General features: G+C 57.6%; 402 protein-coding genes, 7 tRNA genes, 3 rRNA genes and 3 pseudogenes (2 of these 415 cut by a window edge). 220 read left to right on the top strand and 195 right to left on the bottom strand.

Annotated elements, in window-relative coordinates; genetic code table 11:
• Positions 1-22, top strand: the end of a protein-coding gene (locus CPPEL_RS07180) for an ABC transporter permease (protein WP_123960477.1). It extends 962 nt beyond the left edge of the window; the window shows 22 of its 984 coding nt (coding positions 963-984); the start codon falls outside the window, past its left edge; the stop codon is at positions 20-22.
• Positions 23-1,687, top strand: a complete 1,665-nt coding sequence (locus CPPEL_RS07175) for a dipeptide ABC transporter ATP-binding protein (protein WP_123960476.1) — start codon at positions 23-25, stop codon at positions 1,685-1,687. It abuts the gene before it with no gap.
• A 123-nt stretch (positions 1,688-1,810) separates the two neighbouring features.
• Here CPPEL_RS07175 and CPPEL_RS07170 read toward each other — a convergent pair whose 3' ends face one another.
• Entirely contained in the window at positions 1,811-2,347 is a 537-nt protein-coding gene (locus CPPEL_RS07170; protein WP_123960475.1) for a ribonuclease FAU-1 family protein, read from the bottom strand.
• A complete protein-coding gene (locus CPPEL_RS07165) occupies positions 2,348-3,016 on the bottom strand; it encodes an Rv1157c family protein (RefSeq protein WP_245990414.1) in 669 nt (222 codons plus the stop codon).
• Positions 3,017-3,611: 595 nt separating this feature from the next.
• Here CPPEL_RS07165 and typA point away from each other — a divergent pair.
• The 7 genes from typA (at position 3,612) to CPPEL_RS07130 (ending at position 10,575) form a co-directional block, all read left to right on the top strand.
• Complete coding sequence (typA, locus tag CPPEL_RS07160; protein ID WP_123960474.1) at positions 3,612-5,522, top strand: translational GTPase TypA; 1,911 nt, start codon at positions 3,612-3,614, stop codon at positions 5,520-5,522.
• A 64-nt stretch (positions 5,523-5,586) separates the two neighbouring features.
• Complete coding sequence (locus CPPEL_RS07155; RefSeq protein WP_123960473.1) at positions 5,587-7,119, top strand: ABC transporter family substrate-binding protein; 1,533 nt, start codon at positions 5,587-5,589, stop codon at positions 7,117-7,119.
• A complete protein-coding gene (gene mshB / locus CPPEL_RS07150) occupies positions 7,119-8,006 on the top strand; it encodes an N-acetyl-1-D-myo-inositol-2-amino-2-deoxy-alpha-D-glucopyranoside deacetylase (protein ID WP_123961275.1) in 888 nt (295 codons plus the stop codon). The genes CPPEL_RS07155 and mshB overlap by 1 nt, the downstream gene beginning before the upstream one ends.
• A 51-nt stretch (positions 8,007-8,057) precedes the next feature.
• The gene (locus CPPEL_RS07145; RefSeq protein ID WP_123961274.1) at positions 8,058-8,453 is read left to right on the top strand and encodes a hypothetical protein; all 396 of its coding nucleotides are present in this window, start codon (positions 8,058-8,060) and stop codon (positions 8,451-8,453) included.
• A gap of 52 nt (positions 8,454-8,505) precedes the next feature.
• The gene (gene fdxA, locus CPPEL_RS07140; protein ID WP_123960472.1) at positions 8,506-8,823 is read left to right on the top strand and encodes a ferredoxin; all 318 of its coding nucleotides are present in this window, start codon (positions 8,506-8,508) and stop codon (positions 8,821-8,823) included.
• Positions 8,824-8,856: 33 nt separating this feature from the next.
• Positions 8,857-9,939 (top strand): succinyldiaminopimelate transaminase, encoded by a 1,083-nt coding sequence (gene dapC, locus CPPEL_RS07135; protein ID WP_123960471.1) that lies wholly within the window; start codon positions 8,857-8,859, stop codon positions 9,937-9,939.
• Positions 9,940-10,020: 81 nt separating this feature from the next.
• On the top strand, positions 10,021-10,575 hold the full coding sequence (locus CPPEL_RS07130; protein ID WP_123960470.1) for a GtrA family protein: 555 nt from the start codon (positions 10,021-10,023) through the stop codon (positions 10,573-10,575).
• Between the two features lie 64 nt (positions 10,576-10,639).
• Here the strand turns inward: CPPEL_RS07130 and dapD are convergent, their stop codons facing one another.
• From dapD to CPPEL_RS07115, 3 genes are all read right to left on the bottom strand, one after another.
• Positions 10,640-11,614, bottom strand: coding sequence for a 2,3,4,5-tetrahydropyridine-2,6-dicarboxylate N-succinyltransferase (dapD, locus tag CPPEL_RS07125; RefSeq protein WP_123960469.1), 975 nt, complete (start codon positions 11,612-11,614; stop codon positions 10,640-10,642).
• Between the two features lie 22 nt (positions 11,615-11,636).
• Positions 11,637-13,001 carry an amino acid permease gene (locus CPPEL_RS07120; protein ID WP_123960468.1) on the bottom strand — a complete coding sequence of 455 codons (1,365 nt, stop codon included), beginning with the start codon at positions 12,999-13,001 and terminating at the stop codon, positions 11,637-11,639.
• A gap of 102 nt (positions 13,002-13,103) precedes the next feature.
• Entirely contained in the window at positions 13,104-14,030 is a 927-nt protein-coding gene (locus CPPEL_RS07115; RefSeq protein ID WP_123960467.1) for a DapH/DapD/GlmU-related protein, read from the bottom strand.
• 121 nt (positions 14,031-14,151) lie between these two features.
• Here CPPEL_RS07115 and dapE point away from each other — a divergent pair, with 121 nt between their 5' ends.
• The 7 genes from dapE (at position 14,152) to CPPEL_RS07080 (ending at position 19,507) form a co-directional block, all read left to right on the top strand.
• Positions 14,152-15,240, top strand: coding sequence for a succinyl-diaminopimelate desuccinylase (gene dapE / locus CPPEL_RS07110; protein ID WP_123960466.1), 1,089 nt, complete (start codon positions 14,152-14,154; stop codon positions 15,238-15,240).
• A gap of 410 nt (positions 15,241-15,650) precedes the next feature.
• Positions 15,651-16,421: an LOG family protein gene (locus CPPEL_RS07105; RefSeq protein ID WP_123960465.1), complete on the top strand. Its 771-nt coding sequence runs from the start codon at positions 15,651-15,653 to the stop codon at positions 16,419-16,421.
• Positions 16,422-16,481: 60 nt separating this feature from the next.
• Positions 16,482-17,294 carry a dihydropteroate synthase gene (gene folP, locus CPPEL_RS07100; RefSeq protein ID WP_123961273.1) on the top strand — a complete coding sequence of 271 codons (813 nt, stop codon included), beginning with the start codon at positions 16,482-16,484 and terminating at the stop codon, positions 17,292-17,294.
• Positions 17,291-18,028, top strand: coding sequence for a glucosyl-3-phosphoglycerate synthase (locus CPPEL_RS07095; protein WP_123960464.1), 738 nt, complete (start codon positions 17,291-17,293; stop codon positions 18,026-18,028). The genes folP and CPPEL_RS07095 overlap by 4 nt, the downstream gene beginning before the upstream one ends.
• Before the next feature lie 52 nt (positions 18,029-18,080).
• Complete coding sequence (locus tag CPPEL_RS07090; protein WP_123960463.1) at positions 18,081-18,422, top strand: DivIVA domain-containing protein; 342 nt, start codon at positions 18,081-18,083, stop codon at positions 18,420-18,422.
• Positions 18,423-18,429: 7 nt separating this feature from the next.
• The gene (locus tag CPPEL_RS07085) at positions 18,430-18,600 is read left to right on the top strand and encodes a DUF3117 domain-containing protein (protein WP_123960462.1); all 171 of its coding nucleotides are present in this window, start codon (positions 18,430-18,432) and stop codon (positions 18,598-18,600) included.
• 37 nt (positions 18,601-18,637) lie between these two features.
• On the top strand, positions 18,638-19,507 hold the full coding sequence (locus tag CPPEL_RS07080; protein ID WP_123960461.1) for a methyltransferase domain-containing protein: 870 nt from the start codon (positions 18,638-18,640) through the stop codon (positions 19,505-19,507).
• A gap of 38 nt (positions 19,508-19,545) precedes the next feature.
• Here CPPEL_RS07080 and CPPEL_RS07075 read toward each other — a convergent pair whose 3' ends face one another.
• From CPPEL_RS07075 to glgA, 3 genes are read right to left on the bottom strand one after another with little or no spacing between them, the layout of a single operon-like run.
• Entirely contained in the window at positions 19,546-20,943 is a 1,398-nt protein-coding gene (locus tag CPPEL_RS07075) for a GH32 C-terminal domain-containing protein (RefSeq protein WP_123960460.1), read from the bottom strand.
• Between the two features lie 16 nt (positions 20,944-20,959).
• The gene (gene budA / locus CPPEL_RS07070; RefSeq protein ID WP_123960459.1) at positions 20,960-21,700 is read right to left on the bottom strand and encodes an acetolactate decarboxylase; all 741 of its coding nucleotides are present in this window, start codon (positions 21,698-21,700) and stop codon (positions 20,960-20,962) included.
• A 56-nt stretch (positions 21,701-21,756) separates the two neighbouring features.
• Positions 21,757-22,929, bottom strand: coding sequence for a glycogen synthase (gene glgA, locus CPPEL_RS07065; RefSeq protein ID WP_123960458.1), 1,173 nt, complete (start codon positions 22,927-22,929; stop codon positions 21,757-21,759).
• A 103-nt stretch (positions 22,930-23,032) separates the two neighbouring features.
• On the opposite strand from glgA, the gene glgC reads away from it, so the two are divergent.
• Positions 23,033-24,268, top strand: a complete 1,236-nt coding sequence (gene glgC, locus CPPEL_RS07060; RefSeq protein WP_123960457.1) for a glucose-1-phosphate adenylyltransferase — start codon at positions 23,033-23,035, stop codon at positions 24,266-24,268.
• A 78-nt stretch (positions 24,269-24,346) separates the two neighbouring features.
• On the opposite strand, the gene CPPEL_RS07055 is transcribed toward glgC, so the two are convergent.
• Positions 24,347-24,967: an O-methyltransferase gene (locus CPPEL_RS07055; RefSeq protein ID WP_123961272.1), complete on the bottom strand. Its 621-nt coding sequence runs from the start codon at positions 24,965-24,967 to the stop codon at positions 24,347-24,349.
• Between the two features lie 310 nt (positions 24,968-25,277).
• Here CPPEL_RS07055 and sigE point away from each other — a divergent pair, with 310 nt between their 5' ends.
• The 3 genes from sigE (at position 25,278) to tatB (ending at position 27,107) form a co-directional block, all read left to right on the top strand.
• Complete coding sequence (sigE, locus tag CPPEL_RS07050) at positions 25,278-25,922, top strand: RNA polymerase sigma factor SigE (RefSeq protein WP_123960456.1); 645 nt, start codon at positions 25,278-25,280, stop codon at positions 25,920-25,922.
• A 196-nt stretch (positions 25,923-26,118) separates the two neighbouring features.
• Complete coding sequence (locus CPPEL_RS07045; RefSeq protein ID WP_123960455.1) at positions 26,119-26,499, top strand: anti-sigma factor family protein; 381 nt, start codon at positions 26,119-26,121, stop codon at positions 26,497-26,499.
• A 128-nt stretch (positions 26,500-26,627) separates the two neighbouring features.
• Positions 26,628-27,107: a Sec-independent protein translocase subunit TatB gene (gene tatB, locus CPPEL_RS07040; RefSeq protein ID WP_123960454.1), complete on the top strand. Its 480-nt coding sequence runs from the start codon at positions 26,628-26,630 to the stop codon at positions 27,105-27,107.
• 14 nt (positions 27,108-27,121) lie between these two features.
• On the opposite strand, the gene CPPEL_RS07035 is transcribed toward tatB, so the two are convergent.
• From CPPEL_RS07035 to CPPEL_RS07025, 3 genes are read right to left on the bottom strand one after another with little or no spacing between them, the layout of a single operon-like run.
• Positions 27,122-28,255: an Mrp/NBP35 family ATP-binding protein gene (locus CPPEL_RS07035; protein WP_123960453.1), complete on the bottom strand. Its 1,134-nt coding sequence runs from the start codon at positions 28,253-28,255 to the stop codon at positions 27,122-27,124.
• Between the two features lie 15 nt (positions 28,256-28,270).
• Positions 28,271-28,867: a DUF1003 domain-containing protein gene (locus tag CPPEL_RS07030; protein ID WP_123960452.1), complete on the bottom strand. Its 597-nt coding sequence runs from the start codon at positions 28,865-28,867 to the stop codon at positions 28,271-28,273.
• 3 nt (positions 28,868-28,870) lie between these two features.
• Complete coding sequence (locus CPPEL_RS07025; protein ID WP_123960451.1) at positions 28,871-30,169, bottom strand: magnesium transporter MgtE N-terminal domain-containing protein; 1,299 nt, start codon at positions 30,167-30,169, stop codon at positions 28,871-28,873.
• A gap of 295 nt (positions 30,170-30,464) precedes the next feature.
• Between CPPEL_RS07025 and CPPEL_RS07020 the strand changes: the two genes are divergently transcribed.
• Both CPPEL_RS07020 and CPPEL_RS07015 read left to right on the top strand, forming a co-directional pair.
• Positions 30,465-31,019, top strand: a complete 555-nt coding sequence (locus tag CPPEL_RS07020; protein ID WP_245990412.1) for a YflT domain-containing protein — start codon at positions 30,465-30,467, stop codon at positions 31,017-31,019.
• Positions 31,020-31,107: 88 nt separating this feature from the next.
• On the top strand, positions 31,108-31,806 hold the full coding sequence (locus CPPEL_RS07015; RefSeq protein WP_123960450.1) for a type 2 periplasmic-binding domain-containing protein: 699 nt from the start codon (positions 31,108-31,110) through the stop codon (positions 31,804-31,806).
• 67 nt (positions 31,807-31,873) lie between these two features.
• Here CPPEL_RS07015 and CPPEL_RS07010 read toward each other — a convergent pair whose 3' ends face one another.
• The 4 genes from CPPEL_RS07010 to CPPEL_RS06995 all read right to left on the bottom strand — a co-directional run bounded on the left by CPPEL_RS07010 (position 31,874) and on the right by CPPEL_RS06995 (position 41,892).
• Positions 31,874-35,551 (bottom strand): multifunctional oxoglutarate decarboxylase/oxoglutarate dehydrogenase thiamine pyrophosphate-binding subunit/dihydrolipoyllysine-residue succinyltransferase subunit, encoded by a 3,678-nt coding sequence (locus CPPEL_RS07010; protein ID WP_425453821.1) that lies wholly within the window; start codon positions 35,549-35,551, stop codon positions 31,874-31,876.
• A 202-nt stretch (positions 35,552-35,753) separates the two neighbouring features.
• Positions 35,754-39,479, bottom strand: coding sequence for an ABC transporter ATP-binding protein (locus CPPEL_RS07005; protein WP_123961271.1), 3,726 nt, complete (start codon positions 39,477-39,479; stop codon positions 35,754-35,756).
• Between the two features lie 374 nt (positions 39,480-39,853).
• Positions 39,854-40,711 (bottom strand): hypothetical protein, encoded by an 858-nt coding sequence (locus CPPEL_RS07000; RefSeq protein WP_123960448.1) that lies wholly within the window; start codon positions 40,709-40,711, stop codon positions 39,854-39,856.
• Positions 40,712-41,082: 371 nt separating this feature from the next.
• The gene (locus tag CPPEL_RS06995; RefSeq protein ID WP_123960447.1) at positions 41,083-41,892 is read right to left on the bottom strand and encodes a shikimate 5-dehydrogenase; all 810 of its coding nucleotides are present in this window, start codon (positions 41,890-41,892) and stop codon (positions 41,083-41,085) included.
• On the opposite strand from CPPEL_RS06995, the pseudogene CPPEL_RS06990 reads away from it, so the two are divergent.
• The 3 genes and pseudogenes from CPPEL_RS06990 to CPPEL_RS06980 all read left to right on the top strand — a co-directional run.
• A pseudogene (locus CPPEL_RS06990) lies at positions 41,891-43,483 on the top strand (carboxylesterase/lipase family protein); the annotation flags it as partial. The gene CPPEL_RS06995 and the pseudogene CPPEL_RS06990 overlap by 2 nt on opposite strands.
• 533 nt (positions 43,484-44,016) lie before the next feature.
• A complete protein-coding gene (locus tag CPPEL_RS06985) occupies positions 44,017-44,916 on the top strand; it encodes a (2Fe-2S)-binding protein (RefSeq protein WP_123960445.1) in 900 nt (299 codons plus the stop codon).
• 130 nt (positions 44,917-45,046) lie between these two features.
• The gene (locus CPPEL_RS06980; RefSeq protein WP_123960444.1) at positions 45,047-45,841 is read left to right on the top strand and encodes a hypothetical protein; all 795 of its coding nucleotides are present in this window, start codon (positions 45,047-45,049) and stop codon (positions 45,839-45,841) included.
• A gap of 110 nt (positions 45,842-45,951) precedes the next feature.
• Here CPPEL_RS06980 and CPPEL_RS06975 read toward each other — a convergent pair whose 3' ends face one another.
• Positions 45,952-46,452: a hypothetical protein gene (locus CPPEL_RS06975; protein ID WP_123960443.1), complete on the bottom strand. Its 501-nt coding sequence runs from the start codon at positions 46,450-46,452 to the stop codon at positions 45,952-45,954.
• A gap of 106 nt (positions 46,453-46,558) precedes the next feature.
• On the opposite strand from CPPEL_RS06975, the gene CPPEL_RS06970 reads away from it, so the two are divergent.
• Positions 46,559-47,770 (top strand): MFS transporter, encoded by a 1,212-nt coding sequence (locus CPPEL_RS06970; protein WP_123960442.1) that lies wholly within the window; start codon positions 46,559-46,561, stop codon positions 47,768-47,770.
• A gap of 4 nt (positions 47,771-47,774) precedes the next feature.
• Here CPPEL_RS06970 and CPPEL_RS06965 read toward each other — a convergent pair whose 3' ends face one another.
• Positions 47,775-48,419: an Eco47II family restriction endonuclease gene (locus tag CPPEL_RS06965; protein WP_164470391.1), complete on the bottom strand. Its 645-nt coding sequence runs from the start codon at positions 48,417-48,419 to the stop codon at positions 47,775-47,777.
• A gap of 86 nt (positions 48,420-48,505) precedes the next feature.
• Positions 48,506-49,807 (bottom strand): DNA (cytosine-5-)-methyltransferase, encoded by a 1,302-nt coding sequence (gene dcm, locus CPPEL_RS06960; protein WP_123960440.1) that lies wholly within the window; start codon positions 49,805-49,807, stop codon positions 48,506-48,508.
• A 250-nt stretch (positions 49,808-50,057) separates the two neighbouring features.
• On the opposite strand from dcm, the gene CPPEL_RS06955 reads away from it, so the two are divergent.
• The 7 genes from CPPEL_RS06955 (at position 50,058) to CPPEL_RS06925 (ending at position 58,099) form a co-directional block, all read left to right on the top strand.
• Entirely contained in the window at positions 50,058-50,957 is a 900-nt protein-coding gene (locus tag CPPEL_RS06955; RefSeq protein ID WP_164470390.1) for an aldose 1-epimerase family protein, read from the top strand.
• A gap of 61 nt (positions 50,958-51,018) precedes the next feature.
• A complete protein-coding gene (locus CPPEL_RS06950) occupies positions 51,019-52,668 on the top strand; it encodes a sodium:solute symporter family protein (RefSeq protein ID WP_123960438.1) in 1,650 nt (549 codons plus the stop codon).
• Between the two features lie 13 nt (positions 52,669-52,681).
• Positions 52,682-52,960: a hypothetical protein gene (locus CPPEL_RS06945; RefSeq protein ID WP_123960437.1), complete on the top strand. Its 279-nt coding sequence runs from the start codon at positions 52,682-52,684 to the stop codon at positions 52,958-52,960.
• Complete coding sequence (gene galT, locus CPPEL_RS06940) at positions 52,960-54,069, top strand: galactose-1-phosphate uridylyltransferase (RefSeq protein WP_123960436.1); 1,110 nt, start codon at positions 52,960-52,962, stop codon at positions 54,067-54,069. The genes CPPEL_RS06945 and galT overlap by 1 nt, the downstream gene beginning before the upstream one ends.
• A 2-nt stretch (positions 54,070-54,071) precedes the next feature.
• Complete coding sequence (gene galK, locus CPPEL_RS06935) at positions 54,072-55,286, top strand: galactokinase (RefSeq protein ID WP_123960435.1); 1,215 nt, start codon at positions 54,072-54,074, stop codon at positions 55,284-55,286.
• 223 nt (positions 55,287-55,509) lie between these two features.
• Entirely contained in the window at positions 55,510-57,522 is a 2,013-nt protein-coding gene (locus tag CPPEL_RS06930; protein ID WP_123960434.1) for a DEAD/DEAH box helicase, read from the top strand.
• Positions 57,523-57,643: 121 nt separating this feature from the next.
• Positions 57,644-58,099, top strand: a complete 456-nt coding sequence (locus CPPEL_RS06925; RefSeq protein ID WP_123960433.1) for a hypothetical protein — start codon at positions 57,644-57,646, stop codon at positions 58,097-58,099.
• Between the two features lie 59 nt (positions 58,100-58,158).
• Here CPPEL_RS06925 and CPPEL_RS06920 read toward each other — a convergent pair whose 3' ends face one another.
• Genes CPPEL_RS06920 through putP form a run of 3 tightly spaced genes read right to left on the bottom strand, consistent with a single transcriptional unit; the run spans position 58,159 to position 60,925 of the window.
• Positions 58,159-58,626, bottom strand: a complete 468-nt coding sequence (locus tag CPPEL_RS06920) for a DUF2269 domain-containing protein (protein WP_123960432.1) — start codon at positions 58,624-58,626, stop codon at positions 58,159-58,161.
• A gap of 60 nt (positions 58,627-58,686) precedes the next feature.
• Positions 58,687-59,295, bottom strand: a complete 609-nt coding sequence (locus tag CPPEL_RS06915) for an HNH endonuclease family protein (protein WP_123960431.1) — start codon at positions 59,293-59,295, stop codon at positions 58,687-58,689.
• A gap of 52 nt (positions 59,296-59,347) precedes the next feature.
• Positions 59,348-60,925, bottom strand: a complete 1,578-nt coding sequence (putP, locus tag CPPEL_RS06910; protein ID WP_123960430.1) for a sodium/proline symporter PutP — start codon at positions 60,923-60,925, stop codon at positions 59,348-59,350.
• 180 nt (positions 60,926-61,105) lie between these two features.
• Here putP and CPPEL_RS06905 point away from each other — a divergent pair, with 180 nt between their 5' ends.
• The 4 genes from CPPEL_RS06905 to CPPEL_RS06890 are packed head-to-tail and all read left to right on the top strand — an operon-like array spanning position 61,106 to position 68,812.
• Entirely contained in the window at positions 61,106-64,255 is a 3,150-nt protein-coding gene (locus CPPEL_RS06905; RefSeq protein WP_123960429.1) for a DEAD/DEAH box helicase, read from the top strand.
• Complete coding sequence (locus CPPEL_RS06900) at positions 64,256-65,044, top strand: SWIM zinc finger family protein (RefSeq protein WP_123960428.1); 789 nt, start codon at positions 64,256-64,258, stop codon at positions 65,042-65,044.
• A gap of 37 nt (positions 65,045-65,081) precedes the next feature.
• On the top strand, positions 65,082-66,218 hold the full coding sequence (locus CPPEL_RS06895) for a metallophosphoesterase family protein (RefSeq protein ID WP_123960427.1): 1,137 nt from the start codon (positions 65,082-65,084) through the stop codon (positions 66,216-66,218).
• Entirely contained in the window at positions 66,215-68,812 is a 2,598-nt protein-coding gene (locus CPPEL_RS06890; RefSeq protein WP_123960426.1) for an AAA family ATPase, read from the top strand. Before CPPEL_RS06895 ends, CPPEL_RS06890 begins: the two co-directional genes overlap by 4 nt.
• Here the strand turns inward: CPPEL_RS06890 and CPPEL_RS06885 are convergent.
• Entirely contained in the window at positions 68,809-69,342 is a 534-nt protein-coding gene (locus tag CPPEL_RS06885; protein ID WP_425453775.1) for a YceI family protein, read from the bottom strand. The two genes, CPPEL_RS06890 and CPPEL_RS06885, sit on opposite strands and share 4 nt — an antisense overlap.
• Positions 69,343-69,500: 158 nt before the next feature.
• Here CPPEL_RS06885 and CPPEL_RS06880 point away from each other — a divergent pair, with 158 nt between their 5' ends.
• The gene (locus CPPEL_RS06880) at positions 69,501-69,989 is read left to right on the top strand and encodes a MarR family winged helix-turn-helix transcriptional regulator (RefSeq protein WP_123960425.1); all 489 of its coding nucleotides are present in this window, start codon (positions 69,501-69,503) and stop codon (positions 69,987-69,989) included.
• The gene (locus tag CPPEL_RS06875) at positions 69,982-70,182 is read left to right on the top strand and encodes a PspC domain-containing protein (RefSeq protein WP_123960424.1); all 201 of its coding nucleotides are present in this window, start codon (positions 69,982-69,984) and stop codon (positions 70,180-70,182) included. Before CPPEL_RS06880 ends, CPPEL_RS06875 begins: the two co-directional genes overlap by 8 nt.
• Before the next feature lie 54 nt (positions 70,183-70,236).
• Here CPPEL_RS06875 and CPPEL_RS06870 read toward each other — a convergent pair.
• The 4 genes from CPPEL_RS06870 to CPPEL_RS06855 form a co-directional block, all read right to left on the bottom strand.
• Positions 70,237-70,309 (bottom strand) — tRNA-Arg (locus CPPEL_RS06870).
• 215 nt (positions 70,310-70,524) lie between these two features.
• The gene (locus CPPEL_RS06865; RefSeq protein WP_123960423.1) at positions 70,525-71,154 is read right to left on the bottom strand and encodes a LutC/YkgG family protein; all 630 of its coding nucleotides are present in this window, start codon (positions 71,152-71,154) and stop codon (positions 70,525-70,527) included.
• 4 nt (positions 71,155-71,158) lie between these two features.
• Positions 71,159-72,685, bottom strand: coding sequence for a lactate utilization protein B (locus CPPEL_RS06860; RefSeq protein WP_123960422.1), 1,527 nt, complete (start codon positions 72,683-72,685; stop codon positions 71,159-71,161).
• Positions 72,682-73,467 carry a (Fe-S)-binding protein gene (locus tag CPPEL_RS06855; protein ID WP_123960421.1) on the bottom strand — a complete coding sequence of 262 codons (786 nt, stop codon included), beginning with the start codon at positions 73,465-73,467 and terminating at the stop codon, positions 72,682-72,684. The genes CPPEL_RS06860 and CPPEL_RS06855 overlap by 4 nt, the downstream gene beginning before the upstream one ends.
• Before the next feature lie 464 nt (positions 73,468-73,931).
• On the opposite strand from CPPEL_RS06855, the gene CPPEL_RS06850 reads away from it, so the two are divergent.
• The 5 genes from CPPEL_RS06850 to thrB all read left to right on the top strand — a co-directional run bounded on the left by CPPEL_RS06850 (position 73,932) and on the right by thrB (position 81,205).
• On the top strand, positions 73,932-75,584 hold the full coding sequence (locus tag CPPEL_RS06850) for an L-lactate permease (RefSeq protein ID WP_123960420.1): 1,653 nt from the start codon (positions 73,932-73,934) through the stop codon (positions 75,582-75,584).
• 39 nt (positions 75,585-75,623) lie between these two features.
• Positions 75,624-77,276, top strand: coding sequence for an arginine--tRNA ligase (gene argS / locus CPPEL_RS06845; protein WP_123960419.1), 1,653 nt, complete (start codon positions 75,624-75,626; stop codon positions 77,274-77,276).
• A 142-nt stretch (positions 77,277-77,418) separates the two neighbouring features.
• Positions 77,419-78,813: a diaminopimelate decarboxylase gene (gene lysA, locus CPPEL_RS06840; RefSeq protein ID WP_123960418.1), complete on the top strand. Its 1,395-nt coding sequence runs from the start codon at positions 77,419-77,421 to the stop codon at positions 78,811-78,813.
• 125 nt (positions 78,814-78,938) lie between these two features.
• The gene (locus CPPEL_RS06835) at positions 78,939-80,282 is read left to right on the top strand and encodes a homoserine dehydrogenase (RefSeq protein WP_123960417.1); all 1,344 of its coding nucleotides are present in this window, start codon (positions 78,939-78,941) and stop codon (positions 80,280-80,282) included.
• Positions 80,282-81,205, top strand: coding sequence for a homoserine kinase (gene thrB, locus CPPEL_RS06830; RefSeq protein ID WP_123960416.1), 924 nt, complete (start codon positions 80,282-80,284; stop codon positions 81,203-81,205). Before CPPEL_RS06835 ends, thrB begins: the two co-directional genes overlap by 1 nt.
• Here the strand turns inward: thrB and CPPEL_RS06825 are convergent.
• The 8 genes from CPPEL_RS06825 to CPPEL_RS06790 all read right to left on the bottom strand — a co-directional run bounded on the left by CPPEL_RS06825 (position 81,202) and on the right by CPPEL_RS06790 (position 92,713).
• The gene (locus CPPEL_RS06825) at positions 81,202-81,897 is read right to left on the bottom strand and encodes a helix-turn-helix transcriptional regulator (RefSeq protein ID WP_123960415.1); all 696 of its coding nucleotides are present in this window, start codon (positions 81,895-81,897) and stop codon (positions 81,202-81,204) included. The two genes, thrB and CPPEL_RS06825, sit on opposite strands and share 4 nt — an antisense overlap.
• On the bottom strand, positions 81,894-83,738 hold the full coding sequence (locus CPPEL_RS06820; RefSeq protein ID WP_245990409.1) for an ATP-binding cassette domain-containing protein: 1,845 nt from the start codon (positions 83,736-83,738) through the stop codon (positions 81,894-81,896). The genes CPPEL_RS06825 and CPPEL_RS06820 overlap by 4 nt, the downstream gene beginning before the upstream one ends.
• Before the next feature lie 32 nt (positions 83,739-83,770).
• Positions 83,771-84,475: a molybdate ABC transporter substrate-binding protein gene (modA, locus tag CPPEL_RS06815; RefSeq protein ID WP_123960414.1), complete on the bottom strand. Its 705-nt coding sequence runs from the start codon at positions 84,473-84,475 to the stop codon at positions 83,771-83,773.
• 62 nt (positions 84,476-84,537) lie between these two features.
• The gene (gene narI, locus CPPEL_RS06810) at positions 84,538-85,326 is read right to left on the bottom strand and encodes a respiratory nitrate reductase subunit gamma (protein WP_123960413.1); all 789 of its coding nucleotides are present in this window, start codon (positions 85,324-85,326) and stop codon (positions 84,538-84,540) included.
• Positions 85,327-85,339: 13 nt separating this feature from the next.
• Complete coding sequence (gene narJ / locus CPPEL_RS06805; protein ID WP_123960412.1) at positions 85,340-86,017, bottom strand: nitrate reductase molybdenum cofactor assembly chaperone; 678 nt, start codon at positions 86,015-86,017, stop codon at positions 85,340-85,342.
• Positions 86,018-87,607, bottom strand: a complete 1,590-nt coding sequence (gene narH, locus CPPEL_RS06800) for a nitrate reductase subunit beta (RefSeq protein WP_123960411.1) — start codon at positions 87,605-87,607, stop codon at positions 86,018-86,020.
• Positions 87,607-91,332, bottom strand: coding sequence for a nitrate reductase subunit alpha (locus CPPEL_RS06795; RefSeq protein WP_123960410.1), 3,726 nt, complete (start codon positions 91,330-91,332; stop codon positions 87,607-87,609). The genes narH and CPPEL_RS06795 overlap by 1 nt, the downstream gene beginning before the upstream one ends.
• A 55-nt stretch (positions 91,333-91,387) precedes the next feature.
• A complete protein-coding gene (locus CPPEL_RS06790; protein ID WP_123960409.1) occupies positions 91,388-92,713 on the bottom strand; it encodes a nitrate/nitrite transporter in 1,326 nt (441 codons plus the stop codon).
• Between the two features lie 298 nt (positions 92,714-93,011).
• On the opposite strand from CPPEL_RS06790, the gene CPPEL_RS06785 reads away from it, so the two are divergent.
• Positions 93,012-93,623, top strand: coding sequence for a molybdopterin-binding protein (locus tag CPPEL_RS06785; RefSeq protein WP_164470389.1), 612 nt, complete (start codon positions 93,012-93,014; stop codon positions 93,621-93,623).
• A gap of 152 nt (positions 93,624-93,775) precedes the next feature.
• Here the strand turns inward: CPPEL_RS06785 and CPPEL_RS06780 are convergent, their stop codons facing one another.
• Positions 93,776-94,027: a DUF2249 domain-containing protein gene (locus CPPEL_RS06780; protein WP_123960407.1), complete on the bottom strand. Its 252-nt coding sequence runs from the start codon at positions 94,025-94,027 to the stop codon at positions 93,776-93,778.
• Positions 94,028-94,066: 39 nt separating this feature from the next.
• Here CPPEL_RS06780 and CPPEL_RS06775 point away from each other — a divergent pair, with 39 nt between their 5' ends.
• From CPPEL_RS06775 to CPPEL_RS06765, 3 genes are read left to right on the top strand one after another with little or no spacing between them, the layout of a single operon-like run.
• Positions 94,067-95,164, top strand: a complete 1,098-nt coding sequence (locus CPPEL_RS06775; RefSeq protein WP_123960406.1) for a hypothetical protein — start codon at positions 94,067-94,069, stop codon at positions 95,162-95,164.
• On the top strand, positions 95,136-96,512 hold the full coding sequence (locus tag CPPEL_RS06770; RefSeq protein ID WP_123960405.1) for a beta-carotene 15,15'-monooxygenase: 1,377 nt from the start codon (positions 95,136-95,138) through the stop codon (positions 96,510-96,512). The genes CPPEL_RS06775 and CPPEL_RS06770 overlap by 29 nt, the downstream gene beginning before the upstream one ends.
• Complete coding sequence (locus CPPEL_RS06765; RefSeq protein ID WP_123960404.1) at positions 96,505-96,909, top strand: cupredoxin domain-containing protein; 405 nt, start codon at positions 96,505-96,507, stop codon at positions 96,907-96,909. The genes CPPEL_RS06770 and CPPEL_RS06765 overlap by 8 nt, the downstream gene beginning before the upstream one ends.
• Here CPPEL_RS06765 and mobA read toward each other — a convergent pair.
• The 5 genes from mobA to CPPEL_RS06740 form a co-directional block, all read right to left on the bottom strand.
• Positions 96,906-97,466, bottom strand: coding sequence for a molybdenum cofactor guanylyltransferase (gene mobA / locus CPPEL_RS06760; protein ID WP_245990408.1), 561 nt, complete (start codon positions 97,464-97,466; stop codon positions 96,906-96,908). The two genes, CPPEL_RS06765 and mobA, sit on opposite strands and share 4 nt — an antisense overlap.
• Positions 97,450-97,926, bottom strand: coding sequence for a cyclic pyranopterin monophosphate synthase MoaC (gene moaC, locus CPPEL_RS06755; RefSeq protein ID WP_123960403.1), 477 nt, complete (start codon positions 97,924-97,926; stop codon positions 97,450-97,452). Before moaC ends, mobA begins: the two co-directional genes overlap by 17 nt.
• A 43-nt stretch (positions 97,927-97,969) precedes the next feature.
• Entirely contained in the window at positions 97,970-99,229 is a 1,260-nt protein-coding gene (locus tag CPPEL_RS06750) for a molybdopterin molybdotransferase MoeA (RefSeq protein ID WP_123960402.1), read from the bottom strand.
• 145 nt (positions 99,230-99,374) lie between these two features.
• Positions 99,375-100,448, bottom strand: coding sequence for a GTP 3',8-cyclase MoaA (gene moaA, locus CPPEL_RS06745; RefSeq protein WP_123961267.1), 1,074 nt, complete (start codon positions 100,446-100,448; stop codon positions 99,375-99,377).
• Positions 100,449-100,560: 112 nt separating this feature from the next.
• Positions 100,561-102,300: a long-chain fatty-acid--CoA ligase gene (locus tag CPPEL_RS06740; RefSeq protein ID WP_123960401.1), complete on the bottom strand. Its 1,740-nt coding sequence runs from the start codon at positions 102,298-102,300 to the stop codon at positions 100,561-100,563.
• Between the two features lie 497 nt (positions 102,301-102,797).
• Here CPPEL_RS06740 and rho point away from each other — a divergent pair, with 497 nt between their 5' ends.
• The 17 genes from rho to CPPEL_RS06655 all read left to right on the top strand — a co-directional run bounded on the left by rho (position 102,798) and on the right by CPPEL_RS06655 (position 118,226).
• Positions 102,798-104,876 carry a transcription termination factor Rho gene (rho, locus tag CPPEL_RS06735; protein WP_123960400.1) on the top strand — a complete coding sequence of 693 codons (2,079 nt, stop codon included), beginning with the start codon at positions 102,798-102,800 and terminating at the stop codon, positions 104,874-104,876.
• Positions 104,877-104,883: 7 nt separating this feature from the next.
• Positions 104,884-105,957: a peptide chain release factor 1 gene (prfA, locus tag CPPEL_RS06730; RefSeq protein WP_123960399.1), complete on the top strand. Its 1,074-nt coding sequence runs from the start codon at positions 104,884-104,886 to the stop codon at positions 105,955-105,957.
• Between the two features lie 8 nt (positions 105,958-105,965).
• A complete protein-coding gene (prmC, locus tag CPPEL_RS06725; RefSeq protein WP_123960398.1) occupies positions 105,966-106,826 on the top strand; it encodes a peptide chain release factor N(5)-glutamine methyltransferase in 861 nt (286 codons plus the stop codon).
• Positions 106,823-107,476: an L-threonylcarbamoyladenylate synthase gene (locus CPPEL_RS06720; protein ID WP_123960397.1), complete on the top strand. Its 654-nt coding sequence runs from the start codon at positions 106,823-106,825 to the stop codon at positions 107,474-107,476. Before prmC ends, CPPEL_RS06720 begins: the two co-directional genes overlap by 4 nt.
• The gene (locus CPPEL_RS06715; protein ID WP_123960396.1) at positions 107,476-108,621 is read left to right on the top strand and encodes an MraY family glycosyltransferase; all 1,146 of its coding nucleotides are present in this window, start codon (positions 107,476-107,478) and stop codon (positions 108,619-108,621) included. The genes CPPEL_RS06720 and CPPEL_RS06715 overlap by 1 nt, the downstream gene beginning before the upstream one ends.
• Before the next feature lie 6 nt (positions 108,622-108,627).
• On the top strand, positions 108,628-109,065 hold the full coding sequence (locus tag CPPEL_RS06710) for a Cg1360 family ATP-synthase-associated protein (protein WP_123960395.1): 438 nt from the start codon (positions 108,628-108,630) through the stop codon (positions 109,063-109,065).
• A 501-nt stretch (positions 109,066-109,566) separates the two neighbouring features.
• Positions 109,567-110,352 (top strand): F0F1 ATP synthase subunit A, encoded by a 786-nt coding sequence (atpB, locus tag CPPEL_RS06705; protein ID WP_123960394.1) that lies wholly within the window; start codon positions 109,567-109,569, stop codon positions 110,350-110,352.
• A gap of 93 nt (positions 110,353-110,445) precedes the next feature.
• Positions 110,446-110,688 (top strand): ATP synthase F0 subunit C, encoded by a 243-nt coding sequence (locus CPPEL_RS06700; RefSeq protein ID WP_123960393.1) that lies wholly within the window; start codon positions 110,446-110,448, stop codon positions 110,686-110,688.
• Positions 110,689-110,717: 29 nt separating this feature from the next.
• The gene (locus CPPEL_RS06695) at positions 110,718-111,287 is read left to right on the top strand and encodes a F0F1 ATP synthase subunit B (protein ID WP_123960392.1); all 570 of its coding nucleotides are present in this window, start codon (positions 110,718-110,720) and stop codon (positions 111,285-111,287) included.
• 5 nt (positions 111,288-111,292) lie between these two features.
• Positions 111,293-112,114 carry a F0F1 ATP synthase subunit delta gene (locus CPPEL_RS06690; protein WP_123960391.1) on the top strand — a complete coding sequence of 274 codons (822 nt, stop codon included), beginning with the start codon at positions 111,293-111,295 and terminating at the stop codon, positions 112,112-112,114.
• 55 nt (positions 112,115-112,169) lie between these two features.
• The gene (atpA, locus tag CPPEL_RS06685) at positions 112,170-113,798 is read left to right on the top strand and encodes a F0F1 ATP synthase subunit alpha (RefSeq protein WP_123960390.1); all 1,629 of its coding nucleotides are present in this window, start codon (positions 112,170-112,172) and stop codon (positions 113,796-113,798) included.
• Positions 113,799-113,854: 56 nt separating this feature from the next.
• Positions 113,855-114,832: a F0F1 ATP synthase subunit gamma gene (locus CPPEL_RS06680; protein WP_123960389.1), complete on the top strand. Its 978-nt coding sequence runs from the start codon at positions 113,855-113,857 to the stop codon at positions 114,830-114,832.
• Positions 114,833-114,835: 3 nt separating this feature from the next.
• Positions 114,836-116,281, top strand: coding sequence for a F0F1 ATP synthase subunit beta (gene atpD / locus CPPEL_RS06675; RefSeq protein WP_123960388.1), 1,446 nt, complete (start codon positions 114,836-114,838; stop codon positions 116,279-116,281).
• 11 nt (positions 116,282-116,292) lie between these two features.
• Positions 116,293-116,664 carry a F0F1 ATP synthase subunit epsilon gene (locus tag CPPEL_RS06670; protein ID WP_123960387.1) on the top strand — a complete coding sequence of 124 codons (372 nt, stop codon included), beginning with the start codon at positions 116,293-116,295 and terminating at the stop codon, positions 116,662-116,664.
• A gap of 122 nt (positions 116,665-116,786) precedes the next feature.
• On the top strand, positions 116,787-117,251 hold the full coding sequence (locus CPPEL_RS06665) for a DUF2550 domain-containing protein (RefSeq protein ID WP_245990407.1): 465 nt from the start codon (positions 116,787-116,789) through the stop codon (positions 117,249-117,251).
• 15 nt (positions 117,252-117,266) lie between these two features.
• A complete protein-coding gene (gene nucS / locus CPPEL_RS06660; protein ID WP_123960386.1) occupies positions 117,267-117,941 on the top strand; it encodes an endonuclease NucS in 675 nt (224 codons plus the stop codon).
• On the top strand, positions 117,942-118,226 hold the full coding sequence (locus CPPEL_RS06655) for a hypothetical protein (protein WP_123960385.1): 285 nt from the start codon (positions 117,942-117,944) through the stop codon (positions 118,224-118,226).
• A 34-nt stretch (positions 118,227-118,260) separates the two neighbouring features.
• Here CPPEL_RS06655 and mce read toward each other — a convergent pair whose 3' ends face one another.
• Positions 118,261-118,719: a methylmalonyl-CoA epimerase gene (gene mce / locus CPPEL_RS06650; RefSeq protein ID WP_123960384.1), complete on the bottom strand. Its 459-nt coding sequence runs from the start codon at positions 118,717-118,719 to the stop codon at positions 118,261-118,263.
• 84 nt (positions 118,720-118,803) lie between these two features.
• On the opposite strand from mce, the gene CPPEL_RS06645 reads away from it, so the two are divergent.
• Positions 118,804-119,112 (top strand): MTH1187 family thiamine-binding protein, encoded by a 309-nt coding sequence (locus CPPEL_RS06645; RefSeq protein WP_123960383.1) that lies wholly within the window; start codon positions 118,804-118,806, stop codon positions 119,110-119,112.
• Positions 119,113-119,117: 5 nt separating this feature from the next.
• Positions 119,118-119,987, top strand: coding sequence for a tetratricopeptide repeat protein (locus tag CPPEL_RS06640; RefSeq protein WP_123960382.1), 870 nt, complete (start codon positions 119,118-119,120; stop codon positions 119,985-119,987).
• A gap of 96 nt (positions 119,988-120,083) precedes the next feature.
• On the opposite strand, the gene glgB is transcribed toward CPPEL_RS06640, so the two are convergent.
• Positions 120,084-122,255, bottom strand: a complete 2,172-nt coding sequence (glgB, locus tag CPPEL_RS06635; RefSeq protein ID WP_123960381.1) for a 1,4-alpha-glucan branching protein GlgB — start codon at positions 122,253-122,255, stop codon at positions 120,084-120,086.
• A gap of 14 nt (positions 122,256-122,269) precedes the next feature.
• A complete protein-coding gene (locus CPPEL_RS06630; protein ID WP_123960380.1) occupies positions 122,270-124,288 on the bottom strand; it encodes an alpha-1,4-glucan--maltose-1-phosphate maltosyltransferase in 2,019 nt (672 codons plus the stop codon).
• Between the two features lie 104 nt (positions 124,289-124,392).
• Between CPPEL_RS06630 and CPPEL_RS06625 the strand changes: the two genes are divergently transcribed.
• The 6 genes from CPPEL_RS06625 (at position 124,393) to CPPEL_RS06600 (ending at position 130,167) form a co-directional block, all read left to right on the top strand.
• Positions 124,393-125,238 carry an ABC transporter ATP-binding protein gene (locus CPPEL_RS06625; RefSeq protein ID WP_123961265.1) on the top strand — a complete coding sequence of 282 codons (846 nt, stop codon included), beginning with the start codon at positions 124,393-124,395 and terminating at the stop codon, positions 125,236-125,238.
• 17 nt (positions 125,239-125,255) lie between these two features.
• A complete protein-coding gene (locus tag CPPEL_RS06620; RefSeq protein WP_123960379.1) occupies positions 125,256-126,044 on the top strand; it encodes an NUDIX hydrolase in 789 nt (262 codons plus the stop codon).
• On the top strand, positions 126,045-127,190 hold the full coding sequence (locus tag CPPEL_RS06615; protein WP_123960378.1) for a class I SAM-dependent methyltransferase: 1,146 nt from the start codon (positions 126,045-126,047) through the stop codon (positions 127,188-127,190).
• Between the two features lie 96 nt (positions 127,191-127,286).
• A complete protein-coding gene (locus tag CPPEL_RS06610; protein ID WP_123960377.1) occupies positions 127,287-128,075 on the top strand; it encodes an electron transfer flavoprotein subunit beta/FixA family protein in 789 nt (262 codons plus the stop codon).
• 13 nt (positions 128,076-128,088) lie between these two features.
• On the top strand, positions 128,089-129,045 hold the full coding sequence (locus CPPEL_RS06605; RefSeq protein WP_123960376.1) for an electron transfer flavoprotein subunit alpha/FixB family protein: 957 nt from the start codon (positions 128,089-128,091) through the stop codon (positions 129,043-129,045).
• A 3-nt stretch (positions 129,046-129,048) separates the two neighbouring features.
• Positions 129,049-130,167 carry a cysteine desulfurase family protein gene (locus CPPEL_RS06600; RefSeq protein ID WP_164470388.1) on the top strand — a complete coding sequence of 373 codons (1,119 nt, stop codon included), beginning with the start codon at positions 129,049-129,051 and terminating at the stop codon, positions 130,165-130,167.
• 45 nt (positions 130,168-130,212) lie between these two features.
• Here the strand turns inward: CPPEL_RS06600 and CPPEL_RS06595 are convergent, their stop codons facing one another.
• On the bottom strand, positions 130,213-131,100 hold the full coding sequence (locus tag CPPEL_RS06595; RefSeq protein ID WP_123960375.1) for a spermidine synthase: 888 nt from the start codon (positions 131,098-131,100) through the stop codon (positions 130,213-130,215).
• Between the two features lie 195 nt (positions 131,101-131,295).
• Between CPPEL_RS06595 and mnmA the strand changes: the two genes are divergently transcribed.
• Both mnmA and CPPEL_RS06585 read left to right on the top strand, forming a co-directional pair.
• Positions 131,296-132,396, top strand: coding sequence for a tRNA 2-thiouridine(34) synthase MnmA (gene mnmA / locus CPPEL_RS06590; protein WP_123960374.1), 1,101 nt, complete (start codon positions 131,296-131,298; stop codon positions 132,394-132,396).
• Positions 132,393-133,346 (top strand): uroporphyrinogen decarboxylase/cobalamine-independent methonine synthase family protein, encoded by a 954-nt coding sequence (locus CPPEL_RS06585; RefSeq protein WP_123960373.1) that lies wholly within the window; start codon positions 132,393-132,395, stop codon positions 133,344-133,346. The genes mnmA and CPPEL_RS06585 overlap by 4 nt, the downstream gene beginning before the upstream one ends.
• A 10-nt stretch (positions 133,347-133,356) precedes the next feature.
• Here the strand turns inward: CPPEL_RS06585 and CPPEL_RS06580 are convergent, their stop codons facing one another.
• Positions 133,357-134,037 carry a 3'-5' exonuclease gene (locus CPPEL_RS06580; protein ID WP_123960372.1) on the bottom strand — a complete coding sequence of 227 codons (681 nt, stop codon included), beginning with the start codon at positions 134,035-134,037 and terminating at the stop codon, positions 133,357-133,359.
• Between the two features lie 97 nt (positions 134,038-134,134).
• Between CPPEL_RS06580 and ligA the strand changes: the two genes are divergently transcribed.
• Positions 134,135-136,183, top strand: coding sequence for an NAD-dependent DNA ligase LigA (ligA, locus tag CPPEL_RS06575; RefSeq protein WP_123960371.1), 2,049 nt, complete (start codon positions 134,135-134,137; stop codon positions 136,181-136,183).
• Here ligA and CPPEL_RS06570 read toward each other — a convergent pair.
• Complete coding sequence (locus CPPEL_RS06570) at positions 136,180-136,842, bottom strand: ACT domain-containing protein (RefSeq protein ID WP_123960370.1); 663 nt, start codon at positions 136,840-136,842, stop codon at positions 136,180-136,182. The two genes, ligA and CPPEL_RS06570, sit on opposite strands and share 4 nt — an antisense overlap.
• Before the next feature lie 158 nt (positions 136,843-137,000).
• Between CPPEL_RS06570 and gatC the strand changes: the two genes are divergently transcribed.
• Both gatC and gatA read left to right on the top strand, forming a co-directional pair.
• Positions 137,001-137,300 (top strand): Asp-tRNA(Asn)/Glu-tRNA(Gln) amidotransferase subunit GatC, encoded by a 300-nt coding sequence (gene gatC, locus CPPEL_RS06565; protein ID WP_123960369.1) that lies wholly within the window; start codon positions 137,001-137,003, stop codon positions 137,298-137,300.
• The gene (gene gatA, locus CPPEL_RS06560) at positions 137,301-138,785 is read left to right on the top strand and encodes an Asp-tRNA(Asn)/Glu-tRNA(Gln) amidotransferase subunit GatA (RefSeq protein WP_123960368.1); all 1,485 of its coding nucleotides are present in this window, start codon (positions 137,301-137,303) and stop codon (positions 138,783-138,785) included.
• A 62-nt stretch (positions 138,786-138,847) separates the two neighbouring features.
• On the opposite strand, the gene CPPEL_RS06555 is transcribed toward gatA, so the two are convergent.
• Positions 138,848-139,342: a GNAT family N-acetyltransferase gene (locus tag CPPEL_RS06555; RefSeq protein ID WP_123960367.1), complete on the bottom strand. Its 495-nt coding sequence runs from the start codon at positions 139,340-139,342 to the stop codon at positions 138,848-138,850.
• 72 nt (positions 139,343-139,414) lie between these two features.
• Between CPPEL_RS06555 and CPPEL_RS06550 the strand changes: the two genes are divergently transcribed.
• Positions 139,415-140,830 (top strand): MDR family MFS transporter, encoded by a 1,416-nt coding sequence (locus tag CPPEL_RS06550; RefSeq protein ID WP_123960366.1) that lies wholly within the window; start codon positions 139,415-139,417, stop codon positions 140,828-140,830.
• A 53-nt stretch (positions 140,831-140,883) separates the two neighbouring features.
• Here CPPEL_RS06550 and CPPEL_RS06545 read toward each other — a convergent pair whose 3' ends face one another.
• Entirely contained in the window at positions 140,884-141,222 is a 339-nt protein-coding gene (locus CPPEL_RS06545; RefSeq protein WP_123960365.1) for a hypothetical protein, read from the bottom strand.
• Between the two features lie 262 nt (positions 141,223-141,484).
• Between CPPEL_RS06545 and CPPEL_RS06540 the strand changes: the two genes are divergently transcribed.
• From CPPEL_RS06540 to CPPEL_RS06515, 6 genes are all read left to right on the top strand, one after another.
• Positions 141,485-142,507, top strand: a complete 1,023-nt coding sequence (locus tag CPPEL_RS06540; protein ID WP_123961263.1) for a FecCD family ABC transporter permease — start codon at positions 141,485-141,487, stop codon at positions 142,505-142,507.
• Positions 142,504-143,391: an ABC transporter ATP-binding protein gene (locus tag CPPEL_RS06535; protein ID WP_123960364.1), complete on the top strand. Its 888-nt coding sequence runs from the start codon at positions 142,504-142,506 to the stop codon at positions 143,389-143,391. Before CPPEL_RS06540 ends, CPPEL_RS06535 begins: the two co-directional genes overlap by 4 nt.
• Positions 143,378-144,448, top strand: coding sequence for an ABC transporter substrate-binding protein (locus tag CPPEL_RS06530; RefSeq protein ID WP_123960363.1), 1,071 nt, complete (start codon positions 143,378-143,380; stop codon positions 144,446-144,448). The genes CPPEL_RS06535 and CPPEL_RS06530 overlap by 14 nt, the downstream gene beginning before the upstream one ends.
• A 121-nt stretch (positions 144,449-144,569) precedes the next feature.
• Positions 144,570-145,598, top strand: coding sequence for a 6-phosphofructokinase (locus tag CPPEL_RS06525; protein ID WP_123960362.1), 1,029 nt, complete (start codon positions 144,570-144,572; stop codon positions 145,596-145,598).
• Between the two features lie 153 nt (positions 145,599-145,751).
• The gene (gatB, locus tag CPPEL_RS06520; RefSeq protein WP_123960361.1) at positions 145,752-147,257 is read left to right on the top strand and encodes an Asp-tRNA(Asn)/Glu-tRNA(Gln) amidotransferase subunit GatB; all 1,506 of its coding nucleotides are present in this window, start codon (positions 145,752-145,754) and stop codon (positions 147,255-147,257) included.
• 180 nt (positions 147,258-147,437) lie between these two features.
• Entirely contained in the window at positions 147,438-148,100 is a 663-nt protein-coding gene (locus CPPEL_RS06515) for a TetR/AcrR family transcriptional regulator (RefSeq protein ID WP_164470387.1), read from the top strand.
• On the opposite strand, the gene CPPEL_RS06510 is transcribed toward CPPEL_RS06515, so the two are convergent.
• Positions 148,097-148,762, bottom strand: a complete 666-nt coding sequence (locus CPPEL_RS06510) for a LysE/ArgO family amino acid transporter (protein ID WP_123960359.1) — start codon at positions 148,760-148,762, stop codon at positions 148,097-148,099. The two genes, CPPEL_RS06515 and CPPEL_RS06510, sit on opposite strands and share 4 nt — an antisense overlap.
• A gap of 70 nt (positions 148,763-148,832) precedes the next feature.
• Here CPPEL_RS06510 and CPPEL_RS06505 point away from each other — a divergent pair, with 70 nt between their 5' ends.
• Positions 148,833-149,702, top strand: coding sequence for a LysR family transcriptional regulator ArgP (locus CPPEL_RS06505; RefSeq protein WP_123960358.1), 870 nt, complete (start codon positions 148,833-148,835; stop codon positions 149,700-149,702).
• Here CPPEL_RS06505 and CPPEL_RS06500 read toward each other — a convergent pair.
• Complete coding sequence (locus CPPEL_RS06500) at positions 149,699-150,781, bottom strand: glutathione S-transferase family protein (protein WP_123960357.1); 1,083 nt, start codon at positions 150,779-150,781, stop codon at positions 149,699-149,701. The two genes, CPPEL_RS06505 and CPPEL_RS06500, sit on opposite strands and share 4 nt — an antisense overlap.
• A gap of 161 nt (positions 150,782-150,942) precedes the next feature.
• On the opposite strand from CPPEL_RS06500, the gene CPPEL_RS06495 reads away from it, so the two are divergent.
• Together CPPEL_RS06495 and CPPEL_RS06490 are read left to right on the top strand one after the other, a co-directional pair.
• Positions 150,943-151,557 (top strand): HNH endonuclease family protein, encoded by a 615-nt coding sequence (locus CPPEL_RS06495; RefSeq protein ID WP_245990406.1) that lies wholly within the window; start codon positions 150,943-150,945, stop codon positions 151,555-151,557.
• Between the two features lie 71 nt (positions 151,558-151,628).
• The gene (locus CPPEL_RS06490) at positions 151,629-152,552 is read left to right on the top strand and encodes a DoxX family protein (RefSeq protein WP_123960355.1); all 924 of its coding nucleotides are present in this window, start codon (positions 151,629-151,631) and stop codon (positions 152,550-152,552) included.
• A gap of 84 nt (positions 152,553-152,636) precedes the next feature.
• Here the strand turns inward: CPPEL_RS06490 and ilvD are convergent, their stop codons facing one another.
• From ilvD to CPPEL_RS11220, 3 genes are read right to left on the bottom strand one after another with little or no spacing between them, the layout of a single operon-like run.
• Positions 152,637-154,478, bottom strand: coding sequence for a dihydroxy-acid dehydratase (gene ilvD / locus CPPEL_RS06485; protein ID WP_123960354.1), 1,842 nt, complete (start codon positions 154,476-154,478; stop codon positions 152,637-152,639).
• Positions 154,479-154,480: 2 nt separating this feature from the next.
• Positions 154,481-154,999, bottom strand: a complete 519-nt coding sequence (locus tag CPPEL_RS06480) for a PH domain-containing protein (RefSeq protein WP_123960353.1) — start codon at positions 154,997-154,999, stop codon at positions 154,481-154,483.
• Between the two features lie 12 nt (positions 155,000-155,011).
• Positions 155,012-156,445: a mechanosensitive ion channel family protein gene (locus tag CPPEL_RS11220; protein ID WP_206608919.1), complete on the bottom strand. Its 1,434-nt coding sequence runs from the start codon at positions 156,443-156,445 to the stop codon at positions 155,012-155,014.
• 320 nt (positions 156,446-156,765) lie between these two features.
• On the opposite strand from CPPEL_RS11220, the gene CPPEL_RS06470 reads away from it, so the two are divergent.
• The 13 genes from CPPEL_RS06470 to CPPEL_RS06410 all read left to right on the top strand — a co-directional run bounded on the left by CPPEL_RS06470 (position 156,766) and on the right by CPPEL_RS06410 (position 173,074).
• Positions 156,766-158,718, top strand: coding sequence for an acetolactate synthase large subunit (locus CPPEL_RS06470; RefSeq protein ID WP_123960352.1), 1,953 nt, complete (start codon positions 156,766-156,768; stop codon positions 158,716-158,718).
• Between the two features lie 11 nt (positions 158,719-158,729).
• The gene (gene ilvN, locus CPPEL_RS06465; protein WP_123960351.1) at positions 158,730-159,251 is read left to right on the top strand and encodes an acetolactate synthase small subunit; all 522 of its coding nucleotides are present in this window, start codon (positions 158,730-158,732) and stop codon (positions 159,249-159,251) included.
• A 107-nt stretch (positions 159,252-159,358) separates the two neighbouring features.
• Positions 159,359-160,372 (top strand): ketol-acid reductoisomerase, encoded by a 1,014-nt coding sequence (gene ilvC / locus CPPEL_RS06460; protein ID WP_123960350.1) that lies wholly within the window; start codon positions 159,359-159,361, stop codon positions 160,370-160,372.
• Positions 160,373-160,589: 217 nt separating this feature from the next.
• Complete coding sequence (locus CPPEL_RS06455; protein WP_123960349.1) at positions 160,590-161,477, top strand: cation diffusion facilitator family transporter; 888 nt, start codon at positions 160,590-160,592, stop codon at positions 161,475-161,477.
• A gap of 10 nt (positions 161,478-161,487) precedes the next feature.
• Positions 161,488-163,278 (top strand): GmrSD restriction endonuclease domain-containing protein, encoded by a 1,791-nt coding sequence (locus tag CPPEL_RS06450; protein ID WP_123960348.1) that lies wholly within the window; start codon positions 161,488-161,490, stop codon positions 163,276-163,278.
• 66 nt (positions 163,279-163,344) lie between these two features.
• A complete protein-coding gene (locus tag CPPEL_RS06445; RefSeq protein WP_123960347.1) occupies positions 163,345-164,964 on the top strand; it encodes a hypothetical protein in 1,620 nt (539 codons plus the stop codon).
• Positions 164,965-165,299: 335 nt separating this feature from the next.
• Complete coding sequence (gene serA / locus CPPEL_RS06440) at positions 165,300-166,892, top strand: phosphoglycerate dehydrogenase (RefSeq protein ID WP_245990405.1); 1,593 nt, start codon at positions 165,300-165,302, stop codon at positions 166,890-166,892.
• Between the two features lie 160 nt (positions 166,893-167,052).
• Positions 167,053-167,601: an OsmC family protein gene (locus tag CPPEL_RS06435; RefSeq protein ID WP_123960345.1), complete on the top strand. Its 549-nt coding sequence runs from the start codon at positions 167,053-167,055 to the stop codon at positions 167,599-167,601.
• Positions 167,602-168,633: an acyl-CoA dehydrogenase family protein gene (locus CPPEL_RS06430; RefSeq protein ID WP_123960344.1), complete on the top strand. Its 1,032-nt coding sequence runs from the start codon at positions 167,602-167,604 to the stop codon at positions 168,631-168,633.
• A gap of 52 nt (positions 168,634-168,685) precedes the next feature.
• Positions 168,686-169,699 carry a 3-isopropylmalate dehydrogenase gene (locus CPPEL_RS06425; RefSeq protein WP_123960343.1) on the top strand — a complete coding sequence of 338 codons (1,014 nt, stop codon included), beginning with the start codon at positions 168,686-168,688 and terminating at the stop codon, positions 169,697-169,699.
• 41 nt (positions 169,700-169,740) lie between these two features.
• Positions 169,741-171,594, top strand: a complete 1,854-nt coding sequence (locus CPPEL_RS06420) for a putative nucleotidyltransferase substrate binding domain-containing protein (protein ID WP_123960342.1) — start codon at positions 169,741-169,743, stop codon at positions 171,592-171,594.
• A gap of 3 nt (positions 171,595-171,597) precedes the next feature.
• Complete coding sequence (locus CPPEL_RS06415) at positions 171,598-172,248, top strand: 3'-5' exonuclease (RefSeq protein WP_123960341.1); 651 nt, start codon at positions 171,598-171,600, stop codon at positions 172,246-172,248.
• A 28-nt stretch (positions 172,249-172,276) separates the two neighbouring features.
• Positions 172,277-173,074, top strand: coding sequence for a fumarylacetoacetate hydrolase family protein (locus CPPEL_RS06410; protein ID WP_123960340.1), 798 nt, complete (start codon positions 172,277-172,279; stop codon positions 173,072-173,074).
• A 44-nt stretch (positions 173,075-173,118) separates the two neighbouring features.
• Here the strand turns inward: CPPEL_RS06410 and CPPEL_RS06405 are convergent, their stop codons facing one another.
• Positions 173,119-174,237, bottom strand: coding sequence for an isochorismate synthase (locus tag CPPEL_RS06405; RefSeq protein WP_123960339.1), 1,119 nt, complete (start codon positions 174,235-174,237; stop codon positions 173,119-173,121).
• 25 nt (positions 174,238-174,262) lie between these two features.
• Here CPPEL_RS06405 and gltX point away from each other — a divergent pair, with 25 nt between their 5' ends.
• From gltX to CPPEL_RS06375, 6 genes are all read left to right on the top strand, one after another.
• On the top strand, positions 174,263-175,735 hold the full coding sequence (gltX, locus tag CPPEL_RS06400) for a glutamate--tRNA ligase (protein WP_123960338.1): 1,473 nt from the start codon (positions 174,263-174,265) through the stop codon (positions 175,733-175,735).
• A gap of 82 nt (positions 175,736-175,817) precedes the next feature.
• A tRNA-Gln gene (locus CPPEL_RS06395) sits at positions 175,818-175,889 on the top strand.
• A gap of 16 nt (positions 175,890-175,905) precedes the next feature.
• Positions 175,906-175,978 (top strand) — tRNA-Glu (locus CPPEL_RS06390).
• Positions 175,979-176,110: 132 nt separating this feature from the next.
• Complete coding sequence (locus CPPEL_RS06385) at positions 176,111-177,247, top strand: cutinase family protein (protein WP_123960337.1); 1,137 nt, start codon at positions 176,111-176,113, stop codon at positions 177,245-177,247.
• A 380-nt stretch (positions 177,248-177,627) separates the two neighbouring features.
• Positions 177,628-177,703: transfer RNA gene (locus CPPEL_RS06380), tRNA-Glu, on the top strand.
• A 9-nt stretch (positions 177,704-177,712) separates the two neighbouring features.
• A complete protein-coding gene (locus tag CPPEL_RS06375) occupies positions 177,713-178,237 on the top strand; it encodes an HD domain-containing protein (protein WP_123960336.1) in 525 nt (174 codons plus the stop codon).
• Here CPPEL_RS06375 and CPPEL_RS06370 read toward each other — a convergent pair.
• Entirely contained in the window at positions 178,234-178,944 is a 711-nt protein-coding gene (locus tag CPPEL_RS06370) for an IclR family transcriptional regulator (protein WP_123960335.1), read from the bottom strand. The two genes, CPPEL_RS06375 and CPPEL_RS06370, sit on opposite strands and share 4 nt — an antisense overlap.
• Positions 178,945-178,998: 54 nt before the next feature.
• Between CPPEL_RS06370 and leuC the strand changes: the two genes are divergently transcribed.
• Both leuC and leuD read left to right on the top strand, forming a co-directional pair.
• Positions 178,999-180,414 (top strand): 3-isopropylmalate dehydratase large subunit, encoded by a 1,416-nt coding sequence (gene leuC, locus CPPEL_RS06365; RefSeq protein WP_123960334.1) that lies wholly within the window; start codon positions 178,999-179,001, stop codon positions 180,412-180,414.
• Positions 180,415-180,423: 9 nt separating this feature from the next.
• A complete protein-coding gene (gene leuD / locus CPPEL_RS06360; protein WP_123960333.1) occupies positions 180,424-181,026 on the top strand; it encodes a 3-isopropylmalate dehydratase small subunit in 603 nt (200 codons plus the stop codon).
• On the opposite strand, the gene CPPEL_RS06355 is transcribed toward leuD, so the two are convergent.
• Positions 181,004-182,011: an NUDIX hydrolase gene (locus tag CPPEL_RS06355; protein ID WP_425453773.1), complete on the bottom strand. Its 1,008-nt coding sequence runs from the start codon at positions 182,009-182,011 to the stop codon at positions 181,004-181,006. The genes leuD and CPPEL_RS06355 overlap by 23 nt on opposite strands.
• 75 nt (positions 182,012-182,086) lie before the next feature.
• Between CPPEL_RS06355 and CPPEL_RS06350 the strand changes: the two genes are divergently transcribed.
• Both CPPEL_RS06350 and CPPEL_RS06345 read left to right on the top strand, forming a co-directional pair.
• Positions 182,087-183,091 (top strand): NAD(P)H-dependent glycerol-3-phosphate dehydrogenase, encoded by a 1,005-nt coding sequence (locus CPPEL_RS06350; protein WP_123960332.1) that lies wholly within the window; start codon positions 182,087-182,089, stop codon positions 183,089-183,091.
• A gap of 194 nt (positions 183,092-183,285) precedes the next feature.
• Positions 183,286-184,365, top strand: coding sequence for a D-alanine--D-alanine ligase family protein (locus tag CPPEL_RS06345; protein ID WP_123960331.1), 1,080 nt, complete (start codon positions 183,286-183,288; stop codon positions 184,363-184,365).
• Here the strand turns inward: CPPEL_RS06345 and CPPEL_RS06340 are convergent.
• Positions 184,325-185,263 (bottom strand): DUF3515 domain-containing protein, encoded by a 939-nt coding sequence (locus CPPEL_RS06340; RefSeq protein WP_123960330.1) that lies wholly within the window; start codon positions 185,261-185,263, stop codon positions 184,325-184,327. The two genes, CPPEL_RS06345 and CPPEL_RS06340, sit on opposite strands and share 41 nt — an antisense overlap.
• A gap of 52 nt (positions 185,264-185,315) precedes the next feature.
• Here CPPEL_RS06340 and CPPEL_RS06335 point away from each other — a divergent pair, with 52 nt between their 5' ends.
• From CPPEL_RS06335 to coaD, 7 genes are read left to right on the top strand one after another with little or no spacing between them, the layout of a single operon-like run.
• Complete coding sequence (locus CPPEL_RS06335; RefSeq protein ID WP_123960329.1) at positions 185,316-186,281, top strand: thiamine-phosphate kinase; 966 nt, start codon at positions 185,316-185,318, stop codon at positions 186,279-186,281.
• 10 nt (positions 186,282-186,291) lie between these two features.
• Positions 186,292-186,957 carry a uracil-DNA glycosylase gene (locus CPPEL_RS06330; RefSeq protein WP_123960328.1) on the top strand — a complete coding sequence of 222 codons (666 nt, stop codon included), beginning with the start codon at positions 186,292-186,294 and terminating at the stop codon, positions 186,955-186,957.
• Positions 186,958-186,959: 2 nt separating this feature from the next.
• Positions 186,960-188,432, top strand: coding sequence for a DAK2 domain-containing protein (locus CPPEL_RS06325; protein WP_123960327.1), 1,473 nt, complete (start codon positions 186,960-186,962; stop codon positions 188,430-188,432).
• A complete protein-coding gene (locus CPPEL_RS06320) occupies positions 188,432-190,522 on the top strand; it encodes an ATP-dependent DNA helicase RecG (RefSeq protein WP_123961261.1) in 2,091 nt (696 codons plus the stop codon). Before CPPEL_RS06325 ends, CPPEL_RS06320 begins: the two co-directional genes overlap by 1 nt.
• A 10-nt stretch (positions 190,523-190,532) precedes the next feature.
• Positions 190,533-190,745 (top strand): biotin/lipoyl-containing protein, encoded by a 213-nt coding sequence (locus CPPEL_RS06315; protein ID WP_123960326.1) that lies wholly within the window; start codon positions 190,533-190,535, stop codon positions 190,743-190,745.
• Positions 190,746-191,324 (top strand): 16S rRNA (guanine(966)-N(2))-methyltransferase RsmD, encoded by a 579-nt coding sequence (gene rsmD, locus CPPEL_RS06310; RefSeq protein ID WP_123960325.1) that lies wholly within the window; start codon positions 190,746-190,748, stop codon positions 191,322-191,324.
• The gene (coaD, locus tag CPPEL_RS06305) at positions 191,325-191,804 is read left to right on the top strand and encodes a pantetheine-phosphate adenylyltransferase (protein ID WP_123960324.1); all 480 of its coding nucleotides are present in this window, start codon (positions 191,325-191,327) and stop codon (positions 191,802-191,804) included.
• Here coaD and CPPEL_RS06300 read toward each other — a convergent pair.
• From CPPEL_RS06300 to CPPEL_RS06280, 5 genes are all read right to left on the bottom strand, one after another.
• A complete protein-coding gene (locus tag CPPEL_RS06300; RefSeq protein WP_123960323.1) occupies positions 191,801-192,565 on the bottom strand; it encodes an amino acid ABC transporter ATP-binding protein in 765 nt (254 codons plus the stop codon). The genes coaD and CPPEL_RS06300 overlap by 4 nt on opposite strands.
• 2 nt (positions 192,566-192,567) lie before the next feature.
• Entirely contained in the window at positions 192,568-193,476 is a 909-nt protein-coding gene (locus tag CPPEL_RS06295) for an amino acid ABC transporter permease (RefSeq protein WP_123960322.1), read from the bottom strand.
• Between the two features lie 9 nt (positions 193,477-193,485).
• Positions 193,486-194,388 (bottom strand): ABC transporter substrate-binding protein, encoded by a 903-nt coding sequence (locus tag CPPEL_RS06290; protein WP_123960321.1) that lies wholly within the window; start codon positions 194,386-194,388, stop codon positions 193,486-193,488.
• Between the two features lie 37 nt (positions 194,389-194,425).
• Entirely contained in the window at positions 194,426-195,325 is a 900-nt protein-coding gene (locus CPPEL_RS06285; RefSeq protein WP_123960320.1) for a DUF368 domain-containing protein, read from the bottom strand.
• A gap of 78 nt (positions 195,326-195,403) precedes the next feature.
• Positions 195,404-195,480, bottom strand: a tRNA-Leu gene (locus tag CPPEL_RS06280).
• Between the two features lie 118 nt (positions 195,481-195,598).
• Here CPPEL_RS06280 and polA point away from each other — a divergent pair.
• Complete coding sequence (gene polA / locus CPPEL_RS06275) at positions 195,599-198,238, top strand: DNA polymerase I (protein WP_123961260.1); 2,640 nt, start codon at positions 195,599-195,601, stop codon at positions 198,236-198,238.
• On the opposite strand, the gene CPPEL_RS06270 is transcribed toward polA, so the two are convergent.
• The gene (locus CPPEL_RS06270; RefSeq protein ID WP_123960319.1) at positions 198,235-198,984 is read right to left on the bottom strand and encodes a class I SAM-dependent methyltransferase; all 750 of its coding nucleotides are present in this window, start codon (positions 198,982-198,984) and stop codon (positions 198,235-198,237) included. The two genes, polA and CPPEL_RS06270, sit on opposite strands and share 4 nt — an antisense overlap.
• Positions 198,985-199,212: 228 nt before the next feature.
• Here CPPEL_RS06270 and rpsA point away from each other — a divergent pair, with 228 nt between their 5' ends.
• Entirely contained in the window at positions 199,213-200,673 is a 1,461-nt protein-coding gene (gene rpsA, locus CPPEL_RS06265; RefSeq protein WP_123960318.1) for a 30S ribosomal protein S1, read from the top strand.
• A gap of 103 nt (positions 200,674-200,776) precedes the next feature.
• On the opposite strand, the gene CPPEL_RS06260 is transcribed toward rpsA, so the two are convergent.
• Positions 200,777-201,532: a CPBP family intramembrane glutamic endopeptidase gene (locus tag CPPEL_RS06260; RefSeq protein ID WP_123960317.1), complete on the bottom strand. Its 756-nt coding sequence runs from the start codon at positions 201,530-201,532 to the stop codon at positions 200,777-200,779.
• A gap of 303 nt (positions 201,533-201,835) precedes the next feature.
• On the opposite strand from CPPEL_RS06260, the gene CPPEL_RS06255 reads away from it, so the two are divergent.
• Both CPPEL_RS06255 and CPPEL_RS06250 read left to right on the top strand, forming a co-directional pair.
• Positions 201,836-202,351 carry a hypothetical protein gene (locus CPPEL_RS06255; protein WP_123960316.1) on the top strand — a complete coding sequence of 172 codons (516 nt, stop codon included), beginning with the start codon at positions 201,836-201,838 and terminating at the stop codon, positions 202,349-202,351.
• Between the two features lie 282 nt (positions 202,352-202,633).
• Complete coding sequence (locus tag CPPEL_RS06250; RefSeq protein WP_123960315.1) at positions 202,634-204,688, top strand: glucose PTS transporter subunit IIA; 2,055 nt, start codon at positions 202,634-202,636, stop codon at positions 204,686-204,688.
• A gap of 62 nt (positions 204,689-204,750) precedes the next feature.
• On the opposite strand, the gene CPPEL_RS06245 is transcribed toward CPPEL_RS06250, so the two are convergent.
• From CPPEL_RS06245 to CPPEL_RS06235, 3 genes are read right to left on the bottom strand one after another with little or no spacing between them, the layout of a single operon-like run.
• Positions 204,751-205,632 (bottom strand): DUF4862 family protein, encoded by an 882-nt coding sequence (locus tag CPPEL_RS06245; protein WP_123960314.1) that lies wholly within the window; start codon positions 205,630-205,632, stop codon positions 204,751-204,753.
• Between the two features lie 13 nt (positions 205,633-205,645).
• Positions 205,646-207,124 carry an MFS transporter gene (locus CPPEL_RS06240; protein WP_123960313.1) on the bottom strand — a complete coding sequence of 493 codons (1,479 nt, stop codon included), beginning with the start codon at positions 207,122-207,124 and terminating at the stop codon, positions 205,646-205,648.
• A gap of 58 nt (positions 207,125-207,182) precedes the next feature.
• Positions 207,183-209,483 (bottom strand): exo-alpha-sialidase, encoded by a 2,301-nt coding sequence (locus CPPEL_RS06235; RefSeq protein WP_245990404.1) that lies wholly within the window; start codon positions 209,481-209,483, stop codon positions 207,183-207,185.
• A 134-nt stretch (positions 209,484-209,617) separates the two neighbouring features.
• On the opposite strand from CPPEL_RS06235, the gene coaE reads away from it, so the two are divergent.
• The 3 genes from coaE (at position 209,618) to CPPEL_RS06220 (ending at position 212,909) form a co-directional block, all read left to right on the top strand.
• Complete coding sequence (gene coaE, locus CPPEL_RS06230) at positions 209,618-210,217, top strand: dephospho-CoA kinase (RefSeq protein ID WP_123960312.1); 600 nt, start codon at positions 209,618-209,620, stop codon at positions 210,215-210,217.
• A 5-nt stretch (positions 210,218-210,222) separates the two neighbouring features.
• Entirely contained in the window at positions 210,223-212,328 is a 2,106-nt protein-coding gene (gene uvrB, locus CPPEL_RS06225) for an excinuclease ABC subunit UvrB (protein WP_123960311.1), read from the top strand.
• A gap of 140 nt (positions 212,329-212,468) precedes the next feature.
• Positions 212,469-212,909, top strand: a complete 441-nt coding sequence (locus tag CPPEL_RS06220; RefSeq protein ID WP_123960310.1) for a universal stress protein — start codon at positions 212,469-212,471, stop codon at positions 212,907-212,909.
• Positions 212,910-212,960: 51 nt separating this feature from the next.
• On the opposite strand, the gene CPPEL_RS06215 is transcribed toward CPPEL_RS06220, so the two are convergent.
• From CPPEL_RS06215 to CPPEL_RS06205, 3 genes are all read right to left on the bottom strand, one after another.
• Positions 212,961-215,198, bottom strand: a complete 2,238-nt coding sequence (locus tag CPPEL_RS06215; RefSeq protein ID WP_487249546.1) for a HelD family protein — start codon at positions 215,196-215,198, stop codon at positions 212,961-212,963.
• Positions 215,199-215,338: 140 nt separating this feature from the next.
• Positions 215,339-216,181, bottom strand: a complete 843-nt coding sequence (locus tag CPPEL_RS06210) for a DoxX family membrane protein (RefSeq protein WP_123960309.1) — start codon at positions 216,179-216,181, stop codon at positions 215,339-215,341.
• Positions 216,182-216,298: 117 nt separating this feature from the next.
• Positions 216,299-216,913, bottom strand: a complete 615-nt coding sequence (locus tag CPPEL_RS06205) for an MBL fold metallo-hydrolase (RefSeq protein WP_245990403.1) — start codon at positions 216,911-216,913, stop codon at positions 216,299-216,301.
• Between the two features lie 241 nt (positions 216,914-217,154).
• On the opposite strand from CPPEL_RS06205, the gene uvrA reads away from it, so the two are divergent.
• From uvrA to der, 40 genes are all read left to right on the top strand, one after another.
• A complete protein-coding gene (uvrA, locus tag CPPEL_RS06200) occupies positions 217,155-220,004 on the top strand; it encodes an excinuclease ABC subunit UvrA (protein WP_123960308.1) in 2,850 nt (949 codons plus the stop codon).
• Between the two features lie 309 nt (positions 220,005-220,313).
• Positions 220,314-220,835, top strand: a complete 522-nt coding sequence (gene infC, locus CPPEL_RS06195) for a translation initiation factor IF-3 (protein WP_123960307.1) — start codon at positions 220,314-220,316, stop codon at positions 220,833-220,835.
• Positions 220,836-220,869: 34 nt separating this feature from the next.
• A complete protein-coding gene (gene rpmI, locus CPPEL_RS06190; protein WP_123960306.1) occupies positions 220,870-221,064 on the top strand; it encodes a 50S ribosomal protein L35 in 195 nt (64 codons plus the stop codon).
• 61 nt (positions 221,065-221,125) lie between these two features.
• Entirely contained in the window at positions 221,126-221,509 is a 384-nt protein-coding gene (rplT, locus tag CPPEL_RS06185) for a 50S ribosomal protein L20 (protein WP_123960305.1), read from the top strand.
• A gap of 365 nt (positions 221,510-221,874) precedes the next feature.
• Positions 221,875-222,702, top strand: coding sequence for a TrmH family RNA methyltransferase (locus tag CPPEL_RS06180; RefSeq protein WP_123960304.1), 828 nt, complete (start codon positions 221,875-221,877; stop codon positions 222,700-222,702).
• A gap of 68 nt (positions 222,703-222,770) precedes the next feature.
• A complete protein-coding gene (gene pheS, locus CPPEL_RS06175; RefSeq protein ID WP_123960303.1) occupies positions 222,771-223,808 on the top strand; it encodes a phenylalanine--tRNA ligase subunit alpha in 1,038 nt (345 codons plus the stop codon).
• A 99-nt stretch (positions 223,809-223,907) separates the two neighbouring features.
• The gene (gene pheT / locus CPPEL_RS06170; protein WP_123960302.1) at positions 223,908-226,412 is read left to right on the top strand and encodes a phenylalanine--tRNA ligase subunit beta; all 2,505 of its coding nucleotides are present in this window, start codon (positions 223,908-223,910) and stop codon (positions 226,410-226,412) included.
• Between the two features lie 114 nt (positions 226,413-226,526).
• Positions 226,527-227,594, top strand: coding sequence for an N-acetyl-gamma-glutamyl-phosphate reductase (gene argC / locus CPPEL_RS06165; RefSeq protein ID WP_123960301.1), 1,068 nt, complete (start codon positions 226,527-226,529; stop codon positions 227,592-227,594).
• A gap of 58 nt (positions 227,595-227,652) precedes the next feature.
• Entirely contained in the window at positions 227,653-228,831 is a 1,179-nt protein-coding gene (gene argJ / locus CPPEL_RS06160; protein ID WP_123960300.1) for a bifunctional glutamate N-acetyltransferase/amino-acid acetyltransferase ArgJ, read from the top strand.
• Positions 228,832-228,865: 34 nt separating this feature from the next.
• The gene (gene argB / locus CPPEL_RS06155) at positions 228,866-229,840 is read left to right on the top strand and encodes an acetylglutamate kinase (protein WP_123960299.1); all 975 of its coding nucleotides are present in this window, start codon (positions 228,866-228,868) and stop codon (positions 229,838-229,840) included.
• Complete coding sequence (locus tag CPPEL_RS06150; RefSeq protein WP_123960298.1) at positions 229,837-231,021, top strand: acetylornithine transaminase; 1,185 nt, start codon at positions 229,837-229,839, stop codon at positions 231,019-231,021. Before argB ends, CPPEL_RS06150 begins: the two co-directional genes overlap by 4 nt.
• Positions 231,022-231,029: 8 nt before the next feature.
• The gene (argF, locus tag CPPEL_RS06145; RefSeq protein WP_123960297.1) at positions 231,030-231,989 is read left to right on the top strand and encodes an ornithine carbamoyltransferase; all 960 of its coding nucleotides are present in this window, start codon (positions 231,030-231,032) and stop codon (positions 231,987-231,989) included.
• Between the two features lie 149 nt (positions 231,990-232,138).
• Positions 232,139-232,654 carry an arginine repressor gene (locus tag CPPEL_RS06140; RefSeq protein WP_123960296.1) on the top strand — a complete coding sequence of 172 codons (516 nt, stop codon included), beginning with the start codon at positions 232,139-232,141 and terminating at the stop codon, positions 232,652-232,654.
• Positions 232,655-232,776: 122 nt separating this feature from the next.
• Positions 232,777-233,976 (top strand): argininosuccinate synthase, encoded by a 1,200-nt coding sequence (locus tag CPPEL_RS06135; protein ID WP_123960295.1) that lies wholly within the window; start codon positions 232,777-232,779, stop codon positions 233,974-233,976.
• Positions 233,977-235,416, top strand: coding sequence for an argininosuccinate lyase (argH, locus tag CPPEL_RS06130; protein ID WP_123960294.1), 1,440 nt, complete (start codon positions 233,977-233,979; stop codon positions 235,414-235,416). It abuts the gene before it with no gap.
• A gap of 171 nt (positions 235,417-235,587) precedes the next feature.
• Positions 235,588-235,767 (top strand): Trm112 family protein, encoded by a 180-nt coding sequence (locus CPPEL_RS06125; protein WP_123960293.1) that lies wholly within the window; start codon positions 235,588-235,590, stop codon positions 235,765-235,767.
• A gap of 53 nt (positions 235,768-235,820) precedes the next feature.
• Positions 235,821-237,080: a tyrosine--tRNA ligase gene (gene tyrS / locus CPPEL_RS06120; RefSeq protein WP_123960292.1), complete on the top strand. Its 1,260-nt coding sequence runs from the start codon at positions 235,821-235,823 to the stop codon at positions 237,078-237,080.
• Positions 237,081-237,606: 526 nt separating this feature from the next.
• Positions 237,607-239,131: ribosomal RNA gene (locus tag CPPEL_RS06115) — 16S ribosomal RNA — on the top strand.
• Positions 239,132-239,666: 535 nt separating this feature from the next.
• Positions 239,667-242,774: ribosomal RNA gene (locus tag CPPEL_RS06110) — 23S ribosomal RNA — on the top strand.
• A 104-nt stretch (positions 242,775-242,878) separates the two neighbouring features.
• Positions 242,879-242,995 (top strand): 5S ribosomal RNA (rrf, locus tag CPPEL_RS06105).
• Together the 16S, 23S and 5S rRNA genes form the textbook arrangement of a ribosomal RNA operon.
• A gap of 108 nt (positions 242,996-243,103) precedes the next feature.
• Positions 243,104-244,090 (top strand): tetratricopeptide repeat protein, encoded by a 987-nt coding sequence (locus CPPEL_RS06100; RefSeq protein ID WP_123960291.1) that lies wholly within the window; start codon positions 243,104-243,106, stop codon positions 244,088-244,090.
• Complete coding sequence (locus CPPEL_RS06095; RefSeq protein WP_123960290.1) at positions 244,087-245,073, top strand: HAD hydrolase-like protein; 987 nt, start codon at positions 244,087-244,089, stop codon at positions 245,071-245,073. The genes CPPEL_RS06100 and CPPEL_RS06095 overlap by 4 nt, the downstream gene beginning before the upstream one ends.
• Before the next feature lie 12 nt (positions 245,074-245,085).
• Positions 245,086-245,265 (top strand): hypothetical protein, encoded by a 180-nt coding sequence (locus tag CPPEL_RS06090; protein ID WP_123960289.1) that lies wholly within the window; start codon positions 245,086-245,088, stop codon positions 245,263-245,265.
• Positions 245,266-245,285: 20 nt separating this feature from the next.
• Positions 245,286-246,107 (top strand): TlyA family RNA methyltransferase, encoded by an 822-nt coding sequence (locus CPPEL_RS06085; RefSeq protein ID WP_123960288.1) that lies wholly within the window; start codon positions 245,286-245,288, stop codon positions 246,105-246,107.
• Positions 246,107-247,024 (top strand): NAD kinase, encoded by a 918-nt coding sequence (locus tag CPPEL_RS06080; RefSeq protein WP_123960287.1) that lies wholly within the window; start codon positions 246,107-246,109, stop codon positions 247,022-247,024. The genes CPPEL_RS06085 and CPPEL_RS06080 overlap by 1 nt, the downstream gene beginning before the upstream one ends.
• Positions 247,025-247,176: 152 nt before the next feature.
• Positions 247,177-248,913 (top strand): DNA repair protein RecN, encoded by a 1,737-nt coding sequence (gene recN / locus CPPEL_RS06075; RefSeq protein WP_123960286.1) that lies wholly within the window; start codon positions 247,177-247,179, stop codon positions 248,911-248,913.
• A 99-nt stretch (positions 248,914-249,012) separates the two neighbouring features.
• Positions 249,013-250,206, top strand: a complete 1,194-nt coding sequence (gene steA, locus CPPEL_RS06070; protein WP_123960285.1) for a putative cytokinetic ring protein SteA — start codon at positions 249,013-249,015, stop codon at positions 250,204-250,206.
• 21 nt (positions 250,207-250,227) lie between these two features.
• Positions 250,228-251,253 carry a copper transporter gene (locus tag CPPEL_RS06065; RefSeq protein ID WP_123960284.1) on the top strand — a complete coding sequence of 342 codons (1,026 nt, stop codon included), beginning with the start codon at positions 250,228-250,230 and terminating at the stop codon, positions 251,251-251,253.
• A 45-nt stretch (positions 251,254-251,298) separates the two neighbouring features.
• Complete coding sequence (locus tag CPPEL_RS06060; protein ID WP_123960283.1) at positions 251,299-251,994, top strand: NUDIX domain-containing protein; 696 nt, start codon at positions 251,299-251,301, stop codon at positions 251,992-251,994.
• A gap of 7 nt (positions 251,995-252,001) precedes the next feature.
• On the top strand, positions 252,002-252,922 hold the full coding sequence (xerD, locus tag CPPEL_RS06055) for a site-specific tyrosine recombinase XerD (protein WP_123960282.1): 921 nt from the start codon (positions 252,002-252,004) through the stop codon (positions 252,920-252,922).
• A 302-nt stretch (positions 252,923-253,224) separates the two neighbouring features.
• Positions 253,225-254,097, top strand: coding sequence for a ParA family protein (locus CPPEL_RS06050; RefSeq protein ID WP_123960281.1), 873 nt, complete (start codon positions 253,225-253,227; stop codon positions 254,095-254,097).
• 46 nt (positions 254,098-254,143) lie between these two features.
• Positions 254,144-254,941, top strand: coding sequence for a segregation and condensation protein A (locus CPPEL_RS06045; RefSeq protein WP_123961256.1), 798 nt, complete (start codon positions 254,144-254,146; stop codon positions 254,939-254,941).
• Positions 254,942-255,102: 161 nt separating this feature from the next.
• Positions 255,103-255,717, top strand: a complete 615-nt coding sequence (locus CPPEL_RS06040; protein ID WP_123960280.1) for an AAA family ATPase — start codon at positions 255,103-255,105, stop codon at positions 255,715-255,717.
• 271 nt (positions 255,718-255,988) lie between these two features.
• A complete protein-coding gene (locus tag CPPEL_RS06035) occupies positions 255,989-257,275 on the top strand; it encodes an adenosylmethionine--8-amino-7-oxononanoate transaminase (protein WP_123960279.1) in 1,287 nt (428 codons plus the stop codon).
• Positions 257,272-257,946, top strand: a complete 675-nt coding sequence (gene bioD, locus CPPEL_RS06030; protein ID WP_123960278.1) for a dethiobiotin synthase — start codon at positions 257,272-257,274, stop codon at positions 257,944-257,946. Before CPPEL_RS06035 ends, bioD begins: the two co-directional genes overlap by 4 nt.
• Positions 257,947-257,988: 42 nt before the next feature.
• Positions 257,989-259,566, top strand: coding sequence for a cation:proton antiporter (locus CPPEL_RS06025; RefSeq protein WP_123960277.1), 1,578 nt, complete (start codon positions 257,989-257,991; stop codon positions 259,564-259,566).
• Between the two features lie 66 nt (positions 259,567-259,632).
• Entirely contained in the window at positions 259,633-260,172 is a 540-nt protein-coding gene (gene scpB / locus CPPEL_RS06020; RefSeq protein WP_123961255.1) for an SMC-Scp complex subunit ScpB, read from the top strand.
• Between the two features lie 58 nt (positions 260,173-260,230).
• Positions 260,231-261,148, top strand: coding sequence for a pseudouridine synthase (locus CPPEL_RS06015; RefSeq protein ID WP_164470386.1), 918 nt, complete (start codon positions 260,231-260,233; stop codon positions 261,146-261,148).
• Complete coding sequence (cmk, locus tag CPPEL_RS06010; RefSeq protein WP_123960276.1) at positions 261,149-261,859, top strand: (d)CMP kinase; 711 nt, start codon at positions 261,149-261,151, stop codon at positions 261,857-261,859. It begins immediately after the preceding gene.
• Entirely contained in the window at positions 261,859-263,373 is a 1,515-nt protein-coding gene (der, locus tag CPPEL_RS06005; protein WP_123960275.1) for a ribosome biogenesis GTPase Der, read from the top strand. Before cmk ends, der begins: the two co-directional genes overlap by 1 nt.
• Before the next feature lie 18 nt (positions 263,374-263,391).
• Here the strand turns inward: der and CPPEL_RS06000 are convergent, their stop codons facing one another.
• On the bottom strand, positions 263,392-264,189 hold the full coding sequence (locus CPPEL_RS06000) for a class I SAM-dependent methyltransferase (protein WP_123960274.1): 798 nt from the start codon (positions 264,187-264,189) through the stop codon (positions 263,392-263,394).
• 189 nt (positions 264,190-264,378) lie between these two features.
• Here CPPEL_RS06000 and CPPEL_RS05995 point away from each other — a divergent pair, with 189 nt between their 5' ends.
• Positions 264,379-265,626 carry an alpha/beta hydrolase gene (locus CPPEL_RS05995; protein ID WP_164470385.1) on the top strand — a complete coding sequence of 416 codons (1,248 nt, stop codon included), beginning with the start codon at positions 264,379-264,381 and terminating at the stop codon, positions 265,624-265,626.
• 74 nt (positions 265,627-265,700) lie between these two features.
• Here the strand turns inward: CPPEL_RS05995 and CPPEL_RS11370 are convergent, their stop codons facing one another.
• From CPPEL_RS11370 to CPPEL_RS11335, 4 genes and pseudogenes are all read right to left on the bottom strand, one after another.
• On the bottom strand, positions 265,701-265,952 hold the full coding sequence (locus tag CPPEL_RS11370) for a winged helix-turn-helix domain-containing protein (protein ID WP_164470326.1): 252 nt from the start codon (positions 265,950-265,952) through the stop codon (positions 265,701-265,703).
• Positions 265,949-266,242, bottom strand: a complete 294-nt coding sequence (locus CPPEL_RS11365) for a response regulator (protein WP_342767964.1) — start codon at positions 266,240-266,242, stop codon at positions 265,949-265,951. Before CPPEL_RS11365 ends, CPPEL_RS11370 begins: the two co-directional genes overlap by 4 nt.
• Positions 266,227-266,883, bottom strand: a pseudogene (locus CPPEL_RS11360) (hypothetical protein); the annotation flags it as partial. The pseudogene CPPEL_RS11360 and the gene CPPEL_RS11365, both read right to left, overlap by 16 nt.
• Positions 266,884-266,956: 73 nt before the next feature.
• Positions 266,957-267,100: pseudogene (locus tag CPPEL_RS11335) on the bottom strand (hypothetical protein); the annotation flags it as partial.
• 96 nt (positions 267,101-267,196) lie between these two features.
• On the opposite strand from CPPEL_RS11335, the gene CPPEL_RS11415 reads away from it, so the two are divergent.
• Positions 267,197-267,493 carry a GNAT family N-acetyltransferase gene (locus CPPEL_RS11415; RefSeq protein WP_123960272.1) on the top strand — a complete coding sequence of 99 codons (297 nt, stop codon included), beginning with the start codon at positions 267,197-267,199 and terminating at the stop codon, positions 267,491-267,493.
• A 70-nt stretch (positions 267,494-267,563) separates the two neighbouring features.
• Here CPPEL_RS11415 and CPPEL_RS05980 read toward each other — a convergent pair whose 3' ends face one another.
• The gene (locus CPPEL_RS05980; RefSeq protein WP_123961253.1) at positions 267,564-267,821 is read right to left on the bottom strand and encodes a Txe/YoeB family addiction module toxin; all 258 of its coding nucleotides are present in this window, start codon (positions 267,819-267,821) and stop codon (positions 267,564-267,566) included.
• 1 nt (position 267,822) lies between these two features.
• A complete protein-coding gene (locus CPPEL_RS05975) occupies positions 267,823-268,077 on the bottom strand; it encodes a type II toxin-antitoxin system Phd/YefM family antitoxin (RefSeq protein ID WP_123960271.1) in 255 nt (84 codons plus the stop codon).
• A 267-nt stretch (positions 268,078-268,344) separates the two neighbouring features.
• On the opposite strand from CPPEL_RS05975, the gene CPPEL_RS05970 reads away from it, so the two are divergent.
• The 8 genes from CPPEL_RS05970 to CPPEL_RS05935 all read left to right on the top strand — a co-directional run bounded on the left by CPPEL_RS05970 (position 268,345) and on the right by CPPEL_RS05935 (position 276,839).
• Positions 268,345-268,914 (top strand): helix-turn-helix domain-containing protein, encoded by a 570-nt coding sequence (locus tag CPPEL_RS05970; RefSeq protein ID WP_123960270.1) that lies wholly within the window; start codon positions 268,345-268,347, stop codon positions 268,912-268,914.
• A 1,333-nt stretch (positions 268,915-270,247) separates the two neighbouring features.
• A complete protein-coding gene (locus CPPEL_RS05965; RefSeq protein WP_123960269.1) occupies positions 270,248-270,742 on the top strand; it encodes a hypothetical protein in 495 nt (164 codons plus the stop codon).
• 624 nt (positions 270,743-271,366) lie between these two features.
• Positions 271,367-271,909: a hypothetical protein gene (locus CPPEL_RS05960; protein ID WP_123960268.1), complete on the top strand. Its 543-nt coding sequence runs from the start codon at positions 271,367-271,369 to the stop codon at positions 271,907-271,909.
• Between the two features lie 778 nt (positions 271,910-272,687).
• Positions 272,688-272,867, top strand: a complete 180-nt coding sequence (locus CPPEL_RS05955; protein WP_123960267.1) for a hypothetical protein — start codon at positions 272,688-272,690, stop codon at positions 272,865-272,867.
• Between the two features lie 114 nt (positions 272,868-272,981).
• Entirely contained in the window at positions 272,982-273,362 is a 381-nt protein-coding gene (locus CPPEL_RS05950; RefSeq protein ID WP_123960266.1) for a hypothetical protein, read from the top strand.
• Positions 273,363-273,445: 83 nt separating this feature from the next.
• Complete coding sequence (locus tag CPPEL_RS05945; protein ID WP_123960265.1) at positions 273,446-274,240, top strand: aldo-keto reductase family protein; 795 nt, start codon at positions 273,446-273,448, stop codon at positions 274,238-274,240.
• A 1,107-nt stretch (positions 274,241-275,347) separates the two neighbouring features.
• Positions 275,348-275,671 carry a hypothetical protein gene (locus CPPEL_RS05940; RefSeq protein ID WP_123960264.1) on the top strand — a complete coding sequence of 108 codons (324 nt, stop codon included), beginning with the start codon at positions 275,348-275,350 and terminating at the stop codon, positions 275,669-275,671.
• An 88-nt stretch (positions 275,672-275,759) separates the two neighbouring features.
• Complete coding sequence (locus CPPEL_RS05935; RefSeq protein ID WP_123960263.1) at positions 275,760-276,839, top strand: AAA family ATPase; 1,080 nt, start codon at positions 275,760-275,762, stop codon at positions 276,837-276,839.
• Positions 276,840-278,741: 1,902 nt separating this feature from the next.
• Here the strand turns inward: CPPEL_RS05935 and CPPEL_RS05930 are convergent.
• The 4 genes from CPPEL_RS05930 to CPPEL_RS05915 form a co-directional block, all read right to left on the bottom strand.
• On the bottom strand, positions 278,742-279,932 hold the full coding sequence (locus CPPEL_RS05930; RefSeq protein ID WP_123960262.1) for a tyrosine-type recombinase/integrase: 1,191 nt from the start codon (positions 279,930-279,932) through the stop codon (positions 278,742-278,744).
• 145 nt (positions 279,933-280,077) lie between these two features.
• Positions 280,078-280,151 (bottom strand) — tRNA-Pro (locus CPPEL_RS05925).
• 78 nt (positions 280,152-280,229) lie between these two features.
• A complete protein-coding gene (locus tag CPPEL_RS05920; RefSeq protein WP_123960261.1) occupies positions 280,230-280,613 on the bottom strand; it encodes a YchJ family protein in 384 nt (127 codons plus the stop codon).
• 1 nt (position 280,614) lies between these two features.
• Positions 280,615-281,793 carry a bifunctional alpha/beta hydrolase/OsmC family protein gene (locus tag CPPEL_RS05915; RefSeq protein ID WP_123960260.1) on the bottom strand — a complete coding sequence of 393 codons (1,179 nt, stop codon included), beginning with the start codon at positions 281,791-281,793 and terminating at the stop codon, positions 280,615-280,617.
• A 204-nt stretch (positions 281,794-281,997) separates the two neighbouring features.
• On the opposite strand from CPPEL_RS05915, the gene secA2 reads away from it, so the two are divergent.
• The 8 genes from secA2 to glpK all read left to right on the top strand — a co-directional run bounded on the left by secA2 (position 281,998) and on the right by glpK (position 291,471).
• Positions 281,998-284,292, top strand: coding sequence for an accessory Sec system translocase SecA2 (gene secA2, locus CPPEL_RS05910; protein WP_123960259.1), 2,295 nt, complete (start codon positions 281,998-282,000; stop codon positions 284,290-284,292).
• Between the two features lie 156 nt (positions 284,293-284,448).
• Complete coding sequence (gene odhI, locus CPPEL_RS05905; protein WP_123960258.1) at positions 284,449-284,880, top strand: oxoglutarate dehydrogenase inhibitor Odhl; 432 nt, start codon at positions 284,449-284,451, stop codon at positions 284,878-284,880.
• Positions 284,881-284,978: 98 nt separating this feature from the next.
• Positions 284,979-285,707 (top strand): transcriptional regulator FtsR, encoded by a 729-nt coding sequence (ftsR, locus tag CPPEL_RS05900; RefSeq protein WP_245990402.1) that lies wholly within the window; start codon positions 284,979-284,981, stop codon positions 285,705-285,707.
• A 15-nt stretch (positions 285,708-285,722) separates the two neighbouring features.
• Positions 285,723-286,331: a bifunctional nuclease domain-containing protein gene (locus CPPEL_RS05895; protein WP_123960257.1), complete on the top strand. Its 609-nt coding sequence runs from the start codon at positions 285,723-285,725 to the stop codon at positions 286,329-286,331.
• Between the two features lie 202 nt (positions 286,332-286,533).
• Positions 286,534-287,037, top strand: coding sequence for a MerR family transcriptional regulator (locus tag CPPEL_RS05890; RefSeq protein WP_245990539.1), 504 nt, complete (start codon positions 286,534-286,536; stop codon positions 287,035-287,037).
• Positions 287,038-287,425: 388 nt separating this feature from the next.
• Positions 287,426-289,150 carry a glycerol-3-phosphate dehydrogenase/oxidase gene (locus CPPEL_RS05885; protein WP_123960255.1) on the top strand — a complete coding sequence of 575 codons (1,725 nt, stop codon included), beginning with the start codon at positions 287,426-287,428 and terminating at the stop codon, positions 289,148-289,150.
• 5 nt (positions 289,151-289,155) lie between these two features.
• Positions 289,156-289,896: an MIP/aquaporin family protein gene (locus CPPEL_RS05880; protein WP_123961251.1), complete on the top strand. Its 741-nt coding sequence runs from the start codon at positions 289,156-289,158 to the stop codon at positions 289,894-289,896.
• A 39-nt stretch (positions 289,897-289,935) separates the two neighbouring features.
• Positions 289,936-291,471 carry a glycerol kinase GlpK gene (glpK, locus tag CPPEL_RS05875; protein WP_123960254.1) on the top strand — a complete coding sequence of 512 codons (1,536 nt, stop codon included), beginning with the start codon at positions 289,936-289,938 and terminating at the stop codon, positions 291,469-291,471.
• A gap of 68 nt (positions 291,472-291,539) precedes the next feature.
• Here glpK and CPPEL_RS05870 read toward each other — a convergent pair whose 3' ends face one another.
• The 5 genes from CPPEL_RS05870 to gndA all read right to left on the bottom strand — a co-directional run bounded on the left by CPPEL_RS05870 (position 291,540) and on the right by gndA (position 298,341).
• Positions 291,540-292,880 carry a VWA domain-containing protein gene (locus CPPEL_RS05870; RefSeq protein ID WP_123960253.1) on the bottom strand — a complete coding sequence of 447 codons (1,341 nt, stop codon included), beginning with the start codon at positions 292,878-292,880 and terminating at the stop codon, positions 291,540-291,542.
• A gap of 68 nt (positions 292,881-292,948) precedes the next feature.
• A complete protein-coding gene (locus CPPEL_RS05865) occupies positions 292,949-294,001 on the bottom strand; it encodes a hemolysin family protein (RefSeq protein WP_123960252.1) in 1,053 nt (350 codons plus the stop codon).
• Positions 293,998-295,428: a hemolysin family protein gene (locus CPPEL_RS05860; RefSeq protein ID WP_123960251.1), complete on the bottom strand. Its 1,431-nt coding sequence runs from the start codon at positions 295,426-295,428 to the stop codon at positions 293,998-294,000. The genes CPPEL_RS05865 and CPPEL_RS05860 overlap by 4 nt, the downstream gene beginning before the upstream one ends.
• Positions 295,429-295,437: 9 nt before the next feature.
• The gene (locus tag CPPEL_RS05855; RefSeq protein WP_123960250.1) at positions 295,438-296,874 is read right to left on the bottom strand and encodes a DEAD/DEAH box helicase; all 1,437 of its coding nucleotides are present in this window, start codon (positions 296,872-296,874) and stop codon (positions 295,438-295,440) included.
• 15 nt (positions 296,875-296,889) lie between these two features.
• Complete coding sequence (gndA, locus tag CPPEL_RS05850) at positions 296,890-298,341, bottom strand: NADP-dependent phosphogluconate dehydrogenase (RefSeq protein WP_123960249.1); 1,452 nt, start codon at positions 298,339-298,341, stop codon at positions 296,890-296,892.
• A gap of 63 nt (positions 298,342-298,404) precedes the next feature.
• Between gndA and CPPEL_RS05845 the strand changes: the two genes are divergently transcribed.
• Positions 298,405-298,893 (top strand): PaaI family thioesterase, encoded by a 489-nt coding sequence (locus CPPEL_RS05845; RefSeq protein ID WP_245990401.1) that lies wholly within the window; start codon positions 298,405-298,407, stop codon positions 298,891-298,893.
• Positions 298,894-298,995: 102 nt separating this feature from the next.
• Here CPPEL_RS05845 and CPPEL_RS05840 read toward each other — a convergent pair whose 3' ends face one another.
• Positions 298,996-299,571 (bottom strand): hypothetical protein, encoded by a 576-nt coding sequence (locus CPPEL_RS05840; RefSeq protein WP_123960248.1) that lies wholly within the window; start codon positions 299,569-299,571, stop codon positions 298,996-298,998.
• Between the two features lie 113 nt (positions 299,572-299,684).
• On the bottom strand, positions 299,685-300,746 hold the full coding sequence (corA, locus tag CPPEL_RS05835; protein WP_123960247.1) for a magnesium/cobalt transporter CorA: 1,062 nt from the start codon (positions 300,744-300,746) through the stop codon (positions 299,685-299,687).
• An 88-nt stretch (positions 300,747-300,834) separates the two neighbouring features.
• On the opposite strand from corA, the gene CPPEL_RS05830 reads away from it, so the two are divergent.
• The gene (locus CPPEL_RS05830) at positions 300,835-301,416 is read left to right on the top strand and encodes a class I SAM-dependent methyltransferase (protein WP_123960246.1); all 582 of its coding nucleotides are present in this window, start codon (positions 300,835-300,837) and stop codon (positions 301,414-301,416) included.
• 121 nt (positions 301,417-301,537) lie between these two features.
• Here the strand turns inward: CPPEL_RS05830 and CPPEL_RS05825 are convergent, their stop codons facing one another.
• Positions 301,538-302,893, bottom strand: coding sequence for an NAD(P)/FAD-dependent oxidoreductase (locus CPPEL_RS05825; protein WP_123960245.1), 1,356 nt, complete (start codon positions 302,891-302,893; stop codon positions 301,538-301,540).
• 242 nt (positions 302,894-303,135) lie between these two features.
• Here CPPEL_RS05825 and CPPEL_RS05820 point away from each other — a divergent pair, with 242 nt between their 5' ends.
• Positions 303,136-304,392: a class I SAM-dependent methyltransferase gene (locus tag CPPEL_RS05820; protein ID WP_123960244.1), complete on the top strand. Its 1,257-nt coding sequence runs from the start codon at positions 303,136-303,138 to the stop codon at positions 304,390-304,392.
• Here CPPEL_RS05820 and CPPEL_RS05815 read toward each other — a convergent pair.
• From CPPEL_RS05815 to CPPEL_RS05795, 6 genes are all read right to left on the bottom strand, one after another.
• Entirely contained in the window at positions 304,389-305,708 is a 1,320-nt protein-coding gene (locus tag CPPEL_RS05815) for an MFS transporter (protein ID WP_245990538.1), read from the bottom strand. The genes CPPEL_RS05820 and CPPEL_RS05815 overlap by 4 nt on opposite strands.
• 162 nt (positions 305,709-305,870) lie before the next feature.
• Positions 305,871-308,792, bottom strand: coding sequence for an FAD-binding and (Fe-S)-binding domain-containing protein (locus CPPEL_RS05810; protein ID WP_123960243.1), 2,922 nt, complete (start codon positions 308,790-308,792; stop codon positions 305,871-305,873).
• Between the two features lie 53 nt (positions 308,793-308,845).
• Positions 308,846-309,973: a low temperature requirement protein A gene (locus CPPEL_RS05805; protein WP_245990400.1), complete on the bottom strand. Its 1,128-nt coding sequence runs from the start codon at positions 309,971-309,973 to the stop codon at positions 308,846-308,848.
• 151 nt (positions 309,974-310,124) lie between these two features.
• Positions 310,125-310,298 carry a hypothetical protein gene (locus tag CPPEL_RS11145; RefSeq protein WP_164470384.1) on the bottom strand — a complete coding sequence of 58 codons (174 nt, stop codon included), beginning with the start codon at positions 310,296-310,298 and terminating at the stop codon, positions 310,125-310,127.
• A gap of 3 nt (positions 310,299-310,301) precedes the next feature.
• Entirely contained in the window at positions 310,302-310,991 is a 690-nt protein-coding gene (locus CPPEL_RS05800; protein WP_123960242.1) for a YceI family protein, read from the bottom strand.
• Between the two features lie 10 nt (positions 310,992-311,001).
• Complete coding sequence (locus CPPEL_RS05795) at positions 311,002-311,328, bottom strand: hypothetical protein (protein WP_123960241.1); 327 nt, start codon at positions 311,326-311,328, stop codon at positions 311,002-311,004.
• A 98-nt stretch (positions 311,329-311,426) separates the two neighbouring features.
• On the opposite strand from CPPEL_RS05795, the gene CPPEL_RS05790 reads away from it, so the two are divergent.
• Positions 311,427-311,819 carry an RNA polymerase-binding protein RbpA gene (locus tag CPPEL_RS05790; RefSeq protein WP_123960240.1) on the top strand — a complete coding sequence of 131 codons (393 nt, stop codon included), beginning with the start codon at positions 311,427-311,429 and terminating at the stop codon, positions 311,817-311,819.
• Positions 311,820-311,934: 115 nt separating this feature from the next.
• Here the strand turns inward: CPPEL_RS05790 and CPPEL_RS05785 are convergent, their stop codons facing one another.
• From CPPEL_RS05785 to cobN, 4 genes are all read right to left on the bottom strand, one after another.
• The gene (locus CPPEL_RS05785; RefSeq protein WP_123960239.1) at positions 311,935-312,738 is read right to left on the bottom strand and encodes a polyprenol monophosphomannose synthase; all 804 of its coding nucleotides are present in this window, start codon (positions 312,736-312,738) and stop codon (positions 311,935-311,937) included.
• Positions 312,735-314,255, bottom strand: coding sequence for an apolipoprotein N-acyltransferase (gene lnt, locus CPPEL_RS05780; protein ID WP_245990398.1), 1,521 nt, complete (start codon positions 314,253-314,255; stop codon positions 312,735-312,737). Before lnt ends, CPPEL_RS05785 begins: the two co-directional genes overlap by 4 nt.
• Complete coding sequence (locus CPPEL_RS05775) at positions 314,245-314,769, bottom strand: FxsA family protein (protein WP_123960238.1); 525 nt, start codon at positions 314,767-314,769, stop codon at positions 314,245-314,247. The genes lnt and CPPEL_RS05775 overlap by 11 nt, the downstream gene beginning before the upstream one ends.
• Before the next feature lie 64 nt (positions 314,770-314,833).
• A complete protein-coding gene (gene cobN / locus CPPEL_RS05770) occupies positions 314,834-318,517 on the bottom strand; it encodes a cobaltochelatase subunit CobN (protein WP_245990537.1) in 3,684 nt (1,227 codons plus the stop codon).
• Positions 318,518-318,842: 325 nt separating this feature from the next.
• Here cobN and CPPEL_RS05765 point away from each other — a divergent pair, with 325 nt between their 5' ends.
• Genes CPPEL_RS05765 through cobJ form a run of 3 tightly spaced genes read left to right on the top strand, consistent with a single transcriptional unit; the run spans position 318,843 to position 322,149 of the window.
• On the top strand, positions 318,843-320,003 hold the full coding sequence (locus tag CPPEL_RS05765) for a precorrin-3B synthase (RefSeq protein ID WP_123960237.1): 1,161 nt from the start codon (positions 318,843-318,845) through the stop codon (positions 320,001-320,003).
• An 11-nt stretch (positions 320,004-320,014) separates the two neighbouring features.
• Complete coding sequence (locus CPPEL_RS05760; RefSeq protein ID WP_123961245.1) at positions 320,015-320,665, top strand: precorrin-8X methylmutase; 651 nt, start codon at positions 320,015-320,017, stop codon at positions 320,663-320,665.
• Positions 320,662-322,149 (top strand): precorrin-3B C(17)-methyltransferase, encoded by a 1,488-nt coding sequence (gene cobJ / locus CPPEL_RS05755; protein ID WP_123960236.1) that lies wholly within the window; start codon positions 320,662-320,664, stop codon positions 322,147-322,149. Before CPPEL_RS05760 ends, cobJ begins: the two co-directional genes overlap by 4 nt.
• On the opposite strand, the gene CPPEL_RS05750 is transcribed toward cobJ, so the two are convergent.
• The 14 genes from CPPEL_RS05750 to CPPEL_RS05685 form a co-directional block, all read right to left on the bottom strand.
• Positions 322,146-322,877, bottom strand: a complete 732-nt coding sequence (locus CPPEL_RS05750; RefSeq protein WP_123960235.1) for a cobalt-precorrin-6A reductase — start codon at positions 322,875-322,877, stop codon at positions 322,146-322,148. The two genes, cobJ and CPPEL_RS05750, sit on opposite strands and share 4 nt — an antisense overlap.
• A complete protein-coding gene (gene cobM / locus CPPEL_RS05745; RefSeq protein ID WP_123960234.1) occupies positions 322,865-323,638 on the bottom strand; it encodes a precorrin-4 C(11)-methyltransferase in 774 nt (257 codons plus the stop codon). Before cobM ends, CPPEL_RS05750 begins: the two co-directional genes overlap by 13 nt.
• Complete coding sequence (cbiE, locus tag CPPEL_RS05740; RefSeq protein ID WP_245990394.1) at positions 323,638-324,927, bottom strand: precorrin-6y C5,15-methyltransferase (decarboxylating) subunit CbiE; 1,290 nt, start codon at positions 324,925-324,927, stop codon at positions 323,638-323,640. Before cbiE ends, cobM begins: the two co-directional genes overlap by 1 nt.
• Before the next feature lie 23 nt (positions 324,928-324,950).
• The gene (locus CPPEL_RS05735; protein WP_123960233.1) at positions 324,951-327,698 is read right to left on the bottom strand and encodes a DEAD/DEAH box helicase; all 2,748 of its coding nucleotides are present in this window, start codon (positions 327,696-327,698) and stop codon (positions 324,951-324,953) included.
• Between the two features lie 36 nt (positions 327,699-327,734).
• Positions 327,735-328,841 (bottom strand): twin-arginine translocase subunit TatC, encoded by a 1,107-nt coding sequence (gene tatC / locus CPPEL_RS05730; RefSeq protein WP_123960232.1) that lies wholly within the window; start codon positions 328,839-328,841, stop codon positions 327,735-327,737.
• A 115-nt stretch (positions 328,842-328,956) separates the two neighbouring features.
• Positions 328,957-329,229, bottom strand: a complete 273-nt coding sequence (tatA, locus tag CPPEL_RS05725) for a Sec-independent protein translocase subunit TatA (protein ID WP_123960231.1) — start codon at positions 329,227-329,229, stop codon at positions 328,957-328,959.
• Between the two features lie 66 nt (positions 329,230-329,295).
• A complete protein-coding gene (locus tag CPPEL_RS05720) occupies positions 329,296-330,270 on the bottom strand; it encodes a WYL domain-containing transcriptional regulator (protein ID WP_123960230.1) in 975 nt (324 codons plus the stop codon).
• Positions 330,267-331,256, bottom strand: a complete 990-nt coding sequence (locus CPPEL_RS05715) for a helix-turn-helix transcriptional regulator (protein ID WP_123960229.1) — start codon at positions 331,254-331,256, stop codon at positions 330,267-330,269. Before CPPEL_RS05715 ends, CPPEL_RS05720 begins: the two co-directional genes overlap by 4 nt.
• On the bottom strand, positions 331,237-332,667 hold the full coding sequence (gene pafA / locus CPPEL_RS05710) for a Pup--protein ligase (RefSeq protein ID WP_123960228.1): 1,431 nt from the start codon (positions 332,665-332,667) through the stop codon (positions 331,237-331,239). Before pafA ends, CPPEL_RS05715 begins: the two co-directional genes overlap by 20 nt.
• Before the next feature lie 3 nt (positions 332,668-332,670).
• A complete protein-coding gene (locus CPPEL_RS05705) occupies positions 332,671-332,856 on the bottom strand; it encodes a ubiquitin-like protein Pup (protein ID WP_123960227.1) in 186 nt (61 codons plus the stop codon).
• Between the two features lie 25 nt (positions 332,857-332,881).
• Positions 332,882-334,405, bottom strand: a complete 1,524-nt coding sequence (gene dop / locus CPPEL_RS05700; protein ID WP_123960226.1) for a depupylase/deamidase Dop — start codon at positions 334,403-334,405, stop codon at positions 332,882-332,884.
• Entirely contained in the window at positions 334,395-335,984 is a 1,590-nt protein-coding gene (gene arc / locus CPPEL_RS05695; protein ID WP_206608916.1) for a proteasome ATPase, read from the bottom strand. The genes dop and arc overlap by 11 nt, the downstream gene beginning before the upstream one ends.
• Positions 335,985-336,036: 52 nt before the next feature.
• Positions 336,037-336,873: a tRNA (adenine-N1)-methyltransferase gene (locus CPPEL_RS05690; RefSeq protein ID WP_123960225.1), complete on the bottom strand. Its 837-nt coding sequence runs from the start codon at positions 336,871-336,873 to the stop codon at positions 336,037-336,039.
• Positions 336,874-336,879: 6 nt separating this feature from the next.
• Positions 336,880-338,151 carry a M18 family aminopeptidase gene (locus CPPEL_RS05685; protein ID WP_123960224.1) on the bottom strand — a complete coding sequence of 424 codons (1,272 nt, stop codon included), beginning with the start codon at positions 338,149-338,151 and terminating at the stop codon, positions 336,880-336,882.
• 51 nt (positions 338,152-338,202) lie between these two features.
• Here CPPEL_RS05685 and CPPEL_RS05680 point away from each other — a divergent pair, with 51 nt between their 5' ends.
• Positions 338,203-339,024 (top strand): RecB family exonuclease, encoded by an 822-nt coding sequence (locus CPPEL_RS05680; RefSeq protein ID WP_123961242.1) that lies wholly within the window; start codon positions 338,203-338,205, stop codon positions 339,022-339,024.
• 42 nt (positions 339,025-339,066) lie between these two features.
• Here the strand turns inward: CPPEL_RS05680 and CPPEL_RS05675 are convergent, their stop codons facing one another.
• From CPPEL_RS05675 to CPPEL_RS05630, 10 genes are all read right to left on the bottom strand, one after another.
• Positions 339,067-340,716, bottom strand: coding sequence for a formate--tetrahydrofolate ligase (locus CPPEL_RS05675; RefSeq protein WP_123960223.1), 1,650 nt, complete (start codon positions 340,714-340,716; stop codon positions 339,067-339,069).
• A gap of 163 nt (positions 340,717-340,879) precedes the next feature.
• Positions 340,880-342,436, bottom strand: a complete 1,557-nt coding sequence (gene aspA, locus CPPEL_RS05670; protein ID WP_123960222.1) for an aspartate ammonia-lyase — start codon at positions 342,434-342,436, stop codon at positions 340,880-340,882.
• Positions 342,437-342,527: 91 nt separating this feature from the next.
• Complete coding sequence (locus CPPEL_RS05665) at positions 342,528-343,835, bottom strand: anaerobic C4-dicarboxylate transporter (RefSeq protein ID WP_123960221.1); 1,308 nt, start codon at positions 343,833-343,835, stop codon at positions 342,528-342,530.
• 201 nt (positions 343,836-344,036) lie between these two features.
• The gene (gene hisG, locus CPPEL_RS05660) at positions 344,037-344,882 is read right to left on the bottom strand and encodes an ATP phosphoribosyltransferase (protein ID WP_123960220.1); all 846 of its coding nucleotides are present in this window, start codon (positions 344,880-344,882) and stop codon (positions 344,037-344,039) included.
• A 19-nt stretch (positions 344,883-344,901) separates the two neighbouring features.
• On the bottom strand, positions 344,902-345,165 hold the full coding sequence (locus CPPEL_RS05655) for a phosphoribosyl-ATP diphosphatase (protein WP_123960219.1): 264 nt from the start codon (positions 345,163-345,165) through the stop codon (positions 344,902-344,904).
• A gap of 40 nt (positions 345,166-345,205) precedes the next feature.
• Positions 345,206-345,874, bottom strand: a complete 669-nt coding sequence (locus tag CPPEL_RS05650; RefSeq protein ID WP_164470383.1) for an HAD family hydrolase — start codon at positions 345,872-345,874, stop codon at positions 345,206-345,208.
• A 4-nt stretch (positions 345,875-345,878) separates the two neighbouring features.
• Positions 345,879-349,463, bottom strand: coding sequence for a methionine synthase (gene metH, locus CPPEL_RS05645; protein WP_123960217.1), 3,585 nt, complete (start codon positions 349,461-349,463; stop codon positions 345,879-345,881).
• Between the two features lie 47 nt (positions 349,464-349,510).
• Positions 349,511-349,915, bottom strand: coding sequence for a hypothetical protein (locus tag CPPEL_RS05640; RefSeq protein WP_123960216.1), 405 nt, complete (start codon positions 349,913-349,915; stop codon positions 349,511-349,513).
• Positions 349,916-349,924: 9 nt separating this feature from the next.
• Positions 349,925-351,208: a cysteine--1-D-myo-inosityl 2-amino-2-deoxy-alpha-D-glucopyranoside ligase gene (gene mshC, locus CPPEL_RS05635; RefSeq protein WP_123960215.1), complete on the bottom strand. Its 1,284-nt coding sequence runs from the start codon at positions 351,206-351,208 to the stop codon at positions 349,925-349,927.
• Between the two features lie 99 nt (positions 351,209-351,307).
• On the bottom strand, positions 351,308-352,159 hold the full coding sequence (locus tag CPPEL_RS05630) for an undecaprenyl-diphosphate phosphatase (protein ID WP_123961241.1): 852 nt from the start codon (positions 352,157-352,159) through the stop codon (positions 351,308-351,310).
• Positions 352,160-352,211: 52 nt separating this feature from the next.
• Here CPPEL_RS05630 and CPPEL_RS05625 point away from each other — a divergent pair, with 52 nt between their 5' ends.
• From CPPEL_RS05625 to CPPEL_RS05615, 3 genes are read left to right on the top strand one after another with little or no spacing between them, the layout of a single operon-like run.
• A complete protein-coding gene (locus tag CPPEL_RS05625) occupies positions 352,212-353,093 on the top strand; it encodes an aldo/keto reductase (RefSeq protein WP_123960214.1) in 882 nt (293 codons plus the stop codon).
• A gap of 30 nt (positions 353,094-353,123) precedes the next feature.
• Positions 353,124-354,113 carry a hypothetical protein gene (locus CPPEL_RS05620; protein WP_123960213.1) on the top strand — a complete coding sequence of 330 codons (990 nt, stop codon included), beginning with the start codon at positions 353,124-353,126 and terminating at the stop codon, positions 354,111-354,113.
• Between the two features lie 49 nt (positions 354,114-354,162).
• Positions 354,163-355,275, top strand: a complete 1,113-nt coding sequence (locus tag CPPEL_RS05615; protein WP_123960212.1) for a quinone-dependent dihydroorotate dehydrogenase — start codon at positions 354,163-354,165, stop codon at positions 355,273-355,275.
• A 62-nt stretch (positions 355,276-355,337) separates the two neighbouring features.
• Here the strand turns inward: CPPEL_RS05615 and CPPEL_RS05610 are convergent, their stop codons facing one another.
• Both CPPEL_RS05610 and CPPEL_RS05605 read right to left on the bottom strand, forming a co-directional pair.
• Positions 355,338-355,691: a hypothetical protein gene (locus tag CPPEL_RS05610; RefSeq protein ID WP_123960211.1), complete on the bottom strand. Its 354-nt coding sequence runs from the start codon at positions 355,689-355,691 to the stop codon at positions 355,338-355,340.
• Positions 355,684-356,220: a YbhB/YbcL family Raf kinase inhibitor-like protein gene (locus CPPEL_RS05605; protein ID WP_123960210.1), complete on the bottom strand. Its 537-nt coding sequence runs from the start codon at positions 356,218-356,220 to the stop codon at positions 355,684-355,686. Before CPPEL_RS05605 ends, CPPEL_RS05610 begins: the two co-directional genes overlap by 8 nt.
• Before the next feature lie 202 nt (positions 356,221-356,422).
• On the opposite strand from CPPEL_RS05605, the gene CPPEL_RS05600 reads away from it, so the two are divergent.
• Positions 356,423-356,508 (top strand) — tRNA-Leu (locus CPPEL_RS05600).
• 48 nt (positions 356,509-356,556) lie between these two features.
• On the opposite strand, the gene meaB is transcribed toward CPPEL_RS05600, so the two are convergent.
• The 3 genes from meaB to CPPEL_RS05585 all read right to left on the bottom strand — a co-directional run bounded on the left by meaB (position 356,557) and on the right by CPPEL_RS05585 (position 361,802).
• Positions 356,557-357,660: a methylmalonyl Co-A mutase-associated GTPase MeaB gene (gene meaB, locus CPPEL_RS05595; protein ID WP_123960209.1), complete on the bottom strand. Its 1,104-nt coding sequence runs from the start codon at positions 357,658-357,660 to the stop codon at positions 356,557-356,559.
• Between the two features lie 113 nt (positions 357,661-357,773).
• Entirely contained in the window at positions 357,774-359,984 is a 2,211-nt protein-coding gene (scpA, locus tag CPPEL_RS05590; RefSeq protein ID WP_123960208.1) for a methylmalonyl-CoA mutase, read from the bottom strand.
• Positions 359,985-359,990: 6 nt separating this feature from the next.
• Positions 359,991-361,802, bottom strand: coding sequence for a methylmalonyl-CoA mutase family protein (locus CPPEL_RS05585; protein WP_123960207.1), 1,812 nt, complete (start codon positions 361,800-361,802; stop codon positions 359,991-359,993).
• Positions 361,803-362,028: 226 nt separating this feature from the next.
• Here CPPEL_RS05585 and CPPEL_RS05580 point away from each other — a divergent pair, with 226 nt between their 5' ends.
• Both CPPEL_RS05580 and CPPEL_RS05575 read left to right on the top strand, forming a co-directional pair.
• Positions 362,029-362,730 carry a TVP38/TMEM64 family protein gene (locus tag CPPEL_RS05580; protein WP_123960206.1) on the top strand — a complete coding sequence of 234 codons (702 nt, stop codon included), beginning with the start codon at positions 362,029-362,031 and terminating at the stop codon, positions 362,728-362,730.
• Between the two features lie 20 nt (positions 362,731-362,750).
• Positions 362,751-363,293: a MarR family transcriptional regulator gene (locus tag CPPEL_RS05575; RefSeq protein WP_123960205.1), complete on the top strand. Its 543-nt coding sequence runs from the start codon at positions 362,751-362,753 to the stop codon at positions 363,291-363,293.
• A gap of 3 nt (positions 363,294-363,296) precedes the next feature.
• On the opposite strand, the gene CPPEL_RS05570 is transcribed toward CPPEL_RS05575, so the two are convergent.
• The 3 genes from CPPEL_RS05570 to CPPEL_RS05560 are packed head-to-tail and all read right to left on the bottom strand — an operon-like array spanning position 363,297 to position 365,849.
• Positions 363,297-364,517 (bottom strand): SPFH domain-containing protein, encoded by a 1,221-nt coding sequence (locus CPPEL_RS05570; protein ID WP_123960204.1) that lies wholly within the window; start codon positions 364,515-364,517, stop codon positions 363,297-363,299.
• Positions 364,518-364,520: 3 nt separating this feature from the next.
• Positions 364,521-364,949 carry an NfeD family protein gene (locus CPPEL_RS05565; RefSeq protein ID WP_123960203.1) on the bottom strand — a complete coding sequence of 143 codons (429 nt, stop codon included), beginning with the start codon at positions 364,947-364,949 and terminating at the stop codon, positions 364,521-364,523.
• 57 nt (positions 364,950-365,006) lie between these two features.
• Positions 365,007-365,849 (bottom strand): DUF3097 domain-containing protein, encoded by an 843-nt coding sequence (locus CPPEL_RS05560; protein ID WP_123960202.1) that lies wholly within the window; start codon positions 365,847-365,849, stop codon positions 365,007-365,009.
• 34 nt (positions 365,850-365,883) lie between these two features.
• On the opposite strand from CPPEL_RS05560, the gene CPPEL_RS05555 reads away from it, so the two are divergent.
• Entirely contained in the window at positions 365,884-366,618 is a 735-nt protein-coding gene (locus CPPEL_RS05555) for a hypothetical protein (protein WP_123960201.1), read from the top strand.
• Positions 366,619-366,763: 145 nt separating this feature from the next.
• Here CPPEL_RS05555 and CPPEL_RS05550 read toward each other — a convergent pair whose 3' ends face one another.
• The 4 genes from CPPEL_RS05550 to CPPEL_RS05535 form a co-directional block, all read right to left on the bottom strand.
• Entirely contained in the window at positions 366,764-367,123 is a 360-nt protein-coding gene (locus CPPEL_RS05550; RefSeq protein ID WP_123960200.1) for a hypothetical protein, read from the bottom strand.
• 227 nt (positions 367,124-367,350) lie between these two features.
• Positions 367,351-368,460 (bottom strand): ferrochelatase, encoded by a 1,110-nt coding sequence (locus CPPEL_RS05545; protein WP_123960199.1) that lies wholly within the window; start codon positions 368,458-368,460, stop codon positions 367,351-367,353.
• A gap of 227 nt (positions 368,461-368,687) precedes the next feature.
• Positions 368,688-370,406 (bottom strand): DIP1281 family NlpC/P60 protein, encoded by a 1,719-nt coding sequence (locus CPPEL_RS05540; RefSeq protein ID WP_245990536.1) that lies wholly within the window; start codon positions 370,404-370,406, stop codon positions 368,688-368,690.
• A gap of 526 nt (positions 370,407-370,932) precedes the next feature.
• Positions 370,933-371,406, bottom strand: a complete 474-nt coding sequence (locus CPPEL_RS05535; RefSeq protein ID WP_123960197.1) for an Rv1476 family membrane protein — start codon at positions 371,404-371,406, stop codon at positions 370,933-370,935.
• A 361-nt stretch (positions 371,407-371,767) separates the two neighbouring features.
• On the opposite strand from CPPEL_RS05535, the gene acnA reads away from it, so the two are divergent.
• The 5 genes from acnA (at position 371,768) to CPPEL_RS05510 (ending at position 377,775) form a co-directional block, all read left to right on the top strand.
• The gene (gene acnA, locus CPPEL_RS05530) at positions 371,768-374,587 is read left to right on the top strand and encodes an aconitate hydratase AcnA (RefSeq protein WP_123960196.1); all 2,820 of its coding nucleotides are present in this window, start codon (positions 371,768-371,770) and stop codon (positions 374,585-374,587) included.
• A gap of 92 nt (positions 374,588-374,679) precedes the next feature.
• Positions 374,680-375,258 carry a TetR/AcrR family transcriptional regulator gene (locus CPPEL_RS05525; RefSeq protein WP_123960195.1) on the top strand — a complete coding sequence of 193 codons (579 nt, stop codon included), beginning with the start codon at positions 374,680-374,682 and terminating at the stop codon, positions 375,256-375,258.
• A 52-nt stretch (positions 375,259-375,310) separates the two neighbouring features.
• A complete protein-coding gene (locus tag CPPEL_RS05520; RefSeq protein ID WP_123960194.1) occupies positions 375,311-376,036 on the top strand; it encodes a glutamine amidotransferase in 726 nt (241 codons plus the stop codon).
• Between the two features lie 83 nt (positions 376,037-376,119).
• On the top strand, positions 376,120-376,389 hold the full coding sequence (locus CPPEL_RS05515; RefSeq protein WP_123960193.1) for an ACT domain-containing protein: 270 nt from the start codon (positions 376,120-376,122) through the stop codon (positions 376,387-376,389).
• 21 nt (positions 376,390-376,410) lie between these two features.
• The gene (locus CPPEL_RS05510; protein WP_123961240.1) at positions 376,411-377,775 is read left to right on the top strand and encodes a PFL family protein; all 1,365 of its coding nucleotides are present in this window, start codon (positions 376,411-376,413) and stop codon (positions 377,773-377,775) included.
• Between the two features lie 21 nt (positions 377,776-377,796).
• On the opposite strand, the gene CPPEL_RS11285 is transcribed toward CPPEL_RS05510, so the two are convergent.
• Positions 377,797-377,934 (bottom strand): hypothetical protein, encoded by a 138-nt coding sequence (locus CPPEL_RS11285; RefSeq protein ID WP_245990517.1) that lies wholly within the window; start codon positions 377,932-377,934, stop codon positions 377,797-377,799.
• A gap of 161 nt (positions 377,935-378,095) precedes the next feature.
• Between CPPEL_RS11285 and CPPEL_RS05500 the strand changes: the two genes are divergently transcribed.
• Positions 378,096-379,181, top strand: a complete 1,086-nt coding sequence (locus tag CPPEL_RS05500) for a M24 family metallopeptidase (protein WP_123960192.1) — start codon at positions 378,096-378,098, stop codon at positions 379,179-379,181.
• A gap of 170 nt (positions 379,182-379,351) precedes the next feature.
• On the opposite strand, the gene CPPEL_RS05495 is transcribed toward CPPEL_RS05500, so the two are convergent.
• The 9 genes from CPPEL_RS05495 to CPPEL_RS05455 all read right to left on the bottom strand — a co-directional run bounded on the left by CPPEL_RS05495 (position 379,352) and on the right by CPPEL_RS05455 (position 389,002).
• On the bottom strand, positions 379,352-380,845 hold the full coding sequence (locus tag CPPEL_RS05495; protein WP_123960191.1) for a peptide MFS transporter: 1,494 nt from the start codon (positions 380,843-380,845) through the stop codon (positions 379,352-379,354).
• 171 nt (positions 380,846-381,016) lie between these two features.
• Entirely contained in the window at positions 381,017-382,648 is a 1,632-nt protein-coding gene (locus tag CPPEL_RS05490) for an ABC-F family ATP-binding cassette domain-containing protein (RefSeq protein WP_123960190.1), read from the bottom strand.
• Between the two features lie 116 nt (positions 382,649-382,764).
• On the bottom strand, positions 382,765-383,136 hold the full coding sequence (locus CPPEL_RS05485; protein ID WP_123960189.1) for a metal-sulfur cluster assembly factor: 372 nt from the start codon (positions 383,134-383,136) through the stop codon (positions 382,765-382,767).
• Between the two features lies 1 nt (position 383,137).
• Positions 383,138-383,590, bottom strand: coding sequence for a Fe-S cluster assembly sulfur transfer protein SufU (gene sufU / locus CPPEL_RS05480; protein WP_123960188.1), 453 nt, complete (start codon positions 383,588-383,590; stop codon positions 383,138-383,140).
• Positions 383,591-383,593: 3 nt separating this feature from the next.
• Positions 383,594-384,865 (bottom strand): cysteine desulfurase, encoded by a 1,272-nt coding sequence (locus CPPEL_RS05475; RefSeq protein WP_123960187.1) that lies wholly within the window; start codon positions 384,863-384,865, stop codon positions 383,594-383,596.
• Positions 384,862-385,620 (bottom strand): Fe-S cluster assembly ATPase SufC, encoded by a 759-nt coding sequence (gene sufC, locus CPPEL_RS05470; protein ID WP_123960186.1) that lies wholly within the window; start codon positions 385,618-385,620, stop codon positions 384,862-384,864. Before sufC ends, CPPEL_RS05475 begins: the two co-directional genes overlap by 4 nt.
• A gap of 42 nt (positions 385,621-385,662) precedes the next feature.
• On the bottom strand, positions 385,663-386,847 hold the full coding sequence (sufD, locus tag CPPEL_RS05465; RefSeq protein WP_123960185.1) for a Fe-S cluster assembly protein SufD: 1,185 nt from the start codon (positions 386,845-386,847) through the stop codon (positions 385,663-385,665).
• A 5-nt stretch (positions 386,848-386,852) separates the two neighbouring features.
• Complete coding sequence (gene sufB, locus CPPEL_RS05460; protein ID WP_123960184.1) at positions 386,853-388,286, bottom strand: Fe-S cluster assembly protein SufB; 1,434 nt, start codon at positions 388,284-388,286, stop codon at positions 386,853-386,855.
• Entirely contained in the window at positions 388,283-389,002 is a 720-nt protein-coding gene (locus CPPEL_RS05455) for a helix-turn-helix transcriptional regulator (protein ID WP_123960183.1), read from the bottom strand. The genes sufB and CPPEL_RS05455 overlap by 4 nt, the downstream gene beginning before the upstream one ends.
• 250 nt (positions 389,003-389,252) lie before the next feature.
• Between CPPEL_RS05455 and mptB the strand changes: the two genes are divergently transcribed.
• The 5 genes from mptB to CPPEL_RS11140 all read left to right on the top strand — a co-directional run bounded on the left by mptB (position 389,253) and on the right by CPPEL_RS11140 (position 394,325).
• A complete protein-coding gene (gene mptB, locus CPPEL_RS05450; protein WP_123960182.1) occupies positions 389,253-391,091 on the top strand; it encodes a polyprenol phosphomannose-dependent alpha 1,6 mannosyltransferase MptB in 1,839 nt (612 codons plus the stop codon).
• A 6-nt stretch (positions 391,092-391,097) separates the two neighbouring features.
• A complete protein-coding gene (locus CPPEL_RS05445; protein ID WP_123960181.1) occupies positions 391,098-392,030 on the top strand; it encodes an ABC transporter ATP-binding protein in 933 nt (310 codons plus the stop codon).
• Between the two features lie 4 nt (positions 392,031-392,034).
• Complete coding sequence (locus tag CPPEL_RS05440; RefSeq protein ID WP_123960180.1) at positions 392,035-392,814, top strand: ABC transporter permease; 780 nt, start codon at positions 392,035-392,037, stop codon at positions 392,812-392,814.
• Positions 392,815-393,079: 265 nt separating this feature from the next.
• Entirely contained in the window at positions 393,080-393,955 is an 876-nt protein-coding gene (locus CPPEL_RS05435; protein WP_123961239.1) for a COX15/CtaA family protein, read from the top strand.
• A 214-nt stretch (positions 393,956-394,169) separates the two neighbouring features.
• Positions 394,170-394,325 (top strand): PLDc N-terminal domain-containing protein, encoded by a 156-nt coding sequence (locus tag CPPEL_RS11140; RefSeq protein WP_164470382.1) that lies wholly within the window; start codon positions 394,170-394,172, stop codon positions 394,323-394,325.
• A gap of 140 nt (positions 394,326-394,465) precedes the next feature.
• On the opposite strand, the gene CPPEL_RS05425 is transcribed toward CPPEL_RS11140, so the two are convergent.
• Positions 394,466-395,377 (bottom strand): heme o synthase, encoded by a 912-nt coding sequence (locus CPPEL_RS05425; protein ID WP_123960178.1) that lies wholly within the window; start codon positions 395,375-395,377, stop codon positions 394,466-394,468.
• Positions 395,378-396,131: 754 nt separating this feature from the next.
• Here CPPEL_RS05425 and tkt point away from each other — a divergent pair.
• The 5 genes from tkt to pgl all read left to right on the top strand — a co-directional run bounded on the left by tkt (position 396,132) and on the right by pgl (position 402,882).
• The gene (gene tkt / locus CPPEL_RS05420) at positions 396,132-398,228 is read left to right on the top strand and encodes a transketolase (RefSeq protein WP_123960177.1); all 2,097 of its coding nucleotides are present in this window, start codon (positions 396,132-396,134) and stop codon (positions 398,226-398,228) included.
• 137 nt (positions 398,229-398,365) lie between these two features.
• Positions 398,366-399,451, top strand: coding sequence for a transaldolase (tal, locus tag CPPEL_RS05415; RefSeq protein WP_123960176.1), 1,086 nt, complete (start codon positions 398,366-398,368; stop codon positions 399,449-399,451).
• An 88-nt stretch (positions 399,452-399,539) separates the two neighbouring features.
• On the top strand, positions 399,540-401,099 hold the full coding sequence (gene zwf, locus CPPEL_RS05410) for a glucose-6-phosphate dehydrogenase (protein ID WP_123960175.1): 1,560 nt from the start codon (positions 399,540-399,542) through the stop codon (positions 401,097-401,099).
• A 75-nt stretch (positions 401,100-401,174) separates the two neighbouring features.
• Entirely contained in the window at positions 401,175-402,143 is a 969-nt protein-coding gene (locus CPPEL_RS05405; protein ID WP_123960174.1) for a glucose-6-phosphate dehydrogenase assembly protein OpcA, read from the top strand.
• 25 nt (positions 402,144-402,168) lie between these two features.
• Positions 402,169-402,882: a 6-phosphogluconolactonase gene (gene pgl / locus CPPEL_RS05400; protein ID WP_123960173.1), complete on the top strand. Its 714-nt coding sequence runs from the start codon at positions 402,169-402,171 to the stop codon at positions 402,880-402,882.
• Between the two features lie 76 nt (positions 402,883-402,958).
• Here the strand turns inward: pgl and secG are convergent, their stop codons facing one another.
• The 29 genes from secG to pyrR all read right to left on the bottom strand — a co-directional run bounded on the left by secG (position 402,959) and on the right by pyrR (position 435,178).
• Complete coding sequence (gene secG, locus CPPEL_RS05395) at positions 402,959-403,192, bottom strand: preprotein translocase subunit SecG (RefSeq protein ID WP_123960172.1); 234 nt, start codon at positions 403,190-403,192, stop codon at positions 402,959-402,961.
• Positions 403,193-403,325: 133 nt separating this feature from the next.
• Positions 403,326-404,105 (bottom strand): triose-phosphate isomerase, encoded by a 780-nt coding sequence (gene tpiA, locus CPPEL_RS05390; RefSeq protein ID WP_123960171.1) that lies wholly within the window; start codon positions 404,103-404,105, stop codon positions 403,326-403,328.
• Positions 404,106-404,172: 67 nt separating this feature from the next.
• On the bottom strand, positions 404,173-405,387 hold the full coding sequence (locus tag CPPEL_RS05385) for a phosphoglycerate kinase (protein ID WP_123960170.1): 1,215 nt from the start codon (positions 405,385-405,387) through the stop codon (positions 404,173-404,175).
• Between the two features lie 262 nt (positions 405,388-405,649).
• A complete protein-coding gene (gene gap / locus CPPEL_RS05380) occupies positions 405,650-406,654 on the bottom strand; it encodes a type I glyceraldehyde-3-phosphate dehydrogenase (RefSeq protein WP_123960169.1) in 1,005 nt (334 codons plus the stop codon).
• Positions 406,655-407,157: 503 nt separating this feature from the next.
• Positions 407,158-408,144 carry a DNA-binding protein WhiA gene (gene whiA, locus CPPEL_RS05375; protein WP_123961238.1) on the bottom strand — a complete coding sequence of 329 codons (987 nt, stop codon included), beginning with the start codon at positions 408,142-408,144 and terminating at the stop codon, positions 407,158-407,160.
• A 136-nt stretch (positions 408,145-408,280) separates the two neighbouring features.
• On the bottom strand, positions 408,281-409,252 hold the full coding sequence (locus tag CPPEL_RS05370) for a gluconeogenesis factor YvcK family protein (RefSeq protein ID WP_123960168.1): 972 nt from the start codon (positions 409,250-409,252) through the stop codon (positions 408,281-408,283).
• Positions 409,253-409,274: 22 nt separating this feature from the next.
• Positions 409,275-410,174 carry an RNase adapter RapZ gene (gene rapZ, locus CPPEL_RS05365; protein WP_123960167.1) on the bottom strand — a complete coding sequence of 300 codons (900 nt, stop codon included), beginning with the start codon at positions 410,172-410,174 and terminating at the stop codon, positions 409,275-409,277.
• Between the two features lie 10 nt (positions 410,175-410,184).
• On the bottom strand, positions 410,185-412,236 hold the full coding sequence (gene uvrC / locus CPPEL_RS05360; RefSeq protein ID WP_123960166.1) for an excinuclease ABC subunit UvrC: 2,052 nt from the start codon (positions 412,234-412,236) through the stop codon (positions 410,185-410,187).
• Between the two features lie 12 nt (positions 412,237-412,248).
• The gene (locus CPPEL_RS05355) at positions 412,249-412,782 is read right to left on the bottom strand and encodes a PH domain-containing protein (RefSeq protein WP_123960165.1); all 534 of its coding nucleotides are present in this window, start codon (positions 412,780-412,782) and stop codon (positions 412,249-412,251) included.
• Positions 412,783-412,895: 113 nt separating this feature from the next.
• Positions 412,896-413,366, bottom strand: a complete 471-nt coding sequence (gene ribH / locus CPPEL_RS05350) for a 6,7-dimethyl-8-ribityllumazine synthase (RefSeq protein WP_123960164.1) — start codon at positions 413,364-413,366, stop codon at positions 412,896-412,898.
• 13 nt (positions 413,367-413,379) lie between these two features.
• A complete protein-coding gene (locus CPPEL_RS05345; protein ID WP_425453815.1) occupies positions 413,380-414,672 on the bottom strand; it encodes a bifunctional 3,4-dihydroxy-2-butanone-4-phosphate synthase/GTP cyclohydrolase II in 1,293 nt (430 codons plus the stop codon).
• Positions 414,673-414,683: 11 nt separating this feature from the next.
• Positions 414,684-415,325, bottom strand: coding sequence for a riboflavin synthase (locus CPPEL_RS05340; protein ID WP_123960162.1), 642 nt, complete (start codon positions 415,323-415,325; stop codon positions 414,684-414,686).
• A complete protein-coding gene (gene ribD / locus CPPEL_RS05335) occupies positions 415,325-416,395 on the bottom strand; it encodes a bifunctional diaminohydroxyphosphoribosylaminopyrimidine deaminase/5-amino-6-(5-phosphoribosylamino)uracil reductase RibD (protein WP_245990515.1) in 1,071 nt (356 codons plus the stop codon). Before ribD ends, CPPEL_RS05340 begins: the two co-directional genes overlap by 1 nt.
• The gene (gene rpe / locus CPPEL_RS05330) at positions 416,385-417,056 is read right to left on the bottom strand and encodes a ribulose-phosphate 3-epimerase (RefSeq protein WP_123960161.1); all 672 of its coding nucleotides are present in this window, start codon (positions 417,054-417,056) and stop codon (positions 416,385-416,387) included. The genes ribD and rpe overlap by 11 nt, the downstream gene beginning before the upstream one ends.
• A 9-nt stretch (positions 417,057-417,065) precedes the next feature.
• On the bottom strand, positions 417,066-418,580 hold the full coding sequence (locus CPPEL_RS05325; protein WP_123960160.1) for an RsmB/NOP family class I SAM-dependent RNA methyltransferase: 1,515 nt from the start codon (positions 418,578-418,580) through the stop codon (positions 417,066-417,068).
• Entirely contained in the window at positions 418,577-419,515 is a 939-nt protein-coding gene (gene fmt / locus CPPEL_RS05320) for a methionyl-tRNA formyltransferase (RefSeq protein WP_123960159.1), read from the bottom strand. The genes CPPEL_RS05325 and fmt overlap by 4 nt, the downstream gene beginning before the upstream one ends.
• A gap of 74 nt (positions 419,516-419,589) precedes the next feature.
• On the bottom strand, positions 419,590-420,099 hold the full coding sequence (gene def, locus CPPEL_RS05315; protein WP_123960158.1) for a peptide deformylase: 510 nt from the start codon (positions 420,097-420,099) through the stop codon (positions 419,590-419,592).
• 119 nt (positions 420,100-420,218) lie between these two features.
• Entirely contained in the window at positions 420,219-422,243 is a 2,025-nt protein-coding gene (locus CPPEL_RS05310; RefSeq protein WP_123960157.1) for a primosomal protein N', read from the bottom strand.
• A gap of 75 nt (positions 422,244-422,318) precedes the next feature.
• Complete coding sequence (gene metK / locus CPPEL_RS05305; protein ID WP_123960156.1) at positions 422,319-423,548, bottom strand: methionine adenosyltransferase; 1,230 nt, start codon at positions 423,546-423,548, stop codon at positions 422,319-422,321.
• Between the two features lie 79 nt (positions 423,549-423,627).
• On the bottom strand, positions 423,628-424,887 hold the full coding sequence (coaBC, locus tag CPPEL_RS05300; protein ID WP_123960155.1) for a bifunctional phosphopantothenoylcysteine decarboxylase/phosphopantothenate--cysteine ligase CoaBC: 1,260 nt from the start codon (positions 424,885-424,887) through the stop codon (positions 423,628-423,630).
• A gap of 345 nt (positions 424,888-425,232) precedes the next feature.
• A complete protein-coding gene (gene rpoZ / locus CPPEL_RS05295; RefSeq protein WP_123960154.1) occupies positions 425,233-425,517 on the bottom strand; it encodes a DNA-directed RNA polymerase subunit omega in 285 nt (94 codons plus the stop codon).
• A gap of 39 nt (positions 425,518-425,556) precedes the next feature.
• Complete coding sequence (gmk, locus tag CPPEL_RS05290; RefSeq protein ID WP_123960153.1) at positions 425,557-426,129, bottom strand: guanylate kinase; 573 nt, start codon at positions 426,127-426,129, stop codon at positions 425,557-425,559.
• A 3-nt stretch (positions 426,130-426,132) separates the two neighbouring features.
• The gene (gene mihF / locus CPPEL_RS05285) at positions 426,133-426,453 is read right to left on the bottom strand and encodes an integration host factor, actinobacterial type (RefSeq protein ID WP_123960152.1); all 321 of its coding nucleotides are present in this window, start codon (positions 426,451-426,453) and stop codon (positions 426,133-426,135) included.
• Between the two features lie 320 nt (positions 426,454-426,773).
• Entirely contained in the window at positions 426,774-427,592 is an 819-nt protein-coding gene (pyrF, locus tag CPPEL_RS05280; protein ID WP_123961236.1) for an orotidine-5'-phosphate decarboxylase, read from the bottom strand.
• A gap of 116 nt (positions 427,593-427,708) precedes the next feature.
• Complete coding sequence (gene carB, locus CPPEL_RS05275) at positions 427,709-431,053, bottom strand: carbamoyl-phosphate synthase large subunit (protein ID WP_123960151.1); 3,345 nt, start codon at positions 431,051-431,053, stop codon at positions 427,709-427,711.
• Positions 431,054-431,083: 30 nt separating this feature from the next.
• The gene (gene carA, locus CPPEL_RS05270; protein WP_123960150.1) at positions 431,084-432,268 is read right to left on the bottom strand and encodes a glutamine-hydrolyzing carbamoyl-phosphate synthase small subunit; all 1,185 of its coding nucleotides are present in this window, start codon (positions 432,266-432,268) and stop codon (positions 431,084-431,086) included.
• Positions 432,269-432,321: 53 nt separating this feature from the next.
• On the bottom strand, positions 432,322-433,668 hold the full coding sequence (locus CPPEL_RS05265; protein WP_123960149.1) for a dihydroorotase: 1,347 nt from the start codon (positions 433,666-433,668) through the stop codon (positions 432,322-432,324).
• Entirely contained in the window at positions 433,668-434,606 is a 939-nt protein-coding gene (locus CPPEL_RS05260; RefSeq protein WP_123960148.1) for an aspartate carbamoyltransferase catalytic subunit, read from the bottom strand. The genes CPPEL_RS05265 and CPPEL_RS05260 overlap by 1 nt, the downstream gene beginning before the upstream one ends.
• On the bottom strand, positions 434,603-435,178 hold the full coding sequence (gene pyrR, locus CPPEL_RS05255) for a bifunctional pyr operon transcriptional regulator/uracil phosphoribosyltransferase PyrR (protein ID WP_123960147.1): 576 nt from the start codon (positions 435,176-435,178) through the stop codon (positions 434,603-434,605). Before pyrR ends, CPPEL_RS05260 begins: the two co-directional genes overlap by 4 nt.
• 326 nt (positions 435,179-435,504) lie before the next feature.
• Here pyrR and CPPEL_RS05250 point away from each other — a divergent pair, with 326 nt between their 5' ends.
• Positions 435,505-436,890 carry a TIGR01777 family oxidoreductase gene (locus tag CPPEL_RS05250; protein WP_123960146.1) on the top strand — a complete coding sequence of 462 codons (1,386 nt, stop codon included), beginning with the start codon at positions 435,505-435,507 and terminating at the stop codon, positions 436,888-436,890.
• A gap of 110 nt (positions 436,891-437,000) precedes the next feature.
• On the opposite strand, the gene nusB is transcribed toward CPPEL_RS05250, so the two are convergent.
• From nusB to CPPEL_RS05180, 14 genes are all read right to left on the bottom strand, one after another.
• Positions 437,001-437,717: a transcription antitermination factor NusB gene (gene nusB, locus CPPEL_RS05245; protein ID WP_245990513.1), complete on the bottom strand. Its 717-nt coding sequence runs from the start codon at positions 437,715-437,717 to the stop codon at positions 437,001-437,003.
• Positions 437,718-437,726: 9 nt separating this feature from the next.
• The gene (gene efp, locus CPPEL_RS05240; protein ID WP_123960144.1) at positions 437,727-438,290 is read right to left on the bottom strand and encodes an elongation factor P; all 564 of its coding nucleotides are present in this window, start codon (positions 438,288-438,290) and stop codon (positions 437,727-437,729) included.
• A 149-nt stretch (positions 438,291-438,439) separates the two neighbouring features.
• A complete protein-coding gene (locus CPPEL_RS05235; protein ID WP_123960143.1) occupies positions 438,440-439,534 on the bottom strand; it encodes a M24 family metallopeptidase in 1,095 nt (364 codons plus the stop codon).
• 218 nt (positions 439,535-439,752) lie between these two features.
• Positions 439,753-440,193: a type II 3-dehydroquinate dehydratase gene (gene aroQ / locus CPPEL_RS05230; protein ID WP_123960142.1), complete on the bottom strand. Its 441-nt coding sequence runs from the start codon at positions 440,191-440,193 to the stop codon at positions 439,753-439,755.
• A gap of 144 nt (positions 440,194-440,337) precedes the next feature.
• The gene (aroB, locus tag CPPEL_RS05225; RefSeq protein ID WP_123960141.1) at positions 440,338-441,411 is read right to left on the bottom strand and encodes a 3-dehydroquinate synthase; all 1,074 of its coding nucleotides are present in this window, start codon (positions 441,409-441,411) and stop codon (positions 440,338-440,340) included.
• A 104-nt stretch (positions 441,412-441,515) separates the two neighbouring features.
• The gene (locus tag CPPEL_RS05220; RefSeq protein WP_123960140.1) at positions 441,516-442,196 is read right to left on the bottom strand and encodes a shikimate kinase; all 681 of its coding nucleotides are present in this window, start codon (positions 442,194-442,196) and stop codon (positions 441,516-441,518) included.
• A gap of 25 nt (positions 442,197-442,221) precedes the next feature.
• A complete protein-coding gene (gene aroC, locus CPPEL_RS05215) occupies positions 442,222-443,439 on the bottom strand; it encodes a chorismate synthase (RefSeq protein WP_123960139.1) in 1,218 nt (405 codons plus the stop codon).
• A 74-nt stretch (positions 443,440-443,513) separates the two neighbouring features.
• Positions 443,514-443,936, bottom strand: a complete 423-nt coding sequence (locus tag CPPEL_RS05210) for a prepilin peptidase (protein WP_123960138.1) — start codon at positions 443,934-443,936, stop codon at positions 443,514-443,516.
• 117 nt (positions 443,937-444,053) lie between these two features.
• Entirely contained in the window at positions 444,054-444,899 is an 846-nt protein-coding gene (locus CPPEL_RS05205) for a shikimate dehydrogenase (RefSeq protein WP_123960137.1), read from the bottom strand.
• A 2-nt stretch (positions 444,900-444,901) separates the two neighbouring features.
• A complete protein-coding gene (mltG, locus tag CPPEL_RS05200; RefSeq protein ID WP_123960136.1) occupies positions 444,902-446,050 on the bottom strand; it encodes an endolytic transglycosylase MltG in 1,149 nt (382 codons plus the stop codon).
• An 88-nt stretch (positions 446,051-446,138) separates the two neighbouring features.
• Positions 446,139-446,708, bottom strand: a complete 570-nt coding sequence (gene ruvX / locus CPPEL_RS05195; RefSeq protein WP_123960135.1) for a Holliday junction resolvase RuvX — start codon at positions 446,706-446,708, stop codon at positions 446,139-446,141.
• A gap of 84 nt (positions 446,709-446,792) precedes the next feature.
• Positions 446,793-449,468 (bottom strand): alanine--tRNA ligase, encoded by a 2,676-nt coding sequence (gene alaS / locus CPPEL_RS05190; RefSeq protein ID WP_123960134.1) that lies wholly within the window; start codon positions 449,466-449,468, stop codon positions 446,793-446,795.
• A gap of 96 nt (positions 449,469-449,564) precedes the next feature.
• The gene (locus CPPEL_RS05185; RefSeq protein ID WP_342767988.1) at positions 449,565-450,899 is read right to left on the bottom strand and encodes a replication-associated recombination protein A; all 1,335 of its coding nucleotides are present in this window, start codon (positions 450,897-450,899) and stop codon (positions 449,565-449,567) included.
• Positions 450,892-452,145, bottom strand: a complete 1,254-nt coding sequence (locus CPPEL_RS05180) for a protein kinase family protein (RefSeq protein ID WP_245990512.1) — start codon at positions 452,143-452,145, stop codon at positions 450,892-450,894. Before CPPEL_RS05180 ends, CPPEL_RS05185 begins: the two co-directional genes overlap by 8 nt.
• Before the next feature lie 4 nt (positions 452,146-452,149).
• On the opposite strand from CPPEL_RS05180, the gene CPPEL_RS05175 reads away from it, so the two are divergent.
• The gene (locus tag CPPEL_RS05175; RefSeq protein ID WP_164470324.1) at positions 452,150-452,446 is read left to right on the top strand and encodes a hypothetical protein; all 297 of its coding nucleotides are present in this window, start codon (positions 452,150-452,152) and stop codon (positions 452,444-452,446) included.
• A 40-nt stretch (positions 452,447-452,486) separates the two neighbouring features.
• On the opposite strand, the gene aspS is transcribed toward CPPEL_RS05175, so the two are convergent.
• Complete coding sequence (gene aspS / locus CPPEL_RS05170) at positions 452,487-454,283, bottom strand: aspartate--tRNA ligase (RefSeq protein ID WP_123960131.1); 1,797 nt, start codon at positions 454,281-454,283, stop codon at positions 452,487-452,489.
• 172 nt (positions 454,284-454,455) lie between these two features.
• Here aspS and ypfJ point away from each other — a divergent pair, with 172 nt between their 5' ends.
• Genes ypfJ through CPPEL_RS05155 form a run of 3 tightly spaced genes read left to right on the top strand, consistent with a single transcriptional unit; the run spans position 454,456 to position 456,549 of the window.
• Positions 454,456-455,340, top strand: coding sequence for a KPN_02809 family neutral zinc metallopeptidase (gene ypfJ, locus CPPEL_RS05165; RefSeq protein ID WP_123960130.1), 885 nt, complete (start codon positions 454,456-454,458; stop codon positions 455,338-455,340).
• A gap of 16 nt (positions 455,341-455,356) precedes the next feature.
• The gene (locus tag CPPEL_RS05160) at positions 455,357-455,947 is read left to right on the top strand and encodes a TetR/AcrR family transcriptional regulator (RefSeq protein WP_123960129.1); all 591 of its coding nucleotides are present in this window, start codon (positions 455,357-455,359) and stop codon (positions 455,945-455,947) included.
• A gap of 35 nt (positions 455,948-455,982) precedes the next feature.
• Positions 455,983-456,549 carry a CE1759 family FMN reductase gene (locus CPPEL_RS05155; RefSeq protein WP_123960128.1) on the top strand — a complete coding sequence of 189 codons (567 nt, stop codon included), beginning with the start codon at positions 455,983-455,985 and terminating at the stop codon, positions 456,547-456,549.
• A gap of 120 nt (positions 456,550-456,669) precedes the next feature.
• On the opposite strand, the gene hisS is transcribed toward CPPEL_RS05155, so the two are convergent.
• The 3 genes from hisS to tpx form a co-directional block, all read right to left on the bottom strand.
• Positions 456,670-457,950 (bottom strand): histidine--tRNA ligase, encoded by a 1,281-nt coding sequence (hisS, locus tag CPPEL_RS05150; RefSeq protein ID WP_164470381.1) that lies wholly within the window; start codon positions 457,948-457,950, stop codon positions 456,670-456,672.
• A gap of 114 nt (positions 457,951-458,064) precedes the next feature.
• On the bottom strand, positions 458,065-458,703 hold the full coding sequence (locus tag CPPEL_RS05145; protein ID WP_123960126.1) for an MBL fold metallo-hydrolase: 639 nt from the start codon (positions 458,701-458,703) through the stop codon (positions 458,065-458,067).
• A gap of 97 nt (positions 458,704-458,800) precedes the next feature.
• Complete coding sequence (gene tpx, locus CPPEL_RS05140) at positions 458,801-459,307, bottom strand: thiol peroxidase (protein WP_123960125.1); 507 nt, start codon at positions 459,305-459,307, stop codon at positions 458,801-458,803.
• A gap of 264 nt (positions 459,308-459,571) precedes the next feature.
• On the opposite strand from tpx, the gene CPPEL_RS05135 reads away from it, so the two are divergent.
• Positions 459,572-460,345, top strand: coding sequence for a peptidylprolyl isomerase (locus tag CPPEL_RS05135; RefSeq protein ID WP_123961234.1), 774 nt, complete (start codon positions 459,572-459,574; stop codon positions 460,343-460,345).
• 57 nt (positions 460,346-460,402) lie between these two features.
• Here CPPEL_RS05135 and CPPEL_RS05130 read toward each other — a convergent pair whose 3' ends face one another.
• A protein-coding gene (locus CPPEL_RS05130) for a RelA/SpoT family protein (RefSeq protein WP_123960124.1) crosses the window boundary here: on the bottom strand, positions 460,403-461,373 show its end. Its footprint extends 1,309 nt past the window's final position; 971 of the gene's 2,280 nt are visible here — the last part of the coding sequence; its start codon lies off the right edge, out of view; its stop codon occupies positions 460,403-460,405.

Genomic DNA, 461,373 nt, shown 5'->3' with positions numbered 1-461,373 from the left:
TCCGAAGGCGAGGAAGCGTTAAATGACTACGCAGCAACCATCCCCACTACTCGAGCTCGAAGATCTCCACATCGCCTTCGAGTCTTCCACCGGCACCGTCGAGGCGGTACGTGGTGCGAACTTAAAGATCTACCCCGGCCAATCAGTGGCCATCGTGGGTGAATCGGGTTCGGGTAAATCCACCACCGCTATGGCCATCATCGGACTGTTGCCTGGAACCGGAAAGGTAACCAAGGGCAAGATTCGCTTTGAAGGCAAAGACATCACCGGGCTTAACGATAAGCAGATGCAGGAATATCGTGGGTCCATGATTGGCCTGGTGCCTCAAGATCCAATGAGCAACCTCAATCCTGTGTGGAAAATTGGCACGCAGATCAAAGAGGCACTCAAGGCAAACAACGTAGTCAAGGCCTCCGAAATGGATGCGGCTGTCACCCAATTGCTTGAAGAGGCAGGGCTTCCCGACGCAGAACGCCGCGCCAAGCAGTACCCGCATGAATTTTCCGGCGGTATGCGCCAACGCGCCTTGATCGGTATGGGCCTTGCAGCCCGTCCGCGCCTGCTCATCGCTGACGAACCAACCTCGGCGCTTGACGTGACGGTGCAAAAACGAATCCTGGATCACCTGGGCACCTTAACCAAGGACCTCGGCACCGCGGTGCTGTTTATTACCCACGATCTTGGCCTTGCAGCAGAGCGCGCCGAACACCTTGTGGTGATGCACCGCGGGCGCATCGTGGAATCTGGCCCTTCGCTTGAGATCCTGCGCGATCCCCAGCACCCCTATACCCAACGTCTTGTCAATGCAGCACCGTCGCTTGCTTCTTCGCGCATCCAATCGGCCAAGGCCGCCGGCGTACAGGCAGAAGAAGTGTTGGTGGCTGAGCACGATGTTGAAGCAGCAGATGTGATCAAAGTTGAGCACCTTACTAAGGTCTTTGATGTGCGCGGTGCACGCGGTGCAAAGAAAGAACTCCGCGCAGTAGATGACGTAAGTTTCGGGCTACGCGAAGGCACCACGCTCGCTATCGTGGGCGAATCCGGTTCGGGTAAATCCACCGTGGCCAATATGATTCTCAAGCTGCTCGAACCCACTAGCGGCAGGGTGCTGTATAAGGGCAAAGACATCACCAAGCTCAGCGGCAAAGAAACCTTTGATATGCGCCGCAAGCTGCAGGTGGTGTTCCAAAACCCCTATGGCTCCTTGGACCCGATGTATTCGATCTATCGCTGCATCGAAGAGCCCTTGGTGGTGCACAAGGTTGGCAACCGCAAAGAGCGTGAACAGCGCGTAGCGGAGTTGCTGGATATGGTGGCCATGCCTCGCTCGGCCATGCGCCGATACCCCAATGAGCTCTCAGGTGGCCAACGCCAGCGCATCGCGGTGGCCAGAGCCCTTGCACTCAACCCAGAAGTGGTGGTGTTAGATGAGGCCGTATCGGCACTCGACGTGCTGGTGCAGCACCAGATCTTGCAGTTGCTCACAGAATTGCAAGAAGAACTCCACTTGAGCTACCTCTTTATCACCCACGACCTTGCTGTGGTACGCCAAACCGCAGATGAGGTCGTGGTGATGGAGCAGGGTCGTTTGGTGGAACGCGGCACCACCGATCAGATCTTTGCTGATCCGCAGCAGGAATACACCAGGGATCTGATCAACTCCGTGCCAGGTTTGGGTCTGCTCTAAAACACCACCGCAGACCTGCTTGGATATAAGCACCAAAGGGGGCGCAACAGTACGTTGCGCCCCCTTTGAGCATGGGCCTATATAGCTGTTCGGTTTCTCCGGTGTGATTGCGTGCCGGAGTGTTTAAGAGCCTGCGGGCATGAGATCTACATGCTCGGCCCAATCCAGGCTGATGCCCATGGAGGCTAGCCAAGCCATTGGATCGTCGCTGTGGCGGGTAATGCCCTCTACGGCTGCCAGGGTGGCGTCGATGGCGCGCTCGGCCTCGTCGGCACTGATCAGGCCTTCGCTGGTGGCAGCGGCGAGCTCATCAATATCCATCACCTTCACGGGCTCGCCGCACACGCTTACCAGGTCTACATACAGATCGCGGGTGTGCCACACGCCTTCGGATTTAGAGATATCGGCGATATCGAAGTAGAAGTCCATGCGTGCATCCACACCATCGCGGAAGTGGAAGATATTGGCACGCAGGCCGAGGTCGGGCAGGAGCCAGGATTCGAGGTAACCAAAGCGTGGGTGATCTGCACCTCTGGCCATGTAGAGGCCAAACTCGGTTTCTTTGAAGGTATCAACCTGGCGCAGAAAACCTTTGGGGTCGGTGTTTAAAGACGCAGTCGTGTCAAAGGACTCGCTTTTTACCGGGTGCAGATCCACCATTTACATCACCACAAACGCTGCCGTGGTGGGGAAGTAGTTGCAAGGACCATCCTGGGTGCCCACGGTTCCCTCGAGCAAGGCCACCACGCGGCCGCGTCCGGTTTCGGCTTTGCCAGACACAGTGGATGGGCCTTGGGGGTTAATGCCGTGATCGCCAAGCTTGGTGGTGCCACCTTTGAGGGTGTCGATATTAAACCAGTGCACATTCATGTTCTGTTCGCCTGCAAGGGGGCGGGTGCCCAACGCGGTGAACACGAAGGTGGCTTCTCCCACACCGGGCTTGGGTGCGGGGATTGGTGCAGGGCCTGCCACGGCGATGGCGGTGCCGGTGGAATCGAACTTGCCGTCGATGCACTTGCCGGCTACCACCGGCCAGAAAAACTGGGTAAATACCGGTGCATTATCGGGCAGGAGGGTGTTGGACCTGCTGGGGCCTTCGTAGAAGCGGATGGCGGCGAGGAGCTGTTCGCGCTGCTGCTCGGGCAGCTTTTGGGCGAAGTCCTTGGCGGCGTCGAGCACTTCTTGCTTTGGCCGGCCCAGGTTGTCGATGGGCAAACCGAGATCCTCAACGGGAAATAGTGGGGCTGCCTGCACCACGGGTGCAGAGCCAAAGCCGAGGCTCAGCGCCATGGCGGCGGCAGCAAGCGCCTTTCGAGAAAGAAGGGTCACGGTGTGCCTTTCCTAGAAGTCAGGGTGTGAGTGTTGACAGGAGATTTTGAGAATTCTCTCGGCGTGTCTCCAACTCTTTAGTCACACAAGCGTACTCAAGTAACAATAGCCCCACGTTTGCGCATGTCAAGACGGGAAGCGCTGCAAGTTTCGCCAGATGAGTCAAAAACGCCACTACCAGGAAAATCACAGCATTGTTATCAATTCGTTACTTTTTGAGCAGCTTAGCAGTCCTTCGCGCCCTTGCCAATCAACTTAAGCATCACAACAAGTACGCCCAAGAAAAATTTGTGCAGAAACATATCTACAGTCAAGTAAGCGGCCTTGTTTTAGAAAACAAGGCCGCAATAATTAAAGCCCGAACTTCAAGGCAGCACTCCCTATAACCCCGCCACGTTAATTCGCTGGGGTGGAGCGTCGACAAGCTTCTGGCAAGCCCTAGTAGGAGACGAGAAAAGCACGATTTGGCCCCCGAACCTGCGCGGGAAAATTTGAGAAAAGGTGCACTTGTACCCACGGTGCAGTACTGTTGAAACGCTGTACACCTGCGCCCACGATCCATCGGGTGCAGCAGCTAAACCCCAGGAGATCTCCTTTGACCCGTCCAGAATTCCGCAATGTTGCCATCGTCGCGCACGTTGACCACGGCAAAACCACGCTTGTCGACGCAATGCTGCGTCAGTCCGGGGCATTCGATGCCCACGCAGAAGTCGTTGATCGTGTGATGGATTCCGGGGACCTGGAAAAGGAAAAGGGCATCACCATCCTGGCTAAGAACACCGCTATTCGACGCCAGGGCGCTGGCAAAGACGGCAACGATCTCGTGATCAACGTCATCGACACCCCCGGCCACGCCGACTTCGGTGGCGAGGTAGAACGCGCGCTTTCCATGGTCGATGGCGTGGTGCTGCTGATCGACGCATCCGAAGGTCCGCTGCCGCAAACCCGCTTCGTGCTTGGCAAGGCACTTGCTGCCAAAATGCCGGTGATCATCTTGGTCAACAAGACTGACCGCCCAGATGCCCGCATCGATGAAGTGGTGGAAGAAGCCCACGATCTCCTGCTCGAACTCGCTAGCGCCATTGATGATCCAGAGGCTGCCGAAGCTGCAGAAAACCTCCTCGATCTGCCCGTGCTCTATGCCTCCGGGCGCGAGGGCAAGGCCTCGACCGAGAACCCGGGCAATGGCAACGTGCCGGATGCAGAAGATCTGCAGGCACTGTTCGACGTGATCTACGACGTCATGCCCGAACCCACCGCCGATATCGATGGTCCGCTGCAGGCGCACGTGACCAACCTGGACTCCTCTTCCTTCCTGGGGCGCATCGGCTTGATCCGTGTGCACTCCGGCAGCGTGAAAAAGGGCCAGCAGGTTGCCTGGATTCACTATGACGAAGAGGGCAATCAGCACACCAAGACCGCCAAGATTGCAGAGCTGCTGCGCACCGTTGGCGTGACCCGCGTTCCTGCCGATGAGGTTGTAGCAGGCGATATTGCCGCTATTTCCGGCATTGACAATGTGATGATCGGCGATACCCTCGCAGATCCCGAGCACCCCAACCCGCTGCCGCGCATCACCGTCGATGAGCCAGCGATCTCCATGACCATCGGCGTGAACACCTCGCCGCTGGCTGGCCGCGGTGGTGGCGATAAGCTCACCGCACGCATGGTCAAGGCTCGCCTTGATCAAGAGCTCATCGGTAACGTGTCCCTGCGCGTGCTGCCCACCGAGCGCCCCGATGCCTGGGAAGTTCAAGGCCGTGGCGAGATGGCGTTGTCGGTGTTGGTAGAAACGATGCGCCGCGAAGGCTTCGAACTTACCGTGGGCAAGCCACAGGTAGTGACCCAGGAAATCGACGGCAAGCTCTATGAGCCCTATGAGCACATGGTGATCGACGTGCCCAGCGAATACCAGGGTGCTGTGACGCAGTTGATGGCTTCGCGCAAGGGACAGATGGTGGCCATGGACAACATCTCCGATGATTGGGTGCGCATGGAATTTAAGGTTCCTGCCCGCGGCCTGATCGGCTTCCGCACCACGTTCATGACGGAAACCCGCGGCACCGGTATTGCCAACCACTACTCCGAAGGCCTTGAGCCTTGGGCTGGCGAGATTAAAGATCGCGCCACCGGCTCTTTGGTTGCAGACCGTTCCGGACAGATCACCGCCTATGCACTGATGCAATTGGCTGATCGCGGTTCCTTCTTTGTGGAGCCAGGCACCGAGGCTTATGAGGGCATGGTTGTGGGCGCCAATAACCGTGATGAGGATATGGATATCAACATCACGCGCGAAAAGAAGCTCACCAATATGCGCTCTGCTACCGCCGATGCCACCGTCACCTTGGCCAAGGCACGTTCGCTTTCTTTGGACGAGGCCATGGAGTTCTGTGGTCAAGATGAATGCGTTGAGGTAACCCCCGAGACGCTGCGCGTGCGCAAGGTGATCCTGAACGCTACCGAACGCGCCCGCGCCCGTTCGCGCGAAAAGGCACGCAATAAGTAGCAGCACCAACGCTGCTCAAAGCCCTAAAGGTTTTGAGCCTTGCGCTGCGCTAAAATCTATCTTCATGTCAATCAAGCACCGCACCAGCATCTTCGCTCTGGCGGCGGTGCTTGCTGCATGTTCGGCTAACCCCGGGCCTGCGCCGGTAGAACAAGCCAGGCCCAGCAAAGCGGTTGCCACCAGCACTACACAAACCCCCGATGAACCGGCGCGCTTAAGCGTTGGCATTGATCCCATCTATGCGGGGCTGAATCCGCACCTTTTGGCTGATGATTCGGAATTCGTGCGCACCTTAGCCCAGCTCGTGCTGCCAAGCACCTTTGTTGATGGGCAGATGAACAAGGATCTTCTAGAATCCGCCAAGCCCGTCACCCCTGCCGATGACACGGCCTTGACCATTCGTTATGACATCAACCCTGAGGCCCAATGGTCTGATGGCACCCCAATTACCGTCTCCGATTTTGAGTATCTGCGCAGTGGCGTAGCCCAAACGCCTGGCACACTCGATGCCGCACGCTACCGGGCCATTAGCGATATTCGTTCGGCCAATGGTGGCAGGACGGTCTTTGTGGATTTTGATCAGCCGATTGCTCATTGGCAGACAATGTTTTTAAACCTGCTGCCAAGCCATGTGCTCAAGGATGAATCTGGCTTTGATCAGGCGTTGCGGGAGGATATTCCCGCATCGGGTTGGCGCTTTTCGCTCAATAGCGTTGATCGCAGCCGCGGGGTGATTACCCTAAACCGCAATGATCGTTTCTGGGGAGCTAAGCCTGCTCAGGTAGAAACGCTGCAGTTTGTCGAGGTCCGCTCACTGCCTCAGGCAGCAGAGATGCTTCGTTCGGGCCAGTTGAGTTTTGTGGATATGACTCCCACCGAAGTCGCCACCGACACCTTCAAGCTCATCCCGGATACCCAGGTGCGTACCACGGTGTTGGATCGTAGGTTGCAGGTAACCGCCACCACCAAGCTCAATACTGAGCAGCGGGCAAGTCTGGCTTCGATGATCGAGCCTGCAACCCTGGCGCGTTTGGCCACCGGGCGCAGCACTGCCCTTGAGGTGGAGCAACCCCTTGAGGCCATTGAGCCTCAACCGGAGGCACTGCGATCTTTGGGCAGGCCCGTGGTGATCGGCGTTGATCCTTCCGATCCCGCCGCTTTGGCCGCCACCAGGGCGCTTGTCGACGTCCTACGCAACGCAGACATTCCTGCCACCATAGAAACCTCTGATACCACCGATCTTTTCCAAAACGCCCTGCCCGAAGGCGAACTCGATGCGCTCATTACTTGGACTCCTGCCATCGACCGCGATCAGTATCACTGTGACGGCGAGGTCGTAGCAGCCAACCTTTCCACCATGTGCGTACCGGAGGTAGAAGCCATCATTGATCAGGTAATTGCAGGGAAAGCCACGAGCGAGGATTTGGCTGCGGCCGCGAAAGAGCTTGAAGCAGCCGAGCATCTTAGTACCGTGATTGTGCGCGACGTGCGCCTGCAGGCTTTGGGCAGGGGTATCGTTGGGCCGAATCCCTCGCTGGAACGTTGGCCAGCCGGGTTATCTTCTTTAGCCGAATGGACCATAAACAAAGGACAATGATGCGCGACCTATTAGGAAAATCTGTGGTGGCAGTGCATGCACACCCCGATGATGAATCCATTTGGACCGGCGGCCTGCTGGCGCAATTAGCCGCCAGAGGTGCTGAAGTGACCGTCGTTACCTGCACCTTGGGTGAAGAAGGCGAAGTCATCGGCGAGCCCCTTCAAGGATTGGTGGCAGATGCTGCCGATCAACTCGGCGGTTTCCGCATCAGCGAATGGCGCGCGGCACTGCAAGCACTCGGCGTGCAAGGAGAGTTCTTAGGTGGCGCAGGCACCTGGCGCGATTCCGGCATGATCGGTGCGCCCTCAAATGAACATGAGCGGGCGTTTATTTCTTCAGGGCCTGCATCGGTGGAGGCACTGGTAGAAGTCTTTCGCAGGCTGCAGCCCGATCTGGTGATCACCTATGGGCCTGATGGGGGATATGGGCACCCAGATCATGTGCGCGCCCACCACATCACCCACGAAGCAGCCAAGGTAGTGCCAGTGCCACGCATCCTTTGGGCCGTTACCTCCCGCACCATGCTCAATCGTGGCCTCGCGGCCATCACGCAGATTCCGCACGGTTGGCGTGAAGCGTTACCGGGCGAGCTTGCCTGCGTCAATGACGTGGATATCACCGTTGCACTTGATCCACGAAGCTGGACGGCAAAACTCAACGGCATGAAGGCGCACGCGACTCAGTTGTGGATTGCCGATGGCACGACCTCTGCCACCAACCCCCACGCGGCAACGGCTCAGGTAGACGACCCAGAATTGGTGCCCGCGGTATTTGCGCTTTCTAACTTGATTGCCCAGCCGTTGTTGCGTGAAGAACACTATCGCCTTGGCGGCGGCACCCTTAGCGAAGCGCCCGCATCGAATGATCCAATGGAAGGACTCTAAGTGGCCGCCAAGGATCAACCCCACACAGATGAACATTCGGGCAAGCAGCAGGTGACAGGATCCAGGCGCGAGCGCCAGGCCTATGTGCACCAGGGTTTTAGTAAAACCGAGGCCGCATTCGGCCTGTTGTGGCTGTGCCTTGGCGCGCTGATTTCGGTGTTTTTAGAAGTGATTTACCTAGGCACCTGGATCGCTGGTGTGCCCGTGCCCTATACGGTGGTGATTGCGTTGCTGTTTAACCTGGTCTTAAGCAAAACCGCAATGCTTTGGGCGCCTGCATCGCCGTGGAAGTTTCTTCCGCTTGGGGTGTGGGTGCTGGGGTTCTTTTTATTCGTGTTGGCCACCGGTGGTGCAGGCGATACGGTATTAGTTCCAGGAATCCGCTCGATTTTATTACTTCTTGCTGGCATAGCCGGAGGCGTGTGGCCTATGCTGCGTGCGAAGTGACATAATAAGGCAGATTAAGCCAACTGTTTGGAATTTGGAGACTGTACTTTCAATGACGTACACAATCGCACAACCTTGCGTTGATGTCATGGATCGCTCTTGTGTAGAAGAGTGCCCCGTCGATTGCATCTATGAGGGCAAGCGTTCCCTCTATATCCACCCCGATGAGTGCGTCGACTGCGGTGCCTGCGAGCCCGCCTGCCCCGTCGAGGCCATCTTCTACGAAGACGATGTTCCCGATGAGTGGATCGACTACAACGACGCCAACGCCGCCTTCTTTGATGATCTCGGCTCTCCCGGTGGTGCCGCCAAGCTCGGCCCTCAAGAGTTCGACGCCCCGATGGTGGCCGAACTGCCACCCCAGGCCTAGCCGCCACACTCTTTCGCTGCAAAGGAGCCACCCGTGCGCACACCGTCGTCTTCGACGCTGCCTGATTTCCCCTGGAACTCTCTCGAACCAGCCAAGGCTCAGGCATCCCAACACCCAGACGGGTTAATCAACCTTTCTGTGGGTTCGCCTGTCGACGACGTAGCGCCCGGCATCCAGCTCGCGCTTGCAGAAGCTGGCGCCCCCGGTGGCTACCCGCAAACCATCGGCACACCCCAACTGCGCCAAGCCATCGTCGATTCCTTGGCGCGCCGCTACGGCATTGACCCCGCCCCGGCGGTGCTGCCGGTGATTGGCACCAAGGAAGCCATCGCGCTGTTGCCTTCCCTGCTCGGGGTTCGTGGCACCGTGATCATCCCCGAGGTCGCCTATCCCACCTACGAGGTGGCAGCGCTGCTTGCCGGCGCCACGCCGCTGCGGGCAAGCACCCCGCCTGCGGATGCAGAAGACGTCGATCTGATCTTTATTAATTCTCCTTCCAACCCAACCGGTGCAGTGGCAAACCACGAGCAACTGCGCGCCTGGGTGGATTACGCACGCGAACACGACGCCATCTTGGCCTCTGACGAGTGCTACCTGGGTTTGAGCTGGGAAGGCCAAGCCGCCTCCATTTTGGATCCAGCGGTTAGCGCAGGAGATTACGCCAACCTGCTCGCCATCCACTCCCTTTCTAAAACCTCCAACCTGGCTGCGTATCGCTCGGGCTTTTTCGCCGGCGATGCCGAGCTGATTGCCGAGCTCACCGAGGTACGCAAGCACGCCGGGTTGATGATGCCAGGGCCAATCCAGGCAGCCACCGTGGCAGCGCTTGAAGATGACGATCAAGAACAAGCCCAAAAGCTGCGCTACGCCAATCGACGCGCAGTGTTAATGCGCGCTTTGGTGGATGCGGGATTCCGCATCGAGCATTCAGAGGCAGGCCTGTATCTGTGGATCACCCGCGATGAGGATTGCTGGGACACAGTGCAGTGGTTTGCCGAGCGTGGCATCCTCGTTGCTCCCGGTGCCTTCTATGGTCCTGCCGGAGAGCGCTTCGTGCGCGTTGCGCTTACCGCCAGCTTGGAGCAGTGCGAACAGGTAGCGCAGCGGCTGAGCTAGACCTTGCTTAACCTGAAGGCTACTTGAGCGTAAGATAGCTCGGGTTAGCTCGTGCAATCAATAACAAGTGAGGGAGAAGGCGTGGCCAAATCGTCCACATTCGCCACCACGATTGTTCAATTCTTAAGGTTTGGCATCGTTGGTGGTTCCGGCGTGTTGGTCAACATGGCCGTTGTGGTGGTGATGAACAAGCTGATGCTGTGGTCAGCCGATATCGCCCCTTCCGATCCCTTTTACAACCTCTTTGGTACCGCCTTCCACATCCGCTGGTATCACGTCTTCCAAACCGTAGCCTTCTTGGTAGCTAATACCTGGAACTACCAGCTCAACCGCATGTGGACTTTTAAAACCACCGTGAGCCCGAAGTGGTGGAAAGGCTTTTTTGCCTTCCTTACCACCGGCCTATTGGCCTTCGGCGTAAGCCTGGTCATTGCCACGCTGCTGATGAACCCAGAATCGCCCATCGCCTTGCCAGATGATGTATTTGATAATTCCACTGGCTTCCGCACCAAGGTGTACTGGGCCAATATCATCTCCGTGCTTGCAGCAATGCCCATTAACTTCCTAATCAACCGCCTGTGGGCGTTTCGCCCCACCCGCATCGTGGTGGAACAACACCCGGTGCAACACCGCTAGAAAAACGTGAAAAAAAGACCTGCCCTAGGGAACAGGGCAGGTCTTTTGCTTGCTTGAAGCAGGCTTAGTTCTTGTGCAGTTCGGAGTTGAGCTCTACTGCCTGAGACTTCCACGGCACAGCCTCAATCGCGCCGTTGATGGAGTTACGGCGATACAGGATGTTGTTAGCACCGGAAAGCTCTGCCGCCTTGATGGTCTGGCCGTCTTCTAAGCCGAGCGCCTCGGATACAGCGCCGCGGGTGACCACCTTAGAACCGGCGGTGACGTACAGGCCGGCTTCGATCACGCAGTCGTCGCCAAGCGGGATGCCACAACCGGCGTTGGCGCCAAGCAAGCAGCGCTCGCCGATGGAAATGACGTGCTTGCCGCCACCAGAAAGCGTGCCCATGATGGAGGCGCCACCACCAATGTCGGAGCCATCGCCAACCACCACACCCGCAGAGATGCGGCCTTCTACCATGGAGCTGCCCAAGGTGCCGGCGTTGAAGTTGACAAAGCCCTCGTGCATCACGGTGGTGCCCTCTGCAAGGTGGGCGCCGAGGCGAACACGGTCAGCATCGCCAATGCGCACACCGGAGGGGATGACGTAGTCGATCATGCGGGGGAATTTGTCCATGCAAAAGACCGTCACAGGGCCGCGGCGCTGCAAGCGGGCGCGGGTTACCTCGAAGTGCTTCGGCGAACAAGGGCCAAAGTTGGTCCACACCACGTTATTGAGCAGGCCGAAAATGCCGTCGAGGTTGAGCCCGTGGGGCTTGACCAGACGGTGAGAAAGCAGGTGCAGGCGAAGATAAGCCTCGTAGGTATCCTCGGGCGCCTGATCCAAATCGGCGATGGTGGTGCGGATGACCTTGCGCTCTACGTGGCGATCACCATCGACCACAGCCAGGGCGCGGAAATCATCGGGGACGTCCTTGCCCTCAAGGAACTCGGTGCCGGAAGCATCGGCACCGCCGAGCTCGGGGTAGGGGAACCAGGCGTCAAGAACATCGCCATCAGAGGTAATTGTTGCTAAACCAATTGCGTGTGCAGAAGTCATGGTGTTGAAGTCTACCTTCCGCCTATTTCTTCGCGCCCTTGACCGCAAAGGACAACGCGATCAAGCCGCCGAAGATGACGACCACGGAGGTGACTTGGCCACGGGAGCCTTCGTCGAAAAGCATCATGATGATCAGCCCTGCAATCGCCGCAAGGGTAAGCCAGGTCAGCCAGGGGTAGCCCCACATACGAACCTTGGTCAGCTCACCGGCTTTTTCCATGATGGGGTGCAGCTTGAGGTAAGACAGCGCGATCATCACCCAGATCACCAGCAAGCAGCCGCCCACGGCGTTGAGCAGGAAGGACAGCAGCCCCGGAGGGTTCCAGTACTGCAGGCCAACGGAGAGGAAGGCGAAGAACATCGACAGCAGCACCGAAGAAATCGGCACGCCTTGCTTGTTGGTAGCGGCAAACACTCGTGGGGCGTCGCCGCGTTCTGCCAGCGAGTGCACCAAACGCGAGGTGGCATAAATCTGGGCGTTAAAGGCAGACAGCAGCGCGAGCACAATCACGGCCTCCATGAAGCCCACCACGCCGGGAAGATCAGCCATGGCCAGGATGCGGGTAAAGGGAGACTCTGCTGCTGAATCAGCGCCGCCGAGCTGGTCATAGGGCATGAGGAAGGTGATTACCAGCACCGAGCCCAAGTAGAACAGCGAGATACGCCAGATCACCGAACGCACGGCCACACCAATGGCCGTCTTGGGATCCTTGGACTCAGCAGCGGCGATGGTCACGATCTCAATGCCGCCGAAGGCGAAGGCCACAGCCAAAAGGCCGGCAGCCACACCAGAGACGCCATTGGGCATGAAGCCGTGATCGAGGAAGTTCTCAGTGCCGATGAAGTCGTGGCCTGGAAGCACACCGAAGATCAGCAGTGCGCCAACGATGAGGAAGAAGATAATGACGGCGACTTTGATAAAGGCGAACCAGAACTCAAACTCGCCAAAGCCGCGCACATTGGCCAGGTTGACCACGGCGAAAAACGCCACGCAGATCAGCGCGGGGATCCAAGGGGAGATGCCGAACCAGGAGGACATGATGGCTGCGGCGCCGGTCATTTCTGCGCCCATCACCATGGTGAGCATGAACCAGTAGAGCCAACCAAGCGAGAAGCCGGCCCAGTGGCCGAAGGCTTGTTCGCCGTAGATGGAAAAGGAGCCGGAGGCCGGACGCGCCGATGCCATTTCTCCGAGCATCTGCATGACAAAGACGACGATGGCGCCCGCGATGATATAAGCGATCAGCACCGCAGGGCCGGCAGCGGCGATGCCGACGCCGGTGCCAAGGAACAGGCCCGCGCCGATGGCGGAGCCAAGACCCATCATGGTCAGGTGGCGGGTTTTCAGGCCAGCACCGAGGGCGGTGTCTTGTGTTGTTTGGGACATAGCAAAAACAATAAGATATTTCCCTCACACAGGGAATTTCATGCAATGCAAATGGCCGCGAACACCGCCTGGTTGCCCCCGAATGTGGCAGGGGCGAGTGGCTTAAAGGTGGTGGGGTTGTTGATGAATCACTACTGGTTCCACACGGTCGGCAACGTGCGTGATCTGAACATTGCCAATGCCGCTGAGCGTCTCCGCGCGCACCAGCGCATCATCTTCCACCCGGTGCACCATCGTGGAAGGCTCAAGAATGAGATTGGAACCGATGGTGACATCATCGCCCAGGTCAATGCCTACAATTGCCGAACCCAAACCGATGGTGCAGCGCTTACCAATGCGGACCGCATTGCTGGCTTTATCCGAGACGATGGAGGCCGAAATGCCAAGATCAAAGCCTTCGTCTAAGACCGCGCCGGGGTAGAGGTGGCCTTCGATTCTTCCCGCGCCAAGGGTGCCGGCGTTATAGGCCACATAGCCCTCGCGGAGCACCTCAGTGCCCGGTGCAAGATATGCACCCAGCCGAACGCGCTCGGCCTCGGTGATCTGAATATCCGAAGGCACCACATAATCCACCATGCGCGGCAACTTGTCTATGCCATAGACGTGAATGAGGCCACGAGAGCGCAAGGCCACGCGAACATCTTCAAAGTTTTGAGCCAAACACGGGCCTTTATTCGTCCACACCACATTGGCAAGCAGCTCGAGGGCGCCTTCAATGTTGATCTCGTGGGGCTTGACCATGCGATGCGAAAGCAAGTGCAGGCGAAGGTACACATCGTGGGCGTCGATAGGCGGTAGATCAAGGTCCTCGATGGTGGTGCGCACGGCCACCTGTTCCACCATTCGATCCTCATCGATGCGAACCAAGTTCAGCATCTTGCGGGGCAAATCTTGAGCCCCAAGGCGAATGGTGCCGGTGGGTAAATCAAAGTGGTGGGATAACAATGGCGAGGGATACCAGGTGTCGAGCACCGTCCCATCCATTGCAATGTTGGCGATACCTACGGCCTGTGCGCCAAAAGAACTCATAATGATCCTCATTGTATCGCGCAGCCCTTTTGCCCACGGCCTGCAGGTCTAACAACCGCGGGAGCAGGCGAGCGCACCACCCTGGGCGCGCAGTCACACAAATGGGCTATACAGTGAAAGCATGCTGCAACTCGACGCTGACCCCATTGCTTTGACCTCCGCGCTAGTAGATATCCCTAGCCCCTCGCACGAAGAAGGCGCCATTGCCGATGCCATCGAGCAAGCACTGCGCGCGATAGACAATGTAGAGGTGCAAAGGATGAACCACACGCTGGTGGCTACTACCAGCCGTGGTTTGGGATCTCGCATCATCCTTGCAGGCCACATCGATACCGTGCCGCTTGCCGACAATGTGCCAGGCCATATCGAAAACGGCGTGTTGTATGGCTGCGGCAGCGTGGATATGAAATCGGGCATGGCCTGCTACCTTCACGCTTTTGCGACCTTGGCTAATCACCCTGATCTACGCCATGACCTGACCTTGGTGTGCTACGAAGCAGAAGAAGTAGCAGCCACCTTCAATGGCTTGGCACATCTGCAAGAAAGCCACCCGGAACTACTCCAAGGCGATCTGGCCTTGTTGGGTGAACCATCAGGCGCCATGATCGAAGCCGGCTGCCAAGGTTCCATTCGCCTCAAAGTGATCGCCGAAGGCACGCGCGCCCACGCCGCTCGCTCCTGGCTTGGGGATAACGCCATGCACAAACTCGCCCCCGTGATCAGCCGCATCGCAGCCTATGAGGCACGCGAGGTAGAAGTAGATGGATGCATGTACCACGAGGGCCTGAACATCGTGCACTGCGAATCGGGAGTAGCCACCAACACCATTCCCGATGAGGCGTGGATGTATGTGAACTTCCGCTTCGCGCCTGATCGCGACGTTGATGCTGCCATGGAGCACATGCTTGCAGTGCTCGACCTGCCAGAAGGTGTGCACTATGAAGTCTCTGATGCCGTGCCGGGGGCTCGGCCTGGGCTTGACCAGCCAGCGGCAGCAGACCTGCTCAAAGCAACCGGTGGGCAATTCCGCGCAAAATACGGCTGGACCGATGTGTCCCGCTTTGCCTCCTTAGGAGTTCCCGCGGTGAACTTTGGCCCAGGCGATCCCTCCTTTGCGCATAAAAAAGACGAGCAATGCCCCGTGGAGATGATTAGCGAGGTATCCGAGCAACTCCTGCAATACCTCACCGGTGGCGGCTCACACGAGTGATCACACCCTGCGCCGCTTGCTGGGCGCGTTATCTTCAGCCAGCTTTGCGACGTAGCGCCTGCTAACAGGCAAGGCTTTGAGCTTCAGGCAGCGTAAGTGGGGCACTAGCACTACACTCCCGAGTGATGCGGCTAACTGGCGCGCTCCTTGATCCAGCAGAGCTTGTTGCGCCGGGCTGGCCGCGCCGGGCTTGTTGCGCCGTGCCAACGGAGAAATCAACGGAGCGCACGCCACCTGGCTCAGGTAGCCGGGCACGGTAGCAGGGCCCGGGTAGCCCTCAGCCCTGCACCGCTAGCAGGCAGGGGCGTGCGGCAAAGCGGCCAACATTCCGCAGCCAGTGCCGCAGCCCGTGCCGCAGCCAGTGCCGCAGGATAGAAACGTTGAAGTAAACGATAGGAATTGAGACAGCAATGAATAACGATGATGCCCGCCGTACTCTGCTAGGACCGATGCTGGTTCGCGATAAGCATGCGGCGAAGGGGCAAAGCACTTATGATCAGCGCTTATTAGAACTTGGCGCAGATCACGACTGGTTGCACGCTGATCCTTGGCGTGTGTTGCGCATTCAAAGCGAGTTCGTGGCTGGTTTTGATGCGCTTGCAGAGCTGCCCCCGGCAGTGACGGTGTTTGGTTCTGCGCGAACGAAGCCCGAAGAGCCCTATTACGCACTAGGTGAGCAACTTGGTGCAGCTATTACTAACGCAGGGTATGCGGTCATTACTGGTGGTGGCCCAGGTCTGATGGAGGCGACGAATAAGGGCGCGCTGGAAGCTGGCGGGCGTTCTATTGGCTTAGGTATTGAGCTGCCGCATGAGCAGGGCATTAATGACTATGTGGATATGGGCTTAAACTTCCGCTACTTCTTTGCCCGCAAAACCATGTTCTTGAAGTATTCGCAGGCTTTTGTGTGTTTGCCGGGCGGGCTTGGCACGCTTGACGAGCTCTTCGAGGTGCTGTGCATGGTGCAAACGGGCAAGGTGACCAACTATCCCATTGTGTTGCTTGGCACCAGCTTCTGGGAGCCGATGGTGCAGTGGCTCCAGCACACGTTGGTAGCAGAGGGCATGATTAGCGAAGGTGATATGGACCTGTTCTTAGTCACCGATTCGGTGGAGGATGCGGTGGCGCATATTCAGCGAGTGCATCAGCAAATGCCATTGTTTAGCTCAGATGCTCAATAGGCCGTGAGGGCGTCGCAGGTGCAAAGTTTTTACACCGATGGCTCTGGTTTGGCCACCGTCATGGCCATTATCAACCGCACACCGGACTCTTTTTATGATCAAGGCGCTACCGCGCAATTCGATGCAGCGCTGCAGCGCGCAGCAGATGTGATTGCACAGGGTGCTGGGATCGTCGATATTGGCGGGGTCAAAGCCGGCCCTGGGCAGTATGTGGGCGCGGAGGAAGAAATTGATCGCGTCGTGCCTTTGATCCAGGCGGTGCACGAGCGTTTTCCTAAGCTGCACATCTCTGTGGATACTTGGCGCTCTGAGGTAGCCGCTGCTGCCATTGCCGCGGGTGCGGATTTGGTCAATGACACCTGGGCTGGCCACGACCCTGAATTAGTGGAGGTAGCAGGCCAATTCCGCGTGGGTTATGTGTGCTCTCATACTGGTGGGGTGCAGCCGAGAACCAGGCCGTATCGCGTGCACTTCGACGATGTCGTTGCTGATGTGATCAGTGAAACCACTGCGTTGGCCGAAAAGGCGGTGGCCTGTGGTGTGCCTGAGCAAAAGATTTTGATTGATCCCACCCACGACTTTGGCAAGAACACCTTCCATGGCCTTGAGCTTTTGCGCCGGATTGATGAGGTCGTGGCTACCGGTCTGCCGGTGCTCATGGCGTTATCCAATAAGGATTTTGTGGGTGAAACACTCGATCGTGGCGTGGGCGATCGCGTCGCTGGCACCCTTGCTTGCACGAGTTTTGCAGCCGCCAGGGGAGTGGCTGCGTTTCGTGCCCATGAGGTGGCAGAAACCCTCGATACCATTCGGATGACTGCCGCTATTCAAGGCAAGATGGCTGCCTTGGCCACCACGAGGGGGTTGGCATGATTTCGGTGGTGATCCCCGCGCTGAATGAGCAAGATACGGTTGCCGATGTCGTTGCGCTCGCGCTTCGTTCACCGGCGCAAGAAGTGATCGTGATCGATGCTGATTCCACTGATGCCACCGCGCAGCGAGCCGCGGATGCGGGTGCTCGCGTGGTTAATTGGCGCGATGCGCACCCGTTGCCGCCTCAGAAGGGCAAGGGGGAATCCTTGTGGCGCGGTGTGCAGGTAGCCCGTGGTGATGTGGTGGTGTTTTTAGATGCCGATTTATCACAGGTGCACCCTGAGATCGTGTCGATGTTGGCGCAACCTTTTGCCGATCCGAAGGTGCAGTTGGTTAAGGCGAATTATGCAAGGCCGATGGCTGATGGCACGGAAGGCGGCAGGGTTACGGCACTGCTTGCACGGCCTTTGCTTGGCCTTTGTGTGCCGGAATTGGCCCATGTGCGCCAGCCGCTTGGGGGCGAATATGCCATCCGTAGAGACGTAGCCTTAGATCTTTGTTTTGTAAGCGATTATGGCGTTGAGGTTGCTTTGCTTATCGACGTAGCCCGCGCCTTTGGCCCAGAGGCCATCGTGGAGGTCGAAGCTGGGGTTCGTACTCACCGCAACCGCAGTTTGCAGGAGTTGGAGCACACGGCCACGCAGGTTGCGGCGGCGATTTTGAGTCGTGCGGGCCACCCTGGCATATCCTTGGAGCAACGCGAGCCGGCGCGGGCGATCGAGCCGAATGAATGACAATAATTTTCGACCAAGCCGCCGGGGATTCTAGGAAGATAAAGGGAGCATCATGTTCGCAGTATTGCCGTGGATTATTGGGGCTATTGCCTTGGTCCTTGCAGGGATGCTGCTTGGGCGCGTGATCTTTTCTTTTTCTCAGGCCAAGCCGGATACTGCCCCAAATGATGCAGCTCAGCAGCATAATGCGCGGCTTGTATCCCGCGGAGATTTTGAGCAGATTCGCTTTACTCAAGTCGCTCGTGGCTACGATCCGCAGCAGGTAGATGCTGTGTTGGAGCAATTGATTGGCATGCTCAGGGAACCAAACTCTGCTTCGGGCGCTAAACTAGATGGAGCTGCACGATCGTATGAGGCGATCGTCGAATCCCCTTCGAGTGAGAAAGAACGGTGAACCACCTATGGCAGCGATGAAACCTCGTACCGGCAATGGTCCGATGGAAGCGGTTATCGAAAGCCGCAAGATTGTGATGCGTATCCCTACCGATGGCGGCGGACGCCTCGTGATTGAGTTGAACAAAGAAGAAGCCGCCGAGCTGGGCTCTTTGCTCACTGAGGTTGCTCAGGCTTAGCGCCTTTTTCACTTTTTAGCTATCCCAAGGAGAGTGTGTGCTTTCGCACGTTATTGACGTCCTCGCCGACCCCATCGACGGTTCTGTTTTAGAGCTTGTCGACGAAGGATCGAGGGTGGTTTCAGCATCTGGCCATAGTTACGATGTAGCCCGCCAGGGCTATGTCACCCTCGCCGGCGGCGCCGGGCTTCGCTATTCAGGCGATAGCACCGAGATGATCAAGGCGCGTGAGACCTTCCTTTCCAATGGGCATTTCGCCCCCTTCGTTGAGTCAGTCACGCAGGCAGTACAGGAAGTCATTGATGATGCCGAGGTGCCAGAAGAAGTAGACCCCGCGATCTGCGAGGTTGGTGCCGGCACTGGCTATTACCTCTCTCATATTTTGGATTCCATCCACGGTGCTCGCGGCGTAGGCCTCGATGTATCGGTGCCTGCCGCCAAGCTGCTGGCAAAGTGCCACCCCCGCGTTGGTGCAGTGGTGGCCGATGCGTGGAATCGTCTGCCCATCGCAGATGCTTCCCTGGATGCCATTGCCGTGGTGTTTGCGCCGCGTAATGCCGCTGAGTTTGCTCGCGTGCTCAAGCCGAAGGGCGAGGTAGTCGTGCTTACCGCCGATGCTGGCCACTTGGCTGAGCTGCGTGAGCCCTTGGGCATTATCGACGTTGAGCGTGGCAAGGTCGATCGCATGATCCAGCAGGCCTCTGGCCACCTGGAACCGGTAGGTCCTTCCCAGCCGGTGGAATTCACCATGAAGCTCAACCAGGAGTCCATCGCCACCCAGATTGGTATGAGCCCCTCTGCACGCCATATCCACCCCGATGTGTTGGCAGAAAGGATTGCCGATCTGCCCACCACCATGGACGTCAGCGCCAAGGCGATGGTGACTCGCCTTCGCAAGATTGCTTAAAACACGAAAAAACGGCGCCTTGTTAGGCGCCGTTTTTCTTATGCGAACTTTGGCCGCAGCTCGTGGGTGCGTTGCACCTCTGATCTTTCGGTGCTGCGCACCCTAAATTGGCTGCAGACCCCTTCAAAGAACACCCTCGATGCCATAGCCACTTGGCCGCCATCGGCAAATACTTCAACGGTAGGGCCATCAACGACGATGGTGATGGCATCGGTGTCGTCTTCGTGTAATTCTGCCTCAGCCACCGGATCGCCCTGGTGGATCTTATTCATCGATCGATCAAGTGCGAGATGGTCGCCTCGGTGGGTGATCACTGCGGCCACATCGCCTTGAGAATCCACCAACTCCACCGATACGGATTCCCCGGTGGGCACATCCAGCACCGCTGTCCACAGCGCTGCGCGGTCGCTTAATTCCACGGCCTCCCACAGCCCTGCTGGTGGGGTTTGGTAGAGGCGACGGTTTTGCAGCGTGGCTTCTCGGGGCAGTGCAAGGCAGTTGGCCCAGCCATCTTCGATGTAGGTGCGGTGGCGCTGCGGGTGATCGTTGCGGCCGCGGCCATTCATAAACCCAAACAAGGTGGTGCTGTTATAGCGCTCGCCCATGCGCTCACCTACCGCCGATGGCACCGAGGTGATCCTGGGGCGGGTGAAATCATGGCCGAAATCGATGCGCTGGAAGGGGCTGAAAGCCTCAAAGGTAGTGCGCTCAAGTTTGCCCACAAGGTAGCCAGAGATATCGATGCCCTGGCGTTCGATGGTGAGCACGAGGACGTCGTAAAGCTGCCCATCAACCTGATCTTTCAGGCGAATCAATCGAGGAGCAACCAGCCGCTCACCTTCTAAGCCGGTATTGCCTGCCAAGGTCAGCGGGCCGCGAACCTTCCAATCAAGGCCATCTTCGGAGTCCAGCAACACAAGCTCAGGGGCATCCATGCTGCCGCTTACTGCAAGCATCAGCCACCCGGATTGCTCATCGCCTTCTAAGAAAGCAGCGCGCACGCTGGGGGAGCGGAAATTATAAAACCCATCGCGATCATCTAAGACCACACCGCGGTGCTGCACATTTTGATCCACCGCAGAGCCTTCGTCGCTGACAAACTCCGTGGTGGCTTCCAAATCCTCAATACTTGCCACATGCACCTGATCGCCTACGGGGCTTACCGAGGTGTAATACAACAGCGTGGTAACGCCCGCCTGCACCACCGAACCCGCGCGCACCTTGATTTCCTCACCTTGGGGTGCGAGCACATCATCACAGATCTCCCAGTTCAGCGGGGAGCCTTCTGCAATTTGGTGCGACCACCGCGCACCTGCGTCCGGGGTGGGCCTGAACTGGGTAAAGATATGCCAGTGGGTGCCGTCGAACAGCGCTCCGGCGGGAGCATCAAGGATGCCAATCTCTGGGGTGACGTGGAGTTCGGGACGATAAGCCATGATCTGTAGCCTCTTTTTAAGATTTCACTTCGGTGTCGTGGATTTGTTGGTCAAGGTCTTCCGGGGCCAAGCTGGCCTCAGAAAACTCTTGGGTAAGGGGCAAACGCAGTTCTAGGTCGGTGCCGGGGCACACCTCGATCGTGCCCTCACTGAGGGTGAAGTCGAGTACATGCCCGCCCTTGCTGCGGGCATCATCTACAAAGTGCACATGGCAGCCGGGCACGCCAATGCCCTTTTCATACACCGGGGTGCGAAAACCACCGACGATGCCATGCACATCGTGGAATTCCAGCTCCTTATCGTCCATCGTTGCCTCGGTCATCGGGCGATAGGGACGTTGCTGTTTGCTTACCGTGCGCACCTTCACTTCCTGGAAGTGGCCACTGATGCGCACCGCGTACATGAAGTTTTCACTGGGTAAATGCGAGGTGATGAACTCGCTTAATTCGCTGCGTCGAAGATTGCGGGGTGCATCGAGTCGCAGGCGCGGCACAAAATTCGTGGCGATGGCAAAGGGGCTGAGCTGATCCAGGGTGGCGGTTTGTGCCGAGCCATCACCGCGGAGTTGGTAGCACACCCCGTCGATGATCATCATCTCGCCATCTAGGGCATTGAAGGTGCCAATGCCGAAGTTGCCGTGGCCTAAAAGCTCGCCGATGCTGAGCTCGCCGTCGTAGATGCCGTCAAGGAGGGCAGTCATTAACGAGCTTTGAAAAATCGTATGGCGCGAAATCCTGAGCGGATGGTTGTCACTCATGCCGCCCGAGGATAGTCGCGCCAGATAAATCTTGCAGTCACACTGCAGCCCAAGGCCTACATCACGGACTTATATACCTCGATGGTTTGTTCCGCGATATTTGCCCAAGAGAAGGTATCGACGGCACGCTCACGTCCGGCAATGCCGAAGGCCTCAGCACGTTTGCGATCGGCCACCATGGCATTGACGGCCTGGGCAAGATCGCGCTCGAAGGTGGTGGCATCCTCGGCATCGTAATGCACCAGGGTGCCAGTCTTGCCATCGGCTACAACCTCGGGAATACCTCCCACATCAGAGGCCACTACGGCAGTAGCACAGGCCATGGCCTCGAGGTTGACAATGCCCAGTGGCTCATAAATCGAAGGGCACACAAAGGCATCCGAGGCGGTCAAGATTTCTTGGATCTTTTCTTTTGGCAGCATCTCTTGGACCCACACGATGCCATCGCGTTCTGCCTGCAATTGATGCACCAACTCGCTGGTGCGCTTGGCAATCTCCGGGGTATCGGGTGCGCCTGCGCACAACACGAGCTGCACGCCTTCATCAAAGTGCCGTGCGGCCTTGACCAGGTGCTCCACGCCCTTTTGGCGGGTAATGCGCCCAACAAAGCTCACAATCGGCTGATCCTGGCGCACACCTAGCTCGCGCAAGACGGAATCTTCGGCATCATCAAAGGTGGGACGCGGTTGCCACAGTTGGGTGTCAATGCCGTTGAGCACGACCTTCACGCGGTCTTCATCAATACGCGGGTAGGCCTTGAGAATCGCCTCTTTCATCTTTGCCGATACCGCAATCACCGCATCGGCGTATTCCATGGTGTTTTTCTCAGACCAAGAAGAAATGTCATAGCCGCCACCGAGCTGCTCGCGCTTCCACGGGCGATCGGGCTCCAGGGAGTGAGCGGTGGCCACATGCGGGATGCCATGGAGCAAACCGCCCACGTGGCCGCCAAGACCTGCGTACCAGGTGTGGGAGTGGGCCACTTCGGCATCGCCTAGGCCCTCGGCCATTCTTAAGCCGGTGGAAAGGGTTTTGACGGCCGGGTTGGCATCTTTGAGTGCTTCGTCGACGCCGTAGACGTACACGTCTTGTTCATCGCGAGGCCCGCCCATGCAGTGCACATCGACGTGGGCGAGTTTGCGCATATAGCGGGTGAGTTCGGTGACGTGCACACCGGCACCGCCATAGATCTCGGGTGGATATTCCTTGGTGAGCATTGCAACCTTCATAGTTAGCAAGCCTAAACGGGTTATGCCGATTGTGGGGCGTCCTGTCTATGGTTTAAGTCGCAATTTATCGTTTCTTTAGCAGGAATTACTTTTAGCGCCTAAATTGGGGAACGTGAAGAGCCAACCAAACGTCCTAGCAATCGTGCTTGCCGGTGGCGAAGGCAAGCGCCTATTTCCCTTGACCGAAGACCGCGCGAAGCCCGCCGTGCCTTTTGGCGGCGTGTATCGCCTCATTGATTTCGTGCTGTCAAATATGGTGAATGCCGGTTATATGAAGATCTGTGTGCTGACGCAGTACAAGTCGCACTCACTGGATCGCCATATCTCTCAATCCTGGCAGTTCACCGGGCCTACCAGCCAATACATTGCCTCTGTGCCTGCCCAGCAGCGCCTGGGTAAGCGCTGGTATCAGGGTTCTGCGGATGCAATTTTGCAGTCCTTGAACCTGATCTACGACGAAAAGCCCGACTATGTGATCGTCTTTGGTGCCGATCACGTCTACCGCATGGACCCATCGCAGATGGTAGAAGACCACATTGCCTCGGGTAAGTCTGTCACTGTGGCCGGTATCCGAGTGCCGCGTTCTGAGGCATCTGCGTTTGGTTGTATCCAGGCAAATGATGACAACAACATCACCGAATTCCTAGAAAAGCCGGCAGATCCGCCCGGTACTCCCGATGACCCAGAGATGACCTATGCCTCGATGGGCAACTACGTCTTTAGCACCGACGCACTGATCAAGGCGCTCAAAGACGATGAATCCAATCCCGATTCCACCCACGATATGGGCGGCGACATCATCCCGTATTTCGTAGAAAAGGGTGAGGCGAATGTCTACGACTTCAACAAAAACGTGGTGCCCGGTTCCACCGAGCGTGACCGTGCCTACTGGCGCGATGTAGGTACCATCGACGCCTTCTATGAGGCACACATGGACCTGATCTCTGTGCACCCCATTTTCAACCTCTACAACCGCAAGTGGCCGATCCGCTCCACCGATACTGACGAACTGCCCCCGGCAAAGTTCATTCAAGGTGGTATTGCCCAAAGCTCCATGGTGGGCCAGGGCTCGATCATCTCTGCGGCAACGGTGCGTAACTCCGTGCTCTCCACCGATGTGGTGGTAGAAGAAGGTGCCACCGTGGAAGGCTCCGTGCTCATGCCCGGTGTGCGCATTGGTAAGGGCGCTGTGGTCCGCCACGCCATCTTGGATAAAAACGTGGTGATCTCCGATGGCACCCTCATCGGTGTGGAACCCGAGCGAGATGCTCAGCGCTTTGCCGTAAGCCCCGGTGGCGTTGTGGTGGTGGGTAAAAACCAGGTGGTAGAACACCAATAGTTCAGCCCCTGCTCACACCGCAACAAGGCTCCAGCGCGATTCGCGCTGGAGCCTTGTGTTGTGCTCAAAGAGTCGTTGCTAATCGCGGCACTTGCTAATCATGGTCAGGCCCGCACCAAGGGGAAGCCTGGCTACCACAACGCCTTCGAGGCCAAGGATGTGCTGATCGGCTTCGCGCGCCCCGAGGGTATCGCGGTCGATCCTGCTTGAGTCGCTGATGGTGCCGTCGAGGAGGGCGTCGGCAAGCAGCAAGACGCCGCCATCGCTGAGCAGTGGCAACGCGGCATCCACCAAGGCCGAAAGATCCATGGGGGAGACTTCGGCAAAAATGACCTGGTAGCTGTTGTTGGCAAGGCGCCCAAGCACCTCTAGTGGGCGAGAAGGCAAGAAGCGAACGCGCTGGCTGGGATAGCCTGCGCTGCGGAAGGTGGCCTTTGCCCGTTGCTGGTGCTCGGGTTCTGGGTCGATGCAGGTCAGCACCGCCTTGTCGCTGGCGCCTGCGAGCATGTATAGGCCTGCAACATCGGCAGCCGGGGTGATGGCAACCAGGCCGTGGGCGCCGGTGGTTACAGCAAGGGTTTGCAGGAGCTGACCCGTCATGGCGTCGGGGGTGTTAAGCCCAACTTCCTTGGCTTCGGCGATGGCGTGGTCGAGCGCCTCGGAGCTGCGGTTAGTAGATTCGATGTACTCGCGGAGCATGGCATTCACAGTTGGGAATTCTAGGTGTTCAACGAGGTGTTGTGGGGTAGACCTGCGCGAGAGGCCAAAGGTTAGGCACGCAAGTGATTGTTGGGAAAATTGTGACGCCACTTTGGCGTTTATCCACTACTGCAAGCCTTTTGGCGCCACGGCGGTGGATTGGGTCGGGGCGGCAGGAGTGGTGGAATGGTGGGTACATTTCACAATTTTGGGTACAAAATATAACGCTTGCACAACGATTCTGAGATTCACAGGGAAAATGCAGTTTCTTGGTTGGTTTTCTCTAGACAACTCCGGCACAATCTTGCACATGCGAGCAACCCGAAACGACTCGGCAGCCATCATTGACTCCTGGGATGTTGAACACAACGAGGCGGAAACGCTCAGTGGTACAGCAGCCTTTGATGCCGGTGAAGGTGCCATGCCAACCTGGGCAGAGTTAGTAGCAGAACACGCCGATAGCGTGTATCGCCTCGCCTTTCGCCTTTCGGGTAACCAGCAAGACGCAGAAGACCTCACCCAAGAAACCTTCATGCGAGTATTCCGCTCGCTGAAGAACTACCAGCCAGGCACCTTCGAAGGCTGGCTGCACCGCATTACCACCAACCTGTTTTTGGATATGGTTCGCCACCGCGCTCGTATCCGCATGGAGGCGCTGCCGGAAGATTATGAGCGCGTCCCCGGCACCGAGATGACCCCGGAACAAGCCTTTAGCGTGGCTAACCTCGACCCGGTGCTCCAGCAGGCACTCGACGAGCTCGGCCCGGATTTCCGCGTGGCAGTCGTGCTGTGTGATGTGGTGGGTTTGAGCTACGAAGAAATCGCCGCCACCTTGGGCGTGAAAATGGGCACGGTGCGTTCGCGCATTCACCGCGGGCGCTCCCAGTTGCGTGCCTCGCTAGAGCGCGCGGCAGAAGAAAACGAAGAAGCCCAACTGCTTATCCCCGCAAGCTAACTCCACCTTTAACGCCTCCTGGCTGCGCTTTTGCTGCGCGTTTGCAATGCCAGGCGGGTTTTGTGTCCGGTGTTTTCGCCATCACGGGCAGCTTGCCTTCATCATCGCTACGATGGGTGCCACATGGTGCATAAGGTTGCACACCGCGTGTGAAATACGTGGCCGCTGAGATCGAAGGTGTAAGGAGGAAACCCCGGTGGCGTTTTTAGAACACACTCCCAATAGCAAGCGCTTTTCCTCCACCGATCACCCAAGCCCCGAAGCCGTCGCGGCGTTTGTCGATGAAGAACTCAGTTCTGTGGCCAAACACCGCGTGCATGTGCACCTGGTGCATTGCCAGGAATGTCGCGCAGAAGTTGAGCGCCAAAGGCTCGCCTCGCAGCGGCTTCGAAGTTGCAAACAAGATAACGTGCAAGCACCTGCCCGGCTTTTAGATCGCCTGCAGTCTATCGCCACGAGCTGCCCCGAAGGCCCAGGTGCCGAGGAATTGATCCAGGAGCGCTTATCGCTTCGGGCTAAGTTTGAACACGCCAGCAAGAAGCTGAAATATTTGCGCCAAGAACATCGCGATCACTAGCGCCCGAGCAATCACTAGCACCCTGGCAAGGCGGGTGCTTCTGACCCAAACCGCGGGACTTGCTACAAAAAAGGTGTTGCTAGACCCCAGGGCAGCACGATGGCACGAAGGGAAGTACAGTAGTTGCTGTGTTTTCCAACATTGGTTGGGGAGAGATTCTCTTTCTCCTGGTACTCGGACTCATCATTGTCGGCCCAGAGCGTCTGCCTGGGCTGATCGAGGACGTCAAGGCCGCGATCTACGCAGCCCGCAAGGCCATCAACAATGCGAAAGCCGAACTCAACGGCGAATTTGGCCAAGAATTCCAGGAACTGCAAAAGCCCATTGGGCAGATCACCAAATTACGCAGCATGGGGCCCAAAGGCGCTATTGCCAGGGTGCTTTTCGACGAAGACGAGTCCTTCATGGATAGCTTTGATCCAAAAAAGATCATGTCGGAACCCACCGTGGGGCAGGCCTATCGCCAGCAGCAGCACAATAATCAGGCAGCCAATGAGCAGGCTGCACCAGCACCCCAACAGCAGCAACAGCAGCAGAGCCAGCCACAAGAGCAATCGCCCCAGCCTCCGGTGCAAAAACCGACGTTTAGCTGGGACGATATTACCTAAGCGCTGCCACTTTTTTACTTGCGGCTAACACCTAAGTTTAGGGATTTACCCGCAAGCGATTCTTTTCGCACCTGCAAGCTATCCGCAATGGCCTGGATGGCCTGTGCGGTGGGGCTATCGGGCTGGGAGAGCACAATCGGGGTGCCCGAATCGCCGCCCTCGCGAAGCTGCGGATCCAGCGGCACGCTGCCTAGCAGGGGCACCTCGGTGCCGGTGAGGCGCTGGAGGCGCTCGCTGAGCATCTGGCCGCCGCCTGAGCCAAAGACTTCCATGAGCGAGCCATCGGGCATCACCATAGCCGCCATATTCTCAATCACGCCGGCAACCTTTTGCTGCGTTTGCATGCTGATCGAGCCCGCGCGCTCTGCTACCTCCGCGGCAGCCGCCTGCGGGGTGGTCACCACCAGCAACTCGGCATTGGGCACTAGTTGGGCGACAGAGATGGCGATATCGCCAGTGCCCGGTGGCAAGTCGAGGAGCAGGATATCTAGCTCGCCCCAGAACACATCACCGAGGAACTGCTGGATGGCGCGGTGCAGCATCGGCCCGCGCCACACCACGGGGGCGTTGCCTTCTACGAAGTGAGCAATAGAAATCAGCTTCACCCCATGGGCCTGCGGGGGCATGATCATATCGTCTACCGCATGCGGGCGATCTTCAGAGCCGAGCATGCCGGGTACCGAGTGGCCATAGATATCGGCGTCTAGCACACCAACAGAAAGCCCCTTGGCGGCCAGTGCTGCAGCAAGGTTGACCGTCATGGAGGATTTACCCACGCCACCTTTGCCCGATGCCACCGCAAAAACGCGGGTGGTGGAGTCAGGCTGTGCGAAGGGGATCACGGGCTCATCTACGCCGCCGCGAAGTTGCTGGCGCAGTTGCTTGCGCTGCTCATCGCTCATCACATCGGTGGTGACTTCCACAGAGCCCACGCCTTCCACTGCAGCGATGGCCTCGCGGGAATCATTGACCAGCGTGGATTTCATGGGGCAGCCGGCGATGGTCAAATAGATCACCGCATGCACATGGTCGCCATCGATCTCGATGGACTTCACCATCCCGAGCTCGGTCAGGGGTTTGCCGATCTCGGGATCTTCAACGGTTGCTAGTGCTGCGCGGATATCAGCTTCGCTCAAAGAGGTACTCATTAATGTTCTTCTTATTTAGTGATCGTGTTTGTGATCTTCGGCCAAGTCGCCCTGGATGGGGTCGGAAAGATCTTCGTGGCCAGTTTCGTTCAAGGTGTGCATCAAGGCAATGCGGGCAGCGGCTTCGTCGTCAAGCTTGGCCTCAAGGCGCTCGAGCATGTTTTGCACATCTTCTAGCTCGTGGCGCAGATAATCGCGGGTGACAAGCTCGCCAATAGCCAAGCGCAAACCTGCAAGCTCACGGGTGGTGAACTCAGTATCTGCCTTGGTTTCGAAGGCACGCCTGCGATCCTCATTCAGTGAGATGCGGTCGCGGTCTTCTTGGCGGTTTTGAGCCAACAAGATCAGCGGCGCGGCGTAGGCGGCCTGCGTAGAAAAGGCGAGGTTGAGCAAGATGAAGGGGTAGGGGTCCCACTGGAAGGCGAACACACCCATGTTCAAGATGATCCACAAGACCACAAAAACGGTCTGCCACATCAAATAGGAGCCGGTGCCGAAAAAGCGTGCCACCTTCTCGGCATAAGCACCCACGGCATCGTCGTCAATTTTGAAGGGATTGCGACGCTGCTTTAGGTAGGGAGTGTCCAGGTCGGAGCGGTTGAACTCTGCCATGGCTTAGACCTCCTTGATTGCGTTTGTGCTTGTCTCAGGCCTGATGCCGGCGTCACGCCAGTTTTCTGGCAAGAGGTGGTCGATCAAGTCATCCACCGCCACCGCACCAAGCAGGTGATCGTCTTCGTCGATCACCGGGCCGCACACCAGGTTATAGGTGGCGAAGTAGCGCGCCGCAGTCTCCTGGGAATCATCGGCATACAGCGGCGGAAGATCAGGATCGAGAATGCCAGAAATCAGCTCACTCGGAGGCTCACGCAACAGCTTTTGCAGGTGCACGCAGCCTAAGTACTTGCCCGTTGGGGTGGCTGTGGGCGGGCGCACCACAAACACCATGCTGGCAAGCGAACTTGGCAGATCAGGATTGCGCGCATGGGCTAATGCCTCTGCCACCGTGGTTTGTGGGGGCAGAATTAAAGGCTCGGGAGTCATCAGCGCACCCACGGTATCGGGGCTAAAGCTCATCAAGCGACGCACCGGGGCTGATTCTTCTGGATCCATCAGTTCCAGCAGCACATCGGCTTTATCATCGGGCAGCTCACCGAGGAGGTCGGCTGCGTCGTCGGGGTCCATCTCTTCGAGCACGTCGGCAGCGCGCTCAATATCGAGTGTTTCTAACAGCTCTGCCTGGCGTTCCTCGGAAAGCTCCTGGAGGACGTCTGCAAGCAATTCATCATCCAGCTCACCGGCAACTTGGAGGCGCTGGCGTTCGGGGAGCTCATAGAGGGTGCTGGCAACGTCGGCCGGGCGCATCTCCTTGAAATCCGAGATCATCTCGGCGGTGGCATACTCTGCTTCAGTTCCTGCAGGGGCAATGCCGTGCACATAATTCCAAGGAATGGTGTGCAGCTCAGGGCGGCGACCAAACTTCGGGCGGTTACTAATGCCGGCCACCCTAGCGATCACCCAATCGCGGGAGCGGGTGCGTTCTAATTCAACGTCAGCGACCTCCACAGCCTTGCCGTGGAGCTGATCAAGTTCGGGATCATCGACGTGGACGCGAGAACCGATAATGTCGGAAAGCACCGACATCTCACCGGTGCGGGCCTTAAAGGCGCGAAGCGAGACTGAACCAGACACTAGGGTGATTTCTTGGGGTTCAATCGCGGCGATGCGCAGCATGGGTAAGAAGATGCGACGTTTATTCATCATCTCTACTACCAGCCCCATCACCCGAGACACCTGGCCTACAGGGCGGACGTTGACAATCACATCGCGCACCCTGCCAATCGCGTCGGTGTCTGGGCCACGGACCACCATGCCGGCCAAACGTCCGGCGTACACACGCGTCACTTCACTCATAAAAACACAGTCTACGTGCTTGACAGAGCCATGCCGAAGTAAGCCTCAAGCAGCCAAGGCAGGCGGCTAACAGCACCAAAGATTGGGCAGCGGTAGCCCGGCCACGCAGAAGCTCCCAGCCGCGGGGTGTTCCTTTCCGCGTTGCACTTGCTCAGCCATCCATGCCACCCGAGGCCACTGCTTATTGCCCGGGCCTTCAGGCTGTTAGAAGGGAACTTCTTGCACGCCAGCGGCGTTGGGGTAGTAGAGACATACAAGCAAGCACCCCACAGACAAGTTAAGGAATATCTGCACTATGACCCTGCCGCAGCAACAGCGAGGCTTCCAACGCGATCCTCAGCGCCCCGAAGGCTGGCCAGTTGGCTCTTTTGAAACCTACGCCGAGGCCCAAGAGGCAGTAGATATGCTTTCGGATCGCAATTTCGCGGTAGAAGAACTCACCATCGTTGGTGTGGATTTGATGCAGGTAGAAAAGGTCATTGGCAAGTTGAGCTGGGGCAGGGTGCTCCTTAGTGGCGCGGCCTCTGGTGCTTGGCTCGGCCTCTTTTTCGGCCTGCTGCTTGGATTGATGAGCACCGATTGGCTCTCTGCGATCTTTACCGGCATTTTCATGGGCATCATCTTCGGCCTGGTGCTCACCGCGGTGCCGTATGCCGCAAGCCGCGGCAAGCGCGATTTTGCAAGCTCCACGCAGATTGTTGCCGGGCGCTACGACGTATTGTGCAGCCCCGCCAAGGCCCCAGAAGCCCGCGACCGCATCGCGGAATTCCTGCGTAGCGGTGGCCGCAAGCACCACGCTGGCACCACCGAACATCAGCGCCGCGCACGCCCGGAGTCCGAGCAGGGCTAGGGCCACGACGGCGGTAGGTGGCCACACTGCCGCTAGACTAAAACAGCGCAAAAGTTTTTCTAACCCAAGGGAGGCGCTGTTGCCCAAGGTGCACTTCAACACTCGATCACTCGGTGGCGCATCTGCAGCGCTGCTTGTTGCCAGCCCTGTGCTTATTGCCTGTAGCTCCCAGGAACCCAGCGCCGTAGAGCCAGATACTGCCACGAGGCAGATTCGTGTGGGCATTGATCACAGCAATCCCACCCAGGCGATGCTGGCTGAGCTGTATGCCCAGGCCTTAAACCGCAAAGGCCGCGCCACGGAGTTGGTGGCATTGGATCGAGCAGGCGAGGGCAGCGTGGGCAAGCCTTGGGATCTGGTATCCCAATCGCGCCTTGATCTGGTGGCCGCGTGCACCGGTTCGGTGCTGCTTGCCCAGGATTCGCCGCTTGCTCATGAGTTATCTGATGATCTCGCGGCGGCGAAGAAGCAAGACTTTTCGCCCGCAGTGCAGCAGGAGTGGCGCGATACCACCTATGAGGCCATGGTGGGCACGCTTGCTGGCGATGTTGATGCAGCAGATCCTTCTCGCGCGAGCGCTTGTGCAGCCGAGGATTCTTTGGATCTGCCAAAAAGCATTGTGCCGGTCTATAGGGCCGATGTGATTAGCAGGCAGCAGCGAGTGGGGTTGAATTGGGTTTCCGGGGCGCTTGACGACGCCACCTTGTCCTCACTGGTAACCCAAGCCAATAAGGGTGACCGCGGTGAGGTTGCCGCGGGCTTTCTTGATGAGGTGGGGCTGCACTAAAGCAACCACAAAGGCAAGCAAAAAGGCGGCGGGCATAAAGCCCGCCGCCTTCTTTTAGTGCTGGTGCTTAGTCTGCAAAGGCTTCGTCGAGAAGCTGTTGCTGCTCAAGCTGGTGCACCTTGGACAAACCGGTGGCAGTCGATGCCTGTGCGCGGCGAGAGATGCGTTTCATCGGCAGCATGTCCGGAATGAGGTTCGGCAGGTGCTCGTTGAGGAAGGGCCATGGGCCTTGGTTGGCTGGCTCATCCTGGCAGAAGCGGATCTCTTCGGCGTTGGGGTAGGAATCGAAGGCATCCTTCAAGCGGTTGAAGGGGATCGGGTGCAGCATCTCGATGCGCACGATCGCGACATCATCGCGCTTATCCTTCTGTGCCCGCTTAGCCAGCTCGTAGTAAAGCTTGCCGGATACCAGCATGATCTTCTTGACCTTGTCTACATCGCCTACGACATTGCCGTCGCGGTCGACGAAGCGAGGATCGTTGATCACCGACTGGAACTTCTTCACCTTAGTAAAGTCCTCCACCGACGAGGTGGCGGCCTTCATGCGCAGCATCGACTTCGGGGTAAAGACCACCAGTGGGCGCTTGAGATTGCCAAGCGCGTGACGACGCAGCAGGTGGAAGTAGTTTGCAGGGGTGGTTGGCTGAGCCACGGTCATGGTGCCTTCGGCGCAAAGCTGCAGGTAACGCTCGATGCGCGCGGAGGAGTGGTCGGGGCCTTGGCCCTCGTAGCCATGGGGCAGCAGCAGGATCACCGAGGAGGTCTGACCCCACTTGGCTTCACCGGAAGAAACATACTCATCGATGATGGTCTGTGCACCGTTGGCGAAGTCGCCGAACTGTGCTTCCCAAGCCACCACGGCCTCCGGGTTGCCCACGGAGTAGCCGTACTCGAAGCCCATGCCTGCGTACTCGGTCAGTGCAGAGTTGTACACCAGCAACTTGCCTTCGCCCTTAGACTGGGCAAGCTCGTTGAGTCCATTGAACTCCGCGCCGGTTTGCGGGTCGTAGACCACGGCGTGACGCTGGGTGAAGGTACCACGGCGGGAATCCTCGCCGGCCAGGCGCACGAGGCGACCGGAGTTTGCCAGTGAGGAGAAGGCGATCAATTCGCCCCAACCCCAGTCGATGCCGCCTTCCTTGACAGCTTCGAGGCGCTTCTTGGCTACCGGTGCCACACGCGGGTGGAAGTTGAAGTCTTCTGGTGCCGAGGCATAAGCCTGACCAATTTCCACCAGCTCTTCGCGGGTGATGTTGGTTTCCAGGCCGTGCGGCAGCTCCTGAGAAGAGGTGATGCCCTCTTGGGCTTCAAAGCTCTTCTTTTCGGCTTCCTTGACCTCGTTGAATACCGACTCCATCTGATCGTGGAAGTCCTGGGCGACGCGCTCAGCATCTTCCTTGCTCAGCTCGCCACGACCAAGCAGGTCATCGTTGTACTGCTCACGCACGGTCTTGCGGCCGTCGATCTGCTCGTACATCAAAGGCTGGGTCATCGAAGGATCATCGGCCTCGTTGTGGCCACGACGACGATAGGAGATCAGGTCGATAAAGACGTCCTTGCCAAAGCGGCGACGGTACTCGGTAGCCAGACGGCCAACCCACACCACTGCCTCGGGATCGTCACCGTTGACGTGGAAGACGGGGCAACCGAAGGTCTTAGCAAAGTCGGTGGCGTAGTGGCTGGAACGACCAGAATCAGGGGTGGTGGTAAAGCCGATCTGGTTATTCACCACGATGTGCACGGTGCCGCCAACGGTATAACCGCGAAGCTGTGCCAAGTTGATGGTCTCTGGAACGATGCCAAGGCCAGCGAAGGCAGCATCGCCGTGCAGCAGCAGCGGCATGACGGTGAAGCCATTATCGCCCTTGTCCAAGATGTCTTGCTTGGCGCGAGCAATACCTTCCATGACCGGGTTCACGGCCTCGAGGTGCGAGGGGTTCGCGGTAAGCGAGACCTTGATCTCGCCGTCGCCGAACATCTGCAGGTGGGTGCCTTCTGCACCGAGGTGGTACTTCACGTCGCCAGAACCACCGGCAGCCTTGGCCTCAATGTGGCCTTCGAACTCGGTGAAGATGGTGGCCAGCGGCTTGCCCACGATGTTGAACAGCACATTCAAACGACCACGGTGAGGCATACCGATCACAACTTCGTCCAGGCCTTGGCCTGCGGCGGTGTCGATGGCGGAATCCATCAGCGGGATCAAAGATTCTGCACCCTCAAGCGAGAAGCGCTTTTGGCCCACGTACTTGGTTTGCAGGAAGTTCTCAAAAGCCTCGGCGGCATTGAGCTGCTGCAGAATGTACTTTTGCTCAGCCTGGGTGGGCTTGGGCATACCTGCCTCGAGGCGATCCTGCAGCCAGGTGCGCTCGTCGCGGTCGAGGATGTGCATGTACTCGGAGCCCACCTTGAGGGTGTAGGCGGCACGCAGGCGAGAAAGTACCTCTCGCAGCGTCATGGTTTCCTTGCCGCCGAAACCGCCCACGTTGAAGGTGCGGTCGAGATCCCACAGGGTCAGGCCGTGGGTGCCGATTTCCAAGTCGCCGTGATCTGGCACCGGCATGCCGGGCTGCTGCCACTTCAGCGGGTTGGTATCAGCAATGAGGTGACCACGGGAGCGGTATGCCTCGATGAGCTGCATAACACGGGTGTTCTTATCCACACCGGTGTTGGGCACATCCTGAGCCCAGCGCATCGGGGAGTAGGGGATCTCCAGCGATTCGAAGAGCTCATCCCAGAAGGCATCGTCGATAAATAGCTGGCTCATGGTGCGCAGGAACTCGCCCGACTCAGCACCCTGAATGATGCGGTGATCATAGGTGGAGGTGATGGTGACGAGCTTGCCCACACCAAGCTGTGCCAAACGGTCGGTGGAAGCACCAGCGAATTCTGCCGGGTAATCCATCGAACCAACACCAATGATGGCGCCCTGGCCCTTGGTCAAACGCGGCACGGAGTGGCGGGTGCCAATGCCACCGGGGTTGGTCAGCGAAATGGTGACACCGGAGAAGTCGTCCATGGTGAGCTTGCCCTTGCGCGAGCGAGCCACGATGTCTTCGTACTTCTCTACGAACTCGGTAAACGACAGCGTCTCGCACTGCTTAATAGCAGCCACCACAAGCGCACGGGAACCATCTTTTTGCACCAGGTCGATAGCCAGGCCGAGGTTGATGTGCTCCGGGGTGTTGACGGTGGGCTTGCCATCTTCTACGGAGTAGTTGGCGTTCATCACCGGGTGAGCCATCACTGCCTTGACCATGGCGTAGCCGATGATGTGGGTGAAAGACACCTTGCCACCATGGGTACGCTGCAGGTGCTCGTTGATGATGGCGCGGTTTTCAAACATCAACTTCACTGGCATATCGCGCACGGAGGTCGCGGTGGGGATCTCCAGCGACTCGTCCATGTTCTTTGCGATGGCCTTAAATACGCCCTTCAAAGCGCTGGAGCCTGCCTCTGGCAGCTCACCTGCGCGATCAAGCGGAGAAGCCTTGCGTTTTGCTGCCTTCTCGGAGGAGCGACGCTCTTCTTCTTTGGCTGCGCGGGTATTGAGGTCCGCGTTTTGGGCTACTTCTTCCAGCTTCTTTGGCTGGGTGAGGTTGGCCTTTTCTTCGCTTGCCTTCGGGGCGTCGGCATTGGCCATGGTCGTGGCCTGCGAGGTTGCGGACTTCGGTGCACCCTGAGTCTCAAAAAGCTTGCGCCACTCCGCGTCAACGGAGTTGGGATCCTTTTGGAACTGCTGGTACATCTCGTCTACCAGCCACTGGTTCTGGCCGAACGTACTAGCGCTGCTCACGGCAGATGCTCGCCTCATTTCTTTGTGAGTTTTCTAACGTCTAATCACACTGTAATAGCACTTTGCTTACTACAGGCTAGCGGTTTTTTGTGTTGAGGTCAGAAACTTGCCCAACAAGTTGTTTTCCAGGGGTTTGAGGGGTTGTGCGCTGTGGCTATGCCTGTTCATTTTGCGCACGCTGATCACCCCACATGCCCGCATAGATACCCCCGAAAGATAGGAGCTGCTCATGTGTGCCGTCTTCAACGATGCGGCCACGGTCCATCACAATGATGCGATCGGCACGTTCTGCAGTAGCCAAGCGGTGGGCGACAATCACTGAAGTGCGCTGCTGAGTAAGCCGCTGCGAGGCCGACAAAATCGTGGCCTCGCTGGCAGGATCTAAGGTCGCCGTGGCCTCGTCAAGCAGCAGCATGTGAGGTGCGCACATTTCTGCGCGCGCAAGGGCAATAAGTTGGCGCTGGCCAGAAGAAAGCCCTCGGCCGCGTTCTCCCACCTTTGCCTCAAAGCCGCCGGGGATGGCAGCAATGGCGTTAAGTGCGCCTACTCTGCGTGCTGCATCGGTGATGGCGTCTTTGCTTGCCCCCGGCATGCCATAGGCGATGTTTTCTCCCACGGTGGTGGCAAATAGGTGTGCTTCTTGGGGCACAAAGCCAATGCCTTGGCGCCACGGGTGGAGCTGGAATTGGCGGATATCCGTGGCTCCTGCGCGCACCGCACCTTCGGTGGGGTCGTAGAAGCGCTCAATGAGCTTCACCAGCGTGGACTTTCCAGCACCCGTAGGCCCTACAACTGCAATGGTGCTGCCGGCGTTGATGTGGAGGTCGAGATCCTTGCTTACCTTCGGGCCTTGATCGCTATAGGCAAAATCAACGTGATCGAAGTGGATATCGCGCTGGTGTGCATCTGCTGGATGTTCGGTGCCGTGATCTGGCACCTTGACCTTGGTGGCAAGCAGGGCGGAAATGCGACGGAAACCAACCTGGGCCTGCTGGTAGGCATCGAAGACCTGGGAGAGGTGCTGGATGGGTTGGTAGAGCCGGTCGAGGTAGAGCAAGAATGCGACGAGCACACCTGCGGGCAAATTGCCGGATGCCACCATGCCTGCACCCACAAACAACACTCCTGCCTGCGCGATCTCGCTTAAGGCATTGATGCCGGGGAAGTACAAGGCCACAGCCATTTGTGTGCGAATCCTGGTGCGCCTGTAGGCATCAGCCTTGTGCGCAAAGCTTGCAAGGGTATCAGCTTCGATCCTGTGCAGTTGCGCGGTGCGAAGCCCGGCCATGGATTCCTGGAAGAGGGCATTGACTTGGCTAATTTCTTCGCGGGCGCGGGTATATAACGTAGAAGAGATGCGGCGGAAGACCACCGTGGCAATCACGATGATGGGCACGCCGAGCAACGCGATCAGCGCGAGGGTGGGGCTGGTAATGCCAAGCAGCACCAGGATGCCGATAATCGTGCTCAGGGCGACCACAGAGGCTGCGAGCCCTGTTTGTAGGAAGGTGTTGAGCGCCTCAATGTCGGTGGTCATGCGCGTCATGATCGTGCCCGACATCGTGGTTTCGAAGTAGTTCATGGAAAGCCGCTGAAGATGCGAATAGGAACGCACGCGCAACTCATACAGCAGGCGCTCGCCAGTGCGTGCTGTGAGCACCGTGGTGGCGATATCTGCAAGCCAGGCGATGAACACCACCGCCAAACCGATGAAGGTAATTTTCCAGAGCACCCCAGCGTCTTGGTGGTTCACGCCGCGATCGATGGCAGAACGAACCAGGGTGGGGATGGCAAGCCCTGCTGCCACTCCGACCACGTAGAGGCCAATGACGAAGAGCACCAACCAGCGCACCGAGGCAAACAGTTGGTGTGCGCTCATCTTCGGCAGCGGTTCACGCAGATGAGGCCCGGCATTTGGTGGGGTTTCCGTTGCCGCTGGAAGGGCATCGACTCTGGCAAGTAGTGCTGGGGTGGCAGGCATTGCTGCAGCAGCGCCGCCACCGTGGCCACGGCCACCCCTGCCGCCGGCTGCGGGATTGGCGCCGGCTTGTTGGGAGGCTGCGCGGGTGGTGGCTCGAGAGATGCTCAGACGTGCATCTTGGTGCTCCACTTTGGGCCACAACTGTGAAGTTGGGGGCTCTTCGCCATCGTCGAAGGGCAGGGGGTTGGACTCGTCGACCGGGGCTTGGCAGGCCACGTCCATTAGGTGTGCGAAGCGGGCGTTGCGTCGCATTGCTGCTTCTTCGCCGGTGGCGATCACGCGGCCTTCGTCGACAAGCGAGACCTCATCGGCTAGGGCGAGGGTGGAATGCCTGTGGGCCACGGCGATCACGGTGACGTTGTGCAGCTTTGCTTGCAGGCCTTGGAAAATGGCGCGCTCGGTGCTGGCGTCGATGGCGGAGGTGGCATCATCAAGCAGGAGGATCTTTGGTTGCTCCAATAGGGCGCGGGCGATGGCGATGCGTTGGCGCTGGCCGCCGGATAAGGTGAGGCCACGTTCGCCGATGACCTGGTCAAAGCCGTCTGGAAGATCGAGGATGAAGTCTTCTGCCTGCGCCAGGCGTGCTGCTCGGCGCAGCTCTTCTTCGCTGACCTTTTTGCCCATGGTGATGTTGTGGCGAACCGTATCGGAGTAGAGGAAGGGCTCGTCAAAAACGCAGGTGAGCACCTTGCGGATGTCTTGGCGCGCACAGTCGCGCATATCCACCTCGTGTTCACCGCGCAGCATGATGCGCCCAGCATCGGGAGCATAAAAGGCGCTGAGCAGTTGCATGGCCATGGATTTTCCTGAGCCTGCAGGCCCTACCAGGACCTGGGTGCTTCCCGGTGCAACGTCGAGGGAAAAGCCTTTGAGGATCTGCTGGGAACCTAAAGAAAAGGACACCTCTTGCATGCTGATGCCAAGCGGGCCTTCAGGAATTGGCTTGGCTGGGTTTGGGTCGGGGTGTGCTGGGCGCAGCTCGAGGATGTCGAAGACGCGATCCAGAGAGCTTAAGCCCAATTGGATTTGCACCATCATGCCCGCCAGCATGGATACCACGGCGGTCAAGGAGGTGAGGTAGGCAGAAAAGGCCAAGAAGATACCGATGGTGATGGTGCCTTGCATGGCAAGCCAGCCGCCCACACCAATGCCGATAACCAAGGCTACGGTGGGAAGTTGCTGGACTAAAGGCTTGAAGCGGGCAGTGAGTTTGGCTGCTCGGATCTGCTCGCTATAGACACGCGTGCTGAGCTTTTCAAGCTTTGCTACCTCGCGTTCTTCCTGGGCGAAGGCCTTGACTACTCGGATGCCACTGACCGTTTCTTCAATGTGGGTAGCAAGGTTGGCCACCTGCTGCTGGGCAGACCATGTGGCGGCAAAGAGCGTTTTGCGTGAGCGAAGCGAAAGCCAAATCAGTACAGGGATGATTGGGATGGCGATCAACAACAGCAGTGGGGAGATCCAGGCGATAATGCCGAGGGTGATGAGTACTTTGAGCATGTGCCCTGCCACCAAAGGCAGCATGGCCACCATCGCTTGAACGAGGTTGAGATCTGAAATAGAACGCGAGACCACCTGGCCGGTGCGCAGCTCATCTTGGCGCGGGCCATCAAGGCGCTGGAGCGTGTCCAAAATATCCACGCGAAGCTGGTGCTGGAAGGTATTGGATAACACCCCGGCGATAAAGCGACGGCTGAATTGGAACAGGTAGCGCCCGAGTGCCACAGCCACCAGCAACCACACCACGGTGTGCACATCGGCATCAATGGCGCCGGTAGCGGCATCGACGGCAGAACCGGTAATAAGGGGGATGCTCACATCAAAGGCCGTGACCAAGATGGTGGCGGCAATGGCAATACCGAGCGTGGTGGGTTGCTGGGCAAGTTTGTTCCACAGCATGCGGGCGCGTTGTTTGCCGCTGCGTGTGCTACGCGCATGAGGCCCACCCTTTGGTATGCCCTTCGACATGCCCTTTGGCATGCCCTTCGGTGTACCAGGTGGGGTGCCCTTTGGCGTGCCTCCTGGCTGCGCGGTGGCGTGTGGCTGTTTGTTCACGGATCTCCCAACGGCCGCGTTTGTATGTGGCTCTAGCTATGCAGCTTGGTGTAGCCCTTCTTAGTCTGAGGCTAGTGTGTGAGCCCAGATTCTCTAAGAATGTGCGCTATGAGCAGCATAAAGCCCCGCAGGTTCCAGCGGGCACTGGGAGGCCATGCGGGGTGTGCTTGGTGCCGCTACAACCCAAGAAATTAGGGAAAGTAACAGCGAGGGTTTTTTTAAGACTCGTCTTCTTTTTGAGCTTGATCCTCATGCTCGCTCACGGTTGCCTTTGGCTCTTCAATGGAGCCTTCGGCAGGGGCGGGAGTATCAAACTGCTCTGGGGCAGGGCCGAGTGCGCGGTGGGTGTTTTCAATAACGCGCTTGGCAATCTTGCGGTTTGCCACGGTGCCGATCACCACACCGATGCCCAGGGGCATGATCTTGCCCATCCAGGAATACTTCAAGCGCTTGGATACCTGCTTGAGTGCCATCTTGGTCATGCGGCTATTGACCTGGGTGACGTTGCGGGCAGACATGCGAGAAAGGGCAGCAACGGAGCTGGAGGCGCCGATGGAGGCGTCGACAAGCGCGGAGCCCTCGGAGCCCAAGATGGCGATGAGGATAAGCGACTTCCTGCGCTCGGGATCGCGCACATCGCCGCCGCGCAAGTAGCCGGAAGCCATGGTGTAGAAGGCTGCTGCGTCGAGGAATGCCAGGGATTCTGCGGCGATGGCGGCAGCGCCGGTAACAAAACCGATGCCAGGTACTGCTGCGGCACCACCTGCACCTGCGCCGGTGCCAGTGACCAGCATTTTGAAGTGCTTATCCATCTTCTGCTGGATTTGTTCAGGGGTTGCGTCCTGGTTTTTAGAGCGCAGCCATTCCACATAATTGACGATGGCCGAGGACTGCATCTTTGCCGCGCGATCAAGGGTGCGCAGCAAGGCCTTGCCGGTAGCGCCAGAGTTATCAGCCAGGGTGTCTAGATCGGCGTTGTCTAGATCGGCGTTGTTGAGGTCGGTGGAGTTTTCTTTGTCTTTATTAAATAAGAAGCGATCGCCAACTTTAGAGGCGGCCTTTTTAAAAATTCCCATGGTGTTTCCTTTTAACTACTGTGCGCTCTAGTTGCGCGTTTTTGTTGGTGTTTTAGGTGCAAGACCAGCGTTGATGCACACTCGCGCGTGTCTCGTATCATGCGCTGGGTGTACTGCTGAGTAGCAGCGGTCTCGCACGAGATATAAATGTATATTAATCAATCCAGTTGTTAGCAACCCCGAAGCGCGTTGGGGTGAAACTGTAGTCAAACTGTTATCAGCCGGACGGCGAAACCCCCGCGCCGCACCGCTCAAACCCCGCACCGAAACACCCCAAACCCCTCACCGCCCCCAGCGAACAAAAAGCGGCCGCACCGAGTCTGTTTCCGGTGCGGCCTGCAATCTCTTCGGCCTTTATGGCCTAGCCCTGGTTATTGCTGCGCGTAGGCCTCGGCTGCATCAACAGCTTCGGCAGATGGCTCCACGCCGGTGTAGAGCTTGAATTGTTCGGCTGCTTGCAAGGCCACTACTTCGCCGCCGTGGATGATGGGTTTGCCGGCTTGCTCGGCGGCAATAATCAGTGGGGTGCGAACCGGGTAGGCCACTACATCGAAGATGATGCGTGCGCGCTCGATGGCTTGATCGCTAAAGGCCTGCACGTTTTCGTGTTCTCCGCTCATACCAAGTGGTGTCACGTTTACTAGCAGTTCTGCGTCTTCGGGCACTTCAAAGGCGTGCTGCCAGCCGTATTGTTGGGCTAGCGCTTGGCCGGTGGCTTCGTTGCGGGCAACTACTACGCCTTGCATGCCGTGATCTGCAAGAGCGGCCACCACGGCATTGGCCATGCCACCAGAGCCTTGTACGGCTACACGTAGCCCGGGATCTACTTCGTGGGTGCGCAGCAATGAGGCCACGGCAATGTAGTCGGTGTTATAGCCGGTGAGCAGCCCGTCTTCATTGACGATGGTATTGACTGCCTGGATGCGTTCTGCGGAAGGATCGAGCGCATCAATCAGCGGAATCACGTCTTGTTTATAGGGCATCGACACGGCAGCGCCGCGAATATCTAGGCCTCGCACGCCTGCGATGGCTGCGGTGATATCGACTGGGGCTACGGCCTTATAGAGGTAGTTGAGCTGGTAGTGGTCAAACAGCCAGTTATGAAAGCGCACTCCGTGGTTTGAGGGGCGCGCGGCAAGTGAGATGCACAGGACTGTTTCGCGGTCGACGATGTTCACCATGTGCCCTACTGTAGAACACATGGGTGCGTCGACAAGCAATGAAGCACACCCCGATCTCGTTATCTCTACTACCTCGGGGCTCGTAGGGGGCATTCGGCTTGTCGACGAAACATCTGGGGTTCAAGTACAAACGTGGCGGGGCATTCCTTATGGTGGCGATACCAGCGGCAGTCGACGTTTCCGCGCCCCACACCCCGTAGAACCGTGGACCGGTGTGCGCGAGTGCAGCGAATATGGCCCCGTGGCCGCTCAACCCTCTTTGGGACCCAGCGATAAGGTGCGCGGCAGCGAAGACTGCCTCAACCTCGACATCGTGCGCCCCGATAGCGATGCCACCTTGCCGGTGGTGGTCTATTTCCACGGCGGCTCGTTTATTTTCGGCTCCTCCCACGAGCAGATCCTGCGCGGCCACGCCCTGGCAGAGGCCATGGACGTGGTGTACGTATCGATCAATTTCCGCCTCGGGGTGCTGGGATATTTAGACATGCGCTCAGTTGGCCAAGACTGCGAGGCCAACCCAGCGGTGCTGGATCAACTCCTGGCACTGAAATGGGTACAGCGCAATATCGCAGCCTTTGGCGGGGACCCAAACAACGTCACCATCATGGGCGAATCCGCCGGCGGTGCCGCCGTGCTCACGCTCATGTGTGTTCCTGCAGCCGCCGGATTATTTAGCAAAGCGATCGCCCAATCCCCACCGCTTGCCGCCATCCACTCCCCAGTGCAGGCACAATTCTGGGCCTCGGAATTACAACGAAGGCTCGGGTTTGAACACCCCGATCTTGAGCAGCTAAGAAACGTAGATGCAGCCGATTTGGTGCGCGCCGGGCAAAAGATGTTGTGGCGTACCGGCGAGCTGATTCAGATGAATACCTGCTTTGGCCCAACGGTGGATAAGCGGGTGATCTTTGAGCATCCCTTGGAAGTATTTGCCCAAGGCCTACAACATAAGGTGCCGCTGCTGATTGGCACCAATGGCGACGAGACGTCTTTTACCAAGGCCTTCTATCTACGCTCTACAGCGCGCACCAGGGCAGCGCGGCGCATGTTGGAATCTTTTGATCCAGCAGGCACCGACCTTGTGCTGCACATGTACCAAAATGCACAACGTCGCAGTGATTTTGCCGATCTGCTTTCCGACGCCATCTTCTGGGCGCCCGCAGTACACGCCGCAGGAGCGCATGCTCAAGGGGCTCAAACGTGGATGTATCGCTTTGATTTCACCCCACCAACCATGCGCTGGTTAGGTCTTGGAGCCTGGCACTCCATGGAGCTGACGCCGCTGTTTGGAGACCTCAAAGCAGCCAAAACCTCCAAGCTGCACATTGGTGGGCGTGCTGATCTGGAGCTTTTAAGCCAAAGCATGCAGCGGTTGTGGTCGCGCTTTATCCACTACGGCAACCCCGGACGCGAGTGGCCGCGCTATCGCAGCCCAGATGATCTGCACCCTGGGCGAGCCACCTTGATTTTTGATCGCGAACTTCACGTCAGCTACGACCCGCGCGCGGCGTTTCGTCGGGTGTGGGAACGCTACGACATGACGCAGTGGGGCATTGGTAGACCAGAGATCATGCAGGCCCTTGGCCTTGAGCCAGTAGAACCACTTGAGCCACTTGCCATTACGGCTACCTCTCAGCACCCGGACTCCACGGCTGATACCGCGCAGCACGACCTTGGCTTCCATGACAGCCCTGCAGCAGAGCAAGACGCGCAGGTAGAAAAGCCACAGGGGAGAGCCTTTGCCACTAGGCAGCGCTTGGCCAAAGCGCGTCACAGCCAAGCACCTCACCAGCACGGCGAAGCGCCAAGCGGCAACAACCAAGCGCCGAGCCAGCATGACGCGCTCGAAGCCGAGGCCGAGGCGAAGATCGCTGAGTTGAGAAAAGCCGAGGCGGCAGCAAAGAAGGCGGAGCGCAAAGCCGCAAAAGCCGAGCGTAAGGCTGCGAAAGCGCAGCGCAAGGCCGAGAAGGCAAAGCGTAAGGCTAAAAAGGCCCAGCGCGAAGCGCAGAAACAACAGCGCAAGGTGCTAGCGCACCATGGAAGTGCGATACCTTTGAGGGTAAAAGCACAGCCCCAGGTGTTGCCGGCGAAAAAGAAGCACCGCAAGAAGAAAGACCGAAAGCAATGAGTACCTCTACTGCCAGTGATGAGCACCTTGAGCGAGCCATTGGTCGGCTGCTTGCACAGCATGAACGCTTTAGCCCGAGCATTAATCCTGATGCGAGCGATCCCGCCGGGGTAGTAGCGATGGATTGTGCGCAGTTAGGGCAACAAGCGTGCGTTGATGCAGCGATTGCTCAGTGCCGTTCAATCTTTAGCCTGGATAAGCCAAAGCACACCGCCCAACTTTGGCTTTATACATTGCTCGGAGATCTCGCAGCCCCTTCGGTGCATTTGATGGTGGAAGAAGACGTGGTGCCGGATTTGGATCTTCGCAGCGGGGAGCTGTTTCGCAGAGACGGCGATTTCTGGTTCGGCTTCCGCCCTTTGCGCCAGGCCGGCAGCGTGGAGGCCTCGGCTAGAGGTCTTGGTCTTAGCCTTGCAGGATTAGTGGCTGGGTTATGTTCGCATCTAGATCTACGGCCTGCGCCGTTATGGTCAGTTATTGCAGATGGGTTGATCCAACCGGCGGTTGGTGCTGGCAATCAGGCCTTTGAAACTGCCCGAGCCTTCGAGGTGGCCCAGCAGTTGCGCGAAGGTTTATTGCAGGGAGCCAATGAGGGCGCTGCCGTAATGAGCAATGGTGAAGCTGCATCCGCAGCGGGCGCAGGTGATGGCGATGCTGCGCGCCAGCAAGTGACCTTGCCGCCGCTTCGGGTGGATGCTGTAGAAGATGGCCAGATTATCCAAGCTGACCTGCAGGAATTACTTGCATCGGGTGAGGAGCCGGAGTATTTGCTTGCCCACCGCAGTTCTTGTTGCATGATTTACCATTCGCCTAATGCTGGGGTGTGTACCTCGTGCCCGCATCAAGACCGTGAGCAGCGCATTGCTGGGCAGTTAGCGGCCCTTCAGCCCTGGTAAAAGCGGCTTTGAGTGCAGGCTGTCATTTTCTAAAGCATTCCGGGGAGCAAAAGGCTAGGCTTAGGCCAAGGTGATGGTTTTAGTAGCTAAACCAGGCCTTTGATCTGACTTCTCCGTGGAAGGGCAAAACATGAGTTTCTTTGAAGAGATCGCTGCTGCGCTGGATGCGGAGGGGATTGAATCCCGCGTGAATGACGAGGTGATGTTTGTTCCTATCACCTCTGATGTGGAAATTCAGTTTGTAGAAATTGACCCGCTCATGCCTGCGGCAAATGTCTACATTGCCGCCTCCACCGGCCCTGAAGAGGATGTTGATTTTGAGGCTGCGTTGGTCTCGGTGGTGTTTTCCTTAGAAGATGCCGTGCGCACCGTTGCTGAGCATGTTGCTACTGATCAAGTGGTGACGATTCTTCGTGATTTGCTCGAATCTACTGATGAGCGCATCGCCGATCTGACCTTCCTGCAAGATCCGATGGATCCGAGTGTGGTGATCGCTGAGGTTGCAGATAACTCTCAGTTGATTGTGGAGGTCAGCGTTGAAGACGCCGAGGTGGTAGCCCACGTCAGCTTTGTCACCTTAGGTGCAGAGTTCGAGGAGATGGTTGGCGAAGCAGTAGATAACCTGTGGGATCTGGAAGATCCTGAAGATATCACCGATGAGGAGCGTGAACGCATCTTCTACGAGGCTGCCGCGGAAATCGGCGCCATGACAGAAGAGGTGCTCGAGCTTGGTAGCTTTAGCGATCCTGATCGACTCTTCGATGTGCTTTCCCTTGCTGCCGATCACGCCGAGGATTGGGAATCGCAGCTCATGCCTTTAGATGACTTCGACGATGAGCCCGAGGTCTATGACATTTTTGGCGAAGACGACGAGGACTTTGAAGAAGATCTCGATGATGAAGAAGACCTCAAGGATGCCGAATAGCGCATCTTAAGCTGCGCATACGCGCCCAACCTAGCCCCTGCTTTTGGCCTTCAAGCCTTCCAAGCGGGGGCTTTGTTTTGTGTTCGGTGTATTGGATTCGGTGTATTGCCTTAGGCTGCTTGGGCGAAGGCTGCAAACAACGAGGCGGGGGAGTGCAGGGCTTGTCCTTGGGCATCGGTGATCCACAAAAACGTAGGCGTGTACGCATCGCTGAGGGCATGAACGCAGCCTGCATTGGCCTCGCCGACGATTCCTCGTACCCATGCCTCTGCCAATAACGGGGGTACTTCTTGGCCATTGCTATAAGAAAACCTCAGGGCTAGCACATAGGCCGGGCGGCGGTGCTCGCCATAGCCTCGTATCCTGGCCTGCACATTTGGGCCGACTCTTCTTCGGGTGATGGCAACTTTTAATCCATGAGAGGCGGAAGGCGGATCAAGGGTGATGCTCGGTGGCCGCCATGAGGCTTGGGGGCGTGCGAGAGAGCGCGGGTGGCGGATGGTGCTTCGGATTTTGGCCAGGGTATCGCTGTGTTCTTGTTCGATCACTGCGCATGCGGTGGCAAGGTCGGTGTTCAGTGCGTTGCTGTGGTGTTGTTTCGTGCTGTACATGGTTGGTGAATATAGTGAGCAACCTCCGATTCGCCGCCAGCAAAAATAGAACAGACGTTCTAATAGTGGAGGTATTGATCACCACCTCAACCTCATTGGTGTAGGTATGGGTATCCTGAGTCGAGTGATACGCCAAGCCAACACCACCCGCACCAAGATCCCCCACGAAATCTGGATTTTGGTGATGGCCGCATTCATCATCGCCATCGGCTTTGGCATCATCGCCCCGATCATCCCGCAATTCGCCGCGAGCTTCGGCGTAGGCATGGCGCTTGCAGGCGCGGTGGTCTCGGTATTCGCCGCCACCCGCCTCATTTTTGCCCCGGTGTCAGGTTCGCTTGTCGACGCAATCGGCTCGCGCAAGGTCTACCTCACAGGGCTATTTACCGTCGCCATTGCCACAGGCTTTGTTGCCATAGCGCAGGCCTACTGGCAGATCATCGTCTTAAGAGCCATCGCAGGCTTTGGTTCCACCATGTTCACGGTGTCTGCCATGGGGTTGATTATTAAGCTCTCGCCGCCAGAAATTCGTGGGCGAGCATCATCGGCCTATGCCTCGGGCTTTCTTTTCGGAAATATCCTAGGACCGGTCATCGGCGGTGCCCTGGCCTCACTGGGAATGCGCATCCCCTTCATCATCTACGCCGTGACGGTGATCTTGGCGGCGTGTGTGGTGTGGTGGCGCATGCCTTCGAATATTGGCGCAGTACAAAAAGGCGAGAAGAAATTGCCCACGATGCGCTTTGGGCAGGCCTTCGCAGATTCTGCCTATCGCGGCACCTTAATCTCTGGCTTTGCCAATGGTTGGTCTAATTTCGGAGCCCGCATCGCCGTCGTGCCACTGTTTTGCGCCGCCACCTTTAGCAACGGTGCTGCCATCGCAGGTATTGCGCTTACTGCCTTCGCCGCAGGCAACGCCTTCGCCCTGCAGTTTTCTGGGAAACTTGCCGATTCAATCGGCAGGAAGCCAGTGCTCATGGCAGGCCTTGCCATTAATGGTGCCTTTACCGCCGCTCTGGGTTTTAGCGGAGAAGTATGGGTGCTGTTGCTGCTTTCAGCACTTACTGGCGCAGGCGCGGGCTTTTTAAACCCAGCCCAGCAGGCCGTACTAGCCGATGTGGTGGGCAACGAAAAATCCGGCGGCAAAGTGCTGGCGAATTTCCAGATGTCTCAAGACTTCGGATCCATTCTCTCGCCCATTGCCGTGGGCCTAACGGCCCAGCACTTCGGCTTCCCCGCGGCTTTCATTCTGTGCGGCGTGATCACAGCAATCGCTCTGGTGTACTGGATCTTCGCAAGGGAAACGCTGGAAAGCTAGGGGCTTAGTTGGCCTCGGGGTTGAGATTTACGGTGGGGAAGGCCTGGCTGATCACATCACCAAGCTTCTTATCGGGTTCGCAGTTATAAAACTCAATTAAGTACTGCTCGAAGGCGCGCATGAACTCGCTAAAGGCGTTTGGATCGCCTATACTAATTGCGAAGACCTCCGGTGCGCCAATGACGCGGATGTGGTCGAGCTTGCCGTAGCTTTTTTGATTTGGCACCCACGGTTCGTTCACGGGGTGTTTCTGGATCATTTGGATTAGGTAACAGTCGTACTCTTTGAACTTGCTGTGTTTTCTCAAGCTCAAGAAGTTGTTATATACCCTTTCCGCACCGTTGGAATTCATGGTGTTGTATTTGGCCTTGACCTCGGCAACTGCCGGGCGATTGCGAGGTCCAAACGGGCCTTCGTGAATGACGTCGTAGGCATCCCCGTGAGGGCCTGTAGATTTCCAGCCAGGCAGAGCACCGATGACCTCCTGGTGGAAAGCCCCGAGACGGTTGGTAAGCGACTTATTGAGTGCGCGGGCGGTTTCGCGCTCAACCCAACTGTCGTAACCACCTGAGCTGTAACCTTCAATCAGTGCGCTAAAAGGATCTTTGATTTCTCGATTCTTTAACGGTGGCGCGAGCAGTCGATCCATCTCAGACTTGAGAAAGCCTTTTGGAAAAAACGGAAGGTCTAGATACTCAAATGCCATCGGTGCTCAACTCTCGACTTGGGTGTTGCCTACTTTCGGAAACGCCGCGAAACGTATTCGTCCGAATGTGCAGGTTCGACGAAATCCGAAAAGATCTCTGCTTTAGAGGGATCAATCATGGTTTCTGCGCATTTACCTAGGAAGTATCCCACGTTCACTGGCACCGCGTTGCCAATTTGCTTGTACGATGCGCCAAGTCCACCTTCGAAGTCCCAATGATCGGGGAAGGTTTGAATCCTCGCGTACTCGCGCACATTTAGTGGGCGAGTTTCCTCGGGATGGCATCGCTCGGTCTGTTTTTGAGCTGGTGCACAAGTAAGCGTCAGCGAAGGCTCATCCCATGAAAGCCTGCGAGCCATGCCGGTCTTTCCTCCGCTTAGATGGAAGGAACCGCCTAAATATTTCTTCTGTTCTTCCACGGGGAGGTCACGCCAATAGCCACCTGCTGGCACTTGGGCAAGGACACGTCGTTTCGACTCGGGATAAGTTGCTCCAGGGCTGCTGGGTTTATCGCCAATCGCATCCCAAAGGCTGACGATGTATTCGCGCTCCTTGGGAAAGAACAGCTCGGTGCCAACGTCTTCACGCACACCCATGATGATTAAGCGCTCGCGCTTTTGAGGAACATCGTGATATTGAGAACGGATAATCCTGTAGCCGAACGTGTAACCGACACCTTGCTCATCTTCGATCTGGGCGAGGCTTCGCATCATTGTTTCGAGGGTGCGTCCGCGGTCGTGGCGGAGAAGCCCTTTCACATTTTCGCCGATGAATACTTTTGGCATGGTTTCGCTTACTGCACGGGCGAATTGGAAAAACAATGTGCCGCGAGTGTCTTCGAAGCCGCGCGAGTGGCCAGCGTAGCTGAAGGCCTGGCAGGGAAATCCACCTTCCACGAGATCTACCTGACCACGGAACTCTGAAAAATCGAGTTCGGCTACGTCGCCTTCGGCAACGTTCCATTCGGGACGATTTTTCCGCAACGTTGCTGCGGCGTGGCGGTCGAGCTCGGAAAGAAGGAGGTGATCAAAGCCAGCATTGCTCAGGCCTAACGCTGTTCCGCCAGCGCCAGCGAAAAGGTCAATGGAGTTGAGACCGTTCGGCTGAGCGTCTTTGTGAATCGAATAGTGACGTTCGCCGTGGCCTTGAGATCGTGATTGTTGCTTTGCGATCACCCGGTTGATCTCTGCAACATTAAATAGGCGGTGTCCTTGGGGGGATCGCTTCGCTCGGATAATGCCACTTTTGTCCCAGCGGCGCAGTGTGTCGATTGAGACATCCAGGATCTTTGCTGCCTCCGAAATGGGGAGCAGTTGGTCTGAAGTAGTCACGAAGCCATCCTATCGAGTAACCAATGCATAGGTGTGGGTTACCACTTTGTGAGATAAATGCTGAGCAGTCTAACCCGCAACCATGCAATCGAACAAATGACCTAGTTCGGCTCGTGATGAGTGTGTTCAGTAGCCCCAAAGTGATGGCTTTGGTTGCCAATATTGTTTTTACAGAACTAGCATGAAAGTTGTCAGACGTCCTTCAAATAGCTTCGCTAGGGATGTCTCGAAACTGAGAGGTAAAAACACCGTGGAACCTGCAAAAACGAGCCTGATTGAGCTTAACTTTGGGGATTACCACGCGGAGGTGAATCTTCTCGGAGGGGGACTTAAAGCTCTCACCTATCGTGGCTATCCACTCGTAGAAACGTATGAAGATCCCTCTGATCCTCCTCTCGCAGCAGGATTGATATTGGCACCTTGGCCAAACCGTGTGGAAGATGGCCAATTCTCTTTCGAAGGGCAGTCCTATCAGCTCGAGATTTCCGAACCTGATCGAAACAACGCCATCCATGGGCTCGTTCATAACCTCATCTGGTCGGTAGTCCAGCGTGACACTGATTCGGTTGTGCTGCGTACCGAAATCCCTCAAAGCCCTGGGTGGCCGTGGCAAATCGAGCTGCAGGTCAGGTATTCGCTCAGCGAGGATGGGTTGGAGCTCTACGCAAAGGCGGAAGCGAAAGAGTCAGTTGCTCCCTTCGCCTTTGGATGGCATAGCTACCTGAATTGCTTTGGTGAACCAACCGATGCGCTGCAGCTTGAAATCAATGTGGATGAACAACTGCCTCTTGATAGCAAGCGGAATCTCCCCAGCGGATCCCTCACCCGCAGCCCTATAGTTTCAGATCTTCAAGCAGGAGTCGGGCTTAGCGGGCTGGTATTTGATGATTGCTTCACCGCTCCTGGTGGAGTGAACGCACGTCTGACTGGCGAACATGGCGCGGTGATGATGCGGTGCAGTTCCAACCTAGGGTGGGCTCAAATCTTCACCCCGGATGAATCTCTCGGAGTGACGTACCCGGGTCGGGGAAGGGCAGTGGCAATCGAGCCTATGTCCGCGCCGCCGAACGCTTTACATGATGACGTAGACGTCGAAAAGCTCTTGCCGGGTTCGCCAATCGAATACCGAATTAACATAAGCGCGGCCTGAAACCTCCAGGCCAACAACTGAATATCCCCTCATTAACAGTTGAAAGTAAAGGTGACCAGGTATGGATACCGCACTGCGGCTCGACGCCAGTTGGGTCGACTATCTATTGGTCGCGTTGTACTTCGTGTTTGTGCTCGGCATTGGCTGGGCTGCGAAGGCACGTGTCTCTTCCTCTATCGACTTCTTCCTCTCCGGCCGTGGCCTGCCCGCGTGGGTGACGGGCTTGGCGTTTATTTCCGCCAACTTAGGTGCGGTGGAAATCATCGGCATGTCTGCCAATGGTGTGCAATATGGCTTCCAAACCATGCACTACTTCTGGATCGGCGCGGTGCCGGCGATGGTGTTCTTGGGCATTGTGATGATGCCCTTCTACTACGGCTCCAAGGTTCGTTCGGTGCCGGAATTCATGCTGCGGCGCTTCGGCCCGGGTGCGCACCTGGTTAACGCCATCTCTTTCGCCCTGGCGCAGTTGCTCATCGCTGGCGTGAACCTCTTCCTGCTGGCAAAGATCGTCAACGCTTTGCTGGGCTGGCCGCTGTGGGTCACCTTGATCGTGGCCGCTGTGATCGTGCTTTCGTACATCACCTTGGGTGGTCTTTCGGCCGCCATCTATAACGAGGTGCTGCAGTTCTTCGTCATCATCGCAGCGCTGCTGCCGCTGACCCTGATCGGCTTGAACCGCGTTGGTGGCTGGTCTGGTTTGAAGGAGCAAGTGGCTGATTCCTCGCACTTCCACACCTGGCCGGGCATGCAGATCTCCGGTTTTGATTCCCCGGTGCTCTCTGTAATCGGCATTACCTTCGGTCTTGGCTTCGTGCTCTCCTTTGGTTATTGGACCACCAACTTCGTTGAGGTTCAGCGCGCCATGGCCTCCGAGTCGCTGTCTGCGGCTCGTAAGACGCCGATCATCGGTGCCTTCCCCAAGATGTTCATTCCCTTCCTGGTGGTCCTGCCCGGCATGATCGCCTCGGTGCTCGTGGCTGAGCTCATTGGTCCTAACCCCGAGGCCGCGCCGAATGATGCGGTGCTGCTGTTGATGCGCGACTTGCTGCCTAATGGTCTGCTCGGTGTGGCAATTGCTGGTTTGCTGGCCTCCTTCATGGCCGGTATGGCTGCCAATATCTCCGCCTTTAACACGGTGATGAGCTACGACATTTGGCAAACCTATGTGGTCAAGGATCGTGAAGACGAGTACTACCTGCGCTTCGGCCGCCTAGCCACCGTGTGTGCCACCGTGATTGCCGTGTTCACTGCGCTTTTGGCCAAGAACTTCGGCAACGTGATGGATTACCTGCAAACGCTCTTCGGCTTCTTTAACGCCCCGCTGTTTGCCACCTTCATTCTGGGTATGTTCTGGAAGCGCATGACACCCACCGCCGGTTGGGTGGGCTTGGTATCCGGTACTCTCGCCGCCATCGGCTTCTGGGTGCTCTCACTTGGTCAAGACCCGGTGGTGAACCTTCCTGGCCAAGGTACTGCCTTCGTTGCAGCCTCCATCGCTTTTGCCACCGACATCATCATCTCCATCGTGGTGTCCATGGCCACGAAGCCCAAGCCCGATAGTGAGCTTGTCGGCTTTGTCCGCTCGGTTACTCCCAAGGAATCGCTTGTCGACGCAAACGAGGCCGCCCTTCCTTGGTACCGCCGTACCGTTCCCCTTGGCGTGCTGTGCATGGTGCTCGTCATCGCCTTGAACATCATCTTCGCCTAAAAGGAGTGCAATCATGGCAAAGAACAAAAAGCATGCTGCGGGTGCTTTCGATATCCGCAACTTCATCGGTCTGCTCATCGGCCTCTACGGCATCGTCTTGGTGATCTGTAGTTTCGTGCTCGACCCGGGCACTAACCCCGACACCGGGGCGCTTAAAAACAGCGCCGATAACCTCTATGCCGGCCTAGCGATGCTGCTGGTGGGCGTGGCATTCATGCTCTGGGCAAAGATGAAGCCCATCGTGGTGGATGAGTCCAAGATCGACGAGTCTTCGCTTCCCGGAGGTCACTAATGCACCAGGTCGCGATCACCAAAGCAAAGCTTGCCGACGGCCGCGAGATTATCTACTTCGACGATCGCGAACATGGCGACCGCGTGCTGGAGGATCCTCGCGACCTACCCCAAGCAAACACATCCTCCGAAATCCGCCGCGACCCCCTCACCGGCACGTGGGTGGCCTACGCCTCGCATCGAATGAACAGAACATTCATGCCACCGGCCAATGAAAACCCCCTGGCACCAAGCAAACCAGGGGAGCTGCCCACCGAAATCCCATCGCCTTCCTACGACGTGGTGGTGTTTGAAAACCGCTTCCCCTCCTTTACCCAACACATGGATACCGAAGGCTGGGAGCACTACGTCGACGGAGATGAGCTTTTCCCACGAGAACCCGCCTTGGCGCGCTGTGAGGTGGTGTGCTTTAGCGAAGACGTGCAGGGATCCTTCAAGGACCTCAGCACCGAACGCATCCGCACCGTGATCGAAGCCTGGGCGCACCGAACCGCTGAACTATCCCAAATCCCTGGGGTGGCACAGGTTTTCCCCTTTGAAAACCGAGGCGAAGAAATCGGCGTGACCCTGCAGCACCCGCATGGTCAGATCTACTCCTACCCATTTTTAAGCCCCCGGCTCAAGCAGGTAGTAGAACAAGCCAAAGCACACGCACTGAACCAGGGCGATAACCTCTTCGATGCAATCCTGCAAGCCGAAATTAATGCCGGCAGCCGCGTGATCGAAGATGCTGAGCACTTCCTTACCTTTGTGCCAGCAGCAGCCAAATGGCCGGTAGAGGTAATGGTGATGCCCAAACGGCATGTGCCAGACTTTAGCCAGCTCAACCCAGAAGAACGCGATGAGCTCGCAGGCTTGCTCAAGCGGCTGTATAGCGCCTTTGATCAATTCTTTGAAGGTGTGGACAAAACCCCCTACATCGCCGGTTGGACCCAAGCCCCGGTGGATACCGAGCTACGCACCTATGGGCGATTGCACTTACAGATGTTCTCACTCATGCGCAGCCCGCACCGCATGAAGTACCTCGCCGGTTCAGAATCAGCCCAAGGTGTGTGGATCAACGACACCACCCCTGAGGCTATAGCCAAGAAGTTCAAGGAGGTGTGGTAACCATGCCACGCTGGATGGAAACCCGCGACGACGCCACCCTAGCCAACGCCGCAAGCACACTGTTTCGCTCCTACTTCTCCGAAGACCCAGAAGGGGTGTGGGCAGCACCAGGGCGTGTGAATGTGATTGGCGATCACGTTGATTATGCCGGCGGAATCTCCATTCCCTTTGCGCTGAAAGCCAATACCGCCATCGCCCTTCGACGCTCCGGCCAACCCACCTACCGCGTGGTCTCCCTCGCGCCGGGCCAGCATGAGGCCTCGCGTGTAGAGATCCCCATCAACGAGGTAGGCCCTGGCAGCCCCGATAATTGGGCAGGCTATGTGGTGGGAGCCATTTGGGCAGCGATTGAGGCTGGGGTGATTCCTTGCGCCGAAGGCCTCGACATGGCCATCGTGTCTGATGTGCCCGTGGGCTCTGGGCTTTCAAGCTCAGCAGCCCTGGAATGCTCTGCTGCCTTGGGCTCACTGGAATTAGCCACTGGCCGTAGCGCGAGCGAAGCAGAGCGCACCGCCTTAGTAGATGCCTGCATCCGAGCTGAAAATGAGGTGGTGGGTGCCTCGACCGGTGGTTTGGATCAGCGTGCATCGCTGTTTGGCCAAGAAGGCAAAGCACTGGTGATTGACTTCCAAGAAGGCTCAACCACCTTGGTGCCCTTCGATCTTTCAGGCCATGGGCTTGCGCTGTTGATTGCCGATACGAACGCGCCGCACGCGCTTAACGACGGCCAATACGCCTCCAGGCGTGGCGTGATCGACGACGTGACCGCCGCGATGGGTGCGCAGACCTTGCGCGAGGTAGATAACGCCGTGGTTCGCGCTGCCTCATGGGCAAATGCCGAAGGCCGCGATGCTGAGGTGACCTGCAAGCGTGTAAAGCATGTGGTGGAAGAAACGGATCGCACCGCTGAGGCTGCCAAGGCTCTAGAGCGCGATGACTTGAACACCTTTGCAAAGCTCATGCGTGATTCCCATGAATCACTGCGCGATCAATACGAGGTAGTAACTCCCGAGCTGGAATCGGTATTCCAGACGGTAGGCAGCCGTGGTTCGCGCATGACCGGCGGTGGTTTTGGCGGCAGCGTGATCACCATCGTTGCCGAAGACGAGGTAGCGGCCTTGGCTGAACGCATTGCGCAGGCAGCCGAAGCTCAGGGCTTTCCAGAGCCTTCCTTTATGGTGGCAACACCTGGAGCAGGAGCCCGAAGGTTGGTCTAGTGCGCACGATTAATCGGCTTGCTGCCTGCAAGTAGGACCGGCGGGTGTGAAGGCCAAGCCGATCAACGCTATCAGCGTGATCTCAGTGATCGCGCCGGTAGCGTTTCGTGCTTTTTGCCCCGCCTTTGAGCATAGATAGTGTGCTTAGACACATGCTTGGGAAAGGGAGGGTTGCGTCTCCTTTTCGGCAATATATCGGCCAATAGCGTAGCGTGGACTAGCAATGAGCATTACCGATAACGCCACCGGCGGCGAGAACGTGCCGGAAGAGAATTTTGTGTCGGAATCTCAGGATCAATCGCAAGGAAACGCCATCCAAGATGTTGATGGCGACAAGGGCGCGAATACTTCTGAGAACAACGACTCCGCTGCAGCGGACAATGAGAAAGCCGCTGGAGCGGAACGTGAACAAGAGGGTAAGAAGGAAGCCGGGTTTGAAAACCTGGGCTTGCCAAAGGCCGTATTAAAGGCCGTGCAAAAGGTTGGCTTTGAGGTTCCCTCAGCCATCCAGGCACAGACCATCCCGTTGCTGATGGAAGGCAACGATGTGATGGGTCTTGCGCAAACCGGTACAGGTAAAACTGCCGCGTTTGCCCTGCCGATTCTTTCGCGCATCGACGCGAAAAAGCGCCACCCCCAGGCGCTGGTGCTGGCACCAACCCGTGAATTGGCACTCCAGGTTGCCGATTCCTTCCAAAGCTTTGCCGATCACCTCGGCGATATCCACGTCCTGCCCATTTATGGTGGCCAGGCCTATGGCATTCAGCTTTCTGGGCTTCGCCGCGGTGCGCAGATCATCGTGGGTACTCCTGGTCGTGTCATCGACCACCTGGAAAAGGGCTCGCTGGATATCTCCGAGCTGAAGTACCTCGTCTTGGACGAGGCAGACGAGATGCTCAACATGGGCTTCCAGGAAGACGTGGAGCGCATCCTCGCCGATACTCCTGAAGACAAGCAGGTGGCGCTGTTTTCTGCCACCATGCCCAACGGTATTCGCCGTTTGAGCAAGCAGTACATGCATGACCCGCGTGAAATCCAGGTCAAGAGCGAAACTCGCACCAACACCAACATCACGCAGCGTTACCTTTCGGTTGCGCACCGCAACAAGCTCGATGCTTTGACCCGCATCCTCGAAGTAACCGAGTTTGAAGCCATGATCATGTTCGTGCGCACCAAGCACGAAACCGAGGAGCTTGCAGAAAAGCTCCGTGCCCGCGGCTTCTCTGCTGCCGCCATCAATGGCGACATTGCGCAGGCCCAGCGTGAGCGCACCGTGGATCAGCTCAAAGATGGCCGCCTGGACATCCTGGTAGCCACCGACGTTGCTGCTCGTGGTTTGGACGTTGAACGCATCACCCATGTGTTTAACTACGACATCCCCAACGACACCGAAAGCTATGTGCACCGCATCGGCCGTACCGGTCGTGCTGGTCGCTCCGGTGAGGCGATCCTGTTTGTTACCCCGCGCGAACGTCGCATGCTGCGCTCCATTGAGCGCGCCACCAACGCGCCGCTGACCGAGATGGATCTGCCGACCGTTGATGAGGTCAACGATTCGCGTAAGTCGAAGTTCGCAGATTCCATCACCGAGTCGCTCGAAGATGCCCAGGTTGCAGTATTCCGCGGCCTGATCAAGCAATACGCCGAAGAACACGACGTTCCTTTGGAAGATATTGCTGCCGCACTGGCCACCCAGGCACGCGCAGGCGATGAGTTTTTGATGAAGGAAGCTCCGCCGGAGCGTCGTCGTGATCGCCGCGAGCGCGACTTCGATCGTGGGGATCGCCGTGAGCGCCGTGGCCGCGACTTTGATCGTGGAGATCGCCGCGACCGTGGAGATCGCGGTAGCCGATTTGAGCGCAGCCAAGACATGCAGCTCTATCGCCTTGCCGTGGGCAAGCGCCAGCATGTGCGGCCCGGTTCCATCGTTGGCGCCTTGGCCAACGAGGGCGGCTTGAGCAATAAAGACTTCGGCCGCATCAGCATCTTTGCCGATCACACCTTGGTGGAGCTGCCAAAGGATATGTCCCGCGATGTGCTGGATAACCTGCGCGATACCCGCATCTCTGGCCAGTTGATCAATATCGAACGCGATAATGGTCGCCCTCCGCGTGAGCACCGCGGTGGCTTTAGAGGCGATCGTGATGATCGCCGTGGTGGTGGACGCGGTGGCTACCGCGGAAACCGTGGAGACCGCGATGATCGCCGTGGCGGTCGCGGCCGCTGGCGCGACTAAGCCCCTGATCATAGGCCCCCAACTCAGCTTGCACGAGCCGGGTTGGGGGTTATGCATTTCCCACTGCGCGTTCTAGCATCAAAGAAAGATTGTTGAACATGCTCAAATCGAAGGAGTCACCGTGCGCCGTGCCACTCTCGGAATGGCTGCTCTAACCGTATTCACGGTGATGTTTTCTATTTTCACCATCTGGTTAGTCACCCACGATCCCTTAGAAGACGCCCTTCGCACAAAGGCCAAGGGGCAGGAATTCCCCCAAGTAGTCTCACTGAGCGCAGCAGAAGCCTATGGCGACGAGTGGACCAAGGTGGCCGTGATCTGCCCCTATGAGCCGCGATCGCTGGCAGAATCTGCCATTGGCATCGATAGCCTCGATACCCCTGAATACGGCCCAGAAGAAGGCGAGAATATTGCCTTGATGCTTGACGACGACGGCCGATATGAATCTAAAACCTACAAACGCAGCGATGTTGATTGGTGCCGGGGCTATCACATGGCGCACCTCAACGGCGTGAGCCACTTGGAGTTTCGACGCGAGAACAAAAAAGCCCCGTGGGTGCTCGTGGGATCTTCTTAAAAAACATAAAAAAATACCGGCCAAGCAGGGGTGCTGGCCGGTATTTTTGCTGTGGGTGCTTAGAGCATCATCAAGATGAAGACAACCACCCAGAGAGCGCTGAAGATGCCACCGAACATGGCGCTTTGGCTTTTCGCCTTTTCCCAGTTGTTCACGCTATAGGTCTTTTCTGCCTGCTCATCAAGAGAAAGCGCGCCCAAGGCGCCAGCCATATTGGTTTGGCGCGGCAGGATCAGGAAGAACAGCACAGCCCAAGCGATCAAGGAAAGCAAGATCGAGGCGTGGAAACGACCCTCGGACCAGTAATCGCCGGTGAACATCAGGGCAATACCAATCATGGGCACAAACAGCGAGAGGATGCCATAGACGCTGGTGATGCGATGCAGGGTCTTCACCGAACCCTTAGCGTGCTCATCGCCGCGAGAAGCAGCAAGGGCACGAGGGCCAAACATGGACACAGCCACAGTCACAGGACCGAGGAAGAGCACGGCGGCGAGCACGTGCAAAATGACGAGGAGAGAGCTCAAAGCACTACAACCTTTCTAAAAAGTTTGCGTTTTTGACATAAAGATGTCAGCTTATGCACCCTAACGCAGAAGGCACTGTCTTCGCATCACCGCCACATCTGCCCGAGGCAGTGCGAGCCCGTAGCGCGCAGCAACCGCGGCCAGTCGATTGACGTACCAGCACCGAGCACGACGCTTTGGCGGCAACCACGAAGCCGGTAGTGCATCCGATTTTTCTTGATTCGCGTGCCTACTTGCGATGACGAGATTCAGTGGATCATTGGCAAAGTTCTCGCGCTGCTGCTGTGACCAGGTGGCAGCACCAAGATCCCAGGCAGCGGCCAAAGGAAACACGTGGTCGAGTTCGATCGCTTCTACACCTTCAAACCCCACACCAATGCGCCTGCCGGAATAGGGATCCTCGCCCCATCCGCTGCGAAGCGCACACGATGGGTCTTGGTGGACGTCGAAAAGCTGCTCGGCCAAGAGGCGCTGGCGAGTGTCACATGAGGCCTTCGGCGCCCTGGCCCAACCGTGGCCGAATTGCTCACGCTGATAGCCCTGCACCTTCGTGCGCATCGCTACCTGGGGGATCTGATTAATAGCAGGATCGAGGCGCTCGAGGGGAGGAAGGCTTAACCCGGCGAGCAGCACAGTAGGGACAAGGAGCAACAAAAAGGCGCGTCTCACATCAATATTTGACGTAAAACGCGCCCGTGCGGTTCCCCGCATTCATGTGAAGTTAGAGCTTGCCGGCCTGCTGGAGGTTATTGGCTTGCGTGATATCCAGATCCGGATTCGCGGCCGATACCTTGGAAAGCCGGACAGCATCGTCGAACTCCTGGAGCACTGCTGGCGCAGGCTGCTTGCTTAAAAGCGAGACAACGACCGTGACCACCAGGCCGCTGATAAAGCCTGGCACCATCTCGTACAAGCTATTGCTCAAACTGGACATGCCCCACACGAACGACACGACAGCACCGGTAGTCATACCAACGATGGCGCCGGTGGTGCTGAGGCGGCGCCAGTACAGCATGAGCAGCACCAGTGGGCCAAAGGCAGAACCAAAACCTGCCCAGGCAAAGCCCACGAGCTCAAGAATCGAGGCTGAAGGGTTAATGGCAAGCACCCCGGCGACAATCGCAACAGCTACCACGGCGGTACGCGAGAGGTAAATCATCAGCCTTTGCGAAGGCTCGTTTTTGCGGAAGATCTTAAACAAATCCTCAATCAGCGACGTCGATGTGACCAGAAGCTGCGAAGAGATTGTCGACATAATCGCCGCAAGCACTGCGGTAAGGATCAAGCCGGCAATCAGTGGGTGGAAGAGCACGCGGCCCATATCAAGGAAGATCGTCTCGAAGGCATTGCGATCTACCACCGCAACATTCGGGTTTTGGCCAAAGTACGCGGTGCCGATGATGGCCACGAAGGTAGCTCCCACAATCGAAAGCAGCATCCAGGTCATGCCGATGTAGCGGCCCTGGCGGGCATCAGAAGGAGAGCGAAGTGCCATAAAGCGCACGATGATGTGGGGCTGGCCAAAATAGCCCAAGCCCCAGGCGAGGTTGCCAATGATGGCCGCGGCAGACACACCACTGAACATGGAGAAGTAATCAGGGTTGCCAGTGCCGCCGGTATAAGGGCCGTAATCGTGCGTGGTAGCCCACGTCCAGATAGACGAGGGATCATCCAGGCTCAATAGCGCCATCACCGGCACGATTACCAAGGACAAGAACATGATGGTGCCCTGCACGGCATCGGTATAACTCACCGCAAGGAAGCCACCAATGAAGGTATAGGCCACGGTGATGCCAGCAACGATCAGCATGCCGTCGAGGTAGCCGGAGCCAAAGGTGGACTCGAAATAGCGTCCGCCAGAAACCATGCCGGAGGAGACATAGAAGGTGAAGAACACGATGATGATCAGCGAGCTCACCACGCGCAGCACGCGGGACTTATCGGCCAGGCGGTTTTCAAAGAAGGAGGGCAGGGTGATCGAATCGCCGGCGACCTCCGAATAGGAGCGAAGGCGCGGAGCCACCCAGCGCCAGTTGGCCCAACAACCGATGAGCAGGCCGATGGCGATCCAAAGTTCCGACATACCTGACACAAATAGCGCGCCCGGTAAGCCCATGAGCAACCAGCCAGACATATCCGATGCGCCGGCAGAAAGCGCTGCTACAAAGGGGTTGAGGCCACGGCCGGCAAGTACATAATCGTCATATTCATCGGTGTTTTGGAAACTCCAATACCCGATGGCGAGCATGACGCCCATATAGATGATGATGGCGATGATAAACCAGGTGGTATCCGTCATCGCGCCTCCTTGGTATGAGATTGAGTGAGGGTGCGTTCCAAGGTTTCCATGCAGGCGGTGATCAGCGCAATTATTGGGGGAGGCTTGCAAATAGTGGGGGAGGCTTGCCCCACGAACAATAGCACGGATGTTCTATTAGTGCTTGGGTAGTTTAGGTACCCAACTGGTAGAACTATTCCTATGCCTGAGTATCTGTTGCACGGACTGTGGTCGAATGACGTCGGCCTCATGCTGTGGATCGAACAGGTCGAAGGCCACAAGATCCTTTCCGCCGATACGGTTCCAGACGATGCCTTCCCGCCAGCGGTCTACGCACTGATCAAAGGCCGGCGCACGCACTTTCAGCCCGTCACGCTCATGACGCCCAAGGGCAGAAACGTCAATATTGCCAAGCTGCCCACCGTGGCCTTTACCCCCGAACAAACCGTGAAGGCCTTAGCCACTATCAGCGGCCTGCGCGGAACGGCGGCAACAGAAGAAGAACGCGCCACCATCGCCCCCGATCTGTGGTGGATGGTGCAATGCTTTGAGGGCCTAGAACAATTTGTGCGAGCCGGGCGCCTGAGCATCAAATTGGCGTTTCGGGAACAACGCTGGTGGCCGCAATGGACCTTGGCAACCGGGCTCAATGAGCGCGGCTGGATCGCGCAGATGACGGCCGCAGCACCGGGTGTATTGGTGCGCAACGCCGGCAGCACCGTGGCCGAAGATATGGCAGATGCCTTACCGCACTGGATCGCCCACGCGCTCTTGGTGGATCTAGATAAACGCCCGCGCCCACGCGAATGGCATGCCTTTAGCCGCGCCTTGCTGCGTTCAGAATCGCTGCACCGAGCGAACCCGCAATTACTCCACGCTATTGGCGACTGGCGCAACTCCGTGCTCAAATCCAAGCTGGAATTGATCGTGCTGGTTGAAGAGCCCGCAGAAGATGCAGCACAGTCCGATGATTTCGGGATTGCCCTGTGGCCTGTGAAGGTCATGGTTCGCTCCGGCGTTGATAGCCCACAGCCGCTGCTGCTTCGAGAACATGACCGTGAGGTCGTGGCCTTTTTGCGTGAGCAGCACCAAAAAATGATCAAGTTAAGCCCCGTGCTGGACTATCGCCGCGAGCTGCCGGCAGAGGCAACCATGGTGTACAGCCAATCAACGGTTGGGGATTGGGATACCGCCTTAAGCACCGATGAGCTGGCAGCCTTTGTGCGAAAGGACGTAGAAAAACTTTCGCGCGCCGGTATTACCGTCTTGCTGCCAAAAGCATGGACCGGCCGGAAAGAACAAGCCAAGGCCAGTGTGCGTGTCAGCGGCGGCCCACTGATTTCTAAGTTCGGCTTTGAGCAGATCGTTTCCTATGACTGGAAAGTATCTGTGGGCGACGTTGAGCTCGATGAAGCACAGATGCGAGAGCTGGTGCAATCAAAGTCAGGCCTGTTGCGCCTCGACGGGCGGTGGGTAGTAGCCGATACCGCCCAAGTGGCCAAAATCCAGCAATACTTTGAACAACTGCAGGAAAACTCCAAGCGCATGCTGCGCAAACGCGCCGATGAAGCGCGGATGCAGGCAGAGTTGGCAAAGCTGCGCCAAGATCCGAACTGGGAGGCACTAGCTGCAGAAGCAGCACAACTGGAAGAGCTGGCTCAAGACCCCAACGCCGGTATCGCAGAATCCGATATTCAAGAGCTGCGCAACATTGCCATGCAGCAGCAAGAGCAATTAGTGGAGTTCCGCGGAGACCCCTGGTACCAGGAATTACTCGGTGTGGTCGACGGCGAAAAAGCCCCCGCGCCTCAACGCGTCGCGCTGCCTGCCACAGTGCATGCGCAGTTGCGTGAATATCAACGCCGCGGCGTGGATTGGTTGTACTGGATGGCCAGCAACAGGATTGGTGCCGTGCTTGCTGATGACATGGGCCTAGGCAAAACCCTGCAATTGCTCAGCCTGGAGGCCATTGAGATTGCGCAGGCTGGGGAGCAGGCGGGCCAGCAAGCTGGAGAGCAGGCGGGCCTGGAGGCAGAAGAGCAGGCAGAGAAGCAGGCGGCGCGCCGGAAGCCCACGCTGGTGGTGGCACCTACTTCGGTGGTGGGCAACTGGGCGAAAGAAGCAAAGCGCTTTGTGCCGAGCTTGAAGGTGCTGGTACTCCACGGATCATCGCGCCCCAAAGGAGAAGCGCTGTTTGAGGCAGTAGCGCAGGCCGATCTGGTGCTAAGCAGTTATGGGGTGTTGCAACGCGAGGCCAGCGAGCTGGCCAAGGTGCGCTGGGGCAGGGTAGTGCTCGATGAGGCGCAGGCCATCAAGAATGCAAGCACCAAGGCCTCGCGCTCTGCGCGTGCCTTGCCGGCGGATCACCGCATTGCGCTTACTGGCACGCCTATCGAAAACAAGTTGGCGGAGCTTCACTCCATCCTCGATTTTGCTAACCCAGGTGTGCTGGGAAGTGCCTCATTTTTCCGCAACCACTTTGCACGAGCCATTGAGCGCTATAACGACGAAGAAGCAGCCGAGCGTCTTCGTGGCCTGAGTGCCCCATTTATTCTGCGGCGCTTAAAGTCCGATCCAAGCATCATCGATGATCTGCCCGAAAAGCGCGAAGAGGTAATCACAGTACGCCTAAGCGCTGAACAGGCAGCGCTGTACGAGGCCTTTGTGCATGGAGTAGAAGGCCAGCTTTCTGGAGGCTCATCGATTGAAAATCGAGGCAAGGTGCTCGGGGCGATTACCAAAATCAAGCAGATCTGTAACCACCCCGCGCATTTTCTTGGCGATCACTCCGCAATTACTCACCGCGGACGGCATCGCTCCGGCAAGGTGGAAAAGCTCATGGAGATCCTCTCCGAGGCTCGCATGGCTGAGGAAAAGGCGCTGATCTTTACCCAGTACACCACCTTTGGCGAGATGCTCGTGCCATACCTAGAAGAATTCTATGGAGAGCCGATCCCCTTCTTGCATGGTGGGGTATCAAAGGCTGGCCGCGACCGGATGGTCGAGCAATTCCAATCGCCCGATGGTCCGCCGGTGATGATTCTTTCGCTTCGCGCCGGAGGCACGGGCTTAAACCTCACCGCAGCGAATGTGGTGGTGCACATGGATCGCTGGTGGAATCCGGCGGTGGAAAATCAGGCCACCGACCGCGCCTACCGCATTGGCCAAGGCCGCAATGTGCGCGTGTATAAGCTTCTTGCCCAAGGCACGCTCGAAGAGGCCATTAATGATGTGATTATTGGCAAGATACATCTGGCAAATGCTGTGGTTGGCGCCGGTGAAGGCTGGCTCACGGAGCTTGAACCCGAGCAATTAATGGAGCTCATGCGTTTTCGAGGCAGGGAGAAATAGATGGTACGAGCGAGAAAAGACAACGTCATCTACGCCAACTTCGGCGCGCGTTCCTCGCAGCCTGTGCAAGAGCCGACAGTCCAGCCCGACATCGACGGCGCGGGCGGGATGCTGCAACACTTCATCTTTGGCTTGAGCGATCATGGCCGCATTCAGCGTGGCCAAGAATATGCCCGCAAGAACAAGGTGATGAATCTCCAGCTCCGCGACGGCCAGATCTTGGCCGAGGTGTCTGGTTCGCAATTAGAGCCTTTCGACGTCGCGCTGATCCTTCCCTACCGCAGCACCGATGAAATTGCCCAGATATCCCAGCTTTTAGTGCAAGAACGAGCTGGCATCAAGCGGGCGCGTGCAGGTGATTTAAGCCCTGAAGTGCTGGCCTTATTAATCGCAGAACATGCAGATGATCTTCGCCTGCGCTGTAGCTGCCCTGATCCGAACTACACCTGTAAGCACGTGATCGCGGTAGCCATTGAGGCGGCAAAGCGGCTGCAGAAATACCCCACCGAGGTATTTGAGCTGCGAGGGCTCAACATTGTTGCCCTTGAACAGGCGGTGCTCACGCAGGCAAAGCAGCACAGTGAGCAGCAATCCCAGGGATCTTCCGAGGCGTTTTGGCAAGGTGGCGAATTGCCCGATTTGCCCGACCCGGAGCCCGCCTCTGCTTTGGAAGATTCAGACCTGCAGTTGCTGTATAAGGCCATGCGCTTGGTGTCATATTCCTCGGTAGAAGAGCTTCGTGCGGTAGCAGATTTAGAAGAAATGTTCGATCATTTAATGGGTAGATAGCCCCGCGATCGGAGGTTGTTTGCTACCTGTTAAAGGTATGAAGACTAGATTTCTCCACACTTCCGATTTTCAGATAGGCATGAGCCGCTGGCGCTTGGGTGAAGAGGCAAGCCCCCGCTTTGCCTTAGATCGCATCCTGGCCATTAGGCGCGTGCACGACTTGGCCAAGGCTCAAGGCTGCGAGTTTATGGTTGTCGCCGGAGACTTTTTCGACGCCAACTCTTTATCCCTCCAAACGATCAACCGCGTCAAAGCTGAATTAGAAAAGCTAAGCATTCCCACGGTATTTGTGGCGGGCAACCATGATCCGCTCACGGCAGACTCAATGTATTCGCATATCGAATCCATTGAGCATGTGATCGTTGCCAGGGATAACACGCCATTTGAGGTGGTCCCTGGCGTAGAGATTGTCGCAGCACCATATATGGCGAAGTCTTCTGATCGTGACCTCGTAGCTGAGGCGATTGAGCCTTTAGAGCCCACGGGCAATATCCGCATCGCCGTTGGCCACGGCCAGGCAGAAAGCCGCAGCAACGAGATTCGCTTGGATCAGATCTCCCTGGATTTGGTAGAGCAAAACATTGCCCAGGGTGTGATCGACTATCTGGCCTTAGGCGATACGCACTCAGCACAGCCGGTTGGATCCAGTGGCAAAGTGTGGTTCTCCGGCTCACCAGAGCCGACGGATTATCACGTCCTACACACCAATGGCGGTGAGAATAACTCCGGCAATGCGCTTGTGGTGGAGGTAGAAAAACACGGCGAAGATGAAGCCGAGGTTGCAGTGGCCACCCACCGGGTTGGCACGTGGATCTTCCACGATATTCACCAAAGCGTGAATTCTTTTGAAGATGCCGAGGCGTTTATCAACCAACTTGAGCAATACGAGGATAAGTACAACACTGCGATCCGCTATTCGCTCGAAGGGGTAGTAGACCTTGGCACCTCGCAGTTCTTAGAGGAGCGCCTGCACACCCTAGAAAATACTTTTGCCTGCTTGTATAGCCACGAGCGCACCATGGACCTCATTGTCCAACCCCAAGAAGGAGAGATTGAGAATCTAGGGCTTTCGGGCTTTGCCCGCGAGGCCTTAAAAGAGCTCCAAGAACGAGACGACGAAACAGCCCGCGACGCCGCCAAACTGCTGCTGCGCTTGGGAAGGAACGCATCATGATTTTTCATAAGATCCACATCCGCAACGCAGCCAAAGTAGCTGAGTTCAAGCTAGAAGATATTCCCAACCACGGCGTCGTAGTCATTGATGGTGAAAACGAGGCGGGCAAGTCAACGATCATTGAGCTCATCCGTCATGCGCTTTTTACCAAAAGCACCTCCAAAAGCCAGGACATTGAGGCGTTTCGCCCCTTAGCCCGCGATGAAGGCCCAGAGATTTCCCTTGAGCTGACCATGGGGCAGCACCGCCTCTTGCTGCATAAGCGCTGGTTAAAAAAGCCTGTTGAAGAGCTCAAAGCCCTTGAAGGCCCGCTCAAAGGCCAGCAGTGGACGGCAACGGAGGCTGCCAACCGGCTCAAAGCCTTGGTTGAAGGCGAGGCCAATGATCCTGAGCTTTTCGAGGCATTGTTTGTGTCCCAGGAAAAACTGGATGCAGATATGAAGGCAGCCGGCATTCCTTCCCTGCAGGCGATGCTCAACCATGACGATGCTGATGCCTTTGATGAAGACACAGAGCTGTTGGCAAAGCTGGGCAAGCGCTACAGCGCCACCTTTACTGCAACTGGCCGGCCCAAAGCTGGCAGTGCGCTGCAGACGGCGATCAAAGCCGTGGAGGAGGCCGAAGAATGGAACAACACGGCGAGTGATCAGTTCAAGCAGATCGAAGCCAGGGTTGATTTGGTAGATAAGACCAAGCCCGAGATCCTCGCCTTGGAGCAGCGCCTGCCACAAGCAGAAAAAGAGCTTCAGGAAAAAGAGCAAGAGTATCGCTCGATGAAGCAAGCCCAAGACGAACTTGAAGGCTTAAAGCAGCGCCATGCGGACGCTTTAGCCTTATTGGAGGCGGCGAAAAGGGAACTTGAGCAGCGTAAAGAGCTTAAGCAATCCCTGGAGCAACAGCAGCTGCAATGCCAGGAACTTGAACAAGAGCGCAAGGACAAGGCAGCACTCCAGCAACAAGAACAGCTCAAGGTAGAAGAAGTCGCGGCTGCGCTGAAGGCCTGCCGTGAGCAGATCGCCCAACTGAGCAGCAGCATTGAAAAACGCAGTGCTGCGTTGAGGCTCATTGAGCAGCACGAGGAATTGCAACACCTGCGCGAACAGCGCACCCAGCTTGAAAAGCTGGAAAAACGCCAGATCAGCTTGGAGTCCGTTCCGAATGTGACACAGGCGATGGTGGATGCGGTGGCCGATGCCCAGGCTGCCTTGCGTAGTGCCCGAGCCGTCAATGAAAGCCAAAGTGCGCAACTGCGCCTGCATGCCCAGACCCCTACGACCATTGCGCTCAACGGCCAAGAACACACCGTGGATCAAGAGCAGCGCTTTGCCGTTACCGAAGCCATCGAGCTGGAAATTGATGGTGTGGAGATCTCGGTGGAGCCGGGCGCAGGCAGTGAGGCGAGTGCGCAGGCTGTTAAGGAAGCAGAACGAGCCTTAGAGCAGGCGCTGCAAGATACTCCAGCAAAAGACTTTGAGCAGCTCCGAGAGCTTCGCAATAGCCGAGAGGACGCCGAAAGCGAGTTGCACCAGGTGCGGCTTGAACGTGCCGGTATTTTAGGCCAGCGCGAAGAATCTGAGGTTGCGCAGCGACAGGCCGAACTTGAGCTTGCGTTGCAGGGCGTCGATATTCCGGAGCAGTGTGAGGATGACCGCGAAGCCTTAGGCGAAGAACTTTTGGCCCTTCAGGCAGAAGAGGCTGGCCTTGTAGAACGCCGCGAAGCGCTCAGCAGCAGGCCTGCGCAGCGTGCACTTGATGGCATTGAAGCCAAAGTCGAGCACGCTCAGGCCTTAGTCCAGGGCTTAAAAAAGGATGTAGAAAAGGCAGAAAGCAAGCAGGCTACCGAGCAGCTTGAGCAGCAGCTTTCCCAGCGTGAGGCCGCGTGTGAAAAGTTGCAATCCAGCCTTGAACAGGCCGGATTGCAGGTGGATGCCTTCGGTGGTGAAAAGCTTGCCTCGGAATTTGAGCAGTCCAAGGCTGAAGTGCACAACATTCAGCAAGATATTGCGAAGAAGACGGCGCTAATTGAGGTCAATCAAAGCGAAATTGATGCGCAAACTGGTGTTGCAGAGCAAGCGCAACAAGCCGAACGTGCATTGCAGGCTGCACGCCAGCGCCTTGCAGTGCAGCAGCGTGATGCCGATGCGGTGAAGCTCTTATACGAGGTGCTGCAGCGCCACCGGAACCAGGCTCGTGAGCGCTACGCGCGACCACTGGGACAAAAGCTCAGCCAGCTTGCTCCCTATGTCTATGGCTCGGAGGTGGAGTTCGAGTTTGATCAGAACCTCAGCGTGACCGCCCGAAGCGCCCAAGACGGCCATCTTGGGCTCGATCGGCTCTCGGTAGGTGCCAGGGAGCAGCTAGCGGTGCTTATTCGCATCGCCTTGGCCATGATCGCCGGGGGAGAAGACACCAGCCTGGTACTCGACGATCCCTTAGGTGCAAGCGATCCTGCTCGCATCGGCAGCATGAGCGCACTGCTTGCGAAAATGGCCGAAAAGCAGCAGGTCATAATAATGACCTGCCAGCCGGAACGCTTTCAAAAGGTTCCCGGCCGGCAGGCCCATTCGCTCGCGGAGCTTGCCCGCTATTACTAGTCCTGCTTGATGGCAGAGCCGTCGATCTCAATCTTGATCTCCTCGGACACCAGCATGCCGCCGGTGTTCAGGGGAGCGTTGAAGTCGATGCCGAAGTCCTTGCGGTTGATCTTGGTGGAAGCTTCAAAGCCAAGACGGGTGTTGCCGAAGGGATCCTCGGCAATGCCATTGACCTCTACATCGAAGGTGACGGGCTTGGAGTTGCCCTTGATCTCGAGGTTGCCGTGCACCTTGCCCTTTTCGCCGTTGAGCTCCACAGAGGTGGACTCAAACGAGATGGTGGGGTGCTGCTCTACGGCGAAGAAATCATCGCCGCGAACGTGCTCATCGCGGTCGCTATTGCCGGTATCGATGCTGGCGGCCTGCGCGGTGCCCTGCACCTTGGAGTTCTCGCCATCGAGCACGATGGTTGCTTCTACTTCGTTAAAGGTGCCACGCACCTTGGTCACCATTGCGTGGCGAGCCACGAATGCGACAGAGGAGTGGGAAGCGTCAAGCTGAAACGTGCCATTGAGGTTCATGTTCATCATCCAATCGTTGTTGTGTTGCACTCTCGTGCGGTACGGACACCACAATACACCATATTGCAGACGTGTCAACAAACAATGTTCAATTTTTTGCACCTGGCTTAGGGCAGGCAAACGGGTATATTTTTCATTGGAGAACCCGGACGTTTAATGTTGTCTGCATGAAAACCCCAGAATGGCTCAATGACGAGGAACAAAGGCTTTGGCGCCTCATGCTTGCGGCAAACCGAAAAGTGGATCGCGCGATTGAAGAATCGCTGAACACCGGTTATGACCTCACCACTCCAGAATTTGGGGTGCTCGTTAGCCTTTCTGAACACCCCGAAAAGCGCATGCGCCTCCGGGAGCTGTGTGCGGCGCTGAACTGGGATCGCTCTAGAACCTCGCACCAAATTACCCGCATGGAACGCCGCGGCTTGGTAGATAAGCAACGGTGCTCAGGCGATGGGCGCGGCGTACTCGTAGCCCTTACCAAGGAAGGGGAGCGCCGCTTAAAGCAGGCGGTGCCCGAGCATGTTCAGACTGTGCGCGAGTTGGTGTTTGATCGCTTAAGTCAAGAGCAAGCCCAAGCTATCCACGACTTCTCGCTTGCAGTATTAGGCTCAGACGTAGAACACCTCAATATCCCGAAAGGTAAGAACAATGGCTGAGCCTTTTTGGCAACGCAAGCTGTATCGAAGCACCGATCATAAGCTCATCGGTGGTGTGCTCGGTGGGGTATCGGAAACCTACGGCATCGACGTCACCTTGCTTCGCGTGCTTACCGTGGTAAGCATCATCCTGCCTGGCCCGCAGGTGCTGGCCTACCTCGTGGCCTGGCTGATCATGCCCAAGCGCCCATAGCGTGCAAAAGCAAAAGCGCCCCTACCGCAAAAGCTGGTAGGGGTGCTTTTTGTGTGTCCCCGACACGATTCGAACGTGCGACCTTTGGTACCGGAAACCAATGCTCTATCCACTGAGCTACGGAGACGCGCAACGCCCAATCCTAGCACTAGCGCCTCAGGGAATAGAAACGCCCTGCAGGTGGGCTTTGCCGTGTGTGTATCTGCCCCATCACGGCGTGCAAATGGCACCTATGAGCTGCGTACTTGCCCAAAATCTAGCCCCGCAGAAGATGCAAGAACAACACCAGGCCTTCGGGGCAATGATGCTCGCAGGCCTGGTGTAAGCGGCGGTGCTTGGCGGTTAGTCCACCACCACGCAGATCAGTGTGCGCGGACCGTGCACGCCCTCGACGCGGTTGAGCTCAATATCGGAGGTAGCCGATGGTCCAGAGATCATCGTCACCGGCTTTTCGCGCCCCAGAGCTGCAATCATCTCCGGCACGCCGTAGACCACATTGTCCATGCGCACGATGCACACGTGGCAGTCGGGAACCAAGGTAAGCGCGCGCCTTCCGCACAGCTCATTGGATTCCAGGCAGATGGTGCCGGTTTGAGCAGAGCTGACGTGTGAATCGGTCACAACCGCATCCACCTCGTTGAGCTCCCTTGGATCACGTGAGCGATCATCGGCAGAGGCTTGGCCGTCGAAAAGCTCAAAGAGCTCAGGTGATAGGCCCTCGGCGTAGCGAACCTCCTTGGCTTGGCGCTGGTGGAGCTGCTCGGCGATGGTGGCCGCGAGATCCTCCTCGGAAGATTCCACCACGATGGCCTTATAGTCCTCGAGGCGATCAATCAGGATCTCTTTGAGCTCTGAGCGGCTATAGGAATACTCGCGGTTGTAATCGCGAGGAATGGCTACGCCACCTTCTGGAGTGCCGGCAAGCTTGTGGGCATCGCGGATACGCTGCAGAATCGTTGATTTCGCAGACATGGTTTTAGTCCTCCTTGGAATCGTCTGCGAGGCCTTGCTCGCGGGCTTGGTTGAGCAGTTCGCGCGCCTCATCGCTTTCGAACCATTGCCTAAAGGACTTCTTTGGCGGCACAGGCACATCGCGGAAATCCGTCCAGCCAGACAAGAAGCTGGGCAGGTGAGTGATCTTGCCCTTGAAGCCACCCATGACGCGGCCAAGGAACACCATGCGCGACAAGGTATTCCACACCGTCTCATTACCCCAGGTGAACTGCATGGCAGTCATCAACGAGCCTTCAACAAAAGGCTTATGCTCGCTGACCTTCTGGTGGCGAAGCTCCAGCAGGGCATCGGTGATAGGAATCTTCACCGGGCACACCTCATTGCAACGCCCACACAGTGAGGAGGCAAAAGGCAGCGATCCATTCACGGATTGATCATCTTCCATACCCGTAAGCTGCGGGGTCAAAATGGCACCAATCGGACCTGGATAGGTGGAGCCATAGGCGTGGCCGCCGGCGCGTTCATACACCGGGCACACATTCAGGCAGGCCGAACAACGGATGCACTTCAAAGCCTCGCGGCCGATCTCATTGGAAAGGGCAGCGGTGCGGCCATTGTCCAAGAGCACAATGTGGAAGTTTTCGGGGCCATCGCCTTCGGTGACACCGCTCCACAAGGAGGTATAGGGGTTCATGCGCTCGCCGGTAGAAGAGCGAGGCAGAAGCTGCAAGAACACCTCATAATCGGCAAAGGTGGGCAGGATCTTTTCAATGCCCATCACAGAGATCAGGGTTTCCGGCAGGGTAAGGCACATGCGGCCATTGCCCTCAGATTCCACGATGGTGACGTGGCCGGTTTCTGCAATGCCGAAGTTGGCGCCACAAATGGCCACCTTGGCCTTCATAAACTGCTCGCGCAGGAAGGTGCGAGACGCCTCCGCCAGCTCGGCTGGCTCTGAGCTGAGTGAGTCGTCCGTATTGGGCATCTCGTGGACGAAGATATCGCGAATTTCGGCGCGGTTACGGTGAATAGCCGGCACCAAAATATGCGAGGGGCGGTCGTGGCCAAGCTGCACAATCAGCTCTGCCAAGTCCGTTTCTTGTGCGTGAATACCAACGGATTCGAGCTGCTCATTTAAAGCAATCTCCTGGGTGGCCATGGACTTAATCTTGACCACCTCCTTCTCACCGGTGGCCTGCACAAGCTCTTTGACAATGCGGCCGGCTTCTTCTGCATCGCGAGCCCAGTGCACATGTCCGCCGCGCGCAGTCACCGCAGCCTCGAACTGCTCAAGCAGCTCGGGCAGGCGGGCAAGCACATCGCGCTTGGTGGCAGAACCAGCCTCGCGCAATGCCTCCCAATCGTCGATCTCGCTGATGACATTGGCGCGCTTTTCACGAATGGTCGTGGTGGCCTTGTGCAAGTTACGGCGCTGCGTGGCGTTATAGAGCCCATCGTGTGCAGCTTTGGGGAAGCGCTCTTTGCCGTGCAATAAGGAAATATCCGAGGCGCGCGGCGGCATCTTGGGGGTTCCGAGTGAAACGCTCACAGCATGCTCTCCTTAGAGTAAGCGGCGGTGGTGGGAGTCCAGGGATTTTGCTTGGTAGAAGCCAAAATCTCCGCCAGGTGAATAGCTCGAACGCCCATGTGCTGGCGTGAGAGTGAGCCTGCGATATTCATCAAGCAGGAAGAATCGCCGCCGGTGACGTACTCGGCATCGGTGGACTTAATATTGCGGGCCTTATCAGAGACCATGGCCGCCGAAGTCTCGGCGTTTTTCAAAGCGAAGGTGCCACCAAAGCCGCAGCATTCCTCGGCATTGGGCAGGGTAACCAGGTCGATGCCTTCTACATTTTCTAGAAGGCGGTAGGGGCGATCACCCAACTTGATAAAGCGCAGCCCGTGGCACGAGGGGTGGTAGGTCACCCGGTGGGGGAAGAAGGCGCCGAGCTGGTCGGTGCCGGCTACGTCGATAAGAAATTCCGGCAAGTCATAGGTTTTCTTCGCGGCCTTCTTGGCGCCATCGACAAGCGCTGCATCGCCATAGCGCGAGGCCACATGTTCGTGTTGTTCGCGCACGGCGCCAACACAGGAACCGGACGGTGCCACCACGAAGTCGATGGATGGATCGGCAAAGGCATCGACATAGGTACGGATCAGTGGCACGGCTTCTTTTTGGTAGCCGGTATTGACATGCATTTGCCCACAACAGGTTTGGGCGTCTGGGAAGACCACCTCGTAGCCAAGGCGCGACAGGATCAGTGCTGTGGCCTTGGAGGCATCGGGGAACATGGCATCGCCGATGCAGGTGGAAAAGAGCGCAACTCTCACGTTTCTTGCTCCTTGCAAAATATTTCTGGAAATGCTGGTGTGGCACGTTCTAGGGCATACGCCCCAGGTGTCACCTGTCGATGGCTATCCTAGCGAAAAATCTTGGCGCGCCTTCGGGTGTAGATAGCGGTTGAGCTGCAAAGACTTAAGAAATATCAATGTTTCTTAAATGCCTTTTCCTATGGCTAGACGCCCCTTTATGCAAAGGAAATCTTGGCGCGAGCTGACGCGGCCTTGGCTTGGTGCAAAAAGAAATGTGGTGGAAAATACGTTTTAATTCTTTTCCCCGTTCCTAGCTACTTTCCCGCGCGTTTGTGCCACCGATCTTGCTTTGTTGCCGGATGCAAAAGTTGTCTTGCGCCACGGTGCGGGTCAATAGTAGGAAGCAGTGAAATGGAAACGTTCGCAGGCCATTTGTGTTCTATTACACAGTCTGCGCTGTGCATGAAGGAGCACTCCCAATCATGTTTACCCCCTCGACGAGCGCTGTAGGCGGCAGCCTCGGGCTCTCAGCCCTTTGCGCAATCCTGCCGCTGGTGGGCTTCTTCCTCTTCCTGATGGTGCTCAAGATGAAGGCGCACTGGGCAGCCATCGCCTCAGTCGGCGTAGCGCTTGCCACCGGCATCCTGCTTTTTGGCATGCCCGCAAACTTGGCCTTTGCCTCGCTCAGCCAGGGCGTGGCCTTTGGCCTTTTCCCCATCGTCTACATCATCTGGATGGCGGTATGGGTCTATGACCTCACCGTGAAATCCGGCAGATTCGAAGACCTACGCACCATCTTTTCTAAAATCGGCCGCGGCGATATGCGCGTGCAAGCCATGCTCATCGGCTTTGCCTTCGGCGGATTGCTCGAAGCTTTGGCCGGATTCGGCGCACCCATTGCCATCGTGGCCGCGATGTTGCTTGCCATTGGCCTAAAGCCCATGAAGGCCGTGCTCGTGACCTTCGTGGCCAATGCCTCACCCGTGGCCTTCGGCGCCATGGCCATCCCCGTGACCACCGCCGGATTGCTCAACCAGATTCCCGGTGCCGAAGTAGCCGCAATGGCAGGTAGGCAAGTCTCGCTGATCGCCCTGGTGGTGCCCTTCGTGCTCGCCTTGATCATGGATGGCATGCGAGGAGTGCGCCAAACCTGGCCCATGGCCATCACCCTTGGCGTGACCTTCGGCGGAGGACAATTCCTTGCCTCCAACTACTTCTCCTATGTGCTTACCGACGTAGTAGCCTGCCTGCTTTCGCTCACCGCCGGCGTGCTGCTTTTGCGAGTATGGAAGCCAACCACCCCTGAAGAACAAGCCTCGGAAATCGACGCCTCGCAACTGCACCTCGATACCCGCAACGCCGTGCTCGCCCTCTTCCCCTATGTGCTGATCGTGGTGGTGTTCTCCATCACCAGCCTGTGGCGCATCGGCTTTGATCTGCCAGCAGCGCTTAATAGCACCACCATCAAGATCGAATGGCCTGGGCTGCACGGACATTTGCTCAATGAGGCAGGCGAGCCAATTACCAACACCATCTTCAACTTCAACTGGCTTTCCACACCGGGCACCATCTTGTTCTTCTGCGGCATCATCACCGCCTTGGTGTACGCCGCCACCGCAGAGGGCGGAAAATACCCGATGTCGCTATCGAAGGCCTTTGCCACCCTCGGCGAGGGCGGTTATAAGATGCGCTATTCGGCACTGACCATCGCCGCGGTGATGGGTCTGGCCTATGTGATGAACATGTCCGGCCAAACCGCCTCCATCGGCGCCTTCCTGGCCGCCACCGGCACCATCTTCCCGCTGCTTTCGCCAGTGCTGGGTTGGATCGGTACCTGGGTCACAGGCTCTGCTACCTCGGCAAACGCACTCTTCTCGCAGATGCAGGCCACCACCGCGCAGCAAGTCGGCGTAAGCCCCACGCTGCTGATTGGTGCCAATACTGCCGGTGCCACCTTGGGCAAGATGATGAGCCCTCAAACCCTAACCATCGCGGCCACCGCGGTAGCGATGGAAAATGGCGAGCGAAAGATCATGGCCCAAGCCTGGAAGTATTCGCTTGGCCTGCTGGTGTACATCTGCATCATCGTGTACCTGCAGTCCACCTCCGTGCTTGGTTGGATGGTTGTGGGCTAGGTTTTTGCCCACGGGCTGGGGCAATTACACTGCTTAGTCATGACTCCAGCCGACCTAAGCCACCTCATTCATTCCACCGCCACCGAAGTGCTGCAAAGCCGCGATCTCGACGCCGCTGTGCTGCCGCAGCAGGTGGTGGTGGAGCGCCCTCGTAACCCCGAGCACGGCGATTACGCCACGAATATTGCACTCCAAGTGGCCAAGAAGGTCGGCATGAACCCCCGCGAGCTTGGCCAGTTGCTTGCCGACGCCCTAAGTAACGACGAAGCCATCGAGGTCGCCGAAATCGCAGGCCCAGGCTTTTTGAATATCCGCCTTGCCGCCGATGCCCAAGGCAAGATCGTGGCCAATATCCTCGCTGAGGCCGCAGCCTTTGGCCGTTCCGAGATATATGCAGACCGCAACGTCAACCTCGAGTTCGTCTCTGCAAACCCCACCGGCCCCATCCACCTTGGCGGCACCCGCTGGGCTGCCGTGGGTGATGCCCTGGGTCGAGTCTTGGAGGCCTCGGGTGCTGCGGTCACGCGCGAATACTACTTCAACGATCACGGCAAGCAGATCGATAACTTCACCGACTCCTTAGTCGCTGCTGCCAAAGGCGAGCCCACCCCTGAAAACGGCTACGGCGGCGATTACATCCAAGAAATCGCAGCAGACATTGTTAAGGCTGCACCTGAGGTAATGGAGCTTGAAGGCGAAGAACAACGCGAGGCCTTCCGCGCCCGCGGCGTGGAGCTGATGTTTGCTCACATTAAGAAATCGCTGCATGAATTCGGCACCGATTTCGATGTGTACTTCCACGAAAACGAGCTCTTTGAAACTGGCGCTGTGGAAAAGGCCGTCGAAAAGCTCAAAGCCAACGGCAACCTCTACTTTGAAGATGGCGCCTGGTGGCTGAAGTCCACCGATTATGGCGACGATAAAGACCGTGTGGTGATCAAATCCGACGGCGACGCAGCCTATATCGCCGGCGATATTGCCTATGTGGCCAATAAGATCGAACGCGGCTTTAACCTCTGCATTTATATGCTCGGCGCCGATCACCACGGCTATATCAACCGCCTGCGTGCCGCCACCGCAGCCATGGGATATGACGCCGATACAGTAGAGGTGCTCATTGGCCAGATGGTCAATCTGGTTCGCGATGGCCAGGCAGTGAAGATGTCCAAGCGTGCCGGCACCGTGATCACCTTGGACGATCTGGTGGAGGCAATCGGTGTTGATGCCGCCCGCTACGCCATGATCCGATCCTCGGTGGATTCCAGCCTGGATATTGACTTGGAGCTGTGGTCTTCGCAATCCAGCGATAACCCCGTCTACTACGTGCAATACGGGCACGCCCGCCTGTGTTCCATTGCCCGCAAGGCAGAAGCCCTGGGCGTGGACTTGAGCACCGATAACCTCGGTCTGCTCACCCATGAGCGCGAAGGCGAGCTTATTCGCACGCTGGGAGAATTCCCGGCCGTGGTAAAGGCCGCTGCCACCTTGCGCGAGCCTCACCGCGTAGCCAGGTATGCCGAGCAACTCGCAGGCACCTTCCACCGCTTCTATGACTCCTGCCAGATTTTGCCCAAACAAGACGAACAGGCCAGCGATTTGCACAGCGCACGCCTGGCACTGGCAGCAGCCACCCGTCAGGTATTGGCCAATGCGCTCGGCCTGCTTGGCGTGAGCGCACCGGAGCGCATGTAACAAGCGGGCATACAAGGCTGAAGCTGCGCTTGCCTAGTGCCTGGCAGTGCTAGGCAAAATAGGGCCATCTTCAGCTACACCAAGGCATCGCGCCCCAGGCTTTTCACCTGGTGGCGTTTGTATAGAAACGAGAAAGTCTCGCATGGATCACGTAGTCGGTATTCAGTACACCTCTAGCTATTCGCCCACCAAGCGCATCACCTTCCCCGAAGGCGACTTCAATGGCCTTCCGGCGCATGTGTGGCCAAAAAACGCCTCCCGCGACGATAACGGCGTGGTGAGCATCGCCGGGGTGTCGCTACCGGAGCTGGCAGAAGAATTCGGCACCCCGTTATTCGTGGTGGATGAAGATGATTTCCGAAGCCGCTGCCGCGATCTGGCGCGCGCCTACCAAGGCCCTGAGCGCGTGCACTATGCCTCCAAGGCATTTTTAACCCGCGAAATTGCCAGGTGGGTGGCGCAAGAGGGGCTCTCGCTCGATGTTGCAAGCTATGGCGAGCTGCGGGTGGCGCAGGCCGCCGATTTTCCCGCAGGGCGCATTACTGCTCACGGCAATAACAAGTCTGCGCAGTACCTTCAAGCTTGCGTGAGCGCCGGTGTTGAACATGTGGTGCTCGATAGCTTCCAAGAAATTGCATCCCTTGGCGCAGAGGCTGAGCGCCAGGGCAAGGTGCAACCGGTATTGGTGCGTGTGACCCCAGGCGTGGATGCCCACACCCATGAATTTATTGCCACCAGCCACGAGGATCAGAAATTCGGATTCTCACTGGCCAGTGGGGCAGCAAAGCAGGCGGCGGAACAAGCCTTCCACCACCCCTGGCTCGATCTGCGCGGCTTGCACTGCCATGTGGGCAGCCAAGTCTTTGATGCCGAAGGCTTCTCCCTTGCCGCCAAGCGTTTGATGCGTTTGCAAAACACCTTGCAAGAAGAGCTCGACACTCGCTTGCCCGTGCTCGACCTTGGTGGCGGCTATGGCATTGCCTATACCGAAAACGACACCCCGCTTGATGTGCAGGCTGTGGCGGCGGATCTGATTGCTCGCGTTAAGGCAGAGGCAGATCGCCTTGGGCTGGAGGCTCCCACGATCATGGTGGAACCAGGCCGCGCGATTGCAGGGCCGTCCACCGTCACGGTGTATGAGGTGGGCACCATCAAAGACGTGCACGTTACTGATGATTTGACCAGGCGCTATATCGCCGTCGATGGCGGCATGAGCGATAATATTCGCCCAGCGCTGTATCAGGCTGAATATGATGCGCGCGTAGTCAGCCGCCTGTGCGAGGGCGAGCTTTGCGATTCGCGCGTGGTGGGAAGCCACTGCGAATCGGGCGATATTTTGATTGCCGATCAGCGCTACCCGGAGGATATCCGCCCCGGCGATTTGCTTGCGCTGGCAGCAACTGGTGCCTATTGCTTTGCCATGGCCAGCCGCTACAACATGTTTACCCGCCCTGCGGTAGTAAGCGTGAAAGATGGAAAAGCCCGCCTGATGGTTCGCCGCGAAACCATCGAGGATTTCCTTGCCATGGAAGCCTAATTGGCCACACCCCAGCTTCAGGCTTGGCCTTGGCGTAGGGGTATCGGCTTTAAGCAAACAAGCGCTGAGTATTCTTGTGTAGTTAATATAGATGGGCATTTGCCTCAACATTTTCTAGGAGCATTATGACCGCCGCACCCCAAACCATGTTCAAGCCCGGCAAGGGCGCAGGTGAGCCCGTTGGCCTGGCCATTTTGGGTTATGGCACCGTCGGTAGCCAGGTGCTGCGTTTGATCCACGAAAATAGCGAGGATTTCCTTCACCGCGCCGGCGGCCCGCTGGAGATCCGCGGCGTTGCTGTATCCAGCGTGGAAAAGCACGAGGGTTCGCTGGCAAGCGAACTGGGGTTGCTTACCACCGATGCTGAGTCTTTGCTGCGCCGCGATGATGTCGACATCGTGGTGGAGGTCATCGGCGGTATCGATTACCCGCGCAAGCTCGTGCTGGAGGCGCTTGAAGCCGGCAAGTCTGTGGTAACTGCCAATAAGGCACTGGTAGCCGCGCACTCCGAGGAGCTTGCTCAGGCAGCCGATGCCGCAGGCGTTGATCTGTACTTCGAGGCTGCCGTTGCAGCCGCCATCCCCGTGGTAGGCCCGCTGCGTCGTTCCCTGGCAGGCGATCAGGTAGAGACGGTGGCCGGCATCGTCAACGGAACCACCAACTTCATCCTCGACGCCATGGATTCCACCGGCGCTTCCTACGACGACATGCTCGCCGAGGCCACCCGCCTGGGGTATGCAGAAGCCGATCCAACTGCTGATGTTGAAGGCCATGATGCTGCATCCAAGGCTGCCATTTTGGCATCGCTGGCATTCCATACCCGCGTGACCTTCGAGGATGTCTACTGCGAGGGCATTTCTCATATCACCGCCGAAGACATTGAGGCTGCGAAACAAGCAGGCCAGACCATTAAGCTGCTGGCCATTTGTGAGCGTTTCCGCGATGAGCAGGGCCAAGAGAAGGTCTCTGCCCGCGTGCACCCCACCTTGGTGGATCGCGAGCACCCGCTAGCCAGCGTGTCTAAGTCGTTCAATGCCGTGTTTGTAGAGGCAGAGGCTGCGGGCCGTTTGATGTTCTACGGCAATGGCGCTGGTGGTAACCCCACGGCTTCTGCGGTGCTTGGCGATATTGTCGGTGCCGCCCGTAACAAGGTCTTCGGTGGCCGCGCCCCAGGTGAATCCACCTACGCTAACTTGCCAATCGCCGATTTTGGCGAGGTGCTGACCTGCTACCACATCGATATGGAAGTAGAAGAGCGCCAGGGCGTGCTGGCTGAGCTTGCCAAGATCTTTGCCGATAACGGCATTTCTTTGAGAACAGTGCGCCAAGAAGGCGGCGAGGATGTTGCCCGCTTGATTGTGGTCACCCATGCCGCCAAGGAACGCGATTTGCAGGCCACCGTTGAAAAGATCAAGAGCATCGACGCAGTACAGAAGATCACCAGCGTGATCCGTTTGATGGAGAACTAATGCAGCAATTGAGCGTCGGGCGTCGCGTGCACGTTCGCGTCCCCGCATCCTCTGCCAATCTTGGGCCTGGCTTTGACACCCTCGGGCTTGCCCTTTCGCTTTTCGACGACATCTGGGTCGAAATCACCAGCGAAGGCCTCGAAGTGATTGTCGAAGGCGAAGGCGAGGGCGAAGTCCCACTGGATCAGCGCCACCTGGTGGTGCGCGCCATTTACTCTGGCCTTGAGGCCGCCGGCGTTCAGGCACCTGGGCTCAAAGTGACCTGCCATAACCGTATTCCTCAATCGCGTGGCCTTGGTTCTTCTGCTGCTGCCGCGGTTGCCGGTGTGGCTGCGGCGAATGCTTTGGCCGGTGATGTGCTCAGCACCGCCGATCTGGTCCAGCTTTCTTCGGCATTTGAAGGCCACCCCGATAATGCTGCCGCCTCGGTCATGGGTGGGGCAGTGGTGTCGTGGACGTCGACGCCTGTCGACGGCAGCGACCCGCAGTACAAGGCCGTGGCCATCCCCGTGCACCCCGAAATTCGCGGCGTGGCCTTGATCCCCAGCGAGCGCGCCTCCACCGATGCGGTGCGCCAGGTGCTGCCCAATGAGATCAGCCATATTGATGCCCGCTTCAATGTGTCAAGGGCGGCGTTGATGACGGTGGCGCTGCAGCATCACCCCGAGCTGCTGTGGGAGGCCACCAGGGATCGACTCCACCAGCCGTATCGCGCCGATGTGCTGCCTTTGACCGCTGAATGGGTAAACAGGCTTCGCAACCGCGGTGTGGCAGCCTACCTTTCAGGCGCAGGGCCTACCGCCATGGTGCTGATCACCGAAGACCTCGATTCGCAGTTGCTACGCGAAGCCGAAGAATCCGGCATGCGTGTGCTGCCACTGAGCGTGGCCGGACCAGTACAGACCGAGGTATTAGAGGCCTAAGCCTGCTTCTGCTTGATCTCTACGCAACACTGGCCCGGCTGATCATAGGGCACGAGGTTGAGGTGCATGCGGTCGTCGTCAAGCAACTGCTGCAACGTGCCTTCGTGCACGGCACAAATAAACGGTGTTGGCTGGAACTCATTGGAGCTTAGCGGGCAACTGCGCATGGAAATGCTCGTGCCCTCATCGGTGCTGACTTCCTGCGTGGGATCAAAGCCCATGCTGCGAAGATAGCCGGTGATCCTGCCCAAAAAGCCCTGGCTGGATTCGGGGCTTTCCAAGCCGCGCTCGCGCAACTTTTCGCCCCAGCGCTTGCCAATGGTGCGGGCCATGGCCGCTTGTTCCTCGGCGGTGGCGGCTTGTTCTTCGAGATAATCGCCCATCACCTCGATCAAGGTGACGTACTCGGCAGCCACCGTGCGGTTATCGGGGATGCGAACCTTATAAATCAACGAGGGGCGCCCGCGGCCAATGGCGGGTGCGGTAAAGGAATGTACGGCGCCGCGCTCGGTGAGCTCATCAAGGTGGCCACGAATAGTATTGGCATGCATGTTCAGTTCTTCGGCCAACTCGTACACACGCGCGCCATCGGGATAATCGGCCAAAGTATCAAGCACAAGCCGCTGTTTGGGGCTGAGCTTTAAAGACTCTGGAAAAAGATCCGTTGCGGGACGAGGGGGGTGCTGGTTCATAATTCCTCGGTGCTGGCGTGTGGGGTAGGCGCACGATAAACATGCACGTTGAGTGCTTTTATGGCACAAATTACGCTGCTGCCAACGCCCAGCGATAAACGCAACGCGGAGGCTTGAGTGGTGTGCAACGTAATCGATGCTGTAGCAAATTTTACACGTACAAACACAATATTTTTATGGAACTCAACCGATGTGATCCGCCCCTCCCACTGATTGCGCGCGGATTCCACCCCCGCCGGATTCTCAACCACCTTCAACGTCACAGCATCCGGGGCAAACACCGCCACCGCCCGATCGTGGACAGCGAGATCGCCATCGGCCTGAGCAACAACGTGAAGATCGCCAACGCGCATTTCTGCAATACCGTGCTCGACGCTTTGCACTACGCCTTCCAAGCGATTCACCCCAGCAAAAGAGGCCACAAAGCTATTGCTCGGACGGCTAAATTCCTCCTGCGTATCTGCAATGCTGCGCACCTGGGCTTGTTCGAGCACCGCGATCTTGGAACTCAAGGTGGCAACATCGGTGGGGTCGTGGCTAATAAACACCACCGTGCGCCCCTTGGCGGCAGCAGCCAACAATGCACGCCAATGCTGCGCTGCCTCAACATCGACTGCAGCGAGGGGCTCGTCAAGCAATAACACCCGTGGGCGAGCAGCCAAAGCGCGCAGCAGGGCAACCTGCGCGGCTTGCCCGCCCGAAAGCTCCGCGGTGGGCACGTTGGCTAAGGCCTCTAAACCTGCCGCCTCTAACAGCCGGGCTGCCTCGGGGTGCACCATCGCGATGGCCTGCTCAACGCTGCAGTGCCGCGGCAAACCGGGCTGCTGGGTAAGCATGACAATGCCGCGTTGCCACATCGGCTCGGATATCGGCTTGCCATCTATGAAGACCTGCGCGCTAATTCTGCCTGCAATTTTGCCCAATAACGTGGTTTTACCTGCACCATTAGGGCCAATGAGTGCGGTGGTGTGCCCAGCCTGGGCATAAAAATCATCCACCTTGATGCTGGGTGCTCCAAGCTCAGAGGCACTCAGCGCACTTAACGCAGCCACATCGACAGGCCTAAGCTCAACGGCCTGCTGAGTACGCACACGAGGAGATCGCCCAAGAAGTGCGACTGCTGCCAGCACTGCCACGGCCAACAGCACGAGCAGGGCTGCTAACGCATAGGCCTGATCGGGGTCAGTTTCTCTAGCGAGATAAATGCCCACCGGGAGCGTTCGGGTTACCCCAGGTAAGGATCCTGCAAAGGTGAGCGTGGTGCCGAACTCTCCAAGCGAGCGCACAAAGGCCAAGCCGGCGCCGCTGAGTATCGCCGGGCGCACACCAGGTAATAACACCCGGCGCACCACCTGGGTGGGCGTCATTCCTACTGCCTGGGCCGAATACCAAATCTCGCGATCAAATTGCCGTAGTGCCGCATCCACAGTCACCACCACAAAAGGAAGCGCGATAAAACAATGCGCCATCACCACACCTGCAAAGCTAAACGCCAGTTGGATACCGGTGGCATCTAGAAGCGGTGCTACTAGTCCCTTGCGCCCAAAGGCTGCGCTGAGCGCCAAGCCCGCCACCACCGGGGGCATGGCCAAAGGCAGGAGCACCAAACCGCGGGCAAGGCCTGCGCCTCGAGGCAGCAACTGCAACCACAGCGCAAGCGGGATTCCTAGCACCAAACAACACAGCGTGGCCACCACAGCAGAGCCCAGGCTTAGCGCGAACATCTGCAAAGAATCCTCGCGCAACGCAATACCGATGATGTCTGTCCACGCCACTCGGGTGCATAGGGCTATCAGCGGCAGCAGCAGAAACACCCCGGCGAGTACAGCAAGCAGATGCACCCACCGTGGTGCGCTTGGGGCAAGGCGCTGGATCACTGTGGGGTGAACCCCTGTTCTTGCCAGGTAGAACGAAACTCCTGCGAGCCCAAGGTGTTTAAGATCTTTTCTGCTTGATCGGGATGCGAGCTTTGATCCACCACCGCCGCCATGATGCGATTGGGGTACTCATCGGCATGGGGAATTTCAATGACCTCCACGCTATCGCCTGCGGCTGCAGCATCGCTGCGATACACCACGCCGGCATCGGCTTCACGCGAGACCACTTTGCCTAAGACATCGGAGACTGATTGCTCCAGTGAGGCAGCATTAATGGTGGTGTTATTGGCCTTTTCCAATGTGGCAGTGGTATCGCCACAGGGGACTTGCACATCACAAATGACCACCACGGCATCGCCTAAGTCTTTGAATCCTTGCACACCGGCCGGGTTGCCCTTGGGCACGATCAGCACCATGGAGTTTGTTGCTACAGCCTTTGGTGTGCCAACAAGCCCTGCATCTTCGGCTTGTTGCATGGTGGCCTCGTTGGCGGTGATCAACACATCTGCTGGCGCGCCTTCGCGTAACTGCTGTACCAGGGCAGCAGAGCCGGCATTGTGGAATTGGATATCTTCGCCACTTTGTTGGACTAAGGAATCATTAATCAAACGTGTAGAGGCGGCACCAAAAACCGTGAGTTGTTCCTGGGACGCGCAGCCGGTGAGCACCAAAGCCAGTGCTAGCGGCAGTAATTTACGCATAATGGGTGTTCTCCTAGAAAAAGTAGTGGGCACCAACGCTTGTGCGTGGTGCCCGGAGAAGGCTATGCGCCGTACCACTGGCCTTCGTCGTTGGGTTCATGCACCTGGCGTTTATTTGAGCGTACCGGCTCCCAGGCAACATGTTGGCGTGTTGGCTGCGTTCTTGTATCACGGGAGCGATACACCACATAGGGGCGGGTGGTGTAGCCAACCGGGGCAGAAAATACGTGCACCAGGCGAGTAAAGGGCCACACAGCCAGCAGGGTGAAACCTGCAAGCACGTGCACCTTGAACTGCCAGGGCACCGTAGCCATCCACTCCGGGTGCGCATTAAAGATGAGCAATTGGCGCAGCCAAGGAGAGATGGTCTCGCGGTAATCGTAGCCATGAGGCCCACCGAAGACCTGGGTGCTCACCGTGGCAACGAAGCCACTCAAGATAGCAAGGCCAAGCAGCACATACATCACCTTGTCTGAGGTGGAGGTGGATAGGAACACCGAGCGGGTGTGCACGCGGCGATAAATCAACCCCACTAATCCCAGCACCGCGGCGATACCGGCGATGGTGCCGGGGATGGTGGCGATGAGGTGATAGGCGGCATCTGAGATGCCTACGGCACGAGTCCAGGACTTAGGAAAAGCCAAGCCCATGATGTGGCCGAGGATCACAAACATCATGCCCCAGTGAAATAGCGGCGAGGAGATGCGCAGCAGCTTTGATTCATAGATTTGGGTGGAGTGCGTGGTCCAGCCAAATTGATCGGTACGCCAACGCCAAGACATGCCCAGCACAAACGCGACGATGGCAAGCCAAGGAAACGCGACCCACAAGAACGTGTCAATAGAAGTCATGGTGATTCCTTATTTAGGGGTTTTCGGTTTGGGCAAAGGGAAATGGGGTGCCAAGGCCAACCAGTTCGGAGGGAGGCCCCTGGCGAATCAGCTCCATAAAGTGCTGAGCAAGCTCTTGGTCAATCTCCGGCAACGCCATGCACACCGCCTTGATCAGGTGCGCATAGGGAGAATCGAAGGTTTCTAGGGCTGCGCGCAGCACCTCGATGCCATCGCGGTGGGTGGCAAGGATTTGGGTTGCTTGATCGTGCACCTCACCCTGGGCAAGCCCTGCGGCTTCGAGCAGCACACACAAGTGATCGGGGAGTTCATCGCGATCGAGCTCAAAACCTAAGGCGCCAAGTGCATCGCGAAACGCCAGGATGGCTGTGCCGCGCTGGCGGGTATCGCCTACGGCGTAGTAGCTCAAAAACAGCGAACAGCGGCGGCGCTGATCAAAGGTATCTACGTAGTGTTCCTCCAACCAGCGAGCAGCGTGGGTATCAGTAGCGTGGAAAAACCCTTCGAGCTCCGCTTCAATCGCTGCAGGCATAGCACCTAGGGCCTCGCGGACGGTGGGGATGCGTTGGATTAAGACCTCATCCGGGTAGTCCAGCAGCAGGGAACAGGCCATAAACAGCCTGCGGCGTTGCTGCTGGGTAATGGCTACGGCCGGGGTTGGGGCCGGGACGATGCCGACGTGGGTACGCATCTATCGGCTCCTTGGAAACATCGAGTCTGGACGCTGCCCAGCACTCCAAGAAGTAAGCGCTACAGGCCCTGCGCCCGCGCCGCTATGGCAGGCCTCGGGCGCACCTTCACCCAAACCGTGGAATTGCTCCACGCTGGCAGCAGGATCCGCGCCGCCGAAAGAAGGCAGCGAGGAAATACCGCGCGGTGTTTCCGGCGAAGCGGTGGGGATCACGTAGCGATCGTCGTACTTGGCAATGGCAAGCAAGCGATACATCGCCTCCATGTCCTTGCCGGTCATGCCCACCGAAGCGGCAATAGCTTCCTGCGGTTTTTGGCCGAGGTTGATATCGCGCATATACGAACGCATGGCGGCAAGCCTGCGCAGCACCTTTTCTACCGCCGCTGTATCGCCGGCGGTAAACAGCCCCGCGAGGTACTCCAGGGGGATACGCATATTGGAAATAGCAGAGAGCAACACCTTGTGGTGCTCGCCATCTGCGCCAGAGGCAGTCACGGCATCCACCACTGGGCTCAGTGGCGGGATGTACCACACCATAGGCAAGGTGCGATACTCCGGGTGCAAGGGCACGGCCACCTCGTAGCGGAAGATGAGATCCCAGATGGGGGATTGCTGTGCAGCATCGATCCAGGAGTGCGGGATGCCAGCTTCTACTGCCGCACGCTGCACCTCAGGATCATGGGGATCAAGCAGAATATCTTTTTGCGCTTGGAAGAGATCGCCTTCTTCCGGTGTGGAGGCTGCCGATGCCACACGGTCGGCGTCGTAAAGCAAAACTCCGAGGTAACGCAGGCGGCCGACGCAGGTTTCCGAACACACGGTGGGCTGGCCAACCTCGATGCGCGGATAGCACAAGGTACATTTTTCGGCCTTGCCGGTTTTGTGGTTGAAGTAGACCTTCTTATACGGGCAGCCCGAAACACACATGCGCCAACCACGGCAACGATCCTGATCCACCAACACGATGCCGTCTTCACTGCGCTTATACATCGCCCCCGAAGGGCAAGAAGAAACGCACGTGGGGTTCAAGCAGTGCTCGCAAATACGCGGAAGATAGAACATGAAGGCATCTTCGATCTCCTTGCGCACCTGCATATTCATCTGCTTGAGCACCGGGTCATCATCAAGTGTTTGCCCGGAGCCGCCGAGGTTATCGTCCCAGTTAGAAGACCACTTGATGGTATCGATCGGCCGGCCATCGAGCTGCGACACAGGCCGCGCAGTGGGCTGGGTCTTTTGGCCTGCAGGAGCCGAGAGCAGCTTTTCATACTCATAGGTCCAAGGCTCGTAATAGTCCTCGATGGTAGGCAGCTTGGGGTTATGGAAGATGGTGGCGAGCTTTTTTAAACGCCCACCCGAACGAGGCTTGAGCTTGCCGCGCTTATCCAGCACCCAGCCGCCTTCCCATTTGCCTTGATCTTCCCACCCATAGGGATAACCAACGCCAGGGCGCGTTTCTACGTTGTTGAACCACATGTACTCGGTGCCCTCGCGGTTGGTCCATGCCTGCTTACAGGTCACAGAACACGTGTGGCAGCCGATGCACTTGTCTAGGTTCATGATCATCGCAATTTGGGCCATGACCTTCATTAGTATTCAACCTCCTGGGAGCGGCGGCGGATGCGCGTGACCTCGTCACGGTTATTGCCAGTGGGGCCGATGTAGTTAAAGCCGTAGGTGAGGTGGCCATAGCCACCGGCGACGTGAATCGGCTTGATCATGATGCGGGTAAGCGAATTGTGGGTACCGCCGCGACGTCCGGTGGACTCATTGAGCGGCGTGCCCGTGGTGCGTTCCTGGGCGTGGTTCATAAACACCGTGCCTTCAGGGATGCGATAGGAAACGATCGCGCGAGCCGAAACCACACCATTGCGGTTATATGCCTCAACCCAGTCGTTATCGCGAACACCGAGCTTGTCGGCGTCTTTTTGCGACATCCAAATCACCTGGCCACCACGAGAGATAGACAACACATGCAGGTTGTCGTAGTACTGCGAGTGAATCGACCACTTATTGTGCGTGGTGAGGTAGCGAACGGTGACCTCTGGATCCCCGGCGTCGTTTTGCAATAGCTCACCCGGGGCCGTCTCGCCGTGGACGTGCAAGTGATCCAGCGGCGGGCGATACATGGGCAAGGCCTCGCCATAATCAATGAACCAGTCGTGGTCGAGGTAGTAGTGCATGCGACCAGACAAGGTATGGAAGGGCTTTAGGTACTCGCGATTGATCGAAAACGCCGTGTAGCGCCGACCATCCTTCTTAATACCCGTCCACTCAGGAGAAGTGATCACCTCTGCCGGGCGTTCCTTGATCATGTCCCAGTTAATTCGGGTGCCTTCTACATTATCGACGAGCTCATGGAGGTTATCCAGGCCAGTGCGCTTTGCCTGATTGCGGAAGCCTTCGGCTGCCACCTCGCCATTCGAGACGCCAGAAAGGTGCAAGATCATGTCGATCACCTTCGGCGCGGTGCTCAGGTCCGGGCGCAGTCCGGCGGTGGTGGTTTCGGATTCGCCCAGGATCAACTTGAGCTCTTCGGTTTGCTTTTCGACGTTATACGCCGTGCCATGCACACCGGTGCCAAGTTTGCCCGTGAGCGGGCCTAAGTGCATCCACTTTTCATACACGGCCGCATAGTCGCGCTCGACGGGGATGAGCTTGGCCATGGTCTTGCCTGGAACGTAGCCGTGCTCATCCAGCGGCGGCACCACACCACCGGGCATAGCCAGCTCGTCTGGGGAATCGTGCGCAAGTGGTGCAGCCACCACGTCGGTCTGCGTGCCTAACCACTTGGCTGCGAGCTTAGAAAACGCTGCGGCCAAATCGCGGAAGACCTCGAAATCGCTTCGTGCCTCCCAGGGCGGATTAATGGCCGCATTAAAGGAGTGCAAGAAGGGGTGCATGTCTGTAGAAGACATATCGTGCTTTTCATACCAAGTAGCAGCAGGCAGCACGATATCCGAGCTCAGCGAGGTAGACGTGTTGCGGAAGTCGGTGGTCATCATCAGATCCAACTTCCCCTTCGGGGCCTCATCGCGCCAGACCATCTGCTCGGGGCGATCTTCCGGACCGATCTCTTCGGCAGAAGCATCAGAATCAATACCAAGCATGTGGCGCAAGAAGAACTCCGTGCCCTTGGCAGAAGAACCCAGAAGGTTGGTACGCCAGTTGAGCAAAATACGCGGATAGTTCTGCGGATTATCCGGATCCTCGCAAGCAAAATGAAGATTGCCCGCATTGAGCTCATTGGCAATGTGTTCTTGAGGGGAGATGCCTTGCTGCTTGGCTTCTTCGGCCAGCAACAAGGTGTTGCGATCAAACTGCGGATACGAAGGCATCCAACCGCGCTTCATCGATTCCACCAGCGTATCGGCGGTGGTCTTATTACCCACCACGCCACGGTTTGCCAAAGGCGAGGCCAAACGTGCGGCCTTGGTGGAGTCATAGCGCCACTGATCAGTGGTGAGGTAGTAGAAGCCGGTAGAAATCATCTGACGTGGCGGGCGGTTCCAGTCGCCTGCAAAAGCGTACTGGCCCCAACCATTCATCGGACGCAGCTTTTCCTGGCCCACATAGTGTGCCCAGCCGCCACCATTGACACCCTGGGTACCGCACATCGAGGTCAGTGCCAAGAAGGTGCGATAGATGGAATCAGCATGGAAGTAGTGGTTGACACCAGCGCCCATAATGATCTGCGAACGTCCGCCGGAATCCACAGCATTTTGAGCAAATTCGCGCCCAATACGGATCGCGGCATTCGCAGGTACGCCGGTGAGCTCTTCTTGCCATGCAGGAGTGCCCACCACAGAAGCATCAAAGAAATCTTCAGGCCACTGACCAGGCAAGTTCAGCTCTTCGCGGCGCACACCGTAGTGGGCGAGCATCAAGTCATACACGGTGGTAACCAGCTTGCCGTTGACCGTGCGTGTAGGCACACCACGGTGCACGACGCCAGCACCAACAGGTCCTGCCTGATCGCCGCCGCCTGGAAGATCAAAGCGCGGGAAGCACACCTCGGCAGTATCAAAGCCATTGGTTTCTGCCACCGACATCACCGGAGCAACACCATCGAGCTTGAGGTTCCACTTGCCCTCGCCATCATCACCCCAGCGATCAGCCACGGTGCCGCCGGGATCCTTGATGGCACCATCAGCTTCCATCACCAGCAGGCGGTGAGTGGCATTAGCCGTGCTTGCCAGCGAATCGTCACCGCTTTGGGCTGCACTGAGGAACTTGCCTGGGGTAAAGGTGCCGTCTGCTCGCTGATCCAGCTCCACAAGGAAGGGGGCATCGGTGAATTGCCGCATGTAGTCAAGGAAGAAAGGCTCCTTCTTGCCCACATGGAATTCGCTTAAGATCACATGACCCATGGCAAAAGCCAGCGCACCATCGGTGCCAGGTGCAAGCCTGAGCCATTCATCAGCAAACTTGGTGTTATCTGCAAAGTCGGGAGAGACCACCACAACCTTGGTGCCCTTATAGCGCGCCTCTGCCATAAAGTGCGCGTCGGGAGTACGGGTGACGGGGATATTCGAACCCCACATCATCAGATAGCTGGAGTTATACCAGTCGCCAGATTCCGGCACATCGGTTTGATCGCCGAAGGTTTGAGGAGAAGCAGGCGGAAGGTCTGCGTACCAGTCGTAGAAGGACAAGGCCACGCCGCCGATAAGTTGCAAGAAGCGAGTACCTGCACCATAAGAAACCTGCGACATCGCCGGGATCACGGTAAAGCCCGCGATGCGGTCGGGGCCATATTGCTTGACGGTGTACACATGGGCTGCGGCAGCAATTTCCATTGCCTCGTCGTAACCCACACGCACCAAGCCGCCCTTGCCGCGCTGAGAGATATAGGCCTGACGCTTTTCAGGGGTTTCCACGATCTCGCGCCACGCGAGGACGGGATCGCCCAAACGCCCCTTGGCCTCGCGGAACATATCAAGAAGAACGCCGCGGATATAGGGGTAGCGAATGCGCGTAGGCGAGTAGGTGTACCAGGAAAAGGATGCGCCGCGAGGGCAACCACGAGGCTCATAATCGGGCATGTCTGGCCCGGTGCTTGGGTAATCCACTGCCTGGGATTCCCAGGTGATCACGCCATCTTTTACGTAGACCTTCCAGGAACAAGAACCAGTGCAGTTCACGCCGTGGGTGGAACGCACAACCTTGTCAAAAGCCCAGCGGTCGCGATAAAAGACATCCGCCTGGCGGCCACCTTTGAGGAAGATTTGCTGGCCTTCTTTGCCGGTTTCGCCCTTGCGCAAGAAGCTGCCCATTTGGAAGAGGGGGTTAGACGATTGCGAAGCTGTTGGCATCGTAAGGACCCTTTCTTATTTGCTGTTGATAGTGATAAGGGGCACGAAACGCGGCTTAACCTGGGAAGGGAGCGCCGGGTCGGGCGTAGTAGATCCACACCAAGGCCGTGGTGATGGCGAAGAAGACCACGCAGCCGAAGAAGAACACCTGTGGTGCCATCAACGACAACAGCACACCGCAAATAAACGGGCCGAATGCTGCAATGCCACCGGTCCAGCCGATCACGCCGCCGGCTTGGCGCTTGGGCAAAATCATGGGCATTTGCTTGAAGGTGCCCGCATTGCCAAGGCCGGTGAAGAAGAAGACGATGAGCATGAAAATCAAGAACCACTTGTACTGGCCGGGCTCATCGGGGTTGAGCGTCAAGGCTGCCAAAGCGGTGAAGATGGTCATGCCGGCGCCGCCGATGAAGGTCCAGATTGCGCCACCGAAACGGTCGCACAAAGGACCCCACATGGCGCGAACCAGGGCACCGATCAGTGGGCCGAGGAAGGCATATTTTGCGCCCTTGGGAAGGTCTGCGTACTGGCCTGCGAATTGGGAGGCCTCGCCAAAGACGTTGTTGATCAGTAGTGCGAACTGTGCGGCGAAACCGGAGAATGCGCCGAAGGTCATCAGATACACCACGGTGAGGATCCAGGTGTTCTTGTTGCCGAAGATGTCGATCTGTTGGCGGATATTTGCCTTTACCGGCACATCTTTAAGCAGCATCCAAGCCACGATGGCGCCGACGATTGCCCAGGGCACCATGATGATGGCGGGGGTGTGGACGAATACTTCGCCAGCGTCGGTGCGTTGGGGAGCCACGAAGCCAAGGCCAAGGAGGCTAAAGCCCATGAGCCACGGGGCTACGAGCTGGATAAAGGAAATGCCGAAGTTACCAATGCCGGCCTGGATGCCCAAGGCTGTGCCTTGGAGGCGCTTAGGAAAGAAGTAGCCGGTGGAGGGCATGAAGCCTGAGAAGACGCCGCCGCCGATGCCCGAGATGAAAGCGAGGGTGAGCAGCCACCAGTAGGGGGTATCGGAGTTTTGGACGGCGAAGAACCAGCCGAACATCGGGATGACGAACAGCAGGGAGGACATGCTCACGAGCTTCCGGGTGCCGATCATAGGCGGCAAGAACATGAAGATGAGTCGGAAGATACCGCAGGAGAGTCCGGGGATGGCGGTAAGCCAGTAGAGCTGCGATTTGCTCAGGTCGAAGCCGATTTGGTTGAGCATCGGCGCGATTGCAGAGACGAGATACCAGGTAGCGAAGCCGATGATCAGCACGATGGTGGAGATCCACAACGTGGTCCAGGCAATTTTGCTGTCCCAGGTTTCTTGGTGCTCGGGGTCCCAGCCCTCAAGCACGCGTTGGTCGGTGCGTAGTTGCGTCATGTGATTCCTTTGGAAAAAAGGGGCGCTATGAGGTGCCTGTCACCTCACGCTAATTGACTTCGAATTTACCGTGTTTAATACTCAAAAGGGTAATTTTGCCGGAAAAAAATCAAAAAAACCGTTGTTGCTGGGCGTGACCTGCAAAAAGTCAGGCTCTAAGCGTGAAGGCGTAGGCCGGACACCGCACTGGAAAATGCCGGGCGAGTCTGAACATGCACGCCGTTTGCCAGATGCTCATGGCCCAACGCTGCAACGACGGCACACACGCGCTGTGCTCAAGGCGAAGGGAAGGTGCGACATGCAGGAATGGGATGCTGTGGGCATCGTGGTTGGCGATCGCATAATCCAAGGCCAGCGGCCAAACAAAGCCGGGCCAGAAATCGAACGCGCCCTCAAAGCCCTTGGCGCAAACACAGTGCATCAACGCTGTGTAGGCGAGGGGAGTGGGCCGCTCAAAGCCGCATTTGCATGGGCAGCCAGCAAGCAGCCCGCGGTGATCGTTGTCGCCGGTGGCACCGGGCTAAATCCGGGCAACGTCACACCTGAAATCAGCATGGAGCACATGATCCAGCGCCTTTACGGCCTAGAAACCCAAGTGCTCATCCAAGGCCTCGCCCACACCGAGAAGGCCGGTCTAAGCAGAGGTGTGATCGGCATTGCCAGGGTGGGGCAAAAGGTGTGCCTGTTGGTGAATACGCCGAGTTCTCGCGGAGGGGTGCGTGATGTGCTTGAGGTGATTGCCAGCGTGTGGGATAGCCTCGCCGAGGCGCTCGATGCTCATAGCGAGGCAGACGCCCGGCGCGAAGTGGAAGCCCGGCGCGAAGTGGAACCACAGCGTGAAGCAGAATCCCAACGCGAAGCGGTACCGCGTTGCGGCATTGAGGCTGCTGAAGGGGAGAAGGTGGCTTAAGGCCTGCGCGGGGTTGATGTCTGGCCTGCTGGCAGGGCGTGAGTCGAGGGCAGGGCGTCGGCCACGCGTGGCTAGCGACGGCAGTGGGCCCGAGCGGGCGGGCTAGAACGCAAAAAGACCGGCGAATCTCCTTCGCCGGTCCTTGTCTGCTGTTAGGCGGTGCGGGTGAATTGGATGTGCCAATCCTGCGGGCCTTCTTGGAGGTATTTCACCTCGAAGGTTTCTTCGCGCGCCTCAACTTCTTTGAGCAAGGGAATTGGGTTGTGCGGCGCAATGAGGATCATGGCTTCGCCCACGCCTCGGGAACCCAGCGCGCCGTGAATTGCGCCGTGGCGAAGCGCATGGGGGATCACGCAGGCGTTGAGCGTGGGGGTTTGTTCGGTGCTTGAAAGAGGTAATTGCATGGTTGGAAGCATAGCCGGTGAATAACTACGATGAAAGGTGTGAAAAACAATTCCGGGGCTAAGCGGGCACCCATCGGCCGATTGCTGCTGCTGGCAGGCGCGGGAATCTCCCTCATCATCGGCCTGGGTGCAGGACTCGGGCTCGGCGGCGTTTTGGCTGCACCGCTTGAGATTCGATCACATCCCATCGATCACGGCGCACTGATGGTCTTTGGTTTTCTTGGCACCGTCATCAGCCTCGAGCGCGCAGTAGCGGTGAGAAAACCCTGGGCTTGGATTGTGCCGGTGCTTGGCCTTTGCGGCAGTGTTGCCATGCTTTTAGGCCTTGGCCTCATCCCCGGCATTGCCTGGCTAGGCACCTTTATAGGCCTGCTTGCCATCTACATCAGCATCCAAAAGCGTGCGGCCACCACCGCAATTTTGGTGCAGATGGTTGGTGCCGTTGCCGGTGCTTGCGCAGTGTTGCAGTGGCTTTTAAACCACACCTTTAGCCAAGCGCTGGCCTTCGCTGCGATCTTCCTTATAGCCACCATCATCGGCGAGCGCATGGAACTTGCCCGCGTGGCTTTTAGCGGTGCACAGGCTGAAGCCAGCATCGCCGTGTTAGTGCTCTGCGTCTTTGCTGCCGCGGTGATTCCCAATGGCCAACGCCTGCTGGGCTTCTTCTTGCTCTTGCTTGCTCTTCGATCAGTGCAGATCGACGTAGCCCGCAGGCTTATCCGCTCTACAGGCCTGCCTCGCTATAGCGCCTGGTGCATGCTTTTAGGCTATGGCTGGCTGTGTGCTGCTGCCTGCGCCTGGATGCTCGATGGGCCGTATGATCTGCGGGGTCACATGATCTTTTTAGGCTTTGTATTTTCAATGATCTTCGCTCACGCACCCACCATCGCCACTGCCATTACCAAGCGCCCACTGCCATATAGCCCGGTGCTGTACATCCCCTTGATCATCTTGCATCTCAGCCTGGCTATGCGAGTGATCAGCGCGCTTGCTGGCATCACGTTGAGCTGGCAGGTGGCCATAAGCGTGAATGTGATCGCTATTGTGCTGTTTATGGCCTGCGCCATCTGTCTTAGCGTATTCCGAGGCCAACACAAGGAGGTGCGCCGTGCAACTGCAGCCGCCTCAACCCAATAAGCCTGAGCCAGCAGGCAAGAAGGCCGAAGGCACACACCCCAAGCACCCCGCCGACAACCTTGCCGCCAAGCCCGCCCCCATCGCGCTGAATTCCAGCCCGGCTGGCGTTCACTCCCTTCACCCCACGCCCGGCAAGACTGCGCAGGTGGCATTGAGCGATGTCTCATTGGCGGCCAGGGCGCGCTGGCATAGCAGCTTATTTGTGATCATCGCCGTGTGGGTGATCAGCGCGATTGCCGCCTGGGTTGCCCGTGCACTTGGCCAACCGGTGAGCTGGTGGCAAGCCATCCATGCCGTCACCCTTGGTGCCATCGCCACAGCTATTTTTGGCTACATCACCCACTTCACGGAGGCACTGACCCGCCAACCTCCCAGTGGCTTTCGCGCCATCGCGGCAAGAATCGCCCTGCTGCAAGTAGGCGTGATGCTGCTCATGGTCTCAAGCCCTGCCAGCCGCTGGCATCTGCTAGAGGCATTAGGCGCCCTGTTGATCACAGTGGCCACCCTTTGGCAGTTGTGGTGGGTGATAACCAGGCTGCGCGGCTCACTAGCTGGGCGTTTTGCCAGCACAGTGCCCATGTACATCGCAGCACTTCTTGCCCTGTGCATCGCTATTACTTGCGTGGTGTGCGCCGGATTCGGTGTGGGCAGCTTTAGCGGGCTGATCGCAGCTCACGGGCGCGCGGCGTTATGGGGCTTTGTTGCGTTTACCATCTACGCCACGGTGCTTACTTTGCTGCCTACGCTCAGCGGCACTGCCATTAGCGAGACAGCCCGCGCGCGCATCCTACCGGCCTTGTTCCTGCTCAGCGTGTGTCTGTTGCACATTGTGTGGCTACTGATTTTCCAATTACCGCGCATCGCCGGCGTTTTTGGCATTGGCATCTGCGTGGTGGGCGCTTGGTTGCTGTGGCCGATCGTTTCCAACGTGATCCGCCAAAGCTCTGGCCTCGATTCCGCACCCGCCGGGGTAGTGGTGGCGCTGTGCAGCTTGCTTGCTTTGCAGCTTTTCGACGCCACAGCGTTAATCCTCGGACGCGACCCAAGGGAGGTATTCCAGCTCATCATTCCCGCGCTGCTTGCCTCGGTGCTGTTGTTGGTGGTTTTAAGCGTGCTGCAGTTTTTGCTGCCCACCATGATCGGCGGTGGCCCCCAAGCGGTGCAGCAAGCCAGAAGAAGAGCACAACGCAGCGGCTATGCGCGCATCGCGCTGATTATCGTTGGTAGCTTGCTGGCCTTATTCCAAAGTCCTTTGTGGATTGTGATGGTAGGCCTTGGTGTGTTGTGGACGCTGCTTGCGTTGGGCCTGGCTACCATGCGACAGCGAAAAGGGTTGAGCCATGGATAAACAAATTCAGAACTTCACCTGGGCACTTTTCGGTCTAGCTATGGCCGCGGTGCTCACCATTGCAGCCCAGCACGTTGCTCCACAATTGCTTATGGCAGAACAACAACCCGCACAGGTCCACCAGGCGCAAGCCGGCAACACGGTGCAGGTGCGCATTGAAGGCTTGCGCTTTGTCCCCGATGTGATTGAGGCAGCCCCTGGCCAGCAGCTAGATATTGAGCTGCACAATACCGGGGATATGACCCATGATCTGGTCTTAGGGTCCAAGCGCACAGCGCTGCTTCACCCAGGCCAGCGCGATCACATCAGCGTCACGGTGGATCGCAGCATGCAGGGTTGGTGCTCCTTGCCGGGGCATCGCCAGCAGGGCATGGTTTTAGATATTCGTATGCGTTAGAAACTGATGCGCCCGAGGCTTCGAAGCTGCTCCGGGGTGTCATAGTCTTGCTCTGCACCATTGCCTTGAAGCACCACAACCTTGGCATGATCGAGTAATCGCTTGGCCGCAATATCGCGGGTGCGATCAAGCCGATCAAGGGCTTGGCGCAACGCCTGGGCATGCCACAGTGAGCACAAGGGGTTGCGATGCGAGCCATCGCTGATCACCACCGCATCGGCGTCGTGCTGGGATAAAGCCTTCGCCATTGGGGCTAAAAGCGTCGGTGCTGCTGGTGCATCAACGGCCATAATGGCAATGAGTGCTCCACTGCACTTCGGCACTGCTGCCGCAATGCCTGCGACCGGGCCGCCGTAGGCGGGAGATTCGCACACCTGGGGTGAAAAGCCCAGCTCGAAGGGGCTTACGGCCACTACCTCGCACTGTGGTGGAATGTTGGCCACGGTGGCGTCGAAAAGCCGAATGCCATCGACTTTCACCTGCGCTTTATCGTGGCCCATGCGCTCACTTTTACCGCCGGCGAGCACAATCACCGAGGTATTAGCGGGGAAGCTCACGCGACCAATCCCCAGAACGCCCACCGGATTTAGCAACGATGCCACAGGTACGGATGTAGGCCGAACGATCCACGCCCTTGACCATATCCACAATGCTCAACGCGGCCACACTCACAGCCGTTAAGGCTTCCATCTCCACACCAGTGCGATCGGCGGTGCGCACCGTGGCTTGAATCCACACATGATCCTCGCGGATTTCCAAGTCAACGGCACAACCATGCACACCAATGGTGTGCGCCAAGGGCAGAAGCTCTGGGACGCGCTTGGCCGCAGCAATGCCTGCCACGCGAGCAACAGCTAACACATCACCTTTGGGCACGCTGCCATCGCGCAGAGCCTGAAGCACCTCAGGCGAACACGCAACCTCGCCTTCGGCAGTGGCCTCACGCACGGTGGGCTGCTTGTTGGTTACGTCCACCATGTAGGCGGCGCCGGCATCATTTAGGTGGGTAAAGCGCATGAATACTTCCTCGAAGAAACGTTAAAAGCAGGGTAAAAGAGCACTAGAGGTCAAACAGGATCACATCGACAGTATCGCCAACGTCCACCGCGCTGTGATTGGGGGCGCGTCGAATTACACCTCGAACATCTGCCAAAGAAGCAACGCGATGCGAACCCACGCCCTTGGCCAAACGAGGTGTGGCAACAAGCTGGGTATCCATCTGCAGCGAGGCGGGAATGAACTGCTCGCGGGCTCCATTGGCAGGCAGGGGTGCAGCACTTTGGGCTTGTACGCTCAACAGCTCTAAGCAACGCTTTGGTCCAACACCGCGAAGGCGCTGCAGCACAGGGCGGGCAAACAGCAGGAAGGACACATAGGCGCTCACGGGATTGCCAGGCAGGCAAAGCACCACCGTGCGGCGCTTACCCGAATGATAGATGCCCGCACCTTGGGGTTTGCCCGGCTGCATAGCCACATGGCCAAACCACATGCTAGAACCGAGCACCTCCTTGACAACATCGAAGGCCCCAGCAGAAACCCCACCAGTAGTAATGAGCACATCGGCGGTCGCCGCAGCTTCTGCTAACGCCTGCTCGAAGGCTTGAGGATCATCATCAACATGGCGCTGTGTCACACTAAGGCCCATGCGGCGGCAGGCCTCGGCAATCATCGGGCGATTCGAATCCGGGATTTGACCCGGCCCTGGAAGGCTGCCGGCAGCAGCAAGCTCATCGCCGGAAGAAAGCACGCACACACTCGGCAAGGCATGCACCTCCACCTCGAGCACCCCGATGGACGTAAGGGCAGCAATCGCCCCGGCATCCAGCTCAGTACCAGCTTCTAACACCACCTCGCCTTGGGCAGCGTCTTCACCGCGGCGCCTGATATGGCTGCGTTCAGGGCGAGCGGCGTGCACCTGCACGCGCTTGGGCATCTCGCGCTGAGCCGGGAACGCACCGGTATCTTCTACCGGGATCACCACATAATCCTCGCACTGCTCGCCGCAGGCTGCGCCCGTCATAATCCTTAATGCCTCACCCCGGCCAAATGCGGGAGCCACCGCACCGGCTGGCACGTCGGCTACCACCGGGAATTCCCAAGGCGCCTCACCCCGAAGATCACCGCGATGGACCAAAAAGCCATCCATTGCCGAATTGCTAAAAGGCGGCACCGCCAACTGCGCTTGCACATCGCAAGCCAGCACGCGCCCGGCAGCAGCGGCCACGGGAATGTGTTGCGTAGGCAGTGGCTCAAGGCCGTCGATGACTGCGGCGCGGTGCTCATCAACGCTGCGATCGAAGCTGGCGTGTTCACAAGACATAAAAGCGGTTCCTCGATTTCAATGGGCTGCTGCTGGGCGCGGCCTGGGCGGTTTGGCCCTGCTGGGCGCGGCCTGGGCGGTTTGGCCCTGCTGGTCGCGGCCTGGCTGGTTTGGCCCGGCTGGTTTGGCCCGGCTCAGTGCCAGCCTAACCGCCGATGGCAGACATGGTGCGCTCTGGTTGCACAAATGAGGGATCATTAATCCCATGGCCGTAGGCCTTCGGCCACATCGCCTGCGCCCAGGCCTCGGCGAGTTCTGCATCGGAGGCACCATCACGCATCAAATCACGCAGGCTGGTTTCTGCATGGGCAAACAGGCAGTTGCGGATAGCGCCATCGGTGGTCAGCCTCGTGCGGTCGCAATCGCCACAAAACGGGTGCGTGACTGAGGCAATCACACCGATTTCTCCAACAAGCTGCGCATCATCTTTTGCCTGCACCTGCCACAGTGCCGCGGGGGCGGAGCCGCGTGGCTTGCTGCTTGGGGTCATGGACAACTCGGTGCCCAAGGTGGCAATGATGGCCTCGGCCGTCACCATGTCTTCTCGGCGCCATTGCTCACGAGGCCCAATGGGCATTTGCTCAATAAAGCGAAGCTGGCAGCGGTGCTCAAGGGCAAAGCGCGCAAGGGGCAGCACGTCATCTTCATTCACGCCCTTCATCACCACGGTATTGATCTTCACCGGCTTTAAGCCCGCATCGATGGCGGCCTCAATTCCTTTGATGGCGTCTGCTAGACGATCGCGCCGGGTCAAAGCCTTATAGCGCTGGGGATTGAGGGTGTCTAAGGATAGATTGACTCGATCAAGCCCAGCGTGAGCCAGTGCCTCGGCGCGTTTATCAAGGCCAAGGGCATTGGAGGTAAGCGCGATGGTGGGCTTTTGTTTGGTGCGCGTGGTTAATGCAGCAGTCTCGGCAATGATGTGCTCGAGGGAGCGTCGCAGGAGTGGTTCGCCGCCGGTAAAACGCACTTGCTCAATGCCCAGGCGTTGCACGCCGATGCGGATTAGGCGGATCACTTCTTCATCGCTGAGCACTTCCTCGGTGGGGATCCACTCCATGCCTTCTTCTGGCATGCAGTAGGTGCAACGCAAATTGCAGCGATCAGTCAGCGAGACTCTTAAGTCTTTTGCCACGCGCCCGGTGTGGTCGCGCAATTCGCCCACGCCAGCATCAAGCAAGGCCTCGCCTGAGGGCTTGCTTTGGCGAATCGTTGGCATTGCCAGTGAGATAGTCACTTCCGGCAGTGCTCCTTCGGGCAAATCGGCTGATAAGAAACTGGAGATCCTGAAAAGAAATCTAGCGATATTCTACGGTAAAAACGGGAGTAAATCACCCGGCTGTGGGTTCGGGCGAATCTGAGCCTGGCCCTTGCAGGGCAATCACCTCAAAGTCACCTGCCGCCACATGCTCGCGCAGGTCGATCTTGTCAAACTTACCCACAGAGGTCTTATCAATGTAGTTCACAAAAGCCCAGTACTCCGGCAGCATCCAGCTCGGGAACATTCCGCGCAGCTTATCGCGCAAACGCTCAGCGGTATTCGCATCAGGTGGAGTGCCATCCACCAGGCGGGTCACAGCCAGGGGGCGCTCGCCCCACTTCCTGTCCGGGTAACCAATCACCGCAGCTTCTACCACCACCGTTTGATTCATAATGGCGTTTTCTAGCATGGCCGAATAGATCCACTCGCCACCGGAACGAATCACATCGCGGGCACGATCCTTGACGGTAAGGAAGCCGTCGCGGGTAACAGAACCCACGTCGCCGGTGCGCAACCAACCATCGGGAGTAAATTGCTCGGGCGCATGATCTACCTGCTGGGTACGGAAGGTAGAAGCAATACCGCCGGATTCCTCAGTGGCTGATTGGTAGTAGGAGCCTGTGACCCAATTGCCGCGCACCTGGATCTCGCCTTGGTTGCGGTCGGTAGAGCTCATCACCTCGCCATCGTTGACCACGCGATATTCCAAAGAAGCGGGGAAGCGCCCTTGAGAAATACGGTATTCGCGGCGCGTTTCACCCGATACGCCCGATGGTGGGCGAGCAACGGTGCCGATGGCAAGCGTCTCTGTCATACCCCACACATGCACGACATCCACGCCATAGCGCTCCTCCCAGAGATCGATCAGCATGGGCGGTACAGCGGAGCCGCCAACGAAAATCTCCTGCAAACTCATTCGCTCTGGGGCATTGCGCATGTAATGCACCATGAGCTGAATCCACAGCGTAGGCACGCCATTAGCCACGCGCGGGTGCGAGGTAGCGATCATGTGCGCGAGGGAAGGCGCAGAGACATCAGCGCCGGGGAAGATCAGCGGCGTGCCAGACATGAAGGCAGCGATGGGCACACACCAGCTCAAGATGTGATAGATCGGCACGCAGCATAAAAAGGATTGGCCGTGGGCTACTGCCAGTGAGTCGGTGGTGCGCAAGTTCATTGCCTGCAAATACAAGGCACGGTGCGAATATGCCACGCCCTTTGGTGCGCCGGTGGTGCCGGTGGAATAGCAGATCACCGCTGCGGTGGTTTCTTCCAGCACGGGCCAGTGGTAGACGGTGCTTCGGCCGTCGAGAAGCGATTCATAGCTATAGCAGCGAATATGTTCAGGAATATGGGCCGCTGCCTGGCTAATGTCGGACCGGCCAATAAACACCACGGCACGCACCAAGGGGCAGCCTTCCTCCAAGACCGCGCCGAGCTGTTTAGCCAAACGCTGGTCGGCCACAATCACCTCATCCTCAGCGTGATTAATAATGTGGCGGATCTGGTCATTCATGAGCTGCTTATTCAGCGGATTAAACACCGCACCCATGCATGCGACGGCGAAGAGCGTTTCTAAGTGCTCATTGCAGTTATACATAAGACTTGCCACGCGCTGATCGCCACGAATCCCAAGCTCATCGCGTAATGCATGCGCCAGCGCCGCTGCCCGGGCGGCAACCTCGCCAAAACTGGTTTCCTGGGGAACTTCCCCTTCAAAGGTGCTAATGGCAGTGCCGGCGTGCACACTGGCGCCATAGCTTAAAATGCGTTGGAGGTTTAAAGGCAGTTCCTGCATCGTGCTGTGCATGTACCTAACCCTAGTGCTTAGAAGTTGCGAGCCGGTACGCGCGGGTGGGGCGTGAAGGTTGCGCGCGGCGGCGCGTGGCGGATCGCGCGTGAAGAAAACTTGCGATACACTCAACCAAGAACTTCCACCATCAAAGGCAAGCTCTTTGTCAGCTCCTTGTCATAGTGAGCGCGAAGTTCAACCAAGATTCTCGCCCAGGCAAGTTTTCTTGTTTGGAGCGGCACTGCTACAACCTCGACATTTTCTAGCGTTTCGACGCCAACCGCCCCGCACTCCAAGCCTTGTGCATAGCGCTTGTGATCGCGGCTTGCGGCACGCCGGGCTCGAAATGCAGCCGAAGGCAGTAGGAGTTTTTACATACCGAGATCCGGTGGCATACCGGAAACCGGGAAATAACCACACGGCATGCTCGTAATCAGGCGTATTACATTGTTGCGGCGAAAAAATTCTGCCCAATGGTGTGAAAAAACTCGACGAGCAGCGACGAAAGGAAATCTGTGAGCCAAACAGATCAAGGCGCACCTCGCCAAGACAGAAACTTGGCGGCTCTCCGCCTGCCCGAGCTGCGCAAACTCGCCAGCGAACTGGGCCTCAGGGGGACTTCCGCACTGCGCAAAGGCGATCTGATCGCCGCCATCAGCGGTGCACAAGCAGGAGATAAGCCAGCCGCAGCCGGCGCTAAATCTCAGGCGAAGGCCAAGAAGGCTTCGTCTAAGAACAACGCTTCCGCCGCCCAAGAAGCTGCATCCGAGGGGGATGTGCAGCAACAAGAGGGCTCAAAGCACAAGGCTGCCGAGCAGGCAGAAGAAGATCACCAGCCCAAGCGCCGCCGTCGTGCAGTGCGCACAGCACAGGTTGATCCCGCAGAACACGACAGCGCCGAGGATCGCTCCAAGGACTCCAAGGACGCTAAGGACGCTCAGGACTCCAAGGACCGCGACTCTAAGGACCGCGACTCTAAGGACCGCGACTCCAAGGATCGCGATTCTAAGGACAACAACGCAGAGCGCGAAGAAAATGAGCGCTATGAATCTCGTTCCGCTGCCCGCCGTGCGCGCCGCAACCGAGCACGCCGTGAGCAGCGCGATGATCGCGATAACAACCAACAGCAGGATGTAGATCGCGACCAGCGCCAAGACCAGCGCCAGGACGAAGACTCCGAGCACGATAAGCGCGAGAAGCGCGGCGGCCGCAACAATGATCGCAATGACCGCGGCGAGCGCAACAACGACCGCAACGACCGCAATGATCGCAACGACCGCGGTGATCGTAACGACCGCAACGACCGCAACGACCGCGGCGAGAACAACGAGCGAGGCAATCGTCGTAACCGCCGCAACCGCCGTGGCCGTGAGGATAACCGCAACGAAAACCGCGGCGATGCCCAGCAAAACAACAACCAGGGCCGCGACGATGAGCAGCTCCTGGACGTAGCCGGCATCCTCGACATTGTGGATAACAACGTGGCGTTCATCCGCACCACCGGCTATCACGCAGGTCCTGCCGATGTCTACGTCAATGGCCAGATGGTGCGCCGCTTCGGTCTGCGCGCCGGCGATGCAATCATCGGTAAGGCTCGTGCCAATAACGATCAGGGTGGCCGTGGGCGCAACCGCCAGAAGTACAACCCGCTGGTGCGCGTGGAATCCGTCAACGGTGTTGGGGTAGAAGAGGCCAAGCAGCGCCCGCAGTTTTCTAAGCTCACCCCGCTGTATCCGAACCAGCGTCTGCGTTTGGAAACGGACCCGAAGATCCTCACCACTCGCGTGATCGATCTGATTATGCCCATCGGTAAAGGCCAGCGCGCTTTGATCGTCTCCCCGCCGAAGGCAGGTAAGACGACCATTCTGCAAAACGTGGCCAATGCTATTGCTACCAACAACCCTGAGTGCTACCTCATGGTGGTGTTGGTAGACGAGCGCCCCGAAGAAGTTACCGATATGCAGCGCAGCGTCAAGGGTGAGGTGATTGCCTCTACCTTCGATCGCCCACCGAGCGAGCACACCGCCGTGGCCGAATTGGCCATCGAGCGTGCAAAGCGCCTGGTGGAACAAGGCCTCGATGTGGTGGTGCTGCTTGATTCCATCACTCGCCTTGGCCGTGCGTATAACAACAGCTCCCCGGCGTCTGGCCGCATCCTTTCCGGTGGTGTGGACTCCAATGCGCTGTATCCGCCAAAGCGTTTCCTTGGTGCTGCCCGCAACATTGAAAACGGCGGTTCGCTTACCATCATCGCCACCGCGATGGTGGAGACCGGTTCCGCTGGCGATACGGTGATCTTTGAAGAGTTCAAGGGCACCGGCAATGCCGAGCTCAAGCTCGATCGTAAGATCTCCGAGCGTCGCGTGTTCCCGGCTGTGGATGTCAACCCATCGGGTACTCGTAAAGATGAGCTGCTGCTGCCTCCAGAGGAAGCTCGTGTCATGCACAAGCTGCGCCGGATCCTTTCGGCCTTGGATTCTCAAGCGGCTATCGATTTGCTGATCAAGCAGTTGAAGAAGACGCGCAACAATGGGGAATTCCTCATGCAGGTGATGTCTTCTGCACCAATGGCTGCAGATTCGGAAGAGGAGTAATTCCCACGTGGCAAACCAAGTATCGGCGGTTGACGATATCGTCGCCGAGTACCAGGGCATAGAGATGCAAATGGCCGACCCAGAAACCATGGGCGACCAGGCGCTGTTTCGTAAGCTGTCCAAGCGATACTCCGAGCTGCAGCCGATTATCAATGTGAATAACCAATTGGTGCAGGCTCGTGAGGATCACGAGGCCGCAGCCGAGATGGCTCATGAAGACGCTGAGTTTAAGGAAGAAGCCCAGCGCCTCGAAGGCGAGATTGTCAATCTCGAAGAGCAGCTCGCTGATCTGCTTGCCCCGCGCGATCCTCACGATGGCGACGACATCGTCATGGAAGTCAAAGCCGGCGCAGGTGGCGAAGAGGCTGCCCTCTTTGCAGGCGAATTGGTGCGCATGTACCAGCGTTATGCCGATAAGCACGGGTTTAGCATGGAAGTGCTCGGCCTTTCGGAGTCGGATTTGGGTGGTGTGAAAGACATGACGCTTTCTATCCGCTCCAAGCAACCCTCCCGCGATGGTGCGTGGAGTGTGTTCAAGTTCGAAGGTGGTGTGCACCGCGTGCAGCGTGTGCCAGTCACCGAGTCGCAGGGGCGTATCCAAACCTCTGCCGCCGGTGTGCTGGTGTACCCCGAACCTGACGAGGTCGGCGAGGTCGAGATCGACGAAAAGGATCTGCGCATCGACGTCTACCGTTCTTCGGGCAAGGGCGGCCAGGGCGTGAACACCACCGACTCCGCTGTGCGCATCACCCACCTGCCTACCGGCTTGGTGGTGACCTGCCAGAAGGAACGTTCGCAGATCCAAAATAAGGCTCGCGCCATGCAGGTGCTGGCTGCTCGTTTGCAGGCTATTGCAGAAGAGGAAGCCAACGCCGAGGCCGCAGAAGGCCGCGCAGCCCAGATCCGCACCATGGATCGCTCGGAACGCATCCGCACCTATAACTGGCCGGAAAACCGCATCACCGATCACCGCATTGGTTTTAAAGCCAATAACCTTGACTCGGTGCTCGGCGGCGACTTGGACGATCTGTTCACCGCACTCCAGGCGGCTGAACGAGCAGAACGTTTAGAAGCGGAGTAACCATCACAGTGACGCATCTAGCTCAAGCGCTGCGTCAGGCCGAGGCCATTCTTGCGCAAGCAGGGGTGGCCTCTCCGCTTGTCGACGCCAAACTGATCGCATCCGATCTGCTCGCATGCAGCACGCTGGAATTGCATTTCCACCTCAACGAGCCAATTCCGCAGGGGTTTTGGGAGGCCGTTGAGCGCAGAAAAGCTCGCGAACCACTGCAATACATCCTCGGCCATGCCCCCTTTGGTCCCTTGGAACTCAAGGTAGGCCCTGGCGTTTTTATCCCGCGGCCAGAAACTGAGGTGCTTGCAGATTGGGCAGTCAAGCACACCCCACCTGCTGCCACCGTAGTGGACTTTTGCACCGGCTCAGGTGCTCTTGCGGCATATATTGCCCACTACTGCGATGCACAGGTGTGGGCCGTGGAGCGCTCTGTAGAGGCAAAGGCTTATGCCAAGCGCAACCTCCCGTCGGCAGTGCACCTTATCCAGGGCGATGCGGGAGATCTCGAACACCTCGCTGGGCTTTCACACCTAGAACAATCGGTAGATGTGGTGGTGAGCAACCCACCCTATGTTCCAGAAACCAAGGATCTGTCACCCGAGGTGTATTTTGATCCCCACGAGGCTGTTTTTGGTGGCAAGGACGGAATGGCGCTGATTCCGCGCCTGCTTGCAGTGGCGTTTAGGCTGCTCAAAGATGGTGGAGTTATAGGTGTAGAACATGACGATGCCACCTCCGCCCTCGTGCAGGAGGCCTTTGCTCAAGCCGGTTTCTCAGACATTCGCGTATTAAAAGATTTCACCGGTCGAGCACGTTTTGTCACCGGGAGTAAACTAAGCCAACGCACTAGCACAATTTTGAATGGACACTCGTGAGCAGAATCTTCGATTGCAGCAATAGCGCCACCCGCCAGGCCGGCATCAAAGCAGCCCAGGCGGCCGTAGCCGACGGGCGTTTGGTGGTCCTACCCACCGATACGCTGTATGGACTCGGCTGTGATGCCTTCAATAACCAGGCGGTAGCCAACCTCTTAGCCACCAAAAAACGCGGCCCGGATATGCCGGTGCCCGTTCTGGTGGGAAGCTGGGACACCGCACGGGGATTGGTGCACAACTTTGATCACCGCCTGGAAACGCTCATCGAGGCATTCTGGCCCGGTGCCTTAAGCATCGTCGTTTCCCAAGCTCCGAGCCTGCCTTGGAACTTAGGCGATACCCGAGGCACCGTGTTACTGCGCATGCCTTTGCACCCTATCGCCATTGAGCTGCTGCGCGAGACTGGGCCGATGGCAGTATCGAGTGCCAATATCACCGGCAATACGCCACCTAAGACGGCGATCGCCGCCAAGCAACAGCTCGGCGATGCCGTCAGCGTCTACCTCAATGGGGGAGAGACCCCGGTGGGGCAGGCATCCACGATTGTGGATGTCTCCGGTGCCACGCCGAAGGTCTTGCGTGAAGGATCCATCAGCGCAGCGCGCATCGAAGAGGTGCTTGGCACCAGCGTCGAGGTCAAGCAGCGCTAATGGGGTTGGGAGTAGCCGGCGTACCGCTGCGTGAATTAGGGCTGGTGCTGTTAGTGGCAGCCTCATTGACGTATCTCTGCACAGGTGCGGTGCGCGTGATCATGGTCAGCAGTGGTCGCATGGCAGAGATCCGAGAGCGCGATGTGCACAGTGTGCCCACCCCTCGCCTTGGCGGGGTGGCGATGTTCTCTGGATTCCTGGCAGCGGTCTTTCTTGCAGACCAGCTTCCAGCCTTGACTCGCGGCTTCCAGCCGGTGACCCCGGAGATGAATGCCGTGACGTGGGCGGCTTTTATCATCGTGATGGTGGGCGTTTTAGATGATCTGCTAGAACTCGACGCCTTTACCAAGCTGGCAGGGCAGATCCTGGCCGGCTTCGTGATGAGCCTTCTGGGCTTGACTTGGTCGGTTATCTACATCCCCTTCGGAGGCGGCACCACGTTGGTGCTCGACCCCGTGGCTTCTACCATCCTGACGGTGCTGCTTACTGTCACGTTGATCAACGCCATCAACTTCGTCGATGGCCTCGATGGTCTTGCCGCGGGCTTAGGTGGCATTGCCGGGCTAAGCATCTTGATGTTCTCGCTTACCGTGCTGCACGATCAAGGCGGCATGGTCTCGGCTTATCCGCCAGCCATCATCGCGGCGGCGTTGGTGGGTATTTGCGCCGGCATTTTGCCCCATAACTTCGAGCCGGCACGCATCTTCATGGGCGATACCGGCTCCATGCTGATTGGCCTGCTGCTTGCTGCTGGCTCCACATCTGCCAGCGGCAAGATCGATATGAGCCTGTTCGGCGTAGCCGATGTGCTCGCGCTGATGTCTCCGCTGATTGTGGTGGTAGCCGCAGTGTTTGTGCCTTTGCTGGACTTGGTTATGGCAGTGGTGCGAAGGATGCGCGCAGGCAAATCGCCATTTTCTGCCGATAAGATGCACCTGCACCACCGCCTGCTTCGCATGGGCCATACCCACCGCCGAGTGGTGCTGGTGCTCTACTCCTGGGTTTCGGTGGTCGCCTTTGGCGCCGTGGCATTCTCCATCGTGCCGCCTCTTGTTGCCATCGCCTTTATCGTCGTCTCTGCGGCCGTGGCAGCGGTGTTTACTTGGCGCCCGCGTCAACGTTCGCAGCCCACTGCAGTAGGGTAGTTCCTCGTGACTACTCCGCAATCGCCTTACGACGATCACCGTCGCCCGCTCCAGCGTGCGCTCAAGCTCGGCACCGGAGCCCTCATTGTCGTCAGCATCATCTCCCTAGCCGCTTGGGGAGCCTTTAGGGGCTTGCCTGGTATCTGGGGAGTGCTCCTGGGAGCCGCTATCGGTGGAGGCTTTATGCTGCTGACCGTCATTAGCGTCTTGGCCACCGCGCGCACCTCTACTACCACCACGGGTGCTGTGGTGCTTGGCGGATGGCTGCTGAAGATTATCGTCTTCCTCATCATCATGGTGGTGCTCAAAGATCTTTACTTCTACGATCACATGGCCTTATTCGTCACCGTGGTCATCGCCATGATCTGCGTGCTCGCCAGCGAAATGTATGGCGTAATTACCACCAATGTGACCTACGTTTCCGAATCCCAGCGCCCCGAATAGTTTCCAACGGTGGGGCAGTGCCGTCTCGCGTTATTCGCGGGGCGGCTTTGTGCTGTGTGGAATCCGTAAAAAATCCCCGTATTTTTCACGGTGTTTGCACAGCAGCGGGGGTGCTCGGGGGTAGGTCGAAAGATAAAAAATACTCAAGCCGGGCTCTGCCCGGCTTCTTTTTGCCCCTGAATGGTGGGTGTGAGCGACCTTACAGCACGCTGTTTTTCCTGCATAGGGGCATGGCGCGCGAGAGGTGACCGCGGGGGTAATAAATGGCCGGAAGGTGTGTCGATATTTGTGGGAAACCCCTGATAGAGTTTCTTAACGGATAAACACCTGCTGCGCCTTGCGCTTTAGGCCGTGTTAATCCCAGTGGCTACCTTGCTGATGTGCGACGGAATCCTTGGTAGTCATGAGAGTTTTCAGACGTCCATCGCACCGGAGCGTATCGCCGTTTTACGGAAATGCGCCTCGGCCCGAACACGGGAGAGAACGCTGAGCGTTACATTTATGGCCACGAAGGGTGAATTTCATGCACCCACCGTGGAACACGAATTCTTCCCGGAACCAATCTGGTTTGCTAACAGTGATTGGTTCGCAATCGACCGTCTGATGTTCGTCCGTCTGCTGATGGGCCTGGTAATTGTCCTATTCTTCGGTATTGCGATGCGCAAGCCGAAGCTGATCCCAAGCGGCCTGCAAAACGTCGCGGAGATCATGCTGGACTTTGTCCGAATCAACATTGCTGAAGAGATCCTGGGCAAAAAGGAAGCAAAACGCTTCCTTCCTGTGCTCGCGACCATCTTCTTCATCGTGCTGTTCGGCAACCTACCTTCGGTGATCCCTTTCCTTAACATCTCGCCAAATGCCCGCGTGGGCATGCCTTTGGTGCTGGCTGTTTTTGGTTATATCGCCTTCATCTACGCAGGCGCGAAGCGCTACGGCTTCTTCAAATACGTGAAGTCTTCGGTGGTTATTCCTAATCTGCACCCCTTGCTGCACCTGCTCGTGGTGCCCCTGGAATTCCTCTCCACCTTCATCCTCCGTCCCGCAACGTTGACCATCCGTTTGTTGGCCAACATGCTGGCCGGACACATCATCCTCGTTCTGCTGTTTTCTGCCACGAACTTCTTCTTCTGGCAGCTCAATGGCTGGACGGCGCTGTCCGCAGTAACCATCGTTGCCGCGGTCGCGTTCACGCTATTCGAACTCCTGGTGGTCTTCATCCAGGCGTACATCTTCGCTCTGCTGAGTGCGGTGTACATCGAATTGTCGCTGCACGCTGACGAACACTGACCTCGCTTGCCACAAGCGGACACAAAGTTTCAATAACACCAACGCTCGGAAGACACACTTCATCCGGGCACCTAGAAAGGGAACGACATTCTCATGAACGAAGTCATTCTGGCCCAGGGTGCTGAAGGCATCACCGGCAACATCGCAACCGTCGGCTACGGTCTGGGCACCATGGGTCCGGGCATCGGCATCGGCATCCTCGTGGGCAAGGCTCTCGAGGGCATGGCACGTCAGCCCGAGATGGCCGGCAAGCTGACCACCAACATGTTCATCGGTATCGCATTCGTTGAGGCCCTCGCCCTGATCGGCCTCGCCGCAGGCTTCGTCCTCACCTAAATCACACTTCGACACGAAAGCCGAGAATCATGACGAACGTCATTCAATACCTTGCAGCAGAGGGAGAGCATCTGCCTTGGGAAGAGGCTCCTAACCCGCTCCTTCCTGCTGGATACGACATCGTCTGGTCGCTCGTCGTGCTCGTTGTGGTCGCGCTGCTGTTCACCAAGCTGGTGCTACCTAAATTCCAGGAAGTGCTGGCCGAGCGCGAAGATCGAATCAAGGGCGGTATCCAGCGCGCCGAGGCTGCTCAGGCAGAAGCCAAGGCCGCATTGGAGAAGTACAACGCACAGCTCGCTGAGGCCCGCGCCGAAGCAGCCGAGATCCGCGAAGAAGCCCGCGCTAAGGGCAAGCAGATCGAAGCTGATATGAAGGCAAAGGCCACGGAAGAAAGCGCTCGCATCATCGAATCCGGTGAGCGTCAGCTTCTTGCTCAGCGCGAGCAGGTTGTGACTGAACTTCGCCGCGAGATGGGGCAGAACTCCATCAATCTTGCCGAGCGTCTGCTCGGAGACCAGCTCTCCGACGACATCAAGCGTTCTGGCACGATTGACCGGTTCCTCGCCGATCTCGATACCGTGTCTCCCGCAGGAAAGTGAGCACCATGCACGCAGCGAGCCGCGAAGCACTAGCCGCCGTTACCTCCCACCTCGATCAAGCGTTGTGGGATGCAAAGGAGCAGGCCACCCCTACCGCAGCACAGATTGGCGCCGAGCTTTTCGACGTCGTCGACGTCCTGGATCAGGATCGTTCCCTGCGCGTTGCGGTTGCCGATGCTTCTACGAGCGCAGACCAGCGCGCCGGCTTGGTTGCTGCAGTGTTTGAGGGAAAGGTTTCCCCCGCGACGCTTGAGGTGGTTATTACCTCCGCACGCGAGACGTGGTCCAACCCGCGCGAATTCCGCGCAGGCTTGGTATCACTGGGACGCCGTTCGCTGATGCGCTCCGCCGAAGGTCAAGGCCAGCTCGCGCAGGTGGAAGAGGAGCTCTTCCAACTTTCGCGAATCCTGGAACGCGAGCCGCAGTTGACCCTGCTGCTCGACGAGCGCAGTGCTGCACCAAGCAGGCGACGTGACCTGATGGCGAAGGTGCTCTACGGCAAGGTCACTGCTGTGACCGAAGCCCTGGCACTGCAGGCCATTGCTCGACCGGAGCACAACGTCATCGACGACATCCGTGCTATCTCCGACGACGTTGCAACTTTGCAAGGTCGCACGGTTGCGCACGTGGTGGCCGCATCCCCCTTGAGCAACGAGCAAACCGACGCACTGTCGCACAAGCTAGAGCGAATTTATGGTCGCGAGATGTCCATCCACTCTGAGGTTGATCCCAGCCTCCTCGGCGGCATGGTCATCCGTGTAGACGACGAAGTTATCGACGGATCCACCTCGGGCAAGCTCGAGCGTCTCCGCGCACACCTCGTCTAATACGCGACGACAGAAGAAGAAATTGCTGGAAGAAACTACCGAGAGCAGGAAGAACATGGCGGAGCTTACGATCTCCTCCGATGAGATCCGTAGCGCGATTGCGAACTACACCTCGAGCTACTCCGCGGAGGCCTCCCGTGAGGAGGTCGGCGTGGTCATTTCCGCAGCTGATGGTATCGCCCAGGTATCCGGGCTACCTTCAGTCATGGCAAATGAGCTCATTGAGTTCCCCGGCGGCGTCATCGGCGTCGCACAGAACCTCGACACCGATCGCATCGGTGTGGTGGTCTTGGGTAACTACGAAACCCTAAAAGAAGGCGACGAAGTCCGACGCACCGGCGAAGTCTTGTCCATCCCCGTGGGTGACAAGTTCTTGGGCCGTGTGATCAACCCGCTTGGTCAGCCTATTGACGGCCTTGGCGAAATCGAGGCTGAAGAACAACGTGTGCTCGAACTGCAGGCACCTTCGGTGCTGCAGCGTCAGCCCGTGGAAGAGCCGATGCAAACCGGCATCAAGGCTATCGACGCGATGACCCCCATCGGCCGTGGTCAGCGTCAGCTGATCATTGGTGACCGCAAGACCGGTAAGACCGCGGTCTGCATCGACACCATCTTGAACCAGAAGTCCAACTGGGAGTCTGGCGATAAGAACAAGCAGGTTCGCTGCATCTACGTCGCCATTGGCCAGAAGGGCTCGACCATCGCAGCCGTGCGCAAGACGCTCGAAGAGCATGGCGCACTGGAGTACACCACCATCGTGGCAGCTCCTGCATCCGACTCCGCAGGCTTTAAGTGGCTCGCACCTTTCGCAGGTGCCGCTCTTGGCCAGCACTGGATGTACCAGGGCAACCACGTACTGGTGATCTACGATGATCTGACCAAGCAGGCCGAGGCATACCGTGCCATCTCCCTGCTGCTTCGCCGTCCTCCGGGACGCGAGGCTTACCCCGGTGACGTCTTCTACCTCCACTCCCGTCTGCTGGAGCGTGCTGCAAAGCTCTCCGACGACATGGGTGCAGGCTCGATGACCGCACTGCCGATCATCGAAACCAAGGCAAACGACGTGTCTGCCTTCATTCCCACCAACGTCATTTCGATTACCGACGGTCAGGTCTTCTTGGAGTCCGACCTCTTTAACCAGGGTGTTCGCCCGGCTATTAACGTCGGTGTCTCCGTTTCCCGTGTGGGTGGCGCAGCACAGACCAAGGGTATGAAGAAGGTTTCCGGTAGCTTGCGTCTGGACCTCGCTGCATACCGTGACCTGGAAGCGTTCGCCGCTTTCGCCTCCGATCTGGACGCCGCTTCTAAGAAGCAGCTTGATCGTGGCGCACGTCTGGTTGAGTTGCTCAAGCAGGCCGAAAACGCACCGCAGTCCGTAGAGCACCAGATTGTGACCATCTGGCTCGCAGGCAACGGCCACTTCGACACCGTTCCCGTCGAAGACATCCGTCGCTTCGAAGCCGAATTGGTTGATCATCTGCACTCTGCAACCCCTGAGGTATTCGAGCAGATCGCCGGTGGCGCTCAGCTTTCCGAAGAATCCCAAGAGGCACTCGTTGCAGCTACGGACGACTTCAAGCGCACCTTCCAAACCACTGATGGCAAGCCTGTGATTAATGAGCCTGAGGTCGAGGCACTGCCTGCCGACCAGGTGAAGAAGAACACGCTGAACGTGAAGAAGTAAGGCTAAGGCCTTGCAAACAATGATCCATCAAGGTACAGAAGGGAGGCGAAGGATTTATGGCTAATCTTCGAGAGCTACGCGACCGTATCCGGTCAGTGAACTCAACGAAGAAGATCACCAAGGCTCAAGAGCTGATCGCAACCTCGCGCATCACCAAAGCTCAAGCCAGGGTAGAAGCTTCACAGCCCTACGCCAACGAGATCCACAGCGTCATGGAACGCTTGGCATCGGCGAGCTCCCTTGATCACCCGATGCTTCGCGAACGTGAAGGCGGACGTCGCGCTGCCGTGCTAGTGGTCACCAGTGACCGCGGCATGGCCGGTGGCTACAACTACAACGTGTTTAAGAAGGCAGCCGAACTCATTCGGATGCTTGAAGACAACGGCTATGAAGTAGTTCGCTATGTCACCGGTAACAAGGGCGTTGGCTACTACCGCTTCCGCGACGAGCCCGTGGCAGGTGCTTGGACTGGCTTCTCGCAGGATCCTTCGTGGGACGAAACACACGATGTGCGTCGCCATATGATCGATGGCTTTATCGCCGGATCCAATGGCACCACGAAGCAACGCGCTGGCTTGAACGCCGATGAAGACCAGGACGTTCAAGGCTTCGACCAGGTACACGTTGTGTACACCGAATTCGAGTCGATGCTGACCCAGACTGCCGTTGTGCACCAGCTTCTGCCGATCGAACCGGTGATTCACACCGAGCCGATCCAGCAAGGCGAAGACATCCTCACGGATGCCGGTGATCCACACGCAGATGTTGATTTCGAACCAGATGCAGACACCCTCTTGGAGGCACTGCTTCCTAAGTACGTGTCTCGCAGCCTGTTCGCAATCTTCCTCGAAGCAGCAGCAGCCGAATCCGCTTCACGCCGTACGGCCATGAAGTCGGCAACTGATAACGCAACTGCGCTGGTCAAAGACCTCTCGCGTGTTGCTAACCAGGCTCGCCAAGCACAGATTACCCAGGAAATCACAGAGATCGTCGGTGGCGCAGGCGCGCTCGCCGAAAGCGGAGAAAGTGACTAGATTATGACCACAGCTCTACAAGAGCAGAACACGCAACAGGCGGCTTCCGTCGGTCGCGTTGTGCGCGTCATCGGTCCGGTCGTCGACGTGGAATTCCCGCGCGGCGAGCTGCCGGCCCTCTATAACGCGCTGACTGTCGAGGTCACCCTCGAAGCAGTCGCCAAGACCATTACCCTCGAGGTGGCTCAGCACCTCGGCGATAACCTCGTGCGCACGGTGTCCATGGCACCGACCGACGGCCTCGTCCGCGGCGCTGAGGTCAAAGACAGCGGCAAGCCGATCTCGGTGCCCGTTGGCGATGTGGTGAAAGGCCACGTCTTCAACGCACTGGGCGATTGCCTCGACGAGCCCGGCCTCGGCCGCGACGGTGAGCAGTGGGGCATCCACCGCGATCCGCCGCCCTTCGATCAGCTCGAAGGTAAGACCGAAATCCTCGAAACCGGCATTAAGGTCATCGACCTGCTTACCCCCTACGTCAAGGGCGGCAAGATTGGCCTGTTCGGTGGTGCTGGTGTGGGCAAGACCGTGCTCATCCAGGAAATGATCACCCGTATCGCCCGCGAATTCTCCGGTACCTCGGTGTTCGCTGGTGTGGGTGAGCGTACCCGTGAGGGCACCGACCTCTTCCTGGAAATGGAAGAAATGGGCGTGCTTCAAGACACCGCCCTGGTGTTCGGCCAGATGGACGAGCCCCCAGGAGTTCGTATGCGCGTGGCGCTGTCCGGCCTGACCATGGCGGAGTACTTCCGCGATGTTCAGCACCAGGACGTGCTGTTGTTCATCGACAACATCTTCCGTTTCACCCAGGCTGGCTCCGAGGTTTCGACCCTGCTCGGTCGTATGCCTTCCGCCGTGGGCTACCAGCCCACCCTGGCTGACGAGATGGGTGTGCTCCAGGAGCGCATTACCTCTACCCGTGGTAAGTCGATTACCTCGCTGCAGGCCGTCTACGTGCCTGCCGACGACTACACCGACCCGGCTCCTGCCACCACCTTCGCGCACCTCGATGCCACCACCGAGCTTGACCGTGCGATTGCATCGAAGGGTATTTACCCCGCAGTGAACCCGCTGACTTCTACCTCTCGTATCCTCGAGCCCGGTATCGTCGGAGAGCGTCACTACGAGGTTGCCCAGCGTGTGATCCACATTCTGCAGAAGAACAAGGAACTGCAGGACATCATCGCCATCCTCGGTATGGACGAGCTTTCCGAAGAAGACAAGATCACCGTGCAGCGCGCACGTCGTCTGGAGCGCTTCTTGGGCCAGAACTTCTTCGTCGCAGAGAAGTTCACCGGCATCCCCGGCTCCTACGTGCCGCTGTCTCACACGATCGACGCCTTCGAGCGCATCTGCAACGGCGACTTCGACCACTACCCTGAGCAGGCCTTCAACGGCTTGGGTGGTTTGGATGACGTTGAGGCTGCCTACAAGAAGATGACCGAGAAGTAGGAGGCACGCACATGGCTGACATCACCGTAGAACTGGTCTCCGTCGAGCGACTGCTTTGGTCCGGTAAGGCGAGCATCGTCACCGCGCAGACCACTGAGGGTGAGATCGGCGTGCTGCCCGGCCACGAACCCATGTTCGGCCAGTTGGTCGAAGATGGTGTCGTGACCATTCGTCCCATCGACGGTGCCAAGAAGGTAGCGGCGGTTCAGGGCGGTTTCCTCTCCGTCACCACAGAGAAGGTCACCATCCTTGCCGATTACGCCATCTGGGCCGATGAGGTAGATACCGCCGAGGCGGAAAAGAACCTGCATAGCGAAGACGAGGCTATGAAGGCGCGCGCTGGCGCTCACCTCAAGGCCGTGCGTCGCAGCACTGAGTCTTAACGCTCAAGCACAAAGCTCCCATGAGAAATCATGGGAGCTTTTGCATATGGTTTGCAGGACTGAAAAAGAGAGGTACTATTGCCTCAAGTGACACATCGGGTCGAGCATAAAGGTGAATTGACGTGGCGTTTCTCCTATTTTCTCTCGTAGCAGTATTCGCCGTGTTTGCCATGCTCATCGCTTGGCGTTTTATTACTCTTCGCTCGCGTGGCACTTCAGTGACCTTGCGTCGAATGCCGGCTCAGGGCGTGCATGGTTGGCGCCACGGGCTGTTTCGCTATTCCGGCTCCTCACTGCAGTATTACAAGCTTCGCTCTGTTTTGCCCTTTGCCAACGTCACCTTCCAACGCAAAGATGTAGCACTCATCGGCCATCGTTCGCTCACCGAGCACGAGGCCGAATTTTTGTCCCCTGCGCAGCATATTCTTACAGTGCGCTTCTCCTCCAAAGAATATGAACTCGCCCTTGAGCCACGCGCAGAGATGGCCTTTACCGCCTGGATCGAGGCTGCCCCCGATGCGCGCATGGAACGCATCGACGTAAAAGCCCTGCGTAGAAAGATGAGCACAAACCGCCCGAGCGTATGAGCTAGGGTAGTGCGCATGCGTCTCGTTATTGCTCGCTGCAGCGTGGATTATGTAGGTAGGCTCCAAGCCCATTTGCCCATGGCAGATCGATTGCTCATGGTCAAAGCCGATGGGTCAGTATCCATCCACGCCGATGACCGCGCCTATAAGCCCCTGAATTGGATGACGCCACCGTGCTCATTGGCTGAAGAATCACTCGAAGATGGCAGCACGTTGTGGGTGGTCGAAAACAAGAAGAAGGAACAACTGCGCATCCACATCGAGGCAGTGCATTCAGAGCTGAGCTTCGAGCTGGGTGAAGATCCAGGCCTACAAAAAGACGGAGTAGAAGACCACCTGCAAGCACTGCTGGCAGAACATATTGAAACCCTCGGTGATGACTACTCGCTGGTCCGCCGTGAATATCCAACAGCTATTGGGCCTGTAGATATTTTGTGCCGCGATGCCGATGGCCAGACCGTTGCCGTAGAAGTAAAGCGACGCGGCGGTATCGATGGAGTAGAGCAGTTGAGCAGATATTTGGAATTGCTCAACCGCGATGAGCTCCTTGCGCCAGTCCAAGGTGTGTTTGCTGCGCAGCAGATTAAGCCCCAGGCCAAAACCTTGGCGGAAGACCGCGGGATTCGCTGCGTGACCCTGGATTATGATGCGCTTCGCGGTGCGGAGTCACAAGAATTGCGTCTGTTTTAAATGGCTCGAAAAAATCGGCGCGAACGTCAAGCACCTAGGCCATTGCCACGCGATGGTGGTGCCTACTTTGGCACCCGCGCGGTGGAAGGGCCCAAGTGGGCCAATGGCGAGATTTATCTCATGCGGCAGATGGGTTCACATGCCGCCCAGAAGTTTTATATCTGCCCCGGCTGCAATCAAAATATTCCGCCCGGCATCGCCCACATCGTGGCCTGGCCACGAGATTTTGGACGTGGGGCAGAGGATCGACGTCATTGGCATAAGGGATGCTGGGAGCGTCGATAAGCTAAAAAAACACCGCCCGAAGGCGGTGGAAGTTTTAGGCAGCAGGTTCGGTGAGCTCGAGGAGTACTCCGCCAGCATCCTTGGGGTGCACGAAGTTGATGCGAGCCCCGCCGGTGCCACGCTTGGGCTCGGGATAGAGCAGGCGAACGCCCTGTTGCTTCAGGTGCGCTGAAAGCTCGTCAATATCCGAGGTGCGCAGGCACATCTGCTGCAGGCCGGGGCCTTTCTTATCAATGAACTTGGCAATGGTCGAGTCCTCATTCAGCGGTGCGAGCAACTGGATCATGCCGTCGGTTTCCTTGAGGTTCTTCGGGCCGATCATGGCCTCGGTAACGCCCTGTTCCTCGTTCGTCTCCTGGTGGTGATTGACCCACCCGAAGGCGCTGCGGTAGAACTCCACCGCCGCGTCGAGATCTGGAACCGCGATGCCAACGTGATCAAGGCAGATCACAAGCTCGTGGGGGATTTCAATATCAGCTACATTGTGGCTCATAGGCAACCAGTTTAGTACCGCGAGCCTGTTCGCGCAGGGTGAAAAAACTCACCTGCCAGCAGCTTTTCGCTAGGATGGGGCACTGTGATTATCGCCTTTTCAGTAGCCCCCACCGAGGTGCCAAATGCCCAGGCAGAAATGTCTGAGGCCGTGGCCGAAGCCATCCGGGTGGTGCGTGAATCCGGACTACCCAACGAAACCAACGCCATGTTCACCCTGATCGAAGGGGAATGGGACGAGGTAATGGCGGTGGTGAAAAAGGCCACCGACGCCGTGCTTGCCGTTTCACCACGAGTCGGGCTTGTGCTCAAGGCCGATATACGTCCCGGATACGATAAGCAGATCACCACCAAGGTGGAATCTGTAGAACGCCACTTGAAGCAAGGAGCTTAACAGCGATGACAGAGCCGCAATTTGCCCAAGGCGCGATCGACCTCGGCGCACTTGCCCAACAATCCCAGCGCTCCCAACCCCAGCAGGAAGGCGGCGCAGGCGAGCTGCAGGTTCATGCCGGCAATGTGCAGCAATTGGTAGAGATGTCGAACTCCACACCCGTGGTGGTGCTCATCGGCACCCAGCGCAGCGAGGCATCGGTGCAATTGCGCCAGCACTTCCAAGCGCTGGGATCCGAGCTACCCGGAGCGTTTAGCTTTGCGTATGTTGATGCGGATCAAGCAGCTGATGTGGCGCAGATGTTCGGTGTGCGCGCCTTGCCCACGGTAGTAGCGCTCTACCAAGGCCAGCCCCTTGCCAATTTCGAAGGTGCGCAACCAAAAGATGCCCTTCAGCAGTGGATCAAGGCCATCCAAAAAGCCACCGGCGCCGGCGGAGAAGAAGCAGCAGAGCAGCCAGCAGAGGATCCTCGCTTTGCCGAAGCCACGCAGGCTTTAAATGAGGGCGATTTTGATGCAGCCATCGCGGTGTACGAGAAGATTCTTGCCAGCGAACCTAAAAACGTAGAAGCCCAGCAGGCTCGCGATAATGTGCGTTTGCTTCAGCGCTTAGAACAGCACCAAGGCGAAGATCCCATCGCAATGGCGGAGGCCGCACCTGGGGATGTATCCCTTGCATTTGCTGCCGCAGACGCCCAAATCGCAGCAGGCGATGCCAGTGGTGCGTTCGAGCGTTTGATTGCCCTGTTGCGCCACAGCAGCGGCAAAGAGAAAAACGAGATCCGCGAGCGCCTCGTGGAGCTCTTCGCGCTGTATCCCGCAACTGATCCGAGGGTGCTCAAAGCACGCGGGGATATGGCCAATGCGCTGTTCTAAGCTGGGCTAGCGCTTCGCCCAAGCATCAGAGCGTATAGCCCAAGGAAAACGCGGCCTTTCACTACAAGGTGAAAGGCCGCGTTGTTGTATAAGCGCTTAATCAATCCAGCGGTAGAACTGCGCACTCATCGCAGGGATGTGCACTGTTAAGGAGTGGCTATAGCCATCCCAGCCGGTGTCCCATGCAGTCACAACAGGTTCCAGGCAGTTATCGGCACCCTCATACACTCCAGCATCGGAGTTGAAGATGCATTCCCAACGCCCGCCATTTGGCACGCCCAGCTTGTAGTTGGGCTGGGAGGTGCCACCAAAGTTGAAGGTGCCCAAGATCTTTTCACCATTGTTGCCGTAGCGCACGAAGGACAAGATGTTGTTTTGTGCATCGTCGGCCTTGGTCCAAGAAAAGCCTTCTGGCACATCGTCTTGGGTATAGAGCGCGGAGGAATCGCGATAGAGGCGGTTGAGATCGCTGAGCATTAGGCGAAGTCCCTCGTGATATTCGCCTTCCCAACCAACGCAATCATCCCAGTCAAGCGAGCGCCCCTCGGACCATTCGAGCACCTGACCAAATTCTTGGCCTTGGAAGAGCAGCTTCTTGCCTGGGTGGGCGTACATGTAGGCATAGAGCGCGCGAAGCCCGGCGGCCTTATTCCAGGCATCGCCTGGCATTTTCGTCCACAAGGAGCCCTTGCCGTGGACCACTTCATCGTGGCTAAAGGGAAGAACGAAACGCTCAGAGTAGGCATATACCAAGGAGAAGGTGATCTCGTGATGGTGGTACATGCGGTTGATTGGGTCTTCGGAGAAGTACTCGAGGGTGTCGTTCATCCACCCCATATTCCACTTGAGGTTAAAGCCAAGACCGCCCTGATCGGTGGGGGAGGTAACCCCAGGCCAGGAGGTTGATTCCTCGGCAATAGTGAGCACGCCCTGGTGGGTCTTGTGCACGGTGGCATTCATTTCTTGGAGGAACTGTACCGCCTCGAGGTTTTCGCGGCCGCCGTGGATATTGGGCAGCCACTCGCCTTCTTCGCGGGAGTAATCCAAATACAGCATGGAGGCCACGGCATCGACCCTGAGGCCGTCGACGTGGAATTCTTCTAGCCAGTACAAGGCATTAGCCACCAGGAAGTTACGCACCTCGGGGCGTCCGAAGTCAAAGACGTAGGTGCCCCAGTCGCGTTGCTCGCCGCGGCGCCAATCGGGGTGCTCATACAGCGGCTGGCCATCGAAGCGGCCCAAAGCGAAGTCATCTTTGGGAAAGTGCGCAGGCACCCAGTCGATGATCACGCCGATATTGCGGGCGTGGAAGGCGTCGATAAGCCTACGAAGCTCATCGGGCGAACCCCAGCGGGCCGAGGGAGCATAGTAGCCAGAAACCTGATAGCCCCAAGAACCGCCGAAGGGGTGCTCGGCTACCGGCATGAACTCCACGTGCGTGTAGCCCATCTCATCCACATAATCCACCAGCTCCGTTGCCAAATCGGCATAACTTAGCCCCTGGCGCCAAGAGCCCAGGTGCACCTCGTACACGCTCATCGGAGAGCTGATGTGATCAGTATTGGCGCGAGCCTCAAGCCAGGCATCGTCATTCCAGGTGTAGTGGCTACCTGCAATCACCGAGCCGGTAGCAGGCGGAGCCTCAGATTGGCGTGCCAGCGGATCGGCCTTATCAATGCGGCGCCCATCGTGGGTATGGATGCAGAACTTATACACCTCGCCAGCACCGATGCCCGGAATAAACAGCTCCCATACGCCCGAAGCGCCCAGGGAACGCATGGGGTACTGGTTAGGGTTCCATCCGCAGAAATCGCCAATGACGGCCACGCCAGCGGCATTCGGAGCCCACACCGCGAATGCGGTTCCTGCTACATCACCCATGTGGCTGGGGCGAGCACCCAGCACCTCCCAGAGACGCTCGTGGCGGCCTTCGCGGATGAGATGAAGATCGAATTCACCAACACTGGGCAGGAAATGATAAGCATCGGCGATGGTGGAGTGGTGGCCGCCGTGCCAGTCGATCTCGAAAACATAATCGCTGATGGTGGAATCGACCACCACGGCGAAGATGTCGTCGCCGATGGGATTCATTTCATAGCGGCGCCCGCCGCTTTGTACGGCGACGCGTTCTGCGCCGAGTTGGCGCGTGCGAATCACCGCGTTGCGCTCGTCGATGAGGTGCCAACCCAGCAGGCCATGGGGATTGAAGTGGCGGCAGGTGGTGAGCAAGTGGCGATCATGCTCGCTAATGTGAATGTGCTCGGACATGCTTTCCTTTTGGGTTAGTTGTGGTAATCGACTTCATTGCGCCACGCAAGCTGCTCTCGGGCTTCTGGTCGAACATCAGGCAGCTCGAGAATATGGGCAACATCGCTGTGCGGATCTAAACGCACAAAGGTGTGCTTGCGCCAGGGGAATTCATGGGCGCTGACCAAATCGCGCACCTGGAACTCGGCATAGTCTTCCTGGCCAATGCGATCCATCCGAAGATCCACGGTGCCTTCTTGGGTGAATTCCGAGTCAAGATTGACCACCACCAGCACAGCATTACCGCTGGCCGGATCTACCTTGGAATAAGCCAGCAGCTTCTCATTGCTGGTGGGGTGGAAATCCAAGATGCGCTGCTGCTGCAAAGCGGGGTGATCGCGTCGGATCTGGTTAAGCAGCGTTAAGTAGGGTTCCAAAGACTCATTGCGGTGCAAAGGACCATCGAAGTCGCGGGGGCGAAGCTGGAACTTTTCAGAATCCAGGTATTCCTCGCTGCCGTGGTGCAAAGCGCGGTGCTCGAAAATTTCGAAGCCCGAGTACACACCCCACAGCGGAGACATGGTGGAGGCCAGTGTCGCGCGGATAGCAAACATGGCAGGCCCGCCGTATTGCAGGGAGGCATGCAAGATATCGGGGGTGTTGACAAAGAGGTTCGGGCGCATCACATCGGCCATCGCGGCAATGTCTTGGCCGAACTCTTCTAATTCTTCCTTGGTGGTTTTCCAGGTGAAGTAGGTATAAGACTGGCTAAATCCAGCCTTAGCCAAACCATAAAGGCGCGCCGGGCGGGTAAAGGCCTCGGCCAGGAAGATCACCTCGGGGTGTTGCTCATGCACCGTAGAGATCAGCCAATGCCAGAAGTTGGTGGGCTTGGTGTGGGGGTTATCCACGCGGAAGGTGTGCACTCCCTGTGCAATCCAAAACTCCACCACCCGAAGGATCTCTTTGTAGATCTTCTCCGGGGCATTATCGAAGTTGAGAGGATAAATATCCTGGTACTTCTTGGGTGGGTTTTCGGCATAGGCGATGGTGCCATCGGCAAGCACGGTGAAAAACTCTGGGTGGCTTTTCGCCCAAGGGTGATCCGGTGCCGCTTGAAGTGCGAGGTCCAAGGCCACCTCGAGCCCGAGTGCCTCGGCGCGCTGCATGAGCTTGGCAAAATCTTTGAGCGTGCCAAGTTCCGGGTGAGTGGCATCGTGGCCGCCTTCTGCCGAGCCGATGGCCCAAGGCGATCCCACATCTTCTGGCTCGGGGATCAGGGTGTTATTGCGGCCTTTGCGGTTGAGCTTTCCAATGGGGTGGATGGGCGGGAAGTAGACGGTATCAAAGCCCATGCGCGCCACGCGCTCGAGTGCATCCGCGGTACTAGCGAAGGTGCCGTGGATGGGATTGCCGTGTTCATCCCAGCCGCCAGTAGAACGGGGAAAAAGCTCATACCAGCTAGAAAACTGCGCCTTTTTGCGTTCCACCAACACTGGGTGCTCTTCGCCTCGGGTGAGCAGCTCGCGCAAGGGGTGCGCCTCTAAGATCTTCGATACTCGATGCGAAAGCGCCGGTGCCACACGGGCACGCAAGGCATCGTCTGAGCGCAGCGCATCGGCGGCCTGGTGCAGGGCGGCTTTGTCTTTTTTGTTCTTCAGGTTCTTCGCGGCAGCCTCGAAAAGCTCGACACCGTGGGCAAGATCATTGGCCAGTTCAGCTTCGGACTGTCCGGCCTCAATCTTGGTGGTGACGGCGTGGCGCCAGGTGGCAATCGGATCAGACCAAGCATCCACCCGGAAGCTCCAGTGGCCTGCTTCTTCGGCGCTGAAGGTGGCGTGCATCTTGTCTTGGTCGAAAGGATCGCGCACCATCGTGGTCGATCGCACGGAGCCGTCGGGTGCGGTGAGATTTAAGGTGGCGGAGATGACATCGTGGCCTTCGCGCCAAATCAGCGCGCTTACGGCAACAACCTCGCCAACGACAGCTTTTGAGGGCTGTGACCTGCCGGAAACCTTAGGGCGGACATCTTCAATGGCTAGTCTGCCGATCATGTCGTTGATGGCTCACTTTCGCTTCATCGTTCGGGTTGAGGCAATCGTGTTCCAGAGTAGTTCAGCTGTGTCACTTCCACATGCACAGTGAGAAATACGTCATTATGGAAGGTATGGATTCTTCACACACCGCGCCGCGCGACCCAGACCTTCTGCTCGACTTCGATGAGGTCTCGTTAATCCGCGGCGGAACCACACTGGTGGGCCCGGTGAATTGGCAGGTTGAGTTAGATGAACGCTGGGTGATTATCGGCCCCAACGGTGCTGGGAAAACCTCGCTATTGCGCATGGCAGCAGCCGAGGAGTTTCCCTCTCAAGGCAGGTTGTGGGTGCTTGGAGAGCGCATCGGTAAAACCGATATGCGCGACCTGCGAGCCTCAATCGGCATGAGCTCGGCGGCCTTAGCCAACCGCATCCCCGCCAATGAAAATGTGGGTGATCTGGTGATCTCAGCCGGCTACGCCATCCTTGGGCGTTGGCGTGAAGAATATGATGAGCTCGACCGCGAACGCGCCACCGACATTTTGGAACAAGTCGGCGCCTACCACCTTATAGATCGCACCTGGGGCACCTTGAGCGAAGGTGAACGCAAGCGCGTGCTCGTTGCCCGCGCGCTCATGACCGATCCGGAGCTTTTGCTTTTCGACGAACCAGGCGCCGGCATGGACCTCGGTGGTAGGGAAGACCTCGTGGCCTACATGGGGGATCTGGCCATGGATCCCGACGCCCCGGCGATGGTGGTTATCACCCACCACGTTGAGGAAATCCCCCTCGGCTTTACCCATGCCATGCTCCTAGACGAGGGCAGCGTGGTGGCCCAAGGCCTGATCGAAGATGTGCTCACCAGCGAGAACCTCACCAAGGCCTTCCATCAACCAATCGAGATCACCCAATTAGACGGGCGATACTTTGCTCGACGCGCTCGACGCGCGGGCAGTCATCGTCGATAAGCTAGAAAGGCGTGGGAATGACTAGCGCTACGGCGCTCGACGGGCGAAGACTAGCCGCTACCGTGCTGTTGCTGCGCGATAGCGTGGACGGACTTGAGGTGTACGTCCAAGAACGTGTGTCTTCTATGCCCACATTCCCCAACACCACCGTCTTTCCAGGTGGGGGAGTAGACCCGCGCGATTTCCTGCTCGACCCAAGCGATAACCCCCTTATCGGCGATTCGCTTGAACACTGGGCCCAAAGCCTGCATGTGAATCAAAACCAAGCCCAAGCGCTGCTCTTTGCCGCAGTCAGAGAACTCTTCGAAGAAACAGGCACCTTCCTCGTGGCCTTTGCCAACGGCAAACGCATCGGTAGCGCAGCACCCTTTCACCAGCAAAGAATCATGCTGGAAAGCCACCAGATGTCTTTAGCCGAGGTATTGGATGATCACAACTTAAAAATCCGCACCGACCTGCTCAGGCCCTTTGCCCGCTGGCATAGCCCAAAACAAGACCGCCACCAATTCGACGTCTTTTCCTTCGTGGCCGTCCAACCACCCGGCCAAGAACCCGATGGCAACACCCCAGAGGTGGCCTCCACCGGCTGGTTCGCCCCCTCATTGGTGCTCGATGGATGGCGCGCCGGGCTGCTCAGGCTCGTGCTGCCTACCTGGGCGCAACTCAAAGCACTGAGCCACTTCAACTGCGTGCAAGACGTCCTCGAACACCTCAAAGACCCAAATATGCAACCCATGAGCGAACACATCGCAGCAGGGGACTACTTTGAAGAGTTCATGACATTCCAGCCCCCAAGGCGGTTCTAGGTGGCACTGAGCATCCAAGAAGTGCACTATCTGCGCACCCACTTTGCACAAGTACAAGAAGCACTCCAAGCACTTGGCCCGCACAACAAGAAAGATCAAATGCGCCAAGCCGTGCAGCTACGCCAACAATTCGGCGATGCAGGCCGGGCGGTCATGGAACTTGCAAGTGCCAGAGCATCCAGCAGCTTGCCGCAGACCTGGCTGATGGATAAAGACTCAGCCCAACAGGCCACACACCCCCTGGTGGCAGCGCGCAGAGCCAAGCGCATCGCCTCCACGATGCCCGGGGCCACCGTGGCAGACGTGACCTGCTCGATCGGTGCCGAACTTGCAGCCTTATCCCACGAAGGGCTGCGCGCCATCGGCTCGGATATCGACCCAGCGCGTCTGGCCATGGCCCAGCACAATGTTGCAGGCACCCCACTGCTGCAAGCCGATGCACTTGCCCCAGCAGTGCGAGCAGATGTGATGATCGCCGATCCAGCACGACGCAGCGGCGGCAGAAGAATCTGGAAACCCGAAGACCTCCAACCGCCACTTCCCACCTTGCTCGATACCTGGCACCACACCCCCTGTGCGATCAAATGCGCACCAGGGCTGAACTACTCCTTTTGGGAAGGGGGAGTATCCGTCGTCAGCGTGGATGGCGGCGTAAAAGAACTCTGCCTGTACTCGCCTGAGCTGCTCCAAGGCCGCGAAGCAGTGCTCATCAATAGCGCCGGGGGCATCGACACGCTGCACTCAGACATGCCAGATGCCGTCGCCGTGACCGAACCGCGCCGCTACATCATTGATCCCGACGGTGCCATCGTGCGCGCCGGGTTAGTGCGCCACTACGCCCACCGCGAATCCTTGAGCATGCTCGATCCCCACATCGCCTACCTCACCGGCAATAGTATCCCCGAAGGCACGAGTGGTTTTGCCTATATCGAATCAGTGGGGCTTAAGCAGTTAAAGACCACACTGCAGGGCTATGACTGTGGCTCGCTTGAAATCCTTGTACGAGGCGTCGATGTAGACCCGGATCGTTTGCGTAAGCAGCTCAAACTGCGAGGCAGCCAGCCGATGGCGATCATCATCGCCCGCATTGGCGATGGTGCGCAGGCGATGATTTGCCATCCGCGCCAACACCACGCGGTAGCGTAGACTGCTGGAAGTTGCGCAGCCTAAGCTTGTATAGGGCTTTTAGGCTGCCGGATATCAAACGAGTTCAAGATAGACGCCGAAGGGTGGATGCTGTAGATGCCAGCAATCGTTGTGTTGGTCAAACACGTGCCGGATACCTGGTCAACGCGCACGTTAGAAGAAGACTTCACCATGGATCGCGACAATGTCGACTTGGTTATCGATGAAGTCAACGAATACGCCGTGGAACAGGCATTGCGGCTGAAAGAAGCCAATGAGGGCTACGAGGTAGTAGCGCTGTGTGCCGGTCCTGCTGGTGCAGAAGAAGCGCTGCGCAAGGCACTTGCCATGGGCGCTGATCGCGCTGTGCTGCTCCAAGACGATGCCCTTGCCGGCTCGGATGTGCTTGGCACGAGCTGGGCATTATTCAATGCCATCAACCAGGTCCCCGATGTGCAGCTAGTAATCACCGGTGCCGCATCTTCTGATGGTTCCATGGGGCAAGTTCCTGGCATTTTGGCCGAATACCGCCAACAGCCAGCGCTTACCTACCTCAAGAGCATCAGCATCGAAGGCGATACCGTCCGCGGTGTTCGCGAAACTGCCGATGGCGACTTTGAAATTGAGGCCAGCCTTCCCGCGGTGGTCTCGATTAGCGATAAAGCCGACAAGCCGCGCTTCCCGAACTTCAAGGGCATCATGGCGGCCAAGAAGGCAGAGATCCAGACCCTCAACCTGGCCGCCATTGGTGTGGCAGCAGAGCAGGTCGGTTTGGCCCACGCCGCCACCGCCGTGACCCAAGCCCAAGAGCGCCCCAAGCGCGAAGCCGGCGAGCGAATCTACGGCAACCCAGAGGAATTGGCCACCAAGATTGCTCAGTTCCTGGCCGACGAGAAGCTGATTTAGAAAGGCAAACCCTATGGCAACTGTGTATGTATTGGTCGAGCACGCCCAGGGTGAACTCGTGCCCACCACCGCTGAACTGATCACCGCCGCCAACAACCTCGGAGAAGTCACCGCCGTTGTGGTTGGCACCCCCGGAACCGCAGAGCCGCTGCGTGAAGCACTGGCTGAACTCGGCGCCGCGAAGGTGGTGGCCGCCGAAGCCGATGATGCTGATGAGCGCATCATCTTGCCCCACACCGATGCGCTTTCCATGCTGGCAGCAGCAGAACCAGGCCCGATCGTGATCGAAGCCGGCGCCCACGGCAATGAAATCGCCGGCCGCCTGGCCGCCCGCCTTTCTTCCGGCGTGCTCTGCGATGTGGTAGCTATCCATGCTGATCGCACCGCCTCGATGTCCATTTTTGGCGATTCCATCGACGTATCTGCAGCAGTAGGTGGCACCTGCCCCATCTACACCCTGCGCCCAGGCGCTATTGAGGCAAAGCCCCACGCAGCCGCCGGTGCGCTCGAGACCCTGGCCTTGCCCGCAGCAAGCGACAAGGACGTCAAGGTCACCCGCTTTATCCCCACCGAGCGTGGCGATCGCCCCGAGCTCAGCCAAGCCAAGGTCGTGGTGGCCGGAGGCCGCGGCGTTGAATCCGCCGAAGGCTTTAGCGAGCTCGTCGAGCCGCTTGCCGACGAGCTCGGCGCCGCCGTTGGTGCCACCCGCGATGCCGTCGATGAAGGCTTCTACCCAGCGCAGTACCAAATTGGCCAAACCGGTGCGACCGTCTCGCCCGATCTCTACATCGGCCTTGGCGTATCGGGTGCAATCCAGCACACCTCTGGTATGCAAACAGCGAAGAAGATCGTGGTAATCAACCCCGACGAAGACGCGCCATTTTTCCAACTGGCAGATCTGGGTGCGGTGGGCAATGCCGAAGAAATCGTGCCCGCGCTGATCGAAGCAATTCGCCAACACCGCAGCTAGACCGTGGCCTGCTTTTTTGATCACGCAGCCACCGCGCCCATGCGCGCGGTGGCCAAAGAAGCATGGATCGAGCACGCCGACGCGCTTAATGCCGGCGGGCAATACGCCTCCGGGAGGCGAGCACGAAGCGTGCTCGATGAATCCAGGGAGGCCATCGCCGAGCTTTTAGGCTGCGAAGCAATCGAGGTGATCTTCTGCGCCTCTGGCACAGAAGCCGATAACCTCGCCCTTCAAGGCCTGTGGCAGCACAACGCTCGCGGCCGCGTCATTGCCAGCGGCATCGAACACCCAGCGGTGCTCGAGACGGTGCGCAACATGGAAACCCAAGGCGCTGAAGTGAGCTGGTTGCCAGTTGGCGCCGATGGGGTAGTTGAAGGCTACCGGGAGACACTCGCCGGCGAGGCCGCAGTAGCCACACTGATGATGGCCAATAATGAAACAGGTGCCATCCAACCGGTGCAGGACTTCTGCGATGCAGCAGGACAGATCCCAGTGCACATCGACGCGGTACAGGCAGTCGGCCACATTCCGGTGCACTTTCATGAACTCGGTGCAACCACCCTTGCCGCCAGCGCCCATAAATTTGGCGGACCCAAAGGAGTAGGGCTGCTGCTTGCACGGCGCAGCCCAGCGCCTTCGGCGATCCTGCACGGTGGTGGGCAGGAACGAGGCATCCGCCCTGGTACGCATGATGTGGCAGGAGCCGCGGCAACCGCGGCGGCGTTGCGCGAAGCCGTGGCAGAAATGGAAAGCGAACAACAGCGTCTAAGCGCATTAAAAGAAAGCCTGCGCAGCGCAATCGCAGGAATCGAAGATACGGTGATCCACACCCCAGAGCACTCACTGCCCGGCCATGTGCATGCCTCTTTCCTAGGAGCAGAAGCCGATAGCTTGATCATGCTGCTCGATAGCCAAGGCTTTGAGGCATCCACCGGCTCTGCGTGCTCCAATGGCGTCAACCGCGCCAGCGAAGTGCTGTTGAGCATGGGCGTGCCCTATGCCACCGCGCGCAGTGCTGTTCGTTTCACCCTCGGCAGCGCTAGCTCCAAGGAAGATGTTGACGCGCTGATTGCAGCGTTGCCCTCGCTGGTCGCACGCGCCCGGCTTGCCGGTATGGCCTAGCTACTGGGCATGCGGCAGCTGTGATGGCGGCTGTGATTGGGGCTGTTATAGGGGCTGGGCTTCATCTGCTGGATCATGCAGCACCGATCCAGCAGAACTAAAATCACCGGTCCACTGCTCAGCCTTATATTGCGCAGGTACGGCACCCGCTAAAAGGTTGCGTTGCATCTGCTGCAGCGCGGTGCCTTCAGGTAATGGCCGATCGCTGCCAATGAGCACGATATTGCCGTAACGCCTTCCCTTGAGCATCGCTGGATCTGCAATGCATGCCGTGTGGGCGAATACCTCTTGCATGCTGCGCAGCTCGGACCTAGCTAGCTGCAAATCCCGGTGATCCCCGCAATTGGCCAAGTAGAGCCCGCCGGGCGCTAAGGACCGAGCGCATGCCTGCATAAACTCCAGGCTGCTGCAGCGTTGTGGGGTGCGGTTGCCCGAAAAGACATCGCGGATGATCACATCGCGTGAATGTGGCTGGAATGCCTCCACCGAGGCGCGTGCCTCAGCCGCGCGGATTTTCAATTGCGGCGCGCGAGGTAAATCAAACCATTGGCGCACTAAGCGCGTGAGTTCTTCATCCAGTTCAATGACGGTGTTGCGGGCCTTTGGCCAGCGGGCGCAGCAATAGCGCGCCAAGCTACAGGCGCCACCGCCTAGGTGGGTGATACGCAATTGGGATTGCGCCACGGCGGTGGACTCGAACCACGCCAGCATCTCGGCCATCCAACGCATGTATTCGAATTCCAATTGCAAAGGATCGGGGTGGATGTGGCTCGATGGAACGCCATTGACCAATACCTCCCAGGCGCCAGGCTGGAAGGGATCTTCGCGCAATTCCACCTCGCCGGTTGAGGTGTGAATGGAATGCGGAGTCAGTGGCTGGTGTTGTGAAGATCGATGCTGTGATGATTGGCGTTGCTTGCGGCTGCGTCCCATAATGTGGGCTACTTTAATCGCCCCCGCACCGCCTCTGCATCGCCTCAGCACCCCGGCGTGCGAAGCTGGGGAACGCCGCGTGTGTTCGCGTCAACGAAGCCCAAGCGTCTATGCTGGCATGGTTTTGGAATTGCAGCAGTATGAGGCGAAACAGCAGCGCTGTTGTGTGCAGGAAAAAGGGAAAGGAATTCAGCGATGCGGGTGTTAGCCGCGATGTCTGGTGGAGTTGATTCTGCCGTGGCTGCAGCACGAGCTGTTGCCGCAGGCCACGAGGTGGTAGGTGTGCATCTTGCGTTATCGCGGGATCCTCAATCTGTGCGTGAATCCTCAAGGGGCTGTTGCTCCTTGGAAGATTCCGCCGATGCCCGGCGTGTTTGCGATAAGTTGGGCATTCCCTTCTATGTGTGGGATTTTTCCGAGCGCTTCCAAGAAGACGTTATTGACGATTTCATTGAATCCTATGCCGCAGGTGAAACACCGAATCCCTGTCTGCGCTGCAATGAGAAGATCAAGTTCGCCGCCTTGCTTGAACGCGGCATCGCCCTCGGCTTTGATGCCGTAGTCACCGGCCACTATGCGCGGCTGACCCAGCCTGCTGATGGCGGCGATGGGTACTTGCGTCGTGGTGTGGACCCAAATAAGGATCAAAGCTACGTCCTTGGCGTGCTGAGCGCGAAGGAAATCGCCCATTGCATGTTCCCTGTAGGCGATACGCATAAGCCCCAAATCCGAGAAGAAGCTGCCGGCATGGGCTTTTCTGTGGCCAAGAAGCCTGATTCTTATGACATCTGCTTTATCCCCGATGGCAACACGCAGGCATTTTTGGGCAAGCACATTGGCGTGCGCCCTGGGGCTATTCAAGATACTCAAGGCAATACCCTCAAAGAGCACGACGGCGCCTGGAATTTCACCATTGGCCAGCGCAAGGGACTCGACATTAAGCAGCCCGCCGCCGATGGTAAGCCGCGCTATGTCACTGATATTGATGCTCAAAGTGGCACAGTAACCGTGGGTTCGCGTGAGGATCTTCTGGTTGATCGCATCGTGGCTGATCGCCTCAAGGTTTTACACCCCGCCATGCGCGGCGAGATTGAAGCAGAGGTACAGGTTCGTGCTCATGGCTCGGTGGTGCCGTGTCGCGCCGAGGTGGACTTGGAGCAAGATCAGATGCACTTGTACTTAAAGCAGCCTCTGAGTGGTGTGGCTCGCGGCCAGGCAGCGGTGCTGTATCTGAAGGATCCCGATGGCGATATTGTGCTTGGTTCGGGAACGATTACTGCCACGGCTCGATCATGAGCGCGATGGCCTATGGGCTGCTGCCTGGGCAGTCGATTGAGCAGGCCGCAGATGTGATCGCCGGCGAATCTGAAGGTGCTCGCGCCCTGCCGATTTTGCCCCAGCGCGGTGTAGATTCTGATGCACTCGCCACAACCTTGGCGTTTATCAAGGAGCTGCCCGTAGATCTAGGCCCTCGCGGTTGGGTGGTGCAGCAGCGCCCACAATTAGCCACCATGAGGCTTCGGCGGCGCCTGCGCGATGACCTCGACGCCATCGAGGCACAGTGGGGTGAATACTCCCAGCTCAAACTGCAGATATGCGGCCCGTGGACCCTGTTGAGCGCCGTGGAACTGAACAATGGGCACCGAATCCTTGCCGATCCAGGGGCAAGCAGGGACATTGCTGCCATGCTTGTCGACGCCACCGCCCAGCACATCCACGCCCTCAAACAGCGCTTCGGTGCGCATGAGGTGGTGGTGCATATCCTCGAACCTGCCGTGCATCGACTCGCCGATGGCACCATACCTGGAACCAGCGATTTCGATGTGATTGCTGCCCGTAGCCCAAAGTTGCTTGGAGAACGCGAGCATGACTTTATTTCCCAGCTTCGTGCGCACACCGAAGCGAAGATACTGCTCGATGTAGGCTCACGGCCTTTGATGCAGATGCTCAACCTAGCCGCACCTGATGCGCTGGTGTTTTCTCCAATAGCGGCGTGGCACTGGGAGCATGAACAACTCGATGGTTTAGCCGATTGGCTAGGCCATGGCGCCATTGCCTGCACTGGCTCAGAGGATCCGCGTGATCGTGCCACCGCTGTGCTCAACTTGGTTCGAGAGCTCGGCTACTCGGCAGAAACAGCAGCGGCGGCGATCATGTTGGATGATCCCACGGCCAGTAGTGATCTGCTGGGTGCCTCCAAGGTGATTGCCGAAGCAAGAGAAGCCTCAAGGATGCTCCAAGGCTGATTGCAGCCTTTTAGCGGCTTTGCATCGGCCAGGAGGTATTGACCGTTGAGGCGTCTTTGCCTTGTTGCTTGAGGTATTCGGCAAAGCGCTGCTGAGATTCGAAGTATTGCACCGCTTGAAACTCCATTAATTGATCAAGCGATTTTGAGCCAATTTCTTCTGCAAACACCTGCTTGGCTTGTTTCCAGGCAACGCGGGCTGCCGCGAGCGCATCGGAGGTTGCTTCGTGGGCGTTGTCGATCTTGACGTGATAGTGCTCGCAGACATCACTTAAGGTTCTTTTCCCCTTGCGGTAGGGATCCAACACCTTGTCCATGACGAAGGGGTCATACACAGGGCCTGTGACATAAAACGATGGCTCAAGCTGATTGAGCACCGTGAGGTCATAGGCGGCGTTGTACACCACCAAGCAGTAGCCCTGATCCCAGGCCTGCCGGATGGCATCGATGGTGTGTGCTAACACCTCGGCATGGGGTTTGCCGTGCTCGCGGGCGTATTCGGTGCTAATGCCGTGCACCTTGGCGGCGGCCTCGGGGATCTCCACACCTGGATCTGCCAAGAGTTCGGTGGGGTGGGCACCTTGGGCGTCGATACGCACAAGCGCGGAGGTAACAATTCTTGCTTCGAAGGGATTGGCCGAGGTGGTTTCAAGGTCAAAGGACAGCACTTTGGTGGGATCAAAGGAGTTCATGACTCAAACCATAGACAACCACCTCCGATTCCAAAGCCATACGCGCCTCTAACTGCGCAAACGCTTCGATCGGAGGTCATTAGCTACACTTTGGGGCGTGACTGAGCACCGCAACGATCCTCATCAGCAATGGCAACAACTCGCCGCAGATATCCGCCATCACCGAGAGCTGTATTACAACGGCACTCCCGAGCTCAGCGACCAAGCCTTCGATGAGCTTTTTCTCAAGCTACAGCGCTTAGAGCAGGAATATCCCGAGCTACGCACCCCAGATAGCCCCACCAGGGAAGTAGGCGCGCCGGTATCGGAGCAGTCCAGCTTTGCCAACGTCGCCCACCTCGAGCGGATGCTGAGCTTGGACAATGTCTTTAGCGAAGATGAGATGCGTGACTGGTTGCAGCGCACCGAAGCGCCGGCATACCTGTGCGAGCTTAAAATCGATGGGCTTTCCTTAGACCTGGTGTACCGAAACGGGGTGCTAGAAAGGGCAGCCACCCGAGGCGATGGCCGCGTGGGTGAAGACGTCACCGAAAACGCGAAGGTGATCGAGGGTATTCCGCATGAGCTTCAGGCCTCTGATGATTATCCAATTCCTGCCTTGCTTGAGGTCCGCGGTGAGGTATTTATCGCCGTAGAAGATTTTGGCTTAGTCAATGAACAGCGCCAGCTCGAAGGTGGGAAGCCTTTTGCCAATCCCCGCAACGCGGCTGCTGGATCACTCAGACAGCACGATGTGGCATCGGTGCGTAAACGCAAGCTGCGGATGATCTGCCACGGCATTGGTGCGCGAGAGGGCTTCCAGCCCGAATCCCAGCATCAGGCCTATGAGGCGCTTGCGGCATGGGGATTGCCAGTATCGCCCTATACCAAGCAGGTCACTAGTGCGGATGCGGTGCTCAAGCAAGTGCGGTATTGGGCAAAGCACCGCGGCGATGCCTCCCATGAAATGGATGGCTTGGTAGTCAAGGTGGATGATTTCGCGCTCCAGCGACAACTCGGTGCCACCTCCCGTGCACCGCGCTGGGCCATTGCCTATAAGTATCCACCAGAAGAGGCCGTGACCAAGCTCAACGACATCCAATGCGGTGTTGGCCGCACCGGTAGGGTGACGCCCTTTGCCATTTTGGAGCCTGTGTTCGTCTCGGGCTCTACCGTTTCCATGGCAACGCTGCACAACCAGACTGAGGTCAAGCGCAAGGGCGTGCTCATTGGCGATCATGTGGTGGTGCGCAAAGCAGGGGAGATCATCCCGGAGGTGCTTGGCCCCGTGGTTGAGCAGCGCACAGGTAACGAGCGCGAATTTGTCTTTCCCGAGCACTGCCCAAGCTGTGGCACCACCTTGGCGCCGCAAAAGCAAGGCGATGCCGACTGGCGTTGCCCAAACCGTCGCTCTTGCCCAGCGCAGCTTTCTGCCCGCCTGACTTACATCGCTAGCCGTGCCGTATTCGATATCGAGGCGCTTGGAGAAAAAGCCGCCGAAGATCTCGTGGCTTCTCAAGTGTTAGAAGATGAAGGCGGGCTATTTTCGCTCAGCCGTGAGGATCTTTTAAAAACCAAGATCTATGTGCGTGCCCGCGATGGCAAGCTCAACCAAAGTGGTGAGAAGCTGCTGCGCAATCTCCAGGTGGCTAAGAAGACAGATCTGTGGCGTGTGATCGTGGCGCTTTCTATTCGCCACGTAGGGCCTACCGCCGCCCGGGCGATCGCCGGGAAGTACCACAGCTTAGAGGCAGCCCAAGCCGCAAGCGTAGAAGAGCTTGCCAGCGTGGAAGGTGTGGGCACAGTGATTGCGCAGAGCTTCCATGAGTGGTTTGAGCAAGACTGGCACCGCGAGATCGTGCGGCAGTGGGCGGCCGATGGTGTGACCATGGAATCCAACCTTGAGGCCTTGCCGGAGCAAACGCTCGAGGGCTTGAGCATTGTGGTCACAGGTGGGCTCGAAGGGTTTACCCGCGATTCCGTTAAAGAAGCCATCCTTGCCCGAGGCGGCAAGGCCGCGAGTTCAGTGTCGAAAAAGACCGACTATGTGGTGGTTGGCGCCAATGCGGGATCCAAGGAGCAAAAGGCACGCGATCTTGGCCTGAACATCCTTGATGAACAGGCCTTTGTGCGCTTGCTTGAGCAAGGTCCTGCAGCGCTGAGCTAGCTTAAGACCGCATCGAGGATCTGGCAGAGGTGGCCAATGTGTTCCACCTCGCTGGCCAGGAAATCGGGTCCACCGGGTCGGCCAACCACCAGCACCAGGCCGTGGCGCTCTAAGGGAGCTGCGGCGAGGGAAGAATCCAGCAGTGCCCAAGACTCGGGGATCCAAGACTCGGATTCTGCATTGAGGATCCTTGCTTTATCAATGCGCACCGCCGGTGGGTTTTGGCCGCTTTCTTCAGGGGCAGCCACCGAAGCAGTCACTCGCTGGAAACGCTCGGTATTGCCATCGAGCAGAATTGCCCACGCAGAGGTCAGGACCTGGGGGATCTTATGCACTAGGTGGTCGAGTTCTCGGGAACGCGTAGATTCGCCAGCAACCGAGGCAAGCATGGCAATTTGGCCTCGGCGATCAACCCGGCCAGAAAATGGGCGGATTGAATCCACTTCCACGCCTTCTACCTCTTGAGCAGCGCTGATAAGAGAATCAGCCATCACGCCGCTAGGCAGATCAACCACCATATCGTCCATGACGGTTCCATCAGGGAAGGCTTCCACCACATCGACGGAGACGATATTGGCATCGACGGTGCCGATTGCGTCGGCAAGCCTACCCAAACTGCCCGGGCTATCGGGAATTAAAACACGGATCAGATAAGACATCGGGGAATTCTCCAGCAGTAGCGGTACAGTGCCCACCATCCTAACGCCCCGCCCCACCCAAGGCTTGGTGGCGGGGTGCAGTACTATGGTTTGGCAACCACTGCCACCGCATCTGACGGTGGCTTGAGCATGACAAACGATCATAAGGATGAACGCCCGTGCCCGAGATTACGCGCGACGAAGTCGCCCACTTGGCCAAGCTTGCCCGGCTGGCGCTGTCGGATGAAGAACTGGATCAATTTGCCGAGCAGATCGACGGCATCATTGGCAACGTCAGCGACGTGCAAAAGGTGGCGGCCGAGGGAGTAGAGCCAATGAGCCACCCTCACTCAATTGATACCGCGATGCGAGAAGACGTGGTGGAACAGATCCTTACCCAGGAGCAGGCATTAAGCCAGGCGCCAAAGGTTGATCAGCACCGCTTTGAAGTTCCGCAGATTTTGGGGGAGCAGGACTAAATGAACAGCTATCTGGTACCAAACGAAGGCCTCGCCTCGAAAACTGCCGCCGAACTAGCGCAGATGATTCACTCCCGTGAGGTCAGCTCTAGGGAAGTAACCCAGGCACACCTCGACCGCATCGAGGCAGTCGATTCCACGCTGCACGCTTTCTTGCACGTCGGTGCCGAAGAAGCACTCAAGGCCGCCGATGCCGTAGATGAGGCACTCGACCGCGGTGAGCAGCCGGCCTCCAGCCTCGCCGGCGTGCCGTTGGCCTTAAAGGACGTATTCGTTACCACCGATGCGCCAACCACCTGCGCCTCGAAGATCCTCGAGGGATACATCGCTCCCTATGACGCGACCGTGACCAAGAAGATCCGTCAGGCCGGCATTCCAATCTTGGGCAAGACCAACATGGATGAATTTGCCATGGGTTCTTCTACCGAGAACTCCGCCTATGGGCCGACGCTCAACCCTTGGGATATTGAGCGCACCCCAGGTGGCTCCGGCGGCGGTACCTCTGCCGCGCTTGCTGCTGGCCTGGCACCGCTTGGCATCGGTACTGATACTGGCGGTTCCATTCGCCAGCCAGCCGCTCTTACCAACACCGTTGGTGTAAAGCCCACCTATGGCACGGTGTCTCGCTATGGTCTGGTGGCCTGTGCTTCCTCCCTGGATCAAGGTGGCCCTAGTGCTCGCACCGTGCTCGATACCGCGATGCTGCACGAGGTAATTGCAGGACACGATAAATACGATGCCACCAGCGTGGATCGTGCCGTGCCCGATGTGGTGGCAGCAGCTCGCGAGGGCGCCAAGGGTGATCTGCGTGGCCTGAAAGTTGGTGTGGTCAAGCAATTTGACCGCGAGGGCTATCAGCCGGGTGTGCTCGAGGCCTTCCACGAGAGCGTCGAAAAGCTCACCAACATGGGCGCCGAAATCGTCGAGGTTGATTGCCCCCACTTCGACGATGCGCTGGCCGCCTACTACCTGATTCTGCCCTGCGAAGTTTCCAGCAACCTCGCGCGTTTCGACGGCATGCGCTACGGCCTGCGCGCAGGCGACGATGGCACCCACTCGGCCGAACAAGTCATGGCATTGACTCGCGCCGAAGGCTTTGGCCCTGAGGTCAAACGCCGCATCATTTTGGGCACCTATGCGCTCTCCGTGGGCTACTACGACGCCTACTACCTCCAAGCACAGCGCGTGCGTACCCTGATCGCCCAGGACTTTGCCAAGGCATTCAACCAGGTTGATGTGCTTGTCTCGCCAACCACACCCACCACGGCCTTCAAGCTGGGTGAAAAGGTCTCTGATCCTTTGGCCATGTACAACTTCGACCTGTGCACCCTGCCGCTGAACCTGGCTGGACTGTGCGGCATGAGCGTGCCTGCTGGCCTGGCATCGGATACCAAGCTGCCAGTTGGTCTGCAGATCATGGCTCCCGCCTTTGAAGATCACCGCCTATACAAAGTCGGTGCTGCCTTCGAGTCGGCACAGCGCTAAGCCCACAGCAGCAAAAAATGCCCCGGAAACAACCGGGGCATTTTCTCTATCGTGCCAAAAGTTTAGAACACCTTTTGCATGACCTGGTAGCCGTGCTCGCTTTGGTGCACAAGCTCAAAACCAAGGCGGCGGTAGACGTGCTGGGCGCGATCATTGTCATCGGATACGCACAAGGACACACCAGGAACGCCCTCGGCCTCTAAGCGCTCGAAGCAACGACGGAAGAGCTCGCCTGCAAGGCCGTTGCCGCCGAAGCGGGCCTCTACTGCGATGGCGATCTCTGGGTAGGCGGCGTCGACAAAGCCACGGCCGTGGTGCTGCTCGTCACCCCAAGTCCACCAGATGCCACCGGCGGGAATGTAGTGCTCGTCGAAAATGACAAAGCCATCCTCGGGCTTCCAGCTATGGACATAAAAGTCGGTGTCTTTGTCAAAGCCATCGCTGAGCTCGCCGTGCTCATCACCGAAGGTGTCGGTGAGGAAGTTCAAGCGTGCGATATAGCTAAAGTCGCGTTCATTGGTGGGGCGGAAATCGAATGTATGGGATGTCTTACTCATGACACTGCAGTGTAGCCGGAAGGAGTATTCTTGCCAGGCAAGCCTTTGCATAGATGCTCAAGCAGCCAGCTCATGCAACGTCAAAGAAGGAGCCGAGTGAGACAACACAACGCCGAATACCCCAGCATGCCACTACCAGAACGCCAGGCCTGGCCAGCACTGATCGCACTCTGCGTGGGATTTTTCATGATCCTGCTCGACCAGACCATCGTCGCGGTGGCCACACCAGTGCTGCAAGAGTCCTTGCAGGCCTCCTATAACGAAGTCATCTGGGTTACCTCTGCGTATCTGCTCACCTTCGCCGTGCCGCTGCTGATCACTGGCCGCCTCGGGGATAAGTTCGGGCCAAAAAACGTCTATATCCTCGGCATGATCATCTTCACGCTCAGCTCTTTGGCCTGCGGGTTTGCCCCGAATATGACCACGCTGATCATTGCCCGCGCCGTCCAAGGCCTCGGCGCTTCGCTGCTGACACCCCAAACCATGAGCGTGATCAACCGCATCTTTGCCCGCAACCGCCGCGGAGCAGCCCTCGGCGTGTGGGGCACTACCGCCGGATTGGCCACCCTGGCAGGTCCCACCCTTGGCGGGCTTATTACCTCCACCATTGGCTGGCAGTGGATCTTCTTTATCAACGTCCCCCTCGGCGTGGTCTCCGTGCTCGCGGTGGCAAAGTGGGTGCCGCGTTTCCGCCCCATCGAAAGAAGCATCGATGGGCTTTCCATGCTGCTTTCGGTCGTGGCCGTTGCATCGGTAATCGTGGCGCTGCAAGAAGGCGAACGCGAACAATGGGGATGGCCGATCTGGGTCCTGCTCGCCTTCGGCTTTATCACCGCCTACGCGTTTGTGTGCCAGCAAGCACGAGCAGAAGCGGCTTCTAAAGAGCCCCTGGCACCCTTGGAGCTGTTTAGCTTTAGAAACTTCTCGCTGGGCAATATCGGTATTGCGGTCATGGGCTTCGCCGTTGCGGGCACCCCCTTGCCCGTGATGCTCTACTTACAACAGGTGCACGATTACAGCGCGTTAAAGGCCGGACTCTTCATGGTGCCGCAGGCCTTGATCTCTGCAGTCCTTTCACCCTTCGTGGGGCGTTTAGCCGACCGAGTCTCTCCAGGGCGCCTTGCTGCCATTGGCTTTAGCGTGCTCTCCTTGTCCTTCTTCCTCTTGGGCTGGTCGATGACACTCGGGCTTGCAGGCGGCTGGTTCCTCGGCATCATGGTGATCCAGGGCCTCGGCAATAGCGTGATCTGGGCACCGAACTCCACTTCCACCATGCGGGATCTGCCCCACGCGCTGATGGGAGCAGGTTCGGGAGTGTATAACACCACCCGCCAGGTGGGTTCCGTGGTGGGCTCTGCCGCAGTAGGTGCGGTGCTGCAGTGGCGGATCAGCGTGGCAGATATGGGCACAGCTTATGGTCAGGCCATCATCTTGGCCGCGGCGGTGCTGCTCATCGGTGCAATAAGTTCAGCCGCTGCCAAAGACTAAGCACAGATTGCTTCAAGCCTTCAAGGCAGCGGCTACAACGTGAGTGTGTGGCGCTACTTCAGATCGCTGAGCACGCAGGCTGCGCCAGAAGCAACACCGGTGACTGCGATAACAGCAGGCCAAGCGCCAATCTTTTTAGCCAGAGGGTGGCTGAGCCCGAACGCACCAACGTAGGTGCCGATCAGCGCTGCAGTGGTGGGGATATTGGTCTTTTTAGCCCAGGAACGGCCAGCATAGATGCCGGCGGCGGCAAGGATCACACCGCCCAGTGGGCGGATGCCAGTCTCACGGGCGGTGAGCCAACCGCCGACCAAGCCGGTGGCAACAACGGAGGCGGTATTGACGTCTTTGGCTGGCTTGAAGGGGGACTTTGAAGAATCGCAGATGCTCATACCACTGCAATGTACCCCCAGTTAGATCTTTGCGGGCGTAATTGGGTAAGGTTTTCGCGAACCAGGGTTATGCGGAGGCGGGAACACCGGTGGAATTCCGGGACTGGCGCGCAACGGTGAAAGCCCGATTGACGCCCCCTTAACCAGACAACGAGCAGAGCGTTCTTCGCGCACAAGAACACTGCCGGGAGAGTGCACGTCACAGAATTGAGGATGCGTGGGAGACACGAAGCCCACGAGTCAGCTCCGCTCTACATGGGCGTTGCTGGCGCTTTCGATTGCCCTTGTTGTGCTTCTGGGCCTGAGCTTTGTGCTTTCTTTAAGCTTCGGCTCTGTAGCTTGTAGTCGCGAGCAGGTGTGGCAGGTGGTGCTGGCGCATCTGCGCGGTGAGCAAGTTGCCGATGCCTCACTTGATGCCGTGATTTGGCAGCTTCGCGCCCCTCGCGGGCTGCTCGCTTTATTGGTTGGGGCTGGATTGGCGCTTTCGGGCGTTGCCATGCAAACCCTGGTGCGAAATCCCCTCGCAGATCCCTACTTGCTTGGCGTTGCCTCCGGCGCCAGCGTGGGCGCCACCGCCGTGCTGACCTTCGGGCTTTTTAGCAGCTTAGGCATCTATGCGCTCTCTGGCGGGGCACTCATCGGTGCCCTTGCAGCCACCGCCTCGGTCTATGCCATTACCAGGCTCCAGGGTGGCTTTCACCCGCTCCAATTGATCCTTACTGGAGTGGTGATGTCGAGTGCCTTTTCTGCCGCCGCGAGCTTCCTTGTGTTTAAAGGCCCTGATCCTCGCGCCGCTCAGTCGGTGATGTTCTGGCTACTCGGCTCGGTGGCCGGTGCGAATTTTTCCAAGCTATTAATCCCAGCGGTGGTGTTGGTCCTTGCTGCGCTGCTGATGTTGGCCATGCACCGTAATCTCGATGCGCTGATGGCAGGCCCTGATGTGGCGGCCTCGCTGGGTGTGCGAGTTGATGCGATGCGCCAATTGCTGTTTGTGATTCAGGCTGTGTTGGTAGGCGCGATGGTGGCGGTGGCAGGTGGCATCGGCTTTGTTGGCCTGGTGATCCCGCACGTAGGCCGGCTGCTGGTGGGTTCTTTGCACGCCCGGCTAATCCCAGTGGTGATGCTGTGTGGCGCACTGTTTCTGCTTTGGGTGGATGTGCTCGCCAGAATCGCTGCTCCGCCCCAAGAGATCCCGCTTGGCGTGGTCACCGGCGTGCTTGGCGCACCGCTGTTTTTGATCCTCATGGGTAGAAAAACGCTGCGTTTCCAGGGAGGCCAAGGATGAGTGAAGCACTGTACCTTCAAGCCAACAACCTTGCTGTGGGCTTTGGTTCCACCCCGGTGGTAGAAGATGTGGCATTTCGCTGCGAGCCTGGGACTATTACCGCGATTGTGGGCACCAATGGCGCCGGCAAAACCACGGTGCTTCGGGCCTTGGCGGGCATCCACCCCATGCTCGCAGGCCAGGTGACATTAGGCCAGGCCCAACACGGCGCGGTAGGCGGCGGCGATGATGCAGAGGCATCCCAACCGCCGCGTTGGGATGTGGCCACGATGGGCGTAAAGCAGCGCGCCAAAAAGATCGCGATGGTCTCGCAGGAAGGGCAGTTGGCCGAAGATTTAACGGTCCGCGAGATTGTCACGCTGGGCAGGCTGCCACATACAACGCCTTGGGAGTTCTCAGCCAAAAAGCATCAGGGGGTCGTCGATAAGGCAATTGCCACCTGCGAATTAGAGGCTCATGCCGATACTCCTTGTGGTGCCTTGTCTGGCGGTATGCGCAAAAGGGCGATGATTGCCCGCGGGTTTGCTCAGGAAACTCCGGTGCTGATTTTGGATGAGCCAACCAACCATCTGGATATCTATCACCAGCTCAATCTGCTCGAATTGCTTGCTGCATCGGGCAAAACGGTGGTGATTACCCTGCATGATCTTGATCTTGCGATTGGCTATGCCGATCAGGTGGTGGTGCTTGAAAAGCAGGGAAACCTTGGCAGGCAGGTGCTTTGCGACGCCCCGGTCACCGCTTTGCAGGATCCATTACTGCATCAGACCTTTGGGGTGAGGGGATATGTGGCTCAGGCCAACGACGCTCGACTCGATGCGCCTTTGCAGCGGGCGCATTTGCTTTTAGAAAAACCTCGAAAGGAAGACCATGAAACTTACTAAACCCCTAGCGCTTGTGTGCGCAGGTGCCTTGCTGGCTAGTTGCGCCAATCACAGCGATAGCAATCAGGCAGCAGCTCCCGAGGGGGCAAGCGTGAGCATTGAAAACTGCGGCCAGGAACGGCAATTCCCGCTCGCAGAGCACATGCTGGTCAATGATGGAAACTTGATTGCTAGCACCTTGAGTGTGGGTGCTGCAGACCAAATCAAAGCCGTGAGCTCCATCCAGCGTGATACCCCGATTCTGAGCGCGAAGTATGGGGAACAAACGGTGGCCGGGCTTGATGATATTGCCAAGGAATACCCCTCACTCGAACAGATCATTGCCGAGGCCCCCGATGTGTATGTGGCCGGCTGGGGCTATGGGCTCGACGAGGGCAAGGGGATTACTCCTGAATCGCTCCAAGAACACGATATTGCCACCTATATCCTGAGCGAGGCTTGCCGCCAAGGCGATTCCTCTGCGCGCGGCACCATGGATCCCTGGGAGGCAGTGGAACAAGATCTGCACAACCTTGGTGCTTTAACTGGGCATGAAGATAAGGCCGAAGAAGTAATCAAGGATCAGCAACAGCGCCTTGAAGCACTTCGGGCTGCGCCGAAGGCTGAGCAAACCCCAGTGGCGTTTTTGTATGACTCCGGCACCGACGCTCTTTTTACCTCCGGTAAATATGGAGCACCGCAGGCCATTCTTGCCACCGCCGATGCCAGCAACGCCACCGAAGATATTGAAGATACGTGGGTAAGCGTGGGCTGGGAGCGTCTGGCTCAAGCAGCACCCGATGTGTTTGTGTTTGTGGAATATCCCGGCCAGGAGCTTGATCAAAAAATTGAGCAGCTTAAAAAGAACCCGGCTACCAAGAACCTGCCTGCGGTGAAAGAGGAGCGTTTTATCAACTTGCCCTATGCCATGTGGACTTCGGGGCCGTTGAATATTGATGCCGCAGAGCATGTACGCAAAGCGCTGGAGTATTTCAAACTGGTGCCAGAAAGCGACATCGAACCTGCCCTAACGCTTCCCTCTAGCACCCCGGGGCTGAAGTATTTCCAGGCTTCTTAAACCGAAGCCGCGTGGATTTTCGGGCAGCCTTTTATGAGTTTCGCAACAAAACGGACATATTTTGCCCGGTGTCTCTTTTCCGGGCGGGCACAAACACAGATGAGGGTTTAGACTTGTGGCTATGCGAATTGCCACCCTGACTTCCGGCGGCGACTGCCCAGGCCTCAATGCAGTGATCCGCGGCATCGTCCGAACCTGTTCCCAATACGGCTCCACCGTGGTTGGCTACCAAGACGGCTGGGTTGGCCTGATGGATGATAAGCGCGTACAGCTCTACGACGATGAGAATATCGACCGTATTTTGCTGCGCGGCGGCACCATCCTCGGCACCGGCCGGCTGCATCCGGACCGCTTTAAAAATGGTCTGGATCAGATCAAAGCAAACCTCGAAGATGCCGGCATCGACGCCCTCATCCCAATCGGCGGCGAAGGCACCCTCAAGGGCGCTAAATGGCTCTCCGATAACGGCATCCCGGTCGTCGGCGTGCCAAAGACCATTGATAATGACGTCAACGGCACCGACTACACCTTCGGCTTTGATACGGCCGTATCTGTTGCAACCGATGCGATCGACCGCCTGCACACCACCGCTGAATCGCACAACCGCGTGATGATCGTGGAGGTCATGGGCCGCCACGTCGGCTGGATCGCTTTGCATGCAGGCATGGCCGGCGGCGCCCACTACACCGTGATCCCCGAGCAGCCCTTCGATATTGCAGATATCTGCAAGGCCATGGAACGCCGATTCCAGATGGGCGAGAAATACGGCATCATCGTCGTGGCCGAAGGTGCCCTTCCAAAGGAAGGAACCATGGACTTTGAAGCTGGTGGGGTAGATCAATTCGGCCACCAGACCTTCAATGGCATCGGCCAAGTCATCGGTGATGAAATTAAAAAGCGCCTTGGCCACGATGTTCGCACCTCGGTGCTTGGCCACATCCAGCGCGGCGGTACGCCCACCTCTTATGACCGTGTGCTGGCAACGCGCTATGGCGTGCACGCAGCGCGCGCCTGCCATACCCAAGACTTTGGCAAGGTCGTGGCCTTGCACGGCGAGCACATCGACCTCATCCCGCTCGAAGAGGCCGTGGGCAAGCTCAAGACGGTGCCAGAGGCCCGTTACCTCACCGCCAAGGCACTGTTTGGCTAAATCTTTGTAGAGCCTTCTAAGGGTGCTTGGCGCATCAGCGCAGCACCCTTGCAGCACTCAAACCGCGCGTATGTTGTGGCGTGGTTTGAGTGCTTTTTTGCTATTCGTGGTCAAGCGCTAGGGGCAAAACTGCAATGGGTTAAACTAGCCGGCATGACTGCTGCGATGTATGACCTCATGGATTTCGATGAGGTATTGGAGAAGTTTGACCCGGTAATGGGCCTTGAGGTCCACGTTGAGTTGGCAACGGAAACCAAGATGTTTTCTGCCCCCTCGGCGCACTTTGGCGCTGAGCCGAATATCAACGTCGACCCCGTTTCTTTGGGCCTGCCTGGCGCATTGCCGGTAGTAAACGCCAAGGGCGTGGAGTGGGCTATCAAGATCGGCCTGGCGCTGAATTGCGAGATTGCAGAATCTTCTCGCTTTGCTCGCAAGAACTACTTCTACCCGGATCAGCCGAAGAACTACCAGATTTCGCAGTACGACGAGCCCATTGCCTACAACGGCTACTTGGACGTGCAGCTTGACGACGGCACCACGTGGCGCGTGGAAATCGAACGCGCCCACATGGAAGAAGACACCGGCAAGCTCACCCACATTGGCGGTGCCACCGGCCGTATCAGTGGCGCAACCAGCTCTTTGGTGGACTGCAACCGCGCAGGTATCCCGCTGATCGAGATCGTAACCAAGCCCATCGAGGGCGCGGGCGAACGCGCACCAGAGGTGGCTCGCGCCTATGTGGCAGCGCTGCGCGATTTGGTGAAGGCGCTTGGCGTTTCCGATGCGCGCATGGACCAAGGTTCTATGCGTGTGGATTCCAATGTCTCGCTTCGCCCGCGTGGGCAAGAGGCCTTTGGTACTCGCACCGAAACCAAAAACATCAACTCTTTGAAGTCCGTTGAGCAAGCCGTGCGTTTTGAAATGCAGCGTCAGGCGCAGGTGATTAGCGATGGTGGGGAAGTGGTGCAGGAAACGCGCCACTACCAAGAAAGCGACGGCTCTACCTCCAAGGGTCGCCCGAAGGAAACTGCCGAGGATTATCGCTACTTCAACGATCCCGACCTTCCTCCGGTGATTGCACCGCGCGAATGGGTCGAAGAGATCCGCGCTACCTTGCCGGAGCTTCCGTGGGTTCGCCGCGCGCGCATTCAAAAGGAATGGGGCCTGAAAGATAAAGAGATGCGCGATCTGGTTAATGCCGGCGCACTCGAGCTGATCTTGGCCACCGTGGAAGCGGGCGCTTCTGCCGCAGAGGCTCGTTCTTGGTGGGTGTCCTATCTTGCTCAAAAAGCCAATGAACAAGGCGTTGAGCTCGATCAATTGCATATTCGCCCCGAGCAGGTCGCTCGCGTTGCCGAGTTGGTCAAGGAAGGCAAGCTCACCAACAAGTTGGCCCGCCAGGCAGTCGACGGCGTGCTGGCTGATGAAGGCGATGTGGATGAAGTGGTCAAGGCTCGCGGCCTTGAGGTGGTGCGCGATGATGGCGCCATCGAGCAGGCCGTGGATGAGGCTTTGGCTGCAAACCCGGACATCGTAGAGAAGTACAAGGCCGGAAACACCAAGGTCACCGGCGCTATTGTGGGTGCGGTGATGAAGGCTACCCGAGGCAAGGCTGACCCTGCGCAGGTTAACCAACTCATTGCCAAGAAGCTGAGCTAAAGCAGCAGCATTCTTGGATAAAGCGCCGCACAGATTCGTGCGGCGCTTTTTGGGAATCCGGGCTTCACCTTTTGGGGGTGAACTCCGAGCTGTGAGAATCCTGACTGATAGCTTGTACGGGTTATGCTTTATGTAAAGCAAAACCTTGTTGGGCGTCTCGAGCCAAGAAAGAGTGACATTATGCCATTCGATTTGCCAAGGGCATCCTCGGTGCTGCACTTCGATACTCCGAAGAAGCGCAATAATACGAGGCATCGTGACATCGATAGCTTGCTGCTGAATGCAGGCCGCGAGGCATTCATTAAAAATGGCATTCGGGCTACATCTATGTCCGCAGTGGCACGCGCTGCAGGGGTGAGCCGTCCAACGCTTTATAGCCGCTATCGCAACATCGATTTGCTCACCGGCGACGTCCTGCGCCACGAGTACCTCACCGTGCTCGAAGGTGCCTTTGATCGTGTGACCAGCCCCGAGCAATTCATCGATCAAATCGTCTACGTGGCAGATTCTTTGCGCTCGAATGAGTTCATTACCTCTGTGGCCCAAAGCGATCCAGATATTTTGCATCACTTCCTTTTCGGCCACCTGGTGGGCACCCAGCGACGCTTGGTGGATTACCTCAAGCGGCTTATCGATGCGGTTCGAGATCAAGCGATTGAACAAGACAGCGAAAGCCGGATCAGGGAAGGCGACCCAGAGGTGCTGGCCATCTTTGTGGTGATGACGGTGCAATCGGCTATCTTGTCGGCACCGGCAGTGGCCTCCATTGTGCCGCGCCCAGATAAGTGGTGCCTGGAGCTGCACCGCTTGGTATCTGGCTACCTTTTAGAGTGCAAAGGCTAAATATGGGCGATAAGCCGAAGTGCTAGCAAGACCATGATGCAGCCAACGGCGATATTCATCCATTGCCACACTTTCGGCCGGGCAAGCTGGTGCGCACAGCGCACTGATGCCCATCCAATTGTCGGGAACCACAGGGCACTTGCCACGAGCGCGCCGCCGGCAAAAAGCCAGCGCCCATCGCTGCCGTATTGATTGGCCATGCCGCCGAGCATGACCACGGTATCAACATACGCTGCTGGGTTCAGCCAGGTCATGGCCAAGATCATCAGCACTGGTTTTAGCCAGGTGCGCGTTGCCACCACGGTGTCTTGGCGGGTGGCAAGCGCAACGCCTCCCTGAGGCTGCGGTTGGGCAGGAGTATCTACCACGATGGTGGTGGGTTGAGGCCGGGCTGCGTCGCGAAAGCAGGTCCAGGCAAACCACAGCAGATATGCCGCGCCGGCGATGCTTAAAACGGTGAGCACCTGGGGCACCGTTGCGATGATGACGCCTACTCCCAGGGTGCCGCCGATGATGAGCAAGATGTCGCTGATCAGGCACACAAGGATCACTGGCACGATGGCTTGTTTGCGCATGCCGAGTTTAATTATCAGCGCGTTTTGCGGACCGATGCCGATAATTAGTGATAGCCCCATCAAAAGGCCAGTGATGAAGATTCCCATGGCATTGAGCATGGCGCGAGCGGTTGCTGAAGTAAAATTAAAGAAAATAAACTTGGTGTAGCATAGCTTCATGAACCCCGCTCACCTGGACACTTTGCTCGCCATTATCGACGAGGCGAGCTTTGAAGGCGCTGCCGCAGCCCTCGGTATTTCCCCTTCGGCAGTGAGCCAAAGAATTAAAGCCTTAGAGCACGCCTATGGCAGGGTGCTGATTCGAAGATCCTCTCCTCCTGTGCCGACACCGGCTGGAGAAGTTATTGCGCAAATGGCAAGAAAATTCGCCTTGCTGCGCAGTGAAGTGGACGTGGAACTTGGCGGCAAGATGGGTGCCTTGCCCTTATCGGTAGCCGTGAATGCCGATTCATTTTCGCTGTGGTTTAGCCCGGTACTCCAGGCGGTGGCCAATTGGCAGCAGGCTGCATTGCATGTGCGTATTGAAGATGAAACGCACTCGGCGAAGCTACTCTCGCGCGGTGATGTGATGGGCGCAGTTACCAGCCAATCCAAGGCGGTGCCAGGCTGCGAGGTTCGCCCGCTCGGGGCGATGCGCTATGTGTCTGTAGCCAACCCCGTATTGCTTGATCGCTACACCCACAATGGCGAGGTTGATTGGGAGGCGATGCCGGTTTTGCGCTTTGGCCCGCGCGATCGCCTCCAGGATGTTGATTTAGAGCGGCGCATCGGTTTCGTGCCTTCTCGGAGGAATGTATCCGAGATTCCCTCGGTGGATGCCTTCCTGGAGGCCGCGCGTGTTGGCCTCGGTTGGGCTTTGCTGCCGGAAGTTCAAGCGCAGCCACTGCTCGAGCGTGCTGCTTTGGTGCTTCTCGACGCAAAACGCATCGAAGTGCCTCTGTATTGGCAATCTTGGAGGCTGGAATCAGAAACCTTAAGCATGCTTAGTGCCGCCGTGGTTGAGGCGGCGGCAGCGCTTGCTCATTAGGCTTCGAAGAATGCCTGCTGCTCCGGCAGCATATTGCGCACTCGTTCGTTTTCGGGCACAGGCCCTGGTGCTGTGGCACCCGCAGCAAAGGGGCTGCCACCGAGCTGCTCACGGCCATGCTCGCTAAAGAAACCGGACAGATCCGGGCCTTGGGGCACTACCTGGGTGGGGTTTACGTCGGTATGCACGATGTAATAGTGCTCTTTGATTTCTTTGAAATCGGTGGTGTCGCCAAAACCGGGGGTTTGGAACAGATCGCGCAGGTAGCCCCATAGCGCGGGCATTTCGGTGATCTTGTTGCGGTTGCACTTGAAGTGGCCGTGATAGACGGCATCGAAGCGAACCAGGGTGGGGAAGAGGTAAATATCGGCAAGGGTGATGTGCTCGCCTACCAAATAACGCTGTGTGCTCAGGCGTTCTTCGAGGGTATCGAGGGCATCCCAGAGGCGTGCATAGGCTTTGTCGTATGCCTCCTGGGTTGAGGCGAAGCCACAGCGGTACACGCCGTTATTTACTTCCTTGAAAATGTAGGCAGTAAGCTCGTCGATTTCCTCGCGTAATTCCTCAGGGTAGAGATCCGGAGCGCCTTCGCGTTCGTACTCGCTCCACTGATCATTCAAATCAGGCACCAGCGAGGGAAAGTCGTTGGTGACAACCGACTTGGATTCAATATCCACCATCGCTGGCACGGTGATGCCGCGGGGATAATCGGGGAAGCGATTAAAGTACGCCTGCTGCAGGCGTTCGATTCCCAGCACTGGATCTACCTCGCCGGGATCGAGGTCAAAGGTCCAAGAGCGCTTGTCGTGGGTGGGGCCTGCAAGGCCAATAGAGATGACATCTTCGAGGCCTTTGAGGCGACGGGTAATGACCGAGCGATGGGCCCAGGGGCAGGCCCTGGCGGCAACGAGGCGATACTTGCCCGGTACGGCCGGCCAGAAGGTGCGGCCATCTGGCTGCTGGGTTGGGGTATCGACGCTTGAGAGGATGCGGTCGTCGATATAGCGGGTGTCGCGGATGAACTCGCCGGTGGTTGATGCGTTCTGGGCGTCTCCGGCCCAATCTTTAGAAGTAGACATATCAACAAAATAACTCAAAAGCCCACTCAGTGCAAGCCTTCGAATTCCAGTTCGATCATATCGGAGGTTGCTTGCTACATTCTTTTCCTATGCGATCCAAGCTTCCACGACTCCTCGTTGCCTGTGCGGTTTTTATAACGCTCACAAGCATTGCATGGCAGGTGGCACAAGAGCGGGGCTGGATACCAGAGCAGATCACCACACCAGTGCCAGCACATGGGGCAGTCGATCAACTCATCATTCGCCAGCCCGAGGCAACACCGCCCTATGATCGTGATGCCTTTGGTCAGGCATGGAGCGACGACGTCGACGTCCCAGGCGGGCACAATGGCTGCGATACCCGCAACGATATGCTCCAACGCGACCTGAGCAACATCACATTCAAACCCAACACCCGAAATTGTGTGGTGACTTCCGGCTACTTACAAGATCCCTACTCCGGCCTGGGACACCAATTTCTCAAAGGCAACCGCACCTCCACCGAAGTACAAATTGATCACGTTGTAGCCTTAGCCGATGCCTGGCAATCAGGTGCATGGCGCTGGGATGCAGATTTGAGAAGAAACTTTGCCAATGATCCAGCTAACTTACAGGCCACCCTGGCAGCAGAAAACCAAAATAAGAAAGCAAAAACTGCAGATCAATGGCTTCCTTCTGACCCGGCCTACGCCTGCACCTACGTCCAGCGCCAAGTGGATTTGAAGCTGCACTACCAATTAAGCGTGACCCAAGAAGAACACGACGCGATGGCCAGAATCCTAAACGGCTGCAACTGAAAGTAACGATTCTATTGCAGCGGGCGAGTGGGAGCCCAGAAACTTCCAGGCAATCACCTACGCTGGTGCCCATGAGCAACAATGAAACACCAGATCGCGCAAGCGACTTCGACGATATCCCCACCTATGGTGCAAAGCCGGCCGCCAACGAGGGCAAACAACATGATCTCTATCGCCGCGCCGGCCGCGTAGCGCCTCAGAAGATCGAACCTCAAAGCAGCACCAACGCTAAGACGCCGGCTGTAGATCCAGACGAAGAGGCCACCACCGTATTTGAAGAGCCCAAGGTAGATCGCAGCGCCCCCTTGGCCTCTGACGCGCCAGCAACCTATGAGCCCTCCTCCTATGCGGATGAGGATTATGCGCCCACCGGATCTCACCCAGTGGCTCCTGCCACCACGGTGTATGCGGATCCGAATGCTCAGGTGCTCAGCGATGAGCAAGTAGAGCAGGTTGCAGCAGTAGGCGCTGCCGAAGGCGCAAAGCGCGGCACCATCGATTTTGGTTTGCTCCTGCTGCGCGTGGTGCTTGCGGCCTGGCTGCTCTACGACTCTATTAGCGTGTTCTTCGGCGTGGGCGATCGCAGCCTCGGCGCACTGGAATCCGACTTCGGAGCCTATGCATATCCGAACCTGCTCTCCATTATCCTGCCCACCTTGGAACTTGCAGCCGGCGTATTCCTGCTCTTTGGCCTGCTCACCCCGATTGCCGCGGCACTTGCCACTGTTGCTACCTCCTTTATGTTCCTCCACCAGGTCTTTTTGGCAAATGGCGAGGCCTTTGCGTCCACCAAAGACACCCTCTTCTTAAGTGGTCTGCTCGCAGCACTGAGCGTGGTGGTGCAATTTACCGGCCCCGGCCTCATCTCGCTGGATACCAGCCGATCCTGGGCACGTCGCCCGCTGGCAAGCTCCTGGTTCTTTGTTATCGCAGCCATCGCAGGCGCCATTGCGCTGTGGTGGTTCGGAGCGGCAGTCAACCCGATCCAGCGCTAACGCATCACCGCAAAAAGCAACACTCCCCAAAAGCCACCGAATCTTCTCGGTCTTCAGCTTTTGGGGAGTGTTTTTTCTAGCTTGTTAATCCACCTGGCGCACCGCGCCCTTATCGGCTGAGGTCGCCATCTTTGCGTATGCGCGCAGCGCCTTGCTTACTGGGCGTTGGCGCTCCTTGGGCGTCCAGGGGTGCTCGCTTGCCTGCATGCGTTCGACCCTGCGGTTGATCTCTTCTTCGCTGAGATCAAGCGAAAGCACGCGGTTGTGAATATCAATCGTGATCGGGTCGCCATCTTCTACCACACCAATGAGTCCACCGTGTGCGGCTTCTGGAGACATGTGGCCAACAGAGAGCCCGGAGGTGCCACCGGAGAAACGCCCATCGGTAATCAGCGCACAGGCTTTGCCCAAACCAGCGCCTTTGAGGAAGGACGTGGGGTGCAGCATCTCCTGCATGCCCGGACCACCCGAGGGGCCTTCATAACGAATCACCACAACATCGCCGGGGGAGACTTCCTTATTCAGGATCTTCGATACTGCCTCTTCCTGGCTCTCGCACACCAGGGCAGGGCCGGTGAACTTCCACAGCTCTTCTTCCACGCCGGCCGACTTCACCACGGCGCCATCTGGTGCCAGGTTGCCGCGCAGAATGACCAAGCCGCCGTCTTCGCTAAACGCGTGGTCTACAGAGTGGATGCAGCCGTGTTCCTGATCGGTATCCAGTGACTCCCAGCGGTTGGATTGAGAAAAAGCCTCGGTGGTGCGCACGCCACCGGGTGCGGCGTGGAAGAGCTCGATGGCCTCATCGCTTGCCTTGCCGCCGCGAATATCCCACTCGCCTAACCACTCATCCACATTGGAGTGGGCAAGGGAGTGCACATTGGTTTCTAATAAACCCTTGCGGTGCAGCTCGCCCAAAATCGCCGGAATGCCTCCGGCGCGGTGGACATCTTCAATGTGGTAGCTGCCATTGGGGGCAACCTTAGAAATGCAGGGGATCCTGTAGGAAAGCTCGTCAATATCGGAAAGATCGAAATCAATCTCTCCTTCTTGGGCGGCTGCAAGCGTGTGCAGCACGGTGTTCGTGGAGCCACCCATGGCCATATCCAAGGCCATGGCGTTTAAGAAGGCCTCTTTGGTGGCCACGTTGCGCGGCAACACCGATGTGTCTTCTTCGCCGTAGTAGCGCTCGCACAGCCGCACCACCAGCTCGCCGGCTTGCTCAAAAAGACGCTTGCGGGCGGTGTGGGTGGCAAGGGTGGTGCCGTTGCCGGGTAGGGAAAGCCCTAGCGCCTCGGTCAGGCAGTTCATGGAATTGGCGGTGAACATGCCGGAGCAGGATCCGCAGGTGGGGCAGGCCGAGGCCTCGATGGTGGCCAAGTCATTATCGCTAATGGCGTCGTTGGCAGACGCTGTGATGGCGGTGATCAAGTCGGTGGGGGTTGATGCCACGCCGTCCACCACGACCGCCTTACCGGCTTCCATCGGCCCGCCGGATACGAAGACTGCGGGGATATTCAAACGCATCGCGGCGTTGAGCATGCCGGGGGTGATTTTGTCGCAGTTTGAAATGCACACCATGGCATCGGCGGTGTGGGCATTGACCATGTATTCCACGGAGTCTGCGATGATTTCACGCGAGGGAAGCGAATACAGCATGCCGCCGTGGCCCATGGCAATACCGTCGTCAACGGCAATGGTATTGAATTCCTTTGGTACGCCACCGGCTGCACGCACAGCGTCTGCGACGATGTCGCCGACGTTTTTTAGGTGCACATGGCCTGGAACGAATTGGGTATATGAATTCACAATCGCCACGATTGGCTTGCCAAATTCATGTTCCTTAGTGCCGGTTGCCCGCCAGAGGGCACGAGCCCCCGAAGCATTGCGGCCAACGGTGGTGACGCGTGAACGAAGGGGGATCATCGTTATTCCTTAGGGGAGTCTGCTTGACCAGGCTTTGCTGCGCGTGCCTGATACTGTTCGTATTCTTCTTGGGTCATCATCACCTGACGGCCGTCCTTGTGCACCACCACGACCTTTTCATCGGCGGCGCGACGTCCGGCAGTCAATGCGTCAGGGATGCGACCCCGTGAAGCCTCTTCAAGTTTAGGCAAACTACTAAATGAGACACCCGGAAGGCTAAAACTCGTGCCATCTTTGCGCTCTACCAAGGCCTTTGATCCGCGGAAGCTAATACCTGCGATGGAGTCCCAGCTTGCAGATTTCGGCTTTGAAAATAGGTAGTGGGCGCTGATGCCGTCCTCGTTGAGCACGGTCTTTACTTTTAACACCCAGGCGATAAACACAAGGGGAAAGACCAAGAACCACCCCAGCAGCAGCGGGTTATAACTAATGCCGATCAGCACAATGCAGATCATGATGCCTGCAGAGAGCAAATGGGTGCGATCGGGACGGAATAGCTGGGGTGAGGTTTCCTGGCTCATAAGCAAAAGATTCTAGCGCAGCGGGAAAAGGCCCTCGGCACCCTCCCGCTCAGAGGTGCGCTCGCTTTGGCCGCGCTCCTGCTCGCCGCCTTCTGGCTCGGCCGTGGTGGTGGGCTCGCCAGTTGGTTGCTGCGGTGAGGTGGCAGTGGGTTGCTGAGTTTGCTGCTGCTGGGTGGGTTGCTGCTGCGGGTATGAGGTGGCGGGTGCCTCGCTCGGCGTTGGGCTGGTGCTGGAGGTGCTAAAACGCTCAGGAGCCAGCAAACCAACGGTGCCGTCGTAGTTTTGATCATCCGGCGACCAGGTCAAACCTTTGAGTACCAGCAATATGCCGAAAGCGCCCAGCAATAATGCGGTAGAGACCCTGGTCTTGCCGCCGCCGGTAATGATCCTGCGCCAGCCGGTGTAGTGCACTGGATCGTCTTGCTTGTTCAAGGTGGCCGGTGCTTCTTCCTCCGCTGCCGGATCTTCGGGGTGATCGATCCGTTCGATGGAGTTTTTCACGCTGTGGCCGTGGGCGTGATCCTGCGTGGTGGAGGCGGTCTCGTTGCTTTCCGAAGCTTCTGGGGCTGCTGTTTGGAACTCTTCGGCAAACGCACCAGTCAGTGTGGGGGCTGAGCCGTATTCGCGCCAGAACTCATTAATGATCTCGGTGCGGATTGCGCGCTCGACAAACCACTGGGTGCCAGGCTGGACCTGGACTACAAAGCGCATATCCGAAGTCCACGGCATGCCCACGGTGGTTGGTGGGGTGACGTCCAAGGAGGGGTGCACGTCGAGCTGGCCAAGGACCTTTTCTGCCACGTCGTGTTGGTTTAGGGCCTTTTGGGCAGCTTTTCCTGCACGGTCAATGGCCTGATAGATCGAATCGGAGCCAAGCAGCGGCACCGAGACTTTACATACGGCCTTCGACCAATAATTTGAGCTGTTAATGCATACGCCGGCCTTGGAGTTCGGCACGATCACGGTGTCTTCGGCCAGGGTGCGGATGCGGGTAGCACGCATGGTGATCTGAATGACGGTGCCTTCAACGGTGGCTGCGCCACCTTCAAAGCGCACCCAGTCGCCCACGCCGAATTGGCGTTCGCTCAAGATGAAAAAGCCTGCGAGGAAGTCGGCAATGATCGACTGGGCGCCTAAACCAATGGCGGCTGAGGCCGCGGTGGCAGGAATGGCAGCACCCGCCAGTGAGAAGCCGAGCTGCTGCAGGATAAAGACGAATAAGACAAAGTAGGCAATGAGCTGCGCAATATAGACAGCTACGCCTGCAAAGGCGAGGTGGGTTTTGGATTCTCGATCGTTTTGATCGATCACCTTCCTTTCCACAATGCGCATGGCAAGGCGGCCTGCGCGTGGGACGAGGAAAACCAAGATGATAAGAAGACCGAGGTTAAAGCCAGTCTCCACCATCCAAATCCAGAATTTGTGCAGAAGATAGCTAAACGGCATGCGCCCAACTATAGACACCTAAGCGAGGTTGCTTCCGTGGTGGGTGAGCAATCTCAAGCAGGGGGCGCAAGGTGAAATTTAGGGCATAGTGCGGGGGTAGTGTGAAGCAGCTCATTTTCGACGTTGTGGGGCATTTCGGGGGTGGAGCAGGGGGAAGAATCTGTTTGCCGTGGTCTGCTGTGTAAAATAACGCCCTGTGAACATCCTTCGACTTGTAGTAATTACCGAGCGGCGCCTGCCGTAGCGGCCTACAAGTCGTAACGTCAGACGCCCTCGCCAGCAGTAGCTGAAGCGAGGGTTTTGTTGTTTGACCCGGTGGGATGATTGCGAAGTTGCGGTACACCTCCGTAGCACTGAGATGGAAAAAGGAGCTTGAAGTCGTGGCAGCCCCAAACAAGCCCACAACACCTAGCCCGGCGATGCTCGCCGCGCGTCGAAAGGCCCAGCAGCCCCAGCGCATGACCGGTGCGCAAGCTGTGGTGCGATCACTAGAAGAACTCGGCACCGACACAGTGTTCGGTCTACCTGGTGGCGCAGTGCTTCCCCTCTACGACGCCCTCTACGACGCAGAGGAGCTACGCCATGTGCTCGTGCGTCACGAGCAAGGCGCAGGGCATGCAGCTACTGGTTATGCGCAGGTCACCGGGCGGGTTGGTGTGTGTATTGCAACCTCCGGCCCTGGTGCCACCAACTTGGTTACTCCAATCGCAGATGCCTATCTCGACTCGGTGCCCTTGGTGGCCATTACCGGCCAGGTTGGCCGCAGCTTGCTTGGTTCCGATGCGTTCCAAGAAGCCGATGTTCGCGGCATCACCATGCCGGTGACTAAGCACAACTTCATGGTCACCTCCCCAGAGGAAATTCCGCAGGCGATTGCCGAGGCCTTCCACCTGGCTAGCACGGGCCGCCCTGGTCCGGTGTTGGTGGATATTCCTAAAGATATCCAGGCCATGGAGATGGATTTCCAATGGCCGCCGGTGATTGATCTGCCCGGTTATCGCCCCGTGCTTACCCCCCACAACCGCCCGATCGAACAGGCTGCCCGCATGATTTCCGAGGCCAAGCGCCCGGTGCTGTATATCGGCGGTGGTGTGGTGAAGGCCAATGCTTCTGAAGAGTTGCGCCAATTGGCTGAATATCTCGGTGTGCCGGTGGTGACCACGCTGATGGCTCTTGGTGCTTTCCCGGATTCTCATGAATTGCACATGGGCATGCCTGGTATGCATGGCACGGTGCCGGCGGTGGCTTCGATGCAGCGCTCTGATTTGCTGATCGCTATCGGTACTCGTTTTGATGATCGCGTCACCGGTGCCGTTGATAGTTTCGCTCCTGATGCCAAGGTGATTCACGCCGATATTGATCCGGCGGAGATTGGCAAGATTCGTAGCGCAGATGTGCCCATCGTGGGCGATGCGGCAGAGGTGCTTCGTGCGCTGCTTGAAACCTCCAAGCAGTTGGCGCTGCCCAAGCCCAAGATCGACCGTTGGCGTCACTACTTGGACAACCTCAAAGAGAAGTTCCCGCGCGGTTGGGATGAAAGCGACGACGGGATGTTGGAGCCGCAGGCGGTGATCCGTGCGATTGCCAAGCATGCCGATAAAGACGCGGTGTTCTGTGCCGGTGTTGGCCAGCACCAGATGTGGTGCGCGCAATTCCTTGACTTTGAGCAACCGCGTAAGTGGCTGAACTCTGGTGGTTTGGGCACCATGGGTTATTCGGTTCCTGCGGCCATGGGTGCAAAAGCTGGCGATCCCGATGCCGAGGTGTGGGCGATTGATGGCGATGGCTGCTTCCAGATGACCAATCAGGAGCTGACCACCTGCACCGTTGAGGGTTTCCCCATCAAGGTTGCTGTGATTAATAACGGCAACTTGGGCATGGTGCGCCAGTGGCAGACCCTGTTCTATGGCGGGCACTATTCCAACACCAAGCTGCGCGAGCAGGATCATTACCTGCCGGATTTCGTTGGCCTTGCCGAGGCCCAAGGTTGCGTTGCTATCCGCGTGACCAAGGAAGAGGAGATCATTCCGGCGATTGAAAAGGCGCGTTCGATCAATGATCGTCCGGTGCTGATCGACTTCATCGTTGGCCAAGACGCCCAGGTGTGGCCGATGGTGGCTGCGGGCAATTCCAACTCCGAGATCGAATACGCCAGGGATCTTCGCCCGCTTTTCGACGACGAAGAGTCCGCTGCAGTTGAACTTTCCGATATCGACGAGGCTGTCGACCAGGGCATCGAAGAAGCCTTAGAGCGCCGCGACGAGCAGGCCTAGGAGGATATGTCATGAGTAATACTGAAATTTCCAGGCACATTTTGAGTGTGCTGGTCAAAGACTCCGACGGCATCATTTCGCGCGTTGCCGCGATGTTCTCGCGCCGTGGCTTCAGCCTCGTTTCGATCGTCTCGGGCATTACTGAGCAAAAAGGCATCAATCGCCTGACCATCGTTGCTGATGCTGATGAGAACACGATTGAGCAGATCACCAAGCAATTAAACAAGCTCGTGCCGGTGTTAAAGGTGGTGCGCTTGGACGAGGACACCACGGTGGCTCGCGGTTTGATGATGGTGAAGGTATCTGCCGATGCCACCAACAGGCCGCAGGTGGTTGATGCTGCCAATATCTTCCGCGCCCGCGTGGTGGATGTGGCACCGGAGTCGGTGGTGATCGAGGCAACGGGCACGAAGGGCAAGCTGCGCGCCCTCTTGGATGTGCTTGAACCCTTTGGTATTCGCGAGTTGATCTCTTCTGGTCAAATTGCGCTTTCGCGAGGGCCTAAAACCATGGCGCCGAGCGGAAACCGCTAACGCGGCCGTCGAAAAGCTTAAAAATCCCACAAAATGAGACAAATTAGCTTCCACCGTCCCACATTTTGATATACGATGAGTGTGGAAGCGATAGAAAGGTGATAGCAGTGGCTATTGAAATTTTGTACGACGCAGATGCTGATCTCTCCCTGATCCAAGGACGCAAGGTAGCCGTCGTGGGTTATGGCTCCCAGGGTCACGCACACGCAATGTGTTTGCGCGATTCCGGCGTCGAGGTCGTGATTGGCCTGCGTGAAGGCTCGAAGTCTGCAGCAAAGGCTGAAGAAGCCGGCTTTAAGGTGATGAGCAACGCAGACGCCGCTGCATGGGCCGATGTTGTGATGATCCTGGCTCCGGATACCTCCATCCCGAAGATCTACAACGAGGAAATCGCTCCTAACTTGAGCGAAGGAAACGCGATCTTCTTCGCCCACGGCCTGAACATTCACTTCGGCCTGATCGAACCTGCCGAATACCTCACCGTGGCCATGGTTGCACCGAAAGGCCCAGGCCACCTGGTGCGCCGCCAGTTTGTCGACGGCAAGGGCGTGCCCTGCCTGATCGCTGTGGAACAAGACCCCACCGGTGAAGGCAAGGCTCTCGCGCTGTCCTACGCCGCAGCCATCGGCGGTGCTCGTGCCGGCGTGATTCCGACCTCCTTCCGCGAAGAAACCGAAACGGACCTCTTTGGTGAGCAAGCCGTGCTCTGCGGTGGCCTGGAATACCTGATGATGGCCGGTTTTGAGGTGCTCACCGAAGCTGGCTACGCCCCCGAAATGGCCTACTTTGAGGTGCTGCACGAGATGAAGCTCATCGTGGACCTCGTGTGGGAAGGCGGCCTGGCCAACATGAACTACTCCATCTCTGAAACTGCAGAGCTGGGTGGCTATGTTGCAGGCCCGCGCATCATCGACGAAGGTGCCAAGCAGCGCATGAAGGACGTGCTGGCAGATATTCAGTCCGGCAAGTTCGTCCAAGACATGGTCAAGGACGTAGAAAACGGCCAGCCTGAGCTCAAGCGCATGCGCGAAGAAGTAGCATCGCACCCCATTGAAAAGACCGGTGCAAAGCTGCGCGATCTGATGAGCTGGGTGAAGAACCCGATCACCGAGACTGCCTAAGGCGAGACTGCTTAAAGCGAGGCTGCCTCACGCGAGACCGCCTCAAGGCCGCAGGCTAAGCGAGGCTGAAATACCGCAATCAACACTGCCCCGCATACCCAGATAGTTGGGTGTGTGGGGCAGTTGCCTTTTTGCTCTGCTGTCGTGGGGGTAGTGAGGCGGGGGAGGGTTTTCAATAGGGTTTCAATAAGCGCTGTTTCTGGCTACACTGTGCGCCATGCACTCCCACGCTGAACCTCGCGGCACTCGCTCATTGCTGATCGCCTTGGGCGTTACCGGCAGCATCTTCCTAGTCGAGCTCATCGGAGGCGCCATCGCCGGCTCCTTGGCCTTGGTCTCTGATGCAATGCACATGCTCTCGGATTCCACCGGCCTTGTCGTGGCCTTAGTAGCCACGCTCATGGCCAGCAAGGCCGCCAACGCCAAAGCCACCTACGGCTATAAGCGCATTGAGGTCTTCGCCGCGATGCTCAACGCCGTCACGGTGGCTGGAGTGTCAATCTGGATCGTGGTCGAAGCATTCAACCGCCTCAGCAACGGGGCAGTCAATAACGCCAGCACCACCTTGCTCATCGGCACCATCGGCCTGGTTGCCAACATCATCAGCGCACTGGTGCTGCACCGCGACCGCGAACACAGCATGAACATCCAGGGCGCCTACCTGCACGTGCTTGTCGATCTCTTCGGCTCCATCGCCGTGATCATCGCATCGATCCTCATGCTTTCCTTCGGCTGGTTCTGGGCCGATACCGTAGCCTCGCTGATCATCGCCGCCTTGATCCTGCCGCGAGCAATGCAACTGCTGTGGAACGCCCTAAACGTATTGCTTGAACGAGTGCCTGCGAATGTAGATACTAACGAGATTCGCCAAAGCCTCGAATCACTAGAATGCGTCACCGCCGTGCACGATCTTCACGTGTGGAGCCTCGACGGCGCTGAGATTTTGGCCACCTGCCACCTCGTGGTGGAAACACCAGTCACCACCGATTGTGACCTTCTTGATCGAGCACAAGCTGCATTGAAGCATCACGGTGTGGGGCATTCCACGATCCAAATCGAAGTTTCCGGCCACGGCGCCCACGAGGAAGTTTGCCATCACAGCTAGACTCAACCCCATGGGTTTTAGTACTCCAAGTTACGACCTCATTGACATCTTCAACCGCATCGACCGAGGAGATCTGCAGCTTCCAGACTTCCAGCGCGACTATCGCTGGGATGTCGATCGCATTCGATCCCTGCTGGTAACGGTGCTGCGTGGCTATCCAATCGGCACCCTGATGGCCCTGGATACCCGCAACGAGCCCATGCGCTTTCGCCCGCGCCCAATCCAGGGTGCGCCGGATACCGGTGTGGCTCCCGGCATGCTGCTGCTCGACGGCCAGCAACGCATCACCACCTTGTACCAGTGCTTACGCGGCGATGGACTCGTAGAGTCTGTGGATCTGCGCAACAAGAAAGCTAAACGACGCTTCTTCGTCGATATCAACCGCGCCGTGGAAAGCGAAGTGATGCCCGACGAGGCCGTCATTTCCGTTGACGAGCACGGCCATGTGCGATCACACTTCGCCGTTGGTTTGCCTGAGACCATTAGCGAAGACACCGCCATCGAAGCCGGACTCATCCCGGTGCACACGCTGCTGACCGACCGCGGATCAGACATGCTCTTTGATCTTGCCGGCCGCTCTGATGAAGGCCAACGCGAGCGCACCAAGCGCTTCCATAACGCAGTGCTTCGTCCACTGGTGCGCTACGCAGTGCCGATGACTCGCCTCGACCGCGAAACGGCACAAGCCAGCATCGGCTCCATTTTTGCCCAAGCCAATGCGCACGGTTTGCAAATGGACGTCTTCGAACTGCTCACCGCCGTCTTTGCTGCGGAAGATCCGGATTTCCGCCTCCACGACGACTGGGCGCTTACCGAATCGGTGCTGCGTCGATACCCAGCGCTTGATGGCATCACCAAAACTGATTTCCTAAGCGCGGTGGCACTCTATGTCACCGCCTTGCAAGGCCATGCCAGTGGCCAGCGCGAAGCCGTGCTTGCGCTTTCGCTTCGCGAATACCTGCCTGCGGCAAAGAAAGTGCGCGCAGCCTTCCATGAAGCCGCGAACTATATGCGCCAGCGCTGCATGCTCACCACCTCGCAGGTGCCCTATACCCAGCAGCTCGTTCCGCTCGCGGCAATCATCGCCTTGCTCGCAGAAGATCCCCATGTGATGACGCAGAAGCAATCCTGGGATCGACTCAATCGCTGGTTCTGGTGCGGTGTGTTCGGTGAACTCTACGGCTCCCCAGCGCTTACCATCCGCATGGGCCAAGACGTAGACGAAGTCACCGCATGGATTCGCGGCCAGCGCGAAGCACTGCCTGCCTCTATCAGCGGTGCACGCTTTGTAGAATCCCGCCTGCTTTCCGCCGGCCCAGACTCCGGATTGTATAAAGGCATCTACGCCTTGCTCGAGGGGCTCGGGGCCAGGGATTGGCGCACCGGCACGGTGATCGATCAGCACACAGCCCCCGCCATGGGCGTGCATTTCCGCACCATCTTCCCGCTTCGCTGGTGCGAGGAAAACGGTATCGACCCGGTGCTTGCACACTCGGTGCTCAACCGCACCCCCATGGGGCGGCGCACCTACGTCATGGTGGAAGAAAGCTCCCCGGCGCGCTACCTCTATCGAGTGCAATCCAAGTCGCTGATGGATGATGAGGAATTTGATCAGGTGCTTTCAAGCCACCAGCTTGATCCCTACCTACTATTTAGCGCCAACGCCGAGGCCTTCTTTAATGATCGCCGCCGCAGGTTGCTTGCCATGATCGAAGACGCCATGGGCACCACTGCAGTCCACGACGTAGACGAGGCAGATTTAAGCGCCGGTGAAGAAGGCCCAGAGGCCTTTAATAACTAAGGTGCTACCCTTAAAAACCCCACCGCGGAGTGGGGTTTTTCTGTGCTGAAAAAGGAGGCTGGTTCGGTGAAGGCAAAACTGGCATTGGCAAGTGCTTTGACCTTGCTCTTAAGTGCCTGCGTATTTGGAAGCGATGAGCCCAAAACATACGAGCAAGCCTTAGAAAATGCCCGTGCCGAAAACCTCAGCCACCACGCCTCAACGGATTTTCAGCAAACCCCAGAAGTCATTGGTGATCCCTTTGGCGATGGGGTAGCGGCCTCCCAGCGCTTTTTTAAAGATTCCAACACCCTGATCATCTCTGATGACGAGATCCACTCGCAGTTGCGCGCAGCATCACTAGCGGTGGTCAGCCACTCGCCCATGGTGACCATGCGCGATGATAACCGCTCAACCGTGCTCAACGAGGTGGATCGGCTTCAAGCCCGCTATGTCTTATTAGTAGGAGACGTCAGCATCGCCACCACCCGTGGCGAAGTGATGGTGATCCAAGATCCCGGCACCGAAGATGCCCTCGGGCACCTCACTGCCTTGAAATTCAACCCGATGCCGGTGAGTAACCGCCAAGATGTCACCGCCGCCATTGCTGGGCTTGAAGCCGACGACGCCACGCTGCTGGTACCCGATTGGCCAAATATTGGGCCTGCACCAGAGATACCAAAGGCGAGAGAAGATGAAGTACCGCATGGCTTCCCCGGCCAATCGAAACGCGATGCTGATCAAACCCCATTGGTAATCGCAAGCCCCGAATCTTCCATCGCTGCTGCTGCCACCGCGCGAGCATACGGCGCAGCACTGGAGGTGCTGCCGTTTCCAGATCCACGCTTTGATGCCCAAACTGCACTCAGCGTGGCTGGTTTGGCAGAAGAACCACTGATTGCCCTGGGCTCTCAATTTGGCAACGAGGAAACACTGAGCCGCCGCATCGAAGAAGCCGAACAGATCCGCCACTGGCTTCCCAACGGCCGCGGCATCGTCTTTAGCCGAGAGCCCATCTACATCCAACCCGGCGGCGTGGATCAATCAGAAGCCGCGGGCAATGGCGATGATGCAAGCAATCCAGAAGACCAAGACCCGATCACTACCCAGGGTGCAACTGGCAAATGGATGCGAGCTTCAACGCTGATCGGCCAAGAATCATTTAGCGCTAATCAACAACGGGTGCTGGATTGGGCCAAGCGCCTTGAAGGCGCCGGCGATTTTGGTGTGCTGCTTTTTGAACCAGGCGATGAGTTGCTGGTCCAGCAAGTCAATACCTTCAGCCAAGCCTTGAGCTTGCCAAATATCCATGTGGCCATCGACGCCTCCAAAGTAGGCGAGGGCGTTGTTGAAAGCGAAGAACTCAACGCCGTGGCCAAACTGCTGGCCACCATTGTCAAGCAAAACCAGCTCGCCCAAAAAGCCCTGATCGTGGTGGCTGAAGACCAAGAGCAAATTGGCCATCCTAAGGATCTGAATTTCCGCTTCCCCCAAGTGGCCTTTGCTCTGGCAGCAGATGTACGAGGCGCAGGCTCTTTGGCCCAAGCACAACAACGCTACGAACGCTTCGATATTCAAGCTCCCTGGCACGCAGCGATCCTTCGCGATGGCTCCTTTATTGGCCAAGAAGACGGCAAACAAAGCGATTGGTTATTAGAGTCCGAACAGTTCAAGCCCGTGCCCTGGCTTGCGTTGATGGGCTACTAGCGCCAACGCCGCACCTAAAACCAACGCACACGCGGCACCAACGTCGCATGCTTGGCGCTCGTCGCGCCGGGTCTTGCCAGGGGTGCATCGGCACCGAACCTTCAGAGCACTATTGGCGTGCAGCCCCCGCGTTTGGGGGATGCTTGAAGTTTTTCTCGGTGGATCCGCGTGCGCAAATGGGGGGAGTGGTGTGCAAATGGGTGTCTCAGTCGGAGGCGGTTGGCGTTATGCTTGTCGCGTCGCACGCCACAATTGGGAAGGCGTGGTCCTTTGGCGCGGTGGCGCGGTCGTGTCGCCACGGCAAAGCAGCATTTTCCATTTCAGGAGCAATTTTCGTGAGCAACACCCGTCCGGTCGTCCTCATTGCCGATAAACTCGCCCAGTCCACCGTGGATGCACTGGGAGATTCCGTAGAAGTACGTTGGGTTGATGGCCCAAACCGCCCTGAGTTACTCAAGGCCGTCGTTGACGCCGATGCACTGCTGGTGCGTTCTGCTACCACCGTGGATAAGGAAGTGCTCGACGCCGCCAAGAACCTCAAGATTGTTGGTCGCGCCGGCGTTGGCCTCGATAACGTGGATATTGCCGCTGCGACTGAACGCGGTGTGATGGTGGCAAACGCCCCGACTTCCAATATTCACTCGGCCTGCGAGCACGCCATCTCCTTGCTCTTGTCCACCGCGCGTCAGATTCCCGCGGCAGATAAGACCTTGCGTGATGCTCAGTGGAAGCGCTCTTCTTTCTCCGGTGTAGAGATCTTTGGCAAGACCATCGGCATCGTGGGCTTTGGCCACATCGGTCAGCTGTTTGCCCAGCGCTTGGCTGCGTTTGAAACCACCATCATTGCCTACGATCCTTATGCAAATCCGGCTCGTGCTGCTCAGTTGGGTGTGCAGTTGGTCGATCTTGAAGAGCTCATGCAGCGCTCCGATTTCGTCACCATTCACCTGCCCAAGACCAAGGAAACTGCCGGCATGTTTGATGCCGAGTTGCTTGCGAAGTCGAAGCAGGGTCAGATCATCATCAACGCTGCGCGCGGTGGATTGGTCAACGAGCAGGCGCTTGCCGACGCCATCCGTTCGGGCAAGATCCGTGGCGCAGGCTTCGATGTGTTTGAAACCGAGCCTTGCACCGATTCGCCCCTCTTTGAGCTTGACGAGGTCGTGGTGACTCCGCACCTTGGTGCTTCAACGGTTGAGGCTCAGGATCGCGCCGGCACCGATGTTGCGGCTTCGGTGCTAAAGGCCCTGGCTGGCGAATTCGTCCCCGATGCCGTCAACGTTGCCGGTAACCAGGTGGGCGAAGAGGTATCGATGTGGCTCGATCTTGCCCGCAAGCTCGGCTTGGTGGCAGGCAGGCTATTGGATCAAGCACCGGTTTCCCTGGAGGTTGAGGCTCGCGGTGAGCTTTCCAGCGAAAACGTCGACGTGCTTGGCCTCGCGGCGCTGCGCGGTTTGTTCTCGGGCATCGTTGAAGAACCTGTCACGTTTGTCAATGCTCCGCGCATCGCAGAAGAGCGTGGGGTAGAGGTGGAAGTGTCCACCCACACCGAATCCAAGACGCACCGTTCGGTGCTCGAGGTGCGTGCGGTTGCCGCCGATGGCACCACTGCTTCGGTGATCGGTGCGCTGACTGGGCTCAATGGCGTGGAGAAGATCGTGCGCATTAACTCCCGTGGCTTGGATCTTCGCGCCCGTGGCTACAACCTCTTTTTCCAGTACAGCGACGCCCCCGGCGCGCTGGGCAAGGTTGGCACGAAGCTGGGCAGCAATGGCATCAACATCGATGCTGCTGCGCTGTCTCAAGATGCAGAAGGTGGCGGAGCTACCCTGATCCTGCGCGTGGATCGCGCGGTGGAAGAAGATCTGCTCAATGAGATCGCAGGCGAGATCGGCGCAGAGTGCTTCGCCGTTGATTTCGGTTCTTAATCAGGTCTAGCGCCAAGGGGTGATCATCCCTCTTGGCGCTTGCGTTGACGCCGCCTTTGGGCGGCGTTTTCTTTTGTATGAATAAAATAGACCGCTCGGTATGGCAAAAATAGACGGAACGCTTTAGTATGGTTGAGACCGACCTACTGAAAGGAACTTCATGTCTGATCTCACCCCTAACCACAAGCCCGGCGAAGCACTCGAACCCATCGATGCCGAGCGTCTTGCATCCCTGGCTCAGAAGAACCAGGAAAACCCCGCCGGTGGCAAGAAGCAGATTAAGACCCACACCGAGGCAGACGGCCAGTTCCGCAACTACACCCAGATCCGCGATCTGGAGCCGGTCCTCGTGGCTGAGCCCCCTCAGCTTCTTGGCGATAACAGCGCAGGCAACCCCACCGAGGTTGCGCAGGCTGCTCTGGCTTCCTGCATTTCTGTTGGCATCCAGGCCATCGCTACCCACCGCGGCGTTACGCTGACCAAGATCGCCATCGACATCGAATCCGATATCGACATCTCTGCCGTATGGGGCGTTGGCGACCTTGACGAGGACAAGCGCACCGGCGTTTCCGATGTTCGCGTCAAGATCGAGCTTGAGGGCGATGCAGACCGCGAGACCCTGGATAAGATCCAGCGCGATGCTGTGAAGTGGTCTCCTGTGGTAAACACCTACACCCGTCCGGCAAACCTCACCTCCGAGCTGGTCTAAATGAGCGCATTACCCCGAGATATTGCCGAGACTATCGCCAAGAACGCCCAGGCTGTAGATAAAGGCGAACTCGGCGCGGATTACATCATCGACCTGCTTGCACAGCAAGATCTGCTTGGCCTTGGCGCACCGCGTGGCGGGCAGTTGCTCGAACCGATTCGCCTGATCCGCGAGATTGCCACCTTGGACCTTTCTGCTGCCTTTAGCCTCTGGGCCCACAGCATGGTCATTGAGTACCTCAACCTCGCAGGCGGGGAGTATGCCCAGGAGGTTCTTCCGGGTCTGTTCCGCGGCGAGCGCCCAGGTGTGACCGGCATGGCTTCGGTCTTTAAAGAGGCTGCCGGTTGCGGTGAGGTTGAGCTTGAGGCTGAACCTGCTCAGGGTGGCTTCGTGGTCAGCGGCACCTTGCGCTGGGCTTCGAACCTCAAGCCTGAGTCGCTGGTGATCACCGGCGCCAAGCTCGAGGGCAAGCCGGTGGTCTTCGCCGTGGATGCGAATGCCGAAGGTGTCAGCCTCGGCACTCCTTTCGGGCTGCTTGGCCTCAATGCCACGGCTTCTACCTCTTTGCAGTTTGATCAGGTGTTTGTGCCTGAGCGTCAGATTCTTTCGCGGGATCTTTCGAGCTTTGCCAAGAGCATTCGCCCGACCTTCGTGCTGCTGCAAACTTCGGAGTGTTTGGGTGTGGCCCAATCGGCTGCCGAGCAGGCATCCAAGCGCCTTGAGGGTGTAAATGCCGTGTTCGCTGCCGAGGTGGAGCAGGTGCAGGCTGATATTGCGCAACTGATTCGTGTGCAAGAAGAGCTTGCCACCAAGGATGCGCCGCAACCTGTGGAGCTGCTTGAGCTTCGCCTTGCTGCTGCTCAGGCTGCTGTTAATGCCACCCAGTTGGAGGTTCGTGTTGCCGGTGGCGCAGGTTATGCGCAGCATTCTCCAGCTTCTCGACGTTTCCGCGAGGCGGCCTTCTTGCCGGTGCAATCGCCAAGCGAGGCTCAATTGAAGTGGGAACTCGATCAGGCCAAAAAGGCCGCCTAGGCTGTGTTAGACTGCCGGTAAGTTCACCTAGTGGGAATTGGAGTTCCATAGAATGAAACTGGCAGTGATTGGCGGCGACGGCATTGGCCCAGAAGTAACCAATGAGGCACTCAAGGTGCTTCGCGCGCTCCGCGATGACGTCGAGGTCACAGAATTCGACCTCGGCGCCACTCGCTATCTGCGTAATGGCGAAATTCTGCCCGATGCCGATTTAGCAGCCTTGTGCGAACACGATGCAATCTTGCTCGGAGCCATTGGTGCTCCAGGCGAGGTGCCCCCAGGCGTGCTCGAACGCGGCCTGCTATTAAAGATGCGCTTCGCGCTGGATCACCACGTCAATCTCAGGCCCTCAAAGCTCTACCCCTCCTCAACATCTCCGCTGGCAAACCCCGGCGACATCGACTTCGTTGTGGTGCGCGAAGGTACTGAGGGGCTGTACTGCGGCAACGGCGGCACCTTGCGTGAAAACACTCCCCACGAGGTGGCCTCGGAGGTTTCGCAAAACACCCGCTATGGCGTGGAACGCGTTGTGCGTGATGCTTTTGCTCGCGCCCAAGCGCGCAGGAAGCACCTCACCTTGGTGCACAAGACCAATGTGCTGGTCAACGCCGGTGGTTTGTGGAAGCGCACCGTAGACGAGGTAGCCAAAGAATTCCCAGACGTCACCGTGGATTATCACCACATCGATGCAGCCACCATTTATATGGTCACTGATCCTTCGCGCTACGACGTGATCGTCACCGATAACCTCTTTGGCGATATCCTCACCGATCTCGCCGGCGCGATTACCGGCGGCATTGGCCTTGCGGCCTCAGGCAATATCGATGCCACAGGAACACACCCCTCCATGTTTGAGCCGGTGCATGGCTCGGCCCCGGATATCGCTGGCAAGGGCATTGCAGATCCCACTGCCGCGATCTTGAGCGTGGCACTGATGCTTCGTCACCTAGGCGATGAAGAAAACGCCCGCAAGATCGAAGAGGCGGTTGCCGAGGATGTGCAAAATCGCGGAGAGATTCGCACCGAAGAAGTAGGCGACCGTATTGCCGCCGCAGTTTCTTGCTAAAAACCAAGACATATGGCTTGGCTCACCATTAAGCTAAGCCCATGTCAGTGGAACTGCAAGAGGTACACAACTTCCTCGCCGAACACGCCCCATTTGCTCAACTCAGCCACACGCTGCTTGCGCCACTACCTCAAGCCTGCACCATGCGCTATGTCCGTGCAGGCGAGACGGTAGTGGCCTTGGATAGCCCCAATGACTACTGCTTTATTATCCGTTCGGGTGCCGTGGATGTGCTTGATCAGCAAGGCGTGTTGCTGGATCGACGCGATGCCGGACGTTGCTTTGGCTATTCCACCATCCTGGGCGAAAACCGCTCCCGCTATCAGATGGTGGCCGTAGAAGATTCCCTGTTGCTGCTATTGCCACGCGAAGCATTCCTTCAGGTGGCGCAGCAAGATGCGGCATTCGAGCGCTTCTTTTCTAGCCAATCCAAGCGCATGAGCGCTGCTGCCCAGCATTTGCGTTCCGATTCCTCCTCAGAGCTGCTGCGCACGCCGCTAGAAAAATTCATGATCCGCGACGCCGCCACCGTAGGCCAGGTCAGCATCCGCGAGGCTGCCCAAGTGATGACGAGCCGCAACGTTTCATCGTTGCTGATCACCCAGGACGGCAAGGTAAGAGGCATTGTTACCGACCGTGATCTTCGCAGCAAGGTGGTGGCCCAGGCTAGAGATCCTCACGAGTCCATCGAGCGCATTGCCACCATCGAACCTGTGACGGCCAGGGCCGAGACCTCAGCACTGGAGGCCATGCTCACCATGACAGAGCTTGGCATCCACCACCTGCCCGTGGTGGATGAACAAGAGCTGCTCATCGGCATCGTCTCAGCCGCCGATATCATGCGGCTGCTTCGAAACGACCCGATGTATATCACCGCCGATATCTCCTCGCGGCAAACGCCCGAAGAACTCGCGCAGGCCTACAGCATGGCCCACGATGTGGCGCTGCGATTTATCGAGCGTGGCGCAGGTGCCGAAGCTGTTAGCGGCGTGCTCACCCTGGCTGCCGATGGCATTGCCCGCAGGTTGTGCACGCTCGCAGAAGAAGAGCTCGGCCCACCGCCGGTGCCCTATGCCTTTGTGGTGGCAGGCTCGCAGGCGAGAAAAGGCATGGGTCTTGCCTCGGATCAAGATAATTGTCTGGTGCTCAGTGATGAGTACCAAGACGAGCACAATGAGTATTTCGAGGCGCTTTCACAGCGTGTATGCAGTGGACTCGATGCGGCCGGGCAGGTGCTGTGCCCAGGGGATATGATGGCCTCCAATCCTCAGTGGCGCATGACGCGACGGCAGTGGATTGATACTTTCCAGCATTGGATCACCGCCCCCGAGCCCGATGCCTTGCTGCACGCGCAGACCTTCTTTGATTTCCGCGCGATCCACGGTGCGAGCGAATTGGCCAAGGAAGTCCATTCCGAAGCCATTGCCATGGCGCAGACGTCGAAACGCTTGCACGCCCACCTTGCTACCTTGGCTGCTCGGCGCGAACCGCCGCTGGGATTTTTCCGTGGCTTTGTGGTCGAGCGAAGCGGGGAGCACGTGCACCAGCTCGATCTGAAAAAGGGCGGCATTTATGCGGTCACGCAATTAGCGCGACTATTTGCCGTCGCCGGCGGGATTGATCAGATTGCTACGCGCCAGCGCCTCCAACTGGCAGGCCAGGTAGGCAGTGTGTCTGAACGCGGCGCGCAGGATTTGATTGATGCGTTTGAGTTTTTAAGCACCATCGCATTGCGCCACCAGGCAGCCCAGATTAGGGCAGGGCAGCGCCCGGATTATCACGTGGACCCGAATGCGTTGAAGAAGCTGGACCGCGAGCACCTGCGTGATGCCTTCCAGATCATTAAGAATATGCAAAATGCTTTGAGCACCAAGTACCCGATCCGGAATATCTAAGCCATGTTTGGACTGTTTCAATCTAAACCCAAGCCCACCGGGGCACTCGCGCAGATGCCGCCGTGGCCTGCGCCTTCCACGCCGCTTGATCAGTTGAATCTGCTGGCTGTGGATATTGAGACCACGGGGTTTGATGCCAAGCGCGATCACCTCATCTCTATTGGCTGGGTGCCGATCAACGGTGGCGAGATCCAGTTATCGGGTGCGGGATATACGGTGGTGAAGTCTGAGCACACGGTGGGGGAGTCGGCAACGATCCACCAGCTCACCGACGCCATGGTGGCCCAAGGTCTCGAGCAACAAGCCGCACTCGAGGCCTTCTTGGCTGCGCTTGAATCCCGGGTGCTCTTGGCGCACTTTGCCAGTTTGGAAACCTCCTTTTTGGATGTGCTGTGCCAGAAGTATTTCAATGCCCCCTTGCGCGCGCCGGTGGTAGATACCTTTGCGTTAGAGCGCAGGCACATGGAGCGCATGGGCACGTATCCGCGTGGTGAGGATCTTCGGCTTGCTCGTGTGCGTGAACGCTATGGGTTGCCTTGGTATGGCAATCACAATGCTTTAAGTGATGCCCTTGCTTGTGCCGAGTTGTATTTGGCGCTCAGGGTGCACACGAAAGCGAATACTTTGAAAGCTTTGCATAATTCCCAACCTTAAGGCCACCCCTCGTAGTAGGATGGCCTCCATGCGTTTTGGACGAATTGCGACCCCCGAAGGAATGGCCTTCTGCGTAGTAGAGGGCGAAGGCGAGAACGCCCTGTGCCGCCAGATCGAAGGTACCCCGTTTACCGAACCGAAGTTCACAGGCAAGGAATGGAAGCTTGGCGACGTCCGCCTGCTTGCACCAATGCTGCCTTCCAAGATCGTGGCGATTGGCCGCAATTATGCAGATCACGTTGCAGAGGTGTTCCAAAAGAGTGCTGAGCACCTGCCCCCGACGCTCTTTTTAAAGCCCCCGACAGCCGTGATTGGCCCTGGTGCCGCCATTAAGATCCCTGATTTTGCCACCAAGGTGGAATTTGAAGGCGAGCTTGCCCTCGTTATTGGCAAGCCCTGCAAGAATGTCAAGGCTGAAGACTGGAAGCAGGTGGTGCTCGGCTTCACCATCATCAACGATGTGTCTTCGCGTGATCTTCAATTTGCCGATGGCCAGTGGGCTCGCGCCAAGGGCATTGATACCTTCGCGCCACTTGGTCCGTGGATTGAAACTGACCTCGAATCCATCGATACCTCCAATTTGCCCATCAAGGCTCACCTCACCCATGAGGGCAAGACTGAAACCAAGCAGGATTCGAACTCCAACCAGATGATCATGAATCTGGGCGAGATTATCGAATTTATTACCGCCTCCATGACGCTGCTGCCGGGCGATATTATTTGTACCGGTTCGCCAGCCGGCACCGCTGCAATGTTCCCGGGCGACTTCATCGAAATCGAGATCCCAGGCATTGGCAAACTGGGTAACCCAGTAGAACGAGCCTAACTACTGCCCTCCCAAGCGCCAGCGATATCGCTGGCGCTTTTTCTTTAAAGCCGAAGCCCAAGGGCTTTCATAATGGTGCGCAATTTGGCACTTGTTTCTGCCACCTCTGCCTGCGCATCGGAGGCCTCCACAATGCCACCTCCGGCCCAGGCGCGGGCGTGAGTGCCATCACCGGATACCTCAGCGCACCTGATGGCCACCATGAATTCCCCATCGACACCTTCGGCCCAGCCCACCGCGCCGGCGTAGAAGCGCCTGTCTGCCTCGGCAAAAGAGATTAACTCCTCGGCGTCATCGGTTGGCGTGCCGCAGATCGCGGGGGTGGGGTGCACGATGCGCGCGAGCTCGAGGGCAGTCATCTGTGCATCCTTGAGCGTGCCAAGCACGGGGGTGGCCAGGTGCCACATCTCATTGGTGCAGGTTAATTCCGGGGTATCGGGGATATCTAGATGCGAGCACAAAGGTGAAAGCTTTCGGCGTAGGTGCTCGACCACAAAGCGGTGTTCATCAAGATCTTTTGCCGAACGCAACAGGGCTTCGCCACGTTTTTTATCTTCAATCGGATCCACCGCCCTTGGCGCAGAACCTGCCAGGGGATAGGCGCTCACGGTGGAGCCTTGCTTTTTTATCAACACCTCCGGTGAAGAACCAACGAGCATATTGCCCACAAAGTCCTCACCAGCAGGGGAGAGATCCACAATAAAGCCATCGCGGTGCAAAGAAAGGTCAATCAGGCGGGCCGCAATCAGGCGCGGATCTACCGGCGGATCAAAGCGCACGTCGACGGCGCGGGCAAGTACCACCTTGCGCAGCACGGTGTTGCGCATCGTCTCAATCGCAGCGGCCACGCGGTGGGCATGCTCGGCCTCATCGGGAACTAAGGCATCGAGGCTAGCATGAAGCTGCGCGCCTGGTCCTTGGCGATAGTAGCCATGAGGCTCTAGTGGCCCATCTTCACGGATGATGCTTTGGGGGACGGTGAAAGCGCAGGCGTGGTCGCGTCGAAAAGCTAAGGCCCCTACCACCATTTCACCGCGACGAAGAGCCGCGATGGCGTCGTCGATATTATTGAACTGCTCCTTTACCCCCTGGGTGCGGATAGACCCATGCGCTCGAGAAAGTAGAAAATCGGGCGCGGAAGCCGGGCGAGAGGATGCACACATGGCAGGACAGTCTAGTATAAAACCCATGTCTGAAGTACGCGTTCGATTCTGCCCTTCGCCCACCGGCACGCCCCACGTAGGCATGGTGCGCACCGCCTTATTCAACTGGGCCTATGCACGCCACCACGGCGGCAAGCTCATCTTCCGCATCGAAGATACCGACGCCCAGCGCGACTCCGAAGAGTCTTACCAGGCCATTATCGATTCCCTCCAATGGCTCGGCATGGACTGGGATGAAGGCGTAGTCAAAGGTGGTCCGGATGAGCCGTACCGCCAAAGCCAGCGCATGGATATCTACGCCGAGGTGCTTGAAAAGCTCAAAGCCGGCGGCTACATCTACCCGGCCTATTCCACTGCCGAAGAAGTCAAAGAACGCCACAAGGCCGCAGGCCGCGACCCGCAGCTTGGCTACGACAACTTCGATCGCGACCTCAGCCAAGAGCAGATTGATGCCTTTGAGGCAGAAGGCCGCAAGCCCGTGTGGCGCCTGCGCATGCCAGATCAGGACTGGAAGTGGAACGACCTGGTCCGCGGCGAGATCGAATTCAAGGCCTCCACGCAGCCGGACTTCGTAGTAGCCCGCTCCAATGGTGCACCGCTATATACCCTGGTAAACCCCGTCGATGACGCACTGATGGGCATTACCCACGTGCTGCGCGGCGAGGACCTTTTGCCTTCCACCCCGCGCCAATTGGCCCTCTACGAGGCTTTGAAGGCCATCGGCGTTGCCGAGCGCACCCCGGAATTCGGCCACCTTCCCTTTGTTATGGGCGAGGGCAATAAGAAGCTTTCCAAGCGCGATCCGCAGTCCAACCTGTTCAATCACCGCGACCACGGCATCATCCCCGAGGGCATGCTGAATTACCTCGCGCTGCTTGGTTGGTCCTTGAGCCACGATAAGGACATCTTCTCGGTAGAAGAGCTCGTTGAGCATTTCGACGTCACCGATGTCCTCCCCAACCCTGCTCGCTTTGATCAAAAGAAGCTTGAAGCGATCAACGCGGATCATATTCGCCTGCTATCGCCTGAAGATTTCCGCGATCGCCTGCGTGACTACCTGCGCGAGTACTACGACTTTGAGTACCCGGAGGAGAAGTTCGCAATCGCAGCCGATTTGGTGCAGACCCGCATCAAGACGCTCTCCGATGCCTATGGCCTGCTGAAGTTCCTGGTTACAGCCGATGAGGATCTGGAATTGGATGAAAAATCCGCCAAGAAGAACCTCAAGGAAGCAGCTATCGAACCGCTTGAACAAGGCATCGCTGCGCTTGAGGCCGTAGATGAGTGGAACACCGCCAATATCGAGCAGGCATTGCACAGCGCGTTGATTGAAAAGCTGGAGCTGAAGCCCCGTGTGGCCTATGGTGCGCTGCGCGTTGGTATTTCGGGTGCTGCGGTATCGCCGCCGCTGTTCGAGTCCATGGAGTTGCTGGGTAAGGAATCCACCCTTGCTCGTCTGCGTGCTGCCCGCCAGCAAACCCCATACCAGGCCGCCTGACCAGCAGGTTTGTGTGGCTTTCGCAGATGTGGTTATATTAAGCCTCGTTGCACAGCAGGGTGAAAGCCCAGCCGCACAACATTGGCCTATGGTGTAATTGGCAACACTACGGTTTCTGGTACCGTCATTCTAGGTTCGAGTCCTGGTAGGCCAGCAGGCTTTTTGCCTATGCCCCGTTCGTCTAGTGGCCTAGGACGCCGGCCTCTCACGCCGGTAACACGGGTTCGAATCCCGTACGGGGTACAAATGATCAGTCGACAAACGTCGGCTGATTTTTTGCATTCACGGCCCTTTCGTTCGCATCTTTTTTCGTACCCATCTTTTTGCGCTCGCAACTTCGCCCGAGGGGCAATTCCTGCATTGTAGGGTAGTGATATGCGCAGATCTGCAGCCCTTAGCATCGTCTCTTTATTGCTCGCATCCTCCGCCCTTTGCCTGCCTGTTCAGGCAGCGCCCCATCAAGTAGAAGCCCAGCAAGCAGCGCCCCAGCAAGCAGAAGCCCAGCAAGCTAGCTGCCCGGCGTTACATATTGCCGTCACTCCTGGCACGGGTGAATCCAACGCCCAGGAAGATCCGCGAGAGATCACAGGCCTAAGCAAGGGCAGGAACTTCGTCCAAGAAGTAGCTGAGCAATTCGATGGGGTAGATGCCTGGCAAACTCCCTATCCGGCCAGTGCCGGTATGGTCACCTCCATTGATAAAGATGACGCCCAGGCCATGCCCTATGGTGTGTCGCGGCGCGAGGGGGAACGCAGGCTGCTTGAGCACCTCCAGCAGCTTTTAGCCCAGTGCAGCGATACCAAGGTGGCGCTGGTTGGGTTTTCTCAAGGCGCGCACATCGCCGGCGATGTGGCCACGCAGATCCCCGCTGATCGGGTAGCGGCGGTGTATTTGATTTCAGATCCCAAGCGTTCCAGGGCCTTCGGCAACCAGACCGCGGCAGGAGCTGCGCTTCCTATCACCAACAAGGGCGCCATCCCGTCCGATCGTCACGGGGTGCTTGGCGAGCGTCAACCGGGGGAGTTTGAGGGGCTGAATGTGGTGCAGGTGTGTGCGCTGCATGATCCTGTGTGCTCGATTATCCAGGGCGATCCCGTGATTGACTTTGCCCGCGCCCAAGACGAACGCAGTGATGCGACAGCGTATTTAGAAAGCGATAGCCGCATTGATCAAGCCCGCTTGCTTGCCAGTGAGTTGGCCATGGTGAGGCAGTTGCCATCGACTTCGCTGGCTAAGGTGATGCTGCAGGCCTCGCAGCACACCACTTATACCGGCGAGCGCAGAGATTTCACCACCATCGACGGGGTGCGCGTGGATGATTGGATGGCCATGGAATTAAGCCGCATTGCCTCCGAGGTCACCGGCGAGCACAAGGATATCCAGCCCAAACCCGCCGAGGAGCACCACGGCTATTGGCAGGTGATGGGCTATCCGCTGTGGAAGGTTATGGATCAGCTCTATGGGCCGAAATCTGATCAGGCACAATTGACGTGGCAGGTGTTTGATCTTTAGAAAAATTTTCCTGTTTTCTCTTCCCACAAGCCCATATTGGGTCTAGCATCAGAGCTAACAGAGCAACTTCGCCCCATCGAAATAAATAGCAAGGTTCATGCTCTTAAGGGCATGAGGTGAAGGTGGTCGAGCAAAGCGGTTCTGTGGAACTATTCCCCGAGATCCGGAGGTGCTATGGAAGAGGAAACGCACAGCGCGATCCTTTTTTAGAAGCATCGGTCCTAACCCCTTCTAGCGGACGCAGCACACCACTGCTTGATACTTTCGCTTTTCGACGAGAATGTTTCTCAGGATCCGCGCTTTTACTACCCTGACGTGCCGATTTGTTGAGTACAACATCGGCACTCTACTATTGCTTGAGAAGCAACCGCTTGCTACTAGCCCCGTTCGTCTAGTGGCCTAGGACGCCGGCCTCTCACGCCGGTAACACGGGTTCGAATCCCGTACGGGGTACCATCAGGAGACGTGAACACACGTCTCCTTTTTGCTATTGAGCGCGCCGCCGAAATCCATGCCGGCCAAATGCGCAAAGGCACGGCCACACCATACGTCTCGCACCTCTTTGCCGTGGCAACGCTGCTTGAAGGCGAATCGGACACCACACGCATCGCAGCACTTTTGCACGACAGTGTGGAGGATCAATCCGTAGATCCTGCGGTATTAGAAGAAGAATTTGGCCACGAGGTGCGCACGCTGGTGTCGATGGTGAGCAAGGATCAATCCCTGCCCACCTGGCAGGCCAGGGCAGAGGACTATCTAGAGCGCATGGACGATGCCTCGCAGGAGGCGCTAAAAATTATTGCCGCAGATAAGGTGCATAATTTGCTGTGCACGCTTAGAGATCGCGATGCCGGGGAGGCTGTGTGGGAAAGGTTTCGCAGCGGCTATGAGGGGCAATGCTGGTGGTATCAAAGCGTGCTGGCCAAGCTCGAAGCACGCCTGGATCACCCCTTGGTGCTGCAGTTGCGGGCCTTGGTAGACAAGCTTTAAAGCTGTGCTGAGAGCCTATTGGCTGCAGCGACTAGCTCATCTGCCCACTTGCCGGGGCTGGGTTTGAGCCTTTCGGCAGGACCAGAAATAGAAAGCACGGCGCAGAAGGTGCCTTCTGAATCAAATACGGGGGCAGAAACGCTGGCCAGCCCAACCTCGCGTTCGCTCATGGAGGCAGCCCAGCCCTGTTCGCGGGCTTCGCGCAGATCTGCTTGGCTAAATTTTGTGCCCTCCGATAGCACTGCATCGCGCAGGTGCGCAGAGGAATAGGCTAAGAAGATCCGTGCTGCAGAGCCTGCGCTCAGTGGTAGGCGAGTGCCTACGGGCACGGTATTTTGCAAGCCCATCGCTGGTTCTTGGGCAGCAATACACACGCGTACCGCACCGGCGAGTTGGTAGAGCTGCACTGATTCATTGGTGGTGTGCATCAGGGTAGACATGATCGGCGTGGCTACGTCGATAAGCTTGGTCTGGCTACTGGCGCCAAGGCTTGCCAATACCGCACCGATGGTCCACCTGCCGTCGTTGGTGCGGGTGAGGATATTGTGTACTTCGAGTGCGGTGGCCAGGCGGTGTGCGGTGGCGCGGGGCAGGCCGGTGAATTCGCACAATTCATTGAGGCTCATGGGGTGGTCGGCCAGGGCGAGCAGGATAGTGACCGCCCGGTCGAGAACTTTAATGCCGCTTTCTGTGCTAATCTTTCCCATAGAATGATACTACCATCCCATAATGCGGGAATCTAGCTCGGAAGGTGATGCAGCATGGCTCCGCTGACACTCGCAGAAAAAGTGTGGCGCGATCATATCGTGGTCAAAGGCGAAGAAGACCGACCAGACCTCATTTTTATCGATCTTCAGCTTTTGCACGAAGTGACCTCACCGCAGGCCTTCGATGGTTTGCGCCTTGCCGGCCGCTCACTGCGCCACCCGGAGCTCCACCTTGCCACCGAAGACCACAACGTGCCCACCGAGGGCATCGAGCAAGGCTCGCTATTAGAAATTAAAGACCAAACCTCGCGCACCCAAGTCGAAACCTTGCGCAAAAACTGCGAAGAATTCGGCGTGACCTTATATCCAATGGGCAATAGCCGCCAGGGCATCGTGCACCAGGTAGGCCCACAACTTGGCGCAACCCAACCCGGCATGACCATCGTGTGCGGCGATTCCCACACCTCTACCCACGGAGCCTTCGGTGCCATGGCCTTCGGTATTGGCACCTCTGAGGTAGAGCATGTGATGGCTACCCAAACACTATCGCTGAAACCCTTTAAAACCATGGCCATCGAAGTCTCCGGGGAGCTGCAGCCAGGGGTGAGCGCTAAAGACCTCATCTTGGCCATCATCGCCAAGATCGGCACCGGCGGTGGCCAAGGCCATGTGATCGAATACCGTGGCGAGGCCATTGAGAAGCTTTCCATGGAAGCACGCATGACCATCTGCAACATGTCCATCGAGGCAGGCGCTCGCGCCGGCATGATCGCCCCCGATGAAACCACCTTCGAATACATCAAAGGCCGCGAGATGGCGCCGAAGGGCAAGCAGTGGGACGAGGCAGTGGCGTACTGGAAAACCTTGCCTACCGACGAAGGCGCGCACTTTGACACGGTGGTAGAAATCGACGGCTCTGCCATTACCCCCTTCGTTACCTGGGGTACGAACCCCGGCCAAGGCCTGCCCTTGTCTGAATCCGTACCGGACCCAGAACTGATCGCCGGCGATAATGAGCGCGCCGCAGCCGAAAAGGCACTGAAATACATGGGGCTTACCCCAGGCACCCCGCTGCGCGACATCAGCATCGACACCGTCTTTTTGGGTTCTTGCACCAATGCGCGCATCGAGGATCTGCGCGCTGCCGCCGATGTTATCCAAGGCCACCAAGTAGCCGAAGGCGTGCGGATGATGGTGGTGCCAAGCTCTGCCATGGTCAAGCTGCAGGCCGAAGAAGAAGGCCTGGACAAGATCTTCGAGGCCGCCGGTGCAGAATGGCGCACCGCAGGGTGTTCGATGTGCCTTGGCATGAACCCGGATCAACTCAAACCAGGCCAGCGTTCGGCTTCTACCTCCAACCGAAACTTCGAAGGACGCCAAGGCCCAGGCGGGCGCACCCACTTGGTATCACCCGAGGTAGCCGCGGCAACGGCGATCAAAGGCACCCTGGCAAGCCCCGCTGATCTTTAGGAGCACATCATGGAAAAATTTTCCCAGCACACCGGCGTTGGCGTTCCACTGACTCGTTCAAATGTGGATACCGACCAGATCATCCCGGCGGTGTACCTCAAGCGCGTTACCCGCACCGGCTTTGAAGATGGCCTCTTTAGCAACTGGCGAAACAACGAACCAGGCTTCGTGTTAAACCAGCCCGAATATGCACAAGGTTCGGTGCTGGTAGCAGGCCCGGACTTCGGCACCGGCTCCTCGCGCGAACACGCCGTGTGGGCGCTGATGGACTACGGCTTTGCCGTCGTCTTTTCTTCTCGTTTTGCCGATATCTTCCGCGGCAATGCTGGCAAAGCCGGCCTGCTTGCAGCACAAATGGATCAAGGCGATATCGAGCTGCTGTGGAAGCAACTCGAACAACACCCCGGCGCCAGCATCACCGTGGACCTTGAAACCAGGACCGCACACTGCGATGGCGCGACCTATCAATTCCAGGTGGATGATTACACCCGCTGGCGCCTGATGGAAGGCCTGGATGATATTGGGCTCACGCTGCGCGAAGAAGCAGCTATTGAGGCCTATGAGGCCAAGCGTCCCGCTTTTAAGCCTGCTACTTCACCGGCAACGGACTAGCAAGATAATCAGCCCCGGTGAGCTCGCCTTCGTGGAAGGAAAGCACCCACACACTGGCCTTTTTCGCCTCGGTATCTTCTAAAGGCAAGGTGCCCTCGGCAGAAAGCCACGCGAGCGCATCGGGGATCACACCGCCTTGGGCCACCACCACGGATACTCCACCGCGGTCGATGATCTCTTTCAACGCCGCCTTGGAGCTATTCATATTGTGCATCCAGCCGTGATCGCCTAAACGATCATCCACCGTCACCTCAAGGTCAAGTGCCTTGGCAAGCGGTGCTGCGGTGAGCTGGCAGCGGTCAGGCTCAGCGGAATAAATGGCCTCTGGCCTAAACGCCTGAAGCATAGGCACCAACATATTTGCCTGACGGCGACCCTTTTTATCCAGCGGGCGAAGGTTGTCGTTGCCGGCCCAGTTTTGACGTCGAAAAGCTCTGGCGTGGCGCACATACAAAATCCTGGTCGTCGCCGGTGTTTGCATACGCTTTGCAGCCTTATCCACCAAGAGGCGATCAACCTCATAGCTGAGCAACTCCTTGGCCTGCTCAATCGGCAGCCAACGGATCTCGTCTACTTCCTTATTCTTTTCAAACTTCCCGCCTAACACCTTGGCGGTCCAGTAGTACACCACCTTTGTGCGGCTACCAACGGGATAGGTGATCCTGCCGAGCAATTTACCCAAGGACACCTCATAGCCGGTTTCCTCTAAGATCTCGCGGGCAGCGGTCGTAGGAAGGGATTCGCCCGGATCAACTTTGCCCTTGGCAAGCGACCAATCATCGTAGTGAGGACGGTGGATCACGGCGACTTCAATGCCGTCATGTTCGCGCCACAACACCGCGCCGGCAGCCAGGGTTGATCGCTGAAACTCCTTCGCGGGATTGCTTCGGATGCGCTGGTGGCGCCCCCGAACCTCGGTGAGTGCGCTGTGATCTTTGTGCTCTTCTTTGGCCATTGCTTCTACGTCCTTTCGCTGCTGTTCCATGGTAAAGCCTGCGAGAGATTTTCGCGCAACGGTATCATCGTGGGGTATTGATAATCGGCCACACAAGGAGATCGCATGGTACACATCGGCGTGATGGGAGCAGGCTCGTGGGGAACAACCCTGGCCAAGGTATTCGCCGATGCTGGCAACACCGTGACGCTGTGGGCACGGCGCGCGGAAGTAGCAGAAGAAATCAACCGCGAGCACCGAAACAGCAAATACCTCGGCGATATCCCACTACCCACGGCCCTTGTGGCAACCCACGAGCCACACGAGGCAATTCAAGGCGCCGATATCTTGGTGCTGGCAGTGCCGAGCCAAACCTTGCGCAAGAACTTAGAGCAATGGGCAGAGCACATCGGGCCACGCACCATCTTGCTCAGCCTGGCCAAAGGCGTAGAGGCGAAAACCTTTGAGCGCATGAGCCAAGTCATTGCAGAAGTCACCGGCACCGCGCAAGAACGTATCGCAGTACTCAGTGGTCCGAATCTGGCGAAAGAAATCGCCCAAGAACAGCCCGCAGCCACCGTGATTGCCTGCGAAGATGAAGCCAACGCGAAATACGTGCAGCAGGCCGTGGCCACAAGCTATTTTCGCCCCTATACCAATAGCGATGTGGTGGGCTGTGAAATCGGCGGTGCCTGCAAAAACGTCATCGCCCTAGCCTGCGGTATGGCTGCCGGTAAAGGCTTGGGCGAAAACACCCTGGCCAGTGTGATCACCCGCGGCCTGGCAGAAATTGCACGCTTAGGTGAGGCGTTAGGTGCTGATCCACGAACCTTCTCCGGGCTTGCAGGCCTAGGCGATCTGGTGGCGACCTGCTCATCTCCTTTATCGCGCAACCGAAGCTTCGGTGCACGCCTGGGCGAAGGCAGCAGCCTCGAGCAAGCACGCGCAGCCTCCAATGGGCAGGTGGCAGAAGGCGTGATCTCCTCCCAATCGGTGTTTAGCCTCGCTACCTCCTTGGGTGTGGAAATGCCGATTACCCAGGCCGTCTACGGTGTGTGCCACCTTGGGCTCGATGTAGGCGATATGGTGCAGGCTCTGATGGGGAGATCTAAGAAATCCGAGCACGCCTAGCAGATAGAGCTAAGCCGAGCCGGGCCGAGCAGGCGGCCAGGCGGGCAGTGAGGAACCCGGCGCGCAGCCGAGCGGCAGACCAGGTGGGCAGCCGAGCGGCGCGCAGCCGAGCAGCAAGCCTGGTGGCCTCGGCAATCCACCACTTTCAGCACGCTTAGGCAGTGGGCCCGCTAAGACGGGTAGACTGGGCAGCCGTGAATTCTGCTGCAAATAAGATTCGTGTCGCCGTAGTCTACGGCGGCCAAAGTTCTGAACACTCCGTCTCTTGCGTTTCTGCAGGTGCCGTGATGAGCCACCTCGATCCCGAGCGCTTCGAGGTCTATCCCATTGGCATTAGCAAAGAAGGCGCGTGGACCGTTGGCACCACTGATGTGGAGGAACTTCGCACCCAAGATCGTGTGATGCCAACAGTGAAGATGCGCGAGCCACTTACCTTGGCTCTTGATCCTGCGCATCGTGGCGAGTTCCGTTTTGAAGATGGTTCCCTGCACACCACGGTGGACGTGATTTTCCCCGTGCTCCACGGCCCTTATGGCGAAGACGGCACCATCCAAGGCCTATTTGATCTCTCTGGCGTGCCCTATGTTGGCACCGGGGTTTTAAGCTCCGCCTGCGGCATGGATAAGGAATTTACTAAGAAGCTGCTCAAGGCAGAGGGCTTGCCGGTGGGCGAGGAAGTGGTCTTGCGCGATGGCCGCGACTTAAGCGAACAAGAGCTGGCACGCCTGGGCTTGCCGGTCTTTGTCAAGCCCGCCCGCGGTGGATCGTCGATTGGTATTTCTCGTGTTGAGTCCCGCGATGAGCTTGCTGCGGCAATCGAGCTCGCGCGCCAGTACGACTCAAAGGTGATCGTTGAGGCCGAAATCGTCGGTGAGGAAGTCGAGTGCGGTGTGCTCGAATACGCCGATGGCACCCGCGTGGCCTCAGTTCCGGCTCGTCTGATCAATACCGATGGTTCCGATGAGGGCTTCTACGGCTTCGACACCAAATACCTAGACAATGTGGTCTCCGCCGAGATCCCCGCGCAATTCGACGAGGCGCTCTTAGCGCAATTGCGCGAGCTTTCCTTACGCGCTTTCGATGCCTTGAACTGCGAAGGCCTAGCCCGCGTGGACTTTTTCGTCAGCGACAATGGCCCGGTGCTCAACGAGATCAACACGATGCCCGGCTTTACACCCATTTCGATGTACCCGAAGGTCTTCGAGGCCTCGGGCGTGACGTATCCGCAGTTGCTTAGCGCTCTGATTGATCAAGCGCTTTCGTCTGCTGCTTAATCGCCTTGGTCAACTGCACAAGCACCTGATTGCCATCGGCCGGCATCGATACCGCCACCACCACATCGCGACCCATCGGATACCAGGTGGAGGCGGTGGTGCCGTTGCCCAGAATCGTGTTCTCAAACCACGGCACCCCATCTACCTGCTGTAATTGCACCCCTGCTTTGTATTCCTTGGGGAAGGGCACGCCGCAGCGAAGCACCACCGGCTCTTTGCCATAGGCAGTCCACGCCTTGGTTTGCGCCAGCGAAGTGTTCGTGGCTTTGAGGTCCTCGCCGAGGGTTTCAGGCAGATTGCCAAGGAGTGCATCACAGCTTTTCGACGCCTGCGTTGCCACATCCGCCAGCGGCAAAGCATGAGGCTTCAGCGCTTTATCTTTGAGCTGATTCAGCGCTGGCGTTAAAGCATCCAGTGGAGCAGGCTGTTCATCTAATGCCACATCATCCCCGGTCAACGCCACCAGTGGTGTGCGGTTTACCGCAAACCAGGTGTGCAGGGAAGACCCTGGGGTGGCATCATCAACGCGCATCCACTCGATGCCATCTACCTCGTGTAGTGGGGTAATTTCGGTGTACTGCAGGGGGGTCGATACCCCGCAGCGAAGCGTCATTCTCTCAGTAGAACTCGATGCCCACGCCGCAGCTCCCGCGGGGGCAGGATCTGCAAGCTCGGCGCGCTTATGCCCGGCGAGTTTCTCGGGGAGGGCATCAATAAGCTGCTGGCATTCCTGCGACTCAGCTTCTGGCGAATCCAATGCCGGCATGGCCACTGGTTGCTGCGCTACGCGCTCATAGACGACTTTTGCACCGATGAGCACTCCCAGTACCAGCAGGAGGCTTAACACTAATGCCAAAACGATGGGCGTTTTTCTAAAGGAGGCTTCGGGGCGGCTCATGGATCAAAAGTGTAGTCTGAGTCTGTTGTCGATCAGGCCAAAGGACCTTTCAATGAAAGCACCGCAAAACCCAACCTTGGCTGAGGTAGGCGAACAAGCAGCAATTAACGTGATTGCCGCTCATGCCCCAAGCCCACGCAATGGCGATGATGCGGCGGTGCTGGATCACGACGCACCAAATTCACGCACGGTCGTAACCACCGACATGTTGGTTGAAGGCCGCCACTTCCGCCTCGACTGGTCTACTCCCGCAGAGATCGGGCGCAAGGCTATTACCCAAAACTTCGCTGATGTAGAAGCCATGGGCGCGCGCCCCATCGCGGCACTGCTGGCCTTATCGGTGCCGGCTCATACGCGCTTGGAATTCGTCTCAGAGCTTGCCCGCGGCATTGGTGATCGCGTGGGTGATTATGGTGCAGAGCTCGTCGGTGGCGATATCACCGACGGTGATGCCGTGGTGGTGTCGGTAACCGCGGTTGGCCAATTGGGCGGTTCTTTACCCGAGCTTAGACTTGACCAGGCTCGCCCTGGGCAAATCTTGGTGGCCTCCGGTGAGATCGGAGCTTCGGCCGCAGGCTTGGCGTTGCTTCGCCGTTTTGGCCGCGATGGCGTGCCGAAAGAATTTTTGTCCCTAGTATCTTCCCACTGTGCTGCCCGAGTCAGTGAGGGCAGGGGTTTTGTGGCTCGTTCTGCTGGAGTATCGGCCATGACCGATAATTCCGATGGCTTGATTGCCGATACCACTACGATTGCGCGTCGATCGAATGTGAGCATCAACATCGACCCAGAGGCCATCGCCCCAACCCCACTGATGCGCGAAGCAGCCGAGATCCTTGATGCAGATCCTTGGGAATGGGTGTTAAGCGGGGGAGAAGACCACACCTTGCTTGGTACTACCTTTCGGGCAGCACCTACGGGTTTTCGCGTGATCGGAAAAGTTGATCACCGCTCTGAAGGTGAGGTGCTGCTTGGTGGGCGCGCACCGCGCTGGGATCAGGGCTGGAATAGTTTCGCCTAAACTTGCTGCCATGCTCCCAGTGCACGAATCCTGGCGCGAACCACTTGCTGCCGTAGAACCCAATATTCACGCCATGGGTGATTTCTTGCGCGCAGAGGTCGCCGCTGGCCGAACGTATCTGCCTGCCGGCAATGACATTTTACGTGCTTTTAGCTACCCATTTGATGCGGTAAAAGTGCTCATTATTGGCCAAGATCCCTACCCAACACCGGGTCATGCGATGGGGTTATCGTTTTCCGTGCAACCCGATGTGCGCCCAATTCCGCGCAGCTTGAACAATATTTATAAAGAGCTCGCAGATGATCTCGGCATCACTCCCGCAGCCCATGGCGATCTTCGCCCCTGGTGCGATCAGGGCGTCATGCTGCTCAACCGGGTGCTCAGCGTGCAAGCAGGAGCGCCTGCTTCTCACCGCGGCAAAGGTTGGGAGGCAATCACCCAGCACGCCATCGAAGCATTAGCGCAGCGCCAAAAGCCACTGGTGGCCATTCTTTGGGGCAAAGATGCCCAAAGCGCCCAACAGTTTTTAGGTGATACTCCCGTGATTGCCTCAGCGCATCCTTCGCCGCTTTCGGCTTCACGCGGCTTTTTTGGTTCCAAGCCTTTTAGCCGAGCTAATGAGGCTTTAAGCAACCTGGGCGCCGAACCCATCGATTGGCGCTTGTACCATACATAGCTATGGCCACCATTGAGCGTATCGATGCACCCTTGCTGTGGAGCTGGGCGCAACAAGCCTCCGCTGCGCTTGATCAACAGGCGCAAAGGATTAACCAGCTCAATGTCTTCCCCGTGGCGGATGCCGATACCGGCAGCAATATGGCGCACACCCTGGCCGCAGCCATTCGCGCGGTAGAGCACCCCGATGATCTATCCAAGCTCAGCACCGAGCTTGCCTCCGGGGCAATCCGCGGAGCTCGCGGCAATTCAGGGGTGGTGTTAAGCCAAGTCTTTCGCGCCATCGCTCAGGTGGCGAATGCCCGAGGCAGCATTGATGCCGAAGGCATGCACGAGGCTGCAACCTTAGCGCTCCGGTTTGTCCACCTTGCACTGCACCAACCGGTAGAAGGCACCATCGTAAGCGTACTGCGAGCCATCGCAGAACAGCCCGCCCAACCTACGTTGCGCGCCACCTACGAGCACATGCTTGAAAGTGCCCAACAAGCCCTCGAACGCACCACCTCCCAGCTTTCGGTACTGGCACAAGCCGGCGTGGTGGATGCAGGTGCTGCAGGCTTGGTGCTCGTCTTAGAGGTATTTGGCGATGTGCTTGATGGAGCCGCCATTGACTATGTACCGGATGACACACACCAAGACCTAGCCCAGCTTGGCACCACCGAGGTGATGTTGTATATCCGCGATGCCAACCTGGACCAATTCGAACAAGCCTTAAGTACGTTGGGTAATTCGATCGTGCTTGGCCGAGAAAGCGATACCAGCGCCCAGGTCCATATCCACAGCACCACACCGGATGCCGTGCTCAACTGCGCTCTCGCCCATGGTGTTATCAGCGATATCCGGCTTGAAGCACTTCCGCCCACGGGCTTGCAATTATTGGCCTTATGCCCAGCAGATAGCCAAGGCCAGATCGCCGCCTTGCTGCAAAGCTTTGGTGCCCAGCCCATAGCGGTGCCCGAGCAGGCCAGCGTGGAGCAGGTCGTAGAACAGTTCGGTGATGTGCAGGCAGAAGCCATCGTGCTCACCGGGGCCATGTTGCCACTTGGTGTGATTGCAGATGTGGATGCGAAATTGCAACAGCGTGGCCTTCGCTGCCATTGGGTGCATAGCGCGGGGATGCTGCGCACCTTGGCTGCAAGCAGTGTGTTTAATGCCGAAGCTCCGGTGGCCACCTCGGTACTCCAGCTCCAAGAAGCCACAGCGGGCATGAGGGTTGCCACCATCGAAGGCTCGCCCACCCAATGCCGAGTCCGTATTGGCGATTATGAGCTTTCCAAGCACCACAGCCTCAACGAGGCCATCAGTGCCGCCCTTGCGGCCTTGCTGCCAGGTGGCGGAGAACTCGTCAGCGTGATTGCACAACAGGCCCTGGACCAAGGCACCATCGCACACGCACACCCTGCCGGCACCGACCTGGAATGGATGATCCTTCAGGCAGAAGAGCTCGAAGTCTTAGCCGAGGTCGGGGTGGAATGATGCTCGGCTGGAACGATACCCGCCCCTTGGGCTCCATCCTGGATCAATCCCAAGCCCGCGCTTTTTCGCGCCACTTCGGTTTCAAGCGCGCCCAAGACCTCCTCGAGCACTTCCCCCGAGGATACGCAGCCCAGGGTGTGGGCTTAGGCGCAGGCCAAGCAGAAGAAGGCGATACCGTGACCTTGGTGGGCGAGGTCGTACACAACACCACCCGCAGCAACCCCAAGGTAGGCAAGGTCTACACCATCTGGATCGACGATGGTACCGGTATTCACACCACCGCCAGTTTCTTTCGCGCCACCTGGCAGCCAAAGGTCTTACACAACGGCACCCGCGCAATTTTTAGCGGAAAACTCAAATTCTTCCGCGGCCAACCCCAGCTCCAGCACCCAGACTTTTTCCCCTTGGGCAAACTTGAAGTGGCAAAAGAAGGCCACGACGGCAGCAAATACGCCGTGATGCAGCTTCTGCTTCACTTGCCCTATGTGCCAATTTATCCGGCGAAACAGGCACTGCCATCGTGGAAAATCCTTGGCGCTATCGATCAGGTGCTCAAATCCCTTGAGCCTATTCCTGATCCACTGGGCAAATTCGCTCCACCAGATTTACCCGACTTTGACCAAGCCTTAAGAGGTATCCACGAACCGCCGTCGCAAGGCCCGGATCTGTGCAGAAAGCGCCTGAACTACGACGAGGCGCTTAGCCTTGGGCTGCTCATGGCGCTTCGTCGTGCTGATACCCAAGCCCGCAAGGCACCGGCAATGCGCAGCGAAGCTTCCGGCTATGCCAAAGCGCTTCGAGCCGCGCTGGACTTTAGCCTCACCAAAGGCCAAGAGGCAGTTTTGGCGGATATCCGCGCTGATCTAAGCATCTCCACACCCATGCAACGCCTACTTCAAGGAGAAGTCGGCTCCGGCAAGACGGTGGTAGCACTTTTAGCCATGCTGCAATGCGTGGATTCAGGCGCCCAATGCGCACTGCTCGCTCCAACAGAGGTGCTTGCCACCCAACACGCCCAGAGCATTGAGGCCATGCTCAAAGGTATCGACGTCAACGTCACGCTGCTTACAGGATCAATGAATACCCGCCAACGCCAAGCAGCACTCTTAGACATTCTAAGCGGTGACGCAGATATCGTGATCGGCACCCACGCCCTGATCCAAGACACGGTGGAGTTTTTCAATCTGGGCCTCTGCGTTGTCGATGAGCAACACCGCTTCGGCGTAGAGCAGCGCGACACGCTCAGGGGCAAAGGCCGTGAGGGGCTTACTCCGCACCTTTTGGTCATGACGGCCACCCCAATCCCTCGCACCATTGCCATGACCGCCTTTGGCGATCTCAGCGTGTCTACCTTGCGCGAACTCCCAGGCGGCAGGCAACCGATTAGCAGCTACGTCATCCCCGCAGGCAACCAGGTGTGGGTTGCGCGCATGTGGGAACGGCTCAAAGAGGAATGCCGCGCCGGGCACCAGGTGTATGTGGTGTGCCCAAAAATTGGTGGGGAAGACGGGGTAGAAGCACTCGCCGCCGAACTCCAATCCCACACCATGCGAGATTTCCGCATCGCGGTACTGCACGGGCAACTCAGCAGCGAAGACAAAGCCCACGCCATGGCAGAGTTTTCAGCCGGCAAGATCGACGTCTTAGTCGCCACCACCGTGATCGAGGTGGGTGTTGACGTTGCCAACGCCACCGCCATGCTCATCTACGGCGCTGAATCCTTCGGCGTATCCCAACTCCACCAATTACGAGGCCGCGTCGGCCGCGGCGGCAACGCCTCCATCTGCTTTTTCTACACCCACGCAGAACCCGGCTCACGCACCCTCGAAAGAGTCGGCCGAGTCGCATCCACCCAAGACGGATTCGAACTGGCAGAAGTAGACCTGGAGTTTAGACAAGAAGGCAATATCCTCGGCGCCCAACAATCCGGGCGTAGCCACCTGCGCCTGTTAAGCCTGAGCAAAGACCGCGAACTTATCGCAAGGGCCAATAGTGATGCGGCCATCATCGTAGAAGAAGACCCCAAGCTCGCACGCGCCCTGGTGCAAGATATCGACGACCAACGCCAGGCCTATATTGATAAAAGCTAAAATGCCGCTTATGAACATTCATGCCCCCTTCGCCGGGATCGTGCACTATCTGGTGCAACCAGGCGAACAAGTCCGAACTGGCCAAGCCCTCGCATCGGTAGAAGCCGTCAAGCTCGAAGCGCCCGTGGTGGCGCCGGGTCCTGGTGTGGTCAGCCGTTTATTGGTTGAGGATTTTGGTGATGTTATCGGCGGCGAAGCCGTGATCGAAGTGAAGGAAGCATAAATGGGACAAGCACGCATCATTTCAGGAGAAGCCAGGGGCCGAAAGATTAAGGTGCCACCCCAAGGCACCAGGCCTACCTCCGACCGCGCGCGCGAGGGTCTGTTTTCTTCGTTGCAGGTGCGTTTTGGTTTCCAGGACGCTGTGGTGCTGGACCTTTTCGCAGGCTCCGGCGCGCTGGGCTTGGAGGCCGCGAGCCGTGGCGCCAAGGAAGTGGTGTTGGTAGAAGATAACCACCAGGCCGCAGAGATTATTCGCAGCAATGCACAAGTGGTGGGCCATCCGCAGGTCAGGGTGGAGGAGATGAAGGCATCGACGTACCTGGCCACGGCGCCGGATCGCTACTTTTCTATGGTGTTGGCCGATCCTCCCTATGAGCTTTCAGATGAAGCCGTAGCTGAGATGATTCAGGCGCTCAAACCCAAGCTTGTCGACGGCGCCGTGGTCGTTATCGAACGTCACCGCGACTCCGCCCACACCGATTGGCCTGCGTGGATGGTGCCAACGCCGCAGAAATTAAAAAAGCGAACCTTTGGCATTGCGCGCATGGATATGGCCGTCTACCACCAAGAGGAGGCCTAGATGAGCACGCACGCAGTATGCCCAGGATCCTTTGATCCAGTAACGATGGGGCATGTGAACATCATTGAACGGGCAACTCAATTATTTGAGCAGGTCACCGTGTTGGTCACGGCCAACCCGAATAAACCCAGTGGGCTTTTTAGCGTAGAAGAACGCAAGGCGCTAATCCGTGAGGCCTTAAAAGATCACGAGAATATTCGTGTAGAGCACTGGTCCGGGCTGTTGGTGGAATACACCCAAAACAATGGCATCGACACGATTGTCAAAGGCCTGCGCTCTTCTTTGGACTATGACTATGAGCTGCCCATGGCGCAGATGAATCGCAAGCTGGCAGGCATCGATACGGTCTTTTTAATGACCGACCCCAAATATGGCTACATCTCCTCCACACTGTGCAAGGAAGTGACCAAGTATGGGGGAGATGTCTCCGATATGCTGCCCGATGCGGTGAACCGGGCGATGCAGGAAAAGCTGCGCTAGAGCAGGCTAGATAAGAACTCCTGGGTGCGTGCGTGTTGGGGGTTGTCGATGACCTGCTTGGGATCACCGGCTTCTACCACCACGCCGCCATCCATGAACACCACCGTGTCGGCTACCTCGCGGGCAAAGCCGATCTCGTGGGTGACCACCAGCATGGTCATGCCATCGGCGGCGAGTTCACGCATCACGCGAAGCACCTCTCCAACCAGCTCCGGATCAAGTGCGGAGGTTGGTTCGTCGAAAAGCATGAGCTTTGGCTCCATCGCCACCGCACGAGCAATGGCCACGCGCTGCTGCTGACCACCTGAAAGCTGCGCCGGATAGGCGTCTGCCTTATGGCCTAACCCGACCTTCTTCAACAGCTCCATCGCCTGCTCGCGGGCGTCTTTTTCTGCGACGCCCTTGACATGCACCGGCGCTTCCATGACGTTTTCTAGGGCAGTGCGGTGCGGGAATAAGTTGAAGTTCTGAAACACCATGCCAATGCCCGAACGCTGGCGGGCGGCCTCGCGCTCGGAGATTTCATAGAGCACGCCGTCTCGTTCCTTATAGCCAATGAGCTCGCCATCGACGTAGAGGCGGCCAGCGCTGATCTTTTCAAGGTGATTCACGCAGCGCAAAAGCGTGGATTTGCCCGAGCCGGAAGGCCCAATCAAGCAGGTCACGCTGCCTTTGGGCACCTGCAAATCGATGCCCTTGAGCACCTCAAGGCTGCCGAAGCTCTTGCACAACTGTTGTGCGTCGATCATGAGGTTTTCCATGCTCACTTGCCCTTTCCAATCACGTTGATGTTCTTTGGCAGGGCGCCTTCTGCATCTGCCAAGCTCGCAAGCTGCGATGCGGTGAGCTCACGGGAAGCACCGCGGTCATAATACTTTTCTAGGAAGTGCTGACCCACCATCAGAAGCGAGGTAATGGCCAGATACCAGGTGGCTGCCACTAATAGCAGCGGCACTGGATCAAATAGTGCGGCGGCAATATCGGTGGCGCGGCCATAGAGCTCGGCGGTGTAGGGGATAGCCACCACCAGCGAGGTGGTTTTGAGCAGCGAGATAAACTCATTGCCCGTGGGTGGGACGATGATGCGCATGGCTTGGGGGAGCACGGTGCGTCGCATAGTCATCCACCAGCTCATACCCAGCGCCTTCGAAGCCTCAGTTTGGCCTTCGGGCACGGCCTGAATACCGGAGCGCACAATTTCGGCCATGTACGCAGCCTCGTTCAGCCCCAGGCCGATCACGGCCAGCAAGAACATGTTCTTCAGCGCGTTCTCCAGCGAGACCTCGGCAAAGCCTAGGTTGATGCTTTGGTAAATAGAACCCAAAAGACCCCAGAACACCAACTGCACATACACCGGGGTGCCACGGAAGATCCAGAGATAAAACCAGGCCACCGAGGAAAGCACGGGGTTTGGAGACATGCGCATCACGGCAACAGCGCAGCCGAGCACCACGCCGAGCAACATTGCCAAGACCGTAATGGCAAGGGTGTGCACTGCGGCCGTGGCGATGCGGGTATCAAACAGGTATGCCCGGTAGGTGTCCCAGCCATAGGCTTCATTGGTGGCTGCAGAAATAAGGAACCAGGCAAAGAGCGCGAGGATGATGGCGGCTGCCACCCAGCGCCCGGGATGGCGAAGGGGCTTCGCCTGGATTGGCTTCGGTTGAGTCATGGTGGTGTCCTAGTTGTTCACTGGTTCTTCATTAATCAGGGCTTCATCGACAAGGCCGTCCTCGATACCCCACTGGGCGAGGATCTTTTGATAGTCGCCGTTATCAATGAGGTATTGCAGCGCCGCTGCAAGGGCGGGGCCAAGCTTGGAATCCTTCGGCACAGCAAAGCCGTAGGGTGCAGCATCGAAGATCTCGCCAGTAGGTTCGATCTTTCCATCGGCGCGTTCCACAGCCCATGCCAGCACGGGGGAGTCGGCGCTAAAGGCATCGGCGCGTCCGAGCACCAAGGCGGTAGCGGCAGCATCGGAGGTGTCATAGGACAACACCTCGATGGGATCCTTGCCTTCTTCCACGCACTGCTCAGACAGGGGGCGAACATCGTCGGTTTCCGAGACGGTGGTGCGCTGCACGGCGATGCTTAAGCCGCAGGGATCTTCACGCGAAATATCGTCGCCCGTTTGCTGTCCCCACTGCACGCCGGCGTAGAGGAAATCAATAAAGTCGTAGTTTTCGCGGCGTTCCTCGGTATCGGTAAAACCGGAGGCGCCCACATCAACAGAACCGGCAGAAAGCGAGGGCAGGATCAAAGAGAAGTCCTGCTCCTTGGGTTGGAATTGCAACCCCATGGTGGCGGCCGCGGCGTGCATCAGATCCATTTCCACGCCGATGATGGCGTGGGAGGAGTCGCGGAATTCAAAGGGCGCAAACGGAGGATTGGTGCCCGCAGTGAGCACACCGCGTTCACGGATATCTTGGGGCACTAAGGCCTCGATGGATGGCACCGGCTTGGGGGTTATTTCTTCCCAGCCTTCGGGGTGGCCTTGTTCCTCGTTGGTGACGCAGGCGCTCAAGCTGAGCGCCAAACATACAGCCCCGAGGAAGCCACCTATGCGCTGAACGGGAAACTTCATAGCAGATAGCATACCGTCAGGGGCATAATATTTGAATTTAGCGGCGGCTACTGAACTTTTCCGCCGCCATGATCGCACCAACGATGGCGCCGCCGAGGATCACCATGAACACAATCCAGCCCACATTGCCCGAGGGGCTCAGCAGCTCAGCTTGATCAGTTTGCCAAGGCCACAGGGCTCGCAGGGAGCCCAGCATGAGGCCGGCCATCGTGGCCAGCGTGATGGTGCGGTGGGTGGTAATCAGGTAATCCAGAAGCTTAATAAAAAGCGCCACACCAAGCAGTGCGCCCAAGGCGAATACGGCCATCACTTTTAAGTCGCGATCCGCCACAGCACCCATGACGGGGCTATACAGGCCAAGCGAGAGCAAGATAAAAGAACCCGATACGCCAGGCAATACCAGCGCGCACACGGCAATCATCGCGGCGAAGAACACCACCAGCAGGGAAGGATCAGTCTTTTCTGCCGAAGTAACACCGGTGAGCAAAAACGTGGCAATCGCCGCCAGAACGAAGGCAATATATGCCCCAACGCGGTGCTGGGCGAGTTTATCCGAGCGGATCATGTTCAACGGCACCAGAATCGACACGGCCACCATGCCCATGAATAAGGCGCGGGAGGTCTCTGGGTGTTCTTCTACAAAGCTGTGCATGACAGAAGAAAGCGCGAGCACAGTGCCGATCATGCCTACGGCCACCGCGGCGAGGAAGAACCACTCGACCTTCGATGCCGCCTCTTTGAGCTTGCTGCGATCTGTAATCGCAGTGCGGATGGTGTGCAGCAACGCATCGCCATTGCGGATGGCGCGTTCATAAATGCCCACCACCAAAGCCACGGTGCCGCCGGATACGCCGGGCACCATCTCTGCAAGGCCGATGAGTCCGCCAAAGATGACGTACAGCACGTGTTTGATGGGAGATTCCTTCGGTGTGCTCATAAAGATCCTTCTTCATAGATACAGACCAGGAGATTCTAGCCCGGAAATAGAAAAAAGGCGCTTTGCAGCGCCTTATCGTGGTGCCCCAGGTGAGACTCGAACTCACACTGGACGGGTTTTGAATCCGTTGCCTCTGCCAATTGGGCTACTGGGGCGTACGAGCTGAAAGCATACAACACCATTCGCACAATTAAGAAACACCGTGGCAGGGACGCTAGAAAAGCCTTCGCCATCGTGCTCGCTACACTGGTGCGCGTGACTACCAAGCGTTTAATGCTCATCGACGGCCATTCCATGGCATTCCGTGCCTTTTTTGCCATCCCTTCGGAGAATTTCTCTACCTCCGGAGGTCAAACCACCAATGCTGTGTATGGGTTTATGGGCATGCTGGCATCCTTGGTTGCCGAACAGCGCCCCACGCACCTGGCTGTGGCCTTTGACGTGGGAAGAAGCACCTTCCGTTCCGAGATGTTTCCTGCCTACAAGGCCCAGCGCGAGGCCACCCCGCCGGAATTTAAAGGCCAAATCGCGTTGATCCAGCAGATGCTGGATGCCTTGGGCGTGCCGTATCTGGAAAAGGAAAACTTCGAGGCCGATGACATTATTGCCACCTTGGCCACTGCCGCGCAGCAGCAGGATTTTGATACCCAGATCGTGACCGGCGACCGCGACTCCTTCCAGCTCATCACCGATCGCGTGACGGTGCTTTATCCGCGCAGGGGAGTCTCGGACCTGATTCACTTCACCCCGGAGGCGGTGGAGGAAAAATATGGGCTGACTCCAGCGCAGTACCCCGACTTTGCAGCGTTGCGAGGGGATCCTTCCGATAACCTGCCCAGCATTCCCAGGGTGGGTGAGAAGACGGCAACCAAGTGGATTGTGCAGTACGGAGACTTAGAATCCCTGCTTGCGCACGCTGATGAGATCAAGGGCATGGCGGGGCAGAACTTACGCGATGCCGTAGAGCAGGTGCGTACCAACCGCGAACTCACACAGATGGTTCGCGATGTGGAGTTGCCGCTTAGCCCTGAGCAATTGCAGCGCAAGGACGTAGACGTCAACGCTGTGGCTGAGTCTTTTGATGCTCTGGAATTTGGCGTAAGCCTGCGCGAACGCGTGTTTAAGGCCTTCGGTGCAGATGCCAGCGCCATTGAATCCGAGGATGCTCCCGAGGTGGTGCTCGAACATGTTGGGTTGGCGCAGTGGCTTGAAAGCCACAAAGATCAAGCCCTAGCCCTTGTCGTGGCCGGTGATCCTTCGCCCTTTGGGGGCGATGCTTATTCGCTTGCGCTTTGCGATTCCACCTACCACGGTGTGGTGGCCTCCTTTGAAGATTTAGATGTCGAAGATGAACGTGCTTTCGCTACCTGGGTGTCTTCTGAGCAGCCGAAGTGCGTCCATGGTGCCAAGGCCACCTATCACATGCTTGCTGCCCGCGGTTTTGAGCTCGATGGGGTAGTACAAGACACCGAAATTGCCGCTTATCTTTTAAGGCCTGGGCAGCGCACCTATGAGCTGAAGGACGTATTCCAACGGCACTTGCAGCGCCAACTCCAATCCGAGCAGCCCTCGGGTGAGCAGCTTTCCTTGCTCGATGCAGGCGAGCATCAAGAGCTTTTGGGCCATAGTGCTGCGGTGATGGAATTGGCCGAGGCCTTGACTCAGCAGCTTGTGCAGATCAATGCCTTTGAGCTCTACCGCGATCTAGAGATTCCGCTCGCCCTCATTTTGGGCCGCATGGAGCGCACTGGCATCGCCGTGGATGTCGCAACCTTGGAGGAACAACTGGCCGATTTTAAGGCCATGGTTGCCGAAGAAGAACAGGCCGCTAGAGAGCTTGTCGACGAACCCGAGCTGAATCTATCGAGTCCGAAGCAGCTTCAAAGCGTGCTATTTGATACTTTGGCGCTGCCGAAGACGAAGAAGACCAAGACCGGTTATTCCACTGCCGCTAAGGAAATTGATGCCTTGGCTGCAAAGCACCCGCATCCTTTCCTTGATCACCTCTTGGCGCACCGTGAGTACACCAAGATGAAGTCCACCTTGGAAGGTCTGATTCGCTCGGTGGCAGATGATGGGCGCATCCACACCACCTTCCACCAAACCAAGGCTTCTACCGGCCGCTTGAGCTCTACTGATCCCAACTTGCAAAACATTCCCGTGCGTACCGAGGCCGGGCGCAAGATCCGTTCGGCATTCGTGGTGGGCGAAGGTTATGAACTCCTGCTCACGGCCGACTACTCGCAGATCGAGATGCGCGTGATGGCGCACCTTTCTGAGGATGAGGGGCTGATCGAGGCGTATCGCGAAGGCGAGGATCTGCATAATTTTGTGGGCTCGCGAGTCTTTGAGGTGCCGGTGGATCAAGTTACCCCCGAGCTGCGTCGCCGAGTGAAGGCGATGAGCTACGGGCTGGTGTACGGGCTTTCTGCCTTCGGGCTTTCCCAACAGCTCAACATTCCCGCAGGCGAGGCAAAGAGCATCATGGAAAGCTACTTTGAGCGTTTCGGTGGCGTGAAGCGTTACCTGGATCAGGTAGTAGAGCAGGCTCGCCACGATGGTTATACCGCCACGCTTTTTGGGCGCAGGCGCTACCTACCTGAGCTGACCAGTGAAAATCGGGTGGCCCGTGAAACTGCCGAGCGTGCCGCGCTTAACGCCCCAATCCAGGGCACTGCCGCAGACATTATTAAGGTGGCGATGATCCGGGTGGATCGGCAGTTGCGCGCTGCCGGTGCGCAATCGAGGGTGTTGCTGCAAGTCCACGACGAACTCGTGGTGGAAATTGCCCCAGGCGAGCAGGAGCGTGTCCAAGAGATTGTCGAGCGCGAAATGGATGCCGCGGTGCAGTTGAACGTGCCGCTCGAGGTAGCCAGTGGCGTTGGAAAGAACTGGGAGGAAGCAGCCCACTAATCCTTGGTGGCGCAAAAGATCACGGTGCCAGGAAAGAGCTTGCCGCGCAGCGGTGACCACTGCCCCCAGGTGGTGTGTAGATCTTCTGGCCACTCCGGTTCGATGAGTCGGTGGAGCCGGAAACCACTGTGGTCAAAGGCCTGAATCCAGTCGCTCATCGTGTGCTGGAATTCGGCATAGCTCAGTGTGCCATCGGCATCGTGTTCTACATAGGCCTGTTCAAAATAGGAGTGGGATGCTATAAGCCCCTGTTCGCCTGGGTGATCGGGAAACACCCAGCGCATTGGGTGATTCACGGCGATGATCAGCTTGGCACCGGGCTTGAGCACCCTGGCTACCTCACGCAGGGCAGGGGTGAGCTGCGGGATAAAAGGAAATGCCCCAAAGGCAGAAAACGCACAGTCGATGCTGTGATCTGCAAGGGGGATACGGTGGACGTCGGCAAGCAAGCCTTGAAAACCCTCGCCGCGAGCAAGCATGCCTTTGGCGATGTCGATGCCGATCACGGTGGCAGAAGGATAGGTGCTGGCCAGCCATGATGCGCAAGGGCCAGAACCGCAGCCGATTTCCAGCACGCGCTGATTGGAACAATCGCCGATAAGCTGCGCTTGTTGTTCGGAGAGCATCTCGGGGCACCAATAAAAGCTCGAAAGATATTCGGGGTGGGCTTGGTGATATTGCTCGGCATCGAAGTTCCACCAACGTTGGTTGGCCAGGCGTGCTTGATCCGCGGAAGTGTGGCTCATGTGATTATTGTGTCAAGGCGACACGGGGAAGTCCTATCGCTTGATCTAGCTGGGCAAATGCACTAATGTTGTTCGGGCGTGTCTGTGCTTAAGGTGTGAGATTGTCGATGTAGGACGGCAATGATCCATCTCTAGTGAGATCAAAAGCCCAGCTTAAAGCATAGGTTTTTGAGAGACGCGTTCCTGTCCAAACTCGATTCCTACTTACTTTTTCGGAGCACTTACTTTATGCCCACCAATAACGTCCCTCAGGTAGCCATCAACGACATTGGCTCCGCTGAGGATTTCCTCGCAGCCGTTGACGCCACCATCAAGTACTTCAATGATGGCGATATCGTCGAAGGCACCGTGGTTAAGGTTGACCACGACGAGGTTCTGCTCGACATCGGATACAAGACCGAGGGTGTTATCCCCACCCGCGAGCTTTCCATCAAGCACGACGTAGATCCCGACGAGGTTGTCGAGGTCGGCGACCAGATCGACGCTCTCGTGCTGACCAAGGAAGACAAAGAAGGCCGTCTGATCCTGTCCAAGAAGCGTGCTCAGTACGAGCGTGCTTGGGGCACCATCGAGGATCTCAAGGCAAAGGACGAGCCGGTTACCGGTACCGTCATCGAGGTTGTCAAGGGCGGCCTTATTCTCGACATCGGACTGCGTGGCTTCCTGCCTGCATCCCTGGTTGAGATGCGTCGCGTTCGCGACCTGGATCCCTACATCGGCCAGGAAATCGAAGCCAAGATCATCGAGCTGGACAAGCAGCGCAACAACGTGGTGCTCTCCCGCCGTGCATGGCTCGAGCAGACCCAGTCCGAGGTTCGCTCCGAGTTCCTTCACCAGCTCCAAAAGGGCCAGGTGCGCAAGGGTGTCGTTTCCTCCATCGTCAACTTCGGCGCATTCGTCGATCTCGGCGGTGTGGACGGCCTCGTGCACGTATCCGAGCTCTCCTGGAAGCACATCGATCACCCCTCTGAGGTTGTGACCGTTGGCGACGAAGTCACCGTTGAGGTGCTCGACGTTGATCTCGACCGCGAGCGCGTATCGCTCTCGCTGAAGGCAACCCAGGAAGATCCTTGGCGCGTATTCGCACGCACCCACGCCGTTGGCCAGATTGTGCCCGGCAAGGTTACCAAGCTCGTTCCCTTCGGCGCCTTCGTTCGCGTTGAAGAAGGCATCGAGGGCCTCGTTCACATCTCCGAGCTGGCTCAGCGCCACGTTGAGGTGCCGGACCAGGTTGTCAACGTCGGTGACGAGGCAATGGTCAAGGTCATCGACATCGACCTTGAGCGTCGTCGCATCTCCCTGTCGCTGAAGCAGGCCGACGAGGACTACACCGAAGAGTTCGATCCTTCCAAGTACGGTATGGCCGACTCCTACGACGAGCAGGGCAACTACATCTTCCCCGAGGGCTTCGACCCCGAGACCAACGAGTGGCTCGAGGGCTTCGACGAGCAGCGCCAGGAGTGGGAGGCTCGCTACGCAGAGTCCGAGCGTCGCTTCCAGCTCCACACCGCTCAGATCGAGCGCTCCCGTGCAGCCGCAGCCGAGGCAGCAGCTTCCGGCGAGGCAGCCAACTACTCCTCTGCTTCCAACGAGCCGGCTCAGGCCGCCGCTACCGAAGCTGAAGGTGGCTCCCTTGCTTCCGACGAGCAGCTCGCCGCACTGCGCGAGAAGCTCGCTGGTGGTGAGTAAATAGCCCCAGCCGGTGCCTGATCAGGCACACCGGCAAGCAAATCAAGACCCCCAACCCTTGCAATAAGGGCTGGGGGTCTGTTGCATGAAAGGCCGATACGACTTAGGCGCCCGAGCGCTGTGTTCGAAGCGCTTTGATCACATCCCAGATCACAAACACGGTGAGCAGGATGACGCAAGCATCGATGATGATGCCCCAGAAGCCACCAAAGTAGAAGGGCTGTTGCGCATTAGCAAAGAGCGTGAAATCAATGCTTGCATGCCATAGCAACAGGGGCACAAAGGCGCGAGTGCGAAGGTAGATCAAACCGGCCACCAAGCCCATGGGCATTGCCTTGATCGATTGATCAAGGGCTGCGCCAACAGGCATGCCGCTGAGCACATTGGTCATGTGTAAAAGCCCAAAAAGCAGCACCGAAGCAATCAGCCATGTGGCCTTCGAGCGTAGCGAGGCCGAAGGGGAGACGTGGTCGAGGATGAACTTTCTAAAAAAGCCTTCTTCTGAAAAACCAATGAGCAGACTCAACACGGCTGCCGCGAAGATGAGCGGGGAGAGCACGCCCCTGAGCGCGAATTCAATCGGGGCGGCAATGAACGTGACCAGCGTTGCAATGCTTAGTACGCCCAGGGCGTAGCGGTAGTGGCGCGGAAGGCGGCGCGACCCATTCCAGGCTTTGAGGTTCAAGCGGCCTCGAAGGAGGTAGGCAACAAAGGCTGCAGAGACCAGCATGAAGCTGATGCCCAGGTACTGCATTTTGGGGTCGCTGTATTCCACGTTGAACAGCGCGCTGATGATGCTGAAGCCAAGGGTTGAGATGGCCGCGTAGATCAGCGTGGGGGCTAGGAGTTGTTTGAGCAAGAGGAAGGATCCAACCTTTCTTCAAGTGATAACGATTATCGCGAAGGACATCTTAGCCAGACCTCAATGTGGCGCAGGTGCCCAGGCGCTGGCGAATCACTGGGTATTTTCTGTGAAGCTGCCGTCATCGGTGTTTGCTTGTCGACGCCCCACGTCGCACACCGATCACCCCACAGATCTTGCAACTGTGCCTTTTTCTTGGGGTAAGCAGCGGGGGATAAAACGGTCAAACCTCTGCCTTTATTGGCAGATATCGATAGGCTAAGGCAACAACGCGAGTATCGATGAACCAAGGGGTAGGATATGAATCGGCGATTTTTAGCACTGGGGTTCGCGGCACTGATGTTGGCGGCCTGTGGCAACTCCGACGCCGAGAAGGAAGCGGCTTCGCTTTCTGCGGAGCTTTCCCGCGTTCGCGAAAGCGAGGCCCAGCAAAGTCGCGAGCGCGAACTTGAACGTTCTTCTGCCGCCGAGCGCAGCAAGAGTGAGGAAGCGGCAAGGGAAGAAGCCTCCATGAGCGCTCGCCGCGATGCCTTCCAAAGGGAACTAGATGGCATTGTTGAAGATCAGCAACGCCGCGCAGAGCCAACTTCGGCCCCGGAGCCAACTTATGTGCCTCAGCAACAGCAAGAGGCGTTTCCTAATCCGCCATATTCTGCCCCGCAAGGATTCGAATGGGTAGCCATGGGCCCGTATGGCACCGGCACTTCTACCAACTGTGTGCAAATGCAAGGCCAGTGGCCAGCCGGAACCTCTGAGTGCTTCCGCATGTCTGATGGCTGGTACTTCTACGCCATCCGCCAGGCGAGCCAGCGCTAGGAGGAATACATAAGCGATTGACCCGAGGAGCGAGATCTCCTCGGGTTTTTATGCGCTCCGGTATTTTCTCGTGAAGCAAAGCTGTGTGTTTAGTCGCTTTTGGCGGGGAGGATTGTCTGGAGACTTGGGAAACGTTGCGTTCGCGTTGGAAGTTGTTTGGCTTAGTGTTGTATTTTTGCCCGCATGAACATTATGATGTGATTGTTTTCCGGTTTTAGTTCCGTATGTGACTGTTACAACATTTCGGGCGAAGAACCTCCATCCTCTCTTGAAAGGTGACTCATGGCGTCTTCTGTGAAGCAGACTTCAGAGTTCATCCTGGACAAGGTCGGTGGCGCTGAGAACATCGTGTCGCTCACGCACTGTGCAACACGACTTCGTTTCCAGCTCGCAGACCAGTCCAAGGCTGACCAAACCGCCCTCGACAACAACCCCGACGTGCTCGGCGTCGTCCCCCAAGGCTCCACCGGCCTGCAGGTTGTTATGGGTGGTGCTGTTGCGAACTACTACCAAGAACTGCAAAAGCTCACCGGTGGTGAAACCAAGAAGGCCGCGAGCGGCAAGAAGGAATACGGCGGAGCTCGCGGCAAGTACTCGTGGATCGACTACGGCTTCGAGGTGCTCTCTGATACCTTCCGCCCGATCCTTTGGGCGCTGCTCGGCGCATCGCTGATCATCACCATGCTCGTGCTGGCCGATACCTTCGGTTGGCAAGACTTCCGTGCAGAACAGCAGCCTCCGACGTACCAGTTCATGCACGCAATGTGGAACTCCGTGTTCTACTTCCTGCCCATCATGGTCGGTGCCACCGCTGCCCGTAAGCTCGGCGCCAATGAGTGGGTCGGTGCCGCAATCCCTGCCGCATTGATGACCCCGCAGTTCATCGCCATGAAGGAGCTGCCAGAAACGGTTGTTACCCAGGCCGCCAATGGTGCCGACGTGTACAAGGTCACCGTCTTCGGCCTGCCCATGGTGCTCAATGACTACGGCGGACAGGTGTTCCCACCGCTGCTCGCCGCGATCGGCCTGTACTGGGTTGAGAAGCTGTTCAAGAAGATCATCCCTCAGTCCGTGCACATGGTCTTCGTGCCATTCTTCTCGCTGCTGATCATGATCCCGCTGACGGCCTTCCTGCTCGGCCCCTTCGGTATCTACACCGGCGTTGGCATCTCTAACATGCTCTCCGCCATTAACAACTTCAGCCCGCTGATCCTCGCCATCGTGGTGCCGCTGCTGTACCCATTCCTGGTGCCGCTGGGTCTGCACTGGCCGCTGAACGTGATCATGATCCAAAACATCGCAACCCTGGGCTACGACTTCATCCAAGGCCCCATGGGTGCATGGAACTTCGCCTGCTTCGGTGTGGTCACCGGCGTGCTCATCCTCTCCATCAAGGAGCGCAACGCCACCATGCGTCAGGTTTCCATGGGCGGTATGATGGCCGGCCTGCTCGGCGGTATCTCTGAGCCTTCGCTCTACGGTGTGCTGCTGCGCTTCCGCCGTTCCTACCTAGCACTGCTTCCCGGCTGTGCCATCGGCGGTTTCATCATCGGCCTCTTCGACGTCAAGGCAAAGGCCTTCGTCTTTACCTCCTTGCTCACCTTCCCCGCGATGGAGCCCATGGGTGGCTACCTCATCGGTATCGCCGTCGCATTCTTCACCTCCATGGCTTTGGTCATCGTGATGGACTACCGCACCAAGGAAGAAAAGGCCGAGGTGCTCGAGCGCCTCGCCGCAGAATCCGCTGCTGTTGAATCCGAGTCTGCTCAGGAAGACGCCACCACCGCTGCTGCTCCCGCTGCCGCTGGTGCTGCAGCCGCTGGTGGGGTTGCTACCGCCACCAAGCCTGTAAAGACCGCGCTGGAGCCCGGTGCGCTGACCCAAATCACTGCTCCGCTCGAGGGCAAGGCAGTGCCGCTGTCTGAGGTTCCTGATCCGATCTTCGCCGGCGGCAAGCTGGGCAAGGGTGTCGCCATCGTGCCCTCGGGTACTGAGGTTGTAGCCCCTGCCGACGCCACCGTGCTCACCGTGCAAAAGTCCGGTCACGCAGTTGGCCTGCGCCTGGATTCCGGTGTGGACCTGCTGGTGCACGTCGGTATCGATACCGTCCAGCTCAATGGTGAGGGCTACACCGTCCATGTAGACAAGAAGCAGCACGTCAAGGCTGGCGAGAAGCTCATCAGCTTTGATCCTGACTTCATTGAGTCTCAGGGCTATAACCTGATCACCCCGGTGCTGGTGACCAACACCCCGAAGTTCGCTGACGTGGAAGGCACTGCCGTCGACCACGCCGATGCAAACAGCGTGGTCATCACCACCCGCGCTAAGGACGCCTAAGCGCACAGCAAAAAAAATAATGCCGTTGCCCCGATCAAAGGGGCAACGGCATTTGCCATGTATTAGGCCTGGCAGCACCGATAAATGCGTTCGATCATGCCCAAGCGTTGCTCAAGGCTGGCATCCTTGGGCACACAACATTTAGCGCCTAAATAATCCACATCGCCGGCAAGCGCGCAGGATTGCGCTACCTGTTCGGGCGTCATCAACGAGGCGGGCTCATCAAGGCTTAAAGGTAAGTGCCCATCAATCCAAGCCGGGCCGTATTGCGTGGCCTGCGGGGAGGCCCCAGAAAAGATCACTCCGGCAAGCACGCCGCTTGCTTTGGCCTGGGCAACGTGCTGTTGAGGCCGGATATCACCGCGGGAACCTACCGCGGAGCGCCCCCAGTTCAAGGAGCAATGTAGGCCGAGCTCTTGGGCAATGGCCAATTCCTCTTCGAGCAATAAGAAGCCCTTTTCTGCTTCATGCTCATCAGATCGTTCATCGCAATGCTCAATCACGATCTTGGCACCACACCAATCCCAGGTGAGCAGTTGTTCAAGTGATGCATGGAAATCCTCGGCAGTAGAGCGATTGCTCGGCGCAGAATGCAGCGCCACCCAGTCGAAGATATGGCCATGCTCGCGGTGCATCGCCTCAAGGGAATTGCGAAGCTGGGCACAAAACTCCATGGCCTTGGCCCTGCCGGCGGCAGTGGGAGATCCAAGACCGAAATCGGGATCATCCCACACATTGACCATGGTGCCAGGTATTGCGGTGAGCACGCTGTGCTGGAAACGCCCCTCTAACAAGGAGCCGAGGAAACTCTCGTGCATCTGGCCTGGATACGGCACCTCGAGTCCATCCACCCAGCCGGTTTCAGCCAGCAGGTCATAGTAGCGACGCTGCGCATCAAGCTCGGGTGGTTGGGAGGCATACGCTCCTACAACAAAGTACGACATGTTGATGCACTTCCTATGCTTTCGCGATGATCTCGTCATTGCCGTCTTCGGGGCGAACAGCGGAGGCGTCGACAAGCTTTTGCAGCATCCGAGGCAAGTTCAGGCCAATGGAAAGCACCACGATGCCAGCGAAGCCCACGGAAAGCACGGCCAAGGCGCCACCAAAACCAAGGGAACTGCCAGCCAGCGCGGCACCGAGTACGGGGCCTACGGCACCGCCTAAGGCGCCAACGTTATAGCAAAAGCCCAGGCCTGCGGCGCGTCGTTCGATGGGGAAGTAGGAGGCCACCCACTTGGGCAAAAGGCCCGAAATGCCCTGGCCGAACATCTGATTGACAAAGAGCAAGATGGCAACCAGTGCTACCAGCTCGCCGTTTTGCATAAACAGCGGGAAGACGATGGTTTGAGAGATGATGATGGAGATGGCATACCACCGGCGCATACCAAAACGGTCGCCGGCAAAACCGGCAATGATATAGCCCAAGGCGTTACCAAAGCCTGCGAAGGTGATCACGTTGGCCACGGTGTTGGGATCCATGCCTACGTCTTTGAGGTAGGTGGGCAGAAGTCCTTGGATAGGCCAGGTGTACATGAAGGAGGCGAAGATCGTCACCATGATCGCAACACCAATGACCCAACGCTTCGGATCGAATTGGTAGACGAAGAAGATGAAGATGCCTGCGCAGACCACACTTAGCGGCACGATCACCGCAGGACCGACCAGGCGCGAGAAGATCAACAACAAGAACAGCGCGGCGAGCACCACGAGTACCAAGTTGAGTACGCGACGCGAACCGCCGAAGAGGACTGCGAGCATATCGTGTTTGGTGTCGGAAGACTGTTGGCGCTGCTCCCAATCCTCAGCCTCAGGCAGAGAACGGCGCATATAGATGGCCACCACGATGGGCACGATGCCGGTGAGGAAGAGCGCACGCCAACCCCAGCCTGGGTGCCAGCTTTCTACCCAAGCCACCAGGTATTTATCTACCTGCGCTGCCAGAATCACGCCGAAGGCGAAACCGGAGAGCAAAAAGCCCGAGGCTTTATTGCGCATGTGTTTCGGCCAGGATTCGATGATGTAGGTGGCCGAGGAGGAGTACTCGCCGGCCATGGCAAAGCCGATGACGAGACGGCAGATAAATAGCAGCCAGAACCCCGGCGAAAATGCCATGAGGATAGATCCTGCTGCAAAGAGGATGATGGAGGCCACCATGGCGGGTTTGCGGCCCATCTTGTCTGCCATCGCACCCAACACGAGGCCGCCAAGCCAGCGGGAGATGAAGGCAGCAGAGACGAGGGCTGCTGATTGCACCAGGCTTAAGCCGAAGGCATCGCGGATCGCCGGAAGGGCAAAGGAGATGAGCACGAAGTCGTAGCCATCGAGCAAGACGCCGAGCCAGGCGGCAAAAAACGCCTTCCATTTTTCTTTGCTGAGCTGCTTATACCAGGGGAGTTGGGCAGTGGCAGTAGGTACTGCCCGGTTCGCATTCATTGCATGGTTTCCTTTTGCTTATTCAAGGGGTAGAGAGTGCGCTGAGCCAAAAGCAGGCTTAGCTCGAGGTTTGGCGAGAAGCCAGCAGCCAAGAAAGAGGGATTCGGCTGAAAAACAGGCCTTGGGTTTCGCGTTCCCACAACAGCCCGATATCGCCATTGGCCAGTTGTGTCATGCACTGATACACGTAGTGCCGGGGCTGGAATACGCGGTTGTGTGGCCAAGTGCGGCCTTCATCGAAGCTCAGGCGCAGCACCCCGCAGCCGCGGAAGGGCAGCATTTGGGAGGCGTTGGCAAACACCACTGCGGGCTTGCCTGCTACTTCAACTTCAATGGCATTGGGCTGAGAGAAGATCTCTGTGAGCTCGGGGTGGTAATCCACTTCGCCGAAGGTGGCACCGCCATCGGTGGACACGGCATGGCCGACGCGCCCGGAGGGGTGCTGATTGCGCATGTACACATGCACACGGCCTTGGGAATCTTCTACCAGGACGGATTCGTGCAAGGAGCCGCGGTCATCTTCCAGGGCGCGCGAGTCGAGGGTGGCGCCAAAAAGCTCTCGGCCATCATTGGGCGAGGCGCCTCGGTGCCAGGTGGATCCGAGATCATCGCTATAGAGCGCACAGCAGGAAAAGGTCTTGCCTTCTTCGTGGTTGTAGTAGGCGGGCACGAGGATCCTTCCTGCGTGTTCGCCGTGGCGCAGTTGGATGCCGTTGCCAGGGGAGGTACCAATAAAGCGCATCCATGGTGCTTTGATGTCTGCGGTGATATCCACCGGATCGCTCCACGTTTCGCCGTCGTCATCGCTGGTGATCATCTGTACATAGGCGCTGCGGTGGCTAAACAGGCTCTCGTTGGGGTCGACGCCATAGGCGAGGTAGATATTGCCTGCGGGTTGGTCGCTTTGATACACGTTGCCTTTGGCATCAACGCGGTATTCGGTGCTCTGGCCATCGAGGGTGACCACGCTGCCATCGGTGCTGAGCGCGAATTGCTCACCCTGGCGGTTATGCAGCAGCATGCGCTGTTGATCATCAAAACCGGTGCCTACTTCGCAGTTTGGTTGACCAATGCCGCCGGGGAAGTGGTCGATCAGCACGATCACCTTGCCGCTTTCACGATCTTGTACCAGTACGGAGTCGATCACGCTGGCGCCCTTGCGGCCTTCGCCGGGGTATTCGATCAGCGTTTGCATCGGCTCCCAGGTCTGGCCATCGTCGAGGCTGCGGCGCAACACGAAGTCGATATCGTTTGGGCTGTCGTTGGCGATGCTGACTCTGCGGTCTGCTCCCGCAAGAATCACGCCCGATGCGAGCCGGAGCAGTGATGGAATGCGGTAGCTTTTGGATCCATGAAATCCAGTATCAAATAATGCCCTGGTTTCGATGGGGCTTACTCCTGCCAGGCGCTTGACCTGGGCGTCGCTGAGCACTGCGTCGAAAATAGCCGCGGTTTGGGCTTCGCCAAATAGCCGCGATTGTTCGAGGTTCATGCCCACGGTCACGGCCTTGATGGGAGCGACATCGGCAAAGAAGCAGGCGCCAGGGGCCAGTGCCACCTGGTAGCCATCCACATACAGCACCAAGGCGCCGCGGCCGGAAACTAAGACCACATCGTGCCATTCGCCATCGTCCCAGTGGCCGGGGGCCTCAACGCTTGCCAGCGTGGTGGCGTGATCTGTTGCGCTATAGCGCAGGCCGCCATCAATCAGCTCGAGGGTGAGGGTGCCGTGCTCGCCACCTGCTTGGATGATGGTGCCGCCTTGGCCGAGGCCACGGGAGCGAAAGCGTGCGCGCCAGGCACCGGAGTGCAGGGCTGAGCAACGTTGTGCGTCGCGATCGGAAAGATGAGAGGCGGCGAATTCTACAAACGGCGCTGCGGCGTGGGCTTTGGCCACCATCTGCGGGGCCTGCAGGGCCTCATCAAAGATGTCGAGTGCGTGGACCTGCATGATGCCGGCTGGATCAGTGGCGATGCGTTGCACCTCGAGCTGCTCAAACCAGCCAATCGGTGTGGTGTGAAATGCCGCGTAGCCGTCGAGGTAGAGCGCGAGGCCTTCCTCGCTGGCTACTAGGCCTAGGGTGTGGGGTTTGCCGTCGTCAATTCCGAGGGTGTCTTCGGCGTCGATGTGGCGTTCTTGCTTGTCGACGCTCACCGCGCCGTCAATCCTGCCGCCTGCAATGCTTAATTCGATGTGGCCACGGGCGCCGTCGATACGCAGGAGGGTGCCGTCGATGGTGGAGCTGAAGTGCAGCAAAAGGGTGCCGTGGCTGCAATGGGCTAGGGACTGTAGTGCTGAGGCATCAATTGCTTGGGGTAGTGGTGCATCAACATGCAATGAGGGTGAAAGTGTGCTCACCGGGGTTCCTCCGCATCCAAGAAGCGTTGTAGGACGTCTGACAAGTTCATTTATATAGGAATTGTGACGCCTGTGTATCCAGCTTGGCAATGTGTTGTGCGTTACCTTTTAGGCTCGGCTACAATGGCGAAGCTATGAAGATAGGACTGACCGGCGGAATCGGTAGCGGCAAAAGCACGGTGGCCACAATGTTGCGCGAACGAGGCGCGAATATTATCGACGCCGACCAAGTCGCCCGAGACGTCGTAGCCCCAGGAAGTCCCGTCCTAGAAGAACTCGCCGCGGCCTTTGGCCAAGACATCATCGAAAGCGATGGAAGCCTACGGCGCCAAGCATTGGCGCAGCGCGCCTTTCGCGATGAAGCATCCACCGCGAAGCTCAACGCCATTACCCACCCGGCTATCGCGAAACGCATCAAAACGCTGCTTGAGGCCGCAGATCGCGAGGATGCAACAGCCATCGTGGTGCTCGATCACCCACTGCTGCTTGAAACCAACTCCGATGCCTTGGTCGATCGCGTGATCGTGGTTGATGTTCCAGCACAGGAGCGAATCCGAAGGCTCGTTGCCTACCGCGGCTTAGAAGCAGACGATGCCAAGGCTCGCATCGAACGCCAAATGCCTGATCAGCAGCGCCGCGCCCGCGCCGATTACCTGGTAGATAACTCAGGTGATGAACAAGCACTTAAGGCAGAAGTAGCCAAACTCTGGGAGTATGTACACGCGGTACAGTAGTGCCCATGGCTTTTGCTTCTGAGCACCCCGAAAAAATCAACGCCGATTTAGAAGATTTCCGCCCCGTAGAGGAAGTGGAACGCAGCGATGGCGTATTCGAGGTGGTGTCTGAATACGAACCTGCCGGCGACCAGCCAACCGCCGTTGCCGAGCTGGATCAACGCCTCAACCAAGGCGAACGCGACGTGGTGCTCCTTGGTGCCACCGGTACCGGTAAATCCGCAACGGCTGCGTGGCTGATTGAAAAACAACAGCGCCCCACCTTAGTCATGGCGCCCAATAAAACCCTGGCTGCCCAATTGGCCAATGAGCTGCGCCAATTACTGCCCAATAACGCGGTTGAGTACTTCGTGAGCTATTACGACTACTACCAACCGGAAGCCTATATCGCCCAAACAGACACCTATATTGAAAAAGACTCTTCCATCAACGACGACGTAGAGCGCCTGCGCCACCGCGCTACCAGCTCGCTGCTCTCTCGTCGCGATGTGGTGGTAGTGAGCTCGGTTTCTTGCATCTACGGCTTGGGCACCCCGCAGAGCTACCTGGACCGTTCGGTGGTGCTGAAAGTAGGCGAAGAAGTAGAACGCGATCGCTTCCTGCGCCTGTTAGTGGATATCCAATACGCCCGAAATGACGTGGGCTTTACCCGAGGCGCCTTCCGCGTGAAAGGCGATGTGGTAGACATTATCCCCGCCTATGAAGAACTCGCCGTGAGAGTGGAGTTCTTTGGCGATGAGATCGACTCCCTGTACTACATTCACCCGCTCACAGGCGACGTGGTGCGCCAGGTAGATGAGATCCGGATTTTCCCGGCCACCCACTATGTGGCAGGGCCAGAGCGGATGGAAAAAGCCGTCGCGGATATCAAAGAAGAGCTCGCCGAACGCCTCGAAGACCTAGAAAACCGCGGCAAATTGCTCGAAGCCCAAAGGCTTCGCATGCGCACCGAATATGACCTGGAAATGATCGAGCAGGTGGGCTTTTGCTCCGGCATTGAGAACTACTCTCGCCACCTCGATGGCAGGCCCGCGGGAACGGCGCCGGCAACGCTGTTGGATTATTTCCCCGAAGATTTTCTCACCATCATCGATGAGTCCCACGTGACCGTGCCACAGATTGGCGGCATGTTCGAAGGCGATATGTCGCGCAAGCGCAACCTGGTGGAATTTGGCTTCCGCCTACCATCTGCGCTGGATAACCGTCCTTTAACCTGGGAGGAATTTGAAGCACGCGTTGGCCAAACCGTCTATCTTTCGGCCACGCCCGGCGACTATGAGATGGCCGCCGCCGGCGGCGAGTTCGTAGAGCAAGTCATTCGTCCCACCGGCTTGTTGGATCCCAAGGTGGATGTGCGCCCCACCAAGGGCCAGATCGACGATCTGATCCACGAGATCCGCGAACGCACCGCCAAGCAGGAACGCGTACTGGTTACCACCTTGACCAAGAAGATGGCCGAGGATCTCACCGATTATCTGCTAGAAAATGGCATCAGGGTGCGCTACCTGCACTCGGATATCGATACCCTGCAGCGCGTCGAATTGCTGCGCCAACTGCGCCTGGGTGAATATGACGTGCTCGTGGGCATCAACCTTCTGCGCGAGGGTCTCGACCTACCCGAAGTATCACTAGTGGCCATCCTGGATGCGGATAAGGAAGGCTTCTTGCGTTCTACTCGATCCTTGGTCCAAACCATTGGTCGTGCCGCCCGCAATGTCTCGGGTGAAGTGATCATGTATGCCGATAAGGTCACCGAATCGATGCAATACGCCATCGATGAAACGGAGCGCCGACGCGAAAAGCAGATTGCCTACAACACCGAGCACGGCATTGATCCTCAGCCTTTGAGGAAGAAGATCGCAGATATTTTGGATCAGGTGGCAGAAGCCAATGGGGAAGAAGCACCGAGTGCCAGCGGCGATACCTTGGTGGCCCAGCGCCGCGATGTATCGGCGATGCCCACAGAGCAGGTGCGCGCCTTGATTGATCAGCTCAGCGCCGAAATGGCCGCAGCAGCTAGGGAATTGAAGTTCGAATTGGCCGGGCGGCTTCGTGATGAAATCGCGGATCTGAAAAAGGAATTGCGTGGCCTTGAAGACGCCGGCATGTAATCTGCCAGATCCAACACAGTGCCCATGTGATGCGCTGATACTCACCTTGGCGTGCACCTGGCCGGGAAGTTGTTAGACTTGGAGCATTGCGGAGCTATAAGGGCTCTTTGAATAAACATATTGCTTTCAGAAAGGTTCTCATGAGCGATTACTCCACCATCGTTGTTGGCACCGACGGCTCCAAATCCTCCATGCTTGCCGTGGAGCGTGCCGCTAAGATCGCCGCCGCGTTCGACGCCACCTTGATCGTCGGCTGTGCCTACTACGAGAGCAAGGAAGACGCTTCGAAAACGCTGCGCCAAGACTCAGTAACGGTGCTGGGTAATGACCCAGCTCAGCAGAACCTGGACAAGGCCGCAGAGCACGCACGCGGCGCCGGTGCCCAGAAGATCGAAACTGCTATCCGCCCAGGCACCCCGGTTGAGGCGCTCATGGCTATCGTGAATGAAAACAACGCCGACCTGCTCGTCGTGGGTAACCGCGGCATTAACTCACTCACCGGCCGCCTGCTTGGCTCGGTACCTGCCGATGTGGCTCGTCAGTCCGACTGCGATGTGATGATTGTGCACACCGTGAGCTAATCCGGTTCAAGCAATAACACCCGCCTTCCCCTTTAAGGAAGGCGGGTGTTGCTATAGGGGGAGTTCGCCGATAACGCTTAACGTCTGGGTTGCGCGGGTGCAGGCCACATAGAGGTTTTGCCACCCCTGGGGAGACTCCTCCACCATGGCCTTGGGATCCAACAGCACCACATGGTCAAATTCCAAGCCCTTGGCGGCACTAATGCCAAGGATGCCATCGCCTGCCTGGGCATCCGGGCCGATGACGGCACAGAGCCTTTCTGGTTCGCGCTGTTGAATCTCCTGGGCAATCGCGAGCGCGTCAGTCCCTTCGGGCAAGTAGCGGATGGGCTCGTTGGAACGTCGTAAAGCTTGGGCTTTGGGCACATGAGGTGCATAGACATCCAGCACGCGGTGGGCAAGCTCCATGATCTCGACCGGGGTGCGGTAATTCACGCTCAGCCGGTGGGTGCGGAAGCGGTCGTGCACATAGGGCTCGAGGGTTTCAGCCCAGGCATCCACACCGGCAGGCGAGCCAGTCTGCGCCGGATCGCCCACGATGGTCATCCACCGCGAGGGACTGCGGCGAAACACCATGCGCCACTCCATCGGGGTCAGCTCCTGAGCCTCGTCGATGATGACGTGCCCAAAAGCCCAACGATGGTCCTCTGCAGCGCGCTGGGCAGTGCTGCGCTGGTCGCGCACCTCCTGGCGAGCCGCCAAGGTTTCGGCATCCACCACGTCATGGGCAGAAAGGATCTCGGCATCGGCTTCATCGTCAAGGTCGGTATTCTGCGAACCAGTCAGCACATCGAGGGCCTCGGCGGCTTCTGCCACCTGCTCGCGCCAACGCTTGCGCTGAGCCTCTAATTGCTCTTCGGGATCAAGCCCACCGATCCGTGCGGCGAGTTCATCTAAAAGAGCAGCATCGGAAGATGCCCAGGCATAACCATCGCGCCGATAGAGGGCCTGTTGAGTATCCTCGTCATAATCAAAGGCAATGGCCTGGATCAGCGATGGATCCTCAAAGAACTGCGCCAGCACCGTGGTGGGTGCAAGCTCCGGCCAGAATTCAGCACAAAGCTGCGAAAAGATCGGCGCTTGGCGCACATCATCGTGCAACTCAGCCAAGTCGCCTTCGCCCAACAGATTCTTGCCCCCGAGGGGATCTGCACCAATACGGTCCCGCATGGCATTGGCGATCTGCTCGGCTAGTGCGGTAGCAAATACCGGGCGGGCCTCATTGTGCGGTTTACGGCTTCGTCTCGCACGGGTGCGAGCAGCCCTGACCATCGCCGGCTCAAGCGCAATGTCCAAGCCATCGATGCTGATGGTCCGCGTGCTCTCTGGCAGTTGCTGGTGGTGTTTGATCAGGCGATCAATAACCACCACCATCTCCTCGCTGCCCTTGATTTCTCGGGCAAGCAGGGATTCCTCCGCTGAGGCCTCGACACCGGGGTAGAGATCACCAACGGTAGATAGCACCACGCCCGTTTCACCCAATTCCGGCAACACCCGCGAGATGTACTCCAAGAAGGTGGCATTGGGGCCAAGAATCAACACACCGGTCTTGGCCAATTGCTCACGCCAGGTATAAAGCAAATAGGCAATGCGGTGCAAGGCCACAGCAGTTTTGCCCGTGCCAGGGCCACCTTCTACCACCATCACACCGCGGTGTTCATCGCGGATGATCTGGTCTTGTTCGCGCTGAATCGTCTGGACAATTGAGGCCATGTGCCCGGTGCGCGCAGCTTCGAGCGCATCATGCAAGGCAGCCTCGCTGGTCACACCGGATGCTTCAGCGCTGCCAGGACCTGAAAGCACTTCATCGTGCACAGCAGTGACCTTGGTGCCCTTGGTGCGAATATGACGCCGAAGCTGCACGCCCTCAGGGTGTGCGGTGGTGGCCAGATAGAAGGGACGCGCCATGGGGGCGCGCCAATCAAGCAAAAGCGTGCGGTAATTATCCTCGCGATCAACCAAGCCCATACGGCCGATATAGCGACGATCCACCCCAGGTTGGCCATCGACCGGGTTATCAATCAAGTGCTCTGGTACATCGGCTACGTCGATGCGCCCAAACACCAACCCAAGCTGGGCAAGGTTGAGCCGATCGATCTTCTCGTTCAGGCTGTGGTACTCGGTTTCGCGCCGCACCAGCGCCTCGGCATCAGGGTTGCAGGGATCTACCTCGAGCATGACGGACTTCAGCCGTGCATTTGCCTGGGCAACTTCTTGGTCCAAGGTGGCAATAAGCTTATCGACGTTTTCCTGCTCGGCATTTAACGTCGCTTGATCTTGCTTGGGAATGCTCGCATCCTTTCTATTGCGCTTTGGATCAGGTACAACGCTGCAAGGGGTGAATTTTGTTCCCCGGCACAACAACGCCCCACCGAAAGAATCGTTCCGGCGGGGCGAAGGTGTGGGGTGAAAAAGGTGGAGAAAAACCTTTAGATGTTCTTCACGCGCTTCTGGGCCTTCTTCAAAGCCTTAGCGGCATCCTTTTGCAGCTTGCCGTAGCGCTTATCAGCCTTCTTCGCTGCGCGGCCAGATGCCTTCTCGGCGTCTTCCAATGCAGCCTGTGCGCGATCCTGAGCCTTAGCGGCAGCCTTGACTACCTTCTTCTTGGCTACCTTGGAGTTCTTCTGGGCGCTCTTGAGCCAATCATCTTTGTTGTCGTCAACATAATCCTTGGCGTTGCCGGCAACCTCGGCCACCTTATCGGAAGCGTCGCCGATCCAATCCTTGGCAGAAGCAGCGAATGCAGAAGCCTGCTCCTGGGCGTTCTCGGTGAACTTCTCAGTCTCAGACTTGGTAGGCAGAGCCTTTTGCACCTTCTTATTGGCCACCTTGGCAGCGTGGCCTGCGCGCCACTTCAGGCCCGGCTTGCCTTCGGTATCAAGGCTGGTGATGGCAAGGCCACCGATGAGCGCGAGGTTGGTAAGGAAGCCCTGGCGGCGCGATACCTTTTCTTCGCGGGAATCTGCTGCCCAGAAGGCGTTGCGGGTGATCAAGGTGGGCAGTGCGAGCAAAGCCAGCACAGCGGCGGACAGGCGGGGAGCCTTGCCAAGAGCCAGCAGGGCGCCGGCGCCAACCTTGGTGCCGCCAACAGCCTTGGCCACGGTCTCCGGATCCTTCGGAATGAAGGTGCGGTACTGACGAGGCAGCAAGGAACGGAGGTTGTTGACAACCGACTCGGTGGAATCAACATGAGCCTGGGTGTTCATGACGGTATCGGCACCATCGGCGATATATACCGATGCGATCATCGGTCGTGCAAGCTTGCGGATCATAAAAAGAAATCTCCTTGAGATAGATGCAAAGCGTTCTTGTTGGGGGAGTATAGCGCCCGATTGCCAAGATCAACGCATAAAGCGCCACCTTGTGCGAAATTGTTTATGTTTTGTTGCTTAGTAGCCGCGCTCACGCCACTGATCAAGCTGTGGGTGTTCAGCACCAAGCATGGTGGGCTTACCGTGGCCTGGATGCACGATCGCATCATCTGGATAGACATCGAAAAGCTGCTCTTTGACATCGGAGAAGAGCTGCTCGAATTCCTTGGGGGAATTGGTTTTGCCAACTCCGCCGGGGAAGAGGCTATCGCCTACAAACAGGTGCGTGGTGCCGTCAATCTGGCAAGACAAAGCCAAACCACCTGGGGTGTGACCACGCAGGATATGCGCCTCAAGCTGGAGGCCTTCAAAATCTAAAGCGTCGCCTTGTTCAAGCGCAATATCTACCTTCGCAGGCAGCGCGTCAGCATCCGGGGCAGGAGCAATGTGGGTCGCGTCCGTGCGCTCGAGCAGTTCCTCTAAAGCACGCACATGATCCCAGTGCTGATGGGTGGTGACCACCGCGGTGATGCTGGCGTTGTGGCGCTTGGCTAACGCGAGCAGTGCTTCGGTGTTATCCGCGGCGTCGATAAGCAAAGCCTGATCGCCACGGACCAAAAGGTAGCAATTGTTGTCCATATCGGACACGGAAATCTGATCAAGGATGGTCTTGGGTTGTTGGTTCTCGCTCATGCAAAGAAAGTCTAGCGCCTTCGAGCAAGGTGTGTTCGTCCATCTGTTCGATCTCTTGCTAGGATGAGGCAGCATGGGGCAGTAGTGAGCAAGGCGTTGAGGTGAAAGGATGCAATTTTTCTCCCGCGCCATGCGCTGTCATAGTGGGGTTGATAGAAACCTCGCAATCTCAGGCCCAAAGAAGAACTTCGAGCGTGTCGGGCGCAGTAGAAATCGATAACTTATAGAAGGTGCAAAGTACGTGGCTGATCGTTTGGTAGTACGCGGAGCAAGAGAACACAACCTCAAAGGCGTTGATATCGACTTGCCACGCGATGCCCTCATTGTGTTCACCGGCTTGTCGGGATCGGGTAAATCCTCCCTGGCGTTCGACACCATCTTCGCCGAAGGCCAGCGCCGATACGTCGAGTCGCTTTCAAGCTATGCGCGGCAGTTCCTCGGCCAAATGGATAAACCCGATGTGGACTTCATTGAAGGCCTCTCGCCTGCAGTATCCATTGACCAAAAATCCACCAACCGCAACCCGCGATCCACGGTGGGCACCATCACCGAGGTCTATGACTATCTGCGCTTGCTCTATGCCCGCGCCGGCACCGCGCACTGCCCGACCTGTGATGCAGTAATCCAGCGTCAAACCCCACAACAGATCGTGGATCAAGTCCTGGAACTTGAACAAGGCACGAAATTCCAGGTGCTCGCACCCGTGGTGCGCACCAGAAAAGGTGAGTTTGTCGAGTTATTCGCCGAGCTTGCCGCCGAGGGCTATGCCCGCGTGCGCGTGGATGGCCAGGTGTATCAGCTCAGCGATCCACCTAAGCTGAAAAAGCAGGTCAAGCACGATATTGACGTCGTTGTTGATCGCCTTCAAGTCAAAGACTCTCAACGCCAAAGGCTCACCGATTCCGTAGAAACGGCCCTTGGGCTTGCCGACGGCGTAGTGGCGCTAGAATTTGTTGGCCTTGATCCGGAAGACCCGAACCGCATTCGTCGCTTCTCTGAAAAGATGGCCTGCCCAAACGGGCACACGCTCGACATTGACGAGCTTGAACCACGCGCCTTTTCTTTTAACTCCCCATACGGCGCCTGCCCGGCCTGCGATGGCCTCGGTACGCGCACCGAGGTAGACGTAGACCTCATCATCCCAGATGAAGATGCGCCAGTGATCAAATCGGTGCAGCCGTGGAATTCCAGCCCCAATCACCGCTACTTTGAAAAGCTCATCGAGGCCTTAGCCAAGGCCATGGACTTCGATCCGCGCACGCCCTATTCCCAACTGAGCAAACAGCAGCAACATGCGCTAGTGCATGGCAGCGACCAAGAAGTAGCAGTGCGCTATAAAAACCGTTATGGCCGCATGAGAAGCTGGTCTGCGCCATTCGAAGGCGTACTGGGCTATATCCAACGCAAATTGGATCAGGCCGATAGCGAGAGCCAAAAAGATCGCCTCTTGGCCTATACCCGAGAGATTGCCTGCCCGAGCTGCCAAGGTGCGCGCCTGCGGCCGGAAGTATTGTCGGTTCGCCTCGCCTCTAGCTCGCATGGCGAGCAGTCGATTGCTGGCCTCAGTGCCCTCTCTGTTGCCGAGGCGGCAGAATTTCTCAATACCCTGCAACTCGGTGCACGCGAGGAAATGATTGCCGGGGCGGTGCTCAAAGAGATCCAGGCACGCCTGAAATTCCTGCTCGATGTCGGCTTGAACTATCTCACCTTAAATCGCGCCGCAGGCACCCTTTCTGGCGGCGAGGCCCAACGAATCCGCCTGGCCACCCAGATTGGTTCCGGTTTGGCCGGGGTGCTTTACGTGCTCGACGAGCCCTCCATTGGCCTGCACCAGCGCGATAATCAACGCCTGATTACCACCCTTGAGCACCTGCGCGATATTGGCAATACCTTGATCGTGGTCGAACACGATGAAGACACCATCCGTGCCGCCGACTGGTTGGTCGATATCGGACCTAGAGCCGGTGAATATGGTGGCGAAGTGGTCTACCAGGGTGATCCGGCAGGCATTAACGACTGTGAAGACTCCGTTACCGGCGCCTATTTAAGTGGCCGCAAAGTGCTCGGCGTGCCTGAGCAGCGCCGCGCCATTGATAGCCAAAGAATGCTCAAGGTGATCGGCGCTAAGGAAAACAACCTGCGCAATATCGACGTCGACATTCCCCTCGGCGTGCTCGCCTGCATTACCGGCGTATCGGGTTCGGGTAAATCCACCCTCATTAACCAGATCCTTTCTAAAGTGCTGGCCAATGAGCTCAACCGTTCCCGCCAGGTACCAGGCAGGGTCAAGCGCGTAGAAGGCATGGAGCATCTGGATAAATTGGTGCAGGTAGATCAATCGCCGATTGGTCGCACGCCACGCTCAAATCCCGCCACCTATACCGGTGTTTTTGACAAGATCCGCAACCTTTTTGCCGAGACCACCGAGGCCAAGGTTCGAGGCTATAAGCCCGGGCGTTTCTCCTTTAACGTCAAGGGCGGGCGCTGCGAGGCGTGCCAGGGCGATGGCACGCTGAAGATCGAAATGAACTTCCTCCCCGATGTCTACGTTCCCTGCGAGGTGTGCCAGGGTGCGCGCTATAACCGGGAAACCCTGGAGGTGAAGTACAAGGGCAAGAACATCGCAGAGGTGCTCGATATGCCCATTAGCGAGGCTGCGGAGTTCTTCGAGCCAATTACCTCTATCCACCGCTACTTGGCCACCTTGAATAAGGTCGGCCTTGGCTATGTGCGCTTAGGGCAATCGGCCACCACCTTGTCCGGTGGTGAAGCGCAGCGCGTGAAGCTGGCATCGGAGTTGCAGAAGCGCTCCAATGGTCGCACCATCTACATCCTCGATGAGCCAACCACCGGGTTGCACTTTGAAGATATTCGCAAGCTGATGCTGGTGATCCAAGGCTTGGTAGATAAAGGCAACTCAGTGCTCGTGATCGAGCACAACCTCGATGTGATCAAAGCCGCCGACTGGATCATCGATATGGGCCCAGAAGGCGGATCCGGTGGTGGGCAAGTGGTTGCCCAGGGAACACCTGAAGATGTGGCTGCGGTGTCTGGTTCTTATACGGGGCAATTCCTCAAAGAAATCCTCTGAGGCCGTGTCGCTTTGCGCTGCCGCCAAGGTTGCTGCTAAGGTATCTTCCACTACCGCCTACTAAGGGTGTATGCCTGTAGTAGGTCGCAAGTGGAGATCATCCCACCCGAAGCCGCTTCAGTACCCCGGTACGAAGCTGGACAAGGGTCAAGGTAAAAGACACACGCGGTATCAGCGTATGTCTGGAACACGATCTCCCGTTCACCCCGAGGGTGAACGGGTTTTTCGCATGAGCGCACGCTCATTCTGTGAAAACCCGGCGATTGACGCGGTACGTCAAAAGTTCAATTTGCTACTTGAGGAGTCCCCATCAGCGCTGAAGCTCGCATTAATGAGCGTATCCGAGTCCCTGAGATCCGTTTGGTTGGCCCAAATGGTGAACAGGTAGGCATCGTCCGCATCGAGGATGCACGGAAGCTCGCTTATGACGCAGATCTTGACCTGGTTGAGGTTGCGCCCAACGCGAAGCCTCCGGTGTGCAAGATCATGGACTACGGCAAGTTCAAGTACGAACAAGCCCAAAAGGCTCGTGAGGCTCGAAAGAACCAGCAGCAGACTGTAGTGAAGGAACAGAAGTTCCGCCCGAAGATCGATGATCACGACTACGAGACCAAGAAGAACAATGTGATTCGCTTCCTTGAGAAGGGCTCGAAAGTCAAAGTGACCATCATGTTCCGCGGTCGCGAGCAGTCTCGCCCCGAACTTGGCTTCCGTCTCCTTGAGCGCCTCGCTGATGACGTCGCTGATTTTGGCGTGGTGGAAACCAAGCCGAAGCAGGACGGCCGCAACATGACCATGGTGTTTGGTCCTGTGCGCAAGGGCAAGAAGTAGAAACGTAACAGATTCGAAAAAGGACGTTAATCCAATGAAGCAGAAGACCCACAAGGGCACCGCTAAGCGCGTCAAGATCACCGGTTCCGGCAAGCTCCGTCGTGAGCAGGCTAACCGCCGCCACCTGCTCGAGGGCAAGCCCTCGACTCGTACCCGCCGCCTGAAGGGCACCGAAGACGTTGCCAAGGCAGACACCAAGCGCGTGAAGCGCCTGCTTGGTCGCGGCTAATCACCGCCAACACAATCTTCAGTTCCCAATAACACACCAAATAGATTAAGGAAGTTTTCAAGTGGCACGTGTCAAGCGCTCACTGAACGCAAAGAAGAAGCGTCGCGATATTCTGAAGTCCGCTAAGGGCTACCGCGGCCAGCGCTCCCGCCTGTACCGTAAGGCCAAGGAGCAGTGGCTCCACTCCATGACGTACGCATACCGCGATCGTCGTGCCCGCAAGTCGGAGTTCCGCAAGCTGTGGATCACCCGCATCAACGCTGCAGCTCGCATGAACGACATCACCTACAACCGTCTGATCCAGGGCCTGCGCCTTGCAGAGATCGAGGTTGACCGCAAGGTGCTCGCCGATCTCGCCGTGAACGACTTCGCTGCATTCTCCGCAATCTGCGAGGCCGCCAAGGCTGCTCTGCCTGAGGACGTCAACGCTCCTAAGGCTGCCTAATCTAGGCGCAAAAGCCTTCCACCCGGATCCCATGAGGATCCGGGTTTTTTATTTTCCCTAGCAAAAACCAGCAAGTTCACAGCACAGCTTGCAACCTAAGCCACAGGGCTTATCCTTTAACCTTCTACGCAGCACCGCCAACCCTGCTGGCCTGCAATATCTCCCTCCAATGCCATTGCGTTGCTTGAGCAGTTCAGTGCTGGGAACCGTGAGGCCTTCGAATCCTTAAATTGGACCAAGGTGTACTCCTAACCCCTGCAATACCTGCCCCGTAGCCTCGATGCCAGGGAAAGCTTTGTCGAGGTAGGGGCAGGTTTTTCGGTGCAACACTCAGACGATCGGGGGTCGGTTGCTACATTTGCCACATGGCCTCCATTGATTTTTCAGATCCATTTACTGAACGCACCCCACGGGTGGTGCAAGCAGCAAAACTGCACCGAAGCGCTGCGAGAAAGAAGGCGCAAAAGTTCATCGTTGAAGGCGAAAATTCCGTAGAAGCAGCCTTAGCCACAGGCTCTGCCACGGATCTGTTTATCACCGAGCAAGCAGCCACGCGGTTTGGCCACATCCTCACCTTGGCGCAGAACATGGGCGTGTACATCCATCCCATCAATAACCGCGCCGCGGCGCACATGTCCGATACCAAAACCACCACGGGCCTGTTTGCCATCTGCAACCCGGTGCTTTGGCCACTCAAGCAAGCACTGCGCGGCACACCGCAGCTACTGAGCATCCCGGTGGAAACTAATGAGCCGGGTAATGCGGGCACATTGATTCGTGTGGCAGATGCCATGGGTGCAGATGCTCTGGTGTTTGCAGGAGAAACGGTAGATCCACAATCCTCTAAGTGTGTGCGCGCATCTGCCGGCTCGCTGTTTCATTTGCCAGTAGCTCGCGAAAGCAATATTGAGGCCGTGCTGCAAAGCGTGCGTGCCCGTGGCATGCAGGTATTGGCTACGAGTGCCGATGGGGAAGTAGACCTCGATGATGCCGAAGAACTCCTGGCCAAACCTATCGCCTGGCTTTTTGGCAACGAGGCACATGGCTTAGGCTCTGAGCTATTACAGCAAGCCGACCACCGGGTGCGTATCCCGATTCGAGGCCGAGCTGAGTCTTTGAACCTGGCTACGGCCGCCTCTATTTGCCTCTATGAGTCCTCGAAAGTGCTCCACGCGGGTTCGTCGAAAAGCTAGGTGCCACAGCAAGGTATGATGGCGGGGTTGATTGCCTCGAAACACCAACGTGAAGGGTCTAAACAAGGGTGTCTGAAATCCAATTGAATGAAGAATTCCTCAACGATGCTGCCGAGCAGGCCGTCCAAGCCTTTGCGCAGGCCGATTCATTGGAGGAATTAGCTGAGCTTCGCCGGGCGCATCTAAGCGATGAAGCACCCATCCCACAAGCTCGACGCCAGCTCGGCAGTATCCCCAAAGAGCAGCGCAAAGATGCAGGCCGGTTGGTAAATATGGCGCGCGGCCGGGTGGAAAAGGCCTTCGCCGAGGCAAAAACCCGCTTGGAAGAAAAGCGCAATGCCGAGGTGCTGCGTGCAGAGCGCGTGGACGTTACCGAGCCAACCACCCGCAGCCAAACCGGTGCGCTGCACCCGATTACCACCTTGAGCGAGCAGATCGCCGATATCTTCGTGGCCATGGGCTATGAGGTGGCCGATGGGCCTGAGATCGAGGCGGAATACTTCAACTTCGATTCCTTGAACTTCATCCCCGATCACCCTGCACGCACCCTGCAAGACACCTTCCACGTGAGCGTGCCTGGTTCCAAGCAAGTGCTGCGCACCCACACCTCACCGGTGCAAATGCGCACCATGCTCTCGCGCGAAGTGCCGATCTATGTGGTGTGCCCGGGCAGGGTGTTCCGCACCGATGAGCTCGACGCCACCCACACGCCGGTCTTCCACCAAATCGAAGGCCTGGCAGTGGATAAGGGCCTCACCATGGCGCACCTTCGCGGCACGCTTGATCACATGGCCAAAACACTCTTTGGCCCAGAAACCCGTACCCGCATGCGCACCAATTACTTCCCCTTCACCGAGCCCTCGGCCGAGGTGGACGTCTGGTTTGCCAATAAAAAAGGTGGCGCGGGCTGGATCGAATGGGGTGGCTGCGGCATGGTCAATCCCAATGTGCTGCGCGCCGCAGGTATCGACCCTGAGGAGTACTCAGGATTTGCATTTGGCATGGGTCTTGAACGCACCTTGCAGTTCCGCAATGGCTTAAGCGATATGCGTGACATGGTGGAAGGCGACCTGCGCTTTACCCTCCCGTTCGGGGTGCAAGCCTAAACGCCGTCGCGGTGGCTCAAGATTGAGAAGCGATACAGGCCACCGAAGAGCAATGATCGCTGAAGTACACAAAAAGACGATTAAAGGAAGAACTGCTCCATGCTGATCTCTCAACACTGGGTCACCCGGCTGCTTGCTCACACCAACCCCGGCTGGTCTGTGTCCTCAGAAGAACTCGACGCCGGCTATGTTCGCGTGGGTTTCGAAACTGAAGGCTATGCGCCCATCCCAGAAACCACCGGCTCTTTGGTGGTTGGCCGGGTAGAAAAGATTGTGGAACTCGAGGGCTTTAAAAAGCCGATTCGCCACTGCCACGTCAATGTTGGCCAAGCAAATGGCAGCGGAGAGCTGCAATCAATCGTCTGCGGTGCCAGGAATTTCCAAGAAGGCGACTTAGTGGTGGTTTCCCTGCCCGGTGCAGTATTGCCGGGCAACTTCGCCATTGCCGAGCGTAAAACCTATGGCCAAATCTCTGCCGGCATGATCTGTTCGGCCGCTGAGTTGGGTTTAAGCGATAAGCAAAACTCCGGCATCATCGTCTTAGATGAAGGCGAGCCAGGCCAGGATGCACGCGAGATCCTTGACCTTGCCGATACGGTTTTTGACGTCAACATCACGCCCGATCGTGGTTATGCCCTTTCTGCTCGCGGCTTGACCCGCGAGCTGGCCAGCGCCTTCCAACTCGATTTTGCTGATCCGGCCGAGGATCTGGCCGTAGCCGGCATTGACACCTCTTCGGTCCCCGCGCCCGAGGGAGAAGTTTTAAGCGTTGATCTGCAAGAAGACACCAAGGCGCGGCGCTTCGGTTTGCGCAAGGTGGTCGGCATTGACCCGAAGAAGGAATCGCCCTTCTGGTTGCAGCGTGAGCTACTGCTGTGTGGCCAGCGCCCGGTCAATGCCGCCACCGATGTGACCAACTATGTGATGTTCCTGCTTGGCCAACCAATGCACGCCTTTGATGCCTCCTTGGTGCAGGGCAACTTGGTGGTGCGCCGCGCTGAAAAAGGCGAGAAACTCACCACCCTTGATCACGTGGATCGTGAGCTGCATGAAGAAGACGTGGTGATCGCCGATGATTCCGGCATCCAGTCGCTTGCCGGTGTCATGGGTGGAAGTTCCTCTGAGATCCAAGACGACACCACAGACGTGATCTTCGAGGCCGCGAACTGGGATCCCATCACTACCGCGCGTACCTCGCGCAGGCACAAGCTCAGCTCCGAGGCATCGCGCCGCTTCGAACGCGGTGTTGATCCGGCGATCATTGAAATCGCCCTCGACGCAGCCTGCGCCTTGCTCACCCACATCGCAGGCGGCAGTGTGAGCCCCGAGCGCACCCTGGTAGGCAAAGCGGAGGCACCGGCGGAAATTCGCATGTCCATTCGCCGCCCCAGCCAGGTTGCCGGCGTGGACTATAGCCCAGAAACGGTGATTGCGCGCCTGCAAGAAGTCGGTTGCGTGGTGGCTCGCGAAGGCGATGAACTTAGTGTGTTGCCTCCCACCTGGCGGCCTGATCTTGACCAGCAAGCCGATTTGGTTGAAGAGGTATTGCGCCTCGAAGGGCTTGAATCTGTTCCTTCGATCGTGCCTCCGGCGGCTGTTGGCCGCGGCCTTTCTCCTGCGCAGCGTCGCCGTCGCGCCATCGCGCACGCCTTGGCGTATTCCGGCTATGGAGAAATTCTTCCCACACCGTTTATTCGCAATGATGCCTTTGATGTGTGGGGCCTTGATAGCGAAGACCCGCGCCGTGCGACGGTAAAGGTGCAAAACCCGCTGGATAGCGACTACGCAGTGCTTGCTACCACCTTGCTGCCTTCCATGCTTGAGGCTTTGGGGCGCAATGTTGCCCGCGGCCGCACGGATGTTGCGATGTTCGGTTTGCAGCAGGTGGCCTTCCGTCGCGGGGATGGCACCTCGCCCATGTTGGATGTGCGCTCGCGCCCCAGTGAGCAAGACGTAGAGCAGCTTTTGGCCTCCTTGCCTTATCAGCCTTTGCACGTTGCAACGGTTGGTGCAGGTGAGCAGCAGTACAGTGGCCCTTGGGGCAAAGGGCGTGCGTATAGCTTTAGCGACGCTATTGAATCGGCCCGCATCGTTGCCCGTGCCGGAGGGGTGGAACTGGAAGTGCGCAATGCGGAGATGCTGCCTTGGCACCCGGGCCGTTGTGCGGCGTTGTTGGTAGACGATCAGGTAGTCGGTTACGCCGGTGAGCTGCACCCGCAGGTGCTTGAGCGCCTGAATCTGCCTGCGCGCACGTGCGCGATGGAGCTGGACGTCACGGCATTGCCCTTTGATGCGGTGTTGCCGGCTCCGGTGCTTTCGAGCTTCCCGGCCTTGCACCAGGATTTGGCCTTGGTGGTCGATGAATCCACCCCGGCAGAAGAGGTTCGCGCCTCGATCGTTGCCGGCGCTGGTGAATTATTGGAGCAGGTTGAGCTTTTCGACGTCTACCGTTCCGAATCCCTGGGCGCCGAGAAGAAGTCGCTGGCGTTTTCCTTGTCCTTCCGTGCTGCCGATCGCACGCTAACCGATGAAGAATGCAATGAGGCTCGTTTGGCTGCTGCTGAACGTGCGAAGCAGGATCACGGTGCCCAAATGCGTGCTTAAAAGGCCTACGCCTTAGCGTTTCGCCCATGCTTTCCAGGCATGGGCGTTTTGCATAATCTGCCACCAAAGGCAAATAAATTGTTTATGACTGCATAAAGTGTATAGTTCTTGAGTATGAATGCTTCGAAGTCCAGCGAACAACCACTCAACGTTGCAGTGGTAGGTGCTACCGGCTACGCCGGGGGAGAAGTCTTGAGGATCCTGCTGCAGCACCCGGCGTATCACCAAGGCAAACTCAGTATCGGATCACTCATGGCGGGCAGCTCTGCTGGAGTTTCAGTAGCAGAAGCCATGCCGCATCTGCCGCAGCTTGCCCACCGCACCATCGAAGCAAGCGATATTGATAAATTGCGCGAACACGACGTGGTATTCCTCGGCCTGCCGCACGGTCACTCCGCCAAGATCGCAGAACAACTCCCAGAAGACACCCTCGTGATCGACTGCGCTGCCGATTTCCGCCTGCGCAACGCCGAAGACTGGGAGGAATACTACGGTGGCACCTACGCAGGCTCCTGGCCCTATGGCATCCCAGAGATGCCAGGTGCAAGGCAGGCCATTGCCGCAAGCAACCGAGTCGCCATTCCTGGATGCTTTCCCACCGGCGCCACCTTGGCAATATGGCCAGCAGTAGCCAAAGGTCTGATCAAGTCACATATCAACCTAGTATCCATCACCGGTGTATCCGGTGGTGGAAAGAAGGCATCTGTGGGCCTGCTGGGATCAGAGACCATGGGATCGCTTAAGGCCTACAACACCGCAGGCAAGCACCGCCACAACCCAGAAATCGTGCAGAATCTTCAGGCAGTAGGCGGCCAAAATATCCGCCTTAGCTTTACTCCCGTGCTTGCGCCGTTGCCGCGTGGCATCCTCAGCACCGCCACCGCAGCACTTGCCGATGGCGTGGATGAGGCAACAGTGCGCGCAGCCTATGAGCAAGCCTATGCCGATGAACCCTTCGTGCACCTGCTCGCCCCCGGCCAGCAACCCCAAACCCAATCGGTGGTGGGCTCCAATGCATGCCAGGTGCAGGTAGAAGTAGACCACAAAGCTGGCACCGTGCTGCTGACATCAGCCATTGATAATCTCTGCAAAGGCACGGCAGGGGCAGCGGTGCAGTGCATGAATATTAGTCTGGGGTATGAAGAAACCGCAGGGCTTGCCATCGCCGGAGTAGCACCCTAAATAGTCGCCGATACTTGCGTACCGCACCTTTTACACATTCTTTTTCCAAGGAGCATCCATGTCATCTGATACCGCCACCGGTGTGACTGCAGCCGAAGGTTTTGCTGCAGTAGGCATTGCCGCAGGCATTAAGCCCTCAGGCAATACCGACCTAGCCATCGTGCGAAACCTCGGCCCCGAATACACCGCGGCCGGAGTTTTTACCCGCAACCGAGTGGTGGCATCGCCGGTGAAGTGGTCACGAAAAGCCATTGCAGATGGCGAACTAGAAGCGGTGCTGTTTAACGCGGGCAACGCCAATGCCTGCAATGGCGTCCAAGGTGATAAAGATTGCGCCGCGAGCGTCCAACACCTCGCCGAAGCATTGGATATTGCGCCAGAACGCATCGCTGCATGCTCCACGGGGCTTATTGGAGAATTGCTGCCCATGCAGCGCCTGCTCAGCGGCATCGACCAAGCCGCACCTGCGCTTGAAACATCCACAGCAGCAGGCCACGATGCTGCCACAGCCATCATGACCACCGACACGGTACGCAAAGAAACGCTCGTAGCAGGCGAGGGTTGGGTTTTAGGCGGCATGGGCAAAGGCGTTGGCATGATGGCGCCTTCGCTTGCCACCATGCTGGTGTGTTTGACCACCGATGCGTCGATAAGCCAAGAAGTAGCACAACAAGCCTTGGCAAAGGCCGTGGCAGTGACCTTCAATACCCTCGATGTAGACGGCTCTACCTCCACCAACGACACGGTATTGCTGCTTGCCAACGGTGCCTCCGGGATTAGCCCAAGCGTTGAGGAATTTGAACAGGCAGTGCTTGAGGCATGTGCAGATCTTGCCAATCAGCTTCAAGCCGATGCTGAAGGCGTGACCAAGCGTGTGCGGATCACCGTCACCGGTACCGATAGCGATGCGCAAGCACTTGCTGCGGCGCGCACCATTGGCCGCGACAATCTTTTTAAATGCGCCATGTTTGGTTCTGATCCCAACTGGGGTCGCGTGCTTGCAGCAGTGGGCATGGCCGATGCAGCCATGGACCCAGATAATATTTCGGTCTGGTTTAATGATCAGCCCGTTTGCCTTGGCAGCACCGGTGCGCCTGGTGCACGAGACGTTGACTTAAGCGGAGCAGATATCGATGTGCGCGTGGACCTCGGCACCGGAGGCTCCGGCGAGGCCTTCGTGCGCACCACTGACCTCAGCCACGCATACGTAGAAATCAACTCCGCATACTCCTCCTAGGATCAGGCTGAAAGCGCTGTAAGGAATAAGCACAATGAGCACAAGCGAACATTCGCCAAGCAATGAGCCCACCTTGACCCCGCAATTGCGAGCCCATGTGTTGGCCGAGGCATTGCCCTGGCTCCAGCACTTCCGCGACAAGATCGTTGTGGTGAAATACGGTGGCAACGCCATGGTCGATGAAGATCTCAAGGCCGCATTCGCAGCTGATATGGTGTTCTTGCGCACCGTGGGAGCAAAACCCGTGGTCGTCCACGGTGGCGGGCCGCAAATCTCAGCCATGCTCAAACGTCTAGGCCTCGAAGGGGAATTCAAAGGCGGATTCCGCGTCACCACCCCCGAGGTCATGGACGTGGTGCGCATGGTCTTGTTCGGGCAGGTAGGCAGGGATCTTGTTGGGCTGATTAACTCCCACGGCCCCTACGCCGTTGGCATGTCCGGCGAAGATGCGGGGCTGTTTAGGGCAGAAAAGCGCCTGATCGACGTCGCCGGTGAGATGACGGATATTGGCCAGGTTGGCAATATCACCCATGTGGATGCCAGCGCCATTAACGACATTATCGAGGCAGGCCGCATCCCCGTCGTATCCACCATCGCCCCTGGTGAAGACGGAGAAGTGTACAACATCAACGCCGACACAGCAGCCGGGGCACTCGCAGCCGCATTAGGGGCTGAGCGCCTGATTGTGTTGACCAATGTTGAAGGCCTCTACACCGACTGGCCGGATCGCAGCTCCCTTGCCTCGATGATTCGCGTTGGCGATCTAGCCAAGATTCTTGGCGATCTGGATGCAGGCATGATCCCGAAAATGGAAAGCTGCCTTCATGCCGTGGAGGCGGGTGTTGATGCAGCCCACGTGATCGATGGGCGAGTAGCGCACTCAGTGCTACTTGAGCTGCTTACCTCCGGCGGCATCGGCACCATGGTCATTAGCGATTCCGATGACAATGTGCACAAACTTCCCGAGCCTTTGTACCGGGAACACGATGGGCAAGGAGTAGAACAATGACCTCATCGCTGCAGCAACGCTGGTCAGCATCGTTGATGAACACCTATGGCACACCGCCGATTGCCCTTGTGCAAGGCAAGGGGGCAAAGGTCTACGACGCCGAGGGCAAAGAATATATCGATATGCTCGCAGGCATTGCCGTAAATTCTCTCGGCCATGCCCACCCGGCCGTGATTGAAGCCGTCCAAGCCCAGGTATCTACCCTGGGGCACGTTTCCAACCTCTTTGCCTCCCAACCGGTGATCGAAGTAGCCGAGCAATTACGCCAACGCTTTGCCCCAGGGCGTGAAGATGTCAAGGCGTTTTTCTGCAACTCCGGCACAGAGGCAAACGAGGCCGCGCTGAAAATTGCCAAGCTCAGCGGCAAGCGTCGTGTGTTGGCCGCACAACACGGCTTCCACGGCCGAACACTCGGTGCGCTCTCTATCACCGGCCAACCCGCTAAGCAGCGCCCTTTCCGCCCCCTCTTGCCGGATGTGGAGTTTTATCCCTATGGCGATATTGAGGTGTTGCGCTCCATGGTTGCCACCGATCCCGATGATGTGGCAGCGATCTTCCTCGAGCCGATCCAAGGCGAAACCGGCGTGATCCCCGCCCCGCCAGGCTTTTTAGAAGACGTACGAGCGCTGTGCGATGCCCACGGGATTTTCATGATCGTTGATGAGGTACAAACTGGTGCTGGACGCACTGGAGACTTCTTCGCCTTCGCCCATGCCAATGTGCTTCCTGATGTGGTGACCATGGCCAAAGGTCTTGGTGCAGGCCTGCCAATCGGCGCGGTACTCGCCCAAGGCAAAGCCGCAGAACTGATGCAACCAGGTGCGCATGGCACCACCTTCGGTGGCAACCCCGTAGCCTGTGCCGCAGCCTCTGCCGTACTAGACGTGCTCGATGCCGAATTCCTCAATCAGGTCAAGGCCAAAGGGGAGTACCTTGCAACCGAAATTGAGCAGCTACCCGGCGTCTCCTTCGTCCGCGGCCGAGGCTTGATGCTCGGTGTGGTGCTCGATGCAGCAATAGCCAAGCAGGTGGTTGCCGAAGGGTTGCGTCAAGGCCTCATCCTGAACAACCCGGCAGACAACGTGATTCGTTTGACCCCGCCGCTGGTGATTAGTGATGAAGAAATAGCAGAAGCTATCACGCGATTGGCCAAGGCGATCAGTGCAGCTCAAGGAGAATAAGGAAGAACATGACTCAACCGAATGTCCGGCATTTTCTAGCCGATGATGACCTCAGCCCACAAGAGCAGGCCGAGGTACTAGCGCTTGCAGCCGAGCTCAAAGCCAAGCCCTATTCCCAGCAAGTGCTAGCAGGGCCGCAATCAGTGGCGGTGTTATTTGATAAAACTTCCACTAGAACGCGATTTTCTTTTAGCGCAGGCATCGCAGAACTCGGTGGGCACCCGATTATTACCGAGACGGGTAAATCCCAGATGGGCAAGGGCGAAACGTATCAAGACACCGGGGCGGTACTTTCGCGCTTCGTGTCTGCCATCGTGTGGCGCACCTATGCCCAAAGCAACTTAGAGGCCATGGCTGAAACCGCGACGGTGCCGATTGTGAATGCGCTCAGCGATGATTTTCACCCCTGTCAGATTTTGGCGGATCTACAAACCATCGTCGAGCACTGCACACCCGATGCCAAGCCAGAGCAGTTGCGTGGTTTAAAGGCCGTATATATGGGCGATGGCGATAACAATATGGCCAACTCCTACATGCTCGGTTTTGCCAATGCCGGCATCGATATCACCATCATCGCCCCTGAGCAGTTCCAGCCGAAGCAGGAATTTGTCGATAGGGCCCGCCGCAGGGCAAAAGAAACCGGCGCCAGCGTGTTGCTCAGCGATGATGTTGAAGCAGCTCGCGATGCCGATGTGGTGATCACTGATACCTGGGTGTCGATGGGAATGGAAAACGACGGCATCGATCGCCGTACTCCATTTTTGCCCTATCAAGTCAATGCAGATGTGATGGCGAAGGCGAAAGACTCGGCCATTTTCTTGCATTGTCTACCTGCATATCGCGGCAGTGAAGTCTCTGCCGAGGTCATTGATGGGCCGCAGTCGCGGGTATTTGATGAGGCAGAAAACCGCCTTCACGCCCAAAAAGCGCTGCTGGTGTGGTTACTTGAGCATCAACCCAAGGGTTAGCCTAACCCTTGTGTATTTCTAGAGGAATAGAATAAAATAAGGTGGATTGAAATATTGGAAATAACCAACGCCAATATTCAAACGCCTGTTTAGACATCCTGTGGAGTGTTCACCCAAATACACCTGTGAGTCGCAGAAAGTGATAATCGATGCCTCGAAGCCCGATAACGCGTACCGTTCGCCAGACCCTAATCGTTGACATCCTGCAGCAAAACCGTGTGCATAGCCAGATGGAGCTCTCGGAGCTGCTGGAAGAAAAAGGCGTGCAAATCACCCAGGGCACGCTCTCGCGCGACTTAGATGAGCTCGGTGCAAGGAAGTTCAGGCCGGAAGGCGGGCGCGGCTACTACGTCATCGGAGCCGAGGAAGTCTCCCTAGCCGAAACGGCTGGTGTACGCGAAAAACTGCGCAAGATGCTCGATGAGCTTCTCGTTTCCATCGATCATTCAGCCAATATGGCGGTGCTGCGCACCCCACCAGGTGCCGCGCCTTTCCTTGCCTCCTTTATTGATCGGGTGGGCATGGAAGAAGTAGTGGGCACCATCGCCGGCGACGACACAGTATTTGTCTTGGCTCGAGATCCACTCAACGGCAAAGACCTCATCACCCGAATGACGCAGCGCGAATTTGAAGCGTTGCCTCAAGATATCTACCACGAGCGCTAAACTTCCACTGCGACGAGCAGGTGGATACATCCCACAGGTTTGGCTGCAGTGCTCAGGCACACTGAGGGCTGCATCAGCCATGTTGAACACTTAAGACATATTTTCAAGGAGCAAGCATTCTTATGAGCAACCGCGTAGTTCTCGCATATTCCGGTGGTCTTGATACCTCCGTTGCCATTCCCTACTTGGCCAAAATGACCGGCGGCGAGGTCGTTGCCGTATCGCTCGACCTTGGCCAAGGTGGCGAGGATATGGAGTCGGTGCGCCAGCGCGCCCTTGATTGCGGTGCAGTGGAATCCATCGTTATCGATGCCAAAGATGAGTTCGCAGAGGAATACTGCCTGCCTACCATCAAGGCCAACGGCATGTACATGAAGCAGTACCCGCTGGTTTCTGCTATCTCTCGTCCGTTGATTGTCAAGCACCTCGTGGAGGCTGCCCAAGAACACGGTGGCACCCACATTTCCCACGGCTGCACCGGTAAGGGCAACGATCAGGTTCGCTTCGAAGTTGGCTTCCGCAACCTGGACCCGAACCTGGAAATCATCGCACCCGCGCGTGATTACGCCTGGACTCGCGACAAGGCCATCGCCTTCGCAGAAGAAATCAACCTGCCCATCGAGCAGTCCAAGAAGTCGCCTTTCTCCATCGACCAAAACGTATGGGGACGCGCGGTAGAAACCGGCTTCTTGGAAGATCTGTGGAACCCACCCACAAAGGATCTGTACGCATACACCGAGGATCCGGGCTTGGGCAATGCACCCGATGAGTTGGTCATCACCTTCAAGTCCGGTGTTCCAGTGGCCATCGACGGCCGCAGCGTGAGCGTGCTCGAGGCTATTGAAGAGCTCAATCGCCGCGCCGGCGCACAGGGCGTTGGCCGCCTGGATATGGTCGAAGATCGCCTGGTGGGCATCAAGTCCCGCGAGGTGTACGAGGCTCCGGGCGCTATGACCCTGATTGCCGCCCACGAGGCGCTCGAGGATGTCACCGTTGAACGAGAGCTTGCACGCTACAAGCGCCTTGTCGACGCCCGCTGGTCCGAGGAGGTCTACGACGGCCTCTGGTACGCACCGCTGAAGCGCTCCTTGGATGCCTTCATCGAATCCACCCAGGAGCACGTCTCCGGCGATATCCGCCTGGTGCTGCACGCCGGCAAGATCACCGTGAATGGGCGCAAGTCGGATTCCTCGCTCTACGACTTCAACCTGGCTACCTACGACACCGGCGATACCTTCGACCAGACCCTGGCAAAGGGCTTCGTGGAGCTGCACGGCCTTTCCTCCAAGATCGCCAACAAGCGCGACCGCGAGGCGCAGTAAATGTCACACGGTACCAACGAAGGTGCGCTGTGGGGCGGCCGCTTTTCCGGCGGCCCCAGCGAGGCAATGTTTGCCCTGAGCGTGTCCACGCATTTCGACTGGGTGCTGGCACCCTATGATGTGTTGGCCTCTCAGGCACATGCCAAAGTGCTGCACAAAGCCGGGCTGCTTTCCGATGAAGATCTCGACACCATGCTCGCCGGCCTCGAACAACTCGGCCGCGATGTAGCCGATGGCAGCTTTGGCCCTCTGCCAAGTGATGAGGACGTCCACGGCGCCATGGAACGTGGGCTGATTGACCGTGTAGGCCCGGAGGTTGGAGGTCGCCTTCGTGCAGGGCGTTCCCGAAACGACCAGGTAGCCACGCTTTTTCGCATGTGGCTTCGCGACGCCATCCGTGACGTAGCCCAAGACACACTCGACCTCGTCGATGCCATCATCACCCAGGCAGCAGATCACCCCGATGCGATCATGCCGGGCAAGACGCACTCCCAGGCAGCACAGCCGGTGCTGCTTGCACATCAGCTTCTTGCTCATGCTCAGCCGCTGCTTCGCGATGTCAACCGACTCCAGGATCTTGATAAGCGCCTCGCGGTGTCTCCCTATGGTTCTGGTGCCTTGGCTGGTTCTTCACTCAAACTCGACCCCGAGGCCATTGCCGCGGAGCTCGGTTTTGATGAGGCAGCCGATAACTCCATCGATGCCACCAGCTCTCGCGATTTTGCCTCCGAGGCCGCATTCGTGTTGGCGCAAATCGCTGTGGACATGTCGCGCCTGGCAGAAGAGATCGTCTACTGGTGCACCCCGGAATATGGCTACGTCATCCTCGACGATGCCTGGTCTACCGGCAGCTCGATCATGCCGCAGAAGAAGAACCCAGATGTGGCAGAACTGACCCGTGGCAAGACCGGCCGTTTGATTGGCAACCTCGCAGGTTTGATGGCCACCTTAAAGGCCCAGCCTTTGGCATATAACCGCGATTTGCAGGAAGATAAAGAGCCGATCGTCGACTCGGTTGCGCAATTGCGTTTGCTGCAGCCGGCGATGACGGGTCTGGTGTCTACGCTGCGCTTTAATGAAGAGCGCATGGCAGAACTTGCTCCAGCAGGCTTCACACTCGCCACCGATTTGGCGGAGTGGCTGGTGCGCGAGGGCGTGCCATTCCGAGTAGCGCACGAGGCCTCCGGTGCTTGTGTGCGGATCGCGGAAGCTCAAGGCAAAGGCCTTGACCAACTCAGCGATGAGGAAATGGCCTCGGTGCACCCGGCCCTTCATGCAGGCGTGCGTGATGTATTAAGCGTTGAAGGCGCCGTTGCTTCGCGTGCTACCCGCGGCGGTACTGCAGGTGTGCGTGTTGCAGAACAACGCCAGCGCGCAGAGCAACGCTCCAAGGACTTGCGCGCATGGGCAAGCGCTAGCGTGATCGATACCGCACGCTAACTGCCCTTATTGCTGGCTCAAAGCACTGCGTACCAAGCCAAAGGTGCTTGCCGCCAGAGTTGCATTGGCATGATAGGCCTCCACGATTGCGACCCCCCTTGTGGGGTGGATCTGGAGGCCTTGCCTGTGCTTTCACCATCTTTTCAAACCCGAAAGCTAAGCTGTGTACCCATGAGTATTGATCCTGAGTTGCTAGAAATCCTGGTTTGTCCGAAGGATCACGGCCCGCTTGAGTATCGCGAGCAAGAGTCAGTGTTGCTAAATCCCCGTCTGGGCATCGCCTATCCCATCGAAGACGGGATCCCGGTCATGCTTATTGATCAAGCACAACCCTGGCCTTCAAGCGCCTAAGCGCTAGAAACGCCGTGAGCACTACACATTTTCTTAACTAAAAAGGACATGCCTTGAATATCATCGACGAACTGCTGTGGCGCGGCCTCATTAACGATTCCACCGATGTGGATGCGTTGCGTGAGCACACCGAGCAACCAATCGCACTGTATTGCGGTTTCGATCCCACGGGATCTTCCCTGCATGCAGGCCACCTTGTGCCGCTGATTATGCTGAAGCGTTTCCAGATGGCAGGGCATAAGCCTGTGGCGTTGGCCGGCGGTGCTACCGGCATGATCGGTGATCCTCGTGACGTGGGGGAGCGCTCCATGCTCAGCGAAGCGCAGGTCGAGGAAAATATGGAGAGCATCAAAGCGCAGATTGCTCGCTTTGTGGATTTCGAAGACGGCAACGCCGAGATGGTAAATAATGCCGACTGGACTGCGCAGATGAATGTGATTGAGTTCTTGCGCGATGTGGGTAAGAACTTCTCGCTCAACACCATGCTGGATCGCGATACGGTGAAGCGCCGTCTGGAAAGCGATGGCATTTCCTACACCGAGTTTTCCTACATGCTGCTGCAGGCAAATGACTTTGTGCACTTGCGTCGCAATAAGGGCGTGACCCTGCAAATCGGTGGTGGTGATCAGTGGGGCAATATCGTCTCCGGCGTTGATCTCAACCGTCGCGTTGATGGCGAAAAGGTCCATGGCCTTACTGTGCCTTTGGTTACCGACGCCGATGGCCAGAAGTTTGGCAAGTCCACCGGTGGCGGCAAGCTCTGGCTAGACCCGGAGCTGACCAGCCCATACTCCTGGTACCAGTACTTTATTAACGCCGGCGATGCTGTGGTGATCGACTACCTGCGCTGGTTTACCTTCCTCAGCCAAGAGGAGATCGCCGAATACGAGCAGGCTTTAAGCGAGCGCCCGCACTTGCGTGAAGCGCAGCGTCGCCTTGCACAGGAGATGACCAACCTTGTACATGGTGAAGACGCCACAAAGGCTGTTGAACTTGCAGCTCAGGCACTCTTTGGCCGCGCTTCGCTAGAAGATCTAGACCAGCAGACGCTTGCGTCTTCGCTGCAAGAAACCACCATTGCGCAGTTCGATGCCGATGCAACCCCCTCGATTGTTGATCTGCTTGTGGAGTCCAATCTCGCTGCTTCCAAGGGAGCTGCGCGCCGCACCATTAAAGAAGGTGGTGCCTATGTGAATAACCAGCGCATTGAGTCTGAAGATTGGGTGGTATCCAATGAGGATCTGCTGCACGGTGCCTGGTTGGTCTTGCGTAAGGGCAAGAAAAACTTCGCTGGAGCACACTTCGCTTCCTAGCCCTATAGCTAGTTTTAGCTTTTCGACGTTCAAACCCGCGGTTGAGCTGCGGGTTTGTGTGTTTGTTGGGGTGTGTGTAGTTTTATCGGGGTCGTTGCGACACGGTTGGTGTCGCGGAGATGGGAAACACGTGGTGTGGATAGTTGTTCATGCTGTGTTGACGCAGCGTTCGTTGCTGTGTTAGGTTGTGTTTCCGTTGCACTCACTGTGGTGAGTGTGCGTGTTGTTTGAGAACTCAATAGTGTGCCAATACTTTTTATATGTTTTGTGCTGTTGATGATGATGGTCGTGTTGGTGGTGCCGGTTGTGGTGCTGTTGTCACGGTTATTGTGATTGGTAGTACTTAGGGTGGTTGGTGTGTGTGGTTGTTTGTCCTCGTCAAGGATGGCCATGCGTGTGCACTGATTGCCCTGTTTTGTTTTTGATGATTTTTTTGTCATCGTTTGGTTTGGTTGCCACTGTTTTGGTGGTGGCTTTGCTAGGTTTTGGGCTTTTCACGAGCCTTTGTGGACTGTTTTGTTCATTTTTTGTGGAGAGTTTGATCCTGGCTCAGGACGAACGCTGGCGGCGTGCTTAACACATGCAAGTCGAACGGAAAGGCCCTGCTTGCAGGGTGCTCGAGTGGCGAACGGGTGAGTAACACGTGGGTGACCTGCCCTGCACTTTGGGATAAGCCTGGGAAACTGGGTCTAATACCAGATAGGACCACATGGTAGTTCGTGTGGTGGAAAGTTTTTTCGGTGTGGGATGGGCCCGCGGCCTATCAGCTTGTTGGTGGGGTAATGGCCTACCAAGGCGGCGACGGGTAGCCGGCCTGAGAGGGTGGACGGCCACATTGGGACTGAGATACGGCCCAGACTCCTACGGGAGGCAGCAGTGGGGAATATTGCACAATGGGCGCAAGCCTGATGCAGCGACGCCGCGTGGGGGATGACGGCCTTCGGGTTGTAAACCTCTTTCGCAAGGGACGAAGCTTTTTTGTGACGGTACCTTGAGAAGAAGCACCGGCTAACTACGTGCCAGCAGCCGCGGTAATACGTAGGGTGCGAGCGTTGTCCGGAATTACTGGGCGTAAAGAGCTCGTAGGTGGTTTGTCGCGTCGTCTGTGAAATTCCGGGGCTTAACTCCGGGCGTGCAGGCGATACGGGCATAACTTGAGTGCTGTAGGGGAGACTGGAATTCCTGGTGTAGCGGTGGAATGCGCAGATATCAGGAGGAACACCGATGGCGAAGGCAGGTCTCTGGGCAGTAACTGACGCTGAGGAGCGAAAGCATGGGGAGCGAACAGGATTAGATACCCTGGTAGTCCATGCCGTAAACGGTGGGCGCTAGGTGTAGGGATCTTCCACGATTTCTGTGCCGTAGCTAACGCATTAAGCGCCCCGCCTGGGGAGTACGGCCGCAAGGCTAAAACTCAAAGGAATTGACGGGGGCCCGCACAAGCGGCGGAGCATGTGGATTAATTCGATGCAACGCGAAGAACCTTACCTGGGCTTGACATACACCAGATCGGGCTAGAGATAGTCTTTCCCTTGTGGTTGGTGTACAGGTGGTGCATGGTTGTCGTCAGCTCGTGTCGTGAGATGTTGGGTTAAGTCCCGCAACGAGCGCAACCCTTGTCTTATGTTGCCAGCACGTAATGGTGGGGACTCATGAGAGACTGCCGGGGTGAACTCGGAGGAAGGTGGGGATGACGTCAAATCATCATGCCCCTTATGTCCAGGGCTTCACACATGCTACAATGGTCGGTACAACGCGCAGCGAGCCTGTGAGGGTAAGCGAATCGCTGAAAGCCGGCCTCAGTTCGGATTGGGGTCTGCAACTCGACCCCATGAAGTCGGAGTCGCTAGTAATCGCAGATCAGCAACGCTGCGGTGAATACGTTCCCGGGCCTTGTACACACCGCCCGTCACGTCATGAAAGTTGGTAACACCCGAAGCCCATGGCCCAACCACTGTGTGTGGAGGGAGTGGTCGAAGGTGGGATCGGCGATTGGGACGAAGTCGTAACAAGGTAGCCGTACCGGAAGGTGCGGCTGGATCACCTCCTTTCTAAGGAGCAATATTTTTTCTTTTCTTTTCTTTGAACAACACTGCATCGTCGTTGATGAGGTTGCACACTCTCGCCAGTTTGGTGGTGGTGTGTGATGGGTGTGGTGTGACCGGGTGGAGATCACCAATGGGTGTGGGTAGGTGTTGCAAGCAGATCTTGTGACACGCCCGCATCGTGATCGTCATTGTTGTAACAAGCACAAACGATATGTTGTTTTCAAAGTGTTGGCATGCTGTTGGGTGTCTGGGACATGCACGTGTCCTTGTGATTGTTGTGTGCGCTACTGGCTGCTGTTGGTGGTTGGTGGGGTGCATGGTGGTGTTGTGTGAGAACTGTATAGTGGACGCGAGTCATCTTTATTTCTTTGTTGCTGAAATATCAGTGATGAATGTTTGTAAGAGTTTTGTAATACACCAGTTTGTTTGTGTGTGTTTGTGTGGCGCATCATTGCTGATCACCTTGTTGGTGGTTGGTGGTGGTGGTCGTATTACTTGTGTTTTCTGTCATGCACAGCTGCCAATGGTTGTTGGTGGTTGGTGTGTGTTGGAAGGGCACACGGTGGATGCCTTGGCATTTCGAGCCGATGAAGGACGTGGAAGGCCGCGATAGGCCTCGGGGAGTTGTCAATCAAGCGTTGATCCGAGGGTGTCCGAATGGGGAAACCTGGCTACTGTGATTGGTAGTGACCGCAGCGTGAATGAAATAGCGTTGTTGGGGGTAGACGTGGGGAAGTGAAACATCTCAGTACCTACAGGAAGAGAAAACAATTGTGATTCTGCTAGTAGTGGCGAACGAACGTGGATGAGGCTAAACCGCATGCGTGTGATACCTGTGCCAGGGTTGCGTGTGTGGTGTTGTGGGGCGTGGTTGTACATGGTGGCATGACATGTGGCATGACTGCAGTTGGTAAGCGGAAGTGGTGTGGAATCGCCTGCCGTAGACGGTGAAAGCCCGGTACGTGAATGCTGATTGTGGTGGTGTTGATCGCGTTGCCCCGAGTAGCAGCGGGCTCGTGGAATCTGCTGTGAATCTGCCGGGACCACCCGGTAAGCCTAAATACTCCGAAATGACCGATAGCGGAATAGTACCGTGAGGGAATGGTGAAAAGTACCCCGGGAGGGGAGTGAAAGAGTACCTGAAACCGTGTGCTTACAAACCGTCAGAGCCACCTTGTGTGTGGTGATGGCGTGCCTTTTGAAGAATGAGCCTGCGAGTCAGCGGCATGTCGCGAGGTTAACCATGAGTGTGGGTAGCCGTAGCGAAAGCGAATCCTAACGAGGGTGTTGTGAGTGGCATGTCCTGGACCCGAAGCGGAGTGATCTACCCATGGCCAGTGTGAAGCAGCTGTAAGAGGTTGTGGAGGCGCGAACCCACTTAGGTTGAAAACTGAGGGGATGAGCTGTGGGTAGGGGTGAAAGGCCAATCAAACTCCGTGATAGCTGGTTCTCCCCGAAATGCATTTAGGTGCAGCGTTGTATGGTGCTTCCTGGAGGTAGAGCGACTGGTTGGTTGAGCGGGACTATCATCTTAGCAATGTCAGCCAAACTCCGAATGCCAGTGAATGCTAGTACGGCAGTGAGACTGCGGGGGATAAGCTCCGTTGGTCGAAAGGGAAACAGCCCAGATCGCCGGTTAAGGCCCCTAAGGGTGTACTAAGTGGAAAAGGATGTGGGATCGCGAAGACAGCCAGGAGGTTGGCTTAGAAGCAGCCATCCTTGAAAGAGTGCGTAATAGCTCACTGGTCGAGTGGTTCTGCGCCGACAATGTAGTGGGGCTCAAGTACACCGCCGAAACCGCGGCAACACACCACAGTGTGTGTTGGGTAGGGGAGCGTCGTGTGCGGCGTTGAAGCATCCGAGTGATCGTGGTGTGGAGTGCATACGAGTGAGAATGCAGGCATGAGTAACGAATGAGCAGTGAAAACCTGCTCCGCCGAATGACGAAGGGTTCCTGGGTCAAGCTAATCTTCCCAGGGTGAGTCGGGACCTAAGGCGAGGCCGACAGGCGTAGTCGATGGACAACCAGTTGATATTCTGGTACCTCACAACAGCCGTCCATGATGAATCAGTGGTACTAACCACCCAGCATCCCAATCGTGGTCACCTTGTGTGACCTGGTGTTGGGTTTGTTGCGTGGGACCTTCATTGGTAGTAGTCAAGCGATGGGGTGACACAGGTTGGTAGCCACGCCACGAGGTTGGTTTTCGTGGTGTAAGCGTGCAGCCCGCCTACTAGGCAAATCCGGTAGGCATCATGGGTCAGGCGTGATGCAACCCCACACTGGTGGGGAAGGTGGTGATCCTGGACTGTCGAGAAAAGCCTCTAGCGAGGATGTTGTGAGCCCGTACCCCAAACCGACACAGGTCGTCAAGTAGAGCATACTCAGGCGAACGGGTGAACTGTGGTTAAGGAACTCGGCAAAATGCCCCCGTAACTTCGGGAGAAGGGGGGCCACTGTTGGTGCCACACCTTTTGCGGTGTTGGTTGCTGATCGTGGTCGCAGAGAATAGAGGGAAGCGACTGTTTATTAAAAACACAGGTGTGCGAAAACGTGGAAGTTGATGTATACGGACTGACGCCTGCCCGGTGCTGGAAGGTTAAGAGGACCTGTTAGAACCCTTGTGGTTCGAAGCGGAGAATTTAAGCCCCAGTAAACGGCGGTGGTAACTATAACCATCCTAAGGTAGCGAAATTCCTTGTCGGGTAAGTTCCGACCTGCACGAATGGCGTAACGACTTCCCTGCTGTCTCAACCACAGGCCCGGTGAAATTGCAGTACGAGTAAAGATGCTCGTTACGCGCGGCAGGACGAAAAGACCCCGGACCTTCACTATAGCTTGGTATTGATATTCGGTTCGGTTTGTGTAGCATAGGTGGGAGACATTAACAGCACGCCACGCCAGTGGTGGTGTCAGTCACAGGTGAAATACCACTCTGATCGAATTGGATATCTTGTAACCTCCTATGATCTGGGTCAGGGACAGTGCCTGGTGGGTAGTTTAACTGGGGCGGTTGCCTCCTAAAATGTAACGGAGGCGCCCAAAGGTTCCCTCAGCCTGGTTGGCAATCAGGTGGTGAGTGTAAGTGCACAAGGGAGCTTGACTGTGAGAGTGACAACTCAAGCAGGGACGAAAGTCGGGACTAGTGATCCGGCACCTACGAGTGGAAGTGGTGTCGCTCAACGGATAAAAGGTACCCCGGGGATAACAGGCTGATCTTCCCCAAGAGTCCATATCGACGGGATGGTTTGGCACCTCGATGTCGGCTCGTCGCATCCTGGGGCTGGAGTAGGTCCCAAGGGTTGGGCTGTTCGCCCATTAAAGCGGCACGCGAGCTGGGTTTAGAACGTCGTGAGACAGTTCGGTCTCTATCCGCCGCGCGCGTAGAAACTTGCAGAAGGCTGTCCCTAGTACGAGAGGACCGGGACGGACGTACCTCTAGTGCGCCAGTTGTCACGCCAGTGGCACGGCTGGTTGGCTACGTACGGAAGGGATAACCGCTGAAAGCATCTAAGCGGGAAGCCTGTTTTAAGATGAGGTTTCATTACTAGGTGCCCGGTAGACCACCGGGTTGATAGGCCAGAACTGGACATACCGCAAGGTCATGCAGGTGACTGGTACTAATCCACCGAACAACACACCAAAAACACACCACCTGACACACACATATGAAGGTGTGTTACAACTCGCGTCCACTATGCAGTCCTGACACAACACCCCCCAAACAACACCAAACAATAATTAATCGTGTCGGTGGTTATAGCATCGGGGCCACGCCCGGACCCATTCCGAACCCGGAAGCTAAGCCCGATAGCGCTGATGGTACTGCACCCGGGAGGGTGTGGGAGAGTAAGACACCGCCGACCAACAACTTCACAGTGCAACGATGGAGCGTGGTGTAGAGATAGAAGGTAAAAACCTGTCCCTACACCACGCTCTTTCGCATTTCTATACACAGACTAAACGAGGAAATCATGGCATCTGAGGACCGCGGCAACCACAATGATCGACCCTCCAGGGGGCACAACCAACGTGGTGGTGGACCAAAGCGGCGCTTTGAAAAGCCAGAGCGCGAAGATCGCTACCGCGGTGATCGCCGAAAGGATCAAGACGATCGCCGTGGTGGTGCGCGCGGGGGACGTCGAAAAGCTCAGGAAGGCGACCGACCAAAGCGCCAACATGCCCAGCGCGGCGGCAGCGACAGGAAAACCTTCGGGCCTCAGCGCTCGGGTTTCCGCGAAGAACGCCTGAACAAGCGCATGAATGAGCCGCACCTGCCCGGTGATATTGATGTACGCGACCTCGATCCGATGGTGCTGCAAGACTTAAAGGTGCTGTCTAAAGACAACGCCAACGTGGTAGCACAGCACATGATCATGGCCGCAACGCTGATGCAAGACGACCCAGAATTGGCCCTCAAGCATGCGCGCGCTGCCAAGGATCGTGCAGGGCGCGTGGCAGTGGTTCGCGAGACCCTCGGTATTGCCGCTTACCACGCAGGGGAGTGGAAAGAAGCGCTCTCCGAGCTTCGCGCAGCACGTCGCATGAGCGGTGGCCCAGGTTTGGTTGCCGTGATGGCCGATGCAGAACGTGGCCTGGGCAGGCCAGAAAAAGCCATCGAGGTGGCAAAGGAAGTAGATCAGCAGACCCTGGATCTAGAAACACGCATCGAACTCGGCATCGTGGCCGCAAATGCGCGCCTTGATCTCGGACAACCTGAATCCGCCCTGGTTACTCTCCAGCGCCTACAGCCTTCCAAGCAGGGCAGCGGTTTGAGTGCCGCTCGCCTTTCTTATGCCTACGCCGATGTTCTGCTGGCCAATGGCAATAAAGACGAAGCCCTGGAATGGTTTAAAACCTCTGCCGAACAAGACGTAGACGAAGTACTCGATGCAAGCGAGCGCATCGAAGCACTGCACCAAGACGATACGCAGGCACCCACCGGCGAGGAACAAGCATGAGTTTGCGCGAAGATTTCGACGCACTCCTGCTCGACCTCGATGGCACCGTCTGGGAAGGTGGGCAAGCCCTGCCCGACGCCATTGAGGCGCTCAATGCCTCCGATGCCGCATTGGTGTACATCACCAACAATGCCTCCCGCGGGCCTGAGGTAGTAGCCAAGCTTCTCAGCGAGATGGGTATTCCCACCGCCAGTGAACAGGTGCTCACCTCGGCACAAGCCGCCATTGAAATGGCCCAAAAGCATCTCCTTGCAGGTGCTCCGGTGCTGGTGCTCGGCAGCGATTCTTTCAAAGCGCTGGCCAAAGCCGGTGGCTTTGAAGTGGTGGCATCCGCTGATGAGCAGCCCCAAGCCGTCTTGCATGGCCATAACCCGGCAACAGGATGGGCAGAGCTTTCAGAAGCCGCCCTGGCCATTGCCGCCGGAGCGCACTACTTTGCCTCCAACCTGGATACCACCTTGCCTTCAGAGCGCGGACTCTGCGTGGGCAATGGCTCCATGGTGGCAGCAGTAACAAGTGCCACCGGTGTGAAGCCTCAAGCAGCAGGTAAGCCCCAGCCGGCGATGTTTTATAGCGCTGTGGAGCGGGTGCAGTGTACGCGCCCACTGGCTGTAGGCGATCGCCTCGATACCGATATCGCCGGGGCAGTAGCCGCGGACATGCCTACGCTGCACCTGCTCAGTGGCGTGTCTAAGCATTGGGCGTTAATTCGTTCAGATCACACGCAGCGCCCGACCATGGTGGCAGCAACCCTTGCTGCCCTCGATCAAGAACAAGAGCAGCTCATCCCTTCGGCTCAAGGCGGTTTTGTTGCCCAGCGCGAAGGTGAGGCCATCGTGTTATCTGGCGGCAACCCAGACGCTACTGCCTTGCAGGCACTTCGTACCGTGCTGGCGGTGGCGTGGCAGCAAGCAGCAGGCTTTCAGGGTGAGGTTATCGCAGCATCGGACAAGGCCGCCCAAGCAATGCAAGAGTGGTCATAGGAGCACCGGCACATGAATGCACCACGGCCAGGCAAGCACGCAGCTACTCCTCATGACCTAGCAGCCAAGCGGGATCCGCAGCGGGTTCGTGCAGAAGTAGAGGCGTTATTGGCCACGCCCGTTGAGGATGCGCAGGCCGAGGCCGAGATCCTCTCACAGGCTCATGATGTGCTGCAGCAGGCATTGCGCTAGCGCGGAAAGGTACGTTTGAGATGGCAGCGAGAAGAAGGCTCGATGCGGAATTGGTGCGGCGCAAGATCGCCCGTTCCAGGGAACAAGCCGTGCAATTGATCCGCGAAGGTCGCGTGTTCGTGCAAGGCATCCAAGCCCAAAAGCCCGCAACTCAGGTGGCGCCGGATGTTTCCATCCGCGTGGAAGGCGAAGAGATGGACAATTATGCCTCTCGTGGCGCCCATAAATTGCTAGGAGCCCTTTCTGCCTTTGGCCCTCAAGGCCTGAGCCTGGAATCTAAGAGCGTGCTCGATGCTGGTGCTTCTACCGGGGGTTTTAGCGATGTAGCGCTGCGCGAAGGTGCTTCAAAAGTGTGGGCAGTAGACGTAGGGTATGGCCAATTGATTTGGCGGCTGCAAAATGACCCCAGGGTTGAAGTGCTCGACAGGACCAATATCCGGCACCTTCAGCCCGATATGCTCGGTGAGCCCGCCCAAGTGATGGTTGGCGATTTATCGTTTATCTCCCTGCAATTGGTGCTGCCGGCCATCGTGGAATGTATGGCCGATGGTGCTGATCTGTTGCCCATGGTCAAGCCGCAATTTGAGGTGGGTAAACAGCGCCTTGGCTCCGGGGGAGTTGTGCGTGATCCGGCGTTGAGGGCCGAGGTGGTAGCCGAAGTAGCACGCTTTGCGCAGACTTTGGGTTTGAGTTTGCGTGGAGTAGTCGCGTCACCTTTGCCCGGACCGTCTGGAAACGTGGAATACTTCTTGTGGTTGAACAAAGATCAAGGCAGCAAGGCGCTCGATGATGCAGACATTGAGGCGCTGGTGCAACAAGCCGTAGAGGAAGGACCAGCCTAATGGCGCCACTTGGCCAACCCCGCTCCGTGCTGTTGGTGCTGCACACCGGACGTCCATCCAACGTGAGTACCGCAGGTTTGGTTGCCGAGTTGCTTGCCGAGGCAGGCATCCACGTCCGTGTGCTCGTTGCCGAAGACGATACGACGGTGGCCGAGCACCCCGTGCTCTCGCAGTGCAAGCGGGTACTCAAAGGCAAAGGCGCTACCAAAGACGTTGAGCTGGTCATGGCCCTCGGTGGTGATGGCACCTTCCTTCGCGCTGCCGATCTGGCCCACGATGCCGATTTGCCAGTGTTGGGCATTAATCTCGGCCACGTTGGCTTCCTTGCCGAGTGGGAACAAGACGCCCTAGACGAGGCAGTTCGCAGAGTCACTCACGGGGACTATCGCGTGGAAGACCGCATGACCATCGACGTGCTAATCCGCGATGCAGAAGGCAATGAACTTGGCCGCGGTTGGGCACTTAACGAGGTCAGCGTGGAAAACCAGGTGCGTCAAGGCGTACTCGATGCCACCTTAGAAATTGACGCTCGGCCTGTGAGTTCTTTTGGTTGCGATGGCATCATCGTCTCTACACCCACCGGCTCTACGGCCTACGCCTTCTCCGCCGGTGGCCCGGTGCTGTGGCCCGCACTCGACGCCATTTTGGTGGTTCCGAATAATGCCCATGCCCTTTTTACCAAGCCTCTAGTAGTAAGCCCGCATTCGAAGGTGGCTATTGAATCCCAGCCAGATGCCTTCCCTGCGGTGGCTGTTATGGACGGGTTTCGTCGAATAGCTATGCCAGCGGGAGCGCGTGTGGAGATTGAAAAGGGTGCGACTCCCGTGCGCTGGGTGCGTTTAGATGACCTGCCCTTTACCGACCGCCTGGTTACCAAACTGCGCCTACCAGTAGAAGGCTGGCGCGGGCCTAAATAGCTCTACACAGCTCTACATAGCGAAGGCCTCCAAGCCTTTGTGGGCTCGGCGTACTTAGGTGCCTGAAGGCATAGGCGTGCCAGATATACAAGCTGAACAGCTCGAACACTCGTTCTGTGACTTATCGGCGCCCCTGCGGTAGCATTTTGGCTATGCTTGCGGATCTGACCATCGAAAACCTCGGCGTCATCCCATCGTCCACGCTAGAGCTGCGCGAAGGCTTAAGCGTGCTCACAGGTGAAACAGGCGCCGGTAAAACCATGGTGGTAACCGGGTTGCGCTTGTTGTGCGGCGGAAGGGCCGATGCCTCAAGGGTGCGCAGTGGGGCAGAAAAAGCCATTGCAGAAGGGCGCTTCCTGCTTGATTCTCTCGGCGAAAAAGAACGCGAACAGGCCCTAGAAGTACTACACCAAGCCGGTGGGCACACTGATGAACAAGGCGAGATCATCGCCATGCGCTCCATTCATGCCCAAGGGCGATCGAAGGCTTACCTCGGTGGGCGATCCGCTCCCGCTGCAGCCCTGGCCGCACTGAGTGATTCGCTGCTTCGGATTCACGGACAAAACGATCAGCTTCGCCTGCTTAATCCAGATCGCCAGCGCGAGGCCTTGGATCGCTTCGATCCCGCAATCGCGCCGGTGTATCAGCGCTACGCCCAGGCGTTTCGGCAATGGCGCGAACTCGCCCGCGATTATGAACAGCGCGTGCGATCGAGTCGCGATATGGCCTTAGAGGTAGATCGCCTGCAATTTGCCATCAACGAGATCGAATCGGTCCAGCCTGAACCTGGTGAGGATGCCGCCTTAATTCAAGAGATCCAAACCCTGCAGGATTTAGATGCCCTCCAAGAAGCTGCCACCACGGCTCTGGCGGCTATAGATGGCCCAGAAGCGCTGGGAGATTTTGGCGAGGAATCTCATAGCGCATCCGATGGGGTAGGCCAGGCTCAACACGCCTTGCAGGCAAGCGAGCACCCACTGCTTCAGGCATTGAGCAAGCGCCTAGAAGATCTCTCTGCCGAACTTGCAGAGGTCTCCGGTGAGCTCGGGCGCTTTTTAGGAGAACTCCCAGGTGATAGTGAGCAACTCGAGCAGCTATTGCAGCGCCAACAAGAAATCAAGCAGCTCACCAGAAAATACGCTCCCGATATTGATGGAGTGCTGGAATGGAAGCGCAAAGCTGAGCTGAAATTAAGCAAGCTCGACGCCTCCCCAGAAGCCCTCGAGGCTTTGCAGCAGGCGGTGGAAGAAGCACGCGCAGTGATGATGCGCGAAGGCCGAGCACTTAGCGCATTGCGTCGCAAGGCTGCCAAGGCCTTGGCGCAGGCTGTAAGCGAAGAGCTGCACGGTCTCGCCATGCCAAAGGCCGTGTTTGAAGCAGTACTGGAGCAAGAAGATCCAAGCATCGGAGGGCTCGAAAGCGTGGAGTTTCGCCTCGCGCCCAATAGCGCCTTGGATCCCAAACCGCTGGCAAGCTCTGCATCTGGCGGCGAGCTTTCGCGCGTGATGCTGGCACTCGAGGTGATCTTGAGTACCAGTTCTTCGGGCACCACCTTGGTGTTTGATGAGGTCGACGCAGGTGTGGGCGGTAAAGCCGCAGTGGAGATCGGCCGTAGGCTCGCCAAGTTGGCAACCCACCACCAGGTGATTGTGGTGACGCACCTACCCCAGGTGGCTGCGTATGCCGATACCCACTTGCATGTGGCCAAAGACGTTGGCGATACCACGGTTACTTCTGGTGTTTCAGAGCTTCAAGGTGAAGCCCGCACCGAAGAACTCGCCCGTATGCTTGCCGGGCTTGAAGATACAGCCACGGGCAAAGCTCATGCCCAGGAGTTGCTCAACAGGGCCCAGCAGGAGGTTCAAGCGCTTCGCAGCGAGAAGCAGTAGGCCGGATAGTGCCTGGCTAAGTAGATCTGCGCCAAAAGGAGAAAAAACAAGTAGACCTATGCGCGTGGCACCGCATACTTGAGGCATCTTTGCACCACAATGAGCGCCATGAGTCTGTTCTCCCGTTCCGAGGATCTGCCTGGCCTTCACGCTGTTTTGCGCGATTGCTCGCCAGGTAGCAAGGGTTTAAAGCGTCTTTCTGCCGGCGACATTGCTGTGATCGATGCGCCAGATATCACCCGAACCTTGGCCCAAGAGCTCATCCAGGCTGAGCCTAAGGCCGTGGTGAACGTGGCAAGGTTTACCACCGGCGCGATTCCCAACTACGGCCCCCAGATGCTGCTCGATGCAGACATCCTCCTGGTTGAGGCCGTGGGCGCTTCGGTGTGGGAGGGGCTGCGAAGCGGCCGCAAGGGGCGTTTGACCGAAGATGGCGAGCTCTACCACGGCGATAAGCTCATCGCTCAAGGTGAAGTGCTGCGCCAGCTTGAGGTGGAATCTCAATTCTCCGAGGCGCAACAATCCTTGGTGGATCGCATGGAGGCCTATTTTGGCAACACCATCCAATTCATCCACTCCGAAGCGCCTTTGCTTATCGACGGCCTGGGCGTGCCCGAAAGCGGAGCGGCATTGCGTGACCGCAAGGTGCTCGTTGTATCACCCGGTCTTCATCACCGCGAGCAGCTCAAAGAGCTGCGCAACTTCATCCGCGAATTCGAACCGGCCTTGATCGGTGTCGATGCGGGCGCAGATACCTTGGTGGAGATGGGCTATGAGCCCGACTTCATCGTCGGTGATCCTGCGGGCATTGGGGCAGAAGCGCTGCGCAGCGGTGCGCGAGTGGTCTTGCCGGCAGACCCAGACGGCCACGCCGTTGGCCTTGAGCGCATCCAAGACCTTGGCATTGGCGCCACCACCTTCCCAGCCGCAGTGGATTCAGCCACCGACCTTGCGTTGCTGCTTGCAGAATTCCACGGCGCTGAATTGATTGTGAACGTCGGTGCTCCCTTCGACTTGGAAGCTGTTTTTGCCGAGCGCAAGGACGCCACCCCCTCGGCCATGCTGACGCGTTTGAAGGTTAATCGCAAGCTCATCGATGCCTCCAACATCATCGACTTGTACACCCTTCGCTCCGGTTCCGGTTTGGGCTGGATGTGGGCGATTCTTGGCCTGCTCATTGCCGCGGCGGTATTCGTGATCATCGCTGGCTCCTATGGCGATGGCAGCTTTATGGAAAACTTTGTCGATACTTGGAATAACATTGCCCTGTGGTTCCAAGGACTGTTCAGCTAAGCGTTGAGGAATTGAGCGAATATGGCAGGAAATAAAGGACGCGCTTCGGCGATCATCGCCGGTTTAGGTCTCGGCGCCGCTCTCGGTTTAGCTGCAGGTACGTTGGTGCTCGCACCAAACCTGGCCGGCGACGGTAGCGAGGCCGCCGGGGGACTGGTGGCACAGCGCAACGACGCCGAAGCAGAGGCAAAGGTAGCCAAGGCACAAGCCGAAACAGCCGATGCATTTATCGAGGCCATTGGCGATGCCGCAGTGCAAAACCAGTTGGAAGATAAACCCATCCTGGTGCTTCGCGCCCCAGGCAGCTCCGATGAGGACTATCAGGACCTCAAAGGCCTCCTGGATGAAGCCGGCGCCATTGATTCGGGCACCATTGAATTAACAGACTCGTTTTTTGATCAAAATGGTGCCGATGGCCTCAAGAGCATCGTCACTAACTCCCTTCCGGCTGGTGCGCAGCTCTCCGAGGACAAACTCGATGCAGGCACGCACGCCGGCGAGGCACTCGCCGCAGCCTTGTACCTCGATGCCGATGGCAAAGAAAAAGCCACCACTGCTGACCGTGCTATCATCTTGAAAGCACTCAAGCAAGACAACTACATCGAATACAAAGACGGCACCATCCTGCCTGCCCAAGGCGTAGTGATGCTGCTGGATAACTCCGATAACAACGACAATGGCTACCGCTCCAATGCTGAGTCGGACTTTGCTCAAGCCATGCGTGCTCAAGGCGGGCCATTCGTGGTTGCCGGTGGCATCTACACCGCCGCAGACGGTGCCACGATTGATCAGTTGCGCTCCAAGGACCTCAAAGATGAGGTATCGACCGTAGATTCCGTGGATCGTTCCTTCGCCCAAATCGCCACGATCTTGGCGCTGCGTGAACAATTCGACGGCGAGCACGGTGATTATGGCGCAGCAGAAAGCGCCGAGGCCGCATCGCCTTCGCCCACCGGTGCGAAAAAGCGTGAGGGCTCAGAGCAAGCATCGAGCGAAAACAGCCCAAGTTCGAGTGCAGAACGAAGCGAAGCTGCGTCGACAAGCTAGCAAATAAAGCAGAACCCGCACGAAGGCAAGCACATACGGCCTTTCATGCGGGTTTTCTGTATCACGTATCTACGACAGGAGTGGCACAAGTTGGCGGACAAACATTTCGAGGTTGTTGAGTCTGAAATTCTGCTTGAGGCGCCGATCCTGGCGCTTCGCAGGGATAGCGTGCGCATGCCCGATGGTGGGGTGGCTGCCCGCGAGATCGTAGAACACTTTGGTGCGGTGGCGATCCTTGCGCTTAACGCGCAAAATCAAGTAGCCATGGTGCAGCAATATCGGCATTCAGTAGGTCAAAGGCTATGGGAGCTACCTGCTGGATTGCTCGATATAGCCCAAGAAGATCCCCTGGAGTGCGCCAAACGCGAGCTGCAAGAAGAAGCGGGGCTTGCAGCGCAACGTTGGGAAGTGCTCAGCGATATCGTGACCAGCCCAGGATTTGCCGAAGAATCCATCAGGATCTACCTGGCGCGAGATCTCAAGGAAGTTGAGCGCCCCGAAGCCCATGATGAAGAAGCCGATATGGACTTTGCGTGGGTGGATTTGACCAAGGCCGTGGCCAAGGTGCTGAGTGGAGAGATTGTCAATGCCACCGCAGTGGCTGGAATTTTGGCAGCCAATCAGGTGATGGCTCATCAAGGAACAACCCGGCCTGTAGATGCCGCCTTTGATCTGCGGCCCACCCACCTTGCCCAAAGGCGAAGCGAGCAGGGCATCAAGCCGGATATGAAGCAGATCTAGTGCTGCGATGAATCCTGAAACGCTGGGAAAGAAGTGGCTACGCCATCTCGCGGTGGAAAAAGGCCTCAGCAAGAACACACTGAGTAACTATCGGCGCGATCTGCAACGCTATACACAGTGGCTGGATTATCAGCAGATAGAAGATCTACAACGGGTAGATCAACCAATGGTGGAACGTTATGTGGCATATCTGCGCCAAGGGGATCCAGAAACAGGGCGTGCCCCCTTGGCTCAAAGCTCCGCAGCGCGCGCCTTGATTGTGGTGCGTGGCTTCCACGCCTTTGCCCTCAACGAGGGGCTTATCGAGCACAATGTTGCTGCCAACGTCCAACCGGCACAAGCAGCCCAACACCTTCCTGAGACGCTAAGCGTTGAGGAAGTGACCACGCTGATCGAGTCGATTCCAGACGCCGATCAGGCCACGGCCACCGATTTACGCGATCGTGCACTCCTTGAGCTGCTATATGGCACAGGCGCACGTATATCCGAGCTTTTAGCACTGCACATCGACCAGGTGGCACAGCTCGATGGGCTGATGGTGATCACCGGCAAAGGCAATAAACAGCGGATCGTTCCCGTGGGCGCGAAGGCCCAGGCAGCACTCGAGAACTACCTCGTGCGAGGCAGGCCGAGCCTAGCCAAAGGCCGAAGCCATGCGCTGTTTTTAAATTCCAGAGGAAATGCCCTCAGCCGAACCAGCGCCTGGCATGTGCTCAAACAAGCCGCGCAGCGGGCGGGAATTGAAAAAGATATCTCGCCACACACCCTGCGCCATAGTTACGCCTCCCACTTGATTGAGGGCGGTGCCGATGTGCGCGTGGTACAAGAACTGCTCGGGCATGCCTCAGTGACCACCACACAGATCTACACGCATATCAGCGCAGAGAATCTGCGGAATGTGTGGGCGAGTTCGCACCCGCGGGCATAGCTGGGGTGCTGGGGCTTGGGCATGAGTGCTCTGCGGGGCTTGGATGCTCGGGCTTGGGTGCTGCGGTGCTGGTGCTTGGATGCAGCGCGGGTCGGGCAAGGGTCCTGCAAGGGTCTGGCAAGGGCTGGGGCTTGACGTGGTCGTAGGGGAGTCTTCTCCGCTACACTGTGGTTGATAACAGCGGTGTAATTTCTTCGTGGCGGTGGCTGCTTTAGGGCTACGATGAGCTGCAGTATTCTAAGGCGTAGCTCAGCGCCACATCGGCGGAGAAAAACCGGAAAAGTCAAGGAAGTGGGATTGACATGGCTGAGGACGGGTTGTTCAACGAGCCGGAAGGCAAGATCGGTCTTACCGGTCGTCCTTTGCGTGTATTCCCGGACCCCAAGCCACTCACGCAGCACGGACCGGCAAAGATCTTGTCGATGTGCAATCAAAAAGGTGGCGTGGGTAAAACCACCTCCACCATTAACCTCGGTGCCTGCCTTGCAGAGGCCGGCCGGAAGGTCTTATTGGTAGACCTCGACCCTCAGGGTGCGCTTTCCGCCGGGCTGGGAGTACCTCACGATGAACTCGACATCACCGTGTATAACCTCTTGGTGGATCGCCACACCTCGATCCATCAGGCGATTCATCCCACCAACGTGGCCGGTTTAGATCTTGTGCCAGCCAATATCGATCTATCCGCGGCGGAAATTCAGCTCGTAAATGAGGTCGGGCGCGAGCAGACCCTTGCTCGCGCACTACGCCCGGTGATGCGCGATTATGACTACATCATCCTCGATTGCCAACCATCGCTTGGCCTGCTCACAGTGAATGCGCTGAGCTGTTCGCAAGGTGTAATCATTCCCATGGAGTGCGAATACTTCTCGCTGCGTGGTCTAGCACTGCTGACCGATACGGTGGAGAAGGTTCGAGATCGCCTGAATTTTGATCTTGAGATCATCGGCATTTTGGTCACCATGTTTGATCGCCGCACCACCCATGCGCGCGAGGTGATGAGCCGCGTGGTGGAGGTATTTGAAGATCGAGTCTTCGATACCGTGATCACGCGAACCGTTCGCTTCCCAGAAACCTCGGTAGCAGGTGAACCCATCATCACCTGGGCACCGAATTCTCAAGGCGCGCAACAATACCGCCAGCTCGCCCGCGAGGTCATTGAGCGCACGAACGGCTAGCGCATCAATGGCTACAGGCCCCGATTCAGCGTCGCGCTATGAGCGCATGGAACAGCCCGAAATCACGGGCTTTCGCATTGTGCTGCATAACTTCGAAGGTCCCTTCGATCTGCTGCTGCAACTCATCGGGGCCAAAAAGCTAGATATCACCGACGTTGCTCTGGCTAAGGTCACCGATGAATTTGTGGCCTATGTTCGCGAACTCGGTGCGATGGCTGAGTTGGATGAGGTAACGGAGTTCCTCGTGGTAGCGGCGACGCTGCTGGATCTCAAAGCTGCGCGGTTATTGCCCCGCGGTGAAGTAGATAGCCTCGAAGATCTCGAGCTTTTAGAATCACGCGACCTCCTCTTTGCCCGGCTCTTGCAATACAAGGCCTACCGCGAAGTAGCAGAGATGTTTAGCCTCTGGCAGCAGCAAGCTCGAAGGCAGTACCCGCGTGCGGTTGGTCTAGAAGAAGCATTCCTGGACGCTTTGCCACCAGTAGTCATTGGCCATAGCCCGGAGTCTTTTGCGCAACTTGCCGCGAGCGTGTTTAGGCCCAAACCACCAGAACAGGTAGCTACCGACCACGTGCATCAGCAGCAGGTGAGTGTGCCTGAACAAGCAGGCATGCTGCTTTCTACCTTGAAGCTGCTCGGTGCAGGCAAGTGGATGAGCTTTGATGTGCTGAACCGCGAGTGCACCATGAGTATGCAAATTGTGGGTCGTTTCCTCGCGCTGCTCGAGCTGTATAAGGCGCAGGCCATTGATGTGGAGCAGGAAGCCTCTTTGGAAGAACTCAAAGTGGCCTGGACTGGTTTGGAAGTAGACCCAGCCGTGGTTGCCGCTGCCAATTGGCAGTGATGTGGCATAGCAGCATCACCGAGCATCTCCAGGCACTGTGCGTGAAAGCCTCGAAAGCAAAGCACGAGCTGAGCTAATGCACGTGCTAAGAACGCGCCTTATACAATGTTGAGCATTAGCGTCTTTTTGCACTGGAGCATGGTTAAGGAAAGGGGCAAGCGGTGAGCATCATCGTGGTGTCGGGACTTTCCACCGGCGTGGGCAAAACAACGGCCGCTGCAGCAATTGTGGCGGTGCTCAAGGCTCGTGGCCGTGACGTGGTTCCAGTAAAAGTTGCGCGCCTACAAGGTAGCCTCAAAGATCCCGCTGCTGGGGATATCGGCACCATTGAAAGGCTCACCGGTATTCGTGGCCTTGATCTTTCCGATGATCCACACCCGCTGCAGAAGGTGCGTGAGCTTGTCGCAGAGGGCAAAACTGTGGTGGTGGAAGGCTCGGGCGCATTGAGTATCCCGCTGCTCGGTAATAAGACCATCGCTGATATCGCAGCAGAACTCAACGCACCTTTGGTGGTGGTATCTGGGATGGCGCAGGGGGCTGTGTCTTTGGCGGTACAGGCAGTGCGTTTTGCACGCATGTGCGGGGCAGAGGTCGTGGGTGTTGTGGGCGGCAAGCTGCCCAGCGACGCCGATTTGCGCACGCGCTTAAAGCTCATGGAAGTGTCGAATAGCACCGGCGTGGATTTCTTCGGCAGCCTCCCAGATGGCATCGGTTCTTCGGAGCCGGAGGCCTTTTGGAGGTACATCAAAACGGTGACATTGCCACCTTCCTGGTAATAGCCAACCCGGTAGTAGCAAGCCCGCTCATAGCTAGCCCGGTAGTGGCAAGACCTGCCAGTAGCGAGGCCTTGTGCTCAAAGAGGGCTTTGGCTTGGAACAGTCTCGATCTGCCTTATGCCACGGAACTGAACGGCGTTCAAGTACGATCAGAAACGACACTGCAACCGCAGTTTTTTCGCCAACCAACGTCACTTCAGGCTTGGTGGCATAAACAAAGCACTGCCTTGTCATTGATGGGGCAAGAACGAGGGAAAAGCGAGAAACGTTCGTGCACGCAGACGCCATCGCAGCATTTGACCGTGACCATGTCTGGCACCCCTACGGGCCTATGCCTGCAGCGGTAGCCCCGGTGGTGATCGACCGCGCCGAAGGGGTGTACCTATACACCGCCGATGGCCAGGCCTTGATCGATGGGATGAGTTCTTGGTGGGCGGCAGCGCATGGGCACTCCCACCCGAAGCTGCAGCAGGCCGCTACCAAGCAGATCGCGCAGATGAGCCATGTGATGTTCGGCGGTCTTACCCACCGCCCGGCAGTAGAGCTTGCGAAAAAGCTGGTGGATCTCACCGATGATGGCCTTGAAAAGGTCTTTTTTAGCGACTCAGGTTCGGTGGCGGTAGAAGTTGGGTTGAAAATGGCCTATCAATATCAGCGCGGTATTGGCCACCCCGAGCGCGATCGAATGCTCACCTGGCGTCGGGGTTATCACGGAGACACCTTCGCCACCATGAGTTTGTGCGACCCGGATGGCGGAATGCATTCGATGTGGACTTCTCGCGTGATGAGCAACGTCTTTGCGCCCCACCCGCCACAACGCGGCGCCACGCAAGCAGCAATTCAGGCCTATCTGAGCGAAGTTGAAGCGCTTATCGACGACACCATCGCAGGCATCGCCATCGAACCAATCGTCCAGGGTGCCGGGGGAATGCGCTTCCACGACGCCGCAGTGATCCGCGGCCTGCGCGAGCTGTGTGATCGTTATGGTTTGGTCTTGCTTGCCGACGAAATCGCTACCGGCTTCGGGCGCACCGGAGCGATGTTTGCCACCCAAGCTGCCGGCGTGACCCCCGATATCCTCTGTGTGGGCAAGGCCTTAACCGGTGGCTTTATGTCTCTTGCGGCAACTATTACAACAGATCGCATCGCCACTGCGATCAGCAGCCCTGAAGGCGGAGGTGCGCTGCTGCATGGGCCTACGTTTATGGGTAATCCTTTAGCGTGCGCGGTGGCTAGCGCCGCGGTGGATCTCGCGAGCGATCCGGCGGTGCCTGATCGCGTTGCAGCAATCGAGCGGGTGTTAAGCGAGGAGCTACTGGGCTTAAGCGATCACCCGGCCGTAGCCGATGTGCGCGTGCTTGGTGCCATTGGCGTAGTAGAGATGCACAAGCCTGTTGATATGCACAGAGCAACCCGAGCGGTCATGCAACATGGAGTCTGGTTGCGTCCCTTTGGCACGCTCGTGTACACCATGCCGCCATTTATCTGCGACGAGCCCGAGGTTCGACGCATCTGTGAGGCCATCAAAGCCGTAGTCGATTCCGAGGAGCAGGCATGAGCATTCTGTGCATTAGCGGCACCAATACCGATGTTGGCAAAACCATTGCTACTGCGGCCTTAGCACTTGCCGGCCAGGCACAAGGCTTTGAGGTGATCCCGATCAAGCCGGTACAAACTGGTGAGCCAGAAGGTGAAGGCGATGCCACCACCATCGAGCGGCTCAGCGGCATCCAAGGGGTGTGTCTGAGGCGTTATCCCGAACCTCTTGCGCCCAATCTTTCTGCCAGGCGAGCAGGAATGCAACAAGCCAGTGTTGCTGAAATATGCCAGGAAATCACAGCGCTTGATCGCCCTGGGCGGCTATTGCTGGTCGAAGGTGCAGGCGGATTGCTGGTTCGGCTCAATGAGCAAGAAAGCTTCGCCGATTTGGTTCACGCCCTCGATGCTCCCTTGGTGATCGTTAGCAGCATGGGGTTGGGATCGTTGAACTTAGCAGAGTTAAGCGTTGAGGCCGCAAGGCGGCGCGGCATCGACGTCAAAGCCTTAATCGGTGGCTCAGTCGAAGCATCACCGGATTTAGCTACCAGACTGAATATCGAAGAAATGCCGAAGATCTGCCACGTGCCACTGTGGGGCGTGTTGCCCGAAGGCAGCGGAGCGCTAAGTAGAGAAGCTTTTGCTCAGATGGCAAGAAGGCACCTGCGACCCGACTTCACCGCTGATCAGTAGAATGGAAGCGGTTGCATCGTCGCAGGGAGGTCATTAGGCACTATGGAAGTTCTCATCGGTCTCGTCGCGTTGTTGTTTGCAACGGTGACAATGGTGGCGATCGGCGACCGAACCGGGCTTCCCTGGCCTCCGCTACTTGCGGTGCTTGCTGGTGTGGCAATGCTGTTTCCGAGCATTCCAGAAAACCAGATCCCCGCGGAGCTGATGCTCCCGATCTTTATCCCACCTTTGCTGTGGGCACTGGCACGAAGAACGAGCTGGGCGTCCATTCGTAGAAATTGGCGCATCGTGGTGCAGCTTTCGGTGCTCTTGGTGATTATCACCGCCTTTGCCGTTGGCCTAAGCGCCTACCTGCTCGTTCCCACCCTTTCTTTTGCTGGTGCCGTCGTCATTGGTGCGGCGATCTCACCACCTGATCCGGTTGCCGTCGATGCCGTGGCAGAGCCTGCCGGTGTGCCACGTCGCCTGACTAGCACGTTGCAAACAGAGGGTCTTTTTAACGACGCCGCATCCATCGTGGTGTTCAACCTTGCCTTAAGCGTATTGCTCAGAGGCGAAGAGATTGCCTGGTGGGCGGCGATTGCAGCCTTCTTCTACGCAGCCACCTCCGCGGTGGTCATCGGCTTTTTACTTGGTAGGGGAGCAGCCTGGCTGAATAACCGCTTAGATTCCGCCGTGGCTGGTAATGCCTTGACCTGGGTCATTCCTTTTGCCACCTTCATCATCGCCGAAGAAGTACATTCCAGCGGCGTGATCGCCATCGTTGTAGCAGCGATTGAATTTAACTCCAGAAATGGCGCTGGAGCCGAAGACCGCCTTTCTGGCAGTGCCTTCTGGGAAGTAGTAGAGCTGCTCTTTACTGGCGTGGCCTTCGGCTTGATTGGCCTTTCGGTGCGCACCGCCATGGACGAGGTTGGCGCAAGGATCTGGCACGCAGTCTGGATTGGTGTGGTGCTCTCCTTCGTTGCCATCGTGGTCCGGGCAATCTGGTTGTACATGATGTATCTGAGGAACCGTCGAAAAGGCCGCAGAACCGGTGCGCCACTTCGGCTCCAAGAAGTCCTGCTGCTGACCTGGGGCGGTATGCGCGGTCTGGTCACCTTGGCGCTGGTGCTTTCCATCCCGCCAACAGCCGGATTTGGCCTGTACTCCGAGCTACCGGTGATCGCCCTGGTGGTGCTGGTGGTGACCATGGTGATCCCTGGTTTGCTGCTGCCTTGGCTGATGAAGGTGCTCAACTTGGAGCAAGGCCCAGATGCTTTTGGCGACCAAGCCCGAGCACGGCTTGAGGCACGCGCACGTTTTGCCGCAGGCGAAGTGCTCGAACGCTACATCCACGACATTCCAGTGGAGCAATTAGAGGCACTGCGTCGGCGCTTTGAAGAAGATATCCACGTCGATGTCGATGAATCTGATCATGGTGCGGCCCAAGACCGAAAGAAGCGCATTGCTCAAAAGGCAGAACAGATGAACCGCGTGCGTCTTGAAGCCCTCTATGCCTCTCAGGCAGAGCTGCTGAGGGCACGCCGAGAACGCGATGTGGATCCGGTGATCTTAGATGAGGTGCTCTACGACGTCGATAGCCAAATCTTGGCTACAGAAAAGCGCCTTGCTAAGTAGCAGGTGAAAAGGAACTGGAAAAGAAATGGAGTGTGCCTAATGCACCCCACCAATGAGCACCTTCCAATGATTAGCCAATTGCGCAGCGCTATCGAGTCGATCTTGTTGGTGGCCGATGAGCCGGTGCAAGAAGGCGTGCTCGCCCGCGTTACGCAGGCCTCCGAAGAGCAAGTGCATGCCATCTGCGAGCAATTCCAGCAGGAGCTTGCCCAACGGGGTTCTGGCATGAGCCTAAGAAATATCGACGGTGGCTGGCGGCTCTATACCCACCTGGATAATGCCGAGGTGGTTGAGCGTTTCTTGCATGATGGCGCACAATCAAAGCTTTCTCGTGCGGCACTAGAAACCCTGGCGGTGATCGCGTATCGCCAGCCGGCTACCCGCGCCCAAGTTGCTGCGGTGCGAGGCGTCAATGTTGATGGTGTGGTGCGTACCTTGGTGCTTCGTGGGCTTATCCGCGAAGTTGCGGCAGATGAGGGCTCTCAGGCGCACCGCTATGAAACTACTGAATTGTTCCTGGAATTGATGGGCATTGAGTCTTTAGATGCGTTGCCGGATCTTGCTCCGCTGCTGCCGGATGTTGATAGCATCGACGAAGAGTTCTAGATAGGCTAGGCTAGATCTTCTTTAACATTTTCATACCTCTCACAGATAGGACGTATCCGTGACACCGACCGCTCGCCGTGATGGCACACCGGACAAAGGCAGGGGCCAGCAACGGCCCTCGTCGAAGAAGGCGACTAAGCCCCAAAAGGCGCAGAAGCAGCGCGCTTCGGAGATGATCATCTCCAATGCGAAGCCGGCTCGCCATCAGCACAAAGCCCCAGATTTAGATCAAGCTAAAGCTGGTGAGCCTATTCGTTTGCAAAAAGTGCTCGCCCAGGCTGGCGTAGCCTCCAGGCGCCATTCCGAGATCCTGATCGACGCAGGCCGCGTGGAAGTCAATGGCCGCGTGATTTCAAAGCAGGGTGTTCGCGTTGATCCGAACACCGATATCATCCGGGTGGATGGCGTTCGCATCAACGTCAACGAAGACATGGAGTACTTCGTGCTGAATAAGCCTCGTGGCGTGCAATCGACCATGAGTGATGAGATGGGCCGCGCTTGCGTGGGCGATATTGTGAGCGAGAAAATTGCCGCTGGCCAGCGCCTTTTCCACGTTGGTCGCCTCGATGCCGATACCGAAGGGCTGTTGTTGCTTACCAATGATGGTGAGCTGGCCAATCGCCTGACCCACCCGAAGTATGAGGTGGCCAAAACCTATCTCGCCACCGTGCAGGGTGAGGCCGATCGTGCACTCATTCGCCGCTTGCGTGAAGGCATTGAGCTTGACGACGGCCCCGCGAAAGCAGATTTCGTGCAGATCATCGATGTGTATGAGGGTCGTTCGCTGGTGCGTGTGGAACTCCACGAAGGCCGCAAGCACATCGTTCGTCGCATGCTCAAAGAGGCAGGGTTCCCGGTTGAGCGCCTGGTGCGCACCAAGCTGCATACCGTTCAGCTTGGCGATATGAAGCCAGGTGGCATCCGTGCACTCAACCGCTCTGAATTAAGCAGCCTGTACAAGGTGGTGGGGATGTAAATGCAGTACCAAGATCTACGCAATTGCCCCGAGGGGCTCATCGTGGCCGTGGATGGCCCTTCGGGTGCTGGTAAATCCACGGTGTGCCGCGCTGTTGCCGAACGCTTTGGTGCCAAGTACTTAGATACTGGTGCGATGTACCGGGTGGCCACGCTGCACGTGTTGCAGCAAGGCATCAACCCCGAAGACACCGATGCCGTGATTCGCAGTACAAGCTCATTGCCGCTGGAAATCAACGCTGATCCGAAGTCTAAGGAAGTCTTGCTTGCTGGCAGCGATGTGTCTGCAGAAATCCGCGGCCCTGAGGTGACAGCCCATGTGTCTGCTGTTTCTGCCATCCCGGAAGTACGCCACAACCTTGTCGCCCTCCAGCGTGCCCTTGCCTTGCAGGCAGGCCGTTGCGTGCTCGATGGCAGGGATATTGGCACCCATGTGCTTGTTGATGCACCGCTGAAGATCTTCCTCACCGCCTCTGCAGAGGTACGTGCGCGTCGCCGTCACGAGCAAGACATTGCCGCTGGCCGCGAAAGCGACTACGAGGCAGTGCTCGCAGATGTGCAAAGGCGCGATACCGCAGATTCCACCAGAGCTACCTCGCCGCTGCGCCCGGCCGAAGACGCGACGATGGTGGACACTTCAGATATGACGCTTGAGCAAGTGATCGAGCGCATCACCGAATTGCTAGTTGCTTCGGCAGAAAGGGCGAGCTAATGAGCGAGGAACCCCAAGAGTTCAACCAAGCACCCGATGAAGGGCCAGAGGAGTTCTTCTTCGATTCTGAAACCGAGTTCTTCCAAGAGATCAACGAAGAAGACTTCGCCGATGCAGATTTCGGTGAAGACTATGACGAAGAAGACTGGTCTGCGCTCGAAGCTGCCCTCGGCATTGAGCAGGACCCTCACCTGCGTGAGGATCTATGCACCGTGGCAATTGTTGGCCGCCCCAACGTTGGTAAATCCACGCTGGTCAACCGCTTCATTGGACGTCGAGAAGCTGTGGTGGAAGATTTCCCTGGCGTGACCCGCGACCGAATCTCCTACCTGGCGGATTGGGGCGGCAAGCGCTTTTGGGTGCAAGATACCGGCGGCTGGGATCCGAATGTCAAAGGCATTCACGCAGCGATTGCCCGCCAGGCCGAGATGGCCATGGATACTGCCGACGTGATCATCATGGTGGTCGATACCAAGGTGGGCATCACCGAAACTGATGCCGTGATGGCCAAGATGCTCCAGCGCGCAACGGTGCCGGTGATCCTGGTGGCCAATAAATTCGACTCGGATAATCAATACGCCGATATGGCAGAGTTTTATGCCCTTGGTCTTGGCGATCCCTGGCCCGTATCTGCACAACACGGCCGAGGTGGCGCCGATGTGCTCGATCAAGTGCTGAGCTCCTTCCCCGAAAAGCCACGAGCAAGCTCCATTGTGGAAGGCCCTCGCCGCGTGGCATTGGTGGGCAAGCCAAACGTGGGCAAGTCTTCGCTTTTGAACAAGATCTCTGGCGAAGATCGTTCCGTGGTGGACAACGTTGCAGGCACCACCGTGGATCCGGTGGACTCTTTGGTGCAACTTGACCAGCAGCTTTGGCGATTCGTGGATACAGCCGGCCTGCGCAAGAAGGTCAAGCAGGCACAAGGCCACGAGTACTACGCATCCCTGCGCACCCGCGGCGCCATCGATTCGGCTGAGATTTGCATCTTCATGATCGATGCCTCCGAGCCCGTATCCGAACAGGATCAGCGTGTGCTGGGCATGATCTTGGACGCCGGCAAAGCCTTGGTGCTGGTGTTTAATAAATGGGACCTCATGGACGAGGATCGCCGTTGGGAACTCGACCGCGAGCTCGACTTGCAACTGGCGCACATTCCCTGGGTCAAGCGTGTGAATATCTCCGCAAAAACCGGCCGTGCGCTGCAAAAGATCGAACCGTTTATGATCGAAGCGCTCGAGAGCTGGGATAAGCGAGTCACTACTGGCCAGCTCAACACCTGGTTGCGTGCCACCATCGCCCAGAACCCGCCGCCAATGAAAGGTGGGCGAGTACCGCGTGTGCTCTTTGCCACGCAGGCATCGACCCGCCCGCCGGTGATCGTGCTGTTTACCACCGGGTTCCTTGATGCGGGTTATCGTCGTTACTTGGAGCGCAAATTCCGCGAGCAGTTCGGATTTGAAGGCTCGCCGGTGAAAATCGCCGTGCGTGTGCGCGAACGCCGCTCCAAACGCTAAGCGCGCAGCGTGCCGCCGCTAATGACGCCTCAGCGCAAAAGCATCGTGGCGATAGGGCAAGGTGACTTCTCCTTCTGGGTCAAGGCCTAGGTAGTCGATATACCAATCGAGGTTCGAGGTCATCTTTGCCCTGGTGTTTGGCGATGCCCGCAGCCAATAGGAGCGCGTGTGCATCAAGGTGTGCAGATCAGCTACCGGCAGTGTTTGGCTAAAACGGCATCGAAGCGTTTGATCGATAACCAACTGTTTGCCGATGTTTGGCACGAAGCCCTCGGCGAGTGTGTCGCCGGCGTGGGTGATTCGGGTAAGCCTATGTACCCAAGGTACTGCCACGTCGAGGGTGTTCCAGAGCAGTACCACCACACCATCGGGGCGGAGCACGCGGGCAAATTCGCTACTGGCGGCCACCGGGTCGAGCCAGTGCCAGGTTTGGGCGCAGGTGATGAGGTCTGCGCTGGCGTCGACAAGCCCTAAGGCCTCGGCCTTGGCCTGCATGCACGGCAACGCATGGTGAAAGCGAAAATGCATGAGCATCTCTTTGCTCACATCACTGCCCAAAACGTGGGCGCGGGGGAAATGTTGGGCTAATTGCTCGCTGAAGATCCCGGTGCCGCAGCCTACGTCGATAATGTTGGCGTTTTGGGCAATGCCGCACTGATCGAGCAGAGAAAATACCTGCTCAGGGTATCGGGGGCGCACGCGGTGATAGGTGTCCATCTCGCTGCTAAAGGCCTTGGCTTGTTGCTCGCGGTGCTTGGCATCGCGGAATTTTGGAGCGTGTTGCCTGGATTTCGGCGGAATTGGGCGCTGCGTCACGTTGCCTGATCTTAGCCAACCGGGCCGAGGGCTAAGGCAAGGGCTATGCCAACGGCTATGGCGATGGCATGCGCTATGGCGATGGCAAAGACAAGGGCAACGGCAAGGGCGATGGGAAGTAGGCGGGAAAATGCTGGGAACTTACTGAATCCACTTGGCAATCCATTGCATTTGCTGAACACTACTTTCATGCACTTTGTCCAAGAACTCAGCCTGACCGCCCCAGTGGTGGTGTGGGCTGCAACAGCAGTGCTCTTAGCCAGCGCACTGCTCAGCCTGTGGCTGCTACTGCAAAGACGCGGCCTACGCACCACTTTGCTAGTAGCACTCGGCGTTGTGGCCAGCGTTGTTGCCGTGCGTTGGTGCATCGAAGATCTCTGGCGGCCATTTCCCGATGCCATCCCTTGGCAAATCTACGCCGGTGCAGGGGTGTGCTTCGTAGCCATCGCCGCGCTGTGCCTTGCCCGCAAGCGTGTGCTGCTGGTCCTGGCTTTGGCATTGAGCCTGCTCAGCACCTTGATCGTGGGCAATAACGTGTATCAGCTCTATCCCACCATCGGCAGCGTGGTAAATAACGAGCACGCAAAGAAGATGCAGTGGGATGAATTTCAGGCGGCGCTGAAAACCAAGACCTTGCCCCAAGACCAAGGCGTGCACATCAGCCTTCCACTGGACTCACCACAGTCTGGGTTCAAGGCAAGAACCGCGCAGATCTACCTTCCGCCTGCATACTGGCGCAGTGATACCGCCTTGCCGGTGGTGGTGATGATGGCGGGTAATCCCGGCAGGCCAGAAGATTGGTTTGGAGCCGGGATGGCCGATCGCGCAGCAGATCAATACCAACAAGCACACGGGGGAGTAGCACCGATTATTGCCAGTGTTGATGCCACTGGTAGCTATACCGCCAATCCCGGCTGTACCGATAGCCCCGGAAGTAATGTGGCAACCTATTTGGCTAAAGACGTCCCTGAGCAGCTAAAAAAGAAGCTCAACGTGGACCCAGATCAGCAGCATTGGACCATTGGCGGCCTCAGCTACGGCGGCACCTGCGCATTGCAGATCGCTACGAACGAGCCACAGGCCTATGGCAATTTCCTTGATTTCTCAGGTGAGTGGGAACCTAATATTGGGAGCCACGAACAAACGGTGAACAAGCTCTTTGAGGGTTCAGAGGAAAAATTCAAGGCCCATAATCCGGCCGATCTTTTGCAAGCGCATGAGCACGACGGCCGCTATCGCCACCTATCTGGGCTGTTTATCGCAGGTGATCGCGATAAGCAGGCGGTGCATGACCTCCAAGCTCTGCAACAACGAGCCGCTGCAGCCGGTATCAATAGCCAATTCCGCACGGTCAAAGGCGGGCACGATTTTGGCACCTGGCGCACAGCCTTTGAACAAAGTCTGCCGTGGGCGGCAAAGCAAGGAGGTTTGGGATAGCTCGCAAGAGCCATCGCTTTTCGACGTCCCACGCAACAATTCCTCACGCCCCAACCGGGGTGCAGGTCTTGGGGCTAGACCACCATCCGGTAGCCCACGCCTAGCTCAGTGATCAGGTACTGCGGATGGCCTGGGTCTTTTTCCAATTTCTGCCGAAGCTGAGACATATATACCCGCAGGTAATTCGTCTCTTTGGAATACGCCTGCCCCCACACGGCCTGAAGCAGATCCATCTTGTGCACCAATTGGCCTCGGTGGCGCAGCAGGTATTCCACGATGCCCCACTCCCGCGGTGTGAGGTGCACAGGTTGGCCTTCAACAGTCACAGTGGAACTTTGAAGATCAAACACCACACGCTCGTCGGCGGTGGTGAGAACCGGCTTTTCTCCTTCCTTATCCCCGAAGCGCGGCGCAGCACCGCGCGCACTCGGGCGAGTAATTCACCAACAGAGAATGGTTTGGTGATGTAATCGTCTGCGCCTTCGTCTAAAGCGTTGATCTTGCCGGGTTCGTCGTGGCGTGCAGAAACGACGATGTTGGGAAGCTCGCTCCACTTGCGCACAGAACGCAGTACTTCCAAACCGCTTAGATCCGGTAAACCTAAGTCCAATAACATGACGCTGGCTGCCAGGATCCGATGATCTTGAGGGCCTGGCTGGCGGTGGTGGCCACTTTCATCTCATAGCCCCTGGCCTTGAAGTTCACCATAACGGCGTTTGCCAATGGAACGTCATCTTCAACCAGCAGAACCCGCTCGGCCTCTAGCGCTGCGGTTGCTTGCCGCGTCGCGTCGATTTCTTGGCGGTCGATCATCGCGGTGATCCGGGCGCCGTGAGCTTCGATCATGGAGAAGTGCTGCGGGGTGAGTTCACCGCCGCCAACCACAAGCCGCAGGCCGTCGCCCACACCTACGTGCGTAGGTTTCGTATCTACAGTCCAGGGTGCGCTGATGCCTTGCTCATCGGTGGTCTCCAGCGTCACCCACATCTTTCGCTCCTGGCTATAGCGTTGCAGATCGACGCGACGCAGGCGGAAGGTTTGGCTTAAGCGTGTAAGTAGTTGGGGAATATCGTCCCCGTCGTGCACCACGCCTCGGGCTAAATCGGAAAGCACCATGGCCTGGCCAAGGCGTTGCGTTGCCTGGGCGCGACGCCGCTCGGACAATTCCACCACCCACGCCACCGCGGCGGCGATGATGAGGAAGAAGATGATCTGCGTGAGGCTTTCGGGTTCCGTCACGGTAAAGGTGTGCGTTGGGGTGGTAAAAAAACCAGTTGGCCAGCAAGGAGCCGGTCACCACCGTAGCAAGTGCTGGCAGTAAACCGCCGGCAAGTGCTGCAAGCACCACCACGGTGAGATAGCCCAGCAGCAGTGCGCCCAAATACTCCGGCTGGAGGTTCAGCGGTAACACCGCGGCGGTGAGCAGAGGAGGCCCGAGCAAGGCGATGAGCCACCCCGTTAGCAGTCGCGTCATGCTAAAGCGACCGGTATTGCGGGAGCGTTTCTTTGCTGTGTGCTCTTCGCGTTCCACGGTGGACACGATGTGGACGTCGATGGGCCAGACCCATCGATGATGCGTCCGCTGAGGCCACCGCCGAAGATACGACTAATACGCCCTCTTGGGTATGGTGTCGTTCCTCAATATCGACGCCAGGGTCGTGCCACAGAAATCTTGCGGCAGGCAATTAAGCGAACGCGTGAGCGCTGGAAAGAGGGGGACATCCCAGGTGCGACAGAAAATGGACAGATCCTCGTGACCTGTGACGATGACAACGTTGGATCCATAAGAGTCATTGAGGCGTGCGGAGGAGTGCTGGAAAACCGCGTGAACAACAACGGTCCAGTGGTGCGGCGTTATTGGATCTAGTTGCTGGATTAGTACTAAAGATTGGTTCAAGCAGGGGAGGGGGGCAGTAGTCAGGTGCAGGGGGGGGGGCTTAGCCGTAGTGGTAGCGGCAGGATGCAATACGAATCTCGTTGTCTATTGTCCTGTACACCAGGCGATGTTCATCAGTGATGCGCCGTGACCAGTAGCCAGCCAGACTATGCTTGAGCGGCTCCGGTTTCCCGATGCCCTCGTTGCCATTGCGGTCGATGTCCTTGATGAGTTGGTTGATGCGTTTCAACGTTCTGCGGTCTTGGGTTTGCCACCAGAGGTAGTCTTCCCAAGCGTTCTCATCCCAGACCAAGAGCATGCTAATCATCGATGAGAGAGTGCTCGCTGCCTCGGTTTGCCTCGAGTCTGTCTATCGACTCGAAAAGTCGACGGGCATTGGCTGGTGATCGGAGCAGGTAGGCGGTCTCTTTGAGGGATTCGTATTCTTCCAGGGATACGATAACGACTGATTCGTGACCCGCGCGGGTGATGATTGTTTCCTCGCGGTCATTCACCACGTCGTCGAGGACTTTGGCGTAGTTCGCCCGCGACTCGGTGTAGTTCATTGTTTTCATTGCGGCCTCCTGTACAGGAAACTGTACGGGATGATGTGGCTCATGACAATGGTGGCCTAGCTCGAGTTGTCGGGAACGTTGACGTCACTAAGAAGCCCGGGCGGTTGCGAGCGAGGCCCCGAATTATGAGCTAGCAGGTAGCTTTTCGACGCCATCTGCGGCAGATTTGCTCCGCCGACTTTCCACTGGTTCTGCGCACATTGGGCTGGGCCCAAGTGCTGAGACTGACTCCGATAGAGGGGGATTGCTTTGGTTCTTGGGGTAGAGATGAAACGCAGAGCCGCTAGCTTGGCGATTATCGACCTAGAAGAAGCATTGTTTGTCTATCGAGAAAGGCGCGGTATGCCGGCGCTGACCAAGGAAATTGTGGCGGAGCTTTTAGCCAAAGGCATGAGCCAAACGGCGATTGCGAAAGAATACGACGTGAGCAGGCAATACGTTCACATTCTGGCAAAGAGTGCAGGTTATAAGCCTTTTAGCTCTAGGCTCGTCCGAGACAACCTACCTTGGGAAGATATCTCCTCTGAACACGACGACAACATCGTTTTTCAGGCCATGAGGCTGCATGCCCGAGTGTGCCTAGGAGGTCGGGAGCAGATCCGAGGTAAGTCGCGCGACAAAGTCAACGCGATGTATAGAAAGCTACTTCGCTTTAATCAGGTGATCGACTACGACCCTAGCTATCCTCCCATGCCCGGTCTTTCTGGGACTGGAGGCTTCGCTTATGTGCCACGGCAAGAAAGCGATGAGGATTATATGATCCGGATTAAGCCTGGTGTTCGGTTGACAGAAGAAGGCAAGAAGATCTGGAAGATGCCCAAAGAGCTGCTCGAATGAGAAGGTATCTAGGGGGCACACCGGGGTTTGAATGCGGTGACCATACTGAGGCGCTCTAGCCATGAAAAGGATGTTGGTTGCCACGGAAAACAATACGATTCTCAGTTCTGCAAGCAACGCCACACAAGGTTTAGATCGGCCAGAGAAGATAACGAAGCTCTGCCTGGGCAGTTCATGAAAAAGAGGTAAAGGCAACGTTGGGTTTATCCCGCATCGAAAGCTGAAGTACCACGAACCAAAAAGAAATTGAGCCGGGTAATTAAGCTACCCGGCTCAATTTCCTAAGAGGGAGTATTTACATGTGTAAATACACACTCAGCCAGTTTACAGATTTGAAGTTTACACCGGGTTTAGGGTCATCGCTTGCAACGACACGCCGGAAGTGTGGAGGAGGCAAATTTTAATTAGTTGTGTTCCCTCATCCGAAATCCGTCAGTGGCAGTGGAATATGGAAAACGGCCTTGGAGCCAGATTTAAAACTTGCGCCTTCACGGCTAGTGGTCGGACTGACATCGCTTCCGAGGGTTGGGGCAACCTCCGAATCGACGCTTCCTTTAAGACGGTTCGGGAGGCTATTCGCTTCAAGGATCAACGACTCAGATCTGTGAGCTGTAAAGATGGGCAATGGACCGCACTGGGTAGCGAGAGACGTGGCCGAGATGCTCGGCTCCATTGGCGAAAAAGATGAACCCGCCGTCTAGATTATGGCGAAAATAGTAGGCGTTCAGTGTCGATCCTTGGTGGCGAGCGGCAACGCATAGTGATTACCGGAGCGGGACCAAACTCAGCGAATCTTCGATTCAAGCGCCCGAAGGGTTTGAGGAGCCTAGAACAGCGTTTTGGGAAAACAGGCCATGCCGGGGTTCTGGCAATGGAGCAGCACCAATGTAAAGGTGCCCCGAAAGGCATGGGCAGGGTAGCGAAGCTACCCTGCCCATAACCCCCAAAGGAGGAGGCCTTTGATGTGTATATACGTTTTGTAGAATACAGCGGGCCTGTGACTAGTGCGGGCAACGACACGCCGGATGTTCGGGGGAAGCAAATTTCATTTCGTCGGTTTTCCCGCTCAAAGCCCATATAAGGCAGTGACTCAGTCTTAAGTAGTGGAATAGAGAAAAAGGCCGTGAGGCCGGAAGTTTTAAACTCCGGCCTCACGGTTGGTTGTCGGACTGACAGGATTTGAACCTGCGACCCCTTGACCCCCGCGAGGGGCAAAAGGAACTCCGAAGTGATACCGCTTTTAGTGGGTTTTCACTACCCGCCTTGGACATGACCATACACCAACGTTAGGGCATAACCGTGCCCTTGAAGTGGACATGTCGAGGAGGCAGGAATGACCACAACCAACTTGAAAAGTAAGACCGTAACCGCCAACAACGGGGCGGTAATCCATCTGCACACCAACAATCGCCGGGATCCATTGGATGCGATGCAACAGGCCGAAGACTACGGACATAAGCACAACGCTTTTCCGGAGCCAGCGGGGCTAGTGGGTTTTGCTACACCGCAACAACTGGAGCGAGTCAAAGGCGCGCTGGCTAATCTCCCAACACAGCCGATGCACAACGACCTGATTATCTCCGATGTGCCAGGAACTCTGTTCGCCAACGTCGAAGATGGACAACTGTTTGTTATGGCAGATGCAGATCTGCCCTTGACTGATACCGCCTACCTTGTGGTGTGGAAGTTTGTTGCAGACCACAGCCTTGTGCCCTTCAAGCTGAAGGTTTGGGAGGACTCAACAACCGCGTGTGGCGAGTCACTCTCATGGTGGTTCGCTCCCGCTAGCGATCAACCGGAACCACCCGTAGACGGTGCAAATTCCTAGCTTGAAGTAGCAGGTAGCGCTGACGGCATACACCGGGGTTCGAGTCCCCGGAGCGCACTAGGCCTCCGGGTCTATTTTCCACCTGAACGAGGAAAGCCCCCGTAGCTTACAGCTCGCAGGGGCTAGACCGGCCAACTTCGGGCAGGAAATAAAAACCGATCCGCCACTAACGATACACGAAAAGGTAGGTGTCAAACAACCCGCGTAAAACCGTGGCGCGGGCGTCGTTACTCACGAGGGTTAGACGAAAACCAACTTCGGGCGTTTATTGGGAAAACTGTAAGAAACTGGGTTTGACGCCGATCCAGTCGCCACGCACGGTTGCAAGCCGTGAAGCGCCAACAACCACAATCTGAACGATTCTGTAAACGGTCTTGAGTCTTTGGGATTGAAGGTTGCGGGAGCCGTGCAAGCCTGATCCGCTTGCTAAGTGGCCATGCGCTAAGACCCCACGCACTATCCAGCGTGAAGGGTCTAAACGTCGTGGGATAGCAACGGTTTTCGGTTCAAAGGGCAGGCAAGCTGGGCAGGCTATCCAGCGAGGGGCAAACTATGTTTTCGTTTAGGCACCGCCACCGGAACAACCTACCGAAGAACACCCAAGCCCCCGATACAGTAAAGAACGTGAACCAGACACGTTTAACCCCTGAGTTGGTAGCCGGATTATTGGCCGAAGGTAACAGCCAATCCGGCATAGCAAGAACCTTCGGAGTAAGTCGCCAACACATTCACTACCTAGCCAAACGGGCGGGTCTTACCGCCGAAGCAGGGGAGATAACCCAACACCTACCCTGGGATGTAGACCAGGTAAAGCACGGCAACAACGTTATTTTGCAGTCGCTACGAGCGCACGCCCGATACAGGTTGCAAGGGCTAGCCGGGGTGCAGGGATCAACCAGAAAACGCCTAGCAGCGTTCTACCGAAAAATAACGGTGTTCCAGCAAGTCGTAGACTTTGATCCGAGGCAACCACCGATACCGCGTGTTTCTTCAACGGGCGGGTTTATGTTCACACCGCGCACCAACAGCGACGGTGATTACCTTATTCGGATCCGCAACGGGTTGCACTGGACGGAAAAAGGAAAAACCCTCTGGTTACAGCCCACCACCGAAGAAGTAGAAGCCCTCACAGCCGTTTTAAGCGAAGAAAATAATCCAAAGGTGTAAAACCATAGAACACACGTTCTAACGCGGGAGAATAGCTTACAGCGAGTTTTAGGGGACTGTTTCGAGATGGAGCACCCTTATGCCTAGCAGTGGCGGGTTCGGTCATCGCTTCGAGCAGCGCTGCATCGGAGTTGTGTAACCGTGTTTGGATTCGGGCGTGCCTAGGGTTCCGGTAGCCGGTAAACGTCCTTTAGCTTTACAATGAACGACTAAAACACCCTAAACGGGGGTTCATTATAGTGATATTGCTCTCATTTACTTGACAAAAGGGGTCCAAAATCCAGTTTGGACACCTACATAATAAGTGAGAGGTATTTTGCCCAACTGCACTTGCTTATTGTTAATTTTGTCACAAACAGGTGTTTTTTAGGCGGAAAACTGAAAAGTTACACGTACTTAACTAATGAAGGGTAATTCCTTCGTTTGTGATGCTGACTTTTTTCAAACTTAGCCCGCGTGGATTCGTTCCACCGGAGCACTAGACGCGCGGTAAACCCGCGTAACTCCTCGAAGCGGGTATTAGCGACGCCCGTTTTCTCCTCCTGATGGTTGCCAGGCACCGTTACGAGCCGTTGTTGGTTTGTAGCGGTGCTTGGGTTTTCTAGCTGAACCACCCGGAGTAATTAACCGCGCTTGAGGCGCGGTGTTGTTGTTCTGATACGTCCTTACGTTGCTACGGAGCCATAGCCCCCACGAAGCGGGCAACACCGACTTTCCGCCATTGGGGCGGATCATTTTTTATCACCGAAAACATAGCGATAGAAAGGAGGCATTTTCCATGCTCACACCACGCCAAAGAGCAATGCAAACGGAGTACACCAAACGCTACCGACGTGAACAAGCACGCCGTAGGCAGTGGCTTAGTGACATTGCCGATGCCGTAGGCATCACGGTTCGCCAACTCACCACGGAACCAAACGCACGGGCGATTATTGACGCCTTACGCGACAACAAGTAACCCCCGGACGCGCTAACACGACCAGGGGTTTTCGACCGTCTTCCCATAAGCCAACGGTTGCGGAACGGATCCGCTACTCAACAGGGAAAACACAACCAAGTCAAGGAGAAACACATGACCCTACCGCTTAACGGAGATGGGGTGCTGCACAAAGTAGCGAGCGCCCTAAACAACGCCGGTTTGACCCCGAAGGGATCAGCCGGAGCAGCACTTTCTGAACATCTAGGAGCACGGCCTACCGCCGTGGACTTGCTAACCGAAGCAACCCGAAGCCAAGCATGGAAGGTTGCGTATCAATCCGCCCTAGATCTGGGAGTCTCCAAGGATGAAGCAGCAGCGTTTGCCGATGAACACCACGGACGAGTTGCCGAAGCGTTGGAGGAGCGAGAGCGCGCACAACCGGCTATTGATCCATCACAAGGCCACGGTAGCGGGCTAAAGCCACGCCCGCATGATGCCCTACTCGAGTCCGTTATGACCACCATCGGACGCTAACACCAACGTCACAGTGACGTAACTAAACCAAACCCAAGACCGCGGTTCAACACCGTGGCTAAACCGACCATAGGAGGTTACACATGTATGCCGATACCCCGTCTATTGACTTGCTACTAAACGCGGGTCTACAACACCCCGAAGGCGTTGCAGACGCTCTGCAAAAAGCCGAAGAACTCCAGTTGCTCCAAACCCCTGAGAAGCCAATGATGGACTTCACCAACCTAGACAAGTCCACCAAAGCCTTGACTGATTGGTACGCACACCACGGAGCCAAGCCGGGGGAGCGAAGCCGGTTTGAACAAGCGGTAGCCGATCACCTCAAACAATTGGATGGGCTACTGAAAGAAGCAGCAGCGTTGAACTTCGAGCACTACCTGAAACAGTTGGAGGTGTGGTTGGAGGATGTAACCCCACGCTACGTTGAGGCTATCCAGCAACTACCCGCTGAAGGGTTCGATGCTCGAGACCTCACCAACTTCACCCCTGAACAATTCGAGGCGTACCAGGCAGCGAAACAGGCAGCGAGCGAACTTGCTGGGATCATTCAAACCCTGCAATCCATTGCCGATCTTTTGCCACACAACGAACGATGCAAGCCGGAGAGTCGTGTGTTCCTAATCGCTGACTACAACAGCCTGGAAGAAGGGTTGCTGTGTGTTCGTGCAGAAGCGCTGAACAACCACGCTCCGGACGTCTACCGCGCCATTAACCCGTGGCTAGCAGCGTTGGTGCGCAACGGCATCACGTTCAAACTTGAGGCACCAAAGGTCGCCAACGAAAAGAAAGAACAGCTAGAAGACGGCTACAACGCCCTGGAAGATACCGAACGTAGGGATGTGGCACGCCGGGTGGATGCGCGCCTAGGCACCGTCTAGGCAGGTGTATGCCAGGGATGTACCGCCTACGGGTGGTGGGGATACGTACAGCCGGGTAGGAGGGCACCCGGCTGAGTGGTTGGGAAGGGAGCCGGGGTACAGCCCCGGCCTGGGATGGGCACCCGGATGCACGGGTGCTAGGGCAGGGCTAGGCACCCCTCTGGGGACAGGGGGCAGGGGTGCCCCCTCCCGCCCTGGGGTGCAGGGTGTAGGCAGGTTGGGTGCTTGCACTTGGGTTTATCTACAGCGGGTTACTTGCACCCGCTACAACAGCTTCCCCCCGTGGGTTAAGGGATCCGGTTCGTTGGTGGCACGGTTACGTGCGCCTGTTTCTTATCGGAGGTGTGTTACGCCAACGTTCCGGTGCTTCCAGACCCCCAGGGGGGGGGTTCCCCCTCCCCACCCGGAAGACCTGGCGTGACTGCGGGAGCCTGGTCGTGTACGGGATAGAAGCCGACCTAAACCCCTACTGACCTCACGTTATAAGAAAGGCGCTATAGGTTCTGTGAACCTGCACCGCCCTGGCTATAAGACGGGGCTTTTTTATTTAACCAATTGTCCTAACCATTAGGAGGAGCCAATGACCTATCGCAACGGAGCAACCGTTGAGCAGCAACGAATGTACAACCGGCGGTACGGGCAACAACAACGGATGTTGCGCCAATGGGTAGACCACGTTTGCCAAGGCACCGGACTAAGCCGGGCTGAACTTATCTCCGAAGACAACGCAACCAAAGCCATTGAAGCTATCGGGGGTGGCCGGTAATGGCGTACCGCGTCCACTCGAAACAATGGAAAACCGAACGAGACGCCCTAGAAGTCGAGGGCAAACGACGTTGCACCGGGTGTAAACGTGTTCGGGCGCTGACACAGTTCCACAACGACAAGCACGGCTACCACGGCATCCACAGTCGCTGTAAGGCCTGTGTGAAGGCCAGGCAACAAGTGTGGCGCTCCGGAGATGCTTCACTCCGAAGCAAAGTCAAGTATGCACGCGACCACGCAAAGCAGCGGGGTAAGCCGGTAGAAGCGTTCACAGCCCCGGAGTTGCTGGAGCACTGGAGGCAGCAGGGCTTGGAGCCGGGTAGGTGCGCTTACACCGGAGCCGTGATTGAACAACTCACAGGCCGTACCCAAGAAGCGTTGCAGTTGGATCACGTCACGCCGTTGAGTGATCCCGAAACGCCGGGAACAACGTTGGGCAACCTGGTGCCAACCTCCAGGGGCTTTAACGAGTTCAAGAACTCGAGGCACTTTGTTGTGGCCGTAGCCGAATGGCATAAGCAGAACCGTTCGAACAATCAACCGCCCGAAGCGTTACTGAACTACAGCCACAGCACCTGGAGCGATACCCCTTACAGGGGAGAGCCTGTAGAAGCCGTTTTAAGCGGTTTAACCAGCGGTAACGAGGGTGAAGACTATCCGGACTGAAACACCCACTGAGAGGGGCTTGTAGCGCCGTTTTCGAACGGCTGTGCTACATTCGTTCGAACAAACATACGAGGAGGCAGGAGAATTAATGGAAAACGACTACTACACAGAAGACGAAGAAGGAAACGTGATGCTTACAGACATGGGAGAGGTAGCAAGATCGGTGTATATCGCCCGGAGTCGCTACGGGCTACGCCCCATTTTCGATGTACCACGCCCCGGTGTTGGTGACTTTTGGTTAATCCCCGGATTGGTGGCGACCACCACCACGCTTGTTTACGGAGAGTCGAAAACGGGTAAGTCCTTTTTAGTGGCGAACCTTGTCGAAGCGTTGTACAGCGGTAGGGAAGTGCTCGGCCAAACCCCAACCAGCAGCGGGGTTCGTTCGCTGATTATCACCACGGACTATCAAGGCATCGAGGAATACCGGGAAAGATTGGAGGTTATCGGGGCTGATCCGGAGTGCGCCTTGAGTGTTCGGGCTGAACGTATGGCGGAACCGGAGTATTGGTATCACTTAGCCGTAAACGCTGAAGCCGAAGGTATCGGTGTTGTGGTGCTAGACCACGCCCACGGGGTAATCGGTGGTGAGGACGTAAACGAACATCGGCCATGGTATCGGCTTTGGAACGAGTACCTAGGAGAATTTACCCGCCGGGGTATTGCCGTGGTGTTGGTGCATCATTCTTCGGATAGTCGCTTCCACGGATCGAAAACGCACCGACCACAAGGAAACAGCGCAGCGACACAGTACGCCCGCGTTCGTGTTGAGTTGGATAAACCGGGAGATTCGCCTACCAGCTTTAAGCGAGTGGTGAAGTCGGTAGCCAACAACGGTGAACCACTTAACATTGTGTGTGACCTTGATCCCGAAGCAGGGCGTTTATTGCTCCGGGAGCACTCCAGCACCCCCAAGCAACAACGGTCTTCGGAGACGTTGAACCGCAACCAACGTATTGCAACCTTGGCTGTGCAAAGCAAGCTCACGACTGTTAAGGACGTGGCTAACTACGTTGCTGAACAGATACCGGAGCTACAGGCAGCAACGCTGGAAAAGCGAGGCCTGAAAGAACTCGAAACAGCCGGACTACTCGCCCCGAAGCAACGGAGCAAGCCGTTCACCTACGGAGAAAAACACCCTGAACGAGCTAGTTTGAACGTGGGGTAGCCAAAACACCGGAAAACGGTGTTTGTGCAGGTCAAGTGGTGTTTTTACTTTGCCACACTTCGGATGTGGGGAAGCCGTGGTGAGTGTTGCATTTATGCAGGTCACAGCGTTGCCACTTACCACACCCCACCCCCTTATATGAACCTGTCGGTTCAATATCCCCACTTACTAACTTTCTCTGGAGCTAGCCCGTAAGGCTAGCGACTTCGGGAAGTGAAATTCTTATGAGCGCCTTAGGGGGCGCTCTAAGGATTGAACCACTGAGTATTGGTCGCCTTAGGGGGCGACCTACTGACAAACACAGGAACCTACTTGTTGGTTGCTGTGGTTGTTCAAGGTTGCGGTAGGTACGAAGTACCGAACGTAACCGTTGGAAGTGGTTAGGTATCGCCCCGGCTTTTGAGGCCGGGGCTACAAGGTAGTTACTGGATTGAACATAACCGCCTTACAGCGGTTATAGACTTTAACCAACAACGCGGAGCCACGAAGCTCCGCTTTTTAGTGTCGTTCATTCGTAGATTCACCTGTTCATCTACTCATTCACTTGTATAGGGGTATTCAACTACCCGGAGTGTATCGGCCTCCGAAGAAGGCCGAAGATTGATAGTGCTCCGAAGGTTTGCTCAACCTCCGAAGCGAAACAGTAACCCGCCTGAACGTTCATGTACGGGCATCAACCCGCCTAGCGTTATTGCAAAGGGAGCCCCGTTTCGGAGCCCCCTTTGAGAAGGTTCGGAAGACTATTTGCTCCGGAGATCCGCACAAGGGATCGACGGTGGTGTGTAACCGTGGATGGAATAGGGAAGAAAGAGGATACTCAAACTTGAGTACCCTTGGAGGCTTCCAAAAGGCAAAGGTAATTACCGAAGCCGAACATTGGGTGAAGATGAAAAGGGTAGGCGTTCAGTGCCCACCCTTGACGAAGACGAGGCTGGCATCAATCGAGTTGATGCCAGGTCTAGCAACGGGGTTTTGAGAACCGCAAGCACGGGGCTTACACGACCCCGGAGTGATGGAATAACGCTCTCTAAGCCCGTCTAAGGCAACGAAACGTTGCTGGCTATGGTTTACCCTACCCGGAAGGTTTAAACGCTTTAAAACAGCGTATAGGGAATACGGGCAGCGTTTCCAGGTGCCTAGCCAGTGGATTGTGTGCTGAACGGGGTATGCCCGGTGTAGACCGGGCGTACCGCCCTAAACCCCCGATAGACGCGGGGGTTTAGGGGGGTACAAAAGTGCCCTTAAGTTAGAGCAGGATAGACCAATTACCCTGCTCCTGACCCCCCGTAAAGGAGGACGTGCATGTAGACATACACACCTACAAGCTACACCGGGATTTAACGAACACGCGCAACGACACGCCGGAACGTGCGTAGATTGACCGTTACCGGCTCCGAAGTCACAGGTTGGGGAGAAGAAAAACCCCCTTTGATCTGCGAAGTACACAAATTTGCGTACCAGCTTTAGACGCTATCGAAGGTTTACCGACCCGTGGCATACGTGGTTGCGAAGGTGGCAGCGACGGATCTAACTGTGTGTCGGTAACGTTTGCACCGGCCATAGCGGTGTGTGTTGGTTTGTTCCACCCTCCGGTTTCCGTGGGCTTTTTAGTTCGTGAAGGGTACACAAATTTGCGTACCCTTTTGCATTTACGGGCTGTTGTTGCTCGGGAAGGATACACAAACAGGTGTACCCTTTTCCTGCTGAAAATGGATCGACCTGATACGCCCCATGCGCGTAGCAGCTCCGTTGGTTCCAAAGGGGAGAACCGGGGCTACAGCCGTTCCGGTGCTGTTTTGATAGCCGATTTGTAGAACACCCGTTCTAAGGCCTTGAAGGTCTCCAGCAAGGGTTAAGTGTGTCCGTGGCTGTTTTAAGTCGTGAGAGGCCGTTACAGCGCGTTTATGGCGTATCTAGACCAACGTTTACAGCTTCCATGAGTTCAGCCGGACGATGTTCACGAACTTTCATGTACACACCAACGATGGTGGACACGTCGGTTTGCCCAAGTATTCGGCCAATCTCCTTCGGTGTAGCGCCTTGTTCTGCCAACCTGGTGATTAACCAATTCCTGCCGTAGTGGGGAGTAATGTCGCTGCACACCCCGGCTTTATCTTTCGCCCGATGGAACATGGAGCGAAACGAAGTATCCAGGACAACAGCACCGTTTTTGGTGGTGGTCACATAATCTTCGGGGTGCTCCGTGTACTTATCCACGCCCCTACGTATGAGTGACTGAAACTCTTTCAGCACGGGCACTGTTCGGTAGCCCGCTTTGGTCTTTGGTGGGTTGCGTTGCATGAACACGTGGCCGTTACCATCGGGCACGCGAGATAGCGTGGCCTCAACCGTAACGGTTAGCCGTCCGTTGTCTTGGGTAATGTGCTTACGCTGGAGCGCTAACGCCTCACCAATCCGTAGACCGTGAAACAGGCATAGGCAGGTTGCTACCCGGTAGTTGTCTGGAACCGCGTCCAGAATTGCTTGCAGCTCCGCCGTTTCAGCTAAACGCTTATCTTGTTTCGGGGGATTGTTTCGGGCAGCTCTAATTTGCACCGGGTTCACGGGTATATCCCCGCGTTCAACGTAGACGGCCAACACCGCCTTTAAGCGACCGTAAGCGCGTTTGTTGCGATCCGGTGTATCCGGATGTTTCAGCGCAATATCGTTCCACCACGCTAGGACATGGCGGGGTTTGAGCTGGTCAATTCGGATACTGCACAACGCCCGGTGGTTTAACACGCGGGTATCAATAATGTTTCGGTACGTCGTGAGTGTTGAAAGACGCACGAGGCCTTGACGCTGTTGTATCTCAAGATCTTCGAGCCATTCCACCACCGCAACACCGACTGTTGGGAGTTGATCCCCGGATTCGTTGCTGTCTACTTCGAGTGGTGAAACCCCGATAGAAACGAGGCGTTTGGCTTGTGCAAGCCACGCTAGAGCGTCGAGTTCTGCCTCAAACGTGAACGGGGCTTGACGCCGGTAGCCGTCGAAGTCGGTAAACCGTGCTTGGAACCGACCCGATTTAAGTTCACGGACGCTGCCGAAGCTGGAGCGTTTGTGCCCTTTTCGTGCCCTTTGCCTGGTCATGTGTGCCCTTCCCTAAGCAGTGCGAACCGTGTCGGTGTTCGCACGATTAGCGATAATTCGCTAAACTGAACGTGTCTTAGGCAGGTAAAACAAGAAAACACCGCTAGGCCAGAAGGTAAAATACCCTCTGACCTGCGGTTATCAGTCGGACTGACAGGATTTGAACCTGCGACCCCTTGACCCCCAGTCAAGTGCGCTACCAAGCTGCGCCACAGTCCGCCATTGCTTTTTGCAACTGCTACAGGTTACAACGAGCAATGCAGAAATGACCAATCAGCAGGTCAATAAGGATTTCTGCTAAGTATTCACGATGCCGGAAGTATAGACCCACGCACCGTTGAGGCGGCGGAAAAAGCTGCGCTCATGCTGGCTGCCCTTGGTGCCGTCGTGGTCATACCTGGCGATAAATTCCACCACGCCTTGATCATCGAAGAGTCCACCCCTATGGGTGTCTACGATCTGGAGGCTTTCAAAGGTGATGTCGGGGTCGAGCTCAAGAGAGTCGGGCACGGTGTTTGGATCCCAGGTTTGCAGCAAGTATTCGCGGTTTCCGGTGGCGAAGGCGCTAAAGCGCGAGCGCATCAAACGTTCGGCAGTAGGCGCCTTTTTCTCTCCGCTAAGCAGTGGGCCACAGCAGGCGTCGAAAAGCTGCGAGGAACCGCAAATACATTGCTTAGACACGCTATTCCTCCTCGATAGTGACCTTTGGGCCGAAGAGCTGCTCAATGCCGCTATTGCGGGCTGCGTAGAGCAATTCTTCACGCTCCTCGTGGCTAATATCGCCCTCGATGGCGATGCTGCGACGCAGATGCAGTTGATCATCGCTGCTCAGCGCGGTATTCACCTGCACCTCTACCTGCCCGATGCTGATCTTGGAGGCCTTGGCTGCCTCTCGCACGGCCTGCGAAGTAGAAGCTGCGATGGCAGCAATAATCATCTGCGTTGGCGTATAACCCAGGTTCTTTCCACCTGCGGTCTTTTCACGATCGGTGGTAAAGGTATGCGAACCGGTGTGCACAATATCGGCAAACTTGCCGGCACGGATGGAGCGAGCCACGGCAACACCTTCAGGAATGGTGTCCTGATCATCCAGGGCGCTATTCGGCACCATGTACTGATCAAACCAGGTGCGAATCTGGCGCGCCGCCGTTTGCGCAGCACCCTGGCGAGTAACGAGGTGATCAGCCTTGTGCAAGGTCACCAGCGACTTGGGGTAGCGGGTGAGCTGATAAATAAGCTGAGCATTTTCCACGCCCACGGTGGTATCGATCGGGGAGTGCAGAATCAACAGCGGCTTGCGAAGCTTGGGCAGGTAGGCCTCGGGGTTGGTTTCTGCCAGGTCCTCCAGGAACTCCCTGGAAATCGTGATCTCGTGCCCGCCCAGGGTGAGGGTGACGGCACCATTTTCATCTACCTCGCCAATGCGGTCGGCAAAGTGCAACACCGCGTGGGCTGGGTCGAAAGGCGCACCGATGGTGGCGACACCCTTGAGGTTTTTCAACTGCGTTGCAGCCTTCAAAGAGGCAGCACCACCAAGCGAGTGACCAATGAGCAACTGGGGTGCCTCATAGTGCTCAGTAATCCACTGGTTCACCGCGATGATGTCTTCAACGTTTTCGCTAAAGCTCGTCTCGTGGAAGTTGCCCTCCGATTGGCCAAGGCCCGGGAAATCGAAACGCAAACAAGCAATCCCCATCTCCGCCAAGGTCTTGCTCACCCTTGAAGCAGCAGGTGTAAAGCGCGAGCCGGTAAAGCAGTGCGCGAACATGGCAAAGGCCAACGGCGTGGTGTCGGGGAAATCGATGGTGGCGGCCAATTGGTAGCCCCGCGAGGAAGGCACCTTGACGCTCTCGGAATGCATTGGCTGATCAACGCTCCTTGGACGCAAATGAATATTAAACGGGAATGAAACGCCACCTAGCTTAAGGCAGCTAAAGCGGTGGGGTCACACTCCAGCAGTGTCGCGTTGATTAAGCTAGAGCAGGTATGCAATCTAGCTCACCTCAACCGGTGAGGAGCTCAGCGCAAGCAACCCTTTGAGCAGGGCAAAAAGAAAGGTGCAGCAGTGGCAGGATTTGGCTGGTTCTGGGATGCCATGGGCGGCAAGACAGGACGAAACCAAAAGCGAAGCAAGCAGGTGGTCGCGCAATCAGCGAAACTGCACCAAAGCATTGCTGGGCTCAGCGATCAAGAGCTGCGCCAGCAAGGGCACGCCCTTTGTGCCGATGGCAGTGTCCAAGATGCGCCTAAGCTGCTGGCGGTGCTGGCAGAGGCAAGTCAACGCACCCTCGGTTACACCCCATTCGAGGTGCAGTCGCAGGCGGTACTGCGTTTGCTTGAAGGCGACGTTATCCAGATGGATACCGGAGAAGGCAAAACCCTCGTTGGCGCCATGGCAGCTACCGGCTATGCCCTGATGGGTAAAACGGTGCATTGCGTAACCGTGAACGAATATCTGGCACGCCGCGATGCTGCGTGGATGTCGCCGCTGGTGGAGTTCTTTGGTTTGAGCGTGGCTCATATTGAAGAGTCGATGGATGCCCCGCAGCGTCGCAAGGCCTATCGGGCTTCGATCGTCTACGCCCCGGTGACTGAACTTGGCTTTGATGTGCTGCGCGATCAATTGATCACCTCCCGCGATCAAGCTGTGCAACACGGCGCAGATATTGCGTTGGTAGACGAAGCCGATTCGGTGCTCGTAGATGAAGCGCTTGTGCCCCTCGTGCTCGCCGGCAATGAACCAGGGGCTGCACCTGCCGGTCGTATCACCCAGGTGGTGGCGAAATTACGCCCCGAGCAGGATTTCTTAATCGATGGCGACCAGCGCAACGCATTCTTAAGCGAGACTGGCGCACGCCGGGTAGAGCAGATGCTCGGTATTGATTCCCTGTACTCAGATGAGCACGTTGGCCACACCCTTGTGCAGGTAAACCTGGCGCTTCATGCCCGCGCCATGCTCACCAGGGACGTGCACTATATCGTCCGCGACGGCAAGGTGGCATTAATTGATACCGCCAAAGGCCGCGTGGCTGAACTGCAGCGCTGGCCCGATGGTGTGCAAGCCGCCGTGGAGGCAAAAGAGGGGCTTGCCGTGACCGAGGGCGGGCGGATCCTCGACACGATCACGCTGCAAGCGCTCATGGGCCGATACCCCCGTGTGTGCGGCATGACGGGCACGGCTGTGGAGGCCACCGATCAGCTCCGGCAATTCTATGATCTGCGCGTATCTGTGATTCCTCGTAATAGGGAAAACCAGCGGATTGATTACCCCGATCGGATCTATGCCACAGCCGAGGAGAAATTCGACGCGATCGTCGAAGATATTGCCGCCTTGCACCAAGCAGGTCGCCCAGTGCTCGTTGGCACCCATGACGTATCAGAATCCGAGCAAATTGCTGCGCAGCTTGGGCAGATGGGCATTGCCGTTAATGTGCTGAATGCAAAAAATGATGAAGAAGAAGCACGCATCATCGCTGAGGCTGGTGATCTTGGCAGGGTGACGGTTTCTACCCAAATGGCCGGCCGCGGTACCGATATTCGCCTTGGTGGCGCAGATGAGCGCGATCGCGATGCCGTAGTAGACCTCGGCGGGCTTGCCGTCATTGGTACGGCGCTGCATCGTTCGAAGCGCCTAGACCAACAACTCCGTGGCCGCGCAGGACGACAGGGCGATCCCGGATCCAGTGTGTTCTACGTTTCGCTTGACGACGACGTAGTCCAGGTCGGCGGTGCAGGTGAATCTGTTACAGCGCACCCGGATGCTGACGGCCTCATTGAAGATAAGCGTGTGCGTGACTTTATCCAGCACTGCCAGCGTGTGACAGAAGGCCAGCTTTTAGAGATCCACTCTCAGACATGGAAGTACAACAAGCTGCTTGCAGATCAGCGTGTGATCATCGACGAACGCCGCGCAAGCCTGCTTGATACAGAGGCAGCCCTTGATGCCTTGCGCGAGCATAATCCGCAGCGCGTAGAGGAGTTAGAGCAGCGCTATGGCCATGAGCTGATGGTGCAGGCTGCCCGTGAGCTTTTGCTGTATTTCTTGGATATGGGCTGGAGTGATCACCTGGCGCACATGGATGATGTGCGCGAGTCGATCCATTTGCGCGCCATTGCTCGCGAAACGCCCATCGATGAATTCCACCGCATTGCCGTGCGTGAATTTAAGCAATTGGCCCAATCTGCACTGCATCAGGCTCAAGAGGCCTTTGACACGGTTGAGATCGATGCCACAGGTGTGCACCTGGAAGATGCAGGTTTGGCCCGCCCGAGTGCTACGTGGACCTATATGGTCAGCGACAACCCGCTCAGCGGTGGCGGTAACAGCGTATTGCGCGGAATAGGGGCAATCTTCCGTTAGGGAAGCGGCCTGTAGCCTGCGGTAATAGGGATTCTATTCTGGCTATGCTCTCTTGATTGCCACGGAGCCGCTATGATGTAAACCATTATCAGAGCTACAGGCTCCTGCAGAGGGGTGAGTAGCACAGTAACAGCGCGAACTCGGAGGTTATAAGGAATGAGCGAGCACACTGGCACTCCCGAAGGGCAGGTCGAGACCACCTCGGTGTTCAGGGCCGACCTGTTAAAGGAGATGGAGTCCGGAGCAAATGCCGCGTCGAAGTCCGGCGGGGACGTGACTCCGCCCGCAGGTGCCGGAATGCTGGTGGTCAAGCGCGGCCCGAATGCTGGTGCCCGTTTCCTGCTCGACCGTGAAACCACCACCGCTGGCCGTCACCCCGAAAGCGATATCTTCCTCGACGACGTGACCGTGTCGCGCCGCCACGCGGAGTTCCGCATGAAGGATGGCTCTTTCGAGGTCGTCGATGTGGGAAGCCTCAATGGCACCTACGTCAACCGTGAGCCGAAGAATGCCGAGACGCTTGCTACTGGCGATGAGGTCCAGATTGGTAAATTCCGCTTGGTCTTCTTAGAAGGCCCGAAGGCTTAAACTAGTCTTTTCCACCATTTAGATGTCCAAAAAGGGGCGTTGTGCTTTGCGGTACAACGAATCCCTCCACCTTTCTAGGAAGCAGTCCCTTTAAGAGCATGAGTGCACTGACGAATCGCGAACGCAGCACTGCGAAGCCGAAGAAGAATATGTCCATCGGCGTGGTGCTGGAGACGCTGAAAAGCGAGTTCCCCGATGTGACGCTCTCGAAGATCCGCTTCTTAGAATCTGAGGGTTTGATCAGCCCGGAGCGCACGCCTTCTGGGTATCGCCGCTTTACCGAGGCCGATGTTGATCGCCTTCGCTATATCCTGCAAACCCAGCGCGATCACTACCTGCCGCTGAAGGTCATCCGTGAGCAGCTCGATGCCATGGATTCCGGCGCTGTCACCCCCATTTCACAGGGTGCTACGAGCGCGCCGCTGATTAGCGCCGATAATTTCCGCGGCGCTACCTTGCGCAGGCTTACCGACGCCGATGTTGCCGAAAAGGCCGGCGTGGCCGAGACCTTGGTCCATGACTTTGTACAGGCCGGCGTGATTAAGCCCGATGTTTCTGGCTATTTCACCGCCGACGATGTGCAGATCGTTGCCTTTGGTGCGCAATTGCTTGAATTTGGTGTGGATGCACGCCACCTGAAATCTTTGCGCAATGCTGCCTCCAGGCAGGCAGACCTGATTGCTCGGGCTGCAACCCCGATGGCCCGCGCCCGCGGCGGCCAGAATCCTCGCGAGCACGCCGAGGAAATCTCCCAGCAGATGAGCGCGGTTGTGGTTTCCTTGCACGCAAGCCTGCTGAAGTCTTTGCTGCGTGAAGAACTCTCTTAATATCGAAGGGAATCTATGACCTATCAAGAGGTCAGTTTTATTGGCGTGGCTACGGTATCTCCGGAGCTTGCGCCCTGCACCCTGCTATTTGATACCTCCCATCAGCGCGTCTTAGCGCTGTGGTTGCCCGATGACGCAAGTGAGGCTTTAAGCGATGGCGCCGATGAAGGCTATGCGCGCCGTCCCAGCAGCACCGATGTGCTCTTAGAGGCCTTGGATAAAACGGGCGCCAAGATTGAGGCCTTGCGCATCGATAGCGTCTATCAGGGCGTGTATCACTGCTCAATCGTGTTGGGCGAAGGCGTGCAGATTGATTGCAAGCCCTCCCAGCTCTTGTTGCTTGCCCAGGCCGCGACTACCCCGGTGGAAGTGCATGAACAGGTGTTAGTTGATGCATCGGTGAAGGTTCCGCCGCAGGAGTTTTTAGAGTATTTCGGTATTGAGCCGCCGGAAGATCTCGAAGCAGAGCATGTCTCTGCCTCCGGTGATGATCAGGCCGATGCAGACTTCGCTGCGTTTATGGAGCAGATGGGGTTAAAGGAATCTGATCTTTTTGCCGAGGAAGATCAAGACGATACTCCCGACGATGATGCACAAGATACGGGTGTGACTGACGGTAAATAAGGTGACAATGGGGCAGGAGTATGTCTAAGCTTCAAGTTGAGGTTTAAGTTACGGCGTGTCGCGCCTTTGGTGCTGCTGTTGTGCCCTAGGGTTCGATAAGAGAAAATCATTGAAGTACGCACCTTTTTCGATGCGCCCGGTAATGCAAGGAGTAAACGTGAGCGAGAACCAACATAAGGCAGTGCAGGGAGCACTGTTTGATATGGGGCCAGACCAAGAGGTTGGCTATCGCGTGCCGATTGCTTGCCAGGTTGCCGGCATTACGTACCGCCAATTGGATTATTGGGCGCGCACCGATCTGGTGCAGCCGAGTATTCGCAACGCCCGCGGCTCCGGTTCTCAGCGCTTGTACTCCTTTAGAGACATCCTGGTGCTCAAGATTGTGAAGCGCCTGCTCGATACCGGCATCTCCCTGCAGAATATCCGTCTTGCTGTAGAGAAGCTGCGTGATCATGGCGTGGATGATCTGGCAGAAATCACCCTCGTATCCGATGGCGTGACGGTGTATGAGTGCCGATCCAATGAAGAAGTGATCGACCTCCTCGGCGGGGGACAGGGCGTGTTCGGCATTGCACTGCCTGGCATTATGAAGGAACTGACCGGCACCATTGATTCCTTCCCCTCCGAGCGCATTGATCAACACGATGAGGACAATGTGATCGGCGTAGATGAACTGGCTGCACGCAGGATGCGCCGTTCTTCCTAGACGCTTCTTATTCGGCAATAAAACCCTCAGCTACCACCTTGGGTAGTTGGGGGTTGCTGCTTTTGGGGGTAACTGCGGGGGTAGTTTCGGGCAGCGCAAACAATTTCATCTTGTTAAAGAAGTCACAGTGTAAATCTTGTGAAGAAAAGGAAAAGCGCCTCACCACGCCTTATATCCTTTTAGTTTTCGTGGTTTTTGTAAGCCAAGCGTGACATGACAGAAAAATCTGTAAAGATTCGCTAGTGTTGGCTAGGTAAAACATTCACCGCTGTTGTGTGCTACACAACAGTTAGTAGGTGGTGTTCGCGCCACCGAACCCAACCCGTAGGAACCGTCGAAAAGTTCAAGCCCTTAAGGGAAAGAACTTCAGGCGGAGAAAGGTCTCCTCATGGCGTCCACGACCAAGCACCCACTCAATCCCGAGTACTTCGAGAAGGTGTGGGACAACTTCGAGCACAAGCACTATGACGTTGTCATTATCGGCGGCGGCTCCGTTGGTGCAGGTGCCGCGCTGGATGCAGCTACCCGTGGCCTCAGCGTCGCAGTGATTGAAACCCGCGACTTCGCCGCAGGTACTTCATCACGTTCTTCCAAGATGTTCCACGGTGGCCTGCGCTACCTGGCCATGCTCGATTTCCGCCTCGTGGCAGAATCCCTGCGCGAGCGCGAACTCAACATGTCCACCCTGGCACCGCACCTGGTCAAGCCCCTGAAGTTCATCTTCCCGCTCACCCACCGCATCTGGGAGCGCGTGATGATGTTCGGCGGCTTCACCCTCTATGACCTCATGGGCGGTGCAAAGAGCGTGCCCATGCAAAAGCACTACTCCCGCAAGGGCGTGCTCAAGATGGCTCCGGGTCTCAACGACGACGCCGTAGTCGGCGGTGTTCGCTACTACGACACGCTTGTCGACGACGCACGCCACACCATGACAGTGCTGCGCACCGCCGCAGAATATGGCGCAGATATCCGCACCTCCACCCAGGTTGTGGGCTTTGAAAAAGACGGCAGCCGCGTTGTCGCAGCCGTGGTGCGCGACACCGAAACCGGTGCCGAAACCCAGGTGCGCGGCTCGGTATTCATCAACGCCACCGGCGTATGGAACAACGAGATTGAAAAGCTCGCAGGCGCTAAGGGCAAGTTCTCCGTGCACGCCTCCAAGGGCGTACACATCGTGATCCCGAAGGATCGCCTGAAGTGCGATGCAGCCCTGTGCTTCGTTACCGAGAAGTCCGTGCTCTTCGTTATTCCTTGGGGCGAGTACTGGATCGTGGGTACCACCGATACCGACTACAAGCTCGGTCGCCCGGACCCAGCACCTACGCGTGCCGATATCGACTACATCCTGGACCAGCTCAACCGTCGCGTAAAGCACCAGATCACCCACAGCGACATCGTGGGCGTGTACTCCGGTCTGCGTCCGCTGCTCGAGGGCAGCTCCGATTCCACCTCCAACCTCTCGCGCAACCACGCCGTGGCACATGTTTGCCCTGGCCTGGTCTCTGTTGCCGGTGGCAAGTACACCACCTACCGCGTGATCGGCAAGGACGCCGTGGATCTGGCCATCAAGGACGTGCCAAAGCAGGTTCCGGATTCCATCACCGACCAGACCCCGATCTTGGGCGCCGATGGCTACCATGCTCTGGCAAACCAAGTTTCTGCCATTGCACGCCGCAATGATCTGCCGGCAAAGACCATCGAGCACCTGCTCGGCCGCTATGGATCCCTCTACTCCGAGGTGCTTGCCCCCGCCAAGGAAGATGCAGCACTGCTGCAACCCATCGAGGGTGCAGAAGGCTACATCTGGGCCGAGGTTCGCTACGCCGTTACCCACGAGGGTGCCCTGCACCTCGAAGACGTCTTGAACCGCCGTCTGCGCGTGGCCATGGAGTACGACGATCGCGGCACCAAGGCTGCACCGGCAGTTGCCGAGTTCATCGCTCCGCTGCTGGGTTGGGACGAAGAAACCCGCGAGGCAGAACTCAACACCTTCGTCCAGCGTGTTGAGGCCGAGCTTGAGGCTGAACGTCAACTTACCGACGAAGCCGCAAATGACCTCATGGTCGCCGTTGGCGACACCCGCTCCAATATCGAGAAGGGAATCGATCTCTAATGGAAATTACTGCTGCACAGGCGTTTGGCTGGGAATTCCTCGGCACCATGCTGCTGCTATTGCTCGGCAATGGTGTATGCGCCCTCAACGCCCTGCGCACCTCCGGTGGACGCAACACCGGCTGGTTACTCATCGCCTTTGGTTGGGGCATGGGTGTGTTCGTTGGTGCCTCCGTCGCTGATGTTTCCGGCGGACACCTCAACCCCGCGGTGACCTTGATGGTTGCCTTAAGAGGCGGAGTGGGCTGGGATCTCGTTCCCTGGTACTTCCTCGGCCAGATCCTCGGCGCTTTCTGTGGTGCCGTGCTCACCTGGGCAGCGTTTAAGCAGCTCTTCGATGCCAACAACTACGACGAAGAAGGCAATATCACCCACGCCAACCAAACCACGGGTGGCATCTTCTTCACCGGCCCTGCACACCCGAAGAACGGCTGGAACGCCGTGACCGAGTTCATCGGCACCTTCGTCCTTCTGGCCTGGATCGCCTTCGCACCAGCCAACGGCGAGATCAGCAGCCTGAAGTACTTCGCAGTGGCCTTCGTGGTGGTCGGCATTGGTATGTCGCTTGGTTCGCCCACCGGCTACGCCATCAACCCCGCCCGCGACTTCGGTCCGCGCCTTGCCTACGCTTTGGCCCTGCCCATCAAGGACAAAGGTAGTGCAAACTGGGGCTACGCCTGGGTTCCGATCGTGGCGCCCATGCTTGCAGCAGTGTTCACCGGCGTGCTTGCAAATGCGCTGGTATAAGCAATAACGCACGGTATCTAGAGAAAAGGAAGCAAATCTATGGGTAACACCAAGTACGTGGCAGCCATTGACCAAGGCACCACCTCCACCCGTTGCATCATCTTCGACCACGAGGCCAACCAAGTTGCCGTGGGCCAGTATGAGCACGAGCAGCACTATCCCCGAAAGGGCTGGGTTGAGCACGATCCGATGGAGATCTGGGACAACACCCGCCGCGCAGTAGGCCGCGCCCTGGCCGAAAGCGATGTTGCACGCGAGGACATCCTCGCCGTCGGTATTACCAACCAGCGCGAAACCACCGTCGTGTGGGACAAGAACACTGGTGAGCCGGTGTACAACGCGATCGTGTGGCAAGATACCCGCACCAACGAGATCTGCGAAGAACTCGCAGGCGAAGAAGGCCCCGACCGTTGGCGCAAGAAGACGGGTATGCGCATCAACTCCTACCCGGCAGGCCCGAAGGTCAAGTGGATCCTCGACAATGTTGAAGGCGCACGCGAGCGCGCCGAGGCAGGCGACCTCCTCTTCGGCACCATCGACACCTGGCTGCTGTGGAACCTCACCGGCGGCGCAGAAGGCGATGAGGGCGAAGCAGCCGTCCACGCCACCGACGTGACCAACGCTTCTCGCACCCTGCTCATGGACCTCGAAACCCTTCAGTGGGACGAGGAACTGTGCAAGGCCATGGACATCCCCATGTCCATGCTGCCGGAAATCCGCCCCTCTGTTGGCGATTACCGCCATGTACGCGAGCGTGGCACCCTTGCAGGCGTGCCGATTCGCGCCATCTTGGGCGACCAGCAAGCCGCCATGTTTGGCCAGGGCTGCTTCCGCGCAGGCGATGCAAAGAACACCTACGGCACCGGCCTCTTCCTCTTGCTGAACACCGGCAAGAAGCCGAAGTGGTCTGAGCACGGCTTGATCACCACCGTGTGCTACCAGCTCGAAAACGAAAAGCCCGTCTACGCCCTCGAGGGTTCGGTGGCTATGGGCGGTGCGCTGGTTCAGTGGCTGCGCGATAACCTCCAGCTCATCCCCAACGCACCTTCGATTGAAAACCTCGCCCGCGAGGTTGAAGATAACGGCGGCGTGTACATCGTGCCCGCGTTCTCCGGGCTGTTCGCACCGCGCTGGCGTCCCGATGCCCGCGGCGTGATCGTTGGTCTTACCCGATTTGTCAACCGCAAGCACATCGCCCGTGCTGTGCTGGAAGCCACGGCGTACCAGACCAGGGAGCTTGTCGACGCCATGGTCGCAGACTCCGGCGTGGAGCTCACCGATCTGCGCGTAGATGGTGGCATGACCATGAACGAGCTGCTCATGCAGTTCCAGGCTGATGTGCTTGGCACCAATGTGCAGCGCCCGAAGAACATCGAAACCACCGCCACCGGTGCTGCCTACGCAGCCGGCCTCTCTGTTGGCTTCTGGGAGAACCTCCAGGCCCTGCAGCAGCAAACCGACGCTGCGAAGGTATGGAAGCCCAAGATGGATGCAGAAGAAGTCGACGCACTCTACAGCGAGTGGAACCGCGCCGTTGAGCGCACCTACGACTGGGAAGTAAGCGAAAAGAAGTAAGCTGCAACCCTAAAAGGAAAGCCCGAACAGCCACCGGCTGCTCGGGCTTTTCTCATGCCACAAAGCGCTTAACTTAACCCCACGGCTCGATGGACGGCCATGTCCAGCTCGGCCGGATCTTCAACCCGGCTCACGCTACCGCCATTGCCCTCGATGGCGCTGGCAAGCTCCGCATCCTCGGCGTTACCCAACTGGATCAAGTGAACATGAATCTGTTGCTCAGCCGCACGCGCGAGTGCCTCATTAACGGCGGCATCATCCACACTGCCGGTGCTGAGCAGCACCACCGTGGTGGGTTGTCCATGGGCTTGAGCAATATCGAGTGCGGCAAGGAGTGCTTCGTGGGTTTGAGGCACACCGCCAACACCTAAGGCCTGCACCGCCTGAGAGATCGATAGGTCCTGGTCAAACAGCACATTCGAACGCCATCCTTTGAGCACACCTGGGTTAAGCGGCGAGGAGTAATTCATTAACGCGGCATCGTGTTCGGTGCCCAGTGCCTGCACGGCATCGGAGATCGCGTTGCGTGCCTGCGTAGCCCAGGGGGCGCTTGCATCAGAGGTATCGAGGACAAAGAGCGTGTCTTGGCTTCGCTGCGTGGTTTGCAAGGGTGAGCCGAAGGCATTGAGCACTTCTACCACGGTGGGGTCAAGCTGTTTAGCTTGATCGAGCTGAAATTCCTGAACCAGTGCATCGGCACCACGCTGTGCTTGTTCGCTTACTTGATCATTGGCAGTGAGCACCACAGCGCGAACCGGCATCTCAATGCCCTCTGCAGCCTGGAACTGCCAGCCAGGAGCGGCAAAACCCTGTGATGCAGCATAGGGGAGATCCTGTTCGCTGGCCTGCCCAATATCGAGGCCACGATCTTGTTCCAAGGCCGCATAGGTGGCGTCGAAATCGCCAAACTTCTGCTCAGCCAATATCGCAGAAGCCACGGCATCGGGTGAGGTGGGGTAGCGCAAATTCATCTGCGCATCCCATGCCTGGCCGCTTTGATCGGCAATGCCGACAGGGAGCGTGGCAATGATGGGCCACTGTTTGCTCGCTGCATTGCGCTCAGCACGGGCAAGCACGTCTTGGATGGTCTGATCAGTTTCGGCGCTTAACAGCAGTGATGCTTGGGCGGGGTCGTCGACAAGCTGCGGGGTGAGGCAGAAATCCTGGGTTTGGAGGTTGGCTTGCGCAAAGCGCTGCACCAAATCTTCGGCATCAATCATGCCGTGGGTGGCCACCGGAACCACCAGCTCACCTTCAATGCACTCTTGGGCTCGGTGCTCTTCATCGGAGCGGATGCGCTGATTAGACCAAAGCAGCACGGCGGCGATCACGAGGATCACCGCCAGCACAGTGATGAGCAACCCCTGAGAGAGGCGATAGTTGGGCTTACCAGAAGAATGTTGTCCCACGATGTGTTCCTTATCCCGCGATTTCTCAAACCCAGCTTAAAGGCTCTTCGGGAAAAGGTGTGGGATCTTTAGCGCTGTTCGTGAGTCCAATCGGCAAAGGTGCCCAAATATTCCTCGATCAGATCTTCAAGGGTGATCACACCGAGCAGCTCGCCGCGATCGCGCACCTGCGCCATGTGGGCAGACTTTTTGTGCATGAGCTGCAAGGCCTCATCGAGCGTGCCACCGGCGTGAATGATGGTCAGTGGACGGATCTCCGAGCGGTGGATAATCGCATCATGGTCATCTTCTTCGAAGCGATCCAGCAAGTCCTTGATGTGCACATACCCAAGGAAGGCGCCATCGGCGGCGGTGACGGGGAAGCGAGAAAAGCCGGTTGCGGCCACCGCATCTTCAACGTCTTTCAACCTCGGGCCGCGGCGACCAAAGCTCACCGTGCGCACGCGATCCAAAGGAATCAGGATCTCGGTAACAAGACGATCTTCCACCTGCAGCGCCTTGGATAGGCGCGAGTGCTCCTGGGCATCCAAGAAGCCCTCCGAACGCGACTCAGAGATCATCGAGGCCAACTGCTCGGGATCCACACCCGCATCGAGCTCATCTTTTTGCTCGATACCGAAAGCCTTGAGTGTTAAACGTGCCACCCAGTTGAAGAAGGCGATAAACGGCCTGGTGATGTGCATGAACACCAAGAGGGTGGGGGTCAGCCACAACGCCAAGGTTTCCGGGCCCGCCAGAGCGATATTCTTCGGCACCATCTCGCCGAACAAAATGTGCAAGAAGGTGATCAGCGCTAAGGCGATCACAAAAGCAACTGGGTGCAGCAAATTATCAGGTAGCCCCAAAGCATGGAAGGGCACCTCAACAAAGTGAGCGATGGCAGGTTCGGCAACCTTACCCAAGATCAATGAGCAGATGGTGATGCCCAATTGGCAGGCAGCCAGCATGATCGAGAGGTGCTCGATGGCGTAGAGCACCCGCTTCGCACCCGGACGGTTTTGGCTAATGAGGTTTTCAATGCGGTCCCTGCGCGAAGAAATCAGCGCGAATTCCGCAGCCACGAAGTAGGCATTGGCCAGCAAGAGGGCCAGGATCATGGCAATGGTGACAAACAAGCTCATCGCGAGGATCCTCCCTGTGGTTGTTGGGTGGGCTCCACCCCGTGTTCTGCAAGCATCGCCTCGGCTTCTTCAGCGCTCATCGGGGAAAGAATCACGCTTTCCACGCGACGATCTTCCATGAGCGTGACCTTAGCTAGCCAACGTCCCTTAATGCCGGACTCAAACTCCGCCATCATCGGGTTATCACTTTCAGGCAACAGCAGCTCATCGCCGACCTTGGGAATCCTGCCCAAGGTGGCCATGACCAAACCACCAAGGGTTTCATAGGGGCCTTCAGGGCCGATATAGCCAACTTTTTCAGCCAACTCATCAAGGCGTACCAAACCAGCTACCTGCCAGTTGGAACCGAATCTTTGGAAGTCACGCTCTGCTTCGGCATCATCGTGCTCGTCGTAGACCTCGCCCAAGATCTCTTCTACGCAGTCTTCAATGGTGATCAGCCCGGCGGTGCCACCGTACTCATCGGCCACCAGGATCACCTGTGAGCCGGCCTTGCGCACCTCGTCGAGCACAGTATCGCCGTCGAGGCTTTCCGGCACGATCGGCACCGGACGTGCCAACTGCTGCATCGTCACCGCGCTGCGTTGGGCCTCTGGCACCGAGAAGGCGTCTTTATAGGTAACCACGCCGATCGTGTCGTCCAAATCGCCGCGGATGACCGGGAAGCGGGAGTGGCCAGTTTCGATGGCAAGCGCGATGAGGTCCTGCACCGTATCTTCTGCAGAAAGCGCATCAACAGTCGAACGCGGAGTCATCAGCTCACCAGCGGTGGTCTCGCCGAATTTTAAGGAACGGTCGAGCACCAGCGCGGTATTTTCATCCAAATCGCCGCTTTCAGCAGAGTTTCGCACCAGCGCGGTCAGCTCCTGAGCCGAACGTGCGCTAGCCAGTTCATCTGCAGGCTCAATGCCCATGCGGCGCACCGTAACATTTGCGGCTTTGTTGAGCAGGTTAATAAAGCCCTTAAACACCGTATTGAAGATGTGTACCGGGCCTACCACGGTTCTTGCGGTGGCAAGAGGGTTGGTAATGGCGACGTTTTTGGGCACCAGCTCGCCAAAGACCATCGAAAGCCCGGTGGCTACCAGCAGTGCCACCACCAAGGCGATGGGGGTGGTGGCATCTTCTGGCACGCCCATGAGATCTAGTAGGGGAGTAAAGAACTTGGCCAAAATGGGCTCGGCCAGATAGCCGGTGGCCAAGGTGGTCAGGGTGATGCCCAATTGGGCGCCAGAGAGCACGAAGGAGAGATTATGAAAATCTCGCTTCACTGCCTTGGCGCGGTGATCGCCCCTGGTTTTCAGGTCGTGTTCGATAGTGGAACGTTCGAGTCCGGTCAGTGCGAACTCGACCGCAACGAAAAGGCCTGTGCTTGCCGTAAGGGCAATAAAGCCGATGAGAGAAACGATGCTAATGGCTATGTCCATGATGGGCGTTTATCTGGGGCGAAACCCCTGAGTAGTGCTCCTTGATTGTCGACGTTTTCTTTGAGAACCCTGCTTGCCAGCAGCATCCCTGCTACCTTTTTGTGCACCCTGGGATTGCTTGCCCTTCAGGCTGCCAGTGCGGCGGCCTGCGCTGCGCGCACCTTTGTCCTGCTCGGATGCACGCCGGCGGGATCCACCGCGCTTGTGCGCAGCATTTCCACCACGCGAAGCACCCTTGGCCTTCGGCGTTGCGGCCTTTGGCTGTTGTGCTCCAAAAGGTGGAAGTGGTGCTCTTTGAATATCTTGAGCCCCGCACAGGGCAATCACTGCAGAGGCATCTTCGAGCATCTTAGCGTCTACCTTGGCCTTTGCCAGCATTGCATCAACATCGCGGCGCTGTTCAGGCAGCACCAAAGTCAGCACAGCGCCACTGGTGCCGGCGCGCGCGGTGCGCCCGGCGCGGTGCAAATAGGCCTTGTGCTCAACCGGTGGGTCGATGTGTACTACGAGGTCGACATCGGAAATATCGATGCCGCGCGCTGCAATATCGGTGGCTATCAGCACCGGGACTTCACCTGATTGGAAGGCCTCGACGGCGCGGGTGCGACTACCTTGGCCTTTATCGCCATGCAGGCCTGCGGCATTGATGCCGCAGCGGCGTAGCTTTTTTACCTGCCGATCCACCGTGTGCTTGGTGCGCATGAACATGATGGTTTTGCCCTCACGTCCAGCGATGAGCTGCACGAGCTCGTTGCGTTGATCTTTGGAATCAAGATCAAAGCGATAGTGCGTCATGGTGTCAACGGCTTGCTGCACGCCCGCGGTCGAATGCGTGACAGGGGAGTGCATATAGCGTTTGACAAGGGTGTTGACATCCCCGTCGAGGGTGGCAGAAAACAGCAGGCGCTGGGAGTTGGCGGGGGTGGCATCGAGCAGCTTGCGCACCTGCGGCATAAAGCCCATATCCGCCATTTGATCGGCCTCATCGAGAGCGGTGATGATCACGGACTCAAGTGAAATGGCCTTGCGGTTGAGCAGATCTTGGAGGCGGCCTGGGGTGGCCACCAAAATATCCACCGGCGCAGCTAAAGCAGTGAGGTTGCGGTTGATATTGACACCGCCAAAGACCTCAAGCACGCGCATGCCCATCACGGCAGCAAAAGGAGCCAGCCGTTGGCTTACCTGTAAGGCAAGCTCGCGGGTGGGTACCAGCACTAATGCGCGAGGCTGTTTGGGTTTCGAGGCGCCACCTTGAAGGCGCGCCAGCATGGGCAGGCCAAAGGTGAAGGTTTTACCGGAGCCGGTAGGGCCTCGCCCCAACACATCCTTGCCTTCTAGCGCAGATGGGATGGCTGCGGCTTGGATGGGAAAGGGCGAAGAAATGCCTTGGCGTTGCAGCTCGTGCACAATCGCCACGGGCAAGCCAAGGCTTTGAAAAGAGGTCATCGAGGGAAGTCTAGCTTAAACCTCGACCTCGGAGCGATCCCCGGACCACAGGGTGTGGAAGGAACCGGGCTTATCTACACGCTTGTAGGTGTGTGCGCCAAAGAAATCACGCTGGGCCTGGATCAAGGCAGCGGGCAGGCGCTTGGCGCGCAGGGAGTCGTAGTAGCTCAGGCTAGAGGCAAACACCGGCACCGGCTGGCCAACCTGGGTGGCGATGACTACTACGCGACGCCAGGCGTCGATAAGCTCGGAGAGCTCGGAGGTGAAGTAGGGGTCAAGCAGCAGGGAGGCGAGCTCGGGGTTGTTGTCGTAGGCCTCGACGATGCGGTTGAGGAACTTCGCGCGGATGATGCAGCCGCCGCGCCAAATGGTGGCGAGATCGCGGGGGTCGACGTTCCAGTCGTACTCATCGGAGCCTGCCTTGATCTCATCAAAGCCCTGGGCGTAGGCGATGAGCTTGGAGGCATAGAGTGCCTTGCGCACATCTTCGACGAAGGCTTCGCGGTCCACACCGAGATCTTCGAGGCTGCGGATGGTGCCCGATGGCAGCTCGCCAGTGGCTTCGCGCTGTGCGGCGGCACCAGACAGGGCGCGGGCGAACACGGCTTCGCCAATGCCGGTCACAGGGATGCCGAGGTCGAGTGCGGCCTTCACAGTCCAGCGGCCGGTGCCCTTTTGGCCGGCTTGATCCACGATCACATCGACTAAGGGCTTGCCGGTTTCTGCATCCACCTGATCGAGCACCTCAGAGGTGATCTCGATGAGGTAGGAATCCAGATCGCCTTGGTTCCAATCGCGGAAGATCTGTGCCAGTTCGGCGGGGCTATAGCCAGCGGCGTAGCGAAGAAGCTGGTAGGCCTCGCCAATGACCTGCATATCGGCGTATTCGATGCCGTTGTGCACCATCTTGACAAAGTGGCCGGCTCCATCGGGGCCGATGTGGGTGACGCATGGGGTGCCATCAACTTTGGCAGCTACCGACTCCAGCAGTGGTCCGAGTGCCTCCCAGGTGGATTCGGGGCCGCCAGGCATGATGGATGGGCCATTAAGTGCGCCTTCTTCACCGCCGGAGATGCCGGCGCCAACGAAGTTCAAGCCGCGTTGTGCGATTTCAGCTTCTCGACGAATCGTGTCGCTAAACAGCGCGTTGCCGCCGTCGATAATGATGTCGCCTTCATCCATGGCATCGGCGAGTTGATCGATGACAGCATCGGTGGCTGCACCGGCTTGCACCATGATGATGGCGCGACGTGGCTTTTCCAGCGAATCTACGAATTCCTCGATGCTGGAGGCGGGAATGAAGTCGCCCTCGTTGCCGTGTTCTTTGATTAAGGCGTCGGTTTTGCCCTGGCTGCGGTTATATACCGCAACAGTGTGGCCGTTTCGGGCGAAGTTGCGCGCAAGGTTCGAGCCCATCACGGCCAGGCCTACCACGCCAATCTGTGCTTTTTTGCTGCGATCAGTCATATTGCCAACAATACCCCAGTGCTTGGGCTTCACAATCCAACACATTCGGATACATTAGGGCGTATGAGCAAACAATCGGACATGTTATCGGCACTGTCTTCACTCGATGCTGAGGGCATGAGCATCGAGGAATTAGAGCGCTTTAATGAAAGCGTTACCGGATTTACCAAGACCCTCGGCATGCGTTTTACCAAAATCACCCCAGAGGTAGTGGCCGCTGAACTGCACGTATCAGGCGCACACCTGCAACCAGCAGGCATTGTCAACGGTGGTGTCTATTCCTCCCTGGCAGAAACAGCAGGCTCCATTTTGGGGCTCACCCGCGCAAATGGTGACCTGGTCGTTGGTGTTAATTGCAACGCCGACTTCATCGCCACGGTCTCGGCCGGTGTGATTGACCTGGAGGCCCGCTTCGTGCACGCCGGGCGTTCCAGCCAATTAATTGAGGTGCATCTGCACCACCGCGGCAAGCTGGTGTCTCGCGCGATGCTGCGCACGATGGTGTTGCAAAAGCCGGCGGAACCGCCAAAGAAAGACAAGTTCGCGGAATAAGCGAAAACCCGCCTTGACCTCCTCCAAACACCACGGCGAAGGTTTGCGGGTATGTCACCGCCGGGGTGCATGCCCCGGCGGTGATCTTTTTAACGGAGTAGCTCAGAAGGGGAGCGGGTCCAGTGGGGCTTCGGGGTTGAGGTAGAGGATCCCGGTGATGAGGTCATCGCCATCGAAGGCGATGCGGCCTGTGGTTGATCCGGCCTCCTGTTCCAAGGTGGTGACCACTACCGCGGTCCCGAGAATCTGCTCTGGCTCCCCGGCCTGTGCGATCGCTGTGGTGCCTTGTGGGTGAGTGATGAAGGTGTCGGAAAAGCGTTCCAGCATTCCTGCTTCTTCGAGGCAGGTCTGCCAAACCTGTGAGATCACATCCCAATTGAGCTCCTCGCGCACGTTGGGGTTGAGCATTGCCATGGCGAGGTCTTCCTGCCCCTCGGATACGAGGGTGAAGAATCGTTGGGCTGTCTGTTGTAAGTGGTGTACGGGGCGTGGCATAAGGGTATCTCCTTCCGGAGTGTTGATTTTGCCGAAGCGTTTGAACGCGGCTTGTCGGCTGACCCCAAGGGTGCGGCCGATGTCGGCCCAGGATCGGCCTCGCGCTCTTTCGGCAGTGACGGCTACTTCGAGGTTCTTGTGAGCACGTTCCAGTTCGAGTGCTGCTTGGCGTATCTGATCCATGACGCCAGTAAACCATTGGTTGACAGTGTGTGTCAACCAAGGGTTAACAACCAGTGGGAGGTGGTGCGAGTTGCGAATCCTTCGACGCCGATTCCCTATGCCTGTAGCAACCGCTACTTTTCCAGCCAGCCCATCTTTTTGAAGGTGATCCACAGGCCTAAGACCACCAGGATCATCACTGCGAGCACCACAAAGTAGCCGTGTTCGGTATGAAGCTCGGGCATGTTATCGAAGTTCATGCCATACACACCGGCAATCAGCGTGGGCACGGCAGCCATACCAACGTAGGCAGAAATAGCGCGCATATCGGAGTTTTGTTGCAGGCTGATGATGGCCACGCCGGCGTCGATAAGCGCTGAAAGACGCTCATCAAAGCTGGCCACTAGATCCTTGGCCTGCATCTCGTGGTCGAGCACATCGCGGAAATACGAGCGCAACTGCTTGCCAATCATGTCCTCATTCGAGGCAATCAATTGGCGTAGGGCAGGAGCCAGGGGATCGATGGCATGGCGCATCTCTAAGATCTCGCGCTTGAGGTTATAGATGGTCTGAATATCGATGCGGTTATTTGGGGTAAAGACTTCCTCTTCCAGCTCATCTACTTCGGTGCTCAAGACCTCAACCACGCGCAGATAGTGATCGACCAAGTGGTCCGACATAGCCCAAGCAATACCCATGGGGCCGTAGGTGGCGAGCTCTTCGGCGTCGTCAAGCCTTGACTCCAAACCAGGAAGCCTGGTGCGGTGGCGGATCGTGATGATGAAGTTGGGGCCAACCAACATCTGCACCTCGCCGGATTCGATGATTTGGCGGGCGTCTTTCACCGTGTCCTGGTCACGATAAATAATCGAGCGCACCACCATAAAAAGCTGAGAATCATAGCGCTCCACCTTTGGGCGCTGATGCGCAGATACGGCATCTTCGGCAATCAGCTCGTGGATCTGAAAATCCTCGGCAATCTGCATCATGTGACGCTCGGAAGGCTCATACAAGCTCAACCACACAAACGCCTCATGGCCTTGGGCCTCCAAGGCCCGCATGTGCTCAAGGGTGGGCGGATAAGCCTGCGCATCCTGCTGCAACACACCATCGACGTACACCCTAAGGTGATCGGTAATTTCTTCCACGGGCAAGGTGGAACGGTCTACCACACGGGGCTGAGATTTGCGTGCCATGAGGGATTTTCCTTTCGCGCCAACCTAAGGGCCTTGGCGGTACTGATTAAAGCAATGCTGAGGGTTGTGCATACCTATAATTGCCGATATGCCAACGTGGAAAGAAATTACGAGCCAAAACCCCGAGCACTCCAAGAACTACGCCGCCAGGTGGGATCGCCTCGAAGCCCAAGGCAACGATATTGTTGGCGAAGCCCGACTCATCGATGCCATGGCACCACGAGGGGCAAAGATCTTAGATGCCGGTTGCGGCCAAGGCCGAATCGGTGGCTATCTGCAACAACGCGGCCATGACGTTACCGGTGTAGACCTTGATCCGCTACTGATCCAACAAGCCAAGCAACGCTACCCCGAAGCCACCTGGATCGTTGGAGACCTCGCAGAAGACACCAACGTAGAAGGCAGCTTTAGCCTCGGGGTGTGCGCCGGCAACGTACTCACCTTCCTTGCCCCCGAACAACGCAGGCCGGCGCTTGCACACCTCTACCAACTCATGGACTCGCCCTCCCGGCTCGTTGTGGGCTTCGGCGGCGGACGCGGCTATAGCTTCCCGGCCTTTTTCGAAGACGCCCAGGCCGAAGGCTTTACAGTGCAACAGCGCTTTAGCTCCTGGGATCTACAGCCTTTTGATCAGCACAGTGACTTCCTGGTCGCGGTGCTGAGCAAGTAACCCCTGGCCATTGTTGCGGAGAAAAGCGCTTTAGATATGACAAAACGCCCAGCAATACTGCTGGGCGTTATGCGTTGCCTGCGATCTAGAGCAGGCGAGCTACAAGGCTCTTGCCGATGGGCTAGGAATCCTTCTGCTCTTTCTTCAGCTCATTCATGGCGTTGCGGCCGTAAAGCTGCTGGCGGGTAGCGGCGAGGTTCCAGCGCTTGGGCGAAAGGGCGTTGATGCCCCAAGACACGGCCGCGGTGATGCGGTTGCGGAAGCCGATGAGGAACATCAGGTGGACTACCAGCCACATGATCCAGCCGATGAAGCCGGTGAATTCCAGCTTGCCAATCTTGACCACAGCATTAAAGCGCGACACGGTGGCCATGGAGCCCTTGTCGTAGTACTCGAATGGCTCGCGCTGCTCGGGGCTGCGGCCTTCGGCTTCTTCTGCGATTTGATCAGCAACGTACTCGCCGCCCTGGATAGCCACCTGGGCCACGCCCGGCAGGCCGTTGAGCGACATCATGTCGCCGATGATAAAGACGTTCTTCTCGTCACCGACGGAAAGATCGGGGTTCACAGACACGCGACCTGCGCGGTCTACTTCTGCGCCGAGCTGATCGGCAACCAGCTTGCCCAGCGGGGAGGCGGCCACACCGGCAGACCAGATCTTGCAGTAGGAATCCAAGGTGTGCTCGGAATCGTCCACGGTGGACTTGTAGGTGACGGTGTTTTCGTCGATGTTGGTCACGATCGCGTTGAGCTTGACGGTCACGCCGATCTTTTCCAAGGAACGCTGCGCGTTGCGGCCGAGGCGCTTGCCAAAGGGAGGCAATACCTGAGGCGCGCCATCAAGCAGGATCACCTTGGCGTTGGAGGGGTTCACGCGGGTATAAGAACCAGATAGGGTGCGGTGAGCCATTTCTGCAAGCTGGCCTGCCAATTCCACACCGGTAGGTCCTGCGCCGATGACCACGAAGGTGAGCAGACGTTCGCGCTCGGCGGGGTCGTCGGTAAGCTCGGCGCGCTCGAAGGCACCAACGATGCGGGCGCGAAGCTCGAGGGCATCGTCGATGGACTTCATGCCGGGGGCGTACTCGGCGAAGTGGTCGTTGCCGAAGTAGGACTGTCCGGCGCCAGCGGCAATCACCAGGGAGTCATATTCGACTTCCACCACATAATCGTCCAGCTCGGCCTTGACCAGCTTGGCGGAGGTGTCAATGTCGGTGACATTGGCCTTCATAATGTTGAGGTTTTCCTGCTGACCCAAGATCTGGCGGGTAGAGGTAGCGATTTCGCCGGAGGAAAGAATACCGGTTGCTACCTGGTAGAGCAGTGGCTGGAAGAGGTGGTGATTGGTGCGGTCGATCAGGGTGATATCGACGTCGGCATCTTTGAGCTCACGGGCACAAAAAAGGCCACCGAAGCCCGAACCAATGATCACTACATGATGACGGCCGCCATCGGGTCGAATCGGGGTGCTCGACATGTAAAAAGTCTCCTCTAAGTAATTGCGTCTGCCCTGCATAGATGTGGGTTCTGCACAAAGATGTGAATATTGCCACCAGGGTATTGGCGATTATGTTAGCGCTTCATCAGCAGCAAAGCACTTTCGGGATCACTTCGAGCAAAGTTCGGGGCTAATCCAAACGTTATTTGCGTGGCTCCCACCACTACCTGCTGGCTGCCACTACGCTTTGAAATCACGTTCTTGGCAAAAAAGGGAGGCGCATGAGCACTGTTGATCCGCTGCGCTGGCCAGCTATTGCCAACGTGCCTACGCAGGGGCGCACCCGCCGTCGCGCACGAAAGGCCGAATCCGAGTTTGCCTACGCCTGTGAGCAGGCAGATTTAAGCCTCGAAGGGCCTGAAGCAGACTTAACAGTCTTAGAAGATGCCCTCTTTTTGCGCATCGCCGATGCCGGTTGGTTAGGCCTTGCAGAAAGTTATATGGCCGGAGAATGGCTCAGCTCGAACCTGCCCCACGTGCTCCAGCGCCTGCTTGAAACCGGGTATGCGCCTAAAAGTAGTGCCAGGCCTAAGGGGCTTTTCGACGCCCGCGCCACCCCAGTTGATCTGCTTCGCCTAAGCGCCGGTGAGGGCCTTTTTGGTTACGCCTCGGTGTTTAGTTCTGGGGTTCCTACCACCGAAAGGGTGACGCTTACTCCACCCGGTAGGGGCAAAATGAAACACGCTCAACCGCTCAGCGTTGAGGTGACCACGCTAAGTGATCCCACCATTGTTGAGCGCTTAGACCAGGCAGACGCCCAAGCCAGAGCGTTGAGCACGCTGTTGGATTTTGCCGATGTAGGCACCGGCACCTATCTTGCCGATCTACCAGCTCAAACTCCCGCCGCAGCCCTAGCCGCTATTGCGCGCAATGCCACCGTGGACGTGATGAGCTGCGATGATGAGCTTCTAGCCGAGCTTGAGGCTGTGGCTGCCCAAGCCCAAGGCGCTATCGAGGTCTGTGCGCTTCCTGGCCCCTTGCCGGAGCCTGGTCGCCTGCGTCGGCGTTTTGATGCAGTGGTCAATGTTGATGGGGTAGAGGCCATGGATCCAGGGGCGCTGAAAACATGGCTGCATGCCTGCGAGGAGCTATTGGTTCCCGGAGGGCGTGTGGCTTTGCAAACGCTGGTGGGCACCGAGGAGCTCAAACCACTTGATAGTGCCCTAGATGTCTTGCGCGCATATCTTGCGCCCGGTTGGCACGGCCACAGCATGGAATCGCTGCTGCACGCCATGAATGCCCGGCCTGGGTTAAGGCCTCAAGAGGCATTGGTCTTTGGCGGACATTATGTAGAGGGGCTTCGCCTTCAGCGCGAGCGTTTCGAAGCACACGCGCGTGAGGCTGCTGCCTTGGGTTTTGATGCAGTGTATCGCCGTTTGTGGATTTTCCAGCTTGCGCTCAAAGAAGCCCTGCTGCGCGCAGGGCTTCTCGATGCTGTGGTGTTGAGCGCGACGTTGCAGCCGCGCAGAGGCGTTTAGATCTCGTTGAGATCGTAGTCGCGGGTTTCTTTCATGATTCTCACGGCTACCAGCGTGATCAGCGATACCACGATCAGATACCAACCCACCGACTGCACACCATATTGCTGAGTTAATGCTGTGGCGATAAACGGTGCCACGGCAGCGCCGAGGATCGAGGATACGTTGTAGCTAATCCCTGATCCGGTGTAGCGAACATTGGTGGTAAATAGCTCCGGCAGCACCGCCGACATTGGCCCGAAGATCATGCCCATGATGAACATGCCCAGGGTGAGGAAGGCCAGCACCGAAGCCTGCGTTGCGTGTTCGGGATCTAGGAAGAAGCTAAAGCTTAGGCCGAAGGCGATCATTACCAAAGAGATGATGGTCAGCGTGCGCCGACGTCCCCGCTTATCTGCTAATTGCCCAGCTAGGGGGATACCGGCAATGAAGGCGAAGATGGAGATGAGCTGGAGCTTGAGAAAGTCCATATAGGGAATGCCCAGGCCTTTACCCAGCTCCTTGGATGCAATGCCGTAGGAGAGTACCCAGGTGGTGACCAGGTAGAACAGCGTGTAGCACGACAGCATGACGAAGGTGCCGATGATCATTGGCTTCTTGGAGGTGCGGAAGACCTCAAATACCGGTGCTTTGACTCGCTTGCCGCTATCGACTGCTTGTTGGAAAACAGGGGTCTCTTCCAATTTCAGGCGAATGACCAATCCGACGATCACGAGCACTGCAGACATGGCGAAGGGGATACGCCAACCCCAGGTCATAAACGCGCCTTCAATATCGCCCTTGTTGTAGCCGGTGAGTGCCACAAGGATGAGGAAGAAGCCGTTGGCCAGCAAGAAGCCAAAGGGTGCGCCCAGTTGTGGCCACATGGCAGCCCAGGCCCTTTTGCCTCGCTGGGCCGTTTCGGTGGCAAGCAGGGCTGCGCCTGACCATTCACCGCCAAGGCCGAGGCCCTGGCAAAAACGCATCAATGCCAACAGTGCTGGTGCAACGATGCCGACCTGCGCATACGGCGGGATGAAGGCGATGAGGAAGGTGGCAATGCCCATGGTGAGCAGCGAGCCCACCAGTGTTGCTTTGCGGCCGATGCGATCGCCGAAGTGCCCAAAGAGCAATGAGCCGATGGGGCGGGCAATAAAGGCTAGGCCGAAGGTGGCAAAAGACTGCAACAGGCCGACGGTGGGATCATCGTTTGCTGGGAAGAACAGGATGGGAAACACCGCTACAGCGGCTGTTGCGTAGACGTAGAAGTCGTAAAACTCGATGGTGGTTCCGACGGTGGATGCGACGATGACCTTTCGGCGCATCGAGGCATCCATGTTCGTAGCGGCCTGCGTTGCGGCAGGGCTGGTGGTTGTGGTCACTGTGGTGCTCCAGGGAAGCGATAGAGGAACAAGAGGTGCCCTCGAAGTTAGCATCCTACAATCCGGGAACGCAATCCCATATATTGAAACATTCCTAGTGGCCTAAAAATACCAGCGCTAAGGAGACACTACCGGCCTTGAAGCTCTTTCCAGCAACACCGCCACATGCTCGAACACCTCGCCACACACCATTTCCAAACCCATCTCACAGGTGCGATTAGAAGCCACAAAGGCATCAAAATTGCCGGCCTTCAAGGATTCGGCCTCTTGCATGGTGGCTGATTGGCTAAGCTCTGGGTGCAACATCACGCGATCGCCCGCGCTGCCACAACACCCGGCGCCATCGGGCACCACGGCGTTACCACAGCGATTGGCCACGGCCAGCAGCATCTCAGCTTGCTGCATGTGCTGGACCGAGCATGTGGGGTGGACTGCGATCCTGCCAAAATCTTCCACGATGGGCAGATGCTCGATCACGCTGCGATGGAGCCATTCCACCACGTCGAGAATCTCTACGGCCTCAAGCCTTGTACGCAGGCTAGGCTCTAGTACCTCTTGCATCTGCGTGATCATGCCGTGGGTGCAGCTTGCGGCATCGACAATCACCGGTATCTGGCCCTCATCGCTCCACCGCAGCAGATCAAGCGCTAAGGTCCGTGCCTGGTATTCAAAGCCTTCTTTATAGCCTTTCGACGACCACGGGGTGCCACAACAATCACCGGCGACATCTTCGGGGATCCACACCGGCACACCGGCGCGCCTTCCAAGTTCCACGATGGCGTGGGGCAATGGGAGGTGATCGGGGCTGGCCTGGGCTGAATTGCCAAACATGCGGTTGATACACGCTGGGAAATACACCGCCGTCGCCCCTTCGCGTGTGGTGTGCGGGAGTGCTTGGGCTGGCAGCGGCAGTGGGCCTGGCACGCTGGGAAGCACGTCGGGGTTGATCACATTGCGCCCAATCCTGGCAGCCATATCCAGGGTGGAGGCACCGAGGACCTTGGCGCTGACTAAGCCGCCACGGACCAGTTGTTCTACTACCGCCCACTTCTTTGCACCACGCAGCGCCGTTTTTGCAGCAATAGGCGAGGCCTGGGCATTGCGGAATTGCTTCATCACCTTGCCGGTATCAATGCTGACCGGACATGCGATGGCACAGGATCCATCGGCTGCGCACATATCAATGCCGTCATATTGGAACTGTTCTTGCAAGGTAGCAAGCAGGGGAGAGCTGGGAGCTTGGCGCGCCATTTCTCTTCTTAACACGATGCGCTGGCGCGGGGTGATGGTCACTTGCCTAGAGGGGCATACTGGCTCGCAAAAACCGCACTCCACGCAGTCATTGATCTCGTCTTCTACCTTGGGCAGGCTCTTGAAGTGCTCTAGGTGGAGGTGTTGATTGCGCGTGAGCTTGATATTGGGAGCCAAGATGCCCAAAGGGTCTATTGCACGTTTCACGTCCCACATCAGCTCCCAGGCACGCTCACCCCATTCGCGGAGCAAAAAGGGCGCCATATTCACGCCAGTGCCGTGTTCGGCTTTGAGTGAACCCTGGTACTTATCAATGACGATGGCGCTCATGCGATCAAGAAACTCGGCGTACTGTGCGCGGTCTTCTTCTTGTGCCAGGTTTGGTAATAGGAAGAAGTGCAGATTGCCAAAAGCCGCGTGGCCCATCACCATTTCTGGATAGCCAAATTCCGCCAATAGATCTAATAGATCCGCGGCGCCATCACCTACTTGCTCCGGCGGGAAGCACACGTCCTCGGTGATCATCGCGGTGCCTTGGGGGCGGTTGGAACCCAAAAGACCAAACAGCCCATTGCGGATCTGCCATGCGCCGCGCATGGCAGCCTCGCTGCGTTCAAAATTCAATGGCGATAACAGCTCAGCGCCCTCGAGTGCCTCGGTAGTGGCACTGATGCAGGCTTCTAATGCTTCCTCGTCGCGGCCACCGAGTTCTACCAGCAAGGCTGCAGCTTTGGTGGGAAGGTCAGCCCAGGCCGGATCGGCAGCAGGGAAGTTGCCTACTGCCTTTTGGAGCACCGGTGCCACCAGTAGCTCACAGGCCAATGCGCCTGCCTGCATGATCGGGGCAACAAACTGTGCGGCATCGCGCAGATCAGGCAGCATCACCCACGCCATGGCCTTATGCTTTGGCAACGGCACGGTGTTGATGGTGGCCTCGGTGATAGCCCCGAAGATGCCCTCGGAGCTGACCATGAGTTTATTAAGGATCCGGACGGGAGTTTCTTCGTCGATAAATGCATCGAGGCGAATGCCGTTGGTATTGCGGATCGAAAACTTCTTTTTCAGCAGTTGGCACAACGCTTCATCATTGCGGATCTCATCGCGGATGCGCAGCAACTCGGCATGAAGCGCAGGCTCTTTGGCCTGGAAGGCAGCATCGCTTTCGCCGGTGTCGATCACATTGCCGCTGGGCAGCACCACACGCATTGAGGCCACGCTGTGGTAGCTATCGCGATCCACGCTGCAGCGCATACCGCCGGCATTATTGGCAAGCACGCCGCCGATGGTGGCTACGGCAGTAGAACCTGGGTCTGGTCCTAACATGACGCCGCTTCGAGCGAGCACGGCTTGGGCATCGCCCAGAATTACTCCGGGCTTGGTCCAAAGTTGGGTGCCTTGGTTTAACACGCGCATCCCGGTGAAATACCGTTTGAGATCCACGAGGATGTCTTCGGTTGCTGCTTGGCCATTTAAAGAGGTGCCGGCAGCACGGAAGGTGATGGTGCGGTGGTGCTTGCTGGCGTAGCGCATGAGCGCAGAAAGCTCAGCCTCATTGCGAGGTTGCACCACCACGGAAGGAATGCGCCTATAGGGTGAGGCATCGGATGCAAAAGCGATCAAATCGCTTGCACGGGCTAATACCTGCTCTTTTGAAAGTATTGTTTCAAGATCGTCCACCAACTTCGGATCGCTGCCGTGGCGAAGCGAGGCGGGTGCTGCATCTGGTTCAGGTGTAGACCCTGCTGGTTGGCCGATGGTGGCAGGTTGCGGGCTGAGCAAGCGTTTCATGCTGTTTAAGGTAATCAGCCCACGCCAGCAACGCTGCCTTGCATAGCCTTACCTTAGTGCTTCGCGGCACCGTTTTGGACGAGCAGATAAATCAGCGCAGCCATCACAATCGCGATGCCCCAAATTGGCAGCAACAAACACAGTAGGGCAGCTAAGGGGATAGCCCACTGAAGCGGTGCGGGTGCGCGACCTTTGAGCAATAGCACCCACACGCCGAGTAGGAACACGGCAACTGGGATGCCCACGGCGAGATTGGTGCCGATAAAGCCGAGCTCACTGTGGTTGCTAAAGTAGCCGACTTGGGTTTCGATACCCACGGATACGGCACCTGCTGCGGCGAAGATGAAGGCGTGGCCGTAGCCGTATCGAAGCGCGCGTGCTAGGCCGTCGATCTCTTTGTGGTGTGGGGGCCAGAAATACAGCCACCACATTCCGGCTGCAATAACTAAGCCTGCAACAGCCAGCGATAGCAGTGGCAGGATGTGGTCGTGTTCGTGCAGCGCATCGGCGATGGCATGGGCTGAGCCGAGCAACGATTCGCCAAGCAAGATGATGGTGAAAAGCCCATAGCGTTCGGTGATGTGGTGCGGGTGCCAATTGGTGCGGCCTGCACGCTCTGCGAACACTGGAATGCACAGTTCTAGGGCTGTGAGCAGGAAAAATACCGGAACGCGGGTATGGTCTGGCACAAAGGCCCAGGCCACCCATAGCACCTGGGCAAAGGCGAGGCCGGCTGCGTACATTTTGGCAGCCTTTGCCGCGATGCCACCGCAGCGTGATGCGCGCAACCACTGGCTGATTAGCGCCACGCGCATAATAACGAAGCCGATGATGGGGACAAGAAGGTTTTCTCCGGTGAAGAAAGCTTCGGAGCCGACGGCGAGGACGAGCACGCCTAGCATCTGCACAAAGGTCAGGGTGCGAAAGAGCCAGTCGTCATTATCAAAGGAGGTGGAAAACCACGTGAAGTTCATCCAGGCCCACCAGATGCATTGGAAGACCATGATAAAGCCGATCACGCCGTGCCAGACGTGGCCTTGGGTAAGCGCGTGGTGGAAATGTCCGCCGCCAATAGAAATGGCGATGACGAAGACGAGGTCAAAGAAGAGCTCGAGGGGAGTTGCGGTGCGGTGAGATTCCTCAGGGTCGCGAGGCCGCATCGGTTTGAGGTATTGGATCACGCTAGGAAGTGTAGCCAAGGCGCACAAGAAGAGCGAAGGCTCAAGGCTGTTTTGACATAATGTACATTATCGGACAATTACGGTGGATTGAACACCTGGTGAAGTCGAAAATGACTCATAAAGGGGCAACCAAGTGGTCACCCCTTTTACGTCACTGTGACGTTTCCTTTTGTTTATACGCTTGCCTGAGCTGGATTGCTGTAAAGATCAGGAACACCACGGTTAAAGCGCAAAGCCACCAGATGGATTGAAAGGCGCAAAAGATCGCCCAGATCACCAGACCCACAGCGCGAAACCATAGCGCCGGCAACATCTTCTCACTCATGGATTACTTCTCCAACGTGAGCAGGACGTTCACATCGCCTTCCTCAGCGATCTGTGCTGCCACGAACTCTGGGCTTTCCACACCAAAGTCATTGCGATTGATTCGGATGGTTGTAGAAATAATGATCTTGTCTCCATCGCGAACCACCTTGAACGTTGGATCGACATCCTGAGACTTACCCTTAATGCTCAAGGTGCCGGGAATCTTCAGCTCGGCCACGTTGGCTTGATCATCGACCTCAGAGAGATCCACAGGGCCTGCAACCTCGTAGGTTGCCTCGGGGTGTTCATCAGTTTTGAAGATTTTGGTGCGGACGTTGATATCGCGCTTTTCCACATCGGTCGATACTTGTGTCATATCAACAACAAAACGGCCCGATACAAGCTTCTCATTTTCAACAGTCGCTTGGCCTTCAACGTGGGTGGTTGATCCTGAGGTCACCTTATCTTCTGCAGGCAAGGACTCTTCAAAGGTAAAGCCAACCGAACTATGGTTCGGTGCCTGCCCATAGACTACATGCCACACACCATTGATATCAGTGGTGGCAGGCTTGGCCTTGGAGGCATCCAACTCTTCTGTTTTAATGCCGGGGCCGGTAAAGAGCTGGTAAAGCACCATACCTACAGCAAACAGGGCTAACACAATAATGGCGATCACCATCGTGATCACCACGGACTTGCGCCTTTTTTCCATGACTTCCCTACTACCTCGTTTGTTCAATCTGCTTGGCTAAGCCGACCAACTCATCGCACAATGCTGCAAGCTCCTCAGAGCTTGCCCCCTCTTGAGCCGCCGTCGCAATATCCTCGGCTGCACAGCGAAGCTCAAATAAGGCATCTTTTAAGCCCGATGCCTTCTGAGCCGAGAGCACCACTGCATCTACCGGCAAGCGTTGGCCTTGCCTGCCACTTCGCTGCTCATAGGCCCTTTGGCGGCATGCATGGCTGCAATATTTTCGACGCCTGCCACGCGCATTTGGCTCCATTGGCTTTGCGCACCAAACACAAGTGGCATCTTTTTGGGGTGACATTGCCTATCAACTTTAGCGCGTCCGGGAACAAAGTGTGTACGAACGTGCGTTATAGTAAAAGATCTTAATGCCAGTCGAGGAAAGGACTGACCAACACTATGGCAGATCGTGTACTACGCGGCAGCCGCATGGGTGCAGTGAGCTACGAAACTGATCGAGACCACGACCTAGCACCACGCCAGATGGTTCGCTATAAAACCGACGCAGGCGAAGTTTTCGAAGTTCCCTTTGCCGATGACGCCGAGATCCCTAACACCTGGCTGTGCAAGAACGGCCAAATGGGCACGTTGGTCGAAGGCGAAGGCATCGAGGCTAAGCCAGCCAAGGCGCCTCGTACCCACTGGGATATGTTGCGCGAGCGCCGCAGCATCGAGGAACTCGACGTGCTCTTAGAAGAGCGCATCGAGCAGATCCGCAAGCGTCGCCGTGATGCAGTGCGTCTGCTCAAACAACAGCAGGAAGAAGCTGAAGCGGAGAAATCCAAGGAATAATCCTTTTTAAGCTTCTACCCCATCGCCTTTTGCCCAAGGCAACAATGCCGTCTGCGGAATCCGCAGACGGCATTATTTATGTTGAAGGCGCATTACTTGCGCCAGCGCTGGTGGTTTAGATCATCCACTTTTTACGAAAACGCGCAATCTCATGCTTGGCTAGGCCGCCAACCACCTGCACGAAGTGTTGTGCCTGCTCAGCGCGGTGCTGGACACCCCATTTGGTCACCTCTGCCAGGGAATCCTTGACAAAGCTGCCATCGAGTTTCGATTCGCCAATTTCGCGCTCAGTAAAGGTGATCGGCACTTCGCGAACATCGAAATCGGCCTGAATCACGCGGAAAGCCACCTCCACTTGGAAGATGTAGCCTGCATTCGATAGTGCATCCAGGTCGAGGTATTCGAGCACTTGGCGTCGAAAAGCTCGATAGCCCGCAGTCATATCCTTAATGCCGCCGCCGAGAGCCAGGGAGATATAAAGGTTGCCGCCCTTGGAAAGCAACCAGCGCTGCTTAGGCCAGTTCACCACTTCCCCACCGGGAATATAGCGAGAACCGATCACCAAATCGGCGCCATCATCGATCTGCTCGAGCAGCAAATGCAGTTGCTCAGGGGCGTGGGAACCATCGGCATCCATCTCGCAGAGCACCTGATAATCGCGCTCCAAGCCCCAGCGGAAACCGGCCATATACGCCCCGCAGAGCCCGCCTTTACCTTCGCGGTGCAGCACGAAGATGTGATCGTCTTGCTCGGCCAAAGAATCAGCAGCATCGCCGGTGCCATCGGGGCTGTTGTCATCCACGATGAGCACATCCACCTCAGGGTTTGCCTCACGCACACGAGAAGTAATCAGCGGGAGATTCTCCAGCTCATTGTAGGTGGGGATGATCACCAACGTGGCGTCACTAGGTTTGCTCATCGGCGGTTCCTGCTCCTTGCTAACCATGGAATACACAGACAGATAGCACCTATCATAGCCAACCCCAGCTCGATCCCGCGGCCGATATGCACCGCGGGAGTCAACGTGTTTCGCAGCGGTAGTTGATCAATTAAAACTGCCTGCTCAAAGATCCTGCTTTGCTGCACTACCGAGCCATCAGGCTGCACAATGGCCGACACACCACTGGTGGCTGGCACCACCACCGCACGATCGAGCTCTAAAGCGCGCATCCTGCTCATAGCCAATTGCTGGTAGGTCATATCACTAAAGCCGAAGGTGGCGTTGTTCGTTGGGGTGGCCAATACTTGCGCGCCAGCTTTGACCGCATCGCGGCCTGCTGCATCGAAGGCCACCTCATAGCAAGTGGCAATGCCAATGGCGATGTTTCTGCCTAAAAGGGCCGCATCCACGTGGATCACGCCATCACCATCGCCGGCTTTGAAATCACCAGCGAGATCCACCTTCTCAGAAAAGAAACGGAAGAAATCGCGCCAAGGCATCCACTCGCCAAAAGGCTGCAGATACTTCTTATTGTGGTACTCCCCTGGGTTGCCTTGAGCATCGAAGGCCACCACCTGGTTGCGAGCCCCAACTTCATCGCTGGTGACCGCACCAACCAACACAGGTGCCTGGACGTGATCAGTGGCATCTTGGATGAGTTTCGATGCGCGCGGATCGGCAAAGGGATCAACATCCGCGGAGTTTTCCGGCCAAATCGCCACATCAATGGGCTGATCAATGCCCTCAGTGGCATGGGCGTGGTTTTCCAGTACCGCCATGCGCTGAGCATTAAAGTCCAGCCCCAAGCGCGGCACATTGCCCTGAACCGCAGCCACGGTGACGGTGCCGAGGTCTGCTGCTCGCTCGGGACGAATAAGCGGCCAGGCACTTAAAAGCAACAACACCGCAGCGACGCCACCGAGCATCTGGAAGCGGCGAGGCTTGGCCACCACGGCGCGCACCCCTTGCCAGATACACGCACCCAACACCGCCGCAGCAGCGCTGACTAATGCAGGACCACCCAGTGGCGCAAGGAGAGCAAGCGGGCCATCAATCTGGCCCCAAGCCAGGCGCACCCAAGCAAAGCCGCCGAAGGGGATGTGGGAGCGAACAAACTCCACCAGCATGTACACCATGGCAAAAGCCAAACCACCGCCGCGCAGGCGCAACAGCGCAGGTGCCACCGCGCCGAGGGCCAAAGAAAACAGGCTTAAGAATACGCACAGCGCCAAATAGGGGCCGATGCCGACGAACTCGCCAATCCAAGGCAGCAGCAAGACGTAGAGCACCATGGCGTGGCAAAACCCTAAGAATGCGCCTAAGCGCCAAGAGGTTTGATACAAGCTGGTAATCAGCAACGCAATGCCGAGCAACGCTGCCCACCACCAGCCTAAAGGCTCATAGGAGGCATAGATGCACACCCCGGCGAGGGCACTAACAATGGTGCGCCAAACAATGTTCAGCACAGGTTTGGCGCGAGAAGGTTTAGCGCTCACCGGAGGTGCCGAAATCCTCGGGCTTGACGTTATCTGTCCACCGCTTCAGGGAATCCTCGTCCAACTTCGGATCATCCTCTTTGGCGTCGACAACGCGCGGATCGAAGCTGCCATAGCTGGCGCGTTGACGATACGCATTGGTGGCTTCGAAAGAACGCACGCCGAGATCTTCCACCTTTGCCCGCAGCTTCTTAGCCAAAGACTTGCGCACCACGGCGCGCGTCGGCGGGATAATCAGCAACAGCCCCAGCACTGAGGTAACAAAGCCGGGCATAGCAACACCCATCGCACCGGCTGCGGTTAAGCCAATATCGCCTGCGGCCTTACCTGGGTCTTCTTGGCCCAAGGCGAGCTTTCGGGCAATCCCGCGCATTTCAAAAGCGGCCAGGAACAGGCCGAGGAAGAAGCAGAGGATCAAAAGGAACAGGGCTGTGCCAACCCCGAGCCACTTGGCCACGGCCCAAAAGGCCAAGGCCTCGATCAGCATGTACGGCAGTGCGATGAATAAAGGCATGGCCACTACCCTACTCAAAGCTCAAAAATGAGGGTGTGAAGCCAAGCCTTTTCCACCGGCGTATTTAAGCGCCGTCTTCTTCCAACTTGCCTTCCATATCCAGATAGGCCTGGCGCAACGCATCCAAGGATTCTTGGGTTGGTTGCTCCCACAAGTTCCTATCTGCGGCCTCGAGCAGCCTTTCTGCGATATCGCGCAGCGCCCAGGGGTTGGACTGCTCAAAGAACTCACGGTTTTCAGGCTGTTGCACATAGGTTTGCGTGAGCGTCTCATACATCCAGTCCTCCATGAGCCCGGTGGTGGCGTCGTAGCCAAAGAGGTAGTCCACCGTTGCGCTCATCTCGAAGGCGCCCTTGTAGCCGTGCTTGCGCATCGCCTCGATCCAGCGGGGATTTACCACGCGGGCACGGAACACACGTCGGGATTCCTCGTGCAGGGTGCGGGTCTTGACCGTCTCCTGTCGGGTGGAATCGCCAACATAGGCCTCGGGGTCGTTACCGCTCAGCGCACGCACAGTGGCAACCATGCCGCCGTGGTACTGGAAGTAATCGTCTGAATCGATGATGTCGTGTTCTTTAGAGTCCACGTTCTTTGCTGCGACCTTGATGCGTCGATAAGCATTGCGCATATCATCTGCCGCCTGCACACCTGGAAGATCTCGGCCATAGGCATAGCCGCCCCAATTGGTGTAGACTTCGGCAAGATCGTGATCGTCTCGCCAGTGGCCCGACTCGATCAACTGCAGCAAACCAGCACCATAGGTTCCAGGCTTGGAGCCGAAGATACGGCGCACATGGCCGCCGGCTTTTGGCTTACTTGCGCTATCAGCTTGAGCGTCTTCGAGCATGTGGGCGCGGATGAAGTTCATCGATGCAGGCTCATCTAGGTGTGCCACCATCTGGATGGCATCGTCGATCAAGGCCAGCACGTGCGGGAAGGCGTCGCGGAAGAAACCAGAAATGCGCACCGTGGTATCGATGCGGGGTCGGCCGAGCTCTTCAAGGCTGATCACTTCCAAATTGACCACACGCCTAGAAGCCTCGTCCCATACTGGACGCACACCAAGCAGCGCGAATACCTCGGCAATATCATCGCCGGAGGTGCGCATGGCAGAAGTACCCCATACCGAAAGGCCAACAGAGCTTGGGAATTGCCCATCGTGATCATCGCGATAACGCTGAATCAAAGAATCTGCCAGCAACTGGCCAGTCTCCCACGCAAGCCTAGAAGGCAGCGACTTGGGATCCACCGAGTAGAAATTGCGACCGGTAGGCAGCACATTGATCAGACCACGCATCGGCGAACCAGAAGGTCCTGCCGCGATGAATTCACCGTTGAGGGCGCGAAGGATTTGATCGATCTCGGCAGCAGATCCATCAAGGCGCGGGATGATCTCCTGGCAGGCAAAGTGCAGCAGGTGCTCTAATGCTTGCACATCGGTGCCCTCGGGCAGACTCTGGGCGGCAATGACTTCCGCTACTGCTTGGCTATCCCAATCGCGTTGTTCAAGGGCATCGAGTAACTGATAGGCAATGCGTTCGGCCTGATCAACCTCGCTGCGCGTAACATCGCCGGATTCATCCAAACCGAGAGATTCGCGCAGGCCAGGCACGGCCTGTTCCCCACCCCAGAGTTGGCGTGCGCGCAGCATGGCCAGCACTAATTCCACGCGAACCTCGCCACGGACCGCCTCGCCTAGGATGTGCAGGCCACCGCGGATGGCTGCGTCTTTGATTTCGCAGAGCCAGCCGTCGATTTCCATGAGCTTATCGTCGAAGGCGTCTTCCTCGGGGCGCTCATCCCAGCCCAAATCGCGGTCCATCTTGGCAGCTTGCAGCAGCGTCCAAATCTCCTGGCGGATCGCCGGCAGCTTCGCTGGGTCCATGGCGGCGATATTTTGGTGCTCGTCAAGCAACTGTTCAAGCCTGGTGATATCACCATAGGATTCCGCGCGAGCCATCGGCGGAATCATGTGGTCTACCAGGGTGGCATGTGCTCGGCGCTTTGCCTGGGTGCCCTCACCTGGATCATTGACCAAGAAGGGGTAGATCAGCGGCAGCTCGTGGATGGCCTGATCCGGGTAGCACTCTTGGGAAAGGCCGGCGTTTTTACCGGGCAACCATTCCATGTTGCCGTGCTTACCCATGTGCACAATGGCGTGGGCGCCAAAGATTTCGCGCAGCCAGTAGTACGTGCCCAAGTAGTGGTGGTTGGCAGGCAGATCCGGGTCGTGATAGATGCCTACGGGGTTATCACCAAAGCCGCGTGGCGGCTGGATCATCACCACAACATTGCCAAATTGCAGGCCGGCAATGTAGATCTCTCCAGTTGCTGGATGCACATAGTGCTCGCCTGGGGCCTTGCCCCAGTGCTCTGCCATTTCCTCGCGCATGGCTTGAGGCAGGGTGTTGAAGAAGGCCAGGTAGTCTTCTTTGGCCAGCTTGAGTGGGTTATTGGCCAATACTTCCTCGGTGAGCCATTCTGGGTCGTGGCCACCGGCTTCGATGATGGCATGCATGAGCGCGTCACCGTCGTGTGCGCCATCGGCCGATCGATAGCCAGGTATAGCCTGCACATCGCCTAGGTCGTAGCCTGCCTTACTCAAAGCCTCGAGCACCCTGAGCGTAGACACTGGCGTATCTAGGCCGACGGCATTGCCGATGCGTGCGTGCTTGGTGGGGTATGCCGAAAGCATGAGCACGATCTTCTTCTCGGCGTTGGCTACGCTGCGCAGTTGTCCGTGGCGCACCGCGATGCCAGCCAGGCGGCTACAGCGTTCGCGATCAGGAACGTAGGCAATCAGGCCGTCTGCGTCGTATTCCTTGAAGCTAAAGGGCACGCTGATCAAGCGTCCATCAAATTCCGGCACCGCGATTTGGGTGGCAACATCCAAAGGCGACAAGCCCTCATCATTGTCTTGCCATTCCTTGCGGGTATTGGTCAGCGCGAGGCCTTGGATGATGGGGATATTAAGCTCGGCGAGTTTTGCCACATCCCAGGCTTCATCATCGCCACCGGCTCCTGCGGTAGCAGGCTTGGTGCCACCGGCGGCAAGCACCGTGGTGATCAGCACATCGCACTGGCCAAGCTGTTCAAGCAATGCCTCGGGTGCCTGGCGCAGTGAAGCAGCAAAGAAGGCGCGCGGCTGGCCGCCAGCTTCGGCCACCGCTTCCACCAATGCCTCCACATAGGCGGTGTTACCGGCAAGGTGTTGGGCACGGTAATAGACAATGCCAACGCGAGGCCCACCGGCCTGATCTGCACCAGCCTCTACCCCGCTTGCCTCTACCTCGCCTGCTTGGGCTACCAAGGGATGATCCAGGGTGCCCCACAGTGGTAAGTGCTGGGGCTGTTCAAAGCCATAGCCTGTCAGCAGCAGTGTGTCGGAAAGGAAGCGGTAGAGGTGCTCGAGGTTGCCGGCGCCGCCTTCTGCTAGGTAGGTGTGTGCAGTTGTCACCACACCGGCAGGCGGGGTGGAAAGCTCCGTAAGCTCTGCATCTACTGCGAGTTCACCAGAGACCACCACCAGTGGGATGCCCGACTGTTGGAGTTGGCGCAGGCCTTCTTCCCATGCCCGTTTGCCGCCGAGTAGGCGCACGACCACCACGTCAGAATCTTCAATGATCTGGTCTAGTTGCTGAGCATTGAGGTGGTTGGGGTTGGCAAAGTGGTAATCGACTTCCGGGGCGGCACTTGCTGCCTTGGCAGTAAGCAGATCTGTATCGGAGGTCGAAAGCAGCGTGATCACAGCGAGTTGGTCCTTTTCTAAACGGGTTGCGCGCCCGGTTGGATGCACAGACAAAGGCGAGCAGCGTAATCGTCTGACTTTTACAGTGGCGCGACCGTCCCGGAATTGCACCGGTGTTGATTATCGCTTCGCAGTAGCACCTACCCTAGCGCATCCGGGAGCCGAGATTGTGTTAGATACCACCTTGATCTGAACAGCAAAAACTTCATCTGTGGCAGTTTTCACCCCCGGCCTGTTTGCCTTGAACTTTAAAGATATGCCCTGATCAGCACCGTGTTTGCTCTGGGACACCACCGTGGCACCTCACGCTTGCGAAGGGGTTAGCATGGCAGACATGACTAGCGAGCCCATGCAATTAGTGGCACACCCAGATCGCACCCGCGGAGATATGTGCCCGGGAGCCTTGACACTGCATCATGCCGCCGATGGCGCAATCGGCCGCATCCGTTTCCCAGGCGGCAGGGTGCGAAGCCAAGATTGGGCTGAGATCGCGGCGATTTCCAAGGAGCTTGGCGACGCCACCGTCCACATCACCACCCGTGGCAATATGCAATTCCGCGGGGTCAGTGACGAGCAAGCCTTCGGCGAACGCGTAGAAGCAGCAGGCTTTCTGCCCTCACGGGCACACGATAAGATCCGCAACATTCTCGCCTCTCCCCTAAGTCCAAATCTCTGGCAATTCAGCGAGGCCTTAGATAATGCCCTGCTTGCCAATGATGTGGTTGCCGGCCTTTCCGGCCGCACGCTCTTCGGTTTTGATAATGGCAGCGGCGATATCTTGAGCCAGCGCCCAGACTTTGGTGTGCAACACACCCCGGATGGCTTCGATCTCATGCTCGGCGGCAAGGATTCGGGCATGCGCCTGCGCAATCCCAACGAAGTGGTGCCGATGATGGTTTCTGCGGCCCAGCTTTGGCAGGAGATGCGACAGCGCACCTGGAGGCTGCAGGAAAACGCCGAGGTGCGAGCGCGGATCGTCGACAAGCTCCAAGCTGAGTTTGATCTGCAACCCCACGATCGAACTTTAACTATCCACGAAGGTTCTGCGCGGCCTGTGGGATGGATCCAAGAAGGCGACACGGTCGCGCTGGGGGCGGGTTTGAGGTTCGGCTTTTTAAGCGCCAAGGCCGCAGAACTGCTCGCTATTATCGGCGCCGATACCGCCATTACCCCCTGGGCCTCGTTGGTGATCCACGGGCTCAGCGAAGGCGATGCGGAAGCCGTGGTGCGCGTGATGGCTCCGCAGGGCTTGATCTTTGATGCCAACTCCCCCTGGCTCAAAGTCACCGCATGTACCGGCCTGCCGGGCTGCGAAAAGTCCCTGTCTAATACCCAAGCCGATGCCAAAGCCTTGGTTTCTTCCGGTGAAGCAATCGAGGGGCTTGTACACTTTTCGGGGTGCGACCGCCGCTGCGGTCACCCACTGTCCGCGCACACCGAATACGTTGCCACCGGCGACGGCGAATACGAGGTAGCCCAACGATGAGCAGCTCGCCTGTGAGCTTTGAATATGAAACTGATGGCAACGAGATTTATCGTCAATCCTTTGCCATGATCCGCGAAGAGTCCAAGCTCGATGGCTTTGATCCCCAACAGCAAACCGTGGCTGTTCGCATGATCCATGCCGCAGGCGAGGTGGATCTGGCCGCAGATATTGACTTCAGCGATGGCCTAGTCACTGCCGCCCGCGGTGCGCTCAACGCCGGTGCACCCATCCTGTGTGATGTGAATATGGTGGCAAGCGGAGTCACCCGCAAACGCCTGCCCGCCGATAATGAAGTGCTGTGCCTGCTCAAAGACGAACGCACCTCAACCCTGGCCAAAGAACTCGGCACCACCCGCAGCGCCGCCGCCGTAGAACTGTGGGAACCGATGCTCGACGGCGCTGTGGTGGCCATCGGCAACGCCCCAACAGCCCTGTTTCACCTGCTGAACTACCTCGCTGCCGATGCTGCTCGCCCCAGGCCAGCGGCCATCTTGGGCATCCCCGTGGGTTTTGTAGGCGCCGCCGAATCGAAGCAGGCACTAAGCGAAGTAGCGGCAGCCTTGGGCACGGAATACCTCACCGTGCATGGACGCCGCGGCGGTTCTGCCATTACCTGCGCTGCCATTAATGCTTTGGCTACCGAGCAGGAGATTTTGGGATGAGCGCCAAGCTGGTAGGTGTAGGAGTTGGCCCAGGCGATCCAGAACTACTCACCATCAAAGCAGCGCGCGCCATCCAAGAAGCCGATGTGATCGCCTATCACTGCAAGCCCGGTGGCAGCTCCACCGCCGCTGCAATCGCCTCGGAATATATCCGCGAGGATCAGATCCAAGAGATTCTCGAATATCCCGTTACCACCGGTAGCACCGATCATCCCGGCGGCTATGCGGGTGCTCTGGCAGATTTTTATGCCCAAGCCACCAACACCTTGGCCAATCATCTCGCCGAAGGCCACACCGTGGCAGTGCTCGCCCTGGGTGATCCAATGCTGTATAGCTCCTACCAGCACCTCCACCGCGCCTTAGCTGCCGATTACCCAGCGGAGATCATCCCCGGTATCCCCTCTGTGACCGCAGCCGCCGATGTGCTCGGCCAGCCGCTCAGCGAGGATAAAGAAACGGTAGCCATCTTGCCCGGCACCATGGATCCAGACGCCCTAGCCAATCACCTCAGGCTCGTCGATGCAGCCGTGGTAATGAAATTGGGCAGGCGCTTCCAATCGGTGCGCCAGGCCATGATCGATGCACAAGTAGCCGAGCGCGCCTATGTGGTCATCCGCGCCACCATGGACGATCAGCGCATCATCCCCCTGCTTGAGGCCAGCGCAGAAGACGTGCCCTATTTTTCCGTGGCCGTTGTGCCTTCCGCAGTAGCCAATGCCTCCTCGCCGCAGCGCAGCGATGCCCAAGGCGAAGTGGTGGTCCTTGGTTTAGGCCCAGGCGCCCAGCGCTGGACTACGCCCGAGGTGCTGGCCGAATTGCGCACAGCCGATGACATTGTGGGCTATTCCACCTACGTGCGCCGTGTGCCAGAACGCGCCGGGCAGCGCCGCCACCTTTCCGATAACAAGGTTGAGGCCGAACGCGCAGCGATGGCCTTGGACCTAGCCAAACGTGGCCGCAAAGTTGCGGTGGTCTCCTCCGGCGATCCGGGCGTCTTTGCCATGGCTGCCGCTGTGCTTGAGGTGGCTGAAGACCCCCAATTTATCCAGGTGCCGGTGCGCATTATTCCGGGTATGACGGCAGCACAGGCTGTTGCTTCTCGGGTGGGTGCACCGCTGGGGCACGATTTTGGCATGGTGTCTTTATCCAACCGGCTCAAACCCTTTGAGATTGTCGAGCGCCGCGTGCGTGCCCTTGCCGGGGCCGATATGGCCTTTGCCTGCTATAACCCCGCCTCCAAGCAGCGCCGCTGGCAGCTTGCCAAGGTGGCCGAGATCGTGGCTGAATTCCAGGCGCCTTCCACCCCGGTGATTGTGGCCAGGGCGGTGGGCTCCGATGCCGAGCATGTGCAGATTGTGCCCTTGGCTGAATTCGACCCGGAGGTGGTAGATATGCGCACCATGGTGATCTTCGGGGCCTCTACCACCCGCCAATATGAAGCACCCCAGGGCACCAGGGTGTACACCTCCAGGTACTACACCTAGAGCTTGTCGACGACCCCAAGCACAGCTTGGGGTGAGTGCACCTCAACGGTGACGGGCGCAAGGCTTGGCCTGCGCACCATCACCACGTCGATACCCAACATGCGGGCCGCCTCAATCTTGGCGTAGGTCATCTCACCGCCGGAGTTCTTGCTCACCACCACATCGATTTGGTTATCCACCATGAGCTTCTTTTCGCTCTCGAGGCTAAAAGGCCCACGCGAAAGAATCACTCGGTTCCTCGGCGGCAGTGCCACCTTCGGCGGATCCACGGCGCGGATGACGTAGAGGTTATGCGGATCGTTGGCAAAGGGAGCCAAATGCTGGCGCCCGATGCTTAAGAAAATATGGTGATACTCGCGCGCCACGAGCGCAGCGGCATCTTCTACCGAATCAACCTCACGCCAACGATCCTTTGGCTGCGCCTGCCAGGGCTTACGATGCAAACCGATTAGCGGAATGCCCGTGGCTCTGCTTGCCTCTGAGGCCGAAAGGCTGATCTTCTCGGCATAGGGGTGGGTGGCATCAATGATCACCTCCACCCCGGAGTGAATCAGCCACCGCGCGAGGCCTGCAGGCCCGCCGAAGCCACCAATGCGCACCTCGCCTACCGGCAAGGCAGGGTTGGCAACTCTTCCTGCCAGGGAGCTCGTAACATGCCAGCCGCGGTCGTGCAGCAGCTTCGCCGTATCGCGGGCTTCTTTGGTGCCACCGAGGATCAACGCACGCACGGAATCGTCCTTCCCTCGGCATCGCGGGGGCGATCATCTGAGTAGAGATAAGAATCGGGGAAACCCTCGGCGCCTAATACTGACCCCACCACAATGACCGCAGTGCGGCTAATACCTGCATCGCGGACCTGTTGGGCGATATCTCCAAGCTGGCCGCGCAAAATCTTCTCCTCGGGGCGGCTGGCAAAAGCCACCACCGCTACCGGGCAGTGTGCCCCGTATTCAGGCAATAATTCCTCCACCACACGCTCGATATCGTGTGCAGCAAGGTGGATACACAAAGTGGCATGGCTTTGTGCCAGCGTTGCTAAATCCTCGCCTTCAGGCATCGCGGAGGCTCGCCCAGAGATGCGGGTTAAGATCACCGTCTGCCCCACCGTGGGCACCGTCAATTCGTGGCCAAGGCTAGCGGCCACGGCGGCAAATGCCGGGACACCTGGGACGATCTCATAGTCAATCCCCTCTGCGCTTAAACGCCGAGCTTGTTCTGCAAGCGCCGAGTAGATGGATGGATCACCAGATTGCAGGCGAGCCACGTCTTTGCCCTCGGCATGGGCTTGGCGGATCACCTCCATGATGGAATCCAAGGGCATGCGCGCAGTATTGATCAGGCGTGCGCCTTCTGGGGCTTCTTCTAATACCTCTTCAGGCACGATCGAGCCGGCATATAAGCACACCTCGCAGCGCTGGATCAGCTTTTGCGCTCGCAGCGTAAGCAAATCTGCTGCGCCAGGGCCTGCACCAATGAAATAAACCGTCATCAGGAATCTACACTTTCAACATTTGCTTTCTTTACTACCCATTGCATCACCGGCAGCGCAGGCTGCTGGGCACTAAAACGGCCAATATGGTGCTGGGTAGCAATCTGGATGGTATGCAGCTCGCCGCCAAATCGTGCCTGCAGCGCAATCAACATACTCATCGACTCATTCGTGACCCCATTGGCCACCAAGCGACCTCCCGGCTTTAAGGCCTGCCAGGCAGCATCAAACACCTCATCTTGGGTTAAACCGCCGCCAATAAACACCGCATCCGGCGCGGGCGCTTGATCAAAGGCCACCGGCGCACTACCAAGCAGGCTTAGACGACTACTCACACCAAATGCCGCAGCATTGGCCTCGATCCTTTCGCTGCGCTGGGCGTTGGCCTCAAAGGCCACCACTTTGCATGACGGTTCGAGCCTCAAGCACTCAATGCCAACGCTGCCGGAACCTGCGCCTACATCCCAAAGAGTTTCACCGGCGCTAGGGGCAAGTGCTGCCGCGCTGAGGGCTCGAATATGGCGTTTGCTGATTTGCCCATCGTGCTGGAACTGCTCGTCTGGACTGCCCGGTGCTTTGGATTCAAGCTGCATTGAAGGTGCAAGCTCGATGGCGATCACGTTGAGTGAGCTCTCCACTTTCGGTGGCACCAAGGTGGTGCCATGGTGGATTTGTTCATCCGGGCTTCCCAAATCGCTTAACACACTCATGCGCGCCTCGATGCCGTGGCGTGCAAGCAGGGTGCAAATTGCTAGGGGCGAAGATTCATCGCGGCCAAGCACCAAACTGCGGCGGTGCTGTCGCACTGGCGGCAACACCGATTCCAAAGGTTCTGTGGTCAGGCTCAACACCGGGGTATGCTCCACGGCCCACCCCATGCGTGCACAGGCTAAAGATGCGCTGGAGGCATGGGGTATGACGTGGATATCCCAGCCCTGGAGCTCTTGATGCAAGGTGGTGCCAATGCCGTGGAACATCGGATCTCCCGACCCTAACACCACGACCTTTTTGTGCTGGAGCTGCTCAAACATGGGCACAATGGAAGGCCGTAGCGGCGATGGCCAGGGGCGCTTTTCTGCCGTGTGCGTTTCATCCAAGAGGTTTAATTGCCGCCATGAACCGATGATCACGTCGGCCTGGCGCAACGCATCAAGGGCGCTATCGCCCAGTTCAGCGATGCCAGCAGCAGGAAGTCCAACAACGACCACGCGATGCTCGGGATCGCGCGCCATGGGCTGCATCGCGTGTTCGACTTCTTGGGCCGAATGCTGGGGCTTGGGCACATTCATAGTGCCCGATATTACCCATCGCATCAGGCACCGATGGCAACCACTCCGCGCCGAATGGCATCAATGGCTTGCCTAGCACAACGCTGTACATCATTGGTGTAGGCCGTTTTTCTTACCTGCTCAAGCAGGTCAACCACCTGGCGTGCTTGGCGCACAAAATCACCTGGGGAAAGCTCGGCACCAGAGGCCGCGGCAGCCTGGATGCAGTAGCCCAAAGGGGCACCGGAGGTCCATTGGTGTAGTGCCAGGGCAAAGCCCGGGTCTGGTTCTTTAGAAATAGGCAGCTTATGGGCTCGTTCATCCACGCTGAGCTCTTCCCACAAGCGCACGGTGTTGTTCATCGCCAGCGCCATAGCCTCGGTCGCCGCTTCGGGTTCTCCCCTGGTTTCCCTGCGCGTTTCAAAGGTGCACATGCTCACCACACCGGCGAGTTCTGCTGGATCCAGCTCATTCCAGATCCCGCGCTTCAGGCACTGGGCCACCAGCAAATCGGATTCGCTGTGGATCTTGGCCAGGCGTTCGCCCTCGTCGCTGACTTGGGGTTCGCCTTGATCCAGCTCGACATAGTCCAGGTAGGTCAATAGCCCTAAGATCCGGTCGAATTGTTGGCCAAGGCTATCGGTTGCCCCGGCAATGGCGGCGTCTAAGGCCTTGATCTTCTTCGTGGCAGTGGCATAGGTATCGGCTTCTCGCACGAAGGTTTCTCGATCCGCCCAGTGATGCACCGGATGGGCTTTCATCTGCTCGCGCAGGCGCTTTTGTGCCGCATTGGGGCGATGCCTCGGGGTGAGTTTTAAGCTCTTGGGGCGTTGCGATTGGAATTTAGCCAAGGCCTTCGCTGCCATCTGCGCATGCTTTTTCGGTTTTGCCACCACTGGCCTTGGCACACGCATTTGGCCGACCACCACCGGTGGTACTGCGAATTGCCCAAGATCCAAGCGCCCAGCCCAACCGTCTTCTACAACAACCAAGGGGCGAGGATCTTTTTGGCTCTTGGCAGGTTGGACCACAACGGCAAGTGGTGGGCGACGTTTGGCAGGTAAGGCGAGGACGTCGCCAAGCTGTACTGATGCAAGCACCTTGCGCACCTCAAGGGTGCGATCCTCTTTGGCCTGGCGGTGAGCACGCTTTTCCTCAGCACTTAAGCGCTGGCGGATTTCTACGTACTCGACCAAATCTTCCAAGGGCTGCTGGCTTGGTGGCGAAAGCCGCTCTACCAGTGCAAGGAGTGTGTCGCGGCCTTGAGCCTGAAGCTGCTTGGCTTGCTCTAAGGCGCGCACCTCGCCCACCACGGAACCATCGGCCTGGAATTGTGCAAAGGACATATCAATAAGGCGATGTGCTGCATCAAAACCGATGGACTTTAATAGGTTCACCGACATGTTGTAGCCAGGGGCGAAGGTGGAATTCAGAGGATAGGTCCTGGTGGATGCTAGTCCGGCTACCTGGCGTGGATCCATGGCAGGCGACCACAACACCACGGCGTTGCCGATGGTATCGATGCCTCGCCTACCGGCGCGCCCGGTTAATTGGGTGTACTGGCCTGGGGTGAGATCAACATGGCCTTCGCCATCGTATTTGACCAGCTTTTCTAGCACCACGGTGCGCGCAGGCATATTAATGCCAAGCGCTAAGGTTTCGGTGGCGAATACCGCTCGCACGAGGCCTTGGACGAACAAGGCTTCCACCACATGGCGAAACGCCGGCAACATCCCGGCATGGTGCGCGGCGAACCCGCGCTGTAGTGCCGCCTTCCACTGGCGAAATCCCAGCACCTTTAGATCAGCCTCGGGGATCTCGGCGACGCCTTCATCCACGATCTCCCCAATGAGCTTGGCTTCTTCTTCACTGGTGAGCACCAGGTGAGATCGCAGGCATTGATGCAGCGCCGCGTCGCAGCCAGCGCGGGAGAAAATGAAGGTAATGGCAGGCAACATGTCTTGTTCCTGCAAAATATCCAGCACCTCTGGCCTACCTAATGGCCGATAGCGATCTTGGCGCCTTGGGGCACCGCTGCGTGAAGAATGCTGGGCTTTTGCGCCACTGCGGGCACGGAATCCCCCGCTGGACGCGCGCTTGAGATCATCGCCTTCAATGCGCTGGATATGCGAAACTAAGCGCTCGTTCACATCGGAAGGGGTGCCCTCTTCAAACAGTGGGTGTACGCGCCTTCCCACCATCATCCACTGCCGAAGAGGGATGGGTCGATGCTCATCGACGATCACTTCCGTATCGCCGCGAACGGTATTTAGCCAACGCCCGAATTCCTCTGAGTTACTCACTGTGGCTGAAAGGCCGATCACCCGGACATGTTCGTCGAGGTTTAAGATCGCTTCTTCCCACACCGCGCCACGGGAACGATCTGCAAGGAAGTGGATCTCGTCCATCACCACATGGCTCAAGCGATCCAGGGTGCTTGATTGCGCATAAAGCATGTTGCGCAGCACCTCGGTGGTCATCACCACTACATCGGCGTCGTGGTTGATGGAGACATCGCCGGTAAGCAGGCCTACGTTTTCCTCGCCATGGACTTCTACCAAGTCATGGAATTTTTGGTTGCTTAGTGCCTTAATTGGGGTGGTATAAAAGCACTTCGTGCCTCGGGCAAGGGCGAGGTAGACGGCAAATTCGCCCACGATGGTTTTGCCTGCGCCGGTGGGTGCGCAGACTAAGACCCCTCGATCATCTTCGATTGCCTCACAGGCGCGAAATTGGAAAGGATCGAGGGGGAAAGACTGGCGGGCTTGGAATTGCTCGAGGTGTGTAGCCATGATGCCCTTAAGGCTACAAGGTGATGGCAGAAGAAGTTAGATCACGTCGTCGAAATCGCTGCGATCCTGCAGGCTTGAAGTGCCTTCCTTGGTGCTACTGGGCTTTCCAATGCCACTTGGTGCGGCAATGGGGCCAGAGCTTTGCACCGAACCAGAACCATAGATGCTCCCGGAGGACGCAACCGGGCCAGATGGGCCGATTGGGCCTGAGGCACCCACGCTGCCGGATGGACCAACGTAGCTGGAATCGGCATCAAGCGGGGTGGATTCATCATCGTCAACATCCATCCACTCGGGGCGATGGACCTTGCGGCGTTTGTCGTTAAAGCGCATGAACTGGAAGGAAAGCTCTACTAGCAGCGAGAGTGCACCACCAAGCACCGTCATGCCCACCATGTCTTGGCCTGGAGTGACGATGGCTGCCAGCACAAACAGCGTCATCATGATAAAGCGGCGCTTGCCCTTCACGGCCTCGTAGTGCAATACGCCCACCATGTTCAAGGCCACCACAAAGAGTGGCACCTCGAAGCTGATGCCGAAGATGACTAGCGAGTTCAGCAGGAACTTAAAGTACAGGGCACCTGAGAGTGCCGTGATCTGCACATCGCGGCCCATGCTGAGCAAGACTTCCAGGCCAATGGAGATAACCCAATACGCAATCACGGTGCCAAGCACGAACAGTGCCACCGCGATGCTTAAAAAGATCATGCTGATGCGGCGTTCGTTTTTAAGCATGCCGGGTGCCACAAAGCCCCAGATCTGCCAGAGCCACACCGGTGAAGAAAAGACGATGCCGGCAAGCGCGCCTACTTTAAGGCGCAGCATGAACATCTCAAAGGGTGCGGTGGCGATCAGGCGACATTCGCCATCATTAGAAAGATCAGCGCGGTAATAATCCGGCAGCGAACAATAGGGGCCGCGCAAAATATCGCCCAGCGATGGGATGGGGCCAAAGGATTGCTGGTACCAGATAAAGCCAAGCACGGTGCCAAGTGCGATGGCAATCAGTGCGCGCACCACACGGGTGCGAAGTTCTTGGAGGTGTTCCACCAAAGACATATCGGCTTGGGGGTTGCGCTTTGCTTTGCGCTTGCCCACCTTTCGCCGTGTGCGCGTTGCCTGGGAACCTTCGCCGGTGCTCATCTTCTCTTTTCGCGTTGCTGTTGCAAAAAGCTCCTCGCCATCGCTCGTGCTGATGGCGGGCAGCCCAAGAGCGCACTACGTAGCAAGTGTTGCTACGTAGGCGCTGCGGTGATTCTTATTGCTGGTAAGGGTGCTGATTCTGGGGCTGTTGCACCTGTTGTGCCTGAGGAGGCTGCACCTGGGGCTGCTGCTGGCTGGGAGCGGGGGCATCGATTTGGCGCTGTTGTGCCTCATAGCGCTCGTCGTCGTTGCTCATTTCCTTCATCTCCGACTTGAAGATGCGGGCCGAGCGGCCAATCGAACGTGCTGCATCGGGCAGCTTCTTTGCGCCGAAGAGGAGCACAAAGAGCAAGACGATAATCGCAATTTCCATGGGGCCGATTGACATGCCGGCTTCCTTTCTGCCTTGAGTGCAGATCGACGTTGTTGCTACAACGCACCTTTTTTGGCGCGTTTATGGTTGTTCATCATACGCGTTGAGCCCATCGAGCGCGCGTTGGGCAAGCGATTGGCCAAGCTGTGTCGGAGATTCAACCCACGCACGGTCGGCATTACTCAACACAAAACGCTCCAACCACTCCGCCGAAGCCACCGGCACGGTGATGTGAATGAGGTCTTCGTAGCTCACATCGATCGTCTCGATCTGATCCAAGATCCACGCAGCCTCCGGCAACACACTCAACTCGGCGCGCTGCTGCACTGCCTGCAACCCGAAGGGATCTTCAGGGGCAAAACGTGCGCTTTCCAAGCTCAGATGCGGGGTGGCTTTGGCATCGCTGAGCGCAACCTCGTGCATCCTATCGGTACGAAATGTCAGGTGCGTGCCGGCATCTGCCACATAGGCCTTGATATAGGTGGCACCTTTGGCGCTCAACACTGCTGCCACGCTGACCTGGTGCTGTTTGATGTTCCCAATGGCGTTTTGATACTGGAAGCTCAGTTGACGTTTTTGCTCAAGCGCCTGATTAATCGCAGCGAGCACGTCATTATTTTCCAGCGGTTGATCCAGGGCAGAGATATCAAAGCCCGCATCGGCATTGCCTAAGTAGCGCCGCAGCTTTTCCGAGACCGACTGGACCACCTCGCTCGGGGCCATGCCGGGCATCTGCTGCAGGGTTTGCAAGGCCAAGAGCAAAGATCCAGCCTCAAGCGAGGTCAGCCGCAAGGGGGTATTCAGACCGAGATCATTGATCACCTCTACCCCACGGTTTTCCACCTTCAGATCAAAAAGCTCATCCGGATATTGGCCAAACCCACAGGTAGTAAGCAGGTAGCTATCCTCTTTGAGCTGGGCTATATCCACGCCTAAATCAGCAGCGGCAGTACTTAAAGCCACACCGGGGTGCTGCTGCCAATACTGCACGAGGTTCAGCACGCGCACGAGATCCGCCAATTTGCCAGAGCGGTGCGTTGATTGCGGCGAGGTCATGGCTGCTCCCCTTGCAGTTGGCTGTGATTTTGGTAAGCACTTCTTAGCAGTGCGATGACTTCTTGGCGCACGTCTTCTGGCTTAACAATGACCACTTCGGGCGCCAGCGCTGCTGCTTGGCGGATAAGTTCATCACGGTCGGCGTCGACAAGCTTGAATAACCCGTCTTCGCGCAGGGCTTTCTCGCTTAAAGCGTTGGAGGTAGTGGAGCGAAAATACGCGGTGGTGGTGCTTCGTTGCTGGCGCAGGAGGCTTTGCAAGATTTGGGCGGCTTCCTGCCTGCTTGGCACCGGGTGTGTTCTGCTTTGAGCTTTTCGACGCACCTGGCTTATCCGAGTCATGCGGAAACTCCTGGGGGCCTGCCTATCAAGATCAAAGCCCACCAAATAGTGGCGATCTTTTACCGCGATGATGTGCCAAGGCTCCAAGGTTCTTTCAACGGCTGGGTCGTTGGGATTGCGTCGGTAGAGAAAACTCAACGCGCTATCTTTGCTAAACGCCTGCAAGATCCGCTCATAATCCTCGCCACTAATGGCAGCATCGTCGCCAAAAGCCTGCAAGGGACTTGCTTGGGTTAAATGCTCCTGGGCTGCGGCAATCTTGGTCCAGCCGGCACGCGATAATGCAGCGATATGGGTACCGGTCCCTAGCTTTGCAGCAAGGGCGATCACCTGGGCTTCTTCGCGGCTAAAGGCAATGGCCTCGCCGTGGACATCGGCATCGTTGAGCCGGTATTGATGCGCCCTGCCGGATTCGCTTAACACCTCGATCGGAGCACCAGCTTTAATCAGCAGCAACACATCCAAATACAACCTGCGGGCGGGATCTTGCTGCTGCTGATACACCGGCAGCCGCTCGATCAACCAGGTGGAATCCACCGGCCCACCCTGGTGTTTGGCGTGATGGTCCAAGGTGGCCAAAAGGTTGAGCACGCGCTCGGCCACCGCCTGATTTTTGGCCTTGGCGCTAGTGTGCTTGGCTGCCATCTTCGGCCTTTGATCCGTGATGGGTGCGCATATATTCCAGCAGGCTTGCTACCTGATCGCTGTGGGCTTGCAAAGGATCCGAGAGCTCGACAATCTGTGGCTCTGGCCTGAGCACCTTGAGCCTGAGCCAATCGCAAGCAACCGGGGCAGAAAGTTCCTGGGCCTGGCTAAGAAACGCCCCGCGAAGTGCCGCGCGGGTGGTGCTTGGCGGCGTAGTCATGGCGCGCTCAATTGCTGCGTCATCGATCCAACGCGCCAGCGCCCCTTTGGCTTCAAGTGCAAGGAAAAGTCCGCGGCCAGGGCGAATATCGTGATAGGCCAGGTCGATCTGCTGGAGCTTGGGATGGCTAAAATCTTCCGGCTCAAGGCCAAGGCGCTGCTGGAATTGCCGCAATAGCTTCAACTTGATGGCCCAATCCACCTCGGTGCTGATCGCATCGAGATCGCCGGCCTCAATCGCATCGAGCACCTTGGCCCACAACGCGACGACCTTGCGCATCTGCTCGGTAGGGGTGCCCTCATCGGGGCGCTGTTCGAGCCAATCGTGGGCGGCGTGGCAATAACGACGCTGGATTGCTAATGCGCTGAGCTGGGATCCATCCGAGAGCTGTACCGCCACTGCCCCGGTTGTATCGCGGCTAATATCGCGGATCGCTTGCATCTCCTGTGCCAGGGCTTGCACCGGCAAAGCGATACCGGCTTCAATCATCTCCAGCACAAGCTGGGTGGCACCCACCTTCAGTGCCATGGACGTTTCCGACATATTGGAATCACCCACGATCACGTGCAGCCGGCGGAAACGATGAGAATCCGCGTGCGGTTCATCGCGGGTATTAATAATCGGACGAGAGCGCGTGGTGGCACTAGAAACGCCCTCCCACACATGATCGGCGCGCTGAGAGATTTGGAAGCGGCCATCTTGAATGCTGCCTGCACCGCAAATGAGCTGGCGGGTAATTAGAAAAGGCAGCAGTTGCTGGCCGAGGGTTTTTAATACCGCCGAGCGGCCAACCAGATAATTTTCATGGCAGCCATAGGAGTTGCCAAAAGAGTCGAGGTTATTTTTGAGCAGATACACCCTGCCGCCGATGGACTCGTTGGCGAGTTTGGCTTCTGCTTTTGCCGCTAGATCGTTCACGATACGATCCCCGGCGCGTTCTTGGGCAATAAGGCCAGCGAGGGTGTCGCATTCGGCGGTCGCGACTTCGGGGTGGCTTCCCACGTCGAGGTAAAGACGAGCACCATTTTCTAAAAACACATTGGAGCTCGACCACGTATCCACGACCGGTCTAAACATATAGCGCGCGATTTCTTCGGCGGGCAGGCGTTTTCCCCCACCATCGTGCACGCAGGTGATGCCGTATTCGGTTTCTACGCCGGTGACGCGCCGAGCGAATACCTGCTGGCTCATGGCTTATTGCCCACCTTTTTGCACATAGGAGCGAACAAACTCCTCGGCGTTGTTTTCTAGCAGGCCGTCGATCTCGTCGAGCAGATCATCAACGCCTTCGGTGTTGATCTGCACTTGGCCTGCTTGGGCCTCAACCGATGAATCTTCGTCCTTGCCGCCACCGGTGGAATATACCTGTGATCCGCCCATATTTTACTTCCTTTCTTCGCTCGCCTTAGTGTAGTCGCTCACCCGAAGGCTCTACGGCTTCAACACCTCGTAGTTCAAGCAATGCCTGAGCATCTGGTTGCGCCTGAAAATCAATCGCCTGGCAGTCTTGGGCATTGGGGTGCAAAAGCGAGGCGATACGCACGGTGGTATTGCCAATGGTGAGCCTTTCCCACGACGCCGCCTGCACATCGAGATACGCCACGGCGTTGCCCCGCATCCACGCCCTGGTGCTTTGCGGTGGTTGGGCCGCAGCCTGCTGTAATTGCTCCGTACTAAACAATGTGCGCATCCTGTTTTTGCGCACGAGGGCGTGGTAGAGCGATTTTGCTGGATCAATATCGGCGTACTGCAGATCAATCAACGCCAATTTCGGATCATCTTCTGCCACGCCTCTGGCGATGTAGTTTTGCACCAGCGCATACTTAGCGCACCAATCAAGCAGATGCGCTGCGCCTAAGGGGCCAGCTTCAAGCGCTTGGCGCACCTCATCCCAAACCTTGAGCACGAGCGTTTCATCATCATTGCTGGCCTGCACACGCTGGCGGTAGATATCCAGGATTTCCAGCGCCGTCTTAGTACTGCCATCAGCCAAACTAATGCGGTGTTGCAGGCTTGGGTCATAAGAAACGGCGGTGACCTCGGCTACCGGATTGTTCATGCGCACATCGCTAAAGTCCACGCCTTGTTCAATGGCGTTGAGCACCAAGGAGGTCATGCCGTACTTCAACAGCATCGAGGTGTGCGACATGTTGGCATCGCCGATAATCACGTGGAGCCTGGCAAAATCCTCGGTGGTGTGGGATTCATCGCGGGTATTGATAATCCCGCGGTTCATCGTGGTCTCAAGCGAAATTTCTTGCTCAATATAATCAGCACGCTGAGAGATCTGAAACCCTGGGCGCTCGCCACGCGGCCCTTTACCCATGCGCCCTGCGCCAATGAACACCTGGCGCGCCACGAAGAAGGGAATCAACGCGGCAGCAAGCTGATCAAAAGGCGTGCTGCGGTGATAGGAGTAGTTCTCATGGGCGCCATAACTTGCGCCTTTTCCGTCGACGTTGTTTTTGTAGAACTTCACCTCGCCACAAGGATCGTGGCCTTGCAGCACGGACTTGCCTTCGGCCTCATAGTCTTTGAGTAGCGCTGCTGCTTGAAGCAAAAACAGATCACCCGCGGCATCGTAACGAGCCGCGTCAACAGCAGAAGTCACCTCAGGTGCCGAATACTCTGGGTGCGCGTGGTCGACATAAAAACGGCCACCATTGCCCAACATGGCATTGGCCACGCCGATGGCATGCGGGTCAATACTTGGCACGGTGTGATAGCGGCGAAGATCGAATCCGCGGGAATCTTTCAGCGGGGATTCTTCGCTGAAATCCCAACGCGGCGCCACCTGGGATCGGTTATGGGCCAAGGCATAAGCCACCACGGCATGCGTGGAGCTCACGATGGGGCTTAACGCAGGCTGAGTTGGGGTGACGATGCCGTACTCGGTTTCTGCACCGATTACCCGAGCGCTATTGGCCATAGCAAGGATCCTTTCCTGCGAGCACATCAACCGCAATGATTCTGCGGCCGCGAGTCATGCCCTTAGTAAGCAACCTGCCCCACTGTTCAGGGTTCGCGGTATTGGGCAAGTCTTCGTTTTCTCGGTTTTCCGCATCCACGGCATCGCGGAGGTGCTCAAAGCTGATACCGCTGCTGCTCCCGCGGATCTGATCTTTAATGGCTGATTTCTTAGCGCGGTCAACGATATTGGCCAGCATCGCACCAGAGGCGAAGTCGCGATAGTGCAGCACTTGGCAGCGTCCGTCGTCGAAACGCAAGCGCACGAAGGGGTTATCGGCAAAAAGGTAGGCGGCCACTTGCTCGATAAGACCCGGAAGATCATCGGCATAGGCTCCATCGACTGGGATGCTCTGATCGAGGTGCTTGCTTAAAATATCGCGGGCTGCTGCTTGATCGGGGCGTTCGACGCGAATTTTTACGTCGAGGCGGCCAGGGCGCAAAATTGCGGGATCGATCAATTCCTCGCGGTTGGTAGCGCCTACGACGATGACATTGCTCAGGCTTTCAACGCCGTCGAGCTCAGCCAGCAATTGGGGCACCACCGTGGTTTCCATATCCGAGCTCACGCCGCTGCCTCGGGTTCTAAAGATGGACTCCATCTCATCAAAGAACACAATCACCGGGCGGCCTTCTTCTGCCAATTCCCGAGCGCGTTCGAAGATCAAACGAATCCGGCGTTCCGTTTCGCCCACAAATTTATTCAGCAGCTCAGGGCCTTTGACGTTAATAAAGTAGCTGGCACCAGAACCACCAATGCGCTGAGAAAGCGAATGGGCAACAGCCTTGGCAATCAATGTCTTGCCACAGCCGGGAGGGCCATAGAGCAACACGCCTTTAGGCGGGCGCAAAGAATATTCTCGGTAGAGCTCCGGGTGGCTAAAGGGCAGTTCCACTGCGTCTTGGATCTGCTCGATTTGAGCATCCAGGCCGCCGATGTGCTGATACGTGACATCGGGAATTTCTTCCAACGCCAGCTTGGCCACCTCGGTTTTGGGGATGACCTCGAAACAAAAACCAGCGCGTAGATCAACCAGCAGCGTATCGCCAGCGCGTGGACGGCGGGTGCCATCGGTGCCAAGGGGGCCTGCAAGTGCCACAACATGCTCTTCGCCGTTGTGGTCGGCAACAAGCACGCGCCGATCTCCTAGATCTTCCACCAAGGTGGCCAGCTCGCCGGTATGAACAAAGCCGCACACCTCTACCACCTGGCTGGCCTCGCCCAGGCGTACCTGCACACCGGGGATGAGCTGTGCACCTTCTACCTGGGGTGAAACCCGCAGGCGCATGCGCCTATTGGCGGTAAATACCTCCGCCGTGCCCGCACGGCTATGCCACTCTAAAAGAATGCCGTAGGTCGAAGGCGGCTCGGCAAGCTCTTCGAGCTGCTGCTGAAGCAACTGGAGCTTATCGCGAGTGGCCTTGAGCAATTCGGCAAGTTTGGTATTGCGCTCAGACAGTCGTGCTTGCGCCATATTTGCGCGCGCCAGCTCTGACTTCAGCTCTTGAACGCCTGTTGCCTCTGCCCCGGAATGTTCCATGCGAATTACTCTAATGTATGCCTAACTTGAACACTGTTTAAGGTTCGGTGGACTAGCGCCGAGCCTTACGCTGTGGCCTTGGAGGCGTGACGCCGTCGGCAAGCCTGCGTGCCCACACAAGGAAAGCCGTGTGCGCATTCATACGGTGCTCAGGCCTCGTGGCAAGCCCTTCTACGCGCCAATCACGAACAAGCGATTCCCAAGCGCGCGGCTCGGTAAAGCACTGCAGCTCGCGAATGCCTTCCATCACCTTCATCAACTGCGGCACGGTCGCCACATAGGTCATCAGCACACCACCGGGCTGCAAAAGCTTCGAGGCAGTATCGAGGCACTCCCAAGGCGCGAGCATGTCCAAGATGATCCTATCGACCGGACCATCGAGATCCTGGCGAGTTACCTCGTTGACATCGCCAAGCCTCGGGTGCCAGTTCTCCGGCTTGCCCTCGAAGTACCACTCAACGTTCTTCTCGGCGAATTCCAGGTGATCTTCGCGGATCTCATAGGAAAACACCTCGCCTTCAGTACCGACTGCTCGCAACAGCATCATCGAAAGCGCACCGGAACCCGCGCCGGCCTCCAGCACACGCGCGCCGGGGAAGATATCACCTTCCACCAGAATCTGTGCTGAGTCCTTCGGATAAATCACCGCCGCACCACGGGGCATAGAAAGCACGTGATCTACCAAGAGGTGGCGGAAACAAAGGTACTCGTAGCCCTGCTCGGACTTCACCACGGTGCCTTCTTCTTGGCCGATGATGTCGTCGTGGTGGATCGCGCCCTTGTGGGTGAAATATTGCTCGCCTTCGCGCAGCGTGATGGTGGCATGCCTACGCTTTGGGTCGGTGAGCTGAACGCGGTCGCCGGGTTGGAAAGGTCCTGAATAAGCCATGAGCGATTAACCTACCAGATAGGCTCGTGCTACCTGCGAAAACGCCAGCAGATCCTGGCAGTGCGCAAGCTCTCTTGCCGAGTGCATGGAAAGAATCGGGATACCCACATCAACGGTGTCGATGCCCAGGCGCGTTGCCGTGATCGGCCCGATGGTCTGACCGCAAGGGACGCTGTTTTTGCCCACGTACACCTGTGATGCCACCTTGGCCTTCTCAGATGCGTGCAACCACAAGGCCTGTGTTTGCGCATCGGTGGCGTAGCGCTGCACCGCATTGCTTTTAATCACGGGGCCTTCGCCCATGGCTGGGAAATTCACTTTGTCGTGTTTGTCCGAATAGTTCGGATGAATCGCGTGGGCAACATCGGCCGATACACAGCTCGACGCGGCAAAGGAGCGTCGCTGTTGCTCAAAGTCTGCCCCAAGGCCAAAAAGGATGCGCTCTAAAACCTCTCCGAGCAATGGCCCTGCTGCACCGGTGGTGGTTTGGGAGCCGACTTCTTCGTGATCGAAGGCGGCAGCGACCATGATGGCATCGCCAGGCTGATCAGCCGCCGCAATGAGCGCATCGAGGTTAGGAAAGAAGCTGGCTAAGTTATCGAGCCTGCCTGAAGCGATCAAATTGCGGTCAGCGCCGATGCGCTGGCCAGGCTGAGTATCGCAGGTGATCAGATCATGGCTTAAAATCTGCTTCTCCTCGACACCGGCAGCCTGGGCCACCTCTGCAAGGATGCTGTGGTCAGTTTGGCCTACGGAAAACACCGGCTGCATGTGGCGCTGTCGGTCAAGTTTGAGCTCTTTATTGGCCTCAGGGTCGAGGTGGATGGCAAGGTGTGGTACTCGCAAAAGTGCATCTGTGCGCACAAGCTTGGTGCTGCCATCGCGCAACACGATCCTTCCGGCAAGGCACAAATCACGATCGAACCACGAAGCGAGGATCGGGCCGCCGTAGATTTCTACTGCGGCTTGTTGCCAGCCCTCAGCTTGAATATCGCCATGGACTTTGAGCTTTAATCCAGGTGAATCGGTGTGTGATCCGAGGATACGAAAAGGAGTAGTAGGCCCGGCGTGCTCCGGTACTACCCAGGCAATGAGCGCTCCGCCACGGTGGAGAAAATAGCGTCCGGGCTTTGAAGCCCAGGGCTTGTCTTGCTCTTGTGCCTCGAAGCCGGCTTCCTTCAATAGTGCAATGCCAGTTGCTGCTGCGTGATAGGAGCTTGGAGAGGCTTGCACTAGTTCTAAGAATTGATCAGCGTATGCCTGTGCTTGTGCAGTCATGGTCTTTAGCCTAGCGCTGCTCACTTTCAGTCCGTGCAGGCCTGTACCATGATGAAACCTATGAGCCGAACCATGCGCATTGCCTTGTCACCGTCGAGGGCTTCCGACTACCAGCGTTGTCCCTTGCAATACCGGCTAAAAGCCATTGACAAAATCCCGGAGCCGAAAACCGTTGCGCAGGTCAAAGGCACGTTGGTGCACAAAGTGCTAGAAGATCTCTTCGAGCTTCCCAAACCCGAGCGCACCTACCCCAAAGCGGTGAAGATGCTCAAGCCTCGTTGGGCAGAGATGATCGAGAAGGACGAAGCCTTAGCCGAGCTCGTGCCGGAGGATGTATTGCTGGATTTCTTGATCGAGTGCCGCACGCTATTGCGCGGCTATTTCGAGATGGAAAACCCCCTGGGTTTCGATCCGCGCTCGCGGGAACAATTTGTTAACACCACTTTGCCCAATGGAGTACCGGTTCGCGGCTTTATCGACCGTATCGACGTAGCACCAACCGGGCAGGTGCGCGTGGTGGACTATAAAACGGGCAAGAAACCAAAGCCCCAATACGCAGGTGATGCCAAATTCCAGATGCGCTTTTACGCCCTGGTGTATTGGCGCCTCTACGGAGTTATTCCGCACCAGCTCCGGCTGATGTATCTCAAGGTGTGCGACTCTTTATACATGCAGCCCAGCAAGGAAGAGCTGGAGTATTTCGAACGCGACTTGCTTGAGCTGTGGGCAAAGATCGAACGCGACGGTCAAAGCGGCGAGTTTGAGGCAACAAAGAATGCCTTGTGCGGATGGTGTTCTTTTCACGAATACTGCCCCGAACAAGGAGGAACGCCGCCGGAATACCCTGGCTGGCCAGGTTCGGCGGCGAAATAGCGCGCTGTGCTTTCTTCAGTGGAAACAGCCAGGCGAAAAAACCTAGAACAGTCCGACGATCTTGCCGTCTTCTACATCGATCTTCTCGGCTGCAGGTCGCTTGGGCAGACCAGGCATGGTCATCACATCGCCGGTGAGCGCAACGACGAAGCCCGCACCGATTCGGGGCAGCAACTCTCGCACATGCAGCACATGGCCGCTGGGGGCGCCAAGTGCTTGGGGATCATCCGAGAAGGAGTACTGGGTCTTAGAGATACAGACCGGTAGCGTGTCCCAACCATTGGCCTTGAGATATTCAAGGTCCTTGCGGGCCTTTTTGCTCAGCTCCACATCGTCTGCCCGGTAGATCTTGGTGGCAATACTGCGGATTGAAGCCTCGATGCCCTCGGCTGGGTCGTACAGGCTATGGGAGTGCTGATCCCATTGCTCGGTGATGGCTTGAGCAAGGTCTGTAGCGCCTTCTCCCCCGCGCTCCCATGCGGCAACATCCACCAAACGAACACCGGCGCTTGTAGCCCACTGATGCATCCACTCACGCTCGGCATCGGAGTCGAAGGAAAATTCATTGAGCGCCACGACCGGCTCAACACCGAATTGGCGGATGTTTTCCACGTGACGTTCGAGATTGCACACGCCCTTCTCCAAGGCACCAAGGTCTTCCTGGTTGAGTACGTCGCGGGCTGCACCGCCGTTGTACTTTAAGGAACGAATCGTTGCCACGATGACTGCCGCATCCACGTTGAGTTCACCGGCGCGGGCTTTAATATCGAAGAATTTCTCGGCACCTAAATCCGAACCAAAACCTGCCTCGGTCAGTACAACATCGCCCAAACGTAGCGCAGTGTCGGTAGCAATCAGGGAGTTGCAGCCGTGAGCGATATTGGCAAACGGTCCGCCGTGAACGAATGCCGGGGTGCCCCCGATGGTCTGTACGAGGTTCGGCTGGATGGCGTCGCGAAGCAAGGCGGTCAGCGCGCCCTCGGCGTTGAGCTGGGCCACGGTGACAGGTGCGCCATCGAAGGTTTGCGCCACCACGACCTTGGAGATGCGTTCTTTAAGGTCTTCCAATGAGGTGGCCAGACACAAAATGGCCATGATCTCGCTGGCGGCGGTGATGCTAAAGCCGGTCTGCTCGGGTACTCCGTGGGCCTTGCCACCTAGGCCGGTCACGACGTTGCGCAGCGAGCGATCATTGACGTCTTGGCAGCGCTGCCACGTAATGCGTCGGACATCAATGCCGAGCTCATTGCCCTGGTGAATGTGGTTATCGATGATGGCGGCCAGGGTGTTATTGGCTGAGGTAATGGCGTGGAAATCACCGGTGAAATGCAGGTTGATGTCTTCCATCGGCACGATCTGTGAGTATCCGCCGCCGGCGGCACCGCCTTTAATGCCCATGACAGGCCCTAGGGATGGTTCGCGAATGGCCACCACGGTGCGGTGGCCTTGAAGGCTAAAGGCATCTGCCAGGCCAATGAGGACTGTGGACTTGCCTTCACCGGCCGGTGTTGGCGACATACCGGTGACGAGCACCAGCTTGCCCTTGCGTTCGGTTGGCACCAGCGCCGGGTCTACCTTGGCTTTGGAGCGTCCATAGGGCAATATGGCTTCTTCGGGGATATCTACTTTGGCCGCGATGGTTTCAATTGCTTCGAGCTGGTGTGCCTGCGCAATAGCGACATCGGATTGCATCGTTATCAAACGCCTTTCTGCTTGGGTGGGCTTTCACATGGGTGGCGCAAAATGTACTGGCCTGCTTCTCCATCATGCCCAAAGGCCAACGCACCTGCGAGCACGACAGAAGCGCTGAGGGCTTCTTGCATGCTCTATGCAGGTGCGCAAGCAAGACAATGAATTAGTTTTCCAGGTACAAGGTGCCTCGGAAGGTGGGGTGCATGAGGTTTTCGGTGCTTAAGACCTGGTCGAGCAGCTCCTGGCTCATCAGACCTTTTTCTAGCACCAATTCGCGCACGGTTTTGCCGGTGGCTGCGGCCTCTTTACCAATCAGATCGCCCTGGTGGTGGCCAATGAAGGGGTTGAGGTAGGTAACAATGCCAATGGAGTTTTCTACATAGGCACGGCATACATCGGCGTTGGCGGTGATGCCTTCGACGCACTTGGTGCGCAGCGTTGCTGCGGCATTGGCCAGGATGCGCAGTGATTGGAAGAGTGCCTCACCGATTACAGGTTCCATCACATTGAGCTGCAGCTGGCCGGCCTCGGCGGCCATGGTCACGGTGAGATCATTGCCGAAGACCTTGAAGCACACCTGGTTGCATACCTCGGGAATCACCGGATTGACCTTAGCCGGCATGATCGAAGAACCTGCGGCGCGTGGCGGCAGATTAATCTCGTGCAGGCCAGCGGTAGGCCCTGAAGAAAGCAGGCGAAGATCGTTACAGATCTTGGACATCTTCATGGCAGCGCGCTTGACCGCAGAATGTGCCAGTACATAGGCGCCGGTATCGGAGGTTGCCTCGATGAGGTCACGAGCCGACTTCATTTCCAGCCCGGTTACTTCCGACAAGGTGGCGGTGACCTGGTGGCGGTAGCCCGCCGGGGTGTTCAAGCCGGTGCCGATGGCCGTGGCGCCAAGGTTGATTTCTAGCAGGCGATCTGCGGCGGTGCGCAGCACCGACTGCTCTTCTGCCAAGTTGTGGGCAAAGGCCTGGAATTCTTCGCCCAGGGTCATTGGAACGGCATCTTGGAGTTGGGTGCGGCCCATCTTCAAAATGTCCACGAATTCAGAGCCCTTATCGCGGAAGGCGCGCTCGAGCTCGTTGATCTCATCGATCAAACGCAGCATGCAAGCGTAGACACCAAGGCGAAAGCCCGTGGGGTAGGCATCGTTGGTGGATTGGCTCATATTCACGTCATCATTGGGGTTGATCACGTCGTAGGCGCCCTTGGGCTTGCCCAGGTATTCCAGTGCGAGGTTGGCTACCACCTCATTGGTGTTCATGTTCAAGCTGGTGCCTGCGCCGCCTTGGAAGACGTCGATGGGGAATTGATCCATGCAGCGGCCTTCCACCAAGATCTGATCACATGCCCACTCGATGGCTTCGGCCTTTTCCTTTGGCAGGACGTGGAGGCGTCGATTAGCTCTTGCCGCTGCCTTTTTTACCGAGACCATGCCGCGGATGAACTCCGGAACGTGGTTGATGGTGGTGCGAGAGATCTGATAGTTCTCGATGGCACGCATGGTGTGAATGCCGTAGTAGGCATCCTCGGGGATCTCCATCTCGCCGAGAAGGTCTTCTTCAATACGCACCTTCGGCTTTTTGGTGGAGGTGCTGCGGCTAGGCTGCTGCTTTTTGGCCTCTTGCTGTTCCGCCTGCTTCTTTTCTTCTAAAGCCTCGGCTTCTGCACCGTGGGTGTCTTTGAGGTCTTTGGTGTTGGCCTTTGATGCCATGTGAAACTCCTTGAGGTATTGGGAGTGGTACGCACCCCAAATGATACGGGGTGAATGTGTTTTGTAGGGCTAAAGTACTGCTGCTTTTTGCCTAGATCATCACCGATCCGAAAAGGAAGCCCAGTGCTACTGCGATGGCGATGGCAAGGGTGCCGGGGATGATGAAGGGGTGGTTGAATACAGCATTGCCGATCCTGGTTGAGCCCGTATCGTCCATCTCCACTGCGGCCAGCAAGGTGGGATAGGTCGGCAGCAAGAAGAGTGCGGATACCGCGGGGAATGCCGCCACTACCGTCAGTGGGGATACGCCGATCGCAAGAGCTGCTGGCAAGAGCGCCTTGGAGGTTGCTGCCTGGGAATACAACAGCGCTGCTGCAAAGAAGAGCACCACTGCCAGCATCCAGGGATAGGAACCGAGCAGCTCGGTGGAAAAGCCCTTGATGTCTTCGATGTAGTAGTTAATCAAGGTGGTGCCAAGCCAGGCCACGCCGAGCACGCATACGCAGGCCGACATGCCCGAGCGGAACACTTGGGTTTTTAAGATCTCATCCGCAGGAATCTTGCACACCATCACGATGGCGGTGGCGGCAGCAAGCATCATTGCCATGATGGCTTCGTTACGCGGCAGCGTCGGATCGCTAATCAGCCCCACCTGATCGGAGATGAGCGTGGCATAGACCATCACCAGCACAATGGCGATGAGGAAGATCCACACCGAGGCTTTGCCGGCGGTGCTGGCCTGAAAGGCTTGCTGGCCCTTGGGTTTGGCCACCAGGCCTTTGGCCAGGCGTTGTTGATAGACGGGGTCTTGGTCGAGCTCTTTGCCCAGGCGATTAGCCAGCCACGCCGTTGGGAAGATGGATAGAAACGTCGCGGGGATGGCCACGGCAAGCAAGGTGAGATAGCCAACGCCCATGGGTTCGAGGATGGAGGCGACAAAGACCACTGCGGCAGAAATCGGAGAGGCGGTAATTGCCATCTGCGATGCTGGCACGGCAACCGAAAGCGGGCGGGAAGGCCGAATGCCGGATTCTTTGGATACCTCGACAATCACGGGCAGGGTGGAAAATGCAGTGTGGCCGGTGCCGGCAAAAAGCGTCATCAGATACGTCACCACTGGGGCAACGTAGGTGATGTACTTGGGGTTTTTGCGCAGTGCTTTTTCGGCGATATGCACCAGGTAGTCCATGCCGCCTGCGCGCTGCATGGCAGAGATCGCGGCGATCACGGCCATGATGATGCCGATGACGTCGAAGGGGATGTCTTCGCGGGTGACGGGAACTCCGAAAAGACCAAGAAGCAAAACACCTAGGCCTCCGGCAAAACCGATGCCGATGGAGCCGAGCCGCACGCCGAGAATGATCGCGAAGAGCACGATCAGAATATGGAGGATCACCATGAACATGCGTCCTTTTCTTCGTTGGTAGCAGCATTGGTGCTGCTACGCGCTCATCCCCCATCTTGCGCCATGCAAACCTATGCATGCAACTTTTGAACCACCCCAGCATGCTCGCCAAAAAAGCTCATTGACGTGCGAAAACCCCCGGATCTTGAGCACAAGATGCGGGGGAAACGTGGGCAATGCCACCAAAGAGAAAAACTAGACCCTGGCAATACGGATATCGGAGGCCAAAATCGCTTCTGCCCCAATATCAACCAACGAATCCATAATCTGATTGGCCTTCGCACGAGGCACCAAGGCGCGAACCGCAACCCAGCCTTCGCGCGCCAAAGGCGACACCGTAGGGCCAGTCACACCAGGAGTAATCGCCCGAGCCTGCTCCAGGCGCGCAGCATCGACATTGTAATCGAGCATGAGGTAGTGCTGAGCGTGCAAAATGCCCTGCAAACGCGCCAAGAACACCTTCTGTTCCTGATTCACCTCAACGCCCTTGCGGCCTACCACCACGGCCTGCGAATCCACCAAAGGTTCGCCAAAAGGCTCCAGGCCTTGTTTGCGCAAGGTTCTGCCAGTAGAGACCACATCGGCAATGGCATCAGCCACACCCAATTTGATGGAAATCTCCACCGCACCATCTAAGCGAATCACCTGCGCCTGAATCCCGCGGCGCGCAAGATCTTGGCGCACCAGATTCGGGTAGGAGGTAGCAACCCGCTTGCCTTCTAGCTTTTCGACGTCCCACGCTTGGTCCTTAGGCGCGGCATAGCGGAAGGTCGATGCGCCGAAACCTAAGGTCATCACCTCATCCACGTCCGCCTTGGAATCAGCCGCAAGATCCCTGCCAGTGATACCTAAATCAAGCTGCCCACCTGCAACATAAATTGCGATGTCTTTGGGTCTCAGGAAAAAGAACTCAACGTCGTTGGCCTTGTCCAATACGGTGAGCATCTTCGACTCACCTCGGCCGACGTACCCGGCTTCTTTGAGAATCTCCGAGGCAGCCTCAGACAATGAACCCTTATTGGGAATAGCAACCTTCAGCACGTGCTTCGGGCCTTTCTCTTTAGAGGTATTTATAAATATCTTCCGGGCGCAGACCGCGCTTGAGCATGATCACCTGAGACCAGTACATAAGCTGGGCGATCTCCTCAGCCAAGGCCTCATCAGATTCGTGCTCGGCAGCCAGCCACACCTCGCCGGCTTCTTCAATCACTTTCTTGCCCAGGGTATGAATGCCTGCATCCAGTGCTTTCACGGTGCCGGAACCCTCCGGGCGGGTCTCGGCGCGATCTAGGAGCTCTTCAAACAGGGAATCGAAGTTTTTCACGATGGCTAAGTATGCCACCTTCTTGGATCCACTTCAGGCGTTAGTCCCCCATTTGCAGGGCATCACACCAAAACGCCAGATCTCCGGCCTGATCAAAATCAAAGTCGATCCCGCCCACCAGTGCTCGCATCGAGGCAGCTCCCTGCACAAGATCCTCCTCGCGCTCAGGTAAGCCCACCACCGTTGCCTTCGCGGCCAAAGCTGCACGCATTCCTGCTTGGGAATCTTCAAAGACCAAGCACTGCGAAGGAGCTACACCAAGCAATTCGGCGGCGCGGTGATAGATATCGGGTGCCGGTTTGCCTTGAGGCACCTCATCGCCACACACCGTGGCTTGAAACAGCTCCGCACCCAGAAACGCAATGGCGGCATCGGCTACCTCGCGTTCTGTATTAGTGGCAATGGCCATGGGCACCCCGGAGGCTTTGAAGCGTTGCAGCATCGTGGCCACACCCGGGCGCAGTGTCAGTTCTTCTGAGAACATCTTGCGCATGTTCTCAAAGGCAAAGCGGCGCCAATACGCTTCGTCGAAAAGCTCTACACCAGCGTGCTCGGCACACAGGCGCGCGGTGTAGCTAAAACTCGCCCCAACCGTCTGAGCCTGCAGCTCAGGGGTGAGCCTTTTGCCCATGGCCTCGCTCATCGCAAAGGTGCCCCTGGCCCAAAGCGGTTCGGAATCGACCAGGGTGCCGTCCATGTCCCAGATCATGGCGCTAAACATTGAAGTACTTTGCCTCTGGGTGATACAGCACGAAGGCGTCGGTGGATTGCTCAGGATGAAGCTGAAGCTCCTCACTCAAACTCACACCAAGGCGCTCAGGTTCAAGCAACTCAACCAGCGTTGCGCGGTCTTCCAGATTCGGGCAGGAGCCATAGCCGAAGGAATAGCGGGCCCCACGGTATTCGAGGTTGAAGAAGCGCTCGGGGTTCTCGGCATCTTCATCGCCTGCGGAGGTGCCATCGCTTAAGGCCAAGTCTTGGCGGATACGCGAGTGCCAGTATTCGGCAAGCGCCTCGGTCAGTTGCACGCCTACGCCGTGAACCTCCAAATAATCTCGGTAGTTATCCGCGGCAAAAAGCTCATTGGCAAAATCTGCGATGGGTTGGCCCATCGTGACCAACTGCATGGGGAACACATCCACCTGGCCGGTTGCTTCAGCCAATTCGCGATCCCGGATGAAATCGGCAATGCACAAGAACTTTCCGCGCTGCTGGCGTGGGAACTCAAAACGAGCAACCTCGGCAGCCTTCGGATCCGGCTCGGCAAGAAGGATCACCGTATCGCCTTCCGAAACGGCAGGATAGAAGCCATAGACCAACGCGGCATGATCGAGCACACCTTCTGCCTTGAGGCGATCAAGCCAGTAGCGAAGCCTTGGGCGGCCATCGGTTTCTACCAACTCCTCATAGCTTGGGCCCTCGCCACCACGAGTGCCCTTCAAGCCCCAACGGCCCATGAACAAAGCGCGCTCATCTAACAGCGGCAGATAATCAGCCAAGGGGATGCCCTTGACCACACGCGATCCCCAAAATGGTGGCGTTGCCACCGGCACATCGCGGGCCACGGCGGAACGCTCCGGTACCTCCACTGGCTCAAGTTGTGCCTTGCGCTCTGCAGCAATGCGCTTGGAACGCTCGCGGCGAGCCTTGCGCTCTTCGCGCTTTTCCTGGGTCTTGATGGCCTCGGCAGAATCCACCGCCGGAGCATCGCCGTTGATCCTGGCCATGAACTCCTGCATCAGCCTGAGAGATTCGAAGGCGTCTTTGGCGTAGTGCACATCGCCTTCATAGATCTCAGCTAAGTCGTCTTCAACATAGGCGCGGGTGAGCGCAGCGCCACCGAGGATCACCGGGAAATGGGCCTTCGCCACGGCATTCATCTCCTGGAGATTTTCTTTCATAATCACCGTGGACTTCACCAACAACCCCGACATGCCGATGGCGTGCGCATCGTGCTTTTCTGCCGCCTCCAAAATATTGGCAATGGGTTGCTTGATGCCGATATTGACCACGTTAAAGCCGTTATTAGACAAAATGATGTCTACGAGGTTCTTACCAATATCGTGCACATCGCCCTTAACGGTGGCGATCACGATGGTGCCATTGGAGCCGGAGTCGTCTTTGGCCTCCATAAACTGCTCGAGGTGGGCCACGGCATGCTTCATGGTTTCAGCCGATTGCAACACGAAGGGAAGCTGCATCTGCCCAGAGCCAAAGAGCTCGCCCACCGTTTTCATGCCCTCAAGCAGATCCTCATTGATGATCTGCAGCGGTTCCTTTTCCTTCATACCTGCGTCGAGGTCGGCCTCGATGCCGTTTTTCTCGCCATCGATCACGCGCTGTGCAATGCGCTCAAACAGCGGCATGGCGGCAAGCGCCTCGGCGCGAGCATCCTTCGAAGAGGCCGCTGAAACGCCTTCGAAAAGCTCCATGAACACCTGCAGCGGATCATAATCCTCAGTGCGGCGGTCGTAGATCATATCCAGGGCTACTTCGCGCTGGCGATCCTCAATGCGGTTCATGGGCAAAATCTTGGAGCTGTGCGCAATCGCAGAATCCAAACCAGCTTCCACGCACTCATGCAAGAACACCGAATTCAGCACCTGGCGCGCCGCAGGGTTCAGGCCAAAGGAGATATTGGAAAGGCCTAAGGTGGTGTGAATCTTCGGGTGACGGCGCTTCAGCTCGCGGATCGCCTCGATCGTTTCGATGCCATCGCGACGTGTTTCTTCCTGGCCGGTAGAGATGGGGAAGGTCAAACAGTCGACGATGATGTCTTGCTCACTCAAGCCCCAGGTACCGGTGATATCTGTAATCAGGCGTTCGGCGATGCGGATCTTATGCTCGGCGGTACGAGCCTGGCCTTCCTCATCAATGGTCAATGCCACCACGGCGGCGCCATGGCGCTGCACCAAGGCCATGATCTTTTGATAGCGAGAATCCGGGCCATCGCCATCTTCAAAGTTCACCGAGTTCACCGCACACCTACCACCGAGGTGTTCCAGGCCAGTACGAATTACCTCAGGCTCGGTGGAGTCGATCATCACCGGCAAGGTGGAGCTGGTAGCAATCAAGGAGGCCAACTTGGCCATATCCTCGGTGCCATCGCGGCCAACATAATCCACGCAGAGGTCAATCATGTGGGCGCCATCGCGGGTTTGCTGCTTGGCAATATCAATGCAGGTTTCCCAATCGCCGCTCAAAATGGCCTCGCGGAAGGCCTTGGAGCCATTGGCGTTGGTGCGCTCACCGATCATGGTGATGCCGGTATCTTGGCTCAGCGGTACCGAGCTGTAGAGCGAAGACACCGAATCAAGCTCAGGGGTCTTGCGCGCTGCAGGTGTTGCCTTGCCCACCACGGCATCGCGCACCGCAGCAATATGCTCCGGGGTGGTACCACAGCAGCCGCCGACCATGCGCAAGCCATAGTCTTCTACAAATCGGTACAGTGCATCGGCCAAACCCTCTGCACCCAGCGGATACACAGCGCCATTGGGTCCAAGCTGCGGCAGGCCGGCATTGGGCATCACCGACACTGGCATATTGGCGTTTTGAGAAAGATAGCGAAGGTGCTCGCTCATCTCATCGGGGCCGGTAGCGCAGTTTAGGCCAATCATGTCTACGCCCAAAGGCTCAATGGCGGTCAGCGCCGCGCCGATTTCCGAGCCCAACAACATAGTGCCGGTGGTTTCCACGGTGACGTGGCAGATCAGCGGCAGGGTTGTACCGAGCTGTTCGAAGGCGAGCTTGCAACCATGCACCGCGGCTTTGACCTGGAGCAGATCCTGAGCCGTCTCGATCAAAATGGCATCAGCACCGCCTTCTACCAGGCCTAGGGCAGCCTCAAGGTAGTAATCACGCAGGCGTTCAAAGGGAGCATGCCCGAGGGAGGGCAGTTTGGTGCCAGGGCCTAAAGAGCCAACCACAAAACGGCGCATCCCATCGCGGCCAGGACCTAAATCATCGGCCACCTCGCGGGCGATCTTGGCGCCTTTATAGGCAAGCTCACGGCAGCGATCTGCGATGTCATAATCTGCCAGGTTGGGAAGGTTACAGCCGAAGGTATTGGTTTCTACTAAATCGGCACCGGCCTCAAAATAGGCTCGGTGAATACTGCCCACCACATCAGGCCGGGTGTGGTTGAGAATTTCGTTGCAGCCCTCGAGGTTCAGGAAGTCTTTTTCGAGGTCGAGCTCGAAACCTTGAAGCTGGGTGCCCATGGCGCCATCGCCGATGAGAACGTGGCGCTGGAGCGCGTCGAGGAATTCAGATTGCTGTGCAGTGCTCGCGGTAGTCATCGAGTAGACAGCTTAGTATGTTTGTGGGCTCGAACCCCAAGCCCGCCCTATTCTTCTTCAAAAAGCGGGAAGGCGTCTAAGTGTGCAACCTCTACCCCACCGTAGCGAGCAATTTGGGCAATGAGCTGGTTTAATTCTTCGTGCTCTTCGGGTTCAATCACGGCATCGAAGTGCTGAGAATTAAATTCAAGCAGGCTGCGTTCCAGATCCTTAAGCCCAGCATCAAAGGCCTCCGCATCGAGGCTTTGGGGCTTAGTGGGCTTTTCGGGCGTTTGGGCAAGGCCTTGCTCGCGCACAAAACCCATCAAAATTTCGCGCAATTGCTCAAGCGCTTCTACGGCAAAAGGTGGTTCCCAAAAGGTGCGCTCTTCCGGCTTGAGGTAGGTGCCGGTGGCGAATTCCTCCAGGCTGCTGATCCAAGCGTCAATCTGTGCTTCGGGGGTGGTGCTCATGCGTTCCTCCTAGAGTTTGATGCCAAGTAGCGCGTCAGCACATGCCACTACCTTGAGGCCAGCAGGCGATAGCTCCGATTGCTCAATTCGAGGTGCGTGCTGCTTGCTTGCAGCTTGGCCCTGTGAGTCAAGTGTGGTGCGCGCCCAGGCGTCGATAAGCTCGATGGCGGCCGGGGTATCTAAGTCATTGGCCAAAGCCTGCGCCACCTGCTGGCAAAGCTGTGCTGCTGCCTGGGCATCTTCGGCCTTCAAGCAGGCCTCACGCCATAGCGATAAGCGCTGCTCTGCAGTCTCAAGCACGCTATCGGACCAATCCCTGTCCGAGCGATAATGCCCAGCAAACACACCAAGGCGAATCGCCGCCGGATCGTGGCCGGCTGCCGTGAGCTTGGATACAAACACCAAATTGCCAAGCGACTTGCTCATCTTGACCCCATCAAGGGCGATCATGCCGGCGTGAGCATAGTGGCCAGCCATGCGAGGACACCCCAGCGCAGCCTCAGCATGGGCAGCGGAGAATTCATGGTGCGGGAACTTCAGATCCGCCCCGCCACCTTGGATAGCAAAGTGCTTGCCAAGGCGGTTGGTGGCGATGGCAGAACATTCCACATGCCAACCGGGCCTGCCGGCACCAAAGGGCGCATCCCAGGAGGGCTCGCCTTCTCGTGCCGCACGCCAAATCAGTGCATCGAGCGGATCGCGTTTACCCGGACGCTCTGGATCGCCGCCACGCTCAGCAAACAAGGTTTCCATGGTGGCGCGGTCGTAATTGGACTCGTAGCCAAAGTGATCAGTGGCCTCAATCGAGGCATAAATATCGGCATACTCGCCCTCGGTGATGTACGCGGCCCCTGCATCTAAGAGCTGTTGGACCATGCGCACCACCTCATCCACGCTTTCCATCGCGCCGATATAATCCTGCGGCGGGATCACGCTTAAGGCTTCCATATCGGAGCGGAATAGATCGATTTGGCTTGTGCCAAGTTCGCGCCAATCCACACCATCGCGCGCAGCACGCTCAAAGAGCGGATCATCAACATCGGTGATGTTTTGCACGTAATGCACCTGGTGGCCTGCAGCAAGCAGGTGCCGAATGGCCAAATCAAAGCTCAAATACGTCGCAGCGTGCCCAAGGTGCGTGGAATCGTAGGGAGTAATACCGCACACATATACCCCGAGCGGTTGTTGGTCCGTCTCAACTTCCTTGATGCGCTGATCGGCGGAATCATATAAACGCAGCGGAGGAACGGAGAAATCCAGCGTGGCTATTTCGGGCTTGGGCCAAGAATGCATGCCAACCACTGTATTGCATCGGGCTAAAAGAGTTACAGCGAGGACCATAGGTAGCACTGCCTTGAGGCAGGCGCGCCGATAAAAAGCCCTGGCGTTGGCCTAGATCGGCTGGAGCACGCCTGTGGCGAGCAGCGCCATCACACCAAGGCCAACCGGGATGCGGTAAGCCGCAAACCAGGCAAAGGAGTGGTGAGAAACAAAGCGGAGCAACCAAGCAATGGAGACATAACCCAACACAAAGGCAATGCCGGTGCCAACCAAAAGCTGAGCTCCCGAGGCCGCCTGGCCAGCTTCAGGGTTAAAGGCGTCTGGCAGTGAGAAAAGCCCCGAGGCAAGCACTGCGGGGATGGCCAGCAAGAAGCTAAAGCGCGCGGCTACCTCGCGATTGAGGCCGACGAACAGACCGGCAGAAATGGTGCCGCCGGAGCGAGAAACACCAGGGATTAAGGCCAGGCACTGGGCAAAACCCATGATGATTGCATCTTTCATGGTGAGCTGCTCAAAATCGCGGCGTTTGCTGCCGAGCTTTTCAGCCAAGATAAACACGAAGGAAAACAGCACCAGCACGCTCGCGGTGATCCAGAGGTTGCGCGCGCCTTCACGGATTGCGTCTTTGAACAACACGCCCATCAAAGAAACCGGGATCGTGCCTACGATGACCATCCAGCCCATGCGGTAATCGAAGTTCCTCTTGCTCTTATCTGCAAGGCCTTGGAACCAGGCTTTGAGGATGCGCCAGATATCTTTGGCAAAGTACACCAGCACCGCGGCTTCGGTGCCTAGTTGCACCACGGCGGTAAAGCTGGCGCCGGCATCTTCGCCCCAAAAAAGTTCAGAGACGATGCGAAGGTGGCCGGAGGAGCTAACGGGCAAAAACTCGGTGAGCCCTTGAACGATAGAGAGCACAATGGTTTGAGCCCAGGAGAGATCGCTCGTGGCTGCGGCATGCAAAGTTTGGCTGTGTTCAATCACGTAGGGCAGCGTACTACTAATCTGGTTAAGCGTGAGAGAAGCAACGATTGGCGCCAGCGGTTTAAGAGTATCGAGCCTAGGTCTTGGCACCGAAACCTGGGGCAAGGGCACCGATTGGGATCAGGCCCGTGCGATTGTGCATACCTTTAAGGATGCCGGAGGCACGCTTGTCGACGTCTCCCCTGGCGCCGTTGCTATGGCGTCTAGCTTGCTCGATGCTGAAGACATCATCTCCGTGGCTTCGGGAGTCAACCCCGAAGCACCGATGGGAAGGCGCGTGGACTGTTCGCGCCGCAACCTCATCTCTCAGCTCGACGCAATGTTGCGAGCACTTGGCCGCGACCACATTGACCTTTGGAGCGTGGGCTTCTGGGACCCGCACACCCCAGCCTTTGAGGTAGCCGACACCCTCGAACAGGTGGTGCGCCAGGGCAAGGTGCGATACGCAGGGGTGCGCGGCTACCAGGGATGGCAGCTTGCACTTACCCATCGCCCCTCGGTGGTTGCCGCCATTACTCCCTATCACCTTTTGCACCGCACTCCAGAAACCGATTTGTTTCCCGCCGCTGAGTATTTAGGAGTTGGCATCATCGCTGGTGCTCCCCTAGCCCAGGGGGTATTAAGCGGGCGTTATCAGCGATCATTCCAGGCTAAGGAAAATCCCCAGCGCTACGCCGAGGCCCATGGCTTGCTTACCGGCAGCGAGGCGGTAGTTGAGGCCTTGCGCACCGCAGCCGAGGGCTTGGGCATTTCCATGGCCATTGCTGCAGCAGCGTGGGTGCGCCACCAATCAGGAGTGTCAAGCATCTTGGCCACGCCACGCACCGAAGAACAGTGCGCCGAGCTTATTGCAGCAGAGAACGTCACCTTGCCCCGGGCCATTGCCAAAGCGCTTGACGACGTCACCCTCTAATCCAACTTTCGGCTGGTAGTGTTATCGGCTGTGAAGATCGCTGCAAAGACCCTTGGAATCGCACTGAGCACCATCACGCTGGCTGCCTGCGGCACAAGCGTGAGTGAAGTCGCCGATGACAATCAGGCTCCCGTCGGTAACGCCACCCCCGCCGCCTCTGCTACGCAGAGCAACCCCGATGGCGAGGTGGTTGCGATGAAGGCTATTGAAGATATCGAGCATATTGGCAATACGCTGGCTATCCGCACCCAAGGCAAGCTGCTTCTCGGCGGCATTGAAAACAAGGACTTCCAGCAGGCCCATAGCGTAGATCTTGATAGCTCCTGTGGTGATCTGACCGCAGCAAAAGACGCGTTTATCAGCGCCTGCGGGGATGAAGTAAAAATCATCTCCCCAGAAGGCCAGGTCGATACCAAAAAGCTCGAGCACCCTGCCACCGTGGCGGTACAAACCTCCGATGGCACCTTGATCACCGGCGATGATCAACAAGCAGAGATCTGGATCTACCGCCAAGGCGAGGACCCAAAAAGCGTTGGGGTGGAAAAAACCACCGATCAGATGATCGTGGTGGAAAACGGCGATTCCCCCGATGCGGTGGTGCGCATTAATCGCGAGTACTCCATCATCCAAGATGTGCACTGGCAAGACAATAAGCAAGGCCCCATTTTGCGCGTTGGTTCAGGCGTAGGCCAGATCGCTGCGGGCACCAAGGGCGTATTGCTGGCCAGCGATACCGTCGGAGATCAGCTTGCACTGTATAGCGCAGAAGAGATCATTCGCCTGCACCAGACCATCCCCACTCCCGATAGCCCCTGGGCTGTGGCTTGGGATAAGAAGCATCAACAGGCCTGGACCATTGCTACCGCCGAGAACAAGGTAATGGTGTACTCGCCGCAAAGCGGCACCCTAGAGCTGCAGCGCGAGGCCAATGCTGTAGCCGATGCCACCAGTTTGGTGGTGCTTGATAATGGTGTTGCTGTTGCTGGTTCATCTTCTGGTGCCGGATTGCAAATCCTTTAAATAACCGCCTCCTTTTTGCCACCTCGCTCACGAGAAAGTCTGCATTGCCATGGTTGAATCCCACCCCTTACGCAAAAAAACCTACGGTCTTCTGCTCAAGGGCATGTTCCGTATGTCTCCCGAACAGATCCACGGCATCGTCTCCACGGGAATGGGAGCCGTCCAAAGCGCCTCGCCCTTAAGGGGGCTGCTGCACAAGGTCTTGCCGGTTCGCGATGAGATCCTGAGCCAGGAAGTCTTCGGCGTGCGTTTCGAGCGCCCCCTAGGCCTTGCCGCTGGCTTTGATAAAAACGGCGAAGCCCCAAATGCTTGGGCTGCCATCGGCTTCGGCTATGCAGAACTCGGCACCGTTACGGCTTCTCCCCAACCAGGTAACCCCACGCCCCGGTTATTCCGCCTGCCAAAAGACAAAGCTATTTTGAACCGGATGGGCTTTAACAACGTCGGTGCCGCTGAAGTTGCCGGCAACCTGCGGCGTCGCGCAGCCAGCGATGTGGTGGGCATCAACATTGGCAAAACCAAGGTAGTAGCCCCAGAAGATGCGGTGGCCGATTATCAACGCTCCGCATCACTGCTTGGCAATCTTGCAGACTATGTGGTGGTCAATGTCTCTTCCCCCAACACCCCTGGCCTTAGGGATTTACAGGCCGTGAGTTCTTTGCGCCCGATTTTGCAGGCGGTACAAGAAGCCACGAGCTCTCCCGTGCTAGTAAAAATCGCCCCGGACTTAAGCGATGAAGACGTCGATGCCGTGGCAGATCTTGCCCTCGAGCTGGGATTAGCCGGCATTGTTGCCACCAACACCACGATTAGCCGTGAAGGGCTAGAAACCGATGCTAAAGAAGTTGAGGCTATGGGCGCAGGCGGAATCTCTGGCCCGCCGGTAGCAGAGCGCGCCCTTGAGGTACTTCGCCGCCTCTATGCCCGTGTGGGCGAGGATTTGGTGCTCATTGGTGTAGGTGGCATCAGCACCCCGCAGCAGGCGTGGGAGCGCATTGCTGCAGGGGCAACGCTGCTGCAGGGTTATACCGGCATGATCTACGGTGGCCCGGACTGGATCCGCGATATTCACCTCGGCATCGCAGAGCAACTACGCGCACATGGCCTTGACAATATTGCTCAGGCAGTTGGCAGCGAGTTGCCCTGGATTGACCAGGACTAAGCGCACAGCAACGCCCCCGCTAGTTATCTAAGCGGGGGCGTTGCAGTATTTGGCTGGCAGATCTAGCGAAGCGTGCTGCGGCGGATCACCAGACCGCAGGCGATGGCGGCAAGACCATAGGCGGGAAGCCAGTACTGCTGCCAGATCATCAACGGCTCTTGAGGCAGCAAACGCCCCAAAAACACCAGACCTACGGCTAAGGCAAGGGCGCTTACTTGTGCCCTGGAACCGGGCTGGCGCTTATCGGTGGTAGCGAATGCACCCAAGAACCCGGCAGCGAGCACGATGGCGATAAACGACCAGGTTACGGGAAATGGCACCATCCAGCCCTGCACGAGCACCTGGACCAGCGTGAGCAAAAAGAGGGCCGCGCCTACGGCAACGAAGGCGCCACCGACTCTGAGGGCATTACTCATTCTCGAACCAACCCCAGGTAATTGCGCGTCCCAGGGAATGGAAATAGAGATTGAAGCCCAACACCGTGGGGGTGTTGTCTTCTTCTACCTCAAGCACTTCGGTGTCCACGGCGTGTACCGCGAAAAGGTAGCGGTGCGGGCCATGGCCGGCCGGAGGTTGGGCGCCATAGTAACCCTTCGTGCCGGAATCGCCGGCGAGGGTGAGCACCTGGCTGTACTGAGCAAGCACCTCGGCTGCCTTGCCGTGAGGAAGCTCGCTTACTTCTACCGGAATATTCAACACAGCCCAGTGCCAGAACCCTGCGACAGTGGGTGCATCTGGATCAAAACAGGTGATGGCCAAAGACTTGGTGCCCTCTGGAAGATCAGACCAGCGCAGGTGCGGGTTCTCGTTATGGTCGGCCGTGAGCGATTCTGGGAGCTTGTCTCCATCATTGAAGTCATCGCTGTGCAGCGGGAAGCTCGGCAAATCTTTCAGCGGAGCATAAGGGTCTGGGCCGGGGAATCGTGGATCGTCATAAGAAGTCATAGCCCCTTTTCTACCTGATTATTGTGACGATTACTACCTCCTTGCCCACGCTTTGGCCTGGCTCACCCATGCGTGCAACGTGCACGGCACCCATTCCAAAACCCTGACCATTTTCATGCTTTGAGCAGGCAATTTGTCTAGATCAATCAGGCACCCTATAGTAATGCAGGTGCCCAGCCGAAAGGCTGAAGCTTCACACCCTGCCCGGGTGGCGGAATGGCAGACGCGCTAGCTTGAGGTGCTAGTGTCCTACTAATGGACGTGGGGGTTCAAGTCCCCCCTCGGGCACAACGAAAAACACCGGAGACTGCAAAGGTCTCCGGTGTTTTGCTCTATCTATTCAGCTTCAGGTGCATCAAAGGCTTGCAACACACGCTCAGCGGCCAGCGTTGGCGTGATGTGGGCATCGCGCAGTTGAGATTCCACCAGTTGGCGAACCTCCTGCACCTTCGGTTTAGTGTTCAAACGCTGCAACAGCGTCTCATGCACCATCGACCACATCCACTGCACCTGCTGTTCGCGGCGGTTGTGTTCAAAGCGGCCAGATTCGAGCATCACCTGGTGGTGTTCGAGTACGTGGTTCCAAAACTCATCTACACCCTGATGCTCCACTGCAGACATCGTCATTGTTGGCGGATGCCACAGCTCATCTTCTTGGCGCACCATCCGCATGGCAGCACCCAGCTCCCTTGCTGCGCGCTTGGCGTTTTTTAGGTTCGGGCCATCGGCTTTATTAATGGCCACCAGATCGGCCATCTCAAGCACACCCTTTTTAATGCCTTGCAACTGGTCGCCAGCGCCGGCCAATGCCAGGAAGGTAAAGCAATCCACCATCTGCGATACAGCCACCTCAGACTGGCCCACGCCCACGGTTTCTACCAGGATCACATCAAAGCCAGCGGCCTCGAATACCACCATCGATTCGCGGGTAGCCTTTGCCACACCACCAAGCGTTCCGGCTGAAGGCGAAGGCCGGATAAAGGCATCGTCCTCGCGCGCGAGCTTGGCCATGCGGGTCTTATCGCCCAAAATGGATCCGCGGGTGCGTGTAGAAGAAGGATCCACGGCCAACACCGCCACCTTTTTGCCTTCGCCGATCAGGTGCATACCTAAGGCCTCGATAAAGGTGGACTTCCCCACCCCGGGCACGCCGGTAATGCCTACACGCAGCGCATTGCCGCTAAAGGGCAAGAGCCGCACGAGCAGTTCCTGTGCGAGCACCCTGTGGGCGGCTGCGGTGGATTCCAATAAGGTAATAGCGCGAGACATCAAGGTGCGATTGCCGGCCCGCACGCCCTCGAAGAGCTCGTCCACGTCGATCCTTCTTCGAGCCCGCTTCACCACCTCGGGGGCTACAGCGGTGACTTCGCCTAGATCAGTGCCAGCGGTGGTCATCAAAGAGCCAAGGTGGTGTTCGAGAAATTCATTGGAATCCGACATCGCAATCCTTTCTATATTCCGCTTTCCATTGTGCAACACAGCGGGAGTTTCTGAAATAGGAAATGCGCCCCGTTTTCACGGAGCGCATTTACTTCATGCTGCCTCGTTGTGCCCTAGGCTTGCTCTGGCTCGGGCAGATCAATGCCGAGCTGGGCAGCGAGCTTATTCATCATGTCGATAGCGGAATCGGCAATGACGGATCCGGGCGGGTAGATGGCAACCGCGCCGTCGTCGTAAAGCTCCTGGAAATCGCCGGGAGGAATCACGCCGCCCACAACGATCATGATGTCTTCACGTCCGAGCTTGGCCAGCTCTTCCTTGAGTGCTGGGACCAAGGTGAGGTGACCTGCGGCGAGCGAAGACACACCCACGACGTGCACGTCGGCATCCACGGCCGCCTGAGCAGCTTCTGCCGGGGTCTGGAACAGCGGTCCGACATCCACGTCCATGCCAAGGTCTGCGTAGGCAGAGGCGACCACTTTTTGTCCACGGTCGTGGCCGTCTTGACCCATCTTTGCAATGTAGATGCGGGGGCGGCGACCTTCTTCTTGCTCGAAGGCATCAGCCATAGCGATGGCACGCTCGACGTTGCCCACTTTGCCCTCCTTGCCAACTTCTTCCTTGTACACACCGGAAAGGGTGCGAATCTCAGCCTCGTGGCGGCCGAAGACCTTTTCCAGAGCATCGGAAATCTCGCCCACGGTGGCCTTTGCGCGAGCAGCGTCCACCGAAAGCTTGAGCAGGTTCTGCTCGAGATCGCCGGGCTCTTTATTCTCGTTGCGAGCAGCCTCGGTCAGTGCATTCAATGCCTTTTGCACGGCATCTTCGTCACGCTCAGCGCGCAGCTTTTCCAGCTTGGCAATCTGTTCGGCACGCACCTTGGTGTTTTCAACCTTGAGCACTTCAATCTCTTGGTCTTCTTCCACCACGTACTTATTCACACCGATCAAAGCCTGGCGGCCGGAATCGATACGAGCCTGGGTGCGTGCGGCGGACTCTTCAATGCGCAGCTTCGGAATGCCTTCGATGGTGGCCTGAGCCATACCACCGGCTTCCTCCACCTCTTCGATGTGCTTGCGGGCACGCTCTGCGAGCTGCTCGGTAAGCCACTCGATGTAGTAGGAACCAGCCCAGGGATCAACCGGGCGAACAGTGCCGGATTCCTGCTGCAGGAGCAACTGGGTGTTACGGGCAATGCGTGCCGAGAAGTCGGTGGGCAGCGCCAGTGCCTCGTCGAGTGCGTTGGTGTGCAGCGACTGGGTGTGGCCCTGGGTAGCAGCCATTGCTTCGATGGCGGTACGGGGAACGTTGTTGTAGACGTCCTGAGCCGTCAGCGACCAACCGGAGGTTTGAGAGTGGGTACGAAGCGATTGAGACTTCGGGTTCTTCGGATCGAACTTCGCCACCAACTCGCTCCACAGGAGGCGACCAGCACGCAGCTTGGCAATTTCCATGAAGGTATTCATGGAAATACCCCAGAAGAAGGACAAACGCGGTGCGAACTTATCCACATCGAGTCCAACTTCCTTACCAGCACGGATGTACTCGATGCCGTCGGCAAGCGTATAGGCAAGCTCAAGGTCGGCGGTAGCACCGGCTTCCTGGATGTGGTAGCCGGAGATGGAAATGGAGTTAAAGCGCGGCATCTTCATCGAGGTGTACTCGAAGATATTGGAGATGATGCGCATCGAAGGCTTCGGCGGATAGATATAGGTGTTGCGCACCATGAACTCTTTGAGGATGTCGTTCTGGATGGTGCCCGCCAACTGCTCTGGAGCAACACCCTGCTCCTCGGCGGCAACGATATACAGCGCCAGAATGGGCAACACCGCACCATTCATGGTCATCGACACCGACACAGCACCAAGGTCAATGCCCTCGAAAAGCTGACGCATATCCAAGATGGAGTCGATGGCCACACCGGCCATACCCACATCGCCTACCACGCGCTCATTATCCGAGTCATAACCACGGTGGGTTGCCAGGTCGAAGGCCACCGAAAGGCCCTTCTGGCCGGCAGCCAAGTTGCGACGGTAGAAGGCGTTGGACTCTGCAGCCGTGGAAAAGCCCGCGTACTGGCGAATGGTCCAGGGCTGGTTGGTGTACATGGTTGGGTATGGTCCGCGCATAAATGGCGGCATGCCCGGGAAGGAGTCGAGCTGCTCGGCGTCTACGGTGTCGTCGCGGTCATCGCGGGTAAACACGCGTGGCACATCGATGCCTTCGGGTGTGGTCCATACCTGCTCGCGCAGCGCCTGGGCATCGCCAGCATCCTGCGATTCAGCGGAAGCCGAGTAGTCTGCAAAATTCGGAATCTTGGTCATGATGTCTTAGGCTCCCAACTTCTCGAGCAGCTCGGCAAGGGTTGCGGCTGCGTCGATCTTGAGGTTCAAGTAATCGTCTGGCTCGAAGCCGTGGCCGGGTGCGCCTGCCAGCAACACCGTTTCAACGCCTTGTTCGCGCAATGCCTCCAAAGCGGCTGCGCCATTGGCGTCGTATTCAGCATCGGTGCCACAGATCACGGCAATCGGTGCGGACTTTGCGGCTTCATTAAAGGCATCGGTGCCTGGGGTGAGCTCGCCTGGGTTCAAGGCCTCAATACCGCCGGTTCCCAGCAGGTTGACCACAAAGCCGGTGCGCACATTGTGCTTGGCCAGCGGACCAAGCGGGATCAGCACTGCGCGCGGGCGATGGCCTTTGACTTCCATGAAGGCATCGGAGCGGTTGCGTAGCGCCTCGAACTCAGCAGCCCAACGGCGAACGTGCTTCGGCTCCACGCGAAGATCAGCAGGAAGCGGTGCCTCTGCGAGGTTCGGGAACTCATTGATGGCGGTGAGCTTCTTTACTCGGTGGGCAATGTCGTTGCGCACGGCCTCATGAGACGCATCGAGCAGCTCACGAACCTTGCCAGCCTCAACGGTCTTTTGCAAACCGCCCTCAGCCTCAATCTCCTGGAAGATGGCCCAGGCCTTTTCGGCCATTTCAGAGGTGAGTTGCTCAACGTAGTAAGCGCCACCGGCAGGATCGATCACGTGGCCGAGGTGGGATTCTTCGAGCAGCAGCAGGTTGGTGTTGCGTGCAATGCGGTGCGCGAAGGTGCGAGACACCTTAGGCAGGCCACCGGTGATGGCCCAGTCGAACACGAGCACCTCTACGTCACTTGCTCCACCAACACCGGCAGCAAAAGCTGAGACGGTAGAACGCAGCATGTTTACCCAAGGATCGCGCTGGCTAAACATCACAGGCGCAGTCAGAGCGTGCTGTGGGGCCGAGCCGTGCTCGGGCGCATCGAGGATCTCTGCCACACGAGCCCACAGCGCACGGGCGGCGCGCAGCTTAGCAATCTGAGCAAATTGATCATCGGTGACGGCGAAGCGGAAGGAAAGCTGATCCAATGCCTCTTCAACGCTCAAACCGGCATCGTTGAGCGCACGCAGGTATTCCACACCTGCTGCAAGCGCAAGGCCGATCTCTTGGGCGTCGGTGGCTCCTTGGTTAGAAAAGGACACGGCATCAACCAAGATGGCGCGCACATTCTCGAATTCCTTGGCCTTGGTTGCCAATGCAACGGCAGTATCTAGATCCACAGACGCGGAGCCATCAACGGCAGAAGTTAGCGGCGATGCACCGAATTCAAGCAGCTTTGGCGCACCAGATTGGCCCTTGGCAAGTTCCAGAAGTGCCTCGGCCTGCTGCTCGGTGTGCTTGCCGGCGTTCAGGCGAACTGGGGCGTGCTCAAACAGGACGTCTTTCAGCAGTGAGGAAAGCTCGCAGTTGCCGTAGGCAACGATATTGGTGGTGCCGTTGTTCAGCGCGCTGAGCACCTGTTCATTGGTGGCATTGGCGCCGAATGCTTCGGTAACGCCCCAGCCCACGCCTTCTTCCGTGCCTACTCGTTGGCCACCGCGGGTAAATGGGAAGGTGCCTGGAAGGGTCTGTTCTTCCAATTCCTGGCCGCGGTTGTAGAGCGGATTAACCTCAATGCCGTCGTAGGTGGTTTTTGCCAGCTTGCGCCAGACGTCCAGCGGGACGTCGGCAATGTCTTTCTTTTGTACGCGTGCAAAGACCTTGGCAACGGCTTGGTACCAAGCCTGCTCCTTGGCCTCAAATTCTTCGGTTCGGGCGAATCGTGTTTCAGTCACGAGTAAGACCCACTCCCCTCACATAATGTTCGGCCGCTCCGAACGAGGCTTGCCTCTGGTGCGACACCGTGATGCTATTGAGTACGTTTTGCTGTTATGTGACGCAAGACGCAGAATCCGCGGGGAATTCGTGCATCTCACAACATGGCTACAGTCTAGACGCCCGACCACAGAACTTCCCGCATATTTGCCGACTCTTTTAGCTAGCCGTCTAAGGTGAATTGGCGTGAGCAGTTTCTTTCGGCGAGTTCTTGGCACCGCCCGTGATGGATTAAACACTTTTTCCGTGTGGCCTCGCTGGCGTCAAGCTGCTGCGATCATCGCGGTGATTGCCTTGTGCGTCATCGTCGCCTTCGTCGATGCCCCGAGCCTTGCCACGCTCCAGCAATGGGCAACGTCTACCGGCGCCTGGTTTCCGGCCTTGTTTTTCCTGCTCTACGTCCTAATCACCCAGTTTCCCATCCCCCGAACGGTAATGACGCTTTCTGCCGGCGTGCTCTTTGGCCCAAAGCTCGGCATTGCCCTGGCTCTAGCTGCCACCACCTGCTCGGCGGCATTGTCGCTGCTATTGGTGCGAAGCCTGTTTGGCCCGGTGGTGATCCCCTTGCTTCGCCACCCACAACTAGACAAAATCAATGCCCGTCTCGAGCAGCGCGGCTGGTTAGCGGTGACCTCACTGCGCATGATCGCCGCAGTGCCGTTTTCCATTCTGAACTACGCGGCTGCCTTTAGCGCCGTGGGTGTGGTTGCATTCAGCCTTGCCACCTTGATCGGCTCGATGCCCGGGACGGTCATTACCGTCATCCTTGGCGATTCTTTAATTAGCAGCGCCAACCCAGTAGCACTGCTTGCGGTAGTCATGCTTGCAGCCCTAGGCGTGCTGGGCATCTTGCTGGATACCCGCATGCCAGTCAAGGCTGAACCATAGACTTTTGCTAGGCTTGGGGCATGAATGAGCTCGGTATCTACGCCCGCTATCGTGGCCGCGAGCGTCGTCGCGCTGAGTTGGTGCGCCGTTCGGCCCAGGCGCTTTCCACCCTCGAAGGCGCAGGAACCTTCCAGGTGCACCAGGTAGAAGATATTGCTGCCTCACCTAGTACGGCTTCAGGGCTTGTCGACGCCACCATGGCGCTGCTTGCTGCTGGCGATTGGGCCATCGGCGCCGCCTGTGGCATAGAGGCTGAATATAAGGCGCAACGAGCACTTGGTGCTCGCCCAAGAGCAGGGCATGTGTACATCGACGCCGGGGGTTTTTCATCCGATATCCAAGCGACCTTTGCGCTGCTGCAATTTCTACTATCAAAAAGAACCAGCGAAGGCCGTGAGGCTACTTCACTGGTTCGATCAGGTTTGACTCAAATTGAGGCCGCAGCCTCGCTCGGTATTTCTAAGCAAGCCATGAGCCAACGCCTCCAAGCCGCTGGCTGGCAGGCGGAGCAATCAGGCTATGGGCTCGCAGTGAGCTTGTGGCAACGAGCCTTGCGCCAATAGCGCCTATTCAGCGTCGTTGGCTTCCAACTCGCTGCTTGCTTGAGCCGAAGTACCTGGCGCCGCTTCGAGGTTGCGCGGCGCCTGCGGCTGTTCTACTTCTGGCTGCTTTGGGCGTTCTTGAAGCGGCTCATCATCTACCGGCTTATTCGCCACAGCGTTTGCAGCCGCAACCGCCGCTGCAATTTCCGGGTTGGATTGGGTATTAAACCAATCTTCATGGTCGTCCGCAGAGGCAATATCCTCGCTGCGCTTATCCACCTCTACTGGCTCATAGCGGAACACGCCGGCTTCATCGCGCTGGGCAAATTTCTTGGCAAAATCTTCAAGCGCATCGCCAAATTGCGAAGGGATCATCCACATTGTGGAGGCCTCTCCTTGGGCAAGCTCCGGGAGCTTTTCTAGGTACTGATAGGCCAGCACCTCTGGAGTAACCTGCGCAGACTTGATCGCAGCATTGACCTTCTGAATGGCCTTGGCCTCACCTTGGGCCTCTAGGTAACGCGCGGCGCGCTCACCTTCGGCACGCAAAATGGTGGCTTCACGCTCGGCTTCAGCAGCCAAAATTGCGGCATGCTTTTCACCCTCAGCGGCAAGGATCTTTGCTTGCTTTTCGCCCTCGGCGGTGCGGATATCGGATTCCCTGCGGCCTTCGGCAGTAAGAATCATCGCGCGCTTTTCGCGATCGGCCTTCATCTGCATCTCCATCGACTGCTGGATCGATGGTGGCGGATCAATGGCCTTGAGCTCGACTCGGCTAATTCTCAAGCCCCACTTGGTGGTGGCAGCATCCAGCTCGCCCCTTAAGCGACGGTTAATCACCTCGCGAGAGGTCAGCGTTTCTTCCAAGGTCATGCCACCGACAACATCGCGCAGCGTAGCCACGGAGATCTGCTCCACACCCACGATGTAGTTATCAACGCCATAAATGGCACGGGCGGGCTCATTGATTTGGAAGGTCACCACCGTATCAATCGCCACGGTGAGGTTGTCTTGGGTGATAACTGCCTGAGGAGGAAACGACACCACGCGTTCGCGGGTATCCACCTTGGCACGAACACGGTCGATAAAGGGCACGAGCAGGCTAATGCCGCCGGAAATGGTGCGCGTATAGCGCCCGAGCCTTTCCACGATCGCCGCCTCACCCTGGGGGATCACCACGATGGTCTTGACCAAAATCAGCACCACCAGGGCTATGAGAACGGCTATAAAGATTAAACCTTCCATTGACTAAATCCCTTTCCACACCACAGCCGTGGTGCCTTCAATATCAACAACATTGACCACTTCCCCCACGCCGAAGTGTTCGTCTGCGTGTAAGGTGCGCGCAGACCAAATACCGCCATCGAAGCGGATCTGGCCGCCGGTAGCATCTACTGGCTCAAGCACTTCGGCTGCTTGCCCTAAAGCGGCGCGCGGGGAGGTATCCAGTGCAGGCGCTTGTTGCAGTCTGCGGCGAGCCACAGGCTTGACCACCGCCAAGAGCGCGATGGAAACAATGGCAAAAACGATGACTTCGAGGTACATCGGTGCATCAAATAGCCCCACCCCGCTGGCAGCCAGAGCGCCGCCTGCGAGCATGAGAAAAGTGAGCTCACCGGCAAACATCTCTAGGCCGGCGAGCACTAATGCAATGACAAACCAAATAAGTGCTCCCACAGGTGCCAGGATACGCATAGGGGTATCACTGCGGTAGGGCAGCCTAATGCTTCGCCCTTAGAGCAGGTCTTGCTTGCTCAACTCCGGGTTGCATACAAAATCAACCAGGCGCTCTACTGCTCCGATGAGGGAGGCATCGACGTCGCGGAATGTCTCTACTGCGCGGTAGACCCGTCGCCAGCCTTCCTTGGGATCAGACCAGCCCACCCGGCGGCAAACGCCCTGCTTCCAATCTTCGCCATAGGGCACCTCAGGCCACGCAGAAAGCCCGAGCTTTTGGGGTTTGACCGCGGCCCAGATATCGATATAAGGATGGCCGGTGACCAGCACATTGGGGCCAACCGCCTCGGTCAAGCGGCTTTCTTTGGAGCCTTCAATGAGGTGATCGGCAAGCACACCCACCCTCCGCTGGGCAGTGGGCTGGAATTCTTCAAGGCGCTGCTGGAGATTATCAAGGCCTTCGAGGTACTCGACTACCACCCCTTCAACGCGAAGATCATGCCCCCAAATCTTTTCCACGATCGCAGCATCGTGCACGCCTTCAACCCAAATGCGAGAAGGCAGGGCCACCTTTGCCTCTAGTTGTTCAACTCTGCGCGAACCAGAATTGGATCGTTGCGGCTGCGCCTTTGGAACATAGCGGGTTAATGAGACACGCTGGCCGTCGATAAGAAAGGCCCCCGGGCGCATCTTAAACAGGCGCTCTTGGCCATAACGATCTTCAAGGCGAACGAAGTCCCCGTCATAGGTTCTTTCGAAAGCGATCACTGCTCCAACGAAGCCGTCGGCAAGCACTTCAACAACCAGATCCGGGGTAGCAGGAACTTCTGGGAAGGTGGGCGCCTGCTTCCGTCGATGCCCGCCAAGGATGTCGCCACTGTATCGGTCGTCAAAGCTCATAGCCGCCTACTTTATCGGCTAGGATGACTCGCCTATGCACTCGCCATACTATGTCTACTCCCCTGCCCAAAATATCGCCTTGTGGGTGCAGCAGTGGGTCTGCGGCAGGTTGCCTTTAGACGAAGCCATCGATGCCCTAGCCGAACTTGGTGGCCCGCACCGCTTAGAAGATGGCAGCGAAATTGCCTATGTGCTCCGGGAATTTCGTGCGCACTGCACGCCTTCTTCGCGCTATCCCTGGCTGAGCCTGGTGCTACCAGGACCAGGCCAGGCGTTGCTTGCACACCTCGATGCACCGGCGGCCTTGGTGCTTCGCCACGATCCGGCAGGCAGCGCAACCCTAGCTATTCCCAATAACCATCGCGGTGCAACGCAGTGGGAGTTTTCTGATTCAGAGGTGCCGATGCACCTGCAGTCTTTTCTTATGCCCGGTGATGCAGATACCCAATTGCGTCTCGCCATTGATCGCGCAGCCAATGCAATTGCCGCCCACGGAATGGCCTTAGATGGGGTGCAGCAGCCGAGGCTACGGGTAGGCACGCTCAGGGATTTTTATGAAACCCCGGGTCTGCCGCCGGAGATCCCAGAACGTGCAGCCAAGCTCATTGCACGAGCCGACTATGCTTCAGCAATTCTAGAGACGGTGCTCAGTGGCATCGGTGAACACCGCTTTGACCCGGAATTGCTCAGCATTGGCAACGCCATTCGCGATGCCCGCATGGCCGCGGTGGCGTATTGCGCCATTGAGCTTGGCCGCGAGTATGCCTAATTAGCCTTGCTGGCACCGCCTCATGCCAGTGGGATTGCTTGGGGCAACGGGTGTGGGGATTGGACAGAACGGATGCAGATGCTTTCCTGGTTACTAGATCTTGCTGCCTTGCGACGAGGTGAGCGCACAACAAGGGCCTAGGAATTTAGGAGTCAGAAACCTGTTTCATGGTCCACTTAAAATCTGGTTCTGAAGAAACCTCTAGGCCTTCAGGGTATCCCCCATATAGGACGTACATTTTTTCTATTTCCTCACCAGCATCGGTGAAAAATTTTGAAGGAAACAGTACGGAAAAGCCGTCGTACCCGGAAGAGTTTCTCTTCGCCCACTCGATAACTTCGGAGACATCTTCTGCGTCGAAAATCCTGCACCTATCGTCAATCGAAAATGTTTCCTCTGATTGAAGGGTCCAGAAGAATACGCAGTAAACCGGGTTACGTAACTCGCCAGAAGAATCATCATCGGGCGTCGCTATAACGCCTTCGATCGTTCTAACTACCTCCATTTACTACCCTTTTCTCGATTTGAATATCTGCTGACCTAGTGGCTGGGTGTTTCCAAGCTCTTTCTGAATAGGCAGCTCAGGAGTGTTGAAATGCTCCGAGTTTGCCAGCTTTTTAAACACGCTTTTTGGCCATTCGCAAAACCCTATTTGTTGGATGCTGAGCACCGATGCACCGATGCACCGGTGCATCTAGGAATGCTTGTGGCTATTGGCTGAGCCGTGCTGTATTAGGCCGGGCGCTTTGGGCTTTGGCAACAGCCCACTTCGCAGGCAGCACCATTGAGGGTGCAGCCCTTTGAGGCCACATTGCCTAAGTGCTTCGGCGCATCCACGCCAATAGACTCGGCAATCAGATCCACCACCATGGCGGCAAAGCTGTCGGTATGGCCAATGGTATCGGCGCGCACTACCTCTAATCCGAGGGGTGTTACGGCATCTTGGAGCTCGTGGTCTAGATCCCACACCACTTCCATGTGGTCTGAGATAAACCCGATGGCCGAGACGACCATTTTCTCAACACCCTGCTCGCGCAATGCGGTGGCGTGATCGACAATGTCTGGCTCCAGCCAAGGGATCCTCCCATTACCTGAAGCGGATTGCCATACCACGTCGTAGTCTTCGAAGCCGAGGCGTTGAGCAACCAGACGGGCTGCCTCGTTGATTTGCTGCGAATATAGAGCACCGTCTGCTTGGGTGCCGGAGTGTTCATTGGCTACCACCGGGATGGAATGCGCCGTAAAGACAAGCCTTACGCCTTGATTTTTGGCTTCCTCTGGTGTCAGCCCCCAGTGCTGGAAGGCTTTTTCCACCACTTCGACTTCTTCATCAATGAAGGTAGGGTGATCAAAAAACTGCCGCAGCTTCAGAAATTCAATGGGCTCCACACCCACGGACTCAAGATGCTCACGCATTGCCTGGATATCTTCACCGTATTGCCTACACCCTGAGTAACCGCCCCAGGCAGAGGTGGCGAATACTGCGGCCTTTTTCACTCCGTCCTGCGCCATCTGTTCGGCAGCATCGTTGGCAAAAGGTTTCCAGTTGCGGTTGCCAAAATAGACCGGCAAATCGATGTCGCGGCGTTGAAGCTCCGCTTCGACATTGGCGATGATCTCACGGTTGAGGTCATTCAACGGGCTTTTGCCATCGAAGTGGTAGTAGTGCTCGCCTACCTCGTCCAGGCGCTCAGGCGGAATGCCGCGGCCGCGGGTGACATTTTCAAGGAAGGGACGTACTTCATCTACGCCCTCTGGGCCGCCGAAGGAAAGCACCAGCAGTGCATCGATATCCTCAAAAGAGCTAAATTGTGCCTGCGAAATCGCGTCCGGTTGCTGCATGTTCAATAGGGTAACACCGACACTTAGAACACCAACATCGCTGGTATCTACCAGGTTGCCCGCCAGTTTGGCAGCCTATTTTCCTGCAGCCTTGGCGGCTAAGTGGCTACCGTCGTTCCACCTTGAAGCCATAGACTGAGAAAAGGAAAGCAACAGGCGGGCAGTGCGCATCAAGCGTCACTGCCCGCCTAAAACCTGCAAGCTCTTAAGCCCTGCTTAGACCCTGCTTAGATCATGCGAACCACATAGGGGCTCATGCCCGACCAGCGAACCGGAGAAACCTGCACGGTGGAGCCGGATTGGGGTGCCTCGATCATTTGGCCATCGCCGAGGTAAATGGCCACGTGCTGCTCGGCATTGGGGCCGTAGAAGATGAGGTCGCCGCGCTGCATGTTGGCAGGTGCCACCTTGGTGCCACGCTGATACTGGTAGCCGGTGTAGTGCGGTAGTGCGATTCCCACGCCCGCAAAGGCGTAGACCACCAGGCCGGAGCAGTCGAAGCCAACCTTGTTGTAGTCGCCATAGGAGTCTGCAACGCCACCATCGCGGATACCGCGGGTAGGTCCGTTGGCGTTGCCACCACCCCATGCGTAAGGAACGCCGAGTTGCGACATGGCGCGGGCAATCACTGTCTCAATTTGAGAGCTTCGAGATCCATCGGTGACCGTTTCAGAGGCTTGCTCCGAAACGGATTCGTTCGTCTCAACCTGGACGCTATCGACGGCCTCGTTGCCGCTGGCCTGGGTGCCTTCAGGGTTTTGGATGGCATTGCCGCCTCCATTGCCTTCAAGCGAGGTGTGATCGGGCTGGGATGCCTCGATGAGCGCGGCTGCTGCCTCAGTGGATTTATCCTCAGAGGTCTCCTGTGCCTGCTTTGCCTCGTCGGCCTTTTCAGCTTCGGATTCCACCTTGGCCTTGGCTGCTTCGGCGGCCTTTTCTGCAGCTTCGAGGCGCTTTTGAGCCTCGGCCTTCTTGGCGGCGGCAGCCTTCTTTTCCGCCTCTGCCTTCTCATCAGCAGCCTTCTTCGCCTCAGCTTCGGCTTGCGCCTTCTGTGCTGCCTCGGCTTCTTCCCTGGCCTTCTTCGCAGCCGCTTCCTTGGCGCGCTGTTCTTCCAGGGCCTTCTGCTTGACTGCCTCGGCGGCCTTGGCGGCTTCTTCGGCCTTCTTACGCTCTTCTTCGGCCTTGATGTAGTCCTGGTATTCCTTGCGGTCGGATTCCAAGGCGCTTACGGTACCGCGGGCCTTATCCAGCTCTCGTTGGGCACGATCGCGTTCTGCCACCAGTTCGGCGCGCTTACGGATGTTTTGGTCGAGCTGCTTGGAGGCATCTTCGATCCGGGCCTCGGCCTCGTCCTTTTTCTCCTTGGCAATCTGCTCGCGGTCTTCGGCAATGTTGCGTGCCTCGCGCAGCCTGGATTCCTCATTGGCCTGCTCGGTGCGCAGTTTATCGAGCTTTTCGACGGTCTCCCGCTGCTTTTCAGCATTCACGCGCTTGAAGGTCTGACGGTCGAGAGCATCTTCGCTGGCTTCTGCACCAGCTAATTCAGAGACTCCGCGGTTGTTGCCACCTTGACGGCGGTACTCCGAACGCGAGATCTCGTCGAGGACCTTTTGGGCTTCTTCGATTTCCGCTTGAGTTTTGTCCAGATTCGCGCGGGCGCGCTTGACGCCTTCGCGTGCTTGCTCGGCGGAGGTTTCGACATCGTGGTAATCCACCAGTGCCTTGTTTACCGACTCGCGTAAACCACCCATCTCCATTTCGAGTTGGGAGATCTCGGCATCGGAGGAACTTACCTCGCTGACAAGGCTGGATACGCGACCCTCTGCCTGACCTGCCTCGGTGGTGGCCTGTGCGATTTCCGTATCAGAGGGGTTCCTCGGCTCAGCACCTGCGGGAAACGCGGTGCTTACTGCGAGCGAGGTCGAAAGCGTAAGTGCTGCTGCCACGCGAACCGCGGGGTACTTCGACGCAAAGCTTGACACAAATTCTCCTGTTCGCACGGCCCACACGCAGAAGGCTCCGCCGAGAGTAAAAGGCAGGCGTGAGTTAAGCATTCAGCGCTGTTCCGAGCAGGTTGTACACGTTGCACAGCTCGTTGAGGCAACCGCGAACATGCCTTTGTGTCTTGAGATCTCACTGCGTGCTTCCCCACATGCGCGACATCTGAAGTTGAAAGTCAAGGTTCTACAGTCGACTCACGAGCCGATAGCTGAACCATAAAACACATTGGCCACTTTGTCTGCATCTTCCCCTCCAGATCACCCCAGTAACATTGGTACTCAACTCCAACATCTAGACGGCAATACGGTGCTCACCCGCGGAAACTGTTATCAAAACGTCATAAATGTATCGTTGGTCACATTTTGGAAGATTATCGGCGTGGCAACCCCGCTTAGAGGAACGTCGAAAAGCTAAAAAGGCAAAAGAAAAGCCCACAGCCTTGACTTAAGACCGTGGGCTATGAAGGGGAAGTTAGTGCGCGCTGCGCCTTGCTCGCAGGAAAGTCACACCGGCGGTGAGCACAATGGCAATGCCGGTAATTCCCACCATGGTGATACCCGGCACCGGGTCCTCATCGAGCAAATGCGGCATGGCCTGCAACGCCACCGCACTATTGGGCTCATTAGACATCGGCGGCTGCAAGGACTCGATCTGCGCGCGGGTGAGTTCATCACTGACAATCACGGCAAGATCTGGCGACTTCACCACCACCGTGTCTACATCGTGTGCATCCTGCAGCTTGGTGGCCAGATCCCTAAATACATCGCTGCGCTGGCCTACATCGTCTAGCACCAGCACTTCCATGTTGCCAAAGGGGCGATCCTGCATCTGATCCACGATGCCCTGCAACTCTTCTTGCAAGGCGGGATTGGGAGATTCCAAGACGACGTCATGATCCTTCAAAGGCTCTTGAAAGCGATCGAAGTATTCCTGCGGAGTGGTCAACCTAGCTCCCCTGCTCGTTCAATGCCCGGTCTGGACCAGGCCTAATCTTTTGCCGCTGCCTTCACCACAACAATATGGAAAGGCAAGTTGTAGATCAGCTTTACATAGCTTGGCCGCCAAAATGGCGTGCAACGCCGGAAGAAGCCGAAGGCGACACGATCACCTAGATGGGGCTAGTAAACCCAAACAGAACGAACGTACTGTTAAAATACGCGTCAGGCGACGCTGCACCCGCTTTTACGCGCTAGGCTTAGTGCTACGAGGCGATGATGTTGCAGCGCCCGTAAGCTCGCAAACCAGCACACCTTGCTGGGGGTTCGGGTTTTGAAACAACATTCACGATAAGGAACTGGAGCTCACTGTGACTGAAAGCAAGAACTCCTTCAACGCCAAGCAAAAGCTTGAGGTTGGCGATAAGTCCTATGACTACTTCGCCCTCAATGCTGTTGATGGCCTGGAGAAGCTGCCGTACTCCCTGAAGGTTCTCGCCGAGAACCTTCTGCGCACCGAGGACGGCGCCAACATTACAACCGAGCACATCGAGGCGCTTGCACAGTGGGATCCCTCGGCTGAGCCGAATGTGGAAATTCAGTTCACTCCCGCGCGTGTGCTCATGCAGGACTTCACCGGCGTGCCCTGCGTGGTCGACCTTGCCACCATGCGCGAGGCCGTGAAGACCTTGGGCGGCGACCCCGATCAGGTCAACCCCCTCAACCCCGCCGAAATGGTGATCGACCACTCCGTGATCGTCGAAGCCTTCGGCTCCTCCGACGCTTTGGAAAAGAACGTCGAGATTGAATACGAGCGCAATGAAGAGCGCTACCAGTTCCTGCGTTGGGGCGCAGAGAACTTCTCCAACTTCCGTGTGGTTCCCCCCGGAACCGGCATCGTGCACCAGGTAAACATCGAGTACCTGGCACGCGTGGTCTTCGACAACAACGGCCTTGCCTACCCCGATACCTGTATCGGCACCGACTCCCACACCACCATGGAAAACGGCCTGGGCATCCTCGGCTGGGGCGTTGGCGGCATCGAGGCAGAGGCTGCCATGCTCGGCCAGCCTGTGTCCATGCTGATTCCTAAGGTTGTTGGCTTCAAGCTCACCGGCGAAATCCCGGTCGGCGTGACCGCTACCGACGTGGTACTCACCATCACCGAGATGCTGCGCGAGCACGGCGTGGTGCAAAAGTTTGTTGAGTTCTACGGCAATGGCGTGAAGTCCATTCCGCTGGCAAACCGCGCCACCATCGGCAACATGAGCCCCGAGTTCGGCTCCACCTGTGCGATCTTCCCGATCGACGAAGAGACCACCAAGTACATGCACCTCACCGGCCGCCCCGAAGAGCAGATCAAGCTCGTCGAGGCCTATGCCAAGGCACAAGGCATGTGGCTTGAGCAGGACGCTCCCGAGGCGAAGTACTCCGAATACCTCGAGCTGGACCTTTCCACCGTGGTTCCCTCCATTGCAGGCCCCAAGCGCCCCCAAGACCGCATCCTGCTGTCTGAGGCTAAGGAGCAGTTCCGCAAGGATCTGCCCACCTACGCCGATGGCGAAATCTGCGAGGAAGACGAAGGCCTCCAGGCTGTACGCATGGGCTCCGAGGGCGAGGACCAAAACGGTGACGAAGAAAACCTCGCACCGAGCTTCAACTCCTCCCGCGAGGGCCACGGCGAGACCCTGGCTACTAACGCCAAGGGCCGCCAGTCCAAGCCGGTTACTGTGCAGTCGCCTAATGGTGGCGAGTTCACCATCGACCACGGCATGGTTGCCATCGCTTCGATCACCTCTTGTACCAACACCTCGAACCCCTCGGTGATGATTGGTGCAGGCCTGATTGCCCGCAAGGCCGCCGAGAAGGGCCTGAAGGCAAAGCCATGGGTGAAGACCATCTGTGCTCCTGGCTCCCAGGTTGTTGATGGCTACTACCAGCGTGCAGACCTCTGGAAGGATCTTGAGGCTCTCGGCTTCTACCTCTCCGGCTTCGGCTGCACCACCTGTATTGGTAACTCCGGTCCCCTCCCGCAGGAGATCTCGGATGCCATCAACGAGCACGATCTGGCCGCAACCGCAGTGCTGTCGGGTAACCGTAACTTCGAGGGTCGTATCTCCCCGGATGTGAAGATGAACTATCTTGCATCCCCGATCATGGTCATCGCCTACGCCATCGCAGGCACCATGGACTTCGACTTCGAAAACGAAGCACTTGGCCAGGATCAGGATGGCAACGATGTCTTCTTGAAGGACATCTGGCCTTCCACCGAGGAGATCGAAAAGACCATCGCAGAGGCCATCTCCCGCGAGCTCTACGAGGCTGACTACGCCGACGTATTCAAGGGCGATGAGCAGTGGCAGAACCTCGACATCCCCACCGGCAAGACCTTCGAGTGGGATGAGGAATCCACCTACATCCGCAAGGCTCCTTACTTCGATGGCATGGAAGTAGAGCCCAAGCCGGTAGAGGACATCAAGGGCGCACGCGTGCTGGCTAAGCTGGGCGACTCGGTCACCACCGACCACATCTCCCCCGCTTCTTCCATCAAGCCCGGCACCCCGGCTGCTCAGTACCTCGACGCCAACGGTGTGGAGCGCAACGATTACAACTCGCTGGGTTCCCGTCGTGGTAACCACGAGGTGATGATGCGTGGCACCTTCGCCAACATCCGTCTGCAAAACCAGCTTGTCGACGTCGCAGGTGGCTACACCTTGGACTTCACCAAGGAAGACGCACCGCAGTCCTTCATCTTCGACGCTTGCGAAAACTACAAGGCTGCCGGCACCCCGCTGGTGGTACTCGCAGGCAAGGAGTACGGCACCGGTTCCTCCCGTGACTGGGCAGCAAAGGGCACCAACCTGCTCGGCGTGAAGGCCGTCATCACCGAGAGCTTCGAGCGTATTCACCGCTCCAACCTCATCGGCATGGGCGTGATCCCGCTGCAGTTCCCTGAAGGCGAGTCCCACGAGTCGCTCGGCCTTGATGGCCACGAGACCTTCGATATCACCGGTATCGAGGAGCTCAACGAGGGCACCACTCCGAAGACTGTTCACGTGACTGCCACCAAGGAGTCGGGTGAAACCGTCGAATTCGATGCAGTGGTTCGCATCGACACCCCCGGTGAAGCTGCGTACTACCGCCACGGCGGCATCTTGCAGTACGTGCTACGCCAGATGATCAAGGGCTAAACCCTGATCGTGTTGCAGGGGATCGGACACACCGGTCCCCTGCACTTTTTGTTTCAAGTTCTCCCTATTTCACCCAAGAAAGCCCCACCGCCATGCCTGTGGTTAGCAACGCCGAACTGAGCTCGCGCCGCCAAGAAATTCTCGAAGGTGCCAGGCGCTGCTTTGCCGAACACGGCTACGAAGGCGCTACCGTGCGTCGTCTCGAAGAAGCCGTAGGCAAATCCCGTGGGGCTATCTTCCACCACTTTGGCGACAAAGAACACCTCTTTTTAGCCCTGGCACGCGAAGATGCAACCCGCATGGCGGAAGTAGTAGCCCAGCACGGTCTGGTAGACGTCATGCGCGACATGCTCGCCCACCCAGAGCGCTATGACTGGTTTTTCACCCGTCTAGAGATCACCACCATGCTTCGCACTGACCCAGCATTTCGCACTCGCTGGCAAGAGCACCAAAGCGTTCTGGACAAAGCGGTTCGCGAAAGGCTCGAGCACAATGCCGCCCTTGGGCGCATGCGTGATGATGTGCCAATCGATGTGCTTCACCTGTACTTAGAGACCGTGCTCGACGGGTTTATTTCTCGCCTTGCCGCAGGTGAGAAGCAAGAACGCCTAGAGAGCATGCTCGATTTGGTTGAAGAGTCGATCCGCTTAAACACCGCCTGCAACCCTTAAGGTGCATCCGCAAAACTTTCGCAATCTAGACCAAGAGGTCTAGTATGGCTACATGCTCAATGTGCTGCTAGTTTCTGTTCGCACCGGCGAAGACGTGATCCAGGCCGAATACGAGGACATCCTCGACACCACCGGCTTGGATCCCCAGCAGATCACCCACCAAATTATTGACGATCCAGAAGACTCGATCGATCTTTCCGTCAAGGACTTCGATGGCATCATCGTTGGTGGCAGCCCGCTGAACGTCACCAACGAGGAATACACCCCCTGGCAGCACACCGTGCACCGTGAGCTTCGATCCCTGATTCACAGCGATATTCCAACGCTGTTCATCTGCTACGGCAACTCCTTTGTCACCGACGCCACCGGCGGCGTGGTGCGTAGAAACTTCCCCGAACAAGCAGGACCTAGCATGGTCGAAATCAGCCAGGCCGGCCAGCGCGATCCCCTGCTTGCAGGCCTACCCACATCCTTTTATGCCCTAAGCGGACACACCGAAAGCGCAGAAGAGCTACCTGGAGACGTCACCTTGCTCGCCAGCGGCCCGCACTGCCCTATTCAGGCCATCCGCGCCAATGCCACCACGTGGGCTACGCAGTTTCACCCAGAACTCACCCCAGAAGGCTTTGTTAAGCGCATCGGGTTTTATAAAGACTACGGCTACTTCAACGCCGCCGAGTTCGAACAGGTAGCCGATCGCGCCCGCAAGGTGGATACTCAAGCTGCCAACCAAATCATGCGCAACTTCCTCGATATTTGCACAGCTCATCGCAGCTAAACCCGCCACTGCTTGAGCGCGGCGAGCCCAAGGAGTTGATCCTCGGATAGGGCGTAGACACATCTGGCAGTAGGATGCTCGATATGTTTGCCATCATTTCTGTTACCGGTAAGGATCACACCGGCATTATCGCAGCGGTCTCAGCGGCCTGTGCTGAGCTGGAAGTAAATATTAATAACGTCTCTCAGACCATCATGGATGGTTACTTCACCATGATCCTGCACGTGTCTTTCGACGAGGAAGCCACCAGCATCGACGCCATCCAGGAGCGGATGCACCAGGTAGAAGAGCAAGAGGCGCTGGTGATTCGCATCCAGTCGCAGGCCATCTTCGACGCAATGAACACCATCTAGGTGGCCGCGATGCAACAACCAATGACCACCTTGCACTCCTCTTCCAATATCCTCGACACCATCGAGATGATCGAGCAATACCGCCTCGATATCCGCACAGTGACCATGGGCATCTCCTTGCTCGATTGCGTCCGAGGTTCCATGGAGGCCACCTGTGAGGCAGTAGAAGCAAAGATCACCCGCCTGGCTGCACGCCTGGTTCCCGAGTGCGAGGCAATTGAACGCGAACTCGGCATCCCGATCGTGAATAAGCGCATCTCCGTCACCCCAATCGCGCTGATCGCTGCCGCACACGAAGAATCCCCGGTTCCGCTGGCACATGCCCTCGACCGCGCCGCCAAGAAGGTAGGCGTGAACTTCGTGGGTGGCTATTCCGCGCTCGTAGAAAAGGGCATGACCCAGGGCGATCGCCGGCTGATTGCTTCTATCCCCGAAGCCTTGAGCCAGACCGATGTGGTGTGCTCTTCGGTCAACGTTGGTTCTTCTCGCGCAGGCATCAATATGGACGCCGTGCGCGAGCTCGGGCTCGTGATTAAGGAAGCTGCTGAGCTCACCAAGGACCGCGACGCCATCGCCTGCGCCAAGCTGGTGGTTTTTGCTAACTCCGTTGGCGATAACCCCTTTATGGCCGGTGCCTTCCACGGCGTAGAAGAGCCCGATTGCGTGGTAAGCGTGGGCGTTTCCGGCCCCGGCGTGGTCGATCGCGCACTCGGTTCCTTAGAAGGTGCAAGCCTCAACGAGGTGGCCGAGGAGATTAAGAAGGCCGCTTTTAAGATCACCCGCGCAGGCCAGCTCGTTGGCAATATGGCCTCTGAGCGTTTAGGGGTGCCTTTTGGCATCGTGGATCTCTCCCTCGCCCCCACTGCAGAGTTGGGCGACTCGGTAGCTCATATCCTCGAGCACATGGGCCTTGACCAAGCCGGGACCCACGGCACCACCGCTGCCCTGGCGTTGCTCAACGACGCAGTGAAAAAGGGCGGCATGATGGCGTGTTCGCGCATCGGTGGCCTGTCTGGCTCCTTTATTCCCGTGTCTGAAGATAAGGGCATGATCGACGCAGTTCGCGCCGGCAATATCTCTTTGGACAAGCTCGAAGCCATGACCGCGATTTGTTCTGTGGGCCTGGACATGGTGGCCATTCCAGGTGATACCACCGCCGCTCAGATTTCAGGCATGATCGCCGACGAAGCGGCAATCGGTGTGATGAACCATAAAACGACCGCGGTGCGCGTGATTCCTGTGCCCGGCACCAACCCTGGCGACGAGGTAAACTTCGGCGGCCTGCTCGGCTACGCACCGGTGATTCCCGTATCCAAGGTCGGCAACGAGGAATTCATTGCCCGCGGCGGCTTCATCCCCGCCCCGGTTCACGGTTTCAGAAATTAGCTTTTCGACGTCCAACGGCACCTATTTCCGGCCAAAAAGCAAGAACGCAGGCGAGCCCACACCATTGATCAAGGTGATGGGCAACCACCAGCCTTTCTTGCCGCGAATCTTTTCTGCTGGCAGGTGATACAGGTAATGCCAGGCAGCCAGCTTGGCCACAAGGTCGGCTCCTCAAATCACGAGGATGCCGGCCTTTTGTGTTCGGCTCAAGCTATTCCATTTGTCCTTGTTGGAACACTTTTTGCACTTCATGCTGATGAGGATACGCCTGCCTTAGCCAAGCGCGACGTGGCTTGGCCAGCAGCACTAGACTCGGCGTTATGTTTGAAGGATTTTCATTAGAGACGTTTCGTTCCCGCATCGATGCAGCCAAACAAGCGGCTGCAAAGGCTGGGTTGGACGGTGTCCTGATTACTCCTGGTCCTGACTTTGAGTACCTGTTGGATTCCAAGATGCATACGCATGAGCGCTTCGCCGGCCTCGTGCTGGGCGAACGCGACTTCATTTTTGCCCCTGGCGTAGACGTAGCCGATTTGAAAAGGTCCAAAGCAGGCGCGCTCGGGATCGAGATCCGCGGCTGGAATGACGGTGAGGATCCCTATAGCTTCGTGCCAGCAGGCAAACTGGCCGTGAGCGCAGCGATGACGGCCGATCACCTTATCGAGCTGCAAAGCCGCGGTGTGGAGGCCTTCAACGCCACGAAGGTGCTGGCAGAAACCTTTGTTAAAAAAGACGATGCCGAGATCCGGGAGCTCACCCGCGCAGCCGAAGCCATCGACGCGGTGCACCGTAAGGTTCCCGAACTCTTGCGCGCTGGTGTGACCGAGCGCGAGGTTGCCGATAAGCTGCGCGAGCTCATCCTTGAAGAGCACGTGGTGGTGGACTTCATCATCGTTGGCTCTGGTCCCCACGGCGCCGATCCGCACCACGACTTCTCTGATCGAGTGATTGAGGAAGGCGACATCGTGGTGGTCGACATTGGCGGCACCTTGGATTCTGGCTACCACTCCGATTGCACCCGCAACTATGTGGTGGGTGAACCCACTGATGAGCAGCAAGCAACCTACGACGTGCTGCAACAGGCACAGGAGGCAGGCCTGGCCTTTGCCAAGCCCGGCGTGCGCGCCGGCGAGGTGGACCAGGTGGTCCGAGACATCATCGAGGATGCTGGTTATGGCGAATTTTTCATCCACCGCACCGGCCACGGGATCGGGCTTTCTTGCCACGAAGAGCCCTTCATCATTGCTGGCAATGATGTGGTGTTACGCGAAGGCATGGCCTTTTCCATCGAACCCGGTGTGTACTTCCCTGGCCAATGGGGTGCCCGTGTAGAAGACATCGTGATCCTTGAAGCCGATGGCGCTCGTCCAATTAACCTCACACCACACGAGCTGCAAAGAGTTTAAGCAATACTCCTGATCTTCATGCGCCTGCAGCACTCGGTTGCAGGCGCATTGTTGTATGCACCGGATACACAAAAGGCAGGAGCCTGCCCAACACCTCCGAGAATATTCGGTGGGATGTAAAGGGAAGGCTCCTGCGGTGATGTGCCTGGTATATGCCTAGTGGTATAGACCTAGTGCACGTCGATGAACTTGCGGTTGATCCAGCCGCGCATGAGGAACATGATCAAGCCCACGCCTGCGGCACCGGCACACAGCGCCATGAAGTATGCGCGCTCTGCTCCGGCATCATTGGGATCGTAGAAGGCCGCCAGCGAACCAGACAGTGCGGTACCAAGGCTCACGCTGAGCATCCACAAGGCGAACATGCGCGTGGGGAATGCTGCCGGTGCAAGGCGGGTTGCCATGGAGTTACCCACGGGGCTTAGCAGCAGCTCTGCCATGGTGAGCAGGAAGAGGATTAGTGCCAGCACCCAGAAAGGCGTGGAGTTGGCTTCTCCGCCTGCAAAGGGCAAGAAGATGAGCATGGTCAGACCGGATACCATCAGCGCCAAAGCGAACTTCACGCCATAGGTGGGCTGCCTATTGCCGAGTTTGGTCCACATGGAGGCAAAGACGCCGGCGAAGATGATAATGAACAGCGGGTTGATGGACTGCACCATGCCTGGTGGCACTTCCCAGCCGAAGAGATTGCGGTTGAGGCGTTGGTCGGAATAGACGGCGAGCACGGTGAATTGCTGCTGGAAGATGGAGAAGAACAAGACGCCGGCAATAAACATCGGGATAAAACCGATGAGCCTGGAGCGTTCGTCGGCAGTGACAAGATCAGAGCGGTACATCTCTACCCAGAGGCCAACGGCAATCAACAGCGCGATCAAGGCCGTGATGTTAGAGAGCTGGTTTACATGCAGCACGCCGCTAACAAAAAGCATGACAAAGCCGAGAATCACTACGGCTGCGCCGATAAACACCGGCAGGTACTTGCTCTTGGGAAGCGGGTTAGCAACCTCGTGGCCGGCATCTTTGATGGTTTGCTTACGCATCAAGATGTACTGGATCAAGCCGATGGCCATCATCAATGCCGCGGCACCAAAGCCCCAGTGGAAGCCCTTCCAACCCCACAAGGCGTTGGTGATCAGCGGGCCGAGCAGGCCGCCGATATTCACGCCCATGTAGTAGATGGAAAAACCGCCATCACGGCGAGGATCCTCGCGATCATAGAGCTGGCCGAGCACCACCTGCGAGGTGGTCTTGAGGCCACCTGAGCCCACGGCAATGCACACCAGACCGATTGCTACGCCAACAAAGCCCGGCAAAATAGCCAGGCTGATGTGACCGCACATGACCAAGATGGCGGAATAGAACAGGGTGCGTTCTGCCGAGAGGATGCGGTCTGCCACCCAGGCGCCGGCAACGCTGGTGAGGTACACCAGACCGCCGTAGGCGCCGACGATGGACAAGGCCGTCGATTCCTGCATGCCCAGGCCGCCATCGGCCACTGAGTAATACAGGTAGTAGGCCAAGAGTGCCTGAAGGCCGTAGAAGCTGAAACGCTCCCACATCTCTACGCCGGAAAGGTTCGCTAGACCCCAAGGATGACCGAAAAACTGACGCTCGTTGGCAGAATGTGCTGCCGATGGGTCAGGTTCATGTGTATCGGAGCGCACAAGAAACTCCCTTGTTATGTGTTCGTGCAGATCATCGAACTATAACACTCAAGTGAATACGCCCACGATTCAGCCCTCCTGTGACCCGGATTGCCAAGCGTGCCGCCCTTGCTTGGAGGAGTTGCGCCGATTACAGCGCCGGCCAAAGGGTGGATCTCCACCACGGGTTTCTTAGGCGAGCTCGACAATCTCCATGTACTCGTCATTCCACAAGTCCTCATCGCCATCTGGGAGCACGATGACTCGTTCTGGTTCTAAGGCACGCACTGCCCCAGGATCGTGGGTTACCAGCACCACGGCGCCTTGATAGCTTCGGAGTGCGTCGAGTACTTGTTCTCGCGAGACTGGATCTAGGTTATTGGTTGGCTCGTCAAGCAATAACACATTGGCGCGCGAGGACACGAGCGCGGCTAGGGCAAGGCGAGTTTTCTCACCACCGGATAACGTGCCGGCAGGTTGGTCGAGCTGTTCTCCAGAGAACATGAAGGCACCGAGTAGGCCTCGCAGGTCTTGCTCCCCTGCTTCTGGGCAGGCCTCAATGGTGTTTTGCCACACCGATTTTTCAGGATCAATGGTGTCGTGCTCCTGGGCAAAGTAGCCGATCTTGAGCCCATGGCCAGTAACGATCCCGCCTTCACCATCGGTGCGCTCTACCCCGGCGAGCAATTTGAGCAAGGTGGTTTTACCTGCGCCATTAAATCCAAGCACGACCACCCTGGATCCTTTATCAATGGCAAGGTCGACGCCAGCGAATACTTCGAGGGAGCCATACATTTTGGTCAGACCCTTGGCGTGCAGCGGTGTTTTGCCACAGGGTGCCGGCGTGGGGAATTGGATATGGGCCACGCGATCTTGTTGGCGCACCTCATCTAATGAGCCCATCATGCGCTCAGCGCGAGCCAGCATCTGTTTTGCTGCAGCAGCCTTGGTGGCCTTTGCACCCAAGCGTGCGGCTTGATCCTTTAAGGCCGCGGCCTTCTTTTCGGCATTGGCGCGCTCACGCCTACGCCGAGCCTCATCCGTGGCGCGGGCGTCTTTGTATTTGGAAAAGCTCATGTTGTACACATCAGCCTCTGCACGCACCGCGTCTAAGAACCACACCTTATTGCACACGGCATCAAGCAGTTCCACGTCGTGCGAGATCATGATCAGGCCACCTTCATGCTTAGTAAGAAAATGGCGCAACCAGGTGATCGAATCAGCATCAAGGTGGTTCGTTGGTTCGTCGAGAAGCAAGGTTACTTGCGACTTTCCCGAACCTGCGCTGGCGGCAAACAGGATCTGTGCCAACTCCACTCGGCGACGCTGACCACCAGAAAGAGTGCTGAGTTTTTGGTCGAGGATGCGGGCAGGAAGCCCGAGGTTATCGCAGATGCGAGCGGCCTCGGAGGAAGCCTCATAGCCGCCGAGGGCGTGGTAGCGCTCCTCTAAACGCGAGTATTTGCGAATAGCCGCGTCTCGCTTGCTGGGCTGCTCGGTTGTTTCCATGATCTCTTGTTGGCGTTCCATGGATTGCACGATCTGATCTAAGCCACGGGCAGATAACACCCTGTCGCGGGCAGTCTGCTCGATATTGCCTTCCCTGGAATCCTGCGGCAGATAACCAATCTCGCCACTTCGGATCACAGTGCCCGCATAGGGTTCGGTCTCGCCAGAAAGGATACGCATGGTGGTGGTTTTGCCAGCACCATTGCGCCCCACAAGCCCGATGCGATCTCCTGGCTGGACCCGAAGATGTTGGCCAGGGGCATGCAGCAAGGTTCGAGCGCCAACGCGCACTTCCAGATCATTGGTCACAATCACGAGGCAAGAGCCTATCAGGCTGGAAAAATTGGCAGTTTCACCACCTACGGTGGGCGTCGAAAAGCAAAAAGCGCCATCACACAGGATGCGATGACGCTTTCGGGGGGGGTGTTGAGCTATACCGAGAATCCGAGGGCTCGAAGCTGCTCGCGGCCTTCCTCGGTGATCATGTGCGGACCCCACGGTGGCATCCACACCCAGTTCAGGGTCAGGGACTCTGCTACACCATTGCCCACGACTGCTTGCTGCGCTTGGTCTTCTAACACATCGGTAAGAGGACAAGCCGGAGAGGTAAGCGTCATGTTCACGTGCGCGTGCGTCTCGTTTTCCATCCAAATGTCGTAGACCAGACCGAGGTCTACCACGTTGATGCCGAGCTCTGGGTCAATCACGTCGCGGAGGTATTCTTCTACATCCGCTGCCTTAGCCAGATCGGCCTCAGACTGCTCGGGGCGTTGCGGTTGTTGTTCTTGTGCGTTATCGCTCACGTTATTGCTCCTGTGCTTCTAGTGCCTCGGATGTCGCTGCTTGAAACGCTTTCCAACCAAGCAGGGCGCATTTCACACGCGCCGGATATTTCGATACCCCGGCAAAGGCGATGCCGTCGCCAATGAGCTCATCATCGCCTTCCACTTTGCCGCGGGAGGTGATCATCTTTTCAAACTCCGCGAGCTTTTCCATCGCCGCCTCTACAGGCTGGCCCACGACCTCTTCTGCCATCACCGAGGTGGAGGCCTGAGAAATCGAGCAGCCTTCAGCGTCATAGGACACGTCTTCTACCGTCTTGCCGTCCTGAGAAAGATGCACACGCAAGGTGATCTCATCGCCACAGGAAGGATTGACGTGGTGGACTTCTGCACCATAGTTTTCCCGCAAGCCAGCGTGGTGCGGGTTTTTATAGTGATCCAGGATCACTTCCTGGTACATAGACTCAAGGTTCATGATCTACTCATCCTCTACTTGGAAGAAGCGTTTCGCGTAGACGATCGCATCGACCAGGGCGTCGACTTCCTCCTTGGTGTTGTACAGGTAGAAGGAGGCGCGGGCTGTGGATTGCACCTTCATGCTCCTGTGGGCTGGCCATGCGCAGTGGTGTCCTACGCGGATGCACACGCCACGATCATCGAGCACTTGGCCTAAATCGTGTGGGTGCAGGCCTTCCACCACAAAGCTCACGGCGGCGCCGCGGTGATCTGCAGTGTTTGGGCCGATGATTCGCAACCCCGGAATCTGCTGCAGGCGTTGCAGTGCGTAGGCACAAAGCATGTGCTCATGGGCCTCAATGCGTTCCATTCCCACTTCGTTGAGGAATTTCACGGCCTCTCCAAGGCCTACCACCTGGCTATTCATCTGGGTGCCGGCTTCAAATCGTTGCGGTGGCGGTGCGAAGGTTGAACCTTCCATCTTCACCACTTCGATCATGGAGCCACCAGTAAGAAATGGCGGGAGCTGGGCAAGAATATCGCGCTTGCCATAGAGCGCACCTACACCTTGAGGCCCGCACATCTTGTGCCCGGAAAAGGCTGCGAAGTCTACATCCAGGGCGTGGAAATCCACGGGCATGTGTGGCACCGATTGGCACGCATCCAGCACGGTCAGTGCTCCTACCTCGCGTGCGCGAGCCACCAATTCGGCCACATCAGCCTGGGCACCGGTCACATTCGACTGGTGGGTAAAGGCCACCACCTTCACGCTTGGGTCAAGGCTAAGCGAATCGAGGTCGATGCGCCCGTCTTCGGTGGCGCTGTACCACTTCAGCTTCGCGCCGGTGCGGTGGCATAGTTCCTGCCAGGGCACCAGATTGGCGTGGTGTTCGATCTCGGTGACGACCACGGTGTCGCCTTCGCTTACCGCCAGATCCCCTGCCCGTTGGTCTCCGAGGACATAGGCCACCAGGTTCAACGCTTCGGTTGCGTTCTTGCAAAAGGCAAGCTCATCGCCATCGGCGCCGACGAAGTCTGCGATGGCGTCGCGGGCGTCTTCGTAGGCGTCAGTAGCTTCTTCTGCCAATTGGTAGGCACCCCGGTGCACTGGTGCATTGGTGTGCAGCACGAAGTGTTCCTCAGCGCGCCAGACGCGCTCGGGGCGCTGAGAGGTAGCGCCCGAGTCGAGATATACCAGGGGCATATCATTGCGCACTGTGCGCTTCAGGATCGGGAATTCGGCGCGGATCGCTTCAACGTCGAGCGTGCCGTCTTCAAGGCTAAAGCGGCTCATGAAATGAACTTGTCGTAGCCGTTCGCCTCAAGCTCGTCGGCAAGCTCGGGGCCACCGGATGTCACGATCTGGCCGTTGGCAAAAACGTGCACGTGATCGGGCTGCACATAGTTCAAGATGCGCTTGTAGTGGGTAATCATGATGATGCCGCCGTTGGTTTCTTCCTGGTAGCGGTTGATTCCCTCGGACACGATGCGCAGGGCATCCACGTCCAAACCGGAGTCGGTTTCATCCATCACTGCGAACTTGGGGCGCAGCAGGTCAAGCTGCAGCACCTCGTGGCGCTTCTTCTCGCCGCCGGAGAAGCCCTCGTTGACCGAACGCTCGGCAAAGGCCTTGTCAATGGCGAGCTGATCCTGGGCCTGACGTACTTCTTTGACCCATTCGCGCAGCTTCGGTGCCTCGCCGCGCACAGCGGTGGCTGCGGAGCGAAGGAAGTTTGCCATGGAAACGCCCGGGATCTCCGTGGGGTACTGCATGGCCAGGAACAGGCCGGCGCGGGCGCGCTCGTCTACCTCAAGGTCGAGGAGGTTTTCGCCGTCGAGCAGCACCTCGCCTTCGGTGATCTCGTAGCGGGGGTGGCCGGCCAAGGTGTAGGCCAAGGTGGACTTACCGGAACCGTTGGGACCCATGATCGCGTGGGTTTCACCGGAGTTCACGGTGAGGTTGACGCCCTTCAGAATGGGCTTGGGCTTAGCGTTTTCGTCGGCGGGGATAACCTGGGCGTGCAGATTGCGAATTTCAAGTGTGCTCATGCGTATCGTTTTCTTTCAGCTTTGTTGGGGATTCGTTGGGGCTTAGCGCGTTTTTGCTTTGAGGGTGTCGAGTTCTTCTGCCACTCGTCGCTCAAGCTCCTCGCGAATATCAGCAACGGGGATGCGGCCAATGACCTCAGAGAAGAAGCCACGAACAATCAAGCGGCGAGCTTCTTCTGCGGGGATGCCGCGTGAACGCAAGTAGAACTCTTGCTCATCATCAAAACGACCCACGGTGGCGGCGTGGCCTGCACCGGCGATCTCGCCAGTTTCAATTTCCAGGTTCGGAACGGCATCGGCGCGCGCACCCTCGGTGAGCACCAGGTTGCGGTTGGCCTCATAGGTGTCGGTGCCTTGGGCATTGGCGCGGATCAGCACGTCGCCAACCCAAGCAGTCCTGGCCTCAGGCTTATCGGATTCCTTATCGGCCTGCAGCGCACCCTTGTACAGCACGTTGGAGCGGCAGTTGGGCACCGCGTGATCCACCAGCAGGCGCTGTTCAAAGAACTGTCCGTCATCTGCGAAGTACACGCCGAGCATCTCGGCGTCGCCACCGGGAGCACTAAAGCGCACGCGGGGAACGATACGGACGATCTCGCCGCCGAATACTGCGACGTTGTGGCGCAAAACCGCATCGCGGCCAAGGACGGCTGCCTGGCCAGAAAGGTGCACGGCATCGTCATCCCAGGAAGCGTCGACGATCACGGTGAGCTTTGCGTTGTCCCCAACAATGAATTCCACATTGTCGGCATGCGTGCCGGAGCCGGTATAGCGCAGGTCTACTACGGCCTCGGCGCCTTGAGCCACGTCGATTACGAGGTGGCCAAAGCTGGTTACGCCTTCACCTTTGCCCTGCACATGCACGGTCACAGGCTCGGTGTTGTGGGAATCCTTCTCGAAGTGCACATAGCGAGCTTTTTCAGCGGAGCTAAATGCTTGGGCACCAACGCGATCCACGGCGCCTCCGGTGCGGCGCAGGCGCTCGTCGCCAGGCTCCAAGATGGCAGTCTCTACACCTTGAGCACCTTCGGGCACGGTGATCTCTACGTTGGGGACCACGGCTTGGGCGAATTCGCCATTGTGCAGCCCGCGCAGGCGGCGCAGCGGCACAAATTGCCACACCTCATCTTTGCCGTGAGGGACGTCGAAGTCTGCAACATCAAAGGAGGTGAACAGGTCGCCCTTGTTGTTGTGGACGGTTGCGTTTTTTACAGTTGCATCGGCCATGTGGATTAACCCACCGATCCTTCCATCTGCAGTTCGATCAAACGGTTGAGCTCCAGGGCGTATTCCATGGGCAGCTCCTTGGCAATGGGCTCGACAAAGCCGCGAACGATCATGGCCATTGCCTCGTCTTCGGCGATACCGCGGGACATGAGGTAGAACAATTGCTCCTCGGAAACCTGCGACACGGTGGCCTCGTGGCCAAGTGAGACGTGGTCATTACGGATGTCGTTATAGGGGTAGGTATCCGAACGCGAGATGTTATCTACCAGCAGCGCGTCACATTCCACATTCGAGGTGGAGTGGTGAGCGTTGGCGTTAATGCGCACCAAACCGCGATAAGCCGCGCGACCGCCACCACGGGCAACGGACTTGGACACGATGTTGGAGGAGGTGTGCGGGGCCATGTGAGTCATCTTCGCACCGGTGTCTTGGAATTGGCCTTCACCAGCAAAGGCAACCGAGAGCACTTCGCCTTTGGCATAAGGGCCGGTCATCCACACTGCCGGGTACTTCATGGTCACCTTGGAACCGATGTTGCCGTCCACCCATTCCATGGTCGCGCCCTCTTCGCACTTGGTGCGCTTGGTCACGAGGTTGTAGACGTTGTTGGACCAGTTCTGGATGGTGGTGTAGCGGCAACGGCCACCCTTTTTCACGATGATTTCCACCACGGCGGAGTGCAGCGAATCCGACTTATAAATCGGCGCGGTGCAGCCTTCCACATAGTGCACGTAGGCATCTTCATCCACGATGATCAGCGTGCGCTCGAACTGACCCATGTTTTCGGTGTTGATGCGGAAATACGCCTGCAGCGGAATCTCGACGTGCACGCCCTTGGGCACGTAGATAAAGGATCCACCGGACCACACTGCGGAGTTGAGTGCGGAGAATTTATTGTCGCCGGCAGGGATCACGGTGCCGAAGTACTCCTTGAAGAGTTCTTCGTGCTCGCGCAAGGCGGTGTCGGTATCGACAAAGATCACGCCTTGGCTTTCGAGGTCCTCGCGAATCTGGTGGTAGACCACCTCGGATTCGTACTGGGCGGCCACACCAGCAACAAGGCGCTGCTTTTCAGCCTCGGGGATGCCGAGCTTGTCGTAGGTGTTTTTAATGTCTTCGGGCAGGTCTTCCCAGGTGGTGGCCTGCTGTTCGGTAGAACGCACGAAGTACTTGATGTTGTCGAAGTCGATATCCGACAAATCGGCACCCCAGGTAGGAAGCGGCTTCTTATCAAAGATGCGCAATGCCTTGAGGCGCTGTTCAAGCATCCATTCGGGCTCATTCTTCTTGGCAGAAATGTCCCGAACGACGTCTTCGTTTAATCCGCGGCGCGCCGAGGCACCGGCGGCGTCGGAGTCATGCCAGCCGTAATTGTATGGGCCGATGGACTCGATGATCTCGTCGTCGGTCTGCGGTGCATGTGACGTCGCTTGTGTCATGAACCGCTCCTTTCTGTGGGGTGATGTTCTTCGGGTGTAACTATCGGGGTGATTGGAATATTGGTCGTGCACAAATCGTGACCATCAGCGATCGATGCCAGCGGTTGCACATGGTGGCCCAGCAAGGCCGCGATGGCCTCATGCTCTGCCTCGCACAATTCTGGAAACTGTGCGGCCACTCCTGAGATAGGACAGTGATGCTGGCAGATCTGCACGCTGTGTCCAGCATTACTCAATGTGGCCTCGTGCCCGTGGCTGCATAGCGCCTCGACTAGCTTTTCGGCGATCTGCTCAATGGCAGATTCCTCGGCAGTTGCAGGCTTTTCGACGCCAGCGAGCAGCTCTTCAGCGCGTTTGCGGGCAAAGGCGCGAACAGCGGCATCCCCGCCGGTTTCTTTCAGCGTTTGCAATGCCTGATAAGCCAGCTCATCGTAGCCATGGCCGAATTGGGCGCGGCCTTGGTCCGTAAGGCGAAAGGCCTTGGCAGGCCTGCCACGTCCTTTGTGGGCACTCCCGCGAGGCGGGGCTACTTCTGCCAGGCCATCTTCGATGAGGGCATCAATATGGCGGCGGATCCCCGTTGGGGTGAGTTCAAGCCGAGCGGCGATGGCCGAGGCGCTAATGGGCGCATCTTTGAGCATCACGCTCATGATTTGGCGCCTAGTTTCACCTTCTACGCTTCGCGTTTCTTTCAGGCTTTCACTCGACTTTGCCATTGGGGATCCACCTCCTTCATGCTGCCGGCTTCTTGGCTCTCAAGTCACGACGGTGCAATTCCTGCGTGCACCTTTTAGCAACACTAATATGTCGCTATTTCTTCCGCCAACAGCAACACGCCCGAGCTGCAACAACAAACATGCAGGTTAGGGTGCCCTTATCCGAATGTGCGTCGAAAACTCCGAAGGCAGACGCCTGCCCTAGGCCTCGCGCCCATCGGCCGCAGTACCTCATCGCGGATTCGCTAATATGAGCCTCGTGCACAAAAAACCCGGGAACCTCCAGCGAGCCATCTTGCGGCCTTTGAGAGCACTTCGCCGGGAACTGCCAAGGATCGGCGCTGCAGGCTCACGCTCAACCACCCTGCATATCGACGATGCCCCCTCGGGTTTAGCCACCCGAATCGTGGCCGAAGCCCCACCGAGTAGCTCAGATGCCACCCTGGTGGCCACGGCGACCGGCGCCGATCTGCTGGATCCAGCCCACCACGACGAACCTTCCCCCATTCCCGCTGCAGCCCGAAAGCAATCTGCCCCACAGCCACTGCAATTGAGTTATGCGGAATTGCGGCGCTTTGCCATCTTGCGCTGGATGGGCACCGTGGGCGCTTTGCTCTTAGGTCTTGGCGCCTTAGGTGCTGGGGCGTTGCCGGTGCGCGAAAATCCCTATAACGGTTTCCCGCTCGGTTCTTTGATGGGCAGGATGCTGCAGGCATCCACAGTATTGAGCTTTATTGGCATCGGATTGATCGTGGCCGCCTGGTTACTCATGGCACCGTTTACCGGTGCCCTATGGCGCCCAAATCAACGCGCCGCTGGGCTGGTATCGAGCTCCATGCTCAAAAGAACCTTCGTGGCATGGACCTTCCCAATTTTGCTCAGCGCCCCGATGTTTACCCAAGACATCTACTCGTATCTGGCCAACGGCAAAATTATTCGCATGGGCCTCGACCCCTATAGCGCAGGCCCTATTGATCTGCTCGGTGCCGGCGACATCCTGGCGCGCAGCGTGCCATTTATCTGGGCGCACTCCCCTTCCCCTTATGGCCCAGTTGCCCTCGGGCTCGCCTCAGCCATTAGTTGGCTTACCCAAGACAGCATCGTCTGGGCGGTGGCGGTACATAGGCTCTTCGCCATCGCGGGCGTAGCCCTTGCGGCCTGGGCGGTGCACCGGCTTGCTCTGCGGTGCCACGTCACCCCACAGGCGGCGTTTTGGCTCGGAATTCTCAACCCCATCACCATTTTGCACCTCATTGGAGGTATCCATAACGAGGCAATCATGCTCGGCCTGGCCATGGCCGGCATGGAGTTTGGGCTCAGGGCAAGTGATCGCATCGTGCTCGGGCGCGTGCGAAGCGCCATGGGCTTTCTCATTCTCTCCGGCGTGCTGCTGAGCTGCGCCGGGATGGTGAAGGTGACCGGATTTTTAGGGCTGGGCTTTGTGGGCATGTCCTTCGCCCGCGCCCTTCATGCTCGCGGCTCAAGGCACCTAACTGCCATTGGCATCGCTGCTGCTGCCTATCTTGCTGTGCTGCTGTGCAGCATTGCGCTGATCAGCGTGATCACCGGGATCCCCCTTGGTTGGATCAGCGGCCAAGGCGGGGCGGTGTCGATCCGAAGCTGGATGTCGATTACCACCGCCATCGGCGTGATCAGCGGCGGCTTGGGCATGCTGCTGGAATTAGGTGATCACACCGAGGCCATCCTCACAGTGACACGAGCAGCCGGGCTCGTAGTAGCCGCCGCATTTATCCTGCGCATGCTCCTTGCCACCTACCGCGGCACCATCGCCGCCATCGGCGGTCTCGGCGTGGCCACGTTTGTCTTGGTGATCTTCTTTCCGGTGGTCCACCCCTGGTACATGCTCTGGGCGATCATCCCGCTTTCTGCCTGGGCCAACCGCGTGATCTTCCGCTGGGCGGTCACGGCCTATTCGGCGCTGGTGAGCTTCTTCGTGCTTCCGCGAGGTTTATCGCTGCCACCAGGAACGGTGCTGAGTATTTATCTTTCCGCTGCGGTGGCTTTTGGAGTTTCTTGGTGGTTTTTGCGGTGGGTATTCAACCGCCCGAGCCGTCGGGGCTTAAACTAGTGTGCCGTGATCGCTCAAAGCGCAGAATTAGCCCTGGAATTAGACACGGTAACCAAATCCTTTGGAGCCAAAACGGCCGTGAACGGTCTTTCGCTGCGCGTTGCTCGCGGTGAGGTCCTAGCCCTGCTTGGCCCAAATGGTGCCGGAAAAACCACCACCATTGAGATGTGCGAGGGCTTCCTACGCCCCACCAGCGGCAGCATCCGGGTGCTCGGGCTCGACCCCAGCCGCAGCCCCGATGCCCTCAGGCAAAGGGTGGGCATCATGCTCCAAGGCGGCGGCTCGTATTCAGGTGTGCGCGTAGAAGAGATGCTCAAGCTCACCGCCAGCTATTGCAAAGACCCGCTCGACGTAGAGTGGCTGCTTGAGCTCCTCGGCCTAACCGGGGTGCGCAAAACCACCTACCGGCGCTTATCGGGCGGCCAGCAGCAGCGACTTTCCCTTGCCTTGGCACTGGTGGGGCGCCCCGAGCTGGTGTTTTTAGATGAACCCACAGCCGGTATGGATGCACAATCGCGCTTGGTGGTCTGGCGGCTGATTCATCAGCTCCAAAGCGATGGCGTGACCGTTGTGCTCACCACCCACCTCATGGACGAAGCAGAGGCCCTGGCCGATGCCGTAGCCATCATGGATCGCGGAGTGCTCGTTGCAAGCGGTACCCCCAATGAGTTGCGTCAGTCGAGCAACCAGGCGGCGTCGATAAGCTTCCAAACCACCGCACCGCTGGATGCCTCAGCGCTATCGGATCACTTGGCCGAACACCTCACGCAGACGCGTCCTTTGCACTATCACCTTCGCACCACCCCCACCCCGGAGCTTGTGGCCGCGATCTGCCAGGCGGCGGCGGCTCAAGACGTGCTGATTCACCACTTAGATACCGACACCCCCACCCTGGAAGATATCTTCCTTGACCTCACTGGCCGCGAGCTCAGGAGCTAAGACCATGGCAACACGCAAACGCACCCTCGATGCTCATACCTTCGAACCTGGCACCTTCAGCCCCAACCCCGCCCGCGCCTCAGTGGCCTCGATGCTTCGCGCCCAAGGGGTCATGGAGGCCAAGCTTTTCATGCGCCACGGCGAGCAGTTGCTCTTAAGCTTCATCATTCCCCTGGCAGGCTTGGTTGGCTTGTACTTCTTCCCGGTAGCGAATACCGAAATGGACAATGTGGTGCCGACGATCCTGGCCATGGCTGCCATGAGCTCAGGGTTTACCGGTCAAGCCATCTCCCTTGCCTTCGACCGCCGCTATGGCGCGCTGAAACGCACCGGTGCCAGTGGCGTGCCTGCTTGGACGATCGTGCTAGGCAAAATCATCGGCGTGCTTGCCGTGAGCTTCGTGCAATTGCTACTGCTTGGCTCCACCGCGATGTTTCTTGGCTGGCACCCAGATGGCATTGGCATCGTCTTCGGTCTGATCCTCTTTTTCTTCGGCGTTGCCACCTTCACCACCTTCGGGCTGCTCATGGGCGGATCACTGTCTTCCGAACTCGTTTTGGGCTTTGCCAATTTGCTCTGGTTCGCCCTGGTCGGCGTCGCCTCGATCGCCATGATCAGCCCTACTCCCCCAAGCATGGGCCTAGAACTTGTGCCTTCCGTTGCGCTTGCCGACGGCCTCAGGACCGCATTTTCCGGCTCGATGCCAGGCCCACAGCTCGTTATTTTGGCCGGCTATTGCGCCATCGGCGGCCTCGGTGCCAGCCGCTGGTTCAAGTTCAACTAAGCCCCTGTGTCCTATTCCACTCGCCATGTCCGTGGCGGGATCTGCGCGGCAAGGGGCGGCGATTGTTGCCCATTTTCGCAGATAACACAGCCTTTGTGGCCCTCACAGCCTGCGCTGCCACAGCGAGGTGCCACTGCGACGCGCGAGCCGGGGATCACGCCAAAGCGCATAGCGCAGCAAGGTAGAATCGTTGATCGTGGCTACACAAACAACTTCTGCTCAAAAACCTTGGCTACAGCGCATCCGGCGGCATAAGACTCAAAGCATGCTGGCGTTTTTGCTCATGGTGGCCCAAGGCGGCATCACCGTGACCGGTTCGATCGTGCGCGTTACTGGCTCAGGCCTCGGCTGCAATACTTGGCCAAATTGTCACGACGGCTCGCTGGTTCCCGTAGAAGGCGCAGCTCCTTGGATCCAGCAGCTCATCGAATTTGGCAATCGCCTCTTAACCTTCGCCCTGATCGCTATCGCCATCGCCTTGCTCATTTCGGTGCTCAAGCGACGCAAAGAGATCATCGTGTACGCACTGCTGCAGTGCTTTGGCATCGTGGTCCAGGCAGTTATTGGGGGTATCTCGGTTCACCTAGACCTCAAGTGGTGGGCCGTTGCCCTGCACTTCCTGCCCTCCATGATCCTGGTGTGGCTGGCAGCAGTGCTGTGGGTGCGAGTAAATCAGCCAGATGAGGGCACTCCTCGCGTGATCATTCCGCAGTCGCTGCGCGCACTCGCCGTCTTCGGCGCCATCTTGCTTTCCATCGTGCTGGTAACCGGCACCATGGTCACCGGCGCGGGCGTTCACGCCGGCGATACAGGCGTTGGCATGGAAGGCCGCCTCGATGTAGACCTCGGACTGATGGCACACATCCACGCCTGGGTCATGTACGTCTACTTGGCTGTCACCATCGTGCTCGTTGGCGCCCTGGTGGCAAAGAAGGCCCCTGCGAATCTCCAACGCACCGGCTGGCTGCTGATCATCATGATCGTGGTGCAAGCCGGCGTGGGTATTTTGCAGTTCCGTCTCGGTGTACCGCGTTGGACCGTGCCCGTACACATCGGCCTCTGCTCCTTCGTGGTGGCATGCTGTGCCGTGCTGTGGGCACAAGGCAAGGTGCGCGAGGTTCAAGCCTCCCGCGTGCAATAACACTTGTAGCCCAGCCAGGGCTGCACAACAGCAAAGCATCGAGCTCAACACAGGCCGCGTAGCGTGGAACATTCGCCCACCCTGCGCGGCATTGTTGTACCCAGCACAGCAGCACACAGTGCTCCCGGGCGAGCCTGAGATGTACGGCGGTAGAGGCAGCACAATCAACCGCAGTGCGTGCATTACAGTGACTGCTATGGATTGGATGTTTTGGTTGACCCTTGTTTGTGTCTTCAGCGCTGTGTACGTCACTATCACCGAATTGCGCCGAGAGGCATCAGCAGCACAGGTTGGACTCTGGGCGGCAGCCTGCCTGGTATTTCCCATCCTTGGCTTTATCGCCTGGTTCATCATGCGCAAAAACGCCTAGTTTTTTAAGCCGAGCACTTGGCCTAAGTGCTCGAAGTAATCAAACACAACACCGCCGCTTGAGCATTGAAGCATCAAACGGCGGTGTTGTTGGCTTTTAGCTGCGCCTTAACGGATCTAAACGCACAAACGCAGTGGCGTTTAAAGCATCTGCGAGATCTGTTCGAGCCCTAAAATCGCATCGAGCGAGAGGCCAACGAACAGTGCAGCCAGGTAGTTATTAGAAAGGATAAACAGTCGAAGCGGGCGTACATGGGTGCCGTGCTGGACACCTCGGTGCAGTTTGTGGGCTACCACAATAAACCACACACCAGCGATAATCGCGGTGGCCGCATAGAGCCATCCGGCGGCGGGGATGAGCAGGAAGGTTATTAAGACAGTGGCCCAGGTATAGGCCACGATCTGCTTGGTCACCTGTTCTTCAGTGCGCACCACCGGCAGCATGGGCACACCGGCTGCGGCGTAATCGTCCTTATATTTCATGGCCAACGCCCAGGTATGCGGCGGGGTCCAGAAGAAGATGATCAAAAACAGCACCACTGCCTGCCACCAGCGAGCCGGGGTGCCATCGGGGAGGTTATCTACAATCGCGGCCCAGCCCACTACCACCGGCATGCATCCGGCGGCGCCGCCCCACACGATGTTCATGTGCGTGCGACGCTTGAGCACCTTGGTGTAGACGAGGATATAAAAGCCGATGGTGGCCATCACAAACAGCGCTGCGCTGAGTGAGTGGCAGACAAGCCATAGCCACAAGAAGCTGGCTACCGTGAGCGTCCAGGCGAACACCGTGGCTTGGGAGTTGCTCACGGTGTGTCGAACCAGAGGTCGCTTGGAAGTGCGCCCCATTTTTTGGTCGATATCCGAGTCGGCCACCATGTTGAAGGTGTTGGCTGCCGCCGCGCCCATCCAGCCGCCGAATAAGGTGGCCAACATTAATCCGAGGTGAATATTGCCACGATCTGCCTGCAGCATCGCGGGAATGGTGGCGACTAGGAGGAGCTCAATGACCCGTGGCTTTGTCAGCGCGAGGTAGGCCTTGATTCTCTCCAAGGGAAATCCCTCCCATAGCTCGTGGTTCTATTGCAAAAGTGTTGCCCGTCGTGCTTGTACCCACATCAAGGCCTGTACCAGCAGCACTCCAGGTGGAGGCCACGTGCTTTTGGTATCCCCGCGATCACTCGAAAGGAGGCCAAAGTCAGTAGTCGGCTGCGTTGGGCTAAAAGTTCCGCCTAGAAGCAAAAAACTTTTGCCACAACAGCGTGAAATCCCTGCAGGCCCTTGTTAGAAAGCCGCCAGGGATCGTGCTTGCCGCCGCTTACACACCGATCACCATGGCAGGCCACGGCAATTTGGTGCTTCACATGAGTTATGGGTACCAGCTCTTGAGAGCAAGTAGGCTTCCCATCCTAGCTGCCAGGTGGAAACTTTCCCCAACGCCACTCCGTATTTCACCCCTCTTCCCCTTGGTGCTGGTTCTAGTTGGAAAAGCCTATTGCCGCTCCATCAGGGAAGCTCGTCTGTATTGTGCTGCGCCAGGAATATGCCAGAAGCACCAGGGCCTTCCAGCTATTTTCTACAGCGCAGACCGGCAGCTCCTGGGCGCGCTGCTGCCGAAACTGTTAAGCATGAATGGCACTTAGCCCGGCTTGGGGCGTTGATCGCTACTATGGAGGCAGCGATTCTCGTTTCGCGCCTGCGATGCTGCGGCTGGGTCACTTCAAGCTTGATCCTGAACGCTTTGGGTTTCAGGTGCGCGGTGTCGTGAAAACACCATGTTCTAAACGATGATTAAGGACGGCCTTTCGTGACTTTGGCTCCCGAACTTCAAGCATTAACCAAGCGAAACTACCCCTCGGACTGGACCGAGGTGGATACCCTCGCCGTGGATACGGTGCGTGTGCTGGCCGCCGACGCGGTTGAAAACTGCGGTTCCGGCCACCCGGGTACTGCCATGAGCTTGGCTCCCCTGGCTTATACGCTGTATCAGCGCGTGCTTCGCCACGACCCCAATGATGTGCACTGGGCTGGTCGCGACCGCTTCGTGCTTTCTTGCGGCCACTCCTCTTTAACCCAGTACATTCAGTTGTACTTGGGTGGTTTCGGCCTTGAGCTTGAAGATCTCAAAGCACTGCGCACCTGGGGCGCAAAAACCCCTGGCCACCCTGAATACCACCACACCGATGGCGTAGAGATCACCACCGGCCCTTTGGGTCAGGGTCTTGCCTCTGCCGTGGGTATGGCAATGGCCTCGCGTCGCGAGCGCGCGTTGTTCGACCCCGAAGCCGCCGAGGGCGAATCCCCCTTCGACCACTTTATTTACGTCATTGCCTCCGATGGCGACCTCGAAGAAGGCGTCACCGCCGAGGCTTGCTCCCTGGCTGGTACCCAGCAACTGGGCAACCTGATTGTGTTCTGGGACGATAACCGCATCTCTATCGAGGACGACACCCAGATCGCCTTTACCGAAGATGTAGCCGCCCGCTACCGCGCCTATGGCTGGCAGGTCATTGAGATTGACGGTGGCGAGGATGTCGCCGCCATCGAGCAGGCTGTGGCTGAGGCTAAGGCTGACACGGATCGCCCCACCTTTATCCGCCTTCGCACCATCATCGGCTACCCCGCCCCCACCATGATGAACACCGGCGCAGTCCACGGTGCAGCTTTGGGTGCCGAGGAAGTAGCTGCCACCAAGCGCGAGCTCGGCTTCGACCCCGAGGCTCACTTCGCCGTGGAAGATCGCGTGATTGAACACACCCGCAAGCTTCAACAACGTGGCCAGCAAGCCCACGAGGAATGGCAAAAGCTTTTCGACGCCTGGGCGCAGCAAAATCCCGAGCGCAAAGCATTATTCGATCGCCTTTCCCAGCGTGAGCTGCCCGAGGGCTTCGATGCTGACCTGCCCTCCTGGGATGCCGATGAAAAAGGTATTGCTACCCGCAAGGCCTCCGAGGCGGTATTGCAGGCACTGGGCGCCACCATGCCTGAGCTTTGGGGTGGTAGCGCAGACCTAGCCGGCTCCAATAACACCGTGATCAAGAACTCCCCTTCCTTCGGACCGAAGGAAATCACCACGGATACCTGGACCGCACAACCGGGTGGCCGCAACCTGCACTTTGGTATCCGCGAGCATGCCATGGGCGCGATTCTCAACGGCATTTCCCTCCATGGCGGCACCCGCCCCTACGGCGGCACCTTCCTGATCTTCTCCGATTACATGCGCCCTGCTGTTCGCCTGGCAGCACTGATGAATGTGGATGCCTACTACGTCTGGACGCACGACTCCATCGGTTTGGGCGAAGACGGCCCCACCCACCAGCCTGTAGAGCAGCTTGCTTCGCTGCGCGCCATCCCGAACATGTCCATGATCAGGCCTGCAGATGCCAATGAAACTGCTGCTGCTTGGCGTGCTGCCTTGCAGTACAAGGCCGGCCCGAAGGGCCTGGCACTCACCCGCCAGAACGTCCCTGTGCTTGAAGGCACCAAGGAAAAGGCACGCGAAGGCGTGGTGCGTGGTGCGTATGTGCTTGTCGAGGCATCGAAGGAAACCCCCGATGTGATCTTGATGGCCACCGGCTCCGAGGTGCAGCTTGCAGTAGAAGCCGCCAAGAAGCTCGAAGCCGATGGCGTTGCTGCCCGCGTCGTGTCCGTGCCGTGTCTTGATTGGTTCCTCGAGCAAGACGCCGAGTACCAGGAATCGGTGCTGCCCGCTCAGGTACAGGCCCGTGTTTCTGTTGAAGCCGGCATTGCTATGCCTTGGTACCAACTGCTTGGTTGCCACGGCCGCGCGGTGTCCCTGGAGCACTTCGGCGCCTCTGCTGCGTACCAGAAACTCTTCGAAGAATTCGGCATCACCGCCGATGCAGTGGTTGAAGCCGCTCGCGCTTCGCTGCAAAGCAAGTAGGAGCGTTTGGCTTTCACTTCCAAGGTTGAAGCTGCTCACAGTTAGCGCACGATGCCCATGCCCGCAAAGAAAAGCGGTAGCATGGGCAACGTCTTTTTAAGGCCACAGATACCTCAATCAGAAATGATGATTTTTACATGAACGCTATTGAACAACTTGCACAAATTGGCACTTCCACCTGGTTAGATGATCTTTCTCGCGATCGCATTAACTCAGGCAACCTCCAAGAGTTGATCTCAACCAAGCACATCGTTGGTGTGACCACCAACCCCGCGATTTTCGCGGCAGCCATGTCCAAGGGCACTGCCTATGATGAGCAGATCGCTAGCCTGAAGGCAGAACAGGCAAGCGTCGATCAAGCCGTGTACGCCATGAGCATCGACGATGTGCGCAACGCCTGCGACGTGTTCGAGGATGTGTACAAGCAAAGCGAAGGCAAAGATGGCCGCGTGAGCATCGAGGTTGATCCGCGCATCTCCGAGGATCGTGACGCCACCATTTCCCAGGCTCGTGAGCTGTGGTCGCGAGTGGATCGCCCCAACGCCATGATCAAGATTCCCGCCACCGAGGGCTCCCTGCCTGCGATCGTGGATGCGCTGGCTGAGGGTATCAGCGTGAATGTCACCCTGATTTTCTCGGTGGCACGTTACCGTCAGGTCATCGCCGCCTATAAGGAGGGCATCCAGCGCGCGGCTGAGAAGGGCCTGGATGTATCCAAGATCCACTCCGTTGCTTCCTTCTTTGTCTCTCGCCTTGATACCGAAGTAGACAACCGCCTTGAGGCCATCGGCTCCGAGGAAGCCCTCGCGCTTCGCGGCAAGGCTGGTGTAGCGAATGCTCGCCGTGCATACCAGGTGTTCCAGGAGGCATTTGCCGATGCCGAGGCACTGCCAGCAGGTGCAAATGTGCAGCGTCCATTGTGGGCCTCTACTGGTGTGAAAAACCCCGACTACCCCGCTGATCTGTATGTCAGCGAACTCGCAGGCCCGGACACCGTCAATACGATGCCGGAAGCCACGATCGACGCCGCGATCGAGGCAGACAATATTCACGGCGATACCCTCAGCGGCACCGCTGAGGAAGCTGAGCAGATTTTTGCACAGCTTTCAGCAGTAGGCATTGACTTTGAAGACGTCTTCGAGGTGCTTGAGCGCGAGGGCGTGAGCAAGTTCGTGGATGCCTGGAATGAGTTGCTGGAATCCATGCAAGAAAATCTCCGCTAAGCTGCCCCAGGAACCAAAGGTGGCGATCAAGTGATCGCCACCTTGAGCCGAGTTCGCAACCGTGCAAAAAGGAAGAAGTTAGCCCCACGTGAGCAACCCCTCTCTACCCGATCATTATGAAGCCGATGGCTGGGAAAACCCCTTGCGTAGCGCCTTGGATAAGCGCTTACCTCGCATTGCAGGGCCTTCGGGCATGGTCATCTTTGGTGTCACCGGCGATCTAGCCAAAAAGAAGCTCTTGCCGGCCATCTATGATCTTGCCAACCGCGGCCTATTGCCCGCCGGATTCTCCTTGGTCGGATTTGGCCGTCGCGACTGGAGCAAGCAGGATTTCGAAGACTACATCCGCAGTGCCGCTGAGGCAGGAGCTCGAACGGAGTTCCGCGAAAACGTCTGGCAGCGCTTGGCAGAAGGGATGCACTTCGTCCAAGGCAACTTCGACGATGATGAGGCGTTTGATCGCCTCGCCGCCACGCTGCAGCGTATCGACGAATCCGGCGCTACCTCCGGCAACTGGGCCTTCTACCTCTCGGTGCCACCAAACTTCTTCTCTGATGTATGCCACCAGCTTCAGCGCTCCGGCATGGCGGAGGCCAAGGGCAAGAGTTGGCGCCGCGTGATCGTCGAAAAGCCCTTTGGCCATGATCAAGAAAGCGCCAGGGAGCTCAATAAGATCATCAACTCGGTGTTTCCCGAGCGTTCGGTGTTCCGCATCGATCACTACCTGGGCAAAGAAACCGTGCAGAACATTCTGGCGCTGCGCTTTGCCAACCAACTGTTCGACCCACTGTGGAATTCCCACTACGTCGACCATGTGCAAATCACCATGGCCGAAGACATTGGCCTAGGCGGGCGCGCCGGCTACTACGACGGCATCGGTGCAGCGCGCGACGTGATCCAAAATCACCTGATCCAGCTCCTGGCACTCGTGGCCATGGAGGAGCCGGTAGATTTCACGCCTTCGCAGTTGCAGTCGGAAAAAATCAAGGTGCTTCGCGCAACCAGGCCGGTGGAACCATTTTCTAAGACCACCGCTCGCGGCCAATACACCGCCGGCTGGCAGGGCTCGGAATTGGTCAAAGGCCTGCGCGAAGAAGAGGGCTTCGACCCGGATTCCAAGACCGAAACCTATGCGGCCTGCACCTTGGAGATCAACTCTCGGCGCTGGGCAGGTGTGCCGTTTTATCTTCGCACCGGCAAACGCCTTGGCCGCAGAGTCACCGAGATCGCCTTGGTGTTTAAAGATGCGCCCCACCAGCCCTTTGCCGCAGGTACCAGAGATACCCAAGGCCAAAACGTGGTGGTGATTCGCGTGCAGCCGGATGAGGGCATGTTGATGCGCTTCGGCTCGAAGGTGCCCGGATCTGCAATGGAAGTCCGTGACGTCAATATGGACTTCTCGTACTCCGAGGCCTTTACCGAGGAATCCCCCGAGGCCTATGAGCGCCTGATCCTCGACGCACTCTTGGATGAGGCAAGCCTCTTTCCTACCAATGAGGAAGTGGAGCTCAGTTGGCAGATCCTCGACCCGATCCTGCGCTTCTGGGCAGATCACGGCGAGCCGGAAGATTATCCTGCCGGCACTTGGGGCCCGCATTCAGCCGACCGCATGCTCGAACGTGTAGGACGTTCGTGGCGCAGGCCTTAATGCGGATTCCTTGGATAAGCACACAGCACCACTTTCAGCCCGGAACTTAGCCCCACAACGGATTAAAGGCGCACCATGATCTTTGAACTGCCCAATACCGATACCCGCGAAATTTCTAAAACGCTCGTTCGTGCACGGGAAACCGGTGGACAAGTCACCACCAGCCGCGTGCTCACCTTGATCATTGTGGCAAAACAGCGCGATGACATTGAGGCCATCACCAAAGCCACCACCGAGGCCTCTCGTGAGCACCCCTCCAGGGTGATTCTGCTGGTGACCGGCGATGAGGATGCTGAGTCCTCCCTCGATGCCTCAGTAAGCATCGGTGGCGATGCTGGCGCATCAGAGCTGGTGATTATGAAGCTTGCCGGCGAAGTATCCAAGCATTTAGTGCATGTGGTAACTCCCCTGCTCTTGCCCGATACGCCCATCGTTGCATGGTGGCCATCCTCGGCACCGGTAGACCCGGCCGAAGACCCAATTGGCAAGATTGCCCAACGCCGGATCACCGATACCTATAACGATCCGCCTGCAGATGCTTTGTATAACCGCCGCAATAATTACTCCTCGGGCGATTCAGACTTGTGCTGGGCAAGGCTTACGCCCTGGCGTGGCGTGGTTGCCTCCTCACTTGATGTGCTGCCCCATGAGGAGGTTCATGATGTGCGCGTCTATGGAGCTGCCGAAAACCCCAGCGTGGAATTAGCCGCCGGCTGGCTCGCAGATCGCCTCGGTGTGACGGTCACGCGCTATACCTGCGATATGGACGATGCCATCGATGAATACGGGCAGGCAGCGGTACCGGTCAAGCGTCTTGAGCTCGACCGGGCCTCTGGCACCGTGGTTCTCGAGATGCAAGAAGATCAAGCCACCTTGGCTTTGAGCATTCCTGGTCGCGATACCGCCTTGGTTGCCATTAACCGCCGCTCCGAGTCTGATTGTTTGGCTGAAGAATTGCGTCACCTCGACCCAGATGTTGCGTATGCCAACACGCTCAAAAGCCTCAACCGTATTGAATTCGCAGCCGATAAGCCCAGCGCTTAAGGCCAAAGAGGGATAAGGAAGATTGATGAGTGCTCTGATCGTTGAAGAACTCCCCGACCTACACGCCGTTATCCGCAGCGCTGCCGACGGCATTGAAGAGGTACTCGAACGCGCCCGTCAGGGCAAGGGCCTCTATGAAGACGGCATGGCCAGGATCGTATTAACCGGTGGTGGCGCAGGCATCGGCACCCTTGAAGAGCTTGCGCGGCGTAAGACGGATCTAAGCAATGCGCACTTCTTCTTCGGCGATGAGCGCAATGTTGCCAAAGATCACCCAGACTCAAACGAGGGTCAAGCAAGAATAGCGTTGCTTGATGCAGCCGATATTCCAGAAGAGCAGATTCATGGCATGGGGCTTGGCTCGGTGGACATGGACTCAGCGGCACGCGCTTATGAGGATGTCCTAGCTACATTCGCCCCGAAGGGCTTTGATCTTCACCTGCTTGGCATGGGCGGTGAAGGGCACATCAACTCTCTATTCCCCCACAGCGCTGCTACCAAAGAGCAAGAAAAGCTGGTGGTGGCCGTGGAAGATTCTCCCAAGCCCCCTGCGCAGCGCGTCACGCTCACCTTGGCAGCGGTCGCTTTGGCTGATGATGTGTGGCTGCTTGTGGCAGGCGAGGAAAAAGCTGAGGCGGTGGCATTGCTTAAGGCAGGTGCTCCGGCGGTAGAACTGCCTGCAGCCGGTGCCCACGGGCGCAAGTCCACGGTGCTGAAAGTTGCCCGCAACGCCCTATAGGCAGTACTAGAAAAAGCATCCCTGCAGCGATTTTCGCTGCAGGGATGCTTCTAGTGTTGGGACTTGTTGTCGCCCTTTATGCGTACACCTGGATCAGGTTGAGTGCGATGATGCAGGCAATCCAGATCAAGCCGGTGAAGATGGTAACCCGGTCGAGGTTTTTCTCCACCACAGTCGAACCGGAAAGATTAGACTGCACGCCGCCGCCGAACAGGCTGGACAAACCGCCGCCCTTGCCACGGTGTAGCAGCACGAACAGCGTCATGATCACGCTGGCGATCACCAGTACGATCTGAAGAGCTAAAGCCATAGGTGCATCCTTGCCATGTTGTAGATAGCTAAATGGGCACAATGAGGTGCCATACCGTGCACACTATACACCCATTACAGCCAAGCGTGCCCCAGCGACTCGCTGGAGCACGGTTGAGCGTTGTGTGTCGAATTTAGACTGCAGAAGCAGCGTTGGCAGAAAGCTTGGCAAATGCCTCGCCGTCGAGCGAAGCACCACCAACGAGGCCGCCATCGACATCTGCCTGGCCGACGATTTCTGCCACGGTTTCAGCCTTGACAGAACCTCCGTAGAGGATACGGATGTTCTCGGCCACGGAGGCGTCGGCAAGCTCGGCGATGAGCTTACGAATCGCGGCGCAAACTTCCTGAGCATCTGCAGCCGAGGCAACCTTGCCGGTGCCGATAGCCCACACAGGCTCATAGGCAATCACGGTGTTGGCCAGGTCCTCGGTGGACAGACCTGCCAGGGATTCGCGGGTCTGCTCCACAACATAATCAACGTGGGTGCCTTGTTCGCGGATTTCCAGTGGCTCACCGACGCAGACGATGGGGTGCATGCCCTGGCCCAGGGCTGCCTTGGCCTTTGCAGCCACGAGCTCGGAGGTTTCCTGGTGGTATTCGCGGCGCTCCGAGTGGCCAACAACCACCCAGGTGCAGCCCAGCTTGGCCAGCATCTGTGCGGAAACTTCGCCGGTGTAGGCGCCGGACTCGTGCTGAGACACATCCTGTGCGCCGTAGGTGATCTGCAGCTTATCGCCTTCTACCAGGGTCTGCACGGAGCGCAGATCGGTGAAGGGAACGGTGACGGCTACATCGACCTTCTCGTAGTAGTCCTTGGGCAGTGCGAAGGCGAGCTTCTGCACGGTGGCAACTGCCTGAAGGTGATCGAGGTTCATCTTCCAGTTGCCGGCAATCAAGGGAGTGCGTGCCATAAGTGTGTTGTATTCCTTTCAGTACGGCAGCACCAATGGCGCTGCCATGACGTGGAGTGAAGCGGTCTTAGCTTTCCAGGACCTTAACGCCCGGCAGCTCCTTGCCTTCAAGGAACTCCAGGGATGCGCCGCCACCGGTGGAGATGTGGCTAAAGCCATCTTCTGCCAATCCGAGGGAACGAACGGCTGCAGCAGAATCGCCGCCACCTACCACAGAGAATGCGCCCTGCTCGGTTGCTTCGATGATTGCCTTTGCAAGACCCTTGGTGCCGTTAGAGAATGCCTCGAATTCGAAGACGCCCATTGGGCCGTTCCAGAAGATGGTCTTGGATTCGAGCAGTACCTTTTTAAAGCGTTCCACGGTCTCGGGTCCGACGTCGAGCGACATCCAGCCCTCGGGGATGGCATCAAGCGCAACGACCTTGTGCTCGGCTTGAGCGTCGAACTTTTCTGCGGCCACCAAGTCGGTGGGCAGCACGATCTTATCGCCGTAGGTGTCGAGCAACTGCTTGCAGTTATCGATCTGCTCTTCCTGCAGCAGGGATTCTTGAACGTTGATGCCCTTGGCAGCCAGGAAGGTGTAGCACATGCCGCCACCGATGATGATGTGGTCAGCCTTGGAAGCCAGTGCTTCAATCACACCGAGCTTGTCGGAAACCTTGGCGCCACCGAGTACCACGGTGTAAGGGCGCTTCGGATCTTCAACAACAGCCTTGAGCACGTCGATTTCCTTTTCGACGAGCTTGCCGGCGTAGTGAGGCAGGCGCTTTGCTACGTCGTACACCGATGCCTGTGCGCGGTGAACCACACCGAAGCCATCGGAGACAAAGGCGCCGTTCTCGGCGGTTAAAGCTACGAGCTGATCTGCGAACTCGCCACGCTCGGCCTCATCCTTGGAGGTTTCGCGGGGATCGAAGCGCACATTTTCCAGCAGCAGCACGTCGCCGTCATTAAGACCATTGGCACGCTCGTGGGCATCCTCGCCCACGACGTCTGCGGCTAATGCAACGTACTGATCAAGGGCCTCGGACAGTGCTTCTGCCACAGGTGCCAGGGAGTACTTCTGGTTGAACTCACCCTTGGGGCGGCCAAGGTGCGCCATGAGAATCACGCGGGCGCCGCCATCAACCAGTGCCTTGATGGTGGGCAAGGAGGCGTTAATGCGTCCAGCGTCGGTGATCTCTTGATCATCGTTGAGTGGGACGTTGAAGTCGGAACGCACCAGCACGTGGCGGCCTTCGACGCCTTCGTTGAGCAGATCTTGAAGGTTCTTTGCGGTCATTGAAAACCAGACTTTCTGTATATCGTTGCTTGCTTTTTGTGCCTGCCCCTTATCCCCCAGCAGGCCAGGGGCACCAGGTGGTGGCACACACCTTCGAGCCTAGTCATCTCCAGCACAGTGTGTGGGTGCTGTGTGTTGCACCTCAAAGGCGGTAGCGCAACGCAAGTGTGCGCTTATGCAACAAAGCCCGGGGTGTACCAGGGAGGTACACCCCGGGCTTCGAGGTGAGTGCCGCAACCGAGTGCGGCGCTCTTGAGTCAGATTAGAGGCGCTCGCCTACGTACTCGGTCAGGGTAACGAGCTGGTTGGAGTAGCCCCACTCGTTGTCGTACCAGGACACAACCTTGACCTGGTCGCCGATGACCTTGGTCAGGCCAGCGTCAAAGATGGAGGCGTGAGCATCGGTCACGATGTCGGTGGATACCAGCGGATCCTCGGTGTAAGCCAGCACGCCCTTGAGCTCGCCTTCAGCAGCCTTCTTGATGGCGGCGTTGACCTCTTCAACAGTTACTTCCTTGGAGCAGGTGAAGGTGAGGTCGGTAGCGGAGCCGGTGGGCAGCGGCACGCGCATTGCGTAGCCGTCGAGCTTGCCCTTGAGCTGCGGGAGCACCAGGGCCACAGCCTTGGCTGCACCGGTGGAGGTGGGCACCATGTTGATGGCAGCAGCACGGGCGCGACGCAGGTCCTTGTGAGGAGCGTCGAGCAGGCGCTGGTCGCCGGTGTAAGCGTGAACGGTAGTCATCAGACCACGCTCGATGCCGAAGGCATCGTCGAGCACCTTTGCCATGGGGGCAAGGCAGTTGGTGGTGCAGGAAGCGTTGGAGATGATGTTGTGGTTCTCGGGATCGTAATCGGTGTGGTTCACACCAACGACGAAGGTAGCGTCTTCGTTCTTTGCAGGAGCGGAGATGATGACCTTCTTGGCGCCAGCCTCGATGTGAGCCTTTGCTGCCTCAGCATCGGTGAAGAAGCCGGTGGACTCGATTACGATATCGACGTCGTTCTCGCCCCACTTGAGATCCTTGGGGTCACGCTCTGCAGAAACCAGGATGCGGTGGCCATCAACGGTGATCGACTCATCGTCGTAGGTGACCTCCTTGCCCAAACGACCCAGGGTGGAGTCGTACTTGAGCAGGTGAGCCAAGGTCTTGTTGTCGGTGAGGTCGTTGACTGCAACAACCTCGATGTCCGAGCCGCGCTCGCTGAGAGCACGGAAGAAGTTACGTCCGATGCGGCCGAAGCCGTTGATTCCTACGCGAATCGTCACTGTTGTCTCCTCAAAATAGAGTGATCGTTATTGGAGGCCAGGTTCGGCAATTCCGTGTTGCCAACTGTGTTGGTTTATATCCGGATTGCTTCCGTTTTTTCCTGGCGCAACCTCAAGTCCGAAGTGTACCGAGCAAAACGGAAGTGTGCAGAAGTTTGTTTTCTGTGGGTTCTCAATTGCGGCGCTCCCCCAGAGGCATTCGGGGGTGCATAAGGCGTTGCGGGGGTTAAAAAGTTCAACTTATTGCCCGTGGCTAGGCAGACTTTGGGGTTTTCGCCCCTCAAATGGAGGTGCTTATCCCACACCACCTTCGTGCCCATCGTATGATCTGAAATGCAACCCTCAGCACAAAGTGATTCTCAACACATTCCGATCGGGCAAAGCAAACACCAAGCAAAAACCCAAGCAAGCAAAAACAAAAGGCGCTTCAGGGGCCACTGCCCCATCTGCGCCCAACGCGGTGCCAATGCCCTTAAGCCGATGCGCTTAAAAAGGCATCTGATCTATGAAGAAGGCTCCTGCTTTTCCAAACCCTTGACCCTCGCGGTGGTATCTGGAATGCCCAATTCCTCTGCACGCTTATCCGCCATGTGCAACAGACGGCGAATCCGCCCAGCAATCGCATCCTTTGTCATCTGCGGATCTGAAAGCCGGCCTAACTCTTCAAGCGAAGCATGGCGATGTTCCAAACGAAGCTGGCCTGCTTGGGCGAGATGATCCGGAATATCATCGCCAAGGATCGCCATTGCCTCTTCTACCCTCGCCGCTGCATGCATGGCAGCCCTGGCAGATCGACGCAAATTAGCATCATCGAAATTGGCCAAACGATTCGCACTCGGTTTCGCCTCACGCTGCACGCGCTTTTGATCCCAGAGCAACCTGGCCGTGTGCGCTCCCATGCGAGACAACATCGCGCCTACGGCCTCGCCATCTCTGACGCTTACCTTCTCAATACCTCGAGATTCACGCGTTTTTGCCACCACACCCATGCGCCGGGCACACCCCACCAAGGCCAGTGCGGCCTCTTGGCCAGGTGCTGCTACATCGAGCGAAGAAGAACGGTTGGGATCCGAAAGGCTACCTGCCGCAAGGAAGGCGCCGCGCCACGCCGCCTCGGCCACCTCAACAGTGCCCGAAACAACCTGCAAAGGCAGGCCAATAATCTGATGGCCTCCAGGGCTAACCATCCCTGTACGCCGGATCAGTTCCTTTGCCCCACGTTCTACGCGCACCTCGTAGAGGTAGCCGCGCTTGGGCGCCGGGGTTTCTACAATCTGCGGCAAAGCACCGACGATGTGCTGCACCTCTACTGCAAAGCGCTGCGCTACTACCTGCAGCTCGCTGCGAAACACCACCACTAAGCGCTGCTGCTCCACACTCAACTCGCCGCCGAAGCGAATCATGCCTGCAAGCTCTGCCAAACGCTCTGCACCATGTTGGGCTTGAACGCGAACGAGCTCAGTTTTTGCCTGATCCGATAACGCCGACATGAGTCTCACTTTCTTCACTAATAGGTGTGCGCCGCCTTGGCTGCCTTGACTTTCTGGCTGCCCAGGTACTTGAAGCGCCTCGCGGGCTTGGCACACTGCTGCCTTAGGCTACCTCAACTACGTCGCGCCACGGTGGTTATTGCTGGTACTCGCTCAGCAGTGCTGAGGCAAGCTTGGCTGGGTCATGGCGATCCAGCAGCAGGCCGTCTTCGTCTTCTTCTCGTAGATCATAAAAACCGATGCGGGCCCCCAGGGATTTGGCTGCGCGCTCAAGGTGCACGCGATCGGATTGATTGGGAATCATCTGCGAATCCACAATCACCACATCGGCACGCAGGCGATGATCGTGCTGGGCAAGAATATGCAGGTGGCGTTCTGCGCTAAACCCTGCGGTTTCTCCGGGTTCGGCGCTCAAATTCAATACCACCACCCGCATGGCTTCGGTGCGCGCTAGGGCTTCGGTGATGCCGTCGACAAGCAAATGCGGGATCACGGAGCTAAACCATGATCCAGGCCCTAAGGTGACGATGTCTGCCTGCTCAATTGCTTGCAGTGCCTCGGGCGCGGCTTTGGGGTGTTCGGGAATCAGGCGCACCCTTCTGACTGTGCCTGGCGTGGAGGCCACGGCCACTTGGCCGCGCACTTCACGCATGATCCTTGGGTCATCGTCGAGCCCAGATACTTCGGCGGCGATATCGAGCGGCCGGGCACACACCGGCAGCACCCGCCCCTCGGCGCGGATCGTTGCTCTTAAAAGGTCCAGCGCTTTGATTTCATCACCGAGGACGTCGACAAGCCCGGCGAGCAACAGGTTTCCTACGGCGTGCCCGGCAAGGGCACCGTGGCCACCAAAGCGGTGCTGGAGTGTTTCTTCCCAGACCTGCCCGGTGTCGTCGAAAGGCGCAAGGGCTGCAAGCGCCATGCGCAGATCCCCAGGGGGAACCTGGCGCAATTCTTTGCGGATCCTACCGCTTGAACCGCCATCATCGGCGACGGTGACGATCGCGTCAATGCTTCGATGATCCAAAGAGCGCACGGCGCGCAGGGTTTGGAATAGTCCGTGGCCACCGCCAAGGCAGGCGAAGGCCGGCGAGTGTGGTGTTTTCATAACTCAAAAGCCTCCAAGCAGGCTAATTGCGGGAGATATCGCGGTGTTGGACATTGACGTCCAAGTCGCCGCGCTCTCTTAGGCGGCGGCCAATTTCCTCGGCAATGGCCACGGATCGGTGATGGCCTCCGGTGCATCCGATGGAGATGGTGATGAACTTTTTGCCCTCATGTTCAAAACCTGGGCGCATATCGTCGAACATCTCCATGAAGTGCTCAAGGAAGGGCTCGGCCGCGTCTTGGCTCAGCACATAATCTGCCACTGGTTTATCCACACCACGGAATGGCCGCAGCTCCGGCACCCAGAAGGGGTTTGGCAAAAAGCGCACGTCAATCATCACATCGGTGTCGCGTGGAGAGCCATGTTTAAAGCCGAAAGACTGCACCGTGACGTGTTGGCGTTTATTGGCAATGGAGGAAAAATTCGGTTCGATCACGCGGCGCAGGTCGTGCACGGATAGATCAGACGTATCGATGATCACATCGGCGGATTCCCGCACACCTGAGAGCATCTCGCGTTCGCGTTCGATGCCCACCATGAGCGTGCCGCTGCCCTGTAGCGGGTGGGTGCGGCGCAGATTATCAAAGCGCTTAATCAGCACATCATCGCGCGCGTCCATGAACATCACCAGCGGCTTCATGCCGCGCTCGGAAAGCTCGGCAATAATTTGTTCCAGGCTTCCCACAAATTCCCGCGAACGCACGTCGGTGACCACCGCTACCTTGTCTACCGGCGAGGTTGGGTCCGCGATCATCTCTGCAAGATGCACAATCAACTGCGGTGGAATGTTTTGGGTTACAAACCAGCCCATATCTTCAAGCACCCGCGCCGCGGAACTTAAGCCCGCACCGGAAAGGCCTGTGATCAATACCGGTGGAATCTCGGTGCGCGGTTCTACATCGGAGCGAAGATTCATCATCATAGTGGCCAGTCTAGCTTTTCGACGCCCCACCATCAGCACCATGCAGCGCCTCAAAACAGGCCTGAGCGAGTTTCGGCCCAAAGCCTTTCACCCCAGCGATCTCCTCAACACTGGCGGCCTTGAGCTTTTTCACCGACCCGAAATGCTGCACCAACGCCTTCCTACGCGCCTGCCCTAATCCCGGTACGGCATCAAGCTCCGAGGCGCGCATACGCTTGGAACGCTGCTGGCGGTGAAAGTTAATGGCAAAGCGGTGGGCTTCATCGCGAAGCTGCTGAATTAAGTACATGGCCTGGGAATTTCTAGGCAAAATCAAAGGCTCATCATCGCCTGGAACCCACACCTCTTCAAGGCGCTTGGCAATACCAATCAAGGCCACATCGACAATGCCGAGCTCATCAAACACCGCCTGCGCGGCAGCTACCTGCGGGGCACCACCATCGACTACGAAAAGCTGCGGCGGATACGCAAAGCGACGCTGCTGCTCCTGCTCCGGATTCGCCTCATCTTCAAAGCGCGCCTCATCGGCTTCATCCGGCAACGCCCGCACATCCTCTTTGTGGCGAGCAAAACGCCGCCTGGTGACCTCCGCAATGGAAGCCACGTCATTGGAATGCCCATCGCCTGCGGCCTCTTTGATGTGATAGCGCCGATAGTCTTGCTTTTTTGGCAAGCCATCTTCAAACACCACCAGAGATGCCACCACATCGGTGCCTTGAATATGCGAGATATCAGTACATTCGATGCGCAAGGGAGCCTGCTCTAAGCCCAAGGCCTCCTGCAATTCCTGCAACGCCTGGGAACGAGCACTCAAATCCCCAACCCGCTTCATCTTGTGCTGGCGAAGCGCATCCTTGGCGTTTTTCTGCACCGTTTCCATCAGCGCGCGCTTATCGCCACGCTGTGGCACGCGAAGATCAACAGCAGCACCCCTTAGCGTGCCGAGCATTTCTTTGGTGCGCTCAAGATCGAGTGCCTCGCGGTCGATTAACACTTCCTTCGGCACCACCCGATGGATCCCATCATCTCTGGTCCACGGTGTGCTCTGGTGGCTTTCTTGATCAACGCCACGGCGGTCAATCTTTTCTTCTAAACCAGCAGCGCTTTCTTCTTGTTCAACCGCATCGGAATAGAACTGGATTAAAAAGGTCTGCAGCAGCTCAGCTAGGGCTTCGTCACCGTCTTCGGTGCGTTCCACCACCCAGCCGCGTTGGCCTCGAATCCTTCCGGCACGAACGTGAAACATCTGAATCGCTGCTTCGAGTTCATCAGCCCATACACCAATAACATCGGCGTCGGTGCCGTCGCCAAGCACCACGGCTTGTTGCTCCGTGATCTTTTGCACTGCCTGCAGATCATCGCGCAAACGCGCCGCACGCTCAAAATCCATCTCGGCGGCCGCTTCATGCATCCGGGCATTTAAATCGCGCACCACGGCATCGGTATGGCCTGCCATAAAACGCAAGAAACCCTTCACAATCTCGCGGTGCTCCTGCTCACTGACCTTGCCCACACACGGAGCCGAGCATTTATCGATGTAGCCCAATAAGCACGGCCTTCCCAGGGACTCGTGGCGGTTATACACACCCTTGGAGCAGGTGCGAACGGGAAAGACGCGAGTAAGAAGATCAAGCGTTTCCCGCACCGCCCACGCATGAGAATACGGGCCGAAATACCGCACACCCTTGCGCCTTGGGCCGCGATAGAAAAAGGCCCTCGGAATGCGCTCCCCGGTGCTTACCGCAAGAACTGGATACGTTTTATCGTCGCGATACTTCACATTGAAGCGCGGATCGAAACGCTTAATCCAGGTGTATTCCAGCTGGAGCGCCTCCACCTCACTGGCCACCACGGTCCACTCCACCTGGGAGGCGGTGGTGACCATCTGGCGCGTGCGCGGATGCAGTTGCGAGAGGTCTTGGAAGTAATTGGACAAGCGTGCGCGAAGGTTTTTGGCCTTGCCCACATACACCACGCGCCCAGAAGGGTCACGGAATTTATATACCCCCGGTTCCGTGGGAATGGAGCCGGGGGCGGGACGATACTGTGCCGGATCTGTCACGAGAGCAATCTTCTAATCTTCAGGCATATAACGAGCTTCGAGTGCGCGGAAGGCTTGGACATCGGCCACGGCCTGGGCTCCATCGGAGGCCTGCAACGCCCACAGTGCTACGTACTCAAAGTCGGGCAATTCAAGGCGCGCCATCTTGGCACCCTCGGGGAAGTTCAGCCCGTAGATCACCACCCACGGATAAAACTTGGTGCCCAAGAAGTTGCGCACCTCTACCCCGTCCTCATTTGCTTGCACCCGCGGGCGCCACAGCGCGATAAAGACGATGGCGGCAAGCAGCACGCCAACGAGGAAGTATCCCCACTGATCGATCACGGTTACGGTGGTACCGGTGTCGCCAATGGCAACGACTATTGCAAGAAATACGTGCAGCAACACAATCACCGTCGCGGCGATGATTGCCCAGAGTCGCATCTTGCGAGACACAATCGTCAAAGTCCAAGGCTTATTACTGGTCAGTGCAGCATCGGCTGCAACATAACGCTGTAACTCCTCGTCACTGAGACGGCGATTGCTCAAATTTTCCACGTCACTCATCTCGTTGCTTCTCTATCCATGTTCATTGCTGTGGGCAGCGTTGCAAGATCTTCTGGCCAAGATATCCCGATCCATCTTAGTACCGAGCAATCCTAGAGCCTCATTGCCCAGCCTTAGCCCGGCAGGGCGTTGAGCGCCTTGGCGCTATACAGTGCTGCGAGTGTGGCCTCAGCACCTTTGTCTTCTTGAGAATCCTCAAAACCGGCACGATCAACGGCCTGCTGCTGCTCATTACAAGTCAGCACACCATTGCCCACTGGGGTTTCGGCGTCGAGGGCTACACGGGTAAGGCCTTGGGTTACCGAATCGCACACATAGTCAAAGTGCGGTGTACCACCGCGAATAACGCAGCCTAACGCCACCACCGCATCACAGGTGCGGGCAAGCTTTTGGGCTACCACCGGAAGCTCAAGTGCACCGGGCACGCGCACCTCAATTACCTTCGCACCAGCCTGTTTTGCTGTCGCTTTGGCGCGAGCGTGGAGCTGATCGCAGATTTCCTGATTCCACATCGCGGTGACAATGCCCACCGTATAACCGGGAGTTTGGATCTGATCTAGCTGCGGTAATCCTGCTACTGCCATCTTCGTTTCTTTCCTAGCTCTCGTCGGATTGTGAACCGGACAACCAAGGCAAGCGATGCCCCATCCGGTCGCGCTTGGTTTCTAAATAGTGGCGATTATCCTCATGCACCCGCACTTTCAGAGGCAGCACTGCATCAGTGACCACCCCATAGGCCGCGAGGCTATCTTGCTTTTGAGGGTTATTGCTTAACAGGCGAATGCTTTCTACACCCAAATCCTGCAGCATCAACGCCGCTACCCGATAATCTCGCGCATCCGCAGGAAGCCCCAGAGCCAAATTGGCATCGACGGTATCTGCGCCTTCGTCTTGGAGCTTATAGGCACGAAGCTTTGCCAAAAGCCCAATGCCGCGGCCTTCATGGCCACGCAAGTACAGCACCACCCCTTTACCTTCTGCTGCAATCTGCTCAAGTGCAGCGTGAAGCTGATCGCCGCAATCACAACGCCTTGAGGCAAACACATCGCCAGTCAGGCATTCCGAGTGCACACGCACCAGCACCTGATCTGCGCCAGCAACATCGCCCATAACCAAGGCAACATGGTCGGTTTCCTCGGACTCATCGCGGTAGCCGAAGCACTCGAAGGTGCCGTAATCAGTGGGCAAGGTGGTGTGTACCACCCGTTGAAAACCTGCATCTTCTTGCTCGATCGGAACTGACTGCGCTGCAGGATCGTGGGCCTTGCGCCAAGCAATGAGCTGCTCGATGGAGATCATCTTCAACCCGTGGCGATCAGCAAAAGCACGCAGCTCCGGCGAGCGGGCCATATCGGTGGGATCTTCCTCGCTCACCAGCTCGCACAACACGCCCACTGGCTGCAAGCCTGCCAAACGCGCTAAATCAACTGAGGCTTCGGTATGCCCATCGCGCACAAGCACCCCGGCTGAGCGGGCACGCAGTGGCACCACATGGCCAGGACGGGTGAAATCCTCCGGTTGGGCTGAAGCATTGGCAAGCAGGCGCAGCGTCTCCGCGCGGTGGGTTGCCGAAATACCCGTAGAACCATTGGCTGCGTCCACCGTGATGGCATAGGCAGTGCCGCGTTGATCCTCGTTGCGTCGCACCATCGGCGGCAATGCCAGGCGGTCGAGATCATCACCTTCAAGCGCCGCGCAGATATAGCCGGAAGAGTAACGCACCATAAAGCTCACCAGCTCCGGGGTGGCGCATTCTGCGGCGAAGATTAAGTCGCCTTCATTTTCGCGGTCGACATTGTCTACCACCACAACGGCTTCGCCTTTGGCAATTGCCTTGATGGCGTCTTCTACCGAGTCGAGTTGGATGGAATCGTGTTCGGCTTGGGTCACGATGATTTAGCCTAGCTGCAAGGGTGCTCAGGCGATTGATCGGGGTTCAACATCGCCATGCGCTCTACGTATTTCGCCATCACATCCACTTCGATATTGACCGGCTCGGATACAGCAAGGGTGCCTAAGGTGGTGGCTTCAAGGGTGGTGGGAATTAAAGAGACCTCAAACCATCCATCGGCACAGGGATCTGTTTCGGCACTGATCCCACTGACGGTAAGCGAGGTGCCCGATACACAGATGGAGCCCTTTTCCACCACATAGCGCTTGAGGGCTGCAGGAAGACGAAACCTCAGCACATCCCAGTGCTCACTAGAGCTTCGCTCTATAAGCTCACTGGTGCCATCGACGTGCCCCTGGACCACATGGCCACCGAAGCGCCCATTAGCAGCCATGGCCCGTTCGAGGTTTACTTCATCGCCAACCTCAAGCTGGCCGAGGCTGCTGCGATTGAGGGATTCTTGCATCACATCGGCTTCGAAGTGCTCAGCCGTTTTATTGGCCACCGTTAAGCACACGCCGGCCACGCTAATGGAATCTCCTAAGTGGGCATCGCCTAACACCTCAGGTGCGTGGATGCGAATCCGCGCTGCATCTTCGAGGTGCTCGATGCGATCCACAGTGCCTTTGCATTCCACAATTCCGGTAAACACTAGGTTGTTCTCCTCATCACCACAGCCACATCCTGGCCAAACATTTCCGTTGCTTCTACATAAAACCGCGTTGCGTGCTCTAATGTTCCAGCCACATGACCCACGCTGCTTTTACCTGCGCCTAACAATAAGGGCGCCAGATACAGATGCAGCTCATCTACGAGGTCGAGTGTGAGCATCGAGGTAATTAAATCCGGACCACCTTCTACCAACACCAGGCGCTCGCCGTGATCCCACAACCAATCCAAAGCCTGTGCTGGAGAAGAAAACTGCTCTACCCCTCGCTGCCACAGCATTGCCTCGGAAGGAATGGTGCGAGTACCAACCACGATGGGGCGCGGTTGTTTTTCCAATTCATTGCCGTGCCCATCGCGAGCACTCAAGGTGGGGTTATCGGCTAAGACTGTTCCCGTGCCAACCATGATGGCGTCGGCTTGAGCACGAAAACGATGCCCCGCCTGGCGCGCGGCAGCACCGGTGATCCATTGGCTGCTGCCATCTGCCGCAGCGACGAAACCATCGGCGCTTTGGGCGATCTTGGCTACCACATAGGGCCGTTGGGAGTGTTGGGCATGCAGCCAAGGCTGCAGCGCCTTGACCGCCAAGCCGAGGTATTCGCTTTCCACACCGGCGTGTTCTAAGACCTGTGCTCCACCCCCGGCAAGTGCAGAGGGGTCTTTGTGGCAATACAGCACGCGCGCGATGCCGGCATCGATGATGGCTTGGGTACACGGGCCCGTGCGGCCGGTATGGGCACAAGGCTCAAGGGTGACCACCATCGTGGCTCCCTCGGCCTGGGCGCCGGCTTGACGCAAGGCCATCACCTCAGCATGAGGGCCACCAACGGGTTCAGTGGCACCCACACCAACCACCTCGCCATCGAGGGCGACCACTGCTGCACCTACTGGTGGGTTGGGGCTGGTCGTTCCTTGGGCTCGATCACCGGCAGCCACCGCGAGTGCCAGCGCGCGCCGTAGTTCTTCATCAGCAAACCATTCGCGCTGCTCCACCACGATCGCGTCGTGGCTGCGAAGACTACTTAAGGGCAGTGTGAGCGGATTATCGTGCACTGGCGGCGAGGTTTCTCAGTCGATCTACAGCAGCGCCAGGATCTTGATCCCGGTACACGGCAGAACCTGCAACAAAGGCATCACAACCGGCGGCCGCGGCCTGGGCAATGGTGTCTTCACTGATGCCACCGTCGATCTCGATGGTGACGTCTAGGTTGTGGGCATCAATATAGCTGCGCAGTGTGCGTACTTTTTCCAGTTGCTCTGGCATAAAGGATTGGCCACCAAAGCCAGGTTCCACGCTCATCACGAGCACCTCGTCAAACTCTCCCAGGTGCTCCAGCATCGGCTCAATAGGGGTTGCTGGCCTTAGAGAGAAGCCGGCGCGAACTCCTTGGGCGCGGATATGGCGCGCTAATTCGACCGGCTTATCGGTGGCCTCGATATGGAAGATCACACAGGATGCACCGGCCTCGATATAGGAATCCACCCAGCGTTGAGGGTTCTCGATCATGAGATGCACATCGAGCGGAAGCTGCGTTACCCGCGCAACGGCCTTGGTGATGTCGGCACCGAAGGAAAGGTTGGGTACAAAGTGGCCATCCATGACGTCCACGTGTACCCAGTCGGCGTTGGCGATCGCCTCGACTTCCTTGCCCAATACGGTGAAATCTGCCGCCAAGATTGAAGGTGCGATGATCGGAGCGCGTTGTTCAGCCATGAGCCCAGTCTAGCGAGAAGCGCTAATCGGCTTGCGTAATACCGCAAAGAACATCGCGTCGGTGCCATGGCGGTGTGGCCACATCTGCACCGAAGCTGCCGATCCGGTATCGGACATCGTGGGAATCAAGGCCTTCGCATCAAGCTCGACGGCGGCGCCTTCTTTCAGTACTGCGTCCACCACTTCGCGGGTTTCGCGCAGATCGGGTGAGCACGTGGAATACACCACTACTCCCCCTTCACGGGTGAGCTCGAGGGCGCGGCGCAACAAGGCAAGCTGGAGTGGGTGCAGCTCGTCTATATCGTGCTCTGCTTTGCGCCAGCGCGCCTCCGGCCGGCGTCGCAACGCTCCAAGGCCGGAACAGGGGGCGTCGACAAGCACTCGGTCGTAACTACCTGGGGTGCCGAATTCACGCCCATCACCTACCTGCACATTCACAGGAAGCCCTTCGACGGCACCTCGCACCAAACCGGCGCGGTGCTTGGATACCTCCACGGCATCCACGGTGGCTTGATCAATCTGAGCCAACGAGCCGATCAGCGCGGCCTTGCCACCAGGGCCTGCGCATAGATCCAGCCATTTGCCGGTATCCGGGCCTTCCACCGGAGCCTGAACCAACGCATTGGCAATGAGCTGGCTGCCTTCATCCTGCACTGCGGCCATGCCTTGCTGGACCGCTTCGATCGCACCGGGATCTCCGCCTGGCAGCTTCACGGCATAGGGCGAATATTGGCCTTCTTCACCACCACTGACCAGGGCTAGTTCCTCCGCGGTGATCTCACCGGGGCGCGCTACCAAATGCACGCCCGGGCGCTCGGAATCTGCCTGCAGCGCACGCTCGAGCTCCTGGGCATCGTCTGTGCTGAGCAAGGTCGGATCCAGCTCCAAGGCCCTAGCAAAACTGCGCGCAATCCACACCGGGTGGGCATGCTGGAAGGCTATTGCAGCCAAAGGTGTGGCAGGGCTCAAGCGCTCAATCCACTGCTCAGGGCTGGTGCGTGCAACCTGACGCAGCACACCATTGACAAAGCCTTTTGCTTGCTCGCGGCCACGTTCTGCCACGATATTCACGCTGGTATCAACCGCGGCATGCGCCTCAACGCGAGTAAAGAGTAATTGATACACGCCTAAGCGCATCGCATCGAGCACCTCGGGGCTGATCGAATCGATGCCTTGTGCGGCAAGGTGATCAATGACGGCGTCGATAATGCCTTGGTTACGCAAGGTGCCATAGGTGAGCTCGGTGGCAAAGGCAGCGTCACGGCCTTTGAGCTTGGCCTCTTTGATCAACGCAGGCAGCGCCAAGTTGGCATAGGCACCCTCATCACTGACGCGACGTAGAGCCTCGAAAGCCACCGCACGCGGGGTATCCACGGAGCGCAAAAAGCCACCACGCTTGGAGTATTGGGAACCGCGTTGCTGACCTCTGCCTTGTTTCCCCCTGCCTTGGTGCTGGGGGTTTGAGCGCTTTGGATTCGGCACTTTTGCGCCCTTGCTACGAGAACGAAAGCCTCCCTGGCTCATGCGAACACCTTGCTTTCTAGGCCGTGTTGTCCACGCGCCCAATCGATAGCGGGCATGTATTTCTTGCCCGGAGGTTGAATATGTCCAAGCACCACTGGGTGTGAGCCGGTGCCAACGAGCACGCGACGCTTTTCTACCTGGATGCTGCCTGGGGCTAAGGCGGGGCCGTCTTCGAGCACGTCGATCGGGCCGAATTTGATGCGATGTTCTCCCACCATTGCCCAGGCACCTGGCTGCGGAGTCAATGCCCTAATGGTTCGATCGAGCACCTCGGCATCTTGGGTGAAGTCGAGGCGCGCATCCTCAACGCTGATTTTGCCGGCGTAACTTGCTTCGCCTTCCTGGGGCTTTGGGCTAATCTTTCCTGCTTCCAGGGCGTCCATCGTATTGACCAGCAGCGTGGCACCCTGTTCGCTGAGGTGCTCGAGCAAACTTTCAGAGGTTGCCCGCTGCGGCATTGGCTCGGCGAAGGAATCAAGGATTGGGCCTGTATCGAGGCCTTGTTCAATTTGGAATACGCTTGCCCCGGTGTGCTCATCGCCGGCAAGGATCGAGGCTTGTACCGGTGAGGCGCCGCGCCAGCGTGGCAGTACAGAAAAGTGCAGGTTTACCCAGCCGTGGCGTGGGATCTCTAGCAAGTTCGGCCCAATTAAGTTGCCATAAGCCACCACCGGGATGCAGTCTGGCTGCAATGCCTCAAGGCGCTGTACTAATGCATCGCCGTCTTCGGTGCCGGGGCGAAGGCTCGTTGGGGTAAGCACCTCAATGCCGTGGGCTTGAGCCAGGGCTTTGACAGGTGATGGGTGCAGGGTGCGCCCACGGCCGCGCCTGGCATCGGGGCGAGTGATCACGGCTATGACCTCGTGCTTGCTGCGCAAGAGTGCTGCTAAAGCGGTGGCTGCTGGTTCGGGGGTGCCGGCGAAAACTAAACGCATGGATAAAACTTCCTGGTTGCTATGAGAAAGACCTGCTCAAACCTCGGGTGTTGGCCTTGGTGTTGGCTTTGGTGTTATTGCTGGAACCACTCTGCAGAGCGAATTTCGCGCATGGCCTCTTTGCGCAGTTCCGGGCTCAGGCGCTTTAAAAACAGCACACCGTCGAGGTGATCGGATTCGTGTTGAATGCAACGAGCCAAAAGCCCAGAGGCGAGGATCGTGACGGGCTTGCCGTAAATATCAACACCACTTACTTCTACGTCTTGGGCTCGCTGCACATCGTATTGAATATCTGGAATACTCAGGCAGCCCTCTGGCCCAAGCTGTGTTTCTTCGCCGATGGCTTTCCAGGTGGGGTTGATAATGTGTCCGCGCATTCCACCTTCGGTGTGGGTGGTATCGAAGACGAACACCCGCTTCAGCACACCGATTTGATTGGCTGCTAGGCCAACGCCCCCGGCTGCATCCATTGTTTCGAGCATGTCTTGAACCAGGGTTTCGAGTTTGTGATCGAATACCTCCACTGGGGCCGCGGTGGAGGTAAGTACTGGATCACCGAAAATGCGGATATTGCGAACTGTCACTACGTTCAGGCCTTTCCTTTCAGGGGCTTTTTTGCAGGGCTTTTCTTGCACCAGCGCGATGGATGCGAATTGCTTCAGCGTACAGCAGGGTGCCAGCACCCCAGATGCTGCTTTCTAGATTAGCCAACCCGGATCGGATCAATCTGGATTCTTAGCGGCAGGTCGTTTTTCCTCGCTACTTTGCTGGCCCTGGCTCTTCTGAGCGCCTCGCCTAAGGCGTTGCGATCATGCAGCGGGGTGCGCAACAGCATCCTTTGTGGCGGCCCAAACAGCTGGTGATCATATTCACCGGGCAGTCGGGTATCCCTGGGCAAATCCACAGGCCCCAGCACTTCGGTATCTGGCGGTAATTGCGCCAGTGCTAAGAAATCTTCCAGTGCCGCGGTTGGCGCGTCCACTGCTGCCATGTGGAATACCGGCGGGAAATGCACCTGCGCGCGTAAAGCCAGTTCCCTTTGAGCCATGCCTACTACGTCCCAGCGCAGCAGCGCCTGCACCTCGGGTAGGGCGTTTTCTGCGGCAATAATTACCGTGCCTTCTCTTTCGGCCGGCTCGGCTAAGGCGATAGCGTTTGCCCAAATGGCCACCAGATCTTCTGAGGCCCTGAGGTCTTCCCTGGCAAGCATGAGCCAGGCATCGAGCAACACCACAGCACCGTAGCCGCCGTGGCTTGGACGAGGTTCAGCACCAGGGGTGGCCACGACGATCTGCGCTTTGTGCTCGATTTGATCAATGACTCTGTTGCCGCCGGACACTACCACCGGGGTTCCTGCAAAGGCACGGCCGATTTCTTCCGCGGTGCGCTCGCTGCCGCGAGTTTGTGCCCGCACCTGATGGTTGCCGCAGTTTACGCAAGAAAAATTCGTTTCTGGGCGCCCGCACCAACGGCAACTGAGCACATGCACGCGGTGTTGTTCGCTATCGGCATAGCTCAGCGGCCCATTGCAGGCACGGCAACGAGCTGGGGTGCGACAGCGCGAGCACGATAAGCCTGGCATATAGCCTGTTCTGGCTACTTGGACTAGCACCGGGCATTGTCTACTGAGTGCTTGGCGGATTGCCCGGAACGCCATCGAGGGCACTCTGGAGTGATGGGCGTGGATATCCCTTGCAAAGGCATAGCTTGAATCTTCAATGGCGTGGATAGAAGGCATGAGTGCTTTGAGCACTTCTGGCGGTGCTAGAAGATCATGGCACCAGCCCGAATCCACCAATAGTTGTGTCTCTGCTGTGCGCGCATGCGATGCAATGACTAAGGCGCAGTGTTCCTGGGCGCTGCGGGTAGTGAGCACCTCGCGGGCGTGATAATAAGGTGCGCGCGGTTCTACGAGGTTTTCATCGCCATCGTCTTTTATCACCGCAAGACGCAGATCATCAACGGGCGCAAAGCAGGCGCTGCGAGTACCAATGACGACTCTGCCTTGGCCATGCAGAATTGAAAGATAACGCCGATACCGGGCCTGATGGCCTTGAGAAGCACTTAAGACCGTGACCTGTTTTGCGCTCATGTACTCACGGAAATGCTGTTCGAGGTAGTCCACATCTCGCTGATCTGGCACAACCACCAGCACCCCGCCGCCCTCAATAGCTACCTTCGTGCCAAGGGCGGCAATCTGCTGAGCCCAATCATCACCCGGGGCGATCTGCCACGCCGCGCGTGCGGCCTGGCCTGCAAGGACTGCATCGACAAAGCTTTGGCCATGGCGATAACTGAGCCACCCCGAAAGATCCGGCTCGGAAACCTGCCCCAAAGATTCCCAAGAGCTACGAACATCGGCTTCTTCTGCTTTGGCGTGTCGAGGTGGCACCACCAAGCGGATGAGATCAGAGGTAATAGCGGCATAACGCAACGCCAGCGACTCAACTAGCTTCCGGGTTTGCGGCGGGTAGACCACCTCGGGGGAAATGACGCGCTCAACCCATGCCAAAGCGCCCTTGTGCTCTTGTTCATCGCTGCGCTCGAGGAGGATGGCGTCGACAAGCCTGCCGGAAAACTTCACCCTTAAGCGAACGCCCGGCTTGGCCTGCTCATGTTGATCTGCACTCAGGCGGTACTCGAAACTGCGATCAAGATGCGAAACCCCGAGCAAGGGCAGCACTTTGGCTACCGATTGCTCGGGCGCAGGTTCGCGGGCATAGGACATGCTGCGCATTGTAGCGAAGCACCCCCGAGCGCCCTGTGACGTCGTGCCCAAACCAGTGTTCGGGCGTACCGGAACCTAGTTCAGATTCAACGCAGCCTTGAGGGCCTCGGCGCGGTCGGTGCGCTCCCAGGGCAGGTCCAGGTCATCGCGGCCAAAGTGGCCATAAGCGGCGGTCTTGGCGTAGATGGGACGCAAAAGATCAAGCTCACGAATGATTGCCGCCGGGCGCAAGTCGAATACCTCGAGCACGGCCGTCTGGATGGCTTCATCATCAAGACCATGCTGGGCAGTGCCGAAGGTCTCTACGTACAGTCCCACCGGCTTAGCACGGCCGATGGCGTATGCCACCTGCACCTCGGCGCGTTCGGCAAGTCCTGCGGCCACGATATTCTTAGCCACCCAACGCATTGCATAAGCACCCGAGCGGTCCACCTTGCTGGGATCCTTGCCCGAAAATGCACCACCGCCATGACGAGCCATGCCGCCATAGGTATCCACGATGATCTTGCGGCCGGTCAGGCCAGCATCACCCATGGGGCCGCCGACCACGAAGGAGCCGGAAGGATTAACTAGCAGGGTGTAATCGCTTACATCGAGGCGCTTGGACACACCGGAATCTTCTAAGACCCACTCAACCACGTGCTCTTGCACCTGCTCGCGCAGCCAGTCCTGGGTGATTTCGGGATCGTGCTGGGTAGAAACAACCACGGTATCTAAGGCGACGGGGCGGCCAGCTTCGTCATAAGCAAAGGTCACCTGGGTCTTGCCATCGGGACGCAAGTGGTCCACGATGCCTTCTTTACGCACCTGGGTAAGCCTGCGGGCCAAACGATGCGCAAGATCGATTGGCAGTGGCATCAGGGTGGGCGTTTCATTGGTGGCGTATCCAAACATCAGGCCCTGATCGCCCGCGCCAGCTTGGTCTTCTGCATCTTGAGAACCAGATTCGCGCACCTCCTGGGAGGTATCCACGCCGGAGCCGATTTCCGCCGATTGTTCGCCGATGCTGACTGAGACACCACAGGTGGTGCCGTCGAATCCCACATCAGAAGAAGTAAAGCCGATTTCGCGCAGGCGTTCACGCACCAGTCGCGGAATTTCTACATAGCCGGAGGTCCGCACCTCGCCTACGACGTGCACTAACCCGGTGGTGGCGACGGTTTCTACTGCCACACGCGCGCCGGGATCGACGCTGAGCAGCGCGTCGAGGATGGTATCGGAAATCGAGTCACAGATTTTATCGGGGTGGCCTTCGGTGACTGATTCGCTACTAAAGAGCCTGAGCTTAGAGGTTTCGGCGTTCACGCTATGTGCTTTCTGTTGGGAGTGCTTGATTCTTCGAACCAAGATAGACCAAGCTGTCTAATTTGGCAAGATTGGTGGTCTACTCACCTGCTGTGTGCACCTGCTCCAAGCAGCGTGCGAGCTCATCCAAGATCACCCCAGCCACCTCAAGTTTGGAGCCATCGGGCACCTCGCGCTGTTTGCCATCCCGCGATAACAACACACCGCGATTACGCTGTTGCCCAAAGACTTGATTATCGGAGACTTCGTTGAGCATGAGCAGGTCACAGCCCTTGCGCTCAAGCTTTGCTTGCGCCAATTCCAAAGCGGAGTGCTCAGCATCTCCAGTTTCTGCGGCAAAGCCGGCAATCACGAGCTTGGGGTCTACTTCCCCACGCTCACGCGCTTGTACCAAGCCACGCAAAATATCCGGGTTTTCCTCCAAAGCCAAGCTCTGCAGGGACGCTTCATCGCGACCCTTTTTCAGCTTCGCATCCGCGGGGTGAGCCGGACGCACATCGGCCACAGCGGCGACCATGATCACTGCATCGTTGTTTGGAGCATGTTCCATGATCGCTTCTTGCATCTCTCGTGCAGAGGTGACCTTGTGCATCGTGGCGCCTGCTGGAATGGGAAGCGCATCACTATTGGCCACCACCATGGTGACTTCGGCGCCGCGCTGCGCGGCCATCTCTGCAAGCGCAAAGCCTTGTCGGCCTGAAGAGTGGTTGCCGATATAACGCACTGGATCGATGTGCTCTTGAGTACCACCGGCGCTAATGAGCACCTTGGTGCCGGCAAGGGAAGACTCAAAAGAACTTCCCTGCGCAGCCGCTAACGCGAGATCCACGATCTGTTCAGGATCAAGCAAGCGGCCAGGGCCACTATCGCTTCCGGTAAGCCTGCCATGAGCAGGGTGCAACACCACGACGCCCCGCTCGCGCAAGGTAGCAACATTGGCTTGGGTGGCAGGGTGTTCCCACATTTCTGTATGCATGGCTGGAGCTACCACCACAGGGCAGGTAGCAACGAGCAAGGTGGCGGTGAGCAGATCATCTGCACGGCCTTGCACCATTCTTGCCAGCAGATCAGCGGTTGCTGGGGCAATCACGATCAGGTCTGCTTCTTTACCAATTCGTACATGCTGGACTTGATCTACAGCGTCATAGACGGTGGTGCTAACCGGATTGCCAGACAATGCTTCAAAGGTCGTTTTACCCACGAACTCCAAGGCAGCCTCAGTGGGAACCACGCGCACTTCATTACCCAGTTCCTTGAAGGCTCGAATTACGTGGCAGGCTTTATATGCCGCGATACCCCCGGCAACGCCAACGACGATATTTTTTGAAGCTGTTTCCATCAACCTACATCCTTATAGCATTGCGCCACTATCCATTCACTGCTGATTGCATGCAGCAGGACTGGATCGAATATTTCTAGTGCCATGGTATCGGTTTGAGCCTATGGCGCTGGGTAGCACCCGGTAAACGCAAGCACAATGCCGTATTGAGGCCTGTAAAAAGCAGCGACTGATTTCAGCTTCGCCGCGGCACTCACACCACCACTGCACCTACCGAGCCCCGCAACCAGTAAGCGCAAGGCCTTCTTCACTCGCCACCGCCTAGAAACAGCGAAACACCCCTGCACCACGTGTGCGGTGCAGGGGCTTAAATGTCTCTGAGAAGAGGTTGGAAGGCGTTGAGGCCTAGCCTTCTTCGTGCTCGAGCAGCCCTGCGTCGATTTCGCGCAGTGCGATCGACAGCGGTTTTTCCCCTGCTTCGGGGGTCACCAAAGGTCCGACGAATTCGAATACTCCGGGCTCGTCGTCCTGGTAGTAGCTATTGATCTGGCGAGCGCGCTTTGCGGCAAAAATCACCAGAGCATACTTCGAGGACACTCGCTTGAGCAGTTCGTCGATCGGCGGAGCGGTGATGCCGGTTGGCGTGTCAAACACGCTGTCGTTGTTCTCAATCACGTTGCTTTCAAGCACCTTTTCTTATTAAGAAAGTTTGTTTCGTACGCAGTGTTTTTAGCGACCTTCGAGGATACAGCGCAGACGCTGGATCGTTGCCTCGAGATCGTCATTGACCACTACATGTTTAAACTCGTCGCTGCTGGCTAGTTCTTTGCGGGCAGTTTCGAGTCGGCGCTGGATCACGTCCTCTGGCTCAGTCCCCCGCCCAGTGAGACGGCTGACGAGCACCTCCCATGAGGGCGGCGCAAGGAATACGGTTTCAGCCTCCGGCTTGAGTTTGGCCACATTGCGTGCGCCTTCAAGATCCACCTCTACCAACACCGGCCGACCTTCGGCAATTGCCTTGTCGACGGGCTCCGCAGGGGTGCCGCTTCTTTGCAAACCTCCGTGGATCTCTGCCCATTCGAGCATTTGACCACTGTCGATATTGCTTTGAAACTCCTCCGGTGACACGAAGTAGTAGTCCTGCCCGTGCACTTCACCAGGACGCGGCGCCCTGGTGGTCATAGAGACCGAGAAGTACAGGTTAGGAACTTCCTCGCGCAGGCGATGAACCACCGTCGATTTCCCTACGGCTGAGGGGCCAGCCAGCACCACGAGCCGACCCTGTTGGTTATCGCCTTGCATGAATTAGCCCTCGAAGCCGAAGCGCTCGAGCAGAGCGCGACGCTGACGCTCACCCAGGCCACGCAGGCGACGGGTCTGAGCGATCTCGAGCTCGTCCATGATCTCCTTGGCCTTGACCTTGCCAACCTTGGGCAGGGACTCGAGCAGTGCGGAGACCTTGGTCTTGCCGATGATCTCGTCAGAAGAGGCCTTGTCAAGAACCTCCTTGAGGGTGATGTCTCCGCGCTTGAGCTGTTCCTTCAGCTCTGCACGTGCCTTGCGGGCCTCTGCAGCCTTCGCGAGGGCTTCCTTGCGCTGCTCGTCAGTCAACTTGGGAAGGGCCACGGGGTTCCTCCGATTCAAAAGATGTTCGTTTTGGTTATAGATCTGCGCGTGGGCGCCGGCATTCAACCATACACAGATGCAGCAAGCAGGAAACAATCCCACGCAGCTTCATCCAGATGTGTCTGCACGACAATCACAGCACGTATGCAGCCAGGCATTACCTGCCATTGATTGGCTACAGCATTCAACGCTTGGCGCTGACGTCCGACTTAGTCTAGCACCTCTTGGCAAAACACTAGGTAATCCGGGGTATGTGCGGCAAAAGCCCAGGTAAAACGCCTGCCACTTCGCCACACCCACTACCCTGCTGAGCTGGGAAATTACAGCGCTGAGATTCCGGGGTACTCGGCGCTGGCCTGAACAAGTGCGCCGCGCAAGGCTGCTACATCCGGGCCGTGTTTGAGCACTGCTCGAGAAATATTTGGAATTGCCAGTGCCTCATTGCCGCGACAAATCCGGTTGACGTCTTCGGCAGTAGCACCTTGGGCACCAACACCGGGCAACAAGATCGGGCCGCGAAGCTGATCTAATGCCGGAGGCTGATCCAAGGTGGCACCAACAACCACACCAACATTGCCAAAAGGAGCACCTGTTGCAGCATTTTCTGCAGCACAATCATCCACGATTTGCTGGGCGATGCTGCGCCCGGTGGCGTCGCGCTGATCCTGCAACTGGCGTGCCTCCGGGTTCGAGGTGGCTGCAAGCACGAACACGCCTTTGCCCGTGCTGTGTGCCTGCTCCAGGATTGGCTTGAGAGAACCAAAGCCTAGATAGGGCGAACAGGTGACGGCATCGCAGCACAGCGGGGATGAATAATCGAGCCACGCGGTGGCATAGCCTTTCATGGTGGTGCCGATATCACCACGTTTGGCGTCGGCAAGCACCAAGGTGCCTGCTGCTCGAAGTTGCGAGATGGTCTCTTCTAACACAGCAAAACCTGCCGCACCGAAGGCCTCATAGAAAGCCACCTGGGGCTTGACTAAGGCACAGTGCCCAGCGAATGCTTCCACGCAACGCCTCGAAAATTCTGCTAAGCCTTCAACCGTATTGCCAAGCCCCCATTGCTCAAGGAGCTGGGCGTGCGGGTCGATGCCAACGCAAAGCCTTCCGTGGCGCTGGGTGGCTTCTAGTAAACGCATACCGAAGGTATTCGTGTGCACAGTTGTGATCCGTTTCTTTCTTTGAAGAGCTGATATATCAAAGCGCCCGGTGCCTTCACAGCAGCACCGGGCGCAGCACGCCACGAGCCTGCGGCTTAGGCGTTTACGGCATGGTCGAGTTCTTGCAGCGCCCGCACGGTGATGTCACCTTGGCGCAGTGCTTCAATGCCCTGCACAGCAGCGGTCACGCCCTGGACGGTGGTCACAAGCGGCACGCCAACATTCACGGCGGCTGCACGGATCTCGTAACCATCGTGGCGAGCTCCCGAGGAACCAGCCGGGGTGTTCAAGATCAGATCAACTTCGCCGGCCTTGATCATGTCCACGATCGCACGCTTATCGCCTTCACCCTCGCGGGCCTCGGTCTGCTTGAGCACGGTTTCGCACTCCACACCATTGCGGCGAAGCATCCCTGCGGTGCCACCGGTGGCGAGGATCTTAAAGCCCAGGCTGGCAAGGCGCTGGATGGGGAAGATCAGGGTGCGCTTATCGCGGTTGGCCACCGACACGAAGACGGTGCCCTGGGTCGGTAGCGCCCCGAAGGAGCCCTCTTCTGCCTTGGCGTAGGCTGCACCGAAGTTATCGGCCAAGCCCATCACCTCACCGGTGGACTTCATCTCAGGGCTGAGCAAGGTATCCAGCATGGAGCCATCGGGGCGGCGGAAGCGGTTAAAGGGCAGCACTGCTTCTTTCACCGCGATTGGGGCATCAAGAGGCAGGGATCCGCCATCGTGGGAGGTGGGGATCATTCCTTCTTCTTGCAACTGCGCAATGGTGGCGCCAGTCATGATCCGAGCGGCTGCTTTAGCCAGGTGCACACCCGTTGCTTTGGATACAAAGGGCACGGTGCGAGAAGCACGAGGGTTGGCCTCAATCACGTACAAAATGTCGTCTTTTAAGGCGTACTGCACATTCATCAGACCCTTTACACCAATGCCGTGCGCTAGGGCTGCGGTGGAACGGCGTACCCGCTCGATGTCTTCTTTGCCCAAGGTCATCGGCGGCAAGGCGCAGGCGGAGTCACCGGAGTGAATGCCCGCTTCTTCGATGTGTTCCATCACACCTGCAAGGTAGACATCTTCGCCATCACAAAGGGCATCGACGTCGATCTCGATGGCCGAATCCAGGAAGCGGTCAACCAACACCGGGTGATCGCTGGTGATCTCGGTGGCGCGCTCAATATAGCTTTGCAGCGCTTCTTCGTCGTAGACGATTTCCATGCCGCGGCCGCCAAGCACATAGGAGGGGCGCACCAGCACCGGATACCCGATGCCGCTGGCAACGTCCTTGGCCTCGGCAAAGGAGGTGGCGGTGCCGAATGCGGGTGCGGGAAGGTTGGCCTTGCGCAGCACCTCTCCAAATTCGCCGCGATCTTCGGCCAAGTCGATGGCCTCAGGGGTAGTACCAATCACCGGCACGCCGGCGTCACGCAAACGCTCTGCCAAACCAAGTGGCGTTTGGCCACCAAGCTGGACGATCACACCTGCCACATTGCCCGACTCAGATTCAGCGTGATAGACCTCCATCACGTCTTCGAAGGTCAAAGGCTCAAAGTAGAGGCGATCGGCGGTGTCGTAGTCGGTGGAGACAGTCTCGGGGTTGCAGTTGACCATCACCGTTTCATAGCCGATGCGCGAGAGCTCCAGGGCTGCATGCACGCAGGAGTAGTCAAACTCGATGCCTTGACCAATGCGGTTCGGCCCGGATCCAAGAATGATGATCTTGTCTTTTTCACGCTGCTCGCGCACCTCGGACTCCGCGGCGGGATCGAGCTCGTATGCAGAGTAGTGATAAGGCGTGGTGGCCTCGAATTCTGCGGCACAGGTATCCACCGTCTTAAATACCGGTCGGATTCCAAGCGACCAGCGCAGGCGGCGCACACCATCTTCACCGGCAAATTCTGGGCGCAGCACTGCGATTTGGGCATCGGAAAGGCCATAGAATTTTGCCCTGCGCAGCAGCTCTTCGTCGAGCACGGGGGCGTCGATAAGCTCCTGGCGAAACTGCACCAAAGCCTCAAGCTCGGCAAGGAACCAGGGGTCAATACCGGATGCCTCGTGGACTTCCTCCACGCTTGCGCCAAGACGCAAGGCCAGCTCAGCATCGTAAATTCGGCCTTCTGTGGGGCGCTTGAGATCTTCGAGCACTGCCTGCAGATCGTCTGCGCGATCACCAGCGAAGGTCTCATCCGGCACGGTCCAGAACCCGGCCTGCTTATTTTCAAGCGAACGCAGCACCTTATTCAAAGCGCTGATGTAGTTGCGGCCAAGGCTCATGGCCTCGCCCACCGACTTCATGGTGGTGGTCAGCGTGTCGTCTGCGCCAGAGAACTTTTCAAAGGCAAAGCGCGGGGCCTTTACCACCACATAGTCCAAGGTGGGCTCGAAGGCCGCGGGGGTAACGGCGGTGATGTCGTTGGTGATCTCGTCCAAGGTATAGCCAATGGCCAGCTTTGCGGCGATCTTGGCAATTGGGAAGCCGGTGGCCTTGGAGGCCAAGGCCGAGGAACGCGACACGCGCGGGTTCATTTCAATGGTGATCAGGCGGCCGTCTTCGGGGTTTAAGGCAAATTGGATATTGCAGCCACCGGTATCCACGCCCACCTCGCGGATAATGGCAATGCCCTGGTCACGCATCTTCTGGTACTCGCGGTCGGTAAGTGTTAGGGCGGGGGCGACGGTGACCGAGTCGCCGGTGTGCACACCGAGTGCATCCACATTTTCAATGGAGCAGATCACCACGACGTTATCGGCGCCATCGCGCATGAGCTCGAGCTCATATTCTTTCCACCCGAGGATCGATTCTTCGATCAGCACGTTCGCCTCAGGCGAGGCTGCCAAGCCGCCGCCGGCAATGCGTTCGAGGTCTTCGTTATTAAACGCCAAGCCGGAGCCGAGTCCGCCCATGGTAAAGGAGGGGCGCACCACGACGGGAAGGCCGAGCTCTGCCACGGTTTCGTGGACTTCTTCCATGCTGTGGCATACGCGCGAGCGGGCGGAATCGCCGCCGATTTTGGCCACGATGTCTTTGAACTTCTGGCGATCCTCGCCGCGTTCGATGGCATCAATATCGGCACCGATGAGCTCTACGCCATACTTTTCCAGGCTGCCGCGGCGATCAAGCTGGATCGCTGCATTCAGTGCGGTTTGGCCACCGAGCGTTGCCAGCACCGCGTCGATGGGGTGGCCTTGCTCGATTTCTTTTTCGAAAATCTTTTCAATGTATTCGGGCTGAATCGGCTCGACGTAGGTGTGGTCGGCGAACTCAGGGTCCGTCATGATGGTGGCGGGGTTGGAGTTAATCAGTGTGACCCGCAAACCCTCTTCTTTGAGCACTCGGCATGCTTGCGTACCCGAGTAGTCGAATTCACATGCCTGGCCAATCACGATCGGTCCGGAACCGATGACCAGGACGTGCTGCAAATCGTTGCGCTTTGGCATAAATCTTCCTTTTATCTTCCTGATCTCGGCTTAGTTGGCTTCTGCTTCATTGCTTTTCGACGCCCCATGACGCTCAATCAGCTCAACGAACTGATCAAACAGCGGGTTAGCATCGTGCGGGCCTGCGGCAGATTCTGGGTGATACTGCACCGAAAACGCCATGCCATTTTCTAGGGCCACACCTTCGACGGTGTCGTCATTCAGGCAGGTGTGCGTGACCTGGGCTGTGCCATAAGGAGTCTGGAAAGGCTTGCCGGCTTCGCCTTTGAGCGCAAAGCCATGGTTTTGTGCGGTGATGTCGATAACGCCAGTGAGGTGGTTGAGCACCGGCACGTTGATGCCGCGGTGGCCAAACTTCATTTTGAAGGTCTCAAGCCCGAGCGCGCGCCCGAGGATCTGGTTACCAAAGCAGATTCCGAAGAAGGGAATCTTTGCCTCAAGCACATCCTGGACCACAGCCACCATCTCATCTGCGGTGGCAGGATCGCCTGGACCATTAGAAACAAAGACGCCGTCGGGGTTGTACTGCTTGATCTGTTCAAACGCAGTATTGGCCGGAACCACCACGGTACGAATGCCGCGGCTTGCGAAGTTACGCGGCGTATTGGTTTTAATGCCCATGTCATAGGCCACGACGGTAAAGCGGTGCTCCCCTTCTGGCTCTACAACATAGGGTTCTTCCGTGGCTACTTCCTTGGCCAGATCAGCGCCTTCCATCGAGGGCTGGGCCTTGACCTCGGCGATGAGCTCTTCATCGCTGCGCTGAGCATCTTCACCGGAGAACACGCCTGCTGCAATGGAGCCGAAATTGCGAAGGTGGCGCACCACCGCGCGGGTATCAACCCCTGCGATACCGACGATGCCCTGGGCAATCATTTCATCTTCAAGCGAGCGCTTGGCACGCCAATTGGATACACGCACGGAAAGATCGCGGATAACCAGGCCTGCGACCCAGATTTTGTCGCCGTGGGATTCGCCATCTTCATCATTCCAACCCGTATTGCCAATTTGCGGGGCCGTGGCCACCACGATCTGGCGGTGATAGGAAGGATCCGTCATGGTTTCTTGGTAGCCGGTCATGGCGGTGCTAAATACTGCCTCGCCCAAGGTGGTGCCCACCTTGCCAAAGCTGGTGCCCCGGAAAATGCGGCCATCGGCGAGCACGAGGGCTGCCGGGTAGCGCTTGGGCGCTTGGCTTGTTTGGGAGTTGCTCAAGACTTCTTGCCTTTCAAAAGATTCTTTGTGCTCGTTATCGTTGTTCGCGGCGCTTAATTTCGCGGTGCCGAGGCTTTGCCATCCACACTGCTTAACCTGCCGCGCAAGATTGTTGCCTTGACTTTGGCACCAAAGTTCATGCCCTCATACGGGGTATTGGATGCTTTCGAAGCCAGCGCTTTGCCCGAAACGGTCCACGGCTGCTCCGGGGTAATGATGGTGAGATTGCCTGGCTCGCCCTCGGCGATGGGCCTGCCTTGATCCTGCAACTTCAGCAGTTCGGCCGGGCGTTCACTCATCACCTTGGCCACGAAGCGCCAATCGGCCAAGCCCGATTCGACAAAGATTTGGGCGATGATCGCAAGCGAAGTTTCCAAACCGAGCATGCCTGGGCGGGCGTGCTCAAATTCGCAGCACTTTTCTTCCGATCCATGAGGCGCATGGTCGGTGGCTACGCAGTCGATGGTGCCGTCGAGCAGTGCTTCGCGCAGGGCGAGGGTATCTTTGTGCTCGCGCAGCGGCGGATTGACTCGGTTTACACCATCGTAGGTTTCGAGCCTTTCATCAGTGAGCAAAAGGTGATGCGGGGTCACTTCCGCACTCATGGGAATGCCCTGCTCTTTTGCCCAACGAAGCAGCTCCACGGTGCCTTCCGTTGAGGCGTGGCAGATGTGCATGCGGTTGCCATAATCGCGGCACAGCAGCGCATCGCGGGCCACAATGGATTCTTCTGCTACTCGAGGCCAGCCGCGCAGACCAAGGCGTGCGGCGATCTCACCTTCGTGCGCTACTGCACCTTCGGTCAGGCGAGGATCTTCGCAGTGCTGCGCCAAGAGCACATCCAAGCCCTTGGCGTATTCGATGGCGCGGCGCATGATCAACGGGTTATCAACGCACTTGCCGTCATCAGAGAACATCCGCACCTTTGCCTCTGAGCGTGCCATCATGCCGAACTCAGTGAGCTCCTTGCCTTCAAGGCCCTTGGTAATCGAGCCCACCGGATATACATCGCACAAACCAATGTCTTGGCCTTTGTGCCATACCGCCTCGGCGATCACCGGCTGATCCATCACCGGTTGGGTATTTGCCATGGTAAATACCGCGGTGAAACCACCATTGGCTGCGGCAGCCGAGCCGGTGGCAATGGTCTCGGTATCCTCGCGGCCTGGTTCACGCAGGTGGACGTGCATATCCACCAGCCCCGGCAGGAGCACCCCGCCTTCGCCGTCAATGCTTGGGCCATCAAATTCAATAGAGGGAGCAATCTTGGCAATCACACCATCTTCGATGAGCACGCTGGTGGGTTCGCCTTCGCCATAGGGGCGCACATTAAGAATCAAGAGGGACTCTGCGTGCGGGGTTGCCATGAGGTTTGCTCCTTGAGTGTTGTCTTGATTCATTACAGTGCTCCTTCCCCACTGGCCACCAGGCTAAACAGCACGGCCATTCGGGTATGCACACCATTATTGACTTGCTGTAGCACCGCGGTGCGTGGTGCATCTGCAACGGAATCCGAAATTTCCATGCCACGCAGCATCGGCCCTGGGTGCATCACCACAGTGTGCTCTTGCAGCATCGCTTCCCTTGCAGGCGATAAGCCATACAGCGTTGCGTATTCGCGGTGGGAGGGGAAAAAGCCTCCGTGCATTCGTTCCTGTTGGACTCGTAGCATCATCACTACGTCGGCGTCGGCAAGCTCTGCATCCATATCGAAGCTGGTGCGCACAGGCCATTGCTCCACGCCAAAGGGCAACAGCGTGGGAGGTGCCACGAGCACTACCTCTGCACCAAGGGTGCTTAAAAGATCCACGTTGGATCGCACCACGCGGGAGTGCAGGCAATCGCCAACGATCACCACTTTGCGGCCTTCGATGTTGCCGAGCCTTTGGCGCATCGTCACAGCATCGAGCAGGGCTTGGGTTGGGTGCTGGTGGGCACCATCACCAGCGTTGATCACCGAAGGACCATCGCCATGAGGGGCAACCCACTGTGCAAGCTGCTGCGCTGCACCCGAGGCGGGGTGGCGCATGATAATGGCATCAGCGCCAATGGCCGAAAGGGTCAAGCCCGTATCCTTGAGCGATTCGCCCTTTTTCACCGATGAAGAAGAAGCCGAAATATTGATCACATCGGCGCTCATCCACTTACCGGCTGTTTCAAAAGACGAACGCGTGCGGGTGGAATTTTCATAAAACAGCGTGAAAATGGTCCGCCCGCGAAGGGTGGGAAGCTTCTTGATTTCTCGGCCAAGCAGGGCTTCGCGGAAACGATCCGCCTCGTCCATAATCCCGAGAATTTCGTCTTTGCTTAGATCCGAGATGGAAAGCAGGTGTTTCACTTGGTATTGCCGCCTTGTCGATACAACTCGACGGCATCCACACCGTCGATATCGCTAATAAGTACGCGCACATCCTCGTCGCGTGCCGTGGGAAGATTCTTGCCCACATAATCGGCACGAATAGGCAGTTGCCGATGGCCACGATCAACGAGAACTGCAAGCTGAATCATCTCTGGCCTGCCCAAATCACGCAGCGCGTCAAGTGCAGCTCGAATGGTGCGGCCGGAAAAGAGTACGTCGTCGACAAGCACTACCGTGGTGCCATCGACGCCCACCGAGGGGATCCGGGTGGGTTGCAGTGCCCTATGCGGCTTCGTGCGCAAATCGTCGCGATAGAGCGTGATATCGAGCGAACCCACCGGGATATTCACACCGGTGAATTCTTCAATCTTTGAAGCAAGGCGATGCGCGAGGGGAACCCCTCCGGAGGGAATGCCAAGCAGGAGAACTGGCGCTGCGTCTTCTGCGTCTAGCGCCGTTTTTTCAATAATCTGGTGCGCGATGCGTGCGATGGTACGGGCTACATCTTCGCTGCTTAACAACGTGCTTGTAGCCTGTGAGTCTTCACTCATCGTGACCTCCTTCCCCGCCTCTCTGTGCGGTCCTTTAAAGGATGTCGAGTCTTATGTCGCCGGGCAGCGCCATAAGATCATGCCAAATCAGCATTAGTGTTCACCTTAGCACCTCAAGCCCACAGCTACCCCCGGATTCTTCAAAGCCTAGCCACAGCCAAAGCCACAGCAACCTCCAAGCCGATCCGACTACACTCGGGCAAACAGCATCCGCCCAAACCCCACTGGCGGTGCAGGCAAGGACCACTTGCACCGCGGGCGAGGATGCTAAAAGCAGCAGCCTTGATCCAACGCGGCCAGGCTTTTATAAGGAGCGTGACACCACCTTGACCCTACAGATGAGCCATCTCGTACCCGCACCACGTGAGACTGTGTGGCAATGGCACTCGCGGCCAGGCGCGGTTATCCGCCTCACCCCGTCCTTTTTGCCAATGACCCCACGAACCCAGGCAGAAAACCTCGCAGACGGCACCACGATCTTTGACCTGCCGGGAGGCTTGAAGTGGGAGGCAAAACACGAACTAGCTGGCTATGTGGCTGGCTATCGCTTTACTGATCGTTGCGTCACCGCACCCATTGCCACCCTGGCCAAGTGGCGCCACGTACACGTCTTTGCCGATGCTGAAGACGATCAAGGCCAAAGGCAATGGACAAAGATCACCGATTCTTTGGATACGCGCGTTCCAAAATCGGCACTCACCAGCGCTTTTGCCTATCGCCAGCACCAGCTTATCCAAGACATTGAGGCCAAAAACCGCTTCGATGCGCTCAGGAAAGCCCAAGGCACCGAGGATGCATTAGTAATTGCCATGACCGGCGCGGGAGGTTTGGTGGGCACCGCCTTGGCAGCACAATTGCGCACCCTAGGCCATGAAGTCATTGAATTGACTCGCTCCAATCCCGGTGAAGGCCAACGCCTCTGGAACCCTGAGCACCCGGCCGATGACCTGCTCGACGGCGTGGATGTCCTAGTCCACCTTGCTGGCGAATCCATCATGGGGCGTTTTAGCGATGCCCATAAGCAGGCCATTTATGACTCCCGCGTAGGCCCTACCAAACGCCTCGCGCAATTAGTCAAAGCCTCTGATCGTTGCCATACCTTCGTTAGTGCCTCTGCTATTGGTTACTACGGACACGACACCGGGGATCAGGCCATGGATGAATCCGATGGACCTGGCGAAGGCTTCTTGGCCAAGGTGTCGAAAGATTGGGAAGCAGCGGCCTTGCAGGCTCAAAGCGATTCCAAACGAGTAGCCCTCATTCGCACAGGCATCGTGCTAAGTGGCGCCGGTGGTTTATTGCCGGTGATGAAGACACTGTTTTCTGTGGGACTTGGTGGCGAACTCGAAGGCGGAAAGCCGTGGTTTTCTTGGATTGCCATCGATGATCTTTGCGATCTCTACTGCCGGGCAATTTTTGATCAGCGCGCGCAAGGCCCCATCAATGCAGTGGCACCAAACCCCGTGCGCAACGCCGAATTTACCGAGGCACTAGGCCAACAGCTCAATCGCCCAACCTTCATCCCGATCCCAAGCATTGGCCCGAAGCTGCTATTGGGTGAAGAAGGCGCAAAGGAACTGGCACTGGCGAATCAATTAGTAAGCGCGAACGCCGCTGAAAAGCTCGGCCACACCTTCAGGTATCCGGAGCTGAACCAGGCGTTAGCCCATGAACTCGGCGGAGAATCACTCGTGCATCCCCCGCTGCAGTAGGCCTTTGGAGCCGAGCAGCCAGCGTCTACAACTAAACAGATGCTGAATGTTTAAAAACCCACCTTCTGATGAAGAAGGTGGGTTTTTTCTCCGCTTAGAACTACTTGCGGTTATTGCTGCTCTTGGGAAGCTCCGGCAGCATCTTCAGCATCCTGCGAAAGCTCAGGCTGTTCGCTTGGCGCTTCGACGGCCTCGGGCTCATCCACGCCTAGCGTTTGCTCAGCCTCGCTGGGCTCGAAGGCGAGATCCGATGCTGCTGCCACTGCCTCGCTGGGCTCAGCTTCTGGCTGCTCAGCTTCCGGCTGCTCAGCATCAGGCTGCTCATCTTCATCCGCCGTTGTGTCGCTTTCTGCACGCACATCTTCAATGCGCGAGGCCAAACGGTCGAGCATCGCATTGATGTACTTCGGCGAATCTTCCTGCGAAAGCTCCGAGGCGAGCTCCACTGCATCGGTGATCGCGGTTTCTTTGGGCACCTCGGGGTTAAACACGAGCTCCCAAATAGCCACGCGCAGCACCGCACGATCAACGGCAGAGATGCGATCGAGCTCCCAATTGCTGCTCAGGTGCGCGGCGATGAGTTCGTCGATGCGGTCGAGTTCCTCGGCTACGCCTGTGACAATTTCTTTGCCATAGGGCGCAATCGAGGAAATGCCCTCGACATTGGCTTGGGCCAGTGCCCTGCGATCATCGGCGATGCCAACGGGGTCTACGTCGCGAAGCTCTGCTTCATACAAAACTTCGACGGCTCGTAGTCGAGCCCGGTAGCGGGCACCGTGGCGCCGCCTCGGGTCTACGCGTTTGGAGGTGTTGGGTGTATTGCTCACTGCCACGACTTAGTTGTTCACGCGGGAGAGGTAGGAGCCGTCGCGGGTATCAACGCGCACCACGTTGCCGGTTTCGATGAACAGCGGCACCTGGATTTCTGCGCCGGTTTCCAAGGTGGCGGGCTTGGTGCCACCGGTGGAGCGATCGCCCTGCAAGCCGGGATCGGTGTGCTCGACGCGCAGATCGATAGACACCGGCAGTTCAGCAAACAGCGGCTCGCCGTCGTGGAAGGAAACCTGCACACGGGTGTTTTCCAGCAGGAAGCGGCCAGCATCGCCGAGCAGGTGAGGTGCAAGCTCGAGCTGGTCGTAGGTCTTGTCGTCCATCACCACGTAGCTTTGGCCATCGTTGTAGAGGTAGGTCATGTCGCGGCGATCAACCGTTGCAGTTTCTACCTTGACGCCAGCGTTGAAGGTTTTATCGGTGACCTTGCCGGAGACAACATCCTTGAGCTTGGTGCGCACGAAGGCAGGGCCCTTACCCGGCTTCACGTGCTGGAATTCAACGATTTGCTGCAGCTTGTTGTCGATCTTGAGCACAAGACCATTCTTGAAATCAGCGGTAGTTGCCACGCGTTTCCAACTTCCTTTTAAACGTATAGATAATGACTCAGCCTATAAAGGCTACGCTGCACAGGCTACCTGGAACAATTTCTCCAGCACGCATCACTCCCCCGTGCTGAACATGATGCCCTCTTGGCAGCATATTCACTCGCGTAGCGCTATGGGTTGATGATGCGCAATTCCTTGTCCAACTTGGTGAGGTTCTCTGGACCTCCTGCGCGAATAACGAGCGTATCTTCGATCCTTACCCCGCCTTTACCTGGCACATAGATGCCGGGTTCGATGGTAAGCGTCATCGATTCTTCCAACTCCCCCGCAGAGTTCGCGGCAGCCGAGGGAGCCTCGTGCACATCGAGTCCAACGCCGTGGCCGGTGGAGTGAACAAAATATTCTCCATAACCGGCTGCTTGAATGATGTCCCTACATGCTTTGTCTACCTCGTGGGTTGGCGTTCCTGGCATCGCAGCCTTGACACCTGCACGTTGGGCTTCGAGCACCACTTCGTAGATCTCGCGGGCAAATTCACTTGGTTCACCCACCATGACGGTCCGGGTGGTATCGGAATTGAAGCCTGCTTGGAATGCGCCGAAGTCGATGGTGACAATATCGCCTTCTTGGATCACTCTTTCGCTCGCACCGTGGTGCGGCTTGGCGGAATTTGGCCCGGAGGCAACGATGGTGTCAAAACTGGTACGCTCCGCACCTTTGAGCCTCATGCGGTATTCCAGGCTGGCCGCCACATCGATTTCGCGTACACCTGCACGCAACTCCCCTGCCTCAAGCATCTCTTCAAATGCTTCATTGGCAAGTGCGGCTACTGCTCGCAGTTTTTCTAGTTCCACTGCGTCTTTGCGCACACGGATGTCCTCGATAACCTGCTCAATCGGGATCAACTGCACATCTTCTGGGCAGGCTTGTTCAAGGCGTTGCAGCTCTGCAACGCTTAAATGTGCTGCCTCGTAGCCCACTCGACGTGGCCCTTGGATGCTGGCGAGGAGATCAGCAGCAACCTTGCGGGTAATGGTGGCCTCGATATCGGGAACTTCCTCCGCAATCTGGGTGGTGTAGCGCCCATCGGTAGCGATGCTGGCGGATAGATCTTTATGCACTAACAGCGCACCATTGGATCCGCTAAAGCCCGAGAAGTAGCGCACATTGGTCATGTGGGTGACCAGCATGGCGTCGACGCGCTTCGCGGCAAGCCGTGATGCTAGGGCTCGGCGGCGGGTTTCAAAACGTGAATCAGAAAGCATAGCTATCAAGCTCCTCGAGCAATGTATTTAAGGTGTTTTCAACAATAGAAAGTTTTCGGATCCGGTACGTGCAGGCTACAAGCAACAGCCAATGCACCAGCCGCGGATCGGCCACACAACGCCTGCCACGCACAGCGCCGGCTAGACCCAACGCAGCGCGCTCAGGCTGCCACCCACAACTCCGGCCACGCACAACACAGCGCTGCTGGCGTGAGGCCCTAGCGCTGCTGGGCAAGATAGCGAAGTGCAAGCTGATAGCCCTCAACTCCAAGCCCGGCAATCACGCCGGTGGCGATGGGGCTTAAGTAGCTGTGGTGCCGGAAAGGCTCGCGGGCATGCACATTAGAGATGTGCACCTCGATAAAGCCTTGATCATCTGCTACTTCGGCCAGGGCATCTCGCAGTGCCACGGAGGTATGGGTGAAGCCACCGGGGTTAATGATCACTGCCATGTGCGCATCGGCGGCTTGGTGCACCCAATCAATCAACTCACCTTCGTGGTTGGACTGATGGCACTGCACTTCCACACCGAGCTCTTTGGCAAGCTGGGCTAAGTCAGCTTCAACATCTGCCAGGGTGGTGCTGCCATATACCTCAGGTTGGCGTTTGCCCAGACGGTTCAGATTGGGCCCATTGAGCACCATAATGTTCTTGCTCATCCACTGTCCTTTCCACATGCGGCCACACCTTGGAGTGCACGGCAGGTGCCTTTGGGCACCGGTGTTGTTATGAGTGCCAGTCTAGAGCGCTTAGATCATAAGTACCGGCGCTGCTATCTTGCTGCGGGGACAAGCCCCGAAGGTTTAGCCAGAGATAGCCTCATAGGCTTGGGTTAATTCCTCTACGCTTGGGCCTTCAATCCTGGTGGTTTCGCCTACTGCGCGAAGGCCTACAAAACGAATGGCGCCATCGCGATTTTTCTTATCACGCGTCATGGCGTGATAGAGCTGTTCAAAGTGGCCAGGCTCGTAGCTGGTGGGTAAGCCAACAGAGGCGATGATCTGTTTGTGGCGATCGACCACGGGGGCGTCGATAAGCCCTCGGTTAAAGGCAAGCTGGGCCACGAACATCATCCCTACCGCCACGGCATTGCCATGACGCCAGCGGAAATCCTGGTGCAGTTCCACGGCGTGGCCAAAGGTGTGGCCGTAGTTCAAGATCTCTCGCAGGCTGGATTCCTTAAGGTCCTTGCCCACTACCTCTGCTTTTACCGCCACCGAACGATAAATCAATTCCGGCAAATGCCCATCTACCCGCAAACATGCTTGAGGGTCTTGCTCATATAGCCGCAGAATTTCCTCATCGGCGATAAAACCGGTCTTAATAATCTCAGCCGAACCGGAGATCAGCTCCTCTTCAGGCAAGGTGGCCAGGTAGTCCATGTCGATAAACACCGCAGTGGGCTCGTGGAATGCGCCAACGAGGTTTTTCCCGGCAGCGGTATTAATGCCCGTTTTGCCACCCACCGCGGCATCCACCATGGCCAACAAGGTGGTAGGCACCTGAATCACCTTCACCCCACGCATCCAGGAGGCGGCAACAAAACCTGCCAGGTCGGTCACAGCCCCACCGCCAAGGCCAATCACGATGTCTTTGCGGCTAAAACCTGCAGCACCGAGCGCATCCCAGCACTTCCCTGCTACCTCTAAGGTCTTTGCGGCCTCTGCATCTGGCACCTCGATGGCGAGCGTTTCTAGCCCAAGTGCCTCAAGCGTTGCGCACAGGTGCTGCTGGGCCATGTGCATGCTCGGCTGCGAGAGCACCGCCACTTTGTGTGCCTGCTGCTCTTTGACGCAGGCAGCCACGGCCTCGCTGAGATCTTGGCCAATATGCACCCGGTAGGGGGCGGCGCCGTTGACGTCGATGTGCTGTTGCATGGGCTGAAGGCCTTTCGTCGAGGTATTAGAGGCATTGCTTGCACTGGCATATAACGCCCAGTGCTTCAAAAGCTAGGTGGCGTAGCGCTGTGGCTACACCGCGGTTAGGTGGATGGAGGTAGGTGTGCGTGCTGTGGCTTTTGGTGCTGGTCAAAGCCTTGGCCTGGGAAGCTCTCGCGGCCCTTGTGCGCTTGTTCGCTGCGCTCAAGGGTGTGATTGCTGCTCGCTGGGTCTGCTTCGTTGCTGAGCTCATCATCAAAGGCATCGAGGATATCGGCCACAACCCGCTGTGGGCTGCGATTATGGGTCCGCACCCGAACCTTAGAGGCTTGTTTGAACAATGGTTCGCGTCTTTGCAGCATCGCGGCATAGGTGGCGGCGCGATCATCGCTTTGCAGCAGTGGCCGCGATGGGTCATTGGTGCGTCTGAGGCCTTCTTCTAAGGAAATATCGATCCAGACCACGTTGTGGTCTTGCAGCATGTGGCGCACTTTTTCCGTTTCCACCGCACCCCCGCCAAGGCTGACCACACCTTGAGAGCGCAGCGCTTCGGCTACCTTGCGTGCTTCTAACTCACGAAACGCCGGCTCGCCGCGGGTCTGAATGATCGAGGCACAGCTTTCGCCTTCCTGCTGCTCGATCAACTCATCACTATCGACAAACGTGGTGGATAAAGCCCGAGCCAGCCTGCGCCCCACCGTAGTTTTACCGGCACCCGGAGGCCCGATGAGCACCACGAGGGGGTAGGTTATTTGGCTTTTCGACGGCCCAGGGTTGGGGTTCATCTCCCGCCTCCTTAGGTCTTAGCTACTAGAAGCTCAAACGTTCAGCGATACGCTGCTGATAGGACTCCACATTGCGCTTGGTTTCAGCCAATGAGTCCCCACCAAATTTTTGCAGCACTGCGCGGGCAAGCACCAAAGCCACCATCGCTTCGGCCACCACACCGGCAGCAGGAACTGCACACACATCGGAACGCTGGTGAATACCCGTTGCGGCACCACCGGTGGCCATATCGACCGTTTTCAAGGCACGCGGCACCGTGGAGATCGGCTTCATGGCGGCACGAACCCTCAAGGCCTCCCCATTGGTCATGCCACCTTCTAAGCCACCGGCACGATTGCTCAAGCGGTGCAGGCCTTCGGCATCGCGGACCATCTCATCATGTGCCTGCGAGCCGCGGCGGCGGGCTTCTTCAAAACCATCGCCGATCTCTACGCCCTTGATGGCCTGAATGCCCATCAGCGCGGCAGCCAATTGTGCATCGAGGCGATCATCGCCTGAGATATGAGAACCTAATCCAATGGGCAGCCCGTCTACTACCACCTCGATGATGCCGCCGAGGGTATCGCCTTGCTTCTTGGCCTTTTCAATCTCGGCAATCATCGATGCTTCAGCATCTGCATAAAAGGCACGCACCGGCGAGGCATCGATGGCCTCAATATCGCTGGCCTTGGGCGCCACTGGGGCTTGCTCACCTGGATCATGCAAGTCGGAGTTGCCAATAGAGACCACATGGGAGAAGACCTCAACACCGAGCACTTCGCGCAGGAAGTTTCGAGCAACCGTGGCGGCTGCCACGCGGGCTGCCGTCTCGCGGGCAGAGGCACGCTCAAGCACTGGGCGGATTTCTTCTAAGTCGTATTTGAGCATGCCGGCAAAATCAGCGTGCCCAGGCCTCGGGCGCATCAAGCGCGCGCCACGGCCAGAGGCCATCGCGGCGGCGACGTCTTCATCTTCAAGATCAATCGGGTCGGCCGACATAATCGTGGTCCACTTCGGCCACTCAGTATTGCCGATCATGATGGCAATGGGGCTACCCATGGTTGATCCGTGGCGCACGCCGCCGAGCAGGGTCACCTCATCTGCTTCGAATTTCATGCGTGCTCCGCGACCGTAGCCCAGGCGACGCCGGGCGAGTTGAGCACTAATATCTTCGCGAGTAATCGGCACCCCAGCAGGCATGTGTTCCACCATGGCAATCAATGCCTGACCGTGCGATTCTCCAGCAGTTGTCCATCGAAGCATGGTGGAATTATGCCACGGCCTGATTTTTCGCATGGCATTACTACCCCAACCAACCCCCACTGGTGGTGCAACACCTAGGTACTGATCCACCACGCGATGGCGCTAGCAAGCAGCATGCCCGGGCCATGAGCCACACCCTTGGCCTGGCCTTGGCCGACACACCTAGAGGCAATGCCCAGCAGCAGCGTTAATGCAGACGCTAAGACGATGGCAAGCAGCACCGCCTGGAGTCCAAGCGGTGCAAGCAGCCAGCCAAGCGTTGGGGCAAGCTTGAGATCGCCTCCTCCTACCCCACCTTGCAGCACAACGGCCACGAGCGCGTAAAGGCCAAACCATAAGAGTCCGGCCACGATATACCCAGGATCTTGCATCATCCGCCATGCACCCACACCCAGCGCAGCCGGCAGCGTGGCGTGATTTGGCAGCCGGTGGCTGCGTAGATCCCAAGCACTCAAGTACATCGCCCATAAGGCGAACACCAAACCCCATATCCCCATAGGCGCTACTCTAGCCAGAAGTTGTGGGTTGCTCAGCTTGAAAAGTCCGTAGCGGCCTTATTGCCACACCCGGATACTGGGCAAGGACCAGCCTGAGCGGGGTCAACGGGGCGTGGTTTAGCTGATCCCCAGATCGCGTTCGAGTGCGCTTCGCATCGCCTGTTTTGGCGCGGGCTGGCCGGTAAATTGCTCGAACTGACCATAGGCTTGTTCGGCGAGCATGACATGGCCTCCCACATAGGGCACCTGTTGTGCCTTGGCTGCAAGCATGAGCGGTGTTGGCCAGGGATCATAGATCACATCCACCAGCGGAATCCTGGCAATGGCTTCTGCCTGGTTGGCAATAGCGTGAGAAGGCACGGTCGATACCAACACTTCAGCAGCATCCACCGCGGCGTTCAGCTCAGCCATGGGCTGGAATTCCAGGTCGATGCCGAGCTGTTGTACTAAATCGCGGAATTCTTCCTTACGGTCGCTTCTATTTAGCACCACTACTGAGCGCACGCCGAGGCTGGCAAGCGCATACAGTGCTGGCCTGGCTGTTCCTCCGGCGCCAATAATCACTGCGCGTGTGGCATCAAAGCTTCCGCCGCTAAGCTCTTGGAGCGCGCCTTGAACTCCATCAACATCGGTGTTATCGGCAAACCAGCCGCCATCCTGGCGCACCAAGGTATTGGCCGATCCAATGGCTTGGGCTCGTTGGCTTATTGCTGTTGCCGCTTCGAGGGCTGCAAATTTTGCCGGCATGGTTACCGAGCAGCCGCGGTAGCGCTGATCGAGCTGATCAAGCAGGCCTGGCAGTTGCTCGGCTGAGCACTCTTTGCGCTCATAGTGCCAATGATCCATGCCAAGGGCTTGATACCCGGTGTTGTGCAGCAGTGGGGATCGTGAGTGTTCAATGGGCGAACCCAGCACCACGGCCTTGTGCGTAATGCTGGGTTCTTCTACACGCTGTTGGTTCATGTTTAGCGGTTGCTATCGAGCACGCCGTTATCCAGAGACTCCTTGGTGGCCTCTTGGTGCTCATCAAAGTTTCTGGTGAACACGGTGGTGCCGTCTTTATCCACGGTGACAAAGTACAGCCAATCGCCTTCAGCCGGGTTTTCCATGGCCTCAATGGCCTGGATGGAGGGGCTTGCAATTGGGGTGGCAGGCAGGCCATCCATGGCGTAGGTGTTCCAAGGAGTCTCGCGGGCACGATCCTCATTGGTGGTGGCCACTTCTTGCTCGGAAAGGTCGTAGTTGACGGTGGAGTCGAATTCGAGGCGCTGGGGCTCTTCCAGGCGGTTCAAGATCACTCGTGCAACCTTGTCAAAGTCACCCTCGGGTGCTTCGCGTTCCACCAAGGAGGCGGCGGTGACCATCTCATAGGGGCTCAAACCCACGGCCTTGGAACGGTTGACCAAATCGGTGTCTGCATAGGTCTTCGCCGAGCGGGTAATCAGATCCTTGAGCACGGCCATGGCATCGGCGGTGGGGTCAACGACGTATTGGCCTGGCACGATCAGGCCTTCGAGGCGGCGAGGATCATCGCCGCGGGCGCGTACTGGGTCGATGGCCCAATCCGGCACACCGAGTTCTTGCAGGTCTGCGGTAGCACCGACACGCTGCAACTCTTCGGCGCTAATGCAGTTGCCCTCTGGCTGGCCGCAGGAAACCTGGGAGATCATCGAGTAGATGCCGTAGCGAGTATCGCCTGCCACGACCTTGACGTCCATGAGTGTGGCGCCACCTGGGATGTCGAGCATCTCCACGCGGTTATCGTCGCTGAGCAGCGCACTCACGGCCGATTTGGCGCTCATCTTTTCTTGGAGCTTATAAAAGCCGGGCTTGAGCTCCGCTGCAGCTTTATTGCTGTAGGCGGCTGAGGCGAAGGTATCGGCATCTGCCACGACCCCCTTGGCCTCCAGGTCTGGGCCAAGCTGCGACATGCTTGAACCTTCTGGGACCTCCACCAGCACGGTGGTGCCGTTGCCTTGGCCTTCGAAATCACTATTGCCGGAGTTCATATTCACACCGATATACACCACGGCGGAGACGAGAAGCACTAAGGCAGCAACCAGTACGGCCAGACCGCGTTGGCGTCGCTTCACATACTTCGGTTCCATTCGCATTAATGGAGCACCTTTCTTTGCAAATCCCGGAGTCTAGGTGAGCCCACCGGGGTCGTAACGCATAGTCGTGCCTATGCAATGTTGCAGATCAGTCTTTAACGATACCTTTTCTCGGTCCGGGTTTGGGTGATTGCCTCCGCATAGCGCTTGCTCTTTCATCCAACCAGCTTTGCAGGATCTCCACCGCGGCCGCCTGATCGATGCGTGAGCGGGCCTTTTTTGCCGAAACACCGGAACTTCGCATGGCTTGGGTTGCCACGACGGTGCTGAGGCGTTCGTCGCCAAGCTGCACCCTGGCACCTTTTGGCAAAACGCCTTGTTGTTTGAGCTTTTCGACGCGCCCCTGCAGCCTCTTGGCAATGAGTTGGGCGTGCTGCGCGCTGGCAGATCCTTGGCCGGCGAGGGTTCGTGGCAGACCCACGATCACCTCTTTTACCTGGTATTCCTGGATCAGTTGAATGATGCGCTCAATATCGGCTCCGTCTTCATCCCTAAAGCCGGTAACGCGAGCGACAGTTTCGACCGGGGTGGCCAGGCGGGCATCACTATCGGATACGGCAATGCCAATGCGCACCGTGCCTACATCGATGCCGAGTCTGCGGCCTGGGCCTGGATCGGCGATTCCTGGACGATCCGGCTGCGGAGAATGATCAAACACTGCTGCTCCTGAGAATTTTTTGCATGAACCACAAACACGGCCGCTGCCTAAAAGTCTTCTGCAGCGGCCGTGAATGCAACACCCTTAGCTGTTCAATGCCTCACGCACGGCAGCTACTGCCTGCGAGAACCCACCGATCTGTGCACCGGAACCTTGGGCCATATCGGCCTTACCGCCGCCGTTGCCATTGACGTACTGGCCAACCACAGCAGCAAGCTCCTTGGCGCTCAGGCCCTGATCAATCGCGACCTTGGTTACGCCCACTACAAAGGGCACGCGCGAACGGGCATCCTCGGCGCCAAGGACCACTACGCCGGGTGCGCCACCAAGTTTCTGCTTGAGATCAGTAGCCAGGGTGCGCAGGTCCTTGGCCTCGGTGCCCTTGGGAAGCTGCTGATGCACAAACTGCACACCGGCCACGTCCTCGGCACCGGCGAGCATCTCGGCAGTACCCGAAAGTAGCTGCTTGCGGTGCAGCTCTGCGATCGTCTTTTCGGCCTCCTTGAGCTTTTGAGTCAAGGCCGCAACGCGTTCTGGTACTTCTTCAGACTTCGCCTTCAAGGAGCTGGCCACGCCCTCAACCAAGGCGCGTTCCTTAGACAGGTAACGGAAGGAATCCAAGCCCGAGTATGCCTCGATGCGGCGAACACCGGATCCCACGGAGGATTCTCCAAGCACTGCCACCGGGCCAATCTGCGAAGAATGCGAGACGTGCGTGCCGCCACACAGCTCCATGGAAAATGGTCCGCCGATTTCTACAACGCGAACGACCTCACCGTAGTTTTCGCCGAACAGTGCCATAGCACCCATGGCCTTGGCTTCTTCCAAGGAGGTTTCGATGGTGTTGACCTGCCAGTCTGCATCCACTGCCTGGTTGCTAATGGCCTGGATCTGCTCAAGCTGCTGTGGGCTCAACGCATCGGTGTAGTTGAAGTCGAAGCGCAAATAACCAGGCTTGTTCATCGAACCGGCCTGTACCGCTGTGGGGCCTAGCACCTCACGCAGGGCAGCGTGGATGAGGTGGGTTGCAGAGTGCGCCTGGCGTGCAGCGTGGCGCCAAGCAGGATCCACCAGCGCCTGCACATCGTCGCCGACGATCAAACCGCCCTGCTCCACGGTGGCTTTGTGCACCCAGAGCTTCTTGCCTACCTTTTGCACATCGCCCACGCGCAACACGGTGCCGCCGGCTTCGATGGTGCCGCGATCGCCCAACTGTCCGCCGGATTCTGCATACAGCGGAGTGACGTCCAAGATCACTTCCACTTCATCGCCTTCGGCGGCTTCCTGTACCTGCTGGCCATCACGGATCAGGCCAAGCACCTTGGAATTGCTGTTGAGCTCTTCAAAACCAGTAAATTCCGTGGGGTGCTCATCAACGAATTGGCGGTACACGCTGAGGTCTGCATGGCCATGCTTTTTCGCCTGCGAGTCTGCCTTGGCGCGAGCAACCTGCTCAGCCATGAGCTTATGAAAGCCTTCTTCGTCTACCTTCAGCCCAGCTTCCGAGGCCATCTCCAAGGTCAAATCGATGGGGAAACCGTAGGTATCGTGCAGCGTGAAGGCCTCTTGGCCAGACAAGGTTGCGCCACCTTGAGCCTTTACCTGGCCTGCGGCCTGCTCAAAGAGGTGCGTGCCTGATTCGAGGGTGCGCAAGAAGGCAGTTTCTTCTGCCAAGGCCACCTTGAGAATGCGCTCACGCTGTTCAGCGATCTCCGGGTAAGAAGGCGTCATGGTGTCCATGATGGTGTTCATGAAACGCTCCATGGTTTTACCCTGGGCGCCAAGCAGGCGTGCCGATCGAATAATGCGGCGAAGCAGGCGGCGCAGGATATAGCCACGGCCCACATTGCCGGGGGTCACGCCATCGAGAATGATCATCATGGCGGTACGGGAGTGATCGGCAATCACCCTGAAGCGGATGTCGTTGATGCGATCGGTATCTGGATCCTCGTACTTGGTGCCGGTGACTTCTTCAGCCACATCGATAACGGGGCGAAGAAGGTCGGTTTCATAGACGTTATCTACGCCCTGCAAAATGCAGGCAACACGCTCCACACCAAGGCCGGTGTCGATGTTCTTCTTTGGCAGGTCTCCGAGGATCTCGAAATTGCCCTTGCCAATGCCCTCACCGCGTTCCTTTTCCATGAAGACCAAGTTCCAGATCTCCATGTAGCGGTTATCGTCGGCGATGGGGCCGCCTTCTTTGCCGTATTCCGGGCCGCGGTCGTAGTAAATCTCCGAGCAAGGCCCGCAAGGGCCAGGAATGCCCATGGACCAGTAGTTATCCGCCATGCCGAGGCGCTGAATCCGCTCGCTGGGCACGCCGATGTGTTGCTCCCAGATTTCTGCAGCTTCGTCGTCGTCGAGGTAGACCGTCACCCAAAGACGCTCCGGGTCGAGCCCATAGCCGCCTTGTTCCACATCGCCGGTAAGCAAGCTCCATGCCTGCTCGATGGCACCTTTTTTAAAGTATTGGCCGAAGGAGAAGTTGCCGGCCATCTGGAAGAAGGTGTTGTGGCGGGTGGTGATGCCGACTTCTTCAATGTCGAGGGTGCGCACACACTTTTGAATGGAGGTGGCTTTGCCCTGAGGGAAGGGAGGGTTTTGCTGCCCAAGGAAATACGGCTTGAAGGGCACCATGCCAGCATTGACAAACAGCAGGTTCGGGTCATCAAGAATCAGTGAGGCACTCGGAACCGCCTCGTGGCCTGATTGGACGAAGTGTTGAGTAAACCGTTCCCGAATCTCATGGGTTTGCACAGCGAAACGCCTCGTTAGCTTTCTTCTCGTAAATGGTTCTATCAATGCCCACGCTTTGGCAAAAGGCAGGCAAGTACAGGAGTACTCTACCGCAGATTATCCATCATGCTTGGCACGGATTATTTTGCGCAGTCTTGGCCAAAGTGTTGCGAGCTTTCGTTCCTCGCCGTGCTCGCTGGGCTGGTAATACTGCACCTGTTCCATGCCATCTGGCAGGTACTGCTGGGCAAGCACTCCATTGGGGTGATCATGGGGATAGCGATAACCCACCGCATTACCCATGGCTTTTGCGCCCTCATAGTGGCCATCGCGAAGATGCGCTGGCACAGGACCTGTATGACCTTTGCGCACATCATCTAAGGCAGCATCAATGGCACGAATCACCGCATTAGATTTTGGCGCGGTAGCCAAGTGGATGGTGGCCTGAGCAAGATTGATCCTAGCCTCGGGCATACCGATCAACTGCACCGCCTGCGCTGCAGCAATGGCGCTTTGCAAGGCGCTCGGATCAGCCATGCCGATATCTTCACTAGCGTGGATTACTAATCGACGAGCCAAAAACCGCGGATCTTCTCCGGCCTCGATCATCCTTGCTAGATAGTGCAGTGCCGCATCCACATCAGAGCCACGGATTGATTTAATCCAGGCGCTCGTAATGTCATAGTGCTGATCGCCGTCTCGGTCATAGCGCACCACTGCCCTATCAATGTGTGCGCTCACCGTGGCAGCATCGAGCACGGCTCCGGGAGCAACGGCCTCTGCCGCAGCCTCTAGATAAGTCAAAGACCGGCGAGCATCACCACCTGCAAGGCGAACCAACTGCTCAATGGCTTCTTCGCTTACTTCAAGCTCTCCGCGATAGCCGCGTTCATCTTCGATGGCGCGGCTTAACACCTTTTTAATGTCGGCATCTTCAAGCGAACGCAGTTGCAAAATCAGCGAACGCGAAAGCAGCGGAGCCACCACTGAAAAGGAAGGGTTTTCCGTTGTGGCTGCCACCAGCAAGACCACACGATTTTCCACCGCGGCTAGCAGTGCATCCTGCTGGGTTTTAGAAAAACGATGCACCTCATCAATAAACAGCACCGTTTTCTCGCCGTGGATTTGGCGCCTCCTGGCCTCGGCAATCACCTCGCGCACTTCCTTCACGCCAGCATTAAGCGCTGAAAGCCCGACAAAGTGATGCCCGGTGGCGGCACTAATCAGCGAGGCAAGGGTGGTTTTTCCCGTGCCAGGTGGCCCGTACAAAATAACGGAGGCATCCCCTGAACCCTCAATCAACCTGCGCAAAGGCTTGCCCGCACCCAGAAGATGCTGCTGGCCTACGACTTCTTCGAGCCGTTGCGGGCGCATCCTTGCCGCCAAGGGGGCATGAGCCCCCGTATCGGGCAATGAGGAATGGCTAGGGTTGGCGTCGAAAAGGCTATCCACGACGATCCACGCGCAACGCTTCTACCACCGCGCCTGCAAATTCGCCTACCACCGGGAAACGATAATCGGCGTTTCTTTGGGCAAAACGCTGGACAGACTCGAACGTCTCATAAAGATCCTGCCGGATCAGGTCATAATCCTCGTGGCCTTCCATGGCCTCCTGGAGGATGTTGAAGTGGTGCTGCTCCAACATGCCAAGCACCGTATCGGCATCGACGGCCTCGAGCCCCTCAAGTTGAGCAAGCTGGTAAAGATCCGCAAACGCCGTGGTCATCGAACCAATGTGCATCATGGCAAGGCTAGAAAATGCCCAACCAACCAGCGCGATCAAAATGCGCGCCTGTAGGCGTTGATGGTTGCGAACATTCGGCCAGAGATCGCCAACCTCATCCACCCACGCATCAATGAGCGTATCGGCCTCATCATCACTGATTGGGCGCGAACTCAGATACTGCGGGAAACCGGCAATCACGCAGGCAATATCGAAGGTGACATCCCGGAAGCCCGCCCATTCATAATCCAAGAAATGGGTGCTCTCGGAGACGATGATGTTGTCCGGGGAAAGATCAAAAGGCGTAAAGGCACGGTGCTGACCGCGAAGCAAACGACGCTTCGACTCAGCCGCCATCTCCGCGACGATCTCTGGCACCGGGATACCCGCCTGGGCCACGATCTTCATGCCTACCTCGATAGACAAGCCCAGCAGGTGTTCTCTAAAGCGGTGCATCTGCTGGATTTCCGGATGCTTTTGCAGCATGCGGCGCAGCAAAATATCGAAGTGCTGCTCTTTGGTCGCGGTACCTGCGTGCATCTTGCCCAGTGACTCGCCAAGATTACGCAGGATCTCCATGCGCAAGGCTTCCTTAGAGGTAGAAAGCAGCTCGGCAAAGGTATCCCCATCACCAGAATCGGAGATGACAATGATGCGAGCATCCACGTCATAGGCCAACAGCACCGGCCCAGGACGAACATCCGCGTTTAAAGAGGTGGTGAATTGATAGGCAATGACCTCGCGCAAAAACATCGAGGCATCAATGAGCTCCCCAGTTTCTGGGACGTGCTTGATCACCACAGAACGAGCCTGCAAGAAGGGCGAAGGGGCCACTTTTGCCCGCGCCACCACGGCAGTACCCGAGCCACTGAGTCGAGTGACCTCTTTGAGCTTTTGCACCCCGCCGAGGCGCTTACTCAGCACATCCTCTGCGGTACTTACGATGGCGTCGAGCTGCGGTTGTTGTTCTTGCACGCCTATGCTCCATTTCCATTCACAATCCTGGCTTTGCATCTTTGCCCCAACAACGACGGTTGAAGCAGCAAGCCTGGGCGCACCGAATCTCAGTGCGCAAGTGCTCAAGCATTGGGTAGGCCTGGCACTGCTACGTGTTCAGCCAGAACACGATGCAAGGCTCACGGTGTCTCCCGTGAGCCTTGAGTGGATCGCGCTTGTGCGCGCATCCATCGGCAATCAATGGCCTACCCTATCACTTATATGCAGTAATGCCTATATCCGCGATGTTGCCGCAACACTGCCGCCAAGCAGTGAGTAAACCTGGGCAGGCCACCAGCCTTATCCACTATTTACGCTGGTTATTTATCAGCTTCTTGCTTTTTCTTCGGCTTGAAATCCACGCCCGTTTCACGGCGCTGCTCCAGAGGAATCGGCGCAGGCGCGTCGGTGAGCGGATCCACGCCACCACCGGACTTCGGGAAGGCGATCACATCACGGATGGAATCAAAGCCGCCGAGCAGTGAGACGATGCGGTCCCAACCAAAGGCGATGCCGCCATGTGGCGGAGCACCGAAGGCGAAGGCCTCGAGCAGGAAGCCGAACTTCTCCTGAGCCTCCTCATCGGTGATACCCATAACCTTGAACACGCGCTCTTGCACATCGCGGCGGTGGATACGAATGGATCCGCCACCGATCTCGTTGCCATTGCACACAATGTCATAGGCATAGGCAGTGGCCTCGCCGGGATGCTCGTCAAAGCTATCCATCCACTCCGGCTTCGGAGAGGTAAAGGCGTGGTGCACAGCGGTCCACTTGGAGTGTCCAAGTGCCACATCGCCGGAGGCGGTGGCATCAGCAGCAGGCTCGAACAGCGGTGCATCAACAACCCAGGTAAAGGCCCAGTCGCCTTCCTTGATCAGATCCAGCTTGCGGGCGATCTCCCCACGGGCAGCACCCAGCAAGGCTCGAGAAGACTTGGTATCGCCTGCTGCAAAGAAGATGCAATCGCCCGGCTTTGCGCCCACATGCTCTGCAATGCCGGCACGCTCTGCTTCGGTGATGTTCTTGGCCACAGGACCGGAAAGCTCGCCATCTTCGCCGACGAGGATATAAGCCAAGCCCTTGGCGCCGCGTTGCTTTGCCCACTCCTGCCATGCATCGAGCTGGCGACGAGGCTGAGAAGCGCCGCCTTCCATCACGACTGCGCCAACGTATTCATTCTGGAACACGCGGAAGGTGGTGTCCTTGAAGAACTCGGTGCACTCGGTGATCTCAATATCGAAACGCAGATCCGGCTTATCGGAACCGTACTTCTTCATGGCCTCGGCATAGGTCATGCGAGGAATCGGCGTCGTAATTTCATAGCCGATCAAGCTCCAAAGCTCTTTGAGGATTTCCTCTGCAAGCGCGATCACGTCTTCTTGATCAACAAAGCTCATCTCCACGTCGAGCTGAGTGAATTCAGGCTGACGATCGGCGCGGAAATCTTCATCGCGATAGCAACGAGCAATCTGGTAATAGCGCTCCATGCCAGCCACCATCAGCAACTGCTTGAAAAGTTGCGGGGACTGCGGCAGCGCGTACCAGGAACCTGGCTTGAGACGAGCCGGCACCAGGAAGTCTCGAGCACCTTCTGGGGTAGAACGAGTCAAGGTGGGAGTCTCGATCTCTACAAAATCGTGGCGATCCAGCACTCGACGGGCAGCCTGGTTGGCCTTGGAGCGCAGGCGCAGTGCATTGTTTTGGCTGCTACGACGCAAGTCGAGGTAGCGGTACTTCAGGCGAGTTTCTTCGCCCACCTCACCCGACTGCGAGGGATCATCGATCTGGAAGGGCAACGCCGCCGACTCATTGAGCACCTCAAGTTCGGTAGCGCTTACTTCAATATCGCCGGAGGCCAGGTTGGGGTTCTCGCTACCTTCGGGGCGCGCCTCGACCACACCGGTGACCTTCACACAGAACTCGCTGCGCAAGTGGTGTGCCTGCTCAGCCACGGAAGAATCGCGGAACACAACCTGAGCCACGCCAGAGGCATCACGCAAATCGATAAAGATCACTCCGCCGTGATCACGACGGCGCGCCACCCAACCACTTAGCGTTACGGTTTGTCCGACCGCCTCTTTGCGGAGGTCACCCGCGAAATCTGTGCGAAGCACTTCGGCACCAAATCCTTTCCCTTTTTCTCTGTTCTCACGCCACTTGGGCGCATAAAGGCATACTAAGCCATTGATCTTACCCTTTAAGCCCACAGCACCTGCTGCCAGCCCTGCCATGGACCAGTGCCTGCAGCAACATTCGATATTGCCCAAGCTATGGCATGATCAGCACATGACCTTTCGTGGTGGCATTGATAAGCCAGAAAACCTCGCTCGTACCGGCGGCGGTGGCGGTGGACGCATTGCTGTAGGCGGCGGTGTGGGAACCCTGCTTTTAGTCGGGCTCTTCTTACTCATGGGCGGCGATCCCTCACAGCTCGGCGGACTCATCGGCTCGGATACTCAGCAGCAGCCTCAACAGCAAAGCGCACCAGGCGAGTTGGAACACTGCAAGACTTCCGACGATGCAAACCGCTATGCCGATTGTCGCGTGGAATTTACCGGCATCTCCTTAAATCAGGTGTGGAACGCTCAGCTTCCCCGGCAGGCAGATATCCCCTATACCAAGCCCAACTTGGTGGTGTTTAATGCTCAAACCTCCACCGGGTGTGGCGTCGCCTCATCTGCCACCGGGCCGTTTTATTGCCCTGCTGATCACACGGCCTATTTTGATGTCAGCTTCTTCGACTCCTTAGAGCGCTACGGCGGGCAAAACGCCCCCTTCGCGCAGGAGTACATCGTGGCGCATGAGTTTGGCCACCACATCCAAAGCCTCGAAGGAACCCTTGGGCTTTCCGATTACAACGACCCAGGCCCAGATTCGATGGCTGTCAAGATCGAGCTGCAGGCAGACTGCTACGCCGGCATCTGGGGTCATTTTGCCGATAAAGGCGAGGATGCCTTCCTGGAACCGATCACCCAAAGCCAAGTTGAGCAGGCAATTGATGCTGCCCGCGCAGTTGGCGACGATAATATTCAGCAACGAGCTGGTCGTGATGTAAACCCTGAATCATTCACCCACGGCACTTCCAAACAGCGCCAAGAAGCGTTCTTGCAGGGCTATCGCACCGGTTCAATGGCAAGTTGCGATTATCTAGACCGCAACGCCTATAGCTAGACACCGGGAGACCTGAATGCGAATCGATGCGCAACGGCGCCGTTCAAATATTCTTGCTGCTGGCGCACGTCTGCTGCTCTGCCAAGGTGATGCGATGACCTTAGAGGGCGTGGCCAAACGGGCAGGCGTAGGCATCGCCACTGTCTACCGCCACTTCCCTACCCGCGCGGCGCTCGTAGATCAGATCCTGCTCGATATTGCCCTCCAGGGCATTAACGATCTTGAGCAATTAGTAGAGCAACCGCCAGCAACTGAGGCCGAAGGCGAGGCCATGCTCGCCCGCTTGCTCAACTTGATTAATACCATCGGCCTCAATGCCGTGATCCCAACCCTGCTCAGCACCGATGAGCACAAACTCAACCAGGCCTCGCTTGATGCCAAAGCACGCCTGCTTGAGCTGCTTACGCAAGTAGTACAAGAGCTCAAGGCGGTCCATGTAATCCACGAAAGCATCGAGGCGCTTGCCTTCTATAACGGGATCGTGCGGCTTTTAGGCAACCAGGATGGTGGTGTGCACTCCGACTTTGAAGCCAAGCAGCAAGACCTGTTGAATATTTTTCTTGCAGGGTGTCGCCACGGAGTAGCCACCAAAGCTGTGCGAAGTTAGCCCTGTTCACAGCCCTGCGCCTACACTAAACACCCATGCGCACTTTGACGATTATCTCCGGTGGTCTTGGCGAGCCCTCCAGCTCCCTGGCTCTTGGCAACACCATTGCCGAGGCCGCGCAGAAGGCAGTGCAAGGTTGTGGCTCTGATTTAGAGGTGCATGCTTTAAGCCTGAAGGATCTCGCCTTCGATCTGGCGCACTGCATGACGCACAATGGTGAGCTCACTCCAGCGCTGCAGCGAGCAATTTCGCAGGTGAAATCCTCCGATGCCCTCATCGCCGTCACGCCAGTGTTCAAGGCCAGCTACTCGGGGCTTTTTAAGATGTTCTTCGATGCGCTCCAGCCTCAAGACATCAAACAAATCCCGGTGATCATCGCCGCGAATGCAGGCTCCCAGCGCCACGCTTTGGTGCTTGAGCACGCAGTGCGCCCCCTGTTTAGCTACCTCAAAGCGGCGATTGTTCCCACCGCCATTTTGGTGACTCCCCAAGACACCACCGAGGAAGCACTCCCAGCGCTGAATAATCGCATTCACCGCGCCGCCAATGAATTGGCCATGCTGATGATCCCCGAATACCAAAAGGGCACCCACCAGATCTAAAGCAGCAAAACGGCACGAGTTGGCCTCACTATGGCAATACGCCCACAGCTACATGCTGTGGGCGCCACGCTTTTTGGCTCTAACTTGCACGCTAGGGCTGCACGTTAGGGCGCGTGCGTTCTAGCCGGCGAGGAGGCGTTGGACGTATTCCACCAGGGCGTTTTGTTCCACCATCTCCTGGGTGTGTTCACGAAGGTTCTTTACCGCGATCACGCCTTGTTCTAATTCGCGATCGCCCACCACGAGCGCACAGGTAGCTCCTGCCCTATCGGCGCCCTTCATGGCACCTTTAAGGCCGCGATCGCCATAGGCCATATCGCAACGGATACCTGCTGCACGCAAAGTGTTCAACAGGGGCATGAGCGCCCGTTTAGCGTCTTCACCCATGGCCACACCGTAGACATCCACACGGTTGTGCTTACCGAATTCTTTGGCCTCTGCATCAAGGGCAAGCACGCAACGATCCACGCCGAGCGCGTAGCCGATGCCGGAAAGTTCTTGGCCACCAAGTTGTGCCATCAGGCCGTCGTATCGGCCACCGCCACCAATACCAGACTGCGCACCCAGTCCATCGTGGACGAACTCGAAGGTGGTCTTGGTGTAATAGTCCAAGCCACGAACAAGGCGCGGATTAATGGTGTAGGCAACGCCGAGATCATCAAGCACACCAGTGACGGTTTCGAAGTGCTTCTGGGATGCTGCAGAAAGGTGGTCCACCATCAGCGGCGCATCGGCGGTCATTTCCTTGACCTCCGGGCGCTTATCATCGAGCACACGCAGCGGGTTAATCTGGGCGCGCTGCTTGGTGGCCTCATCCAGCGGCAGCTTGAACAAAAATTCCTGCAGCTTCTCGCGGTATTCGGGGCGGCATGTAGCATCGCCTAAGCTGGTGAGCTCGAGGCGGTAGCCTTCTAGGCCGATCGCCTTCAGGCTTGCATCTGCAAGGGCGATTACCTCGGCGTCCAGATATGGATCATCCACGCCGATGGCCTCAACGCCTACTTGTTGGAGCTGGCGGTATCGGCCTGCCTGGGGGCGCTCGTAGCGGAAAAATGGTCCGTAGTAGCTCAGCTTCACCGGTAGCTGGCCGCGGTTGAGATTGTGCTCGATTACTGCTCGCATCACGCCAGCGGTGCCTTCGGGGCGAAGGGTGACAGAGCGCTCACCGCGATCGGCAAAGGTATACATTTCTTTGCTTACTACGTCGGTGGATTCACCGACACCGCGGGCGAAAAGGGCGGTATCTTCAAACACCGGCAACTCGATGTGCTCGTAGCCTGCCAAATGCGACTGGTGCGCAAAAGTGTCGCGCACCTGCAAAAAGGTTCGCGATTGGGGTGGCAGGTAATCGGGCACGCCCTTAGGCGCGGCAATCGTCGGGAGCTTTTTCGCGTTAGTCACGCCTGCTATCTTAACGCCCCGCCATGTGGCGACTATTGCAGGGCTTGGGCAAAGAGGTTTCGTGGAATGCTTTCGGCCACGCCACGCTTTGCCTTCCCAATGCCTTGAAAAGGACTACTTCAAGGAAGTAAGGAAGGGATTCGTTGCAAATTCTGCCCGCGCCGTGGTGGCTGCTCCGTGCCCTGGGAGGATTTGCAACGCAGGATCAAGGCGCAACACCTCATCGCGCAACGATTGCTCCATCGCCTCGGGGTCCGATTGCGGCAGATCGGTACGCCCAATTGATCCTTGGAATACAACGTCGCCGCTTATACACAGCTGCTTGCCCACAAAGAGCACGGAGCCGGGCGAATGGCCTGGTGCATGACGCACCTCGAAGGCTTCGCCACCAAGCTCGATAGTTTGGCCATGTTCGAGGTAGCGCAGGTCTTTGGCCTGCGGCATGGTGTGTGCCTGGAAGAGCACCTTGGATTGTTCTAGCACTCCATCGCCTGCTTCCAGCATGAATGCATCATCTGGATGAATCCACAGTGGCACATCCCATGCATTGGCTAGTGCTGCTGCATCTCGGGTGTGATCGATATGGCCGTGGGTGAGCACTACGTGTTCCAGGGTGCGGTTGTGTTCGCGTAGGTATTGTTCGACCACGGGCTGCGCTTGCATGCCGGGGTCGATCACGCTGAGCTTGGCGCCATCGTCAAAGAGGTAACAATTGGTTTGATACGGCCCTGCAACAAATCCGAGAATATCCACCTTTGCAACTGTAGTCTCTGCAGCTACCGGGCAACCACAATGAGCAAACCCCCAACGCATCCAGGCGCTGGGGGTCACGGTGTTTATTGCCGAGTTTTTAAGAGGCCGTGTCGAGTGCTTCTACCGCGGCGTCATAATCGGGCTCGGTGCCGATTTCTTCTACCAACTGGGCGTGGAGGATGTTGCCGTCTTGATCGGCCACCACAACTGCACGCGCCATGAGTCCCTCAAGCGGGGAATCTTGGAGTTTTACGCCGAAGTCTTGAGCGAAGTTGCTACGGAAGCCGGAGGCGCTGACGACGTTTTCAATGCCTTCTGCACCGCAGAAACGAGCCAGCGCGAAGGGAAGATCCTCGGAGACGCACAATACGGTGGTGTTGTCCAGTGCTGCCGCGCGCTGGTTAAATTCGCGCACGCTGGCGGCGCATACGCCGGTGTCGATGGAGGGGAAGATATTGATCACGAGGCGTTTGCCGGCGAAATCCTGGTTGCTGAGCTCTTTAAGCTCGGTGCCTACCAGCGTGAATTCTGGAAGTGAGCTGCCAACCTCGGGAAGGTTGCCATTGGTGTGTGCTTCGTTGCCTTGGAAATGAGTTAATGCCATGTGCCAAGCCTAAGTGCTGTGTTGCTATCTCGCCACCCCTGCTTGCAAGCTAGGCTCAGCCAGCTTGAAGCGCTGGGTAAGTCTTTATCGCTGCTGCTTTTAGTACCTATATCGCTTATGCAATGCGCTCCAAGGCGCCGTTTAAGGCTATGCTGGGTGGGCATTGTTGCCCCGAGCTTGAGCGTCTTAGCGCTTATACGGCCCGGGGATGGTTCATACATAGAGGAGTTGACAGTGAGCAACCAACAACGCCGCCGCGAGGCGATGGAAAAGCTCGAACATCAGGTAAAACGAAATGAACGTAAGCAGGGACGTTCCACGCCGATGGCCATTGGTGCTATCGCCGCCGTAGCTGTGTTGTTGGTTGGTGGTTACTTTGGTTACCAATACTTCAACGAAGATGAGCAAGAACCTCAAAGCAACACCCTGGCATTAAGCCGTGAGACTGCGCTTGGCGATACGGTCAATTGCGAGTACCCGGATGCCGGCGAAGCGGCAAAGAAGGTAGACAAGCCAAAGACGAAGGACGTTGCCGCAACCGGCACCGTGAACATCACCTTTGATACCACCGCCGGCGAGATCCCGCTGAGCCTGGATCGTGCCGTTTCTCCTTGTACCGTCAACGCGATCGAGCACCTAGCAAAGTCCGGCTTCTACGACGACACAGTCTGCCACCGCATGGTCACCGAAGGCCTGCACATCTTGCAGTGTGGCGATCCCACCGGCCAGGGCACTGGCGGCCCAGGGTTTAGCTTTGCCAACGAGTACCCCACCGATGAGGCTGAAGATCAAGCAAGCCCCGTGGTGTACCCGCGTGGCACGGTGGCCATGGCTAACTCTGGCCCGGATACCAATGGCTCACAGTTCTTCTTGAACTACGGTGACTCTCCCCTGCCTCCTGCCTACACCTACTTTGGCAAGATCGAGCAGCCCGGCCTTGACACGCTCGACGCTGTTGTTGCCGAAGGCGTTGATGGTGGTGGAAGCGAAGGCGCTCCTAAGAAGGAAGTAAAGATTACCTCCGCTAAGGTGCAATAAGCTTTTCTAGCAATAACGCCCAAGCACATGATGTGGTGCTTGGGCGTTGTGTTGTATTTAGCCGCCGGCGGTGACGCGGTACACGTCGAATACGCCCTCGATATTTCTTAGCTGGTTCATGAGCGTGCCAAGCTGCTTGGTATCCGATACCGAGAAGGTAAAGCGCACCACGGCAACGTGATCATCGGCGGTGTGGGAATTCATCGCCACCACAACCACCTGTTGCTCGTTGATCACGCGGGTGAGGTCCATGAGCAGGCCATCGCGATCGAGCGCTTCGAGCTGCAAGGTGGCAGCAAAAGCGGTGCCGCCTCCTTCTTGGGCCCAGGAGACGTCGATAAGCCTTTCTTGTTCCTCTTTGAGCTTCTTGGCGTTGGTGCAATCCACGCGGTGTACCGACACGCCTCCACCACGGGTGATGAAGCCGAAGATTTCATCACCGGGCACCGGCATACAGCATTTAGCGAGTTTGGCCAGCACATCGGGGCTGCCCTGCACCAATACCGCCTGGGAGCTTGTGCCCTGATGCTCGGGGTGAACGAGCTCGCTTAAAGGGGTACGCGACACGAGCGTGTCCACGGCATCGTCAGTATCGCCAAAGCGCGCCATGAGGCGGTGGGCCACATTGGAGGCCGACACATTGCCCGAGCCGATCGCGGTGTAGAGCGAATCGATATCCGGATAGTGCAGCTCAGTTGCCACCTGCTTCATGGTGGAGGCAGTAAATAGCCTGTGCATGGGCAAGCCGCCACGCTGGACTTCTGCCGCCAGCGCATCCCTGCCGGCCTCGAGGTATTCGCCACGACGTTCCTTGGCAAACCACTGGCGGATCTTGGTCTTTGCCCTGGGCGAGACCACAAAATCGCGCCAATCTTGGCTCGGGCCAGCATTCGGATCTTTAGAGGTAAAGATCTCTACGCGGTCACCCGATTTGAGCTTGGATTCCAGCGCCACCAATTTGCCATTGATCTTCGCACCGATGCAGCGATGCCCCACCTCCGTGTGAACGGCATAGGCAAAATCCACCG

The organism is Corynebacterium pseudopelargi, from assembly GCF_003814005.1.
In the GTDB taxonomy this organism is placed as follows: domain Bacteria; phylum Actinomycetota; class Actinomycetes; order Mycobacteriales; family Mycobacteriaceae; genus Corynebacterium; species Corynebacterium pseudopelargi.
The sequence above is the reverse complement of the archived record's forward strand: the minus strand, read 5'-3'. Positions and strand labels throughout refer to the sequence as shown.

Excerpts from the sequence above, each read along its gene's own strand:
- CPPEL_RS07175 (WP_123960476.1), top strand. The coding sequence starts at position 23 with ATGACTACGCAGCAACCATCCCCACTACTCGAGCTCGAAGATCTCCAC.
- CPPEL_RS07170 (WP_123960475.1), bottom strand. The coding sequence starts at position 2,347 with ATGGTGGATCTGCACCCGGTAAAAAGCGAGTCCTTTGACACGACTGCG.
- CPPEL_RS07155 (WP_123960473.1), top strand. The coding sequence starts at position 5,587 with ATGTCAATCAAGCACCGCACCAGCATCTTCGCTCTGGCGGCGGTGCTT.
- mshB (WP_123961275.1), top strand. The coding sequence starts at position 7,119 with ATGCGCGACCTATTAGGAAAATCTGTGGTGGCAGTGCATGCACACCCC.
- fdxA (WP_123960472.1), top strand. The coding sequence starts at position 8,506 with ATGACGTACACAATCGCACAACCTTGCGTTGATGTCATGGATCGCTCT.
- dapD (WP_123960469.1), bottom strand. The coding sequence starts at position 11,614 with ATGACTTCTGCACACGCAATTGGTTTAGCAACAATTACCTCTGATGGC.
- CPPEL_RS07120 (WP_123960468.1), bottom strand. The coding sequence starts at position 13,001 with ATGTCCCAAACAACACAAGACACCGCCCTCGGTGCTGGCCTGAAAACC.
- CPPEL_RS07115 (WP_123960467.1), bottom strand. The coding sequence starts at position 14,030 with ATGAGTTCTTTTGGCGCACAGGCCGTAGGTATCGCCAACATTGCAATG.
- dapE (WP_123960466.1), top strand. The coding sequence starts at position 14,152 with ATGCTGCAACTCGACGCTGACCCCATTGCTTTGACCTCCGCGCTAGTA.
- CPPEL_RS07105 (WP_123960465.1), top strand. The coding sequence starts at position 15,651 with ATGAATAACGATGATGCCCGCCGTACTCTGCTAGGACCGATGCTGGTT.
- folP (WP_123961273.1), top strand. The coding sequence starts at position 16,482 with ATGGCCATTATCAACCGCACACCGGACTCTTTTTATGATCAAGGCGCT.
- CPPEL_RS07095 (WP_123960464.1), top strand. The coding sequence starts at position 17,291 with ATGATTTCGGTGGTGATCCCCGCGCTGAATGAGCAAGATACGGTTGCC.
- CPPEL_RS07090 (WP_123960463.1), top strand. The coding sequence starts at position 18,081 with ATGTTCGCAGTATTGCCGTGGATTATTGGGGCTATTGCCTTGGTCCTT.
- CPPEL_RS07085 (WP_123960462.1), top strand. The coding sequence starts at position 18,430 with ATGGCAGCGATGAAACCTCGTACCGGCAATGGTCCGATGGAAGCGGTT.
- CPPEL_RS07075 (WP_123960460.1), bottom strand. The coding sequence starts at position 20,943 with ATGGCTTATCGTCCCGAACTCCACGTCACCCCAGAGATTGGCATCCTT.
- budA (WP_123960459.1), bottom strand. The coding sequence starts at position 21,700 with ATGAGTGACAACCATCCGCTCAGGATTTCGCGCCATACGATTTTTCAA.
- glgA (WP_123960458.1), bottom strand. The coding sequence starts at position 22,929 with ATGAAGGTTGCAATGCTCACCAAGGAATATCCACCCGAGATCTATGGC.
- CPPEL_RS07055 (WP_123961272.1), bottom strand. The coding sequence starts at position 24,967 with ATGCTCCGCGAGTACATCGAATCTACTAACCGCAGCTCCGAGGCGCTC.
- sigE (WP_123960456.1), top strand. The coding sequence starts at position 25,278 with ATGCGAGCAACCCGAAACGACTCGGCAGCCATCATTGACTCCTGGGAT.
- CPPEL_RS07035 (WP_123960453.1), bottom strand. The coding sequence starts at position 28,255 with ATGAGTACCTCTTTGAGCGAAGCTGATATCCGCGCAGCACTAGCAACC.
- CPPEL_RS07030 (WP_123960452.1), bottom strand. The coding sequence starts at position 28,867 with ATGGCAGAGTTCAACCGCTCCGACCTGGACACTCCCTACCTAAAGCAG.
- CPPEL_RS07025 (WP_123960451.1), bottom strand. The coding sequence starts at position 30,169 with ATGAGTGAAGTGACGCGTGTGTACGCCGGACGTTTGGCCGGCATGGTG.
- CPPEL_RS07020 (WP_245990412.1), top strand. The coding sequence starts at position 30,465 with ATGACCCTGCCGCAGCAACAGCGAGGCTTCCAACGCGATCCTCAGCGC.
- CPPEL_RS07010 (WP_425453821.1), bottom strand. The coding sequence starts at position 35,551 with ATGTACCAGCAGTTCCAAAAGGATCCCAACTCCGTTGACGCGGAGTGG.
- CPPEL_RS07005 (WP_123961271.1), bottom strand. The coding sequence starts at position 39,479 with ATGCTGTGGAACAAACTTGCCCAGCAACCCACCACGCTCGGTATTGCC.
- CPPEL_RS07000 (WP_123960448.1), bottom strand. The coding sequence starts at position 40,711 with ATGGGAATTTTTAAAAAGGCCGCCTCTAAAGTTGGCGATCGCTTCTTA.
- CPPEL_RS06995 (WP_123960447.1), bottom strand. The coding sequence starts at position 41,892 with ATGGTGAACATCGTCGACCGCGAAACAGTCCTGTGCATCTCACTTGCC.
- CPPEL_RS06985 (WP_123960445.1), top strand. The coding sequence starts at position 44,017 with ATGAGTACCTCTACTGCCAGTGATGAGCACCTTGAGCGAGCCATTGGT.
- CPPEL_RS06980 (WP_123960444.1), top strand. The coding sequence starts at position 45,047 with ATGAGTTTCTTTGAAGAGATCGCTGCTGCGCTGGATGCGGAGGGGATT.
- CPPEL_RS06975 (WP_123960443.1), bottom strand. The coding sequence starts at position 46,452 with ATGTACAGCACGAAACAACACCACAGCAACGCACTGAACACCGACCTT.
- CPPEL_RS06970 (WP_123960442.1), top strand. The coding sequence starts at position 46,559 with ATGGGTATCCTGAGTCGAGTGATACGCCAAGCCAACACCACCCGCACC.
- CPPEL_RS06965 (WP_164470391.1), bottom strand. The coding sequence starts at position 48,419 with ATGGATCGACTGCTCGCGCCACCGTTAAAGAATCGAGAAATCAAAGAT.
- CPPEL_RS06950 (WP_123960438.1), top strand. The coding sequence starts at position 51,019 with ATGGATACCGCACTGCGGCTCGACGCCAGTTGGGTCGACTATCTATTG.
- CPPEL_RS06945 (WP_123960437.1), top strand. The coding sequence starts at position 52,682 with ATGGCAAAGAACAAAAAGCATGCTGCGGGTGCTTTCGATATCCGCAAC.
- galT (WP_123960436.1), top strand. The coding sequence starts at position 52,960 with ATGCACCAGGTCGCGATCACCAAAGCAAAGCTTGCCGACGGCCGCGAG.
- galK (WP_123960435.1), top strand. The coding sequence starts at position 54,072 with ATGCCACGCTGGATGGAAACCCGCGACGACGCCACCCTAGCCAACGCC.
- CPPEL_RS06930 (WP_123960434.1), top strand. The coding sequence starts at position 55,510 with ATGAGCATTACCGATAACGCCACCGGCGGCGAGAACGTGCCGGAAGAG.
- putP (WP_123960430.1), bottom strand. The coding sequence starts at position 60,925 with ATGACGGATACCACCTGGTTTATCATCGCCATCATCATCTATATGGGC.
- CPPEL_RS06905 (WP_123960429.1), top strand. The coding sequence starts at position 61,106 with ATGCCTGAGTATCTGTTGCACGGACTGTGGTCGAATGACGTCGGCCTC.
- CPPEL_RS06900 (WP_123960428.1), top strand. The coding sequence starts at position 64,256 with ATGGTACGAGCGAGAAAAGACAACGTCATCTACGCCAACTTCGGCGCG.
- CPPEL_RS06895 (WP_123960427.1), top strand. The coding sequence starts at position 65,082 with ATGAAGACTAGATTTCTCCACACTTCCGATTTTCAGATAGGCATGAGC.
- CPPEL_RS06890 (WP_123960426.1), top strand. The coding sequence starts at position 66,215 with ATGATTTTTCATAAGATCCACATCCGCAACGCAGCCAAAGTAGCTGAG.
- CPPEL_RS06885 (WP_425453775.1), bottom strand. The coding sequence starts at position 69,342 with ATGATGAACATGAACCTCAATGGCACGTTTCAGCTTGACGCTTCCCAC.
- CPPEL_RS06880 (WP_123960425.1), top strand. The coding sequence starts at position 69,501 with ATGAAAACCCCAGAATGGCTCAATGACGAGGAACAAAGGCTTTGGCGC.
- CPPEL_RS06875 (WP_123960424.1), top strand. The coding sequence starts at position 69,982 with ATGGCTGAGCCTTTTTGGCAACGCAAGCTGTATCGAAGCACCGATCAT.
- CPPEL_RS06865 (WP_123960423.1), bottom strand. The coding sequence starts at position 71,154 with ATGTCTGCGAAATCAACGATTCTGCAGCGTATCCGCGATGCCCACAAG.
- CPPEL_RS06850 (WP_123960420.1), top strand. The coding sequence starts at position 73,932 with ATGTTTACCCCCTCGACGAGCGCTGTAGGCGGCAGCCTCGGGCTCTCA.
- argS (WP_123960419.1), top strand. The coding sequence starts at position 75,624 with ATGACTCCAGCCGACCTAAGCCACCTCATTCATTCCACCGCCACCGAA.
- lysA (WP_123960418.1), top strand. The coding sequence starts at position 77,419 with ATGGATCACGTAGTCGGTATTCAGTACACCTCTAGCTATTCGCCCACC.
- CPPEL_RS06835 (WP_123960417.1), top strand. The coding sequence starts at position 78,939 with ATGACCGCCGCACCCCAAACCATGTTCAAGCCCGGCAAGGGCGCAGGT.
- thrB (WP_123960416.1), top strand. The coding sequence starts at position 80,282 with ATGCAGCAATTGAGCGTCGGGCGTCGCGTGCACGTTCGCGTCCCCGCA.
- CPPEL_RS06825 (WP_123960415.1), bottom strand. The coding sequence starts at position 81,897 with ATGAACCAGCACCCCCCTCGTCCCGCAACGGATCTTTTTCCAGAGTCT.
- modA (WP_123960414.1), bottom strand. The coding sequence starts at position 84,475 with ATGCGTAAATTACTGCCGCTAGCACTGGCTTTGGTGCTCACCGGCTGC.
- narI (WP_123960413.1), bottom strand. The coding sequence starts at position 85,326 with ATGACTTCTATTGACACGTTCTTGTGGGTCGCGTTTCCTTGGCTTGCC.
- narJ (WP_123960412.1), bottom strand. The coding sequence starts at position 86,017 with ATGCGTACCCACGTCGGCATCGTCCCGGCCCCAACCCCGGCCGTAGCC.
- narH (WP_123960411.1), bottom strand. The coding sequence starts at position 87,607 with ATGAAGGTCATGGCCCAAATTGCGATGATCATGAACCTAGACAAGTGC.
- CPPEL_RS06795 (WP_123960410.1), bottom strand. The coding sequence starts at position 91,332 with ATGCCAACAGCTTCGCAATCGTCTAACCCCCTCTTCCAAATGGGCAGC.
- CPPEL_RS06790 (WP_123960409.1), bottom strand. The coding sequence starts at position 92,713 with ATGACGCAACTACGCACCGACCAACGCGTGCTTGAGGGCTGGGACCCC.
- CPPEL_RS06785 (WP_164470389.1), top strand. The coding sequence starts at position 93,012 with ATGCAGGAATGGGATGCTGTGGGCATCGTGGTTGGCGATCGCATAATC.
- CPPEL_RS06780 (WP_123960407.1), bottom strand. The coding sequence starts at position 94,027 with ATGCAATTACCTCTTTCAAGCACCGAACAAACCCCCACGCTCAACGCC.
- CPPEL_RS06765 (WP_123960404.1), top strand. The coding sequence starts at position 96,505 with ATGGATAAACAAATTCAGAACTTCACCTGGGCACTTTTCGGTCTAGCT.
- moaC (WP_123960403.1), bottom strand. The coding sequence starts at position 97,926 with ATGCGCTTTACCCACCTAAATGATGCCGGCGCCGCCTACATGGTGGAC.
- CPPEL_RS06750 (WP_123960402.1), bottom strand. The coding sequence starts at position 99,229 with ATGTCTTGTGAACACGCCAGCTTCGATCGCAGCGTTGATGAGCACCGC.
- moaA (WP_123961267.1), bottom strand. The coding sequence starts at position 100,448 with ATGCCAACGATTCGCCAAAGCAAGCCCTCAGGCGAGGCCTTGCTTGAT.
- CPPEL_RS06740 (WP_123960401.1), bottom strand. The coding sequence starts at position 102,300 with ATGCACAGCACGATGCAGGAACTGCCTTTAAACCTCCAACGCATTTTA.
- CPPEL_RS06715 (WP_123960396.1), top strand. The coding sequence starts at position 107,476 with ATGGGGTTGGGAGTAGCCGGCGTACCGCTGCGTGAATTAGGGCTGGTG.
- atpB (WP_123960394.1), top strand. The coding sequence starts at position 109,567 with ATGGCCACGAAGGGTGAATTTCATGCACCCACCGTGGAACACGAATTC.
- CPPEL_RS06700 (WP_123960393.1), top strand. The coding sequence starts at position 110,446 with ATGAACGAAGTCATTCTGGCCCAGGGTGCTGAAGGCATCACCGGCAAC.
- CPPEL_RS06695 (WP_123960392.1), top strand. The coding sequence starts at position 110,718 with ATGACGAACGTCATTCAATACCTTGCAGCAGAGGGAGAGCATCTGCCT.
- CPPEL_RS06690 (WP_123960391.1), top strand. The coding sequence starts at position 111,293 with ATGCACGCAGCGAGCCGCGAAGCACTAGCCGCCGTTACCTCCCACCTC.
- atpA (WP_123960390.1), top strand. The coding sequence starts at position 112,170 with ATGGCGGAGCTTACGATCTCCTCCGATGAGATCCGTAGCGCGATTGCG.
- CPPEL_RS06680 (WP_123960389.1), top strand. The coding sequence starts at position 113,855 with ATGGCTAATCTTCGAGAGCTACGCGACCGTATCCGGTCAGTGAACTCA.
- atpD (WP_123960388.1), top strand. The coding sequence starts at position 114,836 with ATGACCACAGCTCTACAAGAGCAGAACACGCAACAGGCGGCTTCCGTC.
- CPPEL_RS06670 (WP_123960387.1), top strand. The coding sequence starts at position 116,293 with ATGGCTGACATCACCGTAGAACTGGTCTCCGTCGAGCGACTGCTTTGG.
- nucS (WP_123960386.1), top strand. The coding sequence starts at position 117,267 with ATGCGTCTCGTTATTGCTCGCTGCAGCGTGGATTATGTAGGTAGGCTC.
- CPPEL_RS06655 (WP_123960385.1), top strand. The coding sequence starts at position 117,942 with ATGGCTCGAAAAAATCGGCGCGAACGTCAAGCACCTAGGCCATTGCCA.
- mce (WP_123960384.1), bottom strand. The coding sequence starts at position 118,719 with ATGAGCCACAATGTAGCTGATATTGAAATCCCCCACGAGCTTGTGATC.
- CPPEL_RS06640 (WP_123960382.1), top strand. The coding sequence starts at position 119,118 with ATGACAGAGCCGCAATTTGCCCAAGGCGCGATCGACCTCGGCGCACTT.
- glgB (WP_123960381.1), bottom strand. The coding sequence starts at position 122,255 with ATGTCCGAGCACATTCACATTAGCGAGCATGATCGCCACTTGCTCACC.
- CPPEL_RS06630 (WP_123960380.1), bottom strand. The coding sequence starts at position 124,288 with ATGATCGGCAGACTAGCCATTGAAGATGTCCGCCCTAAGGTTTCCGGC.
- CPPEL_RS06625 (WP_123961265.1), top strand. The coding sequence starts at position 124,393 with ATGGAAGGTATGGATTCTTCACACACCGCGCCGCGCGACCCAGACCTT.
- CPPEL_RS06620 (WP_123960379.1), top strand. The coding sequence starts at position 125,256 with ATGACTAGCGCTACGGCGCTCGACGGGCGAAGACTAGCCGCTACCGTG.
- CPPEL_RS06610 (WP_123960377.1), top strand. The coding sequence starts at position 127,287 with ATGCCAGCAATCGTTGTGTTGGTCAAACACGTGCCGGATACCTGGTCA.
- CPPEL_RS06605 (WP_123960376.1), top strand. The coding sequence starts at position 128,089 with ATGGCAACTGTGTATGTATTGGTCGAGCACGCCCAGGGTGAACTCGTG.
- CPPEL_RS06595 (WP_123960375.1), bottom strand. The coding sequence starts at position 131,100 with ATGGGACGCAGCCGCAAGCAACGCCAATCATCACAGCATCGATCTTCA.
- mnmA (WP_123960374.1), top strand. The coding sequence starts at position 131,296 with ATGCGGGTGTTAGCCGCGATGTCTGGTGGAGTTGATTCTGCCGTGGCT.
- CPPEL_RS06585 (WP_123960373.1), top strand. The coding sequence starts at position 132,393 with ATGAGCGCGATGGCCTATGGGCTGCTGCCTGGGCAGTCGATTGAGCAG.
- CPPEL_RS06580 (WP_123960372.1), bottom strand. The coding sequence starts at position 134,037 with ATGAACTCCTTTGATCCCACCAAAGTGCTGTCCTTTGACCTTGAAACC.
- CPPEL_RS06570 (WP_123960370.1), bottom strand. The coding sequence starts at position 136,842 with ATGTCTTATCTGATCCGTGTTTTAATTCCCGATAGCCCGGGCAGTTTG.
- gatA (WP_123960368.1), top strand. The coding sequence starts at position 137,301 with ATGAACAGCTATCTGGTACCAAACGAAGGCCTCGCCTCGAAAACTGCC.
- CPPEL_RS06555 (WP_123960367.1), bottom strand. The coding sequence starts at position 139,342 with ATGAGTAAGACATCCCATACATTCGATTTCCGCCCCACCAATGAACGC.
- CPPEL_RS06550 (WP_123960366.1), top strand. The coding sequence starts at position 139,415 with ATGCAACGTCAAAGAAGGAGCCGAGTGAGACAACACAACGCCGAATAC.
- CPPEL_RS06545 (WP_123960365.1), bottom strand. The coding sequence starts at position 141,222 with ATGAGCATCTGCGATTCTTCAAAGTCCCCCTTCAAGCCAGCCAAAGAC.
- CPPEL_RS06535 (WP_123960364.1), top strand. The coding sequence starts at position 142,504 with ATGAGTGAAGCACTGTACCTTCAAGCCAACAACCTTGCTGTGGGCTTT.
- CPPEL_RS06530 (WP_123960363.1), top strand. The coding sequence starts at position 143,378 with ATGAAACTTACTAAACCCCTAGCGCTTGTGTGCGCAGGTGCCTTGCTG.
- CPPEL_RS06525 (WP_123960362.1), top strand. The coding sequence starts at position 144,570 with ATGCGAATTGCCACCCTGACTTCCGGCGGCGACTGCCCAGGCCTCAAT.
- gatB (WP_123960361.1), top strand. The coding sequence starts at position 145,752 with ATGACTGCTGCGATGTATGACCTCATGGATTTCGATGAGGTATTGGAG.
- CPPEL_RS06515 (WP_164470387.1), top strand. The coding sequence starts at position 147,438 with ATGCCATTCGATTTGCCAAGGGCATCCTCGGTGCTGCACTTCGATACT.
- CPPEL_RS06510 (WP_123960359.1), bottom strand. The coding sequence starts at position 148,762 with ATGGGAATCTTCATCACTGGCCTTTTGATGGGGCTATCACTAATTATC.
- CPPEL_RS06505 (WP_123960358.1), top strand. The coding sequence starts at position 148,833 with ATGAACCCCGCTCACCTGGACACTTTGCTCGCCATTATCGACGAGGCG.
- CPPEL_RS06500 (WP_123960357.1), bottom strand. The coding sequence starts at position 150,781 with ATGTCTACTTCTAAAGATTGGGCCGGAGACGCCCAGAACGCATCAACC.
- CPPEL_RS06490 (WP_123960355.1), top strand. The coding sequence starts at position 151,629 with ATGAGCAACAATGAAACACCAGATCGCGCAAGCGACTTCGACGATATC.
- ilvD (WP_123960354.1), bottom strand. The coding sequence starts at position 154,478 with ATGATCCCCCTTCGTTCACGCGTCACCACCGTTGGCCGCAATGCTTCG.
- CPPEL_RS06480 (WP_123960353.1), bottom strand. The coding sequence starts at position 154,999 with ATGAGCCAGGAAACCTCACCCCAGCTATTCCGTCCCGATCGCACCCAT.
- CPPEL_RS11220 (WP_206608919.1), bottom strand. The coding sequence starts at position 156,445 with ATGCCGTTTAGCTATCTTCTGCACAAATTCTGGATTTGGATGGTGGAG.
- CPPEL_RS06470 (WP_123960352.1), top strand. The coding sequence starts at position 156,766 with ATGATTGCGAAGTTGCGGTACACCTCCGTAGCACTGAGATGGAAAAAG.
- ilvN (WP_123960351.1), top strand. The coding sequence starts at position 158,730 with ATGAGTAATACTGAAATTTCCAGGCACATTTTGAGTGTGCTGGTCAAA.
- CPPEL_RS06455 (WP_123960349.1), top strand. The coding sequence starts at position 160,590 with ATGCACTCCCACGCTGAACCTCGCGGCACTCGCTCATTGCTGATCGCC.
- CPPEL_RS06450 (WP_123960348.1), top strand. The coding sequence starts at position 161,488 with ATGGGTTTTAGTACTCCAAGTTACGACCTCATTGACATCTTCAACCGC.
- CPPEL_RS06435 (WP_123960345.1), top strand. The coding sequence starts at position 167,053 with ATGTCTGATCTCACCCCTAACCACAAGCCCGGCGAAGCACTCGAACCC.
- CPPEL_RS06430 (WP_123960344.1), top strand. The coding sequence starts at position 167,602 with ATGAGCGCATTACCCCGAGATATTGCCGAGACTATCGCCAAGAACGCC.
- CPPEL_RS06425 (WP_123960343.1), top strand. The coding sequence starts at position 168,686 with ATGAAACTGGCAGTGATTGGCGGCGACGGCATTGGCCCAGAAGTAACC.
- CPPEL_RS06420 (WP_123960342.1), top strand. The coding sequence starts at position 169,741 with ATGTCAGTGGAACTGCAAGAGGTACACAACTTCCTCGCCGAACACGCC.
- CPPEL_RS06415 (WP_123960341.1), top strand. The coding sequence starts at position 171,598 with ATGTTTGGACTGTTTCAATCTAAACCCAAGCCCACCGGGGCACTCGCG.
- CPPEL_RS06410 (WP_123960340.1), top strand. The coding sequence starts at position 172,277 with ATGCGTTTTGGACGAATTGCGACCCCCGAAGGAATGGCCTTCTGCGTA.
- CPPEL_RS06405 (WP_123960339.1), bottom strand. The coding sequence starts at position 174,237 with ATGTGTGCATCCTCTCGCCCGGCTTCCGCGCCCGATTTTCTACTTTCT.
- gltX (WP_123960338.1), top strand. The coding sequence starts at position 174,263 with ATGTCTGAAGTACGCGTTCGATTCTGCCCTTCGCCCACCGGCACGCCC.
- CPPEL_RS06385 (WP_123960337.1), top strand. The coding sequence starts at position 176,111 with ATGCGCAGATCTGCAGCCCTTAGCATCGTCTCTTTATTGCTCGCATCC.
- CPPEL_RS06370 (WP_123960335.1), bottom strand. The coding sequence starts at position 178,944 with ATGGGAAAGATTAGCACAGAAAGCGGCATTAAAGTTCTCGACCGGGCG.
- leuC (WP_123960334.1), top strand. The coding sequence starts at position 178,999 with ATGGCTCCGCTGACACTCGCAGAAAAAGTGTGGCGCGATCATATCGTG.
- leuD (WP_123960333.1), top strand. The coding sequence starts at position 180,424 with ATGGAAAAATTTTCCCAGCACACCGGCGTTGGCGTTCCACTGACTCGT.
- CPPEL_RS06355 (WP_425453773.1), bottom strand. The coding sequence starts at position 182,011 with ATGGAACAGCAGCGAAAGGACGTAGAAGCAATGGCCAAAGAAGAGCAC.
- CPPEL_RS06350 (WP_123960332.1), top strand. The coding sequence starts at position 182,087 with ATGGTACACATCGGCGTGATGGGAGCAGGCTCGTGGGGAACAACCCTG.
- CPPEL_RS06340 (WP_123960330.1), bottom strand. The coding sequence starts at position 185,263 with ATGAGCCGCCCCGAAGCCTCCTTTAGAAAAACGCCCATCGTTTTGGCA.
- CPPEL_RS06335 (WP_123960329.1), top strand. The coding sequence starts at position 185,316 with ATGAAAGCACCGCAAAACCCAACCTTGGCTGAGGTAGGCGAACAAGCA.
- CPPEL_RS06330 (WP_123960328.1), top strand. The coding sequence starts at position 186,292 with ATGCTCCCAGTGCACGAATCCTGGCGCGAACCACTTGCTGCCGTAGAA.
- CPPEL_RS06325 (WP_123960327.1), top strand. The coding sequence starts at position 186,960 with ATGGCCACCATTGAGCGTATCGATGCACCCTTGCTGTGGAGCTGGGCG.
- CPPEL_RS06320 (WP_123961261.1), top strand. The coding sequence starts at position 188,432 with ATGCTCGGCTGGAACGATACCCGCCCCTTGGGCTCCATCCTGGATCAA.
- CPPEL_RS06315 (WP_123960326.1), top strand. The coding sequence starts at position 190,533 with ATGAACATTCATGCCCCCTTCGCCGGGATCGTGCACTATCTGGTGCAA.
- rsmD (WP_123960325.1), top strand. The coding sequence starts at position 190,746 with ATGGGACAAGCACGCATCATTTCAGGAGAAGCCAGGGGCCGAAAGATT.
- coaD (WP_123960324.1), top strand. The coding sequence starts at position 191,325 with ATGAGCACGCACGCAGTATGCCCAGGATCCTTTGATCCAGTAACGATG.
- CPPEL_RS06300 (WP_123960323.1), bottom strand. The coding sequence starts at position 192,565 with ATGGAAAACCTCATGATCGACGCACAACAGTTGTGCAAGAGCTTCGGC.
- CPPEL_RS06295 (WP_123960322.1), bottom strand. The coding sequence starts at position 193,476 with ATGACTCAACCGAAGCCAATCCAGGCGAAGCCCCTTCGCCATCCCGGG.
- CPPEL_RS06290 (WP_123960321.1), bottom strand. The coding sequence starts at position 194,388 with ATGAAGTTTCCCGTTCAGCGCATAGGTGGCTTCCTCGGGGCTGTATGT.
- CPPEL_RS06285 (WP_123960320.1), bottom strand. The coding sequence starts at position 195,325 with ATGAGCACACCGAAGGAATCTCCCATCAAACACGTGCTGTACGTCATC.
- polA (WP_123961260.1), top strand. The coding sequence starts at position 195,599 with ATGCTCATCGACGGCCATTCCATGGCATTCCGTGCCTTTTTTGCCATC.
- CPPEL_RS06270 (WP_123960319.1), bottom strand. The coding sequence starts at position 198,984 with ATGAGCCACACTTCCGCGGATCAAGCACGCCTGGCCAACCAACGTTGG.
- rpsA (WP_123960318.1), top strand. The coding sequence starts at position 199,213 with ATGCCCACCAATAACGTCCCTCAGGTAGCCATCAACGACATTGGCTCC.
- CPPEL_RS06255 (WP_123960316.1), top strand. The coding sequence starts at position 201,836 with ATGAATCGGCGATTTTTAGCACTGGGGTTCGCGGCACTGATGTTGGCG.
- CPPEL_RS06250 (WP_123960315.1), top strand. The coding sequence starts at position 202,634 with ATGGCGTCTTCTGTGAAGCAGACTTCAGAGTTCATCCTGGACAAGGTC.
- CPPEL_RS06245 (WP_123960314.1), bottom strand. The coding sequence starts at position 205,632 with ATGTCGTACTTTGTTGTAGGAGCGTATGCCTCCCAACCACCCGAGCTT.
- CPPEL_RS06240 (WP_123960313.1), bottom strand. The coding sequence starts at position 207,124 with ATGAATGCGAACCGGGCAGTACCTACTGCCACTGCCCAACTCCCCTGG.
- coaE (WP_123960312.1), top strand. The coding sequence starts at position 209,618 with ATGAAGATAGGACTGACCGGCGGAATCGGTAGCGGCAAAAGCACGGTG.
- uvrB (WP_123960311.1), top strand. The coding sequence starts at position 210,223 with ATGGCTTTTGCTTCTGAGCACCCCGAAAAAATCAACGCCGATTTAGAA.
- CPPEL_RS06220 (WP_123960310.1), top strand. The coding sequence starts at position 212,469 with ATGAGCGATTACTCCACCATCGTTGTTGGCACCGACGGCTCCAAATCC.
- CPPEL_RS06210 (WP_123960309.1), bottom strand. The coding sequence starts at position 216,181 with ATGATCCGCAAGCTTGCACGACCGATGATCGCATCGGTATATATCGCC.
- CPPEL_RS06205 (WP_245990403.1), bottom strand. The coding sequence starts at position 216,913 with ATGAGCGAGAACCAACAACCCAAGACCATCCTTGATCAGATTTCCGTG.
- rpmI (WP_123960306.1), top strand. The coding sequence starts at position 220,870 with ATGAAGCAGAAGACCCACAAGGGCACCGCTAAGCGCGTCAAGATCACC.
- CPPEL_RS06180 (WP_123960304.1), top strand. The coding sequence starts at position 221,875 with ATGGCCTCCATTGATTTTTCAGATCCATTTACTGAACGCACCCCACGG.
- pheT (WP_123960302.1), top strand. The coding sequence starts at position 223,908 with ATGCTGATCTCTCAACACTGGGTCACCCGGCTGCTTGCTCACACCAAC.
- argC (WP_123960301.1), top strand. The coding sequence starts at position 226,527 with ATGAATGCTTCGAAGTCCAGCGAACAACCACTCAACGTTGCAGTGGTA.
- argJ (WP_123960300.1), top strand. The coding sequence starts at position 227,653 with ATGTCATCTGATACCGCCACCGGTGTGACTGCAGCCGAAGGTTTTGCT.
- argB (WP_123960299.1), top strand. The coding sequence starts at position 228,866 with ATGAGCACAAGCGAACATTCGCCAAGCAATGAGCCCACCTTGACCCCG.
- CPPEL_RS06150 (WP_123960298.1), top strand. The coding sequence starts at position 229,837 with ATGACCTCATCGCTGCAGCAACGCTGGTCAGCATCGTTGATGAACACC.
- argF (WP_123960297.1), top strand. The coding sequence starts at position 231,030 with ATGACTCAACCGAATGTCCGGCATTTTCTAGCCGATGATGACCTCAGC.
- CPPEL_RS06140 (WP_123960296.1), top strand. The coding sequence starts at position 232,139 with ATGCCTCGAAGCCCGATAACGCGTACCGTTCGCCAGACCCTAATCGTT.
- CPPEL_RS06135 (WP_123960295.1), top strand. The coding sequence starts at position 232,777 with ATGAGCAACCGCGTAGTTCTCGCATATTCCGGTGGTCTTGATACCTCC.
- argH (WP_123960294.1), top strand. The coding sequence starts at position 233,977 with ATGTCACACGGTACCAACGAAGGTGCGCTGTGGGGCGGCCGCTTTTCC.
- CPPEL_RS06125 (WP_123960293.1), top strand. The coding sequence starts at position 235,588 with ATGAGTATTGATCCTGAGTTGCTAGAAATCCTGGTTTGTCCGAAGGAT.
- CPPEL_RS06100 (WP_123960291.1), top strand. The coding sequence starts at position 243,104 with ATGGCATCTGAGGACCGCGGCAACCACAATGATCGACCCTCCAGGGGG.
- CPPEL_RS06095 (WP_123960290.1), top strand. The coding sequence starts at position 244,087 with ATGAGTTTGCGCGAAGATTTCGACGCACTCCTGCTCGACCTCGATGGC.
- CPPEL_RS06090 (WP_123960289.1), top strand. The coding sequence starts at position 245,086 with ATGAATGCACCACGGCCAGGCAAGCACGCAGCTACTCCTCATGACCTA.
- CPPEL_RS06085 (WP_123960288.1), top strand. The coding sequence starts at position 245,286 with ATGGCAGCGAGAAGAAGGCTCGATGCGGAATTGGTGCGGCGCAAGATC.
- CPPEL_RS06080 (WP_123960287.1), top strand. The coding sequence starts at position 246,107 with ATGGCGCCACTTGGCCAACCCCGCTCCGTGCTGTTGGTGCTGCACACC.
- recN (WP_123960286.1), top strand. The coding sequence starts at position 247,177 with ATGCTTGCGGATCTGACCATCGAAAACCTCGGCGTCATCCCATCGTCC.
- steA (WP_123960285.1), top strand. The coding sequence starts at position 249,013 with ATGAGCGCCATGAGTCTGTTCTCCCGTTCCGAGGATCTGCCTGGCCTT.
- CPPEL_RS06065 (WP_123960284.1), top strand. The coding sequence starts at position 250,228 with ATGGCAGGAAATAAAGGACGCGCTTCGGCGATCATCGCCGGTTTAGGT.
- CPPEL_RS06060 (WP_123960283.1), top strand. The coding sequence starts at position 251,299 with ATGCGGGTTTTCTGTATCACGTATCTACGACAGGAGTGGCACAAGTTG.
- xerD (WP_123960282.1), top strand. The coding sequence starts at position 252,002 with ATGAATCCTGAAACGCTGGGAAAGAAGTGGCTACGCCATCTCGCGGTG.
- CPPEL_RS06050 (WP_123960281.1), top strand. The coding sequence starts at position 253,225 with ATGGCTGAGGACGGGTTGTTCAACGAGCCGGAAGGCAAGATCGGTCTT.
- CPPEL_RS06045 (WP_123961256.1), top strand. The coding sequence starts at position 254,144 with ATGGAACAGCCCGAAATCACGGGCTTTCGCATTGTGCTGCATAACTTC.
- bioD (WP_123960278.1), top strand. The coding sequence starts at position 257,272 with ATGAGCATTCTGTGCATTAGCGGCACCAATACCGATGTTGGCAAAACC.
- CPPEL_RS06025 (WP_123960277.1), top strand. The coding sequence starts at position 257,989 with ATGGAAGTTCTCATCGGTCTCGTCGCGTTGTTGTTTGCAACGGTGACA.
- scpB (WP_123961255.1), top strand. The coding sequence starts at position 259,633 with ATGATTAGCCAATTGCGCAGCGCTATCGAGTCGATCTTGTTGGTGGCC.
- cmk (WP_123960276.1), top strand. The coding sequence starts at position 261,149 with ATGCAGTACCAAGATCTACGCAATTGCCCCGAGGGGCTCATCGTGGCC.
- der (WP_123960275.1), top strand. The coding sequence starts at position 261,859 with ATGAGCGAGGAACCCCAAGAGTTCAACCAAGCACCCGATGAAGGGCCA.
- CPPEL_RS05995 (WP_164470385.1), top strand. The coding sequence starts at position 264,379 with ATGCACTTTGTCCAAGAACTCAGCCTGACCGCCCCAGTGGTGGTGTGG.
- CPPEL_RS11365 (WP_342767964.1), bottom strand. The coding sequence starts at position 266,242 with ATGTTATTGGACTTAGGTTTACCGGATCTAAGCGGTTTGGAAGTACTG.
- CPPEL_RS11415 (WP_123960272.1), top strand. The coding sequence starts at position 267,197 with ATGATGCGTCCGCTGAGGCCACCGCCGAAGATACGACTAATACGCCCT.
- CPPEL_RS05980 (WP_123961253.1), bottom strand. The coding sequence starts at position 267,821 with ATGCTCTTGGTCTGGGATGAGAACGCTTGGGAAGACTACCTCTGGTGG.
- CPPEL_RS05975 (WP_123960271.1), bottom strand. The coding sequence starts at position 268,077 with ATGAAAACAATGAACTACACCGAGTCGCGGGCGAACTACGCCAAAGTC.
- CPPEL_RS05970 (WP_123960270.1), top strand. The coding sequence starts at position 268,345 with ATGAAACGCAGAGCCGCTAGCTTGGCGATTATCGACCTAGAAGAAGCA.
- CPPEL_RS05965 (WP_123960269.1), top strand. The coding sequence starts at position 270,248 with ATGACCACAACCAACTTGAAAAGTAAGACCGTAACCGCCAACAACGGG.
- CPPEL_RS05955 (WP_123960267.1), top strand. The coding sequence starts at position 272,688 with ATGCTCACACCACGCCAAAGAGCAATGCAAACGGAGTACACCAAACGC.
- CPPEL_RS05950 (WP_123960266.1), top strand. The coding sequence starts at position 272,982 with ATGACCCTACCGCTTAACGGAGATGGGGTGCTGCACAAAGTAGCGAGC.
- CPPEL_RS05945 (WP_123960265.1), top strand. The coding sequence starts at position 273,446 with ATGTATGCCGATACCCCGTCTATTGACTTGCTACTAAACGCGGGTCTA.
- CPPEL_RS05935 (WP_123960263.1), top strand. The coding sequence starts at position 275,760 with ATGGAAAACGACTACTACACAGAAGACGAAGAAGGAAACGTGATGCTT.
- CPPEL_RS05930 (WP_123960262.1), bottom strand. The coding sequence starts at position 279,932 with ATGACCAGGCAAAGGGCACGAAAAGGGCACAAACGCTCCAGCTTCGGC.
- CPPEL_RS05915 (WP_123960260.1), bottom strand. The coding sequence starts at position 281,793 with ATGCATTCCGAGAGCGTCAAGGTGCCTTCCTCGCGGGGCTACCAATTG.
- odhI (WP_123960258.1), top strand. The coding sequence starts at position 284,449 with ATGAGCGAGCACACTGGCACTCCCGAAGGGCAGGTCGAGACCACCTCG.
- ftsR (WP_245990402.1), top strand. The coding sequence starts at position 284,979 with ATGAGTGCACTGACGAATCGCGAACGCAGCACTGCGAAGCCGAAGAAG.
- CPPEL_RS05895 (WP_123960257.1), top strand. The coding sequence starts at position 285,723 with ATGACCTATCAAGAGGTCAGTTTTATTGGCGTGGCTACGGTATCTCCG.
- CPPEL_RS05890 (WP_245990539.1), top strand. The coding sequence starts at position 286,534 with ATGGGGCCAGACCAAGAGGTTGGCTATCGCGTGCCGATTGCTTGCCAG.
- CPPEL_RS05885 (WP_123960255.1), top strand. The coding sequence starts at position 287,426 with ATGGCGTCCACGACCAAGCACCCACTCAATCCCGAGTACTTCGAGAAG.
- glpK (WP_123960254.1), top strand. The coding sequence starts at position 289,936 with ATGGGTAACACCAAGTACGTGGCAGCCATTGACCAAGGCACCACCTCC.
- CPPEL_RS05865 (WP_123960252.1), bottom strand. The coding sequence starts at position 294,001 with ATGAGCTTGTTTGTCACCATTGCCATGATCCTGGCCCTCTTGCTGGCC.
- CPPEL_RS05860 (WP_123960251.1), bottom strand. The coding sequence starts at position 295,428 with ATGGACATAGCCATTAGCATCGTTTCTCTCATCGGCTTTATTGCCCTT.
- CPPEL_RS05855 (WP_123960250.1), bottom strand. The coding sequence starts at position 296,874 with ATGACCTCTTTTCAAAGCCTTGGCTTGCCCGTGGCGATTGTGCACGAG.
- gndA (WP_123960249.1), bottom strand. The coding sequence starts at position 298,341 with ATGACTGATCGCAGCAAAAAAGCACAGATTGGCGTGGTAGGCCTGGCC.
- CPPEL_RS05845 (WP_245990401.1), top strand. The coding sequence starts at position 298,405 with ATGAGCAAACAATCGGACATGTTATCGGCACTGTCTTCACTCGATGCT.
- CPPEL_RS05840 (WP_123960248.1), bottom strand. The coding sequence starts at position 299,571 with ATGGATCAGATACGCCAAGCAGCACTCGAACTGGAACGTGCTCACAAG.
- corA (WP_123960247.1), bottom strand. The coding sequence starts at position 300,746 with ATGGCACGCAAATCTCAGCCCCGTGTGGTAGACCGTTCCACCTTGCCC.
- CPPEL_RS05830 (WP_123960246.1), top strand. The coding sequence starts at position 300,835 with ATGCCAACGTGGAAAGAAATTACGAGCCAAAACCCCGAGCACTCCAAG.
- CPPEL_RS05825 (WP_123960245.1), bottom strand. The coding sequence starts at position 302,893 with ATGTCGAGCACCCCGATTCGACCCGATGGCGGCCGTCATCATGTAGTG.
- CPPEL_RS05820 (WP_123960244.1), top strand. The coding sequence starts at position 303,136 with ATGAGCACTGTTGATCCGCTGCGCTGGCCAGCTATTGCCAACGTGCCT.
- CPPEL_RS05815 (WP_245990538.1), bottom strand. The coding sequence starts at position 305,708 with ATGGATGCCTCGATGCGCCGAAAGGTCATCGTCGCATCCACCGTCGGA.
- CPPEL_RS05810 (WP_123960243.1), bottom strand. The coding sequence starts at position 308,792 with ATGAAACGCTTGCTCAGCCCGCAACCTGCCACCATCGGCCAACCAGCA.
- CPPEL_RS11145 (WP_164470384.1), bottom strand. The coding sequence starts at position 310,298 with ATGAGTGAGAAGATGTTGCCGGCGCTATGGTTTCGCGCTGTGGGTCTG.
- CPPEL_RS05800 (WP_123960242.1), bottom strand. The coding sequence starts at position 310,991 with ATGGAAAAAAGGCGCAAGTCCGTGGTGATCACGATGGTGATCGCCATT.
- CPPEL_RS05795 (WP_123960241.1), bottom strand. The coding sequence starts at position 311,328 with ATGTCACCCCAAAAAGATGCCACTTGTGTTTGGTGCGCAAAGCCAATG.
- CPPEL_RS05790 (WP_123960240.1), top strand. The coding sequence starts at position 311,427 with ATGGCAGATCGTGTACTACGCGGCAGCCGCATGGGTGCAGTGAGCTAC.
- CPPEL_RS05785 (WP_123960239.1), bottom strand. The coding sequence starts at position 312,738 with ATGAGCAAACCTAGTGACGCCACGTTGGTGATCATCCCCACCTACAAT.
- CPPEL_RS05775 (WP_123960238.1), bottom strand. The coding sequence starts at position 314,769 with ATGCCTTTATTCATCGCACTGCCGTACATGCTGATCGAGGCCTTGGCC.
- CPPEL_RS05765 (WP_123960237.1), top strand. The coding sequence starts at position 318,843 with ATGGCAGACATGACTAGCGAGCCCATGCAATTAGTGGCACACCCAGAT.
- cobJ (WP_123960236.1), top strand. The coding sequence starts at position 320,662 with ATGAGCGCCAAGCTGGTAGGTGTAGGAGTTGGCCCAGGCGATCCAGAA.
- cobM (WP_123960234.1), bottom strand. The coding sequence starts at position 323,638 with ATGACGGTTTATTTCATTGGTGCAGGCCCTGGCGCAGCAGATTTGCTT.
- cbiE (WP_245990394.1), bottom strand. The coding sequence starts at position 324,927 with ATGAATGTGCCCAAGCCCCAGCATTCGGCCCAAGAAGTCGAACACGCG.
- CPPEL_RS05735 (WP_123960233.1), bottom strand. The coding sequence starts at position 327,698 with ATGGCTACACACCTCGAGCAATTCCAAGCCCGCCAGTCTTTCCCCCTC.
- tatC (WP_123960232.1), bottom strand. The coding sequence starts at position 328,841 with ATGAGCACCGGCGAAGGTTCCCAGGCAACGCGCACACGGCGAAAGGTG.
- tatA (WP_123960231.1), bottom strand. The coding sequence starts at position 329,229 with ATGTCAATCGGCCCCATGGAAATTGCGATTATCGTCTTGCTCTTTGTG.
- CPPEL_RS05720 (WP_123960230.1), bottom strand. The coding sequence starts at position 330,270 with ATGACCTCGCCGCAATCAACGCACCGCTCTGGCAAATTGGCGGATCTC.
- CPPEL_RS05715 (WP_123960229.1), bottom strand. The coding sequence starts at position 331,256 with ATGGCAGCCAAGCACACTAGCGCCAAGGCCAAAAATCAGGCGGTGGCC.
- pafA (WP_123960228.1), bottom strand. The coding sequence starts at position 332,667 with ATGAGCCAGCAGGTATTCGCTCGGCGCGTCACCGGCGTAGAAACCGAA.
- CPPEL_RS05705 (WP_123960227.1), bottom strand. The coding sequence starts at position 332,856 with ATGGGCGGATCACAGGTATATTCCACCGGTGGCGGCAAGGACGAAGAT.
- dop (WP_123960226.1), bottom strand. The coding sequence starts at position 334,405 with ATGGCCAATAGCGCTCGGGTAATCGGTGCAGAAACCGAGTACGGCATC.
- arc (WP_206608916.1), bottom strand. The coding sequence starts at position 335,984 with ATGGAACATTCCGGGGCAGAGGCAACAGGCGTTCAAGAGCTGAAGTCA.
- CPPEL_RS05690 (WP_123960225.1), bottom strand. The coding sequence starts at position 336,873 with ATGGCTTATTCAGGACCTTTCCAACCCGGCGACCGCGTTCAGCTCACC.
- CPPEL_RS05685 (WP_123960224.1), bottom strand. The coding sequence starts at position 338,151 with ATGACTGCACAAGCACAGGCATACGCTGATCAATTCTTAGAACTAGTG.
- CPPEL_RS05680 (WP_123961242.1), top strand. The coding sequence starts at position 338,203 with ATGAAACCTATGAGCCGAACCATGCGCATTGCCTTGTCACCGTCGAGG.
- CPPEL_RS05675 (WP_123960223.1), bottom strand. The coding sequence starts at position 340,716 with ATGCAATCCGATGTCGCTATTGCGCAGGCACACCAGCTCGAAGCAATT.
- aspA (WP_123960222.1), bottom strand. The coding sequence starts at position 342,436 with ATGGCATCAAAGGCCAACACCAAAGACCTCAAAGACACCCACGGTGCA.
- CPPEL_RS05665 (WP_123960221.1), bottom strand. The coding sequence starts at position 343,835 with ATGGTGATCCTCCATATTCTGATCGTGCTCTTCGCGATCATTCTCGGC.
- CPPEL_RS05650 (WP_164470383.1), bottom strand. The coding sequence starts at position 345,874 with ATGATCTGGGACATGGACGGCACCCTGGTCGATTCCGAACCGCTTTGG.
- metH (WP_123960217.1), bottom strand. The coding sequence starts at position 349,463 with ATGACTACCGCGAGCACTGCACAGCAATCTGAATTCCTCGACGCGCTC.
- CPPEL_RS05640 (WP_123960216.1), bottom strand. The coding sequence starts at position 349,915 with ATGAGCACCACCCCCGAAGCACAGATTGACGCTTGGATCAGCAGCCTG.
- mshC (WP_123960215.1), bottom strand. The coding sequence starts at position 351,208 with ATGCATTCTTGGCCCAAGCCCGAAATAGCCACGCTGGATTTCTCCGTT.
- CPPEL_RS05615 (WP_123960212.1), top strand. The coding sequence starts at position 354,163 with ATGGTTGAATCCCACCCCTTACGCAAAAAAACCTACGGTCTTCTGCTC.
- CPPEL_RS05610 (WP_123960211.1), bottom strand. The coding sequence starts at position 355,691 with ATGAGTAATGCCCTCAGAGTCGGTGGCGCCTTCGTTGCCGTAGGCGCG.
- CPPEL_RS05605 (WP_123960210.1), bottom strand. The coding sequence starts at position 356,220 with ATGACTTCTTATGACGATCCACGATTCCCCGGCCCAGACCCTTATGCT.
- meaB (WP_123960209.1), bottom strand. The coding sequence starts at position 357,660 with ATGTCGGATTCCAATGAATTTCTCGAACACCACCTTGGCTCTTTGATG.
- scpA (WP_123960208.1), bottom strand. The coding sequence starts at position 359,984 with ATGACCAAGATTCCGAATTTTGCAGACTACTCGGCTTCCGCTGAATCG.
- CPPEL_RS05575 (WP_123960205.1), top strand. The coding sequence starts at position 362,751 with ATGAATGAGCTCGGTATCTACGCCCGCTATCGTGGCCGCGAGCGTCGT.
- CPPEL_RS05570 (WP_123960204.1), bottom strand. The coding sequence starts at position 364,517 with ATGGAAGGTTTAATCTTTATAGCCGTTCTCATAGCCCTGGTGGTGCTG.
- CPPEL_RS05560 (WP_123960202.1), bottom strand. The coding sequence starts at position 365,849 with ATGAGCTTTGACGACCGATACAGTGGCGACATCCTTGGCGGGCATCGA.
- CPPEL_RS05555 (WP_123960201.1), top strand. The coding sequence starts at position 365,884 with ATGCACTCGCCATACTATGTCTACTCCCCTGCCCAAAATATCGCCTTG.
- CPPEL_RS05550 (WP_123960200.1), bottom strand. The coding sequence starts at position 367,123 with ATGGAGGTAGTTAGAACGATCGAAGGCGTTATAGCGACGCCCGATGAT.
- CPPEL_RS05545 (WP_123960199.1), bottom strand. The coding sequence starts at position 368,460 with ATGCAGCAACCGGACGCGATTTCGCAGGCACAATTTAGCTCTTTTGAG.
- CPPEL_RS05525 (WP_123960195.1), top strand. The coding sequence starts at position 374,680 with ATGCCTGTGGTTAGCAACGCCGAACTGAGCTCGCGCCGCCAAGAAATT.
- CPPEL_RS05520 (WP_123960194.1), top strand. The coding sequence starts at position 375,311 with ATGCTCAATGTGCTGCTAGTTTCTGTTCGCACCGGCGAAGACGTGATC.
- CPPEL_RS05515 (WP_123960193.1), top strand. The coding sequence starts at position 376,120 with ATGTTTGCCATCATTTCTGTTACCGGTAAGGATCACACCGGCATTATC.
- CPPEL_RS05510 (WP_123961240.1), top strand. The coding sequence starts at position 376,411 with ATGACCACCTTGCACTCCTCTTCCAATATCCTCGACACCATCGAGATG.
- CPPEL_RS05500 (WP_123960192.1), top strand. The coding sequence starts at position 378,096 with ATGTTTGAAGGATTTTCATTAGAGACGTTTCGTTCCCGCATCGATGCA.
- sufU (WP_123960188.1), bottom strand. The coding sequence starts at position 383,590 with ATGAACCTTGAGTCTATGTACCAGGAAGTGATCCTGGATCACTATAAA.
- CPPEL_RS05475 (WP_123960187.1), bottom strand. The coding sequence starts at position 384,865 with ATGAGCCGCTTTAGCCTTGAAGACGGCACGCTCGACGTTGAAGCGATC.
- sufC (WP_123960186.1), bottom strand. The coding sequence starts at position 385,620 with ATGAGCACACTTGAAATTCGCAATCTGCACGCCCAGGTTATCCCCGCC.
- sufD (WP_123960185.1), bottom strand. The coding sequence starts at position 386,847 with ATGGCCGATGCAACTGTAAAAAACGCAACCGTCCACAACAACAAGGGC.
- sufB (WP_123960184.1), bottom strand. The coding sequence starts at position 388,286 with ATGACACAAGCGACGTCACATGCACCGCAGACCGACGACGAGATCATC.
- CPPEL_RS05455 (WP_123960183.1), bottom strand. The coding sequence starts at position 389,002 with ATGGCAAAGTCGAGTGAAAGCCTGAAAGAAACGCGAAGCGTAGAAGGT.
- mptB (WP_123960182.1), top strand. The coding sequence starts at position 389,253 with ATGAGCCTCGTGCACAAAAAACCCGGGAACCTCCAGCGAGCCATCTTG.
- CPPEL_RS05440 (WP_123960180.1), top strand. The coding sequence starts at position 392,035 with ATGGCAACACGCAAACGCACCCTCGATGCTCATACCTTCGAACCTGGC.
- CPPEL_RS05435 (WP_123961239.1), top strand. The coding sequence starts at position 393,080 with ATGCTGGCGTTTTTGCTCATGGTGGCCCAAGGCGGCATCACCGTGACC.
- tal (WP_123960176.1), top strand. The coding sequence starts at position 398,366 with ATGAACGCTATTGAACAACTTGCACAAATTGGCACTTCCACCTGGTTA.
- CPPEL_RS05405 (WP_123960174.1), top strand. The coding sequence starts at position 401,175 with ATGATCTTTGAACTGCCCAATACCGATACCCGCGAAATTTCTAAAACG.
- pgl (WP_123960173.1), top strand. The coding sequence starts at position 402,169 with ATGAGTGCTCTGATCGTTGAAGAACTCCCCGACCTACACGCCGTTATC.
- secG (WP_123960172.1), bottom strand. The coding sequence starts at position 403,192 with ATGGCTTTAGCTCTTCAGATCGTACTGGTGATCGCCAGCGTGATCATG.
- tpiA (WP_123960171.1), bottom strand. The coding sequence starts at position 404,105 with ATGGCACGCACTCCCTTGATTGCCGGCAACTGGAAGATGAACCTCGAT.
- CPPEL_RS05385 (WP_123960170.1), bottom strand. The coding sequence starts at position 405,387 with ATGACCGCAAAGAACCTTCAAGATCTGCTCAACGAAGGCGTCGAAGGC.
- whiA (WP_123961238.1), bottom strand. The coding sequence starts at position 408,144 with ATGTCGGCGTTATCGGATCAGGCAAAAACTGAGCTCGTTCGCGTTCAA.
- CPPEL_RS05370 (WP_123960168.1), bottom strand. The coding sequence starts at position 409,252 with ATGAAAACACCACACTCGCCGGCCTTCGCCTGCCTTGGCGGTGGCCAC.
- rapZ (WP_123960167.1), bottom strand. The coding sequence starts at position 410,174 with ATGATGATGAATCTTCGCTCCGATGTAGAACCGCGCACCGAGATTCCA.
- CPPEL_RS05355 (WP_123960165.1), bottom strand. The coding sequence starts at position 412,782 with ATGAGTGACGTGGAAAATTTGAGCAATCGCCGTCTCAGTGACGAGGAG.
- ribH (WP_123960164.1), bottom strand. The coding sequence starts at position 413,366 with ATGGCAGTAGCAGGATTACCGCAGCTAGATCAGATCCAAACTCCCGGT.
- rpe (WP_123960161.1), bottom strand. The coding sequence starts at position 417,056 with ATGGCTGAACAACGCGCTCCGATCATCGCACCTTCAATCTTGGCGGCA.
- CPPEL_RS05325 (WP_123960160.1), bottom strand. The coding sequence starts at position 418,580 with ATGAGCCAGGGAGGCTTTCGTTCTCGTAGCAAGGGCGCAAAAGTGCCG.
- fmt (WP_123960159.1), bottom strand. The coding sequence starts at position 419,515 with ATGCGTTTAGTTTTCGCCGGCACCCCCGAACCAGCAGCCACCGCTTTA.
- CPPEL_RS05310 (WP_123960157.1), bottom strand. The coding sequence starts at position 422,243 with ATGTCCTATGCCCGCGAACCTGCGCCCGAGCAATCGGTAGCCAAAGTG.
- coaBC (WP_123960155.1), bottom strand. The coding sequence starts at position 424,887 with ATGGAAACAGCTTCAAAAAATATCGTCGTTGGCGTTGCCGGGGGTATC.
- gmk (WP_123960153.1), bottom strand. The coding sequence starts at position 426,129 with ATGCAAGGCGATAACCAACAGGGTCGGCTCGTGGTGCTGGCTGGCCCC.
- pyrF (WP_123961236.1), bottom strand. The coding sequence starts at position 427,592 with ATGCGTTTACTAGAAGCCACCCAGCGCCACGGAAGGCTTTGCGTTGGC.
- carB (WP_123960151.1), bottom strand. The coding sequence starts at position 431,053 with ATGCCAAAGCGCAACGATTTGCAGCACGTCCTGGTCATCGGTTCCGGA.
- CPPEL_RS05265 (WP_123960149.1), bottom strand. The coding sequence starts at position 433,668 with ATGAATCAAGACAACACTCAAGGAGCAAACCTCATGGCAACCCCGCAC.
- pyrR (WP_123960147.1), bottom strand. The coding sequence starts at position 435,178 with ATGAGTGAAGACTCACAGGCTACAAGCACGTTGTTAAGCAGCGAAGAT.
- CPPEL_RS05235 (WP_123960143.1), bottom strand. The coding sequence starts at position 439,534 with ATGCTTTCTGATTCACGTTTTGAAACCCGCCGCCGAGCCCTAGCATCA.
- aroQ (WP_123960142.1), bottom strand. The coding sequence starts at position 440,193 with ATGAGCAAGAACATTATGGTGCTCAATGGGCCCAATCTGAACCGTCTG.
- aroB (WP_123960141.1), bottom strand. The coding sequence starts at position 441,411 with ATGCAACAGCACATCGACGTCAACGGCGCCGCCCCCTACCGGGTGCAT.
- CPPEL_RS05220 (WP_123960140.1), bottom strand. The coding sequence starts at position 442,196 with ATGAACCCCAACCCTGGGCCGTCGAAAAGCCAAATAACCTACCCCCTC.
- aroC (WP_123960139.1), bottom strand. The coding sequence starts at position 443,439 with ATGCTTCGATGGACAACTGCTGGAGAATCGCACGGTCAGGCATTGATT.
- CPPEL_RS05210 (WP_123960138.1), bottom strand. The coding sequence starts at position 443,936 with ATGGGGATATGGGGTTTGGTGTTCGCCTTATGGGCGATGTACTTGAGT.
- CPPEL_RS05205 (WP_123960137.1), bottom strand. The coding sequence starts at position 444,899 with ATGAACCAACAGCGTGTAGAAGAACCCAGCATTACGCACAAGGCCGTG.
- mltG (WP_123960136.1), bottom strand. The coding sequence starts at position 446,050 with ATGCGAATGGAACCGAAGTATGTGAAGCGACGCCAACGCGGTCTGGCC.
- CPPEL_RS05175 (WP_164470324.1), top strand. The coding sequence starts at position 452,150 with ATGCTCCATTTCCATTCACAATCCTGGCTTTGCATCTTTGCCCCAACA.
- ypfJ (WP_123960130.1), top strand. The coding sequence starts at position 454,456 with ATGACCTTTCGTGGTGGCATTGATAAGCCAGAAAACCTCGCTCGTACC.
- CPPEL_RS05160 (WP_123960129.1), top strand. The coding sequence starts at position 455,357 with ATGCGAATCGATGCGCAACGGCGCCGTTCAAATATTCTTGCTGCTGGC.
- CPPEL_RS05155 (WP_123960128.1), top strand. The coding sequence starts at position 455,983 with ATGCGCACTTTGACGATTATCTCCGGTGGTCTTGGCGAGCCCTCCAGC.
- tpx (WP_123960125.1), bottom strand. The coding sequence starts at position 459,307 with ATGGCATTAACTCATTTCCAAGGCAACGAAGCACACACCAATGGCAAC.
- CPPEL_RS05135 (WP_123961234.1), top strand. The coding sequence starts at position 459,572 with ATGGAAAAGCTCGAACATCAGGTAAAACGAAATGAACGTAAGCAGGGA.